The 456,118-nt window shown below is 72.9% G+C and carries 393 protein-coding genes, 6 pseudogenes and 3 riboswitches (1 of these 402 cut by a window edge); of the genes and pseudogenes, 212 read left to right on the forward strand and 187 right to left on the reverse strand.

The genetic code is table 11. The annotated features are described in order from the left end of the window. Positions 1-5,156, reverse strand: a 5,156-nt coding sequence (locus ACZ6EG_RS11055; protein WP_469603575.1) for an amino acid adenylation domain-containing protein, incomplete at its 3' end; no start/stop codon positions are given. A gap of 262 nt (positions 5,157-5,418) precedes the next feature. Here ACZ6EG_RS11055 and gntA point away from each other — a divergent pair. Continuing rightward, positions 5,419-6,078, forward strand: a complete 660-nt coding sequence (gntA, locus tag ACZ6EG_RS11060) for a guanitoxin biosynthesis heme-dependent pre-guanitoxin N-hydroxylase GntA (RefSeq protein WP_391972993.1) — start codon at positions 5,419-5,421, stop codon at positions 6,076-6,078. Between the two features lie 232 nt (positions 6,079-6,310). Here gntA and ACZ6EG_RS11065 read toward each other — a convergent pair whose 3' ends face one another. Then, positions 6,311-6,970 (reverse strand): response regulator transcription factor, encoded by a 660-nt coding sequence (locus ACZ6EG_RS11065; protein ID WP_356612689.1) that lies wholly within the window; start codon positions 6,968-6,970, stop codon positions 6,311-6,313. 62 nt (positions 6,971-7,032) lie between these two features. Between ACZ6EG_RS11065 and ACZ6EG_RS11070 the strand changes: the two genes are divergently transcribed. From ACZ6EG_RS11070 to ACZ6EG_RS11085, 4 genes are all read left to right on the forward strand, one after another. Next, complete coding sequence (locus ACZ6EG_RS11070) at positions 7,033-8,658, forward strand: sensor histidine kinase (RefSeq protein WP_469603580.1); 1,626 nt, start codon at positions 7,033-7,035, stop codon at positions 8,656-8,658. 69 nt (positions 8,659-8,727) lie between these two features. Further along, positions 8,728-10,257 carry an APC family permease gene (locus ACZ6EG_RS11075; protein ID WP_391972995.1) on the forward strand — a complete coding sequence of 510 codons (1,530 nt, stop codon included), beginning with the start codon at positions 8,728-8,730 and terminating at the stop codon, positions 10,255-10,257. A gap of 174 nt (positions 10,258-10,431) precedes the next feature. Then, on the forward strand, positions 10,432-11,079 hold the full coding sequence (locus tag ACZ6EG_RS11080) for a TetR/AcrR family transcriptional regulator (RefSeq protein WP_469603583.1): 648 nt from the start codon (positions 10,432-10,434) through the stop codon (positions 11,077-11,079). Between the two features lie 340 nt (positions 11,080-11,419). Next, the gene (locus tag ACZ6EG_RS11085) at positions 11,420-13,036 is read left to right on the forward strand and encodes an MFS transporter (RefSeq protein WP_469603586.1); all 1,617 of its coding nucleotides are present in this window, start codon (positions 11,420-11,422) and stop codon (positions 13,034-13,036) included. Positions 13,037-13,223: 187 nt separating this feature from the next. Here the strand turns inward: ACZ6EG_RS11085 and ACZ6EG_RS11090 are convergent, their stop codons facing one another. Both ACZ6EG_RS11090 and ACZ6EG_RS11095 read right to left on the reverse strand, forming a co-directional pair. Next, positions 13,224-13,733 (reverse strand): potassium channel family protein, encoded by a 510-nt coding sequence (locus ACZ6EG_RS11090; RefSeq protein WP_391972997.1) that lies wholly within the window; start codon positions 13,731-13,733, stop codon positions 13,224-13,226. 32 nt (positions 13,734-13,765) lie between these two features. Continuing rightward, positions 13,766-15,160 (reverse strand): chloride channel protein, encoded by a 1,395-nt coding sequence (locus ACZ6EG_RS11095; RefSeq protein WP_391972998.1) that lies wholly within the window; start codon positions 15,158-15,160, stop codon positions 13,766-13,768. A gap of 278 nt (positions 15,161-15,438) precedes the next feature. On the opposite strand from ACZ6EG_RS11095, the gene ACZ6EG_RS11100 reads away from it, so the two are divergent. From ACZ6EG_RS11100 to ACZ6EG_RS11120, 5 genes are all read left to right on the forward strand, one after another. Beyond that, positions 15,439-15,897, forward strand: a complete 459-nt coding sequence (locus tag ACZ6EG_RS11100) for a DUF7144 family membrane protein (RefSeq protein ID WP_391972999.1) — start codon at positions 15,439-15,441, stop codon at positions 15,895-15,897. A 229-nt stretch (positions 15,898-16,126) separates the two neighbouring features. Continuing rightward, positions 16,127-16,519: a cell division protein SepF gene (locus tag ACZ6EG_RS11105; RefSeq protein WP_356612057.1), complete on the forward strand. Its 393-nt coding sequence runs from the start codon at positions 16,127-16,129 to the stop codon at positions 16,517-16,519. 96 nt (positions 16,520-16,615) lie between these two features. Beyond that, complete coding sequence (locus ACZ6EG_RS11110; protein ID WP_391968704.1) at positions 16,616-17,770, forward strand: AAA family ATPase; 1,155 nt, start codon at positions 16,616-16,618, stop codon at positions 17,768-17,770. Further along, positions 17,767-18,120, forward strand: a complete 354-nt coding sequence (locus ACZ6EG_RS11115) for a nucleotide pyrophosphohydrolase (protein WP_391968703.1) — start codon at positions 17,767-17,769, stop codon at positions 18,118-18,120. The genes ACZ6EG_RS11110 and ACZ6EG_RS11115 overlap by 4 nt, the downstream gene beginning before the upstream one ends. Before the next feature lie 183 nt (positions 18,121-18,303). Then, complete coding sequence (locus ACZ6EG_RS11120) at positions 18,304-18,774, forward strand: DUF6099 family protein (RefSeq protein ID WP_391968702.1); 471 nt, start codon at positions 18,304-18,306, stop codon at positions 18,772-18,774. A 38-nt stretch (positions 18,775-18,812) separates the two neighbouring features. Here the strand turns inward: ACZ6EG_RS11120 and ACZ6EG_RS11125 are convergent, their stop codons facing one another. After that, entirely contained in the window at positions 18,813-19,052 is a 240-nt protein-coding gene (locus tag ACZ6EG_RS11125) for a hypothetical protein (protein WP_469603594.1), read from the reverse strand. Between the two features lie 211 nt (positions 19,053-19,263). Here ACZ6EG_RS11125 and ACZ6EG_RS11130 point away from each other — a divergent pair, with 211 nt between their 5' ends. From ACZ6EG_RS11130 to fxsT, 6 genes are all read left to right on the forward strand, one after another. Then, positions 19,264-20,187: an LLM class F420-dependent oxidoreductase gene (locus tag ACZ6EG_RS11130; RefSeq protein WP_391968700.1), complete on the forward strand. Its 924-nt coding sequence runs from the start codon at positions 19,264-19,266 to the stop codon at positions 20,185-20,187. Positions 20,188-20,411: 224 nt separating this feature from the next. Continuing rightward, positions 20,412-21,881 (forward strand): 3' terminal RNA ribose 2'-O-methyltransferase Hen1, encoded by a 1,470-nt coding sequence (locus ACZ6EG_RS11135; RefSeq protein ID WP_469603597.1) that lies wholly within the window; start codon positions 20,412-20,414, stop codon positions 21,879-21,881. Further along, entirely contained in the window at positions 21,878-24,463 is a 2,586-nt protein-coding gene (locus ACZ6EG_RS11140) for a polynucleotide kinase-phosphatase (protein WP_391968698.1), read from the forward strand. Before ACZ6EG_RS11135 ends, ACZ6EG_RS11140 begins: the two co-directional genes overlap by 4 nt. Positions 24,464-24,668: 205 nt before the next feature. Then, complete coding sequence (locus ACZ6EG_RS11145) at positions 24,669-26,162, forward strand: VMAP-C domain-containing protein (RefSeq protein WP_469603601.1); 1,494 nt, start codon at positions 24,669-24,671, stop codon at positions 26,160-26,162. Beyond that, the gene (locus tag ACZ6EG_RS11150) at positions 26,159-27,277 is read left to right on the forward strand and encodes a MoxR family ATPase (protein ID WP_469603603.1); all 1,119 of its coding nucleotides are present in this window, start codon (positions 26,159-26,161) and stop codon (positions 27,275-27,277) included. Before ACZ6EG_RS11145 ends, ACZ6EG_RS11150 begins: the two co-directional genes overlap by 4 nt. Further along, a complete protein-coding gene (fxsT, locus tag ACZ6EG_RS11155; protein WP_469603606.1) occupies positions 27,278-31,909 on the forward strand; it encodes an FxSxx-COOH system tetratricopeptide repeat protein in 4,632 nt (1,543 codons plus the stop codon). Between the two features lie 27 nt (positions 31,910-31,936). Here fxsT and ACZ6EG_RS11160 read toward each other — a convergent pair whose 3' ends face one another. Further along, a complete protein-coding gene (locus ACZ6EG_RS11160; protein ID WP_469603609.1) occupies positions 31,937-33,298 on the reverse strand; it encodes a cation:proton antiporter in 1,362 nt (453 codons plus the stop codon). Positions 33,299-33,476: 178 nt separating this feature from the next. Between ACZ6EG_RS11160 and ACZ6EG_RS11165 the strand changes: the two genes are divergently transcribed. From ACZ6EG_RS11165 to ACZ6EG_RS11195, 7 genes are all read left to right on the forward strand, one after another. Beyond that, positions 33,477-34,637, forward strand: a complete 1,161-nt coding sequence (locus ACZ6EG_RS11165) for a hypothetical protein (RefSeq protein WP_469603612.1) — start codon at positions 33,477-33,479, stop codon at positions 34,635-34,637. Then, positions 34,634-35,767: an effector-associated domain 2-containing protein gene (locus ACZ6EG_RS11170; protein WP_469603615.1), complete on the forward strand. Its 1,134-nt coding sequence runs from the start codon at positions 34,634-34,636 to the stop codon at positions 35,765-35,767. The genes ACZ6EG_RS11165 and ACZ6EG_RS11170 overlap by 4 nt, the downstream gene beginning before the upstream one ends. A gap of 130 nt (positions 35,768-35,897) precedes the next feature. After that, on the forward strand, positions 35,898-36,110 hold the full coding sequence (locus tag ACZ6EG_RS11175; RefSeq protein WP_356612034.1) for a hypothetical protein: 213 nt from the start codon (positions 35,898-35,900) through the stop codon (positions 36,108-36,110). Between the two features lie 90 nt (positions 36,111-36,200). Further along, the gene (locus tag ACZ6EG_RS11180) at positions 36,201-38,078 is read left to right on the forward strand and encodes an HEXXH motif domain-containing protein (protein WP_469603618.1); all 1,878 of its coding nucleotides are present in this window, start codon (positions 36,201-36,203) and stop codon (positions 38,076-38,078) included. 64 nt (positions 38,079-38,142) lie between these two features. After that, a complete protein-coding gene (locus ACZ6EG_RS11185) occupies positions 38,143-39,366 on the forward strand; it encodes an arginine deiminase (RefSeq protein ID WP_383650585.1) in 1,224 nt (407 codons plus the stop codon). 60 nt (positions 39,367-39,426) lie between these two features. Next, on the forward strand, positions 39,427-40,434 hold the full coding sequence (gene argF, locus ACZ6EG_RS11190) for an ornithine carbamoyltransferase (protein ID WP_391968690.1): 1,008 nt from the start codon (positions 39,427-39,429) through the stop codon (positions 40,432-40,434). A gap of 182 nt (positions 40,435-40,616) precedes the next feature. Further along, positions 40,617-42,065, forward strand: coding sequence for an amino acid permease (locus ACZ6EG_RS11195; protein ID WP_469603622.1), 1,449 nt, complete (start codon positions 40,617-40,619; stop codon positions 42,063-42,065). Here ACZ6EG_RS11195 and ACZ6EG_RS11200 read toward each other — a convergent pair. Continuing rightward, a complete protein-coding gene (locus ACZ6EG_RS11200) occupies positions 42,022-42,504 on the reverse strand; it encodes an ATP-binding protein (protein WP_469603625.1) in 483 nt (160 codons plus the stop codon). The genes ACZ6EG_RS11195 and ACZ6EG_RS11200 overlap by 44 nt on opposite strands. A gap of 248 nt (positions 42,505-42,752) precedes the next feature. Here ACZ6EG_RS11200 and ACZ6EG_RS11205 point away from each other — a divergent pair, with 248 nt between their 5' ends. Both ACZ6EG_RS11205 and ACZ6EG_RS11210 read left to right on the forward strand, forming a co-directional pair. Next, positions 42,753-43,580, forward strand: a complete 828-nt coding sequence (locus ACZ6EG_RS11205; protein WP_469603628.1) for an enoyl-CoA hydratase family protein — start codon at positions 42,753-42,755, stop codon at positions 43,578-43,580. A gap of 2 nt (positions 43,581-43,582) precedes the next feature. Further along, the gene (locus ACZ6EG_RS11210; RefSeq protein ID WP_469603631.1) at positions 43,583-45,955 is read left to right on the forward strand and encodes a bifunctional salicylyl-CoA 5-hydroxylase/oxidoreductase; all 2,373 of its coding nucleotides are present in this window, start codon (positions 43,583-43,585) and stop codon (positions 45,953-45,955) included. On the opposite strand, the gene ACZ6EG_RS11215 is transcribed toward ACZ6EG_RS11210, so the two are convergent. The 3 genes from ACZ6EG_RS11215 to ACZ6EG_RS11225 form a co-directional block, all read right to left on the reverse strand. Beyond that, a complete protein-coding gene (locus ACZ6EG_RS11215; protein ID WP_391968687.1) occupies positions 45,943-46,830 on the reverse strand; it encodes a sulfotransferase family protein in 888 nt (295 codons plus the stop codon). The two genes, ACZ6EG_RS11210 and ACZ6EG_RS11215, sit on opposite strands and share 13 nt — an antisense overlap. An 83-nt stretch (positions 46,831-46,913) precedes the next feature. Continuing rightward, a complete protein-coding gene (locus tag ACZ6EG_RS11220; protein ID WP_469603636.1) occupies positions 46,914-47,759 on the reverse strand; it encodes a PaaX family transcriptional regulator in 846 nt (281 codons plus the stop codon). A 15-nt stretch (positions 47,760-47,774) separates the two neighbouring features. After that, complete coding sequence (locus ACZ6EG_RS11225) at positions 47,775-49,481, reverse strand: AMP-binding protein (protein ID WP_391968722.1); 1,707 nt, start codon at positions 49,479-49,481, stop codon at positions 47,775-47,777. Positions 49,482-49,545: 64 nt separating this feature from the next. Between ACZ6EG_RS11225 and ACZ6EG_RS11230 the strand changes: the two genes are divergently transcribed. Both ACZ6EG_RS11230 and ACZ6EG_RS11235 read left to right on the forward strand, forming a co-directional pair. Next, entirely contained in the window at positions 49,546-50,688 is a 1,143-nt protein-coding gene (locus tag ACZ6EG_RS11230) for an acyl-CoA dehydrogenase family protein (protein ID WP_391968685.1), read from the forward strand. After that, the gene (locus tag ACZ6EG_RS11235; RefSeq protein ID WP_391968684.1) at positions 50,685-51,083 is read left to right on the forward strand and encodes a RidA family protein; all 399 of its coding nucleotides are present in this window, start codon (positions 50,685-50,687) and stop codon (positions 51,081-51,083) included. Before ACZ6EG_RS11230 ends, ACZ6EG_RS11235 begins: the two co-directional genes overlap by 4 nt. 47 nt (positions 51,084-51,130) lie before the next feature. On the opposite strand, the gene ACZ6EG_RS11240 is transcribed toward ACZ6EG_RS11235, so the two are convergent. Continuing rightward, complete coding sequence (locus tag ACZ6EG_RS11240; RefSeq protein ID WP_391968683.1) at positions 51,131-51,340, reverse strand: DUF5999 family protein; 210 nt, start codon at positions 51,338-51,340, stop codon at positions 51,131-51,133. Between the two features lie 240 nt (positions 51,341-51,580). On the opposite strand from ACZ6EG_RS11240, the gene ACZ6EG_RS11245 reads away from it, so the two are divergent. Continuing rightward, positions 51,581-52,015 (forward strand): DUF6299 family protein, encoded by a 435-nt coding sequence (locus ACZ6EG_RS11245; protein WP_469603641.1) that lies wholly within the window; start codon positions 51,581-51,583, stop codon positions 52,013-52,015. A gap of 145 nt (positions 52,016-52,160) precedes the next feature. Here ACZ6EG_RS11245 and ACZ6EG_RS11250 read toward each other — a convergent pair whose 3' ends face one another. The 3 genes from ACZ6EG_RS11250 to ACZ6EG_RS11260 all read right to left on the reverse strand — a co-directional run bounded on the left by ACZ6EG_RS11250 (position 52,161) and on the right by ACZ6EG_RS11260 (position 53,880). Then, positions 52,161-53,036, reverse strand: coding sequence for a hypothetical protein (locus ACZ6EG_RS11250; RefSeq protein ID WP_391968681.1), 876 nt, complete (start codon positions 53,034-53,036; stop codon positions 52,161-52,163). An 11-nt stretch (positions 53,037-53,047) separates the two neighbouring features. Continuing rightward, positions 53,048-53,173, reverse strand: coding sequence for a hypothetical protein (locus tag ACZ6EG_RS11255; RefSeq protein WP_469603644.1), 126 nt, complete (start codon positions 53,171-53,173; stop codon positions 53,048-53,050). 284 nt (positions 53,174-53,457) lie between these two features. Next, the gene (locus ACZ6EG_RS11260) at positions 53,458-53,880 is read right to left on the reverse strand and encodes a MerR family transcriptional regulator (protein WP_391968680.1); all 423 of its coding nucleotides are present in this window, start codon (positions 53,878-53,880) and stop codon (positions 53,458-53,460) included. A 270-nt stretch (positions 53,881-54,150) separates the two neighbouring features. On the opposite strand from ACZ6EG_RS11260, the gene ACZ6EG_RS11265 reads away from it, so the two are divergent. After that, positions 54,151-55,653, forward strand: a complete 1,503-nt coding sequence (locus tag ACZ6EG_RS11265; protein WP_469603647.1) for a SulP family inorganic anion transporter — start codon at positions 54,151-54,153, stop codon at positions 55,651-55,653. 153 nt (positions 55,654-55,806) lie between these two features. On the opposite strand, the gene ACZ6EG_RS11270 is transcribed toward ACZ6EG_RS11265, so the two are convergent. After that, positions 55,807-56,049 carry a DUF6411 family protein gene (locus ACZ6EG_RS11270; RefSeq protein WP_356612061.1) on the reverse strand — a complete coding sequence of 81 codons (243 nt, stop codon included), beginning with the start codon at positions 56,047-56,049 and terminating at the stop codon, positions 55,807-55,809. Positions 56,050-56,281: 232 nt separating this feature from the next. Between ACZ6EG_RS11270 and ACZ6EG_RS11275 the strand changes: the two genes are divergently transcribed. Beyond that, on the forward strand, positions 56,282-57,532 hold the full coding sequence (locus tag ACZ6EG_RS11275) for a poly(ethylene terephthalate) hydrolase family protein (protein WP_469603650.1): 1,251 nt from the start codon (positions 56,282-56,284) through the stop codon (positions 57,530-57,532). Positions 57,533-57,630: 98 nt separating this feature from the next. On the opposite strand, the gene ACZ6EG_RS11280 is transcribed toward ACZ6EG_RS11275, so the two are convergent. Further along, positions 57,631-59,199 carry a sodium:solute symporter family transporter gene (locus tag ACZ6EG_RS11280; RefSeq protein WP_391968677.1) on the reverse strand — a complete coding sequence of 523 codons (1,569 nt, stop codon included), beginning with the start codon at positions 59,197-59,199 and terminating at the stop codon, positions 57,631-57,633. Further along, positions 59,196-59,534 carry a hypothetical protein gene (locus tag ACZ6EG_RS11285; RefSeq protein WP_469603653.1) on the reverse strand — a complete coding sequence of 113 codons (339 nt, stop codon included), beginning with the start codon at positions 59,532-59,534 and terminating at the stop codon, positions 59,196-59,198. Before ACZ6EG_RS11285 ends, ACZ6EG_RS11280 begins: the two co-directional genes overlap by 4 nt. An 884-nt stretch (positions 59,535-60,418) precedes the next feature. Between ACZ6EG_RS11285 and ACZ6EG_RS11290 the strand changes: the two genes are divergently transcribed. After that, a complete protein-coding gene (locus ACZ6EG_RS11290) occupies positions 60,419-60,937 on the forward strand; it encodes a transglycosylase SLT domain-containing protein (RefSeq protein WP_469603656.1) in 519 nt (172 codons plus the stop codon). A gap of 144 nt (positions 60,938-61,081) precedes the next feature. Here ACZ6EG_RS11290 and ACZ6EG_RS11295 read toward each other — a convergent pair whose 3' ends face one another. Together ACZ6EG_RS11295 and ACZ6EG_RS11300 are read right to left on the reverse strand one after the other, a co-directional pair. After that, on the reverse strand, positions 61,082-62,611 hold the full coding sequence (locus tag ACZ6EG_RS11295) for a helix-turn-helix domain-containing protein (protein ID WP_053138723.1): 1,530 nt from the start codon (positions 62,609-62,611) through the stop codon (positions 61,082-61,084). 76 nt (positions 62,612-62,687) lie between these two features. Then, the gene (locus tag ACZ6EG_RS11300) at positions 62,688-62,885 is read right to left on the reverse strand and encodes a DUF4236 domain-containing protein (RefSeq protein WP_079030465.1); all 198 of its coding nucleotides are present in this window, start codon (positions 62,883-62,885) and stop codon (positions 62,688-62,690) included. A gap of 290 nt (positions 62,886-63,175) precedes the next feature. Between ACZ6EG_RS11300 and acnA the strand changes: the two genes are divergently transcribed. Further along, positions 63,176-65,890 (forward strand): aconitate hydratase AcnA, encoded by a 2,715-nt coding sequence (gene acnA, locus ACZ6EG_RS11305; RefSeq protein ID WP_469603660.1) that lies wholly within the window; start codon positions 63,176-63,178, stop codon positions 65,888-65,890. A 70-nt stretch (positions 65,891-65,960) separates the two neighbouring features. Here acnA and ACZ6EG_RS11310 read toward each other — a convergent pair whose 3' ends face one another. After that, positions 65,961-66,893 carry an FG-GAP repeat domain-containing protein gene (locus ACZ6EG_RS11310; RefSeq protein WP_469603663.1) on the reverse strand — a complete coding sequence of 311 codons (933 nt, stop codon included), beginning with the start codon at positions 66,891-66,893 and terminating at the stop codon, positions 65,961-65,963. A 242-nt stretch (positions 66,894-67,135) separates the two neighbouring features. Next, a complete protein-coding gene (locus ACZ6EG_RS11315) occupies positions 67,136-70,942 on the reverse strand; it encodes a GH92 family glycosyl hydrolase (RefSeq protein ID WP_391968672.1) in 3,807 nt (1,268 codons plus the stop codon). 415 nt (positions 70,943-71,357) lie between these two features. On the opposite strand from ACZ6EG_RS11315, the gene ngcE reads away from it, so the two are divergent. The 9 genes from ngcE (at position 71,358) to ACZ6EG_RS11360 (ending at position 83,507) form a co-directional block, all read left to right on the forward strand. Beyond that, the gene (gene ngcE / locus ACZ6EG_RS11320; RefSeq protein WP_356611992.1) at positions 71,358-72,806 is read left to right on the forward strand and encodes an N-acetylglucosamine/diacetylchitobiose ABC transporter substrate-binding protein; all 1,449 of its coding nucleotides are present in this window, start codon (positions 71,358-71,360) and stop codon (positions 72,804-72,806) included. Positions 72,807-72,891: 85 nt separating this feature from the next. Continuing rightward, on the forward strand, positions 72,892-73,818 hold the full coding sequence (locus tag ACZ6EG_RS11325) for a carbohydrate ABC transporter permease (protein ID WP_469603666.1): 927 nt from the start codon (positions 72,892-72,894) through the stop codon (positions 73,816-73,818). Between the two features lie 4 nt (positions 73,819-73,822). Next, the gene (locus ACZ6EG_RS11330; RefSeq protein WP_356611989.1) at positions 73,823-74,746 is read left to right on the forward strand and encodes a carbohydrate ABC transporter permease; all 924 of its coding nucleotides are present in this window, start codon (positions 73,823-73,825) and stop codon (positions 74,744-74,746) included. 192 nt (positions 74,747-74,938) lie between these two features. Continuing rightward, positions 74,939-76,150 carry an ROK family transcriptional regulator gene (locus tag ACZ6EG_RS11335; protein WP_391968671.1) on the forward strand — a complete coding sequence of 404 codons (1,212 nt, stop codon included), beginning with the start codon at positions 74,939-74,941 and terminating at the stop codon, positions 76,148-76,150. Positions 76,151-76,283: 133 nt separating this feature from the next. Next, positions 76,284-77,387 carry a substrate-binding domain-containing protein gene (locus ACZ6EG_RS11340; protein WP_391968721.1) on the forward strand — a complete coding sequence of 368 codons (1,104 nt, stop codon included), beginning with the start codon at positions 76,284-76,286 and terminating at the stop codon, positions 77,385-77,387. Positions 77,388-77,570: 183 nt separating this feature from the next. Next, a complete protein-coding gene (locus ACZ6EG_RS11345) occupies positions 77,571-78,362 on the forward strand; it encodes an ATP-binding cassette domain-containing protein (protein WP_356611986.1) in 792 nt (263 codons plus the stop codon). Then, on the forward strand, positions 78,359-79,651 hold the full coding sequence (locus tag ACZ6EG_RS11350) for a sugar ABC transporter permease (RefSeq protein WP_391968670.1): 1,293 nt from the start codon (positions 78,359-78,361) through the stop codon (positions 79,649-79,651). Before ACZ6EG_RS11345 ends, ACZ6EG_RS11350 begins: the two co-directional genes overlap by 4 nt. A 260-nt stretch (positions 79,652-79,911) precedes the next feature. Then, a complete protein-coding gene (gene dxs, locus ACZ6EG_RS11355; RefSeq protein WP_356611983.1) occupies positions 79,912-81,840 on the forward strand; it encodes a 1-deoxy-D-xylulose-5-phosphate synthase in 1,929 nt (642 codons plus the stop codon). Between the two features lie 140 nt (positions 81,841-81,980). Then, the gene (locus tag ACZ6EG_RS11360) at positions 81,981-83,507 is read left to right on the forward strand and encodes an amino acid permease (protein WP_469603673.1); all 1,527 of its coding nucleotides are present in this window, start codon (positions 81,981-81,983) and stop codon (positions 83,505-83,507) included. 190 nt (positions 83,508-83,697) lie between these two features. Here the strand turns inward: ACZ6EG_RS11360 and ACZ6EG_RS11365 are convergent, their stop codons facing one another. Continuing rightward, a complete protein-coding gene (locus ACZ6EG_RS11365; protein ID WP_361009246.1) occupies positions 83,698-84,075 on the reverse strand; it encodes an NTP pyrophosphohydrolase in 378 nt (125 codons plus the stop codon). Positions 84,076-84,155: 80 nt separating this feature from the next. On the opposite strand from ACZ6EG_RS11365, the gene ACZ6EG_RS11370 reads away from it, so the two are divergent. Then, positions 84,156-85,178 (forward strand): DUF8189 domain-containing protein, encoded by a 1,023-nt coding sequence (locus ACZ6EG_RS11370; RefSeq protein WP_469603675.1) that lies wholly within the window; start codon positions 84,156-84,158, stop codon positions 85,176-85,178. 175 nt (positions 85,179-85,353) lie between these two features. Next, on the forward strand, positions 85,354-86,472 hold the full coding sequence (locus ACZ6EG_RS11375; protein WP_469603677.1) for a DUF8189 domain-containing protein: 1,119 nt from the start codon (positions 85,354-85,356) through the stop codon (positions 86,470-86,472). 33 nt (positions 86,473-86,505) lie between these two features. Here ACZ6EG_RS11375 and ACZ6EG_RS11380 read toward each other — a convergent pair whose 3' ends face one another. Next, the gene (locus tag ACZ6EG_RS11380) at positions 86,506-87,594 is read right to left on the reverse strand and encodes an LCP family protein (RefSeq protein WP_469603680.1); all 1,089 of its coding nucleotides are present in this window, start codon (positions 87,592-87,594) and stop codon (positions 86,506-86,508) included. 386 nt (positions 87,595-87,980) lie between these two features. On the opposite strand from ACZ6EG_RS11380, the gene ACZ6EG_RS11385 reads away from it, so the two are divergent. Beyond that, entirely contained in the window at positions 87,981-91,934 is a 3,954-nt protein-coding gene (locus ACZ6EG_RS11385) for a bifunctional glycosyltransferase/CDP-glycerol:glycerophosphate glycerophosphotransferase (RefSeq protein WP_469603683.1), read from the forward strand. Positions 91,935-92,085: 151 nt separating this feature from the next. Here the strand turns inward: ACZ6EG_RS11385 and ACZ6EG_RS11390 are convergent, their stop codons facing one another. Both ACZ6EG_RS11390 and ACZ6EG_RS11395 read right to left on the reverse strand, forming a co-directional pair. Further along, positions 92,086-92,379 (reverse strand): hypothetical protein, encoded by a 294-nt coding sequence (locus ACZ6EG_RS11390; protein ID WP_469603686.1) that lies wholly within the window; start codon positions 92,377-92,379, stop codon positions 92,086-92,088. 7 nt (positions 92,380-92,386) lie between these two features. Beyond that, positions 92,387-92,899 (reverse strand): endonuclease/exonuclease/phosphatase family protein, encoded by a 513-nt coding sequence (locus tag ACZ6EG_RS11395; protein WP_469603689.1) that lies wholly within the window; start codon positions 92,897-92,899, stop codon positions 92,387-92,389. A gap of 71 nt (positions 92,900-92,970) precedes the next feature. Here ACZ6EG_RS11395 and ACZ6EG_RS11400 point away from each other — a divergent pair, with 71 nt between their 5' ends. From ACZ6EG_RS11400 to ACZ6EG_RS11410, 3 genes are read left to right on the forward strand one after another with little or no spacing between them, the layout of a single operon-like run. Beyond that, positions 92,971-94,431: a hypothetical protein gene (locus ACZ6EG_RS11400; protein ID WP_469603691.1), complete on the forward strand. Its 1,461-nt coding sequence runs from the start codon at positions 92,971-92,973 to the stop codon at positions 94,429-94,431. Between the two features lie 48 nt (positions 94,432-94,479). Next, positions 94,480-95,991 (forward strand): Ig-like domain-containing protein, encoded by a 1,512-nt coding sequence (locus tag ACZ6EG_RS11405; RefSeq protein WP_391968662.1) that lies wholly within the window; start codon positions 94,480-94,482, stop codon positions 95,989-95,991. A 46-nt stretch (positions 95,992-96,037) separates the two neighbouring features. Next, on the forward strand, positions 96,038-97,543 hold the full coding sequence (locus ACZ6EG_RS11410; protein ID WP_391968661.1) for a hypothetical protein: 1,506 nt from the start codon (positions 96,038-96,040) through the stop codon (positions 97,541-97,543). Between the two features lie 82 nt (positions 97,544-97,625). Here ACZ6EG_RS11410 and ACZ6EG_RS11415 read toward each other — a convergent pair whose 3' ends face one another. From ACZ6EG_RS11415 to ACZ6EG_RS11435, 5 genes are all read right to left on the reverse strand, one after another. Then, positions 97,626-99,755, reverse strand: coding sequence for a 3-hydroxyacyl-CoA dehydrogenase NAD-binding domain-containing protein (locus ACZ6EG_RS11415; RefSeq protein ID WP_391968660.1), 2,130 nt, complete (start codon positions 99,753-99,755; stop codon positions 97,626-97,628). Further along, positions 99,752-100,969 carry a thiolase family protein gene (locus tag ACZ6EG_RS11420; RefSeq protein ID WP_356611959.1) on the reverse strand — a complete coding sequence of 406 codons (1,218 nt, stop codon included), beginning with the start codon at positions 100,967-100,969 and terminating at the stop codon, positions 99,752-99,754. Before ACZ6EG_RS11420 ends, ACZ6EG_RS11415 begins: the two co-directional genes overlap by 4 nt. A 182-nt stretch (positions 100,970-101,151) precedes the next feature. Then, complete coding sequence (locus ACZ6EG_RS11425) at positions 101,152-102,438, reverse strand: HRDC domain-containing protein (protein ID WP_469603697.1); 1,287 nt, start codon at positions 102,436-102,438, stop codon at positions 101,152-101,154. A gap of 218 nt (positions 102,439-102,656) precedes the next feature. Continuing rightward, positions 102,657-103,319, reverse strand: a complete 663-nt coding sequence (locus ACZ6EG_RS11430; RefSeq protein WP_003972894.1) for a response regulator transcription factor — start codon at positions 103,317-103,319, stop codon at positions 102,657-102,659. A gap of 318 nt (positions 103,320-103,637) precedes the next feature. Further along, on the reverse strand, positions 103,638-104,315 hold the full coding sequence (locus ACZ6EG_RS11435; RefSeq protein ID WP_391968657.1) for a DUF3000 domain-containing protein: 678 nt from the start codon (positions 104,313-104,315) through the stop codon (positions 103,638-103,640). Between the two features lie 163 nt (positions 104,316-104,478). On the opposite strand from ACZ6EG_RS11435, the gene hemE reads away from it, so the two are divergent. After that, positions 104,479-105,546 carry a uroporphyrinogen decarboxylase gene (hemE, locus tag ACZ6EG_RS11440; protein ID WP_391968656.1) on the forward strand — a complete coding sequence of 356 codons (1,068 nt, stop codon included), beginning with the start codon at positions 104,479-104,481 and terminating at the stop codon, positions 105,544-105,546. Between the two features lie 29 nt (positions 105,547-105,575). Here hemE and ACZ6EG_RS11445 read toward each other — a convergent pair whose 3' ends face one another. Together ACZ6EG_RS11445 and ACZ6EG_RS11450 are read right to left on the reverse strand one after the other, a co-directional pair. Next, positions 105,576-105,998, reverse strand: a complete 423-nt coding sequence (locus ACZ6EG_RS11445; protein ID WP_469603701.1) for a hypothetical protein — start codon at positions 105,996-105,998, stop codon at positions 105,576-105,578. A 49-nt stretch (positions 105,999-106,047) separates the two neighbouring features. Continuing rightward, a pseudogene (locus ACZ6EG_RS11450) lies at positions 106,048-106,158 on the reverse strand (rhomboid family intramembrane serine protease); the annotation flags it as partial. Between the two features lie 91 nt (positions 106,159-106,249). Between ACZ6EG_RS11450 and ACZ6EG_RS11455 the strand changes: the two are divergent. After that, positions 106,250-106,612 carry a hypothetical protein gene (locus ACZ6EG_RS11455; protein ID WP_391968654.1) on the forward strand — a complete coding sequence of 121 codons (363 nt, stop codon included), beginning with the start codon at positions 106,250-106,252 and terminating at the stop codon, positions 106,610-106,612. A 9-nt stretch (positions 106,613-106,621) separates the two neighbouring features. Here the strand turns inward: ACZ6EG_RS11455 and ACZ6EG_RS11460 are convergent, their stop codons facing one another. Next, positions 106,622-108,028: an FAD-dependent oxidoreductase gene (locus ACZ6EG_RS11460; protein ID WP_391968653.1), complete on the reverse strand. Its 1,407-nt coding sequence runs from the start codon at positions 108,026-108,028 to the stop codon at positions 106,622-106,624. A gap of 28 nt (positions 108,029-108,056) precedes the next feature. Then, the gene (locus ACZ6EG_RS11465; RefSeq protein ID WP_391968652.1) at positions 108,057-109,088 is read right to left on the reverse strand and encodes a DUF4349 domain-containing protein; all 1,032 of its coding nucleotides are present in this window, start codon (positions 109,086-109,088) and stop codon (positions 108,057-108,059) included. A 167-nt stretch (positions 109,089-109,255) separates the two neighbouring features. Between ACZ6EG_RS11465 and hemG the strand changes: the two genes are divergently transcribed. Together hemG and hemQ are read left to right on the forward strand one after the other, a co-directional pair. Beyond that, positions 109,256-110,734, forward strand: a complete 1,479-nt coding sequence (gene hemG, locus ACZ6EG_RS11470; RefSeq protein ID WP_469603705.1) for a protoporphyrinogen oxidase — start codon at positions 109,256-109,258, stop codon at positions 110,732-110,734. Positions 110,735-110,738: 4 nt separating this feature from the next. After that, positions 110,739-111,470, forward strand: a complete 732-nt coding sequence (hemQ, locus tag ACZ6EG_RS11475) for a hydrogen peroxide-dependent heme synthase (RefSeq protein WP_361009287.1) — start codon at positions 110,739-110,741, stop codon at positions 111,468-111,470. Here the strand turns inward: hemQ and ACZ6EG_RS11480 are convergent, their stop codons facing one another. The 14 genes from ACZ6EG_RS11480 to zapE all read right to left on the reverse strand — a co-directional run bounded on the left by ACZ6EG_RS11480 (position 111,471) and on the right by zapE (position 126,041). Next, positions 111,471-113,069, reverse strand: a complete 1,599-nt coding sequence (locus ACZ6EG_RS11480) for an alpha/beta hydrolase (protein ID WP_469603709.1) — start codon at positions 113,067-113,069, stop codon at positions 111,471-111,473. It abuts the gene before it with no gap. 116 nt (positions 113,070-113,185) lie between these two features. Then, complete coding sequence (locus ACZ6EG_RS11485) at positions 113,186-113,992, reverse strand: TIGR04222 domain-containing membrane protein (RefSeq protein ID WP_469603712.1); 807 nt, start codon at positions 113,990-113,992, stop codon at positions 113,186-113,188. Between the two features lie 105 nt (positions 113,993-114,097). Next, complete coding sequence (locus tag ACZ6EG_RS11490; protein ID WP_469603715.1) at positions 114,098-115,411, reverse strand: MbnB/TglH/ChrH family RiPP precursor modification enzyme; 1,314 nt, start codon at positions 115,409-115,411, stop codon at positions 114,098-114,100. 121 nt (positions 115,412-115,532) lie between these two features. Then, entirely contained in the window at positions 115,533-116,105 is a 573-nt protein-coding gene (locus ACZ6EG_RS11495; RefSeq protein ID WP_391968647.1) for a GNAT family N-acetyltransferase, read from the reverse strand. A 61-nt stretch (positions 116,106-116,166) separates the two neighbouring features. Continuing rightward, positions 116,167-116,886, reverse strand: a complete 720-nt coding sequence (locus tag ACZ6EG_RS11500) for a peptidyl-tRNA hydrolase (RefSeq protein ID WP_391968646.1) — start codon at positions 116,884-116,886, stop codon at positions 116,167-116,169. A gap of 119 nt (positions 116,887-117,005) precedes the next feature. Next, a complete protein-coding gene (locus ACZ6EG_RS11505; RefSeq protein WP_391968645.1) occupies positions 117,006-117,203 on the reverse strand; it encodes a hypothetical protein in 198 nt (65 codons plus the stop codon). Between the two features lie 18 nt (positions 117,204-117,221). Next, a complete protein-coding gene (locus ACZ6EG_RS11510) occupies positions 117,222-118,082 on the reverse strand; it encodes a polysaccharide deacetylase family protein (RefSeq protein WP_391968644.1) in 861 nt (286 codons plus the stop codon). 76 nt (positions 118,083-118,158) lie between these two features. Continuing rightward, entirely contained in the window at positions 118,159-119,682 is a 1,524-nt protein-coding gene (locus tag ACZ6EG_RS11515) for an FAD-dependent oxidoreductase (RefSeq protein WP_391968643.1), read from the reverse strand. 92 nt (positions 119,683-119,774) lie between these two features. Then, the gene (locus tag ACZ6EG_RS11520) at positions 119,775-121,154 is read right to left on the reverse strand and encodes a PhoX family protein (RefSeq protein WP_391968642.1); all 1,380 of its coding nucleotides are present in this window, start codon (positions 121,152-121,154) and stop codon (positions 119,775-119,777) included. Between the two features lie 129 nt (positions 121,155-121,283). After that, positions 121,284-122,060 (reverse strand): slipin family protein, encoded by a 777-nt coding sequence (locus tag ACZ6EG_RS11525; protein ID WP_469603722.1) that lies wholly within the window; start codon positions 122,058-122,060, stop codon positions 121,284-121,286. A 155-nt stretch (positions 122,061-122,215) separates the two neighbouring features. Continuing rightward, entirely contained in the window at positions 122,216-123,697 is a 1,482-nt protein-coding gene (locus tag ACZ6EG_RS11530) for a SulP family inorganic anion transporter (RefSeq protein ID WP_469603725.1), read from the reverse strand. Between the two features lie 17 nt (positions 123,698-123,714). Next, the gene (locus ACZ6EG_RS11535; RefSeq protein ID WP_391968639.1) at positions 123,715-124,296 is read right to left on the reverse strand and encodes a carbonic anhydrase; all 582 of its coding nucleotides are present in this window, start codon (positions 124,294-124,296) and stop codon (positions 123,715-123,717) included. Positions 124,297-124,375: 79 nt separating this feature from the next. Continuing rightward, on the reverse strand, positions 124,376-124,660 hold the full coding sequence (locus ACZ6EG_RS11540) for a hypothetical protein (protein WP_469603728.1): 285 nt from the start codon (positions 124,658-124,660) through the stop codon (positions 124,376-124,378). Positions 124,661-124,964: 304 nt separating this feature from the next. Continuing rightward, positions 124,965-126,041: a cell division protein ZapE gene (gene zapE, locus ACZ6EG_RS11545; RefSeq protein WP_469604317.1), complete on the reverse strand. Its 1,077-nt coding sequence runs from the start codon at positions 126,039-126,041 to the stop codon at positions 124,965-124,967. A gap of 284 nt (positions 126,042-126,325) precedes the next feature. Here zapE and ACZ6EG_RS11550 point away from each other — a divergent pair, with 284 nt between their 5' ends. The 4 genes from ACZ6EG_RS11550 (at position 126,326) to msrB (ending at position 129,690) form a co-directional block, all read left to right on the forward strand. Further along, the gene (locus tag ACZ6EG_RS11550) at positions 126,326-127,123 is read left to right on the forward strand and encodes a pyrimidine reductase family protein (RefSeq protein WP_391968637.1); all 798 of its coding nucleotides are present in this window, start codon (positions 126,326-126,328) and stop codon (positions 127,121-127,123) included. A gap of 188 nt (positions 127,124-127,311) precedes the next feature. Continuing rightward, complete coding sequence (locus ACZ6EG_RS11555) at positions 127,312-127,785, forward strand: indole-3-glycerol phosphate synthase (RefSeq protein WP_356607518.1); 474 nt, start codon at positions 127,312-127,314, stop codon at positions 127,783-127,785. An 85-nt stretch (positions 127,786-127,870) separates the two neighbouring features. Continuing rightward, positions 127,871-129,253: a UDP-N-acetylmuramate--L-alanine ligase gene (gene murC, locus ACZ6EG_RS11560; protein ID WP_391968636.1), complete on the forward strand. Its 1,383-nt coding sequence runs from the start codon at positions 127,871-127,873 to the stop codon at positions 129,251-129,253. Between the two features lie 29 nt (positions 129,254-129,282). Further along, on the forward strand, positions 129,283-129,690 hold the full coding sequence (gene msrB, locus ACZ6EG_RS11565) for a peptide-methionine (R)-S-oxide reductase MsrB (RefSeq protein WP_356607514.1): 408 nt from the start codon (positions 129,283-129,285) through the stop codon (positions 129,688-129,690). 9 nt (positions 129,691-129,699) lie between these two features. On the opposite strand, the gene ACZ6EG_RS11570 is transcribed toward msrB, so the two are convergent. Together ACZ6EG_RS11570 and ACZ6EG_RS11575 are read right to left on the reverse strand one after the other, a co-directional pair. Beyond that, positions 129,700-131,133 carry a sensor histidine kinase gene (locus tag ACZ6EG_RS11570; protein ID WP_469603732.1) on the reverse strand — a complete coding sequence of 478 codons (1,434 nt, stop codon included), beginning with the start codon at positions 131,131-131,133 and terminating at the stop codon, positions 129,700-129,702. After that, the gene (locus ACZ6EG_RS11575) at positions 131,130-131,873 is read right to left on the reverse strand and encodes a response regulator transcription factor (protein ID WP_469603735.1); all 744 of its coding nucleotides are present in this window, start codon (positions 131,871-131,873) and stop codon (positions 131,130-131,132) included. The genes ACZ6EG_RS11570 and ACZ6EG_RS11575 overlap by 4 nt, the downstream gene beginning before the upstream one ends. A 260-nt stretch (positions 131,874-132,133) precedes the next feature. Between ACZ6EG_RS11575 and ACZ6EG_RS11580 the strand changes: the two genes are divergently transcribed. From ACZ6EG_RS11580 to ACZ6EG_RS11595, 4 genes are all read left to right on the forward strand, one after another. Next, entirely contained in the window at positions 132,134-133,291 is a 1,158-nt protein-coding gene (locus tag ACZ6EG_RS11580; protein WP_391968633.1) for an ABC transporter ATP-binding protein, read from the forward strand. Then, a complete protein-coding gene (locus ACZ6EG_RS11585) occupies positions 133,288-133,998 on the forward strand; it encodes an ABC transporter permease (protein ID WP_391968632.1) in 711 nt (236 codons plus the stop codon). The genes ACZ6EG_RS11580 and ACZ6EG_RS11585 overlap by 4 nt, the downstream gene beginning before the upstream one ends. Beyond that, complete coding sequence (locus ACZ6EG_RS11590) at positions 133,995-134,660, forward strand: ABC transporter permease (RefSeq protein ID WP_469603740.1); 666 nt, start codon at positions 133,995-133,997, stop codon at positions 134,658-134,660. The genes ACZ6EG_RS11585 and ACZ6EG_RS11590 overlap by 4 nt, the downstream gene beginning before the upstream one ends. Positions 134,661-134,747: 87 nt before the next feature. Next, positions 134,748-135,710 carry an ABC transporter substrate-binding protein gene (locus ACZ6EG_RS11595; protein ID WP_469603743.1) on the forward strand — a complete coding sequence of 321 codons (963 nt, stop codon included), beginning with the start codon at positions 134,748-134,750 and terminating at the stop codon, positions 135,708-135,710. 20 nt (positions 135,711-135,730) lie between these two features. Here ACZ6EG_RS11595 and ACZ6EG_RS11600 read toward each other — a convergent pair whose 3' ends face one another. The 5 genes from ACZ6EG_RS11600 to ACZ6EG_RS11620 form a co-directional block, all read right to left on the reverse strand. After that, the gene (locus tag ACZ6EG_RS11600) at positions 135,731-136,345 is read right to left on the reverse strand and encodes a GTP-binding protein (RefSeq protein ID WP_391968629.1); all 615 of its coding nucleotides are present in this window, start codon (positions 136,343-136,345) and stop codon (positions 135,731-135,733) included. Next, on the reverse strand, positions 136,332-136,691 hold the full coding sequence (locus ACZ6EG_RS11605; protein ID WP_356607499.1) for a DUF742 domain-containing protein: 360 nt from the start codon (positions 136,689-136,691) through the stop codon (positions 136,332-136,334). The genes ACZ6EG_RS11600 and ACZ6EG_RS11605 overlap by 14 nt, the downstream gene beginning before the upstream one ends. 1 nt (position 136,692) lies before the next feature. Continuing rightward, positions 136,693-137,112 (reverse strand): roadblock/LC7 domain-containing protein, encoded by a 420-nt coding sequence (locus tag ACZ6EG_RS11610; RefSeq protein WP_366767740.1) that lies wholly within the window; start codon positions 137,110-137,112, stop codon positions 136,693-136,695. After that, entirely contained in the window at positions 137,109-139,499 is a 2,391-nt protein-coding gene (locus ACZ6EG_RS11615) for a sensor histidine kinase (RefSeq protein ID WP_469603748.1), read from the reverse strand. Before ACZ6EG_RS11615 ends, ACZ6EG_RS11610 begins: the two co-directional genes overlap by 4 nt. Positions 139,500-139,567: 68 nt before the next feature. After that, positions 139,568-140,581, reverse strand: a complete 1,014-nt coding sequence (locus tag ACZ6EG_RS11620; RefSeq protein WP_391968627.1) for a substrate-binding domain-containing protein — start codon at positions 140,579-140,581, stop codon at positions 139,568-139,570. A gap of 379 nt (positions 140,582-140,960) precedes the next feature. On the opposite strand from ACZ6EG_RS11620, the gene ACZ6EG_RS11625 reads away from it, so the two are divergent. The 6 genes from ACZ6EG_RS11625 to ACZ6EG_RS11650 all read left to right on the forward strand — a co-directional run bounded on the left by ACZ6EG_RS11625 (position 140,961) and on the right by ACZ6EG_RS11650 (position 148,370). Continuing rightward, the gene (locus ACZ6EG_RS11625; protein ID WP_391968626.1) at positions 140,961-141,608 is read left to right on the forward strand and encodes a ScbR family autoregulator-binding transcription factor; all 648 of its coding nucleotides are present in this window, start codon (positions 140,961-140,963) and stop codon (positions 141,606-141,608) included. A gap of 118 nt (positions 141,609-141,726) precedes the next feature. After that, a complete protein-coding gene (locus ACZ6EG_RS11630) occupies positions 141,727-142,932 on the forward strand; it encodes a damage-control phosphatase ARMT1 family protein (protein ID WP_469603753.1) in 1,206 nt (401 codons plus the stop codon). A gap of 123 nt (positions 142,933-143,055) precedes the next feature. Beyond that, complete coding sequence (gene cyc2, locus ACZ6EG_RS11635) at positions 143,056-145,236, forward strand: germacradienol/geosmin synthase Cyc2 (RefSeq protein ID WP_469603756.1); 2,181 nt, start codon at positions 143,056-143,058, stop codon at positions 145,234-145,236. A gap of 75 nt (positions 145,237-145,311) precedes the next feature. Next, complete coding sequence (locus tag ACZ6EG_RS11640) at positions 145,312-145,908, forward strand: PDZ domain-containing protein (RefSeq protein ID WP_391968623.1); 597 nt, start codon at positions 145,312-145,314, stop codon at positions 145,906-145,908. Positions 145,909-146,191: 283 nt separating this feature from the next. Further along, positions 146,192-147,322 (forward strand): aminopeptidase P family protein, encoded by a 1,131-nt coding sequence (locus ACZ6EG_RS11645; RefSeq protein WP_469603760.1) that lies wholly within the window; start codon positions 146,192-146,194, stop codon positions 147,320-147,322. 76 nt (positions 147,323-147,398) lie between these two features. Further along, positions 147,399-148,370 (forward strand): aminoglycoside phosphotransferase family protein, encoded by a 972-nt coding sequence (locus tag ACZ6EG_RS11650; RefSeq protein WP_391968621.1) that lies wholly within the window; start codon positions 147,399-147,401, stop codon positions 148,368-148,370. Between the two features lie 13 nt (positions 148,371-148,383). Here the strand turns inward: ACZ6EG_RS11650 and treZ are convergent, their stop codons facing one another. Then, positions 148,384-150,129 carry a malto-oligosyltrehalose trehalohydrolase gene (gene treZ / locus ACZ6EG_RS11655; protein WP_469603764.1) on the reverse strand — a complete coding sequence of 582 codons (1,746 nt, stop codon included), beginning with the start codon at positions 150,127-150,129 and terminating at the stop codon, positions 148,384-148,386. Between the two features lie 173 nt (positions 150,130-150,302). Here treZ and ACZ6EG_RS11660 point away from each other — a divergent pair, with 173 nt between their 5' ends. The 3 genes from ACZ6EG_RS11660 to ACZ6EG_RS11670 all read left to right on the forward strand — a co-directional run bounded on the left by ACZ6EG_RS11660 (position 150,303) and on the right by ACZ6EG_RS11670 (position 152,852). Beyond that, positions 150,303-150,854, forward strand: a complete 552-nt coding sequence (locus tag ACZ6EG_RS11660; protein ID WP_391968619.1) for an FHA domain-containing protein — start codon at positions 150,303-150,305, stop codon at positions 150,852-150,854. A gap of 217 nt (positions 150,855-151,071) precedes the next feature. Beyond that, positions 151,072-152,397, forward strand: coding sequence for a M14 family zinc carboxypeptidase (locus ACZ6EG_RS11665; protein ID WP_391968618.1), 1,326 nt, complete (start codon positions 151,072-151,074; stop codon positions 152,395-152,397). Then, a complete protein-coding gene (locus tag ACZ6EG_RS11670; RefSeq protein WP_391968617.1) occupies positions 152,394-152,852 on the forward strand; it encodes an SSI family serine proteinase inhibitor in 459 nt (152 codons plus the stop codon). Before ACZ6EG_RS11665 ends, ACZ6EG_RS11670 begins: the two co-directional genes overlap by 4 nt. Before the next feature lie 30 nt (positions 152,853-152,882). On the opposite strand, the gene lpdA is transcribed toward ACZ6EG_RS11670, so the two are convergent. Continuing rightward, complete coding sequence (gene lpdA / locus ACZ6EG_RS11675; RefSeq protein WP_391968616.1) at positions 152,883-154,286, reverse strand: dihydrolipoyl dehydrogenase; 1,404 nt, start codon at positions 154,284-154,286, stop codon at positions 152,883-152,885. Positions 154,287-154,407: 121 nt separating this feature from the next. Here lpdA and ACZ6EG_RS11680 point away from each other — a divergent pair, with 121 nt between their 5' ends. After that, positions 154,408-155,409 (forward strand): LysR family transcriptional regulator, encoded by a 1,002-nt coding sequence (locus ACZ6EG_RS11680; RefSeq protein WP_469603770.1) that lies wholly within the window; start codon positions 154,408-154,410, stop codon positions 155,407-155,409. A gap of 24 nt (positions 155,410-155,433) precedes the next feature. On the opposite strand, the gene treY is transcribed toward ACZ6EG_RS11680, so the two are convergent. Continuing rightward, on the reverse strand, positions 155,434-157,914 hold the full coding sequence (gene treY, locus ACZ6EG_RS11685) for a malto-oligosyltrehalose synthase (protein WP_469603773.1): 2,481 nt from the start codon (positions 157,912-157,914) through the stop codon (positions 155,434-155,436). A gap of 81 nt (positions 157,915-157,995) precedes the next feature. On the opposite strand from treY, the gene ACZ6EG_RS11690 reads away from it, so the two are divergent. Beyond that, positions 157,996-159,282 carry an MFS transporter gene (locus tag ACZ6EG_RS11690; RefSeq protein WP_469603776.1) on the forward strand — a complete coding sequence of 429 codons (1,287 nt, stop codon included), beginning with the start codon at positions 157,996-157,998 and terminating at the stop codon, positions 159,280-159,282. Here the strand turns inward: ACZ6EG_RS11690 and glgX are convergent. Beyond that, positions 159,279-161,396, reverse strand: coding sequence for a glycogen debranching protein GlgX (gene glgX, locus ACZ6EG_RS11695; RefSeq protein WP_391968612.1), 2,118 nt, complete (start codon positions 161,394-161,396; stop codon positions 159,279-159,281). The two genes, ACZ6EG_RS11690 and glgX, sit on opposite strands and share 4 nt — an antisense overlap. A 355-nt stretch (positions 161,397-161,751) precedes the next feature. Here glgX and ACZ6EG_RS11700 point away from each other — a divergent pair, with 355 nt between their 5' ends. Further along, positions 161,752-162,999 carry an SAV2148 family HEPN domain-containing protein gene (locus ACZ6EG_RS11700; protein WP_356607465.1) on the forward strand — a complete coding sequence of 416 codons (1,248 nt, stop codon included), beginning with the start codon at positions 161,752-161,754 and terminating at the stop codon, positions 162,997-162,999. Between the two features lie 114 nt (positions 163,000-163,113). Further along, complete coding sequence (locus tag ACZ6EG_RS11705) at positions 163,114-163,836, forward strand: 3'-5' exonuclease (RefSeq protein ID WP_391968611.1); 723 nt, start codon at positions 163,114-163,116, stop codon at positions 163,834-163,836. 25 nt (positions 163,837-163,861) lie between these two features. On the opposite strand, the gene ACZ6EG_RS11710 is transcribed toward ACZ6EG_RS11705, so the two are convergent. Further along, positions 163,862-164,725, reverse strand: coding sequence for a phosphotransferase enzyme family protein (locus ACZ6EG_RS11710; protein WP_391968610.1), 864 nt, complete (start codon positions 164,723-164,725; stop codon positions 163,862-163,864). Positions 164,726-164,964: 239 nt separating this feature from the next. Between ACZ6EG_RS11710 and ACZ6EG_RS11715 the strand changes: the two genes are divergently transcribed. From ACZ6EG_RS11715 to mgt, 5 genes are all read left to right on the forward strand, one after another. Next, complete coding sequence (locus ACZ6EG_RS11715) at positions 164,965-165,903, forward strand: carbohydrate ABC transporter permease (protein ID WP_391968609.1); 939 nt, start codon at positions 164,965-164,967, stop codon at positions 165,901-165,903. After that, the gene (locus ACZ6EG_RS11720; protein WP_391968608.1) at positions 165,900-166,733 is read left to right on the forward strand and encodes a carbohydrate ABC transporter permease; all 834 of its coding nucleotides are present in this window, start codon (positions 165,900-165,902) and stop codon (positions 166,731-166,733) included. Before ACZ6EG_RS11715 ends, ACZ6EG_RS11720 begins: the two co-directional genes overlap by 4 nt. Then, positions 166,733-168,013 carry an ABC transporter substrate-binding protein gene (locus tag ACZ6EG_RS11725; protein ID WP_469603783.1) on the forward strand — a complete coding sequence of 427 codons (1,281 nt, stop codon included), beginning with the start codon at positions 166,733-166,735 and terminating at the stop codon, positions 168,011-168,013. Before ACZ6EG_RS11720 ends, ACZ6EG_RS11725 begins: the two co-directional genes overlap by 1 nt. Positions 168,014-168,348: 335 nt before the next feature. Further along, on the forward strand, positions 168,349-169,128 hold the full coding sequence (gene erm(O), locus ACZ6EG_RS11730; protein WP_391968606.1) for a 23S rRNA (adenine(2058)-N(6))-methyltransferase Erm(O): 780 nt from the start codon (positions 168,349-168,351) through the stop codon (positions 169,126-169,128). Then, positions 169,125-170,378, forward strand: coding sequence for a macrolide-inactivating glycosyltransferase (gene mgt, locus ACZ6EG_RS11735; protein ID WP_469603786.1), 1,254 nt, complete (start codon positions 169,125-169,127; stop codon positions 170,376-170,378). The genes erm(O) and mgt overlap by 4 nt, the downstream gene beginning before the upstream one ends. An 83-nt stretch (positions 170,379-170,461) precedes the next feature. Here the strand turns inward: mgt and ACZ6EG_RS11740 are convergent, their stop codons facing one another. Further along, positions 170,462-172,726 carry an MMPL family transporter gene (locus ACZ6EG_RS11740; RefSeq protein ID WP_469603789.1) on the reverse strand — a complete coding sequence of 755 codons (2,265 nt, stop codon included), beginning with the start codon at positions 172,724-172,726 and terminating at the stop codon, positions 170,462-170,464. Positions 172,727-173,098: 372 nt separating this feature from the next. Here ACZ6EG_RS11740 and ACZ6EG_RS11745 point away from each other — a divergent pair, with 372 nt between their 5' ends. Next, positions 173,099-173,647, forward strand: a complete 549-nt coding sequence (locus tag ACZ6EG_RS11745) for a DUF1697 domain-containing protein (RefSeq protein ID WP_469603792.1) — start codon at positions 173,099-173,101, stop codon at positions 173,645-173,647. 36 nt (positions 173,648-173,683) lie between these two features. On the opposite strand, the gene ACZ6EG_RS11750 is transcribed toward ACZ6EG_RS11745, so the two are convergent. The 15 genes from ACZ6EG_RS11750 to ACZ6EG_RS11820 form a co-directional block, all read right to left on the reverse strand. Continuing rightward, on the reverse strand, positions 173,684-174,421 hold the full coding sequence (locus tag ACZ6EG_RS11750; RefSeq protein WP_391968602.1) for a sirohydrochlorin chelatase: 738 nt from the start codon (positions 174,419-174,421) through the stop codon (positions 173,684-173,686). A gap of 7 nt (positions 174,422-174,428) precedes the next feature. Next, a complete protein-coding gene (locus tag ACZ6EG_RS11755) occupies positions 174,429-175,340 on the reverse strand; it encodes an ABC transporter permease (RefSeq protein ID WP_391968601.1) in 912 nt (303 codons plus the stop codon). Then, positions 175,327-176,121: an ABC transporter ATP-binding protein gene (locus ACZ6EG_RS11760; protein WP_391968600.1), complete on the reverse strand. Its 795-nt coding sequence runs from the start codon at positions 176,119-176,121 to the stop codon at positions 175,327-175,329. The genes ACZ6EG_RS11755 and ACZ6EG_RS11760 overlap by 14 nt, the downstream gene beginning before the upstream one ends. Before the next feature lie 33 nt (positions 176,122-176,154). Then, positions 176,155-177,258 (reverse strand): aliphatic sulfonate ABC transporter substrate-binding protein, encoded by a 1,104-nt coding sequence (locus tag ACZ6EG_RS11765; protein WP_469603797.1) that lies wholly within the window; start codon positions 177,256-177,258, stop codon positions 176,155-176,157. Positions 177,259-177,497: 239 nt separating this feature from the next. Next, positions 177,498-178,838: a sulfate adenylyltransferase subunit 1 gene (locus ACZ6EG_RS11770; protein WP_469603800.1), complete on the reverse strand. Its 1,341-nt coding sequence runs from the start codon at positions 178,836-178,838 to the stop codon at positions 177,498-177,500. Between the two features lie 2 nt (positions 178,839-178,840). Beyond that, complete coding sequence (gene cysD / locus ACZ6EG_RS11775) at positions 178,841-179,776, reverse strand: sulfate adenylyltransferase subunit CysD (protein WP_391968597.1); 936 nt, start codon at positions 179,774-179,776, stop codon at positions 178,841-178,843. Beyond that, entirely contained in the window at positions 179,773-180,342 is a 570-nt protein-coding gene (cysC, locus tag ACZ6EG_RS11780) for an adenylyl-sulfate kinase (RefSeq protein ID WP_356607433.1), read from the reverse strand. Before cysC ends, cysD begins: the two co-directional genes overlap by 4 nt. Position 180,343: 1 nt before the next feature. Next, positions 180,344-181,054 carry a phosphoadenylyl-sulfate reductase gene (locus ACZ6EG_RS11785; RefSeq protein ID WP_356607431.1) on the reverse strand — a complete coding sequence of 237 codons (711 nt, stop codon included), beginning with the start codon at positions 181,052-181,054 and terminating at the stop codon, positions 180,344-180,346. Next, complete coding sequence (locus tag ACZ6EG_RS11790; protein WP_391968595.1) at positions 181,051-181,230, reverse strand: hypothetical protein; 180 nt, start codon at positions 181,228-181,230, stop codon at positions 181,051-181,053. The genes ACZ6EG_RS11785 and ACZ6EG_RS11790 overlap by 4 nt, the downstream gene beginning before the upstream one ends. After that, positions 181,227-182,924: a sulfite reductase SirA gene (gene sirA / locus ACZ6EG_RS11795; RefSeq protein ID WP_391968594.1), complete on the reverse strand. Its 1,698-nt coding sequence runs from the start codon at positions 182,922-182,924 to the stop codon at positions 181,227-181,229. The genes ACZ6EG_RS11790 and sirA overlap by 4 nt, the downstream gene beginning before the upstream one ends. A gap of 128 nt (positions 182,925-183,052) precedes the next feature. Further along, on the reverse strand, positions 183,053-183,136 hold the full coding sequence (locus ACZ6EG_RS11800) for a putative leader peptide (protein WP_309475039.1): 84 nt from the start codon (positions 183,134-183,136) through the stop codon (positions 183,053-183,055). Between the two features lie 142 nt (positions 183,137-183,278). Continuing rightward, positions 183,279-183,851 carry a GNAT family N-acetyltransferase gene (locus ACZ6EG_RS11805; protein ID WP_383639055.1) on the reverse strand — a complete coding sequence of 191 codons (573 nt, stop codon included), beginning with the start codon at positions 183,849-183,851 and terminating at the stop codon, positions 183,279-183,281. A 64-nt stretch (positions 183,852-183,915) separates the two neighbouring features. Further along, a complete protein-coding gene (locus tag ACZ6EG_RS11810; RefSeq protein WP_469603807.1) occupies positions 183,916-185,223 on the reverse strand; it encodes a hypothetical protein in 1,308 nt (435 codons plus the stop codon). Between the two features lie 220 nt (positions 185,224-185,443). Then, entirely contained in the window at positions 185,444-186,733 is a 1,290-nt protein-coding gene (locus tag ACZ6EG_RS11815) for a helix-turn-helix domain-containing protein (protein ID WP_391968591.1), read from the reverse strand. Positions 186,734-186,975: 242 nt separating this feature from the next. Next, the gene (locus ACZ6EG_RS11820; RefSeq protein WP_469603810.1) at positions 186,976-188,619 is read right to left on the reverse strand and encodes an acyl-CoA dehydrogenase family protein; all 1,644 of its coding nucleotides are present in this window, start codon (positions 188,617-188,619) and stop codon (positions 186,976-186,978) included. Between the two features lie 99 nt (positions 188,620-188,718). Here ACZ6EG_RS11820 and ACZ6EG_RS11825 point away from each other — a divergent pair, with 99 nt between their 5' ends. Continuing rightward, on the forward strand, positions 188,719-189,852 hold the full coding sequence (locus ACZ6EG_RS11825) for a YihY/virulence factor BrkB family protein (protein ID WP_458428069.1): 1,134 nt from the start codon (positions 188,719-188,721) through the stop codon (positions 189,850-189,852). Positions 189,853-189,868: 16 nt separating this feature from the next. On the opposite strand, the gene ACZ6EG_RS11830 is transcribed toward ACZ6EG_RS11825, so the two are convergent. After that, positions 189,869-190,732 carry a Rossmann-fold NAD(P)-binding domain-containing protein gene (locus ACZ6EG_RS11830; RefSeq protein ID WP_469603814.1) on the reverse strand — a complete coding sequence of 288 codons (864 nt, stop codon included), beginning with the start codon at positions 190,730-190,732 and terminating at the stop codon, positions 189,869-189,871. An 82-nt stretch (positions 190,733-190,814) separates the two neighbouring features. Between ACZ6EG_RS11830 and ACZ6EG_RS11835 the strand changes: the two genes are divergently transcribed. Both ACZ6EG_RS11835 and ACZ6EG_RS11840 read left to right on the forward strand, forming a co-directional pair. Beyond that, positions 190,815-191,747, forward strand: a complete 933-nt coding sequence (locus ACZ6EG_RS11835) for an AraC family transcriptional regulator (protein ID WP_469603817.1) — start codon at positions 190,815-190,817, stop codon at positions 191,745-191,747. Positions 191,748-191,757: 10 nt separating this feature from the next. Further along, positions 191,758-192,447, forward strand: coding sequence for a helix-turn-helix domain-containing protein (locus ACZ6EG_RS11840; protein WP_391968586.1), 690 nt, complete (start codon positions 191,758-191,760; stop codon positions 192,445-192,447). Here ACZ6EG_RS11840 and ACZ6EG_RS11845 read toward each other — a convergent pair. Continuing rightward, positions 192,427-192,831, reverse strand: a complete 405-nt coding sequence (locus ACZ6EG_RS11845; protein WP_391968585.1) for a VOC family protein — start codon at positions 192,829-192,831, stop codon at positions 192,427-192,429. The genes ACZ6EG_RS11840 and ACZ6EG_RS11845 overlap by 21 nt on opposite strands. A 152-nt stretch (positions 192,832-192,983) precedes the next feature. Here ACZ6EG_RS11845 and ACZ6EG_RS11850 point away from each other — a divergent pair, with 152 nt between their 5' ends. The 3 genes from ACZ6EG_RS11850 (at position 192,984) to ACZ6EG_RS11860 (ending at position 194,777) form a co-directional block, all read left to right on the forward strand. After that, entirely contained in the window at positions 192,984-193,313 is a 330-nt protein-coding gene (locus ACZ6EG_RS11850) for a hypothetical protein (protein ID WP_391968584.1), read from the forward strand. A gap of 100 nt (positions 193,314-193,413) precedes the next feature. Further along, complete coding sequence (locus ACZ6EG_RS11855; protein WP_469603822.1) at positions 193,414-194,079, forward strand: hypothetical protein; 666 nt, start codon at positions 193,414-193,416, stop codon at positions 194,077-194,079. Then, on the forward strand, positions 194,076-194,777 hold the full coding sequence (locus ACZ6EG_RS11860; RefSeq protein WP_469603825.1) for a ThuA domain-containing protein: 702 nt from the start codon (positions 194,076-194,078) through the stop codon (positions 194,775-194,777). The genes ACZ6EG_RS11855 and ACZ6EG_RS11860 overlap by 4 nt, the downstream gene beginning before the upstream one ends. Positions 194,778-194,793: 16 nt before the next feature. Here ACZ6EG_RS11860 and ACZ6EG_RS11865 read toward each other — a convergent pair whose 3' ends face one another. The 12 genes from ACZ6EG_RS11865 to ACZ6EG_RS11920 form a co-directional block, all read right to left on the reverse strand. Then, positions 194,794-195,729 carry an ABC transporter permease gene (locus ACZ6EG_RS11865; RefSeq protein WP_391968581.1) on the reverse strand — a complete coding sequence of 312 codons (936 nt, stop codon included), beginning with the start codon at positions 195,727-195,729 and terminating at the stop codon, positions 194,794-194,796. Further along, positions 195,726-196,646 (reverse strand): ABC transporter ATP-binding protein, encoded by a 921-nt coding sequence (locus ACZ6EG_RS11870; RefSeq protein ID WP_391968580.1) that lies wholly within the window; start codon positions 196,644-196,646, stop codon positions 195,726-195,728. The genes ACZ6EG_RS11865 and ACZ6EG_RS11870 overlap by 4 nt, the downstream gene beginning before the upstream one ends. After that, positions 196,643-196,993: a transcriptional regulator gene (locus tag ACZ6EG_RS11875; RefSeq protein ID WP_391968579.1), complete on the reverse strand. Its 351-nt coding sequence runs from the start codon at positions 196,991-196,993 to the stop codon at positions 196,643-196,645. Before ACZ6EG_RS11875 ends, ACZ6EG_RS11870 begins: the two co-directional genes overlap by 4 nt. Continuing rightward, positions 196,990-197,502, reverse strand: a complete 513-nt coding sequence (locus ACZ6EG_RS11880; protein ID WP_391968578.1) for a hypothetical protein — start codon at positions 197,500-197,502, stop codon at positions 196,990-196,992. Before ACZ6EG_RS11880 ends, ACZ6EG_RS11875 begins: the two co-directional genes overlap by 4 nt. Positions 197,503-197,626: 124 nt before the next feature. Beyond that, the gene (locus ACZ6EG_RS11885; RefSeq protein ID WP_391968577.1) at positions 197,627-197,965 is read right to left on the reverse strand and encodes an STAS domain-containing protein; all 339 of its coding nucleotides are present in this window, start codon (positions 197,963-197,965) and stop codon (positions 197,627-197,629) included. Positions 197,966-198,100: 135 nt separating this feature from the next. Further along, positions 198,101-198,247, reverse strand: coding sequence for a hypothetical protein (locus ACZ6EG_RS11890; protein ID WP_391968576.1), 147 nt, complete (start codon positions 198,245-198,247; stop codon positions 198,101-198,103). Positions 198,248-198,257: 10 nt separating this feature from the next. Continuing rightward, complete coding sequence (locus ACZ6EG_RS11895; RefSeq protein WP_391968575.1) at positions 198,258-198,842, reverse strand: hypothetical protein; 585 nt, start codon at positions 198,840-198,842, stop codon at positions 198,258-198,260. Next, a complete protein-coding gene (locus ACZ6EG_RS11900; RefSeq protein WP_469603833.1) occupies positions 198,839-200,206 on the reverse strand; it encodes a DUF58 domain-containing protein in 1,368 nt (455 codons plus the stop codon). The genes ACZ6EG_RS11895 and ACZ6EG_RS11900 overlap by 4 nt, the downstream gene beginning before the upstream one ends. Then, positions 200,203-201,129, reverse strand: a complete 927-nt coding sequence (locus ACZ6EG_RS11905) for an AAA family ATPase (RefSeq protein WP_469603836.1) — start codon at positions 201,127-201,129, stop codon at positions 200,203-200,205. Before ACZ6EG_RS11905 ends, ACZ6EG_RS11900 begins: the two co-directional genes overlap by 4 nt. Before the next feature lie 661 nt (positions 201,130-201,790). Further along, on the reverse strand, positions 201,791-202,720 hold the full coding sequence (locus ACZ6EG_RS11910) for a DUF4129 domain-containing protein (protein WP_391968571.1): 930 nt from the start codon (positions 202,718-202,720) through the stop codon (positions 201,791-201,793). A 112-nt stretch (positions 202,721-202,832) separates the two neighbouring features. Next, positions 202,833-203,741: a homocysteine S-methyltransferase gene (gene mmuM, locus ACZ6EG_RS11915; protein WP_391968570.1), complete on the reverse strand. Its 909-nt coding sequence runs from the start codon at positions 203,739-203,741 to the stop codon at positions 202,833-202,835. Positions 203,742-203,811: 70 nt separating this feature from the next. After that, entirely contained in the window at positions 203,812-204,348 is a 537-nt protein-coding gene (locus ACZ6EG_RS11920; RefSeq protein WP_391968569.1) for a hypothetical protein, read from the reverse strand. Positions 204,349-204,467: 119 nt separating this feature from the next. Here ACZ6EG_RS11920 and ACZ6EG_RS11925 point away from each other — a divergent pair, with 119 nt between their 5' ends. Beyond that, on the forward strand, positions 204,468-204,962 hold the full coding sequence (locus ACZ6EG_RS11925) for a hypothetical protein (protein ID WP_469603841.1): 495 nt from the start codon (positions 204,468-204,470) through the stop codon (positions 204,960-204,962). Then, positions 204,959-205,723, forward strand: a complete 765-nt coding sequence (locus tag ACZ6EG_RS11930; RefSeq protein WP_469603844.1) for an isocitrate lyase/PEP mutase family protein — start codon at positions 204,959-204,961, stop codon at positions 205,721-205,723. The genes ACZ6EG_RS11925 and ACZ6EG_RS11930 overlap by 4 nt, the downstream gene beginning before the upstream one ends. On the opposite strand, the gene ACZ6EG_RS11935 is transcribed toward ACZ6EG_RS11930, so the two are convergent. After that, entirely contained in the window at positions 205,716-206,300 is a 585-nt protein-coding gene (locus ACZ6EG_RS11935) for a TetR-like C-terminal domain-containing protein (RefSeq protein ID WP_469603847.1), read from the reverse strand. The two genes, ACZ6EG_RS11930 and ACZ6EG_RS11935, sit on opposite strands and share 8 nt — an antisense overlap. A 149-nt stretch (positions 206,301-206,449) precedes the next feature. Between ACZ6EG_RS11935 and ACZ6EG_RS11940 the strand changes: the two genes are divergently transcribed. Together ACZ6EG_RS11940 and ACZ6EG_RS11945 are read left to right on the forward strand one after the other, a co-directional pair. Further along, positions 206,450-208,156 (forward strand): PHP domain-containing protein, encoded by a 1,707-nt coding sequence (locus tag ACZ6EG_RS11940; RefSeq protein ID WP_469603850.1) that lies wholly within the window; start codon positions 206,450-206,452, stop codon positions 208,154-208,156. Further along, on the forward strand, positions 208,153-208,677 hold the full coding sequence (locus ACZ6EG_RS11945) for a hypothetical protein (protein ID WP_469603853.1): 525 nt from the start codon (positions 208,153-208,155) through the stop codon (positions 208,675-208,677). The genes ACZ6EG_RS11940 and ACZ6EG_RS11945 overlap by 4 nt, the downstream gene beginning before the upstream one ends. 10 nt (positions 208,678-208,687) lie before the next feature. On the opposite strand, the gene ACZ6EG_RS11950 is transcribed toward ACZ6EG_RS11945, so the two are convergent. Together ACZ6EG_RS11950 and ACZ6EG_RS11955 are read right to left on the reverse strand one after the other, a co-directional pair. Continuing rightward, positions 208,688-209,353: a maltokinase N-terminal cap-like domain-containing protein gene (locus ACZ6EG_RS11950; RefSeq protein WP_469603855.1), complete on the reverse strand. Its 666-nt coding sequence runs from the start codon at positions 209,351-209,353 to the stop codon at positions 208,688-208,690. Between the two features lie 97 nt (positions 209,354-209,450). Next, on the reverse strand, positions 209,451-210,707 hold the full coding sequence (locus tag ACZ6EG_RS11955) for an FAD-binding protein (RefSeq protein ID WP_469603858.1): 1,257 nt from the start codon (positions 210,705-210,707) through the stop codon (positions 209,451-209,453). Positions 210,708-210,812: 105 nt separating this feature from the next. Between ACZ6EG_RS11955 and ACZ6EG_RS11960 the strand changes: the two genes are divergently transcribed. The 5 genes from ACZ6EG_RS11960 (at position 210,813) to ACZ6EG_RS11980 (ending at position 217,264) form a co-directional block, all read left to right on the forward strand. After that, entirely contained in the window at positions 210,813-212,138 is a 1,326-nt protein-coding gene (locus ACZ6EG_RS11960) for a radical SAM protein (protein ID WP_384691886.1), read from the forward strand. Between the two features lie 183 nt (positions 212,139-212,321). Continuing rightward, the gene (locus tag ACZ6EG_RS11965; RefSeq protein WP_469603861.1) at positions 212,322-213,836 is read left to right on the forward strand and encodes a cellulose binding domain-containing protein; all 1,515 of its coding nucleotides are present in this window, start codon (positions 212,322-212,324) and stop codon (positions 213,834-213,836) included. A gap of 254 nt (positions 213,837-214,090) precedes the next feature. Beyond that, the gene (rsgA, locus tag ACZ6EG_RS11970) at positions 214,091-215,191 is read left to right on the forward strand and encodes a ribosome small subunit-dependent GTPase A (protein ID WP_384691891.1); all 1,101 of its coding nucleotides are present in this window, start codon (positions 214,091-214,093) and stop codon (positions 215,189-215,191) included. A 22-nt stretch (positions 215,192-215,213) separates the two neighbouring features. After that, entirely contained in the window at positions 215,214-216,725 is a 1,512-nt protein-coding gene (locus tag ACZ6EG_RS11975; RefSeq protein ID WP_469603865.1) for a bifunctional transcriptional activator/DNA repair enzyme AdaA, read from the forward strand. Next, the gene (locus ACZ6EG_RS11980) at positions 216,722-217,264 is read left to right on the forward strand and encodes a methylated-DNA--[protein]-cysteine S-methyltransferase (protein ID WP_391968558.1); all 543 of its coding nucleotides are present in this window, start codon (positions 216,722-216,724) and stop codon (positions 217,262-217,264) included. Before ACZ6EG_RS11975 ends, ACZ6EG_RS11980 begins: the two co-directional genes overlap by 4 nt. On the opposite strand, the gene ACZ6EG_RS11985 is transcribed toward ACZ6EG_RS11980, so the two are convergent. Continuing rightward, a complete protein-coding gene (locus ACZ6EG_RS11985; protein ID WP_391968557.1) occupies positions 217,227-217,709 on the reverse strand; it encodes a DUF456 domain-containing protein in 483 nt (160 codons plus the stop codon). The two genes, ACZ6EG_RS11980 and ACZ6EG_RS11985, sit on opposite strands and share 38 nt — an antisense overlap. Positions 217,710-217,770: 61 nt before the next feature. Further along, positions 217,771-218,754 carry a helix-turn-helix domain-containing protein gene (locus ACZ6EG_RS11990; RefSeq protein WP_391968556.1) on the reverse strand — a complete coding sequence of 328 codons (984 nt, stop codon included), beginning with the start codon at positions 218,752-218,754 and terminating at the stop codon, positions 217,771-217,773. Between the two features lie 290 nt (positions 218,755-219,044). Here ACZ6EG_RS11990 and ACZ6EG_RS11995 point away from each other — a divergent pair, with 290 nt between their 5' ends. The 3 genes from ACZ6EG_RS11995 (at position 219,045) to ACZ6EG_RS12005 (ending at position 223,339) form a co-directional block, all read left to right on the forward strand. After that, on the forward strand, positions 219,045-221,030 hold the full coding sequence (locus ACZ6EG_RS11995) for a protein phosphatase 2C domain-containing protein (RefSeq protein ID WP_469603870.1): 1,986 nt from the start codon (positions 219,045-219,047) through the stop codon (positions 221,028-221,030). A 28-nt stretch (positions 221,031-221,058) separates the two neighbouring features. Further along, positions 221,059-222,801: a pyruvate dehydrogenase gene (locus ACZ6EG_RS12000; protein WP_391968554.1), complete on the forward strand. Its 1,743-nt coding sequence runs from the start codon at positions 221,059-221,061 to the stop codon at positions 222,799-222,801. 130 nt (positions 222,802-222,931) lie between these two features. Then, positions 222,932-223,339 (forward strand): ATP-binding protein, encoded by a 408-nt coding sequence (locus ACZ6EG_RS12005; protein WP_469603873.1) that lies wholly within the window; start codon positions 222,932-222,934, stop codon positions 223,337-223,339. A 36-nt stretch (positions 223,340-223,375) separates the two neighbouring features. Here ACZ6EG_RS12005 and ACZ6EG_RS12010 read toward each other — a convergent pair whose 3' ends face one another. Beyond that, complete coding sequence (locus ACZ6EG_RS12010) at positions 223,376-224,428, reverse strand: DUF2637 domain-containing protein (RefSeq protein ID WP_391968552.1); 1,053 nt, start codon at positions 224,426-224,428, stop codon at positions 223,376-223,378. A gap of 280 nt (positions 224,429-224,708) precedes the next feature. Beyond that, the gene (locus ACZ6EG_RS12015) at positions 224,709-225,554 is read right to left on the reverse strand and encodes a (2Fe-2S)-binding protein (protein ID WP_469603876.1); all 846 of its coding nucleotides are present in this window, start codon (positions 225,552-225,554) and stop codon (positions 224,709-224,711) included. 168 nt (positions 225,555-225,722) lie between these two features. Here ACZ6EG_RS12015 and ACZ6EG_RS12020 point away from each other — a divergent pair, with 168 nt between their 5' ends. After that, the gene (locus ACZ6EG_RS12020; RefSeq protein ID WP_391968550.1) at positions 225,723-226,556 is read left to right on the forward strand and encodes a GntR family transcriptional regulator; all 834 of its coding nucleotides are present in this window, start codon (positions 225,723-225,725) and stop codon (positions 226,554-226,556) included. On the opposite strand, the gene secD is transcribed toward ACZ6EG_RS12020, so the two are convergent. The 4 genes from secD to ACZ6EG_RS12040 form a co-directional block, all read right to left on the reverse strand. Then, positions 226,553-228,850 carry a protein translocase subunit SecD gene (gene secD / locus ACZ6EG_RS12025; protein WP_391968719.1) on the reverse strand — a complete coding sequence of 766 codons (2,298 nt, stop codon included), beginning with the start codon at positions 228,848-228,850 and terminating at the stop codon, positions 226,553-226,555. The two genes, ACZ6EG_RS12020 and secD, sit on opposite strands and share 4 nt — an antisense overlap. A 161-nt stretch (positions 228,851-229,011) precedes the next feature. After that, positions 229,012-229,428, reverse strand: coding sequence for a hypothetical protein (locus ACZ6EG_RS12030; protein ID WP_469603879.1), 417 nt, complete (start codon positions 229,426-229,428; stop codon positions 229,012-229,014). A 109-nt stretch (positions 229,429-229,537) separates the two neighbouring features. Continuing rightward, the gene (locus ACZ6EG_RS12035; RefSeq protein ID WP_469603882.1) at positions 229,538-230,275 is read right to left on the reverse strand and encodes a response regulator; all 738 of its coding nucleotides are present in this window, start codon (positions 230,273-230,275) and stop codon (positions 229,538-229,540) included. A 2-nt stretch (positions 230,276-230,277) separates the two neighbouring features. After that, positions 230,278-231,231, reverse strand: a complete 954-nt coding sequence (locus ACZ6EG_RS12040) for a HAMP domain-containing sensor histidine kinase (protein WP_391968718.1) — start codon at positions 231,229-231,231, stop codon at positions 230,278-230,280. 344 nt (positions 231,232-231,575) lie between these two features. On the opposite strand from ACZ6EG_RS12040, the gene ACZ6EG_RS12045 reads away from it, so the two are divergent. The 4 genes from ACZ6EG_RS12045 to ACZ6EG_RS12060 all read left to right on the forward strand — a co-directional run bounded on the left by ACZ6EG_RS12045 (position 231,576) and on the right by ACZ6EG_RS12060 (position 234,073). Further along, a complete protein-coding gene (locus ACZ6EG_RS12045; RefSeq protein WP_391968547.1) occupies positions 231,576-231,902 on the forward strand; it encodes a TraR/DksA family transcriptional regulator in 327 nt (108 codons plus the stop codon). Positions 231,903-231,948: 46 nt separating this feature from the next. After that, positions 231,949-232,320: a TraR/DksA family transcriptional regulator gene (locus tag ACZ6EG_RS12050; protein ID WP_469603885.1), complete on the forward strand. Its 372-nt coding sequence runs from the start codon at positions 231,949-231,951 to the stop codon at positions 232,318-232,320. Continuing rightward, complete coding sequence (locus tag ACZ6EG_RS12055) at positions 232,317-233,135, forward strand: rod shape-determining protein (RefSeq protein WP_469603888.1); 819 nt, start codon at positions 232,317-232,319, stop codon at positions 233,133-233,135. Before ACZ6EG_RS12050 ends, ACZ6EG_RS12055 begins: the two co-directional genes overlap by 4 nt. 293 nt (positions 233,136-233,428) lie before the next feature. Then, positions 233,429-234,073: an Rv1733c family protein gene (locus ACZ6EG_RS12060; RefSeq protein ID WP_469603891.1), complete on the forward strand. Its 645-nt coding sequence runs from the start codon at positions 233,429-233,431 to the stop codon at positions 234,071-234,073. A gap of 6 nt (positions 234,074-234,079) precedes the next feature. Here the strand turns inward: ACZ6EG_RS12060 and ACZ6EG_RS12065 are convergent, their stop codons facing one another. Then, positions 234,080-234,868, reverse strand: coding sequence for a hypothetical protein (locus tag ACZ6EG_RS12065; protein ID WP_383639210.1), 789 nt, complete (start codon positions 234,866-234,868; stop codon positions 234,080-234,082). Positions 234,869-235,031: 163 nt separating this feature from the next. Continuing rightward, on the reverse strand, positions 235,032-236,726 hold the full coding sequence (locus ACZ6EG_RS12070) for a PucR family transcriptional regulator (protein ID WP_469603894.1): 1,695 nt from the start codon (positions 236,724-236,726) through the stop codon (positions 235,032-235,034). Between the two features lie 299 nt (positions 236,727-237,025). Between ACZ6EG_RS12070 and ACZ6EG_RS12075 the strand changes: the two genes are divergently transcribed. The 5 genes from ACZ6EG_RS12075 to ACZ6EG_RS12095 all read left to right on the forward strand — a co-directional run bounded on the left by ACZ6EG_RS12075 (position 237,026) and on the right by ACZ6EG_RS12095 (position 243,785). Beyond that, entirely contained in the window at positions 237,026-237,916 is an 891-nt protein-coding gene (locus tag ACZ6EG_RS12075) for an FAD binding domain-containing protein (RefSeq protein WP_391968542.1), read from the forward strand. Further along, a complete protein-coding gene (locus ACZ6EG_RS12080; RefSeq protein ID WP_469603898.1) occupies positions 237,916-238,515 on the forward strand; it encodes a (2Fe-2S)-binding protein in 600 nt (199 codons plus the stop codon). The genes ACZ6EG_RS12075 and ACZ6EG_RS12080 overlap by 1 nt, the downstream gene beginning before the upstream one ends. Positions 238,516-238,517: 2 nt before the next feature. Continuing rightward, positions 238,518-240,902, forward strand: coding sequence for a xanthine dehydrogenase family protein molybdopterin-binding subunit (locus ACZ6EG_RS12085; RefSeq protein ID WP_391968540.1), 2,385 nt, complete (start codon positions 238,518-238,520; stop codon positions 240,900-240,902). A gap of 220 nt (positions 240,903-241,122) precedes the next feature. After that, positions 241,123-242,580, forward strand: a complete 1,458-nt coding sequence (locus ACZ6EG_RS12090) for an NCS2 family permease (RefSeq protein ID WP_391968539.1) — start codon at positions 241,123-241,125, stop codon at positions 242,578-242,580. A gap of 50 nt (positions 242,581-242,630) precedes the next feature. Continuing rightward, positions 242,631-243,785 (forward strand): XdhC family protein, encoded by a 1,155-nt coding sequence (locus tag ACZ6EG_RS12095; RefSeq protein ID WP_469603901.1) that lies wholly within the window; start codon positions 242,631-242,633, stop codon positions 243,783-243,785. 380 nt (positions 243,786-244,165) lie between these two features. On the opposite strand, the gene ACZ6EG_RS12100 is transcribed toward ACZ6EG_RS12095, so the two are convergent. The 3 genes from ACZ6EG_RS12100 to ACZ6EG_RS12110 form a co-directional block, all read right to left on the reverse strand. Beyond that, positions 244,166-245,032: an endonuclease/exonuclease/phosphatase family protein gene (locus ACZ6EG_RS12100; protein WP_469603904.1), complete on the reverse strand. Its 867-nt coding sequence runs from the start codon at positions 245,030-245,032 to the stop codon at positions 244,166-244,168. An 85-nt stretch (positions 245,033-245,117) separates the two neighbouring features. Next, positions 245,118-245,561: an SRPBCC family protein gene (locus tag ACZ6EG_RS12105; protein ID WP_391968536.1), complete on the reverse strand. Its 444-nt coding sequence runs from the start codon at positions 245,559-245,561 to the stop codon at positions 245,118-245,120. Between the two features lie 46 nt (positions 245,562-245,607). Next, positions 245,608-246,366: a polysaccharide deacetylase family protein gene (locus ACZ6EG_RS12110; protein WP_391968717.1), complete on the reverse strand. Its 759-nt coding sequence runs from the start codon at positions 246,364-246,366 to the stop codon at positions 245,608-245,610. A 161-nt stretch (positions 246,367-246,527) separates the two neighbouring features. Between ACZ6EG_RS12110 and ACZ6EG_RS12115 the strand changes: the two genes are divergently transcribed. From ACZ6EG_RS12115 to ACZ6EG_RS12170, 12 genes are all read left to right on the forward strand, one after another. Beyond that, on the forward strand, positions 246,528-247,520 hold the full coding sequence (locus ACZ6EG_RS12115) for an NAD-dependent epimerase/dehydratase family protein (protein WP_391968535.1): 993 nt from the start codon (positions 246,528-246,530) through the stop codon (positions 247,518-247,520). A 191-nt stretch (positions 247,521-247,711) separates the two neighbouring features. Further along, positions 247,712-249,346, forward strand: coding sequence for a carbamoyltransferase family protein (locus ACZ6EG_RS12120; RefSeq protein WP_469603909.1), 1,635 nt, complete (start codon positions 247,712-247,714; stop codon positions 249,344-249,346). Then, complete coding sequence (locus ACZ6EG_RS12125) at positions 249,343-250,377, forward strand: glycosyltransferase (protein ID WP_391968533.1); 1,035 nt, start codon at positions 249,343-249,345, stop codon at positions 250,375-250,377. The genes ACZ6EG_RS12120 and ACZ6EG_RS12125 overlap by 4 nt, the downstream gene beginning before the upstream one ends. Continuing rightward, a complete protein-coding gene (locus tag ACZ6EG_RS12130) occupies positions 250,374-250,994 on the forward strand; it encodes a D-glycero-alpha-D-manno-heptose-1,7-bisphosphate 7-phosphatase (RefSeq protein WP_391968532.1) in 621 nt (206 codons plus the stop codon). Before ACZ6EG_RS12125 ends, ACZ6EG_RS12130 begins: the two co-directional genes overlap by 4 nt. Then, positions 250,991-251,980, forward strand: coding sequence for a glycosyltransferase family 9 protein (locus ACZ6EG_RS12135; RefSeq protein WP_391968531.1), 990 nt, complete (start codon positions 250,991-250,993; stop codon positions 251,978-251,980). Before ACZ6EG_RS12130 ends, ACZ6EG_RS12135 begins: the two co-directional genes overlap by 4 nt. After that, positions 251,977-252,927, forward strand: coding sequence for a glycosyltransferase (locus ACZ6EG_RS12140; RefSeq protein ID WP_391968530.1), 951 nt, complete (start codon positions 251,977-251,979; stop codon positions 252,925-252,927). Before ACZ6EG_RS12135 ends, ACZ6EG_RS12140 begins: the two co-directional genes overlap by 4 nt. Next, complete coding sequence (locus ACZ6EG_RS12145) at positions 252,924-254,141, forward strand: glycosyltransferase family 4 protein (protein WP_469603914.1); 1,218 nt, start codon at positions 252,924-252,926, stop codon at positions 254,139-254,141. Before ACZ6EG_RS12140 ends, ACZ6EG_RS12145 begins: the two co-directional genes overlap by 4 nt. After that, positions 254,141-254,740 (forward strand): D-sedoheptulose-7-phosphate isomerase, encoded by a 600-nt coding sequence (locus ACZ6EG_RS12150; RefSeq protein WP_391968528.1) that lies wholly within the window; start codon positions 254,141-254,143, stop codon positions 254,738-254,740. The genes ACZ6EG_RS12145 and ACZ6EG_RS12150 overlap by 1 nt, the downstream gene beginning before the upstream one ends. Positions 254,741-254,748: 8 nt before the next feature. Continuing rightward, positions 254,749-256,119 carry a D-glycero-beta-D-manno-heptose 1-phosphate adenylyltransferase gene (gene rfaE2, locus ACZ6EG_RS12155; protein WP_391968527.1) on the forward strand — a complete coding sequence of 457 codons (1,371 nt, stop codon included), beginning with the start codon at positions 254,749-254,751 and terminating at the stop codon, positions 256,117-256,119. Further along, a complete protein-coding gene (locus ACZ6EG_RS12160) occupies positions 256,116-257,099 on the forward strand; it encodes a glycosyltransferase family 9 protein (RefSeq protein WP_391968526.1) in 984 nt (327 codons plus the stop codon). The genes rfaE2 and ACZ6EG_RS12160 overlap by 4 nt, the downstream gene beginning before the upstream one ends. Further along, entirely contained in the window at positions 257,096-258,076 is a 981-nt protein-coding gene (locus tag ACZ6EG_RS12165) for a glycosyltransferase family 2 protein (RefSeq protein ID WP_391968525.1), read from the forward strand. Before ACZ6EG_RS12160 ends, ACZ6EG_RS12165 begins: the two co-directional genes overlap by 4 nt. Further along, on the forward strand, positions 258,073-258,969 hold the full coding sequence (locus ACZ6EG_RS12170) for a glycosyltransferase family 2 protein (protein WP_469603919.1): 897 nt from the start codon (positions 258,073-258,075) through the stop codon (positions 258,967-258,969). Before ACZ6EG_RS12165 ends, ACZ6EG_RS12170 begins: the two co-directional genes overlap by 4 nt. Positions 258,970-259,031: 62 nt before the next feature. Here the strand turns inward: ACZ6EG_RS12170 and ACZ6EG_RS12175 are convergent, their stop codons facing one another. Genes ACZ6EG_RS12175 through ACZ6EG_RS12185 form a run of 3 tightly spaced genes read right to left on the reverse strand, consistent with a single transcriptional unit; the run spans position 259,032 to position 261,790 of the window. After that, positions 259,032-259,946 carry a polysaccharide pyruvyl transferase family protein gene (locus ACZ6EG_RS12175; protein WP_469603922.1) on the reverse strand — a complete coding sequence of 305 codons (915 nt, stop codon included), beginning with the start codon at positions 259,944-259,946 and terminating at the stop codon, positions 259,032-259,034. Between the two features lie 48 nt (positions 259,947-259,994). Beyond that, complete coding sequence (locus ACZ6EG_RS12180; RefSeq protein ID WP_469603924.1) at positions 259,995-261,422, reverse strand: tetratricopeptide repeat protein; 1,428 nt, start codon at positions 261,420-261,422, stop codon at positions 259,995-259,997. Beyond that, on the reverse strand, positions 261,419-261,790 hold the full coding sequence (locus ACZ6EG_RS12185; RefSeq protein WP_469603927.1) for a hypothetical protein: 372 nt from the start codon (positions 261,788-261,790) through the stop codon (positions 261,419-261,421). Before ACZ6EG_RS12185 ends, ACZ6EG_RS12180 begins: the two co-directional genes overlap by 4 nt. 366 nt (positions 261,791-262,156) lie before the next feature. Here ACZ6EG_RS12185 and ACZ6EG_RS12190 point away from each other — a divergent pair, with 366 nt between their 5' ends. Both ACZ6EG_RS12190 and ACZ6EG_RS12195 read left to right on the forward strand, forming a co-directional pair. Then, on the forward strand, positions 262,157-265,945 hold the full coding sequence (locus ACZ6EG_RS12190; RefSeq protein WP_469603930.1) for an nSTAND1 domain-containing NTPase: 3,789 nt from the start codon (positions 262,157-262,159) through the stop codon (positions 265,943-265,945). A gap of 88 nt (positions 265,946-266,033) precedes the next feature. Then, the gene (locus ACZ6EG_RS12195) at positions 266,034-267,143 is read left to right on the forward strand and encodes a winged helix DNA-binding domain-containing protein (RefSeq protein ID WP_391968519.1); all 1,110 of its coding nucleotides are present in this window, start codon (positions 266,034-266,036) and stop codon (positions 267,141-267,143) included. 99 nt (positions 267,144-267,242) lie between these two features. Here the strand turns inward: ACZ6EG_RS12195 and ACZ6EG_RS12200 are convergent, their stop codons facing one another. The 3 genes from ACZ6EG_RS12200 to ACZ6EG_RS12210 all read right to left on the reverse strand — a co-directional run bounded on the left by ACZ6EG_RS12200 (position 267,243) and on the right by ACZ6EG_RS12210 (position 272,106). Further along, entirely contained in the window at positions 267,243-268,031 is a 789-nt protein-coding gene (locus tag ACZ6EG_RS12200) for a S1 family peptidase (RefSeq protein ID WP_356607262.1), read from the reverse strand. A gap of 237 nt (positions 268,032-268,268) precedes the next feature. Next, positions 268,269-271,109 (reverse strand): ATP-binding protein, encoded by a 2,841-nt coding sequence (locus tag ACZ6EG_RS12205; RefSeq protein ID WP_391968518.1) that lies wholly within the window; start codon positions 271,107-271,109, stop codon positions 268,269-268,271. Between the two features lie 160 nt (positions 271,110-271,269). Beyond that, a complete protein-coding gene (locus ACZ6EG_RS12210; protein WP_391968517.1) occupies positions 271,270-272,106 on the reverse strand; it encodes a helix-turn-helix transcriptional regulator in 837 nt (278 codons plus the stop codon). A 123-nt stretch (positions 272,107-272,229) separates the two neighbouring features. Here ACZ6EG_RS12210 and ACZ6EG_RS12215 point away from each other — a divergent pair, with 123 nt between their 5' ends. Then, entirely contained in the window at positions 272,230-273,903 is a 1,674-nt protein-coding gene (locus ACZ6EG_RS12215) for an AMP-binding protein (RefSeq protein WP_469603937.1), read from the forward strand. Next, a complete protein-coding gene (locus ACZ6EG_RS12220; protein ID WP_469603940.1) occupies positions 273,900-275,525 on the forward strand; it encodes an AMP-binding protein in 1,626 nt (541 codons plus the stop codon). Before ACZ6EG_RS12215 ends, ACZ6EG_RS12220 begins: the two co-directional genes overlap by 4 nt. A 6-nt stretch (positions 275,526-275,531) precedes the next feature. On the opposite strand, the gene ACZ6EG_RS12225 is transcribed toward ACZ6EG_RS12220, so the two are convergent. From ACZ6EG_RS12225 to ACZ6EG_RS12235, 3 genes are all read right to left on the reverse strand, one after another. Then, on the reverse strand, positions 275,532-276,575 hold the full coding sequence (locus ACZ6EG_RS12225) for a hypothetical protein (protein WP_391968514.1): 1,044 nt from the start codon (positions 276,573-276,575) through the stop codon (positions 275,532-275,534). A 31-nt stretch (positions 276,576-276,606) separates the two neighbouring features. Next, positions 276,607-278,577 (reverse strand): DNA/RNA non-specific endonuclease, encoded by a 1,971-nt coding sequence (locus tag ACZ6EG_RS12230; RefSeq protein ID WP_391968513.1) that lies wholly within the window; start codon positions 278,575-278,577, stop codon positions 276,607-276,609. Between the two features lie 208 nt (positions 278,578-278,785). After that, positions 278,786-282,148: a hypothetical protein gene (locus ACZ6EG_RS12235; RefSeq protein WP_469603944.1), complete on the reverse strand. Its 3,363-nt coding sequence runs from the start codon at positions 282,146-282,148 to the stop codon at positions 278,786-278,788. Positions 282,149-282,580: 432 nt separating this feature from the next. Between ACZ6EG_RS12235 and ACZ6EG_RS12240 the strand changes: the two genes are divergently transcribed. Together ACZ6EG_RS12240 and ACZ6EG_RS12245 are read left to right on the forward strand one after the other, a co-directional pair. Further along, complete coding sequence (locus tag ACZ6EG_RS12240; protein WP_391968511.1) at positions 282,581-283,120, forward strand: hypothetical protein; 540 nt, start codon at positions 282,581-282,583, stop codon at positions 283,118-283,120. Between the two features lie 50 nt (positions 283,121-283,170). After that, positions 283,171-285,384, forward strand: coding sequence for a trypsin-like serine protease (locus ACZ6EG_RS12245; RefSeq protein ID WP_391968510.1), 2,214 nt, complete (start codon positions 283,171-283,173; stop codon positions 285,382-285,384). An 18-nt stretch (positions 285,385-285,402) separates the two neighbouring features. On the opposite strand, the gene ACZ6EG_RS12250 is transcribed toward ACZ6EG_RS12245, so the two are convergent. Beyond that, positions 285,403-286,080 (reverse strand): hypothetical protein, encoded by a 678-nt coding sequence (locus ACZ6EG_RS12250; protein WP_391968509.1) that lies wholly within the window; start codon positions 286,078-286,080, stop codon positions 285,403-285,405. Between the two features lie 155 nt (positions 286,081-286,235). Between ACZ6EG_RS12250 and gcl the strand changes: the two genes are divergently transcribed. Further along, a complete protein-coding gene (gcl, locus tag ACZ6EG_RS12255; RefSeq protein ID WP_391968508.1) occupies positions 286,236-288,020 on the forward strand; it encodes a glyoxylate carboligase in 1,785 nt (594 codons plus the stop codon). A gap of 77 nt (positions 288,021-288,097) precedes the next feature. Here the strand turns inward: gcl and ACZ6EG_RS12260 are convergent, their stop codons facing one another. The 5 genes from ACZ6EG_RS12260 to ACZ6EG_RS12280 all read right to left on the reverse strand — a co-directional run bounded on the left by ACZ6EG_RS12260 (position 288,098) and on the right by ACZ6EG_RS12280 (position 292,981). Continuing rightward, on the reverse strand, positions 288,098-288,733 hold the full coding sequence (locus ACZ6EG_RS12260; protein ID WP_391968507.1) for a TIGR04222 domain-containing membrane protein: 636 nt from the start codon (positions 288,731-288,733) through the stop codon (positions 288,098-288,100). A gap of 100 nt (positions 288,734-288,833) precedes the next feature. Then, positions 288,834-289,088, reverse strand: a complete 255-nt coding sequence (locus ACZ6EG_RS12265) for a hypothetical protein (RefSeq protein ID WP_391968506.1) — start codon at positions 289,086-289,088, stop codon at positions 288,834-288,836. 465 nt (positions 289,089-289,553) lie between these two features. Next, positions 289,554-291,032, reverse strand: a complete 1,479-nt coding sequence (locus ACZ6EG_RS12270) for a catalase (RefSeq protein ID WP_469603951.1) — start codon at positions 291,030-291,032, stop codon at positions 289,554-289,556. A gap of 177 nt (positions 291,033-291,209) precedes the next feature. Beyond that, positions 291,210-292,100 carry a 2-hydroxy-3-oxopropionate reductase gene (locus ACZ6EG_RS12275; RefSeq protein ID WP_469603954.1) on the reverse strand — a complete coding sequence of 297 codons (891 nt, stop codon included), beginning with the start codon at positions 292,098-292,100 and terminating at the stop codon, positions 291,210-291,212. A 41-nt stretch (positions 292,101-292,141) separates the two neighbouring features. Next, positions 292,142-292,981: a TIM barrel protein gene (locus tag ACZ6EG_RS12280; RefSeq protein ID WP_469603958.1), complete on the reverse strand. Its 840-nt coding sequence runs from the start codon at positions 292,979-292,981 to the stop codon at positions 292,142-292,144. A gap of 149 nt (positions 292,982-293,130) precedes the next feature. Here ACZ6EG_RS12280 and ACZ6EG_RS12285 point away from each other — a divergent pair, with 149 nt between their 5' ends. From ACZ6EG_RS12285 to ACZ6EG_RS12320, 8 genes are all read left to right on the forward strand, one after another. Then, entirely contained in the window at positions 293,131-293,382 is a 252-nt protein-coding gene (locus ACZ6EG_RS12285; protein WP_217141660.1) for a thiamine-binding protein, read from the forward strand. After that, a complete protein-coding gene (locus ACZ6EG_RS12290; protein WP_366766382.1) occupies positions 293,379-293,747 on the forward strand; it encodes a helix-turn-helix domain-containing protein in 369 nt (122 codons plus the stop codon). Before ACZ6EG_RS12285 ends, ACZ6EG_RS12290 begins: the two co-directional genes overlap by 4 nt. Before the next feature lie 168 nt (positions 293,748-293,915). Next, on the forward strand, positions 293,916-294,425 hold the full coding sequence (uraD, locus tag ACZ6EG_RS12295) for a 2-oxo-4-hydroxy-4-carboxy-5-ureidoimidazoline decarboxylase (RefSeq protein ID WP_391968503.1): 510 nt from the start codon (positions 293,916-293,918) through the stop codon (positions 294,423-294,425). 2 nt (positions 294,426-294,427) lie between these two features. Continuing rightward, positions 294,428-294,829 (forward strand): hydroxyisourate hydrolase, encoded by a 402-nt coding sequence (gene uraH / locus ACZ6EG_RS12300; protein ID WP_356607224.1) that lies wholly within the window; start codon positions 294,428-294,430, stop codon positions 294,827-294,829. 7 nt (positions 294,830-294,836) lie between these two features. Beyond that, on the forward strand, positions 294,837-295,772 hold the full coding sequence (gene pucL / locus ACZ6EG_RS12305) for a factor-independent urate hydroxylase (RefSeq protein WP_391968502.1): 936 nt from the start codon (positions 294,837-294,839) through the stop codon (positions 295,770-295,772). Positions 295,773-295,836: 64 nt separating this feature from the next. After that, a complete protein-coding gene (locus tag ACZ6EG_RS12310) occupies positions 295,837-297,249 on the forward strand; it encodes a nucleobase:cation symporter-2 family protein (RefSeq protein ID WP_391968501.1) in 1,413 nt (470 codons plus the stop codon). 72 nt (positions 297,250-297,321) lie between these two features. Next, positions 297,322-298,710 carry an 8-oxoguanine deaminase gene (locus tag ACZ6EG_RS12315; RefSeq protein WP_469603965.1) on the forward strand — a complete coding sequence of 463 codons (1,389 nt, stop codon included), beginning with the start codon at positions 297,322-297,324 and terminating at the stop codon, positions 298,708-298,710. Between the two features lie 242 nt (positions 298,711-298,952). Beyond that, positions 298,953-300,344, forward strand: coding sequence for a nucleobase:cation symporter-2 family protein (locus ACZ6EG_RS12320; RefSeq protein WP_391968499.1), 1,392 nt, complete (start codon positions 298,953-298,955; stop codon positions 300,342-300,344). 86 nt (positions 300,345-300,430) lie between these two features. On the opposite strand, the gene ACZ6EG_RS12325 is transcribed toward ACZ6EG_RS12320, so the two are convergent. Beyond that, entirely contained in the window at positions 300,431-301,867 is a 1,437-nt protein-coding gene (locus ACZ6EG_RS12325; RefSeq protein ID WP_391968498.1) for an MFS transporter, read from the reverse strand. Between the two features lie 97 nt (positions 301,868-301,964). Here ACZ6EG_RS12325 and ACZ6EG_RS12330 point away from each other — a divergent pair, with 97 nt between their 5' ends. Next, the gene (locus ACZ6EG_RS12330; RefSeq protein WP_391968497.1) at positions 301,965-302,366 is read left to right on the forward strand and encodes a winged helix-turn-helix transcriptional regulator; all 402 of its coding nucleotides are present in this window, start codon (positions 301,965-301,967) and stop codon (positions 302,364-302,366) included. 13 nt (positions 302,367-302,379) lie between these two features. Here ACZ6EG_RS12330 and ACZ6EG_RS12335 read toward each other — a convergent pair whose 3' ends face one another. The 4 genes from ACZ6EG_RS12335 to ACZ6EG_RS12350 form a co-directional block, all read right to left on the reverse strand. Then, positions 302,380-302,802, reverse strand: a complete 423-nt coding sequence (locus ACZ6EG_RS12335) for an acyl-CoA thioesterase (RefSeq protein ID WP_366766378.1) — start codon at positions 302,800-302,802, stop codon at positions 302,380-302,382. Positions 302,803-302,865: 63 nt separating this feature from the next. Then, a complete protein-coding gene (locus ACZ6EG_RS12340; protein ID WP_391968496.1) occupies positions 302,866-303,510 on the reverse strand; it encodes a hypothetical protein in 645 nt (214 codons plus the stop codon). Positions 303,511-303,558: 48 nt separating this feature from the next. Continuing rightward, positions 303,559-304,158: a histidine phosphatase family protein gene (locus ACZ6EG_RS12345; RefSeq protein WP_384692055.1), complete on the reverse strand. Its 600-nt coding sequence runs from the start codon at positions 304,156-304,158 to the stop codon at positions 303,559-303,561. Between the two features lie 50 nt (positions 304,159-304,208). After that, the gene (locus ACZ6EG_RS12350) at positions 304,209-305,417 is read right to left on the reverse strand and encodes a pyridoxal phosphate-dependent aminotransferase (RefSeq protein ID WP_391968495.1); all 1,209 of its coding nucleotides are present in this window, start codon (positions 305,415-305,417) and stop codon (positions 304,209-304,211) included. 87 nt (positions 305,418-305,504) lie between these two features. On the opposite strand from ACZ6EG_RS12350, the gene ACZ6EG_RS12355 reads away from it, so the two are divergent. Then, entirely contained in the window at positions 305,505-306,146 is a 642-nt protein-coding gene (locus tag ACZ6EG_RS12355) for a winged helix-turn-helix transcriptional regulator (protein ID WP_391968494.1), read from the forward strand. Between the two features lie 115 nt (positions 306,147-306,261). Here the strand turns inward: ACZ6EG_RS12355 and ACZ6EG_RS12360 are convergent, their stop codons facing one another. The 3 genes from ACZ6EG_RS12360 to ACZ6EG_RS12370 all read right to left on the reverse strand — a co-directional run bounded on the left by ACZ6EG_RS12360 (position 306,262) and on the right by ACZ6EG_RS12370 (position 309,901). Next, on the reverse strand, positions 306,262-307,065 hold the full coding sequence (locus ACZ6EG_RS12360; protein WP_469603975.1) for a hypothetical protein: 804 nt from the start codon (positions 307,063-307,065) through the stop codon (positions 306,262-306,264). Then, positions 307,065-308,339, reverse strand: coding sequence for a VWA domain-containing protein (locus ACZ6EG_RS12365; protein ID WP_391968492.1), 1,275 nt, complete (start codon positions 308,337-308,339; stop codon positions 307,065-307,067). Before ACZ6EG_RS12365 ends, ACZ6EG_RS12360 begins: the two co-directional genes overlap by 1 nt. A 62-nt stretch (positions 308,340-308,401) precedes the next feature. Continuing rightward, on the reverse strand, positions 308,402-309,901 hold the full coding sequence (locus tag ACZ6EG_RS12370) for an IucA/IucC family protein (RefSeq protein WP_469603978.1): 1,500 nt from the start codon (positions 309,899-309,901) through the stop codon (positions 308,402-308,404). A gap of 95 nt (positions 309,902-309,996) precedes the next feature. Between ACZ6EG_RS12370 and ACZ6EG_RS12375 the strand changes: the two genes are divergently transcribed. Beyond that, on the forward strand, positions 309,997-311,532 hold the full coding sequence (locus ACZ6EG_RS12375) for an IucA/IucC family protein (protein WP_391968490.1): 1,536 nt from the start codon (positions 309,997-309,999) through the stop codon (positions 311,530-311,532). 212 nt (positions 311,533-311,744) lie between these two features. Continuing rightward, positions 311,745-312,659, forward strand: a complete 915-nt coding sequence (locus ACZ6EG_RS12380; protein ID WP_391968489.1) for a HipA family kinase — start codon at positions 311,745-311,747, stop codon at positions 312,657-312,659. Between the two features lie 69 nt (positions 312,660-312,728). Here ACZ6EG_RS12380 and aceB read toward each other — a convergent pair whose 3' ends face one another. Next, complete coding sequence (gene aceB / locus ACZ6EG_RS12385; protein WP_391968488.1) at positions 312,729-314,351, reverse strand: malate synthase A; 1,623 nt, start codon at positions 314,349-314,351, stop codon at positions 312,729-312,731. 219 nt (positions 314,352-314,570) lie between these two features. Then, positions 314,571-315,170, reverse strand: coding sequence for a nucleotidyltransferase family protein (locus ACZ6EG_RS12390; protein WP_391968487.1), 600 nt, complete (start codon positions 315,168-315,170; stop codon positions 314,571-314,573). Between the two features lie 231 nt (positions 315,171-315,401). Here ACZ6EG_RS12390 and ACZ6EG_RS12395 point away from each other — a divergent pair, with 231 nt between their 5' ends. After that, complete coding sequence (locus ACZ6EG_RS12395) at positions 315,402-315,716, forward strand: DUF5955 family protein (RefSeq protein ID WP_469603984.1); 315 nt, start codon at positions 315,402-315,404, stop codon at positions 315,714-315,716. A 42-nt stretch (positions 315,717-315,758) separates the two neighbouring features. Here the strand turns inward: ACZ6EG_RS12395 and allR are convergent, their stop codons facing one another. Further along, positions 315,759-316,562, reverse strand: coding sequence for an allantoin degradation transcriptional regulator AllR (gene allR, locus ACZ6EG_RS12400; RefSeq protein WP_053139235.1), 804 nt, complete (start codon positions 316,560-316,562; stop codon positions 315,759-315,761). A gap of 243 nt (positions 316,563-316,805) precedes the next feature. Between allR and allB the strand changes: the two genes are divergently transcribed. Together allB and alc are read left to right on the forward strand one after the other, a co-directional pair. Next, on the forward strand, positions 316,806-318,143 hold the full coding sequence (gene allB / locus ACZ6EG_RS12405) for an allantoinase AllB (RefSeq protein ID WP_391968485.1): 1,338 nt from the start codon (positions 316,806-316,808) through the stop codon (positions 318,141-318,143). 62 nt (positions 318,144-318,205) lie between these two features. Beyond that, complete coding sequence (gene alc, locus ACZ6EG_RS12410; RefSeq protein ID WP_391968484.1) at positions 318,206-319,336, forward strand: allantoicase; 1,131 nt, start codon at positions 318,206-318,208, stop codon at positions 319,334-319,336. 113 nt (positions 319,337-319,449) lie between these two features. On the opposite strand, the gene ACZ6EG_RS12415 is transcribed toward alc, so the two are convergent. After that, positions 319,450-320,211 (reverse strand): 3-oxoacyl-ACP reductase family protein, encoded by a 762-nt coding sequence (locus ACZ6EG_RS12415; protein WP_391968483.1) that lies wholly within the window; start codon positions 320,209-320,211, stop codon positions 319,450-319,452. 152 nt (positions 320,212-320,363) lie between these two features. Here ACZ6EG_RS12415 and ACZ6EG_RS12420 point away from each other — a divergent pair, with 152 nt between their 5' ends. Beyond that, entirely contained in the window at positions 320,364-320,759 is a 396-nt protein-coding gene (locus ACZ6EG_RS12420; RefSeq protein WP_391968482.1) for a ribonuclease domain-containing protein, read from the forward strand. A gap of 27 nt (positions 320,760-320,786) precedes the next feature. Here the strand turns inward: ACZ6EG_RS12420 and ACZ6EG_RS12425 are convergent, their stop codons facing one another. Then, complete coding sequence (locus tag ACZ6EG_RS12425; RefSeq protein ID WP_383639405.1) at positions 320,787-320,984, reverse strand: hypothetical protein; 198 nt, start codon at positions 320,982-320,984, stop codon at positions 320,787-320,789. On the opposite strand from ACZ6EG_RS12425, the gene ACZ6EG_RS12430 reads away from it, so the two are divergent. After that, entirely contained in the window at positions 320,901-321,518 is a 618-nt protein-coding gene (locus ACZ6EG_RS12430) for a response regulator transcription factor (RefSeq protein WP_469603991.1), read from the forward strand. The two genes, ACZ6EG_RS12425 and ACZ6EG_RS12430, sit on opposite strands and share 84 nt — an antisense overlap. Before the next feature lie 115 nt (positions 321,519-321,633). On the opposite strand, the gene ACZ6EG_RS12435 is transcribed toward ACZ6EG_RS12430, so the two are convergent. Continuing rightward, positions 321,634-322,665, reverse strand: a complete 1,032-nt coding sequence (locus ACZ6EG_RS12435; protein WP_469603995.1) for a Gfo/Idh/MocA family protein — start codon at positions 322,663-322,665, stop codon at positions 321,634-321,636. A gap of 129 nt (positions 322,666-322,794) precedes the next feature. Here ACZ6EG_RS12435 and ACZ6EG_RS12440 point away from each other — a divergent pair, with 129 nt between their 5' ends. The 12 genes from ACZ6EG_RS12440 (at position 322,795) to ACZ6EG_RS12495 (ending at position 338,482) form a co-directional block, all read left to right on the forward strand. Next, on the forward strand, positions 322,795-323,532 hold the full coding sequence (locus ACZ6EG_RS12440; RefSeq protein ID WP_469604324.1) for a GntR family transcriptional regulator: 738 nt from the start codon (positions 322,795-322,797) through the stop codon (positions 323,530-323,532). Positions 323,533-323,751: 219 nt separating this feature from the next. Next, positions 323,752-324,756 carry a sugar ABC transporter substrate-binding protein gene (locus tag ACZ6EG_RS12445; RefSeq protein ID WP_469603998.1) on the forward strand — a complete coding sequence of 335 codons (1,005 nt, stop codon included), beginning with the start codon at positions 323,752-323,754 and terminating at the stop codon, positions 324,754-324,756. Continuing rightward, a complete protein-coding gene (locus ACZ6EG_RS12450) occupies positions 324,753-325,793 on the forward strand; it encodes an ABC transporter permease (RefSeq protein ID WP_469604001.1) in 1,041 nt (346 codons plus the stop codon). Before ACZ6EG_RS12445 ends, ACZ6EG_RS12450 begins: the two co-directional genes overlap by 4 nt. After that, complete coding sequence (locus ACZ6EG_RS12455; RefSeq protein ID WP_469604004.1) at positions 325,790-326,581, forward strand: ATP-binding cassette domain-containing protein; 792 nt, start codon at positions 325,790-325,792, stop codon at positions 326,579-326,581. The genes ACZ6EG_RS12450 and ACZ6EG_RS12455 overlap by 4 nt, the downstream gene beginning before the upstream one ends. A gap of 152 nt (positions 326,582-326,733) precedes the next feature. Beyond that, on the forward strand, positions 326,734-327,882 hold the full coding sequence (locus ACZ6EG_RS12460) for an ROK family glucokinase (RefSeq protein ID WP_356607167.1): 1,149 nt from the start codon (positions 326,734-326,736) through the stop codon (positions 327,880-327,882). Next, positions 327,879-328,460, forward strand: coding sequence for a sugar kinase (locus tag ACZ6EG_RS12465; RefSeq protein WP_391968476.1), 582 nt, complete (start codon positions 327,879-327,881; stop codon positions 328,458-328,460). The genes ACZ6EG_RS12460 and ACZ6EG_RS12465 overlap by 4 nt, the downstream gene beginning before the upstream one ends. Before the next feature lie 138 nt (positions 328,461-328,598). Continuing rightward, a complete protein-coding gene (locus ACZ6EG_RS12470) occupies positions 328,599-331,466 on the forward strand; it encodes a DEAD/DEAH box helicase (RefSeq protein ID WP_391968715.1) in 2,868 nt (955 codons plus the stop codon). Between the two features lie 491 nt (positions 331,467-331,957). Continuing rightward, complete coding sequence (locus ACZ6EG_RS12475) at positions 331,958-334,102, forward strand: SWIM zinc finger family protein (RefSeq protein WP_469604327.1); 2,145 nt, start codon at positions 331,958-331,960, stop codon at positions 334,100-334,102. A 310-nt stretch (positions 334,103-334,412) separates the two neighbouring features. After that, positions 334,413-335,834 (forward strand): extracellular catalytic domain type 1 short-chain-length polyhydroxyalkanoate depolymerase, encoded by a 1,422-nt coding sequence (locus ACZ6EG_RS12480; protein ID WP_391968475.1) that lies wholly within the window; start codon positions 334,413-334,415, stop codon positions 335,832-335,834. 178 nt (positions 335,835-336,012) lie between these two features. Next, entirely contained in the window at positions 336,013-336,354 is a 342-nt protein-coding gene (locus ACZ6EG_RS12485; protein ID WP_391968474.1) for a hypothetical protein, read from the forward strand. Further along, entirely contained in the window at positions 336,351-337,025 is a 675-nt protein-coding gene (locus tag ACZ6EG_RS12490; RefSeq protein WP_391968473.1) for a hypothetical protein, read from the forward strand. The genes ACZ6EG_RS12485 and ACZ6EG_RS12490 overlap by 4 nt, the downstream gene beginning before the upstream one ends. Before the next feature lie 35 nt (positions 337,026-337,060). After that, positions 337,061-338,482 carry a hypothetical protein gene (locus ACZ6EG_RS12495; protein WP_391968472.1) on the forward strand — a complete coding sequence of 474 codons (1,422 nt, stop codon included), beginning with the start codon at positions 337,061-337,063 and terminating at the stop codon, positions 338,480-338,482. A gap of 54 nt (positions 338,483-338,536) precedes the next feature. Here the strand turns inward: ACZ6EG_RS12495 and ACZ6EG_RS12500 are convergent, their stop codons facing one another. From ACZ6EG_RS12500 to ACZ6EG_RS12540, 9 genes are all read right to left on the reverse strand, one after another. Continuing rightward, positions 338,537-339,187, reverse strand: a complete 651-nt coding sequence (locus ACZ6EG_RS12500; RefSeq protein WP_391968471.1) for a 3-oxoacid CoA-transferase subunit B — start codon at positions 339,185-339,187, stop codon at positions 338,537-338,539. After that, a complete protein-coding gene (locus tag ACZ6EG_RS12505; RefSeq protein ID WP_391968713.1) occupies positions 339,184-339,966 on the reverse strand; it encodes a CoA transferase subunit A in 783 nt (260 codons plus the stop codon). Before ACZ6EG_RS12505 ends, ACZ6EG_RS12500 begins: the two co-directional genes overlap by 4 nt. A 173-nt stretch (positions 339,967-340,139) precedes the next feature. Beyond that, complete coding sequence (locus ACZ6EG_RS12510; RefSeq protein ID WP_469604012.1) at positions 340,140-340,898, reverse strand: SDR family NAD(P)-dependent oxidoreductase; 759 nt, start codon at positions 340,896-340,898, stop codon at positions 340,140-340,142. Beyond that, the gene (locus ACZ6EG_RS12515; protein ID WP_469604015.1) at positions 340,895-341,866 is read right to left on the reverse strand and encodes a fumarylacetoacetate hydrolase family protein; all 972 of its coding nucleotides are present in this window, start codon (positions 341,864-341,866) and stop codon (positions 340,895-340,897) included. The genes ACZ6EG_RS12510 and ACZ6EG_RS12515 overlap by 4 nt, the downstream gene beginning before the upstream one ends. A gap of 20 nt (positions 341,867-341,886) precedes the next feature. After that, entirely contained in the window at positions 341,887-342,819 is a 933-nt protein-coding gene (locus tag ACZ6EG_RS12520; protein ID WP_469604017.1) for a VOC family protein, read from the reverse strand. A gap of 4 nt (positions 342,820-342,823) precedes the next feature. Continuing rightward, a complete protein-coding gene (locus ACZ6EG_RS12525) occupies positions 342,824-343,822 on the reverse strand; it encodes an amidohydrolase family protein (protein WP_469604329.1) in 999 nt (332 codons plus the stop codon). 2 nt (positions 343,823-343,824) lie between these two features. Beyond that, positions 343,825-344,955 carry an FAD-dependent oxidoreductase gene (locus ACZ6EG_RS12530; protein ID WP_469604020.1) on the reverse strand — a complete coding sequence of 377 codons (1,131 nt, stop codon included), beginning with the start codon at positions 344,953-344,955 and terminating at the stop codon, positions 343,825-343,827. A 23-nt stretch (positions 344,956-344,978) separates the two neighbouring features. Further along, complete coding sequence (locus ACZ6EG_RS12535; RefSeq protein WP_469604023.1) at positions 344,979-345,941, reverse strand: cyclase family protein; 963 nt, start codon at positions 345,939-345,941, stop codon at positions 344,979-344,981. Further along, positions 345,938-346,939 carry a fumarylacetoacetate hydrolase family protein gene (locus ACZ6EG_RS12540; RefSeq protein WP_391968465.1) on the reverse strand — a complete coding sequence of 334 codons (1,002 nt, stop codon included), beginning with the start codon at positions 346,937-346,939 and terminating at the stop codon, positions 345,938-345,940. The genes ACZ6EG_RS12535 and ACZ6EG_RS12540 overlap by 4 nt, the downstream gene beginning before the upstream one ends. A 127-nt stretch (positions 346,940-347,066) precedes the next feature. Between ACZ6EG_RS12540 and ACZ6EG_RS12545 the strand changes: the two genes are divergently transcribed. After that, positions 347,067-347,984: a LysR family transcriptional regulator gene (locus ACZ6EG_RS12545; protein WP_391968464.1), complete on the forward strand. Its 918-nt coding sequence runs from the start codon at positions 347,067-347,069 to the stop codon at positions 347,982-347,984. A gap of 229 nt (positions 347,985-348,213) precedes the next feature. On the opposite strand, the gene ACZ6EG_RS12550 is transcribed toward ACZ6EG_RS12545, so the two are convergent. The 8 genes from ACZ6EG_RS12550 to ACZ6EG_RS12585 form a co-directional block, all read right to left on the reverse strand. Continuing rightward, positions 348,214-349,014, reverse strand: a complete 801-nt coding sequence (locus ACZ6EG_RS12550; RefSeq protein WP_391968463.1) for an ABC transporter ATP-binding protein — start codon at positions 349,012-349,014, stop codon at positions 348,214-348,216. Continuing rightward, the gene (locus ACZ6EG_RS12555) at positions 349,011-350,126 is read right to left on the reverse strand and encodes a FecCD family ABC transporter permease (protein WP_391968462.1); all 1,116 of its coding nucleotides are present in this window, start codon (positions 350,124-350,126) and stop codon (positions 349,011-349,013) included. The genes ACZ6EG_RS12550 and ACZ6EG_RS12555 overlap by 4 nt, the downstream gene beginning before the upstream one ends. Continuing rightward, the gene (locus ACZ6EG_RS12560) at positions 350,123-351,148 is read right to left on the reverse strand and encodes an ABC transporter substrate-binding protein (protein ID WP_391968461.1); all 1,026 of its coding nucleotides are present in this window, start codon (positions 351,146-351,148) and stop codon (positions 350,123-350,125) included. Before ACZ6EG_RS12560 ends, ACZ6EG_RS12555 begins: the two co-directional genes overlap by 4 nt. 28 nt (positions 351,149-351,176) lie before the next feature. Continuing rightward, positions 351,177-351,354: riboswitch (cobalamin riboswitch) on the reverse strand. A 56-nt stretch (positions 351,355-351,410) separates the two neighbouring features. Beyond that, positions 351,411-352,160: a class I SAM-dependent methyltransferase gene (locus ACZ6EG_RS12565; protein WP_469604029.1), complete on the reverse strand. Its 750-nt coding sequence runs from the start codon at positions 352,158-352,160 to the stop codon at positions 351,411-351,413. Further along, positions 352,129-353,397: an MFS transporter gene (locus ACZ6EG_RS12570; protein ID WP_391968460.1), complete on the reverse strand. Its 1,269-nt coding sequence runs from the start codon at positions 353,395-353,397 to the stop codon at positions 352,129-352,131. Before ACZ6EG_RS12570 ends, ACZ6EG_RS12565 begins: the two co-directional genes overlap by 32 nt. Continuing rightward, on the reverse strand, positions 353,390-354,640 hold the full coding sequence (locus ACZ6EG_RS12575; RefSeq protein WP_469604033.1) for an ATP-grasp domain-containing protein: 1,251 nt from the start codon (positions 354,638-354,640) through the stop codon (positions 353,390-353,392). The genes ACZ6EG_RS12570 and ACZ6EG_RS12575 overlap by 8 nt, the downstream gene beginning before the upstream one ends. Further along, positions 354,637-355,659, reverse strand: coding sequence for a cysteine synthase family protein (locus tag ACZ6EG_RS12580; RefSeq protein ID WP_391968459.1), 1,023 nt, complete (start codon positions 355,657-355,659; stop codon positions 354,637-354,639). Before ACZ6EG_RS12580 ends, ACZ6EG_RS12575 begins: the two co-directional genes overlap by 4 nt. Next, positions 355,656-356,525: a GHMP family kinase ATP-binding protein gene (locus ACZ6EG_RS12585; protein ID WP_469604036.1), complete on the reverse strand. Its 870-nt coding sequence runs from the start codon at positions 356,523-356,525 to the stop codon at positions 355,656-355,658. The genes ACZ6EG_RS12580 and ACZ6EG_RS12585 overlap by 4 nt, the downstream gene beginning before the upstream one ends. A 232-nt stretch (positions 356,526-356,757) precedes the next feature. Next, positions 356,758-356,989, reverse strand: a riboswitch (cobalamin riboswitch). Positions 356,990-357,197: 208 nt separating this feature from the next. Here ACZ6EG_RS12585 and ACZ6EG_RS12590 point away from each other — a divergent pair. From ACZ6EG_RS12590 to ACZ6EG_RS12605, 4 genes are all read left to right on the forward strand, one after another. Next, positions 357,198-358,181, forward strand: a complete 984-nt coding sequence (locus ACZ6EG_RS12590) for a ferric reductase-like transmembrane domain-containing protein (RefSeq protein ID WP_391968457.1) — start codon at positions 357,198-357,200, stop codon at positions 358,179-358,181. Between the two features lie 28 nt (positions 358,182-358,209). Beyond that, positions 358,210-358,393: riboswitch (cobalamin riboswitch) on the forward strand. A 46-nt stretch (positions 358,394-358,439) separates the two neighbouring features. Then, entirely contained in the window at positions 358,440-358,844 is a 405-nt protein-coding gene (locus ACZ6EG_RS12595) for a (2Fe-2S) ferredoxin domain-containing protein (protein ID WP_391968456.1), read from the forward strand. Positions 358,845-358,892: 48 nt separating this feature from the next. Continuing rightward, on the forward strand, positions 358,893-359,576 hold the full coding sequence (locus tag ACZ6EG_RS12600; RefSeq protein ID WP_469604041.1) for a (2Fe-2S)-binding protein: 684 nt from the start codon (positions 358,893-358,895) through the stop codon (positions 359,574-359,576). 234 nt (positions 359,577-359,810) lie between these two features. Then, positions 359,811-360,164, forward strand: coding sequence for a glyoxalase superfamily protein (locus tag ACZ6EG_RS12605; protein ID WP_391968454.1), 354 nt, complete (start codon positions 359,811-359,813; stop codon positions 360,162-360,164). A gap of 14 nt (positions 360,165-360,178) precedes the next feature. Here the strand turns inward: ACZ6EG_RS12605 and ACZ6EG_RS12610 are convergent, their stop codons facing one another. Beyond that, complete coding sequence (locus ACZ6EG_RS12610; protein WP_391968453.1) at positions 360,179-361,297, reverse strand: cobalt-precorrin-5B (C(1))-methyltransferase; 1,119 nt, start codon at positions 361,295-361,297, stop codon at positions 360,179-360,181. Between the two features lie 39 nt (positions 361,298-361,336). Here ACZ6EG_RS12610 and ACZ6EG_RS12615 point away from each other — a divergent pair, with 39 nt between their 5' ends. After that, the gene (locus ACZ6EG_RS12615; RefSeq protein WP_391968452.1) at positions 361,337-362,125 is read left to right on the forward strand and encodes a cobalt-precorrin-6A reductase; all 789 of its coding nucleotides are present in this window, start codon (positions 361,337-361,339) and stop codon (positions 362,123-362,125) included. Between the two features lie 120 nt (positions 362,126-362,245). On the opposite strand, the gene ACZ6EG_RS12620 is transcribed toward ACZ6EG_RS12615, so the two are convergent. The 6 genes from ACZ6EG_RS12620 to ACZ6EG_RS12645 form a co-directional block, all read right to left on the reverse strand. Next, positions 362,246-362,920 (reverse strand): precorrin-8X methylmutase, encoded by a 675-nt coding sequence (locus ACZ6EG_RS12620; protein ID WP_391968451.1) that lies wholly within the window; start codon positions 362,918-362,920, stop codon positions 362,246-362,248. Continuing rightward, positions 362,917-363,150, reverse strand: coding sequence for a hypothetical protein (locus tag ACZ6EG_RS12625; RefSeq protein ID WP_469604046.1), 234 nt, complete (start codon positions 363,148-363,150; stop codon positions 362,917-362,919). Before ACZ6EG_RS12625 ends, ACZ6EG_RS12620 begins: the two co-directional genes overlap by 4 nt. A gap of 335 nt (positions 363,151-363,485) precedes the next feature. Beyond that, positions 363,486-364,067 (reverse strand): hypothetical protein, encoded by a 582-nt coding sequence (locus ACZ6EG_RS12630; RefSeq protein WP_391968449.1) that lies wholly within the window; start codon positions 364,065-364,067, stop codon positions 363,486-363,488. A 915-nt stretch (positions 364,068-364,982) separates the two neighbouring features. Beyond that, a complete protein-coding gene (locus ACZ6EG_RS12635) occupies positions 364,983-365,921 on the reverse strand; it encodes a MerR family transcriptional regulator (RefSeq protein WP_469604049.1) in 939 nt (312 codons plus the stop codon). 357 nt (positions 365,922-366,278) lie between these two features. Then, entirely contained in the window at positions 366,279-367,244 is a 966-nt protein-coding gene (locus tag ACZ6EG_RS12640) for an MBL fold metallo-hydrolase (RefSeq protein ID WP_391968710.1), read from the reverse strand. A gap of 146 nt (positions 367,245-367,390) precedes the next feature. Further along, complete coding sequence (locus ACZ6EG_RS12645) at positions 367,391-368,350, reverse strand: serine hydrolase (RefSeq protein ID WP_391968447.1); 960 nt, start codon at positions 368,348-368,350, stop codon at positions 367,391-367,393. A gap of 39 nt (positions 368,351-368,389) precedes the next feature. Between ACZ6EG_RS12645 and ACZ6EG_RS12650 the strand changes: the two genes are divergently transcribed. Next, a complete protein-coding gene (locus ACZ6EG_RS12650) occupies positions 368,390-369,367 on the forward strand; it encodes a LysR family transcriptional regulator (protein ID WP_469604332.1) in 978 nt (325 codons plus the stop codon). Positions 369,368-369,547: 180 nt separating this feature from the next. On the opposite strand, the gene ACZ6EG_RS12655 is transcribed toward ACZ6EG_RS12650, so the two are convergent. After that, positions 369,548-370,282, reverse strand: coding sequence for a translation initiation factor IF-2 (locus tag ACZ6EG_RS12655; RefSeq protein WP_469604053.1), 735 nt, complete (start codon positions 370,280-370,282; stop codon positions 369,548-369,550). 81 nt (positions 370,283-370,363) lie between these two features. Continuing rightward, on the reverse strand, positions 370,364-371,020 hold the full coding sequence (locus ACZ6EG_RS12660; protein ID WP_391968445.1) for a maleylpyruvate isomerase family mycothiol-dependent enzyme: 657 nt from the start codon (positions 371,018-371,020) through the stop codon (positions 370,364-370,366). An 83-nt stretch (positions 371,021-371,103) separates the two neighbouring features. Between ACZ6EG_RS12660 and ACZ6EG_RS12665 the strand changes: the two are divergent. Then, positions 371,104-371,411: pseudogene (locus tag ACZ6EG_RS12665) on the forward strand (transposase); the annotation flags it as partial. A gap of 230 nt (positions 371,412-371,641) precedes the next feature. On the opposite strand, the gene ACZ6EG_RS12670 reads toward ACZ6EG_RS12665, so the two are convergent. Further along, on the reverse strand, positions 371,642-372,592 hold the full coding sequence (locus ACZ6EG_RS12670) for a GlxA family transcriptional regulator (RefSeq protein ID WP_391968444.1): 951 nt from the start codon (positions 372,590-372,592) through the stop codon (positions 371,642-371,644). A gap of 70 nt (positions 372,593-372,662) precedes the next feature. Here ACZ6EG_RS12670 and ACZ6EG_RS12675 point away from each other — a divergent pair, with 70 nt between their 5' ends. Next, the gene (locus ACZ6EG_RS12675) at positions 372,663-373,490 is read left to right on the forward strand and encodes an alpha/beta fold hydrolase (RefSeq protein ID WP_391968443.1); all 828 of its coding nucleotides are present in this window, start codon (positions 372,663-372,665) and stop codon (positions 373,488-373,490) included. 356 nt (positions 373,491-373,846) lie between these two features. Here the strand turns inward: ACZ6EG_RS12675 and ACZ6EG_RS12680 are convergent, their stop codons facing one another. From ACZ6EG_RS12680 to ACZ6EG_RS12690, 3 genes are all read right to left on the reverse strand, one after another. Then, on the reverse strand, positions 373,847-374,503 hold the full coding sequence (locus ACZ6EG_RS12680) for a lytic polysaccharide monooxygenase (RefSeq protein WP_391968442.1): 657 nt from the start codon (positions 374,501-374,503) through the stop codon (positions 373,847-373,849). 84 nt (positions 374,504-374,587) lie between these two features. Beyond that, entirely contained in the window at positions 374,588-375,040 is a 453-nt protein-coding gene (locus ACZ6EG_RS12685) for a DoxX family protein (protein ID WP_391968441.1), read from the reverse strand. 105 nt (positions 375,041-375,145) lie between these two features. Further along, a complete protein-coding gene (locus ACZ6EG_RS12690; RefSeq protein WP_469604058.1) occupies positions 375,146-377,482 on the reverse strand; it encodes a family 49 glycosyl hydrolase in 2,337 nt (778 codons plus the stop codon). Between the two features lie 850 nt (positions 377,483-378,332). Here ACZ6EG_RS12690 and ACZ6EG_RS12695 point away from each other — a divergent pair. The 6 genes from ACZ6EG_RS12695 (at position 378,333) to ACZ6EG_RS12720 (ending at position 385,590) form a co-directional block, all read left to right on the forward strand. Beyond that, complete coding sequence (locus tag ACZ6EG_RS12695) at positions 378,333-379,514, forward strand: ROK family transcriptional regulator (protein ID WP_391968439.1); 1,182 nt, start codon at positions 378,333-378,335, stop codon at positions 379,512-379,514. Between the two features lie 80 nt (positions 379,515-379,594). Further along, positions 379,595-381,334 (forward strand): alpha-glucosidase, encoded by a 1,740-nt coding sequence (locus ACZ6EG_RS12700; protein ID WP_391968438.1) that lies wholly within the window; start codon positions 379,595-379,597, stop codon positions 381,332-381,334. Between the two features lie 41 nt (positions 381,335-381,375). Further along, a complete protein-coding gene (locus ACZ6EG_RS12705) occupies positions 381,376-382,692 on the forward strand; it encodes an ABC transporter substrate-binding protein (RefSeq protein ID WP_469604062.1) in 1,317 nt (438 codons plus the stop codon). 114 nt (positions 382,693-382,806) lie between these two features. After that, the gene (locus tag ACZ6EG_RS12710) at positions 382,807-383,700 is read left to right on the forward strand and encodes a carbohydrate ABC transporter permease (protein ID WP_391968436.1); all 894 of its coding nucleotides are present in this window, start codon (positions 382,807-382,809) and stop codon (positions 383,698-383,700) included. Between the two features lie 2 nt (positions 383,701-383,702). Continuing rightward, positions 383,703-384,626 carry a carbohydrate ABC transporter permease gene (locus ACZ6EG_RS12715; protein ID WP_391968435.1) on the forward strand — a complete coding sequence of 308 codons (924 nt, stop codon included), beginning with the start codon at positions 383,703-383,705 and terminating at the stop codon, positions 384,624-384,626. Positions 384,627-385,206: 580 nt separating this feature from the next. Further along, positions 385,207-385,590: an SH3 domain-containing protein gene (locus tag ACZ6EG_RS12720; RefSeq protein WP_469604066.1), complete on the forward strand. Its 384-nt coding sequence runs from the start codon at positions 385,207-385,209 to the stop codon at positions 385,588-385,590. 72 nt (positions 385,591-385,662) lie between these two features. On the opposite strand, the pseudogene ACZ6EG_RS12725 reads toward ACZ6EG_RS12720, so the two are convergent. From ACZ6EG_RS12725 to ACZ6EG_RS12740, 4 genes and pseudogenes are all read right to left on the reverse strand, one after another. Next, positions 385,663-385,839, reverse strand: a pseudogene (locus ACZ6EG_RS12725) (helix-turn-helix domain-containing protein); the annotation flags it as partial. Between the two features lie 14 nt (positions 385,840-385,853). Beyond that, on the reverse strand, positions 385,854-386,522 hold the full coding sequence (locus ACZ6EG_RS12730; RefSeq protein ID WP_469604069.1) for an HAD family hydrolase: 669 nt from the start codon (positions 386,520-386,522) through the stop codon (positions 385,854-385,856). 179 nt (positions 386,523-386,701) lie between these two features. Continuing rightward, entirely contained in the window at positions 386,702-387,277 is a 576-nt protein-coding gene (locus ACZ6EG_RS12735) for a TetR/AcrR family transcriptional regulator (protein WP_391968432.1), read from the reverse strand. Positions 387,278-387,313: 36 nt separating this feature from the next. Further along, a complete protein-coding gene (locus tag ACZ6EG_RS12740; RefSeq protein WP_469604072.1) occupies positions 387,314-388,870 on the reverse strand; it encodes an alpha/beta hydrolase in 1,557 nt (518 codons plus the stop codon). A 723-nt stretch (positions 388,871-389,593) separates the two neighbouring features. Here ACZ6EG_RS12740 and ACZ6EG_RS12745 point away from each other — a divergent pair. The 8 genes from ACZ6EG_RS12745 to ACZ6EG_RS12780 all read left to right on the forward strand — a co-directional run bounded on the left by ACZ6EG_RS12745 (position 389,594) and on the right by ACZ6EG_RS12780 (position 395,235). Then, complete coding sequence (locus tag ACZ6EG_RS12745; protein ID WP_391968429.1) at positions 389,594-390,133, forward strand: RNA polymerase sigma factor; 540 nt, start codon at positions 389,594-389,596, stop codon at positions 390,131-390,133. Continuing rightward, positions 390,130-390,930: a hypothetical protein gene (locus ACZ6EG_RS12750; RefSeq protein WP_391968428.1), complete on the forward strand. Its 801-nt coding sequence runs from the start codon at positions 390,130-390,132 to the stop codon at positions 390,928-390,930. Before ACZ6EG_RS12745 ends, ACZ6EG_RS12750 begins: the two co-directional genes overlap by 4 nt. Positions 390,931-390,964: 34 nt before the next feature. Further along, positions 390,965-391,759, forward strand: coding sequence for an ABC transporter ATP-binding protein (locus ACZ6EG_RS12755; RefSeq protein ID WP_391968427.1), 795 nt, complete (start codon positions 390,965-390,967; stop codon positions 391,757-391,759). Further along, the gene (locus tag ACZ6EG_RS12760; protein ID WP_469604077.1) at positions 391,756-393,066 is read left to right on the forward strand and encodes a hypothetical protein; all 1,311 of its coding nucleotides are present in this window, start codon (positions 391,756-391,758) and stop codon (positions 393,064-393,066) included. Before ACZ6EG_RS12755 ends, ACZ6EG_RS12760 begins: the two co-directional genes overlap by 4 nt. After that, the gene (locus ACZ6EG_RS12765) at positions 393,063-393,653 is read left to right on the forward strand and encodes a hypothetical protein (RefSeq protein ID WP_469604080.1); all 591 of its coding nucleotides are present in this window, start codon (positions 393,063-393,065) and stop codon (positions 393,651-393,653) included. The genes ACZ6EG_RS12760 and ACZ6EG_RS12765 overlap by 4 nt, the downstream gene beginning before the upstream one ends. A 95-nt stretch (positions 393,654-393,748) precedes the next feature. Then, positions 393,749-394,060: a transposase gene (locus ACZ6EG_RS12770; RefSeq protein ID WP_469604335.1), complete on the forward strand. Its 312-nt coding sequence runs from the start codon at positions 393,749-393,751 to the stop codon at positions 394,058-394,060. A gap of 421 nt (positions 394,061-394,481) precedes the next feature. Then, positions 394,482-394,799 carry a hypothetical protein gene (locus ACZ6EG_RS12775; RefSeq protein ID WP_469604083.1) on the forward strand — a complete coding sequence of 106 codons (318 nt, stop codon included), beginning with the start codon at positions 394,482-394,484 and terminating at the stop codon, positions 394,797-394,799. Next, a complete protein-coding gene (locus ACZ6EG_RS12780; protein ID WP_469604085.1) occupies positions 394,789-395,235 on the forward strand; it encodes an alpha/beta hydrolase in 447 nt (148 codons plus the stop codon). The genes ACZ6EG_RS12775 and ACZ6EG_RS12780 overlap by 11 nt, the downstream gene beginning before the upstream one ends. Before the next feature lie 218 nt (positions 395,236-395,453). Here ACZ6EG_RS12780 and ACZ6EG_RS12785 read toward each other — a convergent pair whose 3' ends face one another. Then, complete coding sequence (locus ACZ6EG_RS12785; protein WP_391968423.1) at positions 395,454-396,194, reverse strand: MerR family transcriptional regulator; 741 nt, start codon at positions 396,192-396,194, stop codon at positions 395,454-395,456. A 152-nt stretch (positions 396,195-396,346) separates the two neighbouring features. Then, positions 396,347-396,994 carry a TetR/AcrR family transcriptional regulator gene (locus tag ACZ6EG_RS12790; RefSeq protein WP_391968422.1) on the reverse strand — a complete coding sequence of 216 codons (648 nt, stop codon included), beginning with the start codon at positions 396,992-396,994 and terminating at the stop codon, positions 396,347-396,349. Between the two features lie 131 nt (positions 396,995-397,125). Here ACZ6EG_RS12790 and ACZ6EG_RS12795 point away from each other — a divergent pair, with 131 nt between their 5' ends. Together ACZ6EG_RS12795 and ACZ6EG_RS12800 are read left to right on the forward strand one after the other, a co-directional pair. Then, positions 397,126-397,773: a hypothetical protein gene (locus ACZ6EG_RS12795; protein WP_391968421.1), complete on the forward strand. Its 648-nt coding sequence runs from the start codon at positions 397,126-397,128 to the stop codon at positions 397,771-397,773. 112 nt (positions 397,774-397,885) lie between these two features. Continuing rightward, positions 397,886-399,493: an alpha/beta hydrolase gene (locus ACZ6EG_RS12800; protein WP_469604089.1), complete on the forward strand. Its 1,608-nt coding sequence runs from the start codon at positions 397,886-397,888 to the stop codon at positions 399,491-399,493. A gap of 6 nt (positions 399,494-399,499) precedes the next feature. Here the strand turns inward: ACZ6EG_RS12800 and ACZ6EG_RS12805 are convergent. After that, positions 399,500-399,943: pseudogene (locus ACZ6EG_RS12805) on the reverse strand (transposase family protein); the annotation flags it as partial. A 264-nt stretch (positions 399,944-400,207) separates the two neighbouring features. Between ACZ6EG_RS12805 and ACZ6EG_RS12810 the strand changes: the two are divergent. The 4 genes from ACZ6EG_RS12810 (at position 400,208) to ACZ6EG_RS12825 (ending at position 404,569) form a co-directional block, all read left to right on the forward strand. Beyond that, entirely contained in the window at positions 400,208-400,858 is a 651-nt protein-coding gene (locus ACZ6EG_RS12810) for a GOLPH3/VPS74 family protein (RefSeq protein ID WP_469604092.1), read from the forward strand. A 70-nt stretch (positions 400,859-400,928) separates the two neighbouring features. Beyond that, positions 400,929-401,663, forward strand: a complete 735-nt coding sequence (locus tag ACZ6EG_RS12815) for a DUF3159 domain-containing protein (protein ID WP_391968418.1) — start codon at positions 400,929-400,931, stop codon at positions 401,661-401,663. A gap of 370 nt (positions 401,664-402,033) precedes the next feature. Continuing rightward, positions 402,034-402,984: a phthiocerol/phthiodiolone dimycocerosyl transferase family protein gene (locus ACZ6EG_RS12820; protein WP_469604095.1), complete on the forward strand. Its 951-nt coding sequence runs from the start codon at positions 402,034-402,036 to the stop codon at positions 402,982-402,984. A 136-nt stretch (positions 402,985-403,120) separates the two neighbouring features. Further along, the gene (locus ACZ6EG_RS12825; protein ID WP_469604098.1) at positions 403,121-404,569 is read left to right on the forward strand and encodes an FAD-binding oxidoreductase; all 1,449 of its coding nucleotides are present in this window, start codon (positions 403,121-403,123) and stop codon (positions 404,567-404,569) included. A gap of 98 nt (positions 404,570-404,667) precedes the next feature. On the opposite strand, the pseudogene ACZ6EG_RS12830 reads toward ACZ6EG_RS12825, so the two are convergent. From ACZ6EG_RS12830 to manD, 5 genes and pseudogenes are all read right to left on the reverse strand, one after another. After that, positions 404,668-404,904, reverse strand: a pseudogene (locus ACZ6EG_RS12830) (PfkB family carbohydrate kinase); the annotation flags it as partial. A 129-nt stretch (positions 404,905-405,033) separates the two neighbouring features. Further along, complete coding sequence (locus tag ACZ6EG_RS12835; protein ID WP_469604101.1) at positions 405,034-406,158, reverse strand: L-idonate 5-dehydrogenase; 1,125 nt, start codon at positions 406,156-406,158, stop codon at positions 405,034-405,036. Then, positions 406,155-407,549, reverse strand: coding sequence for an MFS transporter (locus tag ACZ6EG_RS12840; protein WP_391968414.1), 1,395 nt, complete (start codon positions 407,547-407,549; stop codon positions 406,155-406,157). The genes ACZ6EG_RS12835 and ACZ6EG_RS12840 overlap by 4 nt, the downstream gene beginning before the upstream one ends. 88 nt (positions 407,550-407,637) lie before the next feature. Beyond that, positions 407,638-409,092, reverse strand: coding sequence for a mannitol dehydrogenase family protein (locus tag ACZ6EG_RS12845; protein WP_391968413.1), 1,455 nt, complete (start codon positions 409,090-409,092; stop codon positions 407,638-407,640). Then, the gene (gene manD, locus ACZ6EG_RS12850) at positions 409,089-410,297 is read right to left on the reverse strand and encodes a D-mannonate dehydratase ManD (RefSeq protein ID WP_469604105.1); all 1,209 of its coding nucleotides are present in this window, start codon (positions 410,295-410,297) and stop codon (positions 409,089-409,091) included. The genes ACZ6EG_RS12845 and manD overlap by 4 nt, the downstream gene beginning before the upstream one ends. 90 nt (positions 410,298-410,387) lie before the next feature. Here manD and ACZ6EG_RS12855 point away from each other — a divergent pair, with 90 nt between their 5' ends. Continuing rightward, positions 410,388-411,098: a GntR family transcriptional regulator gene (locus ACZ6EG_RS12855; protein WP_391968411.1), complete on the forward strand. Its 711-nt coding sequence runs from the start codon at positions 410,388-410,390 to the stop codon at positions 411,096-411,098. 430 nt (positions 411,099-411,528) lie between these two features. On the opposite strand, the gene ACZ6EG_RS12860 is transcribed toward ACZ6EG_RS12855, so the two are convergent. Further along, positions 411,529-412,149 carry a TetR/AcrR family transcriptional regulator gene (locus tag ACZ6EG_RS12860; RefSeq protein ID WP_469604108.1) on the reverse strand — a complete coding sequence of 207 codons (621 nt, stop codon included), beginning with the start codon at positions 412,147-412,149 and terminating at the stop codon, positions 411,529-411,531. A gap of 133 nt (positions 412,150-412,282) precedes the next feature. Between ACZ6EG_RS12860 and ACZ6EG_RS12865 the strand changes: the two genes are divergently transcribed. Further along, positions 412,283-413,272, forward strand: a complete 990-nt coding sequence (locus ACZ6EG_RS12865) for an aldo/keto reductase (RefSeq protein ID WP_391968409.1) — start codon at positions 412,283-412,285, stop codon at positions 413,270-413,272. 185 nt (positions 413,273-413,457) lie between these two features. Here the strand turns inward: ACZ6EG_RS12865 and ACZ6EG_RS12870 are convergent. Next, positions 413,458-413,889 (reverse strand): annotated as a pseudogene (locus ACZ6EG_RS12870) (TraM recognition domain-containing protein); the annotation flags it as partial. A 24-nt stretch (positions 413,890-413,913) separates the two neighbouring features. On the opposite strand from ACZ6EG_RS12870, the gene pcaDC reads away from it, so the two are divergent. The 4 genes from pcaDC (at position 413,914) to ACZ6EG_RS12890 (ending at position 417,374) form a co-directional block, all read left to right on the forward strand. Beyond that, the gene (gene pcaDC / locus ACZ6EG_RS12875; RefSeq protein WP_469604111.1) at positions 413,914-415,311 is read left to right on the forward strand and encodes a bifunctional 3-oxoadipate enol-lactonase/4-carboxymuconolactone decarboxylase PcaDC; all 1,398 of its coding nucleotides are present in this window, start codon (positions 413,914-413,916) and stop codon (positions 415,309-415,311) included. Positions 415,312-415,376: 65 nt separating this feature from the next. Further along, on the forward strand, positions 415,377-416,012 hold the full coding sequence (locus tag ACZ6EG_RS12880) for an MBL fold metallo-hydrolase (RefSeq protein WP_391968407.1): 636 nt from the start codon (positions 415,377-415,379) through the stop codon (positions 416,010-416,012). Positions 416,013-416,076: 64 nt separating this feature from the next. Next, positions 416,077-416,856 carry an exodeoxyribonuclease III gene (locus tag ACZ6EG_RS12885; protein ID WP_391968406.1) on the forward strand — a complete coding sequence of 260 codons (780 nt, stop codon included), beginning with the start codon at positions 416,077-416,079 and terminating at the stop codon, positions 416,854-416,856. A 110-nt stretch (positions 416,857-416,966) separates the two neighbouring features. After that, entirely contained in the window at positions 416,967-417,374 is a 408-nt protein-coding gene (locus ACZ6EG_RS12890; protein WP_356607097.1) for a DUF6278 family protein, read from the forward strand. 244 nt (positions 417,375-417,618) lie between these two features. On the opposite strand, the gene ACZ6EG_RS12895 is transcribed toward ACZ6EG_RS12890, so the two are convergent. Further along, positions 417,619-418,383: a hypothetical protein gene (locus tag ACZ6EG_RS12895; RefSeq protein WP_356607095.1), complete on the reverse strand. Its 765-nt coding sequence runs from the start codon at positions 418,381-418,383 to the stop codon at positions 417,619-417,621. A 120-nt stretch (positions 418,384-418,503) separates the two neighbouring features. On the opposite strand from ACZ6EG_RS12895, the gene ggt reads away from it, so the two are divergent. Continuing rightward, on the forward strand, positions 418,504-420,306 hold the full coding sequence (gene ggt, locus ACZ6EG_RS12900) for a gamma-glutamyltransferase (protein ID WP_469604116.1): 1,803 nt from the start codon (positions 418,504-418,506) through the stop codon (positions 420,304-420,306). Between the two features lie 37 nt (positions 420,307-420,343). Here the strand turns inward: ggt and ACZ6EG_RS12905 are convergent, their stop codons facing one another. After that, entirely contained in the window at positions 420,344-422,872 is a 2,529-nt protein-coding gene (locus tag ACZ6EG_RS12905) for an ATP-dependent Clp protease ATP-binding subunit (RefSeq protein WP_391968404.1), read from the reverse strand. A 167-nt stretch (positions 422,873-423,039) separates the two neighbouring features. Continuing rightward, positions 423,040-423,816 carry a type I methionyl aminopeptidase gene (map, locus tag ACZ6EG_RS12910; protein WP_391968403.1) on the reverse strand — a complete coding sequence of 259 codons (777 nt, stop codon included), beginning with the start codon at positions 423,814-423,816 and terminating at the stop codon, positions 423,040-423,042. Positions 423,817-423,915: 99 nt separating this feature from the next. Here map and ACZ6EG_RS12915 point away from each other — a divergent pair, with 99 nt between their 5' ends. The 6 genes from ACZ6EG_RS12915 (at position 423,916) to ACZ6EG_RS12940 (ending at position 430,756) form a co-directional block, all read left to right on the forward strand. After that, the gene (locus ACZ6EG_RS12915; protein ID WP_053139317.1) at positions 423,916-424,179 is read left to right on the forward strand and encodes a helix-turn-helix domain-containing protein; all 264 of its coding nucleotides are present in this window, start codon (positions 423,916-423,918) and stop codon (positions 424,177-424,179) included. Between the two features lie 220 nt (positions 424,180-424,399). After that, entirely contained in the window at positions 424,400-425,242 is an 843-nt protein-coding gene (locus ACZ6EG_RS12920) for a nitrilase-related carbon-nitrogen hydrolase (RefSeq protein WP_469604121.1), read from the forward strand. Next, positions 425,239-426,522, forward strand: a complete 1,284-nt coding sequence (locus ACZ6EG_RS12925; RefSeq protein WP_384692252.1) for an aspartate aminotransferase family protein — start codon at positions 425,239-425,241, stop codon at positions 426,520-426,522. Before ACZ6EG_RS12920 ends, ACZ6EG_RS12925 begins: the two co-directional genes overlap by 4 nt. A gap of 139 nt (positions 426,523-426,661) precedes the next feature. Then, a complete protein-coding gene (gene hydA / locus ACZ6EG_RS12930) occupies positions 426,662-428,065 on the forward strand; it encodes a dihydropyrimidinase (protein WP_458419545.1) in 1,404 nt (467 codons plus the stop codon). Between the two features lie 10 nt (positions 428,066-428,075). After that, a complete protein-coding gene (locus ACZ6EG_RS12935) occupies positions 428,076-429,095 on the forward strand; it encodes a TIGR03842 family LLM class F420-dependent oxidoreductase (protein WP_469604125.1) in 1,020 nt (339 codons plus the stop codon). Between the two features lie 110 nt (positions 429,096-429,205). Continuing rightward, the gene (locus ACZ6EG_RS12940) at positions 429,206-430,756 is read left to right on the forward strand and encodes an NCS1 family nucleobase:cation symporter-1 (RefSeq protein ID WP_391968401.1); all 1,551 of its coding nucleotides are present in this window, start codon (positions 429,206-429,208) and stop codon (positions 430,754-430,756) included. On the opposite strand, the gene ACZ6EG_RS12945 is transcribed toward ACZ6EG_RS12940, so the two are convergent. The 3 genes from ACZ6EG_RS12945 to ACZ6EG_RS12955 form a co-directional block, all read right to left on the reverse strand. Then, on the reverse strand, positions 430,753-431,409 hold the full coding sequence (locus tag ACZ6EG_RS12945; protein ID WP_469604128.1) for a hypothetical protein: 657 nt from the start codon (positions 431,407-431,409) through the stop codon (positions 430,753-430,755). The two genes, ACZ6EG_RS12940 and ACZ6EG_RS12945, sit on opposite strands and share 4 nt — an antisense overlap. Before the next feature lie 166 nt (positions 431,410-431,575). Further along, positions 431,576-432,229 (reverse strand): class I SAM-dependent methyltransferase, encoded by a 654-nt coding sequence (locus ACZ6EG_RS12950; protein WP_391968399.1) that lies wholly within the window; start codon positions 432,227-432,229, stop codon positions 431,576-431,578. Further along, the gene (locus ACZ6EG_RS12955) at positions 432,226-433,257 is read right to left on the reverse strand and encodes a carboxymuconolactone decarboxylase family protein (protein WP_469604131.1); all 1,032 of its coding nucleotides are present in this window, start codon (positions 433,255-433,257) and stop codon (positions 432,226-432,228) included. Before ACZ6EG_RS12955 ends, ACZ6EG_RS12950 begins: the two co-directional genes overlap by 4 nt. A 167-nt stretch (positions 433,258-433,424) precedes the next feature. Between ACZ6EG_RS12955 and ACZ6EG_RS12960 the strand changes: the two genes are divergently transcribed. Next, positions 433,425-434,537, forward strand: coding sequence for a sensor histidine kinase (locus tag ACZ6EG_RS12960; protein WP_469604134.1), 1,113 nt, complete (start codon positions 433,425-433,427; stop codon positions 434,535-434,537). Next, entirely contained in the window at positions 434,534-435,214 is a 681-nt protein-coding gene (locus ACZ6EG_RS12965; protein WP_469604137.1) for a response regulator, read from the forward strand. Before ACZ6EG_RS12960 ends, ACZ6EG_RS12965 begins: the two co-directional genes overlap by 4 nt. A gap of 8 nt (positions 435,215-435,222) precedes the next feature. Here ACZ6EG_RS12965 and ACZ6EG_RS12970 read toward each other — a convergent pair whose 3' ends face one another. Then, complete coding sequence (locus tag ACZ6EG_RS12970) at positions 435,223-436,287, reverse strand: lipoate--protein ligase family protein (RefSeq protein WP_391968395.1); 1,065 nt, start codon at positions 436,285-436,287, stop codon at positions 435,223-435,225. A 293-nt stretch (positions 436,288-436,580) separates the two neighbouring features. On the opposite strand from ACZ6EG_RS12970, the gene ACZ6EG_RS12975 reads away from it, so the two are divergent. The 13 genes from ACZ6EG_RS12975 to ACZ6EG_RS13035 all read left to right on the forward strand — a co-directional run bounded on the left by ACZ6EG_RS12975 (position 436,581) and on the right by ACZ6EG_RS13035 (position 453,922). After that, positions 436,581-437,789, forward strand: coding sequence for a PP2C family protein-serine/threonine phosphatase (locus ACZ6EG_RS12975; RefSeq protein WP_469604338.1), 1,209 nt, complete (start codon positions 436,581-436,583; stop codon positions 437,787-437,789). A 225-nt stretch (positions 437,790-438,014) separates the two neighbouring features. Beyond that, the gene (locus ACZ6EG_RS12980) at positions 438,015-438,482 is read left to right on the forward strand and encodes an ATP-binding protein (protein WP_469604140.1); all 468 of its coding nucleotides are present in this window, start codon (positions 438,015-438,017) and stop codon (positions 438,480-438,482) included. A 315-nt stretch (positions 438,483-438,797) separates the two neighbouring features. Continuing rightward, positions 438,798-440,636, forward strand: coding sequence for a gamma-glutamyltransferase family protein (locus ACZ6EG_RS12985; protein WP_469604142.1), 1,839 nt, complete (start codon positions 438,798-438,800; stop codon positions 440,634-440,636). 83 nt (positions 440,637-440,719) lie between these two features. Next, entirely contained in the window at positions 440,720-441,565 is an 846-nt protein-coding gene (locus tag ACZ6EG_RS12990) for an inositol monophosphatase family protein (RefSeq protein WP_469604145.1), read from the forward strand. A gap of 129 nt (positions 441,566-441,694) precedes the next feature. Further along, the gene (locus ACZ6EG_RS12995) at positions 441,695-443,104 is read left to right on the forward strand and encodes a phytoene desaturase family protein (RefSeq protein WP_469604148.1); all 1,410 of its coding nucleotides are present in this window, start codon (positions 441,695-441,697) and stop codon (positions 443,102-443,104) included. Next, complete coding sequence (locus ACZ6EG_RS13000; RefSeq protein ID WP_391968390.1) at positions 443,101-443,610, forward strand: O-acetyl-ADP-ribose deacetylase; 510 nt, start codon at positions 443,101-443,103, stop codon at positions 443,608-443,610. The genes ACZ6EG_RS12995 and ACZ6EG_RS13000 overlap by 4 nt, the downstream gene beginning before the upstream one ends. A gap of 136 nt (positions 443,611-443,746) precedes the next feature. Then, positions 443,747-445,345: an ABC transporter substrate-binding protein gene (locus ACZ6EG_RS13005; protein WP_469604152.1), complete on the forward strand. Its 1,599-nt coding sequence runs from the start codon at positions 443,747-443,749 to the stop codon at positions 445,343-445,345. Positions 445,346-445,377: 32 nt separating this feature from the next. Further along, positions 445,378-446,346 (forward strand): ABC transporter permease, encoded by a 969-nt coding sequence (locus tag ACZ6EG_RS13010; protein WP_391968388.1) that lies wholly within the window; start codon positions 445,378-445,380, stop codon positions 446,344-446,346. A 5-nt stretch (positions 446,347-446,351) separates the two neighbouring features. After that, positions 446,352-447,245 carry an ABC transporter permease gene (locus ACZ6EG_RS13015; protein WP_391968387.1) on the forward strand — a complete coding sequence of 298 codons (894 nt, stop codon included), beginning with the start codon at positions 446,352-446,354 and terminating at the stop codon, positions 447,243-447,245. After that, positions 447,242-448,228, forward strand: a complete 987-nt coding sequence (locus ACZ6EG_RS13020; protein WP_391968386.1) for an ABC transporter ATP-binding protein — start codon at positions 447,242-447,244, stop codon at positions 448,226-448,228. The genes ACZ6EG_RS13015 and ACZ6EG_RS13020 overlap by 4 nt, the downstream gene beginning before the upstream one ends. Further along, positions 448,221-448,880, forward strand: a complete 660-nt coding sequence (locus tag ACZ6EG_RS13025) for an ABC transporter ATP-binding protein (protein WP_391968385.1) — start codon at positions 448,221-448,223, stop codon at positions 448,878-448,880. Before ACZ6EG_RS13020 ends, ACZ6EG_RS13025 begins: the two co-directional genes overlap by 8 nt. Before the next feature lie 214 nt (positions 448,881-449,094). Further along, a complete protein-coding gene (locus ACZ6EG_RS13030) occupies positions 449,095-453,012 on the forward strand; it encodes a glycoside hydrolase family 2 TIM barrel-domain containing protein (RefSeq protein WP_469604157.1) in 3,918 nt (1,305 codons plus the stop codon). A 31-nt stretch (positions 453,013-453,043) separates the two neighbouring features. Next, positions 453,044-453,922, forward strand: a complete 879-nt coding sequence (locus tag ACZ6EG_RS13035; RefSeq protein WP_391968383.1) for a DUF72 domain-containing protein — start codon at positions 453,044-453,046, stop codon at positions 453,920-453,922. On the opposite strand, the gene ACZ6EG_RS13040 is transcribed toward ACZ6EG_RS13035, so the two are convergent. Then, positions 453,903-454,265 carry an ArsR/SmtB family transcription factor gene (locus ACZ6EG_RS13040; protein WP_391968382.1) on the reverse strand — a complete coding sequence of 121 codons (363 nt, stop codon included), beginning with the start codon at positions 454,263-454,265 and terminating at the stop codon, positions 453,903-453,905. The two genes, ACZ6EG_RS13035 and ACZ6EG_RS13040, sit on opposite strands and share 20 nt — an antisense overlap. Positions 454,266-454,322: 57 nt before the next feature. Between ACZ6EG_RS13040 and ACZ6EG_RS13045 the strand changes: the two genes are divergently transcribed. After that, positions 454,323-456,118, forward strand: the 5' portion of a protein-coding gene (locus ACZ6EG_RS13045; protein WP_391968381.1) for a heavy metal translocating P-type ATPase. 130 nt of this gene lie beyond the right edge of the window; 1,796 of the gene's 1,926 nt are visible here — the first part of the coding sequence; it begins with the start codon at positions 454,323-454,325; its stop codon lies beyond the right edge, outside the window.

The following is a 456,118-nucleotide window of genomic DNA, read 5'->3' on the forward strand; positions in this document are numbered from 1 at the left end:
ACTGCCAGCAACCGGTCCCCACCGGCCAGCGGAATACGCCCCCGCATGTCGGTGAGCAGGTTCGCCAGCGCACCGCGCGAGACGACGACACCCTTCGGACGGCCCGTCGACCCCGACGTGTACAGCACATACGCGGCCTGGTCGGGGCGGACAGCGTCCGGAAGGTGCGTGGTGGGAGCCGGCTCCCGCTCCCACGCCCCCTCCAGCCACTCCTCGTCAATGACGACGACCGGCCGGGTCTCCTCCCGCATGAACGCCAGCCGCTCCGCAGGGAAGTCGGCGTCCAGCGGCAGATACGCGCCGCCCGCCTTCAGCACCGCCAGCAGCACGATCACCAGATCCGCCGAACGCGGCAGCATCACCGCCGCATACCGCTCCGGACCCACCCCCGCCTCGACCAGCAACCGCGCCAGCCGCTCACTGCGCGCGTCCAGCTCCGCATACGAAACCGTCACCCCACCGAACACGACCGCCGCCGCCTCCGGCACCCGGGCCACCCGCGCCCGGACACACGCCACCACATCCCCGGCGTCCACGCCCGCGCCCGCGTCCACCGACCGGGTGTCGTTCCACTCCTCCAGCACCCGCAGCCGCTCATCCTCCGCCAGCACACCCACCCGGCCCACCCGGGCCCCCGGCGCCGACACCACCGCCTCCAGCACCCGCACGAACCGGCGGCCCAGCAGCTCGGCGCTCTCCCGGTCGAAGAGGTCCGCGCTGAACTCCAGTTCCGCGTCGATACCTGCCGCGGAGCTGTCGTCGTCGTGGAGTTCCCCCAGGTTGAAGGCGAGGTCGAAGCGTGCCGCGCTCGATCCGATCGACTGCTCGGACATCTCCGCACCAGGCCAGGACGCGAGGGAGGCCGTGGCCGTCCGTGAGTCCAGGTTGTGCAGGGAGAGCATGGTCTGGAAGAGGGGGTGGCGGCTGGTGGAGCGTTCGGGGTTGACGGCTTCGACGAGGCGTTCGAAGGGGATGTCCTGGTGGGCGTAGGCGGCGAGGTCGGTCTCCCGCACGCGGGCCAGAAGCTCCGTGAAGGTGGGGTTGCCGGTGAGGTCGGTGCGCAGGACGAGGGTGTTGACGAAGAACCCGACCAGGTCTTCGACGGCGTCGTCGGTGCGCCCCGCGATGGGTGAGCCGATCGGGATGTCGGTGCCGGCGCCGAGGCGGGAGAGGAGGACGGCGAGGGCGGCCTGGAGGACCATGAAGGTGCTGGCCTGTTCCTGCCGGGCCAGCTGCGTGATCCGGGTGTGGAGTTCGGTGGGGATGGTGAAGGTGACGGTGCCGCCCTGGTGGGACGGGGTGGCGGGTCGGGGCCGGTCGGTGGGCAGGTCCAGCTCGGCGGGGAGGCCGGCCAGGGTCTGCGTCCAGTAGGCGAGTTGTGTGCTCAGGACGGAGTCGGGGTCGTCCTCGGTGCCCAGGACGTCGCGCTGCCACAGGGTGTGGTCGGCGTACTGGACCGGCAGCGGTGTCCAGGACGGTTCACGTCCAGCCACCCGGGCCGTGTAGGCGGTGGTCAGGTCCCGGGCGAGGGGGGTGAGGGACCAGCCGTCGGCGGCGATGTGGTGCACGACCAGCAGCAGGACGTGCTCCGTCTCGGCGAGGCGGAGCAGGGTGGTGCGCAGCGGGAGGTCCTGGGTGAGGTCGAAGCCCTGGCCCACGGTGTCGGACAGCTCGTCGGCGAGCCGGTCCTCGGTGGTGTCCCGCACCTCGAAGACCGGGGTGGCCCGGTCGGGGGTGAGGATGACCTGGTGGGCGCCGTGGTCGTCCTGGGCGTAGAGGGTGCGCAGGGCCTCGTGGCGTGCGGTGACGTCGGCCAGAGCCTCCCGCAGGGCGTCCTGGTCGAGGGTGCCGGACAGGCGCAGGGCTACGGGGATGTTGTAGAGGGCGCTGCCGGGCTCGTACTGGTGCAGGAACCACAGCCGCTGCTGCGCGTACGACAACGGCACCCGCTCCGGACGCACCGCCCGCGCCACCACCGGCGTACGAGCGGACACGGCCTGCCCGAGCAGCGCCGCCAGGCCCGCCACCGACGGCGTCTCGAACAGGGCCCGCACCGACAGCTCCACTCCGAGAGCCGTACGGATACGCGACACCAGCCGCGTCGCCAGCAACGAGTGACCACCCAGGTCGAAGAAGCTGTCGTCGATACCGACCCGCTCCAGGCCGAGGACGTCCGCGAAGAGGTGGGCCAGGATCTCCTCCTGGCCGGTCCGCGGTCGCCGTGCCGACTCGATCGTGCCGTCCCAGTCGGGCGCGGGCAGGGCGCGGCGGTCGAGCTTGCCGGTGGGGGTGAGGGGCAGTTCGGGCAGGGGGACGACCGCCGCCGGCACCATGTGCTGGGGCAGCCGCTCCGCGACGTACCGGCGCAGCGCGGCGGGGTCGGCCTCGGCGTCCTCGGTGAGGGAGACGTACGCGACGAGCCGCTTGTCGCCCGGCCGGTCCTCCCGTACGACGACCGCCGCCTGGGCCACGGATGCGTGGGAGCCCAGCAGGGACTCGATCTCGCCCAGCTCGATCCGGAAGCCGCGTACCTTCACCTGGTCGTCGGCCCGGCCGATGAACTCCACCAGACCCTCGTCGGTCCAGCGGACCACGTCACCGGTCCGGTACATGCGGGAGCCCGCCGGACCGAACGGGTTCGCGACGAAGCGTTCCGAGGTGAGACCGGGACGCCCCAGGTAGCCGCGGGCCACGCCGGCGCCGGCGACGTAGAGCTCACCGGCCACCCCGACCGGGGCGGGGCGCAGGGCGGCGTCCAGGACGTACACCTGCGCGTTGGAGACGGGGGTGCCGAGTTCGGCGGGGCGGGCGTCGCGTACGACGCCGGTGACGCTGTCGGCGGTGCACTCGGTAGGGCCGTAGAAATTGAACGCCAGGAGGCCTTCCACCGACGTCAGTTCACGGCGCAGGCTCTCGCCGATGGCCTCGCCGCCGAGGACCACGAGCGAGGGACGGTGCCGGTCCGCGTCCAGCAGACCCGCGAGGAGCAGGTGCTGGCACTCCGACGGGGTCATGTCGACCACGTCGATGCGCTGCTCGTCGACCTGCCGCGCGAAGGCCTCCGGGTCGTGCCGGGTGTCGTCGTCGAGCAGGTGCAGCTCGTGGCCGTGTGCGGCCATCCACAGGAACAGGCCCCACGACGCGTCGAAGGAGAAGGAGGCCGTGTGGGCCATACGCAGCCTGCGGCCGCCGACGGAGTCCACCACTCGGGTCAGGACTTCGTACTGGTGGTGGTGGAGCAGGTTGCTGAGGCTCGCATGGGTGATCAGGGCCGCCTTCGGGCGGCCCGTCGACCCGGAGGTGTACAGGATGTACGCGCCGCCCGCGGGGGTCACGGGGGCGGCGACCGGGTTCGTGTCCGGTCGACCGTCGAGGGCACGGCGGGTCTCCGCGCCGTCCAGCCGGATCACGGGGACGCCCGAGCCGTCGAGGACCGCGGTCCGGTCCGCCGCGGCGGCGACGGTGACCACGAGCGAGGGCGCCGAGTCCGTCAGCATGAACGAGGTGCGGTCGGCGGGGTACTCCGGATCGACGGGGAGGTAGACCGCTCCCGCCTTCATCGCCGCCAGCAGCGCCACCATGGAGTCCACGGAACGGGGCAGCACCACGGCCACGACGTCCTCGGGGCCGACGCCCTGCTCGGTGATCAGCCGGGCCAGCCGGTTCACCCGGGCGTTGAGTTCCCGGTAGGTGACGCGGGTGTCCTGGAAGACGACGGCCGTCTCGTCGGGGGTGCGGGCCACCTGGGCCTCGAAGAGGCGGGGAAGGATGTCGGCCGGTACGGGACGCTCGGTACGGTTCCAGTCCACGAGCAGCCGCTCCCGCTGCCCCGCGGCGAGCGCGTCGACGCGGCCGACCGGAGCGTGCGGGGCGTCGAGCAGCAGGCGCAGGATGCCCAGCAGGTGCTCGGCCAGCTCCTCGGCCTCCTCGGCGCGGAAGACGTCGGGGCGGTAGTCCAGCTGGAAGCGCAGCGTGGAGTCGGGCATGCAGACGAGGCCCAGCGGATAGTGCGTGGCGTCGTAGCCCTCGGTGCGCAGGACCCTCAGACCGTCGGTCGCGCGGTCGAGGCCGGAGGCGTCCAGCGGGTAGTTCTCGAACACCATCGAGGTGTCGAAGAGTTCACCCACGTCGGTCAGCCTCTGGATCTCGGCGAGTCCGAGATGCTGGTGGGCGAGGAGCCGGCTCTGTTCCTCCTGGAGCCTGGCCAGCATGTCGGCCAGGGGCTCCGCCGGGCGCAGTCGCAGCCGCAGCGGCAGGGTGTTGATGAAGAGACCGACCATGTCCTCGACCCCGTCGAGCTCCGGCGGCCGGCCGGAGACCGTGACGCCGAACACCACGTCGTCGATCCCGGTGATCCTCGACAGGAGCAGTGACCAGGCACCCTGGACGACGGTGTTGAGGGTCAGACCGTGTTCGCGGGCGAGTGCGGTCAACGCCCGCGTCTCCTGGCCGTCCAGGCCGAACCGGACCTGTTCCGGGACCACCGGTGGCTGTCCGGGAGCGAGCGCCGCGACCCGCGTGGGCTCCTCCAGACCCGCCAGTGCCTCCGACCAGGCCCGTACCGCCGCGCCCTTGTCCTGCTCGGCGAGCCAGGTCAGGTGATCGCGGTAGGGACGCGGGCGGGGAAGCCCGGAGTCGTCGCCCTTGGCCAGGTAGAGCGCGAGCAGTTCCCTCATCAGGATCTGCATCGACCAGCCGTCGAGCAGGATGTGATGGTTCGTCAGGACAAAGCGGTGACGCTGTCCGCCGAGGTGGATGAGGGTGAAGCGCACCAGGGGCGCCTGCCCCAGGTCGAAGCGCCGGCTGCGGTCCTCCAGCGCCTCGGCCTCCGCCCGGCCCTCCCGGCTCGCCTCCGGCAGACCGCCGAGGTCGACGGTGCGCCAGGGCAGCTCCACCTCGCGGAGCACCAACTGGGCCCACTCGCCGGACTTGCGCTGGCGGAAAGCCACCCGCAGGTTCGGGTAGCGGGCGAGCAGCGCCGCGGACGCGTCCCGCAACGCCCCGGTGTCCAGCGGACCTTCGAAGTCCGTCGTCACCTGGGCCACGTAGACGTCGGTGGCGGTCCCTTCGAGGACGTTGTGGAAGAGCAGTCCCTCCTGAAGGGGGGACAGCGGATAGATGTCCTCGATCTTACGGGGCCGTCGCGTCACTGCCATCTCTCCCACTCGGACCGCACTTTGTCACCGTGGCCAGCGTCGAAAATAGGGCTGGCAGCAATATCAGCCAGCAACCTATTCGCCTCGGTGGGTGGTCTGTCAAGGTAAATGCGACGCCCTTAACCCATGCCTTAAACACGGCTGTCGCGTCACGGTTTCCAATGGGTGGTGTTCAACTCCACCCTTAAACAGCAGGACTTGCGGCGGTGTGACTGCTGGCCGGTGCTAGGGTCACGGCACTTGCGATGGAGCTGGAGGCGTAATGGCACATCATGAGTTGAGGGAGGAATTCATCACCTGGCTGGGCGGGGATTCCTTCACCTGCCTGGGAGCGCGTTCCGCTCTGCGACAGGACACCCTTGTCGTGCGGTTCTACGATGAGTTGGGCGGGGCGGAAGCCACTGCTCTGCTCCATCGGGACCTGGTCGCGTTCACTGAGGAGCAACTCACCGGGGAAAACGAATTCGCTTCGTTCGTGGCGATATTCCTGAGCCCCCGGATGCACGGCGAAGAGGAATTCGAAAAGCTGCTCTGGGAGCAGTTGGGGCATCTGCACCGACTGGATGCCAAAACCCACGAATGGAGCCCCGGCTACTCCAGTGACACCGAGTCGCCTGCATTCGCCTTCAGTGTCGCCGGCCATCCGTTCTTCGTGGCCGGGCTCAGCCCGGAATCCTCTCGGATTTCCCGGCGCTTCTCACATCCGGCCCTCGTGTTCAATTCGCACGAGCAGTTCGCCCGGCTGAAGGCGCAGGGGACGTACTACGGCCTGCAGCGCAGGATCCGCGAACGTGAGGTGCGGCTCCAGGGGAGCGTCAACCCCATGCTGTCCGACCATGGCCAGTCCTCCGAGGCCCGCCAGTACGCGGGGCGGGCCGTACCGGCGGACTGGCGGTGCCCGTTCTCCGCGGAGGGCTCCTGAGCCGGGTGGCCGGGTGGCCGCGTGTCCGAGTGGCCAGGTGCCCGATCGGACGCCCCCCCGTGCGCGCCGGCCCGGAAAAGGGGTGAACGGCCGATTCCTTTCGCCGAGCCGCGGTGAGCGGTGTCCGGAACAGTTCCGGAACCGCTTGTGCGCGGTCGCCGGAACCCCTTGTGCGGGCTCTGCGGAACAGCCCCGTCCGGTGTCCGGAAGACCTTGGGCGCGGTGTCCGGATTCAGTTGACGCTTTCGATCAGTCCCGCCTCGTAGGCGATGATGGCCGCCTGGACACGGTTGCCGACGGCCAGCCTGGTGAGGATGGAACTGACATGAGTCTTGACTGTGCCTTCGACGAGGCGCAGCCGCCGGGCGATCTGGGCGTTCGACAGCCCTTCCCCGAGCAGTGTCAGCACCTCCCGCTCCCGGGCGCTGAGGCGGTCGACCCGCTCGCGTGCCGCGGAGCCCCGCGCCATCCGGGCCGTGGGCAGACCGCGGATCACCCGGTGCGCCGCCTCGGGGGAGAGATACGCGGCCCCGTCGGCGACGGCGTGCACCCCCGCGATGAGGTCGCGCGGGTCTCCCGACTTCAGCAGGAAGCCACTGGCGCCCTCGCCCAGGGCGCGCGCGATGTAGTCGTCGTTGCTGAACGTGGTGAAGATGATCACGGCCGTGCCCGCGTCGGACTTCAGGATCTCGGAAGCGGCGTCGAGTCCGTCGAGCTGCGGCATCTGCACGTCCAGGAGTGCCACGTCCGGCCGGTGCCGGCGCACCAGCTCCACGGCCTCCCGGCCGGTGGCCGCCTCCGCCACCACCTCGATCTCCGGATCGGCCGACAGGATCGCCCGCGCCCCCGCGCGCATCATCGTCTCGTCGTCGGCGATCAGAACCCGAATCACACGTTCCCCATTTCGTCCCCCGCCGGGGCTGTCGCCGCACCGGCGCTCTGTCAGGACTCCCGGTGAAAGGCCTCCCGGTGAAGGGCCTCTGGAAGTCCTGGGATCCTGCACGGACCAGTCGATCCCGAATCCTTGTCGAGCGGACCCGGCAACGCAAGGTCGTCCGAGGCGCCCTGCTCTGGGCGGCGCTCGCCGTCCCCGCCCTGCTCGACTCGCCCGGCGACGCCGATCCCCGTTCCCTGTGGTGGCGACTGGCCGGCGTCCTGCTGCTCGTACCCGTCGTCGCACTGCGGGCCACGCGGCTGTCGCTGGCCTGGGGGACCACCGCGGTCCTCAGCCTCGTCAGCCCCTGGTTCGCGCCCAGCCTGTTCGTCATGGGCTACCTGGCCGGCCGGCGCGGCGACACGCGGGGACGTCCCGTCGACACGGCGGTGGCGGTCACGGCCGTGCTGACGACGCTGGGCGTCCTCGGGCTCCGGGCGGGCCACCTCACCACCTGGCTGAACAGCGTCCCGCTGCTGGTGGGCGCCGTGACCGCGTGGCTGGCCGGCCGGCACCGCCACCAGCGCCGCGAGCTGGAACTCGCCGGCTGGCAGCGGGCCCAGCACCTCGAACGGGAATACGAGCTGGCCGCCGACCGGGCCCGGACCCGGGAACGCGCCCGCATCGCCCAGGACATGCACGACCAGCTCGGGCACGACCTCACCCTCATCGCCATGCAGGCCGCCGCCCTGGAGGTCGCCCCCGACCTGGACGCGTCCGTGCGGGCCACGGCGAGGCAACTGCGCGGCAACGCGGGGCAGGCCGTCAGCCGGCTCAGCGACATCATCGGAGTGCTGCGCGTGGACACGGCGCAGGAACCGACGGCACCGCGCGAGGACCTCATGACGACGGTGGACCGGGCGCGTACCGCGGGGATGCTGATCGACCTGCGGCGGATCGGCCTCGACGTCACGGCCCCGCCCGCGGTCGAGGAAGCGGTGCGGCGGGTGGTCCAGGAGTCGCTCACCAACGCCGCCAAGCACGCGCCCGGCGAGGAGGTCCGGATCCGGATCGACCGCCTCACGGACCACACGGCCGTCACCGTCACCAACGGCATCTCCGACGGCCCCTCCGAGCCGGCCGTCGGCAACGGCACCGGACTCGTCGGCCTCTCCGAGCGGGTCCAGGTGCTCGGCGGGACGCTCTCCGCCCGGCCCCGCGAGGACGGCGTGTTCGAGGTCTCGGCCCGCCTGCCGCACTCCGGGGAGCTGTACGGGGCCGGGGCCGCCGGTCCCCAGGGCCCGCTCGGGGTCCCGCTCACCGTCACGGCCCAGCGGGACGCCGAGCAACGGGTCCGCCGCAGCCTCATGACCATGCTGGCGGTGCCCGTGGTGGCGGTCGCCGTCGTGTGCGTGATGATGGTCGTCTACTTCTCGAACGCGTTCGACAGCAGCGCGACGCTCGACGCCTCCACCTACCGCGGGCTGACCCGGGGCGAACGGTGGCAGGACCTGCGGGGGGTGCTGCCCGCGGAACAGGTGCCCGCGGAGTGGCACGTCGGCTCCCCGCCGGCGCCCGAGCGCGCGGTGTGCCGGTACTACCGGGCCGAGGGCGGTGGCCTGTTCTCGATGGAGGCGGGTGTCTACCGCCTGTGCTTCGTCGACGGGCGACTGGCGGCCAAGGACGTGCTGTCCGACGAGCGGTGACCGGCCCGCCGAGGATGCCCCGCCGGACTCGGGGGCGTGTTCTCGGTCCTGCGGGAAACCTGAGGCGGCATGGCGAGATTCGGAACAAGCAGGCCGGCGAAGACCCAGGACGGTCCGGCGCTGAAGCGGGCGCTGACCACCCCGCTGCTGTACTTCTTCATCCTGGGTGACGTGCTCGGCGCGGGGGTGTACGTCCTGGTGGGGCAGGTGGCCGCCGACACCGGGGGAGCGGTGTGGGTGCCGCTGGTCGTCGCGCTGCTGCTGGCGCTGCTGACCGCGGCCTCCTACGCCGAGCTGGCCACGAAGTACCCCCGGGCGGGCGGCGCCTCCCACTACACCACCCTGGCCTTCGGGCCGTTCGCCGGGTTCGTCGCGGGCTTCTGCATGCTCGCCGCCGGCATCGTCTCCGTGGCCGCGCTGGCCCGCGGCTTCGGGGGCGACTACCTGTCGGCCTTCGTGACGCTGCCGGTGGGCGTCGTCGCCGTGGTGTTCCTCGCCCTGCTCGCGCTGGTCAACGCACGCGGCATCAAGGAGTCCACCCGGGCCAACGTCGTCGCCACCGTCATCGAGGTGGGCGGCCTGCTCGTCATCGTCGCCCTCGGCGCGTGGCTGCTGCTGCGCGGCGACGGCGACGTGGCACGGCTCGGGCAGCTCGGGACGCCGGAGAAGGGGGCCGCGGCGGCCGTACTGAGCGGCTCCGTACTGGCCTACTACTCCTTCGTCGGCTTCGAGACCTCCGTGAACGTCGCCGAGGAGACCCGCGACCCCCGCCGCTCCTACCCGCGCGCCCTCTTCGGCGCCCTCGCCACCGCCGGCGCCGTGTACGTGCTGGTGGGGCTCGCCGCCTCCGTGGCCGTCCCGACAGCCCGGCTGGCCGGGTCGAGCGGGCCGCTGCTGGAGGTCGTCGAAGCGGCCGGCGGGGTGCCGACCCGCCTGTTCAGCGCCATCGCCCTGGTCGCGGTCGCGAACGGCGCGCTGCTCACCGGCATCATGTCCTCCCGCCTGGCCTACGGCATGGCCCGGGACGGGCTGCTGCCCGCCGCGCTGACCAAGGTGCTGCCCGGGCGCCGTACCCCGTGGGCGGCGATCGCGGTCACGACCGTGCTGTCGATGCTCCTCGCGCTCACCGGCAGCGTCGCCACCCTCGCGTCCACCCTGGTCCTGCTGCTGCTCGTGGTCTTCCTCATGGTCAACACGGCCGTGCTGGTGCTGCGCCGCGACCCGGGCGAGGCCGACCACTTCCGCACCCCGACCGTCCTCCCCGTGCTGGGCGCGGCGTCCTGCGTCGCGCTCGCCACCCAGATCGAGGCGGAGGTGTGGCTGCGCGGACTGCTGGTCGTGGCCGTGGGGACGGTGCTCGCCGCGGTCGCCGCCGTACGGCGCGGCGGCCGGGGGGACGCGACCGAGCCCGCGGACCACCCGGGCGAGGGGCGGCGGACACCCGGGACGGGTGCCTCGGCCCAGGCGCGGCAGACGGAGGGCGCGGGTGCCCCGGACCGGACGCGCGAGCCGGACGGGGTGGATCACGAGGACCGGGCGGACGGGGCCGGGTCCCGCGGGCACGGCGGGCCACGGGGAGACGACCGACCGGCAGGGTGAGGCGACGCGGGGCACCGGGGCGGGCCGGGCGGACGAGGTCCGGCCCTGTCCGGGCTCGGGGGCCCGAGCCGGCCGGGGAGGCCGCGGGCGGGCGAGTCGCCGCTCGGCCCCGGGCACGGCCCCCGTGCCAGAATGGACGCCCCGCCGCCCCACCACGCGCCCCAGAGGTTCCCCGTGACCAAGTCAGTCGCCCGCGAGCCGCAGCGACGCAACGCGCGGTCCAACCGGGCGCGCATCCTGGCCACGGCCCGCCGCGAACTCGGACGGAACCCGGACACCACGCTGGAGGAACTGGCCCGCGCCGCCGGTGTCGTACGGCGGACCCTCTTCGGTCACTTCCCGGGACGCGCGGCCCTCCTGGAGGCCCTCGCCGAGGAGGCCTCCGAGGTGCTGCGGAGCGCGATGGCCGCCGGTGCGGAGCGCATCGGGCCCGCGGAACCGGCCGAGCGCGCCCTCGCGTACTTCGTGCTGCTGATGTGGCCGGTCGGCGACCGCTACCGGATGCTCCTGGCGCTGGCCCGGCACGACCTGGGCGTGGAGCGGGTCTCGGAGATCCTGGCACCGGCCCGCGCCGAGGTCACCGCCATCCTGGAGCGCGGCCAGCGGGACGGGGCCTTCCCCGCGCATCTGCCGCCCGCCGTGCTGAGCGCCGGCCTGGAGGCGATGACGGTCGCACTGCTGGAGCAGGTGAACACGGGGGCGCTGGAGGACGACGGCACCCGGGTCGCCCTGGCCCAGCTCATCGCGGCCGGCGTACCGGAGCGGCGGGCCCGCGCCGTCGTCGCGGCGGTCACCCCCGCGGAGCCGATCCCGGGCGAGTAACCCCCCGGCCGGCACCACCCCACCACCCCACTCACCCCTTCCGCGCCCCCGCGTCCAGCCGCGGGCACCTGCGCCCCGACGGCCCGCCCCCGCACTCAGTCCGTCGACTTCCGCACCCCCCGCTGCCCTCTGCCCGCTCGCCGCGCCGGCCTCACTCACCCTGCGTTCGGCAGCTCCGGCAGCTCCGGCCGTTCCGGCCGCACGGGCCGCACGGGCCGTTCCGGCCGCGCCTTCAGGACCTCCGCCCCCCTTATTTGCACCTCCATGTGCAACAAACTACGCTGCCATTGATCTGCACATCGATGGGCAATTAACTCGCCCCAGCCTCCCGGGAGCCCCGATGCCCCTCCTAGCCACCGCCCCCGTCGAGAAGATGACCGGGCCGTACGCGCGGCGCTGGTGGGCCCTCGTCGTCCTCTGCCTGAGCCTGCTGATCGTCGTCATGGCCAACACGTCGCTGATCGTGGCCGCACCGGACATGACGGCCGACCTCGGCCTCAGCAGCAGCGACCTGCAATGGGTCATCGACGGCTACACCGTCCCGTACGCCGCGCTGATGCTGGTCCTCGGCTCGGTCGGCGACAAGTACAGCCGCCGCGGCGCCCTGATCACCGGCCTGGTGATCTTCGCGGGCGGTTCCGTGATGGGCAGCCTGGTGGAGGAGACCGGGCTGGTCATCGCGGCCCGGGCGATCATGGGCGTCGGGGCCGCCGTCGTCATGCCGGCCACGCTGTCCCTCCTGGTCGCGGTCTTCCCGAAGGGGGAGCGGGCCCGGGCCATCACCGCCTGGACCGCCACCTCGGGCCTCGCCATCGCGGTCGGCCCGCTGGTCGCCGGCCGACTCCTGGAGGACCACGCCTGGGGCTCGACCTTCCTGGTCAACGTCCCTGTCGCGGTCGCCGCCGTGGTCGGCGCGCTGATCCTCGTACCGCCGTCCAAGGCGGCCGGCATGGGCCGTATCGACTACGTCGGCGGTCTGCTGTCCATCGTCTCCGTCGGCAGCCTGGTCTACGCGACCATCGAGGGCCCGCACTTCGGCTGGGGCGCCGGCCCCGTCGCCGCCGCCGTCGCCGCCGTCGTCGGCCTCGTGGCCTTCGTGGCCTGGGAGCTGCGCCACCCGCACCCCATGCTGGACGTCCGCAGGTTCCTGCTGCGACCGTTCAGCGGCTCGATGCTGGCGGTGCTGTTCTTCTTCTTCGGCACCTACGGCGCCATCTACTACGCCACGCAGTTCCTGCAGTTCGTGCTGGGCTTCGGCGCCCTGGAGACCGGCGTACGACTGCTGCCGCTGGCCGGCGCCGTGTTCGTCGGCGCCGCCGTCACCGGCCGGCTGACACCGAGGCTGGGGGTGAAGGCCATGGTCGGCTCCGGCATGGTGCTCGGCACCGTCGGCGTCCTCCTGCTGGCCCTCGTCGAGAAGGACTCGACGTATGCCGACTTCCTGGCCCCGATGCTGCTGCTGGGCCTCGCGATCGGGCTGAGCGTGTCCCCGGCCACCGACACCATCATGGGTTCCTTCCCGGAGAGCGAGCTGGGCGTCGGCGGCGGGGCCAACGACACCGCGCTGGAACTCGGCGGCTCCCTGGGCATCGCCGTGCTGGGCTCCCTGCTCGGCACCGCCTACCGGGACGAACTCGCCGACCTGGCCGGAGGCCGGCTCCCGGCCGCCGCGCTGGACACCGCCCAGGACTCCGTGGGCGGCGGACTGGCCGTCGCCGAGCGGCTCGCGGCGAACCCCTCGGCCGGACCGCGGCAGGCGGAGGCCCTGGCCGACGCCGTGAACCAGTCCTTCGCCCACGGGGTCGCCACGACCAGCCTCGTCGGCGGGATCATCATGGCCGCTGGCACCCTCATCGTCCTCGCCGTCCTGCCCGGCCGCCGCCGCACCGCCCGCCACCTGCCGGAGGACGGCCCGGCGCGGGACCGGGACGCGGAGTTCAGCGACTCGGCACGGTGAGCCGCTCCGGCCGGTTCCGCGTCAGTCGGCCAGAACGGCCGGCTCCTCCGGCGTGCGCGGGCCGGCCGCCGAGTCCGTCAGCAGGCCCCGCGCCCGCAGTACTCGCGCCACTATGTGCATGGGTGACACCGCCCGTGACGCGCACGGTGCGCGCAGGTGGCGTCCGCACACGTGCCTCCCGGTGCCGTCAGCCCCGCCGGTCCCGCTCCGTGCGCCGGACCACCATGTCGCGCAGCCGCTGGGTGAGCGCGGTCGCGGCGGCGGTCAGGAACACGAAGGTGTAGGCGATCTGCAGGACCGTCACGATGCGGGCGGTCTGGCCCCGCGGGGTGATGTCGCCGTACCCGACGGTCGCCAGCGTGACGACGGTGAAGTACAGGGCGTCGACGCGGGTGCCGAGGCCGGTGAACTGGCCCGGCTCCTTGGCGAGGGTGTAGTAGGTGGCCGAGAAGATGTGCACCGTCAGGATGATCAGCAGGGAGAGGACCGCGCCGGGACGGGAGTCCGGGCGGTTGGTGAACACGTGGCGGATCTGCCGGAGCAGCAGCGCGGCCACCACGGTCAGCGTGAGGGCGAACAGCACCCAGCTCAGGACCGGGCGCTGCGGGCCCAGGTGGTCGAGGGGGAGGAGGAAGTAGGCCGCGACGACGGCCACCGCGGCACCGAGCCGGACCAGCCAGGGGTATGCCGTGCGCAAGGCAGTCCACGGGCCGCCCGCCCGGCGCCGCGTCACGGCCGCTGCTCTTCCCTCGCCGGACCCTCTGCCCTCGCCGGGCCCTCTCTCCGCGTCGGCCCCTCGGCGGCCGCCGGTTCGGTCCGGCGTACCAACTGGGCGACGACGAAGGCGACGACCGAGGCGATGACGATCAACGGCGTCTGGTCGTGGGCGTCCCTGCCCATCAGCAGCACCGCCAGCACCGCGCTGGCCAGCGGCAGTCCCGTCACCGCCGCCGCGGCGGCGGAGATGCCCAGGGCGAGGGCCGGGGTCGCCCCGAAGCCCGGCAGCCCGGAACACGCGACGGCCGTGGCCGCGCCCAGCAGCACCGCCGGGAAGATCGGCCCCCCGCGCAGGCTGCCCAGCGCGATGCCCCAGGCCAGCCCCTTGCACGCCACCAGGGCCACCAGCGCGCCCACCGGCCACGCGTGCGGGTCCGCGGCCAGTACGCCGAGCGTCGCCTGACCGGACAGGGCCGCCTCCGCCGGTGACCGGCCGGTGACCAGGGCGTACACGCAGAGGCAGCCGCCCACGGCCACGGCGCACAGGACGGTGCGCGCGGCCGTGTGCCGCCGCGTCCAGGAGACGGTGCGGTGACCCAGCTCGCGGCCCAGCGTGACCAGCACCGCGATCAGGGCCGCGGTGGGGATGCCCCACAGGAAGTCGCCCGCGTCCGGGCCGGCGGCCGGCGGGAGGTCCTGGAGGCTCAGGGCGCCGATCTCCAGGCCCGTCCACTGACCGAACCCGGTGAAGACCAGCGCGCCGGCCGCGCTGGCCAGCAGACACGGCAGCAGCAGGGCGACGAGCTGGGTGCCCGCCAGCCCCGCCCCCTCGATCAGCAGGACGGCCGCCGCCACCGGACCGCCGAGGATGGTGGAGATCGCGGCGGTGGACCCGGCCGTCGCGATGATCGCGCTCGCCTTCGGGTCGCCGGCCGCGCCCGCCCGCCGGACCGCCAGCAGCGCGAGCCCGCTGCCGACGGCCATCAGCGGCGCCTCCGGCCCCAGCACCACACCGAGCGGCAGCGTGGCCAGCGCGGCCAGCACCGCGCCGGGCAGCGCACGGGGGCCGACGGGCGCGCCGCCCAGCCCGTTCACCGGCAGATGCCCGCCGCCGCCCGGCATCCTGGTGACGATCGGCGCGAGGACCAGCCCGGCCAGCAGCAGCGCGGGCAGCGGCCACCACCAGGGCGGGGCGTCGTAACCAGCTGCCTCGGGCAGCGACGTCCACACCCAGTGCTGCAGCTGGTGCTGGAATCCGACGAAGAAGAAGCAGGCCAGCGCGATGGGCACGCCCAGCAGGACGCACAGCAGCAACAGCCGCAGATAGCCGGGGCTCAACAACGTGTGCCGCAGGGACTGTTCCGCCCGGCCCGGCACCGCGTTCGCCGGCGGGGGCCCAGTCGCCACGGTCCTCCTCCGTCCACCTCGCCCCGGCACCTGGTCCGACGGGTCCGGAGCACGCGTTCGCACGTGCGCCTCAGTTAACGCGAGACGGGGCGGAGACGCATGCGCACGGGGCGCCCCCGGGGAGCGGGCGGCGGGCGGCCCGGGCGGCGCCGGTTCACCCGTTCGGCGTACCCGCGTGGCCGGTCGGCACCGGTGGCCGCAGGCTCGGAGGGACCTGTCGGCGCCCGGTGCACCGACGGGCCGAGGCCCGTACGGGGAAACGCAGAAAGGACTCGCTCATGAGCCAGCACGCCGCACCTTCTCCCGGCAGGCCGACGCACGGCACAGGCGCCCCGCGGTCGGTGGACCGCTCCAGCGGATGGGTGACCGGCGGGGTCGTCTTCGCGGGCGTCCTGATGCTGCTGAACGGTGCCCTCGCCGTCCTGCAGGGCATCGCGGCCATCGCCGAGGACGACGTGTACGCCCGCGTCGGCAGCTACGTCTACGAGCTCAACCTCACCGGCTGGGGCATCATCCACGTGATCCTGGGCGCCCTCGTCCTCGCCACGGGCTACGGACTGCTCAAGGACATGGCCTGGGCGCGCTTCGCGGGCATCCTCCTCGCCTCGGTCAGCCTGATCGCCCAGTTCCTGTTCCTGCCGTACTCGCCCGTCTGGTCGGTCATCGTGATGGCGATCGACGTCTTCGTGATCTGGGCGCTGGCCAGTCGTCAGGACCGGGCGGACCAGCGGTCCTGAGGCCCCTTCGGCTCCCGACCGCGCGGGGCCCCGAAGCGGGCCGACCGCGGCACGGCGGCGGCGCGGACCCCGGCCGGGGTCCGCCGCCGCCGTGCCGGCGCCCCGGATTCGTCCGGCGACCACCGGGCACGGAGCGTCGCGAAACGTGTCGCTGTTGGGCCGAACGGGTGACTTGGCGTAAGAATTGGCTGGTGCACGCATTGAAGGCGAGTGAGATCGGGGGGAGCCGGTGAACAGCCACGACGTCACCGATGAACAGTGGGAGGGGCTCGCCCAGGTCGTTCCTCTGCGCGGGCGGGACGCCTGGCCGTCCGCGGTGGGCCATCGGGCGCTGCCGGAGGCGGAGACGGAGACCCGCCGCCGCTTCGTCGTCCTGAGGGTCAACGTGTTCGCGGACGCCCGCGAGGTCGCCGAGATCCTCATGGCGGGCATCCCGGTCCTCCTGGACCTGACCAGCGCCGAGGGCGAGGTCGCCAAACGCGTCCTGGACTTCAGTACGGGCGTCGTCTTCGGCCTGGCCAGCGGGATGCACCGCGTCGACCGCAACGTCTTCCTGCTCACCCCCGCCGGCACCGAGGTGAACGGGCTGATGGAGAGCGCGGCGCAGGTTCCGGGAGTGTGACGGGCCGCACCGGTCCTGACGGTCCCGTCCCCCGTTCGTAGGAACGCCGTCCGGGCGGAACGGTTCGTCGTTCCGCCCGGACCCTACGGTCCGGACATGGCAGTACCCCCCGCGTCGACGGCCCCGGCCGCACCCCTGCCGGACCGCCCCCGTGTCACGGAGCTGCGGCTGTCCGCCTTCGCCGGGCACCGCCGCGCCGTGCTGCGGTTCGGGCCGCTCACCGTGCTCGCCGGCCCCAGCGGGAGCGGCAAGACCAGCGCGCTCAGGGCGTACGACGCCCTGGCCCGGCTCGGGAGCGGTGCCCGGCTCGGCGCGGCCTTCCCCGACCCGGTGGCCTGCGTGCCCGAGCGGGCCCGGCCCGACGCCCAGCACCGCCGCGGTTTCCGCATCGGCTGTACGGCCGACGGGGCGGAGGGGCCCGTGCACCTCGACGTCGCCGTGCAGGCCGAACCCGAGCTGCGCATCGTGGGGGAGCGGCTGACGGCGGACGGGGTGGTGCTGCTGCAGACGGCCCTGCGCGACCCCGGCCGCCGTGCCGTCCAGGCGGCCTGGCACACCGGCGGGTCCGCGCTCGTGACCCGCGCCCCGCTGCCGGACGACCGGCTCGGCACCCCGCTGCTGCCGCTGCGGGTGGCCGGTAAGACGGACGGGCAGCGCAGGGTGCTCGCCGCCGCCGAGCAGATGGTGGTCGCCCTGCGCTCCGTCTTCTCCTGCGACCCCCGGCCCGGCCGGATGCGGGAGCCCGTGCCCAGCGGCACCGGCCGGCTGCTCGGCGGCTGCGACAACCTCGCCGACGTGCTGTGGCGCACCCGTACCGAGTGCGGCCGCCGGCACGCGCAGTTCGTCGCGGCGGTACGCGCCGGATGCGCGGGCCCGGTCGCGGACGTGCTGGCGGAGCCGGTGACCGGCGGCGTGGTCCGCGCGTCGCTGGACCGGGGCGACGGCGTCCGCACCGGCCTGGCGCGGCTCGGCTACGGCGAGCTTCGCTACCTCGCCCTCGCCCTGCTGCTGTTCACCGGCCCCGGGGTGCTGGAGGTCGACCCGGTCGGTGAGGTCCCCGCCGCGCTCCAGACGCTGACTGTGCTCGCCGACGGCTTCGACCGGGGCCTGGACGCCCGGCAGCGCGGGGAACTGCTCCGCCTGGCGGCGCGGATGTGCGACCGCGGCCACATTCGACTGGTCGCGGCGGTGGCCGACCCCTCCTGGGCGACCGGGACGGACGGCGTCACGGTGGTACACCTGGACCCGTGACCGATCTTCCGCACCCGCCCCCGGACCTGCCCGCCCTCCAGCGCAGGCTCGCCGAGTTCGCCGCCGCACGGGACTGGCAGCCGTACCACACGCCCAAGAACCTCGCAGCGGCGCTCAGCGTGGAGGCCTCCGAACTCGTCGAGATCTTCCAGTGGCTGACGCCCGAGCAGTCCGCCCGCGTCATGGCCGACCCGGACACCGCGCACCGGGTCCGGGACGAGGTCGCCGACGTACTGGCGTATCTGCTCCAGTTCTGCGAGGTGCTCGACGTCGACCCCCTGGCCGCGCTGGCGGCGAAGATCGAGCGCAACGAACTCCGGTTCCCGGTGCGGCCGGACCCGGGCGCCTGAGCGGAGGAGCCGCGAACTCCGTTATTACTCTCCGCAGTCGAAATCGGGTCGGAAACCATTTTGTTGTCCGAAGATTTCCCCCTTCCTCTGGCTTTTCGTCCCACACGCCTTCACTCTGGGTAGTGGACAACGGAGTTCGGGCGGACGCGCCGCGAGCGCGTCGGAGACAGACGGGGGCAGCGCATGGACGCTGTGCGGCTCATCGCGACGAGCGGGCGTGCCCTGGCGGCCGGCGCCGAGGTGCCGGACATCCTGACGGAGGTGTGGCAGGTGCAGGCCCTGGCGCAGGCGATCGGCAGCCGGCTGGCGGTCCACGGGCCACCGGAGCTGCGCGGCGAGGCGATCGGGCTGACCGAGCTGGCGGGCCGCGGCTGCGGAGTGCTGCACACCCCGGAGCTGGCCCCGGGAGAGCTGCGAGCCGCCCACCTCACCGAACTGGGCGACGCGCGGCAGGCCCTGATGCGCCTGGGCACCCTGCTCGGGGAGACCGGCATAGCCCTGGTCGGCGTCGCCTGCGCCGCCGACGACGAGGCCACGTACTGGCAGTGCATGGAGGCCATCGACGCGGCGGACGAGTCACGTGACCGGGTCCTGGAGATGCTCCGCAAACTGGCGGACCGGGACGCGGACCTGCCCGAGCGGGAGGCGGGCTAGCCGCCCCCCGACGAGCCGCCGACCGCGCCCCGCACAGCTCAGTCGGTGTGTCCTGCCCCGCCCGCCGGACGCCCGGGACGCCCCGTGGACGCGGCGGACTCCGTCGCCTCCGGCAGCCCCCGGGGGCCGGGCCGCTCGGGGTCTCCCGTCGACTGGAGATCGGCGTCCAGGGCCGACAGGTCCGCGTTCAGCGCCGCCATGAGTTCCTCCATCTGCTCGAGCAGCCCCTTCGGCCGGGCCTCCGCCCCGTCCTGACGCGGCAGGTTCTCTTCGGACATGACGGCCTCCTGGGCCCCAGGCCCCACGGGGGCCGGGCGATCCGCCTCCGCCCCGGCAAACGATCAACGCCCGGCCCGGTCACTGGACCGGCCGCCCACCGGGCCCCGGGTTGTCGCGCGGCCGCCGGGGGCCGGGGGAGCCCTGGGGAACGCGCGCCGGGCCGGGCGGAGCCTGTGCGGCCCACCCGCGCCGAGCAGGCAGGATGGAGACATGGATCTGCGTATCTTCACCGAGCCCCAGCAGGGGGCCACCTACGACACTCTGCTCACCGTGGCCAAGGCCACCGAGGACCTCGGCTTCGACGCCTTCTTCCGCAGCGACCACTATCTCCGCATGGGCTCCGCGGACGGCCTCCCCGGCCCCACCGACGCCTGGATCACCCTGGCCGGCCTCGCCCGCGAGACCAAGCGCATCCGGCTCGGCACCCTCATGACCGCCGGCACCTTCCGACTCCCCGGCGTCCTCGCCATCCAGGTCGCCCAGGTCGACCAGATGTCCGGCGGCCGCGTCGAGCTGGGCCTGGGCGCCGGCTGGTTCGAAGAGGAGCACAAGGCGTACGGCATCCCCTTCCCCAAGGAGAAGTTCGCCCGCCTGGAGGAGCAGCTGGCGATCGTCACCGGTCTGTGGGCCACCGAGACCGGCAAGACCTTCGACTTCCACGGGAAGTTCTACGACCTCACGGAGTCGCCCGCGCTGCCCAAGCCCGCGCAGCGGAAGGTGCCCGTCCTCATCGGCGGTCACGGCGCCACCCGCACGCCGCGCCTGGCCGCCCGGTACGCCGACGAGTTCAACATCCCGTTCGCCTCGCTGGAGGACACCGAGCGCCAGTTCGCCCGGGTGCGGGCCGCCGCCGAGGAGGCCGGCCGCGCGGCCGACGCCCTCACCTACTCCAACGCCCTCGTCGTCTGCGTCGGCAAGGACGACGCCGAAGTCGCCCGCCGGGCCTCGGTGATCGGCCGCGAGGTCGAGGAGCTGAAGGCCAACGGGCTGGCCGGCTCCCCGGCCGAGGTCGTCGAGAAGATCGGCCGCTACGCCGAGGCCGGCGCGCAGCGCGTCTACCTCCAGGTCCTCGACCTCGACGACCTGGACCACCTGGAACTGATCTCCTCCCAGGTCCAGTCACAGCTGTCCTGACCCGGTGACTCCGCCCCCCGCCCCACCGGAGGACGCGCGGACGCCACCCCTCGCACCGCCGGAGGACGCTCGGACACCGGCCCGCGAATAAGCGAAGGCGCCGGTCGCCCGCCCTGTGCGATGGTGTGACCGTCGTCCTGCCGGAGCCCTCGGGATCTACCACCCCGGGGGCTCCCGCGCGTACGGCATCCCGACACCGACCACCGGCCGGAGAGGCCCTCCGCATGTTCCTGACCATCACCACCACCGGCACTCCCGAACGCCCCGCGACCGACCTCGGCTTCCTGCTGCACAAGCATCCCGACAAGGCGCAGGCGTTCCCCACCTCCTTCGGCACGGCCCACGTGCTCTACCCGGAGGCGGAGGAGCAGCGCTGCACGGCGGCGCTGCTGCTGGAGATCGACGCGGTGGCGCTGGTGCGGCGCGGCAAGGGCAAGGGACGGGGCGGCGCCCCCGACGCGGCGCTCGCGCAGTACGTCAACGACCGTCCCTACGCGGCCTCCTCGCTCCTCGCCGTCGCGCTGGGCAACGTCTTCTCCAGCGCGATGCGCGGCGTGTGCAGGACACGCCCCGAGCGGGCGGCCGAGCCGCTGCCGCTGCGCGTCGAGGTCCCGGCGCTGCCCGCCCGCGGCGGCCCGGACCTCGTACGCCGCCTCTTCGAGCCGCTCGGCTGGACCGTCACCGTCGAGAGCGTCCCGCTGGACACCGCGTTCCCCGAGTGGGGGGACTCGCGCTACGTCCGCCTCGAACTGGAGTCCGCGACGCGCACCCTCGCCGAGGCCCTGCGCCACCTGTACGTGCTCCTCCCGGTGCTCGACGACGCCAAGCACTACTGGGTCTCCCCGGACGAGGTCGACAAGCTGATGCGCGCCGGTGAGGGCTGGCTGCCCGCCCACCCGGAGCAGAAGCTGATCACCAGCCGCTACCTGTCCCGCCGCTGGTCGCTGACCCGTGAGGCGATGGAGCGACTGGAACTGATCCGGCTGGCCGAGAGCGACGACAGCGAGGTCGAGGAGATCGACAACGCCATCGGGGCCGAGACCGAGCAGGAGGACCGGCCGACCCCGCTCGCCGTGCGGCGCCGCGAGGCGATCCTGGCCGCCCTGCGGGAGAACGCCGCCGCCCGCGTCCTCGACCTCGGCTGCGGCGAGGGGCACCTGGTGCGGGAGCTGCTCAAGGAGCCGCGGTTCACCGAGATCGTCGGCGTGGACGTGTCGGTGCGCGCGCTCACCATCGCCTCCCGCCGGCTCCGGCTGGACCGCATGGGCGAGCGCCAGGCCGCGAGGGTCGCGCTGTTCCAGGGCTCCCTGGCCTACACGGACAAGCGGCTGCGCGGCTACGACGCCGCCGTGCTCAGCGAGGTGATCGAGCACGTCGACCCGCCCCGCCTGCCCGCCCTCGCCTACGCGGTGTTCGGGTCCGCCCGCCCTCGCACCGTCGTCGTCACCACGCCGAACGTCGAGTACAACGTGCGCTGGGAGAGCCTCCCCGCCGGCCGCGTCCGCCACCGCGACCACCGCTTCGAGTGGACCCGCGCGGAGTTCCGGGCCTGGGCGGACGAGGTGGCCGAACGGCACGGCTACGCGGTGGAGTTCCGTCCCGTCGGACCCGACGACCCCGAGGTCGGCCCACCCACCCAGATGGCCGTCTTCACCACCAGGACCGAGACCGAGAAGGAGGCGAAGGCCGCATGAGCACCACCGACGCCACCGCACGGGCCCGCACCCTGCCCGTCACCGACCTCTCCCTCGTCGTGCTGATCGGCGCCTCCGGCTCCGGCAAGTCCACCTTCGCCCGGCGCCACTTCAAGCCCACCGAGGTCGTCTCCTCGGACTTCTGCCGGGGCCTGGTCGCCGACGACGAGAACGACCAGGGAGCGAGCCGCGACGCCTTCGACGTCCTGCACTACATCGCGGGCAAGCGGCTCGCCGCCGGTCGCCGCACCGTCGTCGACGCCACCAACGTGCAGCAGGACGGCAGGCGCCGGCTGGTCGAGCTGGCCAGGAAGCACGACGTCCTGCCCATCGCCATCGTCCTCGACCTGCCCGAGGAGGTGTGCGCCGAGCGCAACGCGGTCCGCACCGACCGGGCCGACATGCCCCGTCGGGTCATCCAGCGCCACATCCGCGAACTCCGCCGCTCCCTGCGCCACCTGGAGCGCGAGGGCTTCCGCAAGGTGCACCTCCTGCGCGGCGCGGAGGAGGCCGAACAGGCCACCGTCGTCACCGAGAAGCGCTTCAACGACCTCACCCACCTCACCGGCCCCTTCGACATCATCGGCGACGTCCACGGCTGCGCCGCCGAACTGGAGGCCCTGCTCGCACGGCTCGGCTACACCGACGGTGTGCACCCCGAGGGCCGCACCGCCGTCTTCGTCGGCGACCTCGTCGACCGCGGCCCGGACAGCCCCGGCGTACTGCGCCGTGTGATGTCGATGGTGAAGTCGGGCAACGCCCTGTGCGTCCCCGGCAACCACGAGAACAAGTACGGACGCCACCTCAAGGGCCGCAAGGTCCAGCACACCCACGGACTCGCCGAGACCGTCGCGCAGATGGACGGCGAGAGCGACGAGTTCCGCGCCGAGGTACGGGAGTTCATCGACGGCCTGGTCAGCCACTACGTCCTCGACGGCGGCCGGCTCGTGGTCTGCCACGCCGGCCTGCCGGAGAAGTACCACGGCCGCACCTCCGGACGGGTCCGCAGCCACGCCCTGTACGGCGACACCACCGGCGAGACCGACGAGTTCGGGCTGCCGGTGCGCTACCCGTGGGCCGAGGACTACCGGGGCCGCGCGGCCGTCGTCTACGGCCACACCCCGGTCCCGGAGGCCACCTGGCTCAACAACACCATCTGCCTCGACACCGGGGCAGTCTTCGGCGGCAGACTGACCGCGCTGCGCTGGCCCGAGCGCGAACTGGTCGACGTACCGGCCGAGCGGGTCTGGTACGAGCCGGCCAAGCCGCTGCGCACCGAGGCGCCCGGCGGCAAGGACGGCCGGCCGCTCGACCTGGCCGACGTGCACGGCCGCCGGACGGTGGAGACCCGGCACGCCGGCCGGATCACCGTGCGCGAGGAGAACGCGGCGGCGGCCCTGGAGGTCATGAGCCGCTTCGCCACCGACCCCGGACTGCTGCCGTACCTGCCGCCGACCATGGCCCCCACCGCCACCTCGCAGGTGGACGGCTACCTGGAGCACCCCAAGGAGGCCTTCGCCCAGTACGCGGCCGACGGCGTGGCGCGGGTCGTGTGCGAGGAGAAGCACATGGGCTCGCGGGCGGTGGTGCTGGTCTGCCGCGACGCCCAGACGGCGCGCGCCCGCTTCGGGGATGGGGGCACCTCCCGCTCGAGCGCAGCCGAGAGTGGGGGAGGCCCCACCGGGTCCCTCTGCACCCGCACCGGCCGCCCCTTCCTCGACGACGCGACCGTCTCCGAGGCGATCCTCGACCGGCTGCGCACCGCGATCGGCGAGGCCGGCCTGTGGGACGAACTGGCCACCGACTGGCTGCTGCTCGACACCGAGCTGATGCCGTGGTCGCTGAAGGCCTCCGGACTGCTGCGTTCCCAGTACGCCGCCGTGGGCGCCGCCTCCGGCGCGGTGTTCCCGGGCGCACTGGCCGCGCTGGAGGCCGCCGCGGCCCGGGGCGTCGACGTCACCGGCCTGCTGGCCCGCCAGCGGGAACGGTCCGCCGACGCCGCCGCCTTCACCGACGCCTACCGCCGCTACTGCTGGCCCACCGAAGGCCTCGACGGCGTCCACCTGGCCCCGTTCCAGATCCTGGCCGTCCAGGGCCGCAGCCTGGCCGCCCTGCCCCACGACGAGCAGCTCGCCCTCATCGACCGCCTCGTCGAGCACGACGGCAGCGGCCTGCTGCGCACCACCCGGCGCCTGTACGTCGACACGGGCGATCCGGAGTCGGTGGCGGCGGGCACCGACTGGTGGCTGGAGATGACCGGCCGCGGCGGCGAGGGCATGGTCGTCAAGCCGCTCGGCGCACTGGTCCGCGACGCCAGGGGCCGCCTGGTCCAGCCCGGCATCAAGTGCCGGGGCCGCGAGTACCTGCGGATCGTCTACGGCCCCGAGTACACCCGCCCGGACAACCTCGCCCGGCTGCGGCAGCGGTTCCTCGGCCACAAGCGGTCCCTGGCGCTCCGCGAGTACGCCCTCGGCCTGGAGGCCCTGGACCGCCTGGCGGACGGCGAGCCGCTGTGGCGCGTCCACGAGGCGGTGTTCGGCGTGCTGGCCCTGGAGTCGGAGCCGGTGGACCCGCGGCTGTGAGCGCACGTTTCCGGCCGAGATGCCCCTGAGGGGGTGTCCCGGCCGGACGCCGTGCCCCGGGACCCCACACGTCCCTGGTTAACCGTCAGTTGCCGTGCTAGCTTCGCAGGTCGGTCAGGCAGACGTACCGACTCACGGGGGACAGTCGGTGGAGACAGGCGCGGGATTCGGCGGGACGGCGGACGCTTCCAGGCACGCGCGAGGCATGGCGCTGCTCTTCGACCTGACCGAGGCGCTGTGCGGCATGAGCTGCACGGAGGACCCGCAGGCGCGCGGACAGTTCGCCCAGATGCTCGGCGAGCACCTCGGCCGCCCCGTCGACCTGCGGGGCGTCAGACAGCGCGAGGACGTGGTGACCCTCGTGCGCACCGCCCTGAACGAGGCGGGCGGGGAGCACGTACTCGTCGGGGTGGTGCGCATCCTCGAAGGCGCGCCGGCCGGCGAGGAACTGGACCAGCTGATCGCCCCCGCCCGCTCCGGCGCCCCGCCTCCCCAGGCGCCGCCGGGTCCGCTCGGCCGCGACGACGAGACCAGCGCGCGTGCCGTCCTGGCCAAGGGCGAACTCCCCGCGGACCGGCTGCGGGACGACCTCGCGGTGGAGCTGGGCGGTCTCGACCTGCCCGTCGGGCTCCTGCCCGACCAGCTCTTCCAGCACGTCCTCGAACGAAACGTCCAGCCGGACGGCCTGCCGCCCGCCGTGCTCCTGCTCGACCGGGCGGCCCTCCTCGCCGACGCGCCCGGCCACCGCCCCGCACTGTCCGGCTGGGTCGACGACTGGGCCCGGCGCGCGGAGCTGACCCGGGCCCTGGAGCAGCGGCGGGACGCACGGGCCGCCGTGGTGCGCGGTCCCGACATCCCCCGCTGCCTGATCGTCGCCGTGGAACCGGCCCGGGACGCCTCCGGCGACGTCGTGGTGCGCCACTGGCTCAACACCGTGGCCGGCCACTGGAACCCCCAGCCCGGCACGCCGGCCGTCACCACCCTGGACGCGCTCGGCTCGGCCGTCGACGAAGCGCTGAGCCAGGGCGCCCGCCTCCGTCCCGGCCCCCGCGACCGGCGTCCGAGTGGACACGGGCAGCCTTCGGCGTATGTCGAGTTCGTCCTTCCGTACGACCTCCTCAACCACGATGTGGCGGGGTTGACGCACCGTGTCGGCGACGGCCAGCCCTTACGCCTGGGCACCCGGTACGGGGTCCACCTACGCAGTCTCGAGCGCATGCGGTCCAGGGACCGCCGGGTCCTGGAGCAGTGGGAGGAACGCTGGGACGCCCTGCGGGAGCAGGGAGTGGCCGTGCACGGCTGGAGCGAGCCGGACGGTGGCCGGCTCGGTGCCTGGCAGACGGCGCTCGCCGGGGACACCGGCCGGACGGCCGTGGTGCTGGACGCCCCGGCCGACGCGCCCGCCCTGGAGGCGCTCAAGGCCGCCATAGCGGAAGGCGTGGGGCTTGCGGTCTGGGACCGCAGGGGAGTCTTCCCGGAGGAACGCCGGGAGGTGGTGACCGCCCTGTTCGCCGCCGTGCCGACGCCCGGGCAGATCCCCTTGGCCGTCCACCGCCTGCGGGAGAACGCCGAACGGCACTCCCAGGGCCCCGGCCGGCTCCTCGGCCGGCACATCGGGTTCCTCTGGGACGATCCCACCCGTCTTGTCGACATCCAGTCCGACTACGGCGATCTCGCCGGCGAGGAGGCAACGGCATGAACGCGCAGGAGCAGGCGTCCCCGAACGGCTGGCGGGTGTTCCACGGCACCGGCCGGCCACCGGTCGTTCCGCCCGCGCTGCCCGCGGCGCCGCCCTGGCGGCTCTTCCGCGGCGAGCCGCCCCAGCCCGCGCCGCCGGACGACCCGCAGGCCGCGCTGCGCCGCCTGGGCGACGGACAGGCCACCGCGCAGCTCGGCACCGACGAGATCGACACCGTCAACGCCGCCCTGCTGCTGCGCAGGCCGCTGCTCATCACCGGCCCGCCGGGCGTCGGCAAGTCCACCCTCGCCTACCTGATCTCCCGTGAACTGGGCCTGGGCCGGGTCCTGGAGTGGAGCATCGTCAGCCGCACCACGCTCCGGGACGGCCTCTACGTCCACGACGCCATGGGGCGTGCCCAGGCCATCGCGGCCTGGCAGGCCGGGCTGCGCGGCACCACGGCCCCCCACGCACCCGACGGGACCGAATCCGCCGCCGGGGAGACCTTGGCCGACACGGCCGACGTCAACGCCCCGAGACCCTCGTCACCCGAGCAACTCCCGCCTGTGCTCGGCGACTTCATCACCCTCGGGCCCCTCGGTACGGCTCTCCTCCCTTACGATCGTCCGCGGGTGCTCCTCGTCGACGAACTCGACAAGAGCGACATCGACCTGCCCAACGACCTGCTGCACGTCCTGGAGAACGGAAGCTATGACGTCCCGGAACTGGTCCGTGACGCCGCCGACAGCGCGCGCGTCCACACCAGCGACCCCGGCGGCCAGGCACTGCTGCGCAGCGGACGGGTGGAGTGCCGGGAGTTCCCGGTCGTGGTGATCACCAGCAACGGCGAACGGGAGTTCCCCGCCGCCTTCCGCCGGCGCTGCCTGCCGCTGGAGATGCGCACGCCGAGCCGCCGGCAGTTGCTGGCCCTGGTGGAGGGGCACCTGGGGTCCAGGCCGCAGGGCACCGAGGACCTGGTCGACCTCTTCGTGCAGCGGGTGCAGGCCGGCGGTACGCACTCCCTGGATCAGCTACTCAACGCGGTGCAGATGACTACCGCGGGTGGTTTCCAGGCGGACGGTGACGGGCGTAAGCTCGTGGAAATGCTCCTCCGCGACCTCGCGAAGGGCCGCTGAATGACCGGCTTCCCCAGGGAGCACGCATCCGGACCGGGCGACGAAGACCCCGTATCGGGGACGTCGCCTCCTTCGGTGTTGCCCGAAACCCTCGACGAGGGCGTCGTCGTCCCCGGCGGGCACCAGGCCGGCGTGCCCGTCGCCTCCGACCGTGACGTCGAGGGGTCCGCCGCCACGGACCGGTCCGTTCCGGGGCGTGCCCAGCCGTACCCGGGTGATCCGCAGTCGTCGGCGCCGCACTGGCAGGAGGTCGCCGACGCCGTCTGGCTCGCCGCCTACTGGGACTGCCACGGTGGACCGGGCCGGACGCCGGACCCCGCCCCGCGGCCGGACCGCCCGCTCCCCACGGATGCGCCCGTTGCCGAAGGGCCACGGGACCCGGCTCCGCAGGAGACGGAATCCGGGCCCCCGGGCCCGGACCCCGCCGCCGAAGAGCTCCCGGCTCCCGTCCGGCCACCCGCCCCCGGCAGCCCCGATCCGGCGCCGGGCCCCCCGGACGCGTCCGCACCACCCGCACCCGCTCACGTCCCGCTCCGGCCGGCGGCCCGCAACCGGCTGTTACCCGACCCCGAGGGCCCCTTCACGCTGCACGCCGGCCGCCCCCTGCTGCCCGCCGAGGACGACCCGCAGTCCGGGCCCGGCCGGGCCACCGCCCTGCTCGCCCGCGCCCTCCACCAGCTGGCCCGGCGCATCCCCTCCCGCCACACCCTGGAGCTCGACGAGGAAGCCACCGCCGAGCAGGGTCTGGCGGACGGCATGTGGCTGCCCTTCCTGCGGCCCGCCCGCACCCCCGCATTCGACCTGGTGCTGCTCACCGACGACGCCCCGACCATGCGCATCTGGCAGGAGACCTGCGCGCGGCTGGCCGAGGCCGCCGAGCACAGCGGCGCCTTCCGAGGCGTCCGCCCGGTACGGGTGCACGTGCCGCGCACCGGCACCGCCACCCTGCGCTGGAGCACCGGCCGGGCCGACGCCGACCCGGCCGAACTGCTCGACGGGCGCGGCGGACGCGTCTTCCTCGTCGTCACCGACGGCCTCGCCCCCGGCTGGGCGGCCCCCGCCGCCGACGACCTGCTCAAGCGCCTCGCCCACGCCGGCCCCACCGCACTGGTCCACCTGCTGCCCCCGCACCTGCGTCACCGCAGCTCCCTCTACCCGTACGAGGCGGTCCTGGAGGCCGGCGGCTTCGGCGCCCCGAACGACGGGCTCGGCCACTGGGCGCCGCCCGGCGGCCCCGACCCGTTGCGCCCCCTGCCCGAGGCCGGCGACGACTCGGTGCCGGTGCCCGTGCTCTCGCTCAAGCCCGGCTCCCTCGCCGCCTGGTCACACCTCGTGACCGGGGAACGCGGCGTGCGCCGCGCCCTGCCCATCGTGCTGGCCGGTGCCCTGGCCAAGGGCGCCCCCGCCCCCGGACTGCGCGCCCCGCGCTTCCCGCGCGCCGCCACCACCGCCGTACGCCGCTTCTTCACCCTCGCCACTCCGGCCGCCCGCCGGCTCGCCACCCAGCTGGCCGCCATCCCGTTCGACCTGGACCTCGTGGAGCAGCTGCGGCGGCGCACGATGCCGGAGACCGGGCCCGACCACCTCGCCGAGATCCTGATGGGCGGTCTCATCGACTGGGACCGAGCCGGCGAAGGCCGCCCCGAGTTCGCCGAAGGGGTCCGCGAGGCACTGCTCGCCACCACGACCCGCAGCCAACTCGCCCGCACCGTCGCGGTGGTGGGCGAGCTGCCCGCCGCGGGGCAGCGGGGCGTCGCCCTGCGCGCCGCCCTCCACGACCCGGCGGGCGCCGCCCTGCCCGACCCGGCGGAGCGGGGCTGGGTGCGCAGCGAACTCGCCGTGATGCGCGCCCTCTCGGGGCCCTACTCGGAGCGGGCCAGGCGCATCGAACCCGCAGTCGCCGGGCCCGTGCCGCCCGATGCGGCCGATCGGGTGGACGTCCGTTTGCCCACGGGTACACCCGCTGAGGTGAACCCGGCGGGCGACGACGGGTCATCCGGTGGCCGAGAAGGCAGTCATCCAGCGTCGAGCGATTCCGACGAACCTGGAGCACCCGTGCCGCTGGTACCCGACGCGACCCCACTCGAAGCCCCGGAGGCTGAGCCGCTCATGCAGAGCACCACGACCGCCACGTCCGCCCTCCTGGTGAACGTTCCCCTGCGGAACACCTCGTTCGTCGGCCGCCAGGGGCTGCTGAGCGCCGTGGAGGAGCAACTCGGCGCGCAGGACACGGCCGCCGTGCTTCCGCACGCACTGCACGGGCTCGGCGGGGTCGGCAAGTCGCAGCTGGCGCTGGAGTACATCTGGACCCACCAGCACGACTACCGGGTGATCTGCTGGATCCCCGCCGAGCGCGAGAGCCTCGTGCTGGCCGCACTGGGCACGCTCGCCGCCCAGCTGGGCGTCGTCCCCTCCGGCCAGGACCGCCCCGGTGCGCCCGCCGCGAACACGGCGGTGCCCGCCGTGCTGAAGGCGCTGAGCGAGGGGAAACCGCACGGCAACTGGCTGCTCGTCTTCGACAACGCCGAGGACGTCGACACGGTGCGGCAGTACTTCCCCACCAACGGGCCCGGCAAGGTCATCGTCACCTCCCGCAACCGGGCCTGGGAGCGGGTGGCCACGCCCCTGCCGGTGAACGTCTTCGAGCGTTCCGAGTCCATCGAGCTGCTCCAGAAGCGCTCGCCCGACCTGTCTTCCGACGACGCCGACCGGCTCGCCGACGCCCTCGGCGACCTGCCGCTCGCCGTCGAGCAGGCGGGCGCCTGGCGCGCGGTCACCGGCATGCTCGTCGACGAGTACCTCGACCTGCTCGCCCAGCGCAGCCCCGAGATCCTGGAACTCGACCCGAACCCCGACTACCCGGTGTCGGTCGCCGCCGCCTGGGACCTCTCGCTGGAGCGCATCCGGCAGAACAACCCCGGTGCCCGGCAGCTGCTCGACATCTGCGCCAGCATGGCCCCCGAGCCCATCCCGCGGTCGATCCTGCGCGGCAGCCGGGGTGTCAGCATCACGCCGGAGATCGACCCGCTGCTGCGCGAGTCGATCACCCTGAACCGCGCCATCCGCGACCTCAACCAGTTCTCCCTGATCAGGGTGGACCCGCGGTCCAACACCCTCCAGATGCACCGCCTCCTGCAGACCGTGCTCCTGGCGAAACTGGGCGCCGAGGAACGGGAACGGATGCGCGGCGCCGCGCACCAGCTGCTGTCGGCGGCCAAGCCGGGCGCCCCCGGCGCCTCCCTGGAGTGGCCCGCCTACCAGGCGCTGCTGCCGCACGTGCTCGCCTCCCAGGCGGTGACCAGCTCCGACACCTGGGTGCGCGACCTCGTCACCGACACCGTCTGGTTCCTGTACTACTGGGGCGACCACGAGGGCGCGGCGGACTACGCCCGGGAGGCCTGGAGCGCCTGGCTCGCGGCCTCCGGCGAGGAGGACATCCACGTCCTGCGCATGACCAAGAGCTTCTCGTTCCTGCTGCGCCAGACCGGCCAGGTGACCGAGTCCATCCCGCTGATCGAGCAGGCGCTGGAGACCTCCCGTCGGCTGGAGGTCGAGCCCGAGGAACTGATCGACTCCCTGTGCGAGATGGCCGACGCCCGCCGCTACCAGGGCCGCATCCACGAGGGGCGGACCGTGAGCCAGGAGGCGACCGAGCTGTCGCGGTCCCTGTTCGGCCCGGACGATCCCACCACGCTGCGCGCCATCCACTCGTGGGGCGTCGACCTCAGACTGTGCGGAGAGTTCCGCGAGGCGCTGCCGCTGGACCGGGAGAACGCCCGGCTCCGCGACCTGTTGTTCGGGCCCACCAGCTTCTTCACCCTCAACACCCTCAACGGCCTGGCCATCAACATGCGGGAGAGCGGTGACTACCCCGGGGCGCGCGACTTCCAGGAGGACGTGTACCGGCGGGCCGGCGCCGCCTTCGGTGCGGAGCACCCGCTCACCCTGCGCATCGCACGCAACCTGGCCGTCTGCCGCCGCCGCGACGGGGCGCTCACCGAAGGCGCGGAGCTGTCCATGGAGACGCTGCGGCGCTTCAACAGCCGCTACGGGCCGGACCACTTCGACTCGCTCTCCACCGCCACCAACGTCTCGGTCGACCTGCGGCTGACCGGGGACCTCGACGGCTCCAGGGAGCTGGCCGAGGAGACGGTCCGGCGCTACGAGCAACGGCTCGGCGAGGAGCATCTGTACACCCTGCTGACCCGGGCCAACCTGGCCGCGACCCTGCGCGCGCTCGGCAACCTGGACAAGGCGCAGGAGCACGAGGACGAGGTGGCGGGCCGGTTGGCCGCGACCGTGGGGGAGGGGCACATCACCACCCTGACCACGGCTCTCGGCCAGGCCAGTACGGCCTACGCCCGCCTGGACTTCGAGCGGGCGCACGAGATCGACCGGGCCAACCTGCCGCGGCTCGCCGAGGTGGCCGGCGAGGACCACCCGCTGACCCTGTCGTGCACCGCCAACCTCGCCCTCGACCTGCGCGGCCTCAGCAGGGGCGCGGAGGCCGACGAGTTGCTGCGCAGGGCGGTCGAGGGCTTCACCCGCGTCGTCCGCGCCGACCACCCCTGGCTCCTCGCGGCCCGCGGTCGGCGTCGCATCGAGTGCGACATGGCGCCGATGCCGCTGTAACGGCGCCCGGTGCCCGGCGGGGGCGTCTCAGCCGACGTCCGCCGCCGGAGCCGCCGTCGCCGCGCCGTCCTGGGTGGACGAAGCGGGTGAAGCGGACGAAGTGGAGGAAGCGGGCGGGGCGGCCACGGTGCCGAAGGCCGGCGGCGCGGGGCGGTCCCGTTCGGCCAGGCGGCGGACCAGGAGCAGGAGCGGCTGGGTGAACAGGGTCGTGGCCAGGGCCATGAAGACCAGCACGGTGTAGAGCGGGGGACTCAACAGCCCGGCCTGCAGGCCCGCGTTGAGGGCGATCAGCTCGGTGAGCCCCCGGGCGCTGAGCAGTACCCCGACGGTCCGCGCGTCGTCCCGGTCCAGTCCACCGAGCCGGGCCGCGGCCGTCCCGCTGCCGATCTTCGTCGCGACCGCCAGGACGGTCACCACCAACAGGACCGTCCAGCCCGTGCCGTCCATGGTGTTCAGCGCCACCGACTGCCCCGAGATCACGAAGAAGAACGGCAGCAGCAGCGAGCTGACGTCGTGCAGCGGTCGCAGCAGGTCCGGATCGAGCGTGCCGTCCTCCGCGCGCGGGACCACCACCCCGGCCAGCAGCGCACCGAAGATCACGTGCAGCCCGAGGGAGTGCGTCACCCACGCCGACCCGAGGGCGAAGCCGATGAGCAGCGCGAGCCGCAGCGAGGGCTCCATCCGGGTGCCCCACAGCAGCCGGCGCAGGACCGGCCGGGCCGCGAGCGCCATCACGGTGACGAAACCGACCGCGAGCGCCGCCCGCCAGGGCCAGTCCAGCGCGGCTCCGCCGCCGCCCCCTTCCATCAGCGCCGCCGCCAGGACCGTCCAGCAGACCGCGTCCAGCACGCCGGCCGCCGAGACCGCCACCACACCCGGCACCGAACGGGAGAGTCCGTTCTCGCGCACGATGGCCGTGAGCACGGGCACCGCCGTTATCGACAGGGCCACCCCGGCGAAGACCACCATGGCGGGGGAGGGGTCACGGGGCATGCCCAGGTCGTGCAGCTGGTCCCGGAACAGCAGCGCGCCCCCGCAGCCGGCGGCCATCGGCACCACGAACGACGCCAGCGCCACGGTCAGCGAGGTGCGGGCCCGGGCGCCGAGGATCTTCAGGTCCAGCTCGTAACCCACCGCGAAGAGGAAGACCACCAGGGCGAACTGCGCGAAGCCGGTCAGGGCCGGGCCGATCTCCGGCGGGAAGAGCGAGGCATGGGCGTCCGGCGCCAGCGCGCCGAGCAGGGACGGGCCGAGCGCGATGCCCGCCGTCAGCTGGCCGACGATGTAGGGCTGCTTCAGCCGCCGGGCCAGCCAGCCGGCCGCGTGGGCGGCGACCAGGACGAGAGCCGAGGCACCCACGAAATGCGTGATCAACGCGTCAGGGCTCATGAGGTCTCCCCGTTGGTCCGGTGGTCATCCGGTTGCAGACGTGTTCGACGGTCGCCCGTGCGACGATCCCGTGTTCGGAGCCTTCCCCGCGCCGGAGCCCCAACTTTCCTAGAATAAGGCGCAATTGACGAAGCAACGGAAGTCGTACACGGACTTTCACCGGGGTCACGGGGGGCACATGACGGCGGTTGTCTTCATCCACGGCACAGGGGTGCGCGAACCGGGCTTCTCTGCGCTCGCGGGGCGCTTCTCCGCCGGAGTGACGGCCCTGCGCGGCGGGCTGCGCGTGGTGCCGTACTACTGGGGCGGTGAGCACGGGGCCGCCCTCGCCGCCGGGGGCGCGAGCCTGCCGCCGGTCTCCGGCGTCGGCCGGGGCCCCGGCGCGCCGGACGCGGCCGAGGACGACACGGCCGCCTGGGCCGCCCTCTACGCCGACCCGTACGCCGAACTGGCCCTGGCCGCCGGTTCCGTGCCCGCGGCCGAACTGCCGCCCGGTTCGCTGTCCCTGGACCAGCCGGTCCGGGAGCGGCTGGCCGCCCTCGCCGCCGAGGGCGACGCGCCGGCGGCCGAGCTGGGCCCGGGCCTGGGACGCGCCGCCGCCGACCTCGCCGCCCACCCGCTGCTCGGCGCCGCCGCCGCGGCCCTCGCCCCGGACGACCTCCCCGACCTGGCGGCCCGTTGCCTGACCGCCCAGGTCGTCGCGGGTGCCCTCGACGCCGACGCGCCCCTCGTGCCGGTCGGCGCCACCCGGGACGCCGTCGCCGACCGGCTCGCCCTGACCCTCGGCGCGCCGGCCCCCGGCACGGAACGCGGGGTGCGCTCGCTGGCCCTGCGGGTCGCGGGCTCGGCCGCCTCCCGGGCCGTCGTCCGCCGCCGCCGCGCCCTCACCGAGGCCGCCCATCCGGCCGCCGGGGACGTCCTGCGCTACCTCAGCCGCGGCGAGGCGGTCCGCGCCGGACTGCGCCACCTGCTCGCCGGTCTGGAACCGCCCGTCGCGATCGTCGCCCACAGCCTCGGCGGCATCATCGCCCTGGACACCCTGGTCCTCACCCCGCTGCCGCAGGTCCGGCTGCTGGTCACCGCCGGCTCCCAGGCGCCGTTCCTGTACGAGTCGGGGTCGCTGCCCTCCCTGGAGCACCCGGCGCCCCTGCCCGACCACGTCCCCGAGTGGCTGAACCTGTACGACCCCCGCGACCTGCTCTCCTACCTGGGCGCCGGCCTGTTCCCGGGCCGGGTCACCGACATCGCCGTCGACAGCCGCCAGCCGTTCCCGGCCGCGCACAGCGCCTACTGGACCAACCCGGACGTGTACCGGCACCTGGTGGAGCGGCTGCCGTGACCGGCCCGGTCGCAGTAGGGGCGGTGGACCCGGCGCGCGTGCACGCCCTCGTCGTCGGCGTCGAGGCGTACGACGCGGGCGCCGGCTGGGACCTGCCCGGGCCCGCCCGGGACGCGGTCCGCTTCCACCGCCTGCTGCGCGCCGCCGGCGTACCGGAGGCCAACCTCCGGCTGCACCTCGCGCCGTTGCCGCCGTACGTCCCCGAGACGCCGTACGCGCCGGCCGACCACGCCACGCTGCGCCGGGTGCTGGTCCGTGAACTGCCCGCGGTGTGGGGCGACGTGCTCTGGGTGTGGTGGGGCGGGCACGGCGTCCTCGACCGGTCCGGGCACCTGCGGTTGTTCTGCGCGGACGCCACCACCGAGGACAAGCTGGGCATCGACCTGGACTCCGCGCTCGAACGCTACGCCGGAGACGCCGTGCCCGGCCTCGCCGACCAACTGTGGGTCGTGGACGCGTGCGAGACCTTCGAGGAGGCGCTCGCCTTCCGGGAGCCGCTGCCACCCGACGGACTGCCCGTCGGGCGGCGCAGCACCGCGCACCGGCAGACCGTGCTGCGGGCCGCCGGACGGGGCCGGACCGCCGCCAACGATCCCGCGCGGGCCACGGGCCTGTTCTCCGACGTCCTGCTGGCCCTGCTGGCCGACCGGACCGCCGTACTGCCCTCCCCGCCCGATGCGGAGGAACTGTTTCCGGCCGTGCGAACGCGTATCGCCGCCCTCAGGGACGCGGGTCGTACTCTGCAGTATCCCGAGATCCGGCTGCAGGGCCCCGAACGCACCGAGATCGTCACCTCGGCGGACCTGGACGGCGGGGAGCGGCGGATCTCCCCGCTGCTGCGGGCCGTGGACGCCCTCCTCGCCTACCCGCTGATGAGCGACCCGGCCGAGCGGCAGACGGTGGTCGCCGCGCTGGGCCCCGGCGTCACCGGCACATTGCCCCGTCACAGCAAGGCCCGCACGGACGCGGCCGGAATTCTCGCCGGCCTCGCCCGGCACCGGCCGCAGGCGCTGTGGGACCTGTTCGACGCGGTGCTGTCCGTGGACGACGACCCGGAACTGAGCGCGGAACTCGCCGGGGCACTACGGCAGTTGGAGGCCTCGACCCGGACGAAGCGGACGCGCCGGTGATCGGTGGCGTGATCGTACGGTTTTCGGCAAGGGCAGGAACGGCCATGATGGAGTAAGACACGGTGTCATCGCGTGCCACCGTGCGAGAAGGGGGAGCATCTTGGATCAGCCGCCCGCTCTGCATCATGCCGTGACCGCCGCCCGGGACCCGGCCGCTCGTACGCGCGCCGTCTGGGAGTCGGACCTGGCGGACGTCGCGGCGCTGCCCTTGTCCGCTGTGGACGGTCTCACGCCGCTCCGCCCCTCCGTCCGCCTTCTCGAAGAGGTCCTGCGCGCACGCGGCAGCATCCGGGGCGGTGGCGAGGGCAGCGGCGGTGGCAACGGTGGTGCCCGAGCCGAATAGCCGACACCCGCCCCTACGGCAGAGCCCGACGCGGCCGTGCGCCCGCCGGGCCGTCCGTGTGTCCGCACCCGTAACCGGAGGTCCCCGCTCATGACCAGCGCCCCGCGTCCCGCTCCGTTCCGGATGCCGGACCGGCTCTTCGCGCAACTGGCCGCGGGGGGCGGTTCCCCGGAGGCCGTCGCCTTCCTGGAACGCGGGGAGCGGGCACGGCGGCTGCTCCTGCTGCGCACGCTGCTGGACCGGCTGGCGGCGCTGCCCACGCCCCTGACGCCGGTGGCCCAGGCCTGGGCGACGTTCAAGGAGGCCGCCGAGCGGGCGCCCGAGGCGGTCGACCGGCTGCTGCTCGCGCCGACGACCGGCGGCTGGATCGCCCACATGCTGCGCCGCGTGCACGGCACCGCGACCGGGCCGCCGTTGTGGGCGGAGGCCGGCCGGTTGAACGTCCTGGCGATCACCGCCTCCCTGCACGCCGGTACGGAGCGGACCCTCACGGTTCCCGTCACCGACGGCGGACTGCACCTGCCGGGCCTGGGCACGCTCCGCGTCCCGGACCAGGCGCCGGGCCCCTCCGTCGCCCGTGCGGCGACGAAAGCGGGCGAACTCACCTTCTCCGGCCCACCGCACCACGACGGGACCCGGACCTTGGTGACGTGCCGCCCGACGACGGCACCGGCGCAGTACCTCCGCCATGACGGGCCCCGCCCGGAAGGACCCGAGCCGGAAGGCCCCCGGCCGGACGGTCCCCGACGGAGCCCGCCCGAGCCGGACGCCTCGACCGAGCGGCGTACATCCGACCCGGGGCCCGTGGGCGGGCGGCGCGCACCCGAGCCGGCCGTGCTCTCGCAGCGCCCCGGCCCGCCGGCGACCGCCGCCGTGGCCGCGGGCCCCTGGCTCCCCCTGCGCACCCTCACCCACACCACTCCCACGGGGCCGGTCGCCATACCGCTGGACGACCTCGACCCCTACCGCGACCTCGACGACCCGGTCCCGCCTGCCCGGCTCGACGCCGACGAGGCGGCCGAGTGGCAGCGGATCTTCGACGGTGCCGTCGCGCTGCTCGCCGCCACCGGCACCGCACCGGGCCCGGGACGGCTCGACCCGGCCCTGATACGCGCCGTCGTGCCGTACGGCCGTACCGCGCTCAGCCCGCCCGCCCCGCCGACCGTCCGCGTCTCCGCCTCCAGCGGCGACTCCTTCGGCGCCATGCTGATCTCCCGGCCCGGATCCGCGCTCGCCCTCGCCGAGACGCTCGTCCACGAGTTCCAGCACAGCAAACTCGCCGCGCTCCTCCACCTCTTCCCCCTCCTGGACGACGACCGCGAGGAGCGCTACTACGCCCCCTGGCGCGCCGACCCGCGCCACCTCACCGGGCTGCTGCACGGCGCGTACGCCTTCACCGGTGTGGCCGGCTTCTGGCGGGACCGGCTGGCCGAGCCGGAGCACGCCGAGGCCGCCGCCTACCACTTCGCGCTGCGCCGTCTGCAGAGCCGGCTGGTGGTGCGGACGCTGCTGACCAGTGGCCGGCTCACCGCTCCCGGCCGACGGCTGGTCAGCGGCCTCGCCCGGACCCTGGACGACTGGCTGCGCGAACCCGTCGCCCCGGCCGCGCTCGCCCGGGCCCGTACGGCCGCAGCCCTGCACCGCACGCAGTGGCGGCTGCGCAACATCGCGGCGGTGGAGGGGCCGGACGGCGCCCTCCGGTTCCGCCCGGACCGGGACTTCTGGCCGGACACCCGCACCCACGCCTTCGCCACCCGCCCGGCGGCCCCCCTCGCCCCCGACGAACACCTCGCCGCCGGTGACGCGGCCGCCGCGCTGGACGGCTACACCGAGGACCTCGCCCGCGACCCGGCCGACGTCCACGCCCGGTCCGGCTGGATCGTCGCCCGCGCCGTCCTGGACCCGGGCCCCGCCGCCCGCCGCACCCTCGCCCGCCCGGAACTGCTCCAGCCGCAGCCCGGTCGCTGAACCGGGACGCACGGGTGTGGCCGAGCCGGGGGTGAACAGGCGCCCGAATGGTCAGGATGGAGGCATGGGATTCCACGTCGACTCCGAAGCCGGGCGGCTCACCCGCGTCATCCTGCACCGGCCGGATCTCGAGCTCAAAAGGCTCACCCCCAGCAACAAGGACGCTCTCCTCTTCGACGACGTGCTCTGGGTGCGCCGGGCGCGCGCCGAGCACGACGGGTTCGCCGACGTGCTCCGCGACCGCGGGGTCGCCGTGCACCTCTTCGGGGACCTGCTCACCGAGACCCTGGACCTCCCGGCCGCGCGGCGGCTGGTCCTGGACCGGGTCTTCGACGAGAAGGAGTACGGAGTGCTGGCCACGGACCATCTCCGGGCCGCCTTCGAGACCCTGCCCGCGGGCGAGCTGGCCGAGGCGCTGGTCGGCGGCATGACCAAGCGCGAGTTCCTCCAGGCGCACCCGGAACCGACCTCCGTGCGCTTCCACGCCATGGAGCTGGACGACTTCCTGCTCGGGCCGCTGCCCAACCACCTCTTCACCCGGGACACCTCGGCCTGGATCTACGACGGCGTGTCCATCAACGCCATGCGCTGGCCCGCCCGGCAGCGCGAGACGGTCCACTTCGAGGCGATCTACCGGCACCATCCGCTCTTCCGCGACGAGGACTTCCGCCTGTGGTCGGAGGGCCAGGCCGACTACCCGTCCACCATCGAGGGCGGCGACGTCCTGGTCATCGGCAACGGCGCCGTGCTCATCGGCATGAGCGAGCGGACCACTCCCCAGGCCGTGGAGATGCTCGCCCACAAGCTGTTCGCCGCCGGCTCCGCCCGCACCATCGTGGCCCTGGACATGCCCAAGCGGCGGGCCTTCATGCACCTCGACACGGTGATGACGATGGTCGACGGCGACACCTTCACCCAGTACGCCGGGCTCGGCATGCTCCGCTCGTACACCATCGAGCCGGGCGCGGGCGACAAGGAGCTGAAGGTCACCGACCACCCGCCGGAGCACATGCACCGCGCGATCGCCGCCGCCCTCGGCCTGAACGAGATCCGGGTGCTCACCGCGACCCAGGACGTGCACGCCGCCGAACGCGAGCAGTGGGACGACGGCTGCAACGTCCTGGCCGTCGAGCCCGGCGTCGTCGTCGCTTACGAACGGAACGCCACCACCAACACCCACCTGCGCAAACAGGGCATCGAGGTGATCGAGATCCCGGGCAGCGAGCTGGGCCGGGGCAGGGGCGGACCGCGCTGCATGAGCTGCCCGGTGGAACGGCAGGCCGTATAAGAATTCTATTACTCGTATACTGTTCCAGAGTCACCGTCCCCGTACCCCTGGAGCGCCCCCATGGCGACAGTCCCGACCGCCCTCGCCGGCCGCCACTTCCTCAAGGAGCTCGACTTCACCGCGGACGAGTTCCGCGCGCTGGTCGAGCTGGCCGCGGAGCTGAAGGCCGCCAAGAAGGCCGGGGCCGAGACGCCGTACCTGCGGGGGAAAAACATCGCGCTGATCTTCGAGAAGACCTCGACGCGCACGCGCTGCGCGTTCGAGGTCGCGGCCGCCGACCAGGGCGCCTCGACGACGTACCTCGACCCGGCGGGGTCGCAGATCGGCCACAAGGAGTCCGTGAGGGACACCGCGCGGGTGCTCGGTCGCATGTTCGACGGGATCGAGTACCGGGGTGACAGCCAGCAGAAGGTCGAGGAGCTCGCGGCCTTCGCCGGGGTGCCCGTCTACAACGGCCTGACCGACGACTGGCACCCGACCCAGATGCTCGCCGACGTGCTCACCATGACCGAGCACAGTGACCGGCCCCTCACCGGGACCTCCTTCGCCTACCTCGGCGACGCCCGCTTCAACATGGGCAACTCCTACCTGGTCACCGGCGCCCTGCTCGGCATGGACGTGCGGATCGTCGCCCCCGAGTCCTACTGGCCGGCCCAGGAGGTCGTCGACCGGGCCAGGAAGCTCGCCGAGTCGAGCGGGGCGCGGATCACGCTCACCGAGAGCGTGGAGGAGGGCGTGCGCGGCGCCGACTTCGTGGTCACCGACGTCTGGGTCTCCATGGGCGAGCCCAAGGAGGTCTGGGCCGAGCGCATCAAGGCCCTCGGCCCGTACGCGGTGACCATGGACGTCCTGCGCGCCACCGGGAACCCGGACGTGAAGTTCCTGCACTGCCTCCCCGCCTTCCACGACCTGGGGACCAAGGTCGGCCAGGAGATCTTCGAGGCTCACGGCCTGGAGTCCCTGGAGGTCACGGACGAGGTCTTCGAGTCCGCGCACTCGGTCGTCTTCGACGAGGCGGAGAACCGGCTGCACACCATCAAGGCGGTCCTGGTCGCCACGCTGGCCTGACCGGATCGCCTCGCCGGTCCGACCGGATCGCCTCGCCGGCCCCACCCGGCGCCCGGTCGGCCCTGTCGTACGGCCGACCGGCACCGTTATATTGACCGGCGGCCCCGGAGCCACCCCTTCCGGAGCCGTCGGCCGCGACCACCGTCGCGCCCCCGCACCACCAGAAACGAGCACCACCCGCAATGCCCGCTTCCCGTATCAAGTCCCCCCACCAGCTCGTCGCCGAATCCGGCGCCGACCGCGAAGGCCACGGCCTGAAGCGCACGATGGGGCTCTTCCAGCTCGTCTGCTTCGGCGTCGGCGCCATCGTCGGCACCGGCATCTTCGTCGGCCTCTCCGACTCGGTGGCCGAGGCCGGACCGGCCGTCGTCGTCTCCTTCGTGCTCGCCGCGATCACGTGTGTGTTCACCGCGTTCGCCTTCGCCGAGCTGGGCGGCGCGATCCCGGTCTCCGGCTCCTCGTACTCCTTCGCCTACGCCGGACTCGGCGAGCGGACCGCCTTCCTCGTCGGCTGGTGCCTGCTCCTGGAGTACGGCGTGTCCGTCTCCGCGGTCGCGGTCGGCTGGAGCCAGTACGTCAACGAGCTGCTGGACGGCGTCCTCGGCCTGCGCCTGCCGGAGGCGCTCTCCGCGGGGCCCGGCGACGGTGGCGTGGTCAACCTCCCCGCGGTGATCGTCATCGCCCTGGCCTGCGTCCTGCTGGTCCGCGGGGTGCGCGAGAGCGCCCGCGCCACGGCCGCGATGGCCGTGCTGAAGCTGGCCGTCCTCCTCGCCTTCTGCGCTGTCGGCTTCCTCGCCTTCGAGGACGGCAACCTCAGCCCGTTCTCGCCGGCCGGTCTCGGCGGCATCGGAGCCGGCACCACGGCCGCCTTCTTCTCGTACATCGGCTTCGACGCGATCACCACGGCCGGTGAGGAGGCCAAGAACCCGCGCCGGGACATCCCCGTCGCGATCCTGGTCTGCATCGGCCTGGTCACCGTGCTCTACTGCGCGGTCGCCGTGGCCGCGATCGGCGCCGTCGGCGGCGACGCGGTCGGTGACCGGCCCGCCGCGCTGTCCTACGTCGTCAACGAGGTCACCGGCTCCACGATCGGCGGCGGGGTCGTCGCCTTCGGCGCGGTGGTCGCCATCGCCTCGGTGGTGCTGGCCGTGATGTACGGCCAGACCCGCATCCTGATGTCCATGTCCCGCGACGGCCTGATCCCGCGCGTCTTCCAGAAGGTCTCCCCGCGCACCGCGACGCCCGTCGCCGGCACCCTGATCGTCGGTGCGGTCTTCGCCCTTCCGGCGGCCTTCGCCCCGCTGGACGCGGTGGTGAACCTGTGCACCATCGGCACCCTGGCCACCATGGCCGCCGTCAACGTCGCGGTGATCGCGCTGCGCCGTCGGGAGCCGGGCCTCGCCCGTACCTTCCGCGTGCCGCTGTATCCGGTGACGCCGCTGCTCGGGGTCGGCTTCTGCCTGTACCTGATGTACGAGACGGGCGGGGCGACCTGGCTCCAGTTCGCGGTGTTCCTCGCGGTGGGCCTGCTGGTGTACACGGCCTACGGGCGCCGGCACTCCCGGCTCGCGGAGGCCGGCGCGGAGGTCACTCCGGGGGGCGACGCGGAGCGGGTACGGCAGGAAGCCTGAACCAGACCGCCTTGCCGGACCCGGTGGGGCGGTGCCCGCAGGACGAGCTGAGGGCGCGGATCAGCAGCAGGCCGCGCCCGTGCTCCTGCCACGGGTCGGGCGGCTCCTTGTCCGGGCGGGTGAGGTCGCCGGGCGGCGACGGGTCAGGGTCGTGCACCTCGACCTGGCAGCCGGTCGGCAGCAGCTCCACGACCAGCTCTATCGGCGACCCGCCGGCGGTGTGCTCCACGGCGTTCGCGACCAGTTCCGCCGTGAGCAGCTCCGCGGTGTCGCCGTCGGCCGTGTGCTCCAGCTCGGCCAGCGCCGTCCGCACCAGGGCGCGGGCGACCGGCACGGCCGCGGCGGAGTGCGGCAGCGCGATGCGCCAGGAAGCGGGGGCTGGGATGCGATCGTGCACGGCGAGTCCGTTCTGGAGCAGGCGGTCCTGTCCTGCTTTCAACTTTATGAATGGTACGGGTCCGGTCGGCAGAGCCCTTCGACGGGCACCGTGCGGGACCTTCGACCCCGCCGAGGGGCGGCGTACCCCGTCGAACTCCGCCCTTCACGCGGATGATCCCGCCGTTGCCACCTCATCGACGGCCTGTGACACATCGGCTATCGCGTGCTCGTGACGACGGTCACAGATGGGTGATAACTTCGAGAGGCAGTGCTCGGTGATGCCGCGCCCGCCCCAGGAGGCCGCCCGTCATGAGTCCCTTCACCGGATCCACCGCTCCCACCCCCGCGTGGCGGCACCTGCGCGTCGATCTGACCGACGGCGTCGCCACCGTCACCCTCGCCCGCCCCGACAAGCTCAACGCCCTCACCTTCGGCGCCTACGCGGACCTGCGCGACCTGCTCGCCGAGCTGTCCCGGGAGCGGTCCGTGCGGGCCCTGGTGCTGGCCGGCGAGGGCCGCGGCTTCTGCTCCGGCGGCGACGTCGACGAGATCATCGGCGCGACCCTGTCCATGGACACCGCCCAGCTGCTGGACTTCAACCGGATGACCGGCCAGGTGGTACGGGCCGTACGGGAGTGCCCGTTCCCGGTGGTCGCCGCGGTCCACGGGGTCGCCGCCGGAGCGGGCGCGGTCCTCGCCCTGGCCGCCGACTTCCGCGTCGCCGACCCCTCCGCCCGCTTCGCCTTCCTCTTCACCCGGGTCGGCCTCTCCGGCGGCGACATGGGCGCCGCCTACCTGCTGCCCCGCGTGGTGGGCCTGGGCCACGCCACCCGGCTGCTGATGCTCGGCGAACCGGTGCGGGCGCCCGAGGCCGAGCGGATCGGCCTGATCAGCGAGCTGACGGACGAGGGCCGCGTCGACGAGGCCGCCCGGGCGCTCGCCCGGCGCCTGGCCGACGGCCCGGCGCTGGCGTACGCCCAGACCAAGGCCCTCCTCACCGCCGAGCTGGACATGCCACTGGCGGCGGCGGTGGAGCTGGACGCCTCGACGCAGGCCCTGCTGATGAACGGCGCGGACTACGCCGAGTTCCACGCGGCGTTCACGGAGAAGCGGCCTCCGAAGTGGAACGGACGGTAGGGATGCGCACCTCAGGGGCGCGAGAAACCGCGCGACCGGCCACGACGCACCCGCGCCCACAGCCGCTCCCGCACGAGGAGGGCGACCACCCCCTGCGCGTCGCGGTCATCGGCGGCGGCCCCGGCGGCCTCTACACCGCCGCCCTCCTCAAGCGCCTCGACCCCGGCCGCCGGATCACCGTCTGGGAACGCAATCCTCCCGACGTCACCTTCGGCTTCGGCGTCGTCCTCTCCGACGAGACCCTGGGCGGCATCGAACACGCCGACCCGGTCGTCTTCGAGGCCCTCGCGCGCCACTTCGTCCGCTGGGACGACATCGACGTCGTCCACCGGGGCACCCGCCACACCTCCGGCGGGCACCGCTTCGCCGCCCTCGGCCGCCGCCGTCTCCTGGAGATCCTGCACGACCGCTGCCGGGCCCTCGGCGTCGAGCTGCGCTTCGGCGCCGAGGCCCCGTCCCCGGACCGGCTGGCGCGGACGCACGACCTGGTCGTCGCCGCCGACGGCGTGCACAGCGCCACCCGCGAGGCCTACGCCTGTGCTTTCGGACCCCACCTCACCAGTCACCGCTGCCGCTACATCTGGCTGGCCGCCGACTTCGCCCTCGACGCCTTCCGCTTCGAGATCGCCGAGACCGAGCACGGCGTGATGCAGCTGCACGGCTACCCGTACGCGCCGGACGCCTCCACGGTCATCGTGGAGATGCGCGAGGAGGTCTGGCGGGCGGCCGGCTTCGACGGATCGGGCGAAGGGGAGTCGGTCGCCCGCTGTGCCAAGATCTTCGCCGACACCCTGGGCGGCCGGCCGCTGAGGTCCAACAAGTCGGCGTGGACGACCTTCCGTACCGTCGTCAACGACCGCTGGTCGCACGGCAACATCGTCCTCCTCGGCGACGCCGCCCACACCGCCCACTTCTCCATCGGCTCGGGCACCAAGCTGGCCGTGGAGGACGCCCTGGCGCTCGCCGCCTGCCTTCAGGAGCGGCCGGCCCTCCCCGACGCGTTCGCCGCCTACGAGGCGGAGCGGCGCCCCGTCGTCGCCTCCACGCAGCGGGCGGCCCGGGCCAGCCTGGAATGGTTCGAGGACCTGCCCCGGTACCTCGGCCTGCCGCCCCGCCGGTTCGCCTTCAACCTGCTCACCCGCAGCCGCCGCGTCACCCACGAGAACCTGCGGCTGCGCGACGCCCGCTTCACCGAGTCCGTCGAGCGCGAGTTCGGCTGCCCGCCCGGCACACCCCCGATGTTCACCCCGCTGCGGCTGCGCGGCCTGACCCTGCGCAACCGGGTCGTCGTCTCCCCGATGGACATGTACTCCGCCACCGACGGCGTGCCCGGCGACTTCCACCTGGTCCACCTGGGGGCCAGGGCCCTGGGCGGCGCCGGACTGGTGATGACCGAGATGGTGTGCGTCAGCGCCGAGGGCCGCATCACGCCGGGCTGCGCGGGCCTGTACACCGGCCGGCAGGGCGAGGCGTGGCGGCGGATCACGGACTTCGTGCACGCCCAGGCGCCCGGCACCGCCATCGGTGTGCAGCTCGGGCACAGCGGGCGCAAGGGCTCCACCCGGCTGATGTGGGAGGGCATCGACGAGCCGCTGCCGGACGGCAACTGGCCGCTGGTGGCCCCGTCCGCGCTGCCGTACAAGCCGGGCAGTCAGATCCCGCGCGCCCTGTCCCGGGCGCAGCTGACCGACATCAGGGAGCAGTTCGCGGCCGCCGCCGCACGGGCCGCCCGAGCCGGCTTCGACCTGCTCGAACTGCACTGCGCCCACGGCTACCTGCTCTCCGGCTTCCTCTCCCCGCTCACCAACCACCGCACCGACGCCTACGGCGGATCACCGGAGAAGCGGCTGCGCTTCCCGCTGGAGGTCTTCGACGCGGTACGCGGGGTGTGGCCGCAGGAGCGGCCGATGACCGTCCGGATCTCCGCGACCGACTGGGCCGAGGGCGGCATCGGCGGCGAGGAGGCCGTGGCGATCGCCCGGGCCTTCGCGGCCCACGGCGCCGACGCCCTCGACGTGTCCACGGGGCAGGTGGTGGCCGACGAGCGGCCGGAGTACGGGCGGTCGTACCAGACGCCGTACGCGGACCGCGTCCGCAACGAGGCGGGTGTCCCGGTGATCGCCGTCGGCGCGATCTCCTCCTGGGACGACGTCAACTCGCTGATCCTGGCCGGACGCGCCGACCTGTGCGCCCTGGCCCGCCCCCACCTCTACGACCCGCACTGGACGCTGCATGCGGCGGCCGAGCAGGGCTACGAGGGGCCGGGCGTCGTGTGGCCCGCGCCGTACCGGGCGGGCAGCCGCCGTCCCGTGACCGGACGCACCGACGCGCCCAAACCCCGGCTCACGCTGCGCGGCGCCGCTCAGGACGTGTAGCCCCAGGCCGCGGACGCCGCCCGCAGCGGCTCGGGTATCGCGTCGTCGGCGGGCAGCGCACGGCCGGGCTGGACGGTGCCGGTGCGGATGTTCTCCCGCCAGTCGCCGAGGCCGCGGACGAGTTCGCCGCCCTTCCTCGCGCCGTAGTGCAGCATCGCCGGTGCGTAGTCGAGGCCGAGGAACGCGCACAGGCGGCGCATCTCGCGCTCGGGGTCCTCGGTGACGTCCTCGTAGCGCACGGTGAAGCCGTCGGCGTCGGCCGTCCGGGCCTCCTCGACCGCTGTCAGATAGGGCAGCACGTCCTCGACCGCCTTGTCGTACGGCCGCTTGACGGGGTCGCTCTCGTGCCAGGAGCGGGCTGTCGACTCGGGATGGCGCAGCAGGAAGACGAAGCGCGCGTCGGGCCAGCAGTCCTTCAGGCGCCGGTACATGTAGGCGTTGGCCGGGGTCTTCTCGACGACGAAGTCCTTGCCGGACCGGGTCAGCTCCCGGTGCAGGACGCGGTCCCACAGCAGGTGCTCCAGGTCGCCGCGGGCCAGCCCGAGGGCGCTCATCGCACGCTCGGAGAACCAGTTGGTGCACACGACCTCCATGCGGCCGAGGTGCAGCTCGTGCGGGGCGTGCAGCCGCGGGTGGGCGTCCATCATCATCCGCAGCAGGGTGGAGCCGGAGCGGATGGACGAGATGATGAAGACGGGCCGCCGCAGCAGCCTGTCGGTGGCGAGTTCCCCGGCCGGCGGACATCGGTAGGGGGCCGCGGGCCGCTCGGCGGAGCGCGGCGCGGGGGCCGCCCTCCGCGCCGCCGCGGGAGCTCTCCGTACCTGGAGGCCGGTGGTGGCGGTGAGGGCCCGGTTCAAGTGACGCGCGAGACTCATGCGTCCGCACGGTAGGCGGGAAACCTGAGAAGAGGGTCTGAGGAGGCTGAGGGTTCCCTGATCGCGGCGGGGTGTGACACGAGTCACTGATCGGGGCGGTGTGAGGGCTCCGGCGTCACGTAGAGCGCGCCCGCGTCGCGCAGCCGCTCGTGCAGGGCCCGGAAGACGGCCGCCGAACGCGCGCCGGGCCAGTCCGCGGGGAGCAGCCCGGCGGGCAGCCCCGGGTCGGCGTACGGCAGGTGGCGCCAGGAGTCCAGGGCGAGGAGATAGTCGCGGTACGCCTCCTCGGGCGGGGTGTCCGTCCGGCGCTCCCAGTCGTGCAGCACGCGCGCGTGGCGCTCCAGGAACGCCTCGTGCTCCTTGGCGATCGTCCCCAGGTCCCACCAGCGGGCCACCGCCTCGGCGGTCGGCGTGAACCCGAGGTGCGCGCCGCGGAAGAAGTCCACGTAGGCGTCGAGGCCCAGGCGGCCCAGCGCGTGCCGGGTCTCCTCGTACAGCCGGGCCGGGGCGATCCACACGCCGGGGGCCGCGGTGCCGAAGCCCAGGCCGGCCAGGCGGGAGCGGAGCACGTGCCGCTTCTGCCGCTCCGACTCCGGCACGGAGAACACGGCCAGCACCCAGCCCTCGTCCTCGTAGGGCGCCGTGGCGTAGACGCGCCGGTCGCCGTCGTCGAGCAGTTGCCGGGCCTCGGCGGACAGCTCGTACCCGGCCGCGCCCCGTGCGGTACGGGCGGGCAGCAGCAGCCCGCGCCGCTTCAGCCGCGACACCGACGAGCGTACGGACGGAGCGTCCACCCCGACCGCGGCCAGCAGCCGGATCAGCTCGGCGACGGGCACCGGCCCCGGCAGGGAACGGCCGTAGGCGCCGTAGAGCGTGACGATCAGGGATCTGGGGGCGTGCTGCGCGTGCTGCTCGGACACGTTGATCATCTTATGTCGTCGGCATCACGCCTGGTCACCCTGGGCACGACCGGGCGGTGGGAGGAGCCGGTAGCGCTGGAGCTTGCCGGTCGCCGTGCGCGGCAGCGCGTCCGGGAAGAGGATCTCGCGCGGGCACTTGTACGGCGCCAGCTCGGACCTGAGGAACGCGCGCAGCGCGTCGGCGTCCCGCTCGGCGCCCTCCCGCAGCACCGCGTGCGCCACCACGACCTGCCCGCGGTGCGCGTCGGGCCGGCCCACCACCGCGGCCTCCACGACGTCCGGGTGCCGCAGCAGCGCGTCCTCGACCTCCGGCCCGGCGATGTTGTACCCGGCGGAGATGATCATGTCGTCGGCGCGTGCCACGTACCGGAAGTACCCGTCGGGCCGGCGGACGTAGGTGTCCCCGGTGATGTTCCAGCCGCCGCGCACGTACTCCCGCTGGCGCGGATCGGCGAGGTAACGGCAGCCCACCGGCCCCCGCACCGCCAGCAGTCCGGGCTCTCCGTCGGGCACCGGCACGCCGTCCTCGTCCTGCACGCGCGCCTGCCACCCGGGCACCGGCACGCCCGTCGTACCGGGTCTGATGTCCCCGTCGGCCGCGGAGACGAAGATGTGCAGCAGCTCGGTGGCCCCGATGCCGTTGATGAGGCGCAGGCCGGTGCGCTCGTGCCAGGCCCGCCAGGTGGCCGCGGGCAGGTTCTCGCCCGCGGAGACGCACCGCCGCAGGCAGGTCACGTCGTACCCGTCCAGCTCGTCGAGCATCGCGCGGTACGCCGTCGGCGCGGTGAACAGCACCGACACCCGGTGCTCGGCGACGGCGGGCAACAGCTGCCGGGGACCCGCCTGTTCGAGCAGCAGGGCGCTGGCCCCGGCCCGCATCGGGAAGATCACGAGCCCGCCGAGCCCGAAGGTGAAGCCGAGCGGCGGACTGCCCGCGAAGACGTCCTCCGCGCGGGGGCGCAGGACGTGCTGCGAGAAGGTGTCGGCGACCGCCAGCACGTCACGGTGGAAGTGCATGCAGCCCTTGGGGCGGCCGGTCGTGCCCGAGGTGAAGGCGATCAGCGCCACGTCGTCGGCCGCCGTGTCCACGGCCGGGTACGGCGTGTCCGGTGCCGTCCCGCCCTCCGCGCGGGCCAGCAGGTCGTCGGGCGCGTCCCCGCCGTACGTCGTGATCCGCAGCCCGGGGATCTCCGCCTTGGCGAGGTCGTCGACGGCCCGGACGTCGCACAGCGCGTGCCGTACCCGGGCGATCTCGCCGATCGCGCGCAGTTCGTGCGGGCGCTGCTGGGCCAGCACGGTGACCGCCACCGCGCCCGCTTTGAGCACCGCCAGCCAACAGGCGGCCAGCCACGGGGTGGTGGGGCCGCGCAGCAGTACCCGGTTGCCGGGGACGATGCCCAGTTCGCCGGTGAGGAGGTGGGCGAGCCGGTCGACGCGGGCCCGCAGCAGCCCGTAGCTCCAGCTCTCCCCGGAGGCCGTGCGGAAGACCGGGCGGTCCGCGGGCGGGCCGGTGAGCAGCTCGGCGGCGCAGTTCAGCCGGGCGGGGTAGCGCAGTTCCGGCAGGTCGAAGCGGAGTTCGGGCCACTGGTCGGGGGGCGGCAGGTGCTCGCGCGCGAAGGTGTCGACGTGGGCCGAGCGGTGCGGATCCGCGCGGTGCGGGTCTGCCATGACGGTTCGCCCCCTTTGTCGTGGTGGGCTCGCGCAACGAGCGTATCGTGTTGGTGACGACAGTCAACGGTGCGCGATAACCTCGAGTAGGGCCCGGTGGGGCAGGGGGCAGGGGAAGGGACCGGCGATGACCGCATTCTCGCTCGAACCGGCACAACTCGCCTGGTGCGCCGAACTGCGCGCCCTGGCCGCCGAGCGGCTGCGCCCGCTGGCCGACAAGGGCGAACCGGGCCGCGTCAACCGCGCCCTCGTCACCGAACTCGGCGCCCTCGGCCTGCTGCCCCGCCTCTTCACCTCGGGCGCGCTCGACCTGTGCCTGATGCGGGAGTCCCTCGCCCAGACCTGTACGGAGGCGGAGACCGCCCTCGCCCTCCAGGGCCTGGGCGCCCACCCGGTGCACGCCCACGGCACCGACGTCCAGCGCGCCCGCTGGCTGCCCCGCGTCGCCGACGGCAGCGCGGTGGCCGCCTTCGCCCTCAGCGAGCCCGACGCCGGCTCGGACGCGGCGGCACTCAGCCTCCACGCGGACCGCGACGGCCGCCCGGGCTGGCGGCTCACCGGGGAGAAGTGCTGGATCTCCAACGCCCCCGAGGCCGACTTCTACACCGTCTTCGCCCGCACCACGCCCGGCGCCGGCGCCCGCGGTGTCACCGCCTTCCTGGTGCCGGCCGACCGCCCCGGCCTGACCGGCACCCCGCTCGACATGCTGTCCCCGCACCCCGTCGGTGCCCTCGCCTTCGACGCCGTTCCCGTGACCGCCGACGACGTCCTCGGTGAACCCGACCGGGGCTTCCGGGTCGCCATGGGCACCCTCAACCTGTTCCGCCCCAGCGTCGGCGCCTTCGCCGTCGGCATGGCGCAGGCGGCCCTGGACGCCACTCTCGCGCACACCAGCACCCGCGACGCCTTCGGCGGCAAGCTGCGCGACCTCCAGGCCGTCTCCCACCAGGTCGCCGAGATGGCCCTGCGCACCGAGGCGGCCCGGCTGATGGTGTACGCCGCGGCGACGGCGTACGACGAGGGCGCCACCGACGTCCCCCGGCGCGCCGCGATGGCGAAACTCCTCGCCACCGAGACCGCCCAGTACGTCGTGGACCAGGCCGTCCAGCTGCACGGCGCCCGTGCCCTGCGCCGCGGGCACCTGCTCGAACACCTCTACCGCGAGGTGCGCGCCCCCCGCGTCTACGAGGGCGCGAGCGAGGTGCAGCGCGGCATCATCGCCAAGGAGCTGTACCGCGCCGTCAACGCCACGAAGGAGACCGGGACATGACCGTGGAACGGGTGAACCCGTCCGAACTCTCCCCACCGACCGGCTTCTCCCACGCCGTCACGGCCACGGGCACCCGCGTCGTCTTCCTGGCCGGGCAGACCGCCCTCGACGCCGGCGGCAAGGTCACCGGTGACACCCTCCCCGCCCAGTTCGAGAAGGCCCTCGCCAACCTCCTGACCGCCCTGCGCGCGGCCGGCGGCACCCCCGCCGACCTCGCCCGGGTCACCGTCTACGCCACCGACGTCGCCGCGTACCGCGCGCACGCCGCCGATCTCGGCCGCGTCTGGCGCGAGCTGGCGGGCCGCGACTACCCGGCGATGGCGGTCGTGCAGGTCGTACGCCTGTGGGACGAGCGGGCGCTGGTGGAACTCGACGGGTTCGCCGTACTGCCGTAGGGCCCCCGCGGTGCGCGCAGGTACCGGTGCCGGGGGCCGGGCCGGGATCAGGCGGCCATGGCCAGGCTCCCGGCGGGCATCCGGCACGGTGCGACCACGCGCCCGTCGGGCAGCAGTTCGCCGGTGTCGTCGAAGACGATCGTGCCGTCGCACAGCAGGTTCCAGCCCTGCTCGGGGTGGGCGGCGACGACGTGCGCGGTGCCGGCCCGCGCGGCGGGGGAGTCGGCCGCGGAGCGGGAAGACCGGTGGGTACACATGGCGCACCTCCACATCGGAGGACCGTCCCGTCGTCGGGACCGTCCCTCGTACCGACCGTGCGCCCGGTCGCACCGCCCCGCCAACCCCCGGGCGCCGAGCGTGACAAGACCCGGACGAGCCGGCGACGGTTCCACGACGGCCGACGCGGACTCGCCACCGAGTGGGTGACGGTCACTCCGGGCGGCCCGTGCGCCGGGTACCAGTGGAACTCCCCATTCCGTCCGACCGGGAGGTTCTCCATGCCCGTACGATCCGCGGCCCTCGCCACCGCCGCCGCCCTGCTGCTGGCCGTCCCCACCGCCACGGCGGCCACCCACGACGCCCGCCAGGTCACGGAGTCGGTGACCGTCGACCCGACCGGCCGTATCGCCGCGGACGGCAGCGTCACCCTGTCCGGGACCTACCGCTGCGCCGCCGGCACCGGCCCCGTCTTCGTCAGCTCCTCCGTGAGCCAGGGCGACCCGTCCGTCCGGTACGGCATCGGCGGTACCCGAGCGGTGTGCGACGGCCTCGAACACCGCTGGATCAACACGGGCACGCCCTCCCAGAAGGCGCTGGAGCCCGGCGCGGCCCGGGTCGAGGCCACCTTGATGGAACTGCGCACCACGGGGATCCTGCCGCTGCCGAGCTTCCACGCGCGGCAGGGCCAGGACGTGACGCTGGTCGAGGGCTGAGCCTCACCGCCACCGGCCCCGCACCACCGGGGCGCGGGGCCCGCTCCTCGTGTAGGGCGACGTCCGAGGCGGTGGGGCCGGCGGGGGCGGTGGGGAGACAGGGGCGGTCGGGGGCGACGGGGGCGATGGAGGGCCGGGCTGACGGTCAGGTCCGCCGTCCCGGCCCCGCGCCGGGCCTCGGCGTGCGCGAGGGCCGCATCCGCTGGTGCGGCAGGGACACCGCCTCCGGGTCCGCCGCCTCCGCCGACCCGTCCCCGGCCTCCGGTGAGGGCGCGGGGCGCTGGCGGTGACGCGGCAACGCACGCCGGGGCGGACGGGTGAGCGTGATCTGGCGGACGATCTGCTGGAAGCACACCAGCGACGCCAGTCCCGGGAGGGCGGCCGCAGCGCCGTCGCTGAGCGTTCTGGGCGCCTGCGCGATGCACAGCAGCATCGCGATCGCCGAGAACAGCAGCACCACGGCCCAGGAGTGGACCGCGCGGCGCTGGTGCAGCGCCGACCGCAGCACGGCCAGCGACGCCACCAGCCAGGGCCCGTAGACCAGCAGGGGCCACCACGAAACGACACCGGCACGGGTGCGGGTCACGGCGGCCAGGCGCAGCGGTTCGTAGGCCACCATGCCGCCGAACAGACTCACGGAGGCCGCGATGACCGCGGCGAGCGCCGCAACGAAAAGACTCGCGGCACGCAGGCGGCTCACTTTTCTGCGAATACGGCGGTGGCTCGTGGGGAATTCCCGCAGCGGCGGAAGTTCGGCCGTGATTTCCTGCAGATTGCCCAGCGGCGTACCCGGCACGGGGGTGATCGCCGACGTGTCCGCCGTCCCCTGAATGACGGTGGCCTGCTGGTGCATCGCGTCCTGGAGCAGGAACGCGAGCTCCTCGGCCGGGTCCCAGCCGGGTTCCGGCGGGACCAGCGCCTCCTGCGGCGGTCCCTCCGGCGCCCGGTGCCGGCCGGTGCCCGAGGAGCGGAACGAGCCCTCCCCGTACGTCATGTGATGGTGCATCTGTTCCTCGTGCATGACGCCCCCGGTCACTCCGACGCGGTGTAGGTGCGGATTCCCTGGGACCGGCGCCACCGCTCCGCGAGGCCGGCCTCCAGCTCGGTCATGACGTCCAGGAAGCGCTGGAGCACGGGCTCGGTCACCCGGAGTGGCACGGGGAGCCCGCCTCTGGTCAGAGTTCCCTCACTCGGTGACGGGCAGTGATCTCTGCCGGGCCGGTAAACGTATGGCCCAAGCGTCACCAATTCCCCGTATTCCTCTGTCATATCCGAAGTAACGTCTGCCTACTCCGTCGGATGCGCGGCAGTCGAGTGAACGATTTCTGCGATACTTACGCAATCTCGAATTCACACCGGCTCGAATGTCAGGCAGTACGAAGACCGCAACGCCGTCCGGGCGTGCGGGTGTCCGGGCGTGTGGGCGCCGACGAATCCGCGTGCTACCGCCGGATCGGCTGCCCGGACTCGTCGTCCAGGCGCCGCTGGAGCGTGGCGGCGAAGTCCTCGGCCATCGACAACCGGGTGCGCAGCGTCTCGCAGCGCGCGTCGGCCACCTTCCGGTAGGAGGCCAGCCGCTCCCGCAGCAGCTCCCTCTCCGCACCGGCGGGCGCGTCCTCCCGAGCGGCGAGCCGGTCGGTGATCGCCAGCAGGTCGCGCATCTCCTCCAGGGTGAAGTCGAGCGGCTTCATGCGACGGATCACCATCAGCCGATCGACGTCCGCCGCCGTGTACAGCCGGAAGCCGCCCTTGCTGCGGGCCGAGGGGATCACCAGGCCGACCTCCTCGTAGTGCCGGATGGTGCGCAGCGACAGGCCGGTCCGCTCGGCCACCTCGCCGATCTGCATCTGCCGGTGTTCCGTCATCACCGAGCCCTCTCCCTCTGTCGGTACGGCCGCGCCGTGCGCCCGCGCCCCAGCAGCGGCGACTCGCACTCTTCCCTCACGTCAGGGTAGACTTTCGCGACCGTGGGGCAATGATGCCTGACCGGCGACCACAGGGTTGCCGCCCTGTCCGGCAAGGCTCCACGCCGTGGCGGCCGGGCTGCCGGGGGAGCCGCGCTCTCGCGTGCTCACGAACATCTCGCGTGTGTGTCCAGTGGCAAGGGACGCCCGCGCCCGAACGGAAACGGTTGCATGTCCTCACCGCTGTCCGCAGCTCCACGGTCGCGCATGTCCAGGCCCGACTGGCTCGTCTCCCCGAAGGTCCTGCGCACCGAGGTGCTGGCCGGCCTGGTCGTGGCCCTGGCGCTCATCCCGGAGGCGATCTCCTTCTCGATCATCGCCGGTGTCGACCCCGGCATCGGTCTGTTCGCCTCGTTCACCATGGCGGTCGTCATCTCCGTGGTGGGTGGCCGCAAGGCGATGATCTCCGCCGCCACCGGCGCGGTCGCCCTCGTCATCGCCCCGCTCAACCGTGAGCACGGACTGGGATACCTGGTCGCCGCCGTCATCCTGGCCGGCGTGTTCCAGGTGATCCTCGGAGCGCTGGGCGTGGCCAAGCTGATGCGGTTCGTGCCCCGCTCGGTGATGGTCGGCTTCGTCAACGCGCTGGCCATCCTGATCTTCACGGCGCAGGTGCCGGAGATGCACGACGTTCCGTGGGCCGTGTACCCGCTCCTCGCGGGAGGCCTGGCCCTGATGGTGTTCTTCCCCAAGGTCACCAAGGTGCTCCCGGCGCCGCTGGTCTCCATCGTCGTACTGACCGTGATCACCGTCGCGGCCGGCATCGCGGTCCCGACGGTCGGGGACAAGGGCGAACTGCCCTCCTCCCTGCCCGTTCCCGGTCTGCCCGACGTCCCCTTCACCGTGGACACCCTGACGACCATCGCGCCCTACGCCCTCGCCATGGCACTGGTGGGCCTGATGGAGTCGCTGATGACGGCCAAACTGGTCGACGACATCACCGACACCCCCTCGAACAAGACCCGTGAGTCCATCGGCCAGGGCGTCGCCAACATCGTCACCGGCTTCTTCGGCGGCATGGGCGGCTGCGCCATGATCGGCCAGACGATGATCAACGTGAAGGTGTCCGGCGCCCGGACCCGCCTGTCCACTTTCCTGGCCGGCGCCTTCCTGATGGTGCTGTGCATCGTCTTCGGCCCGGTCGTCTCCGACATCCCCATGGCCGCGCTCGTGGCCGTCATGGTCATGGTGTCGGTCGGCACCTTCGACTGGCACTCCGTCCGGCCGGCGACCCTCCAGCGCATGCCGCTCGGCGAGACCGTCGTCATGGTGGCGACGGTGGTCGTCGTGGTGGCCACCCACAACCTCGCCGTGGGCGTCGTCGTCGGCACCGTCACCGCGATGATCATCTTCGCGAGGCGGGTCGCCCACAGGGCCGACGTCTCCGGCGTGGTCGACCCCGAGGGCAAGCAGGTCGTCTACGCGGTCACCGGCGAGCTGTTCTTCGCCTCGTCCAACGACCTCGTCCACCGCTTCGACTACAAGGGCGATCCCGACGACGTCGTCATCGACCTGTCCGGCAGCCGCGTCTGGGACGCCTCCTCCATCGCCGCACTGGACGCCGTGGAGGCCAAGTACGCCCAGCGCGGCAAGAAGGTCTCCTTCACCGGCCTCGACGAACCCAGCGCCGACATGCGTCGGCGCCTGGCGGGCCGGCTCACCGGCGGCCACTGAACGGGCCGGTACGCCGCGACCGCCGGCGCCGCCCGGGCCCGACCACGGCGCAGGGCCCGTACCCAGGCCCTCGGAAGGGCCGAGGGCGTACGGGCCCGGCCGGTTGACGACGTACGGTCTCGGCCGGTCGCACCGGCCGGTGGTCCCGGCGCGTCAGAACGGCATACGGCCGCGGGCGCGCCGACCGGCCGAGCCACTGCGGCCGACGGCCTTGGAACTGCTACGGAACGGCTTGCTCAGGGCGCGGCCGAGGACACCGGGGGCCTTCCCCCCGGCACGTGAACCGGCGCCGAGCGTCCGCTGGGTGCCGCGCTGGGGGTGGTGGGACAGGCGCGGTACCAGAAAGGCGAGTACGAGCAGCACGGCGCAGACAGCGACGATCCCGACGACCATCATGACAAGCCTCCCGAAGTGTGGCGTGTCCATCGCGTGCCCCGGGGACGTGGCGGCATGCCCGCCCGGACCGGCCCGGCCGGTGATTTCACCGATTCCCCCTCGGCGGGCGACTGCTTGACTCGGTGCGGACCGGCCCCGGAACGATCCACGGGGCCCGGCAGCAGACACGATCCGCGCAACCGGCAAGGGCACGCCGACCAGTCGGACGGCGTGGCCGGAAGGGGTCTCAGACATGTCTCGAACCAGTGGGCGCCTGCGCTTACTCGGCGCCGCGGCCGTCGGCATCATGACCGTCGGGGCGGCGGCCGTGGCGGTACCCGTCGCTTCCGCCGTCACCCCGGTCTACAGCGAGGACTTCTCCGACGGGCTCGGCACGTTCACCGCCTCAGGCACCGTCAGAACCGGGACGAACGGCGCCCGGCTCAGCGGTTCGCTGACCTCGGACCCGTCCATGGTCTCCGCGCCCGTCGACCTGGCCGGGTACGACGACCTGACGCTCTCCTACACCCGGGCGGCGTCGGGGCTGGACCCGGGGGAGACCTTCACCGTGGCCTACTCGGTCGACGGCGGCTCCTTCACGACGCTGGAATCGGCACGCACCGCCACGGGCAGGGTGTCGTTCCCCCTGCCGGACTCCGCCGCGGGCGGTGATCTGCGGCTGCGGTTCTCCCTGGACGCAGGCGGCATCCTGGAGACGCTCACCGTCGACGACGTGCTCGTCGAGGCCGCCGACGGCGGGGGACCGACCGAACCGCCGCCCGGGTCCCTGCCCCCGGTGGACGACGTGACCGAGCCCGGCCCGTACGCGGTGACCGTCGACGAGTCCGCCGGCCCCGGTGGCGACGGCTGGCTGGTGAACCCGGCCGACGCCGGCCGCGACGGCGTGGACCACCCGGTCTTCGTCTGGGGCCCGGGCGCCGGCTCCGACCCCGCCGACTACGAGGACATGCTGCGCCAGTGGGCCTCGCACGGGTTCGTCGTCTACAGCGAGGTCTCGTCGAGCAGCGGCGCCTACATGGTCGAGGCCCTCGACTGGCTGGAGGACCAGAACACCGACCGGAGCAGCCCGCTGTACGGGGACCTGGACACCTCCGAGGTGGCGTTCGGCGGCCACTCCCGCGGGTCCATCGGGACGTTCGACGTGGCGGACGATCCACGGCTGGAGACCACCGTCCACGTGGCCGGCGGCTCGTTCGACGGCAACGGCCCCGACAGCCTGCGCAATCCGGCCCTCTACATCGGCGGTGACGAGGACTTCGCCACCGCCAACGTGGAACGCGACTACACGGGCACCGACGTGCCGGTCTGGCTCAACGTCCTCGACGGCACCGACCACATCCTCGCCACCCGCAACGGTCAGCACATCGTCACCGCCTGGCTCCGGTGGCACCTGGCCGACGAGGAGTTCCGCCGCACCCAGGACTTCCTGCGCCCCGACTGCGCCTTCTGCGGCCTCGGCGATGTCCGGTACAAGAACTGGTGACACCGCGGCGACCGGTCGGCGCGGCCCCCACCGACCGGCACCGTGCCGCCCACCGGAAGCCGACGGCGGGCGGCACGCGGGCGGTTCAGGCCGGCGGTTCAGGCGGTGTCCAGTGTGGCGCGGCGCCGGGAGCCCGGTACGCCGTCCGCCGAGCGGCCGGGATCGGTGACGCTGCCCAGCCAGCCGAGCAGGAATCCGGCGGGCACCGTCAGCAGGCCCGGGATCGTCACGTCCCACACCCGGAAGTCGAGACCCGGGAAGATCGACTCGGGCGTGCCGGACGTGTACGGCGACAGCGCGAGCGCCGCGACGCTCAGTGCTGTCGCCCCCCACAGGCACCACAGCGCGCCACGGGCCGTGAAGCCGGGCCAGTACAGGGCGTACAGCAGTACGGGCGCGAGGGCGGCGCCACAGACGGCGAGCCAGAGCGTCGAGACGACCACCAGGTTCCAGTCGGCGGCGACGACCGCCATCAGCGTGGCCATCGCCCCCGTCAGGGCCGCGGAGCCCCGCGACGCGGCACCGTCCGCCAGTCCCGCCGTCCGTCTGCCGGACGCGCCCAGCACGTCCCGGCCCAGGGCGATGCCGGCGGCGAGCGTCACATCCACCACGGCCGCCAGCGCGGTGAGGAAGAGAACGCAGGCCAGGGCCGCGACCAGGATGCCGCCGCTGTCGAGCGCCCGCCCGAGCAGCAGCGGCGTGAACGTCTGAGCCGCCGGCCCGGCCTCGCGCAGCGCCTCGCCGACCAGGGCCGCCGCCCCGATGCCGACGACGGCGAGCGCGCCGTACAGCAGGGTGAGTTCGCCGAGCATCCAGCGGCCGACGGTCCGGGCGCCCCGGGGGCTCTTCGTGGCGATGGCCCGCATCAGCACGGCGGGCATCGCCAGCGTGGCCATCGACATGCCGAAGGTCTGACCGATCCGGTTCACGGCGCCCACCCACCCGTCGCCGGTGTAGCCGCCCGGCCGCAGAAAGGCCTCACCCGTCCCCGAGCCGTGCGCGGCGGCGTCGAGCAGCCGCCCGGGGTCCCCGCCGAAGCGGTGGAGCACGAGCACGGCGGCGATCACCAGCACGGGCAGCGTGATCACCGACTTCGCGATCATGACCACGCCGGTGCCCCGGATCCCGCCGCTGACGGCCAGCGCCGTCATCACGCAGCCGATCACCACGACACAGCCGGTCCGCACACCCGGCTGCCCGATCAGCGCGGCGGCCACGTTGCCGACCACCACCAACTGCACGACCAGCAGCGGGAAGCAGACGAGCAGGGTCACCGCACCCCACGAGACGCGGACGGCGGGCCCGCCGTTGCCGCGCGCGTCCAGCATGTCCGCGGGGGTCAACGAGGCGTGTCTGCGCAGCGGCTCGATGATCAGCACCAGGAGCAGCAGCACCCCGATCAGGCTGCCCAGCATGACGCCGAGGCCGTCGAAGCCGAAGGTGGCGACCATGCCCACCAGTACGGTGACCGTCGCGACCGTGGTGGTGTCGCCGCCCATCGCGATGCCCTGCTGCCAGGAGCGCAGCCGACGGCTGTCGGACCGTACGAGGGCCCGGTTGTCCTCGTCGGCGCCGGTGACGACGCACAGCATCAGGCAGATCACGACGAACACGCAGAACACGGCGAAGACCAGGGACCGGGACGAGGGGTCGAGGAGCGTGGTCATGACCACCTCCGCGCGTCGTGCTGCGGCTGGAGCCGGTCGATCCGCCGCCCGTACACCATCAGTGCGTGCACACCGACGGCGAACGGCACCAGGGCGAGGAGCACGCCGAGGCTCAGCGGTCCCGCGACCCGCGTGCCGTACGCGGCGGGTGCGAGGGCGGCGGGCACCACGTAGAGCAGCCAGACGACGGCGATCCGGAGGCCGAGCCGCAGCCCGACGGCCAGTCGTGCCGCCTCCTCGGCTTCCCGTCGCTCGTGTTCCGCCGGGCCCTGTGCGCCGGCTGAGGGCTCGTCAGGGTGAGGCGGCCCGTGCCAGGGCTGCGGTCCCAAGGACATGTGTGCGGCTCCGCTCACGTTGCTCCGGCGCCCCACGAAGGGGCGCGTACGGGTGTGTGGGGGTGGGCGCGGAGTCAATCAGACGGCCGCGTACTCCCGTACGTCCCGAGCGCAGATCTGTTCCGCCGCCCAATCCGGAGCCGCGCCGACGGTGAACGGGCACTGTCCGGCCGGGACCGGGGACCGAGACGGCCCGCGACCGCGGTCGCGGGGGACTGTCGCCGATGCCGGCCGACCCGTACGTCGATGGCGCACCCGTTCACGGTGCCGGAACACCGGGCAGCGGTGACCACCCTGACCGAGGCCCCGGCCCAAAGACCCCGCCGCCACCCCCTGGGACCCGGCCCTGGCCGTCGCTCTCGCCGAGTGCGGTGTCCGGGTCGAGGAGGAGACGGTGCTGCACGACCTGGACCTCGTCATGCGCGTCCTCGTGCACCACCTCGCCCGGTACCGGGATGCCGGCCTTCCTCGCGACCCCGTACGGTGACCGTGCTGTGCCGTCGAGTGAGGCGCCCGTCTCCGCAGGGTGACGAGGAGCGACCGTCGGGTGACCGGCTCTGTGAGGGCGCGCACAGGGCTCACGTCACACGGGGCCGGGGTTAGTAGACGCCCGGCGGCCGCTCGCCCGCGTGGTCGCCAGCCGTCCGGGCGGTCACGCGGCCGGTCTGCGAAGCGGCGTAGTAGGTCACACACTTGTCGCGGCGCCGGAGCGTTCCGCAGTGTGTTCGGCGTACCGGGGAGCCGAGCGCCGGACCGGGACGGGGAAAGCCCGTCCGGGATCCAGACACCGGCCCTGATGACGCGAAGCCGCGTCCAACGCGGACACCGCGTCGCCGACCCCCCGTCGGCCTCCCCATCACGTTCCCGAATGGAGAGGTACACCCATGCACGCCATCATGCGCCGCCCCAGCATCCGCAAGTCCGCTGTGGCCTCCCTCGCCGCCGCGGGCGCCGCCGCCGTCTCCCTCACCCTCGTCCCGAGCCCGGCGCACGCCGCCGAGCCGGCCAAGGCCTCCACCGCGCAGACCCAGGCCCAGACCGACAAGATCGAGGCCATCGTCAAGGCCGGCGAGAAGAAGCACGGCGACGACCTCGACGGCTGGATCCGCACCGCCCTGGACGTCATGCACGCCAAGAACATCCCGGGGACCTACGAGGGCGTGCACCGCAACATCATGCGCGAGTCGTCCGGCAACCCGAACGCGCAGAACAACTGGGACGTCAACGCCCAGAACGGCATCCCCTCGAAGGGCCTGCTCCAGACGATCCAGCCCACCTTCGACGCCTTCCACGTCAAGGGCACGAAGGACTCCATCACCGACCCGGTCGCCAACATCGTCGCCGCCTGCAACTACGCGGCCGACAAGTACGGCTCCATGGACAACGTCGACTCCGCCTACTGACCGGCGGACCCACCGACCGCCTGAGCCCCAGGGACGACCGGTCCCACGCGGAGGCCGGCGGGGCTCAGGCAGCACGGCGGGGCCGGAGGGACGACACGTCCCTCCGGCCCCGTCTGCGTCGTACCCCGCGCCTTTCCCGGACTGTCAGATGTCCCGGAAGATCTCGATCTGCGCCCCGATCGAGTTCAGCCGCTCCGCCAGGTCCTCGTAGCCCCGGTTGATGACGTACACGTTGCGCAGCACCGACGTGCCCTCGGCGGCCATCATGGCCAGCAGGACGACCACGGCGGGGCGCAGGGCCGGTGGGCACATCATCTCGGCGGCGCGCCAGCGGGTGGGGCCCTCGACCAGGACGCGGTGGGGGTCGAGGAGCTGGAGGCGGCCGCCGAGGCGGTTGAGGTCGGTCAGGTAGATGGCGCGGTTGTCGTAGACCCAGTCGTGGATGAGGGTCTGGCCCTGCGCCGAGGCCGCGATGGCCGCGAAGAAGGGGACGTTGTCGATGTTCAGGCCCGGGAAGGGCATGGGGTGGATCTTGTCGATCGGCGCTTCGAGTTTGGAGGGGCGCACGGTCAGGTCCACCAGGCGGGTACGGCCGTTGTCGGCGAAGTACTCCGGCGTGCGGTCGTTGTCCAGGCCCATCTCCTCCAGGACCGCCAGCTCGATCTCCAGGAACTCGATCGGGACCCGGCGGACCGTCAGCTCCGACTCCGTGACCACGGCGGCGGCGAGCAGGCTCATCGCCTCGACCGGGTCCTCGGAGGGGGAGTAGTCGACGTCGGCGTCGATGACCGGCATGCCGTGCACGGTGAGGGTGGTGGTGCCGATGCCTTCGACGCGGACGCCGAGGGCCTCCAGGAAGAAGCAGAGGTCCTGGACCATGTAGTTGGAGGAGGCGTTGCGGATGACGGTGACGCCGTCGTGGCGGGCGGCGGCGAGGAGCGCGTTCTCGGTGACCGTGTCGCCGCGCTCGGTCAGCACGATCGGGCGGTCCGGGCGCACCTGGCGGTCCACGACCGCGTGGTAGTGGCCCTCCGTCGCGGCGACGTCCAGGCCGAAGCGGCGCAGCGCGATCATGTGCGGCTCGATGGTCCGGGTGCCGAGGTCGCAACCGCCGGCGTAGGGCAGCCGGAAGCGGTCCATGCGGTGCAGCAGCGGGCCGAGGAACATGATGATCGAGCGGGTGCGGACGGCCGCCTCGGCGTCGATGGCCTCCATGTTCAGCTCGCTCGGTGGCACGATCTCCAGGTCGGTGCCGTCGTTGATCCAGCGGGTGCGCACGCCGATGGAGTTCAGGACCTCCAGGAGGCGGTAGACCTCCTCGATCCGGGCGACCCGGCGCAGCACCGTGCGCCCCTTGTTGAGCAGCGAGGCGCACAGCAGGGCCACGCAGGCGTTCTTGCTGGTCTTGACGTCGATGGCACCCGAGAGGCGCCGGCCGCCGACCACACGCAGGTGCATCGGGCCCGAGTAGCCCAGAGAGACGATCTCGCTGTCCAGCGCTTCACCGATTCGGGCGATCATCTCAAGGCTGATGTTCTGGTTGCCGCGCTCGATGCGATTGACGGCGCTCTGACTGGTGTTGAGCGCCTCCGCAAGCTGTGACTGGGTCCAGCCGCGGTGCTGCCGGGCGTCACGGATGAGCTTGCCGATGCGTACGAGGTAGTCGTCTGCCATGAGGTTGAGGCTATCTCAGATATGAGATCGCGCCTCTCGGGGGGTCTGTCCGGGTGACGGGGTGTCAACGCCAGGCTCAGCGCCGCTTGCTGGTCGTCGTGCGACGCCATCCGAAAGGGCCGGGCAAATCCATCGATGTCGTACGACGTCCGGTGCTGCTGCGGGTGTGGCGCGGACCGTTCTTGCCACCGGTCGTGATGGACCACGAACGCTTGTTGATGTTCAGCCGCACTCCGGGGAGGATCCGGAAGCTCTTGCGGAACGTGAGCGGCATCATGCCCCCTTCCGAGTAGTGCCGGGGGTTCCGGCGCAAGTCGGATACCCCGGTTCGGCGTAGAGATGGCCGCCGGGGTCACCCGGGTGGGGCGCACGCCACACCGCGCCCGGGCATGACCCGGCCGCCCCCATGTACTAGAGTTATCTCGACATCGAGATATCTGCCGAGGCGTACCGCGGTCGCCACCCTGGTAAGGGTTACCTAACTTAGCCTTACCTTAGCGGATTGGCCAGGGTGGCGTGGCGGCAGGATGCGGTGGTACGCGCACATAAATGAAGGAGACTGTCGTGTCGGCGAACAGCTTCGACGCCCGCAGCACGCTGCAGGTGGGCGACGAGTCGTACGAGATCTTCCGGCTGGACAAGGTCGAGGGCTCCGCGCGCCTTCCCTACAGCCTGAAGGTCCTGCTGGAGAACCTGCTCCGCACCGAGGACGGCGCGAACATCACCGCCGACCACATCCGCGCCGTCGGCGGATGGGACTCGCAGGCCCAGCCGTCCCAGGAGATCCAGTTCACGCCCGCCCGCGTGATCATGCAGGACTTCACCGGCGTGCCCTGCGTGGTCGACCTCGCCACCATGCGCGAGGCCGTCAAGGAGCTGGGTGGCGACCCGAACAAGATCAACCCGCTCTCCCCGGCCGAGATGGTCATCGACCACTCCGTCATCGCCGACAAGTTCGGCACCAACGACGCCTTCCAGCAGAACGTCGACCTGGAGTACGGCCGCAACAAGGAGCGCTACCAGTTCCTGCGCTGGGGCCAGACCGCCTTCGACGACTTCAAGGTCGTCCCTCCGGGCACCGGCATCGTCCACCAGGTGAACATCGAGCACCTGGCCCGCGTCGTCATGACCCGTGACGGGAAGGCCTACCCCGACACCCTGGTCGGCACCGACTCGCACACCACCATGGTCAACGGCCTCGGCGTCCTCGGCTGGGGCGTCGGCGGCATCGAGGCCGAGGCCGCGATGCTCGGCCAGCCGGTCTCCATGCTGATCCCGCGCGTCGTCGGCTTCAAGCTCACCGGTGAGCTGCCCCCCGGGACCACCGCCACCGACCTGGTCCTCACGATCACCGAGATGCTGCGCAAGCACGGCGTCGTCGGCAAGTTCGTCGAGTTCTACGGCGAGGGTGTGGCGGCCACGAGCCTCGCCAACCGCGCCACCATCGGCAACATGTCGCCGGAGTTCGGCTCCACCGCCGCGATCTTCCCGATCGACGGCGAGACGCTGAACTACATGCGTCTGACCGGCCGCTCCGACCAGCAGGTCGCGCTCGTCGAGGCGTACGCCAAGCAGCAGGGCCTCTGGCTGGACCCGAAGGCCGAGCCGGACTTCTCCGAGAAGCTGGAGCTGGACCTCTCCACGGTCGTCCCCTCCATCGCCGGTCCGAAGCGCCCGCAGGACCGCATCGTCCTCGCGAACGCCGCCGAGCAGTTCAAGCAGGACGTGCGCAACTACGTCGACAGCGTCGACGAGGCGGGTCAGGAGTCCTTCCCGGCCTCCGACGCCCCCGCCGTCACCAACGGCGTGCCGTCCAACCCGGTCCCGGTCACCGCCCCCGACGGCACGACCTACGAGCTGGACCACGGTGCGGTGACGGTCGCGGCCATCACCTCCTGCACCAACACCTCCAACCCGTACGTCATGGTCGCCGCCGCCCTGGTGGCGAAGAAGGCGGTCGAGAAGGGCCTGACCCGCAAGCCGTGGGTCAAGACCACCCTCGCCCCGGGCTCCAAGGTCGTCACCGACTACTTCGAGAAGGCGGGCCTGACCCCCTACCTCGACAAGGTCGGCTTCAACCTCGTCGGCTACGGCTGCACCACCTGCATCGGCAACTCCGGCCCGCTGCCGGACGAGGTCTCCAAGGCCGTCAACGACCACGACCTCGCCGTCACCTCGGTGCTCTCCGGCAACCGCAACTTCGAGGGCCGGATCAACCCCGACGTCAAGATGAACTACCTGGCGTCCCCGCCGCTGGTGGTCGCCTACGCCCTCGCGGGCTCCATGAAGGTGGACATCACCAAGGACGCCCTGGGCGCCGACCAGGACGGCCACCCGGTCTACCTGAAGGACATCTGGCCCTCCGAGGCCGAGGTCAACGACGTCGTCGCCAACGCCATCGGCGAGGACATGTTCTCCAAGTCCTACAGCGACGTCTTCGCGGGCGACGCCCAGTGGCAGGCGCTGTCGATCCCCACCGGCGACACCTTCGAGTGGGACGGCGAGTCCACCTACGTGCGCAAGCCCCCGTACTTCGAGGGCATGGGCATGGAGCCGGCCCCGGTCGAGGACATCTCCGGCGCCCGGGTGCTCGCCAAGCTGGGCGACTCGGTCACCACCGACCACATCTCCCCGGCCGGCGCGATCAAGGCCGACACCCCGGCCGGCAAGTACCTGACGGAGCACGGCGTCGAGCGCCGCGACTTCAACAGCTACGGCTCGCGCCGCGGCAACCACGAGATCATGATCCGCGGCACCTTCGCCAACATCCGCCTGCGCAACCAGATCGCGCCGGGCACCGAGGGCGGCTACACCCGCGACTTCACGCAGGCCGACGGGCCGGTGTCGTTCATCTACGACGCCTCCCGCAACTACATCGAGCAGAACATCCCGCTCGTCGTCCTGGCCGGCAAGGAGTACGGCTCCGGCTCGTCCCGCGACTGGGCGGCCAAGGGCACCGCGCTCCTCGGCGTCAAGGCCGTCATCGCCGAGTCCTACGAGCGCATCCACCGCTCGAACCTCATCGGCATGGGCGTCCTGCCGCTCCAGTTCCCGGAGGGCCAGACCGCGGCCTCCCTCGGCCTGACCGGCGAGGAGTCCTTCTCCGTCTCCGGCGTGACCGAGCTGAACGAGGGCACCACCCCGCGCACGGTGAAGGTCACCACCGACACCGGTGTCGAGTTCGACGCGGTCGTCCGCATCGACACCCCCGGTGAGGCGGACTACTACCGCAACGGCGGCATCCTGCAGTACGTGCTGCGCAGCCTGATCCGCAAGTAGGCTCCACCGCACGACGACTGAGGGCCGCACCCCCGGATCACCGGGGGTGCGGCCCTCGCTTGTGCGTGCCTCAGAACATCAGGCGGTACGAGTTCCAGCCGCCGCTGCCGATCTTCACCGGCGAGCTGAACGGCGCGGAGCCGTTGCCGGTGCCCTTGTACAGGTACAGGGCCCCGCTCTTGTTGCGGGCGACCAGGTCCGTGATGCCGTCGATGTCGATGTCGCCGACGGACACGATGTTGTTGTACGTGTTCCAGCCGCCACCGACACGGGCACGGCTGGAGAAGGGCGCCTTGTAGTTGCCGGTGCCCTTGTAGAGCCACAGCACGCCGGACTTGTCCTTGGCGACGATGTCGTCCTTGCCGTCACCCGTCAGGTCGCCCTTGCCGGTGATGTGGGTGTACGCGTTCCACCCGCTGCCGACCTTGTAACGCTGGGTCAGCTTGCCGTTGCCGTAGCCGAGGTACAGCCACAGCACGCCGGAGCCGTCCCGGGCGAGCAGGTCGTCGGCGGCGGCGCCACCGACGTTCGCCGGCGAGAACACCTGGTTGTAGATCTTCCAGCCGTTGCCGACGAAGGTGTGGTCCTCGGTGTCCCAGGGGGCGTAGTAGAGCTGCCCGCCGGACGTGACGTGCCAGAGGCCGTCCGAGTAGCCGTCGTCGTCGTGGTCGACCTGCGTCATGGCGCGGGCCGACTGCCACCCGTAGCCGGAGTCCCAGCGGGAGTCCAGACCGCCCTCGCCGGTGGGGTAGTAGCTCCACAGGTCGCCGTTGCCGTCCACACCGAACAGCGGGTTGATCTGCGCGTCGCCGGGCAGCGCGGACGCGCCGAACTTCGACGTGTCCGACGTCTTCGCGTCGACGTGCGGTCGGGACGCGATCGGTCCCGGCGCGTCGGCGGCGACGGCGGTGCTCGCACCGGTCGCCACCAGAGCGGCGGTGAGCGCCGCAGCCGTGGCACGCGCCAGGGCGCGACGCGTGTTCAGGCCGGAGCTTTTGGCCACGTGGGTCCTCCATCTGGTCATGCTGAAGGGATCGCGGACGGGTAAGTCCGCAGGTTCCCGGGGTACTTCGTGATCCTTACACATGACGTTCACGCGTCAATCAGATTTACGGCAGGGGACGAGAGCGGTACAGAACAGGTATGCAAGCGCAACGTGGGCCGTACAACCTTTTGCGGGGTACGCCAGTCGCCCGGCGTACCCCGCGTCGTCATCCCGCGCTCACCTTCGTCGCGCGCTCACCCTCACGCCAGCAGTTCCACCTCCGCCAGCGTGTGCTCGCCGTCCAGGACGAGCCGGTACTTCGTGTACGTGCCCGGTGACTTCACCGAGAACGCCCGCGTCTGCCGGTCCCAGGCGAAGGACTCGCCCGTGCGCTGGTCCAGCGTCCGCCAGGTCGTGCCGTCGGCCGAGCCCTCGAGCTTCCAGCCCGTCGGGGCCTTCGTCCGGTCCGCCGGCGACGTCAGGGTGTACTGGACCGCCTCGGCGCCCTTCCCGGACACCGGCAGGTCGAGCGAGGTCACGGCCGCCTCCGTCGCCGACGTGTCGTCGAACAGGGCGCCCTCGCCCTCGACGGCGTCCGCGCGCGGGGTCGGCACCTCGTCGTCCTGGGTGATCGACGGCGGCGCGGCGTTCGCGCCGGTGCCCCACGCGGAGGGCTTCGCGCCCATGTCGAACTCCAGGACACCGCCCTTCGCGATCAGCGAGTGGGGGAGCGAAGTGGAGTTCCACCGCTTGCCGTTGACCTTCAGACCCTGCACGTAGACGTTCTTCATGCTGTTCTTCGGCGCCTTGACGACCAGCTCGCGGCCGTTCTCCAGGTGGACGGTCGCCTTGGTGAACAGCGGGGAGCCGATGGCGTACTCGCCGCTGCCCATCACCAGCGGGTAGAAACCGAGCGCGGAGAAGAGGAACCAGGCCGACTGCTCGCCGTTGTCCTCGTCGCCGTGGTAGCCCTGGCCGATGTCGCTGCCGGTGTAGAGGCGGGAGAGCACCTCGCGGACGTTCTTCTGCGTCTTGTACGGCTGCCCGGCCGCGTCGTACATGTACAGGGCGTGGTGGGCGACCTGGTTGGAGTGCCCGTACATGCCCATCCGGACGTCCCGCGCCTCGGTCATCTCGTGGATGACCCCGCCGTAGGAGCCGACGAACTCGGGGGAGGCCGTCTCGGGTGTGGACAGGTACTCGTCGAGCTTGTCACCGAGTCCCTCGCGGCCGCCGTAGAGGTTGGCCAGGCCCCGGCTGTCCTGCGGGGCGGTGAAGGCGTAGCCCCAGCCGTTGGTCTCCGTGTAGTCGTGGCCCCACACACGCGGGTCGTACTTCTCGGAGTCCACGCGCCACTTGCCCGCCGCGTCCTTGCCCTGGAAGAAGCCGGCCTTCGCGTCGAACATGTTGACGTAGTCCTGGGCGCGGTCGAGGAAGTACGCCGACTCCTCCTGGTACCGCTTCCGACCCGTCTCCTTGTAGAGCTTCTCGCCCATCTTCGCGATGCCGTAGTCGTTGAGGTAGCCCTCCAGCGCCCACGACAGGCCCTCGTGCGTCCCGGTGCTGGTGTAGCCGAGGAACGGCGAGGTCGCCATGCCCTTGCGGCCCACGCCCGAGGACGGGGGCACGGTGGTGGCGTTCTTGACGGCCGCGTCGTACGCCGCCTTCGCGTCGAAGTCGACGCCCTTGACGTAGGCGTCGGCGAAGGCCACGTCCGAGGAGGTGCCGGTCATCAGGTCCGCGTAGCCGGGGGAGGACCAGCGGGAGGTCCATCCGCCGTCCTTGTAGTGCTGCACGAAGCCGTCGACCAGTTCACCGGCCTTGGACGGGGTCAGGAAGGAGTACGCGGGCCAGGTGGTCCGGTAGGTGTCCCAGAAGCCGTTGTTGACGTAGACCTTGCCGTCGACGATCTTGGCGCCGGTCTCCGTCGGGGTGTCCTCCTTGACCGCCTTGGAGAACGGGGAGGCGTACTTGTACGTCCCGTCGACCTTCTCGTGGCCCGCGTTCGGGTACAGGTACAGCCGGTAGAGGCTGGAGTACAGAGTGGTCAGCTGGTCCTGCGTGGCGCCCTCGACCTCGACCTTGCCGAGGACCTTGTCCCACTGCTTCTGGGCGTCGCGCTTGACCCTGTCGAAGGAGGCGCGTGCCGGGAGCTCCTGGCGCAGGTTGTCCTTCGCCTGCTCGACGCTGATCAGCGAGGTGGCGATGCGCAGCGTCACGGTGCGGTCCCGGCCCGCGTCGAAGCGCAGGTGGCCCTTGACGCCGCTGGAGTCGCCGCCGGTGACCTTGCTGTCGAACTCGCCGTGGACGAAGAGGCGGGTGGCGCCCGTGGAGAGCCCCGACTTGACGTCGGAGTAGCCGCTGAAGGTGCCGTTCTCCTTGTCCAGGGTCAGGCCGGCCTGGTCGTTGACGTTGTCGAAGATCACGCTCGCGTCGTCACCGGGGTAGGTGAAGCGCATCATCGCGGCGTGGTCGGTCGGCGCCATCTCGGCCTTCAGGCCGTTCTCGAACCGCACCCCGTAGTAGTACGGCCGGGCGGTCTCGTTCTCGTGCCGGAAGGCCAGTTCGCGGGCGTCACGGCCGGTGTCCGGGGTGCCGGAGGCCGCGGACGGCATCACCTGGAAGGTCTGCCGGTCGCCCATCCAGGGGCTCGGCTCGTGGCTCGCGCTGAACGCCTGCAGGGTCGGCAGGTTGTCCGCGTTGTTGCCGCGCGCGTAGTCGTACAGCCAGCTCAGCGACCCGGCGTTGGTCACCGGCGTCCAGAAGTTGAAGCCGTGCGGTACGGCGGTCGCCGGGATGTTGTTGCCGCGCGAGAAGCCGCCGGTGGAGTTGGTGCCGCGGGTGGTCAGCGCGTAGTCCGACAGGTGGGCCTTCGGCCGCTCGGGCTCGGCCCGCTCGATGGCCACGTCGTCCAGCCAGCCCCGGAACTTCGCCGGGCCCTTGGGGGAGTCGTACGCCACCAGGACGCGGTCGACGGTCTTGCCGGCCGCGACCGACCCGATCCCCGACTTCACGCTGTTCCACTGGTTGACGTAGAGGATCTTGGCGTCGCCCTGACCGCGCGGCGTCAGCGGGAACCCGTGCTGGTCGGTGGCCCTGAGATCGCTCAGGTAGGTGCCGTCGGTGAAGGCGAGGTCGACGGAGACGTTCGTGGCGTCGTAGTCGAGGTCGCCGTCGGCCATCGACGGGAAGATCTTGTACGACAGCTCCGTACGGCGGTCGACCTTCACGTCGACGTCGAAGACCTTGTTGTACGAGTAGGCCCGGCCGTCCGCGGTGTGCCGGCCCGCGTACCGCAGCGCGTGCCTGCCGGTGAAGCCGGCGCCCGCCTTCGCCGTCGGCGAGCCGCTGGGGCCGCGGTCGACGAGCGAGAGCATGTCCTCGGGGATCGGCGTCTCGGTGGCGGCGGTGGCCAGGTGTACGTCGGCGAGCTGGAGCGCGTCGCCCGCCCCGTTGTTCTTCGTGATCTCCAGCCGGAAGTGCCGGTACTCGGCCGCCTCGGCCAGGTCGTACGTCTTCGTCTGGAACCGCTCGTCGAAGGACTCCCCGGAACGGGTGTCCAGCGTCCGCCAGTCGGCGCCGTCCGCCGAGCCCTTGAGGGTCCAGTCGACCGGGTCGCGCTCGTCGTGGTCGTTGGCGGAGGTGAGCGCGTACTTCGCGATCTTCGCCGGCTCGTCCAGGTCGAACTCGATCCAGCCGGTCTTCTCGAAGGTCAGCCATTTGGTGGTCGGTTCACCGTCGACGAGGTTCTCCTTCACCTCGCCGCCGCCCGCGTTCTCCGCGCCGGCCCGCACCTCGGTGACGTGGTCGGTGACGCTGCCCGGTATGCCGGTGCTGAATCCGCCGTCGACGCCCGACGCCCGCTTCGTGCCGTCCCGGCCCGTGTCCACGGTGTTGAGCCAGTCAGGAGCCGGATCGTCCGCCTCGAACGAGGAGCTGAACTCCCGGTCGGCCTTGGCGGGCGCCCCGGGCAGCGCGACCGCCACCCCCTGCGAACCCACCGCCACGGCGAAGGCGGTCGTCATCACGACCGCCGGACCCCATCTGTGCCGAACTCTGTACTGCATGCCCTGGCCACCCTCCCTGCGCTGGGGACAACGTTGTCAACTCAACTGCGCAAGGACCAGTAGCGGTCAAGTGACATGTGATGTCAAGGGTGTTGCTTGTGGCGTTCGAGGCTTATGGAGGGGATTCTTCCGGCAAGTGAGACACAGGCCGTTCATATTTCCGGGAGGTCTCAACTCGGAAAAGACGTACCGCGAACCTTGCATTCGATCTTGCTCAGCCGACGGAAAGTGGACTATACCTGTCGCCCATCGGGGGGATCCGGGGGAATCGCGAAGAGGGAACCGCCAGAGCGCCCGAACCGCAGTGTCCGTACAGCAGTACCCGCATTTCCTGCACGACCCAGCGTGACCCGATCGCGGTGCCGGGGAGGATCCGGTTCACCGCCTGAGTCCTGGAGAAGGCGAGGACTTGAGCATGGGATCCACTTCCGCCGAGAACGACGGCAAGGGCGTCGGCCGCCGCGATCTGATCAAGCGTTCCGCGGCGCTCGGCCTGATCTCCGTACCGACCATGAGCTTCCTCTCCGCCTGCGCGAGCGGCGGCGGGGACGACCAGGAGAAGGCGGAGGCGGGCAAGAAGTCCGCAGAGAACCCGCTGGCGGTCAACGAGAGCGCCAAGATGGAGTTCGTCCTCTTCGACGGGGGCTTCGGCAAGGAGTACGCCGAGGACGCCGTGAAGCTGTACGAGAAGGCCTTCCCCGAGGCCACGGTGAAGTTCTCCGCCACCCAGAAGATCCAGTCCACCCTCCAGCCGCGCTTCAACGGCGGCAACCCGCCCGACCTCGTCGACAACTCCGGCGCCGAGCAGATGGACATGGGCGTCCTGGTCGGCAAGAAGCAGCTCACCGACCTCACCCCGCTGCTGGACGCCCCGTCCTACGACGACCCGAACAAGAAGGTCCGCGACACCCTGCGGCCGGGCATCGTCGAGATGGGCCAGTTCGACGGGGACCCGGTCTGGATCCTGTACTACGCCTACACGGTCTACGGGAACTGGTACTCCAAGAAGGCGCTGGACTCGCTGGACGCGGAGTACCCCCAGACCTGGGACGAGATGCTCGCGGTCTGCGCGAAGGCCAAGAAGAAGGGCATGGCCGGCTGGACGTACGCGGGCAAGTACCCGTACTACATCCCCTTCTCGATGTCCCCGATGATCGCCAAGGTCGGAGGCGTCGAGGTGCTCGACGCCATCGACAACCTGGAGCCGAACGCCTGGAAGCACCCGGCGGTCAAGACGGTCTTCGAGGCCTGGTACGAGCTGTACAAGAAGGGCTACGTCCTCAAGGGCACCCCCGGCCTGGACCACATCCAGTCCCAGACCGCCTGGGCCAAGGGCGACGCCCTGTTCCTGCCCAACGGCTCCTGGGTGGAGAACGAGTCGGCCAACGTCATCCCCGCCGACTTCGACCTCGCCGTCTCGGCCCCGCCCGGCATCGACGGCAGCGACAAGATGCCCTTCGGCACCATCTGGGCCTCCGGCGGTGAGCCCTTCATCGTCCCGGCCAAGGCGGCCAACGGCGCCGGCGGCATGGAGCAGTTGCGCATCATGCTGAGTGAGGCGTCCTCGAAGAACTTCACCAGCAAGGTGAAGTCGCTGAGCGCCTACAACGGCGGCACCGACGGCATCGAGCTGACCCCGGGCCTCAAGGCCGGCGTCGCGGCGCTGGAGCTGGCCGGCGACAACGTGGTGAACCCGCGCATGCAGGACTGGTACGTGCAGTTGCAGAAGGAGAAGATCGGCGTCTCCTGTCTGGGCGAGATGATGGCCGGCCGGCTCACCCCGGCCGAAACGATCAAGAAGATCCAGGGCTTCGCCGACGAGGCCGCCAAGGACTCGTCGATCAAGCACTACAAGCACCAGTGAGGACGTGCCGCCAGGGCCTGTCCCGCGCTCCCGCGCCGGACGGGCCCTGGCGGCGCCACCCGCGCGCAGATCGGGGTCATCAGCAATGCAGCACGGCAAGTACCGGTTCATCGTGGGGTTCCTGGCGGTTCCCCTGGGACTGTACGCGCTCTTCGTCGTCTGGCCGTTCATCCAGTCCATCTACTACTCGTTCACGGACTGGACGGGACTGAGTCCCGAGTTCAAGATGGTCGGCTTCGACAACTACTCGCGGATGCTCGACGACGACATCTTCTGGAAGTCGCTCTGGCACAGCGTCCTGTTCGCCCTGCTGGTGCCGCTGGTGACGCTCGGCCTGGCGCTCTTCTTCTCCTTCATGATCAACGTGGGCGGTCGGAAGCGCAAGGGCGGCCCGGTGATCACCGGGGTCCGGGGTTCCGGCTTCTACAAGATCGTCTACTTCTTCCCGCAGGTGCTCTCCATCGCGATCGTCGCCCTGCTGTTCCAGTTCGCGTACAACCCGGACAGCGGCGCGGTCAACTCCCTGCTGCGCGGGCTCGGCCTGGGCTCCGTGCAGCCGCTGTGGCTCGGCGACCCGAACCTCGCGCTGTGGTGCGTGATGGCGGTGCTCGTCTGGTCGACGGTCGGCTTCTTCGTGGTTCTCTTCTCCGCGGGCATGGCCTCCATCCCGGCGGAGCTGTACGAGGCCGCGCTGCTGGACGGGGCGACCCGCGTCACGACCTTCTTCAAGGTCACCCTGCCGCTGCTGTGGGACACCGTGCAGTCCGGCTGGGTCTACATGGGCATCCTCGCGCTGGGGGCCGAGTCGTTCGCCGTCGTGCAGATCATGACGGTCGGACCCGGCGGACCCGACTACTCGACCACCGTGATGGTCCTGTACGTGTACCAGAAGGCGTTCCGGGACGGTCAGGCCGCCTACGCCACCACGATCGGCGTCGCCCTGCTCCTCGTCACGCTGGCCTTCGCGGCCGTCGTGATGAAGCTGGGCCGGCGCGAGCGGCTGGAGTACTGATCAGATGAAGACGACCGAGACCCCCGCCCCCGTGCCGGCCGAGTCCGGCACGCCCGTCCTGAAGGCCGAGGCCGCACCCGGCGGGCTCAAGAAGGGGAAGAAGGAGGGCACCACCCTCAACGTCTTCTCCCACGGCGTCCTCGTGATCTGGGCGATCATGGTCGGCATGCCGCTGGTGTGGGCGGTGATGACGTCCTTCAAGGACGACGCCTCCATCTTCGGCTCACCCTGGTCGCTCCCGGACAAGCTGAACTTCGACAACTGGTCGCGGGCCTGGTCCCAGGCGCACATGAGCGACTACTTCCTCAACACGGTCCTGGTGGTGGGCGGTTCGCTCATCGGCACGCTGGTGCTCGGCTCGATGGCCGCCTATGTGCTCGCCCGGTTCGAATTCCCGGGCAACCGCTTCATCTATTACCTGTTCGTCGGCGGCATGAGTTTCCCGATCATGCTGGCGCTGGTCCCGTTGTTCTACGTGGTGGACAACATGGGGCTGCTGAACACCATTCACGGGCTGATCCTCGTCTACATCGCCTATTCGCTGCCCTTCACGGTGTTCTTCCTGACCGCTTTCTTCCGGACCCTGCCGAGTTCGGTGGCGGAGGCCGCGTTCGTGGACGGGGCCTCGCACACCCGGACGTTCTTCCAGGTCATGCTGCCGATGGCCAAGCCGGGCCTGATCAGCGTGGGCATCTTCAACTTCCTGGGGCAGTGGAACCAGTACATGCTGCCGACCGTGCTGAACACGGACCCGGACAAGCACGTCCTGACCCAGGGCCTGGTGCAGCTGGCGGTGAGCCAGGGCTACAAGGGCGACTGGTCGGGCCTGTTCGCCGGCCTGGTGATGGCGATGCTGCCGGTGCTGGCGGCGTACATCATCTTCCAGCGCCAGGTGGTGCAGGGCCTGACGGCGGGCGCCCTGAAGTAGCGCCCCCGCCCTCGCGCGCGTGCCGCTCCCGGAGTCCCGGGGCGGCACGCACGCGTGTGTGCCCCCGTGTACCGGACACCCGGATGCGGTTCAACCTCTTGACGGGAGGCGACCCGAACGGCTCAGCTTAGAGTTCACTAGTTGGACATGGACGGGGCCTCATAGAAGCGGCCCCGCGCGCAGGAGGTCGTCGTGGAGACTCCCGGGTCGCAGTCGTCGCTGCACCGAGCCAACCTGGAACGGGTCGTACGAGCAGTACGGCTCGCCGGGTCGCTCACGCAGGCGGAGATCGCGAGGACGACGGGCCTGTCCGCGGCGACCGTCTCGAACATCGTCCGGGAACTGAAGGACGGCGGGACGGTCGAGGTCACACCCACCTCGGCGGGCGGCCGCCGGGCCCGCAGCGTCTCGCTGAGCGGGGACGCCGGCATCGTCATCGGCGTGGACTTCGGGCACACCCACCTGCGCGTCGCGGTGGGGAACCTGGCCCACCAGGTGCTCGCCGAGGAGTCCGAGCCGCTGGACGTCGACGCGTCCGCCGCCCAGGGCTTCGACCGGGCGGAACAGCTGGTCAACCGGCTGATCGCGGCCACCGGCATCGACCCCGCCAAGGTCGCCGGCGTGGGGCTCGGCGTGCCCGGTCCGATCGACGTGGAGTCGGGGACGCTGGGCTCGACCGCCATCCTGCCGGGCTGGGGCGGCACCAAGCCCGCCGAGGAGCTGCGGGGGCGGCTCGGCGTGCCGGTGCACGTGGACAACGACGCCAACCTCGGGGCGCTGGGCGAGCTGGTCTGGGGCAGCGGCAGGGGCGTGCGGGACCTGGCGTACATCAAGGTCGCCAGCGGGGTCGGCGCGGGCCTGGTGATCGACGGCAAGATCTACCGCGGTCCCGGCGGCACCGCGGGCGAGATCGGGCACATCACCCTGGACGAGTCCGGCCCCGTCTGCCGCTGCGGCAACCGGGGCTGCCTGGAGACCTTCGCGGCCGCGCGCTACGTGCTGCCGCTCCTCCAGCCGAGCCACGGCACCGATCTGACCATGGAGGGCGTCGTGCGGCTGGCCCGGGACGGCGACCCGGGCTGCCGGCGGGTCATCGCCGACGTGGGCCGCCACATCGGCAGCGGAGTCGCCAACCTCTGCAACCTGCTCAACCCGAGCCGGGTCGTCCTCGGCGGCGACCTCGCGGAGGCCGGTGAGCTGGTTCTGGGGCCCATCAGGGAGTCCGTGGGCCGCTACGCGATCCCCAGCGCGGCGCGTCAACTCTCGGTGCTCCCAGGGGCACTGGGGGGCCGCGCGGAGGTGCTCGGGGCGCTCGCCCTCGCCCTCAGCGAGATGGGCGATTCGACCCTTTTGGACGGAAGTGCGACCGGCGCTCTGTCCGCCGCCACCCCTGCCTTCACTTAGAGCACGGATGGCACCGTTGTCATCTCGTTAAGGATTTACTTCTTGACGTCGCACGTGTGGCCGAGTTGACTTCCAGCCACCTCGGCCGCAACGACGCGGCCTCGTCAGGGAGGTTTCTGAAGTGAACACGCGTATGCGTCGTGCCGCCGTCGTCGTCGCCGCCACCACCATGGCCGTCTCGCTCGCCGCCTGTGGCAGCGCCAAGGAGTCCGGCGACAAGAGCGACTCGTCCGACTCGGCCGCCAAGAAGGGCGACGACATCAAGGTCGGGCTCCTGCTTCCGGAGAACCAGACCGCGCGCTACGAGAAGTTCGACAAGCCCTTGATCGAGAAGAAGGTCAAGGAGCTCACGAACAACAAGGGCGAGGTCGTCTACGCCAACGCCAAGCAGGACGCCACGCTCCAGTCGCAGCAGGTCGACACGATGGTGACCAACAAGGTCGACGTGCTGGTCGTGGACGCGGTGGACTCCAAGGCCATCGCCGGCTCGATCAAGAAGGCCAAGGACGCGGGCATCCCGGTCGTCGCCTACGACCGCCTCGCCGAGGGGCCGATCGACGCCTACACCTCGTTCGACAACGTCACGGTCGGCAAGACCCAGGGCGAGGCCCTCCTGGAGGCGCTCGGCGACAAGGCCAAGGGCGGCCAGATCGTCATGATGAACGGCTCCTCCACCGACCCGAACGCCGCCCAGTTCAAGGACGGCGCCCACTCCGTCCTCGACGGCAAGGTGAAGATCGGCCGCGAGTACGACACCAAGGAGTGGAAGCCGGAGAACGCCAACGCCAACATGGAGGGCGCCATCTCCGCCCTCGGCAAGGACAAGATCGTCGGCGTCTACTCCGCCAACGACGGCATGGCGGGCGGCATCATCACCGCCCTGAAGGCCGCCGGCATCTCCAACATCCCGGTCACCGGCCAGGACGCCGAACTCGCGGGCGTGCAGCGCATCGTCACCGGCGAGCAGTACATGAGCGTCTACAAGTCCTACCCGCAGGAGGCCGAGGTCGCCGGCGAGATGGCCGTCGCCCTCGCCAAGGGCGAGTCGCTCGACTCCATCGCCAAGGACAAGGCCGACAGCGCCACCACCAAGGGCATCCCGACGGTCCTCGTCCCGGTCGTCTCGCTGACCAAGGACAACATCAAGGAGACCGTCATCAAGGAGGGCTTCTACACGATCGACGAGATCTGTGGCGGCAAGTACAAGGCGGCCTGCGACAAGATCGGCCTCAAGTAAGCAGCCCCGCCCCCCGTACCGCCTGAGCGCGTACGGGACCGGCTGCACGCGGCTTCCTCCGGCGCCCCGCACTCACAGCCCCGCAAGCTACGCGGGGCGCCGGACGGAACACCTCCGCGGGCACTCCCCGCACCCCCACCCAGTTTTCTGTACAACCTCCCGCCGGGTCAGGCGGCGAAGGAGATGGTTCACGTGTCCGCTACGCCCGTGCTGGCGTTGCGCGGGGTCTCCAAGCGATTCGGTGCCGTCCAGGCGCTCACCGACGTAGAGCTTGAGGTCCACGCCGGTGAGGTGGTCGCCCTGGTGGGCGACAACGGAGCCGGAAAGTCCACGCTGGTCAAGACGATCGCCGGCGTGCACCCCATCGATGAAGGCGCCATCGAGTGGGACGGCAAGGCCGTCAGCATCAACAAGCCGCACGACGCCCAGAACCTGGGCATCGCGACCGTCTACCAGGACCTCGCGCTGTGCGACAACATCGACGTCGTCGGCAACCTCTACCTCGGCCGGGAGATCCGCAAGCGCGGCGTCCTGGACGAGGTGGAGATGGAGCGCCGGTCCCGCGAGCTGCTGGACACGCTGTCCATCCGCATCCCCAGCGTCCGCATCCCGATCGCCTCGCTCTCCGGCGGTCAGCGCCAGGTCGTGGCGATCGCCCGCTCCATGCTCGGCGAGCCCAAGCTGGTCATCCTCGACGAGCCCACCGCCGCCCTCGGCGTCGAGCAGACCGCCCAGGTCCTCGACCTCGTCGAGCGGCTGCGCGAACGCGGGCACGCCGTCATCCTCATCAGCCACAACATGGCCGATGTCAAGGCGGTCGCCGACAAGGTCGCCGTCCTGCGCCTCGGGCGCAACAACGGCGTCTTCGAGGTCAAGTCGACCTCGCAGGAGGAGATCATCTCCGCCATCACGGGCGCCACGGAGAACGCCGTGACCCGTCGTGCGGCGCGCACCAATGGGGAGATCAAGAAGTGAGCATCGACAAGACCTCCACACCCGCCGCGGACAGCGCGGCGGCGAACCCGGAAGCCGCTCCCGCCGCCGTCGCCGCGGTCGACCCGCGGCTGCTGGTGCGCGAGCAGGGTTTCGCGGGCTACCTGGGCGAGTTCAAGCGGAAGATGAAGGCCGGTGACCTCGGCTCCCTCCCGGTCGTCGTGGGCCTGCTGGTCATCTGGGCCATCTTCACCAGCCTGAACTCCAACTTCCTCACCGCCGGCAACTTCACCGACATGTCGGTGGCCATGGTCGGCACCGGCATGATCGCCGTCGGCATCGTCTTCGTGCTGCTGCTCGGCGAGATCGACCTGTCGGTCGGCTCGGTCAGCGGTGTCGCGGGCGCCACCTTCGCGGTGCTCAGCGTCACGCACGGGATGAACGAGATACTGGCCATGGTGCTGGCCATCCTCACGGGCACCGTGGCCGGCGCCATCCACGGCTTCTTCTTCGCGAAGATCGGCGTCCCGGCCTTCGCCGTGACCCTGGCCGGCCTGCTGTTCTGGCAGGGCTTCATGCTCCAGGTCCTCGGCAGCAACGGCACGATCAACCTGGACTCCGAGGGCGTCGTCGCCAAGCTGACCAGCTACTACTTCAGCGACGTGGCCGCCGCGTACGGTCTGGCGGCCGTCGTGACCGCGGGGTACTTCCTCGCCGCGTACTTCGACAACCGCCGGCGCGAGGCCGCCGGGGTGCCGTCCCGGCCGCTGAACGAGATCATCGTGCGCACGGTGCTGCTCGCCGTGCTGGCCTTCGCCGTGGCGATCGTCTTCAACCAGTACAAGGGCCTGCCGCTGGCCGTGGTGATCTTCCTCGCGTTCCTGCTGCTCACGGACTTCGTCCTGCGCCGCACCGCCTACGGCCGCAAGGTCTACGCGCTCGGCGGCAGCGTCGAGGCGTCCCGCCGCGCCGGCATCAACGTGGACCTGGTCCGCATCTCGGTCTTCGCGATCGCCGGCACGTTCGCCGCGATCGGCGGCCTCTTCGTCGCCTCGAAGATCGCCTCCGCCAACCAGGGCGCGGGCACCGGCGAGTTCCTGATGAACGTCATCGCCGCGGCCGTCATCGGCGGCACGTCCCTCTTCGGCGGCCGCGGCCGCACCTGGGACGCGCTGCTCGGCGTCATGGTGATCATCTCGATCCAGTACGGCCTCGCCCTGGAGGGCATCGCCTCGCCGGTCCAGTACATGATCACCGGTGGCGTGCTGCTGGCGACCGTCGTCATCGACGCGGTCACCCGCAGGACGCAGAAGACGGCCGGCCGCGCCTAGGCGCCGCCCCGCCCGTCGCCGCTCCACCACCGCCCGTCCGGGTCCAGCACCCGGGCGGGCGGTTCGCCGTCCGCCCGCGCCCCGCCCGTCGCACCGGTCCCGGGGGCATCCGTGGTGCGGCCGCCGGGGAAGTCGTAGAACGGACCGCCGATGGGTAAGGCCGAACGCGTGACGTACGACGCACCGCCCGGACACGTTCCGCCACGGCGGAACATTAGACTCGACAAGCCCGGCAACAGCTCTACTGCAAGGAGGCACGGGTGCCGCTGCTGACCCGCATCACGGGACCGCGCGATCTGGACCGGCTCAGCCTGGAAGAGCTGGACCGGCTGGCAGAGGAGATCCGCACCTTCCTCGTCGACGCCGTCTCCAAGACCGGCGGCCACCTGGGCCCCAACCTCGGCGTGGTGGAACTCACCCTCGCCCTGCACCGCGTCTTCGACTCGCCGAGCGACAAGGTGCTCTGGGACACCGGACACCAGTCCTACGTGCACAAGCTGCTCACCGGTCGCCAGGACTTCTCGAAGCTGAAGATGAAGGGCGGTCTGTCCGGCTACCCCTCGCAGGCCGAGTCCGAGCACGACGTCATCGAGAACAGCCACGCCTCGACCGTCCTCGGCTGGGCCGACGGCCTCGCCAAGGCCAACGAGGTCCTCGGCCGCGACCGCCACGTCGTCGCGGTCATCGGCGACGGCGCCCTCACCGGCGGCATGGCCTGGGAGGCGCTGAACAACATCGCCGCCGCCAAGGACCGCCCCCTCGTCATCGTCGTCAACGACAACGAGCGCTCCTACGCCCCCACCATCGGCGGCCTCGCCAACCACCTGGCGACCCTGCGCACCACCGACGGCTACGAGCGCTTCCTGGCCCGCACCAAGGAGGTCCTGGAGCGCACCCCGGTCGTCGGCCGCCCGCTCTACGACACCCTGCACGGCGCCAAGAAGGGCCTGAAGGACTTCATCGCCCCGCAGGGCATGTTCGAGGACCTCGGCCTGAAGTACGTCGGCCCGATCGACGGCCACGACCTGGAGGCCCTGGAGTCCGCGCTGACCCGCGCCAAGCGCTTCGGCGGCCCGGTCATCGTGCACTGCCTCACCGAGAAGGGCCGCGGCTACCAGCCCGCGCTCCAGGACGAGGCCGACCGCTTCCACGCCGTCGGCAAGATCCACCCCGACACGGGCCTGCCCATCTCCACCTCCGGTGCCGACTGGACCAGCGTCTTCGGCGAGGAGATGGTGAAGATCGGCGAGGAGCGCGAGGACGTCGTCGCCATCACCGCCGCCATGCTCCAGCCGGTCGGCCTCGACAAGTTCGCCAAGGCCTTCCCCGACCGCGTCTACGACGTCGGCATCGCCGAGCAGCACGGCGCGGTCTCCGCGGCCGGCCTCGCCCACGGGGGAGTGCACCCGGTCTTCGCGGTGTACGCCACCTTCCTCAACCGCGCGTTCGACCAGGTGCTGATGGACGTGGCCCTGCACAAGTGCGGCGTCACCTTCGTGCTGGACCGCGCCGGCGTCACCGGCACCGACGGCGCCTCCCACAACGGCATGTGGGACATGTCGATCCTCCAGGTCGTCCCCGGCCTGCGGCTCGCCGCCCCGCGCGACGCCGACCAGGTCCGCGCCCAGCTGCGCGAGGCCGTCGAGGTGGACGACGCGCCGACCGTGGTGCGCTTCTCCAAGGGCGCCGTCGGCCCCGCCGTACCGGCCGTCGGCCGCGTCGGCGGCATGGACGTGCTGCGCGCCCCCGGCACCGACACGCCCGACGTCCTCCTGGTCTCCGTCGGCGCCCTCGCGCCGATGTGCCTGGAGGTGGCGGACCTGCTGGACAAGCAGGGCATCTCCACCACCGTCGTCGACCCGCGCTGGGTCAAGCCCGTCGACGAGGCCATGGCCCCGCTCGCCGAGCGCCACCGCGTGGTCGTCACCGTCGAGGACAACTCGCGCGTCGGCGGCGTGGGCTCCGCCGTCGCCCAGGCCCTGCGCGACGCGGGTGTCGACGTGCCGCTGCGCGACTTCGGCATCCCGCCGCGCTTCCTCGACCACGCCTCCCGCGCCGAGGTGCTGGCCGAGATCGGGCTCACCGCGCCGGACATCGCCCGCCAGGTCACCGGTCTGGTCGCGAAGCTCGACGGCCGCTACGAGCGTGCGGGCGCCGAGGCGGACCCGGTGGAGGCCGCGCGCGACTGACGTACGACCGGATGGGCAGGTTCTCCACTCGTCGGGGTGGTGAAACCTGCCCATCCGCGTGAATCCGCTCACGCCGGGGCATACGCAGTACGCCCCCCTCTCGATCATGTCGGGGACGACAAGCGTCGGAGGTAACCCCCGTGAGCAGCAGTCTCTTCAGGACCAAGAAGATCGAGCAGTCCATCCGTGACACGGAGGAGCCGGAGCACGCGCTCAAGAAATCCCTGTCCGCGCTGGACCTGACCGTCTTCGGCGTCGGTGTCATCGTCGGCACCGGCATCTTCGTACTGACCGGCACCGTCGCCAAGGACAACGCCGGACCCTCCACGGCCCTGGCGTTCGTCGTCGCCGGTGTCGTCTGCGCGCTCGCCGCGCTCTGCTACGCCGAGTTCGCCTCCACGGTTCCGGTGGCGGGCTCCGCGTACACCTTCTCCTACGCCTCGCTGGGCGAACTGCCCGCCTGGATCATCGGCTGGGACCTGGTCCTGGAGTTCGCGCTCGGCACGGCGGTGGTGGCCGTCGGCTGGTCGGGCTACATCCGCTCGTTCTTCGACAACGCCGGCGTGACCTTCCCCGAGGCCCTGAGCGGCCGGGACGGGGCCGAGGGCTTCGGCTTCGACATCCTGGCCGCCGCCCTGGTGCTGGTGCTCACCGGCATCCTGGTCCTCGGCATGAAGCTCTCGGCGCGGATCACCTCGCTCGTGGTCGCCATCAAGGTGACCGTCGTCCTCATCGTGATCATCGCGGGTGCCTTCTTCGTCAAGGGTTCCAACTACGACCCGTTCATCCCGGAGTCGAAGCCCGTGGAGGCGGGGGCGGGCCTCGACTCACCCCTGATCCAGCTGATGTTCGGGTGGGCGCCGGCCAACTTCGGCGTGATGGGCATCTTCACCGCGGCCTCGGTCGTCTTCTTCGCCTTCATCGGCTTCGACATCGTCGCCACCGCCGCCGAGGAGACCAAGAACCCGCAGCGCGACATGCCCCGCGGCATCCTCGGCTCCCTGTTCATCTGCACCGCGCTGTACGTCGCCGTGTCCATCGTGGTCACCGGCATGCAGCACTACAGCGAGCTGTCCGTCGACGCCCCGCTCGCCGACGCGTTCAAGTCCACCGGGCACCCCTTCTTCGCGGGTGTGATCAGTTTCGGCGCCGCCGTCGGCCTGACCACGGTGTGCATGATCCTGCTGCTCGGCCAGACCCGCGTGTTCTTCGCGATGAGCCGGGACGGACTGCTGCCCCGCTTCTTCTCGCGGGTCCACCCCAAGTTCCGCACCCCCTACCGGCCGACCATCCTGCTCGGAGTGATCATCGCGATCGTCGCGGGCTTCACCAGCCTCAGTGAGCTGGCCGAGCTGGTGAACATCGGCACGCTGTTCGCGTTCGTCATCGTCGCGATCAGCGTGATCATCCTGCGCCGGACCCGCCCCGACCTGCCGCGCGCCTTCCGCACCCCGCTGGTGCCGGTGCTGCCGATCGTGTCGGTCGCCGCCTCGCTGTGGCTGATGCTGAACCTGCCCGCCGAGACGTGGGTGCGGTTCGGCGTCTGGATGGCGATCGGTGTCGTCGTGTACTTCCTGTACAGCCGTACCCACAGCCGCATGGCCCTCGGCGAGGAGACACCGGTCGGCGGGCCGTCGAAGCCGCCCGGGGGTGACGCCGCGGTGTGATCAGCCCGGTCACCTGCCGCTCCGGCCCGGTGCGTCCCCCTCCACGGGGACTGCCGGGCCGGACGCGTCCGCGGGTGCGGGGCGCGGACGCGTGGGCCGGATCGCTTGGGGGTGCAGTCGGGTCGCCGGATCGCTTGGGGGCGGAGTGCGGTCGGGTCGGCCGGAGCGGGTGGGCGGGTGCGGGGTGTCGTCAGGTGGGCCGCACCGTCCGCGGCCCCGCCACCTCGGCGCCCAGCTCCGTCACCCGGCGGCGCAGCTCCCGGTCGGCCGTCACGACCAGCACCGCACGCTCCCCCGCGACCCGGGCGACGAGCTCGACCATGTGGTCGTCCCCGCTGCCCGGCGCCGACTCCACCCGCACCCCGGGCACGGAGCCCACCCCGCGGGCGGCGCCCTCGACGACCAGGACGACCTCCACCGGGCCGGGCCGCCCCGGCACCCCGTCCGCCGCCAGCAGGTCCCGCAACCGCTCCGCGGCCCCGCGCCGGTCCCGCCACCAGCCGTCGGGCACCGACCCGACCACGTTCGCGGCGTCGACGATCACGAGCAGGGGTGCGCTGGCGTCCATGCCGTCAGGGTCGCACGGGGCCCCCGTGCCGGTCCGCACCCGCCCGACGCGGAACCGACCGTCCCGCATAGAGTGGACGGGTGAACGGCGACTGGCTTCTCCTCGGCCGCGACGGCCGCCTCAGTGTCTACCTCCCGTCGGACGACGCCGCCCTGTGGCGTGCCGAGCGCACGCCCGCCGGGCCCTGGGAGGCCCCGCGCAGGATCGGCGGCGATCAGGAACTGCGCCCCGGGCTCTCGGTCGGACGGGGCTCCGACGGCTACGCCCACCTGGTCGCCTGGCGGCCCACCGGGGCCGACCGGTCCGGCCTCGTGCACACCACCCACTTCCGTCCGCTGCTCGCGCCGCTGGACTGGCAGCCCGCCGGTCACCCCAACAAGCAGGGCGACCGCACCGGCACCCCGGCGGTGGCGGTCGACGCCCAGGGACGCGCCCACGTCTTCGTCCGCAACGGGGGCGGCGGCCTGAGCATGGTGGCCCAGAAGGAGAAGGGCGGCTGGGACCCCTGGCGGGACCTGAAGGGACGGGGCGTCCAGGAGGAGCCCGCGGCCGTGACGGGGGAGTCCGGCAGGGTCGAGGTCTACGCGGCCGTCACGGACGGCATCCGGCACTGGTACCAGGAGAAGCCGGGCGCGCGGCCGGTGCTCGGTGAGGCCGTCGACGCGTCGGTCCGCCCGGGCTCGCTGCGCGCGCTCGCGACCTCCGAGGAGCGCACCACCGTCTTCTTCACCGACGCCGGCACCGGTGAACTCTGCGCCTGGCGCCCCGGCGACAAGCCGGTGCCCCTGGTGACCGCCGCCGGCCCGGGCCCGGTCGCGGCCGTCCGCTGCGTCATCGACGGCCACGACTGCACGCTCGTCGCCCAGCGTTCGACGGACACCGGCCGGGTCGTCTTCGCGGCCTATCCCTCGGAGCAGGAGGAGATGGGGGCGCAGTGGACGGAGTCGGGTCCCACGCTGCCCACCGACGCGGTGGTGTCCCTGGCCCTGGACGCGGACGGCCGGCTGGTGGCGGCCACGCTCTGCCCCTCCACCGGCGAGCTGCGCCTCACCCGGCGCAAGGACGAACCAGGACTCGCGCTCGGCCCCTGGCAGACCGTCTGACCGGGCACGCGACCGTCCCCCGACGGCCTGGTGACCGTCCCTCCACGGCTTGGAGACCACCCGGTGGGGCCTGTCGACCACACCATGGGGAACTGGTGAACGAACCGCATATGATGTTGCGCGTTCCAGGGTCCCTGTCCGTGACCCGGCGGGCTTCAGGAAGGGGCAGCAGCCCATGCGGAGAAGGTCGGCAGCCCCCGTCGGCACCGCTCGCCAGGACGGGCCCGGCGCCCCGGAGCCGGCCGGCGCGCCCGTACCGGCCCACGGCGACTGGCTCACCCTCGGCAAGGACGGCCGCCTCAGCCTCTACGTGCCCGCCGACGGCGCCCTGGTGCGCTGGACGGAGACCGCCGTGGGCGGCCCCGACTGGAGCGGACCGCACGCCGTGTCCGCGCCCGGTCTGACCCACCTGACGGTGGTGCAGGGCGCGGACACCTACGTCCACTTCCTCGGCCGCAGGGAGCGCGAGCGGGCCGACGGCGCGCTCGGTGTGGACGTCGTCCACGCGATCCAGTACCAGACGGGACTGGCCTTCACCGAATGGCGCTCGCTCGGCAACCCGCACCGCGACCGTGAGCAGGGCCGCCTGCTCGGGCCGCCGGTCGGGGCCGTGGCGGCGGACGGCACGGTGCACGTCTTCGTGCGGAACGCGCACGGCGGGCTGGCGCTGCGCCGCGAGTCGCCGAACGGCAAGTGGCGGGCGTGGGAGGACCTCCAGGGCGGCGAGACCGACGCCCTGCCCGCGCCGGTCGCCCTCGCCGGGGGGCGGCTGGAGGTCTGCGCCGCGTCCGCGTCGGGTGTCCTCGTCTGGCGCCAGACCGCGCCCGGCGGCGACTTCACCGGCCCCCGCGGCTTCGCCCTGCGCCCGCTGCCGGGGACGGTCACCGCCCTGGAGACCGGGCCGGACCGCGCCACGTTCTTCTGGACCGACGCCGACAGCGGGGGCGCGGCCGCGTGGCGGGAGGGCGACTGGCCGGCCGCGCTGGGCGGGTCGCCGGCCGGGCGGGGATACGCGTCCCTGCGTACGGCGGTGGACGGTTACGACTGGGTCGTCCTCGCCCACCGGGAGCGGGACGGCTCCGTGACGCTCGGCATGGGCGGCACCGAGAACGAGGCCGGCGGCTTCTGGTGGTACCCGCTGGGTGAGTCCTGCCAGGGCGTCCCCGCGCTCGCCCGGGACGGGCACGGGCGCGTGGTGCTGGCGCTGATCGGACCCGACGGCGCGCCGAAGGTGGCGCGCCAGGACGACGGCGCCGGCCTCTCCTTCACCCGGTGGCACACCCTCGGGCGCTGAGCGGCCGGCACCTGCGCGCCGTGGGGCCCCGGGTCAGCCGCCCGTCGCGGGCGACTTCTTGGCCGACTCGGGGATCTCGGAGTCCGAGCGGACGGCCTTCCACAGCTCGGTCGCCTGGGGCTCGGCGGCGACCACCCGGTTGGGGTCGGTCTTGTCGTACGCCACCGGCAGCATGACCGTCTCCATCGTCGCGGGGTCGACCCCGTTCATGCTGCGCCCGAAGTCGGCCAGGCTGGTCAGCGAGGCGAGTTCGGAGTCGGTGGTGAGCGCCGAGGTCAGCGTGTCGGCGATCTTGTAGGTCTTGGCGGGGCTGCCCAGCAGGTCCTGCTTCTTCACCTCGCTCAGCAGCGCGATCAGGAACTGCTGCTGGAGCCCGATGCGGCCGAGGTCGCTGCCGTCGCCGACGCCGTGCCGGGTCCGTACGAAGGCCAGGGACTCGGTGCCGTCCAGCGTGTGGGTGCCGGCGCTCAGGTCCAGGCCGCTGGCGCTGTCCTTGATGGGTTCGTCGACAGTGACGGGCACGCCGCCGATGGCGTCGACCAGTCCCTTGAAGCCGGCGAAGTCGATCTCCACGTAGTGGTCCATGCGGACACCGGACATCTTCTCCACGGTCTTGACCACGCAGGCCGGCCCCGCGAGGGAGTACACGGAGTTGAACATCACACGCTTCGCCTCGGGCAGGTCGGAGCCGTCCGACTTGGCGCACTGCGGGCGGGTGACGAGGGTGTCGCGGGGGATGCTCACGGCGACGGCCTGCTTGCGGCCCTCGGGTATGTGCACCACCAGGGCGGTGTCCGAACGCGCCCCGGAGGCCTTGCCGGTGTCCAGCGAGGCGTTGGCGCCGGCCCGCGAGTCGGAGCCGAGGACCAGCAGGTTCTGCCCCGAGGTCGGCAGCTTCTCGGGCCGGTCCTCGCCCAGGGCCTTGTTCAGGTCGACCCCGTCGATGTTCCCGTTCAGGCCGCTGTAGAGCCAGTAGCCGGTGCCCCCGGCGGCGAGCAGGAGGACAAGGAACGACAGCAGGACGATCCGTCCCCAGCGCCTGCGGCGGCGTGGCGCACGGCGACCGCCGTTCGGCGCGGCCCGGCGGGTGCGCCGGGGCTCCGTGGTGGCGGTATGGCTCATGGTGTTCGGTTCCTCTCCTCACGGGCTCCGCGGGGCGGAGTCGCAGGGGCCCGGGTGGGGGGAGGCCGGTCCACTATGCGGTCATGTCGTTGCGAGAACTATATGCGCTTACGCACAGTGATTTTACGAGCCGGAAACCTTATCGCGTCACAGCGATGTACGCCACATTAACTGCCCTTGACCATCCTTAAGGGTGACATAAGATGTGGCGAACCTGTGACTGTAGCGAGGGGGGCTTCGCCTGCGGTCAGGGGGACAGGTGAAGCCGAGGCGGTTGAGGGGACCGCGGGTGCACCAGGTAGGGGTGGGAAGTCCGTACGGACGGTTGTCGGTACGGACTGTTTGGTGGCCCGCTGGGCGAAATGTCTTGGTAGGAGTACGAGTTGGTGGATCATCCGCGTCTGAGCATCGTCGTGCCCTTTCAGGACGTCGAGACCTATCTCGCCGAATGCCTGGAGTCCATCGCGCGCCAGTCGTTCCGTGACTTCGAGGTGATCCTCGTCGACGACGGCTCCACCGACGGTTCCTCGCGCATCGCCGCCGACTTCTGCGCCGCCGACCCGCGCTTCCGCATGATCCGCCAGGAGCCGAACGGCCCGGGGCACGCGCGCAACACCGGGCTGCGCGCCATGCACCCCCAGGGCGAGTTCCTGGCCTTCGTCGACGGTGACGACGTCATCCCCGAGTACGCCTACGGGCTGCTGGTGCGGACCCTGGAGGGGTCCGACTCGGACTTCGTCTCCGGCAACGTGCAGATGATGAACTCCACCAAGAAGTGGCAGTCACCGCTGCACAAGGGGCCGATGCAGAAGAACCGGCGCGGCACGCACATCACCAGGTTCGAGGCGCTGATCTACGACCGCACGGTCTGGAACAAGATGTTCCGGCGGTCCTTCTGGGACTACCACTACATCGCGTTCCCCGAAGGCGTCATGTACGAGGACTCCTGGGTCAACATGTACGCCCACTTCCGGGCCGCCAAGGTCGACGTCATCACCGACATCGTGTACTTCTGGCGCCGGCGCGAGGGCGGGGCCGCGCCCTCGATCACCCAGCGTCACACCGAACTGTCCAACCTCCGCGACCGGGTCGCGGCGGTGCAGTCGGTCAGCCGCTTCCTGGCGGACCGGCGCTCGCGGCAGTACGAGGAGAGCAAGCGCAAGTACGACCTCGCCTGCCTGAAGTCCGACCTGATGCTGCACCTCAAGGTGCTGCCGGACGCGGACGAGGAGTACCGCCAGTCGTTCATGCGGTGGGCCAACGAGTTCCTCGACGAGACCGACCTCACCATCATCGACGAACTGCCCGCGGACGCCCGGGTCAAGTGGCTCCTGGTGCGCGAGTTGCGGCTGACCGAGCTGCTGGAGGTCATCGAGTTCGAGCGACGGGGCGGGCCGATGCCGGTCCAGCGCCGCTTCCACCGCTACCTGAAGTACCCCTACCTCGGGGACCGCGGGGTAGGCCTCGACAAGAAGGCGTTCCGCCTCGACAAGGAACTCTCCCTGCACGGGTCGCTCAGCGGCGCCCGCTGGAGCACCAACGGCCACCTGCTGACCCTCACCGGCACCGCGTACGTGCGCTACATCAACGTGCACAAGCGGCACATGTCGGTGAAGGCGATCGCCCTGCGGAACAAGAAGCAGGGCCGCATGGTGATCACCGCGGCGAAGACCACCTACGCGCCGCAGGCCACCGAGTCCTCCAACCAGAATCGTTACTGCTACGACTGGGCCGGCTTCGAGGCCCGCATCGACACGACCCGCCTCAAGCGCAAGGGCCAGTGGGCCGAGGGGACCTGGGACGTGGCCACCGGCGTCCTCAGCCGCGGCCTGTTCCGCTACCGCGGCATCGACCGGGGCGGCGCGGGCAGCGCCGCGAACCCGCCGTACCGGTACGTCGACAAGAACACCCGCATCCTTCCGGTCTTCCTCCAGGGCAAGCTGAAGCTGCGGGTGGAGGTCGTGCGCTGCCGGATCACGTCCCACCGGGTGGTCGGCGACCAGTTGGAGCTGCGCGGCGTGTACCTCGGCCCGAAGGTGCCCGAGTGGGGCAAGCTCCGCGTGACCAGCCTGAGCGGCGCGGGCCAGCACGACGGGCGGGTCTGGTTCACCCCGGGCGGCGAGGGATGGTGCACCTTCGCGGCCAGGCTGCCGCTGCGCTCGCTGGTGCCGGCCTTCCGGGCCGACGCCCAGGCCGACGCGGACATCCCGCAGTCGTGGAGCATGGGCAGCAACGGCTGGAAGACGACCCTCCACGTGGAGGGCCGCAAGGCGGCCCTCTACCCCGTCATGGCGGAGGAGACCCCGGACGGGCACTACCGCATGCCCGCCCAACTGCAGACCCGCGAGGGCGACCGGGAGGTCGTGGTCCACCGCAACGGCTCGGGCTACCTGGTGCTCTTCGAGCGGGCCACCCTCCCCACGACGACGGCGTTCACCTGGCACGAGGACGGCTCACTGGAGCTCCACGGCCGGTACCTGGCCGCGGACCGGCTGTCGCCGCGGGAGTACCAGGACGCGCACCTGGTGGTCCGCTCACGGGCGCACGGCGCGGAGCGCGCGGTCCCCGTGGAGTGGAACGGCAACACGTTCCGGGCCGTCGTCCATCCGGCCGCCATGCGCACCCTGGCCGGCGACATCCCGCTCGCGGCCGGCCGCTGGGACTTCTTCCTGCGGCGCCAGGACCTGTCGTCGGTGGCCCGCGAGGACCGCCTCGAAGACCTGATGCTGAAGACCGAACAGGACCTCATCACCACCCTCCCCGAGGAGTACGAGGAGGACGAGCGGCGCTACGACCTCCAGGCCGAGGCCTACGACCGGCTGTCCCTGCTGGTGCACTCGGCCATGCCCGACGACGCCCGCGGCCCGTACCGCCAGAAGCTGCTGCGCACCAGGGCGTACCCGGCGGCCCGCCGGCAGAGGGTGCGCCCCGCGATCCTCTTCGACGCCTTCAAGGGCACCCAGTACTCGGACAGCCCCCGGGCCCTGCACGAGGAACTGCTGCGGCGCGGTACCGACCTCGAACACCTCTGGGTGGTCCGCGACGACCAGGTCGAGGTGCCGCACACCGCGATCCCGATCCGCATGTGGTCGCCCGAGTGGTACGAGGCCCTCGCCACCAGCCGGTACGTCGTCGCCAACAACCACCTCCCGGACTGGTTCCAGAAGCGGGACGGCCAGATCGTCGTCCAGACCTGGCACGGCACCCCGCTGAAGAAGATCGGCCACGACATCGAGTCCATCCACTTCGCCGACCAGCGCTACCTGGAACGGGTCGAGAAGGAGGTGCGGAACTGGGACATGCTGGTCTCGCCCAACAGCTTCTCCACCCCGATCCTCCAGCGCGCCTTCGGCTTCCCCGGCGAGATGGTGGAGTCCGGCTACCCGCGCAACGACATCCTGCGCCTGCCCGGCACCGAGCGGCGGGAGCAGGAGATCCGGCGCCGGATCGGCCTGCCCGACGGCAAGCGGGTCGTGATGTACGCGCCCACCTGGCGCGACGACCAGTACTACGCGCCCGGCAAGTACAAGCTGGACTTCCGCATCGACCTGGCGGACGCCCGCGCCCGGCTCGGCGCCGAGCACGTGCTCCTGGTCCGCCGCCACCCCAACGTCGTGGACCCGGTCCCGGGCGCCGGCGACGGGTTCGTCTTCGACGTGTCCGACTACCCCGACATGGCCGACCTCTCCCTGATCACCGACATCATGATCACGGACTACTCGTCCCTGATGTTCGACTACGTCAACACCGGACGGCCGATCCTCTTCTTCACCTACGACCTCGAGCACTACCGCGACACCCTGCGCGGCTTCTACTTCGACTTCGCGAGCAGCGCCCCGGGCCCCCTCCTGGACACCTCCGAGGACCTGGTGTCGGCGGTCGAGCAGATCGACCGGATCCAGGACGCCTACGCCGAGCGGTACCGCTGGTTCCAGCGCGAGTTCTGCGACCTCGACGACGGGTACGCCTCCGCGCGCCTCGCCGACCGGATGCTGGTCGCGGGCGGCGACCTCGCGCCCGGCCAGGCGCAGGCACCCGCCGTCGGGACCGCCGACACCCGGCAGGCAGGGCGGGCCATGACACCGGTGCGGGGCGGGGCCGGCAGCTGGTTCACCGCGCCGCGCCGGGCGGTGCGGGCCCGGACCGCCGAGACGGAGCCGGTCGGGGCGGTCCCCGCGCAATCCGGGCCCGCGCCCGCCACCGCGCCCCGGCAGGTGCACCTGCCGCAGCAGCACCCCCACCTGCCCCGGCTCACGCCGGCCGGGTCCGACCAGCCGGCCGGTCCGTTCGGTCAGGCGCCGGCCGCCGAGGGCCGGACCTACGAGGGCGCGATCGTATGACGCCGACGACCCGTCCCGACGGCGGCCCCCGGCCGCGCGACGCCGCCGCCGAAGGCACCGGCGCCCCATGACCGCGCCCTGGTCCGCCCCGTCGGCGCCCGGACCGTCCCCCGACCACGGGGGAGGAGCCGGGAGCCCCTCCGGCACGGCCTCAGCCGGTGTCCACCCGCATCAGCAGCGCCCGGTGGTCGGAGACCCCGGTGTCGCGCACCACGCAGGAGGAGCGAGGCAACCCGGCGAAGAGGTAGTCCAGTTTGTGACCGGAGACATGGGTCGCACGGCCCGACCGGTCGGCGCCGGACGTCTGGTCGCACTCCCGGAACGCGTCGTAGGCGGCCGGGGGCCACACCCAGCCGGACCGGTTGCGGGCACCCGGCGGCCGCAGGTTGAAGTCGCCGCCGAAGACGGTGCGCCGGCCGGGAACCGCCGCGACCAGCGCCTTCAACTGGTCGTCACGGTACTCCCAGCCGGGGTGCGCCCGGTCGCTGCCGGGAAGGCTCAGGTGGGCGTTGCACACCCGGACGTCGACGGCCGCGCCCCTCGCAGTCGATGGTTCCGGTGCGTCCGCCGCCGTCCCGCCAGGTGTAGGGCCGGAAGGCCAACTGCCAGCTCTCGCCGAGTGCCTCGCGCACCGACTCCGCGTGCGTGGCGCAGGCCTCCTGGAGGAGCACGACGTCGGCCCCGGCGTCGACGAGCCGCTCCACCGCCCGCCGCTTCTCCGGGCCGCTGCCGGTGTCCGCGCAACCCCACTGCCGCACGCCGCACATGTTCCAGGTCGCCACCGTCAGGAGGCGCTCGGCGTCCGGCGGCCGTGTCGCACCCCGGTCGCCGTCCGTGCCGTCACCCGGGGCGGTGCGCACCAGCACCGCCGCGAGGACCGCCGACACGGCGAGTACCGGGACAAGGGCGATCAGTGTGCCCCGCCGGCGCAGGCCGGGCGGAAGCGAGGGGGCCGTGAGAGGCATCCCGACATCATGTCCGATCAGGCGATTCGGAGCCAATCCGACGATCTGTCCCCGAAACTGGAGTGCCGTACATGTCCAAAGCATCCTCGAGCGGGCGAAAGCTGTTCAACGGGATCGAGGCGTCGGGGACGTTCCCGGTCGAGTACCGGTTCTCCCACGCCAAGAGCGGCAACCGTCACCTCGTCGTGGTGTTCGCCAACTTCTCGGCCCCCGAGGACTACGGCTGGTCCAACGGCGTCTTCGACAACGTACGCGCCAACATCCTCTGGATCCGTGACCGCTTCGACGGGATGAACGCCTACTACCTGTGCCGGAACATGGACTTCGGCCTGGCGGAGTCGGTGCAGACCCTCATCTCGAACGTCATGCGGTCCCTCGGGCTCACCCCCGACCAGGTCACCCTGTGGGGCGGCTCCAAGGGCGGCAGCGCGGCACTGTACTTCGGCCTGCGCCACGGCTACCGGAACATCGTGGCCATCGTCCCGCAGTTCCTCGTCGGCGACGCCCTGGAGAAGCGGCACCCGAAGGTCTCCGCCTACATGCTCGGCGAGGGCGCGCCGGCGCACAACGCCCGGGTCCTGGACGCCCTCCTGCCCGACCTGGTGCGCAGCCGCGCCAACCCCGGCGCCAACATCTACGTCCTGTCCTCGCCGCAGGACGAGCACTACGCCGTGCAGGTGGAGCCCTTCCTGGGCATCTTCCAGGGCTACGAGAACTTCAACTTCCTGTACAGCGAGTCGCCCACCATCACGGGCCACGCCACGGTGACGAGGCGGAACGTCCCGGCGCTGGTCGGCCTGCTGAACCTGCTGGCCGACGGTTACGCCCCCCGCCTCGGGTTCGTCCGCCATGCCGCCGAGGAGTTCGACCGGGACCAGTCGGGCATCGACGCCTATCTCTCCGCCACCTCCAAGGTCCAGGGCACCGACGCCTTCGCGCCGCCGGTGGTCACCTCACCCGGCTACCACGGCGAGGTCCCCGTGTCCGGCGTCCACTTCGCCGGGCTCGCCCCGGGGGCGGTGCGGGTGAGCATGTGGCGCAACGGCAAGTTCGTGGCGTCGCCGGAGGTCGCGGCCGACGGAACCTGGTTCTGGCAGCCGGCCAAGCCGTGGGCCACCGGGAACCACCTGGTCAAGATCTTCGCGGTGGACCCGGCCGGCTTCCACTCGAGCCGGGTGGAGGTGCCCTTCACGGTGGTCGACGGGCCCGCGGCGGGTCCGGCCGTCCCCGCACCGCCGGTCGTCTCTGTGCCCGGCCCCGGGCAGGAGATGGGGACGTCGGTCACCTTCCACGGAACCGCGCCGGGCGCGGTCCAGGTGGGATTCCGGCAGAACGGCGTCCTCCTGGGTGCGGCGGCCGTCGCGCCGGACGGCGTCTGGGGCTGGGAACCGGGCTGGACGTGGCCGGTGGGCCGGCACCTGGTCGAGGTCGTCGCGGTGGACGCCCACGGCGCGGAGTCCGCTCCGGCCCCGGCCGACTTCACGGCGCTGGACGTCTCCGTGCCCGCCGGTCACCTTCCGCCGCGGTACTGAGTGCCGACGGCCGCCGATCACAACGACTCCACGAGTGGAAAGCCGCCCATGCCGAAAGCAGCGTCGAAGGCGCGCCAGATCATCACCGGGATCGACACGTCCGGTGCGCACCCGGTCGAGTACCGCTTCACCCACGCGAAGAAGGGGAACCGTCACCTGACGGTCGTCTTCGCCAACCTCGCGGCACCGGACGACTACGGCTGGTCCACGGGCACCCTCGACGACCTGCGTTCCAACATCCTCTGGATCCGCGACCGTTTCGACGGGGGTCTGACCTACTACCTGTGCCGGGAGATGGACTTCTCCGTCGAGCGGTCCGTCATCGACCTGATCGCCAAGGTCGTGTCGGCGCTCGGTCTGACCCCGAACGACGTCACGCTCTGGGGCAGTTCGAAGGGGGCCAGCGCGGCCCTCTGGTTCGGGCTGCGGTACGGCTTCCGGAACATCGTCGCCTGCGTCCCGCAGTTCCGCATCGGCACCTTCGTCCGCGAGGTGTATCCCAAGGTGGGGCGCTCCATGCTCGGTGAGGGGCTTCCCGAGGAGAACGCGCGGGTGCTGGACGCGCTCCTCCCCGACCTGCTGCGAGCGGGTGCGAGCCCCGAGGCCAACATCTACCTGGTGTCGTCGCCGCAGGACGAGCAGTACCGGGACCAGGTCGAGCCCTTCCTGGACCTGCTCCGGCGCTACCCGAACTTCAACTACATCCACAGCGAGTCGCCGTTCGTGCGGGAGCACAACCAGGTCACGCTGCGCAACGTGCCGCCCCTCCTCGGCATCGCCTACCTGCTGGTCGAGGGCATCACCCCGCGGCTCGGTGTCACCCGGCACGGCTACGAGCAGCCGGACCGGGACACCTCCGCCATCGACGACTTCCTCGGCGCGACCGCCAAGGTCAAGGAGGGCACGACCTTCCAGCCGCCGGTGGTGGCCGTCCCGTCCGCCGGGGGTCGACTGCCCGCGACGGGCACGCCCTTCAGCGGCACGGCCCCGGGCGCGGTGCGGGTGAGCCTCTGGGAGAAGGGCAGGTTCCTGGCCTCCCCGCCGGTCGCCGCCGACGGCACCTGGTCGTGGGCGCCGTCCAAGCCGTGGGCCGCGGGGGAGCACCGCGTCAAGATCTTCGCGGTGGACGGGGCGGGCTTCCACTCGGCGACGACGGAGGTCCGCTTCACGGCCACCGCGGACGCCGCCCCGGGCCTGCCGCCGCACGCACCGGGCCCCGCCGCACAGGCGGCACCGCACGCGGCGCCGGTCGCGCGGCCGCCGCTCGTCTCCCGGCCCGCGGCACACCAGCGGGTGCCGGCGACGGCGGTCGTGTTCCGCGGCACCGCCCCCGGCGCCGTACAGGTCAGGTTCCGCGGGAACGGCGCACTGCTGGGGGCGAACGCCGTACGGCCGGACGGGACCTGGTCCTGGGAGCCGGGGCTGCCCTGGCCCGAGGGCCCGCATCTGGTCGAGGCCGTCGCCGTCGACGCGGACGGAGTGGAGTCCGTGCCCACCCAGGTCCCCTTCGCCGTCGCCCCCACGGCCGCACCGGCCGGCTCCATCACGCCGCGGTACTGACCACCGCCGCGACCGCCGTCGAACAACTCATGAGTGGAAGCCACACATGCCCACAGCACCGTCGCAAGCACGCGAACTGATCAACGGGATCGACACCTCCGGGGCCCACCCCGTCGAGTACCGCTTCGCGCATGCCAAGGGCGGCAACCGCCATCTCGTCGTCGTCTTCGCCAACTTCGGCGTCACCGACGACTACGGCTGGTCGAACGGGGTCCTCAACCCGGTCCGGGCCAACATCCTGTGGATCCGCGACCGGTTCCGCGGCATGCGCAGCTACTACCTGTGCGAGGGGATGGACTTCTCCCTCGAGCAGTCCGTGATCGGGGTCATCTCCAAGGTGATGAACGCCCTGGACCTGACCCCGGACCGGGTCACGCTCTGGGGCGGTTCCAAGGGCGGCAGCGCGGCCCTCTACTTCGGCATGCGCTACGGGTTCGGCAACATCGTCTCCATCGTGCCGCAGTTCCTCATCGGCACCTACATCAGCACCGTCCACCCGAAGACCGCCCGCTTCATGCTGGGCGAGGGGGTGCCCGAGCAGAACGTGCGGGTGCTCGACGCGATCCTGCCCGACCTCGTGCGTTCGGGGGTGGCCCGGCAGGCCAACATCTACCTGCTCTCCTCGCCGCAGGACGAGCAGTACAGGGAACAGGTCGAGCCGTTCCTCCCGCTCTTCCAGGGATACGACAACTTCAACTTCGTCTACAGCGAGTCGCCCTACATCACCAAGCACTCGGAGGTCACGCGCCGCAACGTGCCCTTCCTGATGGGCCTCGTCAACATGCTCGCGGACGGACTCCCCCCGCGGCTCGGCATGGTGCGCAACGGGTACGAGGAACCCGACCGCGACACCTCGGCCATCGCCGCCTACCTGTCCGGCACCTCCAAGGACAAGCGCGCCGACCTCCCGCTGCCGGTGGTCACCCACCCGGTGCCGCACAGCGAACTACCCACGGACGGTGTGTACTTCACCGGGACGGCACACGGCGCCGTACGCGTGAGCCTGTGGGAGCACGGCAAGTTCCTGGGCTCGCCGTCCGTCGCCGCGGACGGCACCTGGTCCTGGCAGCTGAGCAAGGCCTGGAGCAGGGGCAAGCACCAGGTCAAGGCCGTCGCCTGGGACGCGGCCGGAGGCCACACCAAGGGCGTCGTCGTCCCGTTCACCACGGTGGCCGGTGCCACCGCCCCCGCGGGCGCGATCCCGGCCCAGCCCGCCGCGCGGTTCGAGGCGGCCCCGGCGAGCGGGCAGCCGGCGGCCCCGGCGGTCCAGTCCCCGGTGGCGTACGAGCAGGTGACGACGTCGGCCGTGCGGTTCACCGGCCTCGCCCGGGGGGCCGCGCAGGTGGGGTTCAGGGCGGGCGGCACCCTCCTCGGGGGCAGCCCGGTCGCGGTCGACGGACGCTGGGCCTGGGACTCCGGCTGGCCGTGGCAGGAGGGCCGGCACACGGTCGAGGTGTTCGCCGTGGACGCGGCGGGCAACGAGTCCCCGGCCACCCTGGTCCCCTTCGCCGTCGCCCACACCCCGGCGGGCGCGACGCCGTACGGCTACTGACCGCGCCCCCGACGGCACGCGAGAGGGCCCCCGCCGCAGGGCGGGGGCCCTCTCGTCGTCGTACCGGAGTACGCGCACGGAACTACGCGGGCACGCTCGCCACGCCCGGCTCCAGGAACCGCTTCCCGTTCACCCGCTCGGAGACGCCCTCACGGTCCAGGTACGGCGTGATGCCGCCCAGGTGGAAGGGCCAGCCGGCGCCGGTGATCAGGCACAGGTCGATGTCCTGCGCCTCGGCGACGACGCCCTCGTCCAGCATGAGGCCGATCTCCTGGGCCACCGCGTCCAGCACGCGCTCGCGGACCTGCTCCTCGGTGAGGACGGTGTCGCCCTGCTTGAGCAGCGCGGCGACCTCGGGGTCCAGCTCGGGCTTGCCGCTGTCGTAGACGTAGAAGCCGCGCTTGCCCGCCTCGACGACCGCCTTGAGGTTTGGGGAGACGGTGAAACGCTCCGGGAAGGCCCGGTTGAGCGTCTCGGAGACATGCAGGCCGATCGCCGGGCCGACCAGCTCCAGCAGCACCAGCGGCGACATCGGCAGGCCGAGCGGCTCGACGGCCTTCTCGGCGACCTCGACGGGAGTGCCCTCGTCGATGACGTTCTGGATCTCGCCCATGAAGCGGGTCAGGATGCGGTTCACGACGAACGCCGGGGCGTCCTTCACGAGGACCGCGGTCTTCTTCAGCTTCTTGGCGACGCCGAACGCCGTGGCCAGCGAGGCGTCGTCGGTCTGCTCGCCGCGGACGATCTCCAGCAGCGGGAGGATCGCGACCGGGTTGAAGAAGTGGAAGCCGACGACCCGCTCGGGGTGCTTCAGCTTCGACGCCATCTCCGACACGGACAGCGAGGAGGTGTTGGTGGCGAGGATCGCGTGCGCCGGGGCGACCGCCTCGACCTCCGCGAACACCTTCTGCTTGACGCCCATCTCCTCGAACACGGCCTCGATGACGAAGTCCGCGTCCGCGAAGCCCTCGGCCTTGTCCAGGACGCCGGTGACCAGGGCCTTGAGGCGGTTGGCCTTGTCCTGGTTGATCCGGCCCTTGCCGAGCAGCTTGTCGATCTCGGCGTGGACGTAGCCCACACCCTTGTCGACGCGCTCCTGGTCGATGTCGGTCAGGACGACCGGGACCTCCAGGCGGCGCAGGAAGAGCAGCGCGAGCTGGCTGGCCATCAGGCCGGCGCCGACGACGCCCACCTTGGTGACCGGGCGTGCCAGCGACTTGTCCGGGGCGCCCGCGGGGCGCTTGCCGCGCTTCTGCACCAGGTTGAAGGCGTAGATGCCGGAGCGCAGCTCGCCGCCCATGATCAGGTCGGCGAGGGCCTGGTCCTCGGCGTCGTAGCCCTGCTGGAGGTCGCCGTTCTTGGCGGCGGCGATGATGTCCAGGGCGCGGTAGGCGGCCGGGGCGGCGCCGTGCACCTTGGAGTCGGCGACGAAGCGACCCTTGGCGACGGCCTGGTCCCAGGCCTCGCCGCGGTCGATCGCCGGACGCTCGACGACGATCTCGCCCTTGAGGACGGACGCCGTCCAGATCAGCGACTGCTCCAGGAAGTCGGCGCCCTCGAAGATCGCGTCCGCGATGCCGAGTGCGTGGACCTGCGCGCCCTTGAGCTGCTTGTTCTGGTTCAGGCTGTTCTCGATGATGACCGAGACGGCCTTCTCGGCGCCGATCAGGTTCGGCAGCAGCGTGCAGCCGCCCCAGCCGGGGACCAGGCCGAGGAAGACCTCGGGGAGCGAGAACGCCGGGAGCGCGGCCGACACCGTGCGGTACGCGCAGTGCAGGCCGATCTCGACGCCGCCGCCCATGGCCGCGCCGTTGTAGTACGCGAAGGTCGGCACGGCCAGCTGCGACAGCCGCTTGAAGACGTCGTGGCCGCCCTTGCCGATGGCCAGCGCGTCCTCGTGCCGCTTCAGCAGCTCGACGCCCTTGAGGTCGGCGCCGACCGCGAAGATGAACGGCTTGCCGGTGACGCCGACGCCGACGATCTCGCCGTCCGCGGCCTCCTTCTCGACCCGGTCGATCGCGGCGTCGATGTTCGCCAGCGACTGCGGGCCGAGCGTGGTCGGCTTGGTGTGGTCGTGACCGTTGTCCAGGGTGATCAGGGCGAAACGGCCCGCACCCAGGGGGAGGTCGAAGTGGCGTACGTGCGCCTGCGTGACGACCTCGCCCGGGAACAGCTCGGCCGCACCCTTCAGAAGCTCTGCGGTGGTGCTCACTTGTCCCCCTCGAAGTGCGGGTTCTCCCAGACGACCGTCGCGCCCATGCCGAAGCCGACGCACATCGTGGTCAGGCCGTAGCGGACGTGCGGCTGCTCCTCGAACTGGCGGGCCAGCTGCGTCATCAGACGCACGCCGGACGAGGCCAGCGGGTGGCCGAAGGCGATGGCGCCGCCGTACTGGTTGACGCGCGCGTCGTCGTCGGCGATGCCGTAGTGCTCCAGGAAGGCCAGGACCTGGACGGCGAAGGCCTCGTTGATCTCGAACAGGCCGATGTCGTCGATGGAGAGGCCGGCCTGGGCCAGGGCCTTCTCGGTCGCCGGGATCGGGCCGTAGCCCATCACCTCGGGCTCGACGCCCGCGAAGGCGTAGGAGACCAGGCGCATCTTGACCGGGAGGCCGTTCTCGCGGGCGAAGTCCTCGCTCGCGATGAGGGAGGCGGTCGCGCCGTCGTTCAGACCGGCCGCGTTGCCCGCGGTGACCCGGCCGTGGACGCGGAACGGCGTCTTCAGACCCGCCAGGTTCTCCAGGGTGGTGCCCGGACGCATCGGCTCGTCGGCCGTGACCAGACCCCAGCCGGTCTCGCCGGCCTCCTCGTTGGTGCGGCGCACCGAGACCGGGACCAGGTCGGCCTGGATCTTGCCGTTGGCGTACGCCTTGGCGGCCTTCTCCTGGGAGCGCACGGCGTACTCGTCGGCGCGCTGCTTGGTGATGCTCGGGTAGCGGTCGTGCAGGTTCTCGGCGGTCATGCCCATGAACAGGGCGGACTCGTCGACCAGCTTCTCGCTGACGAACCGCGGGTTCGGGTCCACGCCCTCGCCCATCGGGTGGCGGCCCATGTGCTCGACGCCGCCCGCGACGGCGACGTCGTACGCCCCGAAGGCGACCGAGCCGGCCACCGAGGTGACGGCGGTCAGGGCGCCCGCGCACATGCGGTCGATGGAGTAGCCCGGGACCGAGGTGGGCAGGCCCGCCAGGATGCCGGCGGTGCGGCCGATGGTCAGGCCCTGGTCACCGATCTGCGTGGTCGCGGCGACCGCCACCTCGTCGATCTTCTTGGGGTCGAGACCGGGGTTGCGGCGCAGCAGCTCCCGGATCGCCTTCACGACCAGGTCGTCGGCGCGGGTCTCGTGGTAGATGCCCTTCGGGCCCGCCTTGCCGAACGGGGTGCGGACGCCGTCTACGAAGACGACGTCCCTGACGGTACGAGGCACGATGGCTCTCCTCCAGGGTGCGGGGTGGCACTGCTGCGGCACGCATGCACTGAGCGCGCGCTCAGGCCCATGCTACTTGTGGGTAACGTAGCTGCACAGTCCCCCCGGCTGGAGCGGCGAACGTCACACCGTCCGGACACCGCTCCACCCTGGATCTTGGCCGGAACTCGCCGCCGCTCCGCCTACGACACGCCCTGATCCAGCGCCGCCACCAGCGCGGGCGTCACCTGCTCCACCTGCCAGGGCCGGGCCCCGTGACCCGCGAGGGCCGCGCCCACGGACTCGGTGTCGACGGTCGCCGGGGGCTCCCAGCAGACCCTGCGCACGGTGTCCGGCGTGATCAGGTTCTCCTGCGGCATGTTCAGCTGCTCGGCGAGCGCCGTGACCGCGGCCCGCGCGGCGGACAGCCGGGCGGCGGCGGCAGGGTCCTTGTCGGCCCACGCCCGCGGGGGCGGGGGACCGGTCACCGGCTGGCCGGGCTGCGGCAGCTGCGACTCGGACAGCCCCCTGACCCGGTCGACCGCGGCCTGCCACTGCTCCAGCTGCCGGCGGTTGATCCGTCCGAAGCCGTGCAGGGCGGCGAGCGCGTGCGCGTTGGGCGGGAGCGCGAGCGCGGCCTCGACGATGGCCGCGTCCGCGAGCACCTTGCCCGGGGAGACGTCGCGGCGCTGCGCGATGCGGTCCCGGGTCTCCCACAGCTCCCGCACGACGGCGAGCTGACGCCGGCGGCGCACCTTGTGCATGCCGGAGGTACGGCGCCAGGGGTCCTTGCGGGGCTCGGCCGGCGGGGCGGACGCGATCGCGTCGAACTCCTGCCGGGCCCACTCCAGCTTCCCCTGCCGGTCCAGCTCCTTCTCCAGCGCGTCGCGCAGGTCGACGAGGAGCTCGACGTCGAGCGCGGCGTAGCGCAGCCACGGCTCGGGCAGCGGGCGGGTCGACCAGTCGACCGCCGAGTGGCCCTTCTCCAGCACGAAGCCCAGGACGTTCTCCACCATCGCGCCGAGTCCGACCCGCGGGAAGCCGGCGAGCCGCCCGGCCAGCTCGGTGTCGAAGATGCGGGTGGGCACCATCCCTATTTCGCGCAGGCACGGCAGGTCCTGGGTGGCCGCGTGCAGCACCCACTCCACGTCGGAGAGCGCGGCGCCCAGCCCCGACAGGTCCGGGCAGGCCACCGGGTCGATGAGCGCGGTGCCGGCGCCCTCGCGGCGCAGCTGCACGAGATACGCGCGCTGGCCGTAGCGGTAGCCGGAGGCGCGCTCGGCGTCGACGGCGACGGGACCGCTCCCGGCGGCGAAGGCGGCGGTCACCTCGGCGAGGGCGGACGCGTCGGCGATCACCGGCGGAACGCCCTCGCGTGGTTCGAGCAAGGGGGTCGGCGCCTGAGTCACAGAAGATCCGGCGTCGTCCGGAGGGGCGCCTCCGGTGGTTCGCAGTGAAGGGTCTGCTGCGGTTTCGTGGGCGTCGGTCACCTGTCAAGGGTATCCGTGGATCGACGGCGCCCGCCGACGGAACGTTCCGTCGGCGGGCGCCGGGGGGTCGTAAACCAGTCAGGTCAGTGAAAGATCCACGTCAAGGAGAGGGAGCGGAGGGAGCGGAGGGAGCGGAGGGGGCGGCGGGGTGGGGAGGGGGAGAAGGGGGGAGAGGGGGAGCGGTCGGGACGGGGCGGGGCGGTGGGAGCGGACTTCGGTCAGTGGATGATGCCGGTGCGCAGCGCCACCGCGACCATGCCGGCCCGGTCGCCGGTGCCGAGCTTGCGGGCGATGCGGGCCAGGTGGCTCTTGACGGTCAGGGCGGACAGGCCCATCGAGACGCCGATCGCCTTGTTCGACTGGCCCTCCGCGACCAGTCGCAGCACCTCGACCTCGCGGCCGGAGAGCTCGCGGTAGCCGCCCGGGTGGCTCGGGGCACCCGGGGGGCGGCGGTGCAGACGGGCGGCGGCGGCGCCGATGGGGGCCGCGCCCGGCCGGGTGGGGAGCCCGACGTTGGTACGGGTACCGGTGACGACGTAGCCCTTCACTCCGCCGGCGAGGGCGTTGCGTACGGCGCCGATGTCGTCGGCGGCGGACAGGGCGAGCCCGTTGGGCCAGCCCGCGGCACGGGTCTCCGACAGCAGGGTCAGGCCGGAGCCGTCGGGGAGGTGGACGTCTGCGACACAGATGTCGCGGGGGTTGCCGATGCGGGGACGAGCCTCCGCGACGGACGAGGCCTCGATGACGTCGCGAACACCGAGGGCCCACAGATGGCGGGTGACGGTGGAACGGACGCGGGGGTCGGCCACGACCACCATGGCGGTCGGCTTGTTCGGGCGGTAGGCGACCAGGCTTGCAGGCTGCTCGAGGAGAACGGACACCAGGCCTCCTGGGGAGTGGGACGGGGCCGGCTCGGGGGGTGAAGCCGGGACGAACCGTGCTTTCAAGGTCACAGTCGTCTTCGGCACCGAACCCGTCCGCCTTTAGAGAATGATCACGATCTAGTGAGTAACAATCCGAGCAATTCGGACACGCGGTCGATCATTCGAAGATCAAACGGTTTCGTACTTTGTCGATAACGGGCCGAAAGTTGTCGTGTCGACAAAGTGACGGAACGTTTCCCGGGCCGGACGGGACCCGGGTGCACGGACGACGAGGGCACAAAGGAAGGAGTGAGGGAGGACCCGGAGGAAGCGGACCTAGCGCGACTGCGGACCGCGGCGCTGCGGCAGCGTGACGATCGACGAGTCTCCCGGCGTGGCCGGCGGCAGGCCCGCGACCTGGGCCAGCAGGTCGCACCACGAGGCGAGGTGGGCGGTGGTGTCCGGGACGCCGCCCAGGCCCTCGCGGGGCGTCCAGGACGCCCGGATCTCGATCTGCGAGGCGGACGGGCGGGCCGAGAGCCCGCCGAAGTAGTGGGAACTGGCCCGCGTGACGGTGCCGCTGGGCTCGCCGTACGCCAGCCCGCGGGCCTGCAGGGCCCCGGTGAGCCAGGACCAGCACACCTCCGGCAGCAGCGGGTCCGCGGCCATCTCCGGCTCCAGCTCCGCCCGCACCAGCGTCACCAGCCGGAAGGTGCCCCGCCAGGCGTCGTGCCCGGCCGGGTCGTGGAGGAGCACCAGCCGGCCGTCCGCGAGGTCGTCGTCGCCGTCGACCACCGCGGCCTCCAGCGCGTACGCGTACGGGGCGAGCCGCTGGGGTGCGCGCGTCGCCTCCACCTCGATCTGCGGCCGCAGCCGCGCCGCCTTGAGCGCCTCGACGGCGGCCGTGAAGGCCGACGGTGCCGTGCTCCCCGTATGCCGGGCCTCCTCCTCGGTACCCTTCTGTTCGTCCATTCCGCCAGCGCCGTCCGACAGTCGTCCCTGAGCCGCAGCCATGCGGGGAAGATTAAGCGGAACAGCGCCTCGGCGCAGGGAGGGACACCCGCGTGCGGGCGCGATGTCCGGATCACGCGGCCCGGCGCGGGCGCCCCCCGCGCCACGCGCGCGCGGGCCCACCCGTGGTCCGGCGCGCCGGACGGGCCGTGCGAGACTTGCCGGTGTGAGTGCCAACCAGAGCCCCGCGGGCAAGCAGCCGACCGCCACGTACGACTCCGCGTTCCTCAGGGCGTGCAGGCGTGAGCCGGTGCCGCACACCCCCGTGTGGTTCATGCGGCAGGCCGGTCGCTCACTGCCCGAGTACCTCAAGGTGCGCGAGGGCATCCCGATGCTCGAGTCCTGCATGCGGCCCGAACTGGTCGCCGAGATCACCCTCCAGCCGGTGCGCCGGCACGGCGTGGACGCGGCGATCTACTTCAGCGACATCGTGGTCCCGCTCAAGGCCATCGGCATCGACCTCGACATCAAGCCGGGCGTCGGCCCGGTGATCGAGAAGCCGATCCGCACCCGCGCGGACCTGGCACGGCTGCGCGACCTGACCCCCGAGGACGTCTCCTACGTCACCGAGGCCTTCGGCCTGCTCACCCGCGAGCTGGGCGCCACCCCGCTGATCGGCTTCGCCGGCGCGCCGTTCACCCTCGCGAGCTACCTCGTGGAGGGCGGCCCGTCCCGCAACCACGAGCACACCAAGGCGCTCATGTACGGCGACCCCGAGCTGTGGGCCGACCTCCTGGACCGGCTCGCCGACATCACGGCCGCCTTCCTCACCGTGCAGATCGAGGCGGGCGCGAGCGCCGTCCAGCTCTTCGACTCCTGGGTCGGCGCCCTGTCGCCCGCCGACTACCGCCGCTCGGTGATGCCCGCCTCGCGCAAGGTCTTCGAGACGGTCGCCGGGTACGGCGTGCCGCGCATCCACTTCGGCGTCGGCACCGGCGAGCTCCTCGGCCTCATGGGCGAGGCCGGGGCGGACGTCGTCGGCGTCGACTGGCGCGTCCCGCTGGACGAGGCCGCCCGCCGCGTCGGCCCCGGCAAGGCGCTCCAGGGCAACCTGGACCCGGCCGTCCTCTTCTCCACGCGGGAGGCGGTCGAGACCAGGACCCGCGAGATCCTGGACGCGGCGGCGGACCTGGAGGGCCATGTCTTCAACCTCGGCCACGGCGTCCTGCCCACCACCGACCCGGACGCGCTGACCCGCCTCGTGGAGTACGTCCACACGCAGACCGCTCGCTGAGGCGTCCCGCGGGCCGCTCGGCCCGCGGCTCAGCCGACGAACAGCAGAGCCAGGGCCACGGCGACGAGCAGCCCTCCGCAGAAGCAGGCGGGGGTGGGCGAGACCGTCGCCTTCAGCCTCCCCCCACGCTCCCGGCCGGGTGCCACGTCCATGGTGAAGGGCTCCACGGCCGGCTCCGGACGCCGCACCCGGTCGTAGAGCCGCCGGAACAGCCGCTCCTGGTGCACGAAGTGCCCGTCGAGGAACCAGAAGGCCACGATGGGCACGAAGCTGACCAGCGCGACGGACGCGTCGTCGTTGCCGACCGCGAAGGCGAGCAGCGCGCCGGTGAGCGTCAGCGACCAGCCCTTGATCACGAACGAGTTGTCGCCCATCCGGGCCACGGTCAGCTGGATCAGCTCCAGATGCCTGATCCGGGCCTCGTCCAGCACCGGCCCGTCCCCCGTCGCCATCGGTCCCCCCAAGCCGTAGAACCTGTGCCCCGGGAGCTTATCCACCCCGTCACCACCCCGGCCGGGCACGCCCGCCGAACAACAGCCCGCGGGGTTCCGGCGGGGGAGGGGTGCCGCGCCGCAGCGGCCAGGCGAGCAGCATGCCGACGACGAAGCCGACCCTGAACGCCCGCGCGCGGGCGTACGTATGTCCACCCAACCGCCCGCGGTCCGGGGAAGGCGGGGCGCGGGGACGACGTGAGGAACAGGCGATGAGTGAACGGGTTACACCGGCACCGGTGATGCACGCCCTGCCCGACGGCGAGGCCGAGGTCGCCCTCGTGCTGCGGCTGCCCTGGGAGGACGTCGCCCGGCTCGGTCAGGAGGCCGGGCGGCTGGCCGCGCGGATGCAGCGGCCGGTGACGCTGGACGAGGCGGTGAGCCACCGGCTGCGCTCCGCGCGGGGCGCGGCGCACGCCAGACCGGCCGGCGAGCAGCCGCCCGCGGCCGGCGGCCCGGCGCCGCTGCCCGCACAGGCGCCGGCGACCGCCCCGGCGTCGGTCTCGTCCCTGCCGTCACGGCCCCCCGCCGAGCAGGCCCGGCAGGCCATCGACCGGATCAACAGCACGGCGTAGCGGACCTCCTCAGGCCTGCTGCCCCACCGCCCTCGTCGCCTTGCGGGCGGCCACCAGCACGGGGTCCCAGACCGGCGAGAAGGGCGGCGCGTAACCGAGGTCCAGAGCCGTCATCTGCTCCACCGTCATCCCGGCCGTGAGGGCCACCGCGGCGACGTCGACCCGTTTCCCCGCGCCCTCGCGGCCGACGATCTGGACGCCGAGCAGCCGGCCGGTGCGCCGCTCGGCGAGCATCTTCACCGTCATGGACGACGCGCCCGGGTAGTAGCCGGCGCGGCTGGTGGACTCGATGGTGGCCGTGACGAACCGCAGCCCCGCCCGCAGCGCGTCCTTCTCGCGCAGCCCGGTCCGCGCGATCTCCAGGTCGCAGACCTTGCTGACGGCCGTGCCGACCACGCCCGGGAAGGTGGCGTAACCGCCGCCCACGTTGGTGCCGATGACCTGCCCGTGCTTGTTGGCGTGCGTGCCGAGCGGGATGTGCCGTTCCTGCCCGGAGACCAGGTCGAGCACCTCCACGCAGTCGCCGCCGGCCCAGATGTTCTCGTGCCCGCGCACCCGCATGGCCCGGTCGGTCAGCAGCCCCCCGTGCGCCCCCAGCGGAAGACCGGCCGCCTCGGCGAGCGCGGTCTCGGGGCGCACGCCGATGCCCAGGACCACCACGTCCGCCGGGAACTCGGCCTCCTCGGTGGCGACCGCGCGGACCCGGCCGTCGTCCCCGGTGAGCACCTCGGTGACCTCGGTGCCGTTCACCATGGTGATGCCCAGGCCCTCCATGGCCTCGTGCACCATGCGGCCCATGTCCGGGTCGAGGGTGGACATCGGCTCCCGGCCGCGGTTGACGACCGTCACCTCGTACCCGCGTTTGATGAGCGCCTCGGCCATCTCCACGCCGATGTACCCGGCGCCGACGACCACCGCGCGGCGGCCGCGCGTGTGTTCCAGCGTGTCGAGCAGCGCCTGGCCGTCGTCCAGGGTCTGCACCCCGTGCACGCCGGGCGCGTCGACGCCCGGCAGACCGGGGCGGATCGGGCGGGCGCCGGTCGCGATCACGAGCTTGTCGTACGGCGTCCAGGCCTCCGCCCCGGAGCCGAGGTCCCGCGCGCGCACCCGTCGGCCGGTGACGTCGATCTCCGTGACCTCGGTGCGCGTCCGCAGGTCGATGTCCCGGGCGCGGTGCTCCTCGGGCGTCCGGGCGATCAGCTGGTCCCGGTCGGTGACGTCGCCGCCGACCCAGTACGGGATGCCGCAGGCCGAGAACGAACTGAAATGACCCCGCTCGAAGGCGACGATCTCCAGTTCGCCGGGGCCCCTCAGCCGGCGGGCCTGTGACGCCGCGGACATCCCCGCGGCGTCACCGCCGATCACCACCAGTCGCTCTCCGGCCCGCACGTTGCCGCTCGCAGCGTTCATGCTCATGAGGAACACGCTACGGGGGCGGGGCATTTCAGTCCTGGGCGCCGGTCCCCTCCCGGCGGCCGGGGCCGCCCTCCGGCGCGGGACGGGCCGCCGGCAGCGGCGCCGGGGCCGCGGGCACCCCGGCCGCAGGCGCCGCGGGCACCGGCGCCGCGCGGCGCGGCAGCCGGGGCCGCAGCACCCGCAGCCACAGCAGCACCAGCAGCGCCGCCACCACGGCGAACGGCAGTACCGCGCCGAGCGCCACCGCAAGCCAGCGCAGCATCGTCACGAAGGCGTCCCAGCCGCCGGCCAGCGCGTCGGTGAAGCCGGGGTCCTCGTCCTCCTCCGCCCGCTCGACCGGCGTCTCGGACAGGGAGAGGGTGAGGGTGGCGAGGCTGGTGCGGTCCTTCAGGGCCGCCTGCCGGGCCAGCAGCGCCTCCAGCTCCGCCTGACGGGCGCTCAGCTCACCCTCCAGCGTCACCACGTCGGCGAGCTTCGTCGCCCGGTCCATCAGCTCCCGGACGCGGGCCACGCTGGCGCGCTGCGACTTCACGCGGCTGTCCACGTCCACGACCTGGTCGGTGACGTCCTCCGCCTTCGCGCGGCGTTCGAGGAGCTTGCCGGCGCCTTCCAGTTCCTCGAGCACCTCCTCGTAGCGCTCCACGGGCACCCGCAGGACGACCCGGGTCCGCTCGTGGCCCTCCTCGTCCCGGGTGGTGGTCTCGTCTCCGACGTACCCGCCGGCGTCCTCGGTGGCGGCACGGGCCGCGGTCAGGGCCGTCGGCGCGTCCTCGACCTGGACGGTCAGGGAGGCGGTGCGGATGACGTGGGCGGGTGCGAGCTGTGGTGGCGCGGTCGCCCTGGCACCGTCGGCCCCGCCGCCCGCCGCGCCCGCCCGGTCCTCGGCACCGCCCTCCGCCCGCGCGCCCTCCTGGGGCGCGGCCGCCTTGGCGTCACCGCCCGCGTCGGAGTCGGCGCCCGAGCCGCTGCAGCCGGTGAGGACGAGGGCCGCGGCCATCAGCAGGCCGGCCAGGGCGCGGGCGCGCGGCGCGGAACGCCGGGCTGCTCGTCGTGCGTGCATGTGGGTACCCCCCGGGGTGTGTGACGACTGACGCTCCTTCGACGCGCGGAGGACCCCCGACGACGGCGCGGAACGGTCCCGAACCGGTCACGGTCCGGACTCGCGGAGCCGGTACGGGCGACCGGCCTGGCGGCGGCGCCGTCGGCGCGGTCTGAGACGCTGGGCGCATGTACGAGAGCGAGACCGGCGCGGACCTGACCTCCGCGGACCCGGGGCATGTCGTCGTCGTCGGAGCCGGCATCGCCGGACTGGCCGCCGCCCACCGGCTGCTGGCCCGCGGCGCGCGGGTGACCGTGCTGGAGGCGTCGGACCGCGTCGGCGGCAAGCTGCTGCCCGGCGAGATCGCCGGTGTACGCGTCGACCTCGGCGCCGAGTCGCTGCTGGCCCGCCGCCCGGAGGCCGTGGGCCTGGCCCGCGAGGCGGGCCTCGCCGACCGCCTCCAGCCCCCCTCGACCGCGTCGGCCTCGCTGTGGACCGGCGGCACCCTGCGCCCCATGCCCAAGGGCCACGTCATGGGCGTCCCCGGCACCGCGGCCGCACTGTCCGGGATCCTCTCCGCGGAGGGCCTCGCCCGCATCGAGCGCGACGCCGAGCTGCCCCGCACCGAGGTCGGCGACGACGTCGCGGTGGGGGAGTACGTGGCGGCGCGCCTCGGCCGCGAGGTCGTCGACCGCCTCGTCGAACCGCTGCTGGGCGGCGTCTACGCCGGCGACGCGTACCGCATCTCGTTGCGCTCGGCCGTGCCCCAGCTCTTCGAGGCCGCCCGTAGCCACACCTCCCTCACCGAAGCGGTCCGCGCGATCCAGGGCAGGACGGCCACCTCGCCCGCGACCGGCCCGGTGTTCATGGGCATCGAGGGCGGCGTCGGCACCCTCCCGCTCGCGGTCGCCGAGTCGGTGCGCGCCCGGGGCGGCGAGATCGTCACGGGCGCCCCGGTGTCGGAGCTGCGCCGCACCGCCCCGGACGGCTGGCGGATCGTCGCCGGCGACCGGGTGCTGCACGCCGGCGCGGTCGTCGTCGCCGTCCCCGCCGGCCCCGCCGCCGAGCTGCTGCGCGCCGAGGCCCCCGCCGCCGCGGCCGAGCTGGCCGCCGTCGAGTACGCCTCCATGGCCCTGATCACCCTCGCCTACCGCCGCTCCGACGCCGCCGCCCTCCCCGACGGCAGCGGCTTCCTCGTGCCGCCGGTCGAGGGACGCACCGTCAAGGCGTCGACCTTCGCCTCCCGCAAGTGGGGCTGGATCGCCGACGAGGACCCGGACCTGGTCGTCCTGCGCACCTCCGTCGGCCGCTACGGGGAGACGGAGATCCTCGGCCGCGACGACGCCGGCCTGGTCGCCGTCTCCCGGCACGACCTGGCGGCGGCCACGGGGCTGACGGCCGAGCCCGTCGCCACCCGCGTCACCCGCTGGCAGGACGGCCTGCCCCAGTACCCCGTCGGCCACCACGCCCGCGTGGCCCGCGTCCGCGCGCACGTGGGCAGGGTCCCGGGACTCGCCGTGTGCGGCGCGGCCTATGACGGCGTCGGGATCCCGGCGAGCATCGCGAGCGCCTACGCGGCCGTGGACCGGCTCCGGGGCGACTCGCGGGGTGTGGAGGAGCTCACTGCCCACCCGGTGCAGAGCCTGCACGGCGGAGCGGGAGAATAGGGCCATGAGTGACGACGCCTCCACCCCCGCCGCCGAGCGCATCCCGAACAAGGGCAAGCTGGCCAAGGACCTCAACGAGGTCATCCGCTACACCCTCTGGTCCGTCTTCAGGCTGAAGGACACGCTGCCGGAGGACCGGGCGGGCTGGGCCGACGAGGTCCAGGAGCTGTTCGACCAGCTCGCCGCCAAGGACGTCACCGTCCGCGGCACCTACGACGTGTCCGGTCTGCGCGCCGACGCCGACCTCATGATCTGGTGGCACGCGGAGACCGCCGACGAGCTGCAGGAGGCGTACAACCTCTTCCGCCGCACGAAGCTCGGCCGCGCCCTGGAGCCCGTCTGGTCGAACATGGCGCTGCACCGCCCCGCCGAGTTCAACCGCTCGCACATCCCGGCGTTCCTGGCCGACGAGACGCCCCGCGACTACATCAGCGTCTACCCGTTCGTGCGCTCCTACGACTGGTACCTGCTGCCCGACGAGGACCGCCGCCGCATGCTCGCCGACCACGGCAAGATGGCCCGCGGCTACCCGGACGTGCGCGCCAACACGGTCGCCTCCTTCTCGCTGGGCGACTACGAGTGGATCCTCGCCTTCGAGGCCGACGAGCTGTACCGCATCGTCGACCTCATGCGTCACCTGCGCGCCTCCGAGGCCCGTATGCACGTCCGCGAGGAGGTCCCCTTCTACACCGGGCGCCGCAAGGACATCGCGGAGCTGGTGGCCGGGCTCGCCTGATCAGGACGTCGGTGCCGCGGCCCGAGTCGGCCGCGGCTCCGGGCGCGGGGCGCACGACGCGTCCCGCGCCGGGAGGCGGCCCTCCAGCAGGTACGCCTCCAGGTGCCCGTTGACGCACGCGTTCGCCCCGCCGGCGATGCCGTGCGTACCGGCGTCGCGCTCGGTCACCAGCACCGAGCCCGACAGCCGCCGGCGCAGCTCCAGCGCGCCGTCGTACGGAGTGGCCGCGTCCCGCTCCGCGGCCAGCACCAGCGTCGGCGGCAGCTCCCCCGGACCGGTGTGCACGTCGAGGGGCCGCTGCCGGGGAGCCCGCCAGTAGGCGCACGGCAGGTTGGTCCACACGTTGTCCCACGTCTCGAACGGCGCCCGGCGCGCCAGCCGTGTGTTGTCCCGGTCCCACACCTCGAAGTCGGTGGGCCAGGGCGCGTCGTTGCACTCGACGGCCGTGTACACGGCGTTGGAGTTCTCCGCCCCGGCCGCCCCCTCCGCGGTGCGGGTACCCGCCTGGTCCACCAGCGGCCGCGGGTCCCCCCGCAGATAGGCCGACAGCGCCTCGGCACGGTGCGGCCAGTAGTCGTCGTAGTACCCGGCCCGCAGGAACGCCCCCTGCAACTGCGCGGGCCCCACCGTCCCGCCCGCCGGCTGTGCGGCGAGCCGCGTGCTCGCCTCCTCGTAGCTGTTCTGCACCTCCCGCGCCGTGTCCCCGAGGCCGTACACGGCGTCGTGCTCGGCCATCCACTCCTTGAAGTCCGTCCAGCGGTCCTCGAACGCCTCGGACTGCTCCAGGTTGTTGCGGTACCAGACCTGCCCCGGATCGGGGTTCACCACCGAGTCGAACACCATCCGCCGCACGCGCGAGGGGAACAGCTCCGCGTACAGCGCCCCCAGATAGGTGCCGTAGGACGCGCCCATGAACGTGAGCCGCCGCTCGCCCAGCGCGGCCCGTACGACCTCCAGGTCGCGGGCGTTGTTGAGGGAGTGGTAGTGGCGCAGCGCCGGCCCCGCCCGGTCCGCGCAGCCGCGCGCGTACGCCTCGGCCTCGGCGGCGCGCTCCCGCTTGTACGCGTCCGACGGCCGCGTCGGGGCCGGCCGGGGCCCCTTGAAGAAGTCGCCGGGGTCCTGGCAGGACAGCGGCGCGGAGGGCGCGACCCCACGCGGGGCGTACCCGACGAGGTCGTACGCCGCCGCGATCCGCTTCCACTCGGGCACCATCCCGACCAGCGGGAAGTACAGCCCCGAACCGCCCGGACCGCCCGGGTTGTACAGCAGAGCGCCCTGGCCGGGCACCCTGCGCTTGCCGTTGTCCGGGTCCCTGTGGGTGGCCCGCACGCGGCTGACGGTGAGCCGGAGCTGCTCCCCGTCGGGGCGGGCGTAGTCCAGGGGCACGGTGACCGTGCCGCAGCGCACGGTGTGCGGCAGGCCCTCGGCCTCGGGGCACCCGCCGAACTCGATGCCGGCCGCCGCCGCGCGCTCGGCGGCCACGGCGGCGCCGCGCGTCTCGGCGGCACCGGGTGCGGCCGGACCCGCCTGCGCCGGACCGGCGGTCAGGGCGGTCAGCAGCAAGGACCCGGCGGCCGAGTAGAGGGCGGCAGCTCGCATCGCGTATCCCTTCCATGCACACGGGGTGACACAAGGGATGGTTGGTTCGAGGGCGGGGCGGGGCAAGCACCGACGGCGGGTGTCGCCCCCGCGTGCGCCCGTGCGCCCCCGGCGCGTCAGCCCCGCGGGTCGCCGTGCCCCTCGGCGTGCTCGCCGGCGTACCGCTCGCGGTGGGCGAAGGCCGCGCGCAGGTCCGGTTCGCCGATCGCGTGGACCCCGCGCACGGCGACCGAGGTGAGGTACGTGCGGTCGTCGGCGGTGCCGTCGGCCTGCCGCACCAGGCTGTCGATCAGCCGCTGCCCGGCCGGTGAGGCCCACCGGGAGTACGGGTGGACCTCCATCCGCGTGATGGCGAGGCACCCGAGGGTCAGGGCGAGGGGCAGCGCGAACCACAGGGCGATCAGCAGGCGCGGCTGGTCGGCGGGGAGCGGCAGCGCCAGCGCGGCGGCGCCCAGCGCGCACACGGCGAGGGCGGCGACGCGCACCCGCCGCACCCCGGCCGCGATGCCGCGCCCGTCGTCCGGCACGGCGAGGCCCGCGCTGACCAGCCGGTCGGCCAGGACCCGCACCGCGTCCGCGGTGGCGGCGGTGGACCGCACCGGCGCTATCCGGGACTGCCCGCCGGGGCCTATCGCCCCTATGACCGAACGCTCCATGTCGTCGCGCCCGCACGGGTCGACGACGGTCGCCCAGCCGGTGTGCGCGAGCAGCAGGCGGCGCTGGCGCGCCATGGAGACCAGGGTCAGGTCGGCGACCCGCCGAGGACCGCCGGAGAGGAACGCCGCCTCGTACAGCGTCAGCGCGTGCTCGCGGTCGGCGGTGTGCGGGCCGACGGCCGCCGCGCGCACCGCGGCCAGGCACAGCCGCAGGCACGCCAGACCGGCGATCGACCAGGCCAGCAGGAGGAGAAGCACCCAGAACATGCCGTACTTCTATGCCACAGGCTTTCACCGGCGCCATGGCCTGTTCACATTTCGGGACGCAGTGTTGTGGGTATGTGACGTTCCGTTTGAGATGTCGGCCCGCTGTCAGCGACGCAGCAGAACGCGCCTGGTCGCACGGGCCAGCCGGGCCCCGGGCCGCCCCGCACGCGGCACCGGCCCCGACCGCTCCAGCCACCACCGGCGCAACGCGTGGCGCGCCCGTTCGTCCTTCGGCCGGCCGTCCCGCAGCAGCTGTTCGACGAAGTCGAGGGCGTCCCGCCGGTAGCCGCCGGTCATCGGCCGGCGTTGGGCGTGGGCGAGGAAGGCCGGACGGTACTCCGCGCCGAGGATCACCGGCAGCTCGGGCGCGACCTTCGCGACCACGTCGGCCCGCTTGGCGGCGAGCGCCCGTGCCTGGACCCCCAGCCGCACCCGGTCGAACCCCTCGGGCACGGGGGTGCCGGCGACCAGCGCGGACAGCAGCGCGGTCTGCGCGAGGGCGAGCCGCTGCCGTACGGCGTCGGTGGCACCGGACTCGACGGCCGCGGTGCGCGGCGGGGCGGTCCGCTCCGCGCCGGGCCGCCGCTCCGCCGCCCGGCCCTTGCCCACCGCGACCCGGATCGCCTCGACCTCACCCTCCAGCTCCGCCGCGTCGGGGAAGTTCTCGTCGCGTTCCAGCAGGACGCCGGGGGGTTCGACGCGCGAGGCGAGGTCGGTGAGGATGTCGAGCACCGGCTGCGGCACGGCGTGGGCGTGACTGTCGTGCCAGACGCCGTCCCGTTCGAAGCCGCCCGCGACATGGACGTAGGCGAGGGCTTCGAGGGGGAGTTCGGCGAGGGCCCGGGCGGGGTCCTCGCCGCGGTTGACGTGGTTGGTGTGCAGGTTCGCCACGTCGATCAGCAGCCGCACTCCCGTCCGGTCGGCCAGCTCGTACAGGAACTGTCCCTCCGTCATCTCCTCGCCCGGCCAGGAGAAGAGCGCGGCGATGTTCTCCACGGCGAGCGGCACGGGCAGCGCGTCCTGTGCGACGCGCACGTTCTCGCACAGCACGTCCAGGGCGTCGCGGGTGCGCGGCACGGGGAGCAGGTGCCCGGCCTCCAGCCGCTCGGACGCGGTCATCGGCCCCCCGGCCCGGACGAACGCGATGTGCTCGGTGACCAGCGGCGACCCCAGCGCCTCGGCCCGCTCGGCCAGCGCCGCCAGGCGTCCGGCGTCCGGCCGCCCGGCGTCACCCAGGCCGAGCGAGACCCCGTGCGGCACGACGGTCACGCCCCGCTCACGCAGGCGCAGCAGCGAGTCGGGCAGATGCCCGGGGCAGAGGTTCTCCGCGACGGCCTCGACCCAGTCGATGCCGGGCATCCGCTCGACGACCTCCGCGATCTCCGGACGCCATCCGACTCCCGTTCCCAGTCGCGTCATGCGATCCATGGTTCCGTCCCCCTCCTGCGAACATGTCGGGGGTATCGCCCACCCCGCCGAGCCCGAACCCCCGGCAGGGCATGTTCAGAGCAACATCTGAGGTTCGCGGCGGCGGCACCGGTCAGCGCAGGTCGAGCCGCATCAGCACCCGGGGGTGCCCGGCCAGCACCGAGGTGGTGTCGGCGGCGTGGACGAACCCGGCCCGCTCGAAGTTGCCCCGGATGCCCGCGTACGCCATGGTCAGGTCGACCCGGGCGCCCCCGTTGTCCAGGGGGTACGCCTCGACGGCCGGAGCGCCCTGGGAGCGGGCGAAGCCGACCGCCCCGGCGATGAGGGCGTGCGAGATCCCCCGCCCCCGGTGGCCGGGGCGTACCCGGACGCACCACAGCGACCAGACCGGCAGGTCGTCGACGTGGGGGATCGTGCGGCTGCGTGCGTAGGAGGTGTCCGCGCGCGGCGCCACGGCGGCCCAGCCGACGGGCTCGTCACCGTCGTACGCGAGGACGCCCGGGGGCGGCCCGGTACGGCACAGCTCCTCGACGTACGCGCCGCGGGCCGGGCCGCGCAGCTCGTTGTTCACCTTGGAGGGGACGCGGTGGCTCAGGCACCAGCAGACGTTGGCCGTGGGCGACTTGGGGCCGAGCAGCGTCCGGACGTCCTCGAAGACCGAGGCAGGGCGGACGTCGATGGTCATGCGGCCCACGATGCCACGGGGCAGGGTGCGACGCCCGGGAACCACCCGCCCCGGTGCCCGCTCACCGCAACGCCGGATGGTCCGCCACCACCGTGCACGATCCCGGCGCGATCTCCGTGTACCCGGCGTCCCGGACCACGGGCAGGCCGCTCGTGGCGAGGGAGGGCCACCGCTCCGGCGCGCAGGTACGCACCGCCAGGGGGTAGCCGGCGTCCCGCCAGGCGGCCCGGGCCGCGTCGTCCAGCTCCCACCAGGCGAGCTGGGCGCCGTGCCCGGCCTGCGCCATCGCCTTGCCCGCCGACATGTCCAGGCCGGGATTCATCCACAGGACGGGCACGGCGGGGTCGGCGTCGCCCGGCGGCTCCGGGTCGTCGAGGTCGGTGCCGGAGACCTGGAGGCGGGCCAGGTCCTTCGGCCAGCCGTCCAGCGGGACCGGCGGGAAGACCCGCACCTCGGCCGTCCGGCCGGTGACCGTGACGCCGGGCAGCGCCTCGGCCCGCCGCCACTCGGCGCCGCGCGCCCGTCGCACGACCTTGCGGATGCGCGCGTCCTGCCAGTCCCGCATCGCCTCCGCCCACACGCCGTCGCCGCTCGACCGCTCGTCGCCGAGCATCACCAGCACCGCCCGGGCCGCCGTCTCCAGCGCGTCGGTACGGGGCGGCGGCGCGGCGCGCTCGATGCGGGCGACCAGCGGCAGGACGAACTGCGGTGCGAGGTCGCGGTCGCCGGGCTCGGGGCGGAAGGGGGAGTCGGGGAGGGGCGTCGTCGGCTCGTTGCTCACGCCCACCAGTCTGCCAAGCGCCCGGGGCGCGGGAGGACGGCCCCGGCGCAAGGCGGGTCACGGCCTCCCGGCCCCCCGGGGCCGTCACCGCGCCGGCCCGTCGGTCCGGCTCCGGCGGATCAGCCCGAACAGGCCGTCCGCTGGGCCTCCTGCCACTCGCAGCGCGGGCACATGGTGATCCCCTTGTACGACTCGGCGTACTCGGTCGGCTCCCGGCACAGCACGCACGCCGCGTACGGCGGGCCGTCGGCCTTGGGCGGCCGGGAGCCGTCGATCAGGCAGTAGTCGTTCGGGTCGGAGTCGTCGTCACCGCTCATACCTCCAGCGTAGGCCCGTCAACGGCGGCCGTTCCCGGCGCCGATCAGCTCCGACACCTTCACGAAGCGGTAGCCCCTGCTCCGCAGCTCGGGGACGATCGTCCGCACCGCCTGCTCGGTGACCGGGGCGGCACTGCGGGTGCAGTGCATGACGACGACCGACCCCGGCCGCACCCCGTCCAGCACCTGCCGGGCCACCGCGTCGGCGTCGGTCGCGAAGGCGTCCCCGCTGACCACGTCCCACTGCACGGCGGTGACCCCGGTGGCGGTCAGCGCCTTGAGGGCGCCCTTGTCGTAGCAGCCGCCGGGGAAGCGGAAGTACGGCATCGCGTTCGCCACCCCGGCCTTGTGGAACGCCGTGTACGCCCGCTCCACGTCGGCCCGCATCCGGTCCTCGGGCACGGTCGGCAGGCCGTAGCAGTCGTCGGTGTAGGCGTGGTGGCTGTAGGAGTGGTTGGCGACCTCGAACCGCGGGTCCCGGCCGATGGAGCGGGCCGCGGCCGGGTACTCCTCGGCCCACCGGCCGGTCATGAACACGGTCGCCGGCACCTTCAGCGTCCGCAGGGCCTCGATCAGCCGCGGGTTGTCGAACCGCTCGCCGGCCGCCGCCCGGGGCCCCTGGTCGGCGGTCATGTCGGCGTCGAAGGTGAGGGCGACGGTCTTGCCCCCGGCCCGCGGACCGTGCTCGAAGACGGGGGTCAGGCCCGCGGGGCCGGGAGCGAGCGTCGGAGGCCCCGACGGGGCGGCCGCCTTCGAGGGGGCGACGGAGGGCGCGGACGGGGCCGGGCGGGGCGCCTGCGGGGCCTCGGCGGTCCCACAGGCGGCGAGGGCGGCGCCCGCGAGGCAGAGAACGGTGGCACGTCGTACGAGAGTGATCACCGTACGAACGTATGAGTGCGTTGTTCGGTATGTATGACTATGCGGGGCGACGTGCCTGGCGGGTCACCCTCCCGGGTCAGATGTCCCGCCGCTCCAGCGGCTTCGTCGCCGGTCCCTCGATCACCTTGCCGTCCGTGTCGAAACGGGAACCGTGGCAGGGGCACTCCCAGGCGCGCTCGGCCGCGTTGAAGTCGACCAGGCACCCGAGGTGGGTGCAGCGCGGCGAGAGGGCGTGCAGCGCGCCGGCCTCGTCCCGGTAGACCGCGAGCCGGTCACCGCCCGCCCGCACGACGGCACCCTCGCCCGGCGGCAGGGCGTCGACCGGGGGCGCGGGCTTCAGCCGGTCGCCGACGAAGTGGCCGGCCACCTGGGCCTGCGTCTTGAGGAACGTCGGCGCCTCGCGCACCGCCGTGCGCAGCCGGCGCGGGTCGTACAGGGCGCTCCACGCGCACTCCTCGCCGGTGATCTGCGCCGTGAGCAGCCGGCCCGCCATCATGCCGCCGCTCAGCCCCCAGCCGCCGAACCCCGTGGCGACGTACGCGTGGTGCGCGCCCGCGTGCAGCGGGCCCACCATCGGCACGGTGTCGGTGGGGTCGATGTCCTGCGTGGCCCAGGCGTGGGTGAGGTCGACGCCGGGGAAGTGCTCGCGGGCCCACGCGGACAGGCGGTCGAAGCGCTCCCGGGTGTCGCCCGTCCCGGGGGTGAAGTGCTCCCCGGTGACGACGAGCAGCCGGCGGCCCGGGTCGGCCAGGGGCGCCGTACGGACCGAGCGCGTGTTCTCGTCGGGCGTGATGTACATACCCTCCACGTCGCGGTCGGCCTCGATGCTCCCCGCCACCACCAGTTCCCGGCGCGGGGAGAGGCGGGCGAACAGCAGGGCCCGGTCGAAGATCGGGTAGTGCGTGGCCACCACGACGTCCCGGGCGGTGACCGTCGCTCCCGCCTCCGTCCGCACGCGGCACGGCTCGCCCTCGTCCAGACCCTGCACGGTGGTGTCCTCGAAGATCCGTCCGCCGTGCGCCTCCAGGTCGTCGGCGAGGGCCAGCAGGTACTTGCGCGGGTGGAACTGCGCCTGCCCGGTGACCTCGACCGCGCCCGCGACCGGGAAGGGCAGCCCCGTCTCCGTCGTGAACGACGCCGGCAGCCCCGCCTCCCGCGCGGCGGCGGCCTCGGCCCGCAGTTCGTCCACCCGGCCCTCGTCGCGGACGTAGGTGTAGGCGCTGCGGGTCTCCCAGTCGCAGTCGATGCCCAGCTCGGCCACGACGTCGGCCGCGTGCGCGATCGCCTCCGACTGGGAGCGGGCGTACAGGCGGGCGCCCTCGGGGCCGCGGGTGCGGCGCAGCTTGTCGTAGACCAGCGAGTGCAGGGCGGTGAGCTTGGCGCTGGTGTGGCCGGTGACGCCGGCGGCCACCCGCCCGGCCTCCAGCACCGCCACGCTCCGCCCCGCCCGGGTCAGCTCCCAGGCCGCGCTGAGGCCGGCGACGCCGGCGCCGATCACGGCGACGTCGACGTCGAGGTCTTCCGCGAGGGCCGGCCGGGGCGCGCCGCCCGGCGCCGTCTGCAACCAGTACGAGCCGTTGACCTGCGCTTTCTCCGTCATGAGGTCTTGAGTACCCCATTGTCACGGCTTCAGTGACCGGGCGTGCGTCCGCCGGAGGGACGGGTCCCCCGGGCGGACGCGTCCGGCGCGCCCTACCTGCGCCAGGGCCCCGTCACCGCGAAGGTCGTGCCAGGCGTGTAGCAGTTGACGTACATCGTGTCGCCGTCGGGGGAGAAGGTGACCCCGGCGAACTCGCCCCACTCCGGTTCGTCCGGCGTCCCGATGTTCTGGGCGCCGCGGGCCATCGCGTAGACCTCGCCGCGCCGGGTCACGCCGTAGACGTGCTGGGCGCCGTTGCCGTCCTCGCAGACCATGAGGCCGCCGCTGGGGGCCAGGCAGATGTTGTCGGGGGACTCGCCGGGCAGCTGGACGTCGGTGTCCGGGCCGAAGACGATCACCAGGGTCAGGCGACGCCGCTCGGGGTCGTAGCGCCAGATCTGGCCGTAGTGGTCGGCCGCCGACCCCTCCGCGCTGCGGGCGAAGGAGGACACGAAGTACACGCTGCGGCCGCCCCAGTAGCAGCCCTCCAGCTTCTGCGCGTGGGTGACGCCGCCCCGGCCGAAGTCCTGGTGCCGGATGGGCGTCCCGGTGGCCAGCGGGTCGGGTACGTCGATCCACTGGACGCCGTCGAACTCGGCACCGGTCTCCTGGATCGACGACAGGTCGGGCACCCCGGGTACGCGCATCGCCTGGAGCCGTCCGCCCGCCCGCAGCGAGCCCCTGCCGCCCAGCGGCTTCTCGGGCAGGAACCGGTAGAAGAGGCCGAAGGGACGCTCGAACGCGTCCTCCGTCTCGTACACGACGCCCCGCCGCGGGTCCACGGCGATCGCCTCGTGCTGGAAGCGGCCCATCGCGGTCAGCGGCACCGCGCCCGTGCGGCGCGGGTCGGCGGGGTCGACCTCGAAGATGAAGCCGTGGTCCTTGGTATAGCCGTTGGTCCCCGCCTTGTCCTCGGTCTCCTCGCAGGTCAGCCACGTGTGCCAGGGGGTGGGCCCGCCGGCGCAGTTGACCGCCGTCCCCGCGATCGCGACCCGCTCGTCACGGACGTGGCCCCGGGAGTCCAGGGTCAGGGCCGTACAGCCGCCCTTGCCCTCCGGGTCGTACGTCAGGCCCTCGACCGTGGGGACCGGGACGCGGCCGTCGGCGCGGTTCTCGTGATTGCGCACCAGGTGCACGCCGCCGGGCCGGCCGGAGGAACGCGCGGGGAAGGCCGCCATGCCGTCGTGGTTGGACGGCACCGGGCCCTCGCCCGAGCGCAGCTGGTCGCCCTCGCGGGACAGGACCCGGTAGCGGAATCCTTTCGGCAGATCGAGGAGACCGTCGGGGTCGGGGATCAGGGGGCCGTAGCCGGTGTGGCCGAGGGACTGCGCGGCGGCGGTGCCGGCGAAGAGTTCGGAGAGGGCTCCGGTGAAGGCGATGCCTGCGCCGAGGGCGCCGGTGCGGGCCAGGACCTGGCGTCGTGTTGCGGACATGGGGCGACCTTCCTGTTGGCGGACAGGACTGTGACCCGCTGTGTCTATCACCTGACCGGAGTCCCGGGAACCACGCGCGTAGAACGTGTCCCCGGTGTCCCCGGGCGTCCCACGACCTCCACCGGTGCTTCACCGCTCCACGGGGCGCTCCTGTGCCTTCTCCAGGAACCGGAGCAGTTCCACCGGGAAGGGCAGCACCAGCGTGGAGTTCTTCTCGGCGGCGACCGCCACCACCGTCTGCAGCAGCCGCAGTTGCAGGGCCGCGGGTGTCTCGGACATCTCCCGGGCGGCCTCGGCGAGCACCTTGGACGCCTGCAGCTCGGCGTCGGCGTTGATGACCCGGGCCCGGCGTTCCCGGTCGGCCTCGGCCTGGCGGGCCATGGAGCGCTTCATCGTGTCCGGCAGGGACACGTCCTTGATCTCGACCCGGTCGATCTGCACGCCCCAGCCGACCGCCGGACTGTCGATCATCAGCTCCAGGCCCTGGTTGAGCTTCTCGCGGTCGGACAGGAGGTCGTCCAGGTCGCTCTTGCCGATGATCGACCGCAGCGAGGTCTGCGCCATCTGCGAGACGGCGAACCGGTAGTCCTCGACCCGCACCAGCGCGTTGGCCGCGTCGACCACCCTGAAGTACACGACGGCGTCCACCCGCACGGTGACGTTGTCCCGGGTGATGCCCTCCTGGGCGGGCACCGGCAGCGTCACGATCTGCATGTTCACCTTGTGCAGCCGGTCCACGAACGGGACCACCATCGTGAAGCCGGGCTCCCGCACCCGACCTGCGAGCCGCCCGAGCCGGAAGACCACCCCGCGCTCGTACTGCTTGACGACCCGAGCGGCCGAGGCGAGGTAGAGGACACCGGCGCCCCCCGCGGCGACGGCCGCGGTCAGCAGCTCCTGGAGCATGACGACCTCCTCGTCCAGAGGCGGACGGAGATCCGCGCCGGGTGGCGCACGGAGGTCCGTTTCATCCGTCTCTGTCACGATAGGCCCGACGCCCGGTCCGAGGCCATGCCCCGGACCGGGCGCCGTCACCGCAGGAGTGGGTCCCGACGGCGGGACTACACGGCCGCCTGCGCCGGTTCGGTGACCTTCACGGGGTCCGTCCCGGTCGCGCTGTGCCGCTCGGCCCAGTTCTCCAGCGCGGTGCGGCAGGCGTGGTCCAGGTGGTGCAGGCCGGACAGGTCCAGCTCGACCGGCCGGTCCTGCGGCAGCGCCTCCAGGCTCTCCAGGATCTTCGGCAGCCGCAGGAAGGTCGCGTTGCCCGACAGGTGCGCCTGGACGGGGCCGGCGCCCTTGTCGACGACCTCCAGCCTGAGGTGCGAGGCCTCCCAGGCGGTCTTGGCCACGGACAGCGCCAGACCGATCAGCACGCCCTCGAACATGTTCACGGCGACGATGGACACGGCCGTGACGACCAGGATCAGCGCCTCGCCCCGGTGTCCCCGCCACAGCGAGACGACGCCGCGGAAGGGGATCAGCTTCCAGCCCGCGTGGACCAGGATGCCGGCCAGCGCGGGCAGCGGGATCAGCGCCAGGGCGGACGGCAGCAGCGCGGCGAACAGCAGCAGCCACACCCCGTGCAGCACCCGGGACGCCTTGGTCCGCGCGCCGGCGCTGACGTTGGCGGAGCTGCGCACGATGACCGCCGTCATCGGCAGCGCGCCGAGCAGACCGCACACCGTGTTGCCCGCGCCCTGCGCCATCAGCTCCTTGTTGTACTCGGTGCGCGGGCCGCTGTGCAGCCGGTCCACCGCGGCGGCGCTGAAAAGGCTCTCCGCCGACGCGATCAGGGTGAAGGCCACGATCGTGCCGAGCAGGCCCACGTTCAGCAACTCGCCGAAGGCGTCGGCGCCGGGCGGCTGGATGGAGTCCAGCAGGCCATTGACCTCGACGGTCGCGACCGAGAGGCCGAACGCCGCGGTGACCGCCGTGGCCAGGACGACCGCGGCGAGCGCGCCGGGCACGGTCTGCGCCCGCCGGGGCAGCCGCTTCCACAGCACCATCACCGCGACGGTGCCCGCGCCGAGGGCGAGCGAGGTGAGCGCCTCGGTATTGCCCAGCGTGTCGGCCACGGCCCCGGGCAACCCGGTGATCTTGTCGAGGCCGGAGGCGGGAGCGGTCAGTCCGGCCGCCGAGTACAGCTGGCCGGCGATGAGTACGAGGCCGATGCCGGCCAGCATGCCCTCGACCACGGACAGGGAGATCGCCCGGAAATAGCGCCCCAGCCTCAGGGCACCCATCACGAGCTGTATGAGACCGGCGGCCAGCACGATCACGCCGAGCGCGGGCAGCCCGTACTCGTCGACGGCTCCGAAGACCAGCACGGTCAGGCCGGCGGCCGGCCCGGACACCTGGAGACTGCTGCCCGGCAGCAGTCCGGTGACGATGCCTCCCACGATGCCGGTGACGAGGCCGAGTTCGGCCGGGACGCCGGAGGCGACGGCGACGCCCACGCACAGCGGGAGGGCGACCAGGAACACGACCAGGGAGGCGGTGACGTCCTGCCGCAGGTGCGGGAACCTGCGGAGGTTCTCGGTCATGGCGCTCATGCCGGCGCTCACAGGGTCTCGAACGCGTCGGTGTCCGCGCGGTGCGCGCGCACGGCGCCGGTGTGGACCTCGTAGTACCAGCCGTGCATCCGCAGCCGGCCCTCCGCCAGGCCCCGTTGCACGCACGGGTAGGAGCGCAGCCGCTGGAGCTGGGCGAGGACGTGTCCCTGGACGGCGTCGGCGACCGTCGGGTCGGCGGGGTCGCACGGCTTCGGCTCGTCCGCGGCGTGCGCGAGCCAGTCGCGCACGGCGGGTACGGCGCTCAGGTCGTCGCCGCGCACCAGCGCGCCGACGGCGCCGCAGTGCGAGTGGCCGCAGACCACGATGTCCGTGACCCCGAGCACCTGCACGGCGTACTCGATGGTGGCCGCCTCGCCGCTGGGGCTCTGGGTGCCGTACGCCGGGACGATGTTGCCCGCGGTGCGCAGCTCGAAGAGCCGGCCGGGCCGGGCGCCCGTGATCAGGGCCGGTACGACCCGGGAGTCGGAGCAGGTGATGAACAGGACTTCGGGCGACTGGCCTTGGGCGTGCCCGGCGAACTCCTCAGGGCGCTGTCCGTATGCGCGGGCGTTGTCGATGAGGGGCTGCATGATGCGGTGATTCCTCCTGGCGCGCGGTGGGGAGCGCGTCGGATGGGCAGGACGGTGGTGGGGGGGTGCCGCCGGGCCCTCAGCAGCGGAAGACCTGGAGCGCCGCCGGCGAGAGGTCCGCCGCCCGTCTCGGCCGGTACTCGGCGGCGCCGCCGGACGGGACGGGGGCGGGCACCGCCGACGTGGCCTGCCGCGGCGGCGGCCACAGGGGTGCCTCGGGCTGGGGTGCGGCGGCGGGGCGGTGGCGGTCGCGGACGCGCGGGGCGGGGGCCGGTTTCCCGGAGCTCCCGGCGGTGTGGCAGGTGACGGTCTCGTCGTGCAGCACCGTGCCGGAAGGAGCGCCACCGGAACGGGCGTTGGCCACGGCATCGCGGAATGTGTGCGCGGATGCGAACGATGTTCCGGGGGTGAGGAACGGGAGTGCGATCAGGACGGCGGCGAGGAGCGGAATCAGGGTCCGGGCCGTCGTTCCTCGGAACATGCGCCCCCCTCCAGGCCGTTCGTGCCGCTGGTCCATGACGGCGCAAGGTCAACGGGTCGTCAACGCATGGTCAATGCGCGGTCAAGAAACACGTTAACCCTGCACGTTCGTTTGCAGGGTTAACGGAACGTTACGAGCAGGAGAGAGCCCGAAAATGGCGGGTGGGTTGGCGGGAACCGACCGCTCGTCAGGGCGTTTCGACCAGCCGGGCGGCGTCCCGGGCCAGTGCGGTGAGCCGGGAGATCGCCCGGAAGTACTTCTTGCGGTACCCGCCGTTCAGCATCTCCTCGCTGAAGAGCCGGTCGAAGGGCAGCCCGGAGGCCAGGACGGGCACCTCGCGGTCGTAGAGCCGGTCCGCCAGGACGACGAGCCGCAGCGCCGTCGACTGGTCCGGCACCGGCCGCACCCCCGTGAGGCACACGGCCGTCAGGCCGTCGGTCAGGGCGCCGTAGCGGCTGGGGTGGACGCGGGAGAGGTGGTCCAGGAGCGCGGGGAAGGCGTCCAGGGAGGCGCCCCCGGCGGTCTGTGCCGCGCGGGTCACCTGCTCGTCGGAGTAGGGCGCCGGGGCCTCGGGCAGGCCGCGGTGGCGGTAGTCCTCGCCGTCGATGCGCAGGGCGCGGAAGTGGGCGGACAGGCCCTGGATCTCACGGAGGAAGTCGGCCGCCGCGAACCGTCCCTCGCCGAGCTTGCCCGGCAGCGTGTTGGAGGTGGCGGCGAGCGCGACGCCGGCCTCCACCAGGCGGCCGAGGAGGCTGGAGACGAGGACGGTGTCGCCGGGGTCGTCGAGTTCGAACTCGTCGATGCACAGCAGGCGGTGCCCGGAGAGGGTGCTCACGGTCTGCTGGAAGCCGAGGGCGCCGACGAGGTTGGTCAGCTCCACGAAGGTGCCGAACGCCTTGCGGGAGGGTTCGGCGGGGGTGGCGTGCCACAGGGAGGCCAGCAGGTGGGTCTTGCCGACGCCGTAACCGCCGTCGAGGTAGACGCCGCGGGGGCCGGCGGGGGTCCTGGGGGCCTTGCCGCGACCGAGACCGAAGAAGCCGCGCCTGCCGCCGCCGCCCGTCCTCTCACCGCCGAGTCCCGTGGCGAAGCCCTCCAGGACCCGTACGGCCTCGCTCTGGCTGGGCTGGTTCGGGTCCGGGATGTACGTGCCGAAGCGGACCGAGTCGAAGCGGGGCGGGGGCACCATCTCGGCGACCAGGCGCTCCGCGGGCACGTGCGGCTCGCGGGCGCACAGGGACAGCGGGGCGGAGGCAGCCCCGGCTATCGGGGTGGGGCCGGAGGGGCTGGAACCGGAAGCGGCGGAGGAGGAGGGCGACACGGTGGTCCATGGTAGGGCCTGTTCACACGGCGCCCCGCTGACCACCGGGGCGCGGGGCCGGCCCGCACCGGGCGGTGTGCGGGCCGTCACCACTCGCAGGCCGCTCCCACCGCAACGGCCGGCCACGGCCGCCCACGGCGGGCCGGCCCGGCGCGCTCGCCGACCGTCGCTCGCCGGCCCGTGCTCCGCCGGTACGGTTCGGGGACCGGCCGCGTGGAACACTGCACCGCATGCGACGCCTGTTCCCTGTGACCGATCAGACAGCCGGCCCGGACCCCGACGGGACCGACCGGGAGTGGAGCCTCGCCGAGCTGGCCGCCGCCTACGCCTATCCCGAGCCCGACGGGCGGCCGGACGGGCGGCCGGGGGCGTGGCTGCGGGCCAACATGGTCTCCACCCTCGACGGCGCCGCCCAGCACGACGGCCGCTCCCAGCCCATCTCCAGCGCGGCCGACATGCGCGTCTTCGGCACCCTGCGCGCCCTGGCCGACGTGGTGATCGCCGGCGCCGAGACCGTACGCCAGGAGGGGTACCGCCCGGCCCGCTCGCGGGCCGACTTCACCGAGTCGCGGCGGGCGGCCGGCCAGGCCCCCGTGCCCGCGATCGCCGTGGTCAGCGCCGGTCTGGAGCTGGACTTCACGCTGCCGCTGTTCACCTCGCCGCTGGTGCCCACCCTGGTCCTGACCGGTGCCGCCGCGGCGCCGGAGCGGATCGCGGCCGCCGAGAAGGCCGGCGCCCGGGTGGTGATCGCCGGTGACGGCGTCGGCGTGGACCCCGCCCGTGCCGTCGACGCGCTCGTCGCCCTCGGCCACACCCGGCTGCTGACCGAGGGCGGCCCCCGGCTGCTGGGCCAGTTCGTCGCGGCCGGAGTGCTCGACGAGCTGTGCCTGACCGTCTCGCCGCTGCTCACCGCCGGGGACGCGCAGCGGATCGCCGGGGGGCCGTCGGTCGAGGTGCCGCGGCGGTTCGTCCTGGCCTCCCTGCTGGAGGAGGAGGGATTCCTGTTCAGCCGGTACCGGCGGGACTGACCCGGCCGGGACCGGCGGGACCGAGGTAATCGGCGGAACAGGCGGAATCACCCGTTCCGCCCGGTCCGCGCCGGGCACACTGAATCCGGCAGTACCTGTGCGATCACGGGGCAGGATGGTTTCCGCAGGGTCCGGTACGGCCTACGGAGGGTGGGTCCCACGGGCCCGCGAAGGAGAAGGGGCGCCTGGTGTTCACAAGCGTTTTGATGATCGAGAAGGCCCTGACGTCCGCCGACGTGGAGTTCGTCACCACCTTGCACGGCGAGGAGCGGGTCGCCTTCCACGTGCTGCTCCAGCCGCGCGGCGATCAGGCGGACAGGCTGCTGAGAGCCATCGACGACGTCGCGCTCGGCGAGCTGGACGACGCCGTGCGGGAGGGTGAGACGCCCGAGGGCGAGGAGGCGCAGAGCGTCGGGCAGCGGGCCCTGGAGGTGTCCCTCACCGCCCTGCGCGCGTCCGGGGCCCAGGCGGTGGGCCGGCTGATCGAGGACCACCCGCTGGACTCGCTGAAGTCGCTGGTCACGGAGACCGGGGCCGACGAGGTGATCGTCCTGACCGACCCGCACTACGTGGAGGAGTTCTTCCACCGCGACTGGGCCTCGCGCGCCCGGCACAAGGTCGGCGTGCCGGTCCTGAAACTGTTCTCCCACAGCAAGGCATAGGCTGGGGCCGCGCCCCCGCCCAGGGGGCGCGCCCACCGACAGAGCACCTCTCGTACACCCGTCGCACCTCTGGGGAGAACAGCGCATGGCACCCGGCCTTCCTACCGCCATGGACCGACCGCACTTCATCGGCATCGGCGGCGCCGGGATGTCGGGCATCGCCAAGATCCTCGCCCAGCGGGGCGCCGCGGTGGCGGGCAGTGACGCCAAGGACTCCCCGACCGCCGAGGCCCTGCGCGCCCAGGGCGCGACCGTGCACGTCGGGCACGCGGCCGAGCACCTCGCCGACGACGCCAGCTGCGTGGTCGTCTCCTCGGCCATCCGTGAGGACAATCCGGAGCTGGCCCGCGCCGCCGCCCTGGGCATCCCGGTGGTGCACCGCTCCGACGCCCTCGCCGCCCTGATGGACGGCGCGCGCCCGATCGCGGTCGCCGGCACGCACGGCAAGACCACGACCACCTCCATGCTGGCGGTCTCCCTGTCCGAGCTGGGCCTGGACCCGTCGTACGCGATCGGCGGCGACCTGGACGCGCCCGGCTCCAACGCCCTGCACGGCGAGGGCGAGATCTTCGTCGCGGAGGCCGACGAGAGCGACCGCAGCTTCCACAAGTACGCCCCCGAGGTCGCCATCGTCCTCAACGTCGAGCTGGACCACCACGCCAACTACGCGTCGATGGACGAGATCTACGAGTCCTTCGAGACCTTCGCCGGCCGGATCGTCCCCGGCGGCACCCTGGTGATCGCGGCCGACCAGGACGGCGCCCGGGAGCTGACGCGGCGGCTGGCCGGGTCGGTGCGGACGGTGACGTACGGGGAGTCCGAGGACGCCGACGTGCGCATCCTGTCGGTCGTCCCGCAGGGGCTGAAGAGCCAGGTCACCGTGGTGCTGGACGGCGCCGAGCTGACCTTCGAGGTCTCCGTTCCCGGCCGCCACTACGCCCACAACGCGGTCGCCGCCCTCGCCGCCGGCGCGGCCCTCGGCATCCCGGCCGCCGAGCTGGCCCCCGCGCTCGCCGCTTACACGGGCGTCAAGCGGCGCCTCCAGCTCAAGGGCGAGGCGGCCGGAGTCCAGGTCGTCGACTCCTACGCGCACCACCCCACCGAGATGACGGCGGACCTGGAGGCCATGCGCGCCGCGGTCGGCGACGCCCGCATCCTGGTCCTCTTCCAGCCCCACCTGTTCTCCCGCACCCAGGAACTGGGCAAGGAGATGGGCCAGGCCCTGGCCCTCGCCGACGCGTCGGTCGTCCTCGACATCTACCCCGCCCGCGAGGACCCGATCCCGGGCATCACCAGCGAGCTGATCATCGAGGCGGCCCGGGCCGCGGGCGCCGACGTGACACCGGTCCACGACAAGGCGGCGGCGCCGGCGGTGGTCGCGGGAATGGCGAAGGCCGGTGATCTCGTTCTCACCATGGGCGCGGGCGACGTCACCGACCTCGGACCGCGCATCCTGGACGAGCTGTAGAGAACCGCTTTCACGAGGGGCTGAGACTCATGTCGTACGACGTCGAGAAGCCGGACGAGCAGTGGCGCGAGGAACTGGCCCCGGCCGAGTACGCCGTGCTGCGCCAGGCCGGCACGGAGCCCGCCTTCACCGGTGAGTACACCGACACCAAGACCGAGGGCGTCTACTCCTGCCGGGCCTGCGGCGCCGACCTGTTCACCTCCACGACCAAGTTCGAGTCGCACTGCGGCTGGCCGTCCTTCTTCGACCCGAAGGACACCGACGCGGTCGAGCTGATCGAGGACCGCTCGCACGGCATGGTGCGCACGGAGGTGCGGTGCGCCCGGTGCGGCTCGCACCTCGGGCACGTCTTCAAGGGCGAGGGCTATCCGACCCCGACCGACCAGCGGTACTGCATCAACAGCATCGCGCTGCGCCTCCAGCCCGCCGAGGGCTGAGCCGGCCGGTCAGCGGGCGGCGGCCGGCAGCGTCACGGTGAACACCGTCACGCCCGGTCCGCCGCCCAGCTCGATCGTCCCGCCGTGCGCCCGCACCAGCGACCCGGCGACGGCCAGCCCGAGGCCGCTGCCGCCGCGGTCCCGGCTGCGGGCCTTGTCCACGCGGTAGAAGCGGTCGAAGATCCGCTCCCGGTCGGCGGCCGGGACGCCCGGCCCCCGGTCCGCGACGGCCACCCGCGCCGCGCCGGGCGCCACGGAGAGCGTGACCGAGACCTCCGTGCCCGGCGGTGTGTGCACGGCGGCGTTGGTGAGCAGGTTGTCGAGCACCTGCCGCATGCGCTGCGGGTCCAGACGCAGCGTCACCACCGCCGGCCCGGTCGCCACCGTCAGCGGGTGCTCCGGGTGCCCGGCCCGGAAGGCGTCCGCCGCCTGCCGTACCAGCTCCGTCAGATCCGCCTCCTCCCATCGCAGCGGTGTCTCCACCTCGTCCGCGTCCAGCCGGGCGAGCAGCAGCAGGTCGTCCAGGAGCACGCCCATCCGGGCCGCCTCCGCGCGCAGCCGGGTCAGGTGCCGCTCCCGTTCCCCGGGCTCGTTGGCCGCCGCGTACTGGAACAGGTCGGCGTAACCCCGTACGGACATCAGGGGGGTGCGCAGCTCGTGGGAGGCGTCCGCGACGAACCGGCGCAGCCGCCGCTCGGCCTCGGCGCGCACCGCCAGCGAGTCGTCGATGTGCTCCAGCATCGTGTTGAACGCGGTCCGCAGCTCGGCCACCTCCCGGCCGCCGTCCCGGCCGTCCACCCGCAGCGGCAGCCGGGCCGCCGACTCGCTCAGGTCGTGCGAGGCGATGCCGTGCGCCGTGCCCGCCATGTCGCTCAGCGGCTTCAGCCCGCGCCGCAGCATCCGCCGCCCGAACACCACGAGCGCCAGCAGGGCCAGGCCGAACGCGACCACCTGGACCGTGACCAGCTGCTCCACGGTGTCCTCGACGTCCCCCAGGGGCGCGGCGCTGACCAGCACCACCCCGGGCTCGACCTCGCAGGCCCGCAGCAGATAGGGGCCGTGCCCGCCGATCCGCACGGTGCGGGTGAGGTCCTCGTCCGAGCGCGCCATCGTCCGCGCGAGAGCGGTGAGCGCACGGCTGTCGGCCGGCACCTCGGCGGGCGTGCGCAGATCGGCGGAGCCGGCGGAGACGTCGTACACGGCCGTGTACCAGCCGTAGTAGGGCTTGCGCCGGACCGTGCCGTGCTCGGCGGCGTCCTTGGACTGCACGACCTGCACCAGCTTCATCTGGTCGGCGAGCTGACGCTCCAGGTAGTCCCGCATGTACGCGGTCAGCACCGTGCCGACCACGGCGAACACCACCAGCGACAGCACCCCGAGACCCATCGCCAGCCGGGTCCCGAGCCGCAGCCCGCGGTAGGCCCGCCACAGCCGGCGTATCACCGGGCCGGCTGCCGGATCACGTACCCGAACCCCCGCACCGTCCGGATCAGCGGTTCACCGGCGCCGTCGGCGTCCTCGGCGTCACCGAGCTTGCGGCGCAGCCGGCTGACGACCAGCTCCACCACGTTGGACCGGCCGCCGAAGCCGTACTCCCACACGTGGTCCAGGATCTGCGCCTTGGTCAGCACGGTCGGCGACTTGCGCATCAGGTAGCGCAGCACCTCGTACTCGGTGGGCGTCAGCGACAGCCGCCGCTCGCCCCGGCGCACCTCGCGGGTGTCCTCGTCCATCGTCAGGTCCCCCACCCGCAGCACCGAGCGCCGGAAACCCGGCCCGGCGCTGCGCCGCAGCACGGTCCGCAGCCGGGCCATCAACTCCTCCACGGCGAACGGCTTGACCAGGTAGTCGTCACCACCCCGGGTCAGTCCCGCCACCCGGTCGGCCACCCCGTCGCGCGCGGTGAGGAAGACCACCGGCACCATCGTGCCAGCGCCGCGCAGCCGGTCCAGGACACCGAAGCCGTCGACGTCCGGCAGCATCAGGTCGAGCACCACGATGTCCGGACGGAACCCGGCGGCCAGCCGCAGCGCCTGCTCGCCGGTGTTCGCGGTGACCGCCTCCCAGCCCTCGTAACGGGCGACGGTGGCCACCAGGTCGGCGATGGGCGGGTCGTCGTCCACCACGAGCAGTCGTACTTTCTCCACCCGCTCATACTGCGCCACCGTCCGCCCGCACCCCATACCGCGTGGGCCCGCGGTCCGGGATCGACAGGCACTTGCCATCCACCCGACAGGAGAACGACAGGTATGCGGAGGTCCAGGGAGGTCCGCGGAGGCGGACGCGGAACGCCGGGGCCGCGCGCGGCTGGGCCGCCCCTGGCGGGGTAGGTGGCCTCACGCGGCCGCCACGGGCCCGCAACACCGGACGTCTAGACTCTCCCGGCAACGACCCGTAGCGACCTGGCCATAACTTTCCGCCCACCCGAAGGGTATTCGGCGTTTTGATACGGATGGATTCAGTCACCAAGCGGTACCCGGACGGCACCGTGGCGGTCGACCGGCTGTCGCTGGAGATACCGGACCGCTCGATCACGGTCCTCGTCGGACCCTCGGGCTGCGGCAAGACGACGACCCTGCGGATGATCAACAGGATGGTGGAACCCACCGAGGGCACCATCTCCCTGGACGGCGAGGACCTCCAGCGGCAGCCGGTCACCACGCTGCGCCGGTCGATGGGGTACGTCATCCAGAACGCCGGGCTCTTCCAGCACCGGACGATCCTCGACAACATCGCCACCGTGCCCCGCCTGATCGGCTGGAGCAAGCGGAAGTCCCGGGACCGGGCGGCCGAACTGATGGAGCGGGTGGGGCTCGACGCCTCCCTCGGCAAGCGGTACCCGTACCAGCTCTCCGGCGGACAGCAGCAGCGCGTCGGTGTGGCGCGGGCGCTCGCCGCCGACCCGCCCGTGCTCCTCATGGACGAGCCGTTCTCCGCGGTCGACCCCGTCGTCCGCAAGGGCCTCCAGGACGAACTCCTGCGCATCCAGGACGAACTGGGCAAGACCATCGTCTTCGTCACGCACGACATCGACGAGGCCGTCAAACTGGGCTCCATGGTCGCGGTGATGCGCACCGGCGGCCGGCTCGCCCAGTTCGCGCCGCCCGCCGAACTGCTGTCCGACCCGGCGGACGACTTCGTCGAGGACTTCCTGGGCGCCGACCGCGGCATCCGCCGGCTCTCCTTCTTCCCGTCCGCGGGCCTGGAGCCGACGACCGGCCCGGTGGTGCGGATCGACGCCACCGCCGAGCAAATCGCCGCGGCCGACGCCCCGTACCTGCTGGTGACCGACGCGGACGGCAGGCCGCTGGGCTGGGCCGAGCCGCGGGACCTGACGCCCGGCGCCATCCGGCCCGAGCGCCTCCTGTCGCACGGGCGGCCGTTCCTGCCCGGCACCGACTCGCTGCGGGCGGCCCTCGACTGCGCGGTGCTCTCGCCGACCGGCTGGGCCGTCGCCGTGGACGCCGACGGCCGGGTGACCGGCGTCGTCTCCCAGCAGGCCGTCGGCGACGCGATCCGCGCCGCCCACGTCGCGGGAGACGCGGACGGGAGACCGGCGGCGCGGCCCGCCACCGTCTCCGTCACCGAGGCCGCCCCGTGAACGGCTTCTTCGACATCCCGAGCGACCTCGACAACACCTACTTCGGGCTGATCGGACTGCACCTGCGCGAGGCGCTGCTCCCGGTGCTGGCGGGACTGCTGCTCGCGCTGCCCGTCGCCCAGCTCTGCGTGCGGTTCCGCTGGCTGTACCCGCCCGTGCTCGGTGTGACCACCGTCTTCTACGCCATCCCGTCGCTGGCGGTCTTCGTCGTCCTCATCGACTACACGGGCCAGACCGAGCTGACGGTGATGATCCCGCTGGCCGTCTACAGCCTGGTGGTGCTCGTCCCGGCGATCGTCGACGGCGTCCGCTCGGTGCCCGAGGAGACCCTCGCCGCCTCCACCGCCATGGGCTTCGGTCCCCTGCGGCGCTACCTCCAGGTGCAGTTGCCGATCGCCGTGCCCGCCATCCTCGCCGGGCTCCGCGTGGCGGTGTCGGCGAGCATCTCGCTGGTCAGCGTCGGCGCCCTCATCGGCAACCAGGGCGCCCTCGGCAACCTCCTCGCGGACGCCCAGAAGTACGGCCGCCCCGAACTGGCGGTGAACTCCGTCCTCACCACCGCCGTACTGGCGATCCTGTGCGACGCGGCACTCGTCCTGGTCCGCAACCTGCTGACGCCGTGGATGCCCCGGGGCGGGACCAGGCGCCCCAGGGCGGCCGCCGTGCGGCGGGGCCGACCCGAGACGGAGAAGGCGGCGGCCCGGTGAACGTGATCAACTTCGTCAACGCCTTCTTCAGCGACAGCGCCCACTGGCACGGCTACGACGGCATCCCGCAACGCCTGCTGGAGCACGTCCAGTACTCGCTGCTGGCCCTCGGCCTGGCCGCCGCGATCGGGCTGCCCGTCGGGCTGCTGACCGGGCACACCGGACGCGGCGGCAACGCGGTCGCCTTCCTCGCCACCGCCGCCCGCGCGCTGCCCAGCTTCGGACTGCTGGTGCTGATCGCCGTCGCGGTCGGCATCGGCCTGCTGCCCGTGATGATCCCGCTCGTCGTGCTCGCGGTCCCGCCGATCCTGGTGACGACCTACGAGGCGGTCCGCTCCGTCGACCCCTCCCCGGTGGACGCCGCCCGGGGCATGGGCATGCACGAGTCGAGCATCCTGTTCCGGGTCGAACTGCCCGTCGCCCTGCCGCTGATCCTCAGCGGACTGCGCTCGGCCGCCATCCAGGTCGTGTCGACGGCCACCATCGCCGCGTACGTCAGCCTCGGCGGGATCGGCCGGTACATCATCGACGGGCTCTACCAGCGCGACTACGAGAAAGTGGTCGGCGGGGCCACCCTGGTGGCGCTCCTTGCGCTCGTCACGCTCGCGCTCTTCTGGGCGGCGGAGCGGCTGACGGTCTCGCCCGGGGTGCGCAGGCGCTGACCACGGAGCGGGGAATCAAACACAGTTGTGGAAAACGTAATCATGCCGTTCTTGACTGACCGACAAGTGGCTCGTTTGGATCGGTGGATGACTTCCACCGCCAAGAGCAGCAGGTCCAGGACGAGGCACACCGGCGCGGCGGCCGTCGCGCTCACCGCCGCCACGGCGCTGCTCGCGGGCTGTTCCTCCTCCTCCGACGACACCTCCGACAACCCCCTCGCCGGCGAGAAGGCGGAGGCCGGCACCGTCGTCGTCGGCTCGAACAACTTCGCCGAGAGCACCCTGCTCGCCGACATCTACGGGGAGGCCCTCAAGGCCAAGGGCCTCAAGGTCACCTACAAGCACAACATCGGCAGCCGCGAGACGACGTACGGCCTGATGAAGAACGGCTCGGTGACGGTGCTGCCCGAGTACAACGGCTCGCTGCTGGCCTACCTCGACTCGGGGGCCGAGCAGAAGTCGGCCGAGGCGGTGAACGAGGCCGCGAAGGGCAAGCTCGACCAGAAGCTGACGCTGCTGGAGTCGTCGCCGGCCGAGAACAAGGACTCGGTCAGCGTCAACGCCGAGACCGCGAAGAAGTACGGGCTCACCGCGGAGTCGACCCTCGCCGACCTGAAGGAGGTCGCGCCGGACCTGGTGATCGGCGGTTCGCCCGAGTTCCAGACCCGGCAGCAGGGGCTGAAGGGCCTGGAATCCGTGTACGGCCTGAAGTTCAAGTCCTTCAAGGCGCTGGACGCGGGCGGCCCCCTCACGCAGTCGGCGCTGACCAAGAACACGGTGCAGGCGGCGGACGTGTTCACCACCGACCCGACCATCATCAAGGAGAAGTTCGTCGTCCTGAAGGACCCGGAGAACCTCTTCGGCTACGCGAACGTGACCCCGCTGGTGTACAAGGAGGGGCTCTCCGAGGAGGGCGTCGCCGCGCTGAACGCGGTCTCCGCCAAGCTGGACACCAAGACGCTCCTCGACCTGGACGCCCAGGTGCAGCTGGACAAGAAGGACCCGCTGGACGTGGCCAAGGAGTGGCTCGCGTCGGCCGGACTGGACTGACGCCCGGTTCCCGACCGCCGTCACGGCGCCGCGGTCCCGGCCGCGGCGTCGATCAGCTGGTCGATCAGTGCGACGAGGACGTCCCGGCAGGAGGCCCGGTCCCGCGCGTCGCACAGCAGCACCTGCACGTGTGCCGGCAGCGCCAGCGCCTCCCGGACCGCCTCGGCCGGATACGGATGCCGCCCGTGGAAGCCGTTGACGCCGACGACGAACGGAATGCCCCGCCGCTCGAAGAAGTCGACGGCCGCGAAGCTCGACTCCGGTCTGCGGACGTCGACCAGGACCACGGCGCCCAGGGCGCCGATCGCCAGGTCGTTCCACATGAACCAGAACCGCTGCTGACCGGGTGTGCCGAAGAGGTACAGCACCAGTTCCCGGCCGATGCTGATCCGGCCGAAGTCGAGGGCCACGGTCGTGGCCCGCTTCTCCTCGATCCCGGCGAGGTCGTCCACGTCCAGGCCCGCCGCGGTCAGCGGTTCCTCGGTCCGCAGCGGCGCGATCTCGCTCACCGACCCGACCATGGTGGTCTTGCCGACGCCGAACCCCCCGGCGACGAGGATCTTCACGGCGTCGGGCGCGGCGGCCGGGGGCGCGGGTGCCGTGGGCGCCGAAGCGGTGCGGTCAGAGCCGGCCAAGGCCGTCCCTCACTTTCTGCAGCAGGTCCAGATCCGGGTGGGCGCGGGAGACGAGGTGCGGCGGGCGGGCGGTGATCCGGCCCGCCTCCAGCAGGTCGCAGAGGAGGATCACGACCACGCTCACCGGCAGGTCGAGGCGTGCCGCGATCTCCGCGACGGCGACGGGCTCGGCGCACAGCCGCAGGATGCGCAGGTGCTCGGGCTGCGGCCGGGCGGCCCGGGCGGGCTGCGGATCGACCGCGGTCACCGTCGTGATGAGGGTGAAGTCGGCGCGGCTGGGCCGGGTCCGGCCGCCGGTCAGGGTGAACGGCCGCACGAGCCGGCCCCCCGCGTCGCCTCCGGTCACGTCACTCGCCGGGGGCGGCGGTGGCCCGCGGTGCCGCGCTCAGATGCTCGCCGATCTTCTTCACCAGCATGTTCATCTGGTACGCCACGACACCGACGTCGGCGTTCGGTCCGGTGAGGACGACGAGGTGGGCGCCCGGACCCGCCGAGGTGAGGATCAGGTAGCCGTTGGCCATCTCGATGAGTGCCTGGCGCACCGGGCCGCCGCGGAAGTCCATGCTGACGCCCTTGCTGAGGCTCATCAGCCCGGACGCGGTCGCCGCCAGCCGCTCGGCGTCGTCGCGCAGGAAACCGGTGGACTTGCTGACGACCAGTCCGTCCTCGGAGAGCACCACCGCCTGGTTCACGTCGGCGACCCGCTCCACGAGTCCGGTGAGCAGCTGGTCCAGCTCGGTGTGCGTGGCGGGGGAGGGTCGGGTCATGGCGTGTCCTTCGTCGGCGGTCGTCGGTCGGCGGTCGGAGTCGGGGGCGCGGCGGAGGAGAGAGCCTGCTCGTCGGCGGGGGGACCGGCGACGGTGTCGTCGGCGGCGGTGTCGGCATCGGCATCGGCGGCCTGGGCCCGCAGGGTGCCGCGCTGGAAACCGGCGAGGGACGAGGCGGCGCGCTCGGCGGTGAAGTCGGCGTAGCCGTCGCCGGCGGCGTCCGGACCGTCCGGGCCGGCGGCGGGGCCCTCGTCGCGGAGCTCGGCGGCCAGGCTCGTCTGCGGCACCCGGCGGGGCAGCGGGACGAGACCGTCGGCCTCGGCGGGCGCGGCGGCCGGCACCGGACGGGCCGGCGGCGAGAGCCGCTTCACGGGAAGGGGACGGCCCTCCCCGGCACCGGACGCCACGCTCGCGAGAGCCTCGGGAACCGGCGCTCCGCCGTCGGCGCCGGACCCCGCGACCGGGTCCGGCACCACGATGTCGTGCGGGACGAGCACGATGGCGGTGGTCCCCCCGTACGGGGAGGAGCGCAGCGTCACGGTGATGCCGTGGCGGTGGGCGAGCCGGGCGACGACGAACATGCCGAGCCGCAGGTCGTCCGCGAGCGCCACGACGTCGAACTGCGGAGCCACGGCGAGCTGGGCGTTGAACGAGGCGTAGTCCTCCTCCGACAGACCCAGGCCGCGGTCCTCGATCTCGACGGCCAGGCCCTTGGCGACCATCGCGGCCCGCACCCCGACCGGCTGGGGGGCGGGGGAGTACGCCGTGGCGTTGTCGATGAGTTCGGCGAGGAGGTGGATCACGTCGGCCACCGCGGGCGGGGCGAGGGCCACCTCCTCGTCGGTGTGCAGCTCCACCCGCTGGTACTCGGCGACCTCGCCGACGGCGCTGCGCAGGATGTCGACCAGCGCGACGGGCTCGCGCCAGGTGCGCCGCGGCTGCTCGCCGCTGATGATCACGAGGTTCTCCTCGTACCGGCGCAACTGGCTCGCGGTGGAGTCCAGTTCGTAAAGGCCCTTGAGGATCTCGGGGTCGGTGTGCTGGCGCTCCAGGGCGTCCAGCTTGCCGAGCTGCATGTTGACGAGGTTCTGGCTCTGCCGGGCGATGCCGAGGATCACCTTCTGGAAGCCGCGCCGGGTGTCGGCCAGTTCGACGGCGGTGTGCACGGCGGTGCGCTGCGCCGTGTTGAACGCCTGGGCCACCTGGCCGAGTTCGTCGCGCCCGTAGTCCAGCGGCGGGGTCGCCGACTCCACGTCGATCTTCTCGCCCCGCTCCAGCCGGGCCACCACCTCGGGCAGCCGCTCCTCGGCCAGGCTCAGGGTGGCCAGCCGCAGCCCGCGCAGCCGGCGGGAGAGCGAGCGGGTGATGCGCCAGGACATGCCGACGCACAGCAGCAGGGCGAGCAGGCCGCCCGCGCTGAGGGAGGCCGCGGTGATCAGCAGTCCGCGCGCCTCGGCGGCGCTGCGGTCGAGCAGTCCGTCCGTCTGCTGCCGGATCAGTGCCGCGTACTGGTCGGAGACCTTGTCCAGGGCGGCCGTCCAGCGCTGCCGCGCGTCCGGCAGGTCGATGCGGCCGTCCCCACCCGCCGCGCGGGCCGCGAGCACCTGGTCCTCGACCGACTCCAGGGTCCCCCACTCGGGGCTGGCGAGGATCCGCTCGGTCTGCGCCTTCGCGTCACCCCGCAGGGAGGGCACGATCTGGTCCTGGACCAGCCAGCGCCGGGTGTGGACCAGCTGGGCGAACTCCGCCCACTCCTCCTCGCCCATCCGGTCGGACGGCCAGGCCAGGGTGAGCCGGGCGTCCTCCTGGGACACCAGTTCCGCCGCGTGCTCCAGGGCGACCAGCGGTCCGGCCTGCGAGGTGAGGTCGCCGTCGTCGACCTGGGACAGTTCCTCGAAGGCGTGGATCTGCTCGTCGATGATCGACGTGTACTGGTCGAGCGCCTGGTCGGCGGTGATGTCACTGGGATCGTCGACCTGGTCGCGGTAGTACTCGAGGCTGCCCACCGAGCCCAGCACCGAGTACAGCCGGTCCGCGACCCGGTCGGGCGCCCGCTCGATCGTCTCCGACCGGCCGACCAGCTGGGCCACCGCCGCGTCCGACCTCTTGCGCTGGGCGTCCAGTTCGGTCCGGTCGCCGCCGGGGCCCGCGAGCCACGCCGCCGACAGACTGCGCTCCTTCTGCAGCGCGAGCGCCGCCTCGGTGCCCATGGCGCCGGTGGACCGGCTGAGCTCCGTCTGCGCCCGCAGCCGCAGGCCCTCGGAGAACATCTGGATCGTCGTCACCCCCCACACCGTGGCGAGGCTGACGCCCGGGACCAGGGCCAGGAGGATCAGGGAGAGACGTATGGAGCCGAGGCGGCGCCGGGCACCCGTCCGTGCAGACATCGTCGTCCTAGGCGATCAGTGGGGAAGGCTGTCAGGTGTGCGCGGACGCGTGCGGTCACGCGCCCCGGTCACCGGGTGCCGCCCGCGGCGAAGCGCGCGACCGCGTCGGCGTTCGTCCGGGTCACGAAGGCGGGACCGGTCAGGACGGGCGCCACTCCGCCGCCGCTGACGTTGCCGTTGGTGCGGTACAGCCAGAGCGCGTCCACCGCGAGGTACCCCTGCAGATACGGCTGCTGGTCCACCGCGAACTGCACCTCGCCGCGCTTGACCGCGGCGACCAGGTCCTCGTCGAGGTCGAAGGTGGCGACCCGGGCCCTGCTGCCCGCCTCCGCCACGGCCTCGACCGCGGTGAGCGCGAAGGCCGCGCCGTTCATGACGACCTGGTCGATGCTGGAGTCCTGCCGCAGCCGCGCGGTGACGGCCGCGCCCACCGCCTCCATGTCGGTGCCCTCGACGTAGAGCATCTCGGTCTCGCCCCCGAAGGTCTTCTTCACCCCGGCGCAGCGGGCCTCCAGGGCGACGTTGCCCCGCTCGTGGATGACGCACAGGGCGTGCCGGGCCCGGAGGTCGTCCAGCTTGTCGCCGACGGCCCGGCCCGCGACGCTCTCGTCCTGCCCGAAGTACTGGAGAAGCCCGGTCGACCGCCAGGCGTCGATACCGGAGTTGAGCCCGACGACGGGGATCCCGGCCGCCTCCGCCTCGGCGACCGGCCCCTTCATGGCCTGCGGTTTGGCGAGGGTTACGGCGATGCCGTCGGCCTTCTCGCGAATCGCGTCCCGCACCAGGCCGGCCTGGTCGGCGGTGTCGGCGTCACCGGCGTACGTCAGGTCGACGCCGTCCTTCGCGGCGGCCGCCTCGGCGCCCTTGCGCACCCGGTCCCAGAAGGCGTCGCCCTCACCACCGTGGGTGACCATGACGATCTTCATCCGGTCGCCGCCGGACCCGGCCGCGGCGCCGGCGGCGGAGCCGTCCTCGTCCGCGCCGAGGGCGGAGCAGCCGGCCGCCAGCAGGCAGAGGGCCGCGGCGAGGGCGACGGCGCGCAGACGTCCGGGCGTGGGGGTGGACGGGGGAGGAGTACTCATGGGGGTTGCGGCACCTCGCTGTGCGGCCGAGCAGGAGGAACGGAGCGAGGGGGGACCGGAGCCGCGTGACGGTGCGCCAACCGGGTGAACCTCGCCTGGCCGGAGCAAACCGTGTGTGACGGCCGGTAGTCAAGTGACCCGCGACCTGCCACGAGTTGTCGGTGCCGCATCGTGATGAACGGGACGGGTGAAACGCGAGTGAACGGAAGGGGGCGCGCGACGCCCACCGTCCGCGCCCCGACTCCCACGGTGGCGCACCCGGCGTCGAGGCCCGGTCCACCGGGGGCCAGGAAGGAACAGTTGACGGTGCGTTATCTTGTACGGGGGGTTAAGACAGGCGGCACGGCCTGTTGAGTTCCAGCCCGGGAGAGTCCAGCCGATGGCGAGGCAGCTACGCGCCGAACAGACCCGCGCGACGATCCTCGAGGCCGCCGCCGAGCTGTTCGACCGTCAGGGCTACGAGTCGACCAGCCTGAGCGAGATCGTGGCCCACGCCGGAGTGACCAAGGGTGCCCTGTACTTCCACTTCGCGGCGAAGGAGGACCTCGCGCACGCCATCATGGAACTCCAGTCCCTCACGTCGCGCCGGCTCGCCACGGAGCTGGACGGCAGGGGGTACACCTCCCTGGAGGCGCTGATGCGCCTGACCTTCGTGATGGCCCGGCTCTGCGAGGAGGGGCCGGTGCTGCGGGCCGGTCTGCGGCTCGCCACCGGGGGAGTGACGGTGCGCCCGCCGCTGACGCACCCCTTCACCGAGTGGCGCGAAATCGCCTCGTCCCGCCTCCTGGACGCCGTCCGGCAGTCCGACGTGCACCCGGACATCGACGTCGACTCCGTCGCCCACACCCTCGTCTGCTCCATCGTCGGCACCCGGGTGGTGGGCGGCACCCTGGAACCGGACGCGCGGCAGCCGCGCCGCCTGGCCGGGATGTGGCGCCTCCTCATCCGCGGCATGGTGCCGGTCACCCGACGCGCGCGCTACCTCACCCTGGCGGCCCGCCTGGAGCGGGATCTGACCGCCGCCTGACCTCCGCGGCCCGGAACGGCCGGCCCCCTCGCCGTGCCCCGGCCGCGCACACCTCGGCGGTGCCGCCCGGCCCGAGCCTGCGGTTCAGCGGGTACCGGTCGGAGATACGGTGAGCCCCATGCCCGACACCCCGCCGGAGTCCGCCCCGGTCATCCACGGCAACGAGCCGGGGTCCTTCCCCCACAGCGTGCTGGCCGAGCGGCACCCCGCCATCGTCCGCCAGGTGCGCGAGGCGTTCCCCTACGACCCCGAGCGGCAGGCCGCCCTCGACGCGCTGCTCGCGAGCTGCGCCGACGGGGGGATCGAGCCGCTGCCCGACACGGCCGGCGCCGCGGACCGGCGCCGCTGGGCGGAGTGGGGGACGGACCGGTACGCCGGCCGCTCCTGGTACGACGTGCCCTGGCTGTGGGCCGAGAGCCACTTCTACCGCCGGCTCCTCGACGCCGTCGGATACTTCGGCCCCGGCCCCTGGCGCGGCGTCGACCCCTTCCGGCCCGCCAAGCTCGCCGAACTCCGGTCCGCGGAGACGGACGAGGAACTGGCCGCCCTCGACGACCTCGCCGGCCTGCCCGTCGAGGAGCGGACCCGGGCGCTGCTGCACGGCTCGCTCTGGGGCAACCGCGCGGACCTGAGCTTCCGCCTCTCCGGCAGCGGGGCCCGCGCCGAGGACCGGGCGGCGGCCCTGGTCGCCGACGACGGCGACGCCCTCTGGTCGCTCCTCCCGCCCCCGGCGCACGGCTCCCCGGCCCCGGCCACCCTGTGCCTCGTCGCCGACAACGCGGGCCGCGAACTCGTCCCCGACCTGCTGCTCATCGCCCACCTCCTCGCCGAGGGCCGCGTCCGACGGGCGGTCCTGCACGTCAAACCGCACCCCTACTACGTCTCCGACGCCACGCCCGCTGACGTGCTCGACGCCCTGCGGCGGCTGGTGGCGGCGGGCGGAGCGGCCGCCTCCTACGGCGAGGGACTGTGGACCGCACTGACCGACGGCCGCGTCACCGTCCGCGCGCACCCCTTCTCCTGCGCCCCGTTGCCGTACGCGGACATGCCCGGAGACCTGCGCGCGGAGTTCGCCGCGGCGACGGTCACCGTCCTCAAGGGCGACCTCAACTACCGCCGCCTGGTGGGCGACCGGTACTGGCCGGCGACGACGCCCTTCGCGGACGTGACCGGCTACTTCCCGGGCCCCGTCGCCGCGCTGCGCACCCTGAAGTCCGACGTGGTCACCGGCCTGACCGCGCGGACGGAGGCCGCGCTGGAGGCGAGCGGGGAACGACGCTGGCGCACGAGCGGGACCCACGCGCTGATCCAGGTCAAGGGCTGAGCGGACGGCGCCACGGTAAGGACGGACCGGCGAAAGTTCCCGCCGTTCGCCCCGATTCACGCGATGGTGTGATCATGTGCCGCTCCGCGGATGTGCCCGCGGGGCCATGGGTAGGGCCCGGCCATGACGCAACAGCCCTTCGAACTCCCCCACTTCTACCTGCCGCACCCCGCGCGGCTCAATCCGCATCTCGACGAGGCCCGCGCCCACTCGACGACGTGGGCGCGGCAGATGGGCATGCTGGAGGGCTCCGGGGTCTGGGAGCGGTCCGACCTCGACGCCCACGACTACGGACTGCTCTGTGCCTACACCCACCCCGACTGCGACGGGCCGGCGCTCTCCCTCATCACCGACTGGTACGTGTGGGTCTTCTTCTTCGACGACCACTTCCTGGAGAAGTTCAAACGCACCCAGGACCGCGTCGGCGGCAAGGCCCACCTCGACCGGCTCCCCCTGTTCATGCCGCTCGACGTCTTCGCCCCGATGCCCGAACCGGAGAACCCGGTCGAGGCCGGTCTCGCCGACCTGTGGAGGCGCACGGTGCCGGCGATGTCGGTCGACTGGCGCCGCCGCTTCGCCGTCGCCACCGAGCACCTGCTCAACGAGTCCCTGTGGGAGCTGTCCAACATCAACGAGGGGCGGATCGCCAACCCCGTCGAGTACATCGAGATGCGCCGCAAGGTCGGCGGCGCCCCCTGGTCGGCGGGGCTCGTCGAGTACGCGACGGCCGAGGTGCCGGCCGCCGTCGCCGGGTCGAGGCCGCTGAGGGTGCTGATGGAGACGTTCTCCGACGCCGTGCACCTGCGCAACGACCTCTTCTCCTACCAGCGGGAGGTCGAGGACGAGGGGGAGCTGAGCAACGGGGTGCTGGTCCTGGAGACCTTCTTCGGCTGCACCACCCAGGAGGCCGCCGAGCTGGTCAACGACGTGCTCACCTCCCGGCTGCACCAGTTCGAGCACACCGCGTTCACCGAAGTGCCCGCGGTGGCACTGGAGAACGGCCTGACCCCGGCCGAGGTGGTCGCCGTCGGGGCGTACGCGAAGGGCCTCCAGGACTGGCAGTCCGGCGGCCACGAGTGGCACCTGCGCTCCAGCCGGTACATGAACGAGGGCGCCCGGTCCACCGCCGGCCGGCCGGCGCTGACCGGCCCCGGCACCTCCGCCGCGGACGTCGGCGCGCTCCTCGCCGCGGCAGCCGCCGGACGCGCGCGCCCCTACACGTACGTGCCGTACCGGAAGGTCGGCCCCTCGGTGATCCCCGACATCCGGATGCCTTTCCCGCTGGAGCTGAGCCCGGCCCTGGCGGGCGCCCGGCGGCATCTGTCCGAGTGGTGCCACGCGATGGGCATCCTCAGCGAGGGCGTATGGGACGAGGACAAGCTCGCCAGCTGCGACCTGCCCCTGTGCGCCGCCGGCCTCGACCCGGACGCCACCCAGGAGCAGCTGGATCTCGCCTCCGGCTGGCTGGCCTTCGGCACCTACGGCGACGACTACTACCCCCTGGTCTACGGCCACCGGCGCGACCTGGCCGCCGCCCGGCTCACCACGGCCAGGCTGTCGGCCTGCATGCCGCTCGACGGTGAACCGGTCCCGCCGCCGGCCAACGCCATGGAACGCTCCCTGACCGACCTGTGGACCCGCACGACCGCCGGCATGACCCCCGGCCAGCGGCGCCCGCTGAAGGCGGCCGTGGACAAGATGACCGAGGCCTGGGTGTGGGAGCTGGCCAACCAGATCCAGGGCCGCGTCCCCGACCCGGTGGACTACCTGGAGATGCGGCGCGCCACCTTCGGCTCCGACCTCACGCTGGGCCTGTGCCGCGCCGGACACGGCCCGGCCGTTCCGCCCGAGGTCTACCGCAGCGGTCCCGTCCGCTCCCTGGAGAACGCGGCGATCGACTACGCGTGCCTCGTCAACGACGTCTTCTCGTACCAGAAGGAGATCGAGTACGAGGGCGAGATGCACAACGCGGTCCTCGTCGTGCAGAACTTCTTCGGCGTCGAGTACCCGGCCGCGCTCACCGTCGTGCAGGACCTGATGAACCAGCGCATGCGCCAGTTCGAGCACGTCGTCGCGCACGAACTGCCCGTCGTCTACGACGACTTCCGCCTCGGCGACGAGGCGCGCGGCGTGATGGAGGGCTATGTGACCGACCTGAAGAACTGGATGGCGGGCATCCTCAACTGGCATCGGGAGGTGCCGCGGTACAAGGCCGAGTACCTGGCCCGGCGCACCCACGGCTTCCTTCCGGACCGGATCCCGGCCGTGCCCGTGCCCCGGCGCGGCCCCGTCCCGACGCTCTGACCGGCGTCCAGTCTCACTCGTTCGTGGCTCGTCACGCGCCGGTGCGCCGGGTAGAGCACCAGCCGGAGGCGATCCATGGAACAGACAGCGTTGCGACCCAAGCCGATGCCCGGGCGGGAACCGCGGGCCGGTGCCGCGCCCGCCGACGTCCGGCGCCCGCACACCGGCCGTCGGCGCCGCCGACGGCTCACCACCGTGGTGCTCGGCGTGTGCGCCGCCACCGCCCTGCTCCTGGCGGGCGTGGGACTCGGCACGGTGGGCGCCACGGTGATCGGCATGAGCGAACTGGCCGAGATGCGGCGGCAGGCGGGTGCTCCGGGACCGGCGGCGGGGACGCCGGCGGACACCCGGGCCGCCGCGGCGCACCCGTCGGGCGGCCGGTCCCCCTCCCCGGCACCGGCCCCGGCCACCGCGACCCTCGGAGTGGAGGCCGTGGACGCCGAGAAACCGGGGGCCCTGGTCGTGGGCGTCCACGTGCCCGGCCCCGGATACGAGGCCGGCCTGGTCCGGGGCGACGTGCTGCTGGCCGTCGGCACGGACCGCGTCGACTCGGCGGCCGACCTCGCGCATGCCGTGGCCCGCGTCCGGCCGGGCAAGGAGGTCAAGCTCACGGTGCGCCACCGCAGCGGCGGCTACCAGCAGCTGACGGCCTCGCCGGGCGTCGTCACCTGACCCGCCCCGCGGGCCCGCTCCCGGCGCACCCTCCGGGGCAACCGAGCAACCCACCTGCCGCCCCGGCACGGACCAGGCGACCCCCGCGTCCGCGGGGCCCTCGCGCACCGCACGCGCACGGCGCCGGGGCATCCGAGGGTCCGGACGGCGCGCCCCGGACGCCGTGGGCCGCCTGGCGCCCGGCCATCGGCGTGCGGTTGCCCGTGCGAATCGGCTCGCGTCACTCCCGCGCCGAGGGCAGGATGCTGCTCACAGCCCCACCCTCGTCGCCCAGGAGGCCCGGATGACCGGCAGCACGCCCGCTGCTCACTTCACCACCGACGACTACCGGGCCCGCATGGAACGCGCCGCACGGGCGGCCGCCGACGCGGGCCTGGCCGGGTTGCTGGTGGCGCCGGGACCGGACCTCGTGTGGCTCACCGGCTACGCGCCCACCGCGGCCACCGAACGGCTCACCCTGCTCGTCCTCGCCCCCGGACAGGACCCCGTCCTCGTCGTGCCGACGCTGGAGGCCCCCGACGCGGAGAAGGCCGTCGGCGCGCCCGCCCTGACCCTGCGAGACTGGACCGACGGCAAGGACCCCTACGCGGCCACCGCCGCCCTCCTCACGGACTCCGGCCGGTTCGGCATCAGCGACAACGCCTGGGCGATGCACCTGCTGGCCCTCCAGCGGGCGCTGCCGGGCACCTCGTACGCCTCCCTCACCGAGGCGCTGCCCATGCTGCGGGCCGTCAAGGACGCGGCCGAACTGGAACTGCTGGCCGCCGCGGGCGCCGCCGCGGACGCCGCCTTCGAGGAGATCCGGACCGTCCGCTTCCGCGGGCGCCGGGAGTCCGAGGTCGCAGCCGACCTCGCCGGTCTGCTGCGGCGGTTCGGGCACTCCCAGGTCGACTTCACCATCGTCGCCTCCGGCCCCAACGGCGCCAACCCGCACCACGAGGTCGGTGACCGCGTCATCGAGGACGGCGACATGATCGTCCTCGACTTCGGCGGCCTGAAGGACGGGTACGGATCCGACACCTCGCGCACCGTCCACGTGGGCGAGCCCACCGACGAGGAGCGCCGGGTGCACGACCTCGTCCGCGAGGCGCAGGAGGCGGGTTTCCGGGCGGTGCGGCCCGGTGTCGCCTGCCAGGAGGTGGACCGGGCCGCCCGCGCGGTCATCGCCGACAGCGGGTACGGGGAGTACTTCATCCACCGCACCGGGCACGGCATCGGCGTCACCACGCACGAGCCGCCGTACATGATCGAGGGCGAGGAGCAGCCGCTCGTGCCCGGGATGTGCTTCTCCGTCGAGCCCGGCGTCTATCTGCCCGGCCGGTTCGGGGTACGCATCGAGGACATCGTCACCGTCACCGACGACGGCGGCCGCCGCCTCAACGACACCACGCGGGAGATGGTCACAGTGGAGTGAGCGGCGACCGAAAGAACCCGAAACGCCCCGGCGGTACCCGCACGCCCCGGCAGACCCGGAAGACGACGGCGCGACCATGACCCAGGCACCGACACCCACCGCGGACACCGTCCGCCGACTGGTCCGTTCCCTGCTGGGCGGGGACGCGGAACCCGAGGCCGTCCGGCCGGCCGCGGAGGGCACCGTGTCCGCCACCTGGTGGGTCGGCGCCCGGCACGTGCTCCGTCTGGCGCCCGACCGCGAGGCCGCGGTGCGACAGCGACGCGAGCTGCGGCTGCGCGAGCTGGTCCGCCCGTACGTCCCGGTCGCGGTGCCGGTCAGCGTGGCGCACGGCGAGTGGGCGCCGGGCCTGACCTACACGCTGGACGCCAGGGTGCCCGGCGGATCGGGCGCGGACCACGAGGTGTCGGCGCTGGGCGAGGCCGACCTGGCGGCGTTGCTCGGCGGGCTGCGCGAGGTGCCGGCCCGCCAGGCGGAGACCCTCGGCGTGCCCCGGGCCGCCCCGCGCCCGCTGGAGACGCTGCGGCAGGCGGCCGAGCGCGTCGCCCCGCGCCTCGCGGAGGCCGACGAGTTCGACGCCGCCCGACCGGAGCGGCTGACCCGGGCGGCGACGGCCCAGCTCGCCGCCCAGCCCGGCGCGGCCGTCCTCGTCCACCGCGCGCTGGCCGGCGAGCACCTCGTGGTCGGCGCCGACGGCCGGGTGCGCGGTGTCCTCGGCTGGTCCGACGCGGTCCTCGGCGACCCGGCCGAGGACATCGCCGCCCTCGCGCTGTCCGTCGGCTCGCCCGCCGCCGTCCGCGCCGCCACCCTCGCCGGATACGGCGCCCGGCCCTGCCTGCGCGGCCTGTGGCTGGCCCGCTGCGACGCCCTCGTCGATCTCGCGGACGCCCTGCCGGGCGGACCGCCGACGCCGACGGGCCTGGGCAGGCGGCCCCTGTCCCCGCTCAGGCTCCGCCTGCGGCGGGCTTGGGAGCCGATCCTGCTGGAACGGGTGACGGAGCTGCGCGAGGACGACGACGGCACGGGCGACACCGGCCCGGGGGAGTGACGCGGGCGACGCCTCACTCCTGCACGAGCACCACGCTCGACTCACCGGGCAGGCGCAGCACCCCGTCCGCGCCCGGACCCTCCACGGGCTCCCACGCGGCGAGCACACGCGCGGGGCGGGCACCCAACGGGATCGCCACCGGCGCGGAGCCCAGGTTGACGGCCACCCGGAGGTCACCGCGCCGGAAGGCCAGCCAGCGCGCGTCGGTGTCGTACGCCACCCTGGTGTCGGCCAGATCCGGAGCGGTCAGGTCCGCCCGCTCGTGGCGCAGGGCGATCAGCCGGCGGTACCAGTCCAGTACGCGCGCTTGCGGCTCGCGTTCCGGTTCGGACCAGTCGAGGCAGGAGCGCTCGCGCGTCGCCGGGTCCTGGGGGTCGGGCACGTCCTCCTCGCGCCAGCCGTGCGCGGCGAACTCCCGGCGCCTGCCGTTGCGCACCGCCTCGGCCAGTTCCGGGTCCGTGTGGTCGGTGAAGAACTGCCACGGTGTGCCGGCGGCCCACTCCTCGCCCATGAACAGCATCGGCGTGAACGGCGCGGTCAGCACCAGCGTCGCCGCGCAGGCCGCCAGCCCGGGGGAGACCAGCGCGGCCAGCCGGTCGCCCTGGGCGCGGTTGCCGACCTGGTCGTGGGTCTGGCTGTAACCGGTCAGCCGGTGCGCGGCGACGCGGCCCCGGTCCAGCTCCCGGCCGTGCCCCCGGCCCCGGAAACTGGAGTGGGTGCCGTCGTGGAAGTAGCCCCGGGTCAGCGTCTTGGCGAGCGCGGCCAGCGGATTCCGCGCGAAGTCGGCGTAGTAGCCCTGTGACTCCCCGGTCAGCGCGGTGTGCAGGGCGTGGTGGAAGTCGTCGTTCCACTGCGCGTGCACGCCCAGGCCGCCCTCCGCGCGCGGGGTGATGATCCGCGGGTCGTTGAGGTCGGACTCGGCGATCAGGAACAGCGGACGCTCCAGGTCGGCGGCGAGGCCGTCCACCGCGGTCGACAACTGCTCCAGGAAGTGGCACGCGCGGGTGTCGACCAGGGCGTGCACCGCGTCCAGGCGCAGCCCGTCGAGCCGGTAGTCCCGCAGCCAGGCGAGCGCGCTGTCCACCAGGTAGGCGCGGACCTCGTCCGAACCGGGGGCGTCCAGGTTGACGGCGACGCCCCAGGGAGTGTGGTGGGTGTCGGTGAAGTACGGGCCGAAGGCGGGCAGGTAGTTGCCGGAGGGGCCGAGATGGTTGTGCACCACGTCCAGGACGACGCCGAGGCCCAGTTCGTGAGCCCGGTCGACGAACCGTTTCAACGCCTCGGGTCCGCCGTACGGCTCGTGCACCGCCCACAGCGAGACGCCCTCGTACCCCCAGCCGTGCCGGCCCGGGAAGGGGCACAGCGGCATCAACTCCACGTGCGTGACGCCGAGCCCGGCCAGGTGCTCCAGTCGCGCGGCGGCGGCGTCGAGCGTGCCCTCGGGCGTGTACGTGCCCACGTGCAGCTCGTACAGGACGGCACCGGGCAGCGGACGCCCGGCCCACTCGGCACGCCACGCGTACCGGCCCTGGTCGACGACCGCGCTCAGTCCGTCCGGTCCGTCCGGCTGCCTGCGCGATCGCGGGTCCGGCAGCACCGGCCCGTCGTCCACCGCGAAACCGTACCGCGAGCCGTCGCGCGCCTCGGCCTCCCCACACCACCACCCCGGCCGCCCGGGATCGCGCTCCATCGCGCGCGTGACGCCGTCGCACTTCAGCGTCAGTCGGTCGGCCTGCGGTGCCCACACCTCGAACTGCACGGACGGTTCCCCTTCGTCTGCTCACCGTGATGTAGCCCGTCCATGGTCCTGCAAAAGCGATCTCCCCGCTGGTGAAAACCGCCGTTCGCGGCAGGTGTCGTACCGCACCGCGCGCAGAGCGGCCTTTCCCCGTCTCCTGGACACCCCGGCCCGGCTGACCGACAATCACCAGCGTGACGTCGTCCTTCGAGTTCAACACGTACCCCGCGCGGTTGTCCGACGCGGAGCGCGACCAGGCGTTGAAGGTGCTCCGGGACGGCGTCGTCATGGGGCGCCTGTCGCACGACACGTTCGTCCGCAGGATGGAGCTGGCGCTCGCCGCCCGCCGCCTGGAGGAACTCGCCGCGCTCACCGCCGACCTCCCCACCGAGGGCCGGCTGTCCAGGATGGTGTTCGGCACCGTCGAGGCGGTGTCCGGCTTCGGCGTGCGCCTGCGCAGGGCCTGGCAGGCCGAGCGGCTGCCCAAGCTGCTGCTGCCCCACCCCGGCACCGGTCATCCGCTGCGCATAGGGCGCGACCCGGCGAACGGGCTGCGGCTCACCCACGAGACGGTCTCCCGCGTGCACGCCGAACTGAGCCGCCAGGGCGGCATGTGGGTGCTGCGCGATCTGGGCTCCACCAACGGGACCACGGTCAACGGCCGGCGGGTCATCGGTGCGGCGGTGGTCCGCGAGGGCGACCTGATCGGTTTCGGCCAGATGGCCTTCCGTCTCGCGACGACCTGAGCCGGGGACAGGGCGGTCGAAGCCCAGCTCTGGCCTGGACCTCACTCGGAGTCGCGTCTTCCGGCGGACCGGGCCGATGGCGCAAATGCCTTTGCCTGTCGTGGTGTTGACGTGCCCCGCAAGTCGTGACTGACTGTGCGTACACCGCGCACGCCAGGTGAACCGACGGACCGCATTGTGGAGGTGTGCCCTGCCGCCCCTCCTGCGCTACCCGACCGTGGACGAGCTGGGCACCCGGGCCGCCGCGCTCGTCGCCCGCCACCCCCGGCAGGCCCGCCTGCGCCGCGTCGGCACGTCCCGCGCGGGCACCCCGCTGCTGCTGCTCTCCGTCGGTCACGGCAGTCGCCAGGCCCTCGTCGTCGCCGGACCGCACGCCAACGAACCCGTGGGCGGCGCCACCGTCCTGCGGCTCGCCGAGCGGGCCCTGGCGGACCCCCGGCTCACCGAGGGCGCTGACGCCACCTGGAACCTGCTCCTGTGCGCCGACCCCGACGGCCTGCGCCGCAACGAGGGCTGGCTGTCCGGCCCGTACACCCTCGGCCGCTACGCCCGGAACTTCTTCCGGCCCGGCTTCCTGGAGCAGCCCGAGTGGCTGCCCGACGGACCGGACCACGCCACGCTGCCGGAGACCCGCGCCCTGCTCACCCTCCAGGACGAGCTGCGGCCCTTCCTGCACTGCTCCCTGCACGGCGTCGACGTGGGCGGCGGCTTCGTCGAACTGACCCACAACCTGCCCGGCATCGCCCAACGCATCGCCCACGCCGCGGCCCGGCTCGGCATCCCCCGGGAACTCGGCGCCTACGACACCCTGTACTGGCCCGACCTCGGTCCCGCCGTCTACCGCATCCCACCGCCCCGCCGCGGCGACCTCACCGCGGCCATCACCGAGGCGGCCGTCGAGTCCACGTGGTGCCATCCCCGGCGGTACGGGACCGTCACCGCCGTCGTCGAGGCGCCCATGTGGGGCGTGGCCGCCGTCGCGGACGGATCGCCCCCGGCCGACGGGGACGCGGTGCTGCGCTCCGTGAGCCGCACCCTGCGTCAGGACACCCGCCGGCTCCTGCGCGTCCTCGCCCGCATCCGGCCGCACGTAGCCACCGACCCGGACGCGGCCCACCTGCTCGCCCCCGTCGACGACTACCTGCTGGTCTGTCCCCGGCTCGCCGACGCGTGGGACCCCGACACCGACGACGGTTCGGGCCGGTCCCTTCCGCCCATGAGCACCGCCCACCTGGTCGCCCTGCGGCTGGCCGGCCGGCGACTGGCCCTGCGGACCGCGGGGCTGCTGCACCAGCTGGTGACCCGGACCGGGGACGATCCGACGGGTGTCCTGCCCGAGCTGGACCGGCTCGTCGACGAGGGCTGCGCCGACTACCGCGACGGCTGTGCGGCCCGCTGGATCCCGGTCGCGCGCCAGGTGGAGTACCAGACGCGGGTCGTGCTCTCCGCGTTCGAACTGGCCGGGCGGCACTCCACCGCGGGTTCCCGTTCGGGTGAGCCGGGCTGGGGTTCCGAGGCCGCCGTGCCGATGCACCTGGAATGACCCACACCATCACGGCGGGAGCGGCGCGGGCCGGTCTCCTGGCTGCCGCGGCCCTCCTGTTCACCTGCGCGGCACCGGCCCACGCCACCGCGGAGCGGCGACCGGCGGCCGACTGGCTGCTCCTCACCGTCACCCCGGGCGACGCCCGGGCGGACGTCCCCGGTGCCCGGCCGGGTACCGGAGGCGGCGCCACGCGCGGTGCCCTGCTGCGGTGCGACCCGCCCCGGGGCCACGCCCACGCGGCCCGTGCCTGCGCGGACCTCGACGCGACGGACGGCCGCATCGACGCCATCCCGCCGCGGAAGGCCCACTGCCCGATGGTCCACGCCCCGGTGACCGCCCACGCGAGCGGCCGGTGGCGCGGACAACAGGTGGACTACACGCGGACCTTCCCGAACACGTGCGTACTGGCGGCGAGTACGGGGGCGGTGTTCGCGTGGGACCGAGTGGGGTGATCACGCCGGGCCGGTGACCGGCCGGGCGCGTCACCGCTGGTGCAGTGCGCGACCGGCCAGCGTGAGGAACGCCTCGCCGACCGCCTCCGACAGGGTGGGGTGGGCGTGGATGTGGCGGGCGACGTCGGACGGCTCGGCGTCCCAGCCGACGATCAGCTGGCTCTCGGCGATCATCTCCGACACGTGCGGGCCCACCAGGTGGACTCCGAGCACCCTGCCGCCCCCCTGCTCGGCGACCACCTTCACCATCCCGCCCTGCCCGTGCACCATCCCCTTGGCGACCGCGGTCAAGGGCATGACGTCGACGGCGACCTCGTACCCCCGCGCGCGTGCCTCCGCCTCGCCCAGGCCCACGGCCGCGGTCTGCGGCGCCGAGTACGTCACCCGGGGCACGGCCGCGTAGTCGACGGGCGCGGACGGCACGCCCGCCAGCGTCTCGGCCACCAGCAGGCCCTCGGCGAACGACGCGTGGGCCAGCCCGAGGGACGGCGGCGGCAGCAGATCGCCCACCACGTGGATTCCGGGTACCGCCGTCTCCAGCCGGTCCCAGTCGGCCGGTACGACGAAACCCCGGCGGTCGGTCTCCAGCCCCGCGGCGGCCAGGTCCAGCCCTTCGGTGACCGGCGCCCGTCCCACGGCCACCAGGAGCCGTTCGGCCTCGACCGTGACCGTCTCCCCGCGCGAGGTGCGCACCCGCGCGCGGACGCCGTCGTCGAGCACCTCGGCGTCCGCCAGCCGGGCGCCCACCCGCACGTCGACGCCGCGCCTCTTCAGACCGCGCGTCAGATGGCGGCCGACGTCCGCGTCCTCCAGCGGCACGATCCGGTCGGCGGCCTCCACGAGGGTCACCTCCGCGCCCATCGAGCGGTGGAACGAGGCGTACTCGACACCGATCGCCCCACCGCCCAGGACCAGGACCGACGCCGGCAGTCCGGGTGCGAACAGCGCGTCGTCGCTGGTCACCACGTGCCGCCCGTCCGGCGCGAGCCCGGGGAGCGTGCGCGGGCGTGAGCCGGTCGCCAGCACGACGCCGCGGCGTGCGGTGAGGTCGAGCGCGCCGTCGACCCGCACGGTCCGTGCGCCCGTCAGCCGGGCGTCGCCCCGTACCACCCGCACGCCCGCGTGGGCGAGGTGCGCCTCCACCCCCTTGTGGTTCCGGTTCACGATGTCGTCGCGGGTGGCGACGAGTGCCGCCCAGTCGACGCCGCCCAGGCTCGCCTGGACCCCCCAGCGCTCCCGTGCCTCGGTGATGCCGTCGACCAGTTCGGCGGCGTGCAGCATCGCCTTGCTCGGGATGCAGCCGCGGTGCAGACAGGTCCCGCCCACCTTGTCGCGTTCGACGAGGGCGGTGTCGAGGCCCAGGGCCGCGGCACGCAGGGCGGTGCTGTAACCGCCGGTGCCGCCGCCGATGACGATCACGTCGTGTGTGTTCATGCCCTCAGCCTCCTTCCGCCTCTTGCCATGAGTCCAAGGCAATGTTCTTGTGGATTCGATGCAGGGCCTTCATGACAGGTCCCGGTGACGGGCAGGGCGCGGGGTGGGGGACGGGGCGGGGATGAGCCTGCGGCAGATGGAGTACTTCCTGGCGGTCCTGGACGAGGCGTCCTTCACCCGCGCGGCCGAGGCCCTGCACGTCACGCAGTCCGCGCTCTCCCACCAGATCAAGGCCCTGGAGCGGTCGGTCGGTGGCGCCCTGCTGGAGCGCATGCCGCGCGGTGTGCGCCTGACCCCCATGGGCCGCGCCTTCCGGCCGCACGCCGAACTCGCCGTCCGCAGCGCCGCCCAGGCCCGCCGAGCCGCCCGCGCGGTCGCCGGGGCCGAGGGCGGCGAACTGCACGTCGCCGCCCTGCACTCGGTGGCCGTCGGCATCCTGCCCGATGTCTTCGCCCGCTGGCGCACCGCCCACCCCGGCGTCCTGCTGCACCTCCACGAGTACGCGACGACCGAGGTGCTCGAGGAGGAGGTCGAGCGCGGCACCGCGGACCTCGCCGTCGGCCCGGCGCCCAGCGACTGGTCCGGCACCGTCGTCACGGTCGGCGAGGAGGAGATCGTCCTCGTGGTGCCCTTCGACGACCGGTTCGCGGGCCGTACGACGGTGACGCTGCCCGAACTGGCGGACCGTCCCTGGGTCCGGTGCGCCATGGAACCCCTCGTCGAGGGCGAACGCTTCCTCGACCTGATGTGCGGACGCGCCGGCTTCCGGCCGCGTACCGCCGTCTTCACCGAACACACGTCGACGGCCGTCCGGATGGCCGCCGCCGGCGTCGGCGTCTGCACGGCGCCCTCGCACATCGTGCGCGGCGCGGTCGGCGAGGACTGCGTGGTCCTTACGCCGGACCCGCCCTGGCGACGCGCCCTCACCGTCTTCTCGCGCCTGCCGCCGACCGGCGCCGCCGAGGCCTTCGTCGACCTGCTGCGCGCGACGTGGCCGACCCCGGGCCCGGCTGCCCCGGCTCCGGGCCTGGCCTCCTCGGCGGCGGGCCCGACCTCCCCGGCGGGCCCGACCTCCCCGGCCGCCGCGTGCGGCGCTGTCCCCGCCGCCGCGCGGGGCGGCTGACGCCGGCTCCGGCGGGTCCGCCGCTCAGTCCGTGCCCTCCTCCGTCGCCCCCACCCGCTCCAGCAACGCCACCGGCACTCCCGCGAGAAGTTCCTCCACGGGTACGAGCCCGGTGAACTCCCGCTCGGGCGCGAGGGCGTCGGCCCACCGGCCGGGCGGCAGCGGCAGCGTCGTTCCGCGCCAGCCGCCCGCTTCCGCCAGCCGCAGGGACAACCGGGTCACGGCGGTCACGACCTCCCCGGAGCGGGCGAACGCCAGGCAGTGCGCCGCCGCGGGGCCCTGCGCGGCGAGCGGCGTGTACGTCGCCGCGTCGCCGAACACCTCCGGCCGCCGCCGTCGCAGCGCCAACGCCGCCCGGGTCACGGCGTCCTTCGTCACGCTGTCCCCCGCCCGGGCGGCCCCGGCGTTCCGGGTGGCCCCGGTCTCTCCGCCCCCGGCGTTGCGGGCGGTTCCGGCGTCCCCGGCGTTCCAGGCGTCCCCGATCTCCCCGTCCCCTGCGGACGGGAAGGGCACGGGTCGGCGGTTGTCCGGGTCCACCAGGGCCAGGTACTCGCCCTCCGTGCCCTGGTAGAGGTCCGGCACCCCCGGCATCGTCAGGTGCGTCAGGGCCGTGCCGAGGACGTTGGCCCGGATGTGCGGTTCCAGTGCTTCCCGGAAGGCGGCCACCCGTTCCCCCGGCGTGCCGCACGGACCCGCCGCCACGAACCGGGCCACCGCGTCCTCGTACGCCGGCTCCTGCTCCGTCCAGCTGGTGTACATCCCCGCCTCGCGCACATGCTTCAGCAGCGCCTCCCGCACGCGCTCCCCGTCCGCGGGCCCCAGCCCGAACACGGTCTGCCAGGCGGCCCAGGCCAGCTGGGCGTCCGGCATGTCCTCGCCGGAGCGGGTGACCTCCGTCAGGACGTCCGTCCACCGCTCGGGGCACTCCGTGAGCACCGCCAGCGCGGCCCGCACGTCGGCGCTGCGCTTGGTGTCGTGGGTCGAGACGACCGTGCCGGTCGCGGGCCAGTCGCGCTGCACGCGCGCGCAGTACGCGTGGAACGCGTCCGGCGACAGTGCCGGGTCGCCCGGGTTCCCGCCGACCTCGGTCGCCGACAGCAACGGCACGTAGCGGTAGAACGCCGTGTCCTCGACGGACTTGGCGCGCAGCGCCGACGCGGTCTGGGCGAACCGGGTCCGGAACTCCACATGTTCCGGCCCCTCCCCGGCCCGTCCGAGGACCAGGTCCCGGACGACGTCCACCGCCCCGCCCTCCTCCCGCACCGGGAACGCGAGCCGCGCTTCGGCCGCCGCCTCCTCGGTGACGACGGACGCCGCGTCCACCGACGCGTAGGGCCGGTACACCTCGAGCCGGACCAGCAGCTCCCGCAGGGCCGTGCGCAGTGCCCACGGCGCCCGGTCGCGCAGGGCGGGTTCCGGGGAGGCGACGCACAGCCGGTGCGTCACCCGCGTCAGCCGGTCCATCTCGGTGGCCAGCTCGAACGAGAGAACCTTGTGGGCCGCCCGTCGCACCGTCGCCGCCCAGTCCCCGCCCCGGTCCGTCTGCGGGGCGGCGAACCCGCGGTACCGGCCGAGGAGTTCCCCGTACCCCGCCGGGTCCACGAAGAGCGCGTCGATGTGCCGCAGGGCGTCGTAGCCGGTCGTGCCCGCCACGGGCCAGGCGGCCGGCAGCCGTTCGCCGTCCGCCAGGATCTTCTCCACCACCGTCCACCGGCCGCCAGTGGCCTCGTGCAGCCGCCGCAGGTACGTGTCGGGGTCGGCGAGGCCGTCCGGGTGGTCGACGCGCAGCCCGTCGAGCACGCCCTCGTTTAGCAGCCGCAGCACCGTGGAGTGCGTGGCCTCGAAGACCTCCGGGTCCTCCACGCGGACGCCGATCAGCTCCGAGATGCTGAAGAAGCGCCGGTAGTTCAGTTCGGTGCGGGCGAGCCGCCACCACACGGGGCGGTACCACTGCGCGTCCAGGAGCTGCGGCAGCGGCAGGTCACCGGTGCCGTCCCGCAGGGGGAAGGCGTGGTCGTGGTAGCGCAGTACGTCACCGTCGACCCGGAGGTCGTCCAGGACCTCACCGACCGGGGCACCGAGCACCGGCAGCAGCACCTGGCCGCCCTGCGCCTCCCAGTCGATGTCGAACCACCGCGCGTAGGGCGATTTCGGGCCCTCGCGCAGCACTTCCCACAGGGCGCGGTTGTGGCGGGGGGACATCGCCATGTGGTTCGGCACGATGTCCGCCACCAGGCCGAGACCGTGCTCCCGCGCGGTGCGCGCCAGCGCCCGCAGTCCCTCCTCGCCGCCGAGTTCCCCGCGCACGCGCGCGTGGTCCACGACGTCGTAGCCGTGCTGAGAGCCCGGCACGGCCTCCAGCACCGGGGACAGGTGCAGGTGCGAGACGCCGAGCGAGGCCAGGTACGGCACGGCCGCCGCCGCGGCCGAGAAGGGGAAGTCGGGCTGCAGCTGCAGCCGGTACGTGGCTGTGGGCACCGTCGGGTCGGGTCGCTCAGGTGTCATGGAAACCTACGTACCCGTCTCACCGCCTTTCGTGTCATCGGCCCCTCCACAGGCGTACGCGCGCGTGACTAGCTTCGAGCGATGGGACGTGACCGGAGCACGGGGAACGGCGCACTGGATTCGTACCGGGAGGTGATCGGCCTGACGGGGCCGCTGCTGCCGGTGGTGTCCTTCCTGGGGCGGCTGCCGACGGCCACCGTCCAGTTCGGCAGTGTCCTGCTGATCGCCCGCACCAGCGGTTCGCTGGCCGCCGCGGGGCTGACCGGGGGAGCGCTCGCCGTCGGTCAGGTCGCATGCGGTCCGCTCGTCGGCCGACTCGCGGACCGGTACGGGCAGCGTACCGTCGTCCTCGTCTTCTGCCTGGTCAACGCCGTCGCGATCGCCGCGTTGGTGGCGGGCGCGCTCGCGGGACTGGCGCCGCCGCTGCTGGCGCTCCTCGGTGCGGTGGCGGGGGCCAGCGTGCCCCTGATCGGCCCGCTGGCCCGTGCCCGCCTGGTGGCGCTCGCCCGCCGGGCCGGTGCTCCGGAGCCCACCGTGGGCGCCGCGCTCTCCTTCGAGAGCACCCTCGACGAGGTCTCCTTCGTCCTCGGCCCGGCGCTGGTGGGCCTCGCGGCGGTCCTGGCCCACCCGGCGTACGCCCTGACCGGTGCCGCCGTCCTGGTCGCCGGGTGCGGCACCGCCTTCGCCCTGCACCCCACGGCCCGCGCGACGGCCTCACCGGCCACCGGGACGCCCGGCGGCCCCCGCGCCCGCCTCCCCATGCCCCGCGCGGTGCACGCCCTGAGGGCCTCGCTCGCCCTCCAAGGGGCGATGTTCGGGGCCTGCCAGGCGGGGATCACCGCGCTCACCGAGCGGCTCGGGAAGCCGGAACAGGCGGGGCTCGTCTATGCCGCCATGGGAGTGATGAGCGCGGTCGCGGGGCTCGCCATGGCCGCCGTGCCCGCCCGCCTCGGACTGCGGGCCCGCTGGCGGACGGCCACCGCCGTCGCGTTCGCCCTGTCGCTGCCGCTGCTGTGGACGCAGAGTCTGACGGGTCTGTACGTGGTGGTCACCGTCCTGGGCATCGCTTACGCCCCGCACCTGATCACCGTGTTCGCGCTCACCGAGCGGGCGGTGCCGCGGGCCCGGCTGGCCGAGGCCATGGCCTTCGCGACCAGCGCGATCGTCGGCGGCCAGGCCCTCGCCCTCGCCGCCACCGGTCGCCTGGCCGAGTCCCACGGCCCGGTCGCGGCGTTCGCGACGGCGAGCGGGGCCGCCGCGCTCGCCTGCGCGACCGCGCTGGCCGCGCGTCCGGCACCGTACGCCGGACGCGCGGGGACCGCCCACCACGCGCGCGCGGACGACCTGCCCGGTAGGGCGCGCTCCTAGACGGGGCGCTGCAGGACCGTCATGCTCCGGTCCACCAGGGTCAGCCGGTCCCCGGCCTGTACCTTCGTCCCCGTCTCCCGCGGCACGCCCTCGGCCCGCGCGGTGTCGACGACCACCTCCCACTGCCGCCCGTGGTCGACCGGCACCACGAAGTCCAGCGGTTTGGGCGAGGCGTTGAACATCAGCAGGAACGAGTCGTCGGCGATGCGCTCCCCGCGCGGTCCCGGCTCGGAGATCGCGTTGCCGTTGAGGAACACCGTGAGCGCCGAGGCCCGGGCCGAGTTCCAGTCCCGCTGGGTCATCTCCCCGCCCTCGGGGGTGAACCAGGCGATGTCCGACAGCTCGTCGTGCGTCCCCTCCACGGGCCGGCCGTGGAAGAAGCGCCGCCTGCGGAAGACCGGGTGGTCCTTGCGCAGCCACACCATCGCGCGGGTGAACTCCAGCAGCTCGCGGCCCACGCCGTCGCCCTCGGGCCACGCCACCCACGCCAGCTCGTTGTCCTGGCAGTAGGCGTTGTTGTTGCCCCGCTGGGTGCGGGCGAACTCGTCGCCGTGGCTGATCATCGGCACGCCCTGGGAGAGCAGCAGCGTGGCGATGAAGTTCCGCATCTGGCGGGCCCGCAGCTCCAGCACCGCGGGGTCGTCGGTGTCGCCCTCGACGCCGCAGTTCCAGGAACGGTTGTGGCTCTCGCCGTCCCGGTTGTCCTCGCCGTTGGCGTCGTTGTGCTTCTCGTTGTAGGCCACCATGTCGTGCAGGGTGAAGCCGTCGTGGCAGGTGACGAAGTTGATGGAGGCCAGCGGACGGCGGCCGTCGTCCTGGTACAGGTCGGACGACCCGGTCAGCCGGGACGCGAACTCGGCCAGCGTGCGCTGCTCGCCGCGCCACAGGTCCCGCACCGTGTCCCGGTACTTGCCGTTCCACTCGGTCCACAGCGGCGGGAAGTTGCCCACCTGGTAGCCGCCCTCGCCCACGTCCCAGGGCTCGGCGATCAGCTTCACCTGGGACACCACCGGGTCCTGCTGGACCAGGTCGAAGAACGACGACAGCCGGTCCACCTCGTGGAACTGCCGGGCCAGGGTGGCCGCGAGGTCGAAGCGGAACCCGTCGACGTGCATCTCGGTGACCCAGTACCGCAGCGAGTCCATGATCATCTGGAGTACGTGCGGCGACCGCATGAGCAGGCTGTTGCCGGTCCCCGTGGTGTCCATGTAGTAACGGGGATCGTCGGTCAGCCGGTAGTAGGAGGCGTTGTCGATGCCCTTGAAGGACAGCGTCGGACCCAGGTGGTTGCCCTCGGCGGTGTGGTTGTAGACGACGTCCAGGATGACCTCGATGCCGGCCTCGTGCAGCGCCTTCACCGCCGACTTGAACTCCAGCACCTGCTGGCCGCGGTCGCCCCAGGAGGCGTACGCGTTGTGCGGGGCGAAGAAGCCGATCGTGTTGTAGCCCCAGTAGTTGTTGAGGCCCATGTCCACCAGGCGGTGGTCGTTGACGAACTGGTGGACCGGCATCAGCTCCAGCGCGGTCACCCCCAGCGCGGTCAGGTGCTCGATCACCGCCGGATGCGCCAGGGCCGCGTAGGTGCCGCGCAGCTCCTCGGGCAGGCCCGGGTGCCGCATGGTCAGGCCCTTCACGTGGGCCTCGTAGAGCACCGTGTGGTGGTACTCCGTCCGGGGCCGCCGGTCGTCGCCCCAGTCGAAGTAGGGATTGACCACGACCGAGGACATCATGTGGGGCGCGGAGTCGAGGTCGTTGCGCCGGTCGGGGTCGTCGAAGTGGTAGCCGTACACCTCCTCGCCCCACTGGATCGAGCCGCTGATCGCACGTGCGTACGGATCGAGCAGCAGTTTGGCGCTGTTGCAGCGCTGCCCGCGCTCCGGGGCGTACGGGCCGTGCACGCGGTAGCCGTACCGCTGCCCGGGCATCACGCCCGGCACGTACGCGTGCCGGACGAACGCGTCGCTCTCCCGCAGCTCGACCGCGGCTTCCGAGCCGTCGTCGTGCAGCAGACACAGCTCTACTCGGTCGGCGGCCTCCGTGAAGACCGCGAAGTTGGTACCGGCGCCGTCGTACGTGGCACCGAGGGGATATGCCTCTCCAGGCCAGACCTGCATGAACACGACTCTTTCAGGTGTGGGGCGCCGGTGCGGACGCCATGGCTCCGAGTCTCCCCGAAAGTGAGGCGACCACCTAGCACGTACGTCCTCCTACCCACCCGTCGGCGATGTGCTCGATCCACGCCCCGGGGAGGGCGCCAGGGATTCTTCCCCGTACCGTGCGACGTCACCGCTATGAATCCGCTCACTCCACGGTGTCCCGGTGACCGGAACGCGCGTGTGGATCACGGAGGTTGGGGAAACCGGCCCGTCCATCGGGCTGCACCGCGGACCGCTCGCGGAGTACCCTTCCTTGATCGTTGGGACGGGGTCTCCCCGAAGGTGCTCCGGGGGAGCGGAAGGCGGTGCGCGGGTGGGCTCGGGAGGGCTGGAGCTGCCTCCTGGTGACGACGGTCACCAGGGGACCTCCACGGACGTCCCGCCCGGTGCGGTGTCCCTGGCACGGCCGATGAGCGCGGGCGCGATCGGCCCGGAGCTGGACTGGGACGCCGACTCCTGGCACGAGGTGCGCACCCGCGCGCAGCGGGCGGGCCGGGCCTACATCTGGCTCAACCTCGTCGAACAGCGGCTGCGCGCGGTCGTGGCCGCCGTACTCAGGCCGGTCTACGAGCCCGTCCACGGCGACGACTGGGTGGTCGCCGCGGCCGGGCCGGCGGGCCAGGAGTGGGTGCAGCGCGCCGTCGCCGTCCGCGAGGTCAGCCGTCGCAAGGGCTACCTGCTCGACCCGGCGGACGACAACGTCCTCAGCTTCCTCACCCTGCCGCAGCTGCGCGAGCTGATGGTGCAGCACTGGCCCTGCTTCGAGCCCTACGTCGACGAACGCCGGGACGTGGAACTCGCCCTGGACGAGCTGGAGGTCACCCGCAACGTCGTCTCCCGCAACCGGGCGCTGTCCGAGGCCGTCCTGAACCAGGCCGAGCGGGCGTCGGCGCGGCTCCTGGAGGTGCTCGGCGCGGGCAGCGACGTGCCGTCCGCACGGCGGCTGCCGGTCGACGCGGTGGAGGACCTGGTCGGCGACCGGTACGCCGACGTGGTCGCGGTCCACTCGGACCGGGTCCGGCTGCTGCGCCAGTTCCCCGCCGAGGACCTCTTCGGCAACGCGCGCCGGGTGGACGCCCTCGGTATCGGCCTCAACCTGCTCGTGCAGAACTTCTCCGGCCGGCGCCTGCTGCGGCTGGCCGAGTCCGGCGGCCGGGTGCGGCTGCTCTTCCTGAACCCGGCGTCGAGCGCGATCAAGCGCCGCGAGCGCGAACTCGGCATCAAGCGGGGCGAGCTGAGCCGCGCCGTGGAGATGAACATCCTGCACATGCGCCGGGTGCGCGCCCGGCTGCGGGACCCGGGTGCGTTCGAGATCCAGGTCTTCGACGAGACGCCCCGCTTCACCGCCTACCTGGTCGACGGGGACGGCGTCGACGGGATCGCCGTCGTCCAGTCCTATCTGCGCCGGACGCGGGGGATGGAGGCGCCGGTGCTGGTGCTGCGCAACGGGCGCAACGGCGGCAAGGTCGTGAAGTCGGATCAGCTCGACGAAAGCGGACTTTTCCCCACCTATCGCGAGGAGTTCGAGCTGATGTGGGCGGATTCGCGGCCCGTCTCGTGAACGTCGGCGCCGGGCCGGGCGCGGGCGCAAGCGGAATGCGATCCTCTGATTGTCAGTGGCCCGTGGGAAGGTGGGGACCACTGGGGGACGCACCACCAAGAAGGGGGACCGCCCATGGGCTGGCACCGACAGCTGCTGATCGGCTTCGACCTGGAGACAACGGGCACCGACCCGCGCGAGGCGCGCATCGTCACGGGGGCCGTGATCGAGGTCGTGGGCGGGGAGCCGCGCGGACGTCGGGAGTGGCTGGCCGACCCCGGTGTGGAGATCCCGGCGGACGCGGTGGCGGTGCACGGCATCAGCAACGAGCGGGCGGCCACCGAGGGCCGCCCCGCCGACCAGGTCGCCGACGCTATCGCCGGTGTGCTCGCCGACCACTGGAGGACGGGGGTCCCGGTCGTCGCCTACAACGCGGCCTTCGACCTCACCCTGCTCTCCGCCGAGCTGCGGCGCCACGGACTGCCGTCCCTGCGCGAGCGCCTGGGCGGCCTGGACCCGGCCCCCGTCATCGACCCGTACACCATCGACCGCTCCGTCGACCGGTACCGCCGCGGCAAACGCAACCTGGAAGCGGTCTGCCAGGAGTACGGCGTCCCGCTCGACGCCGCCCACGACGCCACGGCCGACGCCCTCGCCGCGGCCCGCCTGGCCTGCGCGATAGCCGACCGGCACCCCAAGGTCGCGTCCCTCGGCCCGGCCGACCTGCACCACCGTCAGATCGAGTGGTATGCCGAGTGGGCGGCGGACTTCCAGAGCTTCCTGCGCCGCAAGGGCGACGCCACGGCCGTCGTCGACGGCAGATGGCCGGTGCGCGAACCGGCCGACGAGCGGGTCTGACCCGGCCCCGGCGGGCGAGGGGGAGTCAGAAGGGGTACCAGCGCACCGCCGGATCGCCGTCCCGCAGCGACGCCACCCGGCGTCGGAACTCGGCCAGGGCCTTGGGGTTGCCCGGCGCGTGCTGGGCGACCCACGCGCAGCTGGCCGTCTCCCGGGCGCCGCGCAGCACCGCGCAGCCCTCCCACTCGCGCACGTCCCAGCCGTAGGTCCCGGTGAAGCCGTCGTACGCCTCCGCGGGCAGCCCGTAGCGGTCCCGGCTGAGGGCCATCACCACCAGATCGTGCTCGCGCAGGTCGGCGGAGAAGGTCTCCAGGTCGACCAGGACCGGACCGTCGGGGCCGACGTGCACGTTGCGGGGCAGGGCGTCCCCGTGGATCGGGCCCCGCGGCAGATGGGGGGTGAGCGCGGCGGCGGCCGTCGCGAAGCCGTCGCGCCGCTCGCGCAGGAACGCGGCGTCCGCCGGGTCGATCACGTCACCCGCCAGCCGCAGCCAGCGTTCCACGCCACCCAGCAGTTCGCGGGGCGGCAGGTCGAAGGAGGGGGAGGGCAGCGCGTGGACCAGCCGGAGCAGGGCGGCCACGTCCCGCGGCTCGGTGGGCCGCACCGGGTCCGGCAGCCGTCGCCACAGCGTCACCGGGTGCCCGTCGACGAAGAGCGCCGTGGGGTCGGCCGCCCGCACCGCCGGCACACCGGCCTCCTCCAGCCACACCGCCACGGCCAGTTCCCGGCGTGCCCGGTCGAGCAGCTCGGCGTCGCGACCCACCTTGACCGCCAGGTCGCCGGCGACGAACACCGCGTTCTCGCCCAGGGCGAGCAGCCGCGCCTCCCTCACCGGGCCGGAGAGCACTCCCGCCGCGGCCAGCACCTCCCGAGCCCGTGCCTCGTCCATCGTCCCGCGCCTCCGTGTCCCTGTCCGTGTCGTCGGCCGGGTCCGCCGGGCCGGCCGGATCCGCCGGGTCCGTCCGGCCCGCGGGGTCCGTCCGGTCCGCCGCAATCCCGCCATCCGTCGGCCAGTGTCGCATTCGCACTGGTGGGAGGGTATGTCCGGGCCCTTGACGGGGCCCGGCGCCTTCACGACCATGGCCAGGCCCGTCCTGGCCGCGCGAAGGGGCTGATCATGTGACACCGGTGACCGATCCGATAGGCCCGGCGCGCCGCGCGTCCGGCGCGAAGCGGCCCCGGCCCGGTCCCGACCACGGCGCCTGGTTCCTGGTGCTGCCCGCGCTGATCCCCATCCTGGTGCTCAGCGTCGGGCCGCTGCTCTACGGCGTCCTGCTGGCCTTCACCGACGCGCAGTCGGGACGTACGGAGCCCACCCGGTGGATCGGCACCCTGAACTTCCAGGACCTGATGCACGACACCCTGTTCTGGGAGTCGTTCCGCATCGGGCTCGTGTGGGCCGTGGGGGTGACGGTGCCGCAGTTCCTGCTCGCCCTCGGCCTCGCCCTGCTGCTCAACCAGAACCTGCGGCTGCGCTGGCTGGCCCGGGCCCTCGCGATCGTTCCCTGGGCGATGCCCGAGGTCGTCGTCGGCATCATGTGGCGGCTGGTCTACAACCCGGACGCGGGCATCCTCAACGAGACGCTGCGCGACCTCGGCCTCGGCGACGGCCGCGACTGGCTCAGCGGCCTCGCCACCGCCCTGCCCGCCGTCATCGTCGTCGGCGTCTGGGCCGGCATGCCCCAGACGACGGTCGCCCTGCTCGCCGGGTTGCAGAACACCCCGCGCGAGCTGCACGAGGCCGCCGCGGTCGACGGCGCCGGAGCCTGGCGCCGCTTCCGCACGGTCACCTGGCCCGCCCTCAGACCCGTCGCGCTCGCCATCACCGCGCTCAACCTCATCTGGAACTTCAACGCCTTCGCCCTGGTCTACGTGCTGACCAGCGGAGGCCCGGGCGGCCGGACCCGGCTGCCCATGCTGTTCGCCTACGAGGAAGCCTTCCGGTACGGGCAGTTCGGCTACGCGGCGGCGATGGGCTGCGTCATGGTGGCCGTCGTCTCGGTGCTGCTGGCGGTCTTCCTCGCCGGCCGGCTCAGGGGCGGACTCAAGGAAGGCGGCGTCGCATGAGGACCTCGACCGGTGCCCGCGCCGGGCAGTACGCCGCGCTGCTCGCCTACCTCGTCTTCCTGGTCTTCCCGTTCCTCTGGCTGATCTCCACCGCGTTCAAACCGCCGCAGGAGCTGGCCGGTCTCCACCCCACGTGGATTCCGAAGGACCCCACCCTCGACAACTTCCGGCAGGCCTTCGACGAGCAGCCGTTGCTGCGCGCCGCCCTCAACTCCCTGGTGGCCGCGCTCGGCGCCGCGCTGATCGCCGTGGTGATCGCCACCCCGCTGGCGTACGTCATGGCCCGCCACCGCTCCCGGCTCACCAGTGCGGCGACGGGATGGGTGGTGGTCAGCCAGGCCTTCCCCTTCGTCCTGGTGATCATCCCGCTCTTCCTGGTGCTGAAGAACCTGCAGTTGATCAACTCCGTGCCGGGACTGGTGATGGTGTACGTCGTGTGGTCGCTGCCGTTCGCCTTGTGGATGCTCACCGGGTACGTCCGGGCCGTGCCGCCCGAACTGGAGGAGGCGGCGGCGGTGGACGGCGCCGGGCGGCTGCGCACGCTCGTCTCGGTCACCGCGCCGCTGCTCGCGCCGGGCATCGTGGCCACGGCGCTGTTCGCGTTCATCACCGCGTGGAACGAGTTCTTCTTCGCGCTGGTGCTGCTGAAGACTCCGGAGAAACAGACCCTGCCGGTGATCCTCACCCACTTCATCGGCGCCGAGGGCGTCGCCGACCTGGGCCCGCTCGCGGCGGCGGCCTTCCTCGCGACGCTGCCCTCCCTGCTGGTCTTCGCCCTCATCCAGCGACGGATCACCGGCGGCATGCTGGCCGGGGCGGTGAAGAGCTGATGCGCACGAGGACCGCGACCCTGCTGCTCTCCCTCGCCCTGCTGCTCGCCGGCTGCACGGACGGCGACGACTCCGCGGACGGCCGCGTCACGCTGCGCTTCCAGTCGCTCGCCTGGCAGGAGGAGTCCGTGGCGGCCACCAAGGAGCTGGTGCGCGAGTGGAACGCCACGCACCCGGGCGTGCGGGTCGAGTACGTCCAGGGCAGCTGGGACAGCGTCCACGACCAGCTCCTCACCGCCTTCGAGGGCGGCGAGGCGCCCGACGTCATCCACGACGCCTCCGACGACCTCGCGGACTTCGCCTACGGCGGCTACCTCGCCGACCTCTCGGACCTGCTGCCCGAGCGGCTGGAGGCGGACATCCCGCGGCGGACGTGGGAGACGGTCACCTTCGGCGACGGCGTCTACGGCGTGCCCTTCCTCCAGGAACCGCGCGTCCTGATCGCCAACGCCGACCTGCTGCGGGAGTCGGGCGTGCGGATACCGACACCCGAACGCCCCTGGACCTGGCCGGAGTTCCGGCGGGTGACGAAGCAGCTGAGCGGCGACGGGCGGTACGGCGTGGCCTGGCCGCTCAAGGAGCCGGTGTCGGCCACGCTCAACCTGTCGCTGTCCACCGGCGGACAGCTCTTCCACCGCGGCGCCGACGGCAAGGTCACCGTCCGGTTCGAGGAGGCCGACCAGGTCGTGCCCCGCACCGTCCGCGACCAGGTCAACACCGACCACAGCGCCTCCGCCACCACCCTGGGCAGCGGCGGCTCCGACACCCTGCCCGGCTTCTTCGCGGGCAAGTACGCGATGGTGCCGCTCGGCTTCGCCTACCGCCAGCAGATCGCGCAGCAGGCACCCGACGGCTTCGACTGGCAGGTGCTGCCCGCGCCGGCCGGCGCCGAAGGGCTCGACCAGGGCGTCAGTCCGCAGACGCTGTCGATCGCCGAGGACAGCCCGCACAAGGAGGAGGCCGCCGCGTTCGTCGACTTCCTCCTCACGCCGGACAACATGGTGCGCCTCGCCCTCGGCGACTGGATGCTGCCCACCGGCACCGAGGCCCTGAAGGACCCCGCCCTGCACACGTCCGAGCACGGCTGGGCCACCGGCACCGCCCTCGCCGCCCACCTGCGCCCGGCGCCCGCCCAGTCCGTCCGGGGCTACCCCGAGTGGAAGGACAAGGTGGCGACCCCGGCGCTCCAGGAGTACTACAGCGGGGCGATCGGCCTCGGCGAGCTGCGCGGGAGGCTGGAGGACGACGGCAACCTCGTCCTCGCCCGCTACCAACGCTGACCGTCCCGTGCCCGACCGTCGGCCGTCGGTCACCGGTCGTCGGATATCGGCCTTCGGCGGCCCGTGACGCGGATAATCCGTTGCCCGGCCGCTGAGGCACCGCCTAGGGTCGGCCCCGTGGGAGCCTTCAACGCGATCTACAACTCCGGTCCCGGCCGGGGCTGCACGCACTCCGTCAGGATGCGTCGCCGTCCCGGAGCCCTGACCGGCCCGGGGACCCCCCGCCGCTGACGCAGCGCGGCGGGCTGAGCCTCCGCATCTCCTTTCCCCCTCGTCTTCCGGTCAGGGCCTTCGCATGCCCTTTTTCCCTGCACGGAAGACAAGGACCGCAGGCCATGGCCCGCCCCACCCAGCGTGCCCGCACGCTCTCGCAGAACTTCCTCGCCGATCGCGCCGCCGCCTCACACGTCGCCCGGCTGACCGCCCCCGACCCCCGGCACCCGCCGCTCGTCCTCGAAGTGGGCGCCGGCAAGGGCGCCCTCACCGAGCCGCTCGCCCGCCGCAGCCGGGAGCTGCACGCCTACGAGATCGACTCCCGGCTCGTCCCCGGGTTGCGCACCCGCTTCGCCACCACCCCCCATGTCCGCGTCGTCGAAGGCGACTTCCTAGCCGCGCGGGCCCCCCGGACGCCCTTCTCCGTCGCCGGGAACGTGCCCTTCTCCCGCACGGCGGACATCGTCGACTGGTGCCTCGGCGCACCCACCCTCACCGACGCCACCCTGATCACCCAGCTGGAGTACGCGCGCAAGCGCACCGGGGACTACGGCCGTTGGACCCTCCTGACGGTCCGCACCTGGCCCCGCCACGAGTGGCGCCTGATGGGACGCGTCAGCCGCCACGGATTCCGCCCGGCGCCCCGCGTCGACGCCGGCGTCCTGCGGATCGAACGCCGTTCCACCCCCCTGCTCCCCGGCGCCGCCCTGCCCGGCTGGTGGGATCTGGTCGAGCTGGGCTTCTCGGGAGTCGGCGGCTCGCTGCACGCGTCCCTGCGCCGGGCGCACCCCCGGCGCCGGGTCGACGCGGCGTTCCGGGCGGCCAGGCTGGACCCCGGGGTGCTCGTCGGCGAGGTGGCACCGGCGCGGTGGCTGCGGCTGCACGAGGAGCTGGCGGCGTGAGAAGAAGCGATTTGCACGAGACGTATCGTCTTGACTACGCTCCGCGCATGCACGATCCCGCTCATATCGCCATGTTTTCCATCGCCGCGCACGGCCACGTGAATCCGAGCCTGGAAGTGATCCGGGAACTCGTCGCGCGCGGGCACCGGGTGACCTACGCGATCCCGCCGCTCTTCGCCGAGAAGGTCGCCGAGACGGGCGCCGAACCCAAGCTGTGGAAGAGCACGCTGCCCGGCCCCGACGCCGACCCGGACGCCTGGGGGACCACACTGCTGGACAACGTCGAGCCGTTCCTCGACGACGCCATCCAGGCACTCCCGCAGCTGGTCGAGGCGTACGAGGGCGACGAGCCGGACCTGGTCCTGCACGACATCACCTCGTACCCGGCCCGCGTCCTCGCCCACCGCTGGGGAGTCCCCGCCGTCTCGCTCTCGCCGAACCTGGTCGCCTGGGAGGGGTACGAGGAGGAGGTCGGCCGGCCGACGTGGGAGGAGCCGCTGAAGACGGAGCGCGGCCGGGCGTACGACGCCCGCTTCCGCGGCTGGCTGAAGGAGAACGGGATCACCGAGGACCCCGACCCCTTCGTCGGCCGTCCCGGCCGGTCGCTGGTGCTCATCCCGAAGGTGCTCCAGCCGCACGCCGACCGGGTCGACGAGAAGACGCACACCTTCGTCGGCGCCTGCCAGGGCGACCGCGCCGCCGAGGGCGACTGGCGGCGTCCCGAGGGCGCGGAGAAGGTCGTCCTCGTCTCGCTCGGGTCCTCCTTCACCAAACGGCCGGCGTTCTACCGGGCGTGCGTCGAGGCGTTCGGCGAACTGCCCGGCTGGCACGTGGTGCTCCAGATCGGCCGGCACGTCGACGCCGCCGAGCTGGGCGACGTACCGGGCAACGTGGAGGTCCGTTCCTGGGTGCCGCAGCTGGCGATCCTCAAGCAGGCCGACCTGTTCGTCACGCACGCGGGCGCGGGCGGCAGCCAGGAAGGTCTCGCCACGGCCACGCCGATAATCGCGGTGCCGCAGGCCGTGGACCAGTTCGGCAACGCGGACATGCTCCAGGGGCTCGGCGTCGGCCGCCACCTGCCCACCGAGGAGGCCACCGCCGAGGCGCTGCGCACCGCGGCCCTCGCCCTGGTCGGGGACCCGGAGGTGGCCCGGCGGCTGAAGGAGATCCAGGCCGAGATGGCCAGGGAGGGCGGCACCCGGCGGGCCGCCGACCTCATCGAGGCGGAGCTGGCGGCGGCGAGGACCTGACCGGGCCGGGGGAGGGGACGCCGAGGGCCCGCCGGTTCCACGGAACCGGCGGGCCCTCCGTTCGCTTTCGGTGCCGGGGACGCTCAGACCCCGATCCGCTCGCCCCGCTCCCCGCGCTCGCCCTCGTCGTCCCGGGCCGCGGGCACGACCGCCTCGGGCGTCTCGTCGTGGGTGAGGTCGGGCAGCCGGTGCAGCCACTTCGGCAGGTACCAGTTGCGCTCGCCCAGCAGGGCCATCACGGCCGGCAGCAGGACGCCCCGGATGACCGTCGCGTCGATCAGCACCGCCGCCGCCAGGCCCACGCCCATCTGCTTCATGGACTGCATGGACAGCGTGCCGAAGATGGCGAAGACGGCGACCATGATGACCGCGGCGCTGGTGACGACGCCGGCCGTGGTGACCACCCCGTGCCGGATCGCGTCCCCGGTGGTCCGGCCGCGCAGCCGCGCCTCGCGGATCCGCGAGACCACGAACACGTGGTAGTCCATCGACAGACCGAACAGGATCACGAAGAGGAACAGCGGCAGCCAGGAGATGATGGCGCCGACCCCCTCCGCGCCCACCAGCGAGGCGCCCCAGCCGTGCTGGAAGACGGCGACCAGGATGCCGTAGGCCGCGCCCACCGACAGCAGGTTGAGCACGATCGAGGTCAGCGCGATCGTCAGCGAGCGGAACGACAGCAGCATCAGCGCGAAGGCGAAGATCACCACGAACACGAAGACGGGGAGGACCGAGCCGACGAGCTGGTCGTTGAAGTCCTTCGACCCGGCGACCTGCCCGGTGATGGGGGCCTCGACGCCGTCGACCTCGCCGAGCGTCGCCGGCCGTACCTCGTCGCGCAGCCGGTCCAGGCTCTCGCCCGCCTTGTCCAGGTCCGAGCCCCCGACCAGCGGGACGTACACCAGGGCGACGTTCCGCTCGTCGTGCATCACGACGTCGACCGGGCCGCGCGAGGCCCCGGAACCGACCGCCCGCTCACGGAACTCGGCGAGCGCGTCCCTGACCTCGGGCGCGTTGATGTCGTCGGCCTTCACGACCACCTCGGCCGGGTCGGAACCGCCGGGGAAGGCCTCGTTGACGCGGTTGTACGTCTGGACGATCGGCAGCGAGTCGCCGAACTCCTGGTCCAGCGTCAGGTTCTGCGTCTTCATGCCGAGCGCGGGCGCGGCGACGGCCAGCAGGGCGCCGGTCGCCACGGCGGCGGCGAGCACCGGCTTGGCGAGCACCCGGTCCAGCACGGCCGTCCAGAACCGGCTGCCCTCGCCGGCGCCGTTCCTCCCGCGCCGGCGCAGGAAGGGGATGCGGCCCTTCTCGACCCGCTCACCCAGCAGCGACAGCAGCGCGGGCAGCACCGTCACCGAACCGACCATCGCGACCGCGACGACCATCAGCGAGGCCAGACCCATCGCCTCGAACTCGGCGATGCCCGTGAAGAGCATGCCCGCCATCGCCACGCACACCGTGACACCGGAGACGACGATCGCCCGGCCACTGGTGGCGGCGGCGATGCGCAGGGCCGTCTGCGCGTCCCGCCCGGCGGCGCGCTCCTCGCGTTCGCGGCGCAGGTAGAACAGGCAGTAGTCGACGCCGACGGCCAGGCCGACCAGCAGCATCACCGAGTTGGCGGTCTCGCTCATCGGCTGGAAGTGGCTGACCAGCCCCATCAGCCCCATCGTCGCCACGATCGCGGTGATCGCCAGCGCCACCGGGACGAGCGCCGCCACCAGCGCGCCGAACGCGACGAGCAGGATGCCGAGGGCCACCGGCACCGCGGAGTACTCGGCCTTCTTGAAGTCGTCGCCGAACGCGTCGTCGAACGTCTTCATCATGCTGGCGCCGCCGATCTCCTCGATCCGCAGCGAGCCGTGCTCCTCCTGGACGCCCTCGACGGCCTTTAGCATCGGCTCGACCCGTTCGCCCGCGGTGTCCGCCTCGCCGCGCATGTCGAACTGGACCAGCGCGCTGCGGCCGTCCTTCGAGATCGTCTTCGTGTCGTACGGGGAGGACACGCCGGTGACCTCGCCGGTGTCCTCCACCGCCGCCATCACCGCGGTCACCGCGGCACGGAACTCGGCGTCGGTGGCCTTGAGCCCGCCGTCCTTCGCCTGGACCAGGACGGTCTCACCGGCCGGCTCCTCGATCCCGGCGTCCTCGATGATCCTCGCGGCGGTGTGCGTCTCACCGCTCAGCTGGTCGCTGTCCTTGACGTCGACCCGCCCGGCCGCCGAGCCGAGCCCCATCGCCAGGACGACGAACAGCACCCAGATCCCGACGGCAGCCCATCGGTGCCGGGCACTCCAGCCGCCGGCCCGGGCGGCTATGCCCCGCACCCGTGTTTCTCTCCCCATGACGGGCTTGCCCCCTTGTGAGCGGTGACAGCCCCCTGCCGTCACCTTCCTCCTCGAAGGTAGGGGCCGGATAAAGCCATCTCGTCGTGCTCCCCGGTGACCCGCGGCGGCGCCGGCTCATCCCCTTGTACCGACGTTCCTCACCGCTGAGGAGGACATGGTCCCCTACATCTATCGGGACCGGTCCGGGTGGTGACCGGGGCGCGGCGCCCTCCCTGCGTCTTTCGAAGAGTTGTTGAATAAGTCACAGGCGCGCGTAGTGGTTGAAGCCCGCGCACCGCATCGGCGAGAGTGGCGCGCACGTCCGCCCGGCGCGGACGCGGCCGTCGTGCCCACCCCCACGGGGCACGACGGCCGCCTTATGGTGTGCGCATGACGACGATGTACGCGGCGCTGCTGCGCGGGGTCAACGTGGGCGGCGCGAGGAAGCTCCCGATGGCGGAGCTGCGCGCCCTCCTGGCGGATCTCGGCCACGACCGTGTGAGCACCTATCTCCAGAGCGGGCAGGCCGTGTTCGCGTCCGGCGGCGGCGACGAGGAGTCCCTGGCCGCCGAGTTGTCGTCGGCGATCGAGAAGCGCTTCGGCTTCGCCGTGGACGTGCTCGTGCGCGACCACGCCTATCTGCAGGGCATCGCGGACGCCTGCCCGTTCCCGGCCTCCGACCTGGAGGCCAAGCAACTCCACGTCACCTACTTCTCCGCGCCGGTGGACGAGGAACGCTTCGCGGCGATCGACCGGGCGGGCTTCCTCCCCGAGGAGTTCCGCCTCACCGACCGCGCCCTCTACCTCTACGCACCCGACGGCCTGGGCCGCTCCAAGCTCGCCGAGGCCCTCGCCAGGCCCCGCGTGACCAAGGGCCTGACCGCCACCACCCGCAACTGGAACACCGTCGTCAAGCTGGTGGAGATGACCTCCGCCTAGCGCACCGACGGGCCCCGCACGCATACGGGCGCGAGGTCAGGCGCCCACCGCCGTCAGCACCGGTGCCCGCGCCTGGTCGTACCGGCGCAGCAGCACCCGCGCCACCTCCGGCGCGGGACCGAGGACGTCGGCCAGTACGTCGGCCCCGGCCGCACCCCGCGCGATGCGGTCCGGCAGGAACCCGGGGGCCAGGACGTAGGGGGCGACGGCGACGCGCGGGCAGCCCAGCTCCCGCAGTTCCCGTACCGCGTCCTCGGTGCGGGGGAGGGATGCGGAGGCGAACGCAGGCCGCACGGCGCACCAACCGGTGTGCCGCCACTCCCGCGCGATTTCTGCGATCACTGCGATCGCCTCCGGGTCGGAGGACCCCGCCGAGGCCAGCACGACCCCGGTCGAGGACTTGTCGGCGGGCGTCAGGCCCGCCTCGTACAGGCGCCGTTCCAGCGCCGACAGCAGCAGGGGGGAGGGGCCGAGTACGTCCGCCTGCCGGATCCGCAGGCGCGGCGGCGCGTCCGCGAGGACCGCCGGGATGTCCGCCTTGGCGTGGAAGGCGCGGGTCAGCAGCAGCGGCAGCGCCACCACGTCCCGCACGCCCTCCGTCTCCAGGGACTCCAGCACGCCCTGCACCGAGGGCACGTTGAAGTCCAGGAAGCCGGTCTCCACCCGGACGTCCGGCCTCAGCGCCCTGACCCGGCGGACCAGGGCGTGCACGGTCGCGGCGTGCCGCGGGTCGCGGCTGCCGTGGGCGATGACCAGGAGGACCGGAGCGGACACGACGTCGTCAGCCCTTCACCAGCAGGCCGCGGCTGCGCAGCACCCACCGCTCCAGCGGGCTGAAGATCAGCAGGTCGATGGCGATGCCCACGGTCAGGATCAGCAGGATGGCCTCGAAGACCATGGCCATGTCGCTGGCGTTGCGACCGTTCTCCAGCAACTGGCCGAGGCCCACCCCGAGGTCGGGGAAGGAGGCGATGATCTCGGCGGCCATCAGGGACCGCCAGGAGAACGCCCAGCCCTGCTTCAGACCGGCGACGTAACCCGGCAGCGCGGCCGGGAGGACGACGTGCCAGGTGCCCTTCAGCCCCGTCGCGCCCAGCGTGCGGCCGGCGCGCAGGAAGAGCGGGGACACCTGGTCCACGCCCGACACCAGGCCGTTGGCGATGGACGGCACCGCGCCGAGCAGGATCACCGCGTACATCATCTTGTCGTTCAGGCCCAGCCAGATCACGGCCGGCGGCACCCAGGCCACCGAGGGCAGCGACTGGAGCCCGGACAGGATCGGGCCGATCGCCGCGCGCACGAACTTCACCCGCGCCACCAGCAGCCCCAGCGGGGTGCCGATCAGCAGCGCGAGGCAGAAGCCGAACAGACCGCGCGAGACGCTGGTCCAGATGTAACCGAGCAGCTCGCCCTCCAGCCACGCCTGGCGGACCACGTCCCACACCGCGGACGGGGCGGGCAGCTTGGTCGGGTCGTCGACCACCTCGAAGGAGACGAGTCCCTGCCACACCGCCAGCACCAGCAGGACGGCGAGGGCGGGCGGCAGGATCTTCTCCACGAAGGTCTGCCGGAAGGGCTTGCGGCGCTGCTGCACCGTCTCCAGTGCGTCCAGGCCGGCCTCCAGACCGGCGAGGTCGCCGCCGTCCCCGGCCCCCGTGTCCTTCGCCGGGCGGGTCGTGTCAGTGCTGGCCATGGCGGCGGATCTCCCCACGCAGTTCTTCGGTGATCTCGACGGACAGCTCCGCCACCTCGGTGTCCTCGATGCGGCGCGGGTGCGGAATGCCGACCGTCCACTCGCGGGCGATGCGCCCGGGGCGGGAGGAGAGCAGCACCACGCGCTCGGCGAGCCGGACGGCCTCGCGCACGTTGTGCGTGACGAACAGGACGGACAGCCGGGTCTCGCGCCAGATCCGGGTCAGCTCGTCGTGCAGCACGTCCCGGGTGATGGCGTCCAGCGCCGCGAACGGCTCGTCCATCAGCAGCAGCTTGCTCTCCTGGGCGAGTGCCCGGGCCAGCGCGACCCGCTGGCGCATACCGCCCGACAGCTCGTGCACCCGCTTGCCGTGGGCGCCCTTCAGCCGGACGAGTTCGAGCAGCTCCTCCGCCTTCTCCCGGCGTTCGGCCTTGGGCACGCCCCGCAGCTTCAGGGCGAGTTCGATGTTCTTGCCCGCGGTCAGCCACGGGAACAGGGCGTGCTCCTGGAACATCAGGGCCGGCCGCCCGTCCGTGGAGATCGCGCCGGCGCTCGGCCGGTCCAGCCCCGCCACCAGGTTCAGCAGCGTGGACTTGCCGCACCCGGATGCCCCCAGGAGGGTGACGAACTCGCCGGGCGCGACATCGAGGGTGATGTCGTCCAGCACGAGCTGCTGCCCGGCGGGGCCCGGGAACGACTTCGAGACGTGCTCGATCCGGGCCGCGTGCGTGACCGCCGCGGTGCCCTCGTCGGCCTTGGCGAGCGTCGTGGTCGTGGCCATGGTCGTCACCTCCTGGGGATGGTCGGGATCCGGCTACTTGGCGCCGAGACCGGCGTCGTCGACCGCGGGCCTGCCCTCGGCCCCGAGGACCTTGTTGAGCGGCCGGAGGTCGTAGATGCCCTGAAGGTCGGGCTCGTCCAGCAGGCCCGCCTTCACGGCGTGCTCGGCCTGGGCGTCGAGGGTGGCGGCCAACGGGTCGTCGGTGACCTCGATCGACTGCCACGCCGGGTCCAGGACCTCGGCCGGCAGGGCCTTGCCCGTGTCCTTCTCCAGCTGCCGGTTGGCCGCGGCCTTCGCCTCGTCCGGGTTGGCCTTGATCCACTCGTTGGTCTCGACCGAGGCCTTCAGCACGGCCTCGACGGCCTTCGGGTGCTCCTCGAGGAACTTCTGCGACACGATGATGTTCGTGATCACGAACTTCTCGTCCGGCCACAGCGTCGACTCGTCCAGCAGCACCTTGCCGCCCTCGGCGACCAGCTTGGACGCGGTCGGCTCCGGCACCCAGGCACCGTCCAGGGAACCCGCCTTGTAGGCGTCGGGCGTGACCTTGTTGTCGCTGCGGACGACCGTCACGTCGCCCTTGCCGCTCTGCGCGTCGACCTTCCAGCCCTGCTCGGCGACCCAGTTGAGGAACGCCACGTCCTGCGTGTTGCCGAGCTGCGGGGTGGCGATGCGCTTGCCCTTGACGTCCTTCACCGACTTGATCTTCTCGGGGTTCACCACCAGCTTCACCCCGCCCGAGGCCGAACCGCCGATGATCCGCAGGTTCTTGCCGCCGGACTTGGTGTACCCGTTGATCGACGGGGAGGGGCCGATCCAGCCGATGTCGATGGACCCGGAGTTCAGGGCCTCGATCTCGGACGGGCCGGCGTTGAAGGTCGCGTACTTGGCCTCGGTGGCGCCCAGCGCCTTCTGGAAGAAGCCCTTCTGGTTGCCGACCAGGGCGGTGGCGTGGGTGACGTTGCCGAAGTAGCCGATGCGGACGGAGTCGAGACCGTCGATCTTCTCGGCGCCGGCGGCGACCTTCGCGGTGTCCTCGTCCTCGGCCTGGGAGCCGTATCCGCAGGCGGCGAGGGTGAGGAGCGGCAGGGCGGCCATGACCGCGAGGGTGCGGCGCAGAGCGGTGGTGGCAGGCACGGGAGGCTTTCCTCTCGTTGGCCCGGCGGTCACGCCTGTCGGTGGGTCCGAGGTGTCAGGTCGTGGCCGGGAGGTCGGCTGGTCTTCGGCTGTGCGGGTGGGGGGTGTGGGCGCGCGAGCGGTGCGCGTACGTCACCGCGCACATCGCCCGACCCCGCCCTGCCCGCTGCCGAGGGAGCCGCTGCCGACGCGGCCGCCCTCCTTGGCGAACGTGGAGTAGAAGTCCGGGGAACGCATGCTCAGAAGTCCCACCCGTCGTCGTCCGCCGCGTCCTTGACCGGCTCCGGCGCGGCGAAGGACTCGCCGACCATCCCGGCGGTGAGCGTGGTGCCGTCACTCGGGTCGATCAGGATGAACGACCCGGTGCGGCGGGAGTCCGCGTAGGAGTCGGCGGGCAGCGGCTCCGCGGTGCGGATCTTCACCCGGCCGATGTCGTTGGCGACGAGCTGACCGGGGTGCGGGTGCAGGGACAGGTCGTCCAGCGTGAGCCGGGCCGGGATGTCCTTGACGATCGCCTTGACCGTGCGGGTGCCGTGCTTGATGAGCACGCGGTGGCCCACGGTGAGCGGCGCGTCGGCGACGTGGCAGACCGTGGCCTCGACGTCCTGGCTGGTGGCGGGGGCGTCCTTGCTGGGCACGATCAGGTCCCCGCGCGAGACGTCGATGTCGTCCTCCAGCAGCAAGGTCACCGACTGCGGCGTCCACGCGGTGTCGACCGCGGCGCCGAGCACGTCGATGCCGGACACCGTCGAGGTGCGGCCCGACGGCAGCACGGTGACCGGGTCGCCGACGCGGAAGGTGCCCGCGGCGATCTGGCCCGCGTAGCCGCGGTAGTCGGGGTGCTCGGCGGTCTGCGGCCGGATCACGTACTGCACGGGCAGCCGGGCGTGGCAGTGCGCCAGGTCGTGGCTGACCGGGACGGTCTCCAGGTGCTCCAGCACCGTCGGGCCGCCGTACCAGTCCATGACCGCCGACGGCTCCACCACGTTGTCGCCCGCGAGCGCCGAGATGGGGATCGCGGTGACCTCCGGGACGCCCAGCTCGGTCGCGTACGCCGTGAACTCCTCGGCGATGGCGGCGAACACGGGCTCCCGGTAGTCGACCAGATCCATCTTGTTGACGGCGAGGACGACGTGCGGGACCCGCAGCAGGGCGGCGATCGCGGCGTGCCGGCGGGTCTGCTCGACGACGCCGTTGCGCGCGTCGACCAGGATCACCGTCAGCTCCGCCGTGGAGGCGCCGGTGACCATGTTCCGGGTGTACTGCACGTGCCCCGGGGTGTCGGCCAGGATGAACCGGCGGCGCGGGGTGGCGAAGTAGCGGTAGGCCACGTCGATGGTGATGCCCTGCTCCCGCTCGGCCCGCAGGCCGTCGGTGAGCAGCGCGAGGTCCGGGGCCTCCTGACCGCGGCTGGCGGAGGCCCGCTCCACGGCCTCCAGCTGGTCGGTGAGGATCGACTTGGAGTCGTGCAGCAGACGACCCACCAGGGTGGACTTGCCGTCGTCGACGGACCCGGCGGTGGCGAACCGCAGCAGGGTGGTCTCGGACAGCTGCTCGACGGGTTCGGCGGTGCTGGTCATGGCTAGAAGTACCCCTCGCGCTTGCGGTCTTCCATCGCGGCCTCGGACATCTTGTCGTCGGCGCGTGTGGCGCCGCGCTCGGTGAGCCGGGAGGCGGCGATCTCGGCGATCACCTTCTCGATGCCGTCGGCGTCGGAGTCGACGGCTCCGGTGCAGGACATGTCACCGACGGTGCGGTAGCGGACCCGCCGCTTCTCCACCGTCTCGCCGTCCTTCGGGCCGCCCCACTCACCGGCCGTCAGCCACATCCCGGACCGGGCGAAGACCTCCCGCTCGTGGGCGTAGTAGATGTCCGGCAGCTCGATGCCCTCACGAGCGATGTACTGCCACACGTCCAGCTCGGTCCAGTTGGACAGCGGGAAGACCCGGACGTGCTCGCCGGGGGCGTGCCGGCCGTTGTACAGGTTCCACAGCTCGGGGCGCTGGCGGCGCGGGTCCCACTGGGAGAACTCGTCGCGCAGCGAGAACACCCGCTCCTTGGCGCGGGCCTTCTCCTCGTCGCGGCGCCCGCCGCCGAAGACGGCGTCGAACCGCTCCGCCTGGATCTTCTCGGTCAGCGGCAGGGTCTGCAGCGGGTTGCGGGTGCCGTCCGGACGCTCCTTGAGCACCCCGCGGTCGATGTAGTCCTGGACGGAGGCGACGTGCAGGCGCAGCCCGTGCCGCTCCACCGTGCGGTCGCGGTACTCCAGGACCTCCGGGAAGTTGTGCCCGGTGTCCACGTGCAGCAGCGAGAAGGGGACCGCCGCGGGGGCGAACGCCTTCAGCGCCAGGTGCAGCATGACGATGGAGTCCTTGCCGCCGGAGAAGAGGATCACCGGCCGTTCGAACTCGCCCGCCACCTCGCGGAAGATGTGCACCGCCTCGGACTCGAGGGCGTCGAGGTGGGAGAGGGTGTACGGGCCCGCCGTCCCCTCCACCGCTGCGACGGTCGTCGTCATGCCAGTCCCCTTTCGGTGAGCAGGGCGTGGACCGCCGCGGCGGACTCCTGCACGGTCTGGTCCTGCGACTCGACGCGCAGGTCGGGCGCGACGGGCTCCTCGTACGGGTCGTCGACCCCGGTGAGCCCGGTCAGCTCGCCCGCGGCCTGCTTGGCGTACAGGCCCTTCACGTCGCGCACCGAGCAGACCTCGACCGGGGTCGCCACGTGCACCTCCACGTACGCCGTGCCGTTCGCCTCGTGCCGTTTGCGGACGGCGTCCCGGCTGTCCGCGTAGGGGGCGATCACCGGGACCAGCGCGGTGACGCCGTTGCGGGCGAGCAGTTCGGCGACGAAGCCGATCCGCTGCACGTTGGTGTGCCGGTCCTCGCGGCTGAAGCCGAGGCCCGCCGAGAGGAACTCGCGGATCTCGTCGCCGTCGAGCAGCTCCACGCGCCGGCCCTCCGCCCGGAGGCGGTCGGCCAGCTCGTACGCGATGGTGGTCTTGCCGGCACTGGGCAGACCCGTGAGCCAGACGGTGGCTCCGGTCGTCACAGGGTTCTCCTGAAGATCAGTGGTCGTCGTCATGTCAGCCGTGCAGTCCGCACTCGGTCTTGGAACGGCCCGCCCAGCGGCCGGCGCGGGCGTCCTCGCCCTCCAGCACGCGGCGGGTGCAGGGCGCGCAGCCCACGGAGGCATAGCCGTCCGTCAGCAGCGGGTTGGTGAGGACTCCGTGCTCGTCGACGTACGTTTGCACATCTTCCTGTGACCACTTGGCGATGGGGGATACCTTCACCTTCCGCCGCTTCTCGTCCCAGCCGACGACGGGGGTGTTCGCGCGGGTCTCGGACTCGTCGCGGCGCAGGCCGGTCGCCCAGGCCTGGTAACCCTTCAGACCCTCCTCCAGCGGCTTGACCTTGCGCAGCGCGCAGCACAGGTCGGGGTCGCGGTCGTGCAGCCTCGGGCCGTACTCGGCGTCCTGCTCGGCGACCGTCTGCCGCGGGGTGAGCGTGATGACGTTGACGTCCATCACGGCCTCCACCGCGTCCCGGGTGCCGATGGTCTCCGGGAAGTGGTAGCCGGTGTCGAGGAACACCACGTCCACGCCGGGCAGGGCGCGGGAGGCCAGGTGGGCGACGACCGCGTCCTCCATCGAGGAGGTCACGCAGAAGCGGCTGCCGAACGTCTCGGCCGCCCACCGGAGGATGTCCAGCGCGGAGGCGTCCTCCAGCTCGCGGCCCGCCCGCTCGGCCAGCGCCTTGAGTTCCTCGGTCGTACGCTCTTCCTGAACCGCCGTCATATCGGTTCCCCTCCCGTGGAGTTGGGCTGAAGACCCCGGGCGAGGAGCCCGAGGAACTTCAACTGGAATGCGCGGTTGCACGCCCCGCATTCCCAGGCCCCGTGACCGTCCTCGTGCGGACGCAGGTCCTCGTCGCCGCAGTAGGGGCAGTAGAACGGCGCGGCGCGCTCGCTCATGACAGGGCCTCCTCGGTGGCGCGGGCCGCCCAGGTGGCGAAGCGCTCGCCGTCCTCGCGCTCGGCCTCGTAGCGCTTGAGTACGCGCTCCACGTAGTCCGGCAGCTCCTCCGCCGTGACCTTGAGTCCGCGCACCTTGCGGCCGAAGCCCGGCTCCAGTCCCAGGGCGCCGCCCAGGTGGACCTGGTAGCCCTCGACCTGCTCGCCTTCGGCGTTCAGGACCAGCTGGCCCTTGAGACCGATGTCCGCGGTCTGGATGCGGGCGCAGGCGTTGGGGCAGCCGTTGAGGTTGATGGTGAGGGGCTCGTCGAACTCCGGGAGCCGGCGCTCCAGCTCGTCGATCAGCGAGGCGCCGCGCGCCTTGGTCTCGACGATGGCGAGCTTGCAGAACTCGATGCCGGTGCAGGCCATGGTGCCGCGCCGGAAGGTGGAGGGCCGGGCGGTGAGGTCCAGCGCCTCCAGGGACTCCACCAGGGAGTCGACCTGCCCCTCCTCGATGTCGAGGACGATCATCTTCTGCTCGACCGTGGTGCGCACCCGGCCCGAGCCGTGCGCCTCCGCCAGGTCGGCGACCTTGGTGAGGATCGTGCCGTCGACGCGGCCGACGCGCGGGGCGAAGCCGACGTAGAAGCGGCCGTCCTTCTGCCGGTGCACGCCGATGTGGTCGCGCCAGCGGCTGGTCGGGTCGGCGGGCGCCGGGCCGTCGGTCAGCTTCCGCTTCAGGTACTCGTCCTCCAGCACCTGGCGGAACTTCTCCGGGCCCCAGTCGGCGACCAGGAACTTCAGGCGGGCGCGGTTGCGCAGCCGCCGGTAGCCGTAGTCGCGGAAGATGGAGATGACGCCCTCGTAGACGTCCGGCACGTCCTCGATCGGCACCCAGGCGTTCAGGCGCACGCCCAGCTTGGGGTTGGTGGACAGGCCGCCGCCGACCCACAGGTCGAAGCCCGGCCCGTGCTCGGGGTGCTCGACGCCGACGAAGGCCACGTCGTTGATCTCGTGGACCACGTCCAGCACCGGCGACCCGGAGATCGCGGTCTTGAACTTCCGCGGCAGGTTCGAGTACGCCGGGTTGTTCAGGACCCGGCGCTTCATCTCCTCCAGGGCCGGCGTGCCGTCGATGATCTCGTCCTCGGCGATGCCCGCGACCGGGGAGCCGATCATCACGCGGGGCGTGTCGCCGCAGGCGGTGACGGTGGACAGGCCGACGCCCTCCAGCCGGTTCCAGATCTCGGGGACGTCCTCGATCCGGATCCAGTGGTACTGGACGTTCTGCCGGTCGGTGAGGTCGGCGGTGCCGCGTGCGAACTCCTGCGAGATCTCGCCGATGACGCGCAGCTGCGCGGTGGTCAGCGCGCCGCCGTCGACGCGCACGCGCAGCATGAAGTAGCTGTCGTCCAGCTCCTCCGGCTCCAGGACGGCCGTCTTTCCGCCGTCGATGCCCTGCTTGCGCTGGGTGTACAGCCCCCACCAGCGCATGCGTCCGCGCAGGTCACTGGGGTCGATCGAGTCGAAACCACGCTTGGAGTAGATCGTCTCAATACGTGTCCGCACGTTGAGACCGTCGTCGTCCTTCTTCACCTGCTCGTTGCCGTTGAGCGGGGTGAAGTGACCGGCCGCCCACTGACCCTCGCCGCGGTGACGGCTCACCTTGCGGCGGGGGGTCGCGGCAGCAGGATTCGGCGGCGTGGCGGCCATGGATGACACGTCCTTCGGGGCAGGCGGAAATGCGGCTCTGACCTGCGCGTGTGCGCACGGGCATGAATGCGCGGCGTTGCGCGGGAATGAGGCGACTGCGGGGGATCCGGTGGTGCTGGAGGAAGCTCTCAGCGGCCCGGACAGATGGCGCTGGACATGCGGCCGAGGTCGACGTGCCGCCGACTCACCAAGGCAATTCCAGTTCCAGGCATGACGGAAGCCTGGCACGACGATCTGAACACCGTCCAGCTTTGTCCACGATGCAGACACCCTTGTCTCGTACAGCGAGACTAGGGTGTTGTGGGTCACATGGCCGTCGGCGCCCGCCGACGCCTGGTCAGGGCCGACGTACGGTCAGGCGGGGAACGCCCCGGGCCACGGTCCGGGAGTGGCGACGTCCGGTTCCTCCTCGACCTTGGTGTCGAAGAGGCGGAAGCCGCGGCGCTGGTAGTTGTCCATCGCGAACGCGCCGTCCTTGCTGCACGTGTGCAGCCACACCCGCTTGGTCGTGGCCAGGCCCGGCCAGCGGTCCGCCAGGTCCCAGGCGCGGGCGGTGCCGTACGAGAGCAGGTGACCACCGATGCGCCGGCCCCGGAAAGCCGGAATCAGGCCGAAGTACTCGATCTCCACCACCCCGTCGTCGCCGGACGACAGCTCCACGTACCCGGCGGGGGTGCCGCGGTCGTGAGCGACCCAGGTCTCCACCCCCGGCCGCTCCAGGTGCTCCCGCCACCGCGCGTGACTCCAGCCGAGCCGGTCCGTCCAGCGGATGTCCCCGCCGACGGAGGCGTACAGAAAACGGCTGAACTCGGGGGAGGGCACCTCGGAGCGGACGATCCGGACGTCCCCCTCCGGTGCGGCGGCCGGCAGCAGATCGGTCGGCGCCGTCTGCTCCAGGGACCAGGTGGTCACGGCGATGTGGGTCATGCCGGTCAGGGAACCATCCGCTCCGCGGATCTGTCATCTCCCGTCCGGTCCCCGGGGGCGGGCGTCAGTCGAGCGCGTCCTCGATCGACGTCAGCGGCACCGCGAACAGCATGCGGCCCGACTGGGACCAGACCTCACCGGTCGCCTCCCAGTACGACAGGGAGCCCGCCTGTCCGCTCCAGCACCGCTGCGAGCGGTCCGCCCCGCACTCCGCGGCCCGGGCCGCGTCCGCGTCCTGGCGCCACAGGGTCCCGCGCCCGTCGTCCCCGCCGGCCGCGCGGCCCAGGTACCAGTCGGCTCGCGTCGCGCCGGGCGGGCGGTGCGAGAGGACGCCGCCCACCTCGGCCGCCCCCGTCTCGTACGCCTCCACCGCGTCGACGTGTCCCGCGGAGTCGACGGCCGGCAGTCCGGCGCGGGCGGGATCGGCGCTGAACGCGTAGCGCCAGAGCCGGGTGGGGCGGTCGCCGTCGGCGGGTACCCGCTCGCTCGCCACCAGGCTGACCGGGGCCGTGCCGCGGTCCAGGGAGATCGCGGCGGGACGCGCCGCGCCGGAGGTGTCGGAGAGCCGGTACGAGGCGACGGCGGGCAGGACGTACGGGTGGCCGCCCGCCGCCCAGCCGCCGGGCACCCGGCCGACCGCGTCCGCGTCGGTGGTGGCGCGCTGGATCAGGTCCAGGTCGTACACGTACAGCGCCTCGCGACCACCGGCGCCGGTGGTGACCAGCAGTTTGTCCTGGTACCAGACCATGCCGGAGACGGGGGAGGCGAGCCCCCGGTAGTCGTGCCCGCGGTCGACCGGGACGGCGAGGAGGGCCGAGGTGTAGCCGAGCCGGTCGGGAGCGTCCGCGTCGACGAAGGAGACCCGGGCGAGGCCGCCCTCGGGCGTACCGTCGTCGCGGGTCCACGCGGAGAGGACCACGCGGTGGGCGCCCCAGCGGCCGTCCGCCTCGGCGTCCCCGGAGGTGGTGACCGCGCCCGGCCGCCAGCCCTCGGTGTCGGCCGGGTCCCAGCAGTAGGCCCGGGTGGCCGCGGGGAGGACCGGCAGCGCCTCCCGCTCACCGGTCGTGCAGTCGGCGGCGTCGCGCAGCGTGCGGTCGGCGGAGCCGAGGACGGTGGAGACGCCCACCGGTTCACCCATCGCGGCGGAGAGGCGGTCGAGCCAGGGGCGCGGTACCCGGTGCTCGGTCAGGCGCAGGGCGTCGGTCCGGGCGGCGGAGGTGAGGGGCTTGAGGGCGCCGGGGTCGTCGGCGACCGTGGCCTGCGAAGCGCTGATCATCGTGGCGGCGCCGGTCAGAGCGAGGGCCGCACCGGCCAGGGCCGCGCGCAGCGCCCGGCTCCGCCTGCGTCGGCGGTGTCTGCCGCGGTGCTTCATCAAACCTCCACAGGCACCGGACCAACTGGGCTCGACGGTGGTCGCGTTGACCGGGGAGCGGCTGGCGCGGTCCGTAGAGGATGCTACACAGACGGGCGGGTCCGCGGACGCGGACGCTGCAAATATGCGAAAACGTAGCGTCTCGGCGCCCGGTGCGGGCGTGCCCGGGCGTGCGGGACGCCCGGCGGGTCGGGCGCTCCGCCGGGCCCGAGGCGGGCGGTCAGGGCGCCGGACGTGCGGCCCGGTGCGCCGTCACCGTCGGAGCCGTGGAGTGGGGGAGGAGGTCACGGGGGTCGTCCGGGAGGACGAGTTCCACCTCCGCCGAGGCGCAGAAACGATACGGCCGGTGTTCCAGATAGGCCCCGAGGTACCTCCGCACCCGGGACATCTCGGCCCGCACCGTCACCGTGCGCGCCGGGTCGCCGAACAGGTCCTCGGCCAGCTCCGCGGCACTGCGGCCGCCGCGGTGGACGGCCAGCAGGTACAGCAGCTCCGCGTGCCGGGCGCTCAGTCCCCGCGTCCACGCCTGCGCGCCCCCCAGCACCCGGACCGAGCAGCGGCGCGGCTGCCCGAGGTCCAGCACCACCCGGACGCCCCCGCTCGGCACCGGCTCCTCGGCCGCCCGCACCAGCCAGCCCTCGCCCAGCGGCTCCACGGTGCACGCGCCGAGCGACGGCAGCCACCGCCGTCCCGCCACCGGGGGTCCGGGCAGCACCACCCGGTCCAGGTACGGCATCCCCGTCACCGCCGCCGTCCAGCCGTCCCGGTCCGTGACCAGGGCCCGGCCGTCGAGCCGGGCCAGCACCGGCGCCGCCACCGCCCGCAGCCGCTCCAGGGACCGCACGTGCAGCTCGCGCAACCGGGCCTCGGCGAGCTTGGCGACCGAGTCGACCCAGGCGAGCGTGGCCGGATGCATCGTCGTCAGCGGCCCGCTCACGTCGACCACGCCGAGCAGCCGGCCGCTGCGCGGATCGCTGATGGGCGCGCCGGCGCAGGTCCAGGTCGCCTGGGACCGCACGAAGTGCTCGGAGGCGAACACCTGGACGGGCCGCCGGGTGACCGCCGGCGTCCCCACACCGTTGGTCCCGACCACCTCTTCGCGCCAGTCCGCCCCGAGTTCGAAGCCCAGCCCGTCGGCCTTGCGCAGCACGGGCGCGCTGCCCTCCCGCCACAGCAGCCGGCCCTCGTCGTCGGCGACCACCATGATGTGCTGCGCGACGTCCGCGACGGACAGCAGGCCCTCGCGCAGGACCGGCAGCACGTGCCGCAGCGGCGAGGCCTCCCGCCGCCGCCGAACCTCGTCCAGGGGCAACAGCCCCGCGCGGAAGTCGTGCTCCGGGTCGACGCCGCTGCGCAGCATCCGCTCCCAGGACTGCTCGATCACCGGACGCGGCGCCACCGGGGCCCGTCCGCCCGAGAGTCGCGCGGAGCGGACCTCGCTGAGCATGCGCGCCGCGCGCGTCGTGTCGACGGCGGCGAGCCGCGTCACGTCCATCGGAGAGAGCGCCACTGGTCCCGTCCTCCCGGAAGCCGGATGTCCATCTGGTGGGGGCCGCCTGCCCGTGCCCCGTGGAACACGGTCCGCACACGGCCGGAGGCGAGTTGCAACCCCCTGCAACCCTGGTGGACCGTCCGACCGGTGTCCAAACTGGAGTCACGCCGCCCCGTGCGGCGTACGCGGCCCGAACGGGCTCGTGTGGTGGGGGTGGTGCCGTGTCGGCGCAGCACCACCCCCGCGCCACACGGGCGCGATCAGGCCACCGGGCGGGCCCGCTCCACGACCGACGCCAGATCGAGCGTCGGCGGCAGCGTGCCGAAGGCCATGCCCCCGTCGCCGCCCAGCCGGGCCGCGCAGAACGCGTCGGCGACCTCGGGCGGCGCGTACCTCACCAGCAGCGAGCCCTGGAGCACCAGCGCCAGCCGCTCCACCAGCCGCCGCGCCCGCCCCTCGGCGGCCCCCAGATCGGCCAGTTCCGTCAGCAGCCCCCTGATCGCCGCGTCCAGGCGGTGGTCGGCGCCGCGCGCCAGGCCCACCTCCGTCAGGTAGGCGTCCATCGCCAGCGGTTCCCGTCCGATCGCCCTGAGCACGTCCAGCGCCTGTACGTTGCCGGCGCCCTCCCAGATCGAGTTCAGCGGCGACTCGCGCACCAGCCGGGGCAACCCGGACTCCTCGACGTACCCGTTGCCGCCCAGGCACTCGGCGGCCTCCACCACCACCGGCGCGCAGCGCTTGGTCACCCAGTACTTGGCGACCGGCACCGCAAGCCGCAGCAGCGCCCGCTCCCGCTCGTCACCGCCCTCGGCCGCGTCCTGGGCCGCCGCCAGCCGCACCGCCAGCGTGGTCGCCGCCTCCGACTCGACCGCGAGGTCCGCGAGGACGTTGCGCATGAGCGGCTGGTCGACGAGCCTCGCGCCGAACGCCTCCCGGTACGTGCAGTGGTGCACCGCCTCGGCGACGGCCCGCCGCATCAGTCCCGCCGACCCCAGCACGCAGTCCAGCCGGGTCGCCGCCACCATGCCGATGATGGTGCGCACCCCGCGCCCCTCCTCGCCGACCCGGCGCGCCCAGGTCCCCGCGAACTCCACCTCGGCGGAGGCGTTGGACCGGTTGCCCAGCTTGTCCTTCAGCCGCTGGATCAGGAACACGTTGCGGGTCCCGTCCGGCAGGACGCGGGGCACCAGGAAGCAGGTCAGCCCTCCCGGGGCCTGCGCCAGCACCAGGAAGCCGTCCGACATCGGCGCCGAGCAGAACCACTTGTGCCCGGTCAGCTCGTACGTGCCGTCCTCGGCCAGCGGGCGGGCGGCGGTGGTGCCCGCCCGGACGTCGCTGCCGCCCTGCTTCTCCGTCATGGCCATCCCGAACAGGACCCCGGCCTTCAGCGGGGCGGGCCGCAGCTCCCGGTCGTACACCCGGGAGGTCAGCCGCGGCTCCCACTCCGCGGCCAGCTCCGCGTCGGCGCGCAGGGCCGGCACGGCCGCGTGGGTCATCGACAGGGGACAGCAGCTGCCGGCCTCCACCTGGCTCCACATCAGGAACCCGGCGGCGCGCGTCACCTGCCCGCCCGGCCGGGACCAGGCCGCGGTCAGGCCCGCCGCGACGCCCTTGCCGAGCAGCCGGTGCCACGCCGGGTGGAAGTCGACCTCGTCGACGCGGTGGCCGTAGCGGTCGTGGGTGCGCAGTCTCGGGGGGTTCTCGTCGGCCTGTACACCCCACTCCCGGCTCTGCAGGGACCCGCAACTGCGGCCCAGGCCCGACAGCTCGGCCCGGGCCTCCTCGCGCAGCTCCGGTGCCAGGTGCCGCCCGACCGCCGCCGTCAGCACCCGGTCGGTGGTGAAGACGTCGTGGCCGACCAGCGGCGGGGCCTGATTCGTCACGGTGTGGGTACTGCCTGCCATGACCGTGAACCTACCGTGCCGGCGACCGGCGCGGAGGCGGCACCGGCCGACGGGCGTCCGCGGATGAGTGCGGCCCCCCGCTGCGGATACCTTTAGGGCGTGCAGCCAGCAAGTGAATCCCCCGAACGGCCCTCCGGCCGGCTCCATCGCGCCCGGGTCCTGTACCGGAACGTCTCCAAACGCAGGACCGCCTGGCTGCTCCTCAAGGACACCGTCAACTCGGGCATGGAGTACCGCATCCTCGGCCTGGCCGCCGAGGCCGCGTTCTTCACCCTGCTGTCGGTGCCTCCCCTGCTGCTGAGCGTCCTCGGGCTGATCGGCTACGTCGACCTGTGGATCGGCGCCGACACCACCGAGAGCCTGCGCACCAACATCCTGGACGCCTCCCGCGCGGTGCTCTCCGAGCGGGGCGTCCAGCAGATCACCGAGCCGATCCTGGACGATGTGACCAAGGGCGGCCGGCCCGACGTCATCTCCATCGGATTCCTGTTCGCCCTGTGGTCGGGCTCCCGCGCGGTGAACGTCTTCATCGACACCATCACCGTGATGTACGGCCTCGACGGCGTCCGGGGGATCGTCAAGACCCGCCTCATGGCCTTCCTGCTGTTCCTGGTGGCCCTGCTGATCGGGTCGGTCGCGCTGCCGCTGATGGTGGCCGGACCCGACGCCGTGGTCCGGATCGTGCCGTGGTCGACGACGGTCGTCCAGGTGCTGTACTGGCCGGTCGTCATCATCCTGTCCGTCGCCTTCCTGACCACGCTCTACCACGTCTCCGTGCCCGTGCGCTCCCCGTGGATCGAGGACGTGCCCGGCGCGCTGGTGGCCCTCGCGATGTGGGTGCTCGGCAGTTTCCTGCTGCGCATCTACCTCACCAGCACCGTCGAGGGACCCACCATCTACGGTTCGCTCGCGGCGCCCGTCGCCGTCCTGCTGTGGATCGGCGTGTCGGCGTTCGCGGTGCTGGTCGGGGCCGCGGTCAACGCGGCCATCGACCGGGTGTGGCCCGCCGCCGCCACCGCGGCCGCCCGCGAGGCCAACGAGCGGCTGCGGCAGGCCCAGATCGCCGAGTACGTGGCCCGGGCCGCCGCGACCGGCGAGGCGGACCCCGACATGCCCTCAGAGTTCCCGGAACGCTGGTCCCGCTTCCTGCCGCCCGAGGACGTCACGGCCCGCCTGCGGACCCACGTGAAGAACCACCCGCCCGTGAACCACGACAAGCCGGAGGCCTCCTGACCGGCCGAGGCCGTCCCTAGCCGCGGCCGGACGCCCCCGGCTCCCACGTCCCGGCGGCCACCCCCTCGCGCACGAAGTCGCCGAAGTCCCTCGGCGCGCGGCCCAGCACCTGCCGCACCCCGTCCGACAACCGGGCGTTGCGGCCGTCGAGCAGCGTGCCGAACAGCTCCACCAGGAACGCCGCCTCCTGCGTCGGCACCCCGAAGCCGACCAGGTTCCCGCCGTACTCCCGGGCCGCGACGGCCCGGTACGACAGCGCGCGACCCGTCCCCTTCGCGATCTCCGCGACCGCCTCCGCGAAGGTCAGCAGCCGGGGCCCCGACACCTCCAGCACCCGCCCGGCGTACCGGTCGCCGGACACCAGCGCCGCCACCACCACGTCGGCCACGTCCCGCAGGTCCACGAACGGCTCCCGGGCCGCGTCACCGGCCGGGAACACCAGCTCCCCGCTCCCGCGCAGCTCCTCCGCCAGTGGACCCTCGCCGAAGTTCTGCGCGAACCAGGCGGCCCGCACGACCGTCCACCGCGTGCCCGCCCCGGCCAGCGCCGCCTCGGCTGGCCGCGCCTGCTCCTCGCCCCGCGCCGACAGCAGCACCAGCCGCCGTACGCCGAGCGCCGCCGCCTCCCGCGCGAGGGCCCCGACCGTCTGCGCGGCGCCGGGGGCGCCGACGTCGGTGGGGTGGACCACGAAGGCCGCGTCGGCGCCGCGCAGGGTGCCGGCCCAGGTCGACCGGTCCCACCAGTCGAACCCGGTCGCCCGCGACGCGGCCCGCACCGTCAGCCCGGCCGCCCGTCCCGCCTCGGCCACCCGGCTGCCGGCCCGCCCGGACGCCCCCGTCACGACGACCGTCATGTCCCCTTGTGCACTCGTCCTCGTCATGGCACCAGTCAACGGCCGGGCGCCCCGCGTTCCCCTCACCGAACGGCTCGCCGGCATACGCGTGCGTCTACGCTGTGACGCCATGGACGCACTCGCCGGCCTGCTGGAGGGACCCCGCGCCCGGGGCGCGTTCATGATCCGCGCCTGCTTCGACCCGCCGTGGGCCGTACGCGTCGAGGACCGGGCACCGCTGACGGTGATGCTGATGGTCCGCGGCGACGCCTGGATCGTGCCGGACACGGGGGAGCGGCTGCGGTTGCGCGCGGGCGACCTCGCCATCGCCCGCGGTCCCGACCCGTACACCTGCGCCGACGACCCCGGCACCCCGCCGCAGGCGGTGATCCTGCCGGGCGGCGCGTGCAGCCGCCCCGACGGCCGCCCCCTCAACGGCTCGATGGACCTCGGCGTGCGCACCTGGGGCGACCGGGCCGACGGCGACGCCGTGCTGCTGATCGGCACGTACCTGGTGCGCGGCGAGATCGGCGGCAGGCTGCTGGACGCCCTGCCCCCGCTGCTGTCCCTCACCTCCGACCAGTGGGACTGCCCGCTGACGCCCCTGCTGACGACGGAGGTCACCCGGGACGAACCGGGCCAGGAGGTCGTCCTGGACCGGCTCCTCGACCTGCTGGTCATCGCCGCGCTGCGGGCCTGGCTCGCCGGGCCCGAGGCCGAGCCGCCCGCCTGGTACCGGGCGCTGGGCGACCCGGTCACGGGCCGGGCGCTGCGGCTGCTCCAGGACGACCCGGCGCACCCCTGGACGGTGGCGTCGCTCGCCGCGAAGACCGGCGTCTCCCGCGCCGCGCTCGCCCGGCGCTTCACCGACCTGGTGGGCGAACCCCCGATGGCCTACCTCACCGGCTGGCGCCTCGCGCTCGCCGCCGACCGGCTGCGCGACACCGACGACACCCTCGGCGCGATCGCCCGGCGGGTCGGCTACGGCAGCGCCTTCGCCCTGTCCACGGCGTTCAAACGGGTGTACGGCGTCAGCCCGCAGGAGTACCGGACACCGGCGTAGCCTGGCAGGCGTGTACGCGGAACGGGCGTCCCGGCTGACCGGCGCGGTGGTGTGGACCCACACCCCGGACGCGCCAGGCACCGGACGTGTCCTGCCCGACGGCTGCATGGACCTGCTCTGGCATGACGGCCGGCTGCTGGTCGCGGGACCCGACACCCGCGCCCACGTCGCCGACGGCGCCGCCGGCCCCTGGGCGGGTGTCCGCTTCGCCCCCGGTACCGCCCCCGCCCTGCTCGGCGTCCCCGCCCACGAACTGCGCGACCGGCGGGTGGAGCTGACCGACCTCTGGCCCACCGCCCGGGCCCGTCACCTGGCCGCCCGGGTGAACGCGGCCCCCGACCCGGCGAGCGGCCTGGAGGAGGCGGCGCTGTCCCGGGCGGCCGGCACCGGGCCTCCCGACCCGCTGCTGCACCGGATCGTGGCCGCCCTCCAAGCGGGCCGTCCGGTCGCCGCGACCGCCGACGAGCTGGGTGTGGGGCCCCGCCAGTTGCACCGGCGTTCTCTGGCCGCCTTCGGCTACGGGCCCAAGACCCTGGCCCGCGTGCTGCGGCTCCAGCGTGGCCTCGCCCTGGCCCGCGAGGGCGTGCCGCTCGCCGAGACGGCCGTCCGGGCCGGCTACGCCGACCAGGCGCATCTGGCGCGGGACGTCAGGGAGTTGACGGGCCTGCCGCCGGGGCGGCTACTCGGCCGGGGCGGGTAGCGGCGCGAACAGGTCGACGCCGTGGCCGTCCGGGTCGTTCAGTACGGCGTACCGCTGGCCCCAGGGGGCGTCCCAGGGCCCGCGTTCGCCGTGGCAGCCGGCGTCGGTCAGCTCCGCGTAGAGCGCGTCGACCTCGGCGGGGGTGTCGCACAGCAGGGCGAGCGAGTGCCGCCCGCCACCGGCCGGCGGCTGCCAGCCGGGCATGAAGGAACGGACGGACGCCTCCGTGTCGAGCAGCAGCCGGGTGCCGCCCGGCAGTCCGGCCTCGGCGTGGGGCTGGTCCCCGGCGTCCTCGGGGAACGCGAAACCGAGCCGGCGGTAGAAGGCCACGGAGGCGGCCATGTCGGAGACGATGATGCTGAGGGCGTCGAAACGTGCGGTCATGGGGCCACCGTAGGCGGGGCGCGCGGGGCCGGTCTTGAAGGAATCGGACACGCGTCCGTCGGCCGACGAAGGCGCCGCGGTGTCGGCTGCCGCGCCTCAGAAGCCGCTCAAGTCCCTTCCCCCGCACCGGGCACGTCCCTGATCATGGCCGCATGTTCGGACGCGGCAGGCAACAGGAACTCAACGTGCTCGTCCTGCGGGACGCGGACGTCATAGCCCACGGGCTCCGTCAGGCGCTCGCCGAGGCGACGCCCGAGCAGCGGCCGGGACTGGAGCGCGCCGCCGCCCTGGCCGAGCGGGCCGCGGACGCCTCCGACGCGGAGCTGCGCGCCCGCTGGGTCCACGAACGCTTCGCCCGGGCCGGCTACGAGGGTCCCGCCGACTCCGTCCAGGCGGTCAAGGTCCTGCGCGAAGCCGCACCGGGCCTCAGCCTGCTCTCGGCCGTCCAGCTGGCGAAGGACGCCGCGGCGCACCGCCCCTAGGACCGGTGGGGCTCCGCGCGCCTCCCGTCCGCTCGGGACCGGCGGGGCCCGCGGTCGGCCGGGCCTGACGGGGGGAACGCCTGTGCGGCAGGATGGGCGCATGCCTCGTCCCCCGCGCGTCCTGCCGGTGCTGCTGCTGGCGCCGTTGCTGCTCACCGCCTGCGGCTCCGAGAAGGCGGACACCGAGACCGTGGCCGTCTCCTCCGTGGGAGCCCGCGAGGCCACCGGCCCCGGCCCCGACCGGGGTGAACTCGACGCCCGCGCACAGGCGCTGGGCGTGGCCCCCGAGCTGGTCCACGTCATCGAAGCCCCCGGTTTCACCCTGGCCCAGCAGTCCGTCGGCGTCCTCGGCGACGACGGCTTCTCCGCCACCTGGGTCTCCGCCGGGACCGGGGCGCACATGCGCCTCGCCGTCGACCGGGGCTCGATCACCGCCGGCACGTGCCTCGAGCAGCCGGTCGGTGACATGTCCGGGGAGCGCACGACGTGCGAGCGCGAGGGCGCCACCTGGTACCGCACCGGCGCCGGGCGCCACGAGTACGCGGTGCCGGGGGAGGGCCACGTCCTGCGGGTCTCCGCGGAGGTGGACGCCGTACCGCGTGGCGTGCTGCGCGAGGCGGCTCTCACCGCCCACCGCCCCGACGCCGCGGAAGCCGCCCGGCTGCTGCCCTCCGCCGACCCGGCGCCCGGCACACCGGTCGAACGCGGCGACCTGCCCCCGGTCGGCGACGGGGCGCCCGACAACAACGTGGACGCGGGCGGATGACGCGGCCCGGCGGCGGGACCGGGGACCGCGCCCCGGCGCCCCGGCTGCTCGTCTACACGCGCACCACCGCCTACCGCCACGACTCGATCCCGGACGGGGTCCACGCCCTGCGCACCCTGGGGGAGTTCGAGGTCGACCACACGGAGGACCCGGCGGTCCTGGAGCGGCCCCTCGACCGGTACGGCGCCGTCGTCTTCCTCTCCACCAGCGGCGAGGTGCTCACCCCGGCCGGACGCGACCGGCTCGCCGTGTACGTCCAGGGGGGCGGGGGCTTCGTCGGCGTGCACGCGGCGGCCTGTACCGAGGAGGACTGGCCGTACTACGGCGAGCTGCTCGGCGCCCGCTTCGACCGGCACCCCGCCTGCCAGCCGGGCCGGGTGCTGGTCGAGGACCCCGCCCATCCGGCGACCCGGCAGCTGCCGCCGGTCTGGGAGTTCACGGACGAGTGGTACGACTTCCGCACCAACCCGCGCGGTGCGGTCCGGGTGCTGGCCCGCGCCGACGAGTCGTCGTACGAGGGCGGCGGCATGGGCGCGGACCATCCACTGGTCTGGTGCCGCGAACAGGGCGCGGGCCGCGTCTTCTACACGGCCCTCGGCCACACCGCCGACGCCTACCGCGACCCGGTCTTCCGCGCGCATCTGCGGGGCGGCGTCGAGTGGGCGGTCCGCGCGGAGCGGGGTGGCCGGCAGCGATGACCGGCTCACGGCCCCGTTATCCGGGCAGCGCCCCGCTCCGTTCCGCCGCGCGGTGGCGCGCGGCCAGGCGGGAGCCCGACTCGCGGCGGGCGGCGCGGCGCAACAGGGGGACCGCGAGGAGGAAGCCGAGGACCGCCCAGGCGCCCAGGACCAGGGCGACCATGGGCAGTTCCCAGGAACCGGCCACTTCGGCAGTCCGCGCGGAGTCCGGCAGCAGCGCCGAACGCAGGCCCTGGGCCATCCACTTGAGCGGAAAGACGGAGGCCACCTGCTGCACCGGCACGGGCAGCGAGGTGATCGGGAACACCGCCCCGGAGGTGACCAGCAGCCCCATGGTGGGCAGCATGATCAGGGCCAGCGCCTCGCGCGGATTGGGCAGCACGGCGCCGATGGCCGCGCCCAGCGGCACGACGGCGAGCAGCCCGAGCGTGGTGACCCACAGCAGCGTCAGCCAGCCGGCCGGCCCGTCCGGCAGCGGTCCGTCCACCAGCAGCGCCGCGCTCGCCAGGAGCAGGACCAGGGTGCCGGTCGCGGTGGCGGTCACCAGCAGGCACTTGGCGACGAGGTAGGCCGGTATCCCGCCGGGTGTCGCGCGCAGCCGCAGCAGCGCGCCCTCCTCCCGCTCGGTCACCAGCATCTGCGGGACGTTGATCAACCCGATCTGGAAGAGCAGGTAGGCCGCGAAGCCCGCCAGCACCAGGTGGGCCATCGGGGTCTGGGTGCCCGGCACGTCGTCGCCGAGGTAGGCGGCGATCACCAGCGCGACGACCACGTTGGTCACGTGGCCGGACATCTCCCTGGGGTTGCGCAGGAGGTGCCGCAGCTCGATGCCGCCACGCAGGAAACCGGCCCGCCAGGGGCGGCGGTGCGGGCGGCGCGGTGCCTGCGGGGCGACGGTGCCGGTGGTGCCGTCCGCCTCGTGGGCGCTGTCCGTCACGTGTGTCTCCCTCATGCGGCCTGTGCCTCCCCGTCCGGGGAGTCGTCCGGCGACCCGTCCGGGCCGTCGGCGGACCCGTGCACCATGTGCAGGTAGGTGTCCTCCAGCGTCGGGCGGCGCACCTCGAGCCCGGGGATCGGACCGTCCGCGTCCCGGTGGAGCTCCCAGACCAGCCGCGAGGGGTCCTCCGTGCGTTCGCGGCGCGGTGTCCCGTCGCCGGCGGTCCAGCGGACCTCGGCCTGCGAGGCGGCCCGCCGGGCCAGGTCCGCGGGTGTGCCGCAGGCCCGGATGCGGCCGCCGACCAGCATGGCGATCCGGTCCGCGAGGCGTTCGGCCTCCACCAGGTCGTGCGTGGTGAGCAGGACGGTGACGCCCTCGTCGCGGGCCAGCCCCTCGACGAGGAGGTGGAAATCGTGCCGGGCCTGCGGGTCGAACCCGGTGGTCGGTTCGTCCAGGAAGAGGAGTTCGGGACGGCCGACGATGCCGAGCGCGACGTCCAGTCGCCGGCGCTGCCCGCCGGACAGCCGGTCCACCTGCCGGCCGGCCTGGTCGGTGAGGCCGACCAGGTCCAGCAGCTCGGCCGGGTCGCGCGGGTCGGGGTAGTACGTCGCGAAGTGCCCCAGCAGCTCGGCGACCCGCCAGCGGCGGTGGTCGCGCCAGGACTGCAGGACCAGCCCGATCCGGCCGCGCCAGGCGTCGTCGCCCCGCTCCGGGTCCGTGCCGAGGACGTCGACCTCGCCGGCCGAGCGCCGCCGGAAACCCTCCAGGATCTCCACCGTGGTGGTCTTCCCGGCGCCGTTGGGGCCCAGCAGCGCGAAGACCTCGCCGCGGTGGATGTCCAGGTCGATGCCGTGCAGGACGGCGGTGCCGCCGTACCTCATGGCCACGTCACGTGCGCGGATCACGGGCCGGCCGGACGGGTGCCGTGTCATCGCCCCGCCTCCGAGTGCTGCCGCGGGGGAACCGGGGCAGCCGCGGCCGGGGGGCCGGCGGCGTCGACGATCGCCCGGAGTGCCGCCACGTGCCCCTCGAAAGCGGTGCGGCCGCGGTCGGTCAGCCGCACCTTCGTGCGCCGCCTGCGGCCGCCGCCCTCCTTGAGCAGTTCCAGGTACCCGGCCTCTTCCAGGGTGTGCAGCTGCTTGGAGAGCGCCGAGTCGCTGAGCGAGAGGCTGTCGCGGACGAACGCGAAGTCCGCCCACTCGGTGGCCGCGAGCAGCGCGACCACCGACAGCCGGGTGGCGGGATGGATCAGCTCGTCGAAACCGGAGGGGATGCTCATCGCCCCGCCTCCACACGCGGTTCCGCCGCGCCCCGGCCGCGCAGGGCACCGGCCGCCCAGCGGCTCGCCGGCCCCACGAACAGGACGAACACGGACGCCGACACCGTGGCCTGGACCAGGCCGGCGGGCAGCGGCGCCAGGGAATCGACCATGCGGCCCGACAGCAGGACCGTCCCGCCGGTCACCACCGCCCCCGCGACGAGTGTGGCGACGGTCCGCCAGGTGAAGCGGGAGTGGTGCAGCAGCAGCCGGCTCCCCCGGTGGTGGAGGACGGCCAGGCCGCCCAGCAGCGCCACGTACGCCGCGACGGCCAGCCAGACACCCCACGTGGGCGGGTCCAGGCGCAGGCCGGCCAGGAACACCCACATGATCGCGGCGGTGGCCCAGGTCGAGGCGAGGCTCCCGCCCGCCGACCGTTCGACCTCGTCGTACACCCGCTCCTGCGGCACCCGGATGCGCTGCAGGTCCTTCCATGCCTGTTCGGCATCCACCGGTGTGCTCACGGCCATCGCCCTCCCGTGCCTGGCATACTTTCCTACTGGGAAAGTAAGCCATGACTTTCCCAGTAGGCAAGTCGGTGGGGTGGTGGACCGTTCTGGGGCGTTCTGGACCGGTCGCAGGGCCGAGGCTGCCCTAGGCGACGAAGGTGGCGACGGTGTCCAGCCCCGCGTGCCGCAGGGTGCGGTGCACCGCCGGGCGGGCGCCGCGGACGGTGAGGACGGCGGGTTCGGGGGCCCGGGTGGCGGTGCGCAGCAGCGCGTAGGCGCAGGCCAGGTCGATATGGGTCAGGTCGCTCATGTCCAGGGTCCATGCGCCCGGTCGCCGCAGTCGAGGGTCGAGGAGCAGCTCTTCCAGGAGGCCCAGCGCGGGTGCGTCCAGGGCACCGGAGAAGGCCAGAACGGCGTGCCGCTCGTCGGCCTCGGTGATCGTCACGGGGGCGGACCGGCTCGGGCGTAGGGGATCGACGGTCACGACGGCCTCCTCGGCGGCACAGTGCGGGCGGGCGTGTCTCCCATTGTCACCCCGTGGCGCCGAGCGGGACGGGTCGAGGTCACCGGGCGAGGAACGCGGCCCGGGCCTCCGGGGCGGCGGAGACCGGGCCGGCGGTCAGGACGTGACCTTCGAGTGGCTCAGGACCAGCATGTCCGGGGCCTCCAGCGTCCAGGCGGTCGCGTCGGCTGCGCCGATGACCCTTCGGGTCACCCTTGACTCGGCTCGCTCCAGCACGGGCGGGAAGCGAGCGGGCGGCCCCACGGCCACTCCTTCAGCGGGGATCCCGCTCCCGGCCCCGCCAACGGGCGCTCAGCACCCCACCGCCGGCCACCGCCAGGCCCACGATAACCCCGGCCGCCACCACCCGACCCCGTCCGGATCCGGCACCGGTCACCGGGAGCACCGCGGCGACCGCCACCACCCCGGCCCCGGCACAGGCCGCCACCGCCTCGGTCCACACGCGCACGCGTCCGCGCCCCCACCGCCACGGCCACGTCTCGCTCGTCACCAGGTAGGCGACCGACAACCCGACCACGCAGGCACCCTCCCACCAGGCCGGATCACCGGACGCGGCGATCACCACCACACCCGACGCCAGCACCGTCGTCCGGTGCCGCGGCAGGCGGTGGGACCAGCGCGTGGACTCCAGTGACGGCCGCCGGTCCGGAGAGGGCGCCGCCCACAGGGCGAAGAGCACCGCGCAGCCGAGTGCGAGCGCCTCCGGCGCACCGCTCACCGTCGCCCACGGGCGCCACGCCGTCACGACGGCCGCCGCCCCGAGCACCCGCACCGGCACGGTGCCGGCCCAGTACCCCAGGTACGCGCGCACGCCGACCCGGGCATCCGGCACCGTCATCCCGCGCGCCCCTTCCCGCCGACCCGCTCGATTCCTTTCCCGCCGACCTGCCCCGACAGAAGCGGTGCCAACGCCAGATCCAGCGGCTCACCCACCACGTGCCGCAGCACCGGCACCCCGCTGTCCCGCAGGGCGAAACGCATCGCGTCCCGCTCCGCGCGCCACAGGCGCAGCCCCAACTCACCGGCGACGTCGTCCGGCTCCATCTGCGGATCGCCGCTCGGGATCTCCACGACGACGGGGCGGCGCCCCCGCTGCTGGAGGTCCCTCAGCACCTTCAGCACCCGGGCGTCGCTGAGCGGGGTGAAGACGTAGACGAGTGCCCCCTCCGGCAGGGCGGGCGGCGGCAGCCGCTCCAGACCGGGCGCGTCGAACCGCCGGTCCTTGCGTATGTCGAGGACGCTCTCCACGATGCGGTAGAACGCCGCGTCCCCGGTGCCCGGCGCCAGCCAGCGTGTGGTGCCGCCGGTCGAGACGACCCCCACCCGGTCGTGGGTGCGCAGGTAGGCCCGGGCGAGTCCGGTGGCGGCCCGCACCGTCTCGTCCAGGGACGACACTCCGGTCACCGGGTCGACCACGTCCCCGAACGCGTCGATCAGCATCACCGTGTCGGCGGCCCGTTCCGCCGCGAACCGGTGGAGCTGCACGGTCCCGCGCCGCGTGGTCGACGGCCAGTGGATGCGCCGCTGCCGCTCCCCGGGCACCCAGGGGCCCACGCCGACGACCTCGACGCCCTCCCCGGCCTGCGGCGCGGCGTGCTCGCCGAGCCGCTGCGGCAGCCGTGCCGGGATCGGCGTGAACCGCGCCCGGGTGGCGCGCGGGAACACGGCCACCTCGGCCGCCGCCACGCGCACGGTGCGGCGCACGGTACCCCCGTCGTCGTACACGTCGAGGTCCACCGGGCCGAGCGACCAGCGGCCCCAGTGCAGCGCGGTGTGGCGCAGCGTCACCGTGGACCGGCCGACGACGACCTCGTCCAGCCGCAGGCCCGGGCCGAGCGTGACACCGGGGTCGAGACGGGCGGCATCCCCGTCGTGGGCCACCGAGATGCGCAGGGTGACGGTGTCACCCTCGAAACAGCGGCCCGGTTCCACGGTCGTCGACGCCTCGACGTGCCGGGCGAAGGCCCGGGGCAGGGCCAGCGCGAGCAGCACCAGCGGGGCCGCCGCGAGGGCCAGCAGCCAGGCGCGCCCGGTGAGCAGCGCGGCGGACAGCGCGACGACGGCGACGGTCAGCAGGCGCAGCGTCCGCTCGCCGGGGCGCGGCCCGTCGGGCGGCGGGGGCGGCGGCTGTGCCGGTGCGGTGCGCCCCTCCAGGGCGCGGAGCACGGCGGCGTCCGGCGGCGCGGCGACGGGCGGGGTCACGACGCGACGGCGGCGGCCGTGCGCCGTGTCGCCGGTGTACTGACACTGCCGACGATCTCGCGCAGCACGTCGTCCGTCGACACCTCGCGCACCCACAGCTCCGGCCGCAGCGACACCCGGTGGGCCAGCGCGGGCACCGCGAGGGCCTTGACGTCCTCCGGGACGACGTAGTCACGGCCGTCCAGCACGGCGCGGGCACGCGCGAGCTGCACCAGGGCGAGCCCGCCGCGCGGCGAGGCGCCGATGCTGATCTGGGGATGTTCGCGGGTCGCGCCGACGAGCGCGACGGCGTACTCCAGCAGGTCGTCGTCGATCTCCACGCGCTCCACGACGGCCCGCCACGCGACGACGTCGGCCGGCCCCGCGAGGCGGTCGAGGACGGCCTCGGGCGCGGCCCGGTCGATCCGGGCCCGCAACATCGCCAGCTCCTGATCGCCGGTCGGGTAGCCCATCCGCACGCGCAGCTGGAACCGGTCGAGCTGCGCCTCGGGCAGGGAGTACGTGCCCTCGTACTCCACCGGGTTGGCCGTGGCGATCACCAGGAACGGGTCGGCGAGCCGCCGGGTCTCGCCCTCCACGGTCACCTGCGACTCGGCCATGGCCTCCAGCAGCGCGGCCTGCGTCTTGGGCGGCGTCCGGTTGATCTCGTCGGCGAGCAGGAGATGGGTGAAGACCGGGCCGGGGTGGAACACCATCCGGCCGGTGCGCTGGTCGTACAGCGACGTTCCGGTGACGTCGGAGGGCAGGAGGTCGGGCGTGAACTGGATGCGGCGGAAGTCCAGGCCGAGCGTGCCGGCGAAGGACCGCGCGAGGAGGGTCTTGCCGAGCCCCGGCAGGTCCTCGACGAGCACGTGGCCGCCGGCCAGCACGCCCAGCATGACCAGTTCGAGCGCGTCCGGCTTGCCGACGACGGCCCGGCCCACCTCGCGCAGTACGGCGCCGGCCTGCTCGCCGACCTGCGCGGCGGTGCGGAGCCCGGGCGTGGAGTCAGTCGTGACGTCGCTTGTTTCCTCACGGGTGCGGGTGCGGGTGCGGGTGCGGGTGTACGGGTGCGGGGCGCGCCGAGCGTTTCGAGCCGGTCGACGAGGCGGCGCAGCACGTCGACGGGGACCTCGCCGTCGGGCCCGGTGCGGGGCGGCTCCGGACCGAGCCACGGCCACAGCTCGGGACCGATCAACTCGGCCGCCCGGTCGGGCTGCTGGTCGAGCGAGACGTGGTGGTGCTCGGCGAGCGCGGCGGCGTACAGGTGGCGCAGCTCGGGGCGGAGCACGGCACGGTAGTAGAGGGCGCCGTCGGGGCCCGTGGCGGTCCCCACGTTCCGCCGCCACTCGCCCGTCCCCGGCGCCCGCGTCCGCAGCAGCCCCACCTCCTCCCGGCGCGCGGAGTCGAACGCGGCCGCCCCGGCGACGTACCGGGTGACGACCAGCGCCACGACGGTCAGCAGCACCAGGAGCGCGCAGGCCGCCTCGAACCCGTCGAGGAGCAGGACGAGCAGGACACCGGAGCCGGCGACCGCGCCACCGAGCAGGCCGAGCCGGCCCCGGGTGAGCACGTCGCCTCCCGCGGTCCCTTCTCCGCGCCGGCTCACCGCGTCCCCTCCCCGTCCCGCAGCAGTGCGGCGATCTCCTCCAGGGCGCGGGCCGCGGCCTCGCGGTGCGCGGCGTCCATCGGGTGCGAGGAGTAGCGGGCCTCGCGGAACAACGCGGTGAGGCGCGGTGCGGCCGGCCCGGGGGTGAGACCCGCGCCGGCGGCCCGGGTGAGCAGGTCGGCGGGGCTGTCGGAGGCGTACCGCTGGACACCGGAGGCGACGAGGGCGTCCTCCATCGCGGCGTAGCAGGCGATGACGTCCGCACGGGTGTCACCGGTGTCGGCCAGGGCGCGGCGGCCCGACCGCACGGCGGACAGCAGCAGGCGCGCCTCGTCGTCCTCGGCCACCGTGCCCGCGAGGACGGGGCGTTGCGGCACCCTGAGCCCGAGCCGCCGCAGCCGTCGTACGACGGTCAGTGTGACGACCACGACGACGACCGCGGCCAGCAGCCCGAGCACGGCGTACAGCGGCAACGACGGAAGGTCCGACGTGTCCGCCGGACCCCCACCGGTCGTCGGCCCGCCGGGACCGGCGGTGGGGAACCGCGTCGGAAGGGGCGGCGGCGGGTCGGACTCCGCGCCGTCGGGGAACCGGTGCAGAACCAGAGCCAGCACCCCGATGACGCCCGCCCCGGCGAGCAGCAGCCGTGCGGCGACCTCCCGCATCCGCTCCTCGCCCGGCGACAGCGCGGCGCGGTAGGAGCCGAACCGGCCCCGCAGGCGGGTGACGGCCCACACGACCACGGCCGTCCAGCCGAGGGACGACACGATCACGACGCCCCCGTGGCCGAGCGGCCCCCGCCCGGCGTGCAGCAGCCCCTCCGAGGGCCGCAGTGCGAGCGCGGCCACGGTGAGCGCCCCGACCACCCCGACGGCGACCACCGCCCCGGGCACCGACCGCTGCCCGCCCCGCCCCCCGTGTTCCATGGCTCCCCCCGCCGAACACACCGTCCCCGATGGGCAGTTCACCGAGGTCCCGGCACCTGCGCCGACCGCGGCCCGGCTCGCGTCCCCCGACGGCCGTGCCACCGGCAGCCGGTCACACCGGCGCCAGCGCCGCCGCGACCGACCTGATGGTCCGCGGCCCCACCCGGCAGCAACCGCCGATCAGCCGGGCCCCGGCCGCCCGCCACCGGCGGACCTGCCCGGCGTCGAACGACGAACGCCCCTCCCAGGCCCGCGTCTCAGCGTTCCAGGCCTCGCCGCTGTTGGGGTAAACGACAACTGACTTTCCGGTGACACGCGCAGCGGTCTCCACGGCGCCGGGAACGTCCTCGGGCGCGCAGCAGTTCACGCCCACCGCGACCACCTCCGCCGCGTCCGCCGCCAGGGCGAAGGCCTCCTCAAGCGGCTGACCGGCGCGGGTGCGGTCGCCCGCGACGGTGTACGACAGCCAGGCCGGCACGCCCAGTCCACGCACCGCCCGCAGCAGCGCCTCGGCCTCGGTGGTGTCGGGGACGGTCTCCAGGGCGAACACGTCCGGCCGGGCGGCGGCCAGCGCCTCCAGCCGGGGACGGTGGAAGCGCTCCAGCTCCGCGACGCCGATCCCGTACCGGCCGCGGTACTCGGAGCCGTCGGCGAGCATCGCCCCGTAGGGGCCGACGGAGGCCGCCACCCACAGCGGGCGGTCCATCCGCGCCCGGCGGGCGGCGGCCCGCGCCGACTCCACGCTGAGCGCGAGCAGCTCGGCCGCCCGCTGCGGGCCGATGCCGCGCCGGGCGAAGCCCTCGAACGTGGCCTGGTAGCTGGAGGTGATGGCGACGTCCGCCCCCGCCTCGAAGTAGGCCAGGTGGGCCTCGGTGAGCGCGCCGGGGTCCTCCGCGAGCAGTCGCGCCGACCACAGGTCGTCCCCCAGGTCGTGGCCCGCCGCCTCCAACTGGTTGGACATCCCGCCGTCGAGCACCAGCGGGGGGCCGGAGGTGAGGGCGTCGGTGAAGTCGCTGGTCATGGAGACGAGGCTAGTCGGGCCGTCGGCGACCCGCTGAACGATCCCGACCCGCACACCCGCGTCCCGCAGGTCAGGCCCGCAGCCGGTGCCGCATCTGCGTCAGGCGTCGGTCGAAACGGACGTTGTACCAGGCCAGCCACCCCACGGAGACGACCGCCAGGACGAGCATCCCACTCCCGGCGGTGACCGACCCGGCGGCGAACCACAGGGCGGACGTGCCGAAGAAGATCAGGAACAGGAGCGGGAAGGCCCACCAGCGGTGGCGCCGCAACCGTCGCTGACGGGAGTCGACCAGCGCCGCCATGGCCTGCCGGCGTCGCGGATCCTCGGGAGGCGGACCGCCCTTGAGGATCCGCCGCTCCATGGCGGGTACGTCGTCGGGCTCGGCGCCGGTGTCCCGCGCGTCGTCACGGCGGCGGCGCCGGACCAGGAACACGACCCAGGCGCTCATCGCGGCGGCGCCGACGAGGGCCGACGGCCAGGCCCCGGCCCCGTTGAAGAGCAGCCGGACCACGAGGCCCGCGGCCAGCGCCCCCAGGCCGATCACCCACAGGCTGTCCCGCCGGAGCCGCCGCGGACGGTCGGCGTCCCGCTCAGGTCGCTCCATGCTCAACCCCCCAGGTCCGTAGCACCTCTTGGTGACGTCAGGTGCGTGTGCGGGTACCCGCACGAGGGGCGGGGACACTTCGGTCGGCACCGAAGCGACGGGCCCCTAGCGTCGGGGACATGAGCGACACGAACACCGCCACCCGCACGCCCGCCGCCACCACCGCCCCCACGCCCACGCCCGCCGACACCGTCACCGGCATGGTCGACCACGTCCTCGCGCTCGCCGCCACCTGGACCGGTTGGGACGGGCGCCCCACCCAGGTCGACGGCCGCGTGTACACCCCGCACAAGGCGATCCGGCGCGTCGCCGACCACATGGTCGACCATCTCGCCGAACTGGAGGCCCGGTTGGCCGGTGAGGAGACGCAGCCCGACCACTGGCACGCCTCCCTGGTCACCACGGAGGCGGACCGTGCCCCCTTCACGCGGGAGGACCTCGACGAGGCCCGCAGCCGCCTCACCCGGCTCGCCCGCATCTGGGCCAACCGCCTCGACGCGCTCACCCACGAGCAGCTCGACCACTCGCCCGGCGAGGGCTGGAGCTTCCGCGAACTCGCCGCGCACCTCGCGGAGTCCGTCTACTACGCCGACGCGGTCGGGGACCTCTCGTGAACGCCTTCGCCGCCCTGCACCGCGCCGGTGACCCCCTGCTCCTGCCGTGCGCCTGGGACCACGCCTCCGCGGTCGCGCTCGCCGGGCGGGGATTCGGGGCCGTCGGCACCACCAGCCTCGGCGTCGCGGCGGCGGCCGGGCTGCCCGACGGGGCCTCGGCGACCCGCGACGAGACGCTGCGGCTGGCCCTGACCCTGGGGTCGGAGCCCTTCCTGCTGTCCGTGGACGCGGAGGACGGTTACAGCGACGACCCCGACGAGGTGGGGGAGTTCGCGCGGGAACTGGCGGTGGTCGGGGCCGTCGGCATCAACCTGGAGGACGCAGCGGGCCCCGCCGACCGGCACGTCGCGAAGATCGCCGCGGTCCGGTCCGCGGCCCCCGGCCTGTTCGTCAACGCCCGCACCGACACCTACTGGCTGCGGGCCGGCGAGGACGACGGCCGTGCCCGGGAGACGGCGCGGCGTCTGGAGGCCTACCGCGAGGCAGGCGCCCACGGCGTCTTCGTCCCCGGCCTGACCGACCCGGGCCGGATCGCGGACCTCGTCGCCCACCTCGACGTACCGCTCAACGTCCTCCACTCGCCCACCGGCCCCTCCCTGCCGCACCTCACCGACCTCGGGGTGCGCCGGGTCAGCCTCGGCTCGCTGCTGTACCGGCGGGCGCTGGGCGCAGCCCTGGAGACGGCGGCCGACATCGCCGCGGGCCGGGCCCCGGGCGGCGCGGCGCCGACGTACGACGAGGTACGGGCCCTCATCAGGTGACGCCGGGCTCCTCGCGCGGCCAGTGGACCAGGGCCATGTGCAGGGCGTCGACCGCCTTGTCCCAGGAGGCCCGCACGTCGCGCGGGGCGCCGAAACCGCCGGCCGCCTCCAGGGCGCAGTAACCGTGGAAGGTGCTGCGCAGCAGGCGTACGGCGTCCGTGAGGTCGGGTTCGGTGAGGCCGTAGGCGCGGAGCATCCCGTAGGTGATCTCGGCGGTGCGGCGCAGGGCGGGGGAGTCGGCGACGAGGTCCTGGTCGACGCGGGACTGGGTCGCGGCGTAGCGGCCCGGGTGGCGCAGGGCGTACGAGCGGTAGGCGCCCGCGAAGGCGGCGAGGGCCTCCCGGCCGGCCCGGCCGGCCACCGCCGCCGTGATCTCCTCGATCAGCTCGCCGCCGGCCAGCAGCGCCACCCGGACGCGCAGGTCCTGGAGATTCCTGACGTGCGTGTACAGGCTCGCGTCCTTGACGCCGAAGTGCCGGGCGAGCGCGGAGACGGTGACGTTCTCGAACCCGTCCCTGTCGGCGAGGTCGGCGGCGGCCGCGACGACACGGTCGGTCGTCAGACCCGCTCGGGGCATGGGCCACCTTCCGGCTTCCTAGGGTTCCTAGGTTTCATGCTAGGGCAGGCAGGGCGGCAGGCGGGGCTCACCCGGGAGTCGTTCAACGTTCACCTTCTGCCTCGATCCTCCTCACAGCCGCGCACCGCGGCGGTATCCAGGAGGACTTCATGGGGCACGGACCCGGGCACGGCCATCACCACCACGGGCACCCACACGACCACGGTGACGAGGCCGCGCCGGCCCTGCCCGCGGCCTTCGACACCAGCGTCCCCGACGAGGCCCTGAGCCCCGCACAGCAGTCGCGCCGGGGCCTGCTGCGCCGCGCCGGACTGCTCGGCGCCGGTCTCGCCGCCGGTACCGTCCTGACCCAGCCCGCGCACGCCGCCCCCGCACGGGCCGCGGGCGACGGCCGCTCCAGGAAGGGCTTCCTCTGGCTCGCCGGGGACCACCACATCCACACGCAGTACAGCAGCGACGGCAAGTACCGCGTCGTCGACCAGGTCCGCCAGGGCGCCCGCAACGGCATGGACTGGCTGGTCATCACCGACCACGGCAGCACCACGCACGCCAGGATCGGCGTCGAGAAGGTCAACCCGGACATCCGCGAGGCCAGGGCCGCCCACGAGGACACCCTCGTCTTCCAGGGCCTGGAGTGGAACATCCCGGCCGCCGAGCACGGCACGGTCTTCGTCCACCCCGGCCGCAACGAGGTGTCCGTCCTCAAGCAGTTCGAGACCGACTACGACGGCGGCGTCAAGGGCGCCGGCGACTCCACGCCCGCCAACGAGGCCCTCGCCGTCGCCGGCCTCTCCTTCCTCGCCGACCAGGTGAAGCGGCGCAAGGTCAAGGACGCCCTGATGCTCGCCAACCACCCCGCGCGCAAGGGCATCGACTCCCCGCACGAGATCCGCGCCTGGCGCGACGCCACCTCCGCGCACCACCAGATCGCCGTCGGCTTCGAGGGCGCCCCCGGCCACCAGGCCGCCGGCCTGCCGAAGCCGCTCGGCGCGGGCGGGGCCCGCGGCATCTACGACGGCAGCCCCGGAGTCAACTCCTTCCCCGGCTACCCGCTGGAGAGCTACCGCACCTGGGGCGGCTTCGACTGGATGACCGCCACCGTCGGCGGCCTGTGGGACAGCCTTCTCGCCGAGGGCCGCCCCTGGTGGATCACCGCCAACTCCGACTCCCACCAGGTGTACGCCGACACCGCCGCCCGCGGCGGCGGCGACTTCAACGCCAACGGCCGCTACGACGACCCCGTCTACGCCGGGAAGATCGACATCGGCCAGGGCGACTTCTGGCCCGGCCAGTACAGCCGCACCCACGTCGGCTCCGACGGCTTCTCCTACGCCGCCGTCATGGACGGCATCCGCGCCGGCCGCGTCTGGGTCGACCACGGGCAGCTCGTCAGCGGCCTCGACGTCCGCGTCTCGGGCGGCGGCCGGTGGGCCACGCTCGGCGGCGCCCTGCACGTCCGCAAGGGCACCCGGGTCACCCTGTCGATCGACGTGGCCCTGGCCGGCGGCCCCAACTGGGCCGGATTCACGCCCCGACTGGCCCGCGTCGACGTCATCCAGGGCGACGTCACCGGCCCGGTCGCCGACCGGGACACCTTCACGGCACCGACCGCCCGGGTCGTCACGTCGTACGAAGTGAACAAGGACTCCGGCACCGTCCGGCTCACCTACGACCTCGGCCGCGTCGACCGCCCCGTCTACCTGCGCACCCGCGGCTCCGACGGCAACCGGTCCGCCGTCGGCGCGCTGGGCGCGAAGGTCGACCCGGCGGGCCCCGCCATCGACGTCGTCGGCGACGCCGACCCGTGGCGCGACCTGTGGTTCTACTCCAACCCGGTGTGGGTCCTGCCCTCGTGACACCGCCCCGGCCGCCGTACGCCATCGGCATCGACACCCACGCGACGACGCTCCGCGAGGCCGACCACCTCCTCCAGGCGCTCGCGGCGGAACTCGCCCTCCCCGAGGACGTCCTCGGCTGCACACACCTGGTTCGGGACGGCCGCCCGCGGGTCGTCCTGTCTCTGGCCGCCGATGCGGAGCCGGTCCTGCGCGCCGCCCAGGACCGGCTCACCACCCAGGGGTACGACGTACTGGACGGCGCCCCGGACGCGGTCGGCCGCGCCGTCCTCTTCCCGGGGGCGGCCGGCCTCACCGGCACCCTGACGCTCGCCGAGCTGCTCGCGCGCACCGCGATCGACGAGGTGACCGTGCTGGGTACACCGGACGCGCCGTCCCCGGACACCCGGCTGGTCACCCGGGAGCACGTCCGCCCGCAGTGGCGGGACGGACGCCTCGTCCTGGCGGCCATGCCCGCCGCGGGCGGCACCCTGGTGCCCTTCGAGGACCCGGACCCGACGCCGTGCTGCGCGGACCACTGAGGTCCGGGGACTACCGGGAACGGGTCCCGGTGCGCAGGTCGGCGAAGAGCCCCCGCGCCCGGGTCCCGTCCGGCAGGGCCCAGGAGCCGGCGACGTGGCCCGCCGTCTCCGGCGCCGGGCCGGGCGCGCCGTCCGCGGTGGCGCGCAGCACCCGGTGCAGGCGCAGGACCGAGCCGTCCGGCGCGTGCAGCTCGGTGCCCGACGCGTCGTCGGTGGGGGGAGTGCCGAAGTCCGTGGGGGCAAGGCCGGCACCGGTCCAGAAGCGGGTGACCTCCCGGTCGGGGACGTTGCTGGTGTCCTGGTCCTGAGCCGACACCCGGCCCTCGATCAGCGCCGGCAACTGCGCGGCCAGCACCGGGTCGTGGCAGCCGTCGTAGGCCCAGCGTCGCCCCAGCACCCCGTGCTCCATGGTGCCGACGAGGGCGTCCTCGGCCCCGTCGAGGGGGGCGGCACGATAGGTGAGCGGCACCAGGTAGCTGGACGGGCGGGGGCCGGAGGCGTCGGTGACCACGAGGAACTCGATCCCGACCTCGCCCTGTGGGTCGTCCAGCCGGAAGCCGCCGGCCCTGGCCAGCTCCGGTTCACCCGCGCCGGAGTACCACGGCCGGGACGGCAGCCAGGCGGCGAGCAGTTCCAGCTTGGTCGGACTGAGCGAGGTGTGGTGGATGACGGCCATGCCGACAGTCCCCTTTCGTCGACCGGAGGTGGTGATCACAGACCGGAGGTGGTGATCACACCTTGCCATCCGCCGGGCCGACGCGGACGGGAGTCGCTCAGCCGCCCAGTACCCCGCGCACGAACGCGTTGGTGAACTTGCCCGCCGGGTCCAGGGCCGCGGCCAGCGCCCGGAAGTCGTCCAGCCGCGGATAGAGGGCGCGCAGCTCGTCCGCCGGCGTGGTGAACACCTTCCCCCAGTGCGGCCGGGCCGCGAACGGGACCAGCGCCTCCTCCAGCCGCCGCACCACCGGCAGCACCGCCGCCGTGTCGTCCACCCACGTGAAGTGCACCGCCACGGTGTCCCGCCCGTGGGCCGGGCTCAGCCACTGTGCGTCGGCGGCGACCGTGCGCACCTCGCAGGTCTGGAGCACCGGCGCGAGCGTCGCCCGTATCGCGTCGATCGCGCGCAGGGCCTCCACGGCGTGCTCGCGGGGCAGCAGGTACTCGGACTGCAGCTCGGCGCCGCTGCTGGGCGTGAACGCGGCGCGGAAGTGCGGCAGCCGCTCGTGCCAGGGCCCCGGCACACCGAACTGCTCGGTGCAGTTGACCGCCGGCATGCCCGGCACCGGATGCATCTTCTCGGCCGCCGGAGCGGCGTACGGGAACGCCGACAGCGGCTGGTCCGTGCGCCGCTTCAGCCACACCTGCCTGAAGCCCGGCGCCCGCCAGTCGGTGAACAGGCTCACGCTGTACGCCGCCGACATCACCGCGTCGAAGGCCGCCGCGTCCAGCCCGTCGAGCGGCAGTTCGGTGAAGACGTGCTGCTCGACCTCGTAGGCCGGCTCCAGATCCAGGGTGAGCGAGGTCACCACGCCGAGCGCGCCGAGCGAGGTCACCGCGCCGCCGAACCGCTCGTCGCCCCGCGCGACGGTCACCGTCGACCCGTCCGCCGTGACCAGCTCCACCTCACGCACCGCCGACGCCAGCGAACCGTTGCCCACCCCGGAGCCGTGGGTGCCGGTCGCCACCGAACCGGCGACCGAGATGTGCGGCAGCGAGGCCATGTTCGGCAGCGCCAGCCCCCGCCCGTGCACCCGTCGCGCCAGCTCCGCGTAGCGGACGCCGCCGCCCACCCGGACCGTACGGGCCGCCGTGTCGACGTCCACCTCGGCCGGCAGATCGGCCAGCGACAGCAGGACGCCCCCGGCGCCCGGCTCGGCGATCTCGTTGAAGGAGTGCCCGCTGCCCAGCACCCGGACCCGTGCGCCGTCCGCGACCAGGGCCCGCAGCGCGGCCGTCGAACGCGGCCGCGCCAGCTCCCCGGCCGTGAAGGTGATGTTGCCGGCCCAGTTGGTCACGGTGATGTCGCTCATACCGCGGAAACCTACCCGGCGCGCCTGAGGGGGCCCCGGGCGGGAAGCCGCACCGGCGGGGGCATACCGTGAGAAGTCGAACGCCTGAGCCGGGAGGAGACACGGATGGGCAGCGGCAGCCGCACCGCGCTGGTCGAGGATCTTATGGAGCGCTTTCCGCACGTACCGCGGGAAGCCGTCTTCAAGGAGGACCTGCTCCGCGGCGGGGTGGCCTTCGACCCCTCCGCGCTGAGTGACAACGAGGACGGCGAGGTCAAGCCGAAGTCGTACTTCATCTTCTCCTTCGACCACGGCACCCTGCCCGAGCTGGGCGAGGCCGCGCTGCGCCGCCCGCCCGAGGAGATCATCCTCACCGGCGGCCCCTACGACCTGCGCCGCACCGTCGTCTCGGTCCGCGTGAACCCGTCCTCGCCGTACCGCGTCGCGGCCGACGAGCACAACCAGCTCGGCCTGTACCTCGACGGCAAGCGGATCTCCGACGTCGGCGTGCCGCCCATGCCGGAGTACTACCGCCACAAGCTCGCCAACGGGAAGTCGGTCATGGAGGTGGCCCCCACCATCCAGTGGGGCTACCTGATCTACCTGACCGCCTTCCGGGTCTGCCAGTACTTCGGCGCCAAGGAGGAGTGCCAGTACTGCGACATCAACCACAACTGGCGCCAGCACAAGGCGGCGGGCCGCCCGTACACCGGTGTGAAGGACGTCGACGAGGTCCTCGAAGCGCTGGACATCATCAACAGGTACGACACGGCGAAGACCTCCACCGCCTACACCCTCACCGGCGGCGCGATCACGTCGAAGGTCCAGGGTCTGGACGAGGCGGACTTCTACGGGCGCTACGCCAAGGCCATCGAGGAGCACTTCCCCGGCCGCTGGATCGGCAAGGTCGTCGCGCAGGCCCTGCCCAAGGACGACGTGCAGCGCTTCAAGGACTACGGCGTCCAGATCTACCACCCCAACTACGAGGTGTGGGACGAGTACCTGTTCAAGATGTACTGCCCCGGCAAGGAGCGCTACGTCGGCCGCGACGAGTGGCACAAGCGCATCCTCGACTCCACCGAGGTCTTCGGCGCGCGCAACGTGATCCCGAACTTCGTGGCGGGCGTCGAGATGGCCGAGCCCTTCGGCTTCAAGACCGTCGACGAGGCCATCGCCTCCACCACCGAGGGCCTGCGCTTCTTCATGTCCCAGGGCATCACGCCCCGCTTCACCACCTGGTGCCCCGAGCCCACCACCCCGCTCGGCAAGGCCAACCCGCAGGGCGCGCCGCTGGAGTACCACATCCGGCTCCTCCAGGCCTACCGGCAGACGATGGACGAGTTCGGCCTCTCCTCGCCCCCCGGCTACGGCCCGCCCGGCGCCGGCAACGCGGTCTTCTCCGTCAGCTCCTTCATGGACAGCCTGCCCGAGGACGCGCCCGTCGAGGTGTGAGCCGGCGTGCGGACCGGCGGGCGGCGCACCGCGCCCGCCGGTCTTCGCCGTCCCGCTCCTCGTCCCGACCAGTCGCTTGTCAGTCGTGCAGAAGACGTGCGAAGCTCTGCGCTGCCGCGAGACTCGGCCCCAACTCCTCCGACCGTGTGGTGAGTTGGCCTCACCCGTGGACGCAGGAGTCCGATGCCCGACCTGCCGACCCCCAAGGACGCCGCCGAGGCCGCGCTGCTCGCGGAGTGCCGGGACACGGTCCTCTCCTACGCCGCCCTGTGCACGGCCGGTCCGGAGGCGGCCGCCCGGCTGGCCGCCGAGGCGTTCACCCACGGCCTGCGCGAGGTCCGCGCCGCCGGTCCGGCCACCGCCCGCCCGCCGTCCCGGCTGCCCCGCACCGCGCTGCTCCTGACCGCCGTACGCACCACGGCGGCCGCCTGGGAGGACGGTGGCCGGGGGCAGGCACTCGACCCCGGACTGCGGCAGTGGCTGGGCTCCGCCCGGGCCGCCCGCTACACGGGGCCGCCGCCGCGTCGCCCGCTCGCGCTGCGCGGCCTCAAGGACATGCAGGAACCGGACGCGGAGCTGCTGTGGCTGGCCGACGTCGAGGTCCTGCCGCCGCCGGTGGTGGCCCGCCGCCTCGGCCTCGACCCCGCCACCGTCTCCGGGGAGCTCGCCCAGGTGCGCCGGCTGTTCCGGGACCGCTGCCGACGCGGCCACCTCGACGCGCCCCCGGCCCCGCCCTGCCAGGGCTACGCCCGGCTCCTGGACGCGGTCACCAGGTCGCCCGCCGCCGACGTCCCCGACGACCTCTCCCGCCACCTCGCCGACTGCCCCGACTGCGCGGAGGCCGCCGCCTGTCTGAGCCCGCACGACGACCGGCTGCCCGCGGCCCTCGCCGCCGGAGTGCTCGGCTGGGGCGGGCTCGCGCACCTGGAACGCCGCCGCCGCGACGCCCAGGCGCGACGCGCCGCCGGGAGGCCGGCCGACGACGACCGCGCCGACGGGGCACCCGACGGCGACCACCGGACCCGGCTCGTCCGCGGCGGCCTCCTCGCCACCGCCGGCCTGGTGTCCCTGCTGGCGCTCACCGTCACCCTGGTCACCTCCCGCGGCACCGCCGACGACGCCGCGGCGCCCACCGGCACCGCGGACCGCCGCCCGGCAGCCGTCCCGCAGCCCTCGCCGCCACGGGGGGACAGCCGGCCGACACCGGAGGCGGCGCGGGCCTCCACCGGTGCCACCGCACCGGTCGTGGACCGGACCCCGCGGAAGAAGGACCCCGACCCGGCACCCCAGGGCACCGCCACACCCACCGCACCCCCCGCGAGCGCCGGGGAACCGACGGGCCCCGACCGCGCCCCGGCCCCGGACCCCGGCACGCCCGCCCCCGCCGCCTGCCGCGTCCGCTACGACCTCGTCAACCAGTGGCCCGACGGCTTCCAGGCCACCGTGAGCGTCACCACCACCCGCGCCCTCGACTCCTGGCAGGTCGCCTGGACCTTCCCCGACGGCCAGCGGATCGGCCAGATGTGGGACGCCGGGTACGCCCAGACCGGCGCCCGGGCCACCGCGGCGGCCGCCGACCACAACGCCTCCGTCCCCGCGGGCGGCCACCTCGCCTTCGGCTTCATCGCGTCCTGGCGCGGCAGGAACGCCCCGCCGGACGGCTTCACGCTGAACGGCCGGGAGTGCGAGAGCGGGTGAGCGCCCGGCGCCCGCCGTCCCGGCCGGAAAAACGCGTTGACGGGCCGTGGTGGGGACGGGCTACTGTGGCGGCACGTCACGCGGCGATCGCCGCGCGGTGAGGAACGTACGAGTGAGGAGGTGTCGACCGATGGCTGTCTTTGCGACGGGCGCTGCCCGCATCCAGCAACCCATCACGTCCACCTCCGTGGCCGCCGGCCGCCTCCGGGCCTCCTGAGTCCCCGCGCCGGGGCCGCCCCCCGAAGGGCAACCCCTTGTCTTCCACCACCCCGTTCACCGCTCACTCCACCCTGACCCCCTACGGCTGGGACGAGGACTGGGCCGACGCCTTCGCCCCGTACGCCGCCGAAGGACTGCTGCCCGGCCGCGTCGTCCGGGTCGACCGCGGTCAGTGCGACGTCGTCACCAGCGACGGGACCCTGCGGGCCGACACCGCGTTCGTCACCCCGCACGACCCCCTGCGCGTCGTCTGCACCGGCGACTGGGTCGCCGTCGAACCCGACGGCACCCCGCGCTACGTACGGACGTACCTGCCGCGCCGTACGGCCTTCGTACGCTCCACCTCCTCCAAGCGGTCCGAGGGACAGATCCTCGCGGCCAACGTCGACCACGCCATCGTCGCCGTGTCCCTCGCGGCCGAACTCGACCTCGCCCGGATCGAGCGGTTCCTCGCCCTCGCCTGGGAGTCCGGGGCGCAGCCCCTGGTCGTGCTCACCAAGGCCGACCTCGTCCCCGACCCGGTGACACTGGCCCACCTGGTCCAGGACGTGGAGACCGCCGCGCCCGGCGTGACGGTGCTGTCCGTCAGCGCCGAGCACGGGGAGGGGCTCGACGTCCTCGCCGCCGTGGTCTCCGGGGGCACGGCCGTGCTGCTCGGGCAGTCCGGCGCCGGCAAGTCCACCCTCGCCAACGCGCTGCTCGGCGAGGACGTCATGGACGTGCAGGCCATCCGGGACGTCGACGGCAAGGGCCGGCACACCACCACCACCCGCAACCTCCTCGCCATGCCCGGCGGGGGAGTGCTCATCGACACCCCCGGGCTGCGGGGTGTCGGGCTCTGGGACGCGGGCACCGGCGTCGGGCAGGTGTTCGCCGAGATCGAGGAACTGGGCCGCGACTGCCGGTTCCACGACTGCGCCCACGAGAGCGAGCCGGGCTGCGCCGTCCTCGCCGCCATCGACAGCGGCGAGCTGCCCGAACGCCGGCTGGAGAGCTACCGCAAGCTCATGCGGGAGAACCAGCGCATCGTCGCCAAGACCGATGCCCGCCTGCGCGCCGAGATCCGCAAGGAGTGGAAGCGCCGGGGCGCCATCGGCAAGGCGGCGATGGAGGCCAAGCGGGGCCGCGTGCGGTAGCGGCGCCCCCTCCTCCGACGCGATGTCCGATTTCCGCCAGCCCGGTCCGCCGGTCTGGCGGAGACTGGACAGCGTGACGCAGAACGTGAAGGAGCGCGCGGAGCCCGCGCGGCGCGAGGACAGCGGGTACGAGGACAGCGCGTGCGAGGACAGCAGGTACGAGGCGGTCCGCAGCCGGGACGCCCGGTTCGACGGCGCGTTCTTCTTCGCGGTGGAGACCACCGGCATCTACTGCCGGCCCAGCTGCCCGGCGGTCACCCCGAAGCGGCGCAACGTGCGGTTCTTCGCGACGGCCGCCGCCGCCCAGGGCTCGGGCTTCCGGGCCTGCCGGCGGTGCCGCCCGGACGCCGTGCCGGGCTCGGCGGACTGGAACGTCCGCGCCGACGTCGTCGGCCGGGCCATGCGGCTGATCGGCGACGGCGTCGTCGACCGCGAGGGCGTCGCCGGACTCGCCGGCCGGCTCGGCTACAGCGCCCGCCAGGTGCAGCGGCAGCTCACCGCCGAGCTGGGCGCCGGGCCCGTGGCCCTGGCCCGCGCCCAGCGGGCGCACACCGCGCGCGTCCTGCTGCAGACCACCGGCCTGCCGGTGACCGAGATCGCGTTCGCCGCCGGCTTCGCCAGCGTGCGGCAGTTCAACGACACGATCAGGGCCGTGTACGCGGCCACCCCGAGCGCGCTGCGCGCCGCCGCCCCGGCCCGTGACCGGCCCGCCCGGCACGGCGCCACCCCCTCGGCCGGCATCCCCCTGCGGCTCGCCCACCGCGGCCCCTACCAGCACGGCCCCGTCTTCGACCTGCTCCAGCACGAGGCGGTGGCCGGCGTCGAAGAGGTGAGCGGTCCGCCCGGCCGCCGCGTCTACCGGCGCACCCTGCGCCTGCCGTACGGCACCGGGATCGTCGCCGTCGACGAGCGGCCCGGCGGGCCGCGCTCCGGCACCGGCGGCTGGCTGGACGCCCGACTCCACCTCACCGACCTCCGCGACCTGACCACCTCCGTGCAGCGGCTGCGCCGGCTGTTCGACCTGGATGCCGACCCGTACGCCGTGGACGAGCGGCTCGGCGCCGACCCCCGGCTCGCGCCCCTGGTCGCCGCCCGCCCCGGACTGCGCTCCCCCGGCACCGCCGACCCCGGCGAACTCGCCGTTCGGACGGTGGCGGGGCGGGCGGAAGCGGAGCGCCTGGTCCAGCGGTACGGCAAGACGCTGGACGCGCCGTGCGGCGCCCTGACCCACCTCTTCCCCGAACCGGCCGTCCTCGCCGGCGCCGAGCCGGGCGGCCCCCTGGGCGCGCTCGCCGCGGCACTCGCCGACGGCGTGGTACGCCTGGACCCCGGCGCCGACCGGGACGACGCCGAACGCGCGCTGCTCGCCGTACCCGGCGTGGACGCCCGCACCGCCGCCGTCGTCCGCACCCGCGCCCTCGGCGACCCCGACGTGGCCCCGCCCGGCACCGCCGTGCCCGACACCTGGCGCCCCTGGCGCTCGTACGCCCTGAACCACCTGCGCGCAGCAGGAGAGTGGGAGCAGCACCGATGACCACCACGACCCGCACCAACATGACCTACTGGAGCGAGGTCGACAGCCCCGTCGGCCCGCTGCTCCTCACCGCGGGCCCGGACGGGGCGCTCAGCTCCCTGTCCGTGCCCGGGCAGAAGGGCGGCCGGAGCGTCCAGGAAGGCTGGCGGCAGGACGCCGGGCCCTTCCGGGCGGCCCGGGAGCAGCTCGCCGCCTACTTCGCCGGGGAGCTGCGGGAGTTCCGGCTGCCGCTGCGCGCCGAGGGCACCGCCTTCCGGGAACGCGTGTGGGCCGCCCTGGACGACGTGCCCTACGGCGCGACCACGACGTACGGCGAGATCGCCGCGCGGATCGGCGCCTCCCGCCCCGCGGTCCGCGCGGTGGGCGGCGCGATCGGTGCCAACCCGCTGCTGATCCTGCGCCCCTGCCACCGCGTGATCGGCGCCGACGGCTCCCTGACCGGATACGCGGGTGGCCTCGAACGCAAGACGCGGCTGCTCACCCTGGAGGGCGTCCGGACGGCTAGCCGGACAGCACCGCGCCCAGCCACGCCCCGGTGATCAGCAGGCAGGCGAAGAGTTCCGTCAGCACCGCACTGCCGCCCGAGCGCATCGCGGTCCGCAGGGCCGCCATCGCCTCCCCGTGCCGGCCCAGCCGGATCCGCTCGGCGAGGTAGATGCCGCCCAGGAAGCCGGGGATCGCGCCGAGCACCGGCACCAGCACGAAGCCTAGGAAGGCGCCCGCGCCCGCGTACGCCGTGAGCCGGCGGGTGGCGTCGTCCGCGCGCAGCCGCCGGGAGGGCAGCGCCCAGCGCACCGCCTGGGACAGGAGCAGGACGACCGTGGCGCCGACCAGCACGGCCCACGCGAGCGGCCGCGCGTCCTTCAGCGCCCACCACAGGACCCCGGCCCACACGAGCCACGACCCGGGCATGCCGGGGAACAGCACGCCGCACAGCCCGAGCAGAATGACCAGGCCGGACAGCAGGAGGTCCCACGCTCCCATCTGTCCAGGGTGCCGGACTCGGGCCCGGCCCGCAGATGTCGTGCGCCGCGGCCGGGCCGGCTCAGCGCTCGCGGGCCACCCAGTCCCGCTCGTAGGCGTGCCAGCCCAGCTGGAGGCGGGTGGTGACCCCGGTCAGCTCCATGAGGCGCTTCACCCGGCGCTGCACGGTCCGCAGACCGAGGTCGAGCTGCTTGGCGACGCTCGCGTCGGTCAGGCCGGCCAGCAGCAGGGAGAGGATCTCCAGGTCGGTGCCGTCGGGCGCCTCCGGGCCGTGCTCGGTCACGCCGGACGCGCCCAGCCGCAGCGGAAGGGCGTCCTGCCAGACCGACTCGAAGAGGCCCGAGAGCAGTTCCAGCAGGCCGCTGGCGTGCACGACCAGCGCGGCCGGCTCCGAGGAGTGGGCGGTGAGCGGGACCAGGGCGAGGGCACGGTCGGCGACCACCAGCTTGGTCGGCACCCGGTCCACCACCCGGACCTGCTCGTCGCGGCCCAGCGCGGCGGTCAGTTCCGTGATGCCGGTGGGCAGGTCCAGCACCGCACGCTCGACCACCACCCGGTAGCGGACCCCGCGTCCGGTGGCCTGCTCCTCCGCGTCGTTCTCCATGCCGGTGACGGCGACCGGGTTGCCGGTGACCAGCGCGCACACCTCCTCGTTCGCTCCCAGCTGGAGCTGGAGGAAGCGCTGGGCGACCGCGGCGGCGCCGGTCACCACCTCCACCAGGTCGTGCACCGCGGGCTCGGACGCCGCCGCCCGGTACTCCTCGGCCAGCAGGGCCGCCGCCAGCTCCGCCTTCTCCAGCTCGTGCCGCTGCTGGGTGAGCAGCGCGCCCAGCGCCACGCCCGGCGGCGCGGCGACCCAGCGGCCGGGCCGGGCCGAGGACTGGGCGGCGAGCCCGATCTGCTCCAGCCGGCGCAGCGCGCGCTCCGTGTCCTGCTCGCCGAGCGCCAGCCGACGGGCCAGATCGGGCACGTCGGCCGCCCCGAGGGCCACCAGCGCCCGGTACGCCGACTCGTGTGCGTCCTTGAGCCCCAACACTCCCAGCATCAGGTGCCGTCCCTCCCCGAGAACCGCCTCACCACCACCTGCGCGGAGCCCGACCGTGGCGGGAAACGGCCACGGCGCAAACCCGCCTCCGGACATCATCGCCGTACGACGGGTCACTCTGCCAAAGTGACGTCGCCGGGCGGTTCTCCCGTGGGGGGTGGGACCGCCCGGCCACGTTCGCCCGCAACCCCGTTCGACGCGTCCCCCGAAACGCGTCCGGCGCGTGCGGGTACGCCGGATTTTCCGGATGCCCCGTTCTCCTAAGGCTCCCTCGGTGGACAATCAGGAGCATGAGTCAGCAGGGGGGAAGGCCCACCGGTCATGACGACTGGTGGACGCAGCTGTACGACGACTCCACCGGCGACACCGGTCCCACGGTCGCGCCCGATTCCCTGGACGACCGGTTCGCCTCGGCGGCGGGGACGGTGTCCCGCGGACCGGACCAGGACGAGGACGAGGACGAGGACCGCGGCATACGGGACGGGGCGGAGCCCCCACCGCGGACGGACCGCACTCCGCCCCCGGCGCCCGCCCCGCCCGCGACCGGCATCCCCGGGCAGCCGGCGACCGGTATCCCCTGGCAGGCCGCGACCGGCATCCCCGGGCCGGCCGAGGACCGGCCTCCCTGGTGGGCCGCGGGTGCGTCTCCCGCCGTCCCCGGCCCCCGGACGCCGGGCCCGTCGCAGCCCGACGACACCCCGAGCGGCGGCGGCACGCCGCGCCGTCCCGGTCCGCCCCCGCAGCGGGCCCCGTGGGAACCGCCGCCCGCCGCTCCCGCCGGTCCCGTGAGCTTCCCGCCCGGATCTCCGGGGCCCGGGGGCGCCGGCCACCGGGCGGGACAGCCCGCCGGCCGGGACCCCGCGGCCGACCCGCCACCCGTCCCCGCGCCGACGGCACCCCCCGCGCCTGCCGCACCTCCCGCGCCCCCGGACCCGCCGGTGCCCCCCGTACCGTCGGAGACGCCCGCACCGCCGGCACCGCCGGCACCGCCGACGTCGCCCGCGTCGCCGGCTCCGTCTCCGCCCGAGCCGCACGCCCCGTCGGCGCCGGCCCGGCCCCCCGCACCGCCCGCGCCCGCCGAACCCCCGCGGCCGGCCGGCCCTCGTGGGCGTACGACCTCGGGGAGCGGCGCCGCCGATCTCAGGGAGCCCCCCGCGGACGTGCCGGCCGCCCCGCCCCCCTCCGGCGGGTCCCCGCCCCCGCGTTCGTCCCGGACCACCCCGGACCTCCCCCCGCTCCCGCCCCCGTTCCTCCCCTCGCTGTCCCCGCACGCCGGGGACGGCGGCGGGCCCGGGTCCTCCGCGCGGGACTACGTCGGCTCCCGGCCGCCCACCTACGACGCCGAACCCACCGCGCTGCCGGCCGCCGAACCCGACGGGCTCGACGGGCTGGTGGCGGACACCGTGCTGGACGGCGCCCGGTACGGGACCTGCACGCTGCGGGCCGTCTCCGTGCGGGGCGACTCCGCGCGCTACCGGGGCGACCCACGCCGTGACGCGCTGCTCGTCGCCCGTTTCGGCGCGGGGGAGCAGGCGCTGGTCCTGGTGGCGATGGCGACCGGCGCCCGTGCGACGGCCGGGGCGCACCTCGCGGCCGCCGACGCGTGCCGGTGGATCGGCCAAGCGGTGGGCCGCAGCCACGCACGGCTCGCCGAGGACCTGCGGGCCGGCCGGCGCGGCGACCTGAAGTCCGGCCTGCACCGCCTCACCGACCGCAGTCTCGGACGGCTCCGCGCCTCCGCCGCCGAACAGGGCCTGGCCCCCGAGGAGTACGCGGCCACCCTGCGCTGCCTGCTGCTGCCCGCCGACCCCGAGTGCCGGACCAGGGTGTTCTTCGGCGTCGGCCCGGGCGGGCTGCTGCGGCTGCGGGGCGGTGCCTGGCAGGACGTGGAGCCCCAGGGCGGCGACGTCGCGGGCGAGCCCGTCCTGGGCTACGGCTCCCCCGGGGGCGGGGCGGCGAGCGAGACACCCGAGGGCGACCGGCTCACCATGGACCTCGGCGTCACGGCACCGCCGGGCCCGACGCCGGAACCGTACGCCGGACCCCGCAGGCCCTTCCGCTTCCGCGCCTCCGTAGCCCGCCCGGGTGATGTGCTCCTGATGAGCACCGCCGGTCTCGCCGAGCCGCTGCTGAGCGAACCGGAGCTGGGCCGGCACCTCGCGCGGCGGTGGTCGGGCCGTACCCCGCCCGGCCTCGCGGAGTTCCTCGCCGACGCCGGTGTCCGGGTCAAGGGGTACGCCGACGACCGCACGGCCGCCGCAGTATGGGAGGCGTGAGACCGCTCGCTGTGCCATACGTAGAGCCATGGCCAAACAGAACGTCGCGGAACAGTTCGTCGACATCCTCACCCGCGCCGGAGTCGAACGCCTCTACGGAGTCGTCGGCGACAGCCTCAATCCGGTCGTGGACGCCGTGCGCCGCCACCCCGGCATCGAGTGGGTGCACGTCCGGCACGAGGAGACCGCCGCCTTCGCCGCCGGGGCGGAGGCACAGGTCACCGGGAAGCTGACCGCGTGCGCCGGCTCCTGCGGCCCCGGCAACCTCCACCTCATCAACGGCCTCTACGACGCCCACCGGTCCATGGCGCCCGTCCTCGCCCTCGCCTCGCAGATCCCGTCCAGCGAGATCGGCCTCGGGTTCTTCCAGGAGACCCACCCCGACCAGCTCTTCCGGGAGTGCAGCCACTACAGCGAGCTGATCTCCAGCCCGAAGCAGATGCCGAGGCTGCTCCAGACCGCCATCCAGCACGCGGTGGGCCAGGGCGGCGTCAGTGTCGTCTCCCTCCCCGGCGACATCGCGGACGAGCCCGCCCCGGAGAAGGCCGCCGAGAGTGCCCTGGTCACCTCCCGGCCGACGGTCCGCCCCGGCGACGAGGAGATCGACCGGCTGGTGCGGATGATCGACGACGCCGACAAGGTCACCCTGTTCTGCGGCGCCGGCACGGCGGGCGCGCACGCCGAGGTGATGGAGTTCGCCGGAAAGATCAAGTCCCCGGTGGGGCACGCCCTGCGCGGCAAGGAGTGGATCCAGTACGACAACCCGTTCGACGTGGGGATGAGCGGGCTGCTGGGCTACGGCGCGGCCTACGAGGCCACCCACGAGTGCGACCTGCTGATCCTGCTCGGCACGGACTTCCCGTACAACGCCTTCCTGCCCGACGACGTCCAGATCGCCCAGATCGACGTCCGGCCCGAACACCTGGGCCGGCGTTCCCGGCTGGACCTCGCGGTATGGGGCGACGCGAAGGAGACCCTGCGCTGTCTGATCCCGAGGGTGAAGGAGAAGAAGAGCCGCCGCTTCCTCGACCGGATGTTGAAGAAGCACGCGGACGCGCTGGAGGGCGTGGTCAAGGCCTACACCCGCAAGGTCGACAAGCACGTCCCGATCCACCCCGAGTACGTCGCCGCCGTGCTGGACGAGGTCGCCGACGACGACGCGGTGTTCACCGTCGACACCGGTATGTGCAACGTCTGGGCCGCCCGCTACATCTCGCCCAACGGCCGCCGCCGCATCATCGGTTCCTTCTCGCACGGCTCGATGGCGAACGCGCTGCCGATGGCGATCGGCGCCCAGTTCACCGACCGGCGGCGGCAGGTCGTCTCGATGTCCGGCGACGGCGGCTTCACCATGCTGATGGGCGACTTCCTCACCCTCGTGCAGCACGACCTGCCGGTGAAGGTGGTCCTCTTCAACAACTCCTCGCTCGGCATGGTCGAGTTGGAGATGCTGGTCGCTGGCCTGCCCTCGCACGGCGTCGCCAACACCAACCCGGACTTCGCCGCCGTCGCCGAGGCGTGCGGGGCCTTCGGGGTGCGGGTGGAGAAGCCGAAGGAGCTGGCCGGGGCGCTGAAGGCCGCGTTCAAGCACAAGGGTCCGGCCCTCGTCGACGTCGTCACCGACCCCAACGCCCTGTCCATCCCACCCAGGATCAGCGCAGACATGGTCACCGGCTTCGCCCTGTCCGCGTCGAAGATCGTGCTGGACGGAGGGGTCGGGCGGATGCTCCAGATGGCCCGCTCGAACCTGCGGAACGTGCCCCGGCCCTGACCCCCGCCCTGGACAGGACGAACGGTCGTTGAAGATTCGACATGACTGGCCGGGGTTCGAACGGGCAAGGCTTCCCCCGTGAGGTTGTTCGAAGAGGAGGGGAAGCGACATCAGTACGCGGACGGGGGACATGGAGAGGGAGACGACGCCACAGCTCAGCCGAAGGCTCGGGCGGACGGACCTGCGGGCGGTGCCGGAGAGCCGGCGGGCCCTGCGTGAGCTGCTGCGGCACTGGGGCGGACCCGGACGGTCGGAGATCGCGGAACTGCTCACCACGGAGCTGGTCACCAACGCGCTGGTCCACACCGACGAAGGGGCCGTGCTGACCGCCACGGTCGGACCGCGCGCACTGCGGGTCGAGGTGCGGGACTTCGTCGCCCGGCCGCCCCGGCCCCGCTCTCCCGACCCGGAGGAGAGCACCAACGGCAGAGGGCTGGTCCTGGTGGAGTCCCTGGCCGACGACTGGGGCGTGCGGCCGTGCGGGGCGGGCGAGCCGGGCAAGTCGGTCTGGTTCGAGCTGGACGCCGAGGCCGCCTGAGGCGCCGGAGACCGGGCGCCCCAGGCGGCACGACGGCTAACCGAACTGCTGCTCCAGGTCCTTGAGCTTGCGCTCCAGGGAGTCCAGGCGCGGCAGGGCCTGGGTGTCGTCCTCCGCGGTGAGGTCGACGGTCACCGGGTCAGCCGCGCCGCGGACGGGCTGCAAGGAGGGCCGCTGGCGTACGGGCAGGGAGTCCGGGGCCGCTATGGCAGGCTCCGCGGTGGCCCGTTCGGCACCTCGCTCGACCTGCTGCACCTCGACCTCGACCTGCCGGCCGCCACGGCCGGGGAAGCCCCGGTGACCGTGCCCCCGGCTGATCGCCTTGAGCTGCGCCCGCTCCAGGCGCTCCTGCTCACGCCGCCGCTGCTTGGCCTCCTCCTTGCGGCGCCGGTCGTCGCGCACCTCGTCGACCGCCTCGTCGAGGCTGCGCACGCCCTCCAGGAGCATCAGCGACCAGGCGCGGTACGTCTCCCTGGGCGCCCGCAGCCAGCGGACCATGCGGATCTGCGGCAGCGGACGCGGCACGAGGCCCTGCTCGCGCAGTGCGGCCCGCCGGGTCTGCTTCAGCGCCCGGTCGAAGAGCACCGCCGCCGACAGGGACATGCCCGCGAAGAAGTGCGGGGCACCCGCGTGACCGAGGCCGCGGGGCGCGTGCACCCAGTTGAACCACGCGGCCGCGAAGGCGAAGGTCCACACGAGTATGCGGGAGCCGAGCGCCGCGTCACCGTGGCTGGCCTCGCGCACCGCGAGAACGGAGCAGAACATCGCCGCGCCGTCGAGGCCGAACGGGACCAGGTACTGCCAGCCGCCGGTCAGGCCGAGGTTCTGCTCGCCGAAGCCGACCAGACCGTGGAAGGAGAGTGCCGCGGCGACCGCGGCGCAGCAGAAGAGCAGGACATAGGAGAAGGTGCCGTAGAGGGCCTCCTTGCGCCTGCGACGCTCCTCCATGCGCTCCCACGAGTCGTCCGCGCCCGCGTCCTTCCCCGTGGAACGCTTGCCGCGCGCGAGCACCGCCACCGCCGCCAGCATGCCCAGGAGCAGCACGGCGCCCGGAAGCAGCCAGTTCAGCGATATGTCGGTCAATCTCATCTGGGGTCCCTTGCATTGGGATAGGGCGTAACGCCCGCCATGGTGGCCCAAACCCGGCGGCCCTCAGGGGGGTTTCGGGGCAAGAGGCCGCCAAGAGGGTGCGAGGGAGTGCACCGGGCGGCGATCTGCTCGAACTGCCGCATGAGGGGCGGGAGTTGAGTTCGAATAAGATAACCCGTACGAGTGGTTCCGTGGAAACTTCTCGCACTGCGCCCGGGAGTTGTGGAGCGACCCCGATGATCTTAAGGGACCGCCGCGGGTGGGTGCGCCGGGCGGCGGCTCACGCCGCCGCGGCGAGCAGCTTGCCGACGCGGTCCGCGTCGCAGGTGCGCGGGCAGGTGGCGCAGGTGTCCTCGGGGCGCAGCGTGTAGAACATGCAGCAGCTCGCCCGGTCCCGGGTGTGCAGCGACTCGCCGTCCGGCCCCGTCAGTTCCCGGAACGCGGCGTCGCCCACGTACGGCTTGGTCGCGCCCGGCAGCAGCAGTTCCAGTTCGCGCCGTGCCCGCTCCTGCTCGCCGAGCAGGTGGGCGACGTACCACAGGCCCTCCACGACCTCGTCGGTCGCCATGCCCCACAGGGCGCGTCCGCGCCGCCGCATCCGCGGTCCGAAAGCCGCCAGCACCGGCTCCAGGTGCTCCGCGACGGAGGCCCGCACCTCGGCCCGCAGCGCCTCCTCGTCCGCGACCACGCGGGCGCCGGGCAGCGCGGCGGCCGGATCGCCCGGCAGGCAGGCGAAGCCGGCGGACCGCACGGCCATGCGGCCGAGGGGCAGGCCGGCGGCGGAGCGGTCGTAGGCGACCCGGTCCGTGGGGTAGCGGGGCACCCGGCGGTGCAGGAACCACGGCACGGTGATCAGCAGACAGGCCGGCCACGCGTACCGGTGCAGGCCGAAGCTCGCGACCACGTCGGGCCGGGCCCGCTGCCCGTAGTCCCGCAGCACCTGGGCGTCGTCCCAGGCGAGGAACGCGTCCAGCTCCGCCCCGCCCGCGGCGAGCGAGCCGGCCGGGACCCAGCCGCCCCCGCGCGGGACCTCGTCGGCCCCGTCCAGCTCGGTGACGCCCAGTCCCGGGAGGACCTCGGACAGGCGTGCGTAGGCGTCCGTGGTGGCCGAGCGGGTGACAGGCATGCGGGGACCACCGATCCACGTCGGAGAACGGGCTGCTTTGAGGTAAGCCTTACCTTATCGAAAATGCGCGGGATTTGAACTGGGGGCCGGTGCGCTTAGGGTGCTTGACGGACCGGCGACAACCCGCCGTAATGACCCCAAGTACCGACACGTCCCGCAGGAGGACCCGTGAAGCCGAGCGCGCAGGGGCTCCCAGGGACGGGGACCGGGCGGGCCCGCGGCGCCGAGCGGGCCGGAGCGACCGGAGCCGCCGGACCGGCCGGCGTCCCGGCGCAGCCCGGCGCCGCGACCGGGAAACGGGCCCCGGGGGGCGCGGGCCCCGCCGGGGGAGTGCGCGGCGAGCACACGCACGGCGAACCTCCTGCGCCCCGCCCGCGCGTCCTCGTGCAGCGCTCCTCCGTACGCGGCCAGGTCCTCGACGCCCTGCGCACCGCGCTCGTGGCCGGCGAGCTGCGCCCCGGCGAGGTCTACTCGGCACCCGCGCTCGGCGAGCGGTTCGGCGTCTCGGCCACGCCCGTGCGCGAGGCCATGCAGCAGCTCGCCCTGGAGGGCGCCGTCGAGGTCGTCCCCAACCGGGGCTTTCGCGTCCTCGAACGCGGCGACCGGGAGCTGGCCGAGCTCGCCGAGGTCCGGGCGCTGATAGAGGTCCCCGTGATGCTGCGCCTGGCCCGCACGGTCCCCGCCGAACGCTGGGCGGAGCTGCGGCCCCTCGCCGAGGCCACCGTGCGGGCCGCGTCGTCCGGCTGCCCGGCGACCTACGCCGAGACCGACCGCGCCTTCCACCGCGCGGTGCTCGCGCTGGCCGGCAACGACCAGCTCGTCCGGATCGCCGGTGACCTGCACCGCCGCGCCCAGTGGCCGCCGGCCGGCGCCCCCGCGGTACGGGGGCGGGCCGACCTGATCGCCGACGCGCACGAACACACGGCGCTGCTCGACGCGCTGATCGCCGGCGACCTGGACGTGGTGCGGAGCCTGGTGGGGGAACACTTCACCGGCGCTTAGGAGACCTCCTGCCGCCGGGGACGGGGGGCTCCCGGTTCCTTCGCGGTGGGGTCCGCCCGCCCGGCCCGGCGAGGGGCGCCGGCCCCGGTGGCCCGGCCGTAGAGCGCGACGGCGAGCGGGGCCGCGGTGAACACCGACGAGTACGTGCCCACCCCCACGCCGATCAGCAGGGCCAGGGCGAAGTCGGTGAGCGAGCCCTCGGCGAGCACCGCCAGGGCGGCCAGGATCAGCACCGCGCCCGTGCCCGTGTTGACCGTGCGCGGCAGCGTCTGGAGGATCGCCCGGTCGGTGAGCCGGGCGAAGGGCGTCCCGCGGTCCTTCCCGAGCAGCTCCCGGACGCGGTCGAAGAGCACGACCGAGTCGTTGACCGAGTAGCCGATGACCGTCAGCAGCGCGGCCAGGAACACGCCGTCGATCGGCTTGCCGAGCCAGGCGAACACACCCACCAGGACGACGACGTCGTGCGCGAGGGCTCCGACGGCGGCCGTGCCGAACAGCAGCCGGAAACGGGCGGCGAGGTAGAGGAGCTGGGCGCCGAGGGCGAGGCCGAGGGCGATGAGGGCGTCCCGGCGCAGTTCCTCGCCGAGGCTGGGCCCGATCAGCTCGTCGCGGACCTTCTCGGTCTCGCCGCCGAGCGCGCCGACGGCCCCGGTGACGGCCGCCGCCTCGTCGTCGGTCAGCTCCTCGGTGCGCACGGTGAGGCCGTGGTCCCCGGAGGACTGGACGACCGCGCGCGGGAAGCCCGCGTCGGCGAGGGCCGTCCGCGCCCGTTCGGGGTCGACCTCGGTGGCGGTGGAGTACTCGATCAGCCGTCCGCCGGTGAACTCGATGCCGAAGTCCAGCCCGCGGGCCAGGATGCCCGAGCCGGCCAGCACCAGCACGATCCCGGACGCGGCCAGCCAGCGGCGGGGGCGGCGCATCAGGGCCGGGTCGCGGCGCAGCAGGGCGTCACGGACCGGGCCGGTGCTCGCGAGGCCGGTGACGCGGGGGCGGCGGGAGACGGACGGGCGGCTCGCGGCGAACTCGGTGAGCACCCGGGTGATCACCAGGGCGCTGATCATGGAGGCGAGGACGCCGATGCCCAGGGTGACGCCGAAGCCCTTCACCGGCCCGGAGGCCAGGAAGAACAGGAGGGCGGCGGCGATGAGCGTGGTGATGTTGGAGTCGGCGATCGCGCTGAACGCGCTGCGGAACCCGGCCGTCAGCGCCGAGCGCGTACTGGGCCGGCTCCGGGCGGCCTGCTCCTCGCGGGCACGTTCGAACACCAGGACGTTGGCGTCCACCGCCATGCCGATCGCCAGGACGAAACCCGCCAGCCCCGGCAGGGTCAGGGTCGCGCCGATCGCGGCCAGGGCGGCGTAGGAGATGAGGCCGTAGCAGAGCAGGGCGACCGCCGCGAGGGCGCCCATGAGGCGGTAGACGACGACGATGAACAGCGTGGTCAGCGCGGTGCCGATGACGGCGGCCCAGGCGCCGGCCGAGATCGCCTCGTCGCCCAGCGTGGCCCCGATCGTGCGCTGCTCCACCGTCTCCACCGGCACGGGGAGGGCACCGCCCTCGACGAGCAGGGCGAGTTCGCGGGCCTCGGCGTCGTCGAAGGACCCGGTGATCAGGGTGGAGCCGCCGGAGATGCCCGCCCCGCAGCCCACCGACGGGTCGACCTGCGGCGAGGAGATGATCTTGTCGTCGAGCACGATGGCGACCCGGCGCCGGTCGTCACCGGCCGGGTGGCAGGCCGCCTCGCCGGTCACCCGGGCCCACCGGTCGGCGCCCGCGTCCTCGAAGTCCACGGTGACGTGCCACCCCGCGCCGCCCTGCTGGTCGAAGCGGGCGTCGGCGCCCTCGACGTCCTGCCCGGTCAGGGCGGCCGCCTCGAGCCGGAGGGGCCGGCCGGACTCGTCGGGCAGCACGCGCTCGCCGGGCCGGTCGGACCGGGGCTTCCCGGCTTCCTCGGCCGGGCCGTGGACCGGGTGGACGGTGAGCTGTGCGGTGCGGCCCAGTACGTCGGCCGCCTTCTTCGGGTCCTGGACACCCGGCAGCTCGACGACGACGCGGTGGTCACCGGAGCGGACGATGGTCGGTTCGGCGACGCCGAGCGCGTCGATGCGGCCGCGCAGCACCTCCACCGTGCGGTCGGTGGCCTCGGCGTCCGCGACGACGGTGGGGGTGGAGCGGGTCTCCAGCACGATCTGGGTGCCGCCGCGGAGATCGAGCCCGAGGCGGACCGGCGTGGTGAGGGCGATGCCGAGGGCCGCGGCCAGCACGGCCAGGGCGATCAGCGCACGGATGCGCAGACCGCCGGACCCGGAACGGGACCGCGACCGGCGCGGGGAACGTGGGGACAGGGGGATACGGGAGCGCTGCAACGGAGACCTCCGGCGGGCACGCCGCGGCAGCGGCCTGCGCGGCCGCGACGGAAGGGGAAGGTGACGGGAGTACGCGGTGCGTACGGTGCTCAGGTGCCGGAGGGGGCGGGAGGTGCCCGGCCGTGGTCGTGATGCGTGCGGCCGGGGGAGAGGGCCACGGCGCCGGACCCGGCGGGGGTACGCCCGCCGGCGGCGGGATCGGCGCCCACGGAGCGCGGGGCGGTGGCGGGGCGGTCGGGGGGTGCCGGACGCTCACCGAGGTGGTCGTGGCGTGCCCTGGCCCGGTCGAAGCAGGGCGCGGCGCCGCCGTCGTCGGCGTGCTGGTCGGTCCGCGGGTGAGGGAGAGCGGTCGTCGCCGCGTGGCCCGGGAGCGCCCCCGCGACCGCGGCGCCCGTGCCGGTCGCGGGCCCGGCCGGGACCAGGGCCAGCAGGAGGGTCAGCAGTGCGGCGAGCGCGGCCACGAGCCGGGGAGCCGTCGCGGGGGCGGTACGACCTGCGGGGCGCATGCACCGTCCCCTCTCGTCAGGGCGTTCGGACGGCCGGGCGGCCGGGCGGAGAGGAGCCCGGTGCTCCGGCCCGGAGTGGGCGGCCGGAGCACCGGGCGGTCCGGGGACGTCAGGGTTCGATGAGGCCGGCGCGGATGGCGTACCGGGTCAGTTCCAGACGGTCGCGCAGGCCGAGCTTCTGCAGCAGGTTCGCCCGGTGCCGCTGGACGGTCTTGACGCTGATGAAGAGGATCTCGGCGATCTCCTTGGAGGAGTGGCCCTCGGCGACGAGCTTGAGGACCTCCTCCTCCCGGGGCGTGAGGATGTGGTCGGCGCTCTCCTCACCGTGCCGGACCCGGTCGAGGTAGTTGCGGATCAGGGCGGTCACCGCCCCCGGGTAGAGGAACGGCTCGTCGCGCATCGCGGCCCGGCAGGCGGCGACCAGATCGCGGTCGGCGACGGACTTCAGGACGTATCCGCAGGCCCCCGACTTCAGCGCCTGGAACAGGTACTGCTCGTTGTCGTGCATCGTCAGCATGAGGATGCGCAGCCCGGGTTTCAGCGCGGCCAGCTCGCGGGCGGCCTGGAGACCGGTCAGCCGCGGCATCGCGATGTCCAGGACCGCCAGGTCCACGGCGTTCGCCCGCGCCTTCTCGATGGCCTCCGCGCCGTCCCCGGCCTCCGCCACCACCTCCAGGTCCGGTTCCCGGTCGAGGATGAGCCGGACACCGCGGCGCACCAGGGCGTGGTCGTCGGCGAGCAGGATGCGGATCCTCGCCGGGCCGGAGACGGGCGCCGCGGGGGACGCCGTGGGCCGGGCGGACGGCCCGGGAAGGGAGCGGTCGGGCAGGGACGACGGGTCGGACATGGTCAGGGCTGCTTCCTGGGGACGGGTGCGGTGAGCCGGACGCGGGTGCCGGCGCCGGGAGCCGAGGTGATGTCGAGGGCGGCCCCGACGAGCAGGGCCCGTTCGCGCATGCCGCGGATACCGGCGCCCTCGCACGGCGCCTCGATCCCGCGGCCGTCGTCGGCGACGGTGAGCGTCACGGCGCCCTCGGCCCGGGCGAGGCCCACCTCCAGCCGCCGCGCGTCCGCGTGGCGGGCGGCGTTGGTCAGGCTCTCCTGCGCCACGCGGTAGAGGACCAGCTCGGTCTCGTGGTCCAGCGCGGGCAGGTCGGCGTCGAACCGGCGGACCACCCGCAGCCCCGTGTGGGTCGCGAAGTCGTGGGTGAGCGAGGACAGCGCGCTGATCAGACCGAGATCGTCCAGGACCCCGGGACGCAGCCGGCGCACCAGGCGGCGGACCTCGTCCAGGCTCTCCCGGGTGATCTCCTGCGCCTGCTGGAGCTCCGAGCGCAACGGTTCGTCGGCGTCGTCCGCGGAGCGCCCGAGGACCAGCAGGATGGCGGTCATGCTCTGCCCGACCTCGTCGTGCAGCTCCTGGGCGATACGGCGCCGCTCCGCCTCCTGGGCGAGCAGGACGCGGGCACTGCTCGTGGCCCGCTCGTGCTCCAGCCGGTCCAGCATGGCGTTGAAGGTGCGGATCAGCTCGGGGACCCCGCCGCCGCCGGACACCGGGAGCCGCTGGCCCGGGCGGAGCAGGTCGACCGTGGTCATCAGCTTCGTCAACCGGTCCAGCGGTGCCAGGCCCCAGCGCAGCAGGGCGCCGTTGGCGACCAGCATGACGCCGAGCCCGCCCACCAGGATGACGGCCTCGGTCAGCAGGACGGGCACGGAGACGGTCACCGGAGCCCACAGCAGCAGGGCCGTGGCGAAGCCCAGCACCACCGCGTTGAGCCCGAAGATCCGCCAGAACAGGGACACCGGGGGGTACGCCTCCTTCTGCGACGCGACGACTCGTACGCCTCCACTGTCGGCCATCGCGCACCCTCGGCGGCGGCAGCCGCGGCCCAGGTCGCGACCGAGCAAGCGACCAGCGTGCCCCGCCGCACGCCACCGGGTCGATGGGGGCCGGCCCCCATTTCCGTGCCGCAGGCACACCCATCCGGGCGCCCTCGCGCACCGCCGTGTGGATGCCCGGGCCCCGGGCAAATGGGGCCCGCGCCCGATGGGTTTCCCCCGCCGGCCCGGCCAGGCTGGACGGTGACCGGGCCCGATCGGCCCGGCGTCCGCCGTACCCGCAGATCCTTCCGAGAAGAGGACGCACCGTGTCGCTCGACGCCCCCCGCACCGAACCCCGCCCCGAGCGCCTGACCGCTCACGAGGCACGCCAGCGCCTCGAACACGCGCGCGGCACCCGGCTGACCCAGCTCCAGGCCCTCGGTGAGGGCGGCCAGGCGGACGACCAACTGATGGCCGCGCAGAAGGACGCCATCGAGCGGGTGCTCAAGGAGATCGACGCGGCCTTCGCGCGGATCGACGGCGGCAGCTACGGCACGTGCCTGGGCTGCGGGAAGCCCGTCCCGGGGGAGCGGCTGGAGATCCTCCCCTACACGCGGTACTGCGTCGCCTGCCAGCGCCGCGCCGCCGCCTGACCACCGTCCGTCCGGCTCTCGTCTCCCGCCCTGCCCGAGGGGTGAAGTGGTGAACCATCCGATCATCGACGACCACGAGGCGCGTCTGTCGCCCGAAGACCTGGCGGCGCTCCGGGACAGCCTCCGCGAGCAGCGGCTGTTCCGCGAGGAGCAGCTGCGGCAGATCGCGACCGTACCGGCCCGCGCCGACGAGGCGCACCGGCGGCGGTCCGCCGCGCGGCCCGAGGTACGGGTCGAGCCGGCCGCCTCCGCGCGCATGGTCCTCGCCGACGTGGAAGCGGCGCTCGACCGCATGGCGAGGGGCCGCTACGGCTCCTGCCACCTGTGCCGGCGTCCCATCGACCGCGCGCGCCTGCTGATCGTGCCGCAGGCCCGCTACTGCGCTCGCTGCCAGCAGGTGCGGGAGGCCGGCCGATGACCGTCGTCCGCCTGCCCGCGGACTCCCGGCGCCTGCCGTGGCCGCTGTCCCGGCACCGCTGCGGCGTCGCCCTCGACATCGGCAGCGCCCGGACCCGCGCCTGGGTCGCCGGGCGGGGACTGGTTCTCGACGTGCCGACGGTGACGTTCGCGGGTGCCGGGGCGGTGTACCCCGTCCAGCGCGGCCGCATCGTCGACACCGAGGGCGCGGCGCGCATGCTCGGCCGGCTCCTCGCCCACCGGCTGCCGCGCTTCGCCCGCCCGCTGGTCGTGGTGACCGCGCCGGTGCTGGACGGGTACGCCTACCGGACACAGGCCCGCACGGCGGTGCAGGTGCTGCGGCCCCGGGGGGTGCTGACCGTCCCGAGCGCGCGGGCGGTCGCCCTCGCGGCGGGCGCGGACCTGTCCCGGCCACTGCTCGTGGTGGACATCGGCGCCCGCCTCACCGAGGTGGTGCTGCTGGCCGACGGTGCCGTCTTCGACGCGCGGCGGGCCGCGCTGGGCACGGGGGACCTCGACGACGCGACCGGGCCGGTGGCGATCGGCGAGGCGGTCGCCGGGATGGCGACCTCGATGCTGCGGCAGGACCGCACCTCCCTCACCGTCGAGGCCCTGGGGCGGGGTCCGCTGCTGGCGGGCGGTGGTGCCCTGCGTCCCGAGATCACCTGCCGTCTCGCCGACGTGCTGCACACCCCGCTGAGCGCCGTACCGGCCCCGCACACGGCCGCCGTCCGCGGTGCCGCCAAGCTCCTGGCGGCCGCGGACTCCCACCCGCCCGTCACGGGCACGGACCCCCCGGCCGGCCACCCATGCTGACCCGCGCCCACCCGGCGCACCCGCGCCCCCGGCGCCGCGGGCCGTGACCTCACCCGACCCGAGTCCCGCACGATGCGTACGGCCGCGGACCGGCCCCGTACGGCGCCCGAACGCGCGGTCGGCCCAGCGCGGGTGACTCGGCCGGGCGCGATCCCGTCCGAGTGAACCCCCGCCGTCGAAACCCCCGCCGTCGAAGCCGTCCGCCGTCGAAACGGTCCGTCGTCGCCGCGTTCCGTCGTCGACGCCGGCCCGACGCCGACGGCCCGCCGACCGATCCTGGAAGGAGGCGCCCCGTGGCCCGTGAGACACCCCGGGCACAGCCACCGCCCCTCGATCCCGCCCCCGCTGCCGGCCGCCACCCGCACCTGGTGCTGTGGCGATGGCGGCGCAACACCCTGCGGCGCCGTACCGACCGCCTGCACGCCTGGATCGCCCTGGGCCTCCTGCTGGCCGTCCTGGCGGCGGCCCCCGCGGCGATGTTCGCGGCGGGCGACGCGGCCCACCGGCACTACCGCGCCCTCGCCGAGCACCAGGCCCGGACCCGCGACCACCGCCCCGCCGTCCTCGTCCACGACGCCCCGCGCCATCCGGAACCCGGCTCGGCGGAGGCGAAGAGGACCCGGTACCCGGTCGAGGTGCGCTACACCGGCCCGGACGGGGCCACCCGGACCGCGGAGACCGACGTCGAACCGGGACTCCCCGCGGACAGCACCGTCCTCGTCTGGGTCGACGCGGCGGGAGGGCTCACCGGACCGCCGCTGACCGGGGACCAGGCCCGCAGCCGCGCGACGGGCTGGGCGATCCTCGCCTTCCTGGGCGTGGCCCTCACCGGCCTCGCCGCCCACGGTGCCACCGGCGTGCTGCTGCACCGGATCAACCTCGCCCGCTGGGACGCCGCCTGGGCCGTCACGGAACCGCGCTGGAGCAGGGCCCCCTGAGCACGCTCACGCGGTCGCCGCGCCCGCGGCCGGCGGTGCCAGGTGCCGCGCCAGCCAGGTCGGCACCCCGCCGAGCAGCCGGACCAGGCGCCGGGCCTCCTCCCGCAACCGGGACGCCTCCGGTTCCGACTCGGCGTCCGCCAGCGAGACCAGCGCGGGAGCCGTGCCCACCAGGTACCCCAGCTCCTCGCGGATGCGCAGCGACTCGGCGAAGCCGTGCCGGGCCTCGGCCATCTCCCCCTCCCGCAGGGCGAGTCCGGCCAGATGCCGCCAGGTGGCGGACTGCAGCAGCGGGTCGCCCTGCGCGGTGGCGCCGGCGTGGGCGCGCCGGTACGCCGCCTTGGCGGCCTGCGGCGACCGGGTCAGGTTCTCCGCGAGCAGCCCCCGCCGGAAGTCCAGCAGCGCCCGCCCCCTCGCGCCCGGCGCGATCAGCGCCGCCGCCCGGCCCAGCGCGGCCCGCGCCTCGTCGGACCGGTCGCGCACCCCGTGCACCGTGGCGGCGTATGCGAGTTGCCCGCGTTCACAGGCGGCGGCCCCGCGCTCGTCGTCGCTGTCGGCCAGCGCCTCGGCGGTGCGCAGCGCGTCCTCGGCGTCCGCCCAGCCCTGCTCCGTGTACAGGCACCGCTCCACCAGCAGCGCGGTCCGCTGCAACGCGGTGGCCGCGGAGACCGGCTCCAGCAGGGCCGCCGCGTCGGACCAGCAGGCGCGCGAACGCAACCGCCACACGGCGGTCTGGAGCGGATCGTCACCCTCGGTCGTTCCCCAACCAGAACCAGCCATGGCGGAATGCGCCACGTTGCCCTCCCCTTGGCACGCCATCGAGCTCTCGAAGTGGTGGCCGCATCTCAGCACGGATCCGGCGGCCCGGCCAAGGGGATGGGTGAAACTTTTCACAAAGTCGTGGGACTTGACCGCCCGGAGGTTTGGGGCCGTACCGGGCGGTGTCGTGTCCCGCGGCTCAGCTCATCCGCAGCGCCAGGAAGAAATCGAGCTTGTCCTCCAGGCGCGACAGATCACGTCCCGTCAACTGCTCGATCCGCCCGACGCGGTAGCGCAACGTGTTGACGTGCAGGTGGAGCCGGGTGGCGCAGCGCGTCCAGGAGCCGTCGCTGGCGAGGAAGGCCTCCAGGGTCGGGATCAGCTCGGCGCGGTGGCGGCGGTCGTAGTCACGCAGCGGGTCCAGCAGCCGGGCGGTGAAGGCCCGGCGCACGTCGTCGGGGACGAAGGGGAGGAGCAGGACGTGCGAGGCCAGCTCCTGGTGGCCGGCCGCGCAGACCCGGCCGGGGCGCGCCGCGGCGACCCGCCGCGCGTGCCGCGCCTCCTCCAGCGCGCCGCGCAGCCCCTCCGCCGAGTGCACGGCCGCGCTGACGCCGAGCGTGACCCGCCCGTCGCCGTCCAGCCCCGCCGACAGCGGTTCCCGTACGGCCTCCAGGAGCACGTCCGCGAGGATGCCGGTCTCGGAACCGTCGTGCTCGGCGGAGACCGCCGGCAGCGGCACGAGGGCGATGGCCTCGTCGCCGGTGTGGGCCACGGCGATGCGGTCGGAGTGCTCGGGCCCCGTGGCGAGCGGGTCGACGAGGATCTCCTCCAGCAGGGTCTGGGCGACCGGCCCGGTCACGGAGCCGTCGTTCTCCCACTCGACCCGGGCGACCACGACCTGCCAGTGCGGGGCCGCGCCGAGGCCCGGCAGCAGCACCGGCGCCGCGACCCGCAGCCGGGCCGCGATCTCGGCGGGCGCGGCGCCGGTCTGCACCAGCTCCAGGACCTCCTGCGCGAGCCGCCTGCGGACCGTGCGCGCCGCGTCCCGCCGGTCGCGCTCGACAGCGATGAGCTGCGTGACGCCGTGGAGCAGGTCGAGCCGCTCCTCGGCCCAGTCCCCGGCGTCCGCCTCCACCACCAGCAGCCAGTCGGACAGCACCGTCTCGCGCACGTCCCGCGCGGCCTGCGGTACGCGCGCCGCGCCCGGCGTGCGGTGCCCCCCGGCGCGCACCGGGAAGAGGCTGTACGTCGTCGGGCCCAGGGACACCCGGTGCGGTGCCCGCCGGCCCGCCCGGGTGGCGGCCAGATGCTCCGCCGCGAGCTTCGCGCACACCTCGGCGGGCAGCGCGGGGCCCGCGTCCTTGGGGCCCGCGACCGGCCGCCCGGTCGGGGAGAGCACCCAGGCCCGCAGGTCCAGGTCCGTGCCGAGCAGGTCGAGGACGACGTCGGGGCCGCCGCCCGCGGGGCCCGAGGTCATCATCCTGCGGTGCCGGTCGACCACGGCCGCGAGGTCCCCGGCCCGCTCACCGGAGACCTGGCGGACCACGTGCTCGGTGATGGTCGCGAAGGCCACCGACTCGTTCACCGCGAACAGCGGCAGCCGGTGCCGCGCGCACGCCGCCAGCAGGTCCTCCGGGACGCTGCCCAGCTCCGCCTCGCCGGCGGCGAGGGCGGCCACGCCGGACTGCACGAGGAGGCGGACGAACGGCTCGGAGTCGGCGGCGTCCCGGCGCCAGGCCAGGCCGGTGAGGACCAGCTCGCCGCCGGAGAGGTAGCGGCTGGGGTCCCGCAGGTCGGTGGTCATCACGCCCCGGACGGAGCGGTCCAGCTCGTCCTCGCCGCCGAGCAGCTTGAGGCCCAGCGCGTCGGTGTCCAGCAGTGCGCGCAGCCGCATTCTCGTCGCCGCCGTTCTTTGTCTCGAAGTGTTCCAGGTCACGCGGCTGTGTCGCCCGATTTCCGGAGGGACCAGAGGAATGTAGGGAGGTGGGTGAGGACCTCCTTTCATACGAATCTACAAGATGCCTGGGCTGGCCAGCCAACTCCTTCATGGTTTCTGCGACTGACCCTGGTGGAGCACCGGGCGGTGTACTGAGGCCACTCCACGTGAACAGCACATGAACGAGCCTGGCCCGCCGCACACGGATTGGCTCAATCTGCACGACCACCAGACGAAGACGAAGAAGAGAGCCGGTCATGGACTTCCTTCGCCCCGCCAGCTGGGAGGAGGCGCTCGCCGCGAAGGCCGAGCACCCCACCGCTGTGCCGATTGCGGGTGGCACCGACGTGATGGTCGAGATCAACTTCGACCACCGCAGGCCCGAGTACCTGATGGACCTGAACCGCATCGGCGACCTCTGCGAGTGGGAGGTCGGCGAGGACTCCGTGCGGCTCGGCGCCTCCGTCCCGTACACCCGGATCATGGACGCCCTCCGCACCGAACTCCCCGGACTCGCCCTCGCCTCGCACACGGTCGCCTCCCCGCAGATCCGTAACCGCGGCGGCGTGGGCGGCAACCTCGGCACCGCCTCCCCGGCCGGTGACGCGCACCCCGCGCTGCTCGCCGCCGGGGGGGAGGTCGAGGTCGAGTCGGTGCGCGGCAAGCGCCTCATCCCGATCGACGAGTTCTACAAGGGCGTCAAGCGCAACGCGCTGGAGCCCGACGAGCTGATCCGCGCCGTGCACGTCCGCAAGGCCGACGGCCCGCAGCAGTTCTCCAAGGTCGGCACCCGCAACGCCATGGTCATCGCCGTGTGCGCCTTCGGACTGGCCCTGCACCCCGAGACCCGCACGGTCCGCACCGGCATCGGCTCGGCGGCCCCCACGCCCGTCCGGGCGAAGGCCGCGGAGGACTTCCTGAACGCCGCGCTCGACGAGGGCGGCTTCTGGGACAACGGCAAGATCATCACCCCGTCGGTGGCCAAGCAGTTCGCGGACCTGTGCTCGGCCGCCTGCAACCCGATCGACGACGTCCGGGGCACCGCGAGCTACCGCCGCCACGCGGTCGGCGTGATGGCCCGCCGGACGCTCACCTGGACCTGGGAGTCGTACCGCGGCGCCCGCCACACCACGGAGGGAGCCGCGTAATGCGCGTCAACTTCACTGTCAACGGACGCCCGCAGGAAGCCGACGACGTGTGGGAGGGCGAGTCCCTCCTCTACGTCCTGCGCGAGCGGCTCGGCCTGCCCGGCTCCAAGAACGCCTGCGAGCAGGGCGAGTGCGGCTCCTGCACGGTCCGCCTGGACGGCGTGCCGGTGTGCTCCTGTCTGGTCGCGGCCGGTCAGGCGCAGGGCCGCGAGATCGTCACGGTCGAGGGCCTGGCCGACTTCGCCCAGCAGCGCGCCGAGGGCTGCGCGAGCGGCGCCTGCGGCGGCGGTGGCGAGGGCAAGGGCACCTCGCTCGACGAGGCCAAGCGCTGGCAGGCCGCGGGCACCGACTCGCAGACCGGCGAGGGCACCGAACTCGCGCCCATCCAGCAGGCGTTCATCGACGCCGGCGCCGTCCAGTGCGGCTTCTGCACGCCCGGCCTGCTGGTCGCCGCCGACGAGATGCTGGAGCGCAACCCGAACCCGACCGACGCGGACATCCGCGAGGCGCTGTCGGGCAACCTGTGCCGCTGCACGGGCTACGAGAAGATCATGGACGCGGTCCGGCTGGCCGCGGCCCGCCAGTCCGAGGGGGTCTGAGCATGGCTGCCAACGGCGCACCCACCAAAATCACCCAGGGTTCGAAGACCAAGGGCGGTATCGGCGAGTCGACGCTCCGCCCGGACGGCACCCTCAAGGTCACCGGCGAGTTCGCCTACTCGTCCGACATGTGGCACGAGGACATGCTCTGGGGCCAGATCCTGCGCTCCCCGGTCGCCCACGCCGAGATCGTGTCCATCGACACGGGCGAGGCCCTCGCCATGGCCGGCGTCTACGCCGTCATGACCTACGACGACCTGCCCACCGAGATCCGCAACTACGGCCTGGAGATCCAGGACACCCCGGTCCTCGCGCACGGCAAGGTCCGCCACCACGGCGAGCCGGTCGCCATCGTCGCCGCCGACCACCCGGAGACCGCGCGCCGCGCCGCCGCCAAGATCAAGGTGGAGTACCGGGAGCTGCCCGTCATCACCGACGAGGCCTCCGCGACCGCCCCGGACGCGATCCTCGTCCACGAGAACCGCGACGACCACCACATCGGCCACGTCCCGCACCCCAACATCGTGCACCGCCAGCCGATCGTGCGCGGCGACGCCGACGAGGCCGCCAAGCGGGCGGACGTGATCGTCAAGGGCGAGTACTACTTCGGCATGCAGGACCAGGCCTTCCTCGGCCCCGAGTCCGGCCTCGCCGTGCCCTCCGAGGACGGCGGCGTCGAGCTGTACGTCGCCACCCAGTGGCTGCACTCCGACCTGAAGCAGATCGCCCCGGTGCTCGGCCTGCCCGAGGACAAGGTGCGCATGACGCTGTCCGGCGTCGGCGGGGCGTTCGGCGGCCGCGAGGACCTGTCGATGCAGATCCACGCCTGTCTGCTGGCGATGCGCACCGGCAAGCCCGTCAAGATCGTCTACAACCGCTTCGAGTCCTTCTTCGGCCACGTCCACCGCCACCCCGCGCGCCTGTACTACGAGCACGGCGCCACCAGGGACGGCAAGCTCACCCACATGAAGTGCCGGATCGTCCTGGACGGCGGCGCCTACGCGTCCGCCTCCCCGGCGGTCGTCGGCAACGCCTCCTCGCTGTCGGTCGGCCCGTACGTCATCGACGACGTGGACATCGAGGCCATCGCCCTCTACAGCAACAACCCGCCCTGCGGCGCCATGCGCGGCTTCGGCGCGGTCCAGGCGTGCTTCGCCTACGAGGCGCAGATGGACAAGGTGGCCAAGGAACTCGGCATGGACCCGGTGGAGCTGCGCCGGATCAACGCCATGGAACAGGGCACCATCATGCCGACCGGCCAGCCGGTCGACTCGCCCGCCCCGGTCGCCGAACTCCTGCGCCGCGTCAAGGCGATGCCCCTTCCCCCCGAGCGCCAGTGGGAGTCCAGCGAGGGCTCCGACGTGCGCCAGCTGCCGGGCGGCCTGTCCAACACCACGCACGGCGAGGGCGTCGTCCGGGGCGTCGGCTACGCGGTCGGCATCAAGAACGTCGGCTTCTCCGAGGGCTTCGACGACTACTCCACCGCCAAGGTGCGCATGGAGGTCGTGGGCGGCGAGCCCGTCGCCACGGTCCACACCGCCATGGCGGAGGTCGGCCAGGGCGGCGTCACCGTCCACGCGCAGATCGCCCGCACCGAGCTGGGCGTCACCCAGGTGACCATCCACCCGGCCGACACGCAGGTCGGCTCGGCCGGTTCGACCTCGGCCTCCCGGCAGACGTACGTCACCGGCGGCGCCGTGAAGAACGCCTGCGAGCTGGTCCGCGAGAAGGTCCTGGAGATCGGCCGGCGCAAGTTCGGCTCCTACCACCCGGCCTGGGCCACCGCCGAGCTGCTCCTGGAGGGCGGCAAGGTCGTCACCGACGGCGGCGAGGTCCTCGGCGACCTGGTCGACGTCCTGGAGGGCGAGGCGGTCGAGGTCGAGGAGGAGTGGCGGCACCGGCCCACCGAGGCCTTCGACCTGCGCACCGGCCAGGGCAACGGCCACGTCCAGTACTCCTTCGCCGCGCACCGTGCCGTCGTCGAGGTCGACACCGAGCTGGGCCTGGTCAAGGTCGTCGAGCTGGCGTGCGCCCAGGACGTCGGCAAGGCGCTCAACCCGCTCTCCGTGGTCGGCCAGATCCAGGGCGGCACCCTCCAGGGCATGGGCATCGCGGTGATGGAGGAGATCGTCGTCGACCCCAAGACCGCCAAGGTCAGGAACCCGTCCTTCACGGACTACCTGCTGCCCACCATCCTCGACACGCCGACCATCCCCGTCGACGTGCTCGAACTCGCCGACGACCACGCGCCGTACGGGCTGCGCGGCATCGGCGAGGCCCCCACCCTGTCGTCCACCCCGGCGGTCCTCGCGGCCATCCGGAACGCGACCGGGCTGACCCTCGACCGCACGCCCGTACGTCCGGAACACCTCACCGGCAAGGCGTGAGCCGACCCTCCGGGCGGCGCACGGAACGTCACACACTCCGCGCCGCCCGGAGCACACCCCGGGTCCCGCTCCGCTCGCGGGCCCGCAGCAGCACCACGCACGCGTACCACCACCCATGCGTTCGTCTCGGGCCGTCCCCCGGGTCGTGCACATCCCAAATCCCCGCGGCCGCCCCAGCGGACTCGCGCGGGTGCCCCTTTGAACCTTGGGAGACGGCCCCATGACCCAGCAGTCCGTGGAGCCCAAGACCACCGCCGAGGAGGCGGGAGCGGGTTCCCGCGTCCCCGCCGGCAGGTCCTGGCTCGACCGGTACTTCCACATATCCCACCGGGGATCGACGGTCGCGCGTGAGGTGCGCGGCGGCATCACCACCTTCATGGCGATGGCCTACATCGTCCTGCTCAACCCCGTGATCCTGTCCGGCAAGGACGCCGCGGGGGACACCCTGGGCCAGAAGGCCCTGATCACCGCGACGGCGTTCGCGGCGGCGCTCACCACGCTCCTGATGGGCTTCGTCGGCAAGGTGCCGCTCGCCCTGGCCGCCGGGCTCTCGGTATCCGGCGTGATCGCCGGGCAGGTCGTGCCCCAGATGACCTGGCCGCAGGCGATGGGCATGTGCGTGATGTACGGCGTGGTGATCATGCTCCTCGTGGTCACCGGGCTGCGCGAGATGATCATGAACGCGATCCCGCTCGCCCTGAAGCACGGCATCACCATGGGCATCGGCCTGTTCATCGCGATCATCGGCCTGGTGAAGGGCGGCTTCGTCCACCCGGGCGAGGCGACCCCGCTGACCCTCGGCCCCGCCGGTGAACTCGCCGGCTGGCCCGTCCTGCTCTTCGCGGGCACCCTGCTCCTGATCTTCATGCTCCAGGCGCGCAACACCCCCGGCGCGATCCTGATCGGCATCATCGCCGGCACCGTCGTCGCCTCCGTGCTGAACGCCACCGGGGTCATCGCCCCCGAGCAGTGGGCCAACGGCGCCCCCGAGCTGCACGGCAGCGCGGTCTCCATGCCGGACTTCTCGCTCTTCGGCGAGCTGGAGTTCGGCGGCTGGGGCGAGGTCGGCGCGATGACGGTCGGCATGATCGTCTTCACGCTGGTGCTGGCCGGGTTCTTCGACGCGATGGCCACCATCATCGGCGTCGGCACCGAGGCCAAGCTCGCCGACGACAAGGGCCGCATGCCGGGCCTGTCCAAGGCGCTGTTCATCGACGGCGCGGGCGGTGCCATCGGCGGCGTGGCGGGCGGCTCCGGCCAGACCGTCTTCGTCGAGTCCGCGACCGGCGTCGGCGAGGGCGCCCGTACCGGGCTCGCCTCGGTCGTCACCGGCCTGTTCTTCGCGGCCTGCCTGTTCTTCACGCCGATCACCGCGATCGTGCCCCAGGAGGTCGCCTCGGCCGCCCTGGTGGTCATCGGCGCGATGATGATGATGAACGCCCGGCACGTGGACTGGGCCGACCGGGCCACCGCGATCCCGGTCTTCCTGACCGTCGTCCTGATGCCGTTCACGTACTCCATCACGGCGGGCGTCGCGGCCGGTGTGATCTCCTACGTCGCCATCAAGGTCGCCCAGGGCAAGGCCCGGGAGATCGGCGTCTTCATGTGGGCCCTGACGGTGATCTTCGTCGTCTACTTCGCCCTCAACCCGATCGAGAGCTGGCTGGGCGTGCACTAGCCGCCGCATCGGGAACCCTTCCCGTACCCCTTGTCCAAGGAGACCGACAGATGCTGGACATTGCCGAAGAGCTGGACCGGTGGGTCGAGCACGGACGCGACGTCGCCGTGGCCACCGTGGTGGCCGTCGGCGGCAGCGCGCCCCGCCAGCCCGGCGCCGCCCTCGCGGTGGACGCCGACGGCACGGTGATCGGCTCGGTGTCCGGCGGCTGCGTGGAGGGGGCCGTGTACGAGCTGTGCCGGCAGGCCCTGGAGGACGGCGAAACCGTGCTCGAACGCTTCGGCTACAGCGACGAGGACGCCTTCGCCGTGGGGCTGACCTGCGGCGGTGTCATCGACATCCTGGTCACACCGGTACGGGCGGCCGATCCCGCCCGCCCGGTGTACGCCGCCGCGCTCGCCGCCGCCGCGCGGGGGGAGGCGGCGGCGGTGGCACGGATCGTGAGCGGTCCGGCGGAACTGACTGGCCGCGCCCTCCTCGTCCGCCCCGACGGCTCGCACGAGGGCGGTTTCGGCGCCCACCCCGAGCTGGACCGCACGGTGGCCGCCGAGGCCGGCGCCTTCCTGGACGCCGGGCGCACCGGCACCCTGGAGATCGGAGAGCAGGGCTCGCGTTGCGGAGCACCGCTCACGCTGCTGATCGAGTCCTCGGTCCCGGCACCCCGCATGATCGTCTTCGGTGCGATCGACTTCGCCTCCGCGCTGGTCCGGGCCGGCAAGTTCCTCGGCTACCACGTGACGGTGTGCGACGCGCGCCCCGTCTTCGCCACGGCCGTCCGCTTCCCCGATGCGGACGAGATCGTCGTCGAGTGGCCGCACGAGTACCTGGCCCGCACCGACGTGGACGCGCGGACGGTGCTGTGCGTCCTGACCCACGACGCCAAGTTCGACGTACCGCTGCTGCGGCTCGCCCTGCGCCTGCCGGTGGCGTACGTCGGCGCGATGGGTTCCCGCCGCACCCACCTGGAACGCAACGCCCGGCTGCGGGAGGTCGGCGTGAGCGACCTGGAGCTGAACCGCCTCAGGTCACCCATCGGCCTCGACCTCGGCGCCCGCACCCCCGAGGAGACGGCCCTCTCCATCGCCGCCGAGATCATCGCGACCCGCCGCGGGGGCACCGGCGCCTCCCTGACCGGCGCCCACACCCCGATCCACCACGACGGCCCGACGGCGTCCCCGGCGGGGAGGATCGGATCGGTGGCCTGACCGGGTGCCGTCCGTTCAGGCCAGATCACTCAGCCGCTCTGCTTGGCTGACGCTTCTCATGGTGCAGACGACAGGTCAGCGGTCTGGGGGGAAGCCCAGCTTGTCGAGCAGCGTGCTGAAGAGGTCCTCCACGGAGGACTCGCACGACCTCGGCGTCGCGGCAACGACCGCCGATCTGTACCACCGGGGCATGATGCCGCTGGTCGTCTTCACCGGAGCGACCAGCCGCACCACTCGCGACGCGCTTGCTGATCTATCCCGCGCAAGGCTTCATGATCACGCAAGACGTGCCGGACGGAGTGCTCCGCGCGTACGAACCGCCCCTGTCGAGTGGCTTCACGAGCCGCCTCGCGCCGCGGGCGAGCGCAGGAAGCTGACCCTCACCTCGACCTCGTAAGTGACACCTCCGCGACCACCGGCCGGTGGTCCGAGGCCTCGGCCTCGTCCGGCACGGACGCGCCGCGCGCCCGCACGCCCTCGCCCACCGCCACGTAGTCGATGCGCTTCACGGGGGCCGCGGCCGGGTACGTGCCGCCGGTGCGCGGACCGGCGTCGCGCAGGTCCGCCCAGAGCGGCTGGAGTTCGGGTGCCGAGGGCTCCGCGTTGAAGTCGCCGAGCAGGACCTGGCGCACCCCCGGCAGCGCCGCCCGCTCCCGGGCCATGATGCGGCGGGTGTCGGCCACCTGCGCCTCCCGGACCGCCGGGTCCGGCCGGTAGTCGAGGTGCGTCACGAACACCTGCACCGGCACTCCGCGCACCTTGAGCGTCACCTCGCCGAATCCGGGCGCGGGGGCCGGCACCGGGTTCTCGTCCTGCGTGGACAGGCGCGTGATCTCGTGGTTGGCCTCCGAACGGACCGGGAAGCGGGAGAGGACGGCCACGCCGTACTCGCGCCGCGGGCCCCCGGCCTCCACCGGGTCGAGGCTGTAGATCGGCGCGAACGACACCCGCATCCCGAGCCGCCGCGCCAACTCGCCCGCGATGTCGAGTTCCTGGCTGCGCGCGCCCCAGTGCACGTCGACCTCCTGGAGGCCGATCACGTCCGCGTCGAGCGCGCGCAGCGCGGCCACCTGCCGGTCCAGGTCGAAGACGCCGTCCGATCCGATCCCGGCGTGGATGTTGTAGGTGGCGACGCGCAGGGGGGCCGGGGGGCCCTGGTGGGCGGAGGCGGGCGGGGCCGCCAGAGCCACCGTCAACAGGGCAGCGGTGAGGGGCAGTTGCACGAGGACGCGCGCTCGGGGTGACATGTCGGCACCGTACGCGGGAAACGCCGGTGGCGCGGTGCGCGGCGCGAACTCGTCCGCGAGCCGTCCCCCGTCCGCAACCGGTGGTTCACGGGTGGCGCAGGAGGTGGTTGACCGCGCGGCCGAAGACGTACCGGCCCGACCTGCCGAGGACGCCGTCGAAGAGGGAGGGCAGCGGGCGGACGCTCAGCTCCTCGCGCCACAGGACGCGGGCCCGGCCTCCGGGGCCCGGGCGGACCTCGATCTCGGCCCAGCCCCGGACCAGCCGGCCGCGCTTCTCCAGTCGGCACAGGCCGGGGGTGTCGTCCTCCAGCGGGGGCCGCCAGACCGTCACCTCCATGCGGTCGTCGAAGGCGAGCGGACCGGTGCCGGTACGGGCCACGATCACCGTGCCCGCGCGGGTGGGCCCGGGCGTGGCGACGGTGACCCGGGTGAGCGGCACGACATCGCCGTGCCGCTGCCAGGTGGTGAGCCGGCGCCATGCCTCGTCCAGGGGGAGCGGGGCGGTACGTTCGAGCGAGAAGGTGACCACGTCACGATCGTAGGGAACCGACCCCGAGGACACCTCGCAACAGGCCCTAGCGGTACACCTTGCCCGGTTCGGCCTTCCCGGGCGCCAGTAGCTGGGGCACCGTCACGAAGACGTAGCCCCGCGCCTTGAGCGCGTCGATGATGCCGGGCACGGCCGGGACGGTGCCGTCGTAGAGGTCGTGGAGCAGGATGATGCCGTCCCGGGACGACTGGTCGAGGACGCGTTCGGTGATCAGGTCGGAGTCGTCGGTCTGGTAGTCCTTGGCGGTCACGCTCCACAGCACCTCCGCCAGCCCCAGCTCCCGGCAGATCTCGTGCACCGTGTCGTTCGTGCGGCCCTGCGGCGGGCGCATCAGGGTCGGGCGCTGCCCGGTCAGGCGCTCTATCGCCCTGTTGGGGCGCTCCAGTTCCTCGCGTATCTCGTCCGGTTCGGCGTCCGTGAGGATCTGGTGCGTCCAGGTGTGGCTGGCCACCTCGTGGCCCTCGTCGGCCATGCGTCTGACCAGCTCGGGATAGGTGTCGATGTGCCGTCTGCCGAGCAGGAAGAAGGTCGCCGGGACCTGTTTCTCCTTGAGTATGTCGAGGAGCCGCGCGGAGTGCTCGCTGGGTCCGGCGTCGAAGGTCAGCGCGATGCACTTGACGCGGCCGCAGTCGACCGTGCCGAACTCGGCCCGTGCCTGGGCGCCCGCCGCGCTCCTGACGGAGCTGGGGGAGGTCGTCTCCAGTCTCGTGCAGCCGCTCAGCGCGAGTGAGGCGGCGGCCGCGAGAGCCGCGACCGCACGCAACCCGGTCCCCGTTTTCGTCATCTTCTTGTTCAGCTTCTTGGTCAGCGAAGGCATGCGGGGAATATACATAGCGTGTATAGACGGGGTTCATAGTGCCCCTCGAATGGCAGTTCGGGGTAGTGGGGGCGTGCGCAGGGTTACTCAGCCGACACGCAAGTGACGGTGAGAGCGAGGAGAGACCCGTGAGCGAGACCCCCGTGGGCGGCAGCCCCGTGAGCAGACGTGTCTGGCACCGGGCCCTGGTGACCGGCGGTGCCGGATTCGTGGGCTCCCACCTGTGCGGCCGGCTGCTCGGCACCGGCACCGACGTCGTGTGCCTCGACAACCTGGCCACCGGTTCGCGCACCAATGTCGCCGACCTCGAACGGCACCGTGGCTTCCGCTTCGTCCACGCCGACGCCACCGACCCGGCGGCCCTGCGCGGCCTGCCCGGGCGGTTCGACCTGGTCCTGCACTTCGCCTGTCCCGCCTCGCCCGCCGACTACCTCCGGCTGCCCCTGGAGACCCTCGACGTCGGCAGCACCGGCACCCGCAACGCCCTGGAACGGGCCCGGGCCGACGGCGCCCGCTTCCTGCTCGCCTCCACCTCCGAGGTCTACGGCGACCCGCTGGAGCACCCGCAGCGCGAGACGTACTGGGGCAACGTCAACCCGATCGGCCCGCGCAGCGTCTACGACGAGTCCAAGCGCTTCGCCGAGGCCCTGGTCACCGCCCACCGCCAGGTGCACGGCACCGACGCCGCCATCGTCCGCATCTTCAACACCTACGGCCCCCGCATGCGCACCGGTGACGGCCGCGCCGTCCCCACCTTCATCGCGCAGGCACTGGACGGCATGCCGCTCACGGTCGCCGGCGACGGTGGCCAGACCCGCTCCCTGTGCTACGTCGACGACACCGTCGAGGGCGTCCTGGCCCTCGCCGCGTCAGGGGAGACCGGGCCGATGAACATCGGCGGCGCGGACGAGATCACCATGCTGGAACTGGCCCGCCGTGTCGTCGAGCTCACCGGCTCCGGCTCCCGCATCCGCTTCGTCGACCGCCCCGTCGACGACCCGGGCCGGCGCAGGCCGGACACCACCCTGGCGCGGGAGCGGCTCGGGTGGCGGCCGCGGGTCGGGTGGAGCGAGGGGCTGGAGCGGACCATCGGCTGGTTCGCGCACTCCGTCGCCGCGTAGGCCCACGGGGGCGGCGGGGGGCGGCGGGGGCCTTGGGAACGGCGGGAGGGGGCGCTGTTGCGCTCACACTCGGTGATTTGTCCGTTCTTTTGCGCAATTGAGCTGACTTCAAGTGTTTGAGGCTGGTGCGTGGCGGCACCCGCGACGCCAGACGAACCCCAGCAGCAGTCCCCCGGGACGGAGCGAGCCCCATGCGCATCCTCGGTATCAACGCCCTGTTCCACGACCCGGCCGCCGCCCTCGTCGTCGACGGCCGCACCGTCGCGGCCGCCGAGGAAGAGCGCTTCAGCCGCCGCAAGCACGGCAAGCGCCCGGTGCCCTTCTCCGCGTGGGAGGTGCCGGAGCTGTCGGCGCGGTGGTGCCTGGAACACGCCGGGGTACGGGCCGAGGAGCTGGACGCCGTCGCCTACTCCTTCGACCCGAAACTGGCCCGGCCCGCCCGCGACATGGGCCTGGACGACCCCTGGGACCCGCTCCGCCTGGAGTACGCCCGCCGGGCGCCCGAGTTCCTCGCCGAGGCACTGCCCGGGCTCGACCCCGACCAGGTCGTCTTCGTCCCGCACCACGTGGCGCACGCCGCTTCCGCCGGGCCGGCCTCGCCCCACCCCGACAACGACGTCCTCGTCCTCGACGGGCGCGGCGAGTCCGCCTCCCACCTGGCCGGCCGCTACCGCGACGGCAAGCTCGACACCCTCGTCGCCCAGGCCCTCCCGCACTCGCTGGGCCTGGTCTACGAGGAACTGACCGAGCACCTCGGCTTCCTGCGCAGCAGCGACGAGTACAAGGTGATGGCCCTCGCCTCCTACGGCACCCCCCGCCACCTCGCCCGCCTGCGCGAGCACGTGCACGCCACCGGCGACGGCGGCTTTCGCGCCCACGGCGTCGACTGGGCGGCCCTCGCCCCGGCCCGCGCCAAGGGCGAGGACTGGACGCGGGACCACGCCGACCTCGCCGCGAGCACCCAGGCGGCAGTGGAGGAACTGCTCCTCGAACTCGTCCACTGGCTGCACCGCGAGGCCCAGGGAGAGGCCCTCACCATGGCGGGCGGCGTCGCCCTCAACTGCGTCGCCAACTCGAAGATCGCCGCCCGCGGCCCGTACCGGCAGGTGTGGGTGCAGCCCGCCGCCGGCGACGCGGGCACGGCCCTCGGCGCCGCCCTGCACGTGGCCGCCCAGACGGCCGTCCCCGAGCCCATGCCGGGCGCCGACCTGGGCCGCGGCTGGAGCGACGAGGAGATCCGCGCCTGGCTGGAGACGGCCGCGATCCCGTACGAGGAACCCGACGACATCGCGGAGACGGTCGCCGAGGAACTCGCCCGCGACGGCGTCGTCGCCTGGTTCCAGGGCCGCAGCGAGTTCGGGCCGCGCGCCCTCGGGCACCGCTCCCTGATGGCGCACCCGGGCCGCGCGGAGAACCTGGAGCGGCTCAACCACGTCAAGGGCCGCGAGGAGTTCCGGCCGGTGGCGCCCATGGTGCTGGCCGACCGCGCCGCCGACCTCTTCACCGGCCCGATCCCCAGCCCGTACATGCTCTTCGTGCACGAGGTCGCCCCCGCGTGGCGCGACCGCATCCCGGCCGTCGTCCACGTCGACGGCACCGCCCGCATCCAGACCGTCGAGGAGCGCCGCGAACCCCTCGTCGCCCGGATGCTCACCGCCTTCGAACGGCGCACCGGGCTGCCCGTCGTCGTCAACACCAGCCTCAACACCGCCGGCCGGCCCATGGTCGACGACCCGCGCGACGCGCTGGAGTGCTTCGGCTCCGCACCCGTGGACCTGCTGGCCATCGGCCCGTTCGCGGTGCGCCGGGGGAGGGCGTTCGCATGACCGGCACACCCGCGACCGGCGCGTCCCTGACCGGGTACGCCGTCGTCGTCCCCACCCTCGTACGCCACACGCTGGCCGACTGCCTGGCCGCGCTGGCCGCCGCGCACGGGCCCGGCCCCGACGAGATCGTCCTCGTCGACGACCGGCCCGCGCCCGACGCCGACCCGGCCGACCTGGAGCACTCGCTGACCGTCCTCGGCGACCTGCGCGAACGCACCGTGGTGCTGCGCAGCGGGGGCCGGGGGCCCGCCGCCGCCCGCAACACCGGCATCCGCGCGGTCACCGCGCCCTGGACCGCCTTCCTCGACGACGACGTCCAGGTCGGCCCGCACTGGCGCGACCAGCTGATGCAGGACCTCGCCGAGGCCCCGCCCGACACGGGCGCGGTGCAGGGCGTGATCGCCGTTCCGCTGCCCGGCGAGCGCCCGCCCACCGACTGGGAGCGCGGCACCGCCGGCCTCGCGCGGGCCCGGTGGATCACCGCCGACATGGCCTACCGCACCGACGTGCTCAAAGAGGTCCACGGCTTCGACGAACGCTTCACCCGGGCCTTCCGTGAGGACGCCGACCTCGCGCTGCGCGTCCTCGACGCGGGCTGGCGCATCCGGCGGGGCCGCCGCACCACCCGCCACCCCGTGCGCCCCGCCTCCCGCTGGGTCTCCCTGAAGCAGCAGAGGGGCAACGCCGACGACGCCCTGATGCGGCGGCTGCACGGCCCCGAGTGGTGGGCCAAGGCGGTGGCGCCCAGAGGCCGGATCAGGCGTCACGCGGCGATCACCGCGGCCGGTGCCGCCGCCGTCGCCCTCGCCGCCGCCGGCCGCCCCCGGGCCGCCGCGGCCGCCGGCCTGGGCTGGGCCGCGGGCACCGCCGAGTTCGCCTGGGCGCGGATCGCCCCGGGCCCCCGCACCCGCCAGGAGGTCACCACCATGCTGGTCACCAGCGCGCTCATCCCCGCCGCCGCGACCTGGCACCGGCTGAGCGGACTGTGGCGGCACCGCTCCGCCCCCGCCTGGCGGGAGGTGGCCGCATGAGCCCCGTCCAGGCCGTGCTCTTCGACCGCGACGGCACCCTCGTCCACGACGTCCCCTACAACGGCGACCCCGAACGGGTCCGGCCCGTCGACGGCGCCCGCGAGGCGGTCGCGCTGCTGCGCGCCCACGGCGTCCGCGTCGGCGTCGTCACCAACCAGTCCGGCGTCGCCCGCGGCCTGATCAGCGAGACCGACGTCCGCCACGTCAACCGGCGGATCGACGACCTCGTCGGCCCCTTCGACGTCTGGGCGATCTGCCCGCACGGCCCCGACGACGGCTGCCGCTGCCGCAAGCCGCAGCCCGGCCTGGTCCTCCACGCGGCGGACCGCCTCGGCGCCACCCCCGCCGACTGCGTCGTCATCGGCGACATCGGCGCCGACACCGAGGCCGCCGCACGGGCGGGTGCCCACGGCATCCTCGTCCCCAACACCCGGACCCGCCCCGAGGAGACCGCCGCCGCGCCCCACGTCGCCCCCGACCTGCTCACCGCCGTACGAGCGCTGCTCGACGCCGCGCCCCCGGTCCGCACCCCGGCGGACGCCGGGAGCGGTGCCCCCGCCGGGGCCGGGGCGTCCCGGCGGCGTCCCGTCGCCGACACCCGCCGGAGGACGCGATGAAGGCGATCGTCACCCGGCTCGACAGCTTCGGCGACGTCCTGCTCGCCGGGCCCGCCGTACGGGCCGTGGCCGCGCGGGCCGACCACGTCACCCTGCTGTGCGGCTCGCGCGGCGCACCCGCCGCCCGGCTGCTGCCCGGCGTGGACGAGGTCCTGGTGTGGGACGCCCCCTGGGGCGGGTTCCGGCCGCCCGACGTCAGCCGCGAGGACATCGACGCGCTCGTGGACCGCATCGACGCCGACACCGCGCTGGTCCTCACCTCCTTCCACCAGTCCCCGCTGCCCACCGCCCTGGTGCTGCGCCTCGCCGGCGTCCGGCACATCGCCGCGGACAGCGTCGACTACCCCGGCTCGCTGCTCGACCTGCGCCACCGGCGCGCCCCGCACGCCCACGAGGTGGAGGCGGCGCTCGACCTCGCCGAGGCCGCCGGCTTCCCCCGGCCCGACGACGGACGGCTGCGGGTGCACGCGCCGCCCCGCACCGAGGACCTCACCGGCCCCGGCCCCTACGTCGTCCTCCACCCCGGCGCCAGCGTCCCCGCCCGTGCCTGGAGCCCGGACCGCGCCGCCGAGGCCGTACGCGAACTGGCTGCCGCCGGGCACCGGGTGCTCGTCACCGGCGGCCCCGACGAGCGCGACCTCACCGCCCATGTCGCGGGCGGGCACGGCACCGACCTCGGCGGCCGCACCGAGGCCCCGGAGCTGTCCGGCGTCCTCGCGGGCGCGAGCGTCGTCGTCACCGGCAACACGGCACCCGCCCACCTCGCCGCCGCCGTCGGCACCCCGGTCGTGTCCCTGTTCGCGCCCGTCGTACCGGCGGAGCGCTGGCGGCCGTACGGCGTCCCGTACCTCCTGCTCGGCGACCAGGACGCGCCCTGCGCCGACAGCAGGGCCCGGGACTGCCCCGTCCCCGGCCACCCCTGCCTGAACACCGTCACGGCGACCGACGTGGCCGCCGCCGTCGAGAAACTCCTGGGGGAGGCATGAGGATCCTCATCTGGCACGTGCACGGGTCGTGGACCACGGCCTTCGTGCAGGGCCCGCACACCTACCTCGTCCCCGTCACCCCGGACCGCGGACCCGACGGCCTCGGCCGCGCCCGCACCTGGGACTGGCCCGACTCCGTGATCGAAGTGGAGCCGGAGCGACTGCGCGACGAGCACATCGACCTCGTGATCCTCCAGCGGCCGCACGAACTCGCCCTGGCCGACCGGTGGCTCGGCCGCCGCCCCCCGCTCGTCTACCTGGAACACAACGCCCCCGACGGGAACGTGCCCGACACCCGCCACCCCGCCGCGGACCTCCCCGGCACCACCCTCGTCCACGTCACCCACTTCAACCGGCTGATGTGGGACGCGGGACCCGCCGAGACGGCCGTCGTCGAGCACGGCATCATCGACCCCGGCCACCGCTGGACCGGCGAGCTGGAACGCGCCGCCGTCGTCGTCAACGAACCCGTCCGGCGCGGGCGCACGACCGGCACGGACCTGCTCCCCGAGTTCGCCCGGGCCGCCCCGCTCGACGTGTTCGGCATGCGCACCGAGCAGCTCGCCGAGCACCTCGGTGTCGCCCCCGACCGCTGCCGCACCCAGGACGTCCCCCAGGCCGACCTGCACACCGAACTGGCCCGCCGCCGCGTCTACGTCCACCCCGTCCGCTGGACCTCCCTCGGCCTGTCCCTGCTGGAGGCCATGCACCTGGGCATGCCGGTGGTCGCCCTCGCCACCACCGAGGTGACCGAGGCCGTCCCCCCGGGCGCCGGGGTCGTCTCCAACCGCATCGACGTACTGACCGACGCCGTACGCGGCTTCCTCGCCGACCGGGCGCACGCGCGGACGGTCGGCGAGGAAGCCCGCGCGGCGGCCCTCGCCCGCTACGGGCTGTCCCGCTTCCTGGACGACTGGGAGCGGCTGCTGAAGGAGGTGACCCGATGAGGATCGCCATGGTGTCCGAGCACGCGAGCCCCCTCGCCGCGCTCGGCGGCGTCGACGCCGGTGGACAGAACGTCTACGTGGCCTGCCTCACCGAGGAGTTGGCCAAGCGCGGCCACGACGTCACGGTCTACACCCGCCGGGACGCCACCGACCTGCCCGACCGGGTGCCCCTGCCCGGCGGCGCGGTCGTCGAGCACGTGCCCGCCGGACCACCCACGGCCGTCCCCAAGGACGAACTCTTCCCGCACATGCCCGCCTTCGGCGCCCACCTGGCCCGGGCCTGGGCGAAAGGGCGGCCCGACGTGGTGCACGCCCACTTCTGGATGTCCGGCATGGCCGCGCAGATCGGCACCCGCCCGCACGGCATCCCGCTCGTGCAGACCTTCCACGCCCTCGGCACCGTCAAGCGGCGCCACCAGGGCCTGCGGGACACCAGCCCGTACGAGCGCGTCGGCATCGAACGGCAGCTCGGCCGCGCCTGCGAACGGGTCCTGGCCACCTGCACCGACGAGGTCGTCGAACTCGGCGACATGGGCGTACCGCCCCGGCAGATCTCCGTGGTGCCCTGCGGCGTGGACGTCGAGCACTTCCACCCCGCCGCCGACACCGGCCGCACCCCCGAGAGACGCCGGCGCCACCGCCTGCTCGCCTGCGGCCGGCTCGTACCCCGCAAGGGCTTTGACCAGGCCGTCCGCGCCCTGGCCCACATCCCCGACACCGAACTCCTGATCGCCGGCGGCCCGCCCGCCGGAGCCGTCGGCGCCGACCCGGAGGCCCGGCGCCTGACCGCGCTCGCCCACCGCGCCGGCGTCGCCGACCGGGTCCGGCTGCTCGGCGCCGTCGACCCGGACGACATGCCCGCCCTGCTCCGCAGCACCGACCTGGTGCTCTGCACCCCCCTCTACGAGCCGTTCGGCATCGTGCCGCTGGAGGCGATGGCCTGCGGCGTGCCGGTCCTCGCCACCGACGTCGGCGGCCACCGCGACTCCGTAGCCGACGGCACCACGGGCCGCCTGGTCACCCCGCGGGACCCGGACGCCGTCGCGGAAGCCGCCCGGGAACTCCTCGCCGACGAACGGCTGCGCCGCCAGTACGGCAGGAACGGCCGCGAACGCGTCCTCAGGCACTACACCTGGGCGCGCGTCGCCGACGGCGCGGAACAGGTCTACCGCCTGACCCTCGCCGACCACGCACTGTCGAAGGAGGTGGCGTGATGACCGTTCACCCGCCCGTCGTCGAGCACTGCGACGAACTCCAGGAAGCGCTGGGGGCGTTCCGCGCCTCCGCGCACATCACCGAACGCTGGGGCCGGCGGCTCGCCGCCGTACTCTCCGGCGGCGGCCGGCTGCTGGCCGCGGGCAACGGCGGCAGCGCCGCCCAGGCCCAGCACCTGACCGCCGAGATCGTCGGCCGCTACCGCGACGACCGGCCGCCGTTCTCCGCGATCGCCCTGCACGCCGACACCTCCAGCACCACCGCCATCGCCAACGACTACGGCGTCGACGAGGTGTTCGCCCGCCAGGTCCGGGCCCACGGCCGCGAGGGCGACGTCCTGATGATGCTCTCCACCAGCGGTGCCAGTGCCAACCTGCTCTCCGCCGCGGACGCCGCACGCGCCGCCGGGGTGCGGGTGTGGGCGCTGACCGGCTGTGAACCCAACCCCCTCATGGCGGGCAGCGACGAGTCCCTGTGCGTGGCCGCCCCCTCGACGGCCACCGTCCAGGAGATCCACCTGGTCGCCGTGCACATGATCTGCGCGGCCTTCGACGCGGCCCTCGAACGGGGCGTGCGCGGCACGGGACGGCGGAGGTGACGGAACGCATGGCCGACCGGACCCCCCTGGTCGTCGTCGGCGACGCCCTCCTCGACCGCGACCTCACCGGCTCGGCCGACCGGCTCGCCCCCGACGCGCCGGTCCCGGTGGTCGCCGAGTGCGCGGAACGCGTACGGCCCGGGGGAGCGGCCCTCGCCGCGTACCTCGCCGCCCGCGACGGCCGCGAGGTCACGCTGATCACCGGCCTGGGTGACGACCCGGCCGGCCTCGCCCTGCGCGAACTCCTCGAACCCTGGCTGACGCTGGTTCCCCTCCCGCTCACCGGAACGGTGCCCGAGAAGACCCGCGTGCTGGCGCAGGGCAGCCCCGTCGTCCGCCTCGACCGCGGCGGCGGCCGGGTCCACGAGGCCACCGAGGAGGCCCGCGCCGCGCTGCGCGACGCCCGCGCGGTCCTCGTCTCCGACTACGGCCGCGGCGCCGCCGACGCCCTGCGCGACGTACTGGCCGCGCGCCCGCCGCTGGTCTGGGACCCGCACCCGCGCGGGGGCCCGCCGGTGCCCGGCACCCGGCTGGTGACACCGGCCGAGAAGGAGGCGCACGGCTTCGCGCCCCGGGACGGCCGGGCGGGCGGAGGGCTGCGCACCGCCGCCCTCGCCGCCGCCGCGCTGGTGCGCGACTGGCGGGTGGCCGCGGTGACGGTGACCCTGGGCTCCCGCGGCGCCCTCCTCTCGTACGGCGAACACCCGCTGCTGGTCCCCGCCCCGGGCGCCCATCACGGCGACGCGTGCGGCGCGGGGGACCGGTTCGCCGCCACCGCCGCCGGACTGCTCGCCGACGGGGCGCTGGTGGGGGAGGCCGTCGAGGGCGCGGTGGGCGCCGCGACGGCGTTCGTCGCCGCGGGCGGGGCCGGCGCCCTGCCCCCGGCCGGCTCCGGCCCGGCGTCCGCCCCGGACACCGACTCCGGCGACCCGCGGGCCCTGACCGCCCGGGTCCGCGCCCAGCACGGCACGGTGGTCGCCGCGGGCGGTTGCTTCGACCTGCTGCACGCCGGCCACGTCGGTCTCCTCCAGGCCGCCCGGCGGCTCGGCGACTGCCTCGTCGTCTGCGTCAACTCCGACGCCTCCGTACGGCGCCGCAAGGGCGACGGCCGCCCCGTCAACCCCCTCGCCGACCGCGTCCGCGTGCTGCGCGCCCTGGCCTGCGTCGACGCCGTCGCCGTCTTCGACGAGGACACCCCCGAACGCCTCCTCGGCGACCTGCGCCCCGATGTCTGGGTCAAGGGCGGCGACTACGCGGGCGCGGACCTCCCCGAGGCCGCGCTCCTCCAGGAGTGGGGCGGCCAGGCGGTCCTCCTGCCCTACCTGGACGGCCGCTCCTCCACGGCCCTGCTGGCCCGGGCGGCGGAGGGGGTCCGATGACCCGGCACCCCCCGACCGGTGGTGCCCGTCCGCGGCTGCTCGTCCTGCGTGCCCTCGGGCTCGGGGACCTGCTCGCCGGGGTGCCCGCGCTGCGCGCGCTGCGTCGGGCGTATCCGGGGCACGAGCTGGTGCTGGCCGCCCCCGCCGAGCTGGCGCCGCTGGTCGCGGCGACGGGAGCCGTGGACCGGCTGCTGCCCGCCGCCGCACCCGGCCGCGCCGTCCCGCGCACCCTCGACTGGACCGGACCGCCCCCGGACGTCGCCGTCGACCTGCACGGCAACGGACCACTCAGCCACCGTCTCCTGGCGGGGCTGCGCCCGCTGAGGCTGCTGGCGTTCGCCCACCCGCGGACGCCCGAGGTGGACGGGCCGCCCTGGTACGCCGAGGAGCACGAGCGCGACCGCTGGTGCCGTCTGCTGCGGTCCTACGGCATCGACGCCGACCCGGCCGACCTGCGACTGCCCCGCCCCGGGACGCCGGCCCCCGCCCCCGGCGCCGCTGTTCTGCACCCCGGCGCCGGCGCCCCCTCCCGCTGCTGGCCCGTGGAGCGGTACGCGACCGTCGCCGAGGCGCTGCGCGCACGGCGGCACCGGGTCGTCGTGACCGGGGGAGCGGCGGAGGGCGACCTGGTGGCGAGGCTGGCCAAGCTCGCCCACCTGCCCGACACGGACGTGTTCGGCGGCGGCCTGCCCCTCGACCGGCTCTCCGCCCTGGTCGCCGGAGCCGGCGTCGTCGTCAGCGGCGACACCGGCGTCGCCCACCTCGCCGTCGCCCACGCCACCCCCTCCGTCACCCTCTTCGGCCCGGTCCCGCCCAGCCGCTGGGGCCCGCCCGACCATCCCCGTCACCGCGCCCTGTGGCACCCCGGCCCGGACGGCGACCCGCACGGCCGCGCGACCGACCCCGCGCTGCTGCGCATCCGTGCCGAGGACGTCCTGGCCGCACTCGACGCCCCGGGCGTCCTGGAAGAGGCACCATGAACCACGGCACGCCGCACCACGCCCCGGAACAGGCCGGGCCGCACGGACTGCCGGCCACCCGCGAACGGCCCCCCGCCGATCCCTCCGCGGTCGCCCCCGTCGGCATCGTCGTCGCGACCCGCAACCGCCGTGCGAGCCTCGCCGTCACCGTGCGGAACCTGCTCGCCCTGCCCGAGCGGCCCGAGGTCCTCGTCGTCGACAACGCCTCCACCGACGGCACCCGCGCCATGCTGGCCCGCGACTTCCCCCAGGTGCGCGTGGTCTCCCTGCCCTTCAACCGGGGCGCCCTCGCCCGCACCCACGGGGTCCGCGCCCTCGACACCCCGTACGTGGCGTTCAGCGACGACGACTCCTGGTGGGCGCCCGGCGCGCTCGGCACCGCGGCCGGGCTGTTCGACGAGCACCCGCGACTGGGCCTGGTCGCCGCCCGCGTCCTCGTGGGCCCGGCCGAGGACGCGGACCCCCTCAACGACCTGCTCGCCGGGTCCCCCCTCGGCCGCGCCGCCGACCTGCCCGGCACGCAGGTGCTCGGTTTCCTCGCCTGCGCCGCCGTCGCCCGGCGCACCGCCTACCTGGACGCGGGCGGCTACCACCCCCTGCTCTTCTTCGGCGGCGAGGAGACCCTCCTCGCCTACGACCTGGCCTCCCGCGGCTGGGGCGTCACGCACTGCCCCGACGTGACCGCCCATCACCACCCGGACCCCGCTCCCCGCGCCGACCGCCCGGCCGTCGTACGCCGCAACGCCCTGCTCACCGCCTGGCTGCGCCGCCCCCTCCCGCACGCCCTCGCCCGCACCCGCGCCCTCGCCGTCGAAGCACGCCACGACCCGCACGCCCGGCGCGCCCTGCGGGAGACGCTCACCCGCCTGCCCGCCGCCCTGCGCGCCCGCAGACCCCTGCCCCCGCACGTGGAGCGGGCCGCCCGCCTCCTCGACGGACGCGAGGGTGCCGACGGCACCGCCGGAGCGCCCCCATGACCGACGCCCGGACCACCGTCGTCGTCATCACCCACAACCGGCGCCGCGAACTCCTGCGCACCCTCGGCCACCTCGCCGGACTCCCCGAAGCACCGCAGGTCATCGTCACCGACAACGCCTCCACGGACGGCACCGCCTCCGCCGTCGCCCACCACCACCCGCACGTCGCGCTCCTGCGCCCCGGTAGCAACCTGGGCGCCGTCGGCCGCAACCTGGCGGTGCGGCAGGTCCGCACGCCCTACGTGGCCTTCTGCGACGACGACTCCTGGTGGGCGCCCGGCTCCCTGTCCGGGGCCGCCGATCTGCTCGACCGGCACCCGGCGGTCGGGGCGGTCACCGCCCGCATCGTCGTCGAACCGGGCGGCACCGAGGACCCGATCGTCAAGGAGCTGCGCGACTCGCCCGTGCCCCGCCCGGACTGGCTCCCGGGACCGGCCCTCGGGTCCTTCCTGGCCGCCGCGACCGTGCTGCGCACCGACGCCTTCCGGGCCGCGGGCGGCTTCCACCCCCGGCTGTGGCTGGGCGGCGAGGAGGAGCTGCTCGCCGCGGACCTGGCGGCGAACGGCTGGTGGCTGACGTACGCCGACCACCTGACGATCCACCACCAGCCCTCACGAGCACGGGACTCGACGCTGCGACGGGCGCACGGCATCCGCAACACGCTGTGGTTCACTTGGCTGCGCCGCCCGGCCGGCCCCGCCCTGCGCCGCACCCTCCACCTGGCCCGCACCGTCCCCCGCGACACCGCGTCCCTGCGCGCCTTCGCCGAGGCGACGGCCGCCCTGCCGTGGGTGCTCCGCGAACGCCGGGTGCTGCCGCCCGAGGTCGAGGCCCGCCTGCGCGCCCTGGAACCCGCCCAGCGCGACTCGACGGCCCGCAGCTACACCGGCTGACCGGCACCGGCTGACCGGCCCCACTCCCAGCGCCGCCACCGGCCCCTGCGTGGCAGCGGGGGTCAGCCGACCGGCCCCCCTCCCAGCGCCGCCACCAGCGCGTCCGCGGTGTCCTCGGCCGCGTCCGCCGACCGGAAGCCGGCGCCGATCCGCAGGGCCTCCTCCCGGCCACGGGTCAGGCACCAGTCCCACCAGTGCTCCAGTCCGTCCGCCGCCAGCCGCTCGGCGGGCAGCAGGGCCGGCCAGCCGCAGGCGCGGGCCTGTGCCGTCACCTTCGCGCCGCCCGCGACCGGGTCCACCGCCAGTGCGGGCGTTCCCGCCCGCAGCGCCAGGACCAGCCCGTGCAGCCGGTCGGTCACGACCAGGTCCAGCCGGGCGAGTACGGACTCCAGCTGGGCGGGTGTGCCGCACAGCCGCCAGTCGTGGGCATCGAGCCGGGTCTCCAGCTCCAGCCGCGCGCAGTCCTTGCCGGCCAGCCAGCGCGTCAGCCCCGCGGCGGCCTCGGCATGCCGCCGCCGGTCCCCGTACTCGTGCTGCCCGTGGGTGAGGACCACCCCCACGACCGGCGGGGCGGTCGGCGCGGGCGCGCGGGCCGCGAGGTCCAGGGTCGGCGCGGTGCCGGCGGCGTCCCGGGCGAGCACCTGGTGGAAGCCGGAGGCGGCCGGCGATGCGGGGTCGACGACGGAGACGCCGACCGCGATCCGCACGCAGTGCGCGAACCTGCGGTGCAGCTCCTCGACCTGCCGTCCGTGTACGGGCCCGCACACGAAGACCAGCCGTGTGTACGCGCCGGGGTCCACGTCCGCGAAATGGACGCCCCCGGGCCGGAACCCGGGGCTCCACACGACGTCGTACGCGAGCCCCGCGTCCCGCAGCACCGCCTCCACCCGCCGCAGCGCCAGCACGTCCCCGGCGGTCGCCTCCCCGTGCAGGAAGCTGAACCAGCCGGTCACCAGGGTCCTGTCTCGTCCGTGCACAGTGCCCCCGGGTGCCCGTCCCGGGTCCCGGCAACCACCAAAGGCCGGTCAGCGCCCCACCACCGGCCCGAAGGCCTTGCGCACGTCGGCGGCCGACGGGGTGACGGCCTGCCGCGAGGGCACACTGCCGAAGTACCTGAGGACGCCCGGACAGCTCGAACCGCCGATCTGCACCGTGCGGTCGGCCACCACCGTGCCGGTGCGCAGCGCGTAGGCCTTCACCCGGACCGCCAGCTTGTTGAAGGTGACGCTGTGGACGCCTCCCCCGTGGCCCCGGTACCGGCACGTCTCGACGACGTCCCCCGCCTCCGTCCCGTCCGCGCAGACCACCAGCGCGGCGCCGGCCGCGTCACCGGCCCGCCACGCCTCGGGCAGCATGGCCGTGTACTCGGTGTCACCGACGAACAGGGCGCGGTTCGCGCCCTTGCGGGGAGCGGGAGCCCGCGCGTACTTCGCCGGCTCCCGGCAGTACCCCGTGCGCATGCTGTCCGCTTCCGTCACCAGTTGCCTGACCCGGTCCAGGTCGATGGCCAGACCGGCCTTCGTGATCCCCTCGCGGGCGGCCTGCGCGCGGTCGTCGCCGGGGTGCTCGTCGAGCAGCCGCCGGTAGCGGTCGCGCGCGTCCGCCCACTCCTCCTCGGTCATGAGGGCGTCGCCGCACTCCATCAGTGCCCCGGGCGCTATCCGGGCCGCGGTGGCGGCGGAGGGTCCGAGCAGGGACTTCGGCTCCCTCCCGCGGTCCCGGAGCCAGTCCGCGATCCGTACGGTCAGGCAGCCGTCGTCGGTGGGCAGCCGTCCGAGGAAGTGCTGCAGGGTCGCCTCGACCGTCCGGTCGTTTCCGGGCTCCCGGAGGACCGAGCCGAGCCGCGCGTAACCGGTCGTCAGCATGTCCAGGTCACCGGTCAGTCCGCCGCTGAGATACCCGGCGGCCGTGTCCAGCCGCTCGCACGTCTCGACCGCCGTGTCGCCCCGCGCGGCCACCGGTGCGGCGGCGAGCCGGTGGCCGACCCCCACCCGGCCCTGGGCGTCCACCACGGCGGCGCAGTCCCCGTCCTCGCGGGCCTCGACGACGGCGTCCTCGATTCCGTGGGCGTCGAGCCGCAGCCACCCCGCGGTCGCCAGCACGGGGAGGGCGAGAGCCAGCGCCAGCACCCGCTGTCCGCGCCGGGCGCCCGCCGCCGGGCCCCGCCGTGCCAGCCGCCGACCGTGCTCCACGCACACCGCCCACCACAGCAGCAGGAGCAACTCGCACCAGGTCTCGGCCGTCGAGAACGTGAGCCACAACAGCGAGCCGGTGACCGGCGCGGCGGCCCAGAACAGCCCCCGGCGCCCCAGCATCAGGTACCCCGCGCCCAGCAGTGAGGCGTTGCCGACGGCGACGGCGAGCGGATCGGGCTCCCGAGGGGGACGAGGCGGGGCGGGCGGCGGCCAGTCGGGCCCCGGGTACTCCGGTTCGTGGAACGGCGTCCGGGTCACGTCCCGGCCTCCTCACTGCGGGCACGGACGTACGCGTCGGCGGCCGGCCGGTACAGAAGGACCACACCGGAGACCGCCAGGAGGGCCGCGAACAGCAGGGTGGCCCCGCCGTACAGCTCGTCGTCGAGCGCGAACGGCATCACCAGCGCGAGCATCAGCGCGGTCAGGCAGGTGACCGTGGTGCGGGCGATCCGCCGCCCACGGCCCGCACGCACGGCGAACCAGAGGCAGGCCGCGCCGAGCAGGACCGCGAGGGCCGGCGCCTCGTCCGGACCTACCGCCGTCGAACCCGCCACGAACGTGCCGAGGATCAGCAGCACCACCGCCAGCGTCACGCTCCGCGGCCGGCGGGTCGCGTCTGCGGTCATCGGATCACCTCTCCCATGTGACTTCCTGGGCGACTTCCTGTCCCGGACCGTGCCGACGGTCGCCGGCACGCGCGAAGCGGGTGCGGGGCGGCGCGACCGTGCCGCGCACGGCGTCCGCGCCGCCCCGCACTCCCCCGGCCACCGATCCCACCGCGCCACACCGTTGTTCAGCAGCTCAGGGGCGGCACTGAACAATGCGGAACGACGTGACCGGCAGCGCAGGATGCGCGAGCGCGGTGAAGGCACCGTGAACTCCCCGTGCGCCACCCGCCGATACCCCTCACCCCGCTTGCCGCCCCACCGGCGGCTCCCTACCGTGGGCGCCCGGACGGGGACCGAGAGCGACGACGGGGCGGGCGGGGACACGTGAGCGGACGGGGAGTGGGGCGCCGTGAGCGCGGGCTGGACCCGGGGGCCGGACCGGTGCAGCGGTTCGCCGCCGAACTCCGCGCCCTGCGGGAGTCGGCGGGGCGTCCGACGTACCGGGCGATGGCGCAGAGGGTCCCCTTCTCGGTGACCGCCCTTTCGCAGGCCGCGGCCGGACGGCAGCTCCCCACACTCGCGGTGACCCTCGCCTACGTCGACGTGTGCGGCGGCGACCCCGAGGAGTGGGAACGGCGCTGGCGCGAGACGAGCGCCAAGGCCGCCGCCCTCGCCGCCGCCGACCAGGACGCGCGCCCGCCCTACCGGGGCCTGACCCGGTACGAACCCGACGACGCTGCCCTGTTCTTCGGACGCGACCGGCTGGTGGACCGCCTGACCGAACTGACCCGACGACACCGCTTCACCGCCGTCTTCGGCCCCTCCGGCAGCGGCAAGTCCTCCCTGCTGCGGGCCGGCCTGATCCCTCGCCTGCGCGCACCCGCGGCCGGCCCCGACGCCCCCGCGCCGCCCGCCGCCGTGCGCGTCCTCACGCCCGGCGCCGACCCGCTGCGCACCCACGCGGAGCGGCTGGACCCCGTACCGGACACGGACGCGGACACCTGGCTGATCGTCGACCAGTTCGAGGAGCTGTACACCCTCTGCGCCGACCCGGCCGAGCGCGCCGCCTTCGTCGACCGGCTGCTCGCCGCCGCCCTGGAGGGCCCACTGCGGGTGGTGATCGTCGTACGCGCCGACTTCCTGGGGAGGTGCGCCGAACACCCCGGCCTCACGGCCGCGTTGCAGGAGGCGACCCTGCTGGTCGGCCCGATGAGCCGGGAGGAGCTGAGGGAAGCCGTCGTCCGGCCGGCCGCCGCGGCGGGACTGGTCGTCGAACGCGCCCTGACCGCGCGACTGCTCGACGACGTCGAGGGCGCCCCGGGCGGACTGCCGCTGATGTCGCACGCGCTGCTGGAGACCTGGCGGCACCGCACCGGCCGGACCCTGACCGAGACAGCCTACGAGGCGGCCGGGGGGCTGCGCGGGGCCGTCGTCCGCACCGCCGAGGAGGTGTACGGCGAACTCACCGCGACCCAGGCCGGCCTGGCCCGCCGCGTCCTGCTGCGGCTGGTCGCCCCGGGAGACGGCACCCCCGACACCCGGCGGCCCGCCGGGCACGCCGAACTCGACCTCGGCGACCGGGACGGCACCCGTGCCGTGCTGGACCGGCTGGTCGGGGCCCGGCTGCTCACCCTCGACGACGGCAGGGTCGAACTCGCCCACGAGGCCCTCATCACGGCCTGGCCCCGGCTGCGCGGCTGGATCGACGCCGAACGGGACCGGCTGCGCGTCCACCGGGCGCTCTCCGAAGCGGCCCGCACCTGGCTGGCCCTCGGCCGGGAGAGCGCCGCCCTCTACGCCGGCTCGCGCCTGGCCGCCGCCCGCGACGCCTTCGCGCAGGAGCACCGGAGTGCGGAACTCACCCTCGCCGAGCGTGAGTTCCTGGACGCCTCGACCCGCCGGCGCCACCGCGCCCTGTGGCTGCGGCGCGGTCTGTCGGCGGCGCTCGTCCTGCTGGTGATCGTCACCTCCGTCACCGCCGTCGTCGCCCTCGGATTGCGCGACACCGCCCGGGCCGAGCGGGACGACGCCGTGCTCGGCCGGATCACCGCGGAGGCCGACCGGTTGCGCGGCACCAACACGGCATTGACCGCCCGGCTCGACGTCGCCGCCCTCGGCATGCGCTCCACCCCGGACCTGCGGACCCGGCTCATCACGGACGCGGGCCGGGTGCTGTCCAAGCGGCTTCCCGGACACGAGGACATCGGCAGCGCCGTCGCGTTCGCCCCCGACGGAAGGACGCTGGCCAGCGGCGGCCACGACGGCACCGTCCGGCTGTGGGACCCGGCGGGCACGGGCCGGCAACGCGGCGAGCCGCTCAGCGTCGACGGCGGTGCGGTGGGCGCCGTGGCCTACTCACCCGACGGCGCACTGCTGGCGGCCGCCGGCCACGACGGCGGCATCCGGCTGTGGGACGTCCGCGACGGCGACCGGCCGCGGCCCGCCGGGCAGCCCCTGGTCAGCCACCGGGGGGAGTCCGTCGTGTCCCTCGACTTCTCCCCGGACGGCCGCACCCTCGCCACCTCCGGCGACGACGGCACCGTACGGCTGTGGGACGTACGCGACCCGGCCCGGCCCGCACCGATCGGCGAACCGGTGGCCGCCGACCCCCGCAGCGTCCGCGCCGTCGCCTTCGCCCCGGACGGCCGCACCCTCGCCACGGCCGGGCACACCGGGACCGTGCGCATGTGGCGACTGGGCGGCGCCGACGGGGCCGTCCCGATCGGCGAGGCGCGGCGCGCGCACGACGAGGCCGTCTGGTCGGTGGCGTTCTCCCCGGACGGGCACACCCTGGCCACCGCCGGTTACGACGAGACGGTGCGCCTGTGGGACGCCTCGGCGACGGAGGGCCCGCGCCCGCTGGGCGACCCCCTCACCGCGCATTCGGCCGCCGTGTGGGCCGTGGCCTTCAGCCCCGACGGGCACACGCTGGCCACCGCCGGGCAGGACGACACCGTCGTCCTGTGGAACGTGGCCAACCCGGAGTACCCGCAGCAGATCGGCGAACCGCTGACCGGGCACACGGAGGGCCTGGGGGACGTGGCGTTCGCCCCGGACGGCCGCACCCTCGCCACCACCGGCACCGACCGCAGCGTCCGCGTCTGGCACCTGCCGGAGAACGTGCTCACCGACTTCACCAACCCGCTCACCTCCGTGGCGTACGCCCCGGACGGCCGCCTGCTCGCCGCCGCCAGTACGGACGACGCCCTCGTCCGGCTCTGGGACGTCCGCCGGCCGGGACACCCGCGTCCGCTGCCGCGTCACCTCACCGGCCACGAGGCCGCCGTCCTGTCCGTGGCCTTCACCCCCGACAGCCGCACCGTCGCCGCCGGCGCCGAGGACGGCACCGTACGCCTGTGGGACGTCTCCGATCCGGCCCGGCCCGCCCCCGCGGCCACCCTCCCGGACGCGCACCCGGGCGGCGTCCTCGCCGTCGGCCTCGCGCCGGACGGCCGCACCCTCGCCACCGGCGGCGCGGACGGCAGGATCCGGCTGTGGGACGTACGCGGCCCGGACGACGTACGGCCCATGGGCGCGCCCCTGGTCGCCCACACCGACTGGATCACCTCCGTCGCCTTCGCCCGGGACGGCAGGACCCTGGCCTCCGGCAGCCAGGACAAGACGGCCCGGCTGTGGGACGTCAGCGACCGCAACCGCGGCCGTCCGCTGGGCGAGCCGCTCACCGCCCACGGGGACTGGGTCAACTCCGTGGCGTTCGCCCCGGACGGCCCCACCCTCGCCACCGGAGGCAGGGACCGCACGGTACGGCTGTGGGACGTCACCGACCCCGGCCGGGCCCGTCCCCTCGGCGAGCCGCTGGCCGGGCACCGCGGCGGCGTCACGTCCGTGGCCTTCGCCCAGGACGGCCGCACCCTGGCGAGCGGCGGCGAGGACCACGCGGTACGCCTGTGGAGCGTCGCCGACCCGGCCCGGGCCGAGCCCTTCGGTCGCGAGCTCACCGGCCACCTGGAGACGGTCACCTCCGTCGCCTTCCACCCGGGCGGCGACACCCTCGCCTCCGCGAGCAACGACCTGACGGTCCGCCTCTGGCCGCTCGACACGGAACGGACGGTACGTCACATCTGCGACCGCACCGGCGGCGACCTCACCCCCGCCACCTGGCAGGACATCCTCCCGCAGCTCGCCTACCGCCCCACCTGCCAGGACACCTGAGCAGCAGGCGGGCGGGCCTGCCGCGGCGCCCCGCGCTCGCGGACCGAACCCGTCCGACCCGTCCGCGTCGCCCGCTACCGTGCACGGCATGACGACCAAGGCATCCGCGGCGGCCCCCGTCCTCGACATCCGCGCCCTCAACCGCGCCACCCTGGCACGGCAGTTGCTGCTGCGCCGCGCGTCGATGCCGGCCGAGGCCGCCGTCGCGCACCTCGTCGGGCTCCAGGCCCAGAACGTGAAACCCCCGTACCACGCGCTCGCCGCCCGCCTCGACGGCTTCACGCCCGAGGACCTGTCGGCGGCGATGGCCGACCGCCGGGTCGCCCGCCTGGTCACCCTCCGCTCGACCATCCACACCCACACCGCCGACGACTGCCTCACCCTGCGTCCGCTGGTGCAGGCCGCCCGGGACCGGGAGCTGGGCAACTTCCGCAAGGGCCTCGTGGGCGTCGACCTGGACCGGCTCGCCGGCCTCGCCCGTGAGCTGGTCGAGGCCGAGCCGCGCACCATGGGCCAGTTGCGCGAGGCGCTCCTCGCCCGGTGGCCGGACGCCGACCCGCAGGCCCTGGCCGTCGCCGCCCGCTGCCGGCTCCCGCTCGTGCAGGTGACACCGCGCGGCCTGTGGGGACGGAGCGGACAGGTCGTGCTCACCACCGCCGAGCACTGGCTCGGCCGCCCCGCCCGGCCGGCTCCCGCTCCGGACGAGACCGTGCTCCGCTACCTCGCCGCCTTCGGACCCGCCTCCGTGAAGGACATGCAGACCTGGGCGGGCCTGACCCGGCTGCGGGACGCCTTCGAGCGGCTCCGTCCCCGGCTGGTCACCTTCCGGGCGCCGGACGGCACCGAGCTGTTCGACCTCCCGGGCGCGCCCCGCCCCGACCCGGACACCCCCGCCCCGCCCCGCTTCCTGCCCGAGTTCGACAACCTGCTCCTCTCCCACGCCGACCGCACCCGCCTCGTCCCGCCCGCCCACAAGGGCCGCACCTGGTCGAAGAACGTGGCGCACCGCGTCCTGATGGTCGACGGCTTCGTCGCCGGGCTGTGGAAGGCGGCCGACGACGTCCTCGTCGTCGAGCCCTTCGAGCGCCTCGCCAAGGCCCGGTGGGACGAGGTCGCGACCGAGGGGCTGCGGATGCTGGCGACCCTGCACCCGGGGACGGCGTACGAGGTCCGGCAGGGGACCGTACGCGGCGACTGACACGGAGAGATGGAGAGGGGGCGTTGCGGGCCGCTCGTGGAGGCCCGCAACGCCCCCCGGTCTGCTGCCTGAGGGGTACTCAGGCGGTTCCGGATCGGGCTAGGAGGTGACCTGCGCGGTCACCAGGCCCGAGAAGGTGGTCAGCCGGGAGTAGACACCCGGGTAACCCGCCCGGGCACAGCCCTCGCCCCAGGAGGTGATCCCCGCCAGGACGCCCCCGATGACCAGGGGTCCGCCGCTGTCGCCCTGGCAGGTGTCCACGCCGCCGGAGGGGAGTCCGGCGCACACCATGTCGCTCGCGACGAAGTCGGAGCCGTAGGAGCCGCGGCAGCTCGTGTCCGACACGACCGGTACGGTCGCGGTCCGCAGCTGGTTGGAGGAGGAGCCGTTCTCCCGGGTGGTGCCCCAGCCGAGGACGCGGGCGGTGGTGCCGGCCGCGTAGACGGCGGTGTCCGAGGCGGACACGTACTTCGCCGGCGTGTACGGCATCGACCGCGACAGGGTCAGGACCGCGACGTCGTCGCCGTTGGTGGCATCGGTGTAGTCCGGGTGGATCCAGATCCGGCTGACCTGCGCGACCGTGCCGTTGGTGCCGTTCAGGTAGGTGCGTCCGCCGACCACGCGCACGCTGCGGGTGCTCTCGCCGACCATGCAGTGCGCGGCGGTGACGACCTTGGTGGGGGAGACCAGGGTGCCACCGCAGAACTGGTTCTGCGAGGCGTCCGTGACCTGCATGACGTAGGGGTACGCGCTCGTCGTGGTGGTCGAGCCGCCGACGATCGGCTGCGGCGCGGCGACGGCGGAGGGCGCGGCCAGCAACGCGGTGACCGCGGCGCCGGCGGTGGCCAGGGCGGCGGCGGTCGATCTGGCGCGGGTGAGCCCGAACATGAGTCTCCTCAAGGGGTTGCCGGTGGGGGGTCGCACGGGGTGGGGGGTGGACACGGGGATCTCGGGACAGACCCCCGTATGCCCGGGCGAGCGGCACGTGCTCACGCTAGGACCGGCGGCGCGGACCTCCCAATGAGGGAAGCCCCTAGGGGAGTCGGGCAGGGAAAACCCTCGGCCACCCCTCGGTGCCCCGCCTCCCCCGCTCTGCGTCCCCGACTCCGCCTCACCCGCCTCGCGTCACTCGGCCCGCCGGCCCGCCGCCAGCCGGACGATGTCCACCCGGGAGCGGATACCGAGCTTGCGGTAGACGCGGGTCAGGGTCGCCTCGACCGTCTTGACGCTGACGAACAGACGGCCGGCGATCTCCCGGTTGGTCGCGCCCTCCATGACGAGCGCGGCCACCTGGCGCTCCATCGCGGCGAGCCCCGCCAGACCGTCGGGCACCGCGAGGGCCGGGGCGGGTGCGGGGACCGCCGCCCGCGCCGCGACCGACGCCTCCAACCGCCGCAGCCAGGGCAGCGCCCGGCAGCGCCGGAACAGGCGGGCCGCCTCGTCGTACGCGGCCGGGCCCGGCGCCCGCCCCGGCCGGTCCGCCCGCAGTTCCGCCAGCGCGAAGGCCGCCCGCGCCTCCTCCAGGCCGTAGCCCAGCTCGGCCAGCCGCTCCCGCGCCGACGTCAACCCGGCGACCGCCGCCCGGTGTTCACCCCGCGCCGCCCGCACCAGCGCCTCGGCCCGCTCCAGCACGGCGAGCACCCCACCGCGCCCGAGCCGCAGCGCGTGCACCCGCGTGACGTCGATGACCTCCTGCGCCTCGGCCGGTGCCCCGGTACGCACCAGCGCCTCGGCGAGGTCGCCCTGCCACCTGCCGCGCGCCGGGTCGGTGATGCCGGCACCGGCCTCCAACTCCCGTACCCGGCCGAGCGCCTGCACGGCCGCCCCCGCGTCGCCCGCCACCAGACTCGCGTGACCGAGCGCGGCCAGCGCCCGCGACAGGTACACCGCGTCGCCGTCCTCCTCGGCCCGCCGCACCGCCTCCCGCGCCAGGACCAGCGCCCGTTCCACGTCCCCGCCGGCGGCCTCGGCGAGCGCGGCCTGCATCGCACCCGCGCCTTCGCCGATGCCCGCGTCCCGGGCCAGCGTCAGGCTCTCCCGGGACAGCTCCAGGGCCCGGCCGCAGTGCCCGGAGTGCAGCTCGGTCTCGGCGAGGAAGCGCAGGTAGTGGACCTCGCTCTCGGCCATGCCGCGCCGACGCGCCTCGCGCAGCAGCGCTGTCGCGGCGGTCCGTGCCTCGGCCAGCCGGTCGCTCATCACCAGCCAGCGGAACCGGGAGGAACCCGCCCCGTTGTGATGGCACGCCACCCGCTCGTCCTGCGGCTCGTCCAGCGCCCGCCGGATGGTCGCCGGGGCGTCCGGATGCCCCATCAGCGTCTCGGCCTGCGCCTGGAAGGCCAGCGCCAGCAGCTCGGTGCGCCGGTCCCCGGCCCGTGCCGCCAGCCGGGCGGCGTGCGCGGCCTCCTCCCGGCCCTGGGCGAAGTCCCCCTGCACCACCAGACCGCGCCAGGCCAGCTGGTAGTGGACCAGGGCGAGCAGCCGGGGATCGTCCCCCGCGTCGGCCAGGACCTGCGGGAAGACGGCGTCGACCTCGCCGATGGCCTGCCCGGCCGCCTCGATCACCACCATCCAGGCGCGGACCCGCTCGCCGGGCGCGGTGGCCCGGGTCAGTACCTCGCGGGCGATGTCCCGGGCGAGGTCCTGCTCACCCGCGGTGATCGCGTCCTCGGCGGCCTGGAGCCGGCGCTCGTCCGGTCCCGGTGCGCTGTCCGCCGGGGTGTGCCGGGCGGCGAGCAGCCCCAGCGAAGCGGCCACCGACGGGGCCCCGCGGTCCCGGGCCAGCGCGGCCGCCTCGGCCAGCCGGGCGGCCACCCGCGGATCGGTGCCGGTGGTGGCGAGGGCCAGGTGCCGGGCCCGCTCGATCGGGTCGGAGGCAGCCGTGGACAGCGCGGCGTGCGCGGCCCGTCGCTCCGGCGCCGGGGCCTCGGCGTACAGCGCGGCCGAGATCAGCGGATGCGCGAACCGTACGGTGGGTCCCTCCGGGTCGGTCGCCAGCAGCCCCAGCCGCGCCGCCTGGGCGGTCTCGGCCTCGGCGTGGGGCCGGCCGGCCGCGTGCAGCAGGGCCGGGGTGGGGCGGGCGCCGGCGCTGGCCACCAGGAGGGTGCGCCGGGCCTCGTCCGACAGCATCTCCAGCCGGGACAGGACCAGGGCGCGCAGCGAGGTCGGCACCGGCAGCGGCTCGCCCGGTCGCGGCGCGGTGGGGCTCTCCGCGAGCGCCCGGCCCAGCTCCAGCGCGAACAGCGGGTTTCCGCCGCTGGTGCGGTGGATGTCACGGACCGTGGAACGGGGCAGGCCCACGTAGCCGCGGTCGTCGAGCAGGGCCGAGACCTGGGCGCGGGTCAGCGGTCCGAGACGCACCGCGCGGGTGTCCGGCGGGGCCGCGCGCAGATGGCGGTCGTACGCGGCGCCCTCCGTCTCCGGACCCTCGGTCCGCACCGCGCACAGCATCCGTACCGGGGTGTCGCCCAGGCGGCGGGCGGCGAAGCCGAGGAGCTCGGCGCTGGCCGCGTCGAGCCACTGCAGGTCGTCGGCGACGACCAGGACGGGGCCCTTCGCGGCGAGCGCGCGCAGCGTGGAGAGCACCGCGAGCCGCAGCGCCAGGCCGTCGCGCTGGAGCGTGGACTCGCCGCGGCCGGTGAGCGCCGACTCCAGCGCCGTGCGCTGCGCGGCGGGCAGAGCGTCCGAGACCTCCTCCAGCACCAGACCGAACAGGTCGGCGAGGGCGAGGAAGGGGAGATGGGATTCGGACTCGGTGGCCGAGCAGCGCAGCACGGTGTGGGCCGTGTGCGCGTACTCCGCGGCCAGGCTCCGCAGGACGGTCGACTTCCCGATTCCGGCGGGGCCGTGCAGCAGCACACTCCCTCCGCGGGCGAGTTGCTCACGCGCCGCGCCGAACGACTCCTCCCGCCCGATGACCAGGTCGGAGCGGCATCCGGCGGACCCCGCGAAGTCCCGTCGCACGGTCACCGCCCCCCTCCGTCCGCCGCGCCCCACCCGCATGTCGTGTCCCGGCCAATATTAGGCAACGGCCCCCTGCACCGCCGGGGGACGAGGAGGTGACGGACACAACAAGGCGGCGGGAGCGCATCCGAGAGGCGGCGCGAGAAGACCCGCGAGGCCACCCCGTCTACGGCAGCCGTCCCGCCCGGCGCGCCGCAACCACCGCCTCTCCACGGGTCCGGGCGCCGAGCTTGCGCATGGCCGAGCGCAGATAGGCCTTGACGGTCTCCGGGCGCAGCCCGAGCCGCTCCGCGGCCGCCGCGTTCGTCTCCCCGGCGGCCACACACGCCAGCACGTCCACCTCCCGGGGAGCGAGCCGGGCGGGCAGCGGTACGGGCCCGCCCCCGGCCGCCAGCAGTCCGCACGCCCGCGACAGCTCCTCCCGCAGCGCCGGATCCGCGATCCTCGGCGCCAGCGCGCGCAACGCGGCATGGGCCTCGCGCACCTGCTCCCAGCCAGGGGAGTCCGCCCGGTCGCCGGGCCGCGGACGGGCCGCCGTCAGCAGCTCGCCCACCTCGTCCCGCAGCACCAGGGTCTGCTCCACGTCCCGCGCCGCCTCCACCGCCGCGCTCAGCGTGCGGTCGCCCAGCGGCTGGGCCGCGCGCAAGGCTCCGTAGAGCACCCCGCGCACCCGGCGCCGTACGACCACCGGCACCGCCACCACCGAGCGCAGCCCCTCGGCGGCGACGGGGAGGTCGTACTCGTGGCTGATCTGCCGCGAGACGGAGTAGTCGCTCACCGCGCACGGCCGCGTGAGCGCCACCGCCTTGCCTCCCAGCCCGTTGCCGGAGGTCACCGCGAGGGCGCTGAGCGCGGCCGTCGCGGTCCCGCTCAGCTCGCTGATGCGGACCTGGCGGCGCCCGGACTCCACCAGCCCGCCGAAGGCGACCGGCAGCCCGGTCGTCCGCCGCAGCCGCACCAGCGCCCTGCGGATCTCCACCCCGTCGGCCGTGTCCACCGCCACCCGTTCCGCCCTCCTCGCGCCCGTCCCGGGACGCACACCCCCGTTCGGGGGTAGTGAGACCTGCATCACGGATTACACGATGGCAGCCAGTCGCCCGGCAAGGTCCGGCACGAAGGAGGACGGATGACGACGGCCACGGAGCTGTTCCGCAGCGCACGGGACTTCCTGTTGGAGCACCGCGAGGACTACGCCGCCGCGTACGAGGGCTTCACCTGGCCCCGTCCCGGGAACTTCAACTGGGCACTGGACTGGTTCGACGTCATCGCCGAGGGCAACGCCCGCACGGCGCTGCACATCGTCGAGGAGGACGGCAGCGAGGTCCGGGTCTCCTTCGCCGAGATGTCCGCCCGCTCCGACCGGGTCGCCAACCGCCTGCGCGCGTGGGGCGACGGCCCCGAGGACCGCATCCTCGTCATGCTCGGCAACCAGGTCGAGCTGTGGGAGACCGCGCTCGCCGCGATGAAGCTGCGGGCCGTGGTCATCCCGGCCACCCCGCTGCTCGGCCCCGCCGACCTGCGCGACCGCGTCGACCGCGGCCGGGTCGGGCACGTGATCGTGCGGGCCGAGGACACCGCCAAGTTCGCCGACGTCCCCGGCGACTACACCCGCGTCGCGGTCGGCGGCACCACCGCTGCGGGCTGGCTGCGGTACGAGGACGCGTACCGCGCCCCCGACGCCTTCACCCCGGACGGCCCGACCACCGCGGACGACCCGCTGATGCTGTACTTCACCTCGGGCACCACGGCCCGGCCCAAACTGGTCGAGCACACCCACGCCTCGTACCCGATCGGGCATCTCGCCACCATGTACTGGATCGGGCTGAAGCCCGGCGACGTCCACCTGAACATCTCCTCGCCCGGCTGGGCCAAGCACGCCTGGTCCAACCTGTTCGCGCCGTGGAACGCCGAGGCGACCGTCTTCCTGCACAACTACACGCGCTTCGACGCCTCCCGCCTGATGGCCGAGATGGACCGGGCCGCGGTGACCACCTTCTGCGCCCCGCCCACGGTCTGGCGGATGCTCATCCAGTCCGACCTCGGCCGGCTCGCCACCCCGCCGCGCGAGGTCGTCGCCGCCGGTGAGCCGCTCAACCCCGAGGTGATCGAACAGGTGCGCCGCGCCTGGGGGGTGACCGTCCGGGACGGCTTCGGGCAGACCGAGACGGCCGTCCAGGTCTCCAACAGCCCCGGCCAGCTCCTGAAGACCGGCTCCATGGGCCGCCCCAGCCCCGGCTACCGCGTCGCACTCCTCGACCCGGTCACCGGCGCCCCCGGCGCCGACGAGGGCGAGATCGCCCTGGACCTCTCCGAGAACCCCGTCGGCCTGATGACCGGCTACCACGGCGACCCCGACCGCACGGCCGAGGCGATGGCCGGCGGCTACTACCGCACCGGCGACATCGGCGCCCGCGACGCGGACGGGTACCTCACCTACGTCGGCCGGGCCGACGACGTGTTCAAGGCCAGCGACTACAAGATCAGTCCCTTCGAGCTGGAGAGCGCCCTGCTGGAGCACGAGGCGGTCGCCGAGGCGGCCGTCGTACCGGCCCCGGACGAGCTGCGCCTCGCGGTGCCGAAGGCGTACGTGGTCCCGGCGGCGGGCTGGGAGCCGGGCCCGGACACCGCGAAGGTCCTCTTCGAGCACTCCCGCCGGACCCTCGCCCCCTACAAGCGCATCCGCCGCCTGGAGTTCGGCGAGCTGCCCAAGACCGTCTCCGGCAAGATCCGCCGCATCGAGCTGCGCGAGGCCACGGCCGCAGGCTCCGCGAACGAGTACCGCGAGGAGGACTTCCGATGACCCCGCCCCCCGCACAGCCGTCGTACGCCCACGGCACCAGCACGACCCCCCTCCTCGGCGACACCATCGGCGCGAACCTCGACCGCGCGATCGCCGCCCACCCCGGCCGCGAGGCCCTCGTCGACGTCCCGTCCGGGCGGCGCTGGACCTACGCCGAGTTCGGCCGGGACGTCGACGAGGTGGCGCGCGGACTGCTGGCCAAGGGCGTCGCCAAGGGCGAGAGGGTCGGCGTCTGGGCGGTCAACTGCCCCGAGTGGGTCCTCGCCCAGTACGCCACCGCCCGCATCGGCGCCGTCATGGTGAACGTCAACCCGGCCTACCGTGCCCACGAGCTGGAGTACGTCCTCCAGCAGTCCGGCATCACCGTGCTGATCGCCTCGCTGTCCCACAAGAGCAGCGACTACCGGGCGATCGTGGACCAGGTCCGCGGCAGGTGCCCGGAGCTGCGCGAGACCGTCTGGATCGGCGACCCGTCCTGGGACGCGCTCACCGCGGGCGCCGCCACCGTCCCGGACGACCGGCTCGCGGCCGCGGCGGCCGAGCTGAGCTGCGACGACCCGGTCAACATCCAGTACACCTCCGGCACCACCGGCTTCCCCAAGGGCGCCACCCTCTCCCACCACAACATCCTCAACAACGGCTACTGGGTGGGCCGTACGGTCGGCTACACGGAACAGGACCGGGTGTGCCTGCCGGTGCCGTTCTACCACTGCTTCGGCATGGTCATGGGCAACCTGGGCGCCACCTCCCACGCCGCCTGCATCGTCATCCCCGCCCCCTCCTTCGAACCGGCCGCCACCCTGGCGGCGGTCCAGCGGGAGCGCTGCACGTCCCTGTACGGCGTCCCCACCATGTTCATCGCCGAGCTGAACCTCCCCGACTTCGCCTCCTACGACCTCACCTCCCTGCGCACCGGCATCATGGCCGGCTCGCCCTGCCCGGTGGAGGTCATGAAACGGGTGGTCGCCGAGATGCACATGGAGCAGGTCTCGATCTGCTACGGCATGACCGAAACCTCCCCGGTCTCCCTCCAGACCCGCATGGACGACGACCTCGAACACCGCACCGGCACCGTCGGCCGGGTCCTGCCGCACATCGAGGTCAAGGTCGTCGACCCGGTGACCGGCGTGACCGTGCCGCGCGGTGCGGCCGGCGAGCTGCGCACCCGCGGCTACAGCGTGATGCTCGGCTACTGGGACGAGCCGGAGCGGACCGCCGAGGCGATCGACGAGGGCCGTTGGATGCACACCGGGGACCTCGCGGTGATGCGCGACGACGGCTACGTCGAGATCGTGGGCCGGATCAAGGACATGATCATCAGGGGCGGCGAGAACATCTACCCGCGCGAGGTCGAGGAGTTCCTCCACGCCCACCCGGAGATCGCCGACGTCCAGGTCGTCGGTGTCCCGCACGAGCGGTACGGGGAGGAGGTCCTCGCCTGCGTCGTCCCCCGCGACCCGGCCGACCCGCCCACCCTGGAGGAGCTGCGCGCGTACTGCGACGGGCAACTGGCCCACTACAAGGTCCCCAGCCGACTCCAGGTCCTCGACTCCTTCCCGATGACCGTGTCCGGGAAGGTGCGCAAGATCGAACTGCGGGAGCGGTACGGGACGGGCGCTTGAGGGGGCCTACTGGATCAGCTCCAGGTGGGGGTGGTCCGGGGACACCGGGCAGACGTGCAGTTGCAGGTCGTAGCCTCGGGCGAGGTCGATCCGGGTGTAGTTCGCCGGGGGGACGCCGGGGGGGAGGGGGTCGCGGGCCTGGTCCCCCTCCGGGGCCCAGCTCCTGGTGCCGCGGTTCCATTCGGTCGTGGCGATGGTCAGCAGCGGCTCCATCGCGGTGCCGCACGTGGAGCAGGAGCGGGGCATGGGGTCGGTGAGGCCCCAACGGGTCCAGCCACCGGCTTTCCAGCCGGGGGAGACGGACAGCTGATCCATGTAGAGCTCCTGCGGCGCCGCGGCGTAGGCGCTGTCCACCGCGGATGCCGCTGCCTGCCACCTGCTCCAGTCCGCCAACAGCTCCCGCAGTTCCTTGCCCAGCTCCAGGAAGTGGGGGTACTCGACGACCTCCTCCGGCGAGAGCAGGCAGGGCTGGGGCACGTAGCCGGAGAACTGGACCGCGGGCGGCTCGGGGGGTGTGTCTAGGACGTCGGTGACCGCGGCGGCGGACCGCCGGAACAGCGCGGTCCTCGGGTGTTCCGGGTGGTCGAAGGGGCACCACAGTACCTGGAGCAGATCGGCGTCGGCATGCTCGGACAAGCGCAGCGAGGGGATGTCGCGCACGTACAGCTGGGCTACGGGCAGCATGGCGATCGGCCCCTCGGGCCACGGGCGGCCGGCGTTGATCCGCTCGATCACCGCCCGTTCCTGCGGCGTGTACCCGGACGCGCCGGGAACGCCGTCCGCTCGACTTGCCGCGGCTGCCTGGATGTTCCGCTGCAGACGGACGTCCTCCGGTGAGGTGGGCTCGTTCACCTGGTCCCACTCGTGCGGGCCGTCGCAGTGGGGCCACGGCTCGCCGGCGGGCCACAGCAGCGGCCCGCCGACCGAGCTGTCGTGCGGTGACGGAGCCCCGGCGCGTGGGTGCAGCCGGGTTGCCGTGCGTGCCATCGGGGCCAGTTGGGGGAAGAGCGCGGCGACGTCGAGCGGCCGCGGTGGGGTGGTACGACTCATACTGGCTCCCGATGGCGCGCATAGACCGGGCTCAGTTCCCGAGGTTGAGGTTCCCGGTGTTGCCCTTGGTGTTGGGTATGTACTGGTCGGAGAAGAGCGGCTGCGAAGAGCCGTCCGCGCGCTCGACTGTAGCGGTCATCACCACACCCACGGGAATCGTGCTGCTGGCGTCCAGGTACTTGGGCGTGACCTGGTACAGGACCGCGTCACCCGCCCCGAAGTTGGCGTCCTCCTTCACCAGCTTCTGAATCGCCTGCTCGAAGGTCCGCATACTGGGTGTACCGGTGTTCATGCCGGACTGCCAGCAGGGAACGAGGTTGCGCTGTCCGCCGTCCAGCACCCGGCCCTTTCCGCCGAGGATGTTGGCGATGAGGTGGCACCGGGCGAGCCCCGTCCCGGGGGAGTTGCTGTCACGGAACAGCTCCGCGTCCTGCCAGCCGGTGATGTCGCCCACGGCGTCACTGCCCTCGTCGGGGTCCTTCCCCACGCAGGCCTGAGCCGTGGTCGCCCGGTCACCGGGCGGTCCGAGCGGGGTGGTGGTCTTGTTGACGTGCGCGACCGCTTCGGTGGTGTTCCTGATCCACCCCTTGCCGGCCGGGAGCGAGTCGGTGGGCGCGTTCTTCAGACAGGCGGCCTGCGGCCCGGCGGTCGAGCTGGTGATCTCCACCTTGAACTGCTCGGCCTCCAGCACACGCTGGTTCACGAAGCCCTCGTCGAGCTGTGCCTCGGCGGACTGCTTGTCGGCGAGCGGGACGTGGGCACGCACACAGGACCTGCCGGTGTCCGCGGTCCCCAACTGGTGGATGTTCCATCCTCCGCCGTTGTCGTTGGGGATGATCTCGGCGCACTGGGCTCCGTCGGTCCCTCCTTCGTGGGTGGCCGCGAAGGGGAAGATGCCGCAGCTGTCGTCCGTGACGAGGGTCGTCATGGGCTGGAAGGGCTTCGAGCCCTGACAGGTGCGAGCGGTGCGGTCGGCCATGCCGCTCTTCGCCCGGGTCAGCGGTGTGTCGCGCCCCCAGCCGTTGGCGAGGTTCTGCTGGGCCCACAGGTATCCGGCCGCCGCGGCGCCCGACGTGCCGTTGATGTTGACGACCGGCATGATGCTGGGCACCACGCAGCCGGGAGCGGGCGTGCCGGTGGAACCGGTGTCCCGGACGTCGTCGTCACAGCGGATCGGCCTGGGGTTGCTCCAGGTGGCGCTCGGGTCGATGACCTGGGCGCCGGGAGCGGCGACGTACAGCTCGTACGACGTCGTGAACTCGACCTTGGTGCCGGGGGCCGGGGTGGAGGCGTAGGTCACGCGACCGTTGCGGGCGTCGCCCTTGACCAGGGTGCCTCCGTACCACGGGGCGTTCTTGGTGGCCTTGCAGCCGGCCGAGCACGCGGACCGGAACTTCGCGGTCAGGGAGGTGACGGCCCCGGTCGCGCCGGTCATGGTCACGGTGACGTGCTCGTTCCACGTCGTGTCCGCGGGGGGCAGGAGGGCGCTGGTCGTGACGTCCAGCGTGCCGGTGCCCAGCTCCTTGCCGTTGCTGTCCTTGAGCACGTACAGCACGGTCAGGCCGCTCACGCAATAGCCGAAGCGGTTGTAGATCCACTGGCCGGGGGACGTGATCGAGCAGCTGACCTCGTCGGCGGTGACGGAGGCCGTCGCCGGCTGCGCGGCGGAGAGGGACTGCCGCTTGGCCGGCGTCACCGGCTTGGTGCTCGTGGTCACGCAGGCTTCCACGGCACCCGACCTGCGCTCGCGGGAACCGGCGCGGGTGGGCTCGCAGTGCTCCCCGGGTGCCACCGGTACCGGCCCGGTCTCGGTGGGGGTGGGAATGCCGGTCTTGTCGGCCGGGTCGAGGCCGTCCACCTCGCGTGGGGACGCCTGCGAGGCCTGGGACACCTCCGGCGCCTGGGACGCGGGCACCATCGCGGTGGTGGTGCCCAGGACCAGGACGGCCAGCAAGGGAACGGCCGCGCGTCGATATCGCGCGAGGAAAGAGGATGGTCGCATGGTCGTACTTACCTTTCGGGTGTGACGTGCCACCGGGTGAGCGGAGGCTGGAGGAACGTCCCGGGGGAGTGCGGCGCGAGGGAGTGGCTACGGCCTGCCCGAGACCGTGGGTCCGCGTCGGCGCGGCGGTGGGACGTCAGAGGACCGCCCCGCCGGTCACCGGCGGGGCGGGAGGGTCACCCGTCGCGTGACGGGTGGACGGTGCCGGTCACCAGAGGCTCGACAGGCCGCCGGCGATCGAGGACACCAGCTCCTTGCCCTCTTCCGCGACCTTGTTGACCACGGGGGCCGCCTTCTTGAGGCCCGTGGTCACCAGCTTGCCCCGGCCGAAGGTGGCCAGGTTCAGGGCGGTGCCGCCGAGGGCCCCGATGAACTCACCGCTGCCGAAACCGTGTTCGATGCCGGTGAAGACGGCGCTCAGCGCGCCCGCGCCCACGGAGACCCAGGCGAAGAACGCGGCCCCCGCCGCCAGCGGAGGGAAGACCAGGCTGGCCAGGCCGAGGCCGGCGGCGATGAAGCCCGTGGCGACGCTGACCTTGCCCGCGGCGTCCGCCCACCAGCCGGCGTCCGACCACCAGTCCTCCTGCTCGGAGCCGGAACCGGTGCCGTTGGGGTGGACCTCGTCGTGGGTCTCGCTGTCGGCCGGGTTCCTGCCCTCCTGCCGTTCCCGCTTCGCCTTCTCGGCGGCCTCACGGGCGGCCTCGGCGATCTCGGCCTGGCGCTTCTGGGCGGCGACGTTGCGTGCCGCGCTGGCCGCCGCGGCCGCCGTCGCCTTGTCCTTGCCGGCCTGCAGGGCGGACTGGCGGGCACTGGCGGCCGACGCCTGGGCGCTGTGCGAGGAGGCCAGTGCCGAACGGGCCGCGTCCACGGCCTTGTTGGCGGAGTAGTTGGCCGACCTGGACGCGTTGCGCGCCGTCGCGGCCGCCGAGCTGGCCTGGTTCGCCGAGGCCTGTGCGTCCGCCGCGGACCGGTCCGCGGCGTCGGCGTTCTGCTTCGCCTGGTCGGCGTAGCCTTCCGCCTCACGCGCCGCGTCCACCGCCTTGTCGGCCCATTCCTGGGCCTCGGCGCCGGCCTTGCGGGCGTCCGCCGCCGCCTTCGACGCGAGGGCCGCGTTCTCCTGGGCCTTGTAGGCGATCTTCGCCCCGGCCGCGATGGTCCCGCGGATCGCCGCGACGTGGGTGGCGGAGTCGTGGTCGAGCTGAGCCGCCGTGTGCCGTATCACCTGGACGAAGTTCCGGCGCATCCAGGTCGGGCCCTCCAGGGCGACCTCGCCGTACGACTTGACGTACTCGCCCCCGGTCGCCACCGACGTCGCGGTCTCCACCGCGTCGTCCTCCCGCTGGGCCGCCGGGTAGGTCCGCTCGAAGAAGTCCTGCAGTGCCTCGGGGGTGTTCTTGTCCAGCGCGTCGTTGGCGGCCTTCTTGACGGCGTTGCCGGGATTGTCGTTGAGGATGCGGCCGATCTGGACCTTGTTGTCGTCCTGCGAGGCCCGGATCATCCCCGAGGTGAGGAAGTCGCCGATCGCCGCGGAGCTGGAACTCGACAGCGCGGTCTGCGCCGCCTCCGCGATGGCGGGGCTGGATATCTGGGCTATGTACAGGACCGTCTCGCGGTCGTCCTGGTTCTGGGCGATGCCCCGGTCGAGGTCGACCCAGGAGAGCACGTCGTCGTCGGTGCCGGCCAGCGCGTGCTGGGCGGCCTCCCGCGTCCACGCGCCCTTGGCCTCCAGCAGCCCGGTGGCGGCCTTGCGGCCCAGCGTGGCCGCGAGGGTCAGGTCGCCGGTCTCCCACAGGGCCTTCTCGGCCGCGGCGATCAGGTCCTTGAGGGCCTGTTCGGTCTGGGCCTCCTGGGTGCGCTTGTCCTCGTACTCGGCCCGCTCCTCGGCCTCGATCCCGGCCAACAGGCGGGCCTCGTCCATGCCCTGGAGCTTGTCCTGCTCCAGCCTGGACATCTCCGCCTCACGGGCCGCCTGTTCCACCGCCATGGCGTCCTCGACGGCCTTGGTGGCGGTGTTCGCCGCCTTCACCGCCTCGGCCGCGTGCGCGGTGGACCTGTTCGCGTAGTCGATGGCCTGACCGGCGAACTTCACCGCCTCCTCGGCGGCCTTGGCCGACTTCTCCGCGTGGTCGGCGGCGGAGTAGGCCGCGTCCCGGGCGGTGCGCGCGGCGGAGGCCGTCTTGTTGGCGAGCGCCTGGGCCGTGGAGGCGGCGTTGGTGGCGCGGTTGGCCGCGGTCGTCGCGATGGCCGCCTGGCGCTTGGCCTCGGCGGCCTCGGACCCGGCGGCCCCCGCGGCCGTGGCGGCCTGCGCGGCGGCGGTCGCCGCCGCGGCGGAGTTGCGCGCGGCGGAGGCGGCCGAGGAACCGGCGTTCGCGGCTTGCGCGGAGGCGGACGCGGCGTAGTCGGCGGCCTTGGCGGCGGTCCGGGCCTTCGCGGCCGAGTTGTACGCGGCGACGGCCGCGTCCTTGGCCGCCTTGGTCTTGTTGGCGTCCTTGGACGCGGCGATGGCGGCGTTGTAGGCGTGCGAGGCGGCATTGCCGGCCGTCGCGGCGGCCTGGGAGGCCGCGGCGGCCGCCCATGAGGCGCGGCGGGAGGCGGTGACGGCGGCGTTGGAGGCGCTGATGGCGTTGCGGGCGGCGTTGGCCGCGCCCTTGGCGGCGCTGGCCGCCTTGCGGGCGGCCGCGGCGGACTTCTTGACGTCCTCCTTGGCGGCCGCGGCCTCCGCGGCGGCCTTCTCGGCCGCTTCCTTGGCCTTCTCGGCGGCGGTCAGGGCGCGTGCGGAGGCCTCGACGGCCCGGTCGGTCTCGGCCTGGGCGCGCTTGCCCTCCCGCTCGACCACCGCGACGAGTTCCGCGATGGTCGCCGACTCCTGGTCCCGGGCCCGGGCGATGTGCTGGCCGGTGTCGAGGAACCACTGGACGTCCGTCGCCGTGCCGCTCAGGGCGCGGTCCGCGTACTTGCGCACCTCGGGCCCGGTGCCGATCAGCATCGAGGACACCTGGACCCTGGCGTCCTCCAGACGGGCGTCGTACTGGCCGTCGGTGAGGAAGCCCTCGAGCGCCTGCTGGGTGCCGGCGTCCAACGCGGCGGAGGCCGCCCGCTGGACGGCCTTGTCGCCGGTGGACGAGATGATGGAGGTCGCCACGCTCAGATCCTCGATCAGCGCGGGCTTGTACTGGTCGGCCAGGAAGGCGGCGATGGCCGCGTCGCCGTTGTCGAGGGCGGCGACCGCCTCGCGGCGCAGGCCCTTGCCGGCACGGGCCAGGTACCTGGCGACGGCGACACGGTTGTCCTCGGCGGTGACCTTCGGCAGCGTCTCGGCGAGGAACGTCACGACCTCGGCGTCGGTGCCGTACAGCGCGTAGGCGGCCGCGGCCTTGGTGGCCTTGCCGCCCGTCGTCCAGGCCTGGACGACCCTGGCCCGGTCGGTGTCGGGCAGGGTCGGCGGGACGGTCGGCGTGTCCTGTGCGGCGGCGCGCGCCGGGGGCGTCAGCGACAGGGGGGTGGCGGCGGCGGCCGTCACGGCGGCGGCCGCCCCGAGGAGCCGTCTGCGACTCCAGAACATCGTCTGCATAAGGGCGTTGTCCTCGCGGTCTGGTCGATGAAATGGCAGGGGCATGAAAACTGGAGTGACCCTATCAATGGCCGCCGGGAATGAAATCGCTTGGTGCCCCGACAAATTGACGGAACGACAGATCTGGCCGATGCGTGGCACCTACATGTCTTCACGAGTTCTCCACAGAGATTCGTACAACCTTTCCAGGAGGTGGCGAGAGTCACACGGAACCTACAACTCCGGTCCGTTTTGCTGGGGTTCGGAAGTGGACAGACACCGCTGCCGGGAGGTGGCATGGACAGGCTCAAGCGGAGATGCGGGAAAGGAAAGTGCTGTCCTCCCGTATTTCCGACGGGGGTTGGGGGCCCTCATTGAATTGCGGAGCCTTCATGCCTGTCACGGGGTCGGATGGCGGACATCCGGCCGGAGGAAAACGAATTTAGGACTGTGATGAAGGTACGCACCACCACCACGGTGAAGCCGCAGCGGAAGAGACTTGTGGCGCGCGCCCTGGGCGGCGCGCTGGTCGCCGGCGGCCTGGCATGGGCCGCGCTGGGCTCCGGCCTCCCGACGGAGACCGGCGGTCCCGCGGTGGCCGTGGCGGACGAGGCCCCGGGCTACGCGGTCGAGGACTTCGCCTATCCGCAGGCCGACAAGATCCTCGAGGAGCAGGGCATCGTCCTCAAGCGCGGGGACGGTCACATCACCCTGGCCGACTGCGCCGACGGCCCCGGCCTCCTGCAGGTCATGGCCCGGCGTGAAGCGGAGACGATCTGCTTCAAGACGGTCGGCAACTCGGGGTGGCTGACGCTCGAGATCCCCGCCGTGTACGTCATGCGGGGCAACGACTACGACACCCAGGTGGACATGACCGTCGGGGACGAGGAGAAGTCCTTCGACCTGGAGAAGAACACCTGGACCTCGGTGGGCGAGAGCGCGGACGAACAGGGCCGTGAACACCTGCTCGTGGAGATCAGGACCACCAAGTAGCGCCCAGCCGAGTCCCCTTGCCGAGACCTGCCACCGAGGAACCTGAACTGATGCGACACACCAGACCCGTGCGCCTCGCCGCACTGGCCGCAGCCCTGACCGCGGGACCGGTCGTCATGACCGCCGTTCCCGCCACCGCCGTGACGGGCCCCGCCTCCGCCTCGTCCGACACGACGCACGCCTACACGGCGCAGGTCGTCGTCGGTGACCACGACCGCGGTTGCTCCGGCGTCCTGGTCGACACCGAGTGGCTGCTCACCGCGGCCAGCTGCTTCGCGGACGACCCCGCCGCGAGCCTTGCGGTGCCCGCGGGCAAGCCGCAGCGCAAGACCACCGCGACCGTCGGCCGCGCCGACCTGTCCGGCACCGCCGGCGCGGTCCGCGAGGTCGTGGAGCTGGTGCCCCGCACCGACCGCGACGTCGTCCTGGCCCGGCTGAACCGCCCGGTCGCGGGCGTCACCCCCCTCGCCCTGGCCACCACCGCACCCGTCGCGGGTGAGGAGCTGACGCTCGCCGGGTACGGCCGTACCAAGACCGAGTGGGCGCCGCTGAACCTGCACACCGGAACGTTCTCCGTGGACGCCGCCGCCACCACCACGGCGACGGTGACCGGCAGGGACGGCGTCTCCGCGTGCATGGGCGACACCGGCGGACCGCTGGTCCGGGTGGCCGGCGGGACCCACCGGCTGGCCGGCCTCAGCAGCCGCTCCTACCAGGGCGGTTGCTTCGGCATCGACGCCGCCGAGACGCGTACCGGCGGCATCGTCACCCGCGTCGACGACCTGGGCTCCTGGGTGGCGTCCAAGGTGGGCGCGACCCGCGTCACCGACTTCAACTGCGACGGTGTGGAGGACATCGCCGTCGCCGACCCGGAGGCGGCCGTCGGCGGCGACGCCAAGGCGGGCCTGCTCCGTCTCGTGTACGGCGGCGGCAAGGGCAGCGCCGAGATCAACCAGGACCTCGACTGGGTCCCGGGCGGGGCCGAGGCGAACGACCTCTTCGGCCAGGCCATCGCCACCGTCGACTACGACGAGGACGGCTGCACCGACCTGGCCGTGGGCTCGCCCGGCGAGAACATCGGCGATGCCGTGGACGCGGGCATGGCCGACATCCTGCACGGCGCCCCCGGCGGCCTCGGCACCGGTGCCAAGAAGGACACCCACTTCGAGCAGGCCACGGGCAACGGCTCGATCAGCGCCTCGACCCCCGAGACCGGGGACCTGATGGGGCAGGCCATGGCCGCGGGCACCACCGCCGCCGGCGAGCCCTTCGTCGTGATCGGTGCGCCCGGCGAGGGTCTCGGCACTGCGGCGAAGGCGGGCGAGGCGTTCTACGTCCGCGGTGGCACCAACGTCGCCGTCCACCAGGACAGGCTGGACGTGCCCGGAGCGGTGGAGGCCAACGACGGCTTCGGCGCCGTGCTGGCCGCCGACACCAACCACGTGGCCATCGGGGCTCCGGACGAGAACATCGGCGGCGACGACGCGGCCGGCAACCTCGCCGTCTTCTCCCACACCCTGAACAGCGAGAAGAGGCCCACCCCGCTGTTCGGCCTCGACCAGGACCTGGACACCGTCCCGGGCGGCGCGGAGGCCGGCGACCGGTTCGGCGCCGCCCTGGGGCTGGCTCCCTACCGCGCGTCGGGAGCGGCGACCGCCGCCGAGTCGATCCTCGCGGTGGGCTCGCCGGGCGAGGCCCTGACGGTGGACGGCGTCAGCAAGGCCCAGACCGGTGGCGTGATGACCTTCCGCGTCAACGCCGCCGGCGGCTACACCAAGCTCGAGGGATACGACTCGGGCACCGCCGACGACGACGTCTCCGGCACCTCCGAGGCCGGTGACCACTTCGGTGCCGCCCTGAGCGTCGTGAACACCGCGCCGCGGGCGGTCAGCACCGTCGCCACGATGAAGATGGCCGTCGGTGTCCCGGACGAGGCCATCGGCTCGGAGACGAGCTCCGGCGCCGTCCACGTCTTCTCGCTGCTCGGCGCCCCCGGCGCCAACGACAAGTGGATCGAGTCCGGCGACGGCGACGGCATCCCCGGCGCCCCGAAGGCCAAGCAGTACCTCGGCCGGAGCATCCACTTCACCGGCACCCGCCTGTACGTCGGCATGCCCTACGGCCCGAGCGCGTACGGCGCGCTCTACGCCCTGCCGATGTCCAACGTGACCGTGGGCCAGCCGATCGCCCCGGTCACCGTCCACCAGCCCGGTCAGGGCGGTCTCCCGGCCGCCGGCGTCCGCTTCGGGCACGCCGCTCGGTAGTCCGTACAGCAGCAGTTCTCAGTCGGCCGTGGCGTCCAGCGCCACGGCCGACGCGTTTGCGGGCCGCGGTACACCCGTCGGATCGAGGACGAAGAGCGCGACGCCCAGCGCGTCGGCGCGTCGGCGGGCCTCCTCGGCGTAGCCGGCGAGGGAGAAGAAGACGCAGCTCGCGGACTCGGCCATGCCCGTGAGCCACAGGCACTCCACGTCCCGTGCCGAGGCCGGGCCCACCGCCGGGTCCACCTGGACCACGATCCCGGGCGCCGCCAGCCCGATGCCGGACACCGGCGGCTGCTCCGCCCGGCGGACGTCCCGGTGCCCCAGCCCGCGCAGGTACAGCACGGCGGCGGTGACGGCGTCGCGGGCGGTGCGGATCGGCACGGACCGGTGGGCCGGGACCCGCGATCCGGGGGTGCGCCCGGACCGCCCGTCGGCTTTCCGGTCCACCGGCACGCACAGCACCGTCCCGCAGGGGCAGCCCAGCTCCGGCCGCGGCCAGCGGCTCTCGGTCCCGCAGGCCGCGCAGCGCACGCCGATCCACTCCTCGTCCCACGCCCGGTGGGTGACCGCGGTCGCGGTCCCGCGCGGATCGAGCGCCGGGGCGACGGGCGCCCCGCACGCGCAGGGGTACGACGGTGCCGTGTAGCGGTGCCGGCGCCCGCAGGCGGTGCAGCACACCGGGACGGTCTCGGACATGCCCCCATCGTCCTCTCTTGACGGTCCTCGGCCGCCCACTTACATTACTTCCAGATCGTAGAAACAAAATTCCGCAATATGGAAGTCGCTACGGAAGAAGCTCACCGCGGGGCGCGACGGGAGTGCGAATCCGACAGCCGAAGCAGGAGTACTCGATGGCTCGTATGACCGCTGCCCGAGCGGCAGTTGAGATCCTCAAGCGCGAGGGCGTCACCGACGCGTTCGGTGTGCCGGGCGCGGCGATCAACCCCTTCTACGCGGCGCTCAAGGCCTCCGGCGGCGTCCACCACACCCTCGCCCGGCACGTCGAGGGCGCCTCGCACATGGCCGAGGGCTACACCAGGACCCGCCCGGGCAACATCGGTGTCTGCATCGGCACTTCGGGACCGGCCGGCACCGACATGATCACCGGTCTGTACTCGGCGATCGGCGACTCGATCCCGATCCTGTGCATCACCGGCCAGGCGCCGACCGCGGTGATCCACAAGGAGGACTTCCAGGCCGTCGACATCGCCTCGATCGCCAAGCCGGTCACCAAGATGGCGGTCACCGTCCTGGAGGCCGCGCAGGTCCCCGGCGTGTTCCAGCAGGCCTTCCACCTCATGCGCTCCGGCCGTCCCGGCCCGGTCCTCATCGACCTGCCGATCGACGTCCAGCTCACGGAGATCGAGTTCGACCCGGACACCTACGAGCCGCTCCCGGTCTACAAGCCGGCCGCTTCCCGTGCCCAGGTCGAGAAGGCGATCGGCATGCTGAACGCGGCCGAGCGCCCCCTGATCGTGGCCGGCGGCGGCATCATCAACGCCGACGCGGCCGACCTCCTGGTGGAGTTCGCGGAGCTGACCGGCACCCCGGTCGTGCCCACCCTGATGGGCTGGGGCCTGCTGCCCGACGACCACGAGCTGAACGCCGGCATGGTCGGCCTCCAGACCTCGCACCGCTACGGCAACGCGACCTTCCTGGAGTCGGACTTCGTCCTCGGCATCGGCAACCGCTGGGCCAACCGCCACACCGGCAAGCTGGACGTCTACACCGCCGGCCGGAAGTTCGTCCACGTCGACGTCGACCCGACCCAGATCGGCAAGATCTTCGCCCCGGACTACGGCATCGCCTCCGACGCGAAGGCCGCCCTGGAACTGTTCGTCGAGGTCGCGAAGGAACTGAAGGCGGCCGGCAAGCTGCCCGACCGATCCGACTGGGCCGCCTCCGCCCAGGAGCGCAAGGCCACCCTCCAGCGCCGTACGCACTTCGACGACATCCCGATCAAGCCGCAGCGCGTCTACGAGGAGATGAACAAGGCCTTCGGTCCCGAGACCCGGTACGTCTCCACCATCGGCCTCTCCCAGATCGCCGGCGCCCAGATGCTGCACGTCTACCGCCCGCGGCACTGGATCAACTGCGGCCAGGCCGGCCCGCTCGGCTGGACCGTCCCGGCCGCGCTCGGCGTCGCCAAGGCCGACCCCGAGGCCCAGGTCGTGGCGCTCTCCGGCGACTACGACTTCCAGTTCATGATCGAGGAACTGGCCGTCGGCGCGCAGCACAAGATCCCGTACGTCCACGTCCTGGTCAACAACTCCTACCTGGGCCTGATCCGCCAGGCCCAGCGGGCGTTCGAGATCGACTTCCAGGTCAACCTGGAGTTCGAGAACATCAACTCGCCCGAACTGGGCGTCTACGGCGTGGACCACGTCAAGGTCGCCGAGGGCCTCGGCTGCAAGGCGATCCGGGTGACCGACCCCGGCGAGCTGGGCGCGGCCCTGGAGCAGGCCAAGAAGCTCGCCGCCGAGCACCAGGTGCCGGTCGTCGTCGAGGCGATCCTGGAGCGGATCACCAACATCTCCATGTCGGGGACGAACGACATCTCCAACGTGGTGGAGTTCGAGGAGCTGGCCACGGAGCCGGGGCACGCCCCGACCGCGGTCAGGACCCTGAAGGCCTGACCCGCACCACCCGCACGGCCTGAGGGCGAGGGCGGTCCGTCACCGTGACGGACCGCCCTCGCGCGCGTCCGGGCGGCTCAGTCCCCGCCGCCCCCGCCGCCCGAGCCGCAGCCGCCCCCGTGGCCCGCGCCCCAGTCGCCCGTGAGCGAGTCCTCGTACTCGTCGCGCCACCTGAGGAACCTGCCGCGGCCCAGGGAGAAGCGCACCCCCTCCGTGGAGCCGCCCGGGTCCGTGAGCCCGGCCCGCAGCGCGAAGCGCGGCAGCAGCATGCGCAGGGCGGCGTCGCCGTGCAGCGCGACCGCGAGCAGCGTGTCGTCGTCCGTGAGCCCGTGCCGGACCCTCGGCAAAGGGTTCCGCGCCCGCCAGAACTCCACCCGTCGGCGGGCACCCCGGGTGGGGCCGAGTCGCGGGTGGCGCAGCAGCCCTTCCTCCGCGAGCGGGATGCGCGCCAGCGCCAGCGCCAGGCGCACGTCCGGATGCCGGACCAGGCCGCGGGCGGTGCGCGGCTCCCGCAGGCAGTCCAGGACGGTGCCCTCGAACGGCCCCAGCCCCTCCGGTTCCGGCCCCGTGGCGCACAGCGTCCTGCGGGGGCCGATCTCCAACGCCCCCCGCAGGTGCAGGTCGACCACCGCCACCGTCACCGCGGCCCGCGGCCCGCCGCCCAGCAGTGCGATCTCGTACGGCTTCCGGCCGATCTCCGTGCCACCGTCCATGCCCTCACCCCCGTGTGCCCGGGGTTGTGCCCGGCCCGGGGGGCGGTTCAAGCGCGCGGCCGCGTTCTCAGAGGAAGACTTGAGGGAGCCGGACGCGCGGTCAGGCCGGAGGGGGCTCCTGGCGCTCCTGGTGCTCGTGCAGCCCCGGCCAGTCGTCCGGGCCGCCGCCCCGCCACTCGACCAGGTCGCTGTCCTCGACGGCGGTCACGTAGAGGTCGGCCAGCCGCAGCAGCTCGGCGACGTCGTCGGCGTGCGAGGCGACGCCGAGGGTCTCGTCGCCGGAGGTGACCCGGCGGGAGCCGTCCAGCGCGGGGGAGTGGACCACGATGTGCGGGTGCTCGGGTGGGTGTGCCATGCCTTCAGGCTGCTGCGCGGGCCCGCGTTCCGCACCCCGGCGGTCAGGACGACCGGTGGAGGCCCGCGCGTGCACGCCGAAGAGCGCCGGATGCGGGACCGTCCGCATCCGGCGCTCATCGGCCGGTGAAGGTTCTACCGTTCTTCACGTGGTGTCCGTCCGACAGCGCGAGGCTGGGCGCGACAGGTCGTTCGCGCCGCCGGACGGAGTCATGGGCCTCTGGCGTGCAGAGGCGGGTGGTGGCTGGGACCGCGACGGTGCGACGGGTCCGGAACGCCTCTCCCCTCAGGTCGTAGGAGAAGCTCCGGGCCCTTCACCACCGCACTGGCTCGCAGGCCGTCGCGGTCCTCGCCCTTCCCGCGCCGGCGCCGGGCGGCCACCCCTCATCCGGGCCGCTCCGATGCCCGCGCGGGCCGCGCACACGGTCCCGGCCTCCCCGCCGGGTCCCGTGCGCGAGCCTTGCGGTCAGTCCTCGCGCAGGGCGCGGACCGCCTCTTCCAGGCGCTTGCCGTACTCCGGGTCGGCGGCGTGGAAGTGCGCGAGGTTCTTCTCGACCACGTCGTTGCGGGAGACCTGGGACAGGCCGCCGGCGAGGTTCGCGATCAGGCGCTGCTTCTCGTCCTCGGACATCAGGCGGTACAGCTCACCGGCCTGGTAGAAGTGGTCGTCCTTGGTGTGCAGCGGTGTCTCGTGGGTGCCGGTGTGGCCGGACACCGGCAGCGGCGAGGCCAGCGGGCGGCCGGTCTCGACCGGGCCGTCGTACGAGTTCGGCTCGTAGTTCTTGGCGCCGCGGCCCTGGGGGTTGGACGCCATCAGGCCGTCCCGGCCGTAGTTGGCCGCACCGCCGGGCACCGCCTTGGGGGCGTTCACCGCGAGCTGGGTGTGGTTGACGCCCAGGCGGTAGCGGTGGGCGTCCGCGTAGGCGAACAGCCGGCCCTGGAGCATCTTGTCCGGGGAGGGGCCGATGCCCGGAACGAAGTTGTTCGGGGAGAAGGCGGCCTGCTCGACCTCGGCGAAGACGTTGTCCGGGTTGCGGTCCAGCACGAGGCGGCCCACGCGCCGCAGCGGGTAGTCGGCGTGCGGCCACACCTTGGTCACGTCGAACGGGTTGAAGCGGTAGTTCGCCGCCTCGGCCACCGGCATCAGCTGCACGTGCAGCGTCCAGGACGGGAACACGCCCCGCTCGATCGCCTGCACCAGGTCCGTCTGGTGCGAGGTCGGGTCCTCGCCCGCGAGCTTGGCGGCCTCGTCGGCGGTCAGACAGCGGATGCCCTGGTCCGTCTTGAAGTGGTACTTGACGAAGAAGGACTCGCCCCTGCCGTTCGTCCACTGGTAGGTGTGCGAGCCGAAGCCGTCCATGTGACGGTACGAGGCGGGGATGCCGCGGTCGCCCATCAGCCAGGTCACCTGGTGCGTGGCCTCGGGGGCGTGGGCCCAGAAGTCGAAGACGTTGTCCGGCTCCTGGCGGCCCGAGAACGGGTCGCGCTTCTGCGAGTGGATGAAGTCGGGGAACTTGATCGGGTCCTTGATGAAGAACACCGGGGTGTTGTTGCCGACGAGGTCGTAGTTGCCCTCCTCGGTGTAGAACTTCACCGCGAAGCCGCGCGGGTCGCGGACCGCGTCCGCGCCGCCGAGCGAGTCGGCCACGGTGGAGAAGCGCAGGAAGACCTCGGTGCGCTTGCCGACGGTGTTCAGGAAGTCGGCATGCGTGTAGCCCGTGACGTCGTCGGTCACCTCGAAGTGGCCGTAGGCGCCGGAGCCGCGGGCGTGCACCACGCGCTCCGGGATGCGCTCGCGGTTGAAGCGGGCGAGCTTCTCCAGGAGGTGCTGGTCCTGGATCAGCAGGGGGCCGCCGACGCCGGCGGAGGCGGAATTCTGGTTGTCTGCGACCGGGGCGCCGGACTCCGTGGTGAGAGTCCGCGTCGTGAGCACGCGCTGCGACATCGGGGACCTTCCGTGCGAGGGGTCAGCGGAAAACAACTTCCGCTTCGTGGAGCCTAAGTTCGGGTGAAGGGCACGTCAACAGTTTGTTGAAGTGGGATCCGGGCGGCGTCGCCGCTCGGGCGCGACAGGACAGGTGTCAGCGACGGCGCCGCCCGGAGGTCTCGTGGTCCGGGCCGGTCAGACCTGGGAACCGGAGAGGCGCTCCACGGCGCGCAACAGGGCCGAGTGGTCCAGGCCGCCGTCGCCCTGGGCGCGCAGGGAGGCGACCAGCTGGGCGACCACGGCGCCGACCGGCAGTGCGGCCCCGACGTTGCGGGCGGCGTCGGTGACGATGCCCATGTCCTTGTGGTGCAGGTCGATGCGGAAGCCCGGCTTGAAGTCGCGGGCCAGGAAGTTGTCCTTCTTCCGCGTCAGCACCGTGGAGCCGGCCAGCCCGCCGTTGAGGACGTCGAGGGCGGCCTTCAGGTCCACACCGGACTTCTCCAGGAAGACCACGGCCTCGGCGCACGCCTGGATGTTCACGGCGACGATCAGCTGGTTGGCCGCCTTCACGGTCTGGCCCGAGCCGTGCGGACCGCACAGCACGATGGTCTTGCCGAGCGCCTCCAGGAGCGGCTTGGCCTCGTCGAAGTCGGCCTGCTCACCGCCGACCATGATGGAGAGCACGGCCTCGATGGCGCCGGCCTCGCCGCCGGAGACGGGGGCGTCCAGCACGCGGACGCCCTTGTCCTTGGCGGCCGCGGCCAGGTCGACCGAGGTCTGCGGGGTGATCGAGGACATGTCGACCAGCAGGGCGCCGGACCTCGCGTTCTCCAGGATGCCGTCGGGACCGTAGGCGATGGCCTCGACCTGCGGCGACGCGGGCACCATGGTCACGACGACGTCGGCGTCGCGCACGGCCTCGGCGATCGAGCCGGCCGCGGTGCCGCCGGCGGCGGCCAGGCGGTCGAGCTTGTCCTGCTCCAGCGTGTAACCGGTGACCTGGTAACCCGCCTTGATCAGGTTCTCCGCCATGGGGGAGCCCATGATGCCGAGACCGATCCAGGCGACCTTGGGGAGGGTGCTCATGATGGGTGCCTCTCTGAAAAAAGTGTTCTGCGGGGTGGCGCTCAGCGGGCCGCGCGGGCCTCGGCCGGCAGCCAGGAGAAGGACGCGGCGCTGGGGGCGTCGACCGGCTTGTACTCCAGGCCGACCCAGCCGTCGTAGCCGGCCTTCCGCAGCCGGTCGAGCAGCTCCTCCAGCGGGAGGGTGCCGGTGCCGGGGGCGCCGCGGCCCGGGTTGTCGGCGATCTGGACGTGGCCGGTCTTCGCGGCGTACGCGTCGATCACCTGCGGCAGGTCCTCGCCGTTCATGGACAGGTGGTAGAGGTCCATGAGGAACTTGGCGTTGCCGAGTCCGGTGGCCTCGTTGACCTTGTCGACGACCGTGACGGCGGCCGGGGCCGACACCAGCGGGTAGAGCGGCGACTCGGGCTTGTTGAGCGCCTCGATCAGCAGGACCGCGCCGATCCGGTCGGCCGCGCGGGCGGCGAGGACCAGGTTCTCCAGGGCGAGCCGGTCCTGCTCGGCCGGGTCCACGCCCTCGACGCGGTTGCCGTACAGGGCGTTCAGGGCCGTGCAGCCCAGCGACTTCGCGAAGTCGGCGGCCACGTCGATGTTGGCGCGGAACCGGTCCGACTCCTCGCCCGGCACCGACAGGGCGCCGCGGTCGGGGCCCGGGAGCTTTCCGGCGTAGAAGTTCAGCCCGGTGAGCTGGACGCCCGCGTCCTCGATCGCCTTCTTCAGGGCGTCGAGCTCGGACTGCTCGGGGGTGGGCGAGTCGATCCAGGGCCACCACAGCTCGACCGCGGTGAAGCCGGCCGCGGCGGCGGCCGCGGGGCGCTCCAGGAGCGGGAGTTCCGTGAAGAGGATCGACAGGTTGACGTTGAAGCGCTGGTCTGCGAAGCCCATCGGGTGCCGCGCTCCTTCCGTTTCGATCGTAATCCGCCGTCTTCCGTATGGCGGAAGTTCGTTTCTGCTTAATGGAAGATTGCCGGTGGAGCTTCCTCCTTGTCAAGAGGGGGCGGCGGAAAACGGGCACCGCGCGTTAGGTTGACCGCGTGCGATTGAGAGTGGAGTTCACGACCGAGCCCTTCGACCTCGACGAGGCCCCCGCGCACGCGGTGGTCGCCCGGGAGGTCGTCGAGGCGGCGGAGCTGGACGAGGTCGACGTCGGCCCGTTCGGCAACACCGCGGAGGGCGGCGCCGACGCGGTGCTCACCGCCGTGGACGCGCTGCTGCGCCGTTCCCTGGAGGCGGGCGCCACCCGGATCTCCCTCCAGGTCAACGTGGTCGGGGAGGGCGAGCGGTGACCGGGCCGGGGGAGGAGCCCTTCATCGCGGCCGTGAAACCCCTGGTCGACGCCATCGGCGGCGAGCTGCTCCCGGCCGACGAGGCCGGCCAGGACGACGTCGTGCTCGCCTGGGAGGGCGCCGAGGTGGTCGCCGTGCGGCTGCCCCAGCTCGCGGACTCCCTGGACCACATCCTCGCCGCGCTGGAACGCCGGCAGGGCAGGCCGCTGTCCGAGCTGGACCGCCGGGCCAAGCAGGAGGTCGTGCGGATGCTGGAGGCCCGGGGGGCCTTCTCCGTGCGCCACGGAGTGGAGACCGTCGCGGGCGCGCTGGGCGTCAGCCGCTTCACCGTCTACAACTACCTCAACCGCGAGAAGGGTGCCTGATCGGACAGAAGGTGTCTGACCAGGCGCGACCTCCTGAACGGCAAGCCGCCGCCCGGTGACCGGGCGGCGGCTTTCGTCACCCCGAATTTTCAACAAAGTGTTGACGCGTTGTTTCCGAGGGCGTTAGCTATCGGCACGCCCGTTCAGCACAAGGCCACGGAGGCTCCCGTGACGTCCACTTCCGCGTCGGGCCTGGCCCGTCTCAACGCCCTCGAGGAGTCCGCGGCGCTCGCCGAACTCCACGAGGCGTGTGCCTCCACGGCGTGGGCCCGGCACCTGCTCGCCGCCCGCCCCTTCAGCACCGTCGAGGACCTGTTCACCGCCAGTGACGCCGCCATGGCCGAGCTGACGGCCGAGGACCTCGCCGAGGCGATGGCCGGGCACCCGCCGATCGGCCGCCCCAAGCCGGGCGACCCGACCTCGTCCCGCGAGCAGGCGGGCATGGCCGGCGCCTCCGACGACCTCAAGACGGAGATGCTCGAACTGAACCTGGCCTACCAGGACAAGTTCGGCCACGTCTTCCTCATCTGTGCCACCGGCCGGACCGGCGAGCAGATGCGGGACGCGGTCAGGGAGCGGATCGGCAACCCGCCCGAGCAGGAGCGGGAGATCGTCCGCACCGAACTGGGGAAGATCAACCGCATCCGCCTGAACCGACTCGTCGAACAGGACGCCTGACCATGAGCACCAGCACCACCGCCTCCGTGTCCACGCACATCCTGGACACCAGCGTCGGCCGCCCCGCCGAGGCCGTCGCCGTCCACCTCTCCGCCCGCGCCGGGCAGAAGGCGGACTGGCACGAGCTCGGCGGCTCCGCGACCGACGCGGACGGCCGGTGCAAGGACCTCCCGGCCCTGCCGGAGGGCACCACACACGTGCGCCTCGACTTCGACACCGAGACGTACTTCGCCAAGAAACAAGCCGCGGCCCAGCAGGACGCCCCCGCGCTCCGGGACAGCGAGAACGGCCGGCCCGTGTTCTTCCCCGAGGTCACCATCACCTTCGCGGTGGTGCCCGGCGAGCACTACCACGTTCCGCTGCTGCTCAACCCGTTCGGCTACTCCGTTTACCGAGGGAGCTGACCGACACATGACCCGTTTCGTCCTGGGACAGAACCAGTACGGCAAGGCAGAGAACCGCGTCGTCAAGATCACGCGCGACGGCGACACGCACCACATCAAGGACCTGAACGTCTCCGTCGCCCTCTCCGGCGACATGGAGGAGGTCCACCGCAGCGGGTCCAACGCGAACGTCCTGCCGACCGACACCACCAAGAACACGGTGTTCGCCTTCGCCAAGGAGCACGGGATCGAGAGCGCCGAGGACCTCGGCGTCAAGCTCGCCCGCCACTTCGTCGACAACAACGAGCCGATCCACCAGGCCCGCATCCGCATCGAGGAGTACGGCTGGGAGCGGATCGAGACCTCCAAGGGCGGCGCCCGCTTCGTCGGCTCCGAGGAGATCGCCCACTCGTTCGTCCGCACGGGCCAGGAGACGCGCGTCGCGCAGATCACCTACGACGGCCACGGCATCCAGGTGCTCTCCGGCTTCAAGGACCTCACCGTCCTGAACTCGACCAACTCCGAGTTCTTCGGCTACCTGAAGGACAAGTACACCACCCTCAAGGAGGACCACGACCGGATCCTCGCCACCACCGTCTCCACCTGGTGGCGGCACAACTGGGACGGCGTCGACTCGCACGCCCCGGACTGGGACCGCTCGTACAACGGTGTGCGCAAGCACGCGCTGCAGGCGTTCGCCGAGACCTACTCGTACTCGCTGCAGCAGACCCTCTTCGAGATGGGCGTGCGGGTGCTCAACTCCCGTGACGAGGTGGACGAGATCCGCTTCTCCATGCCCAACAAGCACCACTTCCGCTCGGACCTGTCGCCCTTCGGGATCGACAACGAGGCCAAGGACGGCGCCGTCTACTACGCCGCCGACCGCCCCTACGGCCTGATCGAGGCCACCATCCTGCGCGACGGCGCCGAGCAACTCATCCCGGTCGACATGACCAACCTCTGACGCGGAAAGCGCGCCCCCGGCCCTCCGTCCGGACCCGGGGGCGCGCCACACCGGAGGAAACACCATGGCACTGCCTGCGAAAGGGCCCGCCAAAGGCCTGGATTCCACCCCGCCGGAGCACACCGAGGACGCCGTCACGTCCGTGCACCCGGTGGACGAGAAGCTCCACCCCTCGCGGCTCGTCCCCGCCGCGCTCCAGCACATCGCCGCCATGTACGCGGGTGTTGTCACTCCTCCGCTCATCATCGGCCAGGCCGTCGGCCTCGACGTCGAGGGCCGCACCCGGCTGATCGCCGCGAGCCTGCTCATCGCGGGCGTCGCGACCCTGCTCCAGACGCTCGGCGTCAAGGGCTTCGTCGGCAACCGCCTGCCCTTCGTCAACGCCGCCTCCTCGGCCGGCATCGCGCCCATCCTCGCCATCGCCGAGACGAACAGCGACGGCAACCAACTCCCCGCCATCTACGGCGCGGTCATGGTCGCGGGCGTCTTCTGCCTCGCCGTCGGCCCGTTCTTCGGCCGGCTGCTCCGCTTCTTCCCGCCCCTGGTCACCGGCGTGGTGATCACCCTCATCGGGGTCACCCTGATGCCGGTCCCGGTCGGCTGGGCGCAGGGCGGCGACGAGACCGCCGCCGACTTCGGCTCCATGGGCAACCTCGCGCTCGCCGCGTTCACCCTCGCCGTCATCCTCGTCATGCAGCGCTTCGGCGCTGGCTTCCTGAAGCAGGTCGCCCTGCTCGTCGGCCTGCTCGTCGGCACCCTGGTCGCCATCCCGGCCGGCATGGCGGACTTCAGCGCCCTGAAGTCGGCGCCGGTCGCGGCCCTGCCCACCCCCTTCGCCTTCGGCGCCCCCGAGTTCCAGCCCGCGGCCATCCTGTCGCTGTGCATCGTGATGCTGGTCCTGATGACCGAGTCCAGCGCCGGCATGCTCGCCCTCGGCGAGATCTGCGACCGCCGCGCCGACGCCAAGGTCATCACCCGCGGCCTGCGCACCGACGGCCTCGCCACCCTGATCGGCCCCGTCTTCGGCGGCTTCCCCACCTCCGCCTTCGCCCAGAACGTCGGCGTCGTCTCCCTCACCCGGGTACGCAGCCGCTACGTCGTCGCCGTGGCGGGCGCCACCCTGCTGGTCCTCGGCGCCTTCCCGGTCCTCGGCGCGGTCGTCTCCCTCGTCCCCATGCCGGTCCTCGGCGGCGCGGGCATCGTGCTCTTCGGCTCGATCGCGGTCAGCGGCATCCGCACCCTGTCCGAGGCGGGCCTCGACGACAGCTCCAACATCATCCTGGTGGCCGTGGCCCTCGGTGCGGGCATCATCCCGCTGGCCGCGCCGACCTTCTACGCCGAGTTCCCCGCCTGGGCGCAGACCGTGCTCGGCTCCGGCATCAGCGCCGGCGCGCTCGTCGCGGTCACGCTCAACCTGTTCTTCCACCATCTCGGCACCCGGAGCCGTCCGACGGCTCCGGCACTCAAATCCTCCTAGGGTCCTGCCGTGCCCTCCCCGTGGGTACTCACCCACCCGCCCACGGGCCCCACTGAAAGACAAGGAAGCAGCATGGCAGCATCATCGGCAGCCGAGCGCGTGGTGATCGAGAACTGCGCGATCGCCACGGTGGACGCGGGGGACACCGAGTACGCCTCGGGCCACGTCGTCCTCGCCGGCAACCGGATCGAGTCCGTCGGCGCGGGAGCGGCGCCCGAGGGCCTGAAGAACGTCGTACGCCGGATCGACGCGACCGGCCACCTGGTCACGCCCGGCCTGGTCAACACCCACCACCACTTCTACCAGTGGATCACCCGGGGCCTGGCCACCGACCACAACCTGTTCAACTGGCTGGTCGCCCTCTACCCGACCTGGGCGCGCATCGACGAGCCGATGGCGTACGCGGCGGCCCAGGGCTCGCTGGCCATGATGGCCCGCGGCGGTGTCACCACCGCCATGGACCACCACTACGTCTTCCCGCGGGGCTCCGGCGACCTGTCCGGCGCGATCATCGGCGCCGCCCAGGAGATGGGCGTCCGCTTCACCCTCGCCCGCGGCTCCATGGACCGCGGCGAGTCCGACGGCGGGCTGCCGCCGGACTTCGCGGTGGAGAGCCTGGACGGTGCGCTGGCCGCCACCGAGGCCACCGTCAAGGAGCACCACGACGCCTCCTTCGACGCGATGACCCAGGTCGCCGTCGCCCCCTGCTCCCCCTTCTCCGTCTCCACCGAACTGATGCGCCAGGGCGCGGAGCTGGCCCGCCGGCTCGGCGTACGGCTGCACACCCACGGTTCGGAGACCGTGGAGGAGGAGAAGTTCTGCCACGAGCTGTTCGGCATGGGCCCGACCGACTACTTCGAGTCGACCGGCTGGCTCGGCGAGGACGTGTGGATGGCGCACTGCGTCCACATGAACGACTCCGACATCGCCGCCTTCGCGCGCACCAGGACCGGCGTCGCCCACTGCCCCTCCTCCAACGCCCGCCTGGCCGCCGGGATCGCCCGGGTGCCCGACATGCTCGCCGCCGGAGTTCCGGTCGGCCTCGGCGTGGACGGCACCGCCTCCAACGAGTCCGGTGAACTCCACACCGAGCTGCGCAACGCCCTGCTCGTCAACCGCCTCGGCGCCCACCGAGAGGCCGCGCTGAACGCCCGCAAGGCGCTGTGCCTGGGCACCTACGGGGGCGCGCAGGTCCTCGGCCGTGCCGCCGAGACCGGCTCCCTGGAGGCGGGCAAGCTCGCCGACCTGGTGCTGTGGCGGATGGACACCCTCGCCCACTCCTCCATCGCCGACCCGGTGACCGCCCTGGTCTTCGGCGCGGCCGCCCCGGTCACGGCGTCGTTCGTCAACGGCCGCCAGATCGTCGAGGACGGCCGGCTGCTGACGGTCGACGAGGACGCCATCGCCCGCTCCACCCGGGACGAGGCGCAGCGCCTGGCGAGGATCGCCGGACAGGCCTGAACGACCCACAGTTGAACACCACTTGATCTCCGGCCGAGAGGGACGGCTTTCGGCCGGTAGCCGTGGACCCGAGCGGGGTCCATGGCGGCCGTCTCCGGGGGCGTGCGTCCATACGCACGCCCCGGGAGCGGTCACCGTTTCCCCAGACGGTCCGTCACGGTCCCGCACGACCGTCACCACCCGCACCACCTCCATGACACCCGCGTCAGAGCCGACGTGTAACCGACCGGAGGGACGCCGCCGTGGCCGACCACCCTGTAGACGAAAAACTCCCGCCCCTGAAGATGGCGACAACCGGCCTGCAGCACGTGGCCGCCATGTACGCCGGAGTAGTCGCACCACCCCTGATAGTCGGCGCGGCCATAGGGCTGTCCGCGACCGAACTCACCTTCCTGACCGGCGCCTGCCTGTTCACTGCCGGCCTCGCCACCTTCCTGCAGACCCTCGGCATCTGGAAGATCGGTGCCCGGCTGCCCTTCGTCAACGGCGTCACCTTCGCGGGTGTCGCCCCCATGACCGCGATCGTCGCCTCCACCGAGGACAAGTCCGACGCGCTGCCGATCATCTTCGGCGCCGTCATCGTCGCCGGACTCATAGGCTTCTTCGCGGCCCCCTTCTTCAGCAAGGCGATCCGGTTCTTCCCCCCGGTCGTCACCGGTACGGTCATCACCCTGATCGGCATCTCCCTGCTGCCCGTCGCCTTCGGGTGGGCGCAGGGCTCCAGTCCCGAGGCGGACGACTTCGGTTCCTCGACCAACCTGGGCCTGGCGGCGATCACCCTCGTCGTCGTCCTGCTGCTGCGCCGCTTCACCCGCGGCTTCGTCAAGCAGATCGCCGTGCTGCTCGGCCTGGTCGCGGGCACGATCATCGCGATCCCCTTCGGCGTCACGGACTTCGGACCGGTCGCGGACGCCAGCGTCGTCGGCTTCCCGACCCCGTTCCACTTCGGCGCCCCGCAGTTCCAGCTCGCCGCGATCCTCTCCATGTGCGTGGTGATGGTGGTCTCGATGACCGAGTCCACCGCCGACATGCTCGCCCTGGGCGAGATCGTGGACCGCAAGGCGGACGAGAAGACCATCGCGGCCGGCCTGCGCGCCGACACCCTCGGCTCCGCGATCAGCCCGCTGTTCAACGGCTTCATGTGCAGCGCCTTCGCGCAGAACATCGGCCTGGTCGCGATGACGAAGATCCGCAGCCGCTACGTCGTCGCCGCGGGCGGCGGCTTCCTGGTGCTGATGGGCCTGTGCCCCATGGCGGCCTCGCTCATCGCCGTCGTGCCCCGCCCGGTCCTCGGCGGCGCCGGCGTGGTCCTCTTCGGCTCCGTCGCGGCCAGCGGCATCCAGACCCTGGTGCGGGCGAGCCTCGACAAGGACAACAACGTCCTGATCGTGGCGGTCTCCCTGGCCGTCGGCATCATCCCGATCGCGGCCCCGGAGTTCTACCACTCGTTCCCGGAGAACGCGAAGATCATCCTCGACTCCGGCATCTCCACCGGCTGCCTGGCCGCCGTCGTGCTCAACCTGGTCTTCAACCACCTGGGCAAGGGACAGGACGCGGAGGACGTGACCCATCCGATGGAGGCGGGGGAGGAGATCACCGGCGCGACCGCGACCCGGGCCCCGGCCGGGACGTGAGCCCCGCACCGGGTGAGCCCCGGGCGTTAGGCGGGCCGGCGCCTCCATCGGAGGCGCCGGCCCTCACCTGTCATGGCTCCCGCGGGTCACCTGCCCCGTCCGGCACGCTCCCGCAGGACCGCCGCGGCCAGCACCAGCGCCGCGGCCGCGACCGCCACCGCCACCCGGAAGGCCAGCTGGTACCCCTCGGCCGTCGCCACCACCGGAGCCGCGCCCTCGCCGACCAGCCCCTCGGTACGGTCCGCGGCCAGCGTCGACAGCACCGCCAGCCCCAGCGAACCACCCACCACCTGCGTGGTGTTGAACAAGCCGGAGGCCAGCCCCGCGTCCTCCTCGCGGACCCCGGTCATCGCCAGCCCCGTCAGCGCGGGCATCGCGGCGGCGAACCCGACGGCCAGCAGCAGCATCGGCGGCAGCACGTCGGGGACGTACGAGCCGTCGACCGGGGCCCGGCTCAGCAGCGCCAGCCCCGCGACGATCAGCACGAGTCCGGCCATCAGCACCCGGTACGCACCGAACCGACCGACGGTCCGCGCCGAGAACCCCAGCATCAGCACCCCGATCGCCACGGGGGCCGGCAGGAACGCCGTGCCGGTGGCGAGTTCGCCGTAACCGAGCACCCGCTGGAGGTACAGCGCGCCGATGAACTGGAAGCCGTACATGGCCGCCACCATCAGCACCTGCACCGCGTTGGCGCCGGTCAGCAGCCGGGAGCGGAACAGCCGGAGCCGCAGCAGCGGGAGGGCGGCGCGTGCCTGCCGGACGGCGAAGGCGGCGAACAGGGCGAGGGAGAGGAGGGCCAGGACCGCCGTGGTGGAGGCGCCGAGATCACCGGCGCCGACGATGGTGTACACCGTCAGCATCAGCGCGCCGGTGACCAGCGCCGCGCCCGGGTAGTCGGCGCCCCGGACCGAGCCCGCGGAGGCGTCCGGGGCGAGGACGCGGACGGCCGCCAGCCAGGCGGCGACACCGATCGGCAGATTGATCAGGAAGATCCAGTGCCAGTTCAGCGCCTCGGTGAGGGCCCCGCCGAGGAAGGTGCCGAGCGCCCCGCCCGCCGCGCCGACCGCGCTGAAGACGGCGATCGCCCGGGCCCGCTCGCGCGGTTCGGGGAAGAGCGCGACCACCATGCCGAGCACCACCGCCATGGTCATCGCCCCCGCGACGCCCTGGAGCGCCCGCGCCGCGATCAGCAGCCCCTGGTCGGTGGCGACGCCGCACAGCACGGACGCCACGGTGAACAGGGCCAGTCCCGTGGTGAACATCCGCTTGCGGCCCACCAGGTCGCCCAGCCGACCGGCCAGCAGCAGCAGGCCGCCGAACGGGATCAGGTAGGCGTTGACCACCCAGGCGAGTCCCGGGCCGCTGAAGCCGAGGTCGGCCTGGATCGCGGGCATGGCGACGGTGACGATGCTGCCGTCCAGGATCGTCATCAGCGCTCCCGCGCACAGGACGACCAGGGCCCGCCACCGCGAGGCTGCTCCGGACTGTGGCCGGGCCGGGGACTCGATCATGGTCGTCATGGCGACGGGGCCTCCGCTTGTCGTGGTTCCCAGGTGCACTGCTTGTGACGGAGACCATCGTGGGTAACCCTGGGGACCGGCATAAGGAGGCAGTTCGATGTCCCAGAGGAACACCGGTGTTACGTCCCAGGCAGTCAACGCGCACGCGTGCCCGGTGCGCGAGGTTCTTGACAGGGTGGCGGGCAAGTGGAGCGTCCAGATCCTGGTGGCCGCCGCGCCCGGCCCCATCCGCTTCACCGAACTGGAGCGCAGCATCGAGGGCATCAGCCGCCGCATGCTGACGCTGACCCTGCGCAACCTGGAGCGCGACGGACTCGTCGTGCGCACCGTCCATCCGACCGTACCGCCGAAAGTCGAGTACGAACTGACGGAGGTGGCCCTGGAGTTGTACGAATCGCTGCGGCACCTGACGAACTGGGCCGAGCGCAACCGCGTCTACATCGCCGAGGCCCGTGCGGCCTATGACACCGAGCACCGGCCGGAGCTGGTGGACGCCTGAGCGCGGCGTCGGATCACAGGCCGAACAACCCCGGGTCCGACGCCAGTTCCCGGAAGCGCTGCCGCGGATCGGCCACCAGCTTGCGGGCGGTCAGGTCCATGAGCCCGCCGACGGCCTCGATCTCGGCGGCGACGGTGCCGTCCGCCTTGCTCAGGACCTGCACGATCCGGAAGGTCTTCCCCTCACCCCACTCGAAGACACAGGACACCTCGACCTCGTCACCGGCGAGCAGCTCCCGCCGGTAGCGGATGGTCGTCTCCAGCGCGACCGGGCCCACACCCCGGGCGACCAGGTCGGTCTGCCGGATGCCGGCCGCGCGGAGCAGCGACCAGCGGGCGTGCTCGGCGTAGTTCAGGTACACGGCCTGGTTCAGGTGTCCCTGGGTGTCGGTCTCGTACCCGCGGACGGTCACGGGGACGGAGAACGGTTCGCTCACGGGTTTCGCCTCTTCTCGTACCGGGACGGCGGATGCCGCCCCGCCGATCCTGACACGGGTGGCTCAGACCTTCCGAGGGGAGGCCAGCAGGTAGCGCTCGCGCGTCCGCGGCTCGGTGTGCTCCCCGACCTGCCAGCCCGCCTCCTCCAGCGTCGCCGCGCAGTCCCGCAGCGCCGCGCCGTCGGGTTCGTGCACGGCGACCGCCTCGGGCTGCGGTGTCGCCCGCACCCGGTACCCGGCGCCACCGTCCGGCCCCGCCGGGCGACGGCCCGCCGCCTCCAGGGCGAGCGCGGCGGCCTGCACGAGGTGCGTACGCTCCCAGGCGCAGGGCCGGTCCCTGCTCCCGTCGGAGTGCGTCATCCGGCGCAGCTCCAGCAGCCCCTGCCAGGCGCCGCGCACCTCGCGCAGCCGCGCCGGCCCGGCCTCGCCCGGCACGGTCTCCTCGCCGCCCACCCGCGCGGCGAAGACCCCGCCCGCGGCCGGTGCGGCCGGCTCGGGGGCCGGGGCCGCCGCGGGCCCGGCCGGCGCCTCGCGTATCCGGTGCCCGGCCGGGGTCAGGAAGTGGTCGTGCGGCGGGCGCGGGTGCCGGAAGGCCAGCCCGCGCTTGACCAGCGCCTCAAGCTGCGTCCGCGTCCCCCGCAGGCGGCCGGTCACGGGGTCGGCGGCGTCGATGACCCGCCGCTGCGCGGCGGTGGGCGAGGGGGCCACGGCGTCTCCTTCCGCCACCGGTTCCGTCACCGGTGACGCCTTCGAAGACTACGACGGAGGTCTGACATTCCAGGCGGCGACCACCGGCCGCCCGTGCTCGGTGCCCAGCCGGCACAGCGTGCCCGTGCCGAGCTGGAACAGCGCCCCGTGGGACGGCTCCAGCCCCAGGTGCCGCGCGGTCAGCACCCGCAGGAAGTGTCCGTGCGCCACCAGCACCACGCAGCCCTCGGTGTCGGCGAAGGCGGCCTCGACCCGGGCCAGCACCCGGTCGGCGCGCTCACCCACCTGCTCGGGCGTCTCCCCGGGGTGCTCCGGGGGCCCCGGCGCGACGCCGTCCGTGAACAGGAACCAGTCCGGACGGCTGCGGTGGATCTCGACCGTCGTGATCCCCTCGTACCCGCCGTAGTCCCACTCGTGCAGGTCCGGATCGATCCGCACCCCGTGCAGGCCGATCAGCTCGGCGGTCTCCCGGGCCCGCTGGAAGGGGCTGACGAACGCGGCCCCGATCCGGTGGGACCGGATCAGCGGCACCAGGCTCCGCGCCTGCTCCCGCCCCTGTTCGGTCAGTGGAACGTCCGTCAGCCCGGTGTGCCGCCCGGAGCGCGACCACTCGGTCTCACCGTGCCGGACGAGAAAGAGATCACCCATGGCCCCAGGCTATGCGTCCGCACCGGGCATCGCGCACCGCGGTGCCCGGCTCACTGCCGGTACCCGCCCAGGAACCGCCCGATCCGGCCGATGGCCGCCTCCAGGTCGTCCGCGTGGGGCAGGGTGAGGATGCGGAAGTGGTCGGTGCCCGGCCAGTTGAAGCCGGTCCCCTGGACCACCTGGATCTTCTCGCGCAGCAGCAGGTCCAGGACGAACCGCTCGTCGTCGTGGATCGGGTGCACCTTGGGGTCGATGCGCGGGAAGGCGTACAGCGCGCCCTTGGGCTTCACGCACGAGACGCCCGGGATCTCGTTCAGTTTCTCCCAGGCGACGTCGCGCTGTTCGCGCAGCCTGCCGCCGGGCGCGGTCAGCTCGTGGATCGACTGGCGGCCGCCGAGCGCGGCCTGGATGGCGTACTGCGCGGGCGCGTTGGCGCACAGGCGCATGGAGGCCAGCATGGTCAGGCCCTCCAGGTAGTCGCGCGCGTGCTGCCGCGGCCCGGTGACCACCAGCCAGCCGGAGCGGAAGCCCGCCACCCGGTAGGTCTTGGACAGCCCGCAGAAGGTCAGGACCACCAGGTCGGGCGCGAGCGCGGCGGCCGAGTGGTGGACGGCGTCGTCGTACAGGATCTGGTCGTAGATCTCGTCGGCGAAGACCATGAGGCCGTGCCGGCGGGCGAGGTCGAGGATGCCCTCGACGATCTCCTTGGGGTAGACGGCCCCGGTGGGGTTGTTGGGGTTGATGACGACGACCGCCTTGGTGCGGTCGGTGATCTTGGACTCCATGTCCGCGAGGTCCGGGTACCACTCGGCCTGCTCGTCGCAGAGGTAGTGCACCGCCCTGCCGCCCGCGAGGGTGGTCACCGCCGTCCAGAGGGGGAAGTCGGGGGCGGGGATCAGCACTTCGTCGCCGTCCTCCAGCAGCGCCTGGACGGCCATGGAGACGAGTTCCGACACGCCATTGCCGAGGAAGACGTCGTCGACGCCGACCTCCAGGCCGAGGCCCTGGTAGCGCTGGGCGACGGCCCGGCGGGCGGAGAGGATGCCGCGCGAGTCGGTGTAGCCGTGCGCCTGCGGCAGCATGCGGATCATGTCCTGGAGGATCTCCTCCGGCGCCTCGAAACCGAAGAGAGCGGGGTTGCCGGTGTTCAGGCGCAGCACGCTGTGCCCCGCCTCCTCCAGCGCGTTGGCCTGCTCGATGACCGGGCCGCGGATCTCGTAACAGACCTCGCTGAGCTTGTTCGACTGCCGGAACTCCATGCGGCGCTTCCCCTCCGGTGACTGGTGTTGCTTGGTTTTACCAAGTGAGAGCTTGGAAAGTCCAACAACTTGTCTACACTGCGTCGCATGCCACCTCGCCGAAGCTACGACCAGTACTGTTCCGCCGCCCGCGCGCTCGACGCCGTCGGCGACCGCTGGACCCTGCTGATCGTCCGGGAGCTGCTCGCCGGTCCGCGGCGCTACACCGACCTGCACGCCGACCTGCCCGGCGTCAGCACGGACGTCCTCGCCTCGCGGCTGAAGGACATGGAGCAGGGCGGCCTGGCGACCCGGCGGCGGCTGCCCCCGCCGGGAGCGGCGTACGTCTACGAACTCACCCCGCGCGGAAGCGCGTTGCTGCCGGTGCTGGAGGCGCTCGGTGTGTGGGGCGCCGGCGAGCTGGGGGAGCGGCGGCCCACGGACGCCGTGCGGGCGCACTGGTTCGCGCTGCCGCTGCGGCGCGCCCTGCGGGAGGCGGGGGCCGGTGAGGAGGTCGTCGAGGTCGGGCTGGACGAGGGGGAGTTCCACCTGTACGCGGGGGCGGACGGACAGGAGCCGGTGTACGGCGACGGTCCCGCCCCCCGAGGCGCCGGCGCCCGGATCGTGCTGGACGCCCCGACCTGCGCGGCCATCGGCCGCGGCGAGCTGAGCCTGCGGGACGCGGTGCGGGACGGCCGCGTGGAGGTGACCGGGGAGGGCACGGCGGCCAAGGCGCTCCGCGAGGGCTGACGCGGAGGAAGGCCCGCCGGTGAGCGGGCCTTCCGAGGTGGGGCGGCCGGTGTGCGGCCTTCTGGAGCCGGTCAGCCCGTGAGCGGGCCTGATGCAGGGTCAGGCCGTCCGCGGGTCACGTTGTCGGCGGCACCCGGCTGGGCCGCCCCGAGCCGCGGGTCAGGGCGTATCCGCCCACGCCCGCGAGCGCGGCCAGCACACCCCCGATCCCGGTCCACACCCACCGGTCGGACCACCAGCCGGAGGACCAGCCGTCCTCGGGCTCGATCGCGGACAGCACGGCGCCGCGGTCGGCGCCGTCCTCGTCGGCGTCCGGCCGCACGGCCGCGCCCGGCACCAGCGGCTCGGACAGCGAACCGTCCACCGCCGACGCCCCGCCCATGTCCATGGAGTCCACCTCGACCTCCGCGCCCACCCGGACGCCGAGGTCGGACGTCGGCAGGTCCACGACCGTCAGCCGGACGTAGTACGTCCCGGGCAGCGGGTCGTTCGCCCACGGCTCGGACCAGGCACGCACGGTGCGCAGCACGCAGGCCAGTTCCACGGAGCCGGCGTCCGCCGCCGCCGTGCGGGTCTGCGCGCCGTACTGGCAGGCCTGGCGGCGCCGCAGACCGTCGTAGACGTCGACCCGCCAGGTCTCGGCGGCGTGTGTCTCGGGCAGTCTCACCGTGGCCCGCACGGTGGGGCGCTGTCCGGCGTCGGCGGGGAACGACCAGTACAGGTAGTCGCCCGCGGCGCCGCTCGCCGTGGCCGGCCGCCCCTGCTCGATCTCGGCCGCCGTGCGGAAGGAGGTACCCGCCGCCGTCGGCGCGCCCCCGTCCTCCGACGGGCTCGCGGAGGGCGACGCGTCCGCCGCCGCGGGCGACGCGGCGACGCCCAGCAGGACCGCGGCGGCCGTCAAAACGTGTCCGACACGCATCAGTTGGTCCTCCAGACCGCGAACCGCCAGCGCGACAGCCAGCCCCACAGCAGGCCGGCCAGGAAGCCGACGAGCACCAGCACGCCGAGCAGCCACCAGCCGCGTCCGAGGCCGAAGGAGGCCACGTCGTCGGCGTCCGACGGCCCGTCCACGACGTCGACGGTCAGCTCCAGCGGCAGCCCGGGCGTGGTCTTCACGCCCGCGGCGACGGAGAAGGAGTGGGTGACCTGGAGGCACACGGTCTCCGCGGCCGGCTTGTCCGCGTCCGCGTCGTCGCGCTCCGCCTTCGGATAGCGCAGGCCCGTGGAGATCACGTCCGTACGGCCGTCGCCCGTCGCCTCGCCGCGCACGATCTCCCGGCCGTGCACCGTGACCGCCCGCAGCAGCACGCCGTAGGACGGGTTCACCGCCCGGTCGGCGCCCACGCTCACCGAGGCGCGCACCTCCTGTCCGGGCAGCACGTCCACCCGGTACCAGCGCTGCTGCCCGAACTCCGCGCGGTCGGTGTACAGCCCCGACTCCAGCGTCGGCGCCTTCGCGCAGGTGCCGGCGCCCTCGGTGGCGACCGGGGTCACCACCGGGTCGGCCGCCCGGTCCACCAACTGGTTGACCCGGTCGGTGAGTTCGTCGGTGTGCTCGATGGAGGTGTACGTCCCTCCGGTCGCCTCCGCGATGCAGCTGAGCTGCTGCCGCATCGTGGCGTTCGGGACCAGGCCCAGCGTGTCGATGGTCAGCCCGATGCCCTTGGCGGCGATCTCGCGGGCCACCTCGCACGGGTCGAGCGGGGCGCAGGTGTCCTCGCCGTCGCTGATCAGCACGATGCGCTTGGAGCCGTCGCCGCCGTCGAGGTCGTCGGCCGCCGCCAGCAGGGCGGGGCCGATCGGCGTCCAGCCGGTGGGCGCCAGCGTCGCCACGGCGGTCTTGGCCTCGGTGCGGTCCAGCGGTCCCACCGGGTAGAGCCGCGCGGTGTCCTTGCAGCCGGTCCTGCGGTCGTCGCCCGGATAGTCGGCGCCCAGGGTCCGGATGCCCAGCCGCACCTCCTCGGGCGTCGCGTCGAGCACCTCGTTGAACGCCTGCTTCGCCGCGGCCATCCGCGTCCCGCCGTCGATGTCCCGGGTCCGCATCGAACCGCTGACGTCGAGCACCAGGTCGACCTTCGGCGCGTCCTCACCCGTGGGTTCACCGGCCGACGCCCCGGCCGGGAAGGCGATCCCGGCCGCCAGCGCGGCGACCAGGGCACAAGCGCCCGCCGCCAGCCGTGTTCTTGTGATCATCGGCGGATCTTATGGATCAACGGGGCCGGGCTCCAAAACGAGACCGCGCCGACGTCCCGGCGTCACTTCCAGTCCAGCGGATTGGGCAGCTGTGCCCACTGGTCCCCGCCGCTCCCGGGCGAAGTACGCATCAGGGTCAGCGCCTTGACCGGCAGCGGCGCCCCGCACAGGGCCGCGAGGTCCGGGGTGCGCGGCAGTTCCCGCACGGCCGTCCCCAGGGCGTCCCGCAGCGCCGCGCCCGAGCCCGCGACCGACGCCAGCGCGCCCCCCACCAGCGAACCGAACACCTTGCGGCGCAGGGCGTCCGGATCGTCCGTGAGCATGCGGGAGGGCAGCTCGGGGGCCGGGACACCGTGGCGGGCCAGGCGGGCCGGCGAGACCCGGATGTCGGCCAGGTCGCGGTAGACCAGGCGCAGCGGCTCGCCCGTCGCGGACAGCACCACCAGGAGGTTCTGGCCGTGCGCCTCCAGGGCCACGCCCAGCTCCAGCGCGCGCAGCCCCACGGTGAGCGCGAGACGGGCGAGGCGGGCCGTCCACCGCGGCGAGCGGGGCAGTTCGGTGGTCGCCAGCGCCGCCACCGGGACGACGTGCTCGCCCGCGGCCGCGTACACCCGCGGCGACTCGCGCAGTACGGCGGCGAGGTCGGGGGAGTGGGCGGTGGCCGCGCCCAGGGTGCGGGTCACGTGGAGCAGGCCGTCCGCGCGTGCCGCCAGCTCCTCACCGAACGACGACAGGGTCGCCGACGCGGCGACGGAGGCGACCGAGATGTCCCGCACCGAGGACGTCAGCCGGGCGCTCAACGCGGTCTTGACGTGCGGTCCGCCGGGCACCGCGAGGGTGCGCAGGGACATCAGCGGATGCGCGGCGAGCCGTCCCTCGCACGGTCGCCGGAGCACGTGCGCGGCCTGCCACGGATGCACCGGCAGCAGGATCCGCGCACCGTCCCGCAGCTCCCGCGGCCACGCCCCCGTCACCAGGCATCCGGTCTCCGCCACCGGCACCAGGCCGAGCCCGACCACAGGCCCGTGCTCGGGCCCGTACGCGAGCTGTTCGGCCACCGAGAAGCCTGGACGGGCACGGCAGTTGGGGTGGAAGGGATGCCCGTCCACCACCCGCTGCTCCCAGGCCCAGTCGGTCCGCGGCCACTCGTCCGGGTGATCCTCGCGGGCCGCGTGCGACAGGGCCAGCGACGCGGCACTGTGCCCGAGTTCGGCGGCGAACCCCGCGGAACGCGGTACGGCGAGGTCGGTCATCAGCCGCGCCGGATCGCCGTACGCGACCTCGTCCAGCCGTACGACCCGCACGTACGGGTCCGTGCGGTACGGGTCCGCGGCCGGACCGGCCAGCCGTCGGCCGTCCCGGAGGCGCAGGACGAGTTCCCCCGGGGCCGGTTCGCGGCCCGCGATCCACGGCATCGGCTCGTGGGCGAACGCACGCCAGAGCCGGGAGAGCACCGCGGCGCGGGCGCCGGGCAGTTCGGCCACGAACCGGGCCACGAGAGCGGGGCGCACGGCCGCCAGCTCGTCGGCTACCTCGGCCTCGGTGGCGCAGGGACGGTGCACGGGCGGACTCCTCGGGTAGGGACGGGACGGCACTGCTCGGGAACGACGACAGACATACTGATCGTCTCCACCCTTTGACAGACCGTAGGGAACGAGTGGAACGCGTGGATTTCCTGCCCCCGCCCACCGGCGCCGACGCCGCACCCCGGGACGATGTCGCCGATCGCGCCGACGCCTACGCCGCGGTACCGCTGCTCAACTGCCTGCTGCGCGAAGTGGCCGAACCGCTGCCGGACGCCGGCGCCCGGCCGGTGTACCGGCTCCCCGGCGGCCGACTGCTGCGGGTGCGGCCAGGCCGGCGGCCCGCCGAGCCCGAGGTGTACGCGGCGGGCGGATGGCACCGCGCCGGCCACGCCGAGCTGGTGAAACTCGTCGCCGAGGAACTGCGCCGGCACACCGGACTGCCCAACCACGAACTGCCCACCGAGATGACCGACAGCCGCGACGCGGTGGCCGCGCTGCTGACGGCCCGCGCGCGGGCGACCCCGCCCGTGGACCCGTACGTCCGTTCCGAGCAGTCCCTCCTCACCGGCCACACCCACCACCCCGCCCCCAAGGCGCGCGGCGGCGGACCGCACGCCGACTGGCTGCCCTACGCGCCCGAGGCGCACGCCCGCTTCCCGCTGGCCCTGCTGGCCGTGCGCGAGGACACGGTCGTCGACGAGGGGGACACCACCGCGCTGGACGCCCTCGGCGAAGCCCCGCCCGGCTACCGGATGCTGCCCGCCCACCCCTGGCAGCTCCGGCTGGCCTCGGCCGCCCTGGCCCCGGCCTTCGCCGACGGGCGGATCCGCCGGCTCGGCACCACGGGCTTCCCCGTCTGGCCGACGGCCGCGGTACGCACGGTGTACGCCCCCGCGTACCCGCCGGGGCGCGACCTGTTCCTCAAGTTCAGCCTCGACGTCCGCATCACCAACGACATCCGGCGCCTGTGGCGGCACGACCTGCTGAGACTGCGCCGCACCGACACGGCGGTCAGCGAGGCCTTCGACGCCATCGGCCCCCCGGCGGCCTGGCTCGCCGACCGCGGGCACCGCACCACGGACTTCGCCTTCGAGGAGCTGGCCGTCGTCGTGCGGGACGGACTGCGCGGCCGCGTCCTGCCCGGCGCGACCCCGCTGCTCGCCGCCGCTCTGGTGGAGGGCTTCCCGGGCAGCCCGCTGGAGCGCACCGCGGACCCGGCCGCCTGGTGGGAGGCGTACCTCGCCGCCGTCGTCCCGCCCGTGCTGACCGCCTTCGCCGACGACGGCGTGGTCCTGGAGGCACACCTGCAGAACACCCTGGTCGCCGTGGACGCCGGCGGCACCCCGGTGCAGGCCCTGTTCCGGGACGCCGAGGGCGTGAAGCTGCTGCCGGACACCTCCCGGGCGGCCGGCTGGGAACGGCTGGTCTACTGCCTGGTCGTCAACCACCTCTGCGAGATCGCCGGCGCCCTGGCCGAGCACCATCCGGGCCTGGACCCCTGGCCCGCCGCGCGCCGCGCCCTGGCCCGGCACGACCTGCCCGAGATCCCCGCGCTCCTCGCCTCGCCCAGCCTCCCCGGCAAGACCAACCTCCTGCTCCGCTGGACGGGCGCGGACGGCGCCGACGCCCGCTACCGGCCGCTGCCCAACCCGCTGCGGGAGCCCTGAGGGGCGGGGACGCGGTCGTCCCCGGGCGCGCGGGGGGCGGGCGTCCGCGAGGTCGGCGGTACGGGGCGTACCGGGACGGCCGGCCGGCCGTGTCCGCGCCACGCTCCGGGGGACCGCTCGTCGATCTGTCACGCTTGGTCACTATGCTCGGGCGGTGCCGGAGCCCGGAGGCGGCGACCGAGCGGTTCCGGACGGGCCGGGGAGGAGACAGGATGCTGAGGAGCGTCAGCGCGACACGCTACGTCACGCCCCTGCACGCGGGCGGCTCCGTCCCCGGTGTCGTCGAGGCCGACGACCTCGGGACCTACGTCGTCAAGTTCACCGGCTCCGCGCAGGGCCGCAAGGCACTGGTCGCCGAGGTGATCGTCGGGGAGCTGGCCCGTGAGCTGGGGCTCAGGGTGCCCGAGCTGGTCCTCGCCCACTTCGACCCCAAGACCGCCGCCGACGAGCCGCACCAGGAGGTGCGGGACCTGCTGAACGCGAGCGCGGGACTCAACCTCGGCATGGACTACCTGTCGGGCGGCGCCGACCTCACGCCCGAGCTGGCGAGGGACTTTCCCGTCGGCCCCGGGGAGGCCGGCCGCGTCGTCTGGCTGGACGCCCTTACCGTGAACGTCGACCGGACCGTGCACAGCTCCAACCTCATGGTCTGGCCCACCCTCGGCGTGGCGCCGGCCCGGCTGTGGCTCATCGACCACGGCGCGGCCTTGGTCTTCCACCACCGCTGGGACGCCTCCGCGCCGGAGAAGGCGTACGACTTCCGCCACCACGCCCTGGGCCGGTACGCGCCGGACGTCCGGGCGGCCGACGCCGAGCTGGCGCCGAAGGTGACGGAGGAGCTGCTGCGTGAGGTGGTCGCACGGGTGCCGGACGACTGGCTGACCCGCGAGGCCGGCTTCGACACCCCGGACGAGGTCAGGGACGCCTACGTCGGCTGGCTGTCCGCGCGGGTGCGCGCCTCGCGCGACTGGCTGCCCACCGACTTCCCGTCCCGCGAGGAGCTCGCCGCCGAGGACGCCGCCCGCGCGGCCCGTACCCGGCGCGGGCGTCCCGACTGGCTCAAGCGGGTCCCCGACCTGCACGGCAAGCCCTCCGCCGCGCCGGACTGGTCCCGGCACCTGTCCTGAAACACAGGCCCGCGCCCCCGGTGCTGTGCGGTACCGGGGGCGCGGGCGTGTCCGTGAGCGGACCGGGCGTCAGCCCTTCAGCTGCTCGTAGGCGGGCAGCGTCAGGAAGTCGGCGTAGTCCTCGTCGAGCGACACCGTGAGCAGCAGGTCGTGGGCCTGCTGCCAGTTGCCGGACGCGAAGGCCTCGTCGCCGATCTCGGCGCGGATGTTGGCCAGTTCCTCGGCGGCGACCTTGCGGGCCAGCTCTGCCGTGACCTGCTCGCCGTTGTCGAGGACGACCTCCGCGTTGATCCACTGCCAGATCTGCGAGCGGGAGATCTCGGCGGTGGCCGCGTCCTCCATCAGGTTGAAGATGGCGACCGCGCCCAGGCCCCGCAGCCACGCCTCGATGTAACGGATGCCGACCTGCACGGCGTTGACCAGACCCGCGTACGTCGGCTTGGCGTCCAGCGAGTCGATCGCGATCAGGTCGGCCGCCCGCACGTCGACGTCCTCGCGCAGCCGGTCCTTCTGGTTCGGCTGGTCGCCGAGGACCTTGTCGAAGGACTCCATGGCGATCGGGACCAGGTCGGGGTGGGCGACCCAGGAGCCGTCGAAACCGTCGTTCGCCTCACGGTCCTTGTCGGCGCGGACCTTCTCGAAGGCGACCTTGTTGACCTCGGCGTCGCGCCGCGAGGGGATGAACGCGGCCATGCCCCCGATCGCGTGCGCGCCGCGCTTGTGGCAGGTGCGCACGAGGAGTTCGGTGTACGCCCGCATGAACGGGGCGGTCATCGTCACCGCGTTGCGGTCCGGCAGGACGAACTTGGCGCCGCCGTCGCGGAAGTTCTTCACGATGGAGAACAGGTAGTCCCAGCGGCCGGCGTTCAGCCCGGCGGCGTGGTCGCGCAGTTCGTAGAGGATCTCCTCCATCTCGTACGCGGCCGTGATCGTCTCGATCAGGACGGTGGCACGGACGGTGCCCTGCGGGATGCCGACGTAGTCCTGCGCGAAGACGAAGACCTCGTTCCAGAGGCGGGCCTCCAGGTGCGACTCCGTCTTCGGGAGATAGAAGTACGGGCCCTTGCCGAGGTCCAGCAGGCGCTGGGCGTTGTGGAAGAAGTACAGGCCGAAGTCGACCAGCGCGCCCGGGACCGGACGGCCGTCGACCTGGAGGTGGCGCTCGTCCAGGTGCCAGCCGCGCGGGCGCATGACGACCGTCGCCAGCTCCGCGTCGGGGCGCAGGGCGTACGACTTGCCGGTGCGCTCGTCGGTGAAGTCGATGGTGCGGGTGTAGGCGGCGGTCAGGTTGAGCTGGCCGAGGACCACGTTCTCCCAGGTCGGGGCGGAGGCGTCCTCGAAGTCGGCGAGCCAGACCCTGGCGCCCGAATTGAGGGCGTTGATGGTCATCTTGCGGTCGGTGGGGCCGGTGATCTCGACGCGGCGGTCGTTCAGCGCGGCCGGGGCCGGGGCCACCTTCCAGGAGTCGTCCGCGCGGATCGCGGCGGTCTCCGGGAGGAAGTCGAGCGTGGAGGTGCGGGCGATCTCGGCGCGGCGCTCCGCACGGCGGGAGAGGAGCTCGTCACGCCGGGGCGTGAACCGCCGGTGCAGCTCGGCCACGAAGGCGAGCGCCGCATCGGTGAGGACCTCCTCCTGCCGGGGCAGGGGCTCGGCGTCGACGATGGCCAGCGTGGACGGCGCTGGTGCGGACATGAGCTGTCACTTCCTTCAGCGGTGGCACCGGGTGCCAGAGGGTGCGTATGGGGCATCACACACTCGCGGTGGGGGTCCCCCCGGTCGAGCGCAGCCGAGAGTGGGGAGGGTCGAGTGCTTCTGGACAGTGGATAGTAGTTTCCTCATCGTGGAACTTCAAGGAGTGTTGATGTCGAGATTCTCTGAGTCGAGGGAAGGTGGCGCCCAGTGCCACGGCCCTCACTCAAGGTGGCGCAGGTCGGCCGCGGTGTCGATGTCGTACGGCAGCGCCACCTCCCCGCACTCCACGAGCGCGATCTCCGCCTCGTGTTCCCTCAGGTAGGCGCGTGCCCCCCGGTCCCCGGTCGCAGTCGCCGAGACGCCCGCCCAGTGGGCGGCGCCGAGGAGGACGGGATGCCCGCGCACCCCGGAGTACGCCGCCGAGACGAGTGAGGTCTCGCCCCGGTACCCGGCGCGCACCCGGGCCATCGCCTCCGCCCCGATGCCGGGCTGGTCCACCAGGGAGACCAGTGCGGCCCGCGCTCCCGTGCCGGTCAGCGAGCCCAGCCCGGCGCGCAGCGAGGACCCCATGCCCTCTTCCCAGCCGGGGTTGTCCACCAGGACGCATCCGTCGAGCGCCGCCCGCGCCCGCACCTCCTCGGCGCGCGCCCCCAGGACGACGTGCACGCGGGCGCACCCGGCCGCCCGCAGGGCGGCGACCGCGTGTTCGACGAGCGGGCGTCCACGGTGTTCGAGCAGTGCCTTGGGGCGTCCGCCGAGCCGCCGCCCGCCGCCGGCGGCCAGCAGCAACCCCGTCACCTGGTCTTCGTCGTCAGTCATGGGTCCTGCATACCCGACCGGTCGGCGTTGTTCCGGCGGGTGTGTCCGCGGTGCGGTTCGTGGCGGGCTGCTCATAGGACTGAATTTCGGTCCGCCCGGTGGCGCGGCCCGCTCCGGGTGGCGTTTACTGACCCGCGTCTCCGGCGCCCGACCAGCGCACGGGGTGCTCGGCACGTTCCCGCGCAGGGGCGCACGACGGCGTGCGGCCGGCGGGGCGCGAGGGGAGGGGCTGTGTTGCGGAGCTTGGGGCAGGCGCAGGTGACGGTCGGCGACGAGGACGTCAGAGTGGCGGAACTGCGGACCGCGGTGTCCCGGTTGCGTCGCCGGCTCGCGGCGCTGCCCGCCGACTTCCCGGACCGGGTGGTGGCCGAGGAGGAACTGGCGGACCTCGCCGCGATGACGGCGCACGGAGTGCCCGAGACCTCCCGGCTGCACCGCTCCCTGCTGCTGATAGCCGGCGCGATCGGCTCGGTCAGCGCCCTGTCGCCCGGGCTGGCGGAGGTCCGCCGGGCCGTGGAGCTCTTCGGCGACCCGCCCCGCCGCTGAGGCGCCGCCCGGGACGCGGCCGGGACCGCGGGCGGCGCGCGCTCAGGCGGCCGGGGTGCCGTTCGACGCCAGCAGGGCCTCCGACAGTTCGGCCGCGACCTGCTGGAGCAGGGGCACCATGCGGTCGGTCGCGGCCTCCGTGACCCGGCCCGCCGGGCCGGAGATGGAAATGGCGGCCGCGGTGGGGGAGTTCGGCACCGAGACGGCCAGGCAGCGGACGCCGATCTCCTGCTCGTTGTCGTCGATCGCGTAGCCCTGGCGCCGCACGTCCGCCAGCGCCGCGATGAAACCGTCCGGCGTGGTGATCGTCTTCTCGGTCGCCGCCGGCATGCCGGTCCGGCCCAGCAGCGCCCGCACCTCGTCCGCCGGGAAGTCCGCCAGCAGCGCCTTGCCCACGCCGGTGGAGTGCGGCAGCACGCGCCGGCCCACCTCCGTGAACATGCGCATCGAGTGCTTGGACGGCACCTGGGCGACGTACACGATCTCGTCCCCGTCGAGCAGGGCCATGTTCGCCGTCTCGCCGGTCTCCTCGACCAGCCGGGCCAGGTGCGGGCGGGCCCAGGTGCCGAGCAGCCGGGAGGCGGACTCGCCGAGCCGGATCAGGCGGGGGCCGAGGGCGTACCGGCGGTTGGGCTGCTGACGTACGTATCCGCAGGCCACGAGGGTGCGCATCAGGCGGTGGATCGTCGGCAGCGGCAGCCCGCTGCTCGCGGACAGCTCGCTCAGGCCGACCTCGCCGCCCGCGTCCGCCATCCGTTCGAGCAGGTCGAAGGCGCGCTCCAGGGACTGGACGCCGCCTGTGGCGGACCTGGCGGAGTCGGTGGTGCTGGCGCTGGACGTCGGCACGGCACGTTCCTTTCGGGGCTGGCGGGAGGAAAGAAGCGTACCCGGCGGCCGGTTGACTACCGGCTTGTACGTAGCTACGTTCTGCTTGCTGGAATTCTAATTCCGCTTTGTGGAAACGTCCAGGGCTCGGTCGTGGTCACGCCTACACAAAGGGTGCCTCTTGACGAGGTGGAACCGGGAATGAAGACTCCTTCAACAGAACGTTGAAATCGTCGGCGGAGATCGGCGGAGAGAGGGGTTCGGGTGTCCGAGGCTGAACTGGTGCTGCGCTCGACGCGCGTCGTCACTCCCGAGGGGACACGCGCCGCGTCCGTCGCGGTGGCCGGGGAGAGGATCACGGCCGTCCTGCCGTACGACGCCCCCGTCCCGGCGGGCGCCCGGCTGGAGGACGTAGGTGACCACGTCGTCCTGCCCGGACTGGTCGACACCCACGTGCACGTGAACGACCCCGGCCGCACCGAGTGGGAGGGCTTCTGGACCGCCACCCGCGCCGCGGCGGCCGGCGGCATCACCACCCTCGTCGACATGCCGCTCAACTCCATCCCGCCGACCACCACGGTCGACAACCTGCGCACCAAGCGCGAGGTCGCCGCGGACAAGGCCCACATCGACGTCGGATTCTGGGGCGGCGCCCTGCCCGACAACGTCAAGGACCTGCGCCCGCTGCACGAGGCCGGCGTCTTCGGCTTCAAGGCCTTCCTGTCCCCCTCGGGCGTGGACGAGTTCCCCCACCTCGACCAGGAGCAGCTGGCCCGCTCCCTCGCGGAGATCGCCGCCTTCGACGGCCTGCTGATCGTGCACGCCGAGGACCCGCACCACCTGGCCGCGGCCCCGCAGCAGGGCGGCCCCAAGTACTCCCACTTCCTCGCCAGCCGCCCGCGCGACGCCGAGGACACCGCGATCGCCGGCCTGCTCGCCCAGGCGAAGCGGCTCGGCGCACGCGTGCACGTGCTCCACCTGTCCTCCAGCGACGCCCTGCCGCTGATCGCCGAGGCCCGCGCCGACGGCGTGCGGGTGACGGTCGAGACCTGCCCGCACTACCTCACCCTCACCGCCGAGGAAGTACCCGACGGCGCCAGCGAGTTCAAGTGCTGCCCGCCGATCCGCGAGGCCGCCAACCAGGACCTGCTGTGGCAGGCACTGGTCGACGGCACCATCGACTGCGTGGTCACCGACCACTCGCCGTCCACCGCCGACCTCAAGACCGACGACTTCGCCACCGCCTGGGGCGGCATCGCCGGCCTCCAGCTCAGCCTCCCGGCGATGTGGACCAAGGCCCGTGAGCGGGGCCTCGGCCTGGAGGACATCGTGCGCTGGATGTCCGCGAACACCGCCCGCCAGGTGGGACTCGACGGGCGCAAGGGCGCCATCGCCGCCGGCCACGACGCCGACTTCGCCGTCCTCGCCCCCGACGAGACCTTCACCGTCGATCCGGCCGCCCTCCAGCACCGCAACCGCGTCACCGCCTACGCGGGCAAGACCCTGTACGGCGTCGTGAAGTCCACCTGGCTGCGCGGACAGCGCGTCGTGGTGGACGGCGCGTTCACCGAGCCGAAGGGACAGCTCCTCGACCGGGCCTGACGCGTCCGGACCCCCTGGACCACACTCTCCACGAACGACCCCGAAAGGAACACCTGATCACCGTGACGGCCCAGCAGAACCCCTCGTTGGCCAGCTTCACCGGAGACGCGAAGCCCTACGGAGGCGGCGACCCGTACGCGGACTACCGCACCGCCGACCTCCCCTTCACCCAGTACGCCAACCTTGCCGACCGGCAGCTCGGCGCGGGTGTCGTCGCCGCCAACGACGAGTTCTTCGCCCAGCGCGAGAACCTGCTGGTGCCGGAGCCCGCCGAGTTCGACCCCGAGCACTTCGGGCACAAGGGCAAGGTCATGGACGGCTGGGAGACCCGCCGGCGGCGCGGCGCCTCGGCCGAGCACCCCTGGCCCACCGAGGACGACCACGACTGGGCGCTGATCCGCCTCGGCGCCCCCGGCGTGATCCGCGGCATCGTCGTCGACACGGCCCACTTCCGCGGCAACTACCCGCAGGCCGTCTCCGTCGAGGGCACCTCGGTCGAGGGCTCGCCGTCGCCCGAGGAACTGCTCGCGGACGACGTCAAGTGGACGACCCTGGTCCCGCGCACGGCGGTCGGCGGCCACGCGGCCAACGGCTTCGCCGTCTCCGCCGAGCAGCGCTTCACCCACCTGCGCCTCAAGCAGCACCCGGACGGCGGCATCGCCCGCCTGCGCGTGTACGGCGAGGTCGTGCCCGACCCGGCGTGGCTCACCGCCCTCGGCACCTTCGACGTGGTCGCCCTGGAGAACGGCGGCCAGGCCGAGGACGCCTCGAACCTCTTCTACTCGCCGGCCACCAACACCATCCAGCCGGGCCGCTCCCGGAAGATGGACGACGGCTGGGAGACCCGCCGCCGCCGCGACCAGGGCAACGACTGGATCCGCTACCGGCTGGTGGACCGCTCGCAGATCCGCGCGATCGAGATCGACACCGCCTACCTCAAGGGCAACTCGGCCGGCTGGGCCTCGGTGTCCGTGAAGGACGGCGAGGACGGCGAGTGGCGCGAGATCCTGCCGCGGACCCGGATGCAGCCCGACACCAACCACCGCTTCGTCCTGCCCGAGGCGGCCGTCGGCACCCACGCGCGCGTGGACATCTTCCCCGACGGCGGCATCTCCCGCCTGCGCCTGTTCGGCTCCCTGACCGAGGACGGAGCGGCCCACCTCGCCGCCCGCCACCAGGAGCTCGGCGGCTGACCCATCCCGACCCGTGGGGCGCGCCCGGCCTGGACAGCACCGGCGCGCCCCACGCGCATCACCCGTCACCGGCGGCTTCCCGAGCGCCTCGTGCGCATGGTCCGCCGCCGGCGTCAGGCCGCGTGGCCGCCGTCCACCGAGAACTCCGCCCCCGTGACGTACCCGGCCGAGGCCAGGTGGGCGACGGTCGAGGCCACCTCCTCGGCCGTGCCGAAGCGGCCCAGCGCGGTCAGCGCCGCCTGTCCCTCGGCGTACGGCCCGTCGGCCGGGTTCATGTCGGTGTCGATCGGTCCGGGATGGACGATGTTCGCGGTGATGCCCCGTCCGCCCAGTTCGCGGGCGAGTGCCTTGGTCAGCCCGATCAGCGCCGCCTTGCTCATCGCGTAGAGCGTCCCGCCGGGGCCCGGCACCCGCAGGGCCATGCAGCTGCCGACGGTGATGATCCGCCCGCCGTCGACCATGTGGGCGGCCGCGGCCTGGGCGGTGAGGAAGACGCCCCGGACGTTGACGGCCAGCACGCGGTCCAGGTCGCCGACCGAGAAGCCCTCGACGGGGCCGAGCAGGCCGACGCCCGCGTTGTTGACCAGCACGTCGAGGCCGCCGAGGGCGTCCGCGGCCCGCTCCACCGCTTCCGTGGCCTGGGCCGCGTCCCCGGCGTCCGCCCGCAGGGGCACCGCCCGGCGCCCCAGCGCCTCGACGGTCCGTACGACGTCCTCGGCCGCATCCTTGCCGTTCACGTAGGTGAAGGCGACGTCCGCGCCCTCCCGGGCCAGCCGCACCGCGGTCGCCGCGCCGATGCCGCGACTGCCGCCCGTCACGAGGGCGGCCCGGCCGGTCAGCGGGGCGGTGGGATGAGTGAGTGTGTTCGTGTCCATGGCTCCATCCCAGCGGACCGCGAGGGCTCGTACCGGCGGTGAACGGACGTCGACCTCACGCGGTGAACTCGCCGAAACGCCATACGACTTACCGGCAACCTCCACGTACTTGTCATTGACATGCCACTGTCTACGCGCGTCATCATGAGGTCATGCGATTCCCCCCACGCGCCGCTCGGCTCGGCGCAGCAGCCGCAGTCCTGTCCGCCCTCCTCGTGGGCGGCACCGTCTCCGCGACCACCGCGGGCGCCGCCCCCGCCGCGGTCGGCGAGATCTGTCTCAGCGACCTGCCCGCGCAGGCGCACGACACCCTCGACCTGATCGAGCAGGGCGGCCCCTATCCCTTCGAACAGGACGGGACCGTCTTCCAGAACCGGGAGGGCATCCTGCCCGACCGGTCCACCGGCTACTACCACGAGTACACGGTGATCACCCCCGGCTCCGACACCCGTGGCGCCCGCCGGATCGTCACCGGTGAGGCAACCCGCGAGGACTACTACACGGCCGACCACTACGCCTCGTTCGACCTCGTCGACCACGGTTGCTGAACACCCCGGTCCGGCCCGGAGCGGTGGTCATCCGCTCCGGCTCTCGGCGGCGGCGAACAGCGCGCCGCCGAGAGCGAGCAGCGCCACGCTCGCGTAGACCTCGTAGCCGTCGAGGAAACCGATCCGCTGCACCAGGCCCCAGTGCCAGTCGGTGAACTCGTGCACCAGACCGGCGACGCCCTGGATCACGGCCATCAGGCCCAGGAACTCCAACAACTCCTTCATGCCGTCGACTCTCGCCCCGCGGTCCCCCCACGCACATCGGCCGCGGGGCGAGCCCTGTCCGACGAAAGACCCCGGTGCGTGCGGGCCGGGACGCCGATAGTCGACACCTTCGCGACTTCGGTCGCTCATCCCGCTCTCCCGGCCGCCGGTGCCGCCGGGTTCGTCCTCAAGGACACCCCGCCCGCGGAGATCCTCGACGCGGTGCGCAGGGTCGCGGCCGGCGACCCCGTCCTGTCGCCCGCCGTGACCCGGCGACTGATGGCCCACGCGGCCGGCGGCACCGCCGACACCAGACGCACCCGCGCGCGTGCGCGCATCGCCGCGCTCAACGACCGCGAACGCGAGGTGGCCGTCGCGGTCGGCCGCGGGATGGCCAACGCCGCCATCGCCGCGGAGCTCTTCATGGGCGTCGCCACCGTCAAGACCCACGTCTCCCGCATCCTCGCCAAGCTCGACCTGGACAACCGGGTGCAGATCGCGCTGCTGGCCTACGACGCGGGGCTGCTGGACGAGTACGGCGAGGACGGACCCTGACGCCGGGGCCGGTACGGGGGCTCGGGCGCCGGGGCCTGGACCTGAGGCTCGGACGCCGGGTTGCTGAAGCCGAGGCCCGGACGCCGGGCCCCGACGTTCACCCGGCGGCCCGCCCTCACTCCGCCGCGGACGCCCCGGAGGCACCGGCGCCGGGGACCTCCGCCGGCCGCACGGCTCTGCGCTCCCGCCGGGAGATCTCGCAGGCCTCGGCGATCAGCAGGGCCCGCAGCGCCTCGCGCCCGTCGCACGGGTTGGCCCGCTCACCGCGCACGACCTCCACGAAGGTCGCCAGCTCCGCCTCGTAGGCGGGCCCGAACCGCTCCACGAAGCCGGTCCACGGCTTGTCCGCGGCCGGCGGCCCGGTCGGCTCCGTCGAGGCGATCGGCGTACGGTCGTCGAGACCGACGACGATCTGGTCCGACTCCCCGGCCAGTTCCATGCGCACGTCGTACCCCGCGCCGTTCAGCCGCGTCGCGGTCACCGTGGCCAGCGTGCCGTCGTCCAGCGTGAGCAGCGCCGCGCCGGTGTCCACGTCGTCCGCCGCGCGGAACATCGGCGGCCCGGCGTCGGAACCGGCGGCGTACACGTCGGTGACCTCCCGCCCGGTCACCCAGCGCAGGATGTCGAAGTCGTGGATGAGCGTGTCCCGGTAGAGCCCGCCGGACTGCGGCAGGTACGCCGTCGGCGGCGGCGCCTGGTCGCTCGTCACCGCCCGGACGGTGTGCAGCCGGCCCAGCCGTCCGGACCGCACCGCCTCGCGGGCTCCCGTGTAGCCGGCGTCGAAGCGCCGCTGGAACCCCATCTGGAGGACCGTCCCGGCGGCCTCCACCTCGGCGATCGCCTGGATCGTGCCGGGTACGTCCAGCGCGATGGGCTTCTCGCAGAACACCGGCAGCCCCGAGCGTGCTGCCCGACCGATCAGTTCGGCGTGGGCCGCGGTGGCCGTCGTGATCACCACGGCGTCCACGCCCCACCGGAAGATCTCGTCCACGCCGGGGGCCGCCGTCTCGCCGAGCCGGTGGGCCAGATCCTGGGCCCGCCCGAGGTCGGCGTCCGTGAGGATCAGGGACCCGACGTCGCGGTGGCGGCTGAGCGTGTTGGCGTGAACGGTGCCGATGCGGCCCGTACCGATGACCCCGATGCGCATGGAATCAAAGTGGGCGCACAGCGTACGCCCTGTCAATGCGTATGTCCGGACAATCGAACTACACAACTTCCCGTCACCAGCGCACGGAGCTACGCTCGGCCCGTGCCGAAACCAGAAGTGGACCCGACCGTGTCGCTGGAGCTCAGCGTGGATCGCAGCAGCCCCGTGCCGCTGTACTTCCAGCTGTCGCAGCAGCTGGAGGCCGCGATCGAGCACGGTGCGCTGCCCCCCGGCAGCCTGCTGGGCAACGAGATCGAGCTGGCCGCGCGGCTCGGTCTGTCCCGGCCCACCGTCCGCCAGGCCATCCAGTCGCTCGTCGACAAGGGCCTGCTCGTGCGCCGCCGGGGCGTCGGCACCCAGGTCGTCCACAGCAAGGTCAAGCGCCCGCTCGAACTCAGCAGTCTCTACGACGACCTGGAGGCGGCGGGGCAGCGCCCGGCCACGAACGTCCTGGTCAACACCGTCGTCGCGGCGACCGCGGAGGTCGCCGCCGCGCTCGGCGTGGCCCAGGAGAGCGACGTGCACCGGGTGGAGCGGCTCCGGCTGGCGCACGGGGAGCCGATGGCGTACCTGTGCAACCACCTGCCGCCCGGCCTCGTCGACCTGGACACCGGACAGCTGGAGGCCACCGGCCTGTACCGGCTGATGCGCGCCGCCGGGATCACCCTGCACAGCGCCCGCCAGTCCATCGGCGCCCGCGCCGCCACCGCCGACGAGGCCGAACGGCTCGGCGAGGACGTCGGCGCCCCCCTGCTGACCATGGAGCGGACGACGTTCGACGACACGGGACGCGCGGTCGAGTTCGGCACGCACACCTACCGTCCGTCCCGCTACTCCTTCGAGTTCCAGCTGCTCGTGCGGCCCTGACCGGTGCCGTCCGGCGGCGGCCCCCGCCGTGCGGGTTCGTCGCAATGTCCGGACAATGTGACCGTCGTCGCACTCCCCGGAGGCGTGTGCTCCGCTTGTGTGTCGGACAATGGGGCGTTTGGGATTTCCGGATCCCGGCCGGGGCGTCGGCCGACGCCCGGCACGCACAGCAACGGCACAGCACGGCACAGCACGGCACGGCAAGAAGGGCACGGCCTCGTGGCACGGTTTCGGACATGGGTGGGCATCGCGCTGGCAGGGGCACTGTCGGTGTCCCTGGCCGGGTGCAGCAGCACGGGCGGCAAGCGCGCCGAGGACGCCCGCAAGGCCGCCTCCGCCCAGGGGAAGGCCGCGGTGGACACTCCCCGCTGGACCTTCGCGATGATCACTCACTCGGGTGATGGCGACACCTTCTGGGACATCGTCCAGAGCGGTGCCGAGCAGGCCGCCGTCAAGGACAACATCAATTTCCTGTACTCCCACGACGACGAGGCCCAGCAGCAGGCGCAGCTCGTCAACGCGGCGATCGACAAGAAGGTCGACGGGATCATCGTCACGCTCGCCAAGCCCGACGCCATGAAGTCCGCGCTGGACCGCGCGCGGAAGGCCGGCATCCCGGTGGTCACCGTGAACTCGGGCTCCGAGCAGTCCAAGGCGTTCGGCGCCCTCACCCACATCGGCCAGGACGAGACGATCGCCGGCGAGGCCGTCGGCGAGGAGCTGAACGAACGCGGCCGCCAGAAGGCGATCTGCGTCCTCCACGAGCAGGGCAACGTCGGCCACGAGCAGCGCTGCGACGGCGTGGAGAAGACCTTCGACGGAAAGATCGAGCGGCTCTACGTCAACGGCACCAGCATGCCGGACGTGCAGTCCGCCATCGAGGCCAAGCTCCAGACCGCCCCGTCCCTGGACGCGGTCGTCACCCTGGGCGCCCCCTACGCGGACACCGCCGTGAAGGCCAAGCAGGGCGCGGACAGCGAGGCCGAGATCGACACCTTCGACCTCAACGCCAAGGTCGCCGCCGGACTGGAGGACGGCAGCCTTGGCTTCGCCGTCGACCAGCAGCCCTACCTCCAGGGCTACGAGGCCGTCGACCTGCTGTGGCTGTACCGGTACAACGCCGACGTCCTCGGCGGTGGCCGGCCGGTGCTCACCGGGCCGCAGATCATCACCAAGGACGACGCCGCCGCGCTGAGCGACTACACGAGGCGGGGCACCCGATGAGCGCCACGCAGACGAAGGATTCTGACGAAAGGATTCTGCAGTCCTCTCCGCTGCGGAAGCTGCTGGGCCGCCCCGAGCTGGGCTCCGTCGTCGGCGCGATCGCCGTCTTCCTCTTCTTCGCCTTCTTCGCCGACAGCTTCCTGCACGCCGCCAGCCTCAGCACGGTGCTCTACGCCGCCTCCACGATCGGCATCATGGCCGTCCCGGTGGCGCTGCTGATGATCGGCGGCGAGTTCGACCTGTCCGCGGGCGTCATGGTCACCTCGTCGGCGCTGGTGTCGTCGATGTTCAGTTACCAGATGACCGCCAACGTCTGGGTGGGCGTGGCCGTGTCCCTGCTGGTCACCCTCGCGATCGGCGCCTTCAACGGCTACATGCTCACCCGCACGAAACTGCCGAGTTTCATCATCACGCTCGGCACCTTCCTGATGCTGACCGGCCTGAACCTGGGCTTCACCAAGCTGATCGACGGCACCGTCTCCACCAAGACGATCGCCGACATGGAGGGCTTCGCCTTCGCCCGGGACGTCTTCGCCTCCACGCTCACCGTCGGCGGCGTCGGCTTCAAGGTCACCATCCTGTGGTGGCTCGCCCTGGTCGCCGTCGCCAGCTGGATCCTGCTGCGCACCCGGGCCGGCAACTGGATCTTCGCGGTGGGCGGCAACAAGGACGCGGCGCGCGCGGTCGGCGTCCCGGTGGCCAGGACCAGGATCGGGCTGTACATGGGCGTGGCCCTCGGCGCCTGGATCTCGGGCCAGCACCTGCTCTTCTCCTACGACGTCGTCCAGTCCGGCGAGGGCGTCGGCAACGAGCTGATCTACATCATCGCGGCCGTCATCGGCGGCTGCCTGATCACCGGCGGCTACGGCAGCGCCGTCGGCTCGGCGGTCGGCGCGCTCATCTTCGGCATGACCAGCAAGGGCATCGTCTTCGCCGAGTGGAACCCCGACTGGTTCAAGTTCTTCCTCGGAGCGATGCTGCTCCTCGCGACCCTGCTCAACGCCTGGGTCCGCAAGCGCGCGGAGGCCACCAAGTGACGCAGACCGAACGCCGTACGCCGCTCGTGGAGCTGTCCGGCGTCAGCAAGCACTACGGGAACGTCCGCGCCCTGGAGGGCGTGTCCCTCCAGGTGCGCGCGGGCGAGATCACCTGCGTGCTCGGCGACAACGGCGCCGGCAAGTCGACCCTCATCAAGATCGTCTCGGGTCTGCACCGGCACGACGGCGGCACCCTGAGCCTGGACGGCGAGGAGACGAGCCTGTCCTCCCCGCGCGAGGCCCTGGACCGCGGCATCGCCACCGTCTACCAGGACCTGGCCGTCGTCCCCCTCATGCCGGTCTGGCGCAACTTCTTCCTGGGCTCCGAGCCGCGCAAGGGCGTCGCCCCCTTCAAGCGCATGGACGTCGACCACATGCGCCGCACCACCCGCGCCGAGCTGCTGCGGATGGGCATCGACCTGCGCGACGTCGACCAGCCCATCGGCACCCTCTCCGGCGGTGAGCGCCAGTGCGTGGCGATCGCCCGCGCGGTGCACTTCGGTGCGAAGGTGCTCGTCCTGGACGAGCCGACCGCCGCCCTCGGCGTGAAGCAGTCCGGCGTCGTCCTGAAATACGTCGCGGCCGCCCGCGACCAGGGCCTGGGTGTCGTCCTCATCACCCACAACCCGCACCACGCGTACCTGGTGGGCGACAGGTTCGTGCTGTTGAAGAGGGGTTCGATGGTGGGCAACCACGAGCGCGAGGACATCACGCTGGACGAGCTGACACGGCAGATGGCGGGCGGAACGGAGCTGGACGATCTGCGGCACGAACTGGAACGCCGCTAGGGCCCAGGCGTGCGGGAATCGTCGGAGGGCCCCGCGAGGGGCACGGGGGGACTCCGCGACCAGCCATGACGTACCCGCCGACGGTGAACACGGTCACCACCCGCCCCCGTCCATTCGGCACCCGGCATGAGCGTGCGGCACAATCGCACCCGATGAGCACCTACCGCGACTTCACCGCCCCCATCGGCTCCCGCCGCGCCCCGGTCCTGCGCACCGTGGGCACGAGGGAACGCCGCTCACACCTGACGGCGCCCCGCGTGCCCACGGTCGGCATCGACATCGGCGGCACGAAGGTCATGGCGGGCGTCGTCGACGCCGACGGCAACATCCTGGAGAAGCTCCGCACGGAGACGCCGGACAAGTCCAAGAGCCCCAAGGTCGTCGAGGACACCATCGTCGAACTGGTCCTGGACCTCTCCGACCGGCACGACGTGCACGCCGTCGGCATCGGCGCGGCGGGCTGGGTCGACGCCGACCGCAACCGCGTGCTGTTCGCCCCCCACCTGTCCTGGCGCAACGAGCCGCTGCGCGACCGCATCGCCGGCCGCCTCGCGGTCCCCGTCCTGGTGGACAACGACGCCAACACCGCGGCCTGGGCGGAGTGGCGCTTCGGCGCCGGCCGCGGCGAGGACCACCTCGTCATGATCACCCTCGGCACCGGCATCGGCGGCGCGATCCTGGAGGACGGGCAGGTCAAGCGGGGCAAGTACGGAGTCGCCGGCGAGTTCGGGCACATGCAGGTCGTGCCGGGCGGCCACCGCTGCCCGTGCGGCAACCGCGGGTGCTGGGAGCAGTACAGCTCCGGCAACGCGCTGGTCAGGGAAGCCCGGGAGCTGGCCGCGGCGGACTCGCCGGTGGCGTACGGCATCATCGAGCACGTCAAGGGCAGCATCGGCGACATCACCGGCCCAATGATCACCGAGCTGGCCCGCGACGGCGACGCCATGTGCATCGAGCTGCTCCAGGACATCGGCCAGTGGCTCGGCGTGGGCATCGCGAACCTCGCGGCCGCGCTCGACCCCTCCTGCTTCGTCGTCGGCGGTGGCGTCAGCGCCGCCGACGACCTGCTGATCGGCCCCGCGCGGGACGCCTTCAAACGTCAGCTCACCGGCCGCGGCTACCGCCCGGAGGCCCGCATCGTCCGCGCCCAGCTCGGCCCCGAGGCCGGCATGGTGGGCGCCGCCGACCTGGCCCGGCTGGTCGCCCGCCGGTTCCGCCGCGCCAAGCGGCGGCGGGTGGAGCGCTACGAGCGGTACGAGCGCTTCGCGGAGGCCCGCCGCACCCCCCGGGAGTCCCTGTGACGGACTCCGTGCCCCAGCAGGCCGGCCCCCCGGACGAGTCCGGGCGCCCGGTGGAGGACCGCCGGCACATGATCCGCCGCCGGTCGCTCACCCTGCTCATCATCGTGCTGCTCATCGGCGTCCCGGCCGGCTACCTCGTGATCTCCGCCAACCAGAGCCGCGACAGCGGCCGGGAGAAGGAGGCGAAGTACGCGGCGACCGGCATGACCGAGGGCTGGCCGTCCAAGCTCCAGCGTCGCGTCTACGAGGTCCCGGTACCGGTCCCCTCCGAAGAGGTCGCCTACTACGAGACGAACAACTGGAAGACCAGCCGCCTCTACGTCCAGTTCGAGACCACCGGCGCCGGCCTCGACGCCTTCCTCGCGGGGCTGGGCGTCGACCGGGACGCCCTGAAGCGGGACAACATCGCCATCAGCGACCGCGCCCAGCGGGTCACCGGCTGGGAGTTCGGCGGGTCCGGCTCCTGGTGGGGTCTGGTCAACGAGCAGCGCGACCCGGCACCCACCCAGGACGTCGTCGTGAACATGGAGAACCCGGACTACCCCATGGTCTACGTGGTCTCCCGCACCGTTCCCTGACTCCGCACCCGCGACGAGCGGCCCCGGCAGGCCGCCGGAGCCGATTGTCAGACCCCGCCCGTAGAGTCGAAGACAGTTGATCGGACCCGCGGGCGGGAGGTGACAGGACGTATGAGCGACACGGCTGTGGTGGACGTGATGACCGGCGGGCGAGCGGATGAGCGCGGACGGCCGCGGCAGCCGGAGGAGCCGGCGCCCGTCCCCCTCCGGCTCGCGGCCGTCTTCCTCCCCGCCAGCCTCCCGCGCGACGGACGGATCGCCTTCTGGGACCCGGAGGGCGGCGCCGTCACCTCGGGGCTCCACTCCGCCGAACCCACCGAACTCACCGTGGTACGTCGCCACGGCGCCGGGGTGCGACGCGGCACGACGCCCGCGCTGTCGCTCCCGGTCGGTGAGGCCCTGCCCCTGCTGGTGCGCGCCCGGCACGACCCTGCCGCCCACCCCGCCACCGCGTGCTGGGGAGCGGCGGCCCTGCACGCCCTGCGGCTCACCGCGCGCGGCCGGCTCCTGCCCGGCCTGACGACGACCGGGCACGACGCCTGGCGGGCCGGCCCCCTGGACCCCGACGACGTCGCGCACCTGCGGGCCGTCGCCGCCGCCCTGCCCCCGGAGGGCCACGCGGTCCCGCTGGACGGCCCGGGCCCGATCCGGCTGCCGGAGCCGGAAGCACTGGTCCGCGCCTTCCTGGACGCCGTCGCGGACACCCTGCCCCGCACTCCGGCCGCGCCCCACGCCTCCGGCCGCCCCTTCGCCGCGCGCGGAGCGCAGCACCTGCCCGGCGCCCACGACTGGGCCGCGGAGGTCGCCGCCGGCATGGACGCGGGCGTGCGGATCTCGCTCCGCCTGGACCTGTCGGCCTACGACCTGTTCGACGCGGACGGCGACGGCAGCGGCGGCGCGCGCGGTGCCGGAGCCGCGATCGTGCAGGTCCACAGCCTCGCCGACCCCACCCTGGTGGCCGACGCGGCGGACCTGTGGTCGGGAGCGGCCGACGCGGCGTTCGGTCCCCGCACCCGCGTGGACGCCGCCCTCGCGGTGCGGCGCGCGGCGCGCGTCTGGCCGCCGCTCGACCGGCTCGCCGAGCAGGACGTGCCCGACGTCCTCAGCCTGTCCGAGGAGGAGGTCACCGACCTGCTGGGCGTGGCCGCCGGCCGGCTCGCCGCCGCCGGGGTCGCGGTGCACTGGCCCCGCGACCTGGCCCAGGACCTCACCGCGACCGCGGTGGTCCGGCCCGCACCCGGTTCGGCGACGGACGGCACCGGCTTCTTCGAGAGCGAGGACCTCCTCCAGTTCCGCTGGCAGCTGGCGATCGGCGGCGACCCGCTCACCGAGGCCGAGATGGACGCCCTGGCGGAGGCCCACCGCCCCGTCGTCCGGCTCCGCGACCGGTGGGTGCTGGTCGACCCGGGCCTGGTACGCCGCGCCCGCAAGCGCGACCTCGGTCTGCTCGACCCGGTCGACGCCCTGTCCGTCGCTCTCACCGGAAGCGCGGAGGCGGACGGCGAGACGGTCGAGGTGGTGCCGGTGGGCGCGCTGGCCGCCCTGCGCGACCGGCTCACGGCGGGCGTACGGCCCGCCGAACCGCCGCCCGGCCTGCACGCCACCCTCCGCGACTACCAGCTCCGCGGCCTGTCCTGGCTGGACCTCATGACCTCGCTCGGCCTGGGCGGCTGCCTCGCCGACGACATGGGCCTCGGCAAGACGGTCACGGTCATCGCGCTGCACCTCAAGCGGGCCCGGACGGAACCGACGCTGGTGGTCTGCCCCGCCTCGCTCCTGGGGAACTGGCAGCGGGAGATCACCCGGTTCGCGCCCGGCGTCCCCGTCCGCCGCTTCCACGGCAGCGACCGCACCCTGGAGGACCTGGCCGGCGGTTTCGTCCTCACCACCTACGGCACGATGCGCTCCGCCGCGGCCACCCTGGCCGAGCAGCGCTGGGGCATGCTCGTCGCGGACGAGGCGCAACACGTCAAGAACCCGTACTCGGCGACGGCGAAGGCCCTGCGCACCATCCCGTCCCCGGCGCGCGTGGCCCTGACCGGCACCCCGGTGGAGAACAACCTCTCCGAGCTGTGGGCGCTCCTCGACTGGACCACCCCCGGCCTCCTCGGCCCCCTCAAGTCCTTCCGCGCCCGGCACGCCCGAGCGGTGGAGAACGGGGAGGACGAGCAGGCGGTGGAGCGCCTCGCCCGGCTCATCCGCCCCTTCCTGCTGCGCCGCAGGAAGTCCGACCCGGGCATCGTCCCCGAGCTGCCCCCGAAGACCGAGACGGACCACCCGGTCCCGCTCACCCGCGAACAGGCCTCGCTCTACGAGGCCGTGGTGCGCGAGTCGATGCTCGCCATCGAGGCGGCCGAGGGCATGGGCCGCCGGGGCCTCGTCCTCAAACTGCTGACCTCGCTGAAGCAGATCTGCGACCACCCCGCGCTGTTCCTGAAGGAGGAGCACCCGCCGGGCGGCGGCGACCGTCTGAGCGCCCGCTCCGGCAAACTCGCTCTGCTGGACGAGCTGTTGGACACGGTCCTCGCCGAGGACGGCTCGGTCCTCGTCTTCACCCAGTACGTCGGCATGGCCCGCCTCATCACCTCCCACCTGGCCCTCCGCGCGGTCCCCGTCGACCTGCTGCACGGCGGTACACCGGTCCCCGAGCGGGAGCGCATGGTGGACCGCTTCCAGAGCGGGGCGACGCCCGTCCTCGTCCTGTCCCTCAAGGCCGCCGGCACCGGCCTGAACCTCACCCGCGCGGGCCACGTCGTGCACTTCGACCGCTGGTGGAACCCGGCCGTGGAGGAACAGGCCACCGACCGCGCCTACCGCATCGGCCAGACCCAGCCGGTCCAGGTCCACCGCCTCATCACGGAGGGCACGGTCGAGGACCGCATCGCCGAGATGCTCCAGTCCAAGCGGGCCCTGGCCGACGCGGTCCTCGGCTCGGGCGAGTCGGCCCTCACCGAGCTGACCGTCGGTGAGCTGTCCGACCTGGTGTCCCTGCGGAGGCCGTCATGACCCCCCGGCCCGCCGACGAGGCCCGCCGCGCCCTGCGCGCGGCGCGCGAACGCGGTGAGGAGGCGTCGCACCCCGCCGCCGGGGCGGACGGCGACGGCGCCCGCCCCGGCCCGCACACCGCGGCGTCCGAGCCGACGGGTGAGCAGGCCGAAGGGGACGACCACTCCGAGAGCCGGGACCGCCGCCCATCCCGGGAACAGGAGGGCCGCGCCCGGCGCCAGGGCCGCGACCGAAACCCCGGCAGCGACCAAGGCCGCGACCGTGACCTGGGGCCCCACCTGAGCCTCGACTGTGATCAGGGGGCCCACCCGAGCCTCGACCGCGACCGTGATCAGAACCTCGACCCCGGCCGCGACCGTGACCAGGGCCGTGACGGGGAGCGCGGCCAAGACCTCGACCGGGTCCGGGACCGCGGCCAGGACCAGGACCAGGACCGGAGCGAGCACCAGGACCGGGCCGAGGAGGAGCACCCCGGGCCGCGCCCGGGGGACATCGCGCGCGCCGCGCTGCGTCACGCCCGCACCGCGAAGGCCGTCACGGTGTCACCGGAAGCCGCACCCGAGGCACTCCCGTCCAGCGGCCCGCGGCCGGACACATCCGGCGCTGCGGGCGGGGAAGCCGCCCGGCCAGGAGGGACGACCCGGCCCGCTCGGCCCACGGCCACCGGCGCCGGCACACCCCCCGCGTCCGCGGACCCGTCCGACGACGCGGACAGTCGGCCGGCCGATGTGGCACGTGTGGCCCGGCTGGCCGATGCGGCGCGTGAGGCCCGACCGGCCGATGTGGCACGTGAGGCCCTGCGGGCGGCACGTCGGCAGGCGCGGGTGGACTCGGCGCTCAAGGGCGCGGCGAGTTCCCGCCGGCCGTCCCGCCCGGCCCGGGGGCCGCAAGTGGCGGGCGGTTCACCTTCCGCCGCCGCCCGCGCCCGCGCCGTTCGGGACTTCGCCGGGAAGGCCTTCCGGCTGCCGCCGGACGTCGACCCCGCCGGGACGGCCGCGTCTGCCGTGGAGCCCCTGCCCTCCGAGCCGCTGCCCGGTGAGCCCTTGTCCCCCGGTGAGCCCACCGGCGGGTCCGCGGACTCCGCCGAAACGTCACCGCCCGCGGAGCCGACGCCCCCCGAGCCGACGCCCCCCGAGCCGACGGCCGCTGCCACCCCACCGCACGAGCCACCGCAGCCGCGGATCAGCGTGGCGGCGCACCCGGAGCGTGGACCGGAGGGTTCGGAGCCGGTCCCGCGGCGGCCCTCGCACCAGGCACCGCACGGCACACCGTCACGCGGCCCGCACGAGGACGCCCTTCCCACGCCACCTTCCGTGCCCCCCGTGAGAACCGCAGCCCCCACCCCACCCAGCACCCCCCGCACCCCGCGCTCCATGGCGGCCCCCGGCCGGGACGGTGAGCTGCGGCGTACCTTCCCCGCCCTGCCGCCCAGGCCGGCGGAGGGCGGGGACTTCGCCGGGACATGGTGGGGAAACGCGTGGGTGACCGCGCTGGAGGAGGGCGCCCTGGACGCCGCGCGGCTGGCGCGCGGGAGGGCGTACGCCGAGCGGGGGCACGTCGACGCGATCACCGTGACCCCGGGGCTGGTCCTCGCGTACGTACAGGGCAGCCGCCCCCGGCCCTACCGCGTGCAGGTCAGGCTGCGCACGCTGGACGACGCGGGCTGGGAGCGGTTCCTGGACGCCGCCGTCGAGCGGCCCGGGCACATCGCCGCCCTCCTCGACAAGGAGCTGCCCCACTCCCTGGCCGACTGCGGCGTCCCCCTGCTGCCCGGCCCCGGCGACCTCGCCCCGCAGTGCAGCTGCCCGGACTCCGGGCACCCCTGCAAGCACGCCGCCGCCCTCTGCTACCAGACGGCACGCCTGCTCGACGCCGACCCCTTCGTCCTGCTCCTGCTGCGTGGCCGGGGCGAACGCGAGCTGCTGGACGCCCTCTCCCGGCTGAACGCGGCCCGGGCCGCCCGCGCCGCCCAGGACCGCGGGCCCACGCCCCTGCCCGGAGTGCGGGCCGCCGCCGCCCTGGCCGAGCGCACGCCGCCGCCCCTCCCGGCGCCGCTGCCCGCACCCCCGCACCCCGAGCAGCCACCGGCCTACCCGGCGGCACCGGGCGGCCCCGACCCGTTCGCGCTGGACCAGCTGGCCACCGACGCCGCAGCCCGCGCCCACGCGCTCCTCACCACGGGCCGCGACCCGATCGGCGGGCTGACGCTGTGGCGGGACGCCGTCCGGCTCGCCGCGGCCCGCCCCGGCTCCGGTCTCACCGCGGGAACCCGCGCGCTCTACGCGTCCCTCGCCCAGGCCGCCGGCCGGGAGACCGCCGAGCTGGCGCGCGCGGTGGCCGCCTGGCGCCAGGGCGGACCGGACGGACTCGACGTCCTGGAGGAGCCCTGGGACCCGCCGGCCGGCCGTTTCGACCGGGCCCGCCCCCTGCTGCTCGCCGCGGACCTCCCCGCCTTCCGCCCCTGGCGCAACCACCTGACCCACCCCCGGGGACACGTGCAGCTCCGGCTCGGCCGGACGGGCCTCTGGTACGCCTACGAGTCCGAGCCCGGCCGCGACGACTGGTGGCCGCGCGGCACCCCCGACCTCGACCCGGTCGGCGCACTGACGGGCCTGGGCGGCGCCGGCGACCTCTGACCGGTCCGGGACGGTCGGCCTCCCACGGCGGGACCGGCGGGACATACACGCCGAGGCCCCGGCGAGGCCATGGAGGCCCGTCACACAGCACTCGCTGCCACCCTGTTCGCGCGGTCCATGCCGTTCGGGATGCCGTCGCCGGATGATGCGCGGACACCGGCGCCGGAATCCGTGATCCGGCTCCAGAGCGTGTCCATCCCAGGAGGCAGCCGACATGGGACAACCGCACCCGCCGCACCCCCCGCACCCCCCGCACCCTCCGCACCGCTCCGCGAAGAGCCGCCGCCGCGCGGCGGGCGTCCGCAGGTGGATGACCGCCGCGGCAGGCGCCCTCGCCCTCACCGCCGGCCTGGTGGCCGGGGGCCCGCAGGCGTCCGCCGCGGGTCTGACCCAGATCACCGGTTTCGGGACCAACCCGGGCAACCTGTCCATGTACGCGTACGTGCCCGACGCCCTGCCCTCCGACGCGCCGCTCGTGGTCGCCCTGCACGGCTGCACCCAGAGCGCCAACGACTACTACGCCCACTCCGGGTGGCCCACCGTCGCCGACCGCTACGGCTTCGCGGTGGTCTTCCCCCAGACGAGCAGCGCGAACAACGCCAACAACTGCTTCAACTGGTTCCAGCCGGGTGACAGCGCGCGCGACCGGGGCGAGGCGCTGTCGGTCCGGCAGATGGTGGAGGAGGCCGTCGCGCGCTACGGCAGCGACCCCGGACGCGTCTACGTCACCGGCCTGTCGGCCGGCGGTGGCATGACGGCGAACCTGCTCGCCGCCTACCCCGACGTCTTCGCGGGCGGCGCCGTCGCCTCCGGTCTCCCCGCCGCCTGCGCCGACAGCGTGGGCGCGGCCTACACCTGCATGTACAGCCCGCCGGACCGGACGCCCGCCCAGTGGGGCGACCTGGTCCGCTCCGCGGCCCCCGCGGGCACCACCTCCTGGCCGCGCGTGGCGATCTGGCAGGGCACCGCCGACACCACCGTCCGGCCCGCCAACGCCACGGAACTGCGCGACCAGTGGACCGACGTGTGGGGCATCGGCCAGACGCCCTCCCGGACCGACACCCTCACCGGAGGCACCACGCGCACCGTCTACGACGACCCCTCCGGCCGGCCCGCGGTCGAGGTCTACTCGATCTCCGGCATGGCCCACGGTCTCGCGGTCGACCCCGGCAGCGGCGCCGAGCAGTGCGGAGCCACCGGTGCCTACTACCTCGACACCATCTGCTCCAGCCACCACACCGCCCGCTTCTGGGGGTTGGACGGCGGCGGCGGCGAGGAGCCCGGCCCGCTCCCCGCCCCCACCGGACTGGCCGTCACCGGGACCACCGCCACCTCGGTCACCCTCAGCTGGAACGCCGTCCCCGGAGCGACCTCGTACGCCGTCCTCCGCGGCGGCGCCCGGATCGCGACCACCGCGTCGACCGGCCACACCGACAGCGGCCTCGCGTCCGGCAGCACGTACCGCTACACGGTGACCGCCGTCGACGCCGCGGGTGCGGCGGGCCCGCCCTCGTCCGCGGTCGCCGCGACCACCACCGGGTTCACGCCCACGTGCCACACGGCGAGCAACTACGACCACACCGTCGCCGGCCGGGCCTACGCGGAGGGCGGCCGGGCCTACGCCCGTGGCTCCGGCCAACCCATGGGCCTGTGGAACACGTTCACCACCCACACGCTCCAGCAGACCTCACCCGGCCACTACGTGGTCGCCGACTCGGGTTGCCCGGTCTGAGCACCGCGAGCGCCCCCCCCGGCCACCCGGAGGCGCTCACCGGCGCCCGGCCGTCAGCCCGTGTGTCCGGCTCCGCGGCGCGACGGGTGGCCGGCCGCTCCAGCCGCGGCTCCCGGGGGCATATGCCGTTCGATCAATAGGGGCTGACGGTGCGTCACGCCCATGAGACCCTTTTCCGATGATCACTCTCCGTGTCGCCGTCCTCTCCGGGACCGGCCTCCTGGTCGCAGCGTTGGGTGCCTGGCTGGCGGTGGTCCGCTGGGAGGACGGGGACAAGATCGCGACGTCCGTCTCGGCGTTGGCCGCCGTGGCCGCGGTCGGCGTCTCCGTCTGGGCCGCACTGCACGCCTCTCGACAGCAGCCGACGCTCGTCGCGTCACGTACGGGCAGCGCGACCACCCGACGGGGAGACGCGAACACGGGAGTGAAGACCGGACGCGCCGCCGACGGCTCCCAGCGGGCCGAGGACACCGGGGACGCGAGCTCGACCGACGGCGACGCGAACACGGGAATCCAGTGAAACGCCGCCCGGTGGAGGGCAGGGCGAACCGGACGGGGAACGCACAGGCGGACGCCTACGCGAACACGGGTGTCCACATCGGCGATGTGGCCATCGACTACCACCCGCCACCGCCGCCGTCGGGGGTGCGGTTCGTGCACATCGGCATTCCCCCGCACACGAGACCGCGATGGGCGGAGTATCCGCACCGGTCCGGCTTCCTCGTCTGTGAGTTCACCGAAAGGTGCGAGAGGCTCTTCAGTCTCACGAGCCTGATCTACGACGCCGATCTGTTCTTCGACCTGATCCTGCTGAACGTGGGCGACTCGCCCGCCGTCCTGTCCAAGGTGGGGATCGCGGTCGAGGAAGTGCAGCAAGTGGTCTACATGTACGGATATCCGGAGGCCAGCGTCATCAGGCCGGCCACGGACGAGTACGAGATCGTCATGCCGCCGATCAGGAAGCAGTACAAGGTGGGTCTCATGGACCACATGGCACCGGACCGGGTCGACATACGTCCGACGTACGATCTGCCCGACCCCTTGTACCTCCCGCCTCGCGGCATCTACCGGTACACCCTGCACCTCGCGTCGTACCAGCGGAACATGCCCAACCACGCTCAGGTCCGGCTCGTGGCGGAGGCGAGTGGGCAGGAGGTGTTCTCCCCCAAGTTGCACGTCTTCACCCGGTGACAGCGCGCCCGCACGAGAGGGAGATCGAGGGAATCGTGAACGACGCGGAGAGTACGGCCGACGCCATGGTCCGCGACCTCGTGGACCGCCTCACCCGTCGGTCCACGCCCGGCTGGCTGGGCCTCGTCGCCGAGTTCGCCCTGGCCGGCGACGCACAGTACTTCGACATCGCGCTGCGCTACCCGCACAGGACGCTCAGGGTCCGGCCTTCGGCGGCGGAGGTCGAACTCATCCGGAAGCAGCGCGAGGTCACCGCCGCCACGGGGGCCGGGCCCTGGTGGAGGATGTCGCTGGTGGCCACCTCCGAGGGCGAGGTGGACGTCACCTACGACCGTGGCGAGGAACCCTTTCCCGAAGACCAGCTCTTCCCGGCGGAGGCCTACCGGGCGGATCTGGAGGACCACCCCCGCGGAGACCTTCCGCTGTGGATGAAGGCCTATCTCCATCATGGTGACCGGCAGATGCGAAGCCCCCGTCAGGCGGCACAGGAGGCACGGGAGAACCGTGCGCGCAGCCGATGGCCGCAGCTGACGGTGAACGAGTTCCCCTCCTTTCCCGAGATGTGGGCGCGGTGGGCGGTCGTCTCGGCCGTCTTCGTGGCGGCCGGGTCGGAGTGGGGGCCCCGGGTGTCCCCGGGGTTCGCCTGGTTCGAGGGAGCGCGACGCGGGGGGAGCACCCTGTACCGCTTGCCGGGCGATCGCGCGGTGCTGTCCGGCGGTGTGTGGGACGCGCCCTCCCTCGCCTCGGGGTATGCGACCGGGAGCCTGCCCGACCTGTACAGGGGGGCGCCGGAATGGGTCGCCGACCCCGTACTGAACCCACGCGGCCGCAGGGGGCTGATGTCGTTCTGCTACTGGTGGGAGGGAGGGTGCTGGTACCGGGGTGACTCACCGGCGGCCGCCGCTTGCGACACCGCGGTGCCGGGCGTGTGGACCGACCGGACCGTGGCCGATGTCATCGGCCGAGTGGCCGGAGCCGAAGGCTCCGAGGACATCGCACGGGCCGCCGAGGAACTGGTGTCGAGCGGACACCAGGGAACCGTGACCAGAGACGCTCTCGTCCGCCTGCTGGGCGACGCCGACGGTCAGGACGTCGACGAGGCCCTGTTCCAGCTGTCCCTGGCGGGTGTCGGCTACTCCATCGCCCCGGGCCGGCTCTCCCAGGGGACGGCCCTGTCCCTGGCGCGGAAGCACATCGAACCGCCCGCGGGCTCGGACCAGGACGCTCCCGCGGCGGCGTTCGCGGCGGAGCGACTCGGAACCGGCTGGAGGCTCTACGTGCCCGCGCCGGGGAGAACCGCGCACCCGGTGGGGCAGGTCGCCTACGTGGACGACGACGGTGACGGTATCGCGGTGCCGCCGTCCGGCGAAGGAGGGCCGGCACGGGCGATCGCGGCCTTCGAACGCCGCTTCCGCAGCCGCCACTCGCCCGGCGACGTGCCCTACCCGGGCACCTGACGTCGGAGCCGATCCGAGGACCGGCTGCCGGCGGAGCCTTCCCGGTCTCACCGGTCAGCAGGCGGCGAAGACGCCGTCCACCCGCACGGCCGCGTCGGTCCGGCCGGTGATCTCCTCCACGGTGACGCCGGGGGCGGTCTCGACGAGGGCCAGGCCGTCGGCGGTGACGTCGAGAACGCCCAGGTCGGTGATGATGCGGTGGACACAGCGTTCGCCGGTGAGGGGGAGGTCGCACCTGTCGACGATCTTCGGGGCGCCGTCCTTGGCGGTGTGCTCCATCAGGACGACGACGCGGCGGGCGCCGTGCACGAGGTCCATGGCGCCGCCCATGCCCTTGACCATCCTGCCGGGGATCATCCAGTTGGCGAGGTCGCCGCGGGCGGAGACCTGCATGGCGCCGAGGACGGCGGTGTCGATGTGACCGCCGCGGATCATGCCGAAGGAGAGCGCCGAGTCGAAGAAGGACGCGCCGGGCAGGACGGTGACGGTCTCCTTGCCGGCGTTGATCAGGTCGGGGTCGACCTCGTCCTCGCGCGGGTAGGGGCCGGTGCCCAGGATGCCGTTCTCGGAGTGCAGCACCACGTGCACGCCGGGCGGGAGGTGACCGGGGATCAGGGTGGGCAGGCCGATGCCGAGGTTGACGTAGGAGCCGTCGGCGAGTTCGGCGGCGGCACGGGCGGCCATCTGGTCGCGGGTCCAGCTCATGGGCGTACGGTCCTCTTCTCGATGGGCTTGTCGGCCGCCTGTTCGGGGGTGAGGGCGACGACACGCTGGACGAACACGCCGGGCAGGTGGATCTCGTCCGGGTCGAGGGCGCCCGGCTCGACGAGTTCCTCGACCTCCGCGATCGTGATGCGCCCTGCCATGGCGGCGAGGGGGTTGAAGTTCGCGGCGGCGTGCCGGAAGACGAGGTTGCCGTGCCGGTCGCCGCGCCAGGCCCGTACCAGGGCGAAGTCGGTGGTGATGCCGTGCTCCAGGACGTACGGGCGTCCCGCGAACTCCCGCGTCTCCTTGGGCGGGGAGGCGACGGCCACCGTCCCTCCCCCCGCCTCCGGCCGGGAGGTGCCCCCAGGCGCGTACCGCCAGGGCAGGCCGCCCCGCGCCACCTGGGTGCCGACGCCCGCCGGGGTGTAGAAGGCGGGGATGCCCGCACCGCCGGCGCGCAGCCGTTCGGCGAGGGTGCCCTGCGGGGTCAGCTCCACCTCCAGCTCGCCGCTCAGGTACTGGCGGGCGAACTCCTTGTTCTCGCCGACGTAGGAGCCGGTGACCCGGGCGATGCGGCCCGCGGCGAGCAGGACGCCGAGACCGCGGCCGTCCACGCCGCAGTTGTTGGACACGACCTCCAGGGCGGTCGTGCCCTGGGCGTGCACGGCGTCGACGAGGGCGGCGGGGACACCGGAGAGGCCGAAGCCGCCGACGGCGAGCGAAGCGCCGTCGGGGATGTCGGCCACCGCCTCGGCGGCGCTGTCGCGGACCTTGTTCACGTGCTGGGTCTCCTTCCGTGAGACGCGCGGGGTGTGGGGGTCGGGCGGTCACGGGGCGGGCGCCCGTGCGGCGCGTGGCCTCTCGGAGGTCAGGACGACGCCGTCCGGGGCGACCGCCCGGCCCTGGCCCCGGGCGGTGCCGGAGGCCGGGGGTACCTCGCCGTCGAGCCGCCTCATGCCCCGGCCTCGGCGGCGAGCAGGGCGTCGGAGACGGACTTGACGCCGCCGTGCGCGGTCAGGCCGCCGTCCACGGGGATCTCCGCACCGGTGATGAACGACGACTCGTCCGACAGCAGGAACACGACCAGCGGCGCCACCTCGTCGACCGTGCCGGTGCGTCCGAGGGGCGTCTCCCGGAGGTTGGCCTCGCGGAACGCGGGGGCCGCGGTCGCCGTCATCCCGGTCTCGATGTAGCCGGGGTGGACGGTGTTGACGCGGATTCCGCGCGGACCGAGTTCGAGCGCGGCGGTCTTCGACAGTCCCCGCAGTCCCCACTTGCTCGCGGTGTACGCGACCGGGTAGTGGGCGGTGAGCGCGGCCGACGACCCGACGTTGACGATCGAGGAGCCCGGCGGCATCAGCGGGCTCAGGTGCTGGATGCCGAGCAGCGGACCGGTCACGTTGACCGAGTGCACCCGCTCGAAGTCCTCGGCGCGCACCTCACCGACCCGGGCCCGCCAGGTGACGCCGGCGTTGTTCACCAGGCCGTGCACCTGCCCGTACGCCTCCCGCAGCTCGGCGGCCAGCTCCGCCCACTCCTGACCGCTGCTCACGTCGAGGCGGCGGCAGTCGCCGTCCGGTGCCACGTCGGTGGCGATGACCCGGGCGCCCTCGCGGGTGAGGGCCTCGGCCTCGGCGGCGCCCTGGCCGCGGGCGGCGCCCGTGACGACGACGACCCTGCCGAGCAGCCGCTTGGGGTGCAGGTCGCTCACGTCCGCTCCCGCCCGCGCCGCCGGCCGGCCGGCAACGGCACGGGGTCCGGGCCGGGGACGACGGTGTTCGTCAGGGTGCCGATGCCCTCCACGGTGAGGGTGACCGTATCGCCCGGCGTCAGCGGCGGCGGCGTCCGCTCGCCGCGCCGGCCCCACAGCTCGGCCAGGCAGCCGCCGTTGCCGCAGGTGCCCGAGCCGAGGACGTCGCCCGGTACGACGCGGGTGCCGCGTGAGGCGTAGGCCGTCATCTCCTCGAAGGTCCAGCTCATGTGGGACAGCAGGTCCTCGCCGACCCTCTCGCCGTTGACCTCGGCGGTCAGCGCCAGGCGCAGGAACCCCTCGGCGTCCCGGTACGGCTCCAGCTCGTCCGCGGTGACCAGGTACGGGCCGAGCGTGGTGGCGGTGTCCTTGCCCTTGCAGGGGCCGAGGCCCACCTTCATCTCCGCGCTCTGCAGGTCGCGCGCGGACCAGTCGTTGAACACCGTGTAGCCGACGATGTGGTCGCGGGCCCGCTCGGGGGTGAGGTCGCGGCCCTCCCGTCCGATCACCGCGCCCACCTCCAGCTCGAAGTCCAGCACGGCCGACCCCGGCGGCACCGGGATGTCGTCCCGGTGGCCGTGGATCGCGTGCGGGTTGGTGAAGTAGAACGTCGGCGCGGCGTACCACTCCTCGGGGACGCCGGCGACGCCGTCGACGGAGCGGCGTACGCCCTCGACGTGCTCCTCGAACGTGACGAAGTCCCGTACGGACGCGGGCCGCAGCGGGGGCAGCAGCCGTACCTCGTCGAGGTGGGGGCCGGGCGGCACGTCGAGGGCGGCGCGCCCGGCGGCGAGCAGCCCGGACAGGCCCTCGGTCCGCGCGAGCAGGTCGGTGAGCGAGGTGACGCCGGGCAGCGGGAAGAGCGTGCCGTCGTCCTCCACGACGGCCACGCGGTGGCGGTGACGGTGTGCGTAAGCGGCGAAACGCATGGTGCGGCTCCTCGGACGGATCAGACCGGCGGGGCGACGAACACGCCGCGGTCGGGGTCGTTGAACGACTCCTTGGCGACCAGTTCGTTCATGGCGTTGGCGGTGCCCCACTGGTCGGTGACCTCGGGCCGGGAGAAGTCGTAGACGTGCGGGTGCCAGGTGTCCTCGTCCAGGCACTCCAGCTCGGTGGTGTACTCGACGGTGTTCCCGTGCGGGTCGAGGAAGTACGTGAAGGTGTTGTCGCCCGCCATGTGCCGGCCGGGACCCCAGATCTTCCTGAAGCCCGCCCGCATCACCCGGCCCGAGCCGCGCATGTACTCGTCGATGCCGCGCATCTCGAAGGAGACGTGGTGCAGCGAGGTGTGCGGTCCCTTGGCCAGCGCCATGGAGTGGTGCTGGTTGCTGATCCGCATGAAGTGCATGACCTCGCCCATGTGCGGGGAGCTGAGCGTGTCGGAGAGGGCGAAGCCGAGGTGGCGCTCGTACCACTCGCGGGTGCGGTTCAGGTCGGGGGAGTTGAGGACGACGTGGGAGAGCTTGACCGGTATGGACTCCTTCTCCTCGATCTTGCGGTGCCGGCGGACCTCGACGTCGGCCGACACCTCGATGGTGCGTCCGTCGACGTCGAAGAAGCGGAAGCCGTAGCCGCCGCCGGGCGTGTCCACCGTGCCCGGCCGGGAGATCAGCCGCACGCCGCCCGCGAGCAGTCGCTCGGCGAGGGTGTCGACGTCGGCGGCGGACGCTGCCCCGTAGGAGACCAGGTCGAGGCGCTTCTCCTCGGCCCTGCGCAGCCGCACGACGTACTGCTCGGGGGAGCCCTCGGCGGCCAGGAAGGAGATGCCGGAGTCCTCGGCGACCTTGCTCAGGCCCCAGACCCCGGCGTAGAAGTCGAGCTGCTTGTCGTAGTCGGGCACGGCCAGGTCGACGTGCCGCAGGTGGGTGAGCAGACGCATGGTGTCAGTCCTTCCGGAGGAGGTTCACGGCGTTGCTGCCGCGGACGGCGTGGAAGCCGGCCTCGGGGAGGGCGGCGGCGCGCAGGGCGCCGACCGGGTCCTCGGTGCCCATGTCGAAGGGGAAGTCGGAACCGAGCAGCACCCGGTCCGCCCCGGCGACCCGGACCAGTTCCCGCAGCACGCCCGGGTCGTGGACGAGCGAGTCGAAGTACAGCCGCCTCAGGTAGCTGCTGGGCGGGTGGGCGCAGCCGGCGGCGTCGGAGCGGGCCGACCAGGCGTGGTCGGACCGGCCGATGTGGGTCGGCAGGTATCCGCCGCCGTGCGCGGCGATCAACCGCAGGTCCGGGTGCCGGTCCAGGACACCCGAGAAGATCAGGTGCGAGAGGGCGACGGCGTTCTCGGTGGGCTGGCCGACGGTGTTGGACAGGTACCACCGGCCCAGGCGCTCGTCGAGGGTGCAGCCGAAGGGGTGCAGGAAGACGAGCGCGCCGGTCTTCTCGGCCCGGGTCCAGAACGGCTCGTAGGCCGGGTCGGACAGCTCGCGGCCCGGGGCGTGGCTGGAGATCTCCACCCCGGCCAGGCCCTGCTGCAGGGCGTGGTCCAGGGCGCGGACCGCCTGCTCCGGGTGCTGGAGCGGGGCCAGCCCCAGTCCGCGCAACCGCTCGGGGGCGGCCGAACAGTGCGCGGCCGTGGCCTCGTTGGCGAGCCGGTACAGCTTCTCGGCCGTGTCCTCGTCGGCCCAGTAGTGGTAGTGCGAGGGCGAGGGGCTGACCACCTGGACGTCCACGCCCTGGGCGTCCATCGCCGCCAGGCGCACGGCGGGGTCGGTCAGCCTCGGGACGCGCTCGCGCACCATGGGCCCGCTGACGGCGAGGGCGGCGGGGCCGTTGCGCCGGGCCTCCAGCTCCCTGGCCTCGGCGTGTCCGGGCAGACCCGCGACGAGCGCCTCGACCTCGGGCAGCAGGACGTGGGCGTGCACGTCCACGGTGGGCGTGTCCACCACGGTCACGGCAGCTCCCTCAGCATGGTCATCGTGCGGCCCATCAGGCCGGGCACGTCGGCGTCGCGGACCCCGTCGAGCTGCCACCGGCCGATCCTCACCGACGCCTCCACGACCGGGCGGACCCGGGCGATCCGCCGGTCGTGGTACGCCTGGAACAGTGCGTCGTCCCAGACGTCGGACCCGGTCAGCATCTCGGCGAGGACGGCCGCGTCCTCCAGCGACAGGGCGGCGCCCTGGGCGAGGGTGGGCGGGCAGCAGTGGGCGGCGTCGCCGGCCAGGACGACCCGGCCGCGGTGCCAGGAGCCCTCCACCAGCATCCGGTCGAACCAGGTGTAGTTGACCTTCGCCGGGTCGGTGATGTGCGCGCTGATCTCCGGCCAGTGGCCGCCGTAGTGCCGGGTCAGGCGCCGCATCTCCTCGGCGTACGAGCCGGGCGGTATGGAGGCGCGGTCGCGGTTGGCCTCGACGACGTAGGCGTACAGCGTGGACTCGCTGGTCGGGCAGTAGCCGGCGATGTAGGCCGGACCGCCGTAGGCGAGGTCGGTGCGGGTCACGCCGACGGGGCGCGGGGCGGCGACGCGCCAGATGGCCATGCCGGTCGGTTCGGGCCGGTCGGTGATGCCGATCGCGGCGCGGGTGGCGGAGCCGAGGCCGTCGGCGGCGACCACCAGGTCGTAGCGGCCCTCGGTGCCGTCGCTGAAGCGTACGGAGACACCGTCGGCGTCCTGGTCCAGGATCTCGGCGGTGGTGCCGAGCCGGACCGACGCGCCGCCGGCCCGCACCGCGTCGATGAGGATCCGCTGGAGCCGCGGCCGCTGCATGCCGACGGTGGCCGGCAGGTCGTCGCCGCCGGTGCGCAGGTCGTCCTGGACGTGCAGGACGGTGCCGTCGGGCGCGGTGATGCCGACGGATCCGAAGCCGAACCCGGACGCCTCCACCTGCTTCCACACGCCGAGTTCGCGCAGCACGCGCAGGGCGTTGCCCTGGAGGGTGATGCCGGAACCGGCGGTCGCGTTCCAGTCGTCCCTGGCCTCGACCAGGTCCACCGCGTACCCGGCACGGCGGAGCAGGATCGTCACGGCGTTGCCGGCCGCGCCGCCGCCGACGACGAGCACCGTACGGGGTCGGTTCATGGGGAACTCCCTTGTTCCTCGGTCTACTTGACGGCGATCGGATTGACCGGCGAGCCGACCGCACCGGTGATGGGCAGGGGCGCGGCGGTGAGCCAGAACGCGTACACGCCGTCGGCGGCGCAGTCCTCGGCGAGCGCCTCCAGGTCCCACATCTCGCCGATCAGCAGCCCGAGGTGGGGGATGGCGACCTGGTGCAGCGGCTGGAAGGCGTGCTCGAACTCGTTGGGCCGCACCTCGAAACCCCAGGTGTCGGTGGCGATCGCGGCCATCTCGCTGCGGTGCAGCCACCCGGCCGTGGTGAAGGACAGGCCCGGGGCCGGCCCTCCGGCGTAGTCGCCCCAGCCCTCGCGGCGGACCCGGGCGAGCTGCCCCGTGCGCACCAGCACCAGGTCGCCGCGGCCGACCGTGACGCCCTGGGCCTCGGCGGTGGCGGTCAGGTGCTCCTCGGTGACCGCGAAGCCGTCGGGCAGCTCACCGTCGTCGCCGACGGTCCGGCCGACGTCGAGGAGCACCCCGCGCCCCGCGACGTGCGGCGCCATGTGCTCGATGCCGGTGACCTGGTCGCCGTCGGAGGTGACGACCTTCTCGGCCGGGCGGCCGTTCCACGCCCTGCCGTGGTCGAAGATGTGGCCGAGCCCGTCCCACTGGGTGGAGCACTGCAACGGCATGGCGATGACGTCGTCGGCGCCGCCGATGCCGTGCGGCAGGCCCTGGTTGCCGAGGGCGGCGTCGGTGCCGGTGTCCAGCATCGTGTGCACCGGGTTGGTGCGGCGGCGCCAGCCCTTCTGCGGGCCGTCGATGTCGAAGCGCTGCGCGAGCGAGAAACTGACGCCCCGCCGGATCAGCGCCGCGCCCTCGCGGCGCTTGGCCTCGTCGAGGAAGTTGAGCGTGCCCAGCACGTCGTCCTGCCCCCAGCGGCCCCAGTTGGAGTACGCCTTCGCGGCCCGGGCGACCGCGCCCGCGGGGTCCGTGCGGTCCGGGGTCACCGGGCGGCCTCCGTGACGCAGTGGGTGCGCTGGGCGCCGAGCCCGGTGATGGAGGCGTCCATGACGTCGCCGTCGCGCAGCAGCCGGCCCCAGTGCATGCCGTTGCCGGCGGGGGAGCCGGTGAGCACCAGGTCGCCGGGGAGCAGCCGGGCGGTCTGCGAGGCGTAGGAGACCATCCGCGCGACGTCGAAGATCATGTCCTTGGTGGACTCGTCCTGCATCGTCTCGCCGTTGAGCTTCAGCGTGAGGCGCAGGTCGCCCGGGTCGGCGACCGACGAGGCGGGCACGATCCACGGGCCCAGCGGGGTGAAGCCCGGCGCGTTCTTGCTGCGCAGCCAGTCGGTGCCGATCTGCGGCATGTCCCGCCGGAAGACGGTGGCCCGGTCGGTCAGGTCGTTGGCGATGGTGTACCCGGCCACGTACTCCAGGGCCTCCGCCGCGGACACCCGGTGGGCGGGCCGGCCGATCACCGCGGCCAGCTCCAGCTCCCAGTCGGGCTTCTCGGCCCACGAGGGCAGGACGACGTCGTCGTAGGGACCGGTGATCGCGCTCGGCAGCCCGAGGAACACGTACGGCAGGTCCTCGGCCGCCCGTCGGTCCATGATCTCCGCGGCCTCCGCGCGCCGCTGGGCGTCCGGTCGTTCGTCGCCGGGCGCGCGGTGGGCGACGTGCAGGTCGATGACGTGCTGCCGGTAGTTCGCCCCCGACTGGAAGACCTGGCGCGGCTCGACGGGGGCGTGCACGCGGTGGTCCGTCAACGGCGCCCGTACGAGGGAGGCGTCGGCGGCCAGTACGGCCAGCCGCGGCGCCACCGAGTCCCACGCGTCGAGGAGCCCGCGCATGCTCAGGCCGGTCTCGCCGAGGACGGGACGCAGGTCGAGCACCTGGGCGTCGGGGGTGACGAGAGCGGGGAAGGCGGGGCCTTCGGGAGCGGAAACGGTGGCCAGGGCGAAGGGTCCGGCGAAGAGGGCGGACGCGGCTTCAGGTTTCACGGACATGTCCTCCTGATTGCGATGGCACTAATCTGGACCCGCCACTCGCGATCAGGGAAATCAATTCGGTGGATGATAATCATCAGCCGGGTGAATTTTCGCAGGTCATCGCCGGACAGCTAGGAAAACCGCCGTGAATCTCAGTCGCCTGGACCTCAACCTCGTGGTCGCCCTGCGCGCCCTGCTGGAAGAGCGGAACGTGACCCGTGCCGGGCAGCGCGTCGGCCTCAGCCAACCGGCGATGAGCGCGGCGCTCTCGCGTCTGCGCCGCCACTTCGACGACGACCTGCTGGCGCGGGTCGGCGGCCACTACGAGCTGACCGCTCTCGGACAGGTCCTGCTCGACCGCGCGTCCACCGCCTACGACCTGCTGGAACGGCTCTTCGCCAGCCAGGCCCACTTCGACCCGGCCCGGGAGAACAGGGAGTTCAAGCTGGTCGCGTCCGACTACGCGGTCGCCGTCTTCGGTGCCGAACTCGCCCGGGTCGTGCACCAGGAGGCCCCCGGCATCCGGCTGCGTTTCGCGCAGACGCCGACCACCGTGGTGGACGCCACCGACACCCTGCTGAGCACCACCGACGGCCTGCTCATGCCGCACGGCGTCATCAGCGACTTCCCCGCCACCGACCTCTACCAGGACCGGTGGGTCTTCCTCGTCGCCGAGGACCACCCGAGCGTCGACGACCGGCTGACCCGGGAGGACCTGGCCCGGCTGCCCTGGGTCACCTACCAGCGCACCTATGACGCCCCGGCCGTCCGCCAGCTCGGCATGCTGGGCATCGAGCCCCGCGTCGAGGTCTCCGTGGACAGCTTCCAGATCATGCCCCTGCTGGTCAGCGGAACCCGGCGCATCGCCCTGCTCCAGGCCCGTCTCGCGCGGCTCCTCGCCCCGCTCGCCGCGGTACGGGTGGTGGAGCCGCCCTACGAGGCGGTGCCGCTGCGGGAGGCGTTGTGGTGGCACCCGGTGCACACCCACGACGCGGCGCACATCTGGCTGCGCGAGACCGCCGCCCGGGTCGGACGGCGGATGGCCGACCGGCCCGAGGAGTGACCGGGACCCGCCGCCCGCTTGCGGAGGGCGTCATCCACCAGACGGATGAGAAGCATCCGCACCGTGAATGACGGCAGAGGTGGGCAGGACGCCCGCACAGGAGGCATGCCGGGGCGGCCCGTCGGCACCTTCCCGCTCGACGTCTTCCTCCGGCGGACGACTGAAGCCCGTCGCCGGGGTCTGTCCCCCTGCTACCGGCCGGAGTCCCGCCGTGCTCGGACGCGGGCCCTCACGTCCGAGGCGCGGTACGCGGTGGTTCCCCGGGAAGGAACGTCACCTGCGGGGCGCCGGTGCGCGGATGAGTGGCGACCTCCGCCTCCACTCCGTACACCTCCGCCAGGAGCCGTGGGGTGAGGATCTCGGCGGGCGGTCCCGAGGCGGTGACCGCACCGTCGTTCAGCACGTAGAGGCGGTCGCAGTAGTAGGCGGCCAGGTTGAGGTCGTGCAGGGCGAGCAGCACGGTGGCGGGCAGCCGGCGCAGGATGCCGAGCACGGACAACTGGTGCCGGATGTCGAGGTGGTTGGTGGGTTCGTCGAGGACCAGCAGGGTGGGCTGCTGGGCGAGGGCGCGCGCGATGAGGACGCGTTGGCGCTCGCCGCCGGAGAGCCGGTCGAAGGGGCGGTCCGCCAGGTGGACGGCGTCCACCGCGAGGAGCGCGGAGTCGACGAGTTCGGCGTCCTCGGGGGTGTCGCCGGCCAGGAGCCGCTTGTGCGGGGTGCGGCCCATGGCGACGACCTCGCGGACGGCGAGGTCGAAGTCGGCGGCCGAGTCCTGGACCACCGCCGCCACCGTGCGGGCCAGTCGCCGCACCGGCAGCGACCAGGCGTCGCCTCCGTCGACCCGGACCTGACCGGTGGCGGGGCGCAGGACGCGGTAGACGGCGCGCAGGAGACTGGACTTCCCGCTGCCGTTGGGGCCGACGAGCCCGACGGTCTCGCCCGGGCGGGCGGTCAGGGAGACGTCGCGCACCAGGTGGCGGGCTCCCGCGGTGAGCGTGACGCCGTCCACGCTCAGGTCGGTCGGGGTCATGCCACTCCTCGGTCGGTGCCGCGCCGGGCGTCCCGGCGCATCAGCCACAGGAAGAACGGCCCGCCGCACAGGGCCGTGAGCACGCCGACGGGTATCTCCGCCGGCGCGGCGACCGTCCGCGCGGCGATGTCGGCCCAGACCAGGAAGACCGCCCCGCCCAGGGCCGCCGTCGGCAGGACCCGGCGGTGGTCGCCGCCGACGAAGAGCCGCACGATGTGGGGCATCATCAGGCCGACGAAGCCGATCGGCCCGGCAGCCGCGACCAGTACGCCCGTGACCAGGGAGAGCACCACGAACAGCCGGGCGCGGAAGCGGGCCACGTCCAGCCCCATCGTGGTGGCCGCCTCCTCGCCGGCCAGCAGCAGGTTCAGGTTGCGGGCCTGCACGAGGAGGACGGCGACGCCGAGCAGCAGGGCGCCGCTCGGCAGCCACAGCGTGCCCCAGCCGACCCCGCCGAGGCCGCCGAGGGTCCAGGCGAGGACCGCGCGGGCCTCGTTGCCCCGGTCGGTGGTGAGCAGCAGCAGATCGAGGACCGCGGTGAGCACCGCCGCGATCGCCACCCCGGACAGCACCAGCCGCGCCGAGGTGATGCGTCCGCCGGTGCGGGCGGTGGCATACACGAGGACGAGCGCGCCCAGGGCGCCGACGAAGGCGGCCACCGACAGGGAGAGCGGACCGAAGAGGGTGACGCCGAACACGATCACGGAGACCGCGCCGAGGGACGCCCCGGAGGAGACGCCCAGCAGGTACGGCTCGGCGAGCGGATTGCGCACCAGAGCCTGCAGGGCGGTGCCGATCACCGCCAGGCCGGCGCCGGTGACCGCACCGAGCAGCACCCGCGGCGCCCGGACGTCCACCACGATGGTCTCCCGGGCCCGCGACCAGTCCGGATCCTGCCAGTCGGCCCCCAGGGCGTGCGTCACGATGCCCCACACCTGGCCGGGCGGCACCTGGACGGAACCGATCGCGAGGCCGGCCGTGGCGGAGGCGAGCAGCAGGACGGTGAGGACGAGCAGCGTGACGGCCAGCCGCGTACCGCCCCCTCCCGGCTCCTCGGCGCCGCGCCGACGGACCGTCCGTCCGGTGGACGTGCCGGTGACGGCCTGCGTCATCGGAAGCTCTTGGGGTGCAGCCCGCGGGCCAGGTCCTCGACCGCGTAGGCCGAGCGGATGCCGACCAGGGTGGCGGTCAGCGGCAGGACGACGAACCGCTTGTTCCTGACGGCGGGTACGTCGGCGAGCGCGGGCTGGGAGAGCAGGTACTTCTTCTTCTCCTCGACGCTTCCGGCGCCGGCGTAGTCGTAGATGGCGATGACTTCGGGCCCGCGCTCGACGACCTGCTCCCAGGAGACGTCACCGAAGACGTCGTCGAGGTCGGCGAAGACGTTCTCGCCCCCGGCCAGCCGGATCAGCTCGGTGCCGAGGCTCTTGCCGCCCGCGGTGAAGGCGCTCTTGTCGCCGCTGTCGTAGACGAAGACGGGCACCCGGGGTTCGCCCCGGACGCCGGTGGCGGCCTTGCCGACGCGGCCCTCCAGGTCCGCGACCAGCGCGTCGGCCCGGTCCGGGACGCCGAAGATCCTGCCGATGGTGCGGATCTCGTCGTACGTGTCCTTCATCGTCACCTGCTTCTCGCCGCAGTACTCGCGGTTGAGGTAGGTGTCGATGCCCGCGTCGGTGAACGCCTCGCGGGAGCGGCCCTCGTTCTCGGCGAAGGCGCTGCCGTAGCCGCCGTAGACGAAGTCGGGTTCGGCGTCCAGGACCTTCTCGAACGACGGTTCCCTTCCCGCCAGTTCGGGAATCGCCTCGTAGTCCTCCTTCAGCTCCGGCAGCACGGCGGAGTCGGGGAAGGCCGTGCCGACCATGCGGTCCTTCAGACCGAGCGCGAGCATGAGCTCCGCCGGGTGCTGGTGGATGGTGACCACCCGCGACGGCGGCCTGTCGTACGTCGTCCGCACGCCGCAGTTGTCGACGGTGACCGGGAAGCCCGCGGGCACGGCGGCGGTGGCCTTGGCGTCGCCGCCGCCCTCGTCGGACGCACCGCAGCCGGTGGTGAGCAGCACCGACGACAGTGCCACGGCAGCGGCCGTGGCACGAAGGAACCCGCGCGTGCGGGCAGGGGTGAACAGCTGGGACACGTGAAGCCTCCTGGAGTCCGCGCTCCTCGGATCGGGCCCGCGACGGACCAGTGTCCTGACTCCCGGATCGACGTTCCCCCCGCCTTCCCGCGCGGTGCGCAGTGGCGTGTCGGAGGGGCGCTCCCCGGTCACAGTGGCGGGACCGTGCCGGATTCGCACCGGCTTCCTGTCTCCCGTCGCGGCGATGACCAGGTGATCCTACGTTTCGCCGAGCCGACGGCGAAAGGGCGTGCGGTTCCCGGCCGCACGCCCCGCTCCTGCCTCACCCTTCGCGGACGGCCCGCAGGACGAGCCGTTCGGCGTCCTCGTCGTAGGGGCGGCCGTCGAACCCGCCGAAGACCTCCACGCGGCCGAAGCCGGCCTCCTCGGCCATCCGCCGCAACTCCACGGCGCTGTACACGAACCACGTCAAGGTGGCCCGCGTCACCCGGTCGCCCCGGACCAGCACCCACTCGCTGCGCAGCCGCGCCCACTCGTTCAGCACGGTGTCGGTCTGCACCATCAGGTCGTCGCCCCGCCGCACCACCTTGGGCGGAGTGACCCTGCGGGCCAGGAGTTCCTTCCCGGCGAGGTCGAGGACGAGCGTGCCGCCGGGCGCCAGGCAGGTGTACATGGTGCGCAGCACGCGCGCGTTGTCGGCGGGGTCCTCGAAGTACCCGAAGGAGGTGAACATGTTGAGGACGACGTCGAAGCCGCCCGGCGCCTCGTAGTCGCGTGCGTCGGCCCGCACGTACGTCACGTCGGCACCGGCGTCGGCCGACCGCTTGCGTGCCCGGTCCAGCATGGCCGGGCTCAGGTCGACTCCCGTCACGCGGTGCCCCCGGCGGGCGAGGGGCACGGTGAAGACGCCCGGCCCGCAGCACAGGTCCAGCACGCGTGCTCCGTCGGGGAGAGCGAGCAGGGGAGAGGTGTCGAGCAGTTCCTCGGCCTGCTCGTAGCGCTGCTCGGAGAAGAGGAAGTCGTGGAACTCGGTCCAGAAGTCATCGTCCTGGAATCCGCCCGTCCGTGTCATCGCGCGTCAGTGCTCCTTCGTGGTCGCCGTCGGGGACAGGGGGCCGCGCCGGGCGTCGGCGCAGCGTGAGCAGCAGAGGGGGGAGCAGCAGGCACTGGGCGGCCGCCAGCAGCCAGAACCAGCCGGTGTGCCCGGTCCGTTCGCCGAGGCCGTACAGCTGCCCGCCCAGCGCGCCGCTCGCGCAGGCGCCCAGGCCCGCGGCCAGCCGCTGCTGCCCGAAGACGACGGCGTCGGAGCGGGGGCTGCGGCGCAGCGCCTCCAGGTCGTTCTTGAGGAACAGCACGATGTCGCCGAGAGTGATCAACGCGCCGCCCGCCAGCAGGGCCGCCCGGGTACCCGCCGCCAGCACGGCCAGGCCCGCCGCCAAACCGGTGAAACCGACCGCGAGGGCGAGGGCGTACGGCATGCGCCGGATCAGACCCGACGCGAGCGGCTGCACGACGATGACCAGAGCGAAACAGAGCAGCAGCACCACGCTGTAGAACGCGCCGGAGGCGCGCTCGACGGCGTACACCGCCAGGAAGTGCTGGAAGTGGAAGTAGAGGTAGAAGGCCAGCGCGTTGGCGGCGAACGGCAGTGGTGCGAGGCCCGCCAGGAGACCCTTGGCGGCCTTTTCGCCCGGCCCGGTGGTCTGTTCCGCGTCCGTTCCGGGCAGCCGCGCGTGTCCCACGGTGACCGCGAGGAACAGCGCCGTGACGGCCGCGAAGAGCCAGCCGGGCGAGGACAGGACGAACGGCCCGGCGATGAGCGGGCCGACGGCCATCCCGGCGTTGAGTGCCGCGTTGCCCGCCGAGAGGAAGGCCGGGCGGCGCTCGTCGTCGACGCCGTGCACCAGGTAGGCCTTGTTGGCGGGCAGGTACAGCGCGGCACCGCAGCACGTCAGGACCAGCGCCCAGACCGCCAGCGGCGGCCAGCGCAGGGCCAGCAGGAACCCGGCGAAACCGGCGGTGCGTACGACGAGGGCCCACAGCATCGTGCGGCGCAGCCCGATCCGGTCCGCGAGGGCGCCGCCGACGATGCCGCCGGAGAACTGCACGAGCGAGGCCGCCGCCAGGACGACGCCGACCGCGCCGAGCCCCATCCCGAGCCGTTCGTGCAGGAAAACCGACATGAACGGCAGGACCATGAAGCTGCCGAGCGGAATGAGGAACGAGCTGAGCAGGAGGAACCGCAGGGGGCCGCTCAGCGGGAACAGCGAGGCCCGCCGTCCCGTTCCCCGGGTGGTGCGCTCACCCACCGGGCGCCGCCCGACCGGCCTCGGGGAAGGGGTCGGTGAGCACCCGCAGGGCGCCCGCGGCGGCCACCGCGCGGTGGGTGGCGAGTTCGGCGGTCTCGGCCTCGGCGTAGACGATGCCCGCGTAGCCACGGCTGTCGCCCAGGTGCTCGATGGGGTCGCCGACCCGCTTGACCGGGTACCAGGCGGGTGTTCCCGGCATGTCGGCGAGCCGGTCGAGTCCGGCGACGCCCGTGAAGACGCCGGGTGCGGCCGGATAGCCGAGGACGAAGGCGACGGCCGGACCGCCGGGCAGGGACGCGTCCATGAGACGCGGGCGGCGGCCCAGCGCGGCCTCGACCATCGCCTCGTACACGTTGACGCCGAGTGCCCGGCACAGGCCCTCCCCGACCAGCGCGCCTCCGATGCGGGGGTTGACCTCCACCACCTCCGGGCCGTCGGTGGTCAGCACGAACTCCACGTGGGCGAACCGGTCGGTGTAGCCGATGGCGGCGAGCACCCGGTCGAGCCAGCCCTCCAGCGATGTCCGCAGCGGTCCCGGGAAGGCGACGGGGAAGGCGGTGATCTCCTCCCTGAAGCGCGGCTCCGGTGACATCAGCCGACTGGAGACGCCCAGCAGCCGGGTGCTGCCGTCCCAGGTGAGCGTCTCGGCGCTGTACACCGGTCCGCTGAAGTACGGCTCGGCGAACAACCGCCCCTTCAGCTCCCGACCGGACGCCTGCGCCAACGCCGCGTCCAGCTCGCCCTCGTCACGGACCAGCCACACGTTCTGGCTCCCGGTGCCCGCGGTGTCCTTGAGGACGAGCGGCAGTCCGACCTCCTTGAGCAGCGGTCCGCGGGCCTCGCGGTCCGCCTCGGTGCTCTCGAAGGCCCTCGCACGGGTGAGACCCGCGCCGTACAGCCGGTCGCGTACGGCGGCCTTGTCCCGGGTCAACCGCAGGACGGCCGGCTCGAGACCCGGCAGGCCGAGGCGTTCGGCGAGGGCGGCGCCGGCCAGGGTCCACGTGTCGGTGGAACTGATCAGGCCGCGCAGCCCCGGATCGCGCCCGAGCAGACCGGCCACCCCGTCCACGTCGAAGGTGTCGGTCACGACGACGTCGAGGGCGCCGGCGGGCAGCCGGTCCAGTTCGTGGGCGTAGTAGGCGGGGTCCCGGGTGAGGAGCAGCAGCCGCTCGCCGAGCAGGTCGGCGGCGCGGACCAGGTGGCCGAGGCCGAAGGTCAGCGACTCCAGGCAGGCCACGGTCATACGGCGCTCTCCGTCCGGCCGGCGGGGCAGGGGGTGCGCTGCCACGCCATCCTCGACCAGGGCATGGTCATCTCCTGCGGCGCACGGACCTCGACGGGCTTCAGCGCGGCCGGGTCCAGGGCCTCGGCGTGCCGGGTGAACACGCGCTCCACGTAGCGGTGTCCGGTGTCGGCCCCGATCACCAGGTGCACGCGGTCGGGGTGGCGGCGGGCCTCGTACGTCGCCGTCAGGTAGCCGGCCCCGGTGGACAGCCCGGCGAACACCGCGTGCTCGCGCAGCAGGGCGACGGCGCCCGACATGGCGTGGGTGAAGTCCAGCCAGTGCACGGTGTCGTAGAGGTGGTGGCGGACGTTGTCGAAGACGATCGACGAACCGATGCCGGCGATGATCGCCTCGGGGTCGTGATGGTCCTGGCTGCCGAAGGTGACGCTGCCGAAGGGCTGGACGCCGACCAGGCGCACGGAAGGGTCCGCGGCGCGCAGGCGTTCCACGATGCCGCCGGTCGAGGCTCCGGAGCCCACCCCGCCGACGACGGTCAGCGGCGCGCCCGGGAAGTCCGCCGCGATCCGGTCGGCGACCTCCTGGTAGCCGAGGTAGTGGACGTCGTCGTGGTACTGGCGCATCCAGTGGTGTCCGGGCCGCTCGGCGAGTATCTCCCGCACCCGTCGCACCCGCAGTTCCTGGTCGAGCTTGAGGTTCCGCGACGGTCTGACCTGCTCCACGGTGCTGCCCAGTATCTCCAGCTGGGCGAGGGTGGTGGCGTCGACGGTGGTGGACGCGACGATGTGGCACCGCATGCCGTACCGGTGGCAGGCCAGGGCGAGGGCGTAGGCGTAGATGCCGCTGGAGCTGTCGACCAGGGTCTGGCCCGGACGGACGGTGCCCCGCTCCAGCAGGTGGCGGACGGCGGCCAGGGCCGAGTAGATCTTCATCGACTCGAACCGCAGCAGGACCAGGCCGTCGGTGAGCCGGACGAGGTCGGGGACTTTCAGGGCGTCGGCGATGTGGGGGTGGATCACCCGTAGCCTCCTTGGGCGAAGGTGCACTGGTGGCCGAGCGAGCGGAAGAACGCGGACAGTTCGGACTTGACCTCGGCGCGGGGGCGCGAGGTGAAGAGATAGCCGGCCAGGCAGCCGGTGTGGGCGACGAAGACGCCGTCGGCGCCGAACCGCTCACGCTGGGCCCGCAGGCTGGGGAAGGTCGCCTTGGGCAGCACCTCCTGGGACAGCGCGGCGCTGACCGTGGCGGCCCGGGCGACGGCGGCCGGGTCGCCCGAGTCGAAGCCCTTCACCAGATCGGTGAGGCACCGCTGGTACTCGTCGCCGCGGCGCCGGTAGTGGTCCAGCAGGAGGGGAGTGACGGCGGCGGTGTCCACGGTGCCGGGTTCCGTGACGAAGGCGGTGTGGAACCCGATGTCCGGGCCGAGTCGCCGCACCACCCGGTGCCGGCCGCTGAGATACAGGGCGAACTCGTCGAGGAAGACACTGTCGGCGCGCTCGATGTCCGCCAGGACGCCGAGGACCACGTCCGCGTCGTACGGCAGGGAGAAGACGCGGAACAGACAGCGCAGGGTCGCCACGATGTCCGCCGTCGAACTGGCCATCCCCACGCCCACCGGCAGTTCGGAGTGGGTGTGCCAGTCGCCCGGGGGCAGGGAGAGGCCGTAGTGGTCCAGGAAGAGCCGGGCCGCCGTCGCCGACTTCTCCCCCAGCGCCGACGGTCGCGGTGCCCCGGTCGCCGTCCGCGGGGTGAAGTACACCCAGGAGTGACGGTCCACCGGAAAGGACACCACGGCGATCTCGGGATCGGAGCCCGCTCGCAACGGGCCCTGGTACAGCTCGCCCAGAGTGCCGTGGCAGACACCGGACACCGTGCCGTCGGACACGTCCGGTTCTTGCGGAGCGCCCGCGCCGGGGCCGGGGAGGGTGCGCCCCGGTCCGTCGGACGGCGTGTCGGCCCGGGGCCGGTACGGCCGCCGCGAACCGGCTGGATCCCGCACACCGTCCTCCTCCGTACCGGGCCTTGAACACCGACAGGGAGGGAGGCGCGGCCACACGCACGACGTACGACCGCCCATACCGCCGACCCAGTCCACGAGGTCACGTGCACAGCCCGCGCGGGACGCGGGCGCAGTGGCAGGTCTTCGGACTCGCGGGCACGTCCGCCGGGAGGGCGGACACCTACCGGCCGTCTCTTCCCCGGCCCTGACACGGGCCCAGTGACATCGACGGCTCTCGTTCCCACTCACCGCTGCGGGACAGCCCCGGACTCGCACCGGGTTCCCTCTTGCGTCACGCTTCGGGCGTCCGGGCGGACGGGAGGCGCGAACCGACTGCGTGCATCAGCGTAGAGGGGCTCTTGACCCCTGCGAAAGTAGGGCTCCGGCGGTTGTCTTGAAAGTGGAGGGGAGGCAGAAACAGGTGGGTCTCCGGGTGTCGTTGTCGTGACGGCTCTGGCCGGATAGCACCTCTGAGGTTCCTCGCCCCATCAGCCAGACTTGTTGCCTCACGACACACGCACACCGTTGCCGCGGTGGCCCGTGCCCGGGAGGCCCCTGATGACGTCAGACACCAGGCCGGACGAGGACGGGGCGGTAGGGACCCCGCCCGGACTGCCGCGCCCTCCCGGTGACCGCGTCGCTCTGCGCGCCGATCTTCGCTCCGCCCTGCCGGACGCCACCGCGGCGGTGGTGGTGACGGCGCTCGTCTTCGCGTTGCTGTGGGCGCGCATGGAGTCGGGTGCTTCGGACACCGTCGCGGTGATGCCGTTCATGGACGATGCCCGTACCTACTGGATGTACCTGCTCAGCCAGGCTTTCGGCTGGTCGGGACTGCTGTGGGCCTGGTGCACGGTGATCTTCGGCCTGTTGCTGTCGGGGCCGCGCCCCGCCCGGCTGCCGGTCTCCCGGCAGGTGCTGGAGCGCTGGCACCGCACCACGAGCCTGACCACGATGGCGCTGATGTTCGCGCACGCGCTGATGTTCGCCGCGGAACTCGTGCGCTACGAGACGGCACTGGACTGGGCCGAGCGGCTGTGGGTGGGCTTCGCCGACAGCTTCGTCCCCCTCTGGTACGACTCCGGCACCGGCCGGATCGCCATCCCGATCGGACAGGGCGCCCTGTACCTGGCGGTCCCGCTCGGGCTGCTGTTCTACGTCCGGCACCGCTTCGGAGCGAGGACCTGGCGACGCCTGCACCGCTTCGTGATCGTCGTCTACGTGCTGAGCGTGTGGCACACGCTGCTGTACGGCACCAACGTCTGGTACGGGGAGTGGCCGCGCACCGTGCTGTGGCTGCTGCAACTTCCCATCGCCGCACTGCTGTTGCTGCGGCTGCTGAGACCTGCCCGGCGGGCGGAGCGGTTGGGTCCCGCGGGCGAGGGCGCGACCCGGCCGGGGTGGTGGGTGCGGGCGGCGGGACGGGTCGTCGCCGGAGCCGTCGTCATCGGGCTGGTCATCGTGGTGGTGTCGGGCCGTGACGGCGGACGGGCCCGTCCGGACGATCCGCCCGCGACGGCCCCGCACACCCAGGAAACGGACTGACGGCCGGCACCGGGCGGGCGGCACGGCGTTCCGGGATGGCAGGATGGCCGGCGACAAAGGCGACGGCGGAACGAGGAAGCCGGTGTGAATCCGGCGCGGTCCCGCCACTGTGATCGGCGAGCGACTCCCGACAGGCCACCGCCCAGCGACGGGTGGGAAGGCCGGGACGAGCATCGACCCGAGAGCCAGGAGACTCACGCGGTCGCCTCCTCGACGGACCACCGGGGCGGATCTCCCCGGAGAGAGGGACGGCACCGCATGCCCGCAACGCCGGCCGGACGAACGACGGACGACGCGAGGACCGCCACGGCCACCGGCCGCGTGCCGTGCCGCGTCGTCGTGTGCCGCGACTGCTGCTGCGGCACCCCCAAAGTGCCCGGCGTGGACCACGCGGCCCAGACCGAGCGCCTGCGCGCCGCGGTACCGGTACGCGTCTCCGACTGCCTCGACGTCTGCGCACAGGCCAACGTCATCGTCGTACAGCCCTCCGCGGAGGGCCGGGCCGCCGGAGCCCGGCCCGTCTGGCTGGGACTGGTCAACGACCCGGACGCGACCGAGGACATCGCCGCCTGGGCACGCGCCGGCGGACCGGGCGTCGCGCCCCGGCCGGACATCCTCGACCTGTACGCCATCACACCACCGCGCCGGAGCCCGGCCTCCTGACCGTCACAGGGAGCGTACGAACACGGAGCCGGAGAAAGGGACAGCAACGTGCACGCAGCCCGCGCCTCGACGGCGTCCGTCACCGCCGCCCTGCACGACGTGGCGGGCCTCGGCGGCTTCTTCGCACTGCGGGTCGGCGGAGAGGACGACGGCTGGCATCCGGTCGCCCGCTGCTACGCCGCGGGTTTCACCGACCTCGCCGCGGCCGTCGCACGCCGTCACCGCACCCGGGAGCCGCGCGTCGACGTGTCCATCGCCCAACTCGGCCACGCCGCCCGCCTCTGGTCACCGGTGCTGGCCTGTGCCGTCCTGCACGGCATCGTCCTCGACCTGGAGGGCCTGCAGCGGGCCGACGACGGACCGGCCCTGCGGGTGCCCCGCCCGGCCGGCCGGTACGTCGACCGGGACGAGGGCGATCCCGTCCGCGCCCTGTACGAGCAGGTGACGGGTCATCTGTCGGCACTGGCCCACGGCCTGCGCGTCAAGGTCGCCCCGCGTCTGCTGGACGGCAACTCCGCGTCGGCGCTCGCGGGGGCCGCCCAGGCCCTGCTCGCGCTCCGTCCCGCCGTCCGCGGACCGCTCACCGACCTGACGACCGCGCTGCTGGACACCGGACGCCTGGCGGGCACCGGAGTGCTGACCGGCCCCGACCTCGCGTTCCGCCGCAGGAGCTGCTGCCTCTACTACCGGGCGCCGGCCGGTTCGAAGTGCGGCGACTGCGGGCTGGCGTGAGGCGGGCGCCAGCCTCACCTCCCGGCGGTGGAAGGCCAGGGCTCGCGCGGTCGGACAGCCCCGGCCCGCCCTCCTCCGGTGCCCGGTGGGCCGAGCACCCGCGGGACCTCGACGAGGTCGCCGGTAGGGTGAAGGAGACGGGGGACGTCCGTACTGCGGTGATCATGGCCGGACGGGCCCCGGGAGCCGAGCAGTTCGGCGACAGCCACCTGTGCTCGCCCGAGCGGGAGCGTCATGTCTGCTGACCACTGCGCGTCCGCCGAGGAGGTCATCCCGATCCTCCGGGTGGGCGACGCCGCGGTGTCCGTGCGGTGGTACGCGAGACTGGGCTTCGTCCAGCAGTGGGAGCACCGGTTCGAACCGGGCTTCCCGGTGTTCACGGAGGTCGCCCGCGGTCGCCTCCGGCTGTACCTGTCGGAGCACGAGGGGGACGCGCGGCCGGACACCCTGGTGTACGTGCGGGTCGCCGATCTGGACGCGGTCGCCCGGGAGTTCGGCGTCCGCCCCGACGAGGCGCCGTGGGGGCGGGAGCTGGAACTCCGTGACCCGGACGGCAACCGCCTGCGCGTGAGCGCGGTCGGCGCATAGGCGGGGCCCCGCGGTCACGCGACCGCGCTGCGGCCCACCACCGTGCCCGCACGGTCGATGCAGATCACGTCCACCCTCACCGGCGCCCCGCGCAGCACCGCGAGGGCCTCGTCGCGGGCCGCCGTCGCGACCAGGTCGCCCAGGGGCACCCCGGCGGCCTGGCAGAGCTGGAGGGCGGCGAGGCCGGTGTTGGCCCCGATCACCGCGTGGGCCAGGGCCTCGTCCGCGCCGCCGTGCCGGGCCAGTTCGGCGAGGAGGCCCCGGTCGACCTGGGAGCGGGCGGAGTGCAGATCCAGGTGGCCGGCGGCGAGCTTGGACAGTTTGGCGAAGCCGCCGCAGACGGTGAGCCGGTCCACCGGGTGCCGTCGTACGTACTTCAGCACGGCGCCCGCGAAGTCGCCCATGTCCAGCAGGGCGTCCTCGGGCAGCCCGTACTCGGCGACCACCGTCTTCTCCGAGGTGGACCCCGTGCATCCGGCGACGTGCGTGCGTCCGGCCGCCCGTGCCACGTCCACCCCGCGCCGGATCGAGTCGATCCACGCAGAGCAGGAGTACGGGACGACGATACCGGTGGTGCCGAGGACGGACAGGCCGCCGAGGATGCCCAGCCTGGGGTTCCAGGTGGAACGGGCGATCTCCTCACCGTGGTCGACGGAGAGGGTGATCTCGACGTCGCCGGCCCCGCCGTACCGCTCGGCGACGAGGGCGACGTGGTCCCGCATCATCCGCCGGGGGACCGGGTTGACGGCCGGTTCGCCGACGGGCAGGGGCAGCCCGGGCCGGGTGACGGTGCCGACGCCGGGCCCGGCCCGGAAGACGACGCCGGAGCCCGCGGGCAACCGCCGTACCGTCGCCCGGACCAGCGCGCCGTGGGTGACGTCGGGGTCGTCACCGGCGTCCTTCACGATCCCCGCCGTCGCGTACGCCTCCGTCAGCTCCTCGGCCGCCAGCGCGAACGACGGGGTCTGCCCCTTGGGCAGGGTGATCGTCACGGGGTCGGGGAAGTCGCCGGTGAGCAGCGCCGTGTACGCGGCCGTCGTCGCCGCCGTGGCGCAGGCACCGGTGGTCCAGCCGGGGCGCAGCCCCGTGTGCTTCAGTTGGGCGCTGCGACCGCCCTCGGCCTCGCCTCTCATGCCTCACTTCCAGGAAGGGACTCGGATGAAGGACCTGTCGTGCACGTGCTGATCCTCGGTGGTACCACGGAGGCCCGGCGCCTCGCCGAACGGCTGGCGGCCGAACCGCTGCCGGGGCTGCGGGTCACCAACTCCCTGGCGGGACGGGTGTCCGCGCCCCGGACGCCGCCCGGCGAGGTCCGCGTCGGCGGCTTCGGCGGTGCCGAGGGGCTCGCCGACTGGCTGCGTGAGCACCGGGTCGATCTGCTCATCGACGCCACTCATCCCTTCGCCGACACGATCAGCTTCCACGCGGCGCGGGCCGCCGCCACCGCACATGTTCCCCTGCTCGCGCTGCGCCGCCCGGGCTGGCAACCGGCCGAGGGCGACGTCTGGCACGAGACCGGCTCCCTGGCAGGGGCCGCCGCGCTGCTGCCCTCCCTGGGCCGGCGGGTCTTCCTGACCACCGGACGGACGGGCCTGTCCGCCTTCGCGGACCTGGCCGACCTCTGGTTCCTGGTCCGGACCGTCGACCCGCCCGAGCCGCCGCGGCCGCCGCGCATGGAGGTCCTGCTGGACCGCGGCCCGTTCACCCCCGAAGGAGAGCGCGAGCTGCTGCGCCGGCACCGGATCGACGTCCTGGTCACCAAGGACAGCGGGGGAGCGGCCACCGCGCCGAAGCTGGCGGCCGCCCGAGAGGCCGGTGTGCCCGTGGTCGTGGTACGCAGACCTCCGGTGCCCCGAGGGGTGCCGGTGGTCACCGAGCCCGAGCAGGCGGTGCGCCGGGTGCGCGAGGCCCACGCACGCCGCCCGCCCCCGGAGCGGCACGGCCCTGACGTCTGCGGGTAGCGGCGAGGCGTCCGGACGGCCTCTTCGGGGAGCAGCGCGCGAGCCCGGCCACCTCGACGGCGAGCACGGTCGTCAGGGACGGATCGCCGGCACCGAGCCAGACGCAGCACAGCTCGCCGCTCACTCCTCCTCGCTCGCGATCGCGTTGACCGCGGCGGCGGCGATGGCGCTGCCCCCGCGACGGCCCCTGACGATCAGGTGCTCCAGGCCGGAGGGATGGGCGGCCAGGGCGTCCTTCGACTCGGCCGCACCGACGAAGCCGACCGGTACACCGATGACGGCGGCCGGCCGGGGCGCCCCCTCCTCGATCATCTCCAGCAGCCGGAAGAGCGCGGTGGGCGCGTTGCCGATGGCGACCACGGCCCCCTCCAGCCGGTCGCGCCACAACTCCAGCGCGGCGGCGCTCCGCGTGGTGCCGAGCCTCGCCGCCAGGTCGGGGACGGCCGGGTCGGACAGGGTGCACAGCACCTCGTTGTCCGCGGGCAGCCGCCTGCGCGTGACGCCGCTGGCCACCATCTGGACGTCGCAGAGGACGGGCGCACCGGCGCGCAGGGCCTCCCGGGCGCGCGCCACCACCGCGGGGGTGTAGGAGAGGTCACGCACGAGGTCGACCATGCCGCAGGCGTGGATCATCCGGACCGCCACCTGGCTGACGCCCGCGGGCAACGCCGCGAGGTCCGTCTCCGCACGGATGGTCGCGAAGGACTGGCGGTAGATGGCCGCGCCGTCCTTCTCGTAGTCGTAGGGGGTCACGATGCTGATCTCGCTGCTCTCGGTCGTCGTCGTACGGGTCATGAGGTGATCGCCGCCAGGACGGTGGCGAGGTGGTGGCCGCTTGGCCGGGTGGCGGTCTCCTCCGCGAGGGCGCGCGCCCGCCGGACGGTGGGGGCACCGCCGGGCACGCGGACCCGGGCCGGGGCGCCGTCGTCGGCCGCGTGCGGCCGCGGCGTCCCCGGGCAGGCGTCGTCGGGGTCCCGTGGAGCCCTCGTGGCCTGGGGTGATGAAGGCGCGGCAGGTGTGGACACGGCGGCGAGCATACCGACCGTCACACCGGGTGTATGCGCTGCCCTCTCGCTCTGACCCTTACCGTGCCGCCCGAGGCACTCCTGTCCTGCTGCATGTCCAGGCAGGGGGAGGGGTGCCGAGCGTGGGCAGTCGCATGGCCTCGGCCTGCTCACGCACCTCGCCGGTCAGCCGGATCGTGCGTGCGGGCCGGTCCGTCGAGGTGAGGAGGGCGGCGGCGTCCGAGAGGCGTGCGGCGACCAGCGCCCGGCATCCGGGAGCCCCGGGCCTCCGCCGAACGCGGACCCGAGCCGGCGCGTCCCGCGGGCGGCCCGGGCCGCGTGTGGAGACCGCGGCGTCAGAGCGAAGTGATCTCCAGGAGCACCGTGCTGTAAATGCTGGAGACCGTGCCCAGGCCCAACGTGCATTGCAGGACCTGGGTCGCGGGGCCGGTCTGGTTCAGCACCACGGCGTCGCCCTGGAACAGCCCGGACGTGACGGTGCCGGTGATGATCACCTGCAGCAGCGCGCCCACCACGGTGGTGTTGAAGTTCGCGGTTACGGTGCTGGTCTCTCCGGTGTTCCAGGTGATGATCAGCGTCATGCTTCCGCCGGCCAGGAGGTCGAGGCAGGTGCGTTGCCGCGGCGGGTTGACGACGACGGACGACCCGGATGTGACGTCCGGCCGCGACAACGATACGCAGGGCCCCAGCTGGTAGGAGACCGTGGACTGGGAGGTCTGCGGCGTGTTGCTCAGCGGCGGGTTGTAACTGGAGACCGCGCTGCTGGGAGGAGTGCAGGTGACGTCCAGGAGACCGCCGGCCTGCCGGGCGGAGGCGTGTACCGGCGACGCCGCCAGCAAGGTGCCGAACAGCAGGCAGAGCGCCGTCAGCACCGTCGCCGTCCGGGGCAGGCTCCGTACACGTAAGGGATGAGACATGGTGGTTCCTCTCCGGGCGGGTGAAGGTGAAGGTCATGGAGGGGTGCGGCGCGGCGGTGGAGCACGTCGGGCAGTGGGCGGGACACGATGCCGCGCGGGACTTCTCCGGTCAGGTTGCTGCCGCACGGTCCGGCGGACAAGGGTGTGTGAGCGCGTGGACGGGGCGAAGGAGACGACCACCGTGTGAACCCCGCGCGCCCGACGGACGACGAGGCCCTCGGAGTGCCGCCCGGCGACCTCGGGGGGCCTACCGGCCCGCCCGCCCTCAGCGGCCCGGCGGTGCCGGCCCTGACATCGGCCGCGCAGGAGCGGGAGACCTTCCCGAACCGGTCGGTGTTCGTCCTCGGACACGGCGCCGGCTCCGCTTCAAGCCCTGGGCCGCGACCCCGTGGACCGCCGGGGCGAGGTCATCGCCTCCACCGACATGGGGAACGTCTCCCACGCCCTGCCCGCACTGCATCCGACCAGTGGAGGCACGGACGTCGGCAGCTGCGCGCCGCATGTGCACATGACCGTCGAGAGGAACCGACCCCTGCGGAAGGCTTGCCGGATGCGACTTCCTTGAGCACCACGTTGCCCACCAACCGAAGCGGCGCCGCGTCAACGGCCGTCTCAAGGACTGCGAAGGCAAACCTGTCGCCTGCTGCCCATCCTGCTCCTGATCCCGCACCCATCTGAGTCCATCGTCATCGCTCTCCATTCGAGAGCTCGTCCAACGCCGCAGCTCGGCGTCCCGGTACACCTCAACCAGCGCGGCAACGTCTTCCGCGCACCAGGGGCGAAGGACAAGAGCGGGAGCCGTCGGCGTCGCGGCAGCCCTGAGTACGACGGAAGGGCTCACTGCCGGGTCACGCGCAGCGGAGTCTTGCCCCGCCCTTGGCGATGGCTGGTCCATGCCGCCCCGCAGCCGCCCCGTCATCCCTGTGTCCGAGCCCGCAGAGCATCGACGGTCCAGTCGAGCACCGGTCGCAAACTCTCCGGACCGGGCCAGCCGTTGATCACCGCGAGCAGCGAGCCGTACCGCTCTCTGCGAGGGTCGTTCATGCGTCCCAGCCGGGCCAGGAGCTGCCGGCGCGACTCGGCATCGTCGCGGTGGCCGAGGAGATGCGCGCAGCGGTTCATGAGCGCCGCGACGGTCGGATCGGCCTGGGGCGAGGCTGGTTCGACACCCGCTGCCACGACCGGCGTGACCTGGTCACGGACGATCGCAGCCAAGTCGCGGTGCAGAGCGGGTGGACTGCCCTGGTCGAGCCCGGCCGTCTGCTCCCGGACCAGGTGCCGTACGAGGGCGCGAAAGTCCGGGTCCTGCGTCAGCTCGGCCAGTTCCACCCACGCCTGGATCTGCTCCGTGTCGGGGTTGTCCGGCAGTTCCGGAGTCATCGAGCGCATGACTCCCGTGAACACGGAGCCGCTGCCCACACCGCCGAAGGCTGCGTCGAGGAAGTCGTCGACCAGCTGCCGGCGTTCGGCTTCGGAGAGCTTCGCCAGTTCGTGCATCAGATGGGTCTCCTCAAGGGTGGCCTCGCGTTCCGCCACGGCGGTCAGCACCGCACGGCGCATCCGCAGGATGCGGATCTGCACGTCCAACGCGTCGGCATGTACCGCGGCGACCTCCGACAGCGCGCGTCCCCGGTCCATGACCTGCCGGACGGCTGCAAGGTCCAGCCCGAGGTCGCGCAGGGTCCGCACCAGATTCAGGCGGGCGACGGCGTCGTCGTCGTAGAGGCGGTAGCCGGCCGGGCTGCGGTCGGCGGGCGGAACGAGTCCGCAGTCGGAGTAGAACCGGATGGTCTTCACCGTGGTACCAGTCCGCCGGGCCAGCTCGCCGATCGAGTAGAGCGTGTGGCCGTTCATGTCCCCACCTTCCGGTCTCCCCCTGCTGGAGACTCAAGCTCGTGAACTCGCGACAGTCGGATCCTCACAAACGGCCAGCGGCTCGCGTCCGAGTGCGTCAGCCGGGTCGAGGCCGTGGACAGCGACTTCGACGACTCGGGTGAACAGGAACTCCGACAAGAACATGGCGTCACCATGACGCGCCCAGACGGTACGACTGGCCGGCTGAACCCGGCACCGTCGGTCGACTCACCGCCAGGTCGCGGGGAAGTCCTCGGCGCAGGTGACCCCGTCAGCCGGCTCCGGCGCCCGGTTCTGAGCGGACTGCAGGGCAGGGGAGATCGTCTTGCGGCAGTTGGTGATCACCGCTATTGGAGATCACCGCTCTTCGGTGCGGGGGCGCGGCTTCGGCCGCATGTCTGCGCCGTAGGTGGTGTGGTAGTCCGGGACAACGATCCGGCTCCCCGGGGACTCCTGGCGGACCAGCGCGACGAAGGCGTCCAGGTCCATCGCCGGGTCACGGCGCGGTGGTTGGCTCAGGGGCGTCTCGAAGTTGTCCCAGTGGACGGGTACGACGACGCCGGGCTGCCCGAGTGCTCGCAGCAGCCGGGACGCATAGCGGGACGTCGACTTGCTGGACGGCACCGCGATCATTGCGAGATCGGGGCCGAGTCCTTGGACCGCTCGCTCGGAGAAGTCGCTGGCACCCATCAGGAAGGCCGAGGGCGCGCCACTGCCGGCCGTCACCTGGAAGGCGAGCGTGTCGCCCTCCGGCAGGTCGGAGATGGTACGGGGAACTGTCGGCGGTGGCGCGTGCAGGGTTCCCGGAGCGAAGTAGGTGTGCCGCTTGTTGCGGCTGTGCAGGCTCGACACCACCTGGACCGTGATTCCGTCGAAGTCCAGCACCTCGCCACCCTTGACCACCGAGATCTGCCCGGGGTCGACGCCGAACGCGACCAGCAGGTGGAACGTCGTCTCCGTGCCGACGACCTGGGCACCGGTGGCCTTCGCGATGTACGGCACGTCGGCGATGTGGTCCCAGTGGGAGTGGCTGACCAGGACGATCTCGGGGCGGCCGACGTGCTTCCGCACCCGTTGAGGGTCGGAACTCAGCTTCGTACCCGGCTCGAAGCCTCCGTCGAACAGGCCCGTCTTGAACCGGGTGAGGTACGGGTCGAAGAGCACGGTCCGCCCCTCGACGTCGATGCGCCAGCCGGACGTGCCCAGCCAGCGGAAGGAAGTCGAACCAGTCCGCGAGGTTGTGCGGGTCGTGGCGGTGGCGGTGGCGTGGGCGGGGGAGGCGATAAGCGGGGCGGCCGCGCCGAACGCGGCGCCGCGCAGCACCGTGCGCCGGCCGAAACCCTGGAGGCGCCGCTTCGGGCGGGGTGCGTCTGTGTCGTCGCTCATGCGGTCAGGAGATCAGGAGACATCCGCCACAGTCCAAGATCGATTCTCCCGCGGTCTCATATGCATTCCTGTATGGGGCCAGGTCATCGATGGTGGCGGCGGAGAAAGTCGACAGCGATCCGAGCCGCTGTGCCGATCGCCGCGTCGACGGCCGTACGCGATGCGGCGAGTTCCCTCGTGCGGGCGAAGACGGAGACCGCGTAGCGGCCGCCGTCGGGATACCGGACGACCCCCGCCTCCATGTGCAGGCCGGGAAGGGTGCCGGTCTTCGCCGCGACCGTCGCCTCGTCCGGGAATCCCGACACCAGCCGGTGCCGGAACACCTGGCGGGACATCAGCTCTCGTACCTGCGCGCAGGCTTGCGGTGGGCCCGCCTCGTCACGCCAGATGAGGCGCAGCAGCCGGGTGACCTCGCGGGGTGTGCTGGCGTTGGTCCGCGAGGGATCCAGCACGCTCATCCGTCTCTTGCGCTCCTTGGGGAGCGCCGGGTAGCGGAGGGCGAACTCGCTCTCGTCGCGTGCGCCGACCTCGCTGAGCATCGACTGCAGCACATCGCGAGGACCGCCCACGATCCTGGTCCGGTCGAGGCGGAGCTCCTCGGCCAGGAGCCGTACCGTGTCCAGACCGACCTGCGCCAGCAACAGGTCCGCCGCCGAGTTGTCGCTCACCGAGATCGCGAAGAGAGCCAGGTCGCGCAAGGACAGCTCGACATCGTCCGCACAGCCGGCCGTACCCCAGCCCCCGAGCCGGTCCGCTGCCGTGACCCGGACCCGCGCACGGGGGTCGAGCTGACCGGCGGCGACCTGGCGCGCGAACTCCAGGACCAGCAACACCTTGAAGATCGAGGCGATCACGACGGGCTCGTCGGCGCCGACGGCGACCTCGTCGGATGCCGCCCACTCACCCACGGCCGCCGTGTCGCCCACCGAACACCTGCCGCTCGTCGCCTCCTCACAGCCCGGCGCCCCACCGATGGGTACCGCGTGCAGCACCCCCTCGGCTCCCGCCTCCGCGAAGACCTCACGGATCTGATCCTCGACCATCACTCAGCCCCTCACGTACAGTCCCTGACTGTGGATCTCTTGCGCCACCTGCGCATCTTTGTCGCTGTCGCCGAAGAGCTGCATTTCAGCCGGGCCGCCGACCAGCTCGGTATGGCCCAGCCACCCCTCAGTCAGGCGGTGCGCAGGCTGGAGAAGGACCTCGGCGCCGAGCTGTTCGACCGGTCGCGCCGGCAGGTCAAACTGACACCCGCGGGCGCAGTGCTGCTGGAGGAAGCCCGTGAACTCCTGCTCGGCGAACAACGGTTGCGGACGCTGGCCCGCCGCGCCGGGGAGGGCGATGCGGGCACCTTGCGCGCGGGCGTGCCCCCCGGCACGACGGTTGCCACGCTGGCGCTGCTGCTCGGCGCATGTGCGGAACACTATCCGGGCATGTCCGTCGATCTCCAGGAGATCACCACCGACGAGCAACTGCGACTGATCGCGACCGGCGAGCTCGACGTCGGCCTCGTCCACCACCCCGTGGACGTCACCGGCCTCCGTCTCGGTCCGGAGGTGCGCGTGGAACTCGGCGTCGTCCTGCCCCGTGTCTCACCCCTGGCCCGGCTGCCGGAGGTCGCGCTCGCCGAGTTGACCGGTCACGACCTCGTGCTCCTTCCACGTGCGCAGGCCCCCGGCTGGTACGACCGGATTCTGGACACATGCCGGGCCGGGGGCTTCGTGCCCACCGGACTGCGGCATGCCTCGCGCCCCGAACTCCTGCTGGCCCTCGTCACCGCGGGGCACGGCATCGCCTTCGACCAGGGGCCGGTGGCCGGCAAGGAGCCCCGCGTCGTCTGGCGGCCGCTGGCGGGCCGACCCCTCACCCAGCGGACCAGCGGAGTCTGGCCCGCCGACCGATCCTCCCACCCGGCCGCCCCGCACTTCGCCGAACTCGCAGCCGACGTACTCGCCCGCGATCGCCCGGCGATCCTGCACCGCCACGACGACGCGCCCGCGGATGCCGAGCCGCCCCGCCCCTGGGCGGTGGTGTATGACGAGGCGACATCGCGCGGGTAGGCGGTCTCGACTCCGAAGACGACCGGCGGCTGCCTTCCCCGCACCCTTCCGGTGTCGGCGCGATGCGGTCTGCCGGCTTCCTGCGCCTCTCTGGTGCACGCATGCCGGTGGAGGTGAGGGGGGACGCCGCAGAGGCCGCAAGGAAGGGTCCGGAGATCCTCGGTGCAGCCGGGCATCCGCTCAGTGCGGTGGTGGTAGCGGGTGCAGGGCGTTGCCGACCGTGCAGCCGCCCTCTCCGGGCATCCGCTGGATGCGAGGCGGCATCCACACCTCGGTGGCACCGGGTTCCACGCGGGCGAGGAGGCAGTCCTGCGGGTCGAAGTGGCTGCCCTGGACCGACAGGAGAATGCCCACCCGCCCGCCGTCCGCGTCTACCTCGGTGCGGATCGCCGGATCCAGGTCGAGGGCGGCGATCGTACGGCGCACCCCGGCCTCGTCCACCCGGCCGCCCTCCGGCACGCGGGGGAGCGACGCGCGGAGCTGCTCGAAAGGCAGCCGGGGTGGCTCGGGTGGCGGCGCGAAGGACAGCGGAGGGCCATCGGGGCAGTCCACGTCGCGGGGAGCCTCACCCCACCGGGACTTGGGAGAGACCCGCACGGCGAAGCAGCGCCGAACGACGACCTCCTGGACGTCGAACCACTCGCTGTACGCCGAGCCGGACGTACGGACGATCACGTCGACGCCGTCCCCGTCGTGTGTGGAGGTACCCGTCACCCGCAGTACCTCCACACCGTCGATACCCGTGGCGGAGCGGCCGACCTCCTCCGCCGTGCGGGGGCGCTGACTGCGCAGCAGCTTGCCCGCCTTCGTGGCCACCTCTCGCGCGACATCCGTCGCCTCGTCCTCGGAGGACTGCACCACGCCGCAGCCGACAGTGAGCAGCAACAGCGGGGTGAGAAGCAGTAGTCGGCGCATGGTCCCACCCTTCCGACGCCGCGCGTGACGGGCAGCCGCTCGCGTACTCGGACCGGTTGGGTGATCGTACTCAGCTTGTTCCTAACCTGAGCGCAGTCGGGCGCGCAGGACTGCCGCACCGTCCCCCTCGAGGTCCTCGCAGGCCGCCGCGCGGCCTGCCATCCCCATCACCAGTGAGAGGGTGGGCCCTCGGAGCAGATTCCCCGAGCCGGTGGTGAACGGTCCATCCGTGGCCTCGACCCGCAAGCCCGCGATTGCCGTGTTGCTCGCGACGGTGAAATCGCGGCTGGCGAAGAAGCGGGCCACGGCGGTCGTCGTTGCCACTGGGGGTGTCCGCACAAGACCCAATGGCCGGCGGATGTCCTCGCTGTGGACGACTATCTCACCCAGCCAGGCCGCAGTATGTCCTGTCGGTCCGGAGGGCCCGGCGACAACGTCGCGAAATCGTCGCAAGGTCTCTTCAGGTGTAGCACCACGGTGCTGGGCGAGCCGTCGGTCGTTGTGCAGATCGGAGTCGAACCGCGCGGCCAGCATGCTCAGCAGCCAGCGCCACATCCTCGTGCTGGCACCTGCCGTCAGATGGGCCACGACCTCCTCCACGGTCCAGCGTTCACACAGTGATGCTTTCGCCCACTGGGCCTCGCTGAGCTGGGCGAGGTCTTCAGCGAGTGCCAACCTCTCGACGTGGATCGCCCTTTCCAGAGCTTTCCGAGTTTCCAGAACGTGTGGTTCAGCCATAGGGCAGCCTCCGGAGATCAAGTTTCCTCCATCAGACTCCTGTCGCCGCCCGAACTCATCGACTGCACCCACTGACGGGCCCAGTGTCGGAGAAGTCCCAAGCCGCGGTAGGGGAAGCGTCACGCTTCCGGGACGAGGTGCACGCGTGTCCGACCAGACGTGGTGACGAGCTGTTCGGCCGGCGGACGCGGTGCTGTGTGCGCCCGGCGCGGTGCACTCGGCAGTCGAGCTGACGCTCCTGTCCGAACACAGCCGTGGACACGGTGCGATGTACGACGGCCTCGACCAGGCCCGGATCGATACCGACCGGCTGCGGTCGTCGCGGGCCGGCCTGTCGCTGCCCCGCTTCCCGGACGGGCGTCTGGTCCTGGCCGTCGACGCGTCGCCGTGGGCTCCTCCGGCCACCGGCTCACCCCTCGGGGCTGGGCGCTCCCACCGCCTCCCGTGACGGGGTGTCACCCGTGCAGGGTGATACATCCCGGCTGCACACGCACTGCCGGAGCATCGACTCGTATGCCCGAAACCGAGCACAGCCTGGCTGTGGACCTGCGCTCGGCCGGGCCGGCGCGGTGGCGGTGCCTTCTCAGCCTACGACGTCCCTGCGGACTTGCGGATCGGCCATCAGGTCTCACTGAAGATCCGCCGGTAGGCGCCGGGTGTGGTGCCGGTATGAGCCCGGAAACGGCGGCGCAGGTTGACCGCCGAGGCGAGTCCGACCCGCGTGGCGATGACTTCGACCGGCAGGTCGGTCTGCTCCAGCAGCACCCGGGCCGCGTCGAGGCGCCGACCGAGCAGCCACTGTCCAGGGCTGGTACCGAGCTGCTCGGTGAACCGCCGGGCGAGGGTCCGAGTGGACAGGCCGGCGTGTTCGGCGAGGCAGGTGAGGGTCAGCCGGGTGTGGAGCCGGGAGGTGGCCCAGTCGAGCAGCGGCGCCAAGGAGTCGTCCGCCCTGGCCGGTGCGGGCTCCGTCGCATACTGGCGTTGGCTGCCGTCCCGGTGCGGGGGCAGGACCATGTTCCGGGCGATCTGGGCGGCGTAGGCCGCGCCGTGGTCGGAACGCACCAGATGCAGGCACAGGTCGATGCCCGCGCCGGTTCCGGCGCTGGTCGCCACGTCGCCGTGGTCCACGAAGAGAACGTCCGGATCCACCCGCACCTGGGGGAAAGCGGCGGCCAGCTGAGCGGCGCGGCGCCAGTGGGTCGTGGCGCTGCGTCCGTCGAGCAGTCCGGCTCGGGCCAGGACGAACGCCCCCGTGCAGATGGCGACGATCCTCGCTCCTCGCCGGTGGGCGGCCCGCAGCGCGTCGGTGACGGTCGGCGGCACCGGTGTGCCGGGGGGCTGCCAGCCGGGGACGACCACGGTGTCCGCCTCCTGGAGGGCCGTCAGCCCGGCGTCGACGAGCATCGTGAAGCCGACGGTGGTCGGCAGAGGGCCGGGCCGCTCGGCACAGACCCGGAAGGTGTAGTGGGCCGGCATGTCCTGCGGGACCGCGCCGAACACCTCGGCGGCGCAGGCGAGCTCGAAGGGGGACTGGGGCGGGTTGACCAGGGCCACCACTCGATGCAGGCTCATGGCAGGAATGTACCCACAGGTGTCTTTCCAGACTCTCGGCCGGAAGGCCGACCCCGGGCACAGTGGTCCCATGAGAGCGACCACCGAAACGGGAGTGTTCAGGGCCACGGTCCACGTGGACGGCGAAACGGCCAGCTACCTGACCGTGGAGCAGGAAGGTCCTGCCGTGTTGCTGCTGCACGGAACGTACTGGAGCCGGGTCTGGCTCCCGGTGCTCGACCACCTCGCGGCGGGTGGGCTGCGACCCCTCGCCGTCGATCTTCCCGGGCTTGGGCGCTCGGGCGGCGAACTCACCCCGGAGGCGGCCACGGTCCCGGCCCTTGCGGCCTGGGTGACACGATTCGCCTCAGCGGCGGCGCTTTCCGGGCCGATCGCCGTGGCGGGTCATGACATCGGCGGCGCGATTGCCCAGCATCTCCTCGTCCACGACCGTCTGGACGTGCCCCGGTTGGCCTTGGTCAACTCGGTCCTCTACGACTCCTGGCCGGCGCCCCACGTGGCCCGCTTCCAAGACCCGGGGACCACCGCCGACGACGTGCTGGACGCCCGCCGACAGGCGGTGACGCGGTCACTTGCCGGTGCCGCCACCGAGCAGCGGGTCGCGGAGTACGTGAATCCGTGGACCGAAGCGCGGGTCCGCCGCTCCTGGACGGCCCTGGCGGGCGCGGCCCACCACCGCTACACCCTGGAACTGATCCCGGCACTACGGTGCTCCACGACCCCCAAGTTGCTGATCTGGGGCGAGGACGACATGCACGAGAGGGTGGAGTACGCCGAGCGATTCGCCTCGGAGATTCCGCACACCACGCTCGTGCGCATCCCGGACGCGGACCACATCCCCACGGAGAACGCGCCCGGCCAGATCGGCCGGGCGCTCGTCGACTTCCTCACGGCGTAGAGATCGCGTGCGTTCGCACCACGGTTGAGGAAGGCGAACCGTGGAGCAGGCGATGCGAGGGGCAGGGCCCGGGCACAGAGCAATCATGGCCCTGGTTAGGTCGTCACCGCCCTTGGCGTGATCGTCTATGTGGCCCACTCCCAGCGGCACTGAGGGCTGTGGTTGTTGCCGTCCCGCACGGCGCGCTGTCTGGGCACCGCGGGCGACCAGTTCGGACAAGGAGAGGCCCGGACCGCAGTCGGCGTCCAGGATGCGGCAGCCGAGCCGGTGGGTGGGCGAGGGGGGAAGGCCCCGCGAGGTGGAAGCCTCGCGGGGCCGGTGTGCCGTGGGACTTGTTCAACTGCGTCCGGCTGACGTCAGTTGAAGTTGACGTCGCTGCACAGGAAGTACTTCTGGTCCATGTGGGAAGCCTTCCAGACGGTCACCACGACGTGCCGCCCGCTGTAGCCCGACGTACTGACGTCGGTGACGTAGTGCGCCTGGTAGGGGTAGCGGCCGGTCTTCTTCACCAGCTCCAGATCGTCCCACCCGATCAGCTCGTACTCGGGGTTGAAGCCCTGCTTGGTGACGTAGACCTCGAGCCAGTCCGCACCGTGCCGTGCCTCGTCGTAGAGGTCGACGGTGAAGTGGGAGCCGATGTCGGTCATCTTCCACGGACCGGGGCGGTCCAGCGGCCGGTAGTTCGTCTCGCCCTGGCCGCCGGCGCTGCAGATCTGGCCGTCGGGGATGACCTGCTGGTAGTTGTCGCCGGTGTTGTTGGCGTAGACGGCCTTCCACGCGCCGATGGCGTTCGGGTTCTCGTGGTAGGTGCGGTAGCACATGGGGTCCTGGGACTCGTTGGGCTCGCTGTAGCCCCAGCGCTGCAGGCAGCCGTAGTTGCGGGTCTCGGGGGTGATGACCGTGCCGTGTGCGGCGGCCGTCGGCGCTTGGGCGAGCACGCCGAGCAGGCTGGTGGCCAGTACGGCGGCGCCCAGTGCGGTGCGGCCGGCCGCGGTTGCGGGTACGCGGTTCATTGTGCGCTTCCTCCGTGTGCGTCAGGAGATCACGGGTCAACACGACTCGCGATTTACGTGCTCATGACATGCTGTTGTGTGGCATCAGATGCTGCGCGTGTCGCTCACCTCCTTTCGCGTTCGCATGGGCTGCCGGTGATGGGCGGAGAGGGTGAGCAGCTCGGTCGCGGACCACCGGCCGGGGCCGAGGACGGCGATGAGCAGGAAGGCCCAGCAGAACAGGACCGCCTGCTCGCCGCCGTTCTCCAGGGGGAACAGACCGTCGCTCTGGTGGTGGACGAAGTAGGCGTAGGCCATGGAGCCCGAGCACACGATGGCGGCAGGCCGGGTGCCCAGGCCGAGCAGGACGAGGGCGCCCCCGATCAGCTGGATCACCGCCGCCCACCATCCGGGCCACTGGCCGGTGCTGGGGGGCTGCCCGTGCGGCCCGCCGAGCACGTCGAAGAGCGTTGCCGCTCCGTGGCAGGCGAATAGCAGTCCGAGCACGATCCGGAACAGGCCCAGCACTGGGCCCTGGTACTTGGTGGGTGTCTCCACGGTGATGCCCTTTCTCAGCGGCGAGCAGGGGATGGAGGCTTCCGCAGCGGATCGAGGGGCGGTGGCCGCCGGCCGCGGCGGATCGCCGGCGGCCACCGGGGTGGGTCAGGAGGTGAGGGTCCACCTCTGGCTGGCCCAGGTGCCGCAGTCCCACAGGTGCAGGCGGGCGCCGTCGGCGGTGCTCTGGCCTTCGAGGTCCAGGCAGCGTCCGGACTTGAGGTTCTTCAGGGTTCCGTTGGCCTGGAAGGCCCACTTCTGGCTGTCCCAGCCGCCGCAGTCCCACAGGTGCGCCTTGGTGCCATTGGCTGTGTCGCCGCCTTCGACGTCCAGGCACTTGCCGCCGGACCTCAGCTGCTGCCCGTCGAGCGCCCAGCTCATCGAGGCCACGTCGGCGCAAGACCACTGCTGGACGGCGGTGCCGTTGGCGATGGAACCGCCGGCGCGGTCGACGCACTTGGAGGTCGCACCGTTGACGATGTTGCCGCCGGTGACCGGGTCGGGGCCGGGGTTGTCGCCGCCGGGACCCCAGGCGTTCCAGTTGTCCCAGTTCTCGGCGTCGAAGCCGATCCGGCCGAGCTTGTCGGCGGCCCAGTTGCTGCCGGACTTCTGGATGACGGTGCCACCGACGGTGTAATTCTCCAGCTTCAGGCCACGGCTGTCACGCGTCTCGTTGCCGAGGGTCACTTTCTGCCCGGCGCTGTTGCTGTACCGCTTGAGGAGGCTGACCTGGGAGGACGGGTCCAGCTGGTTCCACGCGCCGATCTTGAGGTTCTTGACGTGGATGTTCTCGGTGCTGGACAGGGCGAAGACGCGGATGGCGCAGTTGGTCATGCCCTCGACGGTGATGTTCTCGAAGGTCATGTTCTTCACCCACGCTCCCGGGTCGGCCTTGGCGGTCGAGCCCATGTCCTCCCAGTGCGAGGAGGAGTTGAGGACGCAGGTGTTGTACTTGACGTCCTTCCAGTACATGCGGTTGTGGATGACGTGGGTGTTGCTCACGCGGACGTTGTCGATGTTGCGCGGGGTCCAGCCCCACTGGATGACGGGGCCGTTCTCGTTCTTCCAGATGACGGTGTTATCGATGCTGACGTCGCTGTGGTACATCTTCAGCACGTCGTCGTTGGCGTTGAAGAACGTGTTCTTCATGGTGCTGCCGCGGTAGAGCTCGATGCCGTCGGTCTGCCAGTACCAGGAGCCGACCTGCTTGTAGTTGTCGACCCGCATGCTGAACGTCTGCTCGTCGCCGTAGACGACGAAGGAGTGGTACGGCGGCTCGTTGATGGTCACGCCCTGCAGGTCCAGGTGCTGCTGGCGGCCCTGCGCGGAGGCGAACTGCAGCATCTTCACGCAGCTGGAGTGGCAGTTGGAGGCGCCGGAGAGGTGGTCGTAGTTGTTGTTGGTGTCCGCCTCGTAGACGTACTGCTCACCGGAGAGCACGCCCTGGCCGGTCACCTTGTACAGGCCCTGGCTGTCGTCGGGGAACCGGATGGCGCCCTTCACGTACGCGCCGGGGGCCAGGTAGACCCACTTGACCTGCTTGGGCAGCAGCGCGTGGTACTTGGAGGTCATGTAGTAGGTGCCGGGCCGGAAGTACACGATCTCCTCAGCGATCGTGTTCAGGTTGGTGACCTGGCCCTGCTGCGGGTAGTGGATGCTCCCCGAGGCCGCGGTCGGGACCAGCCGGTCCTTCTCCGCTCCGGTCGGGGCCGGCTCGGCGAAGACCAGCATGGAGTTGCGGGGCTCGGTGTGGATGGCCCGGTTGCCGCCGCCGCCCTGGTCGGTGAGCTTGCCGGCGTCGTTCGCCGGGCCGGACATGTCGTTGTAGGCCGTGTACAGCTGCGGGTCGAACTCGACGGAGAACCGGTGGCCCTTGGCGTCGTAGGGCACCTTGACGCGCACGGTGTTGCTGTTGACCAGTTCCTTGGCGAAGTTCAGGCTGCTCGGCTTGATCTTGACCTGGTCGGCCGAGGAGATCGTCTGGCCGGTGCGCAGGGAGACGTCGACCCACACGTCGGTGGTGTACTGGAAGGACGACCAGCTCATGGTGAGGTTCGCGGACGAGGAGAACTCGGCCCCGTCCTCCTTGGTGTAGCCGATCTTGCCCTTGCCGCTGCGCGGGATGCTCATGTAGGCGAAGGAGTCGTACTTCGTCGTGGGGGCCGCTGCGGTGGCGACCTTCACGTCGTAGAACGACGACCGCCGCACTTTGTCGTTCGCCACCGGGCTGGTGGTGTTGAACTCGTAGTTGTCGTGCCACCAGGTCTTCAGAGCGGTGCTGTCGGCGGGTGTCGGCTCAGCCGCCGGAACGGTCCTTGTGTCGGGGGCGGGACCGGTCGGGGGCGTCCCGGCGGCGGCCGCGGTGACGGGCACGATGACCGAGGCCAGTGCCAGCGCCAGACCGACGGCGATCGCCGCCAGTCGTCTCAGTGCTGCTGCAGGCATGCTGATGTCCTTCTCCTTGGCTACAGGGGACCCACCGGCGGCTCCGCACCGTCCCCGGGGGATCGGCGGGCGGCTCGATCGGGCTCGCGAGACAGCGAGACCACGCACGTCAGAGGGGAAGCGTGGCCGACCGGCCACTGGTGGGTTCGTGCAGGTGTGGGGTGGGGCGGCTTCTGTGTTTCCCTGGCCCGTCCGGGCTACGTGGGCGTGGTCGGCCCGTGGCCTGACGGATCGGCAGTCGTGACTTCGTTGCGAAACGGCGACCGGGCCAGTGCAACATTCCTCCCTTCAGCCGGTGAGAGCGGGTGGTGCGTGCGCCCGGGTTCATCCGTGGGGTCGGGGCTTCGGTTCACCGTCCCCTTCGGGCCGGCGGGCGCCACCCGTGCTCCGGGCCCGTTTGCGCCGACAACGAGGCACGGGGGTGTCGCGTAAGCGCCGGCTGTTGAGCCCGGCGCGCTGCGGTCGCCGGATAACGTCCCGTCATTTCTTCCCCGTGTCAACGAAATCAACAAGATTGGTTGACGTCCGGCCCCCTTCGGGGCCACGTCTAGGCTCCAAAATGGGACTTCTTACCCGGCTGGGCTCGCAAGAGATACCGATCACGGTTATGTAACGCGCTGTTTTCTTCCTTGACGCACGAAAACCGAGGAGACAGACTCCCGTCATGCCGAGCCGGTCGACGCCGCCGCACTGGTGTCGGGAAGGAAGGGGGGGCGGGCACGATGATTTCTCCGCCCCTCGTCCTGCCACCGTTTCGGCGTCATGGGGACGGCACGCACCGCATCGGGTTCGATGGAATCGGACCAGACCGGCCGGCCCCTGACCGACTACACCTCTGGAGGCGCGCGTGATGAGCCCGTCCAAGATCCGTTTCTCGGAACTTGTCGGTGAGCAGACCCGGGCAGAGATCTTCGCGACTGTCCTCACCGCGGGTCCCATCTCGCGTACCCAGCTCGCCCAGCGCCTGGGCCTGGTGCCCTCGAGCGTGACCCGGATGCTCCCCCCGCTCCTGGAGCACGACTACCTGCGCGAATCGGACGCTGCCCCTCAGGGGCGGGGCCGGCCGCAGAAGATGCTCCACGTCAATCCGGACAAACACGTTGTCGTCGGCACGAAGATCGGTCCCGCGCAGGTTTCCGGAGTGGTCACCGACATGGCAGCCAACGTCCTGGCCCGCGCCGAGGAACCGATCGCCGACTGCACGCCCGAGACTGCCCTGTCCGCCGCTGCAGCCCTGACCAGCAGGCTCCTTTCCGAGGCGCCCGAAGCGGCGGACAGGGTGCTGGGGCTGGGCGTCGGGGTCAGCGGTCACGTCGACTCGGGCGCCGGCATCTGCCGCTACTCGGCCCTGCTCGACTGGGACAAGGTCGACGTGGCCGGCCCGCTGCGGGAAGCGACCGGTCTGCCGGTCGTCGTGAACAACGACGTCAACACCCTGGTCGTCGCGGAACGCTGGTTCGGGCAGGGACGCGACGTCGACTCGTTCGCCGTCGTCACGGTCGGCCCCGGCATCGGCTGCGGCCTCCTGCTTGACGGAACTCTGTTTTCCGGTGCCACCGGCCTCGCCGGAGAACTCGGCCATCTGCCCCTCGATCCCGCGGGCCCGATGTGCAGCTGCGGCCGCCGCGGCTGCCTGGAAGCTCTCGCCAGTGACCGGGCGGTCCTGCGCCACCTGCAGGACGCCGGTGTCCCCTGCTCCACGATCTCCGAAGCCATCGACCTCGCCCGCTCATCCGGCGGGTCCGCCCAGTCGGTCGCCCGCTCCGCGTTCGCCGAAGCAGGAGCCGCCCTGGGGCGGGGACTGGCCGGCATGTGCAACCTGCTGAACCTGCAAAAGATCATCATCGCCGGAGAAGGGGCGGTCGCCCACGACCTCTTCGGTCCAGCGGCATCACAGGCGCTGGAAGCCCACGCCTTTTCCACCGCTGCCCGCGACTGCGACGTCCACGTCGACCCCGTCCGCCACGACCTGTGGGCCAGAGGCGCGGCCTGCCTCGTCATCCGTGACGCGGTGGGTGCGGCCATCTCCTGACCCGTCGCCGGCCGTCACCAAGGCCCCTGCCCCTCCCTGCCATCACTTTACGTAGCCGATCACACACGATGAGGTTTGACGTGCCCGAAAACGTAGCCAGCCCCGCCGATTCCTGGTGGAGCAAGGCGGTCGTCTACCAGATCTATCCGCGCTCCTTCGCCGACTCGAACGCGGACGGCATCGGAGATCTGCAGGGGATCACCGAGCGCCTGGACTACCTCTCCGAGCTCGGTGCGAACGTGCTGTGGCTCTCCCCGGTCTACCCCTCACCGCACGACGACAACGGCTACGACATCAGCGACTACCAGGACATCGACCCGCTCTTCGGCACGCTCGCCGACTTCGACCGGCTGCTGGCCTCCGTGCACGAGCGCGGCATGAAGCTGGTGATGGACCTGGTCGTCAACCACACCAGCGACGAGCACCCCTGGTTCACCGCCTCCCGCGACGGCGGCCCAGGCGGGCCGAAGCGCGACTGGTACATCTGGCGCCCCGCCCGCGAGGGCCAGGAACCGGGCACGCCCGGCGCCGAGCCCAACAACTGGGGCTCCTTCTTCTCCGGCCCCGCCTGGACCTACGACGTCGCCAGCGGCGAGTACTACCTGCATCTGTTCTCCCGCAAGCAGCCCGACCTGAACTGGGACAACCCCGAAGTCCGCCAGGCCGTCTACGCGATGATGCGCTGGTGGCTGGAGCGCGGGGTGGACGGCTTCCGCATGGACGTCATCAATCTGATCTCCAAGGACCCGGCCCTGCCCGACGGCATCGTCGCCGAAGGCGCCCGCCACGGCGACGGCAGCCCGCACTACGTGTGCGGGCCCCGGATCCACGACTACCTCGCCGAGATGCACCGCGAGGTCTTCGCCCACCACCCGCGGCGCCTGCTGACCGTCGGCGAGATGCCCGGCGTCACCGTCGAGGAGGCCAAACTCTTCACCGACCCCGCCCGCCGCGAACTCGACATGGTCTTCCAGTTCGAGCACGTCGGTCTCGACCAGGGCCCCGGCGGAAAGTTCGACGTCCGGCCCCTGAAACTGACCGATCTCAAGGCCAGCCTGGGCCGCTGGCAGACCGGCCTGGGCCGGACCGGCTGGAACAGCCTGTACTGGAACAACCACGACCAGCCGCGCGTGGTCTCCCGCTTCGGCGACGACTCACCGTTCCACCGCGACCGCTCGGCGAAGCTGCTGGCCACCGTCCTGCACCTGCACCGCGGCACACCGTACGTCTACCAGGGCGAGGAACTCGCCATGGCCAACGCGCCCTTCGCCGTCATCGACGACTTCAGGGACATCGAGTCCCTCAACCACCACCGCGATCAGATAGCCCTCGGCGCCGACGAGCAGCGGGTCCTCGACGGGCTGCGGCACCGCAGCCGGGACAACGCCCGCACCCCCATGCAGTGGGACGCCACCGAGCACGCCGGCTTCACCGCCGGCACCCCGTGGATCGCGGTCAACCCCGACCACACCGAGGTCAACGCCAAAGCGCAGCAGGCCGACCCCGACTCGGTCTTCCACTATTACCGGCGCCTGATCGCACTGCGGCACACCGAGCCCGCCCTCACCCACGGCGACTTCCACATGGTCCACCCCGGCCACGAACAGCTCTACGCCTTCACCCGCCACGACGCGGACCGGGGCACCGAACTCCTCGTCCTGGCCAACTTCAGCGGCACCGACCTCACCGTCGACCTGCCCGACGGCTGGGAGCACAGCGAGACCCTGATCGCCAACGTTCCCGCCACCGGAATCCTCACGACGCCGCACACCCTGCAGCCGTGGGAAGCCCGCGTCCACCGCCGCCGCACCACCAGCTGAGCCGCCCGCCCTGTCGCAACGACGCACACCAAGGAACAGCCATGAACCTCCCGCGCACCCGCTCCGTCCTTCGCAGAAGGCCGCTCCTCCTCGCGGTCACCGCCCTGGCCCTGCTGGCACCGCTGACCGCCTGCGGCGGCTCCGACACCACCGAGGGCGACGGCAAGACCCTCCGCCTGTGGCACTACGAGCAGGAGGACGGGGCCCTGAGCAAGGCATGGGACGCGGCCATCGCCGACTTCAAGAAGACCCACCCTGACGTCAAGGTCGTCTTCGAGCGCAAGACGTTCGAGCAGATCCAGCAGAACGCCGGCATGATCCTCAACTCCGACAAGGCGCCCGACGTCATGGAGTACAACAAGGGCAACGCCACCACCGGACAGCTCGCCAAGCAGGGCCTGCTCACCGACCTCACCCCTATGGTGAAGGAACACGGCTGGGACAGGAAGATCAGCGACAGTGCCTCCGTCACCGCCCGCTACAACGACAGGGGGGAGATGGGCGGCGACACGTGGTACGGCATACCCAACTACGGTGAGTTCGTCCTCACCTACTACAACGACGACCTGTTCAAGAAGTACAACGTCGACAAGCCCACGGACTTCAAGAGCTTCGAGGCCGCGCTCGCCAAGTTCAAGGCCGCCGGCATCACCCCGCTCGCCAACGCCGGCAACGACCACCCCGCCGGCCACTGGCTCTACCTGCTCGCCCTGTCCAAGGCGAACAACACCTGGGTCGACAACTACCAGCGCTACCTGGGCAAGGTCGACTTCCACGGCCCTGAGACGACCTACGCCGTCGACAAGTACCAGGAGTGGCTCGACAAGGGCTACTTCGACAAGAAGGACGTCGGCCTCAAGGGCAGCGACATGGTCGAGCAGTTCGTCTCGAACAAGCGGCCCATCATGGTCGGCGGCAACTGGTGGTTCGGCAGCCTGACCACCGACATCAAGAACTTCCAGTGGTCCACGGCTCCTTATCCGGGCAGCGAGAGGACCCTCGGCTCGGGCGGCAACAACTGGGTCATCCCCACCAAGGCCAAGAACAAGAAGCTCGCCGAGGACTTCATCGACATCACCATGTCCGACAAGATCCAGAAGCTGATCGGTGAGGAGGGCAACGTCCCGCTCGCCGCCAAGCCGGCCGACATCACCAACCCCAAGTCCCGCCAGCTCACCGAAGCCTTCGCGGAGATCCAGGAGAACGACGGCCTGGCCTTCTACCCCGATTGGCCGGTGGCCGGCTACTACGACACCTGGGTCGCCGCCACACAGAACCTCATGAACGGCGGCAAGGCCCACTCCGTCCTCGACGAGCTGGCAGCCCCCTACGAGAAGTACGTCGCGACCAGGCCCTGACCCGCCTGCGTCGGCCGCCGCCGCCGCAACGCACCGCCGGCCGGAAACCACGCGTTCCGGGGATGGCTGCCCCGCCCCTGCCGGGGCAGCCATCCCGCCCAACCAGGAGCAACAGTGAAAACCACACGTCACCCGCGGTCCACGGGCTATGCCGTCTTCCTCACGCCGGGCCTGCTGCTGAGTCTGCTCTTCCTCGTCGTCCCGCTGGTGATGACCTTCTACTACAGCCTGACGGCGTGGCAGGGCATCGGGGACCCCACCTTCATCGGCCTGGACAACTACACACGCCTTTTCCAGGACGCCGACTTCTGGGCCTCCTTCCGCAACATCGCCTTCGTCATCATCGGCATCGCCGTCGTGCCCACCCTGCTCGGCCTGTTCCTGGCCGCGCTGTTGTTCGACTACATCGGTAGGAAGCACGGTGACGGCATCGTCGGCATCTTCCGCTCCGGCCTCTACCTGCCCCAGGTCATCCCCGTCGCCGTCACCGGCCTGATGTGGGGATGGATCCTCGCCCCCGAAGGCGCCGTGAACAGCATCCTCGACACCATCGGCCTAGGCTCCCTCGCCGAGAACTGGCTCGGCGACCCCGACCTCGCCCTCTGGGTCGTCCTCGGCGTTCTCGTCTGGATGCAGCTCGGTTACCCGCTCGTCCTCTTCATGTCCGGGCTGCAGCGCATCGACCCCGAACTCTACGAGGCCGCCTCACTCGACGGCGCCTCCTGGTGGCAGCGCTTCACCCGCATCACCGTGCCCATCCTGCGGCCCGAGGTCTACGTCGTACTCGTCACCACCACCATCGCCGGCCTGAAGGTCTTCGCCCAGATCTTCGTCCTCACCGGCGGCGGCCCCGGAAACTCCACCCTGGTCCCCGCCTACTTCGCCTACCAGAACTTCTTCGAACGCGCCGACGTCGGTTACGGATCCGCGATCTCCAGCACCATCACCCTGCTCGTGCTGATCATCGCCGGAACGATGCTCACCCGCCAGGCCCGCGAGGACGGATGACCATGACCACCGACACCACCACACCCGTCGCGTCCCGCACCCCGAAGACGAAGACCCCCGGGCCCGCCGCACCCGGACGCCAGCGCAAAAACAGGGGACCCGGCAAGCGCAGTGCCGGCTCCTACGCCGTCGTGGCCGCGGTCACCGTCTTCGTCCTGGCCTTCCTCGCCCCGTTCGCGATCATCCTGCTCAACTCCTTCAAGACCAGCGCCGACTATCGGACCAACGGTTCACTGTCCTGGCCCGAGCGCTGGAACTGGGACGTCATCGGCGACGTCTGGGAACGCGTCGACTTCACCCAGAAACTGGTCAACAGCATCCAGATCAGCCTCGGCGTCGTCCTCATCGCCGTCGTCCTCGCCCTCTTCAACGCCTACGCCATCGGCATCGGCCGCGTCCGCTGGCGCACCGCCTTCCTCGTCTTCTTCCTCGGCGTCAACGTTCTGCCGCAGGAAGGACTCGTCTACCCCATCTACTACCTGTTCAAGGAGATGGGCCTGTACGACGGCAAACTCGGCTACACGATCCTCGTCGGCATCACCTACAGCGCCTTCGGCACCTACCTGCTCTCCTCCGTCTTCAGCAGCTTCCCCCGCGAACTCATCGAAGCCGCCTCCCTCGACGGCGCCGGCCGCTGGACCATCCTGTGGCGCATCATCCTGCCCATGAGCTGGCCCACCCTCTCGGTGATGTGCGTGTTCTTCTTCGTCTGGAGCTGGAACGAGTTCCTGTACCCCCTCGTCCTGCTCATCTCCAACGACAACCAGACCGTCCCCCTCGGCCTGTCCGTCATGCAGGGCCAGTACACCAGCGACCCCACCGCCCTCAGTGCCGCCGCCCTCCTCGGTGTCATCCCCATGATCGTCTTCTTCCTCGTCTTCCAGCGCTCCCTCACCCGCGGCGTCACCGCCGGCGCCGTCAAGTAGTCCGCCCACCGAGGATCAGGACCCGAGCCACCCCGGATCCGGCTCGCACCTGCCCCGCCGCCGGATCCGGGGTCCATCTCTGCCTGGTCGCCCATCGGGGTGCGGACGGACATCACGGGTTGCTGAACAGGCCTCCGGTGACTGCGATCTCGGCGACGCGCACCCCTCCCGCGATGTCCATCGCCTCGATGCAGCGGGTGAGTGCGTCGAGTTGCACGGTCCTGCCATTCGACGAACGAGCAACAGTCAGTATGTGCAGGTTCACTGAGCTTCTTCGTTGTGGCCACCGATCCGGTGACGGTCCGTGAAGCGAAACGAGCGAGGCCCCGGGCTGTTGATCGAGATGTCTGACGCCACCATGACGCTGATTCGGCGTCTTGCGGACTCCCCAACCGGAACGGGCCACTTCCCCCGTTCCGGTTGGGGAGTTCTCGTGTGTCAGGCGGCTGTTCGCCCCGATGGCGCTAACGTCGTGGGCGGCTCCGGTGTCTTTGAGCGGTGACACCGCTCGGCCGGCCCGGGCCTGCTCCTCCGTACGTGTTCCGCACCCAGAACCGACGACGCAAGGGGAATCGTTTCCATGACCGTCACAGCAGCACGCCGCACCATGTCACCGCGTCGCTCCGCCGCCCGCACGGCGGCCGTGGCGGCCCTGTCCGCAGCCGTGGTCCTCGGCGGCGGTCTCACGGCTCAGGCCGCCGCACCCGCCCGCACGACGGGCGCGGCCGTGGAGCCCACGCCGACCGGTGCGCTCGCCACCCAGTGCTACTACAGGGTCAACGCCAGCGGCGGTCTGCTGATCCGCAGCGGTCCCGGCACCGGCTACTCGGTCGTCGGGTCCTACGCCAACGGCTCCACGATCCTCGCGTCGGCGTCCACCACCAACGGCTTCCGCAAGGTGGGCACCAACCGCTGGGTCTCCTCGGCGTACACCGTCCGCATCACCAGCTATCCCTGCGAGTGACAGGCACCCGCGCCGAGGACACCGTTTCCCACCCCTTCAACGGGCCGCCGGCCGCTGGGAGACTATGCCAGTCCGCTTGCGGGGCTGCAGCGTGAGCTTCGGCCCCAGGTCGTCGATGATGCGGTCGGCGGCCGCCTGCGACACCCCGAAAAATGGGGCGAGCTGGGGCATCGTCAAGTTGGTCCGCCAGTACGCCGCGACCAACAGCGCACGGTCTTCCAGGGACAGGCTCGACGGCCGCTCCCTGCGCCAGCCACACCTGATCATCCCATTCCGGCTGATCCCTCCCGCCTGACGAAGGCAAGGATGTCGGGGACCGCTTCGCGCAGGCTCGGGAAGTGACGGTGCACGCCGGCCACTGCGGCAGCGGTGTTGACGCCCCACACCGTCATGCCGGCCCGCAGCCCTGCTTCGACTCCGGAGGGGGCGTCCTCGATGACCAGGCAGTTCTCGGGCCGGGCACCGAGCTGCTCGGCAGCCAACAGGTAGGGCACGGGCGAGGGTTTGCCTTCTTCCACCGCGGCGGCGTCCACGATGACGTGCGGGACCGGCAGGCCCGTCCGAGCAAATCGCCCGCGCACCCGGTGCTCGTAGTTGGAGGTCACGAGCGCCCACGCCCCCGACGGCAGCGTGCCCAGCAGCTGCGGCGCGCCGTCGAAGGCCGCATAGACGCCGGACCGGACGTCCTCGTCCTCCAGTTCGTGCAGCGCAGCCAGGCACTCCCTTGGATCCCGGTCCGGAGCCACGTGGGCGAAGGTCTCCATCGGCCGCGTCCGCAAGGCCACCCGATAGACCTCAGTCGAGTCCAGTCCGTAGCGCACCGCCCAACTCGCCCAGACCCGGCGCTGGTTGTCAACGGCGTCGATCAACGTGCCGTCGACGTCGAAGAGGACGCACTTCCTGGGGCCGGGTTGCACACGCTCACTGGTCACGCCGTGATCATGCCAGGACGGCCTGAAGATCATTTACGGGACGGCCCTGAGAACTCCTGACGAAATGCGCTCGAAACGGTGCGCGGCATGTGTCCAGAACCCCGTGAGTGCCGACAGAGCCACTTGATGAATCGACCGTGGGTGCGCCAGCGTTGGCGTGCCGGTCCGGGAGCTCGGATTCAGCTCGCGGTCGAGTCCTTGGTCAGCGCGTCCATGAAGAGGTCGACGAGCGCACGGGCTTGCTCCTTGGTTCCGTGCTGCACGGAATAGGCGATGCCACCCATGAGGAGGAGGACATCGTCCGGGGGGACGTCCGTTCGCAGGCTTCCGTCTCGGGTGCCGGCCGCGAGGAGGGTGGCAACAGCGTCGGTAAGGAGTGCGCGGCTGTCGGAGTACGGATCGATACCGGAGGCGATGACAGCGTTGAGGGCTTCGGACATCCCGCTCTTGGCCGTGGCGTAGTGGATGAAGTGTTTCATCCACATCCGGGTGGCCTCGGCGGCCGGGTACTGGGCGAGAAGGTCGTTCGCCTTCTCGCACACCTGGGTGAGCTGGCGCCGGTAAGCGGCGTCGATGAGAACTTCCCGAGTCGGGAAGTGCCGGTAGAGCGTGCCGACACCGACGCCCGCCTGCTTGGCGATGGCGGCAGGCGAGGTGTCCAGCCCCTGCTCGGCGAAGGCCTGCGCGGCGACCTCGAGCAAGCGCTCCCGGTTCTGCAGCGCGTCACTCCTGGTGCGGCGGGGCGTGGCGGGCATGCGGGTTCCTTCGGTGCCTTCACGAGCTTTGACGGGTCAGGAGAGGGTGGGCAGCGGCATGCCGGGCAGGCTTTGGTCCTCCGGGACCACGCCGTCGACCAGGTAGGCGTCGACGACCTCGTCCACGGCCGGGTTGCCGTACCCGTAGATGCCGTGGTCACCCTCGCCGGTGACGGTCAGCAGCCGGGAGTTCTCGAACCCGGCGTGTGCCTTCCGGGCGCCCTCGATGGGCGCGGCCGGGTCGTTCGCCGACTGGACCATCACCACCGGTGGCACACCCTTGCCGTCCAGCGTGGGCAGCGGACGGGGCCGGCCCTCCCAGAAGATGCAGTTCTGGATGAACATCCAGTTCCCGCCGGCCAGCAGCTTGCCCTGGTCGAGGAACTCCTGCGACCTGCGGATCACCGATTCCCGGTCACCGGGCGTGGGGCTGTCGTTGCACCTGACGGCGGTCAGCACGGCGAGCAGGGCGTCATTCGGGGCCGGCTCGGCCGGTGCGTCGGTGATCGCCGCCCTGGCCTGCGCCTTGGCCTGGTCCGGCGCGTCGTTCCCGGTCAGCGTCCTGAGCTGGACCAGGAAGTCGGCCAGGCCGGGGAAGGCCTGCTTGCTCTTGAGCAGACCGAGGAAACGGCTGTCCAGATCCACCGGGCCGATTTTCGTGCCGTCGACCTCGACCGGATTGCGCGTCAGCGCGTACCGGACCTCCTCGAAGGTCTGCCGGACCTGCTCGCCGGTGGCACCGAGCCCGTACCGGTCGCCGTGGGCCGCGGCCCACGGCAGGAAGTCCTGCCGCCAGCGACGTTCGTAACCCATGGGCTGCAGGTCGAACGACGCCGCCCAGGTCGAAGTGAAGTCGACCGACGAGTCCAGCACGAACCGGCCGACACGGTCGGGGAACCGCTGGGCATAGTGCGCGCCGAGCCAGGTGCCCGCCGAGTAGCCGATCCAGTTGATCTTCTCCCGGCCGAGCAGGACCCGCAGCAGGTCCAGGTCCTTGGTGTTGTGGAAGGTGTCGACGAACCTGCCGAGTTCACCGGAGGCCTGCTCGCAGGTCTTCGTGGTCAGCTCCACCGTGTCCAAGAGCAGGTCCAGATTGCGCGGGTCGCGGTCGCGCGGGTCGTGGGCCTCCCATTGGCCCGCTCCGTCGCACGAGATGTTCGTGCTCCTGCCGGTGCCGCGGGTGTCGATGCCGATGATCTCCTGGTGCTCACGCAGCTTGGCCTGCCCGCTCAGCGAGGCGGGGAACGAGCGGCCCGGCCCACCGGGCCCGCCCGGGTTGGTCAGCACGGACGCCGTCGTCTCACCGGTGGACTTCAGCCTGCTGATCGCGATCGTCACGTCCTGCCGGTCGTCCGGTCGCTCCCAGTCGCGCGGGGTCGCGAACGTCGCGGACTCGAGGATCTTCGCCGTCTCGGGCTTGTCCGGCACATCCTCGGCGGTGCACTGGCGCCAGCCCAGGTCCTGTTCGGCGTAGCGTGCCGGGATGCCGGTGGTGTTCAACGTGCCGGGGTTCGCCAGCGCGGGGGTCATTCCCGCGAGCAGGCCACCCGCGACCGCGGGGATCACCACGGCGAGCCGCAATCTCCTGTGCATATACCGCCTCTTTTTCAAAAGGGCCCGATCGGGCTACGTCAACAGGAGCAGTTGAAACCATGCCCCCGGGGCATGCTCAAGGAACTCAGTAGAGATTCCGCTCATCGTCCGCCTTGATCCCGGCGCGGATCACCCGCTCGTTGGCCGACGGACGAGCGCGTCGAGCAGGGCGTCCGTCGACATCTTGGCGTCGCCACGGATCCGGGCAGTCGTCGATGATGACCTGATCGCAGTGACGCTCGGCGCGCACACCAATGTCAGTTGACGGGGTCGTACTTGGTGACGCGGTAGACGTAGGGGAGCTGCACCGCCCCATCATCCAGCACCATCCGATTCGGGGCAGCGCGCCAGGACCTCCTTCAGGCCGACGTGGTCTTCCTCGGGCACGGTCACGGGGTGCCGGGAGATCCAGCCGGTCACCTGTCGCACCGCCCATGCCGTAGGGGACAGGAGCTTGCTCGACTGTCAGCTCGCTGTGCAGTCGAGTGACGCTGGTGCATCCCTCCGTGAATCGCCGTTCCAAGTAGGGCTGGTAGGGGTCCAGTCTGCTGGGTCGGGGCTGGTTCTCGCGGATGCTGTCCTGCCAGCGGGCGGCGCTCGCGTATCGGAGCACGGTGTTGAGGCCCCAGCCCAGGTGCCGCAAAACGCTGTTGCTTTCGGTGGCCGCCGAAGCGTCCGAGAACCTGGATGGACGGTCGTTTCGTCTCCCTGATCGTGAAAGGGATGGCAGACCTCGACGAGGCAGAACTCGTGCGTCGCGTCGCCGGTGGTGACCGGGCAGCGTTCGACGAGTTGTATCGGCGTACTTCGCCCTGGTTGGCCGTGCGGCTCCGCCGCCGCTGCGCCGACGACGACGTCGTCGCCGACGTGCTCCAGGAGACCTACCTGGCGGTCTGGCGTGCGGCCGCCAGCTATGCGGGCTCCGTTACCGAGGGCAGCGCGGTCGGCTGGCTCTGGACGATCGCCGCGAACCGTCTCGTCGACGCGTTTCGCCGACGTGCCCGGCAGGAGCGGGTGCCGACGGTTGCCCTGCTCGACACGACCGCACCGGCCGCCGAGGACGAGGTGATGGCGAACCGCGTCGACCAGAACTTCGAGCAGGCGCTGCTGCGGCTGCCACCGGAGTTGCGGCAGGTGCTGCAGGCGATGGTGCTCGACGACCTGTCGGTCCGTCAGACGGCGGTGCTGCTCGGTGTGCCGGAGGGCACGGTGAAAACCCGCGCGCGGCGGGCTCGGATGGCGTTGCGGAAGGCGCTCTCATGACTCATCCCACCACCACGATTTTGGCCCGCTACGCGGACGGCGGGCACGGACTCGACGACGCCGCGCTCTGGTCGATCGAGGTCCATCTCGACGCATGCGCCCACTGCCGTGAGTCACTGGCCGCCAAGGCCACCCCTGCCACGACGGATCTGCTCGACCGTGTCGCCGTCTCGCTCGGCCAGGCGATCGAAGCGAGCCCGTCGCCGACCCGGCATTCCACACCAGCAGCGGCCGTGCACCGACGCTGGCTCGCGTGGACGCTGCTGCCCTGGCTCGCGGTGACCGTCGCGGTGCTGGGCTGTGGCGTACTCCTGGACTCCGCCGAGCCGAGCCTGCCGTCGCTCGTGCTGCTGCTGGCCCCGGTGGCTCCGCTGCCCGGCGTCGCGGTGGCCTGGAGCCGGCGGATCGACCCCGCCTGGGAACTGATCGCCACTACACCGGCAGCCGGCCTGGCCATGGTGCTGCGGCGGACGCTCGCGGTGCTCGTCGTCGTGCTTCCGGCATTGCTGGTGGCGGGTGTGAGCACCGGAACCTCGCTGGCGCTCACCCTGCTGCCGTGCCTGGCGTTCACGGGGGCCACCCTCGTGCTCGGCGCCCTCATCGGCGTACGGCGCGCGGCGATCGGACTCGCGGTGGTCTGGTCCGCGGCAGTCCTGCTGCCGAGTGTGGCGGCCCAGTCCCTGTCCCCGGTACTGCGGCCGGGCAGCACCGCCGACTGGGTGGTGGCCACCGTGGCCCTCGCCGCGATCACACCGCTCGCCGCCACGCACTTCCGCCGCTTGACCAGTGGCGACTGACCCCCCCCATCAACAGGATCAACAGGAGTGACCCATGCGAGCGGTGCGCGCTGCCGAAACGGCTCCCACCCTTCATCCCTGGCTCGTCCACGCAGAAGAACTGCGAGTTCGGGCCGGCCGGCACCTGGCCGTCGACGGACTCGACCTGACGCTGACCTCTGGTGTGCACGGTGTGCTAGGCCCGAACGGCGCCGGCAAGACCACGCTGATGCGCGCGCTGTCCACCGTCGTCAAGCCCGCCAGCGGCTCATTGACACTGCTCGGCGCGCAGGTGGACGGCCGTGCCGACCTGCGCGAGGTGCGTCGCAAACTGGGGTATCTGCCGCAACAGTTCGGCTTTTACCCGCGGTTCACTGTCCGCGAGTTCGTCGCGTACATGGCCTGGCTCAAGGAAATGCCCAAGACCGCGATGCCCGACGCCGTACAACGCGCGATCGATCGGGTGGGTCTCACCACCAAAGCCGACGCCAAGATGAAGAAGCTGTCGGGCGGCATGCTGCGCCGGGCCGGCATCGCCCAGGCCATCGTGAACGACCCCGAACTGCTACTGCTCGACGAGCCCACCGTGGGACTCGACCCCGAACAACGTCTTGACTTCCGCGACCTGCTGCGTGACCTCGGCGCCGACAGTTGTGTCCTGGTCTCCACCCACCTCGTCGAGGACGTCGTCGCCGCCTGCACCGACGTCATCCTCATGAACGAAGGCCGACTCCTCTTCCAGGGCACCCCCGACGACCTGATCGCCCGCGGTGGGCAGGGCGACGCGGGCGACAGCCCGGCGGAGCGCGGCTACTCCGCACTCCTGCGCCAGCACCGGAGCAACGCATGAACCGCATCCTCAGCATCGAGCTCCGGCGCTCGGCAGCCCTCGGCGCCGCGCTCCTGATCGCAGTCGCCGGCACGATCGTCCTCCACGCCACCGCGGGGCGATGGTCCACGGGGTGGATGGCGCTGGCCATGACGCAGCGCGAATACCTCGCGGTTCTCTCGCCCCTTGCGATGGCCGCCGGCGCCTGGCAGTCCTATCGCGAGCACCGGGCGAACGTGGCCGAACTGTTCGCAGCCGTGCCCCGCCTGAGACCGCATCGCATGGTGCCGATCCTGGCCACGACGGCCCTTGCGGTGGTCGTCGCCTACCTGGTCGCGCTCCTCGCGGCGGCACCACGGATCGCCGACACGGCGCGCTACCTGCCGCCGGCCGCGTTCTTCGTCGTGGCCGTCGGGCTGGTCGCGATGATCGCCTCGGTCTGGCTCGGGTTGGCCGTCGGACGCCTGGTGCCGGCGCTCGCCACCGCACCCGCGCTGGCCCTGATCGGCTTCGCGCTACTGATCCTCGCGCCCCACGCCCTTCCGGACGGCGGATTCACGGCGGCGTTCTCCCCGGCCATGGGGATGAGCATGTTCAGCGACTACGACACCGTCGACGGCGGAGTCAGCGCCGCCCAGGCACTCTGGACGGCCGCGGTTGCGGTGGCCGGCGTCGTGCTCCTCACCGTCCGAAACCCTAAGTTCGCGTTCGCCGCGCTGCTGCCGCTGGCCATCGGGGCCACGGCCACGGCCCTGGTGGTGCCGACCGACGACGCCTACGACCAAGGGACGCTCGATCCGGTCGCCCAAGAACTGGTGTGCACCGACGACACCCCACGGGTCTGCGTCAGCCGGGCGCACGAAGGGTTGCTGCCCGAGGTAGCCCCCAAGGCCCGGCACGCATTGGAACTCCTGACGAAAACATCAATCGTCGAGGCACATGAGGACACCTCCACGTTCTCTCCTCCTACGTCACCGAGGTCGCGGGCCGACACCGCGCTGATGAGTGTCACGGTCGACAAGCACGGTCACCTCGCCCACCCAGGACGGCTCGAACCGACGATGCTCACCGGAGTGTTCACCAGCCCTCTCAGCTGCGGAGACAACCAGAACTTCACAGTCGCCACCGCTGCGGCCTACTGGCTGCTCGACCGGGAGCCGACCGCCGGTCCCGATGGCCTCGAATTCGATGACCCGGACGCCGTCGAGCTCTGGAAGGGACTGCAGGCACTGCCGCGAGCCGAGGCCGAAGCCCGGGTTATCGCCGTCTATCAGGCCGCCCAGAGGTGCCAGGACACCACCGACCTCCTGAGCGGAGGCGCCCGATGACAGGACTGACGCTCTACGTCCGCTCGCGCCAGGTGCCTGCGGCGCTCGGCGCGGCCGGCGCGGGCACTGCCATCGTGTGGCTGCTGGCGACGGCCTTCAGCGTCAAGAGCGAGGTGAGCAGCACCGTACTCGCCCTGACGGTCATGCTCCTGGTAGCCGTCGCCACCACCACGCTCGGAGGCCCCGACGACGCCCTGGACCGCACGGCGGCGAGGCCGTGGGGGTGGCTGCGGATGTCCCACCTGGCCGCGGCCCTGGGATGCGTCCTCATGCTGCTGCTGGCCACACTACTCACCGGCACGCGGTTCGGGCCGTTCGGATGTGTCGTCCGCGACGCGGCCGGCCTGCTGGGCCTGACCGCCCTGGGGATGGCCACGGTCGGCACCGCTCGCTCGTGGTTCCTGCCTCTCGGGTGGACGCTCGGCGCGACGGCGTTCCCGGGCACGGGCACCGCGGGGGAGGCGCTGACCTGGCAGACACAGGCCTCCGACAGCCGACCCGCGGTGGTAGTAGCAGCGGTACTCACCGTCGCCGGAACCGCCGCCTACGTCTGCCGAGGCCCACGTACTACGGCCGGAGATCTGTGACGGCGCTCGTGTGGTGTCGTTGACCGGGCATGATGCGCGGCGTGACGGCTGAGCAGATACCCGAGTAGGGTGCTGAACTACCGTCGTTGAGCGGTATGTCGGGGTTCCCGTTCGGCTGGACGCTGTCGGAGCGTGCCGGACATGTGACCGCGGACCGCAATCACGTCATCACGCATGGGGGCGAAGCGGATGCCTCACTCGTCATCGATGACACCCAGGCTCAGAAGAAGGACACCAAGTCAGTAGGCGTGGCTTTCCAGCACTGTGGCCTGACCTGCGATGTCCGCAGCTGCCAGACCATGGTGATGCTCACCAAGCCGGAGAAGGCGAGGCCGGTGACGACGGCGACGATCGTGGTGGGCGGTTGGCGCGGCTGGTGGAGGCGGCGTTCGCGGCGTCGGTCATGAGGCAGTGGACTCCGTCCACTACGTCGGGCGAGGCAATAGGAACCATCCCGGTACAGCCGACGCAGACCAATGAGCGAGGGCCTGGCGCCCCGGCTTACTCCCGGGCGTCGTTGCTTTCGCTCTCCATGGTGTCGTCCTCGGCAAGCAGTGCGAGGACAACTCCAAGTCTGCCAGGCCGGGGTGGGCCCTGTGCTGTTGGCGGACATCAGGCACCATCCGCTCCGCCAGCCGCTGCCGCAATTCGTCGGAAGCGTCCTCTTCGAGCGCCGCGAAGTGCGCTTCGAGATCCCCGCGAGGTTCCGCGACGCGGCCTCCTCATGCTCAACCCGGGCGGCCCCGGCGGGTCCGGGCTCGCGCTGTCCGCGCTGCTGGTCGCCCAGGGCCTGCCCGCAGCGTCACCGACCGCTACGACCTGATCGGCATGGACACGCGCGGGATCGGCCACTCCGGCCGGTTCAGCTGTGGATTCACGCTGGACAGCCCCTACTACTCCAACATCCCTCCCTACGCGGTCGACGACGCCGCGGTCACCGCGAAGGCGAAGATCGCCGAGCAAGTGGCCGAGCAGTGCGCGGCCAATGACCACGATCGCCGGCTCCGGCACCTCACCACCGCGAACACCGCCCGCGACCTGGACCGGATCCGGGCCGCTCTCGGCGAGGAGAAGACCAGCGCTACCTGGGCTACTCCTACGGCACGGCACGGCACTCGGGGCCGCCTACGCGTCGATGTTCCCTGAGCGCGCCGACCGGATCGTGCTCGACAGCAGCATCGGACACACCCACCTCGACAGGGACGGTACGCGCCGCTACGCGCTCGGCATGGAACAGACCCTGCCGGACTTCGCGAAGTGGGCCGCGCGTCGGCACGACAGCTACGGCCTGGGCCGCACGGCCGCACAGGTCCGGGCGTCCTACCTCGCCATCGCCGATGCACTCGACAAGGCTCCGGTCGCGGGGACCGATGGCAGTCGGTTCCGGCTCCTGACGTTCGGTCACCTGTTCAAGCAGGCGCAGTACGCCCAGCCGGCACAGATCTGGCAGGCACTGCTCGAGGGCGACAGCGGGCACGGCGTCTACGTATTGGGCGACAACTCCTGCGCGTTGAACGCCACCACGCGCTACCTCGTCGAAGGCGACATGCCCGCGAAGGACACGTCAGGCCGTGCGGGCTGACCTTTCGACGCCGGAGCTGCTGGGCGTGCAGGTCGGCGAAAGCTCGCGGAGTTCGGGTTGTGGTGGGCAGGCGCTTGTCGGACGTCTGCCACGGACCAGCAGCCCCGGGTGATCGCCCTGTGCCAGCTCAGCCGAGTCCCCGACGGCCATGCGGGCCCGTGAGGTTCGGCTCCGGACCGCAGGCGTCGCCTCTGGTGACCGGGGAATCTTCGTGGCGGTCACCGGGGGTCGCCCGCATCGGACAGCAGCTCGTGGAGACGCCGCATCACGTCGACCTGGGCCGGATTGTAGAGATCGGTAATGGCTTTGCCGATGGTGCGAGCGGTGTGCTGTCGGCCGCGCGGGGCGTCCGAGGCGAGGTCGTTCAGCCCGGGATGCCTGGCCTGGAGACCTCGGACGTAAGGCACGAGACGCTCGGCGAGGCACTGGCGCGTCGACTCGTCCGCATCGGCCGGAAGCTCGTCGAGCTCGCGTGCCACCGGCTGCGGCTCCTCGTGGAGCAGGTCGGCGTAGGCGTCCGTCCCGCTGGGGCCGAGAACCGTATCGAGGACGGTGACGAAAGAGCGGTCGGGGTCAGGGAACTCTGCCGTGTCGTCCAGGGAGGCGAAGCGGAGGGGAAGGTCGCTCGCGGTTGTTCTGCGCATGAGGGCGCCGATCTCGGCGCGGGCCTGCTGCAGTCGTTCGATGGTGGCGGCCAGCTCCTCGTCGAGGGCCCGCAGATCACGCGGGTCCGGGCCAGTGGCTGGGCCGTCACGCATCTCCGCGATCTGGGAAAGGGAGAACCCCAGAGCGGTGAGGCGCTTGATGCGGAGGAGTCGGACGAGGTGGCTGACGCCGTACTGCTTGTATCCGTTGGAGCGACGCTCCGGCTCATCAAGCAGGCCGACGTCGTGGTAATGCCGTACGGCCCTGAGACTGGTGCCGGCCAGTTCTGCCATCTCCCGGGTGCTCCACGTCATGATCGATGTCTCCCTCGTCGTCCGTGCCATGTCACTGCGGTCGCCGTCCTGCCCTCCGTGGCCGCAACGTGCCCATCGAGCGGGTCGCCACCGAAACTCCCCGCTCAACACACCCTGGTGCCCCTCTCACCCAGTTCTCGTGCCTCTGCCCGTCAGGGGGACCGGTGCGGACGGGTGGCTGGTCCGGTCCCTCGCCGAGTCGGCCCGGCAAGTGGTGCGGGACCGGTGGAGAGAACGTGGTCGACGGCCGCGTTGAGGGTCTCGGTTTCGGCGATGAGTACGGATTCGCGGGCGGGCAGGGCCCGTTCGACCGAGAGTCCGTTGAGGACGGTGAGAAGGAACCTGACGTTGCGGGTGTGGTCTCCCGGGGGCAGTGCGCCTTCCTCGGCGAGCACGGTCAGCCAGTGTTCGATGCGCCGCTCCGCCTCCCGCTCATGGGCGAGGTATGCGACGCGTACCTGTTCCGTCGGCTCGGGTTCGATGAAGGCCCGGTAGATCGTGCCCCAGGCGGTACGCGCGTTTTCGTTGGTGCCAAGCGGTGCGAGAACCTGCCGCAGGCAGTTCAGCAGCCGTTCGCGGGGCTGCAGTGACTGGTCCCGGATCGGGTCGCCGGGCAGGAGGTGTTCGTAGATCCGCGCGAGCAGGCTGTCCTGCAGGGCGCGTTGGGTGGGGAAGTGGAACCGCAGCGAGCCGGTGCTCACCCCCGCACGCGCGGCGACCGCTCGCACGCTCAGCTTCGCCGTCATGTCCTCGGCGATCATCTCCGCAGCGGCCTGGAGGATCTTCTCACGTGTGTCCATGCTCCGCTTTCCTTCGCTTCTCCCAACCTCCTCACTGTACTAGCACGCCGTACTAGTACAGCGTGCTAGCGTCTCTTCTAACACGCTGTACTAGTACGGGTGCGGCCGATGTGCGAAGGAGGGGGCGAAGCATGGCGTGGAAGCGGTGGGCGGCATCGAAGCGCCTCAAGCCGGGAGACGGCAGGGAACTGCAGCGGTTCCGCTGGTGGCAGCTCCCCTTTCGCTCCCTGTTCTGGCTACGACTTCCCAGCGCCGGCGGGCACGCCCGCCTGCACGCCGTCGACGTACGGCACTGGGCGCGGTTGGACAGCAGCAGGATCCGGGCGCATCTGTTCCTGGACGGCAGGCATGTGGCCGAGTCCGGACTGCCCGCGGTCTTCCCTGTCAGCGGGGGTGTCATCGAGGTGGCGATGAGCAACTACGGCATCAGGCGCTGCCACTACCGCCCCTCGGGCGGGCAGCCGCGCCAGCTCACGCCCGACCCGGCCTCGGCGGAGGGACGGCGGGCGCGCTTCGGTGCCCGCCACCCGGGACTGAGCCACGCGATCGGCATCGGATCGGTGCTGCTGCTCGTCACCGGTGTGGGCCTGAACCTATTGCAGCTCGCCGAGCCCGTCTCTCGCATTCCCCCCGTCACGCAGCGGGTCGGAACGTTCGAATCACCGATCCTCCTGCCGCTCTGGCTGAACCTCGCACTCGGGGCCGGGGCCGTCCTGGCCAGCATGGAACGCGCGCTCCGCCTGCGGTACTCCCCTCTGCTCGACACGGCCGGCCACTGACCCCTCGCAGCGAGGAAGGCCGCCACGTGAGCCCTCTCCGGCCGACTTCTTTGCACGACCGGCACGGCCCGGCCGCGCGGAATGACACGCGTACGACGAATGGAAGATCAGCATGATCCAGCTGAAGCCAAGGCCCGTCACCCGATACGGCGTGGCGTTCGCCACGGCCCTCATGGTCCTGACCGGGTGTTCGTCCGGTGCCTCGGGACCGCGCAGCCCGTCCGCGGGGGCCACGCCGGCCTCCGTCCCGTCCCCGGACCCGCTCACTTGGAGGGCGTGCGGGAAGAACCTTGAATGCGCCACGATCAAGGTGCCGCAGGAGTACACCAAGGCTGATGGCGCGCAGATCCCGCTCGCGGTCATGCGGCACCGGGCCACTGATCCCGACCACCGCATCGGCAGCCTGGTCTTCAACCCGGGCGGGCCGGGAGTTCCCGCTACCGAAACACTGCGCAATCTACCCAGGACAGCCGGTACTCCTGGTGCCTTCTCGCCCACGGTGCTCGCCAGATTCGACATCATCGCGATGGACCCGCGCGGCGTCGGCGGATCGCAGCCTGTCCGTTGCCTGACCGATAAGCAGCGAGCCGATGCCGCCGGCACTGCCTTCAACCCGGCCGTCCCCGGGGGCAAACCCCTGCCGCGACTGCTGACCGATGCCGCCGCCTTCACGGACGGCTGCGCCAGACACCAGAGCGAACAGTTCCTGGCCAGCCTGTCCACCGACAACGTGGCCCGCGACATCGACCAGGTACGCTCCGCGCTCGGCGAAGACAAGATCACGTACTACGGCTTGTCCTACGGCACCGTGGTCGGCCCGATGTACGCCACCCTGTTCCCTCACCGCGTCCGCCAGATGGTGCTCGACGCGCCCATCGACACCAACCTGTGGTTCCGCAACTCCCTCACCTTCCTCAATGACGTCGCCGTCGCAAGCGAACGGACGCTCAACGCCTGGTTCAAGACCTGCCGCTCCGAAGGGACGGCAGTGTGCCCCTTCGGAGCAGGAGACCCGCAGGAGGCGTTCGACACACTGATCGACACGCTGGAAGCGAAGCCACTGAAGATCGCACCCGCCAAGGGCGCCACCCCGGGTGGCGAACTCGACGGCGCCATGGCCCTTGAGGCCACCCGAGCCCTGGCCGGCGACCAGAACACCTGGCCATTGCTGACCTCGGCGCTGCTGGCGGCACAAGACGGCAACGGGGCACCCCTGCACACCCTGTGGAGCAGCGTCACGGTATCCCCCTTCCCTGTCCCTACCGCAATGTTCGAAGCCCACACCGCGGTACGCTGCGCCGACTGGCAGACCCCCGCCGGCATCGCCGCGCACAAAACCGCAGCCACCAAAGCTGTTGATGAGGCCAGGCGGATCGGGACCCGGGCCGCCTACTCCGCCCTGAACTGCGCTCGGTGGCCCGCGCCGAACAAGGACCGCGTCACCGAGCCGCTCACGGGCGCCGGTACACCAACACTGGTGATTGCAGGGCGACTGGACCCCGTCACCCCCCACCACTGGGCCCGGAACATGACCCGAACCCTGGACTCTGCGGTCCTGCTCACGCGTGAAGGAGTCGGACACGGCTCCTACGGCACCAATTCATGTGTCAATAGCGCAGTCGACGCCGCCCTCGTCCACGGCACCCACCCCACCGACGGCACCGTGTGCCAACCAGACACACCCGCCACCACCCGCCCCCTTGTCTCCGCGAACCAGTGAGCTCTTTCAGCGTGGCCGCTCCAGGGTGAGGACAGCCGGGTCGATTGACGTCATTCGATTCGGGCTGCACCGGGATCTGCGGAAGATGCGCCAGGACTTGAGTCATGCCACGTCCCGTTCGACCGGTGCTCGTGCCGCGGACAGCGCACGGTTGACGGTTTGCTGGGTCGGTGTGAGCTCGCCGCCCGGCGGGCCTCAGATCGTGGCCGCGGCCGGGCAGTGTGGGTGAGATCCACAGCAGCTGGCCGTCTGGATCGGTCACCCACTGCACGTTCATCCCGTGTGGGCTGTGGTGGTGGGAGTAGTCGTCCCGGCTGTCGCCAACCCGGTCACATTCCGCGAGGCTGCCGTCCAGCAGAGTGCAGTCGGGGTCGGCCTCGCGCTGGCACGGAGAAGGCCGGGCGCGCGGTCTGCGAGCAGACTGATGACGGCGGCTGTGTAAGCGTGGGCGAAGTGTGCCGTAACGTCACCAGTTTCACTCCTCGAGCCGGAGGTAGTAGTCACACAGGAAAGCAAAGCAGCAGCAGGGGATTTGCCCGCTCACATATATGACAGTGATGAACGCCTGGCTTTCTACGTCTTCTATATCCGTGCAGGCGTTTCGGGGGAACTGCAGGATAGGAAGTGACGGGAAAAGCTTCATGCTGCGCCTACCACCTCTTTCCGCGACCCAAATCCTCCGTCTTGCAACGGCTGACCTATAGGGAAACCGGCGTGCCTACAACTCTCGCTCAGAAGCTGTATCTGCTCTGCTACACCGTCAAGAAGGAGAAGTTCCAGCTCGACAACATCCAGGGGCGCGGCCAACTGCTACGGGCCGGCGCGATGACCGAGCTGGCCCGCGACGGTCTGCTGGACGCCACCGGGGGAAAGGTCCGGCGGCTCCCCGGAAAACCGCCCGAGGACCCGTTCACCACCGCCGTCTGGTACGACCTGCCCGAAGACAAGCCCAAAGGCTGGCTCAAGTTCCTGCACGACAAAGCCCACACGGCCGAAACCCCGGTTCGCGACCAACTGCTCGCCTCCGGGGAGGTCGCCATCACACGAGAGAAGAAGCTGGGGGTCGTCCCCACCGACCGGGTATCCGTGGTGCACCCCGACCTGGTGCAAGCTCTCCAGGAGCGGGTGCGCTCGACGGTCATCAACGGCGCTCCCGCCGAGGACCTGACGGACGAACTGGCCATGGCCGTCCTGGCCGTGGAGCTGGAACTTGCCTCGGTGTGGAGCAAGGAAGACCACCGCGCCCACAAGTCCGACCTCAAGGCGCATGCGGCGCGGTTCGACGCCTTCGTCCCCGGACTGCGCAAGGCGCTGCGCGATTCCTATCTCGCGAGCCGGGCCGTGGGAGGCGGCTGGAGCGCCTGAACCGCAGTGCCACCGCGACGAGCCATGCCCCAGGAACGCTGAAGCCGCAGCTCGAGACCAGGAGTGATCGATGTCCCGACCCGAAGGCCGGCACACCCCTTCCCCCACCAGCGGCAGGAGCCCCGGAAGTACGCCGCCTCCCGCCCCGCGGCCGCCCGTGATCGAGTCCCTGGGAGGCGCGGCGGGGTTCGTCTACTCGACCGTCCCGGTCGTGGTGTTCGTGATCGCTCTCGCCGTGCTGTCCACGAAGGCGGCCGTGATCGCGGCCGTCGCCACCGGTGCGGTGCTCACCGTGGCCCGGCTGGTGCGCGGCGAACGTCTCCTCGCGGCCTCCGGCAGCCTGAGCGGCGTTCTGGTCGCGGCAGGCATCGTCGCGCTCACCGGTTCCGCCAAGGACTTCTTCCTGCTGGGCATCTGGGTGGCCTTCGCCGGCTTCCTCGCCACATTCGGTTCGGTCCTCTTCCGCCGCCCTCTGACCGGCGTGGCGTGGAACCTGCTGCACGGGGGCGCGTACGCCTGGCGCGAGGACCGTCAGGTTCTGCGGGGACACGACATCGCCACCCTCGCCGCGGCACTCGTCCTCGGATCGCGGTTCGTGGTGAAGCAGTGGCTCTACGTGCACGACGCCACCGGCTGGCTCGCCTTCGCGAAGATCGCCATGGGCACCCCCCTGACCGTGGTGGCCGCGCTCGTCGTCGCCTGGGCCTTCCGCAGAACGTCGAAGCGCCTGGTGGACAGTCGGCCGGCCGAGGCGATCGCCCAGCAGGAGGCCGAACTCCCGCCTCACCAGGATGCGTCCAGGTAGCAACGGCGTCACAGCCATCAGCAGAGAAAGGACCCCAGATGTCGATCAGCCGTGTGCACGCGGAGACGGTGAGGGAACTCGGAGCCTTCGAAAGGGCCATCGACCTCTACATGCACGAAACCCCGTCCAGTTCTCCCTGGTCGCCGAGATCGACCGGAAGGTCTCCGAGCAGACTCTGGCGCGGGCACTGCGGGATGTGCAGGCACGGCACCCGTTGCTTCGCGTCGCGGTCGACCGCGGAGCTCCCCGGGCCCGATACCGCTGGGCAGAGAGGCCGGTCAGGGTCGAACCCGCCGCAGAGGGAACTCCCTGGCAGGCGGTTGTCGCTGGAGAGCAGACGCGGCCCATCGCTCCGGAGCCCGGCCCGCTGATGCGGACCGTACTCGTTCCCAGGGAGGCCGGCAGCGCCATCGTGCTGACCTTCGCTCACCAGATCACCGACGGGATCGGCGGCATGCGAGTGGTGGCGGACATTGTCGCCGCCCTCGACGGCGACGAGGAGGGCGGCCAGCCGACATCGGAGGGGGACGTGCCGCCCTCCCAGGAGGCTCTGCTGGGAGCTCTCGACGCTGCGACGCCCACCGTGGGACGACCCAAGGACGAGCTGACGGACGCGCCCGGTGAGCTGGCGCAGTTCTTGGGACGGGCACCGCACGTTTCCGCCCTGGCCCTGCAACGCGGTCTGACCGCACGGCTCGTGAGCCGTTGCCGCACGGAGGGCGTGTCCGTGCACGCAGCGCTGTGTGCCGCCGCCTGCACGGTCTTCCACCGCGCGGGCCGCACCCGGGTGAGGGTGCTGAGCCCGATCGACCTGCGCCGTGCCGCAGGTCTGCCCGACGCTGTCGCGAATCGCTTCGCGGGGGCGCGCACGGAGAGCGAGGCGTCCCAGGCCGGGGATTTCTGGGAACTGGCCCGGCACCATCACCGGGCACTGGAACACCAGCGCGCACCGGGAGTGCTCAAGGCGGGCTCGGAGGCACTACATCAGCATCCGCCGGCCACCCCTGAAGAGGCCGAGGCGATGATGACCGCCGTCACCGCCGCCGACATCCAGATCACCAATCTCGGGGTGGTGGACGCGCCGGCACACGGCCGCACCTGTCTCACGGCTCTGTGGGGGCCGGCGCAGACCACGCAACTGCGCGGTGAGCACGTCCTGGGTGTTGCCACGCTCGGAGGCCGCCTGCGCATGACGGAGCTGACCCACGACCCAGTGGCCGTTCTGCTGCCCGACATGGCAACCGTGCTGGCCCAAAGTTGCGTCGAGTCCGGCTCCCCGTCCTCCCGATCCGTTCAGGACATCGAACTTCCTCTCCGATGACTCACCGGCCGCCCGGCGGTTCGGAACGCCCTCGCCGCACCAGGGCTTCATGCCACGAACTCGCCGGCCACCCCAGCTCTGCGTCCCCGCTGCGCCCTCGACGGCCGCACCCGATGAGCGACACACAGGAGTGACCATGCAGTCCATCACCGACGCCCATGCAGGCGACGCAGTCAGCACTGCCTTGCTGGCTGAGCTGCGGTCCCGTATCCCCGCGGACCGTGTGCTCACCAACGGACCGGAGTACATACGTGCGGTGGCGTTGTTCAACGCAGCGGTCGACGTCCGCCCTTCTGCCGTCGTGAGGTGCGCGACCACCGCTGACGTGCAGGCGGGAGTACGCGCGTCCCGCAATCATGGAGTACCGCTCTCAGTGCGTGGCGGAGGTCACGACTTCTGGGGCCGGGCGTTCCGCCCCGGTGGACTGGTTCTCGATCTGACTCACATGCGGGAAGTCCAGGTCGACATCACCCACCGTGTCGCGACGGTGGGTGGCGGAGCGCTCTCGTCCGACGTCGTATCCGCTGCCGAGCGGGTGGGCCTGACTGCCGTCACCGGAACCGCGGGCGCCGTCGGAATGGTCGGCCTCACGCTCGGTGGCGGGTACGGCCCCCTCATCGGGCAGTTCGGGCTCGCAGCCGACAACCTGCTCGGCGCCGAAGTCGTGCTGGCCGACGGTTCGCGCGTGAACACCGACGCCGAAAATCATCCGGACCTCTTCTGGGCGCTGCGCGGTGGTGGCGGCAACTTTGGTGTCGTGACCTCGGCGCGGATCCGGCTGCACCCCGTGCCGACGACGGTGTCGGGGACCATCCTGTACCCGATCACCCAGAGCGCCCGGGTTCTCGCCGACCTCGGTGGGATGCTTCAGGACTGTCCGGACGAGCTGACGGTGGACGTCGGGTTCCTTCCCGGCCCGGACGGCGAACCGACGGTGTACGTCGCGCCGACCTGGTCGGGGAATCTCGAGGTGGGGAACGCCGAGAACGGCCCGGTGCGTGCCCTGGCCGGACTCGGCACACCCGTGCTCGCCGAGGTGGGGCCGGTCGCCCGTTCCGCGACGCTGGCCGCGACGGACGCCATGTTCCCACCCGGGCGGAAGGGCGCGATCCGCACGCGAACCGTCCAGAGCGTCTCCGGCTCCATCGCGACCGTCCTGGACGGAGCTGCCCAGGAGTTCACCTCACCGTTCTCGGCGATCGTGTGGCACCAGTTCCATGGTGCCGCCACCCGTCCGCCTCTCGGCTCGACGGCTTTCGGCCGACGCGAACCGCACCTGATGATCGAGCTGATCTCTATGTGGGAGGGCGGCGACGGCACCGACAACGCAGGCAGTGACGACGGCAGGTCACCGCACCTGCGCTGGCTGGAGGAGCTTCACGCGGCGCTCGGGCCTTTCTCGTTGCCGGGCGGCTACGTGAACTTCCTGGGGCCGGAGACTCCCGAACAGATTGCGGACTCCTACGGGCCGAACACCGAACGCTTGCTCGCCGTGAAATCCGCGGTCGACCCGGACTTCGTCTTCGCCGCCACACCGCTCCCCATCGGGACCGCCGACGCCGGATCCACACCGTGTGAGGCGTAGGCGAGATCGCTGCTCCGGCCGTCGGAGGGATGATGGGGCTCGGGATCGGCTTCGACGGCGCTCACGTCCACGCCGCGGGCGGTGAGTTCGGCCAGGATGCGGTGGGCAAAGGGATCGTCGCCCAGGTGGCTCAGCCAGGCGGTGCGGTGCCCAAGACCGGCCAGTGTGCAGGCGACGTTGGACTCGGCGCCACCGACGGCCATGCGGAGCAGGGGCTGCTCCGCGAGGGGACGGGCGTCGGGCGGGCTGAGAACGGCCAGGGTCTCGCCGATGCACACGACGTCGGCCACCGGTTCCTGCAGGACGGTGGCGTGGGAAGGGGACGGCAAGGGCACGGGGATCTCCTGGCGGACGGCGCGGATGCGCAGACGTAGTGGCGGGACCGGAGGGGCGTAGGGGAAGCACGGAGACGTCCGGTACGGGTCCTGTCGCGGGGAAGGGGCCGTTGCCGGAGGTCGCGCCGGTCATGCTTCGACAGCCCCGTCGGCGAGGCGCAGCATGACTTTGCTGCTCCCGCTCGTCGGGTCGGCGGCAACGGCGAGTGCCTCCTCGGCCCGTTCCAGCGGGAAACGGTGGGTGATCAGCGGGGTCACGTCCAGTCCGTCCCGGAGGGCGCTCAGGGCGTCGTCGATCTCCTCGACGAAGCGGTACGAGCCGATCCAGGTGATCTCCCGGGTCACCAGGTCGCCGAGGGCTGCGGGTACGGGCGTGCCGGGCAGGTTGCCGACCTGGACGAGGGTGCCGCCTCGGGCTGTGGCCCGCAGCGCCGGTCCCAGCGCGGCCGGGGCGCCGGACGCCTCGAAGGTGACGTCCGCGTCCTCGGGCAGTCCCTCGCCGGCAGAGAGGTCACGTGTCTCGTCAGCGCCCATGGCACGGGCGACGGCGAGTGAGGATGACGCCAGGTCGGCGGCGACGATCCGGCCCGCGCCGCGGTGCCGGGCGGCGGCGGCGACCAGGGAGCCGATGGGACCGCAGCCGTTGACCAGGACCGTGCGACCACGCAGCTCCGGGACCCGGCCGACGGCGTGCAGGGCGACGGCCAACGGCTCGGCGAGGGCGCCCTGCTCGGTGGTGACGCCGTCCGGCAGAGGTCGGATCTGGGTGGCGTGGACCACCCGGTACTCACTGAACCCGCCGTCGGTGTGCGGGTCAAAGGCCGCCGAACCGAAGTAGCGTACGCGTGGATAAAGGTTCGTGCGTCCGGCGAGCCGCCCGGGAAGGACACCGTCGCCCACCGGTCGGGCCGGATGCACGGTGACCGCCCGCCCCACGTCGAGACCGGTGACCTGGTCGCCGAGTGCGGCGATCCGGCCCGCGAACTCGTGTCCGAGCACCAGCGGGTGCACGAGCTTGGCGGTGCCGGATGCGCCGTTCTTCCAGTACGCGATGTCGGATCCGCAGATCCCGCCCCACTCCACGGCCAGCAGCACCTCGCCTGCACCGGGTAGGGGCCGGGCCCGTACGTCGATGCGTACGTCGCCGGCGCCGTGCACCACAACCGCCCTCATCCGGCGGCCCTCGGCGGCCACGGACCCGGGACCTCCCGCCGTGAGAGTCCCCGCGGCGCCCGCTTCGTCGATCGTCTTCATACGGCGTCCTCCAGCTGGACCAGGTCGCGTCCGCGCGTCTCGGGTGCGAGGTAGGCGCTGACAAAGGTGATGAGCGAGTAGAGGACGAGCATGGCGGCGATGGGCCACCAGCTGCCGGTGACGGCCGTGAGCGTGGCCGCGAGGACCGGGCCGATCGCGGTGGCGAGGATGCCGCCGATCTCTTTGGAGACCGCGAGCTGCGTGAACCGGGTCCGCGAGCCGAAGAGTTCGGCCATTGTGACGCTTTCGAGCGAGAACAGGCCCAGGACACCGACATTCAGACCGAGGATCATGCCGAGCATCACGCCCGGGGTCGACCCGGAAGTGATGAGGAGCAGTACCGGGAAGGCGAGCAGGACGGTCAGGGCCGAGAGCACGAGGTAGACCACACGGCGTCCGAAACGGTCACCCAGCCAACCGACCAGCGGCACGGTGGCGAAGCCCACCAGCGAGCCGTACACGATCGCGTCCGTCGGCACGGACCGCTCGACCGCCAGGTTGGTGGCGAGGTAGCCGACCAGGAAGGTCTGCATCAGTCCGGAGTTGCCGGCCTGGCCGAAGCGCAGTCCCAGCGCGAGGAAGAACGCCTTGCCCTTGCGCTGGCGGATGCCCGCCGCCAGCACGCCGCCCTTGTGCTCGTCGGCCGTGGCGATGACGGACTCGACCTCGTCACGGGCCAGTGCCACACCGTCCACAACGTCGGGACGCTCCTCGAAGACCGGGCTCTCCTTGAGGCTGCGCCGCATCCAGACCGCGAAGATCATCAGCAGGAAGCTCAGCAGAAAGGGCAGCCGCCAGCCCCAGGAGAGCAGCTGCTCCTCGCTGAGCACGGCGAGCAGGATGGCCCACAGGCCCGACGCGGCGAGCGTCCCGGAGTTCGTGCCGAGCGACACCAGCGAGGAGATCAGCCCGCGCCGCCCGGCAGGCGCGTACTCGGCCAGCATGACGGTGGCCCCGGCGATCTCGGCGCCGGCGCCGAAGCCCTGTATCAGTCGCAGGGCGACGAGCAGGATCGGCGCGAGGATGCCGATGGTGGCGTACGTGGGCAGCGCTCCGATGAGGGTGGTGGAGGCACCCATCAGCAAGATGGTGATGTACAGGACCTTCTTGCGGCCGAGCCGGTCGCCCATCCGCCCGAAGTAGACGGCCCCCGCGAGCCGGGCGACGTATCCGACGCCGTAGGTGGCCATCGCGGCGATCAGTCCGATGGCCGGGCTGACGTCCGGGAAGAAGATTTTGTTGAAGACGATCGCGGCGGCCAGCGAGTAGAGCTGGAAGTCCATGAACTCCATGGCCGTGCCGAGCCAGCCCGAGACGGCGGCGCGGGTCAGGTCGCGTGTGCTGCGCTGCGCGGAAGGCGTCTGCTGGGCGGCTGTGACGCTGTCCTTCATCGTGAACTCCGTTGTTCGAAGCCGAGGAAGCTCTTGGGGATAGGGGGAGGCGGATACAGGGATCTGGACGGAGGGCCGGGTGCGGGTGTCAGATTTCGACGCGTCCTGCGTCCAGGGCGGGGAGGCGGTCGGCGACGGCGGCGGTGAGCGCGTCGTCGTCCGCCAGATCGTGCGCCCCCAGGACACGCAGCAGCGCGCGTACCGTCCCCGCGGGCCGGCCCGCGGGCCGCCAGCAGGCGGCGAGGACATCGGCAGCGGGATCGGAAGGGGCGTCGGGCGCACCGGCCCGGCGGGTGCTGTGCGCCCAGGCGGCAAGGGCGAGTTCGAGTACGGGGGTGCTCGCGTCGCGGGCGCGCAGTTCGCGCAGGGCGGGCAGCCAGCGCTCGGTGATCTTCAGTGACGCGTCGGAGCCGATCTGCTGCAGCAGGTGGTGCATGGCAGGGTTGCGGAAGCGTACGACGAGGTCGTCGGCGTACGCGGTCTGGTCCGGGCCGCCCGCCGGGAGGGTGGGTGAGACCTCCGCGCACAGCGCCCGCACGAGGCGCTCGCCCCAGTGCGCTGTCATGGTTTCGGCGATCGTGGTGAATCCTGCGGCGGCACCAAGGTGGGCGAGCGCGGAGTGGGAGCCGTTCAACAACCGCAGTTTGGTGAGCTGATAGGGCGCGACGTCCGGGACGAACAGGGCACCGTCGAGCTCCCAGAGCGGCCGGGGCGCGGTGAAGGAGTCCTGCAGCACCCACTGTCGGTACGGCTCGCTCGTCACGGCGAGGGCGTCCCGCACGCCGAGCGCGGCGACGGCGGCTGCCCGGTCGGCTTCGCCCGTCGCGGGCACGATCCGGTCCACGACGGTCGCGGGGAAGGACACAGCTGTGGCCATCTGGTCCAGGATCTGCGCGCGGTCAGGCCAGGCCGACGCGCGGACGAAGTCGTGGACCACCCGGGCCAGCGCTGCGCCGTTGTCCGCCATGTTGTCGCAGGACACGACGTTCACCGGGGGCGCTCCCGCGCGCATCCGGGCGGCCAGTCCGGCGGCGAGGCGCCCAATGACCGTGGTGAGCGGCCCGCCGGGGTCGGCTGCGAGGTCGGCGGCAATGGGGGCGGCCGTGGTGTCCAGTGCGCCGGTTGCAGGAGAGCGGTGGTAGCCCTTCTCCGTCACGGTCAGCGTCACCACTGTCACCCCGGGGTCGGTGAGCAGGGCGTCGACGGCCCCGGCGTCAGGGCCCATGACCAGCGCACCGACGAGTGAGCCCACGACGCGGGTACGGTGACCCTCCGGACGGCGTTCGGTGAGTGAGTACAGACAGTCCTGGTTGCGCAGGGCGCGCACGGTCTTGGCCGACCGGGGCGCGATGGCGGTGATGCCCCAGGGCTCGCCGGAGCGGGCGGCGGCGTGCTCGGTGTACACGGCCTGGTGTGCCCGGTGGAAGGCGCCGAGGCCGAAGTGGACGATGCGGGTGCGCAGTTCGGCTGGGTCGACGGCGGGCCGCAGCGCGGGGGCGAGACGGGATAGAGTTCCGCGGCCCAGCAGGTCGTGGGCGCTCACCAGTCGTGCACCGACCCGTCGAGCCGACGGGCGACCGGGAGGTAGCGCCGCTGGTAGGGGAAGCGCTCGGCCGCCTTCTCGTCGTACTCGACGCCGAGGCCCGGCTCATTTGAGGGGTGCAGCATGCCGTCGGCGAAGGTCACCCCGCTGCGGAACACCTCGGCGGTCTCCTCGGCGTGGCCCATGTACTCCTGGATGCCGAAGTTCGGCACGGCGATGTCCAGGTGCACGGCGGCGGCCATGCTCACGGGGGAGAGATCGGTCGCCCCGTGGGAGCCGGTGCGCACCTGATGGAGGGCGGCGAGGTCGAAGATCCGGCGCAGGTGGGTGATGCCGCCCGCGTGGACGACGGTGGTGCGCACGTAGTCGATGAGCTGTTCGGTGATGAGGTGCTGGACGTCCCAGATCGAGTTCATCACCTCGCCGACCGCGATCGGTGTCGTGGTGTGCCGACGGATGAGCCGGAAGGACTCCTGGTTCTCGGCCGGGGTCGGGTCCTCCATCCAGAACAGCCTTGAGGGCTCGACCCTCTTGCCGAACCGGGCTGCTTCGTTCGGGGTGAGCCGGTGGTGCACGTCGTGCAGGAGGTGGAAGCCGAAGCCGAAGCGTTCCCGTACCGCTTCCAGGTATCTGGGGGCGAAGTCGAGGTAGGCCTCGGTGTCCCAGGGCTGTTCGTCGGGCAGTTCGGTGGCGGCCGGCTCGTAGACCTTGCCCTTGCGCACCCCGTACGTGCCCCCGACCTCGGGCACGGCGGCCTGGGCCCGTACAGCCTTGTAGCCCAGCTCCAGATGGCGCTCGACGTCGTCCAGCAGCGAGGACACGTCGGTGCCGCTGGCATGCGAGTAGACCAGTACGCCGTCGCGCGACCGGCCACCCAGGAGCTGGTACACGGGCAGACCGGCGGTCTTGCCGAGGATGTCCCACAGGGCGGTATCCACGGCGGCGATCGCGGTCATCGTGACGGGCCCTCGCCGCCAGTAGGCGCCCTTGTAGAGGTACTGCCACATGTCCTCGATACGGGACGGGTCCCTGCCGATCAGCAGCGGGACCAGGTGGTCGCGCAGATAGCTGGCGACGGCCAGTTCCCGGCCGTTGAGCGTGGCGTCGCCGAGGCCGGTCACTCCGTCCGTGGTGGTGATCCGCAGCGTGACGAAAGTCCGGCCGGGAGAGGCGACGAAGACCTCGACGCTTTCGATCCTGCTCACAAGCACTCCTTGGTCGCGAAGTACTTGTATACAAGCATCTGTCGTTCAGTACGGCAATACTTGTCTCGGGGTTCTACGTACGATGTGCACATGGCTCAAACGAACGGGCGCACGAACCGACGTGACATCTACCTGAAACTGCGCCAGATGGTCCTGACCCTCGAGCTCGTCCCAGGTGCCGCCCTCTCGGAGAACGAACTCGCCGCGTCGATGGGCGTCAGCCGCACACCGGTGCGCGAGAGCCTGATCCTGCTGGCCCAGGAGGGCCTGGTGCAGGTTTTCCCCAAGATCGGATCGTTCGTCTCCCGGGTCGATCCGGCCCAGGTCGCCGACGCGCAGTTCCTGCGAGAAGCGGTGGAACTCGCCTCGCTGGACGACCTGCCCGCGCAGCTCGACCCGGCGGTCGTGGGGGAACTGCGGGACAACCTGAAGCGACAGCGGCGCGCGGACCTCAGCCTGAAGGAGTTCTTCGATCTGGACGAAGCGTTCCACCAGGGCCTGATGCGGCTGAGCGGGCACGGGAACGTCTGGACCACCGTCGCCTCCGCCAAGGGGCACCTGGACCGGGCCCGCCGCCTCGGCCTCCACGAGAACGTCTCCCCAGCCGTGTTCATCGCCCAGCACCGCGAGATTTTCGACGCGATCACCGACGGGAACGTCCCGCTCGCCCGCACCGCCATGCGCACGCACCTGCGGGCCGTCTTCGACGACATCGAGCGCATCCGGGCCCACTCACCCGAACTGTTCGCCGCCGACGCCTCGACGGTGCCCGTGCGACGCAACATCGTGGTCTGGGAGTGATCCCGCCGCGTGCCCGCCCGTCAGCCCGGCGAGCCGGCGGACGGAGCGAACACGCCGAGAACCGCTCCAGCTTCACTGCCAGCGTCCCGGCTTCCGGCCACCTGCGTCCTTTGCGCGACCCGGAGGCGCCGGAGCTGGACGAGGACGACGACGGGAGCAGGCAGGACTGATCGTGGCCGACTGGGGCGATGATGAGCTTGCGGGCCCTGCCCTTGGTCAACCGCTTCGCGGCTGTCGCGTAGCGCGGGGGCAATGTCGCCGCCCTTGATCGCCTAGATGGACTCGGCATCGAATCGTCGACTGGCTCGCGGTGTACGCCACTCGGCATCCTGGCCGTTCACGAGCAGAACATAGTCCTCATCCGTCGGTCCCATGGCATGTTCGCCGACCGCGCCGTCGTGAGTGCCGCCCGCGTGGCCGAGGCGGCCGGTCACGCGGGCGCGGCGGTGGCCGGAGGGGGAAAGAGGATGTGGACGGCCTGGATGACGGCGGCGCGGCGGGCTTTGACACTCGGGTCTTTGGCGGCCTGTGCGGCCAGCTGTCCGAATTCGGGCTGGCCGCACCACGAGGTCGCCAGCTGATCGATGAGGATCAGGACGTCGACCGGGTCCCAGCGCGGGTCGAGGTCGCCGGCGCGCTGGGCGCGGCGGATCTGGTCGGCTTTGCGGAACATGGCTGCCCGGTACGGGTTGGCCTGTTCGTCCGCCTCCTCGCGGGCTGCGGTGGTCTCCAGTTCCAGGCGCCCCCAGCTGATCAGGCGGTAGTGCTCGGGGTGGGCCAGGAAGTAGTCGAACAGGCGCCCGGCGTAGCCGGGCAGGTCGGTGGGGTCCAGCGGGACGGCCTGGACAATGACAGTCAGTTCCCGATGTGCGACGAAGCCGTAGAGCTCTTCCTTGCTGCGGAAGTACGCGTAGACCCGCTCCTTGCTGGTCCTGGCCTGAGCGGCGATGCGGTCGACACGGGCGCCGGCGATGCCGTGGGCGGCGAACTCGACCTTGGCCGCGTCAGCGATCCGGGTGCGGGTGGCCTCGGCCCTGGGTGAGGAGGTCATACCCCCAATCGTACCAAAACAGAACTGTTTGGTTTGCTTTTCAGGCGGGCATGGCGCACCCTCGTTAATACCGAACGGTTCGGTTTGGTCTCCTTCTGTGGCCAGACCGCCGCCCCACCGATGGAGGACACTCATGCAGCACCGCTCTCTGGGCTCCCAGGGCCTGCGCGTCTCGGCGCTCGGCCTGGGCACGATGGGCATGACGATGGCGTACGGCGCCTCCGACGACGCCGAAAGCCTCGCCACGATCCGCCGTGCCCATGAGCTCGGCATCGACTTCTTCGACACCGCCGAGGTGTACGGAGCCGGCACCGGAAGCAACGAGACCCTGCTCGGCAGGGCCGTCAAGGACTTCCGCGACGAGGTGGTCCTGGCCACCAAGTTCGGCTTCGACATGGCTACCGAGATGTTTTCCGGTGTCAACAGTCGCCCGGACAACATCCGCAGGGTCGCCGAGAACAGCCTGCGCTACCTGCAGACCGACCACATCGACCTCTTCTACCAGCACATCTCCGACCCGGACGTGCCCGTCGAAGAGGTGGCGGGCGTGGTCGGCGAACTGATCGCGGAGGGCAAGGTGAAGTACTTCGGGCTGAGCAACGTCGGCCCCAAGTACATCCGCCGCGCCCACGCCGTCACCCCGGTCACGGTCCTGCAGTACGAGTACTCGATCTTCGAGCGGGAGGTGGAGGAGAAGATCCTTCCCGTCCTGCGGGAGCTCGGCATCGGCCTGGTGCCCTACTCCCCGCTCGGCCGCGGCTTCCTCACCGGCCAGGTCAAGCCCGGCAGCGAGTATCCCGAGGACGACATGCGCAGCTGGGACGGGCGCTGGCAGGGCGAGAACTACACCTACAACCTGCGCGCCACCGAGCAGCTGAAGGAACTGGCTGCGGCCAAGGGCATCGCCCCCGCCCAGCTCGCGCTCGCCTGGCTGCTCGCCCAGGGCGAGGACATCGTCCCCATCCCCGGCACCCGCAGCGCCAAGCGCCTGGAGGAGAACGCCGGCGCCGCCGACGTCCGGCTCACCGACGCCGATCTGCAGCGCATCACGGAGATCATTCCGGACGGTGCGGCGGGCAGCCGCATGCCGGACGCGCTCGCGTCCAGCTTCACCACCGACTGAACCGCCCCTCCACGCGGCCCGCACAGGCTCTCGATCCGCGGAGGCCGCGGCTGCGGGCCGCGCCCACGGTGCGCTCCACCCGGATCGACCCACGAGGAAGACATCATGAGCACTGAGCTGGCAGGAGAGCTGAAACTGCCCCTGTTCACCGTTCGCCTGGACGGTCTGATCAGCCGGGTCGAGTATCACGTGGCCAGCCCGAAGTCGGACTGTGTCGGTGCGTGCTTCGCGACGGCGCGGGCGGTGATCGCCTGCGATGCGCGGGCGGACGCCGCGGACAGCTCCTCCGCGCCGGGCTCCCGGTACCACGGCCGGAGGTCGAGCATGGCGGCGCGCATGCCGGTGGCGAAGCAGAGGGCGGTGCCCTTGGGCAGGGCGCGGATCGCGTCGGCGGGCAGGATCCGCTCCTGCCGCATCGACACCGATGTGCTCTTGCCGGACTCCGAGTGCGACGTGGACGTGGTCTCCACGTCGTGGTCGCCGATCAGGCGGCTGAGCTTGTCCGCGAAGTCGGGGTCGTCGATTCCGGAGCCGATGGCCTTGACGGTCGAGGCGGACCACATGGCGTCCTTGCCCGCGTCTCCCCAGACCTTCTGGCCCTGGCGGTAGGACTGGAGGTGAGACGTGAGAGGGTCTGGGGCGTGAGTGAGACACCGCCGAACACCCTGCAATACCGTTTTGACGGGCCAGAAGACGCTCCGGTCCTGATCCTGGGTCCCTCACTGGGTACCACATGGCACATGTGGGACCGGCAGGTGCCCGAGTTGGTGCAGCAGTGGCGGGTCTTCCGGTTCGATCTGCCCGGGCACGGGGGCGCCCCCGCCCACCCGTCGGGCTCTGTCGCCGAGCTTGCCACGCGTCTGCTGGCCACCCTCGACGGGCTCGGCGTGCAGCGCTTCGGATACGCGGGCTGTGCGTTCGGCGGCGCCCTCGGCATCGAGCTGGCGCTGCGGCACCCCGAGCGCCTCGCCTCGCTCGCGCTGATCGCGGCGTCGCCGAGGTTCGGGACCGCCGACGAGTTCCGCCAGCGCGGCGTGATCGTCCGTACCAACGGGCTCGACCCCATCGCCCGCAGCGCTCCGGAGCGCTGGTTCACCGGAGGGTTCGCCGCCGCCCAGCCGGCGATCACCGAGTGGGCCGTGCAGATGGTGCGGACCACCGACCCCGGCTGCTACATCGCCGCCTGCGAGGCGCTCGCCGCGTTCGACGTGCGCGGTGAGCTGGGGCAGGTCGGCGTCCCGACCCTGGTCCTCGTCGGCTCCGACGACCAGGTCACCGGCCCCGCGGAAGCCCGCACCCTGGTCGCCGGCATCCCGGACGCCCGGCTCGCCGTCGTCCCCGGCGCCTCCCACCTGGTCCCGGTCGAGCAGCCCGCGGCCGTCACCGACCTGCTGGTCCGGCACTTCGACACCGCCTGGCAGAGTACCCACGACGCCTCCACCGGCCAGATCGCCGTCCCGGCCGCCCGCGTCGCCGCGGCCCCCGCCCAACCCGTCGGACCCACCGCCCACCCCGTCGTACCCGGGGCCGTGCCCGGCGCGCCCGGCTTCGCCGCCGCCCCCGTCCAGCCGGCCATGGCCCCGCCGCCGCGGGCGGTCGCGCCCATCGCCGAGATCGCGCCGCCCGTCGTGCCCCCGCAGGCCCCGGCACAGGGGCGGCCCGACCCCTACGACGCGGGGATCAAGGTGCGCCGGGACGTGCTCGGTGACGCGCACGTCGACCAGGAGCTGGCGCAGGCCGACGGGTTCTCGGGGGACTTCCAGGAGCTCCTCACCCGGTACGCCTGGGGCGAGATCTGGGACCGACCGGGCCTGGACCGGCGCACCCGCAGCTGCGTCACCCTCACGGCCCTGGTCGCCGGCGGTCACCTGGAGGAACTGGCGCCGCACCTGCGGGCCGCCCTGCGCAACGGCCTCACCCCGGAAGAGATCAAGGAAGTGCTGCTGCAGACGGCCGTCTACTGCGGTACCCCAGCCGCGAGCAGGGCCTTCCGGGTGGCGCAACAGGTCGTGCGGGAGGAGACCACCCCGCCCGAGTGAGCTCCGCCCGGCCCGAGCGAGCCCCACCCCCGCCGCCGGTCCGGGTTCGGCGGCAGGATGGAGTCATGAAGCTGACCAAGAAGTCGCACGCCTGCGTCCGCCTGGAGAAGGACGGGCGGACGCTCGTCCTGGACCCCGGCGGGTTCAGCGAGGAGGACGCCGCCCTCGGCGCGGACGCCCTGCTCGTCACCCACGAACACCCGGACCACTTCGACGAGGCGCGTCTGCGTGCCGCGATGGAGCACAACCCGGCCGCCCGGATCTGGACCCTGGAGTCGGTCGCGGAGAAGATCTCGGCGGCGTTCCCGGGGCGCGTGCACACCGTCGGACACGGTGACACCTTCACCGCCGCCGGGTTCGACGTGGAGGTCCACGGCGAGCTGCACGCCGTGATCCACCCGGACATTCCCCGCGTCACCAACGTCGGCTTCCTCGTCGACGGCGGCAAGGTCTTCCACCCCGGTGACGCCCTCACCGTCCCCGGCCGTCCGGTCGAGACGCTGATGCTCCCCGTCATGGCGCCCTGGAACAAGATCTCCGAGGTCATCGACTACGTCCGCGAGGTGAAGCCGCAGCGCGCCTACGACATTCACGACGCCCTGCTCACCGACCTCGCCCGGCCGATCTACGACCGCCAGATCGGCCGGCTGGGCGGCTCGGAGCACCTGCGGCTGACCCCGGGGGAGTCCGTGCGGGTGTGAGCTCGGCGGCCGGAGGGCTGCCGGGCGGACGGGGTTGTCAGTGGCGCCCGGTAGGTTGTGGGACATGCGCATCGCGACCTGGAACGTGAACTCGATCACCGCCCGCCTGCCGAGGCTGCTCGCCTGGCTGGAGAGCAGCGGCACCGACGTGCTGTGCCTCCAGGAGGCCAAGGTCGCCGAGGCGCAGTTCCCCTTCGACGAGCTGCGGGAGAAGGGCTACGAGGCGGCGGTGCACGCCACCGGCCGGTGGAACGGCGTGGCGGTGCTCTCCCGCGTGGGCCTCCAGGACGTGGTCAAGGGCCTGCCGGGCGACCCGGGCTACGACGGGGTGCAGGAGCCCCGCGCGATCTCCGCGACCTGCGGCCCGGTCCGCGTCTGGTCGGTCTACGTGCCGAACGGGCGCGAGGTGGAGCACCCCCACTACGCCTACAAGCTCCAGTGGTTCGAGGCCCTGCGCGCCGCCGTCGAGGGTGACGCCGCCGGTGACCGCCCCTTCGCGGTGATGGGCGACTACAACGTCGCGCCGACGGACGAGGACGTCCACGACCGCGCCGCCTTCGAGGGCTCCACCCACGTCACCCCCGCCGAGCGTGCCGCCCTTGCCTCCCTGCGCGGCACCGGCCTGACCGACGTGGTCCCGCGCCCCCTGAAGTACGACCACCCCTTCACCTACTGGGACTACCGGCAGCTCTGCTTCCCCAAGAACCGCGGCATGCGCATCGATCTGGTGTACGGGAACGAGCCCTTCGCCAAGGCCGTCACCGACTCCTACGTCGACCGCGAGGAGCGCAAGGGCAAGGGAGCCTCCGACCACGCCCCGGTCGTGGTGGACCTGGACGTGTAGGCGCTCCTCCTACGCCCCGCCCGCCCCCGGTCGCGCGCCCGCCCGCCCGGCCTTCGTCCGTCCTGCGTGCCCTGTGGTGCATACGGCGGTACGAATGACAGTCTGGACGTATGAACATCCCCTTCCTGGGCAGGCGGCGCGAAGGCCCGCGCGTGCACGACGCCGAGGGCATCGGCGAGCTGCTCGCCGACTGCGACCTGCTGCGCTCGCAGGCCTCACGGGAGGGTGTCCGGCTCGACGACTCGGCGGTGTCCCTGGAGCAGCTCGACCAGGTGCTGCCCCGCTGGCGGAGCGACGAGGAGATCCTGACCTGGCTCGGCAACGACGCCGGTCTGTACCTCGGCACCGTGATCGTGCGCACCGTGCCCGGCGCCGCCTGGTCCATCCGGTCCGACGGTCAGCCCGTCGTCCGGCTCGCCTCCGGCCGGGAGTTCGACGTGGTGGCGTCGGGCCAGGCATGGGCGGCGGACGGAGTCCCCGAACTCTCGCAGCTGTACGGCGAAGTCGCGGAAACGTGACCCTTCTGCGGTAAAAGCACCGTAAATAGGGCTAATGCCCGAAAGGTGCGTGTCGTTGGCGCACCCGTCGTCTGTCTCGATACGTTGCAGTCCTCGGTCCGCGTACGGAGGACGCACGGGACACACGGGACGCACGACGCGCAGGGGATACGCAGGGTGCAGCCGGAGATCACTGCTCGCACAGCGGATCGGCCGTCACGACGGGCCGTCCGCGGGCGGGGAGAAGGTCAGCTGCACACCCGCCCTATGCCCGGTGCGAGTTGCGGGGCGCCGGAGCCGGCACCGGCGTCGGCAGGGGGCTCGTCGCCGCCCGGGTCACGTCCCCGACGAGTTCGACGACATCCGGGCCGTACGCCTGCGAGTTGATCACCTTGAGCAGCAGCACGAAGGAGTTGTTGCCGTGCTTGCGGGCCAGTTTCTCGTGGTGGCGGGCGAGGTAGCGGGTGGCGGCCTGGTTGTCGATGGCGCGCTGGCCGCAGAACAGGAACGCGGGGCGGGCCTCGCGCCGGTCGCCGGCGGTGAGACGGGCCAGCAGGACGTACTCCGTGACGCCCGAGTCCATGCGGTAGCGCTCGCCGCCTATCTGGAAGGCCCCGCGGTCCGGGCCCGGTTCCGGGTCGATGTTGATCCGCACCCCGGGCAGCATGGCCGCCATGTGGGCCACCATGCGCCGGTTCGACCCCGGGCCGCCCACGCAGAACTCCGTCCGCTCGCCGAAGCCCTGATGGACCATGTCCTGGGTGACCAGGTGCATGTGCGCGCCGCAGTCCTTGATCAGCGCGGACAGTTCCAGCAGCGCGAAGACGTCGAAGCGGTGGACGGCCGGTTCGGAGGCGGCCGGGTCCCGGTTGACGACGAGCAGCGACTCGGAACCCTCCGGCAGCCCGAAGAAGGCCTGCTTGCGGCGGAGCCTCCGCTTCAGCAGATACGTACGGGCGAGCCAGCCCAGCGCGGCACTGATGCCGGCCGCGACCACGCCCAGGACGATGTTGCGCACGTCGTCAGTCATGGGCGCGCATGCTAGCGGGCATCCGTGAACCGGTGTTCGACGGACCGCGACGGAGATGCTCCTGACGCGGCCATGACGATCAACTAAGCTGCCCGAACGGCTTTTTCCCTGGAGGTGCGGATGCGTCGCCCTGTCGCGCGGAATCTGACGGTCCTGGCGGTCTCCGCCGCCGTGGTGTCGGTGGGGGCGGCGGCGCCACCCACCGCCCAGAGCAGGCCCGTCGCCCCCAAGACCCCGGTCGCCGTCGGGTACGGCGGGGCGGTCGCCAGCGTCGACCCGGACGCCTCGGCCGCCGGCATCGAGATCCTGCGCAAGGGAGGCAACGCCGTCGACGCGGCCGTGGCCACCGCCGCCGCGCTCGGCGTCACCGAGCCCTACTCGGCCGGCATCGGGGGCGGAGGCTACTTCGTCCACTACGACGCCAAGTCCCGCACCGTACGCACCATCGACGGTCGCGAGACGGCGCCGCTCACCGCCGACGAGAAGCTGTTCACGGAGGACGGCAAGCCCATCCCGTTCGCCGAAGCCGTCAGCAGCGGCCTCGCCGTCGGCACCCCGGGCACGCCCGCCACCTGGCAGAGCGCCCTCGACCGGTGGGGCAGCCGGAAGCTCGGTGCCGTCCTCGCGCCCGCCGAGCGCCTGGCCCGGCAGGGCTTCACCGTCGACGACACCTTCCGCTCCCAGACCGCCGCCAACGAGCAGCGCTTCCGCTACTTCCCGGACACCGCGAAGCTGTTCCTGCCCGGCGGCGAACTCCCCGCCGTCGGCTCCACGTTCAAGAACCCCGACCTGGCGCGCACCTACCAGGAGCTGAGCCGCAAGGGCGTCGGCGCCCTCTACCACGGTGAACTCGGCGAGGACGTCGTCGCCACCGTCAACCATCCGCCCGTGGACCCCGACTCCGGCTGGGACGCCCGCCCCGGCGACCTGACCGCGAAGGACCTCGCGGCCTACGAGGCCAAGTTCCAGAAGCCCACCCGGACCTCCTACCGCGGACTGGGTGTCTACTCCATCGCCCCCTCCTCCTCCGGAGGCACCACGGTCGGCGAGGCCCTCAACATCCTGGAGCGGACCGACCTCTCGAGGGCGAGCAAGGCCCGCTACCTGCACCGCTTCATCGAGGCGAGCCGCATCGCGTTCGCCGACCGCGGGCGCTGGGTCGGTGACCCCGCCTTCGAGGACGTACCGGCCAAGGAACTGCTGGCGCAGCGGTACGCCGACTCCCGCGCCTGCCTGATCAAGGACGACGCCGTCCTCACCAGCCCCCTCGCGCCCGGAGACCCCCGGCACCCTGCGCCCTGCGCGGGCGGCGGCACGGCGGCGCCGACGACGTACGAGGGCGAGAACACCACGCACCTCACGGTCGCCGACAGGTGGGGGAACGTCGTCGCCTACACCCTCACCATCGAGCAGACCGGTGGCAGCGGCATCACCGTGCCCGGTCGCGGCTTCCTGCTCAACAACGAGCTGACGGACTTCTCCTTCGCCCCCGCCAACCCGGCCGTCCACGACCCGAACCTGCCGGGTCCGGGCAAGCGCCCGCGGTCCTCGATCGCGCCGACGATCGTCCTGGACCGGCACCACCGGCCCGTCGTGGCGGTCGGTTCGCCCGGCGGCGCCACCATCATCACCACCGTGCTCCAGACCCTCACCGGCTTCCTCGACCGCGGCCTCCCGCTCGTCGACGCCATCGCCGCGCCGCGCGCCAGCCAGCGCAACGCCGCGCAGACCGAACTCGAACCCGGCCTGTACGACAGCGGTGTGCGGGCGGAGCTGGAGGCGCTCGGGCACTCCTTCAAGCCCAACCCGGAGATCGGCGCGGCGACCGGCGTGCAGCGGCTCCCGGACGGCCGGTGGCTGGCCGCCGCCGAGAGGGAACGACGCGGCGGCGGCTCGGCGATGGTGGTGCGGCCCGTGCGCTAGGACGCCAGGAGCGGTGGGAGCGGGCCCCAGGGCCCGTTCACAGCTCGGGGACGGGCCGCTCGGGCGTCCGGAACGCCAGTCGCCCGTCCTCGGCGTCCACCGTCACGCGGCCGCCTTCCGCGACCCGGCCGTCGAGCAGGAGCCGGGACAGCTCGTTGTCGACCTCGCGCTGGATGGTGCGGCGCAGGGGACGCGCCCCGTACTCGGGCTGGTAGCCGCGCTGGGCGATCCAGTCCACGGCCGCGTCGGTGAACTCGACGGTGATGCCCTGCGCGTGCACCATGCGGCGGGTCTGCTCCAGCAGCAGGCTGGTGATCTGCCGCAGCTGCTCGCCGCTGAGCTGGCGGAAGACCACGATCTCGTCGATGCGGTTGAGGAACTCGGGCCGGAAGTGCTCGCGCAGCGGACGCAGCACCTGCTCGCGCCGGGCCTCCTCGTCGGCGTCCGAGCCGCCGGTGCCGAAGCCGATGCCCGCACCGCGCCGGGTGATCACGTCGGAGCCCAGGTTGCTGGTCATGACGACGACCGCGTTGGTGAAGTCCACCGTCCGTCCCTGCGAGTCGGTGAGGCGCCCGTCGTCGAGCACCTGGAGCAGGATGTTGAAGACGTCCGGGTGCGCCTTCTCCACCTCGTCCAGCAGGAGCAGCGAGTAGGGGTGCCGGCGCACCACCTCGGTGAGCTGCCCGGCCTCCTCGTGCCCGACGTATCCGGGCGGGGCGCCGACCAGCCGGCTGACCGTGTGCCGTTCCTGGTACTCGCTCATGTCCAGGCGGACCATGCGGTCCTCGCTGCCGAACAGGGCCTCGGCCAGCGCCCGGGCCAGCTCGGTCTTGCCGACGCCGGTCGGGCCGAGGAAGAGGAAGCTGCCGATGGGCCGGTCGGGGCTGGCGAGGCCGGCGCGGGAGCGCAGGACGGCGTCGGAGACGACCCGTACGGCCTCCTCCTGGCCGACCACCCGTTCGTGCAGGTGGGACTCCAGGCCCAGCAGCCGGTCCTTCTCCTCCTGGGTGAGGCTGCTGACCGGGATACCGGTCTGCCGGGAGACCACCTCGGCGATGGACTCGGTGCGGACGACCAGGTTCAGGCCCTCGTCGGCCTCGCCGCCGCCGGTGGCCTCGGAGATGCGCTGCTTCAGCCCGGAGATCTGGTCGCGCAACTGCATGGCCCGCTCGTACTGCTCGTCCGCGACCGCCTGGTCCTTGTCCCGGACGAGCTGGTCGACCTCGCGTTCCATCGCCCGCACGTCCGTGCCCTTGGTGCGGGCCCGCAGGCGCACCCGGGCGCCGGCCTGGTCGATCAGGTCGATGGCCTTGTCCGGCAACCGGCGGTCGGTGAGGTAGCGGTCGGACATCTCCACGGCCGCCACCAACGCCTCGTCGGTGTAGCAGACCTGGTGGTGGGCCTCGTAGCGGTCGCGCAGGCCGCGCAGGATCTCGATCGCGTCGGCGGGGGTGGGCTCCGGCACCAGGATCGGCTGGAAGCGGCGGGCGAGTGCCGCGTCCTTCTCGATCCTGCGGTACTCCTCCAGCGTCGTCGCGCCCACGATGTGCAGCTCGCCGCGGGCCAGGGCGGGCTTGAGGATGTTCCCGGCGTCCATCGAGCCGCCCTCGCCGCCACCGCCCGCACCGACGACGGTGTGCAGCTCGTCGATGAAGATGATCAGCTGGTCGGAGTGGGCGCGGATCTCACCCACGATGTTGTTCATGCGCTCCTCGAAGTCGCCCCGGTAGCGGGTGCCGGCGACGACGCCCGTCAGGTCCAGCGCGACCACCCGGCGCCCGACCAGCACGTCGGGCACGTCGCCGTCGGTGATGCGCTGGGCGAGCCCTTCCACGACGGCGGTCTTGCCGACGCCCGCGTCACCGATCAGGACCGGGTTGTTCTTGCCGCGCCGGGAGAGCACCTCGACGGTCTGCTCGATCTCCTCCTCGCGCCCGATCACCGGGTCGATCCGGCCCTGCTGGGCCAGGTCGGTGAGGTCGCGGCCGTACTTGTCGAGCGTCGGCGTGTTCGTGGACCGCGGGCCCTCGGCCCGTCCGCCGGCGCTCTCCGGCGGCTCTGTCGGCAGCCCCGAGGGGGCGAAGCGGGCGGCGTTCAGGATGTGTCCGGCGGCCGAGTCCGGATTGGCGGCCAGGGCGCTGAGGACGTGCTCCGGGCCGATGTACCCGGTGCCGGTGGTGCGGGCCAGCTCGTGCGCGTCCAGCAGGGCGCGCTTGACCGCCGGGGTGAGGGACAGCGAGGTCGGCGGCGGTACCTCGCCCGGCGGGTGCTGCACCGGGCCGGTCCGCTCGTCGATCTGCGACGCCAGCGCGTCCGGGTCGGCGCCGGCCCGGCTGAGCAGGCCCCGCGTCGGCTCGGTGGCGAGCGCGGCCCGCAGCAGGTGCTCGGTGTCCAGGTCCCGGCTGCCGTGCTCGGCGGCGTACTGGGCCGCGCCGCGCACCAGCTCCCGGGCCGGCTGGCTGAGCAGCCTGCCGATGTCGATCTGCCGCGGCCTGGGCCCGCCGAAGAAGCGTGCCAGGAATTCCGCGAACGGGTCGCCCTCCGGTCCCATGAAGCCGCTGCTCATCGTGTACGGACCTCCGCTGCATCGCTGATCGACGTGCCGGGGCCGGGTAACCCGGCCGGGGCGCGGTCATGCCCAACATGACACGATCTGTCCCGGCGGGCATGTCCGGGAAGCCCGGGCGCCCGCAGGGCCCGGCCGGTGTCCCGCGCGGTCGGGACGCCGGCGGTTCAGCAGGCGTCGCGCGACGTCAGGACGCGGGGGCCGGCGTCCGTGATGGCGACCGTGTGCTCCACGTGCGCCGCCCGGGAGCCGTCGTTGGTGCGCAGCGTCCAGCCGTCGGCCGCGCAGTGGTAGTCGTCCCGGCCGCCGGCGATCACCATCGGCTCGATGGCGATGACCATGCCGTGGCGCAGGGGCAGCCCGCGTCCCGGCCGGCCCTCGTTCGGCACCCCCGGGTCCTCGTGCATGCTGCGGCCGATGCCGTGACCGCCGAAGTCCTCCATGATCCCGTAGCCGCCGGACCGGCACACCGTGCCGATGGCGTGCGCGATGTCGCCGACGCGGTTGCCGACGACGGCGGCGTCGATGCCCGCCGCGAGGGCCCGCTCGGCGGTCTCGATCAGCGTCAGGTCCGCCGGGCGCGGCGTACCCACGACGAAGCTGACCGCCGAGTCACCGGCCCAGCCGCCCAGCGTCGCCCCGCAGTCGAGGGACACCAGGTCGCCGTCGCGCAGCCGGTAGCCGTCCGGGATGCCGTGCACGATCGCGTCGTTCACCGAGGCGCACAGGACGGCCGGGAACGGGACCGGCGCGAAGGAGGGCCGGTACCCGAGGAACGGTGAGCCGGCGCCCGCCTCCCGCAGCACCTCGCGCGCCACCGCGTCCAGCTCCAGCAGGGACACGCCCACGTCCGCGGCCTTCCGTGCGGCGGTCAGGGCGCGGGCGACCACCTGGCCGGCCGCGTACATGGCATCGATCGATGAGTCCGTCTTCAGTTCCACCATGCCAATTACTATACCGGTATTTTAATTGGGTGGATCGCCGTGCCGACTGGCCGGCCCCAGCGCGGGTCCGGTACGGGAAGCCGGTATTAGAATGACGCCATGGTGCGCACCCCCCTGACCCCCGAAGAGCGTGAACGCGGCGAGCAGCTCGGTCGGCTGCTGCGCCTGGCCCGCGGCGACCGGAGCATGACGGAGGTCGCGGCGGTGGCGGGCATCTCCGCCGAGACCCTGCGCAAGATCGAGACCGGCCGCGCGCCCACCCCCGCCTTCTTCACGGTGGCGGCGCTGGCCCGCGCGCTCGGGCTCTCCATGGACGACCTGGTGGGACGCTGCGTGCTGACGGCGGTGCCGGGGGCGGCCTGACGCCGCCGGACGGGGACCCCCCGAGCGCCCTCCGTGCCCCGAGGGGCGCCACGGACGCCCCACCCGCCCCACCACTCACCCACAGGAGTGCGAAAGGCGATCGACACCACGGCTTGCTGACGATGGTCTTGGCAAGCCCCTCCGGCCAGGCATACCTTCGTCCCTCTACGGTCCGCTCTACGGGCGTAGAGGCTCTGACGTCGTGTCGAAGGAGCAGCTCATGGCCAACGTCGTACGTGCCGCTCTGGTCCAGGCCACCTGGACCGGCGACACCGAGTCCATGGTGGCGAAACACGAGGAGCACGCCCGCGAGGCGGCCCGCCGGGGGGCCCGGGTCATCGGCTTCCAGGAAGTCTTCAACGCCCCCTACTTCTGCCAGGTCCAGGACCCCGAGCACTACCGCTGGGCCGAACCGGTCCCCGACGGCCCGACCACCCGCCGCATGCAGGCCCTCGCGCGCGAGACCGGCATGGTGATCGTCGTCCCCGTCTTCGAGGTCGAGCAGTCGGGTTTCTACTACAACACCGCGGCCGTCATCGACGCCGACGGCACCGTCCTCGGTACGTACCGCAAGCACCACATCCCGCAGGTCAAGGGCTTCTGGGAGAAGTTCTACTTCCGCCCGGGCAACCTCGGCTGGCCCGTCTTCGACACCGCGGTCGGCAAGGTCGGCGTCTACATCTGCTACGACCGGCACTTCCCCGAGGGCTGGCGGCAACTCGGCCTCTGCGGCGCCCAGCTGGTCTACAACCCCTCCGCCACCCACCGCGGGCTCTCCTCCCACCTGTGGCGCCTGGAGCAGCCCGCCGCGGCCGTCGCCAACGAGTACTTCGTCGCCGCCATCAACCGGGTCGGACAGGAGGAGTACGGGGACAACGACTTCTACGGGACCTCGTACTTCGTCGACCCCCGCGGCCAGTTCGTCGGCGACACCGCCAGCGACACCGAGGAGGAACTCGTCGTCCGCGACCTGGACTTCGGCCTCATCGAGGAGGTCCGGCAGCAGTGGGCCTTCTACCGCGACCGCCGCCCCGACGCCTACGAAGGGCTGGTGCGGCCGTGACCAGGGACCTCCTCGGCCGTCACCGGGCCGTCCTGCCCGACTGGCTCGCCCTGTACTACGAGGACCCGCTGGAGATCACCCACGGCGAGGGCCGGCACGTCTGGGACGCCGCCGGCAACAAGTACCTCGACTTCTTCGGCGGCATCCTCACCACGATGACCGCGCACGCCCTGCCCGAGGTGACCAAGGCGGTGAGCGAACAGGCCGGTCGGATCAACCACTCCTCGACGCTCTACCTCAACCGGCCGATGGTCGAACTCGCCGAGCGCGTCGCCCACCTCTCCGGCATCCCCGACGCCCGCGTCTTCTTCACCACCTCCGGCACCGAGGCCAACGACACCGCCCTGCTGCTCGCCACCACCCACCGGCGGAGCAACACCGTCCTGGCGATGCGCAACAGCTACCACGGCCGCTCCTTCAGCACCGTCGGCATCACCGGCAACCGCGGCTGGTCCCCGACCTCGCTCACCCCGCTCCAGACGCTGTACGTCCACGGCGGCGTCCGCACCCGCGGCCCCTACGCGCACCTGGACGACCGCGACTTCATCGACGCCTGCGTGGCGGACCTGAAGGACCTGCTGGGCCACACCCGCGCCCCCGCGGCGCTGATCGCCGAACCCGTCCAGGGCGTCGGCGGCTTCACCTCCCCGCCCGACGGGCTCTACGCGGCCTTCCGCGAGGTACTGCACGAGCGGGGCATCCTGTGGATCGCCGACGAGGTGCAGACCGGCTGGGGCCGCACGGGCGAGCACTTCTGGGGCTGGCAGGCGCACGGACGAGGCGGCCCGCCGGACATCGTGACCTTCGCCAAGGGCATCGGCAACGGCATGTCCATCGGCGGTGTCATCGCCCGCGCCGAGATCATGAACTGCCTGGACGCCAACAGCATCTCCACGTTCGGCGGCACCCAGGTCACCATGGCGGCCGGCCTCGCCAACCTCAACCACCTCCTGGAGCACGACCTCCAGGGCAACGCCCGGCGCGTCGGCGGACTGCTCATCGAGCGGCTGCGGGGCGTCGCCGCCCAGGTGCCGCACGTGCGGGAGGTACGCGGCCGCGGCCTGATGATCGGCATCGAGCTGACCCGGCCCGGCACCGACGAGGCCGCACCCGAAGCGGCTTCCACCGTGCTGGAGGAGGCCCGCGCGGGCGGGCTGCTCATCGGCAAGGGCGGCGGCCACAGCACCAGCGTCCTGCGCATCGCACCGCCGATGTCCCTCACCGTCGCGGAGGCCGAGGAGGGCGCCGCGATCCTGGACCGCGCCCTGCGGAGCATCTGACCGCCGCGCCGGAGGCGGGCGCCCACCGGGCAGCCCGGGGCCGTGGCCGACGCGGACCGGCTCGACCGGCCCGTGCCCGCGGCCCCGGCGACGTGCACGCGGCGCCCCGGCCGGCGGGCCCTTCACAGGAGGAGGCAGCATGAGCAGCCGTACCGTCATCCGCGGTGGCCTTGTCATCACCGCGTCCGACGAGATCCACGCCGACGTCCTGATCGAGGACGGCCGCGTCGCCGCCCTCGCCGCGAGCGGCACCCCCGCCGCCGGAGCCTTCTCCGCAGAGCGGGTGATCGACGCGAGCGGCAAGTACGTCGTCCCGGGCGGCGTCGACGGACACACCCACATGGAGATGCCGTTCGGCGGCACCTACGCCGCGGACACCTTCGAGACCGGCACCCGGGCCGCCGCGTGGGGCGGCACGACCACCGTCGTCGACTTCGCCGTCCAGAGCGTCGGCCGCTCCCTGCGCGAGGGCCTGGACGCCTGGCACGCCAAGGCCGAGGGAAACTGCGCCATCGACTACGGCTTCCACATGATCGTCTCCGACGTGAACCAGGACACGCTCAAGGAGATGGACCTCCTGGTGGAGGAGGGGGTGACGTCGTTCAAGCAGTTCATGGCGTACCCGGGCGTCTTCTACTCCGACGACGGCCAGATCCTCCGCGCCATGCAGCGCGCCGCCGAGAACGGCGGACTGATCATGATGCACGCCGAGAACGGCATCGCGATCGACGTCCTGGTGGAGCAGGCCCTCGCCCGCGGCGAGACCGCCCCCCGCTACCACGGCGAGGTCCGCAAGGCCCTGCTGGAGGCCGAGGCGACGCACCGCGCCATCCGGCTCGCCCAGGTGGCCGGCGCGCCGCTGTACGTCGTGCACGTGTCGGCGCGGGAAGCGGTGGCCGAGCTGACCCGGGCCCGCGACGAGGGACTGAACGTCTTCGGCGAGACCTGCCCGCAGTACCTCTTCCTGTCCACCGACAACCTCGCGGAACCCGGCTTCGAGGGCGCCAAGTACGTGTGCAGCACTCCGCTGCGCCCGCGCGAGCACCAGGCGGCCCTGTGGCGGGGCCTGCGGACCAACGACCTCCAGGTCGTCTCCACCGACCACTGCCCCTTCTGCTTCAGCGGCCAGAAGGAGCTGGGACGCGGCGACTTCTCCAAGATCCCCAACGGCATGCCGGGCGTCGAGCACCGCATGGACCTGCTCCACCAGGCCGTGGTCGACGGGCACATCAGCCGCCGCCGCTGGATCGAGATCGCCTGCGCCACCCCGGCCCGCATGTTCGGCCTCTACCCGAAGAAGGGCACCATCGCGCCCGGCGCCGACGCCGACGTCGTGGTCTACGACCCGCGGGCCGAGCAGGTCATCTCCGCCGAGACCCATCACATGAACGTCGACTACTCGGCGTACGAGGGCCGGCGGATCACCGGCCGGGTGGAGACGGTGCTCTCGCGCGGCGAACCGGTGCTCACCGACCGGGAGTACACCGGACGCAAGGGCCACGGTGTGTACACCCCGCGCTCCACCTGCCAGTACCTCAGCTAGGAGCCCGCGCATGGACTTCGGACTCGTCCTCCAGACCGACCCGCCCGCCTCCCGTGTCGTCAGCCTGATGCAACGGGCCGAGCGGAACGGCTTCCGCTACGGCTGGACCTTCGACTCCGCCGTGCTGTGGCAGGAGCCGTTCGTGATCTACAGCCAGATCCTGGCGGGCACCACGACGCTCAAGGTCGGCCCGATGGTCACCAACCCCGGCACCCGCACCTGGGAGGTGACCGCCTCCACCTTCGCCACCCTCAACGACATGTTCGGCAACCGCACCGTCTGCGGCATCGGTCGCGGCGACTCCGCGATGCGCGTCGCCGGCCGCAGCCCCAACACCCTCGCCCGCATCAGCGACGCGATGAAGGTCATCCGCGCGCTGGCCCGCGGCGAGGAGGCCGACCTCGGCGGCACCGTCGTCAGGTTCCCCTGGATCCGGCCCGGCGCCGAACTGCCCGTGTGGATGGCCGCGTACGGCCCGAAGGCCCTGAAGATGACCGGCGAACAGGCCGACGGCTTCATCCTCCAGCTCGCCGACCTCTACCTCACCGAGTACATGGTCAGGACCGTCAAGGACGCCGCCGTCGCCGCCGGGCGCGACCCGTCCGAGGTGACGGTCTGCGTCGCAGGCCCCGCCTACGTCACCGCCGACGACTCGCCCGAGGCGCTCGCCCACGCGCGCGAACAGTGCCGCTGGTTCGGCGGCATGGTCGGCAACCACGTGGCCGACCTCGTGGACAAGTACGGCGCGCACTCCGCCGCCGTGCCCGAAGAACTCACCGACTACATCAAGGCCCGGCAGGGCTACGACTACGCGCACCACGGGCGCAGCGGCAACCCTGACACCCGGTTCGTGCCCGACGAGATCGTCGACCGGTTCTGCCTGATCGGCCCGGCCGACCGGCACATCGAGAAGCTGAAGGCCCTGCGGGCCCTCGGCGTCGACCAGTTCGCCCTCTACGACATGCACGACGCCCAGGAAACCGTGATCGACGCCTACGGCACGCACGTCATCCCGGCCCTCACCACCTGACCCGCCCCCCGTCTCCCCTTCCCCGCCCGGGGGAGAGACGGGGCACATCCGCGCACCCCTCGGCACCTCCCGCACGGCCTCTCCCGTCCCGCCGCACGATTGGCCTGCCCATGACCGACACCGCGCCCCCGGCGATACCGCCGTCCGGCCAAGTCACCCTCCCCGACGGGCGCGTGGAGCTCGCCCCGGGCTCCCCGCCGCCGAGCGGCCCGTACGCCAACGAGGACCTGCTGCCGGTCCCCGTCGGCAAGCGCACCTGGACCACGTACAACTTCTCCGCACTGTGGGTCGGCATGGCCCACAACACGGCCTCCTGGACCCTGGCGTCCGGCCTGATCGCCGTGGGCATGGACTGGAAGCAGGCGGTGCTCACCATCGCCCTGGCCAACGTCGTCGTGCTCGTCCCGATGCTGCTCACCGGGCACGCGGGCCCCAAGTACGGCATCCCCTTCCCGGTCTTCGCCCGCGCCTCCTTCGGCATCCGCGGCGCCAACCTGCCCGCCGTGGTGCGGGCGCTCGTGGCGTGCGGCTGGTTCGGCATCCAGACCTGGATCGGCGGCGAGGCGATCTACTTCCTGGCCGGAAAGCTGATCGGCGACGGCTGGACGGACGCGGCGACGGTCGGTGGGTACGCCTGGACGATGTGGCTGTCCTTCGCGATCTTCTGGGCGATCCAGGTCGCGATCATCTACCGGGGCATGGAGACGATCCGTCGCTTCGAGAACTGGGCGGCGCCCTTCGTCCTGGTCGGCGCGTTCGTGATGCTGTGGTGGATGGCCGACAAGGCGGGCGGCTTCGGCCCGCTCCTCGACCAGCCCTCCAGGCTGGGCTGGGGCGGCGACTTCTGGAAGCTGTTCTGGCCCTCCCTGATGGGCATGATCGGCTTCTGGTCCACGCTGTCCCTGAACATCCCGGACTTCACCCGCTACGGGAAGAGCCAGAAGGCGCAGACCCGTGGGCAGGCCCTGGGGCTGCCGACCACCATGACCTTGTTCGCCTTCCTGTCCGTGATGGTCACCTCCGGCTCGCAGGCGGTGTACGGGGAGCCGATCTGGGACCCGGTGAAACTCGCCGCCAAGACGGACAACGCGGTGGGGCTGCTCTTCGCCCTCGTCACCGTCCTGGTCGCCACCCTGTCCGTGAACATCGCGGCCAACCTGGTGTCACCGGCCTTCGACTTCTCCAACGTCGCGCCGCGCAGGGTGACCTTCCGGGCCGGGGCGCTCATCACCTGCGTCCTCGCGGTGCTGATCTTCCCGTGGAAGCTGTACTCCGACCCCGAGGGCTACATCTTCACCTGGCTCGGCCTGGTCGGCGGACTGCTCGGCACGGTCGCCGGCATCCTCGTCGCGGACTACTGGATCCTGCGCCGCGCCCGTCTCGACCTGGTCGACCTGTACCGCGCCGGCGGACGCTACTGGTACGACGCCGGATGGAACTGGCGGGCGGTCGCCGCCCTGGTCGTCGGCGGCGTCCTGGCCATCGGCGGCGCCGACTTCCACCCGTTGATCGACGGCCGGCCCGTGCCGTTCCTGGAACCCCTGGCCGACTACGGCTGGGCCGTGGGACTCGGCACCTCCCTGGTGCTGTACCTGGCGCTCATGCTGTTGCCCGCCACCCGGCCGGACAGGGGCGCCGCGGGGGGCGGGCCCCGGCCCTAGCCGTCCGTCAAGGCGGCCAGTGCCTCCCTGGCCGCCTTGATGGCCCCCTTGTTGATCTCGTCCGTGCTGGGCGCCTTCTTCGACTCGAAGTCGCTGCCGTTGTACGTGATCATCACCAGGGCGTTGGACGCCCGGACCAGCACGGTGCCCTCGCGCGTCTGCTGCTTGTCCTCGGTGGTGAGGTCCACCACCGAGTAGGCCGTGTCACCGAGCCCGGGGACCTCACCGCCGCCCTCGCGGTCGGCGACCCGTTCCTCGTACGACTTCCGCGCCGCCTCGTCCGAGGCCATCACCTCGAAGGAGACGTCCAGCCAGCGGTACTCGTAGCCCTTCAGCGCGTTCCAGGAGCAGGTGCGGCGCACCTTGCTGTCGGTCGACGGGATCTCCTTGCCGGCCGCCTTCGCACCCGGCACCAGCGAGCCGACCGACTTGTCGGCCACGCTCTCGCAGGGCGCGGGGGCGGCGGTGTACGTCCTCGTCACCGCCTGTGTCGCCGGGGCGGAGGCGGACCGTTCCGCGGGGGACGGGGTCGCCCGGTCCCGGGCGGCCGGCGTCGTGTCGGGTCCGGACGACAGCGCCCAGCCGGCCGTGGCGAGCACGGCGACCGGCGCCAGACGCGCGGTCAGGGCGAGCGGCAGAGGAAGAGGACGCACGGCGCACTTCTCGTGGGGGACGGTGCGGAGAGGGTCCGCACTGCGGACGGGACGCCAGTCTCACACGAGTCCCCGTGGGGCGGAAGGGCGAACTCGGACCGTGCCCGCGCGGTGACGCAGACGGGCGGGAGCCCTCCGCCGGGCACGGCAGCGGCGGCGGGAGCGGTCAGGGGCGTACGGCCGTCACCCGCCGCACGCCGGCCCGCGACCGCACCCCGGTGCCGGTGGCGAACGGGCGCAGTGCCTCCTCCAGCTCGGGCAGCCTGGAGGCGGGGAGCGCGCCGCCCGGGACGCGTGACAGCAGGAACTCGACCGCGTCCGGCACGTCCCGGCCCCAGACCGCCTCGACGGTGACCGGGGTGACGGCCACCTCCTCGTCACCGGTGAGGACCTCCCGGATGCGGTCCGGGTCCGACAGCGAGGCCATCGCCGTCCGCGCGGCGACCTGCTCCGGGCCGGGCTCCGCGTCGACCAGCCGCGCGAACAGGGCGAGCCCCCGGCCCTCGTCCGAGTGCGGTTCCGGCGGCCGCGGGCAGACGAACGCGAGCCGGCCCCCCGGCCGCAAGGCCCGCGCCAGGTTCCGGAAGGCGGCGGCGTGATCGGCGAAGAACATCACACCGCCACGGCTGAGCACCACGTCGTACCCTCCGGCCGGGAAGGGACGCGTCTGCGCGTCGGCGCACTCGTACGCCGCGTTCGCGATCCGGGTGTCGTTCACTCCCGCCGGCATCGCGTCGCAGCGGGCTCGGTGGGCGGCCCAGTGGCGGCCGACGGGGCCGTTCCACGTCTCGGTCTGACGGGGGTCGGCGGCGAGCGTCATGAGGTCTCCTGGGTGGTGTGCGGGGCGGGGGAGTGGATGCCGGGTGCGGACAGGGAGGCCTCCACGCGGTCCACGGCGGCGAACGCGCCGTACGCGACGAGGTGCACCAGGCAGTGGTCGGTGTGCTCGGGCCGGCGCCAGGCCGCGACGTCCTCGGCCGTGACGCGGTACGGCGCGAGCGCGGCCAGCAGCGCCAGCCGGGCGCCGGGCCGTTCCCGCCGGCCGGGGAACACGTCGGGGGTGAGCGGCGGGTGCGACCCGTCCCAGTCACGCAGGGTCCGCCGCACCAGGACCCGGTCGTCGGCGTCGAGGAGGCCGGCGCCCCTCATGGCGGCGGTGCGCAGCGCCACGTAGGCCGGACCGACCGGAGTGCCCGCCGCCCACCGGGGCCCCGGGCCGGAAGCGGGTCCGTCGAGCAGCGGCAGCGCGGCGCCCGGCACGGCGGTCCGGCGCACCGCGCGGGACAGCGACCGGCCCGCCAGACTCCGTACCGGACGCAGCCGCTGGGCGTCGCCCGGGAGCACGCTCTCGGTGACCAGCGCGGACACCACGCGGTTGATGAAGTGGAAGGACAGCGCCGTGCCCAGGTAGCCGGGCGTCTCCTCGCGCGGGAACGGGTACGGCTCCCGCACGGCCCCCGGGACCCGGGTGCGCCGCGCCCACTCCAGCACGCGCGCGTGCCTCTCGTCCTGCGGCTCCTGCCCCCGGGCGAGGCGTTCGGCGAGGGCGTGGTCGCCGGTGGCGTGCAGCAGCATGGTGTGCGCGTCCACGCAGAAGCGGCACCTGTTGGCCTGCGACACCCCGAAGGCGGCGACCTCCTTGCCGGTCCGGCCGCCGGGGCCGGCGATCAGGGACTCGCGCATCAACGCCCAGGCGGGGGCGAGCAGTTCGGGGGCGGAGGAGAGGACCACGAAGGGAGCGGGCTCGGGAATCCCGAAGTCCCGGGTGATCTGCTCGTAGATCTCCGCGACGCGGCCGGTGGCCGCCTTGGGCGGGATCGGTTCGGTGTGACGGAAGGGTGTGGGCATGTACGGCAGACTGCGCCACGCGGGCATCCGCGGTCGTCGTACCGCCGGATGCGGTCGGCGCTGCGCCGCCGGGGAACGCTCCGGTCGGCCACTACGCCACCGGGAGTAGTGCGCACGCCCTCCACAGGGTGGACGCGGCCGTCGGCGCGGCCGTCTAGGGTGCGGGCATGAGTGGGCGTCAGATCGACCGCGGACGGCTCGCCGACGCGGTCCTCGCGGCCGTGGTCGGCGCCCTGGGCATGACCGTCGCCGCGTTCGACGCGGACACGACCGCCGCCGACCACGCGTTGATCGCCGCGGCCTCGGCCTCCCTCGCGTTCCACCGCACCGCCCCGCGCGCGGTGCTGGCCGTCGCCACCGTCCTCGGCACGGCGTACGTCGTGCACGCCCACCCCGGGCCGCTCTCCGCCCTGCCCGTCCTGGGCGCCGTGCACACCGCGGCCCGGGTCGGCCACCGGGGCATCGCCGCGGTCGGCGGCGCGGTGTTCCTGGCCGGGTACGTGGCGACCGGCCCCGGGACCCAGGAGGCGGCCGAGCGGGCCGGACTGCTCGCCGGCTGGTTCCTGTGCGCGGTGGTGACCGGGCTCGCCGACCGGAACTGGCAGGCGTACCTGCGGCAGAGCGAACAGCGTGCCCTGGAGGCGGAACGCACCCGGGAGGAGGCGGCCCTGCGCCGGGCCGGGGAGGAGCGCCTCAGGATCGCCCGGGAGTTGCACGACTCGCTCACGCACAGCATCTCCATCGTCAAACTCCAGGCGGGCGTCGCCGTCCACCTGGCCCGCAAGCGCGGCGAGGAGGTGCCGCCCGCGCTGCTCGCCATCCAGGAGGCCGGCGGCGAGGCGATGCGCGAACTGCGCTCCGCCCTCCAGGTGCTGCGCGCCGACGAGCCCACCGGTACCCCGGCCCTGCTCGTCGAGCGGGCCCGCACGGCCGGTCTGGCCGTCGGTCTGACGGTCACCGGCGACGAGCGCACGCTGCCGCACGCCGTCGACCGGGCCGCCTACCGCATCGTCCAGGAGGCCCTCACCAACGCGGCGCGGCACGCGGGACCGGCGAAGGTGACGGTCCGCATCGACTACGGCACGTGGCACGAGGGCGAGCTGACGATAGGCGTCGACGACGACGGGACCGCCGACCCGGCCCACCCGCCGGCCCCGGGCACAGGCCTGACCGGTATGCGGGAACGCGTGACGGCCCTCGGCGGCACCCTGCTCGCCGCCCCCCGCGCGCAGGGCGGCTTCTCGGTGCGGGCCCGGCTGCCGCTGGGGGAGACGGGATGAGCGAGGTCGTACGGGTGGCGCTCGTCGACGACCAGGCGCTGATGCGCGCCGGTTTCCGGGCCCTCCTCGACGCCGAGGAGGGCGTCGAGGTGGTCGGGGAGGCGGCGGACGGCGAGCAGGGCGTGGCACTGGTACGGGCGCGGGTGCCCGACGTGGCCCTGATGGACGTGCAGATGCCGGTGATGTCGGGCATCGAGGCGACCCGGCACATCGCCGCCGACCCGGCCCTCGCCGCCGTCCGCGTGGTCGTCCTGACCAACTACGGGCTGGACGAGTACGTCTTCGAGGCCCTGCGGGCCGGGGCGAGCGGCTTCCTCCTGAAGGACACCGAGCCCGCCGACCTGCTCCAGGCCATCGAGGTGGTGGCGCGCGGCGAGGCCCTGCTCTCACCGTCGGTCACCCGCACCCTGATCGGCGAGTTCGTCGCCCGGCCCCCGGACCGGGCCACCGCCCCCGGACTGGACCGGCTCACCCGCCGCGAACGCGAGGTGACCGCGCTGGCCGCCCGGGGCCTGAGCAACGAGGAGATCGCCGCGCACATGGTCATCAGCCCGCTGACCGCCAAGACGCACGTCAGCCGGGCGATGACCAAGCTGGCCGCCCGGGACCGGGCGCAACTGGTGGTGTTCGCGTACGAGTCGGGCCTGGTGGAGGCGCGCCGCCGGCCCGCCCCGTAGCCGTGGGCCTAGGGCACCCGCGCCGTCCACGCGTCGGAGCCGAACTTGGTGACCGCCAGTTCGTGCGCCCGGGCCAGTTCCTCGTCGGTCACCTTGCCCCGGGCGAGTCCGTAGCGGCCGCCGAACGAGCCGATCATCCGTTCGATCACCGCCTCGCGCGCCAGCCCGGTCTGCCGGCGCAGCGGATCGACCCGCTTCCGCGCGCTCCTGGTGCCCTTGTCGGACAGCTTCTCCCGCCCGATGCGCAGCACCTCCAGCATCTTGTCGGCGTCGATGTCGTACGACATGGTCACGTGGTGCAGCACGGCGCCGGGCCCGCCGCCCGGCCCCACGACGCGCTTCTGCGCGGCGCCCGCGATCTTGCCCTGGTCCGTGGCGATGTCGTTCAGCGGCTGGTACCAGGCACGGATCCCCATCTCGCCGAGCGCGCCGAGCACCCAGTCGTCGAGGTAGGCGTAGCTGTCCTGGAAGGACAGGCCCTGCACCAGCGCCTCCGGCACGGACAGCGAGTAGGTGATCGTGTTGCCGGGCTCCACGAACATCGCGCCGCCGCCGGAGATCCGGCGCACCACCTCGATGCCGTGACGTGCGGCGCCTTCCGCGTCCACCTCGTTGCGCAGCGACTGGAAACTGCCGATGATCACCGCCGGGGCACCCCACTCCCACACCCGCAGCGTCGGCGGACGGCGGCCCGCGGCGACCTCGGCGGTGAGCACCTCGTCCAGGGCCATGTGCAGGGCCGGGGACTGCGGGCCCTCGTGGATCAGCTGCCAGTCGTAGTCCGTCCAGTCCGTGGCGTGCGCGAGGGCCCGGCGCACGGCGACACCGACGCCCTCCGAGGTCAGCCCGTACATCACGGTGCCCTCGGGCAGCGCCGCGTCGATCCGCGCGGCCAGTCCCGCCGCGTCGGTGTCCGCCGGGGCGCCCTCCAGCGCGCCGTTCACGGCGTCCAGGGCCTCGTCCGGTTCCAGGAAGAAGTCGCCCGCCACGCGCACCTGCCGCAGCACGCCCTGCTCGGACTCCACGTCCACGACGACCAGCTTGCCGCCGGGGATCTTGTACTCGCCATGCACGGCTTTCGTTCCCTTCCGCGCGCGGCACGGGTCGTGAGCCGGTCGCTCGGACATCGGACAGACGCGCACATACTTCCTCCGGCACCCTAACGCGCGCCCACGACGGGCTCGTGCCCCAGGGAGCCGTTCGCGGGTGTCGAACCTGTCCGTCAGTGATCGGAAAGGAACACTCCCCGCACCGACGGCGACACGGGTGGGGCTCACCGCGTCGGACTCCCGCCACTCGACAGGCGGACGCGTGTAGGTGCAGGTCGCCGGGCAATCGATGTGGATAGACCGGGGAGGTACCTGTGCTGAACGGTGAAGGCTTGGGCCTGGACGAGGTGTTGCGTGCGGCGGAGGGAGCCGCGCCGGTGGAGTCGGTCGACGTGGTGGCCCGGAACCTGGAGAAGCGGTTCTCGGCCAGGGAGGTGTCCTTCCTGTTCCTCGACATGCTCGGGCGGGAAGCCCTGCGGCTGCCCAGAGCCGGTACCCCGGACCAGGAGCGCGGTGAGCCGGAGAGACTCGAGCTGGCGGGGAGCGTGTACGACAGGGTTCTGCGCTCCCAGCGCCTGCACCAGGAGGACGACGGCGAGGGCGGCTGCCGGCTGGTGGCGCCGGTGACCAACCGCGGCGACTGCGTCGGCGTACTGGACCTGGTGGTGCCGTACGCGGACGACACGGTCCGCGACGCGGTGTGCCAGGCCGCGCACGCGCTCGCGTACATCGTGGTCACCGACCGCCGCTTCACCGACCTGTACCACTGCTGCCGCCGCACCACGTCCATGTCCCTGGCCGCGGAGATCCAGCACCAGCTGCTGCCGTCGGCCGCCTGCTGCGAGGCGGAGCAGTTCACCCTGGTCGGCGGGTTGGTCCCGGCCGACGACATCGGCGGCGACACCTACGACTACGCCGTCGACCAGGACGTCCTGCACCTGTCGATCACCGACGCGATGGGGCACGACACCGCCTCCGCGCTGCTCGCCACACTGACCGTCAACGCGCTGCGCGGAGCGCGCCGCGCCGGGCGCGGGCTCCTCGACCAGGCGCACGCCGCCCATCAGGCGATCACCAGCCATGCGCGGGGCATGACCACCGGACAGCTGCTGCGGATCAAGTTGGAGACCGGCGAGTGCGAGCTGGTCAACGCAGGCCACCCCTGGCCCCTGCGGTTGCGCGGCGACCGCGTGGAGGAGCTGCCCCTGAAGGTCAACATGCCGTTCGGGGTGCCCGCTCCCATCAGGTACCAGGTGCAGCGGCTGAGCCTGGAGCCGGGGGACCGCCTGGTGCTGATCACCGACGGTATGCACGACCGCGCGGCGGCCGCGGTCGACCTGCCGGCCCTCATCCACGCCACCCGCGACGAGCACCCCCGCGAAGTGGTCCGGGCCCTGACCGCGGCGGTTCACGAGGCGTGCGGGGGTTCGCTGCTCGACGACGCGACCACACTGGTTCTGGACTGGCACGGCAGCCGCCGGAGGGGCCGCCGCGGCAGCGACGCCGACACGCCCGACCCCCGGTGAGGTGCGCCCCGAGCCGGCGGCGCCCGGCCGGCCCGGCGTCCCGCTGTCAGACGCCGTCGCCTCGACGGCGTCTACTCTTGCTCCCGGTCAGGGGCGCGCGCGGAGCCCGCGGCTCCGTCGCCCGGCCGGACGCGGCCGCGCGGCGACCGGACGACACCGCCGTGGCATAGGTGACCGCATCGCGGGTACAGGTGCGCGGGTGAACGGGGAATGAGGGCGATGCCTGTGGGATCCCATGCCGGCGGCGGCGGCCGTGCGGGAGCGAACGAGTACCTGATGCGCGCGGGGTTCGCCCTGGGCGGGGACGACGGCTGCATCGCGGACGCCCGGAACCACGCCAAAGCCTTCCTGGACCGGGCCCGCGCAGACCACCACCTGCCGGTCACGGCGCGTGCGCGGGACCTGACCCAACTGGTCGTCAGTGAACTCGTCACCAACGCCCGCAAGTACGCCCCGGGGCCCGTCCTGCTGGAGCTGAGCATCACCACCGGTCGCGTGGACATCGTCGTGCGGGACAGCGACCCCACCGTTCCGGCCGCCCGGCCCGCCGATCCCGCCAGGATCGGCCAGCACGGCCTGGAGATCGTCAAGGCCGTCACCGAGGCCCTGCTCATCGAACAGGAGCCGACCGGCAAGCGCATCACGGCCCGGATCGCCCTGTCCGAGGCACCCGGGGAGCCGGTCAGGGCCTGACCTCGCGGAGCCGATGGGGGCCGATGCTCGCGGAGCCGGAGCCGGAGCCGGAGCCGGTGGGGGGGTGACGCTCGCGGGGCGGCGGGGAGGAGGCCCGCCGGTACCTGACCGGGCGTTCAGCCGGCCCGCTCCCGAGGGATAGCGTCGGTCGGGTACGCCCAGCGGCGCCGCGCGCGGCGGTGGGGGAGATCGCCCCTCCGGTCCGGTCGGCGGACGCCGAAGGGCCGCGAGGGGGAGACGGGCCACCGTCCGTTCCCCGCGGCGGACCCCGCTGCCGCACTGGCTCACCGACGTATCCGAACACCGAGGTCAGACATGCGATTCACGACTCGTCCCACCCTGAACGGCACCTTCGGCATGGTGTCCTCCACCCACTGGCTGGCCTCCCAGTCGGCCATGGCGGTGCTGGAGGACGGAGGCAACGCCTACGACGCCGCCGTCGCCGGTGCCTTCGTGCTGCACGTCGTGGAGCCGCACCTCAACGGTCCGGCCGGCGAGGTGCCGATGCTGCTCGCCCCCGCGGGCGGCGAGGTGCGGGTCCTGTGCGGGCAGGGAGTCGCGCCGGCCGGGGCGACGGTCGCGCACTACCGGGGGCTCGGGCTGGACCTCGTCCCCGGCACCGGGCCGCTCGCCGCCGCCGTGCCCGGTGCCTTCGACGCCTGGCTGCTCCTGCTGCGCGACCACGGCACCAAGTCCCCGGCCGACGTGCTGAAGTACGCCATCGGGTACGCCGAGCACGGGCACCCGCCCGTCGAACGCCTCACGGAGACCGTCGAGACCGTGCGGGAACTCTTCGAGACGGAGTGGACCTCCTCGGCCGAGGTCTACCTGCCGCACGGGCGTCCGCCCCGCCCCGGTGAGCCGTTCCGCAACCCCGCCCTCGCCGCCACCTGGAAGCGGCTGCTCGCGGAGACGGCCGGCGAGGGGGACAGGGAGGCGCAGATCGACGCGGCACGGGAGGTGTGGCGCACCGGCTTCGTCGCCGAGGCCCTGGTCCGGCAGGCCGGGCGGCCCACCCTGGACACCAGCGGCGAGCGCCACACCGGCACCCTGACGGCCGCCGACCTCGCCGGCTGGTCCGCCGCCTACGAGGCACCGGCGACGTACGACTGGAACGGCTGGACGGTGTGCAAGGCGGGCCCGTGGAGCCAGGGCCCCGTCCTGCTCCAGCAACTGGCCCTGCTCCCGCCCGAACTGCCCGCCCACGGCACCGCCGACTACGTCCACCTGCTGGTCGAGGGCTGCAAGCTCGCCATGGCCGACCGGGAGGCCTGGTACGGCGACGCGGACGGTGCGGACGGGGTGCCGCTCGACGACCTGCTGTCGCCGCGGTACAACGCGGACCGGCGGGCGCTCGTCGGCGAGCAGGCGTCCTTCGAGCTGCGTCCGGGCAGCCCGGGCGGGCGGGTACCGCGGCTCAGCGCCCACGCGCGCGTGGCGGCCGTGGAGGGCGAGGGCCTCGACGCGCCGGGGGTCGGGGAGCCGACGGTCGCCAAGAGCCCGGCCTCCCCGGTGCCGGGCGAACCCGACGTCGCCGCCGACGGGGGCACCCGCGGAGACACCTGCCACATCGACATCGTCGACCGCTGGGGCAACATGATCTCGGCCACGCCCAGCGGCGGCTGGCTCCAGTCCAACCCCGTCGTGCCCGAACTGGGCTTCCCGCTCGGCACCCGGCTCCAGATGACCTGGCTGGAGGACGGCCTGCCGAACACGCTCACGCCGGGCCGCCGGCCGCGCACCACGCTCACGCCCTCCATCGCCCTGCGTGACGGGGTGCCCGTCATGGCCTTCGGCACGCCCGGAGGCGACCAGCAGGACCAGTGGCAACTGCACTTCCTGCTGGCGGTCGCGCTGCGCGCCCCGGTCCGCGGCGGCCTCGACCTCCAGGGCGCGATAGACGCGCCGAACTGGCACAACGACAGCTTCCCCGGGTCGTTCTTCCCGCGCGGCATGCGCGCCGGAAGCGTCACCGTGGAGTCGCGCATGCCGACGGAGGTCGTCGAGGAGCTGAGGCGCCGCGGTCACGACGTGACGGTCGGCGAGGCCTGGTCGGAGGGACGGTTGTGCGCCGTCGCGCGGGACCCGCGGACGGGTGTGCTGTCGGCGGCGGCGAACCCGCGCGGGATGCAGGGGTACGCGGTCGGCCGCTGACCGGAGCCGGGTGTTCGCCCCGATTCCACCTGGAATCCACCACCCGGGTGGGGGCTGTCAGTGGGGCGTGCTCTCATGGAGTCATGATCGAGAGCAACGAAACCATCGACGAGTTTCTCGCCCGGCACGCCGACGACGTGGAGGAGGCCGTCCGCAAGGCGGCCGCCCAGGAGATCATGCCGCGCTGGCGCCGGCTGGCGGACCACGAGGTGGACCAGAAGACCGGCCCGCACGACCTGGTGACGGACGCGGACCGCAAGGCCGAGCTGTATCTCACGGAGGTCCTGGCCGCCCTGCTGCCGGGCTCGGTCGTGGTCGGCGAGGAGGCCGTGCACGCCAATCCGGCCTCCTACGAGGCGATACGCGGCGAGGCGCCGGTGTGGATCGTCGACCCCGTCGACGGCACGCGGCAGTTCGTGCACGGCGACCCGGGCTTCTGCACGCTGGTCGCGCTCGCCCACCGCGGAGTGGTGCACGCCTCGTGGACGTACGCCCCAGCCCTGGACCGGCTCGCCACGGCGGTACTGGGCCGGGGCGCCTTCCTGGACGGCGAGCGGCTGTACGCCGGTCCGCCCGAGCCCGGCCGCGACCTGCGGGTCGCCACGTCCCACCCGGACTACACGACGGACGAGCAGAAGCACGCCCTGACAGGCCTGCGCACCCCGGGTGTGGCGCCCCGCGCCTGCGGCTCGGCCGGCCTGGAGTACCTCGCCGTCGCGCGTGGCGAGTCCGACGCCACGGCCTTCTCCTGGGAGGCGGCCTGGGACCACGCCGCGGGCCTGCTCCTGGTCGAGGAGGCGGGCGGCACCCACCTGACCCGCACCGGCGAGCCCTTCCGCGTCACGGGCGACAACGAGCTGCCGTTCACCGCGGCCCGCGACGCGGCCACCGCCCGGCGGGTGGTGGCACTGCTGTCGGGCGAGGCCTGAGCTCCTCCGGCTCCGCCGCCCGTCCCGCCGCGCCCCCTCCGCCCCACCCTTGACCGCGGGCTGTCGGAGCCCGGGCATATCCTGACCCGAGTGGCCATCGGCTGACGAAGGAGTCCGAAGGTGCCGTCGATGCTCGATGCGGTCGTGGTGGGTGCGGGACCGAACGGACTGACCGCTGCCGTGGAGCTGGCCCGCCGCGGTTTCTCGGTGGCCGTGTTCGAGGCGCGGGACACCGTCGGCGGCGGGGCGCGCACCGAGGAGCTGACGCTGCCCGGCTTCCGGCACGACCCGTGCGCCGCCGCGCACCCCCTCGGCATCAACTCGCCCGCCTTCCGCGCCCTGCCCCTGGAGCGGTACGGGCTGCGGTGGCTGCACGCCGGGCTGCCCATGGCGCACCCGTTCCCGGACGGCTCGGCCGCCGTGCTCTCCCGGTCGGTCGGGGAGACGGCCGCGTCCTTCGGAGCGCGTGACGCCGGCGCCTACCGCAGGCTGGTCGAGCCCTTCCTCCCCCGGTGGGACACCCTCGCCCGGGACTTCATGTCCCTGCCCCTCACCGCACTGCCCCGCGACCCGGTGACCCTCGCCCGGTTCGGACTGGCCGGCCTGCCCCCGTCGACGTGGCTGATGCGGCGCTTCCGGGACGACCGCGCCAAGACCCTCATCGCCGGCCTCGTCGCGCACGTCATGGCCCCCCTCAGCGGCTTCGCCACCAGCGCCATAGGCCTGGTCTTCGCCCTCGCCGCGCACGCCCGCGGCTGGCCCGTGGCCCGCGGCGGCTCCCAGGCCATCTCCGACGCGCTCGCCGCCTACCTCGAGGACCTCGGCGGCACCGTCCACACCGACTACGAGGTCAAGCGCCTCGACGACCTGCCGCCCGCCCGCGCCTACGTCTTCGACACCTCGCCCACGGCCCTGGCCCGCATCGTCGGCCTCGGGAACCACTACGCCGGCTACCGGTACGGCCCCGGCGTCTTCAAGCTCGACTACGCGCTGGACGGCCCCGTCCCCTGGACCGCCGAGGCACCCCGCACCGCGGGCACCGTGCAGGTCGGCGCGAGCAGCGCGGAGATCGGCGCCGCGCTGAACGCGGCCTCCCGGGAGGGCCGCGCACCCGACCCGCCGTTCCTCATCACCGTGCAGCCCAGCGTCGCCGACCCCACCCGGGCACCGGAGGGCAAGCACGTCTTCTGGGCGTACGGGCACGTCCCCAACGGCTGGACCGGCGACCTCACGGACGCCGTCGAACGCCAACTGGAGCGCTTCGCCCCCGGCTTCCGCGACCGCGTCCTCGCCCGCGCCACCGCGGGCCCGCCCGAACTCGCCGCCCGCAACGCCAACTACGTCGGCGGCGACATCGCCTCCGGCGCGATCTCCGGCCTCAAGATCATGCTGCGGCCCAAGCCTTCCCTGTTCCCGTACGGCACCCCGCACCCGGCGGTCTTCATCTGCTCCTCCGCCACACCGCCGGGCCCGGGCGTGCACGGCATGTCGGGGCACAACGCGGCGAAGGCCGTCTGGCGCAGGCTGCGGCAGACATGACCACCCTCACCCTCGTCCGGGGCGACCTCACCCGCGAGAGCGCCGACGCCCTCGTCAACGCCGCCAACAGCTCACTGCTCGGCGGCGGCGGCGTCGACGGCGCCATCCACCGGCGCGGCGGCCCCGCGATCCTCGCCGAGTGCCGCAGGCTGCGCGCGGGGCACCTCGGCAAGGGGCTGCCCACCGGCCGGGCGGTCGCCACCACCGCGGGCGACCTGGACGCGCGCTGGGTGATCCACACGGTCGGCCCGGTGCACAGCACGACCGAGGACCGCTCCGCGCTCCTCGCCTCCTGCTACCGCGAGTCCCTGCGTGTCGCCGACGAACTCGGCGCCCGCACGGTCGCCTTCCCCGCGATCTCCACCGGCGTCTACCGCTGGCCGATCGACGACGCGGCCCGCATCGCCGTCGAGACGGTCCGGGCCACCGACACGTCCGTGGCGGAGGCACGGTTCGTCCTCTTCGACGACCGGGCGTACGAGGCGTTCGCCGCGCTGGTCGGCTGACCGGCCCTCGGGCCACCCCCCCTCGCTTTCTCCGTCCCACGCCGTCCCGCCCCCTGGACGCTTTCCCACCTGGCTTGACGCTTCTCTTGCGACTGATGTGCAATAACCCCGCACCAACGACAAGCGTGGGGGAGACATGACGACCCGTCGGACCCGTCCGATACGAAGTGCCGCCGTGGTGGCGGCGTTCGCCGCGGGCGCCGGCGCCTGCTCCGCGCCCGGGGGCGGTACCGGCGGCGACGCCAAGGCGGCCGAGTCCGTCGTGATCGGCGTGGCCTCGGAGCCGGACACCCTGAGCCCGCTGCTCGGCTACGGCAAGGACGGAAACTCCAAGATCTTCGACGGGCTGCTGGCCCGCGACACCGACCTCGAGCTGAAGCCGGCCCTGGCGACCGCGCTGCCGAAGATCACCGACGGCGGACGGACGTACACGTACACCCTGCGCGAGGGCGTGAAGTTCAGCGACGGGGAGCCGCTGACGGCCCAGGACGTGGTCTACACGTACCGCACCGTCCTCGACGCGAAGACCAACAACACCGCCCGCAGCGAACTGGACGCCGTCGAGGACGTCCGCGCGAGCGGCGACGGCACCGTCGTCTTCACGCTCAAGTACCCGTACGCGGCCTTCGCCGCCCGCACGGTGCTGCCCATCGTCCCCGAGCACGTCGCGGGCAAGCAGAACCCCAACACCGGCGCCTTCAACACCAAGCCGGTCGGCACCGGCCCGTACGTGCTGGCCGACTGGAGCAAGGGCGAGAAGCTCACCTTCAAGGCCAACCCGCACTACTGGGGCGGCGAGCCCGCGGTGAAGACCTTCACCACGGCGATCATCGCCGACGACAACGTGCGCGCCACCCGCCTGCGCTCCGGCGACCTCGACGGCGCCGTCCTGCCGCCCAACCTCGCCGCCACCTTCAAGGACGACGACGGCCGCCGCACCTACGAGGCGAAGTCCTACGACTTCCGGGCCGTCACCCTGCCCACCGCGGGCGAGGTCACCGGCGACCGGGCGGTCCGACGGGCACTGGACCTCGCGGTGGACCGCCGGGCCATGGTCGACAAGATCCTCGACGGCGCGGGCCGTCCCGCGTACGGGCCGCTGCCCGCCGACGACCCCTGGTACGCGCGCGGCATCGAGCGCCCGCGGGACCTCGCCGAGGCCGGGCGCGTCCTGGACGAGGCGGGCTGGAAGGCCGGCCCCGGCGGGGTCCGCGCCAAGGACGGGCGGCGCGCCTCGTTCACCCTGTACTACCCCTCGGGCGACAAGGTCCGCCAGGACCACGCGCTCGCCTACGCCTCCGACGCCAAGAAGGCCGGCATCGAGGTGAAGGTGGAGGGCGCCACCTGGGAGGTCATCGAGCCGCGGATGAAGCACGACGCCGTCCTCGCGGGCTTCGGCAGCGTCGGCGACCCGGACTTCGGCCTCTACACCCTGCTGCACTCCTCCCTCGCCAACGACGGCTTCAACAACATGGCCGGCTACGACAGCAAGGCGGTGGACGAGGCACTCGACGCCGGGCGACGCACCCAGGACCCGAAGAAGCGCGAGGCCGCCTACGACGACATCCAGCAGGCCCTCGTCGAGAACCCCGGCTACACCTTCCTCACCCACATCGACCACCTCTACGTCCTCGCCGACCGCTGGAAGGGCCTGACCACCCAGCTGGAGCCGCACGAGCACGGCTTCGCCAGCGGACCCTGGTGGAACATCGAGGACTGGCAGCCCAAGAAGTGAACCGGTCCGCCCGGCGGCCGCCCTGGAAACCGATGGCACGCCTCGCGGGACGACGGGCGCTGTTCGCCGTCCCCGTCGTCCTCGTCGTCACCTTCGGCGTCTTCGCCATCGCCGCCGCCTCCCCGTTCGACCCCGTCAAGGCGTACGCCGGCACCGCCGCGCTCGGCGCCGACCAGGAGACCCTGGACCGGCTGCGGGACAACCTCGGTGTCGACCAGTCCTTCGTCGCGCGCTGGTGGAACTGGCTGACCTCGGCGCTCACCGGCGACCTCGGCCACTCCGGGGTGATGCGCCAGCCGGTCGCCGAGGTGATCGGCGAACGCCTCGTGTGGTCCGCGCTGCTGTGCGCCGTCGCCTTCGCGGTCGCCGTGCTGACCGGCACGCTCCTCGGGGTGCTGGCCGCCCGCCGCCCCGGCTCGATGCTGGACCGGGCCGTCACCTCGGTCGCGTACACCCTGGAGGCGGCGCCGGTCTTCTGGATCGCGCTGCTCGCCGTGTGGCTGTTCGCCCTCCAGTGGGACGTCCTGCCGGCCGGCGGGCTGACGGACACCGCCAGCGAGCAGGTCACCCCCGGACAGGTCGCGAGCCACATCGTGCTGCCCGCGGGCGTGCTCGCCGTCTCCCAACTGCCCTGGTTCACGCTCTACGTGCGCCAGGGGGTCGGTGACGCCCTGGCCGAGGACCCGGTGCGCGGCGCACGGGCCCGCGGCATCGGGGAGGGCACCGTCCTGTTCGGACACGCACTGCGCTCGGGACTGCTGCCGGTGCTCACCCTGATCGGCTCCCGCGTCCCCGAACTCATCACCGGCGCCCTGCTGGTGGAGACCGTCTTCAGCTGGCCGGGCATCGCCGCGGCCACCGTCGAGGCGGCCACCGCCGTCGACTTCCCGCTGCTGGCCGCCCTCACCACCCTCGCCACCGCCGCCGTACTCGCCGGCAACCTGCTCGCCGACCTGCTCTACGGACTCTTCGACCCGAGGGTGAAGCTCAGTGATATGTGAGTCCCATGGCTGAGATCACAGCCGAGAAGACGGCGCGGCCCACCGTGTGGCGCTCCCACGGCGCCGACCGCCGCTCCACCCGCACCCTGCGCCTGCGCACCTCCGCAGTGCTGCTGGCCGTGACCGTCCTCGCGGTGCTGCTCGTGCCGCCACTGGTCCAGCTCGACCAACAGGCCGTCGACCTCGCCGCGAAACTGCGGGCGCCCAGCTGGGCCCACCCGTTCGGCACCGACGACGTCGGCCGCGACCTGCTGCTGCGCTGCGTCTACGGGCTGCGTGTCTCGCTGCTCGTCGGAGTGGCGGCGGCCCTGACGGCGACCGTGGTCGGCACCGCAGTGGGCGCCACCGCCGGAGCGCTGGGCGGCTGGGTCGACCGCGGCGTGATGCGGGTCGTCGACACCATCGCCTCCGTGCCCCACCTGCTGCTCGGCATCTTCATCGTCGCCATGTTCCGGCCGGGCGTCTGGCCGGTGGTGGTCTCCGTCGCGCTCACCCACTGGCTGTCCACCGCGCGCATCGTGCGCGCCGAGGTGCTGTCCCTGCGGTCGCGCCCCTACGTCGACGCGGCCGTCTCCGGCGGCGCCTCCCGGTGGCGGGTGGCCGTACGGCACCTGCTGCCGGGCGTGCTGCCGCAGGCAGCGCTGGCCGCCGTACTGATGGTGCCGCACGCCATGTGGCACGAGTCCGCGCTGTCCTTCCTGGGGCTCGGGCTGCCCACCCACACCGCGAGCCTCGGCAACCTGATCCAGGAGGCGCGGGGATCACTGCTCGCCGGGCACTGGTGGCCCACCCTCTTCCCGGGCCTGTTCATCATCGTCCCCACCCTCGCCGTCGCCGGTCTCGCGGGTGCCTGGCGGGAGCGGATCAACCCCCGCCGCCGATCGGAGCTGATGCTGTGACCGAGCGAGCCCCCGTGCTGTCGGTACGCGGTCTGTCGGTGCGCTTCCTGATGCCGGGCGGGCGGAGCGTCGCCGCCGTCACCGACGCCCACTTCGACGTGGCGGCCGGCGAGTGCCTGGCCCTGATCGGCGAGAGCGGCTGCGGGAAGTCCGTCCTCGCCTCCGCCCTGCTCGGCCTGCTGCCCGGCAACGCGCGGATCGCGGGCAGCGCGCTCCTCGGCGAACTGGACCTGCTCACCGCCGACGAGCGGACCTTCGCGCGCACCGTACGGGGCCGGCTGATCGGCCTGGTGCCGCAGAGCCCGGCCGCCCACCTCACCCCGGTCCGTACGATCCGCTCCCAACTGGAGGAGACCGTCGCGCACCTCACCGCGGTCCGCGGCCGAGCGGCGCTGCGCGCGGCCGCGGAGGCCGCCGCCGAACGCGCCGCCTTCCCCCCGGACCACCTCGACCACCACCCGCACGAACTCTCCGGCGGTCTCGCCCAGCGTGCCGCCACCGCCCTCGCCCTGGTCGGCGAGGCCCCGCTGCTGCTCGCCGACGAGCCGACCACCGGACTCGACCGGGACCTGGTGGACCGGACCGTCGACGAGCTGCGACGCCATGTCGACGACGGGACGGGCGACGAGGGGCGGGCGCTGCTGATGATCACCCACGACCTGGCCGCCGCCGAGCGCATCGCCGACCGGATCGCCGTCATGTACGCGGGCCGCATCGTCGAACTTGCCGACGCCGACGACTTCTTCGGCACCCCCGGACCCCGCCACCCCTACAGCCGCGGCCTGCTGGACGCCCTGCCCGAGCGGGCCTTCACCCCGATCCCCGGGCTGCCGCCCGAACTCGGCGCCCTCCCGGACGGCTGCGCCTTCGCGGTCCGCTGCGAGCGGGCCACCGACTCCTGCGCCACGCTCCCGTCGCTGGCCGGCACGGTCGCCTGCCACCACCCGCACGCCGTGCTCACGGAGGCCGCCGACCGTGCTTGAACTGAGCGACATCACCGCCGGGTACGACAGGAACACGCCCGTGATCCGGGGGATCTCCCTGTCGGTCGCGCCCGGGGAGGCCGTCGGCCTGCTCGGCCCGAGCGGCTGCGGCAAGTCGACCCTCGCCCGCGTGGCGGCCCTGCTGCACCACCCCGACGCCGGCACCCTCGTGGTCGACGGCACCCCCGTACGGCGCTGGCGCCACCGCGCCCCGCGTGAGCAGCGCACCGCCTTCGGCGTCGTCTTCCAGCAGGCCCGGCTCTCCGCCGACCCCCGGCTGGCGCTCACCGACCTGATCGCCGAGCCCTTGCGCGCCACCGGCCGCCGGACGGGGACCACCGACCGGGTCCGTGAACTGGCCGCCACCGTGGGACTGACCACCGACCTGCTGAGCAGGCGTCCGCACGAGGTCAGCGACGGCCAGCTGCAGCGCGCCTGCCTCGCCCGCGCGCTGGTGCTGCGCCCGCGCTGGCTGGTGTGCGACGAGATGACGGCGATGCTCGACGCCTCGACCACCGCCGCCCTGGTCCGGGTGGTGGAGGACTACCGCGCCGCCACCGGCGCGGGCCTGCTGGCCGTCGGCCACGACCGCGTCCTCCTCGACCGCTGGTGCGACCGCACCGTCGAATGGGCCACCTTGACGCGCTCCTGACCGCTTTCCCGCCCGCCGAGGGCACGGGAGCGGCCACCGTCCACCAGGAACCAACAAAGTCCGATGGGGTAATTGATTCGGTTGTGTTCGGGTCCTAGGGTGTGCCTGACCCAGTAGTCGCCGCGTCACCGGCAGTTGTGCAGCACCCCCACGTCAACTGCTGCCACAGCACCGAGCGTTGAGCCGCCCCCGAAGCCCACGGAAGGCCACGGTCATGCCGCACTCGCCCGTGTCACCCGCCGCACTCCCGGCCCCCCGCCCCCGGCCGCTCGTCAGCCGCCGACGCCTCCTGGAGGGCGGCGCCGCCGTCCTCGGCGCGCTCGCCCTGTCCGCCCCGCCCGTCGCGGCCCACGCGGCCGGCCGCCGGGCGCCGGCCGACGAGTCCCCGCAGTGGCAGGACTTCGGTGTCTTCCGACTCGGCACCGAACCGCCGCACACCACGCTCATGCCCTACCCGGACGTGAGAGCGGCCCTCACCGGAGACCGCACCCGCTCGCCGTACCGGCTGAGCCTCGACGGCACCTGGAAGTTCGCCTACGCCGACCGCCCCGAGGACCGGGACGTCGACTTCCACCGCACCGACACCGACGACGGCGACTGGGAGACCGTCCCGGTGCCGTCCGTGTGGCAGCTGCACGGCCACGACTTCCCGATCTACCTGAACATCACGTACCCGTACTGGGGCCCCAACGGCCGCGGCGAGGACCCGCAGCCGCCCACCGCGCCGACCCGCTACAACCCGGTCGGCCAGTACCGGCGCACCTTCACCGTCCCCCGCGACTGGGACGGCCGCCGCACCTTCCTCCACTTCGAGGGCGTCAAGTCCGCCCACTACGTGTGGATCAACGGTGAACTGGTCGGTTACGACGAGGACTCCTACACGCCCTCCGAGTACGACATCACCGACCACCTGAAGCCCGGCACCAACCAGATCGCCGTCGAGGTCTACCGCTACGCCGACGGCGACTGGCTGGAGGACCAGGACATGATCCGGCTGAGCGGCATCTTCCGCTCGGTCCACCTCTACTCCACGCCCGCCGTGCACCTGCGCGACTTCAAGCTGGAGACCCCGCTGGACGACACGTACACGGACGCCGAGCTGGCGGTCACCGCGAGCGTGCGGGCGTACGGGGACGGGCCCACCGCGGCCGGCCGGTACACCGTGGAGACCCAGCTCTACGACGCCCGCGGCCACGCCGTCTGGTCCCGCCCGCTCCAGCAGTCCGCCGACCTCGGCACCGTCGGCGCCGGCCAGGACGTCACCGTACGGGCCGCGAAGGCCGTACCCGAGCCCCGGCTGTGGTCGGCCGAGCACCCGTACCTCTACACCGCCGTCCTGCGCCTGCGGGACCCCGCGGGGAAGGTCGTGGAGACCTTGTCCCACCGGGTCGGCTTCCGCGAGTTCGCGCTCAAGGACGGTCTGATGCGCATCAACGGCCGGCCCGTCTCCTTCCGCGGCACCAACCGGCACGAGATGCACCCGGACCGGGGCACCGCCCTCAGCCGCGACGACCTGGTCCAGGACATCAGGATCATCAAGCAGCTCAACATGAACAGCGTCCGCACCTCGCACTACCCGAACAACCCGCTCTGGTACGAACTCGCCGACGAGTACGGCCTCTACCTCGTCGACGAGACCAACCTGGAGACGCACGGCATCCGCGAGGAGTACCCCGGCGACCACCCCGAGTGGACCGAGGCCTGCGTGGCCCGTGCCCAGAACATGGTGCACCGCGACAAGAACCACCCCTCCGTCGTCATCTGGTCGCTCGGCAACGAGGCCGGCGGCGGCAGCACCTTCACCGCCATGCACGACTGGATCCGCTCCTACGACCCCACCCGCGTCATCCAGTACGAGGGCGACGACCGCCCCGGCATCAGCGACATCCGCTCCGAGATGTACGACACCCCGCAACGCGTCGAGCAGCGGGCGAAGGACACCTCGGACACCCGCCCGTACGTGATGATCGAGTACGCCCACTCGATGGGGAACTCCACCGGCAACTTCAAGAAGTACTGGGACGTCGTCCGCGCCCACGACGTGCTCCAGGGCGGCTGGATCTGGGACTTCGTCGACCAGGCGCTGACCTGGCCGGTCCCGGAGCGCACCCTGCTGACCGAGACCGGGCCCGCCGGGCTGCGCGGCGAGATCCTCGGCGCCTCGGGGACCTTCGAGCCCGGCAAGGGCCTGTCCGGCGGCACCGTCTTCGCCCGCGACGAGGGCCTCGACCTCACCGGCTCGCTCACCCTGGAGGCCTGGGTCACCCCGGACGTGACCGGCTACCACCAGCCGATCCTCACCAAGGGCGACACCCAGTACGCGCTGAAGCAGAACAACCGGACGCTGGAGTTCTTCATCCACTCCGGCGGTCAGTGGATCACCGCCACCTGGACGGTGCCGGAGGACTGGACCGGCCGCGAGCACCACATCGCGGGCGTCTTCGACGCGGAGGCCGGCTCCCTCACCCTGTACGTGGACGGCGAGCGGCGGGCGACCCGCACCACCGACCGCAGGCCCACCAACAACACCGCCTCCCTGGCCCTCGCCACCGACGCCGACAACCAGGTCCGCGAGTTCAGCGGCACCATCCACCGCGCCCGCGTCCACGCCCGCGCCCTCACCGCCGCCGAACTGGCCGACGACGACCGCGGCCCCGGTGACGACGGGGTGCGGTTCTGGTTCGACGCGCGGACCGTGGGGGTCGAGCGGAAGCGGCCGAAGGAGAAGACCTTCTTCGCCTTCGGCGGCGACTGGGGCGACAACCCCAACGACGGCTGCTTCGTCGCCGACGGCGTCGTCCTCGCCGACCGCGGCCACACCGGCAAGGCCGCCGAGGTCAAACGGGTCTACCAGGCCGTCGGCGTCGAACCGCGGGCCGGGGAGGCGGGCTCGGTCACGCTCGTCAACGAGTACCTGTTCACCCACCTGCGCGAGTTCGACGGCCACTGGGAACTCGTCGCCGACGGCCAGGTGGTGCGGCGCGGGCGGCTCACACGCCGGCAACTGGACGTGCCGCCGCTGTCCCGCAAGGACATCACCGTGCCCGTGAGACTGCCGGACGACCCGGAGCCCGGCACCGAGTACTTCCTCCAGCTGTCCTTCACCACCAAGGAGGCCACGCCCTGGGCGAAGGCGGGCTTCGAGGTCGCCCGGGCGCAACTGGCCCTGGACGTGGACGTCCGCGCCGTGACCCCCGTGCCCCTGGGCCGGGTGCCGGCCCTGCGCCACCAGGACGGCGACGAGGAGGTCACGGTCGACGGCCGGGGCTTCTCGGTGACCGTCGACAAGCGCTCCGGCACCCTCTCCTCGTACGAGGCGAAGGGCAGGCGGCTGATCACCTCCGGGCCCGTGCCCAACTTCTGGCGCGCGCCCACCGACAACGACCACGGCAACGGCCAGCACACCCGCAACCAGACCTGGCGCGACGCCGGCGCCCGGCGCGAGGTCACGGACGTCACCGTGCGCGCCCTGGGCGAGCGGGCCGTCGTGATCGAGGTCACCGGTACCCTGCCCACCACCGTCGAGTCGACGTACACCACCACGTACACGGTGTTCGGCAACGGCGAGATCAAGGTCGACAACACCCTGCGTCCGGGCGCCGCGAACCTGCCGTACATCCCGGAGGTCGGCACCCTGCTGTTCCTGCCGCGCGGCCTGGACCGGCTGCACTACTACGGCCGCGGCCCCGAGGAGAACCACTGGGACCGCAACACCGGCACCGATGTCGGCCTGTACTCCGGGACCGTCGCCGAGCAGTGGACGCCGTACATCCGGCCGCAGGAGAACGGAAACAAGACCGACGTCCGCTGGATCGCCCTCACCGACCGCCACGGCGTCGGCCTGCTCGCCTCGGGCGAGCCCCTGCTGGAGGCCAACGCGTCCCACTTCACGCCGGAGGACCTGTCGGCGGGGGTGCGGCACGACTACCAGCTCACCCCGCGGGACGCCGTCGTGCTGCGGCTGAACCACCGTCAGATGGGGGTCGGCGGTGACAACAGCTGGGGCGCGCACACGCACGACGAGTTCAAGCTGTTCGCCGACCGGGACTACTCCTACACCTACCGGCTGCGCCCGTTGACGGACGTGCGGGAGGCGATGGCCGCCTCGCGCCGGCCCACGGCGACCGATTAGAGGCCCGGGAGCCCGGGGTACCCGGGCTCCCATGGGTGACGTACTGGTGGGAGCGTGTTCCTGGACGGACCGTCAGCTCGTGGCGAGCGGCTGGTATCCGCGCGGGCGACGGGACGCCGAGGGGCGGCTGCGGCACTACGCCTCACGGCTGCCCGTCGTCGAAGTGGACGCCGGGTACTACGCCTTGCCGAGCCGGCGCAACGCCGAGCTGTGGGTGGAGCGCACGCCCGAGGGGTTCCGTTTCGACGTCAAGGCCTTCTCCCTGCTCACGGGCCACCCCACCCGGGTGGAGGCCATGCCTCCCGACCTCAGAGGACTCAGCCCCGACGCGCTGCGGCGCGGACAGGCGGACAAGGGCCTGCTGGACGAGGTGTGGGGCCGCTTCGCCGAGGCGGTCGAGCCGCTGCGCAAGGCGGGGCGGCTCGGCACCGTGCTGTTCCAGTTCCCGCCGTGGTTCGCGCCCGGTACCCCGGCCGAGGCGACGCTCGAAGCGTGCGCCCGGCGCACGGAGGGCTGGCCGCTCGCCGTCGAGTTCCGGCACCCCGGGTGGTGGGCGCCGCGGCAGGCGGACACCACCCACGTACTGCTGTCCGCGCTGGACGCGTCGGCGGTCGGCACCGACATGGCCCAGGATCTGCCCGTGTCCCTGCCGCCCGTCGCGCCGGTCACCCGGCCGGCCCTCGCCGTCGTCCGCTTCCACGGGCGCAGCCGCGCGTGGGGGAGGGGAAGCAAGGAGGACCGCTTCCGGTACGACTACTCCGCCGCCGAACTCGCCGCCTGGGCACCCCGACTGCGGCGCGCCGCCCGGCAGGCGGACGAACTGCACGTGCTCTTCAACAACTGCTGCGCGGACGCCGCCGTACGCGCCGCCGAGACCATGCGGGAGCTGCTCACTCCGCCGCGTCGCTGAGGCCCAGCCGCAGGTGCTCCACGTGGAACACGGCCTGGTCGAGGAGTTCGGCGACGTGGTGGTCGTGCAGCGCGTAGACCACCGACCTGCCCCGGCGCTCACCCACCACGAGCCCCAGGTTGCGCAGCAGCCGCAGCTGGTGCGAGCAGGCCGACTGCTCCATGCCGACCTCCGTCGCCAGTTCGGTGGCCGGCAGCGGGCCTTCGCGCAGGCGGGCCAGGATCAGCAGCCGGGACGGCGTGGACAGGGCCTGGAGCGTCGTGGCGACCTTCGCGACGTTGTCCGCGTCCAGCCGCACGCGTGCGGTGGCGTCCTGCGCGGTGGTGGCGGCTCCGTGACCCATGCGGTTCATCCTACTCACCCCACATGAATGCATGAATGAGTCTTCATCTGTTCCTGTATGGTGTGGCGCGTGTCCACCACGCTCGCCCCCACCAAGGTCCCCGCGTCCGTCCACCGGGCGCCCCGCCGACGCACCCGGGTCCTCGCCCTGCCCGAGGCCCGCTGGGCGCTCGCCTCGCTCCTCGCCTTCCTCGCCGCGCTCCCGCTCGACCTGGGCTCCGCCCCCGCCTGGACCTACGGCCCGCTCTACGCCCTCGCCTACGCCGCCGGCGGCTGGGAGCCCGCGCTGGAGGGCCTGCGGGCGCTGCGCGAGAAGACCCTGGACGTCGACCTGCTGATGATCGTCGCGGCGCTCGGCGCGGCGTCCATCGGGCAGGTCCTCGACGGCGCCCTGCTCATCGTCATCTTCGCCACCTCGGGCGCCCTGGAGGCCCTGGCCACCGCCCGCACCGCCGACTCCGTGCGCGGCCTGCTCGACCTCGCGCCCACCACCGCCACCCGCCTGGACGCGGGCCGCGAGGAGACCGTCCCGACCGCCGAGCTGGCCGTCGGCGACCTGATCCTGGTCCGCCCGGGGGAGCGGATCGGCGCCGACGGCCCGGTCGTCGACGGCACCGGCGAGGTCGACCAGGCCACCATCACCGGCGAGTCCGTCCCCGTCCTCAAGCGCCCCGGCGACGACGTCTTCGCCGGCACCCTCAACGGCACCGGCGCGCTGCGCGTCCGCGTCGCCCGCGACCCCGCCGACTCGGTGATCGCCCGGATCGTCACCCTGGTCGAGGAGGCGTCCCGCACCAAGGCGCCGACGCAGCTGTTCATCGAGAAGATCGAACAGCGCTACGCGGTCGGCGTGGTCGTCGCCACCCTCGCGGTCTTCGGCATCCCGCTCGCCTTCGGCGCCGACCTCACGGACGCCCTGCTGCGCGCCATGACCTTCATGATCGTCGCCTCGCCCTGCGCGGTGGTCCTCGCGACGATGCCGCCCCTGCTGTCCGCCATCGCCAACGCGGGCCGGCACGGCGTCCTGGTGAAGTCGGCGGTCGCCATGGAACGCCTCGGCGAGATCGACACCACCGCCCTCGACAAGACCGGCACCCTCACCGAGGGCACCCCCGAGGTGACCGCCGTACGCCCGCTGCCCGGCTCCGGGCTCGACGAGGACGCCCTCCTCGCGCTCGCCGCCGCCGCCGAGCACCCCAGCGAGCACCCGCTGGCCCGCGCGATCGTGGCCGCCGCCCGCGCCCGGAACCTGCCCCTCGCGCCCGCCGCGGACTTCACGGCGACCCCGGGACGGGGCGTGACGGCCGTGGTCGGGGGCCGCACCGTGCACGTCGGCCGGGCCGAGGCCCCCGAGGGCGCCGAGACCACCGTCCAGGTCACCCGCGACGGCACCCCGGTCGGCACCCTCGCCCTCACCGACCGGCTGCGCGCCGACGCCGCCGCGGCCACCGCCGCGCTGACCGCCCTCACCGGCACCGCCCCCACCCTGCTCACCGGCGACAACGCCCCCGCCGCCGCCCGCGTGGCCGCCGCGACCGGCATCACCGACGTCCGCGCGGACCTGCTGCCCGAGGACAAGGTCGAGGCCGTACGGGAACGGGAGCGGGCGGGCCGCAAGGTGCTCTTCGTCGGCGACGGCGTCAACGACGCCCCCGCGCTGGCCGCCGCGCACGCGGGACTCGCCATGGGCCGGGCCGGTTCCGACCTGGCACTGGAGACCGCGGACGCGGTCGTCGTGCGCGACGAGCTGACGGCGGTTCCCGCCGTCGTCCGGCTGTCCCGGCGCGCCCGCGGGCTGGTCGTCCAGAACCTGGTCATCGCGGGCACGTGCATCACCGTCCTCGTCCTGTGGGA

It is taken from the genome of Streptomyces sp. NPDC041968 (genome assembly GCF_055589025.1).

What these genes read in the sequence shown, in the direction of transcription:
- gntA (WP_391972993.1), top strand. Translation starts at nt 5,419, where the DNA reads ATGGCACATCATGAGTTGAGGGAGGAATTCATCACCTGGCTGGGCGGG.
- ACZ6EG_RS11075 (WP_391972995.1), top strand. Translation starts at nt 8,728, where the DNA reads ATGGCGAGATTCGGAACAAGCAGGCCGGCGAAGACCCAGGACGGTCCG.
- ACZ6EG_RS11085 (WP_469603586.1), top strand. Translation starts at nt 11,420, where the DNA reads ATGCCCCTCCTAGCCACCGCCCCCGTCGAGAAGATGACCGGGCCGTAC.
- ACZ6EG_RS11100 (WP_391972999.1), top strand. Translation starts at nt 15,439, where the DNA reads ATGAGCCAGCACGCCGCACCTTCTCCCGGCAGGCCGACGCACGGCACA.
- ACZ6EG_RS11110 (WP_391968704.1), top strand. Translation starts at nt 16,616, where the DNA reads ATGGCAGTACCCCCCGCGTCGACGGCCCCGGCCGCACCCCTGCCGGAC.
- ACZ6EG_RS11120 (WP_391968702.1), top strand. Translation starts at nt 18,304, where the DNA reads ATGGACGCTGTGCGGCTCATCGCGACGAGCGGGCGTGCCCTGGCGGCC.
- ACZ6EG_RS11125 (WP_469603594.1), bottom strand. Translation starts at nt 19,052, where the DNA reads ATGTCCGAAGAGAACCTGCCGCGTCAGGACGGGGCGGAGGCCCGGCCG.
- ACZ6EG_RS11130 (WP_391968700.1), top strand. Translation starts at nt 19,264, where the DNA reads ATGGATCTGCGTATCTTCACCGAGCCCCAGCAGGGGGCCACCTACGAC.
- ACZ6EG_RS11135 (WP_469603597.1), top strand. Translation starts at nt 20,412, where the DNA reads ATGTTCCTGACCATCACCACCACCGGCACTCCCGAACGCCCCGCGACC.
- ACZ6EG_RS11140 (WP_391968698.1), top strand. Translation starts at nt 21,878, where the DNA reads ATGAGCACCACCGACGCCACCGCACGGGCCCGCACCCTGCCCGTCACC.
- ACZ6EG_RS11145 (WP_469603601.1), top strand. Translation starts at nt 24,669, where the DNA reads ATGGCGCTGCTCTTCGACCTGACCGAGGCGCTGTGCGGCATGAGCTGC.
- ACZ6EG_RS11150 (WP_469603603.1), top strand. Translation starts at nt 26,159, where the DNA reads ATGAACGCGCAGGAGCAGGCGTCCCCGAACGGCTGGCGGGTGTTCCAC.
- fxsT (WP_469603606.1), top strand. Translation starts at nt 27,278, where the DNA reads ATGACCGGCTTCCCCAGGGAGCACGCATCCGGACCGGGCGACGAAGAC.
- ACZ6EG_RS11160 (WP_469603609.1), bottom strand. Translation starts at nt 33,298, where the DNA reads ATGAGCCCTGACGCGTTGATCACGCATTTCGTGGGTGCCTCGGCTCTC.
- ACZ6EG_RS11165 (WP_469603612.1), top strand. Translation starts at nt 33,477, where the DNA reads ATGACGGCGGTTGTCTTCATCCACGGCACAGGGGTGCGCGAACCGGGC.
- ACZ6EG_RS11180 (WP_469603618.1), top strand. Translation starts at nt 36,201, where the DNA reads ATGACCAGCGCCCCGCGTCCCGCTCCGTTCCGGATGCCGGACCGGCTC.
- ACZ6EG_RS11185 (WP_383650585.1), top strand. Translation starts at nt 38,143, where the DNA reads ATGGGATTCCACGTCGACTCCGAAGCCGGGCGGCTCACCCGCGTCATC.
- argF (WP_391968690.1), top strand. Translation starts at nt 39,427, where the DNA reads ATGGCGACAGTCCCGACCGCCCTCGCCGGCCGCCACTTCCTCAAGGAG.
- ACZ6EG_RS11195 (WP_469603622.1), top strand. Translation starts at nt 40,617, where the DNA reads ATGCCCGCTTCCCGTATCAAGTCCCCCCACCAGCTCGTCGCCGAATCC.
- ACZ6EG_RS11205 (WP_469603628.1), top strand. Translation starts at nt 42,753, where the DNA reads ATGAGTCCCTTCACCGGATCCACCGCTCCCACCCCCGCGTGGCGGCAC.
- ACZ6EG_RS11210 (WP_469603631.1), top strand. Translation starts at nt 43,583, where the DNA reads ATGCGCACCTCAGGGGCGCGAGAAACCGCGCGACCGGCCACGACGCAC.
- ACZ6EG_RS11215 (WP_391968687.1), bottom strand. Translation starts at nt 46,830, where the DNA reads ATGAGTCTCGCGCGTCACTTGAACCGGGCCCTCACCGCCACCACCGGC.
- ACZ6EG_RS11220 (WP_469603636.1), bottom strand. Translation starts at nt 47,759, where the DNA reads ATGATCAACGTGTCCGAGCAGCACGCGCAGCACGCCCCCAGATCCCTG.
- ACZ6EG_RS11230 (WP_391968685.1), top strand. Translation starts at nt 49,546, where the DNA reads ATGACCGCATTCTCGCTCGAACCGGCACAACTCGCCTGGTGCGCCGAA.
- ACZ6EG_RS11235 (WP_391968684.1), top strand. Translation starts at nt 50,685, where the DNA reads ATGACCGTGGAACGGGTGAACCCGTCCGAACTCTCCCCACCGACCGGC.
- ACZ6EG_RS11240 (WP_391968683.1), bottom strand. Translation starts at nt 51,340, where the DNA reads ATGTGTACCCACCGGTCTTCCCGCTCCGCGGCCGACTCCCCCGCCGCG.
- ACZ6EG_RS11245 (WP_469603641.1), top strand. Translation starts at nt 51,581, where the DNA reads ATGCCCGTACGATCCGCGGCCCTCGCCACCGCCGCCGCCCTGCTGCTG.
- ACZ6EG_RS11250 (WP_391968681.1), bottom strand. Translation starts at nt 53,036, where the DNA reads ATGCACGAGGAACAGATGCACCATCACATGACGTACGGGGAGGGCTCG.
- ACZ6EG_RS11260 (WP_391968680.1), bottom strand. Translation starts at nt 53,880, where the DNA reads ATGACGGAACACCGGCAGATGCAGATCGGCGAGGTGGCCGAGCGGACC.
- ACZ6EG_RS11265 (WP_469603647.1), top strand. Translation starts at nt 54,151, where the DNA reads ATGTCCTCACCGCTGTCCGCAGCTCCACGGTCGCGCATGTCCAGGCCC.
- ACZ6EG_RS11270 (WP_356612061.1), bottom strand. Translation starts at nt 56,049, where the DNA reads ATGATGGTCGTCGGGATCGTCGCTGTCTGCGCCGTGCTGCTCGTACTC.
- ACZ6EG_RS11275 (WP_469603650.1), top strand. Translation starts at nt 56,282, where the DNA reads ATGTCTCGAACCAGTGGGCGCCTGCGCTTACTCGGCGCCGCGGCCGTC.
- ACZ6EG_RS11280 (WP_391968677.1), bottom strand. Translation starts at nt 59,199, where the DNA reads ATGACCACGCTCCTCGACCCCTCGTCCCGGTCCCTGGTCTTCGCCGTG.
- ACZ6EG_RS11285 (WP_469603653.1), bottom strand. Translation starts at nt 59,534, where the DNA reads ATGTCCTTGGGACCGCAGCCCTGGCACGGGCCGCCTCACCCTGACGAG.
- ACZ6EG_RS11290 (WP_469603656.1), top strand. Translation starts at nt 60,419, where the DNA reads ATGCACGCCATCATGCGCCGCCCCAGCATCCGCAAGTCCGCTGTGGCC.
- ACZ6EG_RS11295 (WP_053138723.1), bottom strand. Translation starts at nt 62,611, where the DNA reads ATGGCAGACGACTACCTCGTACGCATCGGCAAGCTCATCCGTGACGCC.
- ACZ6EG_RS11300 (WP_079030465.1), bottom strand. Translation starts at nt 62,885, where the DNA reads ATGCCGCTCACGTTCCGCAAGAGCTTCCGGATCCTCCCCGGAGTGCGG.
- ACZ6EG_RS11315 (WP_391968672.1), bottom strand. Translation starts at nt 70,942, where the DNA reads ATGCAGTACAGAGTTCGGCACAGATGGGGTCCGGCGGTCGTGATGACG.
- ngcE (WP_356611992.1), top strand. Translation starts at nt 71,358, where the DNA reads ATGGGATCCACTTCCGCCGAGAACGACGGCAAGGGCGTCGGCCGCCGC.
- ACZ6EG_RS11325 (WP_469603666.1), top strand. Translation starts at nt 72,892, where the DNA reads ATGCAGCACGGCAAGTACCGGTTCATCGTGGGGTTCCTGGCGGTTCCC.
- ACZ6EG_RS11330 (WP_356611989.1), top strand. Translation starts at nt 73,823, where the DNA reads ATGAAGACGACCGAGACCCCCGCCCCCGTGCCGGCCGAGTCCGGCACG.
- ACZ6EG_RS11340 (WP_391968721.1), top strand. Translation starts at nt 76,284, where the DNA reads ATGCGTCGTGCCGCCGTCGTCGTCGCCGCCACCACCATGGCCGTCTCG.
- ACZ6EG_RS11345 (WP_356611986.1), top strand. Translation starts at nt 77,571, where the DNA reads ATGGTTCACGTGTCCGCTACGCCCGTGCTGGCGTTGCGCGGGGTCTCC.
- ACZ6EG_RS11365 (WP_361009246.1), bottom strand. Translation starts at nt 84,075, where the DNA reads ATGGACGCCAGCGCACCCCTGCTCGTGATCGTCGACGCCGCGAACGTG.
- ACZ6EG_RS11375 (WP_469603677.1), top strand. Translation starts at nt 85,354, where the DNA reads ATGCGGAGAAGGTCGGCAGCCCCCGTCGGCACCGCTCGCCAGGACGGG.
- ACZ6EG_RS11380 (WP_469603680.1), bottom strand. Translation starts at nt 87,594, where the DNA reads ATGAGCCATACCGCCACCACGGAGCCCCGGCGCACCCGCCGGGCCGCG.
- ACZ6EG_RS11395 (WP_469603689.1), bottom strand. Translation starts at nt 92,899, where the DNA reads ATGCCTCTCACGGCCCCCTCGCTTCCGCCCGGCCTGCGCCGGCGGGGC.
- ACZ6EG_RS11400 (WP_469603691.1), top strand. Translation starts at nt 92,971, where the DNA reads ATGTCCAAAGCATCCTCGAGCGGGCGAAAGCTGTTCAACGGGATCGAG.
- ACZ6EG_RS11405 (WP_391968662.1), top strand. Translation starts at nt 94,480, where the DNA reads ATGCCGAAAGCAGCGTCGAAGGCGCGCCAGATCATCACCGGGATCGAC.
- ACZ6EG_RS11410 (WP_391968661.1), top strand. Translation starts at nt 96,038, where the DNA reads ATGCCCACAGCACCGTCGCAAGCACGCGAACTGATCAACGGGATCGAC.
- ACZ6EG_RS11435 (WP_391968657.1), bottom strand. Translation starts at nt 104,315, where the DNA reads ATGGCTGCGGCTCAGGGACGACTGTCGGACGGCGCTGGCGGAATGGAC.
- ACZ6EG_RS11445 (WP_469603701.1), bottom strand. Translation starts at nt 105,998, where the DNA reads ATGGCGACGGGGGACGGGCCGGTGCTGGACGAGGCCCGGATCAGGCAT.
- ACZ6EG_RS11455 (WP_391968654.1), top strand. Translation starts at nt 106,250, where the DNA reads ATGAGTGAACGGGTTACACCGGCACCGGTGATGCACGCCCTGCCCGAC.
- ACZ6EG_RS11460 (WP_391968653.1), bottom strand. Translation starts at nt 108,028, where the DNA reads ATGAGCATGAACGCTGCGAGCGGCAACGTGCGGGCCGGAGAGCGACTG.
- ACZ6EG_RS11465 (WP_391968652.1), bottom strand. Translation starts at nt 109,088, where the DNA reads ATGCACGCACGACGAGCAGCCCGGCGTTCCGCGCCGCGCGCCCGCGCC.
- hemG (WP_469603705.1), top strand. Translation starts at nt 109,256, where the DNA reads ATGTACGAGAGCGAGACCGGCGCGGACCTGACCTCCGCGGACCCGGGG.
- hemQ (WP_361009287.1), top strand. Translation starts at nt 110,739, where the DNA reads ATGAGTGACGACGCCTCCACCCCCGCCGCCGAGCGCATCCCGAACAAG.
- ACZ6EG_RS11480 (WP_469603709.1), bottom strand. Translation starts at nt 113,069, where the DNA reads ATGCGAGCTGCCGCCCTCTACTCGGCCGCCGGGTCCTTGCTGCTGACC.
- ACZ6EG_RS11485 (WP_469603712.1), bottom strand. Translation starts at nt 113,992, where the DNA reads ATGTTCTGGGTGCTTCTCCTCCTGCTGGCCTGGTCGATCGCCGGTCTG.
- ACZ6EG_RS11490 (WP_469603715.1), bottom strand. Translation starts at nt 115,411, where the DNA reads ATGACGCGACTGGGAACGGGAGTCGGATGGCGTCCGGAGATCGCGGAG.
- ACZ6EG_RS11495 (WP_391968647.1), bottom strand. Translation starts at nt 116,105, where the DNA reads ATGACCATCGACGTCCGCCCTGCCTCGGTCTTCGAGGACGTCCGGACG.
- ACZ6EG_RS11505 (WP_391968645.1), bottom strand. Translation starts at nt 117,203, where the DNA reads ATGAGCGGTGACGACGACTCCGACCCGAACGACTACTGCCTGATCGAC.
- ACZ6EG_RS11515 (WP_391968643.1), bottom strand. Translation starts at nt 119,682, where the DNA reads ATGACGGAGAAAGCGCAGGTCAACGGCTCGTACTGGTTGCAGACGGCG.
- ACZ6EG_RS11520 (WP_391968642.1), bottom strand. Translation starts at nt 121,154, where the DNA reads ATGTCCGCAACACGACGCCAGGTCCTGGCCCGCACCGGCGCCCTCGGC.
- ACZ6EG_RS11525 (WP_469603722.1), bottom strand. Translation starts at nt 122,060, where the DNA reads ATGCTCCAGGAGCTGCTGACCGCGGCCGTCGCCGCGGGGGGCGCCGGT.
- ACZ6EG_RS11530 (WP_469603725.1), bottom strand. Translation starts at nt 123,697, where the DNA reads ATGACCGAGAACCTCCGCAGGTTCCCGCACCTGCGGCAGGACGTCACC.
- ACZ6EG_RS11535 (WP_391968639.1), bottom strand. Translation starts at nt 124,296, where the DNA reads ATGCAGCCCCTCATCGACAACGCCCGCGCATACGGACAGCGCCCTGAG.
- ACZ6EG_RS11550 (WP_391968637.1), top strand. Translation starts at nt 126,326, where the DNA reads ATGCGACGCCTGTTCCCTGTGACCGATCAGACAGCCGGCCCGGACCCC.
- murC (WP_391968636.1), top strand. Translation starts at nt 127,871, where the DNA reads ATGGCACCCGGCCTTCCTACCGCCATGGACCGACCGCACTTCATCGGC.
- msrB (WP_356607514.1), top strand. Translation starts at nt 129,283, where the DNA reads ATGTCGTACGACGTCGAGAAGCCGGACGAGCAGTGGCGCGAGGAACTG.
- ACZ6EG_RS11575 (WP_469603735.1), bottom strand. Translation starts at nt 131,873, where the DNA reads ATGGGGTGCGGGCGGACGGTGGCGCAGTATGAGCGGGTGGAGAAAGTA.
- ACZ6EG_RS11595 (WP_469603743.1), top strand. Translation starts at nt 134,748, where the DNA reads ATGACTTCCACCGCCAAGAGCAGCAGGTCCAGGACGAGGCACACCGGC.
- ACZ6EG_RS11610 (WP_366767740.1), bottom strand. Translation starts at nt 137,112, where the DNA reads ATGACCCGACCCTCCCCCGCCACGCACACCGAGCTGGACCAGCTGCTC.
- ACZ6EG_RS11615 (WP_469603748.1), bottom strand. Translation starts at nt 139,499, where the DNA reads ATGTCTGCACGGACGGGTGCCCGGCGCCGCCTCGGCTCCATACGTCTC.
- ACZ6EG_RS11620 (WP_391968627.1), bottom strand. Translation starts at nt 140,581, where the DNA reads ATGAGTACTCCTCCCCCGTCCACCCCCACGCCCGGACGTCTGCGCGCC.
- ACZ6EG_RS11625 (WP_391968626.1), top strand. Translation starts at nt 140,961, where the DNA reads ATGGCGAGGCAGCTACGCGCCGAACAGACCCGCGCGACGATCCTCGAG.
- ACZ6EG_RS11630 (WP_469603753.1), top strand. Translation starts at nt 141,727, where the DNA reads ATGCCCGACACCCCGCCGGAGTCCGCCCCGGTCATCCACGGCAACGAG.
- cyc2 (WP_469603756.1), top strand. Translation starts at nt 143,056, where the DNA reads ATGACGCAACAGCCCTTCGAACTCCCCCACTTCTACCTGCCGCACCCC.
- ACZ6EG_RS11640 (WP_391968623.1), top strand. Translation starts at nt 145,312, where the DNA reads ATGGAACAGACAGCGTTGCGACCCAAGCCGATGCCCGGGCGGGAACCG.
- ACZ6EG_RS11645 (WP_469603760.1), top strand. Translation starts at nt 146,192, where the DNA reads ATGACCGGCAGCACGCCCGCTGCTCACTTCACCACCGACGACTACCGG.
- ACZ6EG_RS11650 (WP_391968621.1), top strand. Translation starts at nt 147,399, where the DNA reads ATGACCCAGGCACCGACACCCACCGCGGACACCGTCCGCCGACTGGTC.
- ACZ6EG_RS11670 (WP_391968617.1), top strand. Translation starts at nt 152,394, where the DNA reads ATGACCCACACCATCACGGCGGGAGCGGCGCGGGCCGGTCTCCTGGCT.
- lpdA (WP_391968616.1), bottom strand. Translation starts at nt 154,286, where the DNA reads ATGAACACACACGACGTGATCGTCATCGGCGGCGGCACCGGCGGTTAC.
- ACZ6EG_RS11680 (WP_469603770.1), top strand. Translation starts at nt 154,408, where the DNA reads ATGAGCCTGCGGCAGATGGAGTACTTCCTGGCGGTCCTGGACGAGGCG.
- treY (WP_469603773.1), bottom strand. Translation starts at nt 157,914, where the DNA reads ATGACACCTGAGCGACCCGACCCGACGGTGCCCACAGCCACGTACCGG.
- ACZ6EG_RS11690 (WP_469603776.1), top strand. Translation starts at nt 157,996, where the DNA reads ATGGGACGTGACCGGAGCACGGGGAACGGCGCACTGGATTCGTACCGG.
- glgX (WP_391968612.1), bottom strand. Translation starts at nt 161,396, where the DNA reads ATGCAGGTCTGGCCTGGAGAGGCATATCCCCTCGGTGCCACGTACGAC.
- ACZ6EG_RS11705 (WP_391968611.1), top strand. Translation starts at nt 163,114, where the DNA reads ATGGGCTGGCACCGACAGCTGCTGATCGGCTTCGACCTGGAGACAACG.
- ACZ6EG_RS11710 (WP_391968610.1), bottom strand. Translation starts at nt 164,725, where the DNA reads ATGGACGAGGCACGGGCTCGGGAGGTGCTGGCCGCGGCGGGAGTGCTC.
- ACZ6EG_RS11720 (WP_391968608.1), top strand. Translation starts at nt 165,900, where the DNA reads ATGAGGACCTCGACCGGTGCCCGCGCCGGGCAGTACGCCGCGCTGCTC.
- ACZ6EG_RS11725 (WP_469603783.1), top strand. Translation starts at nt 166,733, where the DNA reads ATGCGCACGAGGACCGCGACCCTGCTGCTCTCCCTCGCCCTGCTGCTC.
- ACZ6EG_RS11740 (WP_469603789.1), bottom strand. Translation starts at nt 172,726, where the DNA reads ATGGGGAGAGAAACACGGGTGCGGGGCATAGCCGCCCGGGCCGGCGGC.
- ACZ6EG_RS11745 (WP_469603792.1), top strand. Translation starts at nt 173,099, where the DNA reads ATGACGACGATGTACGCGGCGCTGCTGCGCGGGGTCAACGTGGGCGGC.
- ACZ6EG_RS11755 (WP_391968601.1), bottom strand. Translation starts at nt 175,340, where the DNA reads ATGGCCAGCACTGACACGACCCGCCCGGCGAAGGACACGGGGGCCGGG.
- ACZ6EG_RS11760 (WP_391968600.1), bottom strand. Translation starts at nt 176,121, where the DNA reads ATGGCCACGACCACGACGCTCGCCAAGGCCGACGAGGGCACCGCGGCG.
- ACZ6EG_RS11770 (WP_469603800.1), bottom strand. Translation starts at nt 178,838, where the DNA reads ATGACCAGCACCGCCGAACCCGTCGAGCAGCTGTCCGAGACCACCCTG.
- cysD (WP_391968597.1), bottom strand. Translation starts at nt 179,776, where the DNA reads ATGACGACGACCGTCGCAGCGGTGGAGGGGACGGCGGGCCCGTACACC.
- cysC (WP_356607433.1), bottom strand. Translation starts at nt 180,342, where the DNA reads ATGACGACGACCACTGATCTTCAGGAGAACCCTGTGACGACCGGAGCC.
- ACZ6EG_RS11785 (WP_356607431.1), bottom strand. Translation starts at nt 181,054, where the DNA reads ATGACGGCGGTTCAGGAAGAGCGTACGACCGAGGAACTCAAGGCGCTG.
- ACZ6EG_RS11790 (WP_391968595.1), bottom strand. Translation starts at nt 181,230, where the DNA reads ATGAGCGAGCGCGCCGCGCCGTTCTACTGCCCCTACTGCGGCGACGAG.
- sirA (WP_391968594.1), bottom strand. Translation starts at nt 182,924, where the DNA reads ATGGCCGCCACGCCGCCGAATCCTGCTGCCGCGACCCCCCGCCGCAAG.
- ACZ6EG_RS11800 (WP_309475039.1), bottom strand. Translation starts at nt 183,136, where the DNA reads ATGCCTGGAACTGGAATTGCCTTGGTGAGTCGGCGGCACGTCGACCTC.
- ACZ6EG_RS11805 (WP_383639055.1), bottom strand. Translation starts at nt 183,851, where the DNA reads ATGACCCACATCGCCGTGACCACCTGGTCCCTGGAGCAGACGGCGCCG.
- ACZ6EG_RS11810 (WP_469603807.1), bottom strand. Translation starts at nt 185,223, where the DNA reads ATGAAGCACCGCGGCAGACACCGCCGACGCAGGCGGAGCCGGGCGCTG.
- ACZ6EG_RS11820 (WP_469603810.1), bottom strand. Translation starts at nt 188,619, where the DNA reads ATGGCAGGCAGTACCCACACCGTGACGAATCAGGCCCCGCCGCTGGTC.
- ACZ6EG_RS11830 (WP_469603814.1), bottom strand. Translation starts at nt 190,732, where the DNA reads ATGACGAGGACGAGTGCACAAGGGGACATGACGGTCGTCGTGACGGGG.
- ACZ6EG_RS11835 (WP_469603817.1), top strand. Translation starts at nt 190,815, where the DNA reads ATGGACGCACTCGCCGGCCTGCTGGAGGGACCCCGCGCCCGGGGCGCG.
- ACZ6EG_RS11845 (WP_391968585.1), bottom strand. Translation starts at nt 192,831, where the DNA reads ATGACCGCACGTTTCGACGCCCTCAGCATCATCGTCTCCGACATGGCC.
- ACZ6EG_RS11850 (WP_391968584.1), top strand. Translation starts at nt 192,984, where the DNA reads ATGTTCGGACGCGGCAGGCAACAGGAACTCAACGTGCTCGTCCTGCGG.
- ACZ6EG_RS11855 (WP_469603822.1), top strand. Translation starts at nt 193,414, where the DNA reads ATGCCTCGTCCCCCGCGCGTCCTGCCGGTGCTGCTGCTGGCGCCGTTG.
- ACZ6EG_RS11860 (WP_469603825.1), top strand. Translation starts at nt 194,076, where the DNA reads ATGACGCGGCCCGGCGGCGGGACCGGGGACCGCGCCCCGGCGCCCCGG.
- ACZ6EG_RS11865 (WP_391968581.1), bottom strand. Translation starts at nt 195,729, where the DNA reads ATGAGGGAGACACACGTGACGGACAGCGCCCACGAGGCGGACGGCACC.
- ACZ6EG_RS11870 (WP_391968580.1), bottom strand. Translation starts at nt 196,646, where the DNA reads ATGACACGGCACCCGTCCGGCCGGCCCGTGATCCGCGCACGTGACGTG.
- ACZ6EG_RS11875 (WP_391968579.1), bottom strand. Translation starts at nt 196,993, where the DNA reads ATGAGCATCCCCTCCGGTTTCGACGAGCTGATCCATCCCGCCACCCGG.
- ACZ6EG_RS11880 (WP_391968578.1), bottom strand. Translation starts at nt 197,502, where the DNA reads ATGGCCGTGAGCACACCGGTGGATGCCGAACAGGCATGGAAGGACCTG.
- ACZ6EG_RS11895 (WP_391968575.1), bottom strand. Translation starts at nt 198,842, where the DNA reads ATGACGGTGCCGGATGCCCGGGTCGGCGTGCGCGCGTACCTGGGGTAC.
- ACZ6EG_RS11910 (WP_391968571.1), bottom strand. Translation starts at nt 202,720, where the DNA reads ATGGAACACGGGGGGCGGGGCGGGCAGCGGTCGGTGCCCGGGGCGGTG.
- mmuM (WP_391968570.1), bottom strand. Translation starts at nt 203,741, where the DNA reads ATGACCAGCGACTTCACCGACGCCCTCACCTCCGGCCCCCCGCTGGTG.
- ACZ6EG_RS11920 (WP_391968569.1), bottom strand. Translation starts at nt 204,348, where the DNA reads ATGGAGCGACCTGAGCGGGACGCCGACCGTCCGCGGCGGCTCCGGCGG.
- ACZ6EG_RS11925 (WP_469603841.1), top strand. Translation starts at nt 204,468, where the DNA reads ATGAGCGACACGAACACCGCCACCCGCACGCCCGCCGCCACCACCGCC.
- ACZ6EG_RS11935 (WP_469603847.1), bottom strand. Translation starts at nt 206,300, where the DNA reads ATGCCCCGAGCGGGTCTGACGACCGACCGTGTCGTCGCGGCCGCCGCC.
- ACZ6EG_RS11940 (WP_469603850.1), top strand. Translation starts at nt 206,450, where the DNA reads ATGGGGCACGGACCCGGGCACGGCCATCACCACCACGGGCACCCACAC.
- ACZ6EG_RS11950 (WP_469603855.1), bottom strand. Translation starts at nt 209,353, where the DNA reads ATGGCCGTCATCCACCACACCTCGCTCAGTCCGACCAAGCTGGAACTG.
- ACZ6EG_RS11955 (WP_469603858.1), bottom strand. Translation starts at nt 210,707, where the DNA reads ATGAGCGACATCACCGTGACCAACTGGGCCGGCAACATCACCTTCACG.
- ACZ6EG_RS11960 (WP_384691886.1), top strand. Translation starts at nt 210,813, where the DNA reads ATGGGCAGCGGCAGCCGCACCGCGCTGGTCGAGGATCTTATGGAGCGC.
- ACZ6EG_RS11965 (WP_469603861.1), top strand. Translation starts at nt 212,322, where the DNA reads ATGCCCGACCTGCCGACCCCCAAGGACGCCGCCGAGGCCGCGCTGCTC.
- ACZ6EG_RS11975 (WP_469603865.1), top strand. Translation starts at nt 215,214, where the DNA reads ATGTCCGATTTCCGCCAGCCCGGTCCGCCGGTCTGGCGGAGACTGGAC.
- ACZ6EG_RS11980 (WP_391968558.1), top strand. Translation starts at nt 216,722, where the DNA reads ATGACCACCACGACCCGCACCAACATGACCTACTGGAGCGAGGTCGAC.
- ACZ6EG_RS11985 (WP_391968557.1), bottom strand. Translation starts at nt 217,709, where the DNA reads ATGGGAGCGTGGGACCTCCTGCTGTCCGGCCTGGTCATTCTGCTCGGG.
- ACZ6EG_RS11990 (WP_391968556.1), bottom strand. Translation starts at nt 218,754, where the DNA reads ATGCTGGGAGTGTTGGGGCTCAAGGACGCACACGAGTCGGCGTACCGG.
- ACZ6EG_RS11995 (WP_469603870.1), top strand. Translation starts at nt 219,045, where the DNA reads ATGAGTCAGCAGGGGGGAAGGCCCACCGGTCATGACGACTGGTGGACG.
- ACZ6EG_RS12000 (WP_391968554.1), top strand. Translation starts at nt 221,059, where the DNA reads ATGGCCAAACAGAACGTCGCGGAACAGTTCGTCGACATCCTCACCCGC.
- ACZ6EG_RS12005 (WP_469603873.1), top strand. Translation starts at nt 222,932, where the DNA reads ATGGAGAGGGAGACGACGCCACAGCTCAGCCGAAGGCTCGGGCGGACG.
- ACZ6EG_RS12010 (WP_391968552.1), bottom strand. Translation starts at nt 224,428, where the DNA reads ATGAGATTGACCGACATATCGCTGAACTGGCTGCTTCCGGGCGCCGTG.
- ACZ6EG_RS12015 (WP_469603876.1), bottom strand. Translation starts at nt 225,554, where the DNA reads ATGCCTGTCACCCGCTCGGCCACCACGGACGCCTACGCACGCCTGTCC.
- ACZ6EG_RS12030 (WP_469603879.1), bottom strand. Translation starts at nt 229,428, where the DNA reads ATGCGCCCCGCAGGTCGTACCGCCCCCGCGACGGCTCCCCGGCTCGTG.
- ACZ6EG_RS12035 (WP_469603882.1), bottom strand. Translation starts at nt 230,275, where the DNA reads ATGTCCGACCCGTCGTCCCTGCCCGACCGCTCCCTTCCCGGGCCGTCC.
- ACZ6EG_RS12055 (WP_469603888.1), top strand. Translation starts at nt 232,317, where the DNA reads ATGACCGTCGTCCGCCTGCCCGCGGACTCCCGGCGCCTGCCGTGGCCG.
- ACZ6EG_RS12070 (WP_469603894.1), bottom strand. Translation starts at nt 236,726, where the DNA reads ATGCGGCTGCGCGCACTGCTGGACACCGACGCGCTGGGCCTCAAGCTG.
- ACZ6EG_RS12075 (WP_391968542.1), top strand. Translation starts at nt 237,026, where the DNA reads ATGGACTTCCTTCGCCCCGCCAGCTGGGAGGAGGCGCTCGCCGCGAAG.
- ACZ6EG_RS12080 (WP_469603898.1), top strand. Translation starts at nt 237,916, where the DNA reads ATGCGCGTCAACTTCACTGTCAACGGACGCCCGCAGGAAGCCGACGAC.
- ACZ6EG_RS12085 (WP_391968540.1), top strand. Translation starts at nt 238,518, where the DNA reads ATGGCTGCCAACGGCGCACCCACCAAAATCACCCAGGGTTCGAAGACC.
- ACZ6EG_RS12090 (WP_391968539.1), top strand. Translation starts at nt 241,123, where the DNA reads ATGACCCAGCAGTCCGTGGAGCCCAAGACCACCGCCGAGGAGGCGGGA.
- ACZ6EG_RS12095 (WP_469603901.1), top strand. Translation starts at nt 242,631, where the DNA reads ATGCTGGACATTGCCGAAGAGCTGGACCGGTGGGTCGAGCACGGACGC.
- ACZ6EG_RS12100 (WP_469603904.1), bottom strand. Translation starts at nt 245,032, where the DNA reads ATGTCACCCCGAGCGCGCGTCCTCGTGCAACTGCCCCTCACCGCTGCC.
- ACZ6EG_RS12110 (WP_391968717.1), bottom strand. Translation starts at nt 246,366, where the DNA reads ATGACGAAAACGGGGACCGGGTTGCGTGCGGTCGCGGCTCTCGCGGCC.
- ACZ6EG_RS12120 (WP_469603909.1), top strand. Translation starts at nt 247,712, where the DNA reads ATGCGCATCCTCGGTATCAACGCCCTGTTCCACGACCCGGCCGCCGCC.
- ACZ6EG_RS12125 (WP_391968533.1), top strand. Translation starts at nt 249,343, where the DNA reads ATGACCGGCACACCCGCGACCGGCGCGTCCCTGACCGGGTACGCCGTC.
- ACZ6EG_RS12130 (WP_391968532.1), top strand. Translation starts at nt 250,374, where the DNA reads ATGAGCCCCGTCCAGGCCGTGCTCTTCGACCGCGACGGCACCCTCGTC.
- ACZ6EG_RS12135 (WP_391968531.1), top strand. Translation starts at nt 250,991, where the DNA reads ATGAAGGCGATCGTCACCCGGCTCGACAGCTTCGGCGACGTCCTGCTC.
- ACZ6EG_RS12140 (WP_391968530.1), top strand. Translation starts at nt 251,977, where the DNA reads ATGAGGATCCTCATCTGGCACGTGCACGGGTCGTGGACCACGGCCTTC.
- ACZ6EG_RS12145 (WP_469603914.1), top strand. Translation starts at nt 252,924, where the DNA reads ATGAGGATCGCCATGGTGTCCGAGCACGCGAGCCCCCTCGCCGCGCTC.
- ACZ6EG_RS12150 (WP_391968528.1), top strand. Translation starts at nt 254,141, where the DNA reads ATGACCGTTCACCCGCCCGTCGTCGAGCACTGCGACGAACTCCAGGAA.
- rfaE2 (WP_391968527.1), top strand. Translation starts at nt 254,749, where the DNA reads ATGGCCGACCGGACCCCCCTGGTCGTCGTCGGCGACGCCCTCCTCGAC.
- ACZ6EG_RS12160 (WP_391968526.1), top strand. Translation starts at nt 256,116, where the DNA reads ATGACCCGGCACCCCCCGACCGGTGGTGCCCGTCCGCGGCTGCTCGTC.
- ACZ6EG_RS12165 (WP_391968525.1), top strand. Translation starts at nt 257,096, where the DNA reads ATGAACCACGGCACGCCGCACCACGCCCCGGAACAGGCCGGGCCGCAC.
- ACZ6EG_RS12170 (WP_469603919.1), top strand. Translation starts at nt 258,073, where the DNA reads ATGACCGACGCCCGGACCACCGTCGTCGTCATCACCCACAACCGGCGC.
- ACZ6EG_RS12185 (WP_469603927.1), bottom strand. Translation starts at nt 261,790, where the DNA reads ATGACCGCAGACGCGACCCGCCGGCCGCGGAGCGTGACGCTGGCGGTG.
- ACZ6EG_RS12195 (WP_391968519.1), top strand. Translation starts at nt 266,034, where the DNA reads ATGACGACCAAGGCATCCGCGGCGGCCCCCGTCCTCGACATCCGCGCC.
- ACZ6EG_RS12200 (WP_356607262.1), bottom strand. Translation starts at nt 268,031, where the DNA reads ATGTTCGGGCTCACCCGCGCCAGATCGACCGCCGCCGCCCTGGCCACC.
- ACZ6EG_RS12215 (WP_469603937.1), top strand. Translation starts at nt 272,230, where the DNA reads ATGACGACGGCCACGGAGCTGTTCCGCAGCGCACGGGACTTCCTGTTG.
- ACZ6EG_RS12220 (WP_469603940.1), top strand. Translation starts at nt 273,900, where the DNA reads ATGACCCCGCCCCCCGCACAGCCGTCGTACGCCCACGGCACCAGCACG.
- ACZ6EG_RS12225 (WP_391968514.1), bottom strand. Translation starts at nt 276,575, where the DNA reads ATGAGTCGTACCACCCCACCGCGGCCGCTCGACGTCGCCGCGCTCTTC.
- ACZ6EG_RS12230 (WP_391968513.1), bottom strand. Translation starts at nt 278,577, where the DNA reads ATGCGACCATCCTCTTTCCTCGCGCGATATCGACGCGCGGCCGTTCCC.
- ACZ6EG_RS12235 (WP_469603944.1), bottom strand. Translation starts at nt 282,148, where the DNA reads ATGCAGACGATGTTCTGGAGTCGCAGACGGCTCCTCGGGGCGGCCGCC.
- ACZ6EG_RS12240 (WP_391968511.1), top strand. Translation starts at nt 282,581, where the DNA reads ATGAAGGTACGCACCACCACCACGGTGAAGCCGCAGCGGAAGAGACTT.
- ACZ6EG_RS12245 (WP_391968510.1), top strand. Translation starts at nt 283,171, where the DNA reads ATGCGACACACCAGACCCGTGCGCCTCGCCGCACTGGCCGCAGCCCTG.
- ACZ6EG_RS12250 (WP_391968509.1), bottom strand. Translation starts at nt 286,080, where the DNA reads ATGTCCGAGACCGTCCCGGTGTGCTGCACCGCCTGCGGGCGCCGGCAC.
- gcl (WP_391968508.1), top strand. Translation starts at nt 286,236, where the DNA reads ATGGCTCGTATGACCGCTGCCCGAGCGGCAGTTGAGATCCTCAAGCGC.
- ACZ6EG_RS12260 (WP_391968507.1), bottom strand. Translation starts at nt 288,733, where the DNA reads ATGGACGGTGGCACGGAGATCGGCCGGAAGCCGTACGAGATCGCACTG.
- ACZ6EG_RS12265 (WP_391968506.1), bottom strand. Translation starts at nt 289,088, where the DNA reads ATGGCACACCCACCCGAGCACCCGCACATCGTGGTCCACTCCCCCGCG.
- ACZ6EG_RS12270 (WP_469603951.1), bottom strand. Translation starts at nt 291,032, where the DNA reads ATGTCGCAGCGCGTGCTCACGACGCGGACTCTCACCACGGAGTCCGGC.
- ACZ6EG_RS12275 (WP_469603954.1), bottom strand. Translation starts at nt 292,100, where the DNA reads ATGAGCACCCTCCCCAAGGTCGCCTGGATCGGTCTCGGCATCATGGGC.
- ACZ6EG_RS12280 (WP_469603958.1), bottom strand. Translation starts at nt 292,981, where the DNA reads ATGGGCTTCGCAGACCAGCGCTTCAACGTCAACCTGTCGATCCTCTTC.
- uraH (WP_356607224.1), top strand. Translation starts at nt 294,428, where the DNA reads ATGAGCACCAGCACCACCGCCTCCGTGTCCACGCACATCCTGGACACC.
- pucL (WP_391968502.1), top strand. Translation starts at nt 294,837, where the DNA reads ATGACCCGTTTCGTCCTGGGACAGAACCAGTACGGCAAGGCAGAGAAC.
- ACZ6EG_RS12310 (WP_391968501.1), top strand. Translation starts at nt 295,837, where the DNA reads ATGGCACTGCCTGCGAAAGGGCCCGCCAAAGGCCTGGATTCCACCCCG.
- ACZ6EG_RS12315 (WP_469603965.1), top strand. Translation starts at nt 297,322, where the DNA reads ATGGCAGCATCATCGGCAGCCGAGCGCGTGGTGATCGAGAACTGCGCG.
- ACZ6EG_RS12325 (WP_391968498.1), bottom strand. Translation starts at nt 301,867, where the DNA reads ATGACGACCATGATCGAGTCCCCGGCCCGGCCACAGTCCGGAGCAGCC.
- ACZ6EG_RS12330 (WP_391968497.1), top strand. Translation starts at nt 301,965, where the DNA reads ATGTCCCAGAGGAACACCGGTGTTACGTCCCAGGCAGTCAACGCGCAC.
- ACZ6EG_RS12345 (WP_384692055.1), bottom strand. Translation starts at nt 304,158, where the DNA reads ATGGGTGATCTCTTTCTCGTCCGGCACGGTGAGACCGAGTGGTCGCGC.
- ACZ6EG_RS12350 (WP_391968495.1), bottom strand. Translation starts at nt 305,417, where the DNA reads ATGGAGTTCCGGCAGTCGAACAAGCTCAGCGAGGTCTGTTACGAGATC.
- ACZ6EG_RS12355 (WP_391968494.1), top strand. Translation starts at nt 305,505, where the DNA reads ATGCCACCTCGCCGAAGCTACGACCAGTACTGTTCCGCCGCCCGCGCG.
- ACZ6EG_RS12360 (WP_469603975.1), bottom strand. Translation starts at nt 307,065, where the DNA reads ATGCGTGTCGGACACGTTTTGACGGCCGCCGCGGTCCTGCTGGGCGTC.
- ACZ6EG_RS12365 (WP_391968492.1), bottom strand. Translation starts at nt 308,339, where the DNA reads ATGATCACAAGAACACGGCTGGCGGCGGGCGCTTGTGCCCTGGTCGCC.
- ACZ6EG_RS12380 (WP_391968489.1), top strand. Translation starts at nt 311,745, where the DNA reads ATGCTGAGGAGCGTCAGCGCGACACGCTACGTCACGCCCCTGCACGCG.
- aceB (WP_391968488.1), bottom strand. Translation starts at nt 314,351, where the DNA reads ATGTCCGCACCAGCGCCGTCCACGCTGGCCATCGTCGACGCCGAGCCC.
- ACZ6EG_RS12390 (WP_391968487.1), bottom strand. Translation starts at nt 315,170, where the DNA reads ATGACTGACGACGAAGACCAGGTGACGGGGTTGCTGCTGGCCGCCGGC.
- ACZ6EG_RS12415 (WP_391968483.1), bottom strand. Translation starts at nt 320,211, where the DNA reads ATGGACACGAACACACTCACTCATCCCACCGCCCCGCTGACCGGCCGG.
- ACZ6EG_RS12420 (WP_391968482.1), top strand. Translation starts at nt 320,364, where the DNA reads ATGCGATTCCCCCCACGCGCCGCTCGGCTCGGCGCAGCAGCCGCAGTC.
- ACZ6EG_RS12425 (WP_383639405.1), bottom strand. Translation starts at nt 320,984, where the DNA reads ATGAAGGAGTTGTTGGAGTTCCTGGGCCTGATGGCCGTGATCCAGGGC.
- ACZ6EG_RS12435 (WP_469603995.1), bottom strand. Translation starts at nt 322,665, where the DNA reads ATGCGCATCGGGGTCATCGGTACGGGCCGCATCGGCACCGTTCACGCC.
- ACZ6EG_RS12450 (WP_469604001.1), top strand. Translation starts at nt 324,753, where the DNA reads ATGAGCGCCACGCAGACGAAGGATTCTGACGAAAGGATTCTGCAGTCC.
- ACZ6EG_RS12460 (WP_356607167.1), top strand. Translation starts at nt 326,734, where the DNA reads ATGAGCACCTACCGCGACTTCACCGCCCCCATCGGCTCCCGCCGCGCC.
- ACZ6EG_RS12470 (WP_391968715.1), top strand. Translation starts at nt 328,599, where the DNA reads ATGACCGGCGGGCGAGCGGATGAGCGCGGACGGCCGCGGCAGCCGGAG.
- ACZ6EG_RS12480 (WP_391968475.1), top strand. Translation starts at nt 334,413, where the DNA reads ATGACCGCCGCGGCAGGCGCCCTCGCCCTCACCGCCGGCCTGGTGGCC.
- ACZ6EG_RS12485 (WP_391968474.1), top strand. Translation starts at nt 336,013, where the DNA reads ATGATCACTCTCCGTGTCGCCGTCCTCTCCGGGACCGGCCTCCTGGTC.
- ACZ6EG_RS12500 (WP_391968471.1), bottom strand. Translation starts at nt 339,187, where the DNA reads ATGAGCTGGACCCGCGACCAGATGGCCGCCCGTGCCGCCGCCGAACTC.
- ACZ6EG_RS12515 (WP_469604015.1), bottom strand. Translation starts at nt 341,866, where the DNA reads ATGCGTTTCGCCGCTTACGCACACCGTCACCGCCACCGCGTGGCCGTC.
- ACZ6EG_RS12520 (WP_469604017.1), bottom strand. Translation starts at nt 342,819, where the DNA reads ATGCGTCTGCTCACCCACCTGCGGCACGTCGACCTGGCCGTGCCCGAC.
- ACZ6EG_RS12530 (WP_469604020.1), bottom strand. Translation starts at nt 344,955, where the DNA reads ATGAACCGACCCCGTACGGTGCTCGTCGTCGGCGGCGGCGCGGCCGGC.
- ACZ6EG_RS12540 (WP_391968465.1), bottom strand. Translation starts at nt 346,939, where the DNA reads ATGTCCGTGAAACCTGAAGCCGCGTCCGCCCTCTTCGCCGGACCCTTC.
- ACZ6EG_RS12550 (WP_391968463.1), bottom strand. Translation starts at nt 349,014, where the DNA reads ATGACCCCGACCGACCTGAGCGTGGACGGCGTCACGCTCACCGCGGGA.
- ACZ6EG_RS12555 (WP_391968462.1), bottom strand. Translation starts at nt 350,126, where the DNA reads ATGACGCAGGCCGTCACCGGCACGTCCACCGGACGGACGGTCCGTCGG.
- ACZ6EG_RS12565 (WP_469604029.1), bottom strand. Translation starts at nt 352,160, where the DNA reads ATGACACGGACGGGCGGATTCCAGGACGATGACTTCTGGACCGAGTTC.
- ACZ6EG_RS12575 (WP_469604033.1), bottom strand. Translation starts at nt 354,640, where the DNA reads ATGACCGTGGCCTGCCTGGAGTCGCTGACCTTCGGCCTCGGCCACCTG.
- ACZ6EG_RS12590 (WP_391968457.1), top strand. Translation starts at nt 357,198, where the DNA reads ATGACGTCAGACACCAGGCCGGACGAGGACGGGGCGGTAGGGACCCCG.
- ACZ6EG_RS12595 (WP_391968456.1), top strand. Translation starts at nt 358,440, where the DNA reads ATGCCCGCAACGCCGGCCGGACGAACGACGGACGACGCGAGGACCGCC.
- ACZ6EG_RS12605 (WP_391968454.1), top strand. Translation starts at nt 359,811, where the DNA reads ATGTCTGCTGACCACTGCGCGTCCGCCGAGGAGGTCATCCCGATCCTC.
- ACZ6EG_RS12610 (WP_391968453.1), bottom strand. Translation starts at nt 361,297, where the DNA reads ATGAGAGGCGAGGCCGAGGGCGGTCGCAGCGCCCAACTGAAGCACACG.
- ACZ6EG_RS12620 (WP_391968451.1), bottom strand. Translation starts at nt 362,920, where the DNA reads ATGACCCGTACGACGACGACCGAGAGCAGCGAGATCAGCATCGTGACC.
- ACZ6EG_RS12630 (WP_391968449.1), bottom strand. Translation starts at nt 364,067, where the DNA reads ATGTCTCATCCCTTACGTGTACGGAGCCTGCCCCGGACGGCGACGGTG.
- ACZ6EG_RS12635 (WP_469604049.1), bottom strand. Translation starts at nt 365,921, where the DNA reads ATGAACGGCCACACGCTCTACTCGATCGGCGAGCTGGCCCGGCGGACT.
- ACZ6EG_RS12645 (WP_391968447.1), bottom strand. Translation starts at nt 368,350, where the DNA reads ATGGTCGAGGATCAGATCCGTGAGGTCTTCGCGGAGGCGGGAGCCGAG.
- ACZ6EG_RS12655 (WP_469604053.1), bottom strand. Translation starts at nt 370,282, where the DNA reads ATGCGCCGACTACTGCTTCTCACCCCGCTGTTGCTGCTCACTGTCGGC.
- ACZ6EG_RS12660 (WP_391968445.1), bottom strand. Translation starts at nt 371,020, where the DNA reads ATGGCTGAACCACACGTTCTGGAAACTCGGAAAGCTCTGGAAAGGGCG.
- ACZ6EG_RS12670 (WP_391968444.1), bottom strand. Translation starts at nt 372,592, where the DNA reads ATGAGCCTGCATCGAGTGGTGGCCCTGGTCAACCCGCCCCAGTCCCCC.
- ACZ6EG_RS12675 (WP_391968443.1), top strand. Translation starts at nt 372,663, where the DNA reads ATGAGAGCGACCACCGAAACGGGAGTGTTCAGGGCCACGGTCCACGTG.
- ACZ6EG_RS12680 (WP_391968442.1), bottom strand. Translation starts at nt 374,503, where the DNA reads ATGAACCGCGTACCCGCAACCGCGGCCGGCCGCACCGCACTGGGCGCC.
- ACZ6EG_RS12690 (WP_469604058.1), bottom strand. Translation starts at nt 377,482, where the DNA reads ATGCCTGCAGCAGCACTGAGACGACTGGCGGCGATCGCCGTCGGTCTG.
- ACZ6EG_RS12695 (WP_391968439.1), top strand. Translation starts at nt 378,333, where the DNA reads ATGAGCCCGTCCAAGATCCGTTTCTCGGAACTTGTCGGTGAGCAGACC.
- ACZ6EG_RS12705 (WP_469604062.1), top strand. Translation starts at nt 381,376, where the DNA reads ATGAACCTCCCGCGCACCCGCTCCGTCCTTCGCAGAAGGCCGCTCCTC.
- ACZ6EG_RS12715 (WP_391968435.1), top strand. Translation starts at nt 383,703, where the DNA reads ATGACCACCGACACCACCACACCCGTCGCGTCCCGCACCCCGAAGACG.
- ACZ6EG_RS12720 (WP_469604066.1), top strand. Translation starts at nt 385,207, where the DNA reads ATGACCGTCACAGCAGCACGCCGCACCATGTCACCGCGTCGCTCCGCC.
- ACZ6EG_RS12735 (WP_391968432.1), bottom strand. Translation starts at nt 387,277, where the DNA reads ATGCCCGCCACGCCCCGCCGCACCAGGAGTGACGCGCTGCAGAACCGG.
- ACZ6EG_RS12740 (WP_469604072.1), bottom strand. Translation starts at nt 388,870, where the DNA reads ATGCACAGGAGATTGCGGCTCGCCGTGGTGATCCCCGCGGTCGCGGGT.
- ACZ6EG_RS12745 (WP_391968429.1), top strand. Translation starts at nt 389,594, where the DNA reads ATGGCAGACCTCGACGAGGCAGAACTCGTGCGTCGCGTCGCCGGTGGT.
- ACZ6EG_RS12750 (WP_391968428.1), top strand. Translation starts at nt 390,130, where the DNA reads ATGACTCATCCCACCACCACGATTTTGGCCCGCTACGCGGACGGCGGG.
- ACZ6EG_RS12755 (WP_391968427.1), top strand. Translation starts at nt 390,965, where the DNA reads ATGCGAGCGGTGCGCGCTGCCGAAACGGCTCCCACCCTTCATCCCTGG.
- ACZ6EG_RS12760 (WP_469604077.1), top strand. Translation starts at nt 391,756, where the DNA reads ATGAACCGCATCCTCAGCATCGAGCTCCGGCGCTCGGCAGCCCTCGGC.
- ACZ6EG_RS12765 (WP_469604080.1), top strand. Translation starts at nt 393,063, where the DNA reads ATGACAGGACTGACGCTCTACGTCCGCTCGCGCCAGGTGCCTGCGGCG.
- ACZ6EG_RS12770 (WP_469604335.1), top strand. Translation starts at nt 393,749, where the DNA reads ATGTCGGGGTTCCCGTTCGGCTGGACGCTGTCGGAGCGTGCCGGACAT.
- ACZ6EG_RS12775 (WP_469604083.1), top strand. Translation starts at nt 394,482, where the DNA reads ATGGACACGCGCGGGATCGGCCACTCCGGCCGGTTCAGCTGTGGATTC.
- ACZ6EG_RS12780 (WP_469604085.1), top strand. Translation starts at nt 394,789, where the DNA reads ATGTTCCCTGAGCGCGCCGACCGGATCGTGCTCGACAGCAGCATCGGA.
- ACZ6EG_RS12785 (WP_391968423.1), bottom strand. Translation starts at nt 396,194, where the DNA reads ATGACGTGGAGCACCCGGGAGATGGCAGAACTGGCCGGCACCAGTCTC.
- ACZ6EG_RS12790 (WP_391968422.1), bottom strand. Translation starts at nt 396,994, where the DNA reads ATGGACACACGTGAGAAGATCCTCCAGGCCGCTGCGGAGATGATCGCC.
- ACZ6EG_RS12795 (WP_391968421.1), top strand. Translation starts at nt 397,126, where the DNA reads ATGGCGTGGAAGCGGTGGGCGGCATCGAAGCGCCTCAAGCCGGGAGAC.
- ACZ6EG_RS12800 (WP_469604089.1), top strand. Translation starts at nt 397,886, where the DNA reads ATGATCCAGCTGAAGCCAAGGCCCGTCACCCGATACGGCGTGGCGTTC.
- ACZ6EG_RS12815 (WP_391968418.1), top strand. Translation starts at nt 400,929, where the DNA reads ATGTCCCGACCCGAAGGCCGGCACACCCCTTCCCCCACCAGCGGCAGG.
- ACZ6EG_RS12820 (WP_469604095.1), top strand. Translation starts at nt 402,034, where the DNA reads ATGCGGACCGTACTCGTTCCCAGGGAGGCCGGCAGCGCCATCGTGCTG.
- ACZ6EG_RS12825 (WP_469604098.1), top strand. Translation starts at nt 403,121, where the DNA reads ATGCAGTCCATCACCGACGCCCATGCAGGCGACGCAGTCAGCACTGCC.
- ACZ6EG_RS12835 (WP_469604101.1), bottom strand. Translation starts at nt 406,158, where the DNA reads ATGAAGACGATCGACGAAGCGGGCGCCGCGGGGACTCTCACGGCGGGA.
- ACZ6EG_RS12840 (WP_391968414.1), bottom strand. Translation starts at nt 407,549, where the DNA reads ATGAAGGACAGCGTCACAGCCGCCCAGCAGACGCCTTCCGCGCAGCGC.
- ACZ6EG_RS12855 (WP_391968411.1), top strand. Translation starts at nt 410,388, where the DNA reads ATGGCTCAAACGAACGGGCGCACGAACCGACGTGACATCTACCTGAAA.
- ACZ6EG_RS12860 (WP_469604108.1), bottom strand. Translation starts at nt 412,149, where the DNA reads ATGACCTCCTCACCCAGGGCCGAGGCCACCCGCACCCGGATCGCTGAC.
- ACZ6EG_RS12865 (WP_391968409.1), top strand. Translation starts at nt 412,283, where the DNA reads ATGCAGCACCGCTCTCTGGGCTCCCAGGGCCTGCGCGTCTCGGCGCTC.
- ACZ6EG_RS12880 (WP_391968407.1), top strand. Translation starts at nt 415,377, where the DNA reads ATGAAGCTGACCAAGAAGTCGCACGCCTGCGTCCGCCTGGAGAAGGAC.
- ACZ6EG_RS12885 (WP_391968406.1), top strand. Translation starts at nt 416,077, where the DNA reads ATGCGCATCGCGACCTGGAACGTGAACTCGATCACCGCCCGCCTGCCG.
- ACZ6EG_RS12890 (WP_356607097.1), top strand. Translation starts at nt 416,967, where the DNA reads ATGAACATCCCCTTCCTGGGCAGGCGGCGCGAAGGCCCGCGCGTGCAC.
- ACZ6EG_RS12895 (WP_356607095.1), bottom strand. Translation starts at nt 418,383, where the DNA reads ATGACTGACGACGTGCGCAACATCGTCCTGGGCGTGGTCGCGGCCGGC.
- ggt (WP_469604116.1), top strand. Translation starts at nt 418,504, where the DNA reads ATGCGTCGCCCTGTCGCGCGGAATCTGACGGTCCTGGCGGTCTCCGCC.
- ACZ6EG_RS12905 (WP_391968404.1), bottom strand. Translation starts at nt 422,872, where the DNA reads ATGAGCAGCGGCTTCATGGGACCGGAGGGCGACCCGTTCGCGGAATTC.
- map (WP_391968403.1), bottom strand. Translation starts at nt 423,816, where the DNA reads ATGGTGGAACTGAAGACGGACTCATCGATCGATGCCATGTACGCGGCC.
- ACZ6EG_RS12915 (WP_053139317.1), top strand. Translation starts at nt 423,916, where the DNA reads ATGGTGCGCACCCCCCTGACCCCCGAAGAGCGTGAACGCGGCGAGCAG.
- ACZ6EG_RS12920 (WP_469604121.1), top strand. Translation starts at nt 424,400, where the DNA reads ATGGCCAACGTCGTACGTGCCGCTCTGGTCCAGGCCACCTGGACCGGC.
- hydA (WP_458419545.1), top strand. Translation starts at nt 426,662, where the DNA reads ATGAGCAGCCGTACCGTCATCCGCGGTGGCCTTGTCATCACCGCGTCC.
- ACZ6EG_RS12935 (WP_469604125.1), top strand. Translation starts at nt 428,076, where the DNA reads ATGGACTTCGGACTCGTCCTCCAGACCGACCCGCCCGCCTCCCGTGTC.
- ACZ6EG_RS12940 (WP_391968401.1), top strand. Translation starts at nt 429,206, where the DNA reads ATGACCGACACCGCGCCCCCGGCGATACCGCCGTCCGGCCAAGTCACC.
- ACZ6EG_RS12950 (WP_391968399.1), bottom strand. Translation starts at nt 432,229, where the DNA reads ATGACGCTCGCCGCCGACCCCCGTCAGACCGAGACGTGGAACGGCCCC.
- ACZ6EG_RS12955 (WP_469604131.1), bottom strand. Translation starts at nt 433,257, where the DNA reads ATGCCCACACCCTTCCGTCACACCGAACCGATCCCGCCCAAGGCGGCC.
- ACZ6EG_RS12960 (WP_469604134.1), top strand. Translation starts at nt 433,425, where the DNA reads ATGAGTGGGCGTCAGATCGACCGCGGACGGCTCGCCGACGCGGTCCTC.
- ACZ6EG_RS12965 (WP_469604137.1), top strand. Translation starts at nt 434,534, where the DNA reads ATGAGCGAGGTCGTACGGGTGGCGCTCGTCGACGACCAGGCGCTGATG.
- ACZ6EG_RS12985 (WP_469604142.1), top strand. Translation starts at nt 438,798, where the DNA reads ATGCGATTCACGACTCGTCCCACCCTGAACGGCACCTTCGGCATGGTG.
- ACZ6EG_RS12990 (WP_469604145.1), top strand. Translation starts at nt 440,720, where the DNA reads ATGATCGAGAGCAACGAAACCATCGACGAGTTTCTCGCCCGGCACGCC.
- ACZ6EG_RS12995 (WP_469604148.1), top strand. Translation starts at nt 441,695, where the DNA reads ATGCTCGATGCGGTCGTGGTGGGTGCGGGACCGAACGGACTGACCGCT.
- ACZ6EG_RS13000 (WP_391968390.1), top strand. Translation starts at nt 443,101, where the DNA reads ATGACCACCCTCACCCTCGTCCGGGGCGACCTCACCCGCGAGAGCGCC.
- ACZ6EG_RS13005 (WP_469604152.1), top strand. Translation starts at nt 443,747, where the DNA reads ATGACGACCCGTCGGACCCGTCCGATACGAAGTGCCGCCGTGGTGGCG.
- ACZ6EG_RS13010 (WP_391968388.1), top strand. Translation starts at nt 445,378, where the DNA reads ATGGCACGCCTCGCGGGACGACGGGCGCTGTTCGCCGTCCCCGTCGTC.
- ACZ6EG_RS13015 (WP_391968387.1), top strand. Translation starts at nt 446,352, where the DNA reads ATGGCTGAGATCACAGCCGAGAAGACGGCGCGGCCCACCGTGTGGCGC.
- ACZ6EG_RS13030 (WP_469604157.1), top strand. Translation starts at nt 449,095, where the DNA reads ATGCCGCACTCGCCCGTGTCACCCGCCGCACTCCCGGCCCCCCGCCCC.
- ACZ6EG_RS13035 (WP_391968383.1), top strand. Translation starts at nt 453,044, where the DNA reads ATGGGTGACGTACTGGTGGGAGCGTGTTCCTGGACGGACCGTCAGCTC.
- ACZ6EG_RS13040 (WP_391968382.1), bottom strand. Translation starts at nt 454,265, where the DNA reads ATGGGTCACGGAGCCGCCACCACCGCGCAGGACGCCACCGCACGCGTG.